The following is a 453455-nucleotide window of genomic DNA, read 5'->3' on the forward strand; positions in this document are numbered from 1 at the left end:
GCTGACCACCTGCACGCCCACCACGCTGCCCATCACTTCGTCCAGCGACCGCAGGTTCTGGTCGTCGATGCGCTGGCGTGTCACCACGCTGACGGACTGCGGCGTTTCGCGCAGCGACAAGGTCAGGCCCGTGGCGGCGGCCGATGCCGGAGTCGTGTAGGAGCCGGTGCCTTCGGTCACCGCCGGATTCATACTGCCCAGCACCGTCACTGGCGCAAGGCTGGCCACGCCGCCATCGCGCGACAAGATGATGCTGTCGCCCTGCCAACGGTACGTCACGCCCGTGCCTTGCAACAGGCTGCGCAAGGCCTCCTCGGGCGGTAGCCGGCCGCGCAGGCCGTTGCTGCTTACACCGGCCACCACTTCAGGCGCGTAGAACACGCGCACCTTGACCTGCGCCGCCCATTGCATCACGGCATCGCCCAAGGGCTGTGCCGCGATGTCGATAGGCACGGCGGGCGCTTGCGGCTGAGCAATCGCCGGCGTGCCCGCCGTCGCCAAGGCCACTGCCAACAGCAGGGAAGAAAACATGAACCGGGGAGATGCGCACGCAAGGCGCGCAACGGCGGGGAAATGCCGGGCTGCTGGAATAGTCACAAGTACCTGCTGTTCTGTTCGACGATACGGGGAACGTTTCCCGAGATGGAAACGCGGCGGTTGCCGCCTTCCTTCGTAGAACGAATCAGCCCAAGATAAACCTGAATCCCATTCTCATTTATTTTGTAACCGCGCCTCGATGAAGCTACTTTGCGCTGATGTCGATGGCGCCGTCCGGGCGCGGCGTCAGGCGCACCGGCGCCACCGCCGGCAAGGCGTCGACCAGGGCTTCGGGCCGATCCAGGCTGAATGACGCCGATACCCGCAAGCGCCCCGCCCTGTCGTCCGCCAGCCGCAACGGCGTGGGCAAATAGCGGTTCATATCCCGCACCACCTCGGCCAGCGGCGCGTTCTTGAACACCACCCGCCCTTCGCGCCACGCGATCGCGCTCTGGACGTCGGCGGGCGCGGGCACGCCGATCGCGCCGCTGGCTGGCACGCGGATGCCGTCCCCCCCGCGCAGCACGGCATGACCCATGTTCCACCAGCGGCCGCCCGACACCTCCACGGTGCCGGACGCCACCAGCACCGCGACCTGATCCTCGTCGCGCCGCACATCGAAGATGGTGCCGGTCACGCGCACCACGCCGCTGCCTGCGCGCACGATGAATGGCCGCGCCGCATCGGCGCTGACGGTGAACAGGATCTCGCCGCCGTCCAGCGCCACTTCCCGGCGCCCGGCGTACAAACGCACCTCGGCGCGCGTCGCGCCATTGAGTGCCAGCACGGAACCATCGGGCAAGGTCACTTGCCGGCGTTCGCCGCGCTCCGCAACCAGCGTCGCGGAGTATCCCGGAATCTCCGCCGGCAGGTTCCACCACGCCACCATGGCGGCCGCAGCCAATGCCGCACAGCCCGCGGCCATGCGCAGCGCCAGGCGGCGCTGCCGTTGCGGCCGGGGCCGGGCCGGAATCTCTCCGCCCAGCAAGGTCCGCACTTGATCGCGGGACATTCCGGCGGCGGCCTTGCCCAGTTGCTGCATGCGGTCGAACTCGCGCGCGGCCTCGGGATGATCGCGCCGCCAGCGGGCAAACTCGCGTCGCTGGCGGCGCGTCAGGTCGCCCGAATGCCAACGCGCGAACCACTGCGCCGCCGTATCGGGCGCGCCCTGCTCATCGCGGTCGTTGGTGGAAGGCATCGTCATGGATTGTGTTCACGCATGCGGTCGCGGACGAATTCGATTGCCCGCATGACGTAGCGTTCGATCATGTTCTTGGACAGGCCCATATGCTGCGCCACCTCGGCCTGCGTCCAGCCTTCGATGCGATTCAGGACAAAGGCCTCGCGGCACTTGGGCGGCAATTCTGCCAGGACTTGCGCAAGATCGTCCGCCAGACGCGACGCGCGCACCGGCGACTCGGGGTCGGTCCAGGCGGGCTGATCAGCCTCGTCCAGCAGGTCCAGCGGCACATGCTCGGTCCGTTCCTGCCGGCGCCAGCGGTCGATCAGGCGATGTCCGGCGGCCTGGAACAGGTAGCTGCGCGCCTTCAACGCGACGCTGGCGTCGGCCTTCAGCAGGCGTTCGATGGCATCGTGCGCCGCGTCCTCAGCATCATGCCGGTTGCCGACTCTACGGCTCCATACCCCTACCAGCTCGTCGTAGTAGGCGAGCCAGCCGGAACGGGGCGGAGGGGAACGGGACATGGACCGATCGGACAACGGAGATGGCGACGCCGCGAATTTTACAAATAATTCTCATTATCGCAACTGCCTGCCACTGTCCTTGCGGCCCCTCCCGCGCGCCGCCTCAGTAATCCATGGGAACGTGGCTTTGCGCTTCTCGCAGTTCCTGGATGTGGCGCTCGGCTTCCTGTCTTTCGACGGCGGGCGGCAACGGGCGCCAGCTCACCATGTTGCCGGGCGTTTTCACCGGCATCCAACCCAGCACGCTGTAAAGCGTGATGGCCGTGCATCCTGTGTCGTAGCGCGTTTCGTAGTATCCCTGCCGGTCCGGCTTGGTATCGCCGGACGTCCAATCCAACTGAGACATCCACGTCTCCTCTTTCTGAAGCTTGTAGTCCCGCCACCGGGCGAACGACGCTTGATCGTATAGCGGCCCCGTGCGCCTGTGCTGCCACCTTGCGCCCGCTTTGCAATTCTTGATAGAGGGGAATCCCTGACATTCTGATAGGCGTCGATTGCTTAACCTGGAAAAGCGGGGCTAGGATGTAGCAAAATATTCTTACAAACACGGGAGCGGGGATCTTCGCTTGCACGGACTCTTGAGCGAACCGCCATGTCGAAACTGGCGTTGATGCGTTATCCAAAGGATCGGCTGGCCGCGCTGGCGGGCGCAAGCGCCCTGCGCGCCATACGGGAGGGCCTGCTCTGGACCTTACCGTGCCTGCTGGTCACGGCGTTGTTCCTGGTGCTGACCGTCATCGCCCGGCAACTGGGCCTGCCAGCCACCGTCGTGGAACTGTTGACCGCCGTCCACGACAAGCTGACGAACCTTATGCCTATCCTGGCCGGCACGTCCATCGGCTACATGCTGTCGTTCCGCCATCGGGTGCCGCATCTGCCCACCGCGTTCCTGTGCCTGTCCTACGTGATGATCGCCGACGGCCTGATGGCGCCCTACCCCCAGGCCGCCGCCACCCTGGTACTGTTCATCGCCATCGTTTCGCCCTTGCTGACCGTGCCGTTGATGGCGTGGCTGCACCGTCGCCGCTGGACCCAGCTGGCGCCAGACGGCGTTATCAGCGATAACGTCCGCGACACGCTGAACATGGTCGTGCCCGGCCTGCTGACGGCCGGCCTGGTCGTGCTGACGCTCTCCGCCGCGCTCCAGATCCCCGCCGTGGCGCAGTTCAACATACCCTTGAGTCTGGCCTCGCTGGACAGCCCCTTCACCTCGGGCGCGCTGATCGCCGGCCTGAATTCGCTGCTGTGGTTCTTCGGCATACACGGCTACCACGCCCTGGCCCCGCTGATGAGCGTCATGGACCAGGCGGCCATGCTGAATTCCGCCACCCAGTCCGCCGGCTACGAAGGCATGTATGCCTTGAACAGCACCCTCCTGGGCGCTTTCGTCTTCATCGGCGGATCGGGCGCGACGCTGTCGTTGGCCGTGGCCATGCTGGTGTTTGCGCGCACCGAATCGCTGCGGCTGCTGGCGCTGGCCAGCCTGCCGGTGGCGCTGCTGAACGTGAATGAAATCCTGCTGTTCGGGCTGCCGCTGATCCTGAATCCGCGCCTGCTGGCGCCGTTCATCCTGGCGCCGGTGACCAACGCCATCCTCGCGCTGGCCGTCGTGCAACTGGGCTGGCTGCCTTCCGCGGCGACGACCTTGCCGCTGACCTCGCCGGTACTGTTCAACGCCTACATTGCCGCCGGCGGCAGCCTGGGCGGCGTGGCGCTGCAGCTCGTGCTGGTGGCGCTGGGCGCGTGTCTGTACGCGCCCTTTGTCGTCGCACTGGAGCGGCAGCGCCAGGAAAGCGCCACCGTCTACTTCAAATCGCTGGACACGACCTTCACGCGGCTGCAAGAGGAATCGCTGCTGTACGCGCACGATCCGGTGGTGCAGACCTATGCCGACCGTGCACGCCGCAACGCCGAAAACACGCGCATCCGCGCCATCAGCCAGTACGACTTCCATCTGGAATTCCAGCCGCAGGTGTCATTGCGCAGCGGCCTGTGCACCGGCTGCGAAGCGCTGCTGCGCGCCACCGGACCCGACGGCGCGCGGCAAACGCCGGTGGAATTCCTGCGCTGGCTGGCGCAGGCCGACCTGATGCGGGAGGTGGACCTGTGGGTGGCCAGACAGGCCGTGCAGCAATGTCTGCAATGGCGCAAGCGCGACTTCCGCTTGCCGATGACCATCAACGTCACGGCCGGCACGCTGACGTCCGGAGACTACCTCGAAAAACTGATCAAGGTGCTGGCGCAGGCCGGCGGACAGATCTCGGTCGAGTTGACCGAAGACGCGCTGGTGGAGGACACCCAGGCGCTGCACACCGCCTTCGACCGTCTGCATGCGATAGGCGCCCGCATCTACATCGATGATTTCGGCACCGGCTATTCCGCCCTCAGCTATCTGCACCAGTTCGAAATCGATGCGGTCAAGATCGACCGCAGCTTCGTCGTGGCGCAAGACAGTCCCCGAGGCGCGCTGGTCCTGAACGGCTTGCTGCGCTTTTGCGAAGCGCTGAACCTGCAGATCGTGGTGGAAGGCGTGGAAACGGACCAGCAGCTGATGGCGCTGGAATCCCCCGCCGAGATCATCGTGCAGGGGTGGTACTACAGCAAGGCTTTGTCGGGCGACAGCCTCATGGACTACGCGCGCCGGCGTCAGGCTGCGCCGCCGCTGCGGGCACAGCCTGCGCCCGCGGCGCCTACTTGATGCCGATGAACGGCAGGGCCGCGTTCGGCACCTGCGTGGTCGGCAGCACGCCGTCCCACTTCTCCACCGCGTTCAGGCTCACCAGATTGGTGTTGGCGGCCAAGGCCTCGGCCTTGGCGCGGATCGCAGCCGCTTCGGCGTCGCCGCGCATGCGGATGCCGTCGGCCTCGGCCGTGAACTGCTGGCGGCGCGCGTCGGCTTCCGCCTTGGCCTTGACCACCTGGATCTCGGCCGTGATCATCGCCGTTTCCTTCTGTTGGCGGGTCGTCTCGATCTGCACCTGCGCCAACATGCGCTGTTCGATCGAGTGCTCATAGGCCTGCGAAAAACCGACTTCCTCGATCTGCACGCCCACCACCTGCACCGGTGCGCCTTCCATCGTCTTGAGCACGGCAGCATTCACGTCCTGGCCCAGCTTCTGGCGTTCCTGGATGGCGCGTACCGCCGTGTATTGGCCGAACACGTTCTTCACCGAATCCGGGGTCTTGCGCTCCAGCACGCGCATCTGCAGATTGCTGATGGTGCCGTATTCCGAGTACAGCTCGGCCACGTGCTCGGACGGCACGCGATAGGTCACCGACACGCGCAGCGTGGCCGGTTGCTGGTCATAGCTGTAGGCTTCCAGCTTTTCAAACACGAACGTGTGGTCGCGCACCGACACCGTCATCACGTTGTCGATGAACGGGGTCTTGAAGTCCAGGCCCGGTTCCGACACGCGCACCAGCTTGCCGTTGCGCAGCACCACGCCGCGCTCGCCCTGGTCGACCTGGAACCAGGAATCGAAGGCCAGGAACAGAATCAGCAAAAACAACACCGCCGTGATCACCGCGATCTTGAAACTACGCGGCTTTACGGCACCAATCGTCTTGACCATCTGGATATCTGTCGGCTTCACTTCGAATCCCTTTCTGATTTTGAACGTTTACGGTCCGAGAGCACGGCGGCGATGCCGCGCGCCAGCAAATAGGCGACCACGGCCGCCCCAACCAAGATCAGGAAATACCTCATCGTGCGTTCCCCCCCGGAAAATAAGCAGGGGATTCTATCGCGACTGGAACGTCAGGCGAATTGTGGCGATTGTTGCGACGGCATCGGCGAAGGACAGTGGCACGAACCCAACGACAGCGCTACGCTAGGCAACTCTCTACACTGCAGGAGCCACAACCATGCGCCGCACACCTTCAATGATCGTCGCCATCCTTGCCTGTGCCGCCGTGCTTGGCGCGCCGGCACAGGCCGCGCCGCCCGAGGGCAAAGGCAAGCCAGACCACGCGGGCCAAGGCAATGGCAATGGCAATGGCGGCGGTAATGGCAATGGCAAGAACAAGGGCCAGCAGAGCCAGGACGGCGGCGTCAGCGTCACGCTCAGCACCGCGGGCATCACCGTGTCCACCGCGCGCAGCTATGCCGTGCAGGCCGGGGCGACGGGCTACGGCTCGCTGCCGCCGGGCATACGCAAGAACCTGGCGCGCGGCAAGCCCCTGCCTCCGGGCATCGCCAAGAAGATGGTACCCGGCCCCATGCTGGCGCGCCTGCCCGTGCATCCGGGCTACGAATGGCGCGTCGCGGGCAGCGACCTGATCCTCGTCGCCATCGCCACCGCCGTCGTCGCGGACGTCCTCACGGGCGTGTTCAACTAGGCGCCGCGCGCCATGGACGCCGCCACGCGGCGTCCATAGTTCCTAGCATCAGGCCGCACACTGTTACGTCCCTGCCGCGGATCTATCTGCTACCGTTGAATCGCCTCGCGCCGCGGCCCTGGCCCGGCGCCCACGACGGAGACCGCGCATGCCACGTCCTTCCGAGTCCGCGCCGCTGATCGGCGTGATCCCCCCCTACATGCTGGATCGGCTGGCGCAGCACGCCGATGCGCGGGTCAGCATGCCCGCGGTCAAGACGCTGATCATCGACCAGCAGCAGCGCAGCCTGCGCGAAATGGCGGCGCAGCCGCCGCGCGCCAAGCCCGCCCGGCCCAAGAAGGCAGCGCCCGCCGGCACGCCGCAGCGCGCCGTGCACGACGCCGCCAACACCACCACCCTGCCCGGCAAGCTGGTGCGCGCCGAAGGCGCCTCCGCCAGCGGCGACGTGGCGGTGGACGAAGCCTATGAGCATCTGGGCTCGACCTACAAGCTGTTCTGGGACGTCTACCAGCGCCACTCCATCGACGGCCAGGGCCTGCCACTGGTCGGCACCGTGCATTACGGCGAAGACTACGACAACGCCTTCTGGAACGGCGCACAGATGGTGTTCGGCGATGGCGACGGCGAAGTGTTCAACCGTTTCACGGTGGCCGTCGACATCATCGGCCACGAACTCACGCACGGCGTGATCGACGCCGAGGCCGCCTTGCTCTACCAGGGCCAGTCCGGCGCCCTGAACGAATCCCTGTGCGATGTGTTCGGCGCGCTGGTCAAGCAGCACACGCTGGGCCAGGACGCGCGCCAGGCCGATTGGCTGGTGGGCGCCGGGCTGTTCAAGCCCAAGATCCGCGCCCGCGCGCTGCGCTCCATGGCGGAACCCGGCAGCGCTTACGACGACCCTCTGCTGGGCAAGGATCCGCAGCCCGCGCACATGCGCGACTACGTGGACACGCCGAACGACAATGGCGGCGTGCACATCAACTCCGGCATCCCCAACCGCGCCTTTTATCTGGCGGCCACTTCGATGGAAGGCCCCGCATGGGCCAGCGCGGGCCGCGTCTGGTACGACGCGTTGTGCGACAAGCGCCTGCGCCACGATGCCGACTTCGTGCAGTTCGCGAAACTGACGCTGGCCGTCGCGGCGGAACGCCATGGCGCCGCCGTGCGCGATGCCGTCGCCCGCGCCTGGGCCGGCGTGGGAGTCCAGACATGATCGAGCTGCCATCCCTGGACCTTGCCATGCTGGTGCGCCTGACCCGCGAAGGCGGGCTGGCCTATATGCCGGCATTGGCGCAGCCGCGCAGCATCGACCTCGCCACCTGCCCGCCGGACCTGCGGCAGGAGGTTTGCGACGCCCTGCAACGCGCCGCGCCGGTGGCCGTTCCGCGCTGCGCGCCGGCAGGCGGCGATCAGCGCTATTTCCACGTCGAAGTCGTGTACAAAGGCGACGACGTCGCGGACATCAGCTTCGACGTGCCGGAGACCGACGCGCCCGAGCCACTGGTGCGCTTGTGGAAAAGCCGGGCCGGACAGACTTGAGCGCGGCATCCCGGAATTGCCCGATCTGGATGGCGCGGCCCGCGTAAAGACCGGTGGCCGCCATCGCCAGGCACAAGACCGCGCACAGGGCCAGCGCCAGGGTCCAGTCTCCCTGCGTGTCGTGCAGCGTGCCCGCTAGCGCAGGGCCGCTGGCCGCGAACAGATAGCCCACGCACTGCGCCATGCCCGACAGCGCCGCCGCCTGCTGCGCATGACTGGCGCGCAAGCCCACGAATGCAAGGCCCAGAATGATGCCGCCGCCCGTGCCCAGGCCCATCAGCACGATCCACAGCGTCGCCCAGCCGGGCGCGACGATCAAGCCGGCAAACGCGACGAACGAAGCCGCGGCCGCGCAGAACGCCGCGCCGCGCTGGTCCTTCAGGCGCCGCACCAGGGGAGCCAGGAACAGGGCCGGGACGGCCGACATGAGCTGCAGCAAGCCATGCAGCGTGCCGGCGCGTTCGGCCGTATAGCCAGCATCGCGCAGGATGGCCGGCAGCCAGCTCACGCCCACATAGAACACGAAGGAATTGATGCCCAGGAACAGCGTCACCTGCCACGCCAGCGCGGAGCGCCACAGCCTGGGACCGTGCGGCGCATGCGCCGTGGATGCCGCGGGCGCGGTGTGATTGGCCAGCTGCGGCAGCCATAGCAAGGCGCTGAGCACGGGTAGCACCAACAGGCAGCCCGAGGAAAAGCGCCAGGCCGCGTCGGACAGACCCGCCAGCGGGATGGCAATGGCGGACGCCAGCCCCGCGGCCAGGCTCATGGTCAGCACATAGGCCGAAGTCAGGCCCGCGAGCTGCTGCGGAAAATCGCGCTTCAGAAGGCTGGGCAACAACACATTGCCGATGGCGATGCCGGCGCCGATGACAACCGTGCCCAGGAACAGGCTCCAGGCCGGCCCCAGCGTGCGCACGAGGATGCCAGCCGCGATCAGCAGCATGGCGGCAAACAAGCTGCGCTCCAGTCCGTGGCGGCGAGCCAGGCCCGCCGCAAACAGCGACACCACGGCAAAGGCCAGCAAGGGCAAGGTGATCAGCATGCCCGCGGCGGTGGCGCTCAGCCCCAACTGCTCGCGGATCATGCCGGTCAGCGGCGGCACGCCGGTAATCGGCGCGCGCAGCGCCATGGACATGCAAAGAATGCCGGCGATCAGCAACACGGGATGGCCGGCGGGACGTTTGGAAGTAGGGATATGCGAATTCATGCCGCCAGCTTAAGCATCGCCGCCTTCGCCGAATTTCGCCATAATGACAAATTATCCCTAAATTCGGTCAAGGTGAAATTCAATGCACCGTCTGGACGACCCGGCCCCGTTCTTCAATCCCGATATCGACACGCAACAGGCCTATGCCATGCGCGTGCATGCGGACGAGAACGACCAGGAGTCTCCGCCACACCGGCACGCGATGGGCCAGCTGGTGCTGTCCTTGCAGGGCGGCGTGACTTGCTCCGTGCCGCAGGGCCTGTGGATGGTGCCGCCGCAATATGGCGTCTGGATTCCTGGCGGCGTGCCGCACAGCAATCGCGTCACGCAGAACGGCCGGGTGTGTTTCCTGTTCGTGCCGCCCCACGCCACGGGCCTGCCTGGACAGTGCTGCACGCTGGCGATCTCGCCGCTGGTGCGCGAATTGGTCGCCTATCTGGCGGACCTGGCTCCGCAGGACACGGCCACGCCTGCCAACCGGAAGCTGGCCGAAGTGCTGGTCGAGCAGTTGGCGCGCATGCCGACCGAACAACTGCACCTGCCCATTTCGGACCACCCGCGCCTGCGCGAAATCGCCGATGCCCTGCACGCCGACCCCGCCGACCGCAGCACGGTGGCGCAATGGGGCAGGCGCGTCGCCATGAGCGAACGCACGCTGGCGCGGCTGGTGCAGCAAGAGCTCGGCATGAGCTTTGGCCGCTGGCGCCAGCAGATGCACATCATCCAGGCCCTGCAGCGCCTGGCCGCCGGCGTCTCGGTGCAGCGCACTGCCGAAGACCTGGGCTACGAATCCGTCAGCGCCTTCATCACCATGTTCCGCAAGGCGCTGGGCAAGACGCCTGCCCGCTACTTCGCGGACAAGGCCGACGGTATCAATTGACGGCGGGCGGGTAGTCCAGTTCGCCCGATTTCATCTGGCCGCGCAGGCGCGCCTCGCGCAGTTCCGCGACCGTCTGGTCCCGGGTCTGGCGCGATTGCGACGGTAGCGCAGGCGGATAGTCCTGTTCGCCGTACGTGACCAGGCCGGCCGCGCGCGCGGCGTCGAGTTCTTCGCGCACCTGCTGGCGGGTCTTGGTGCTGACATGAGGCAGATCCACGGGATATTGCTGTTCGCCGTAGGTCACCAGGCCGGCGGCCTTGGCTTCCATCAGTTCCGCGCGCACCTGTTCGCGGGTCTTGCCTTCGGCATGCGCTGCGGCGCCAACCAGCGCCATGCTCAGCGCCAGGATGGAGAGTCGGTATGTATTCATGAAATCCTCTGCGGTTAACGAGTGCCGCATTATTCGTTCGCATGCCCGCCGGGATAAATCCCGCGTGGCGCAATCGAAGGTTGCCCGCCGTGCAAGCCTCGCTGCACGCCCCCGCTGCGGCCCGCGCACCCTTGCGCCGGGCGCAAGGGTGGGTTGATCCAGGAATGGTTTTTCCGCCCCCCGCATCTACCTAGACTGAATAGCTCCTGTTATCCAAGGACGCTATTCCATGTTGTCTTCCTCATCCCCGGGCAGGGGCGGCCCACGATCATGACGGCCGCCGCTCCCCCCGCCCCGCCCGCCGCGGCGGCCTTCGGCTGGCGCATCCTGACCGGATTGCTCGGCGTGCTGCTGGCGGTGATCCTCGCCGGGCTCAACGAAAACGTGACCAAGATGGCGCTGCCCGACATCCGCGGCGCGCTGGGCATCAGCTACGACCAGGGCACCTGGTTCGTGGCCGTCTACGCCGCGGCGTCGGTATGCGCCATGGCATTCGCGCCCTGGTGCTCGGTCACGTTTTCATTGCGCCGCTTCACGGTCACGGCGCTGGCCGCCTTTGCGCTGTTCGGCGCGCTCTGCCCGTTTGCGCCCAACCTGCCCGTGCTGCTGTTCCTGCGCACGCTGCAAGGCCTCGCGGGCGGCGCGCTGCCGCCCATGCTCATGACGGTGGCGCTGCGCTTCCTGCCGCCGGGCATCAAGCTCTATGGCCTGGGCGGCTACGCCCTCACCGCCACCTTCGCGCCCAGCCTGGGCATACCGCTGGCGGCCTTCTGCACCGAGGTGCTGGGCTGGCGCTGGACCTTCTGGCTGATCGTCGCTCCCGCGGCGCTCGCGGCCTGGGCCGTCTGGCGCGGGCTGCCCCAGGATCCGCTCAAGCTCGAACGGCTGCGCCTGTTCGACTGGCGCGGCCTGTTGCTGGGCGCCCCGGCGCTGTCCATGCTGGTCATCGGCCTGTTGCAGGGCGACCGGCTGGACTGGCTTAACTCGCCGCTGATCTCCGTCCTGCTGGGCGGAGGCGGTGTGCTGATGGTGCTGTTCATGATCAACGAATGGTCGCATCCCCTGCCGTTCTTCAAGATCCAGCTCTTGCGCAACCGCAACCTCAGCCATGCCTTGCTGACACTGGGCGGCGTGCTGATCGTGCTGTTGGGCGTGATCCTGATTCCCTCGTCATTCCTGGCGCAATTGCGCGGCTACCGGCCGCTGGAAACAGCGCCGGTGCTGCTCACCATGGGCCTGCCGCAACTGATCGCGCTGCCTCTGGTCGCGGCGCTGTGCAACCTGCGCCAGGTGGATTGCCGCTGGGTGCTGGCCTCGGGCCTCGGCCTGCTGGCCCTGTCCTGCCTGCTGGGGTCGCAACTGACGTCCGTCTGGTCGCGCGAGCAGTTCTACCTGCTCGAAGCCGTACAGATCTTCGCCCAGCCCATGGCCGTGATCCCGCTGCTGATGCTGGCCACCGGCGGCCTGGCGCCGCAGGACGGCCCCTGGGCGTCATCGTGGTTCAACACCATCAAGGGCTTTGCCGCGGTAGCCGCCACCGGCCTGCTGGACGCGCTGACCACCTCGCGCCGCAATTACCACTCCAGCATGCTGGCCGACCAGCTGGGCAACTTTCCGCTGAGCACGGCCGGCGAGAACGCGGCCGCGCTGTCCCGCCGCATCCAGGAACAGGCCGCCGTGCTGACCTCAGCCGACCTCTATCTGTGCATGGCCGGCGTGGCCGTGCTCCTCATCCTGCTCATCCCCTTCGTCGCGACCCGCATCTATCCACCGCGCGCCGCGACCTGAAATCGAGTCCATAACATGCCTTTCTCTCTCTTGACCTCTCCCCTTCCCCGCGCCGGCGCCTTGGGCGCCCTGGTCCTGCTGGCCTATGCAGGCTGGTCATGGTCCGCCACCGGCGCCGCCGAATCCACCGATGACGCCACTGTCGTCGCCGACCACACCATCGTCGCCCCGCAGGTGTCCGGCTTCATCGACGCCGTGCTGGTCGAAGACAACCAGGCCGTCAAGCAAGGCCAGCTGCTCGCCCGCATCGATGACCGCGACCATCAGGCCGCGCTGGCGGCCGCAAGCGCCGAACTCGCAGTCGCCAGCGCACGCCTGTCGGACGCGGCCGCAACCCTGGAACGCCAGCAAGCCGTGATCGAGCAGGCCGTCGCCGTCACGCGCGCCGACCTGGCGGATATCCGCTATGCCGAAAGCGAGGCCCAGCGCCACCGCAGGCTGGCCAGCGAGGGCGCGGGCACCCAGCAGGCCTATGAACAGGCCCGCAGCCGGCTGGACATGGCGCAGGCGCGGCAGGCCGAACACACGGCCACACTGCAGGCCGCGCGCAAGCAGCGCGACGTGCTGGAAGCCAACCGCGAGGCCGCGCAGGCCGGGCTGCTGCGCGCACAGGCGCTGAAGGACCGCGCGGAACTCAACCTGTCGCATACCCAGGTCGTCTCTCCCATCGATGGCATCGTCGGCCGGCGCTCGCTGCGCGTGGGCGCCTATGTCAGCCCGGGCACGCCGATTCTGGCGGTGGTGCCGCTGCAACAAGCCTATGTGGTGGCCAACTTCCGGGAAAAGCAGTTGACCCGCATGCGCCCGGGCCAGCCCGCAACCATCACGGTCGACGCCTATCCGGATACGCCGCTGCGCGGCCGCGTCCAAAGCATCGCGCCGGCCACGGGCCTGAGCTTTTCGCCGGTAGTCCCGAGCAATGCCACCGGCAACTTCACCAAGGTCGCGCAGCGCCTGCCCGTCAAGATCGTGCTGGACGCGCCGGCCGAAGGCGCGCCGCCGCTGCGCGCCGGCATGTCCGTCGAAGCCGTGGTCGATACCGGCGCCGCGGCAGAGGAGTCCATGCAATGACCCCGCGCCGCTTGATCAATGCCACGCTGGCCTGCACGCTTTCCGCCTTGGCAGGCTGCGCAGTGGGCCCCGACTTTCAGGCTCCCCAGGCGCCATTGCCCGTGCAATGGCGGATGCCTGACGCCTCCGCCGTGGACAGCGTCCCCGTGCCGCAAGATGTGAACACATCCTGGTGGGACAGCTTCGGCGATCCCACCCTGAGCGCCTTGATCGCCGAAGCGACCGCCGCCAACCTGGACATACGCATCGCCCACGAACGCCTGCTGCAAAGCCGCGCGGCCCTGCGCGTGACCGAAGCCGACGGCCTGCCCGCCGTAGGCTCAAGCGCGAGCTACAAGCGCGGCCAGAACAGCGAGGTCGGCCTGGCCGACCCTTCGGGCCACGGCGGCAAGTCCTCATTCAATCTGTGGCAAGCGGGTGTGGACGCCAGTTGGGAACTGGACCTGTGGGGCCGCGTGCGACGCGAAGTCGAACAGGCCGGCGCCCAGTCCCAGGCGGCGCTGGAGGCGCAGCGCGGCGTGGTCCTGGCCATCCGCGCCGAAACGGCGCGCAACTACATCCTGCTGCGCGGCACGCAGAACCAACTGGACGTGCTGCGCCAAACGCTTGCCAATGCCGAGCGCAACCTGGCGCTGACCCGTTTGCGCCAGCGCGAAGGCGTCGCCACCGAACTAGACGTTTCGCAAGCCGATGCGCAGGCCGCCGCCATAGAAGCCGGCGTGCCGCCGCTCGTGCTGCGCGTCGAACAGCTGATGAATGCGTTGGCGCTGCTGCTGGAGCAGCCGCCCGGCGCGCTGCAACCGCGTCTGGCGGCGGTGGGTCCGATACCCGGCGGTCCGCTCCAGGTTCCCGTCGGACTGCCGAGCGAACTGGCCGAGCGCAGGCCCGACATCCGCCGCGCCCAGGCCAATCTGCACGCGGCCGTCGCGGCGATCGGCGTAGCGGAGGGCGATTTCTATCCGCGCATCACGCTGTCAGGCAACCTCGGCCTGCAGGCTCTGCAATTGCGGGACCTCGACACCGACAACGCCGGGGTGTTCGGCGTCGGCCCCGCGTTGCAGATTCCCATCTTCCAGGGCGGCCGGTTGCGAGGCCGGCTGCGGCTGCGCGAATCGCAGGCTCAGGAAGCCGCGCTGCTGTACCAAAAAACCGTGCTGAATGCCTGGCATGAAGTCGACAATGCCATGACCGCCTACCAGGCGCAGCAACTGACCCGGGCCAGCCTGGAGCGCGCCTCCGCGAGCGCCCGCCAGGCGCTGCTGAACGCACAGCGGCAATATGCCGCGGGCGCTTCGGACTTCGTGAACGTGCTCAGCGCGCAGAACGCGGTGCTGGCCAGCGACCAGGCCCGCGTGTCGACCCAGGCCTCGGTGTCGCTGGTGCTGGTGGATCTGTACCGCTCGTTGGGCGGCGGCTGGGAAGCGCCCGCCGCCAACCTCAACCCTGCTTCGGCCCCGCAATGATGAACAGACGCGGGAACGGCAGCAGCACCGTGCCGTCGGCCAGCGCCGGATAGGCCTCTTCGATCAGCGACTGGTAGCGGGCCAGGAAACTGGCTTGCCCGGCGGCGTCCAGCCGGTCCAGATAGGGCCGCAGCGCCGTGCCCTTGAACCACTCCACCACCGCCGCTGCGCCTGCCAGCGGGTGATGGTAGGTCGTGCGCCACACGTCCAGCAGGCCGCAATGCGGCTTGAGCAGCTCGTAGTACCAGGCGGCGCTGTGGCGCGGCGGATGCTTGAAGCCGCCGATGGCGGCGGCCCACGGCGCCTCGCCTGCCACCTGGCGCGCCAGGCGGTGGGCCGGCTCCTCCAGGTTGTCCGGGGTCTGCACCGCCAGGCTCCCGCCCGGCGCCAGCTTGCCGACCAGACGGGGATATAGGGTCGCGTGGTCCGGCACCCATTGCAGCGCGGCGTTCGCCAGAATCACGTCGTAGGTCCCGGGCGGATCCCACGTGGCGATGTCGGCCAATTCGAATCGCAGCCCCGGCAGACGTTTCCTGGCCGACTGCAGCATGTCCTCCGAGCTGTCCATGCCGCTGATTTCGGCATCGGGGTAGCGGCTGGCCAGCACCTCGGTGGAGTTGCCAGGACCGCAGCCCAGGTCCACGGCGCGCTTCACATCCTGATTGGGCAAGGCGGCGACCAGGTCCCGCACCGGACGGGTGCGTTCGTTTTCAAAGGCGGAATACTGTTTGGCGGACCAACTGGTCATGACGGCTCCTTGCGGCATTTGGACTGTCCAGCACTCTACGCCCGCCGCACCGGCGCGACAAATCCCAAAAAAAGCGCCCGCCATATCCGTTGGATATGGCGGGCGTCTTGCGTCACGCCGCGGAGCTTATTCCGCCGCGAGTTCCTGCTTGGAGGCGTCCGAGCGGGTTTTCCACAGCGAGAACAACACGCCGCCAGCGATCAGACCGAAGGTCACCGACAGGGACAAGGCAGCCGGCACCTTGCCGATGAAACCGACCAGGAAGATCTTGCCGCCAATGAAGACCAGGACCAGAGCCAAGGCGTACTTCAGGTAATGGAAGCGGTGGATCATCGCCGCCAGCGCAAAGTACAGCGCACGCAGGCCCAGGATGGCGAAGATGTTGCTGGTGTAGACGATGAACGGGTCGGTGGTGATGGCGAAGATCGCCGGCACGGAGTCCACCGCGAACAACAGGTCTACGAACTCGATCAACACCAGCGCCAGCAGCAGCGGCGTAGCCCAGCGCACCTTCTTCGACGTGGCGGGATCGGTCTCCATCACCCAGAACGCGTTGCCGCGCAGCCCTTCCGTGACGCGCATGCGGCGCTTCAGGAACTTCAGGATCGGGTTGGACGCGATATCCGGCGTCTGGTCCGCAATCATCCACATCTTGATGCCGGTGAACACCAGGAAGGCGCCGAACAGATACAGCAGCCAGCCAAAGTTGCTGACCAGCGCCGCGCCCAGGCCTATCATGATGGCGCGCAGCACGATCACGCCGAGGATGCCCCAGAACAGCACGCGGTGCTGGTACTGGCGCGGAATCGCGAAGAAACTGAAGATCAGCGCGATCACAAAGACGTTGTCCATCGACAGCGACTTCTCGATCATGAAGCCCGTGTAGTAGGCCATGCCGCTGGCGGAACCCATCTGCCACCAGACCCAGGCGCCGAACAGCAGCGCCGCGCTGATGTAGCCGGCGGAAAGCAGCAGGCTCTCGCGCACGCCGATCTCGCGGTCTTCCTTGTGCAGCACGCCCAGGTCAAAGGCCAGCAAGGCGACCACGATGCCGATGAATAGCAGCCAGCTCCAGGCCGGGGTGCCGAAGAAATCGGCGGAGAGTAAGGTGAGCAAGGTGTCCATGATGTTCCCGCTTGTGTTCGAAGGGGCTCATGATCCAGATCCTGGCCGAATGGAGAAATCAGCCTGAAAGTGAGTTAAGGTTCGAAAAAACCGAAGTGATTCCTGCCATGCTCAATTACCGACACCTGTATTACTTCTGGATGGTCGCCAAGGAAGGCGGCTTTTCCCGTGCCGCCGAAAGGCTGGACATGGCCATCCAGACCATCAGCGCGCAAGTGCGCGAACTGGAAAAAAACCTGGGCCACCAATTGCTCAAGCCGGCCGGGCGCGGCGTGGCGCTGACCGACGCGGGCGAAGCCGCCTTCGCCCGCGCCGAAGAGATCTTCCAGATCGGCCAGATGCTGCCCCAGGAGGTCCGCGCCGCCGCCACCAAGCCCGTCATACGTCTGTCGGTGGGCCTGTCGGACGGTATTTCCAAGCTGGCCGCGCAGGCCCTGCTGGGGCCGGTGCTACACACGCCGGACCTGCGCCTGACCTGCCACGAAGGCGAGGTCGAGGAACTGCTGGGCGAACTTGCCCAGCATCACCTGGATTTGGTGCTGGCCGGCCAGGGCGCACCCGCCAACCCCAACCTGCGCCTCACCAGCGACCGCCTGGTTTCATCGCCAGTGGACTGGTACGGCCCCGCCAAACTGGTGCGCAAGGCCGACACCCTGGACTTTCCGCGCTGCCTGGAACGCCTGCCGGTACTGCTGCCCACCGGCCATTCCGTGCTGCGCCAGACGCTGGACCGCTGGTTCGCCGAACAAGGCATCTACCCCAATGTCGTCGGCGAATTCGAAGACAGCGCCCTGATGTCGGTGTTCGCGGCCCGCGGCCTGGGCGTATTTCCGCTCAGCCGACTGGGCGGCGGCGACATCGGCGTGCTGCGGGGCTTGCGCCCCCTGGCCCGCTGCGACGACGTGCACGAGGAAATCCACGCCATCCGCAACCGCCGCGGACAGCACCATCCGCTGGTCCAGATCGTGCTCGCCAAGGCAAAAACTTCGGTTTTTTCTTAATGTTTGTCACAACCACGCTGGTTTTTCAGAAATAGAATCCGCCTTATCGTGGACCCTCTTTTGAAACATCGGAGTACCACCTCAATGAAAAAGATCATCTGGCTCGCCTTCGCCGTGCTTGCAGCACTCTGGACCGGGCTGGTTGCGCTGACGCTGCAGCTGACCAACTGGGTCCTGTCGACCATCGCCACGACCCAGGTGCCCGGCACGGCGCTGGATACCTCGCAATGGGTTCCGCCCGCCTGGGCGGCGGCCTGGGTCGACCCCGCCTGGCTGCAGACGCTGCAGGGCGGCCTGGTCTGGGCCGCGCAAGGCCTGAACCAGGTGCTGCCCTTCGCCGGCAGCCTCGGCACGCTGATCTCGGTGCTGGCCTGGATCTTCTGGGGCTTCATCATCGTCGGCCTGCTGGTGCTGGCGCTGATCCTCCACTGGCTGGCCGGCAAGCGCGAGCAAGCCGCGGCGCCCGGCCGCCAAGTGGTGTAATAGGGCAGGCAACGCGGCAATCCGGCGCGCTGCCCCTTTAAGAGGAGCGTGCCGTGCCCACCGTCAATTCCCCTGCCCCCAAGCTGTTGCTGGCGGCCCTGCTGGCCATGGCCGCCACGGCGGCGCAGGCGCACCCTGTGCGCCCCGCCTACGGCATCGAGGTCTGCACGGTCACGGGCACTTCCGGGGAATACAGCGTGCGCGTGCGCAACACCGGCACGGCGCCCCTGGCCCGCGCCGAAGTCAACGGCGTCAGGCTGGATGCCAGCGGCCACGCGGCGGATCCTCTTACCGTAAACCTGACCGACATCCCTGCCGGCAAGTACAAGACCGCCGTGCTGGGACGCCCCGGCAATGGCGCCTCGCTGGTCAGCATCGCCACCTATGTGACCGCCAATGGCGTCGAAACCCATCAGCAGGATTTGTTCGCCGGCAAGGTGGCGCACGTTTCGCCGGGCTCGGCGCTGCAATACACCCTGGCGCCGCTGGCCGTGCGCGGCTGGACGGTGGCCTATGGCACCAAACAGGACCCCAAGCTGGAAGCCGGCAGCGCCGTGCTGCTGATCTACCCCGTCACCCTGGGCAAGAAGCGGGACGCGACGCGTCCGGACGCCGGCCGCACACCGGCCGACGTGGTGCCGCTGGCGCCCTGCGGCACGGCCGCCGGGGCAAAGCAATCCTGAACGCGCTCAGGTGCCGCTGAGCAGGTCGCGCTCGTTCAGAAGCGCGTAGACGATCTCGGGCCGGTTGTCGAAACCGCGGCGGATGGCGGCGGGAATCGCCGTGCGCGTCTTGCGGCACAGCCCGAGCTGGTCCTCCAGCTGGATCGCGATGCCGCGCGAGGTGCGCACCTCGTTTTCGCTGGGCGTGATGTGAATCACGATGCCCAGCTGCGCATGGATGCGTCCCTGCATGGCGCGCAGGTCTTCCAGGCTGGAGATGTTCTCCAGCCGCGCCACCAGGCGCTTTTCCTCTTCCTTGGTCAGCCGCAACACGCGGAAGTCGGCGGCGGGATCGGCCAACAGCCGGTCGCGGTCGCACACGCAGGCGCCCGGCGGACATTCTTGGCGGATGGGAAACGGAAAATTCATGGCGGGCGGAGCGCGTCGCGGCAATCCTGCATATCTTGGAATTCTACCCAGGATCCCCCGCCGCCCGCCCGGCGGCAAGTCCTGGTTTCCCCGCAAGCCGCTGCGGCATAATGCCTCACCGAGTTCACGGCGCGGAGGGCGCCCGCATGAAAGGATTCCTGTCCATGGCGGCATTGGCCGCGCTGTCCGCGCTCTGCAACGGCGCCGTTGCCCGCGACTACGCCTATGCCATCCGGCCGGGCCTGTCCTCGGTGGTGACGGTTTCCGAACTGCCCCAGCAGCGCCTCGGCGCACGCGTGGGCAACGGCCCGGAACAGGAAATCGCGAGCATCGGCGGCGACGAGGAAGTCGACCAATTCCAGGACGTGGACGTGGACCATGACGGCTACCGCGACTTCGTCATCGGCCAGACCGGCGGCAGCACGCAAGCGATTTCGCGCATCTTCCTGTACCGCCCCAAGGACGGGCGCTACCACGAGATCCCGTATCCCGATGCGGCGGCCAGCCCCTGCCGCGGCTTCGTCAATCCCGAGTTCGACGCGGCCAAGCCCATTATTTCCGTGGCGTGCCGCTACAGCGCCGACACCTATGGCTTCGAACAGTACCGGGTGTGCCCGGACGGCTCGGCGCGGGTCATCTCCTGGACCCGGCGCGAGGGCGAATCGGAGCGCAAGATTCCGCACCCCGGCGCCAAGGGCGGCACATGCGCCGCGAAGACTGGCCCGTAAGGCGCCGTCCCGCCGCGCGCATCCCGCCTTCGCCATGGCGCTGCAAACGCCGCGGCCGCTATAGTTGCGCTTCCGCCCACCAGGCTCTACGTCCGAGGACACCCCCGTCGTGCTGATTTTCCACAACCCTGTCCACGAAAAACACGCTGGCCGACAGGAAATGTTCCGCGGCAAGCTGGTGCCCTGCCACGAAACCCCGGCGCGCCTGGAGTTCGTCCTGCAGGCGCTGAGCCAGCGCGGCATCGGCGCATTGCGCACACCGTCGGCGGCGGACCTGGGCCTGGTCAAGCGCGTGCACACCCCGCGCTACGTGGACTTCCTGGAAACAGCCTGGCGCGATTGGGTGGCGCTGGACCCGGCCAATGCCGGACTGGACATCCTGCCTTCGGTCTGGCCCGTGCGCGGATTCCGTCACGACATCGAACCGACCAACTTCGCCGCGCGGGTCGGCCTGTTCTCGTTCGACAGCGGCTGCCCGCTGACCGCGGGCACCTGGGAGGCCGCCACCGCAGGCGCGGCCTGCGCCATCGACGCCGCGCGCGCGGTATCCGCGGCGGGCGGGCCTCGCGTCGCCATGGCGCTCACGCGTCCGCCCGGCCACCACGCGGGCCCCGATTTCTTCGGCGGCTACTGCTTCCTGAACAACGCGGCGCTGGCCGCGCAGGCGCTACGCGAAGCTGGCGCCCAACGCGTGGCCATCGTGGACGTCGACTACCACCACGGCAACGGCACGCAGAGCATCTTCTATGAACGCGCCGACGTGCTGACCGTGTCGGTGCACGGCGATCCGACCACCGAGTACCCCTTCTACCTGGGCTACGCCGATGAGCGCGGCGCAGGCGCGGGCCTGGACGCCAACCTGAACCTGCCGCTGCCCGCCGGCACCGGTTTCGCCGCCTGGACGCAGGCGTTGGAACAAGGGCTGGCCGCCGTGCGCGCCTTCAAGGCTGACGCGGTGGTTATCGCGCTGGGCGTGGACACCTACGAAGGCGATCCCATCTCCAAGTTCCAGCTCAAGAGCGCCGATTACCTGCATGTGGGCCGCCTGCTGGCAGGCCTGGGCCTGCCGGCGGTGTTCACGATGGAAGGCGGCTACGCCGTGGCGGACGTGGGCATCAACGTCGCCAACGTGCTGGAAGGCTACGCGGGCTGAACAGCAGGCCCATCAGTCCCGCGTTTCGAGCACCTTGTTGATGCGCAGCGCCAGCAGCGTGCAGGCAGCGCCCGACAACAGGTAGACGCTGACCGCCACCAGCCCGAAACGCGCGGACAGGCCCAGCGCGACCAATGGCGCGAATGCCGCGCCGATCAGCCAGGCCATGTCGGAGGTCAGCGCCGCGCCCGTGTAGCGGAAGCGCCGCGTGAAGTTCGCGGTGACGGTCCCCGAGGCCTGGCCGTAGGACAGCCCCAGCAGCACGAAGCCCACCAGAATGAACGCATCCTGCGCCTTGGGTCCGCCGCCCAGCAGCCAGGGCGTGAACAGCGCGAACACGGCGATCAGAAGGGCCAGCAGGCCCAGCGTGGTGCGCCGGCCGATGCGGTCGGCCAGCCAGCCCGATGCGATGGTGCCCAGGATGCCCAGCACCGCGCCAATGATCTGCACGATCAGCACGTCCTGGATCTGCTGGGTGGCGCTGACCGCGATCCACGACAGCGGAAACACCGTGACCAGGTGGAACAAGGCATAACTGGCAAGCGCCGCGAATGCGCCGATGAACAGGTTGTAGCCCTGCTCGCGCACCATCTGCGCGACGCTGATCGGTTCCAGCTCGCCCTCTTCCAGCAGCTGCGTGTATTCCTCGGTGACGACCAGGCGCAGCCGCGCAAACAGCGCCACCACGTTGATGGCGAACGCCACGAAGAAGGGATAGCGCCAGCCCCATTCCAGGAAATCGGCTTCGGTCAGGGTCACGTGCAGGAACAGGAACAGCGCGCTGGCCACCATGAAGCCCACGGGCGCGCCCAGCTGCCCCAGCATCGCATACCAGCCGCGGCGGTTGGGCGGCGCATTCAGCGCCAACAGCGACGGCAAGCCGTCCCACGACCCGCCCAGCGCCAGCCCTTGCAGGCAGCGGAATACCGCCAGCAGCGTGATCGCATGCGCGCCGATGACGTTGTAGCCCGGCAGAAAGGCCATGCCCACCGTGGCCGTCCCGAGCAGGAACAGGGCGATGGTGAGCTTGGTCGCGCGCCCCCAGCGCCGCTGCGCGGCCATCGAGAGCGCCGTGCCGATGGGCCGCATGATGAACGCGAACGAGAAGATGACGAAGGACCAGAGAGTGCCTTCCAGCCGCGGTTCGAAGGGGAAGAAAACCTGCGGAAAAACCAGCACGCAGGCGATGCCGAAGACGAAGAAATCGAAGTATTCGGAAGCGCGCCCCACCACCACGCCCACCGCGATTTCCCCTGGCGCAACCTTGGCGTGACTGCCGCCGCCGGCCGCGGGGAGTGAAGGAGCATGACCGGGATATTGCGTGGTGGTCGCCATGTGAATGCTCGCTGAAAGGAGGTTCGGAACAGCCTTGCCTACGATCCTGAAACACACCCGCGCGCCTGCAGCCCATATCGCGCAGAGCCGCTCCGTTATTGGGATGCAGCCCTGGTCTGCGCGCGTCGCCCTGCACATTTTTGTTCTTTTTACCCTAGATTTTTCGCGGCTTCCAGCGTAGTGTTGCGTTTACTTCCCACGGTTACGTTTCGGGGTATGGTCATGCCGTCCTTCCCAAGGTTCCGCGGATTGGTCCTGGTTGCCGCGCTGCCATTGCTCGCCGGATGCAATGCAGTCCTGCTCTCGCCCTCGGGCGACATCGCTTTGCAGCAGCGCAACCTGATCATCATTTCCACCGGCTTGATGCTGCTCATCATCGTGCCGGTGATCCTCCTGACTTTCGTGTTCGCATGGCGCTACCGGGCCAGCAACAAGGAAGCGCACTATGACCCCGAATGGAATCACTCCACCATGCTGGAGCTCCTGATCTGGGCCGCGCCGCTGCTGATCATCATCGCGCTGGGCGCGCTCACCTGGGTCAGCACGCACCAACTGGATCCCTACCGCCCGCTTGTGCGCCTGTCCGAAGGCCGCGAAGTGCCAGCCGGCACCAAACCGCTGGTGGTGGAGGTGGTGGCGCTGGACTGGAAGTGGCTGTTCATCTATCCCGAACAAGGCATCGCGGCGGTAAACGAAATGGCGGCGCCGGTCGACCGCCCCATCCAGTTCAAGATCACCTCGTCGACGGTGATGAATTCCTTCTTCGTGCCCGCGCTGGCGGGCCAGATCTACGCCATGCCGGGCATGCAGACCACCCTGCACGCGGTGATCAACCATCCCGGCGAATACGAAGGCCTGTCCGCCAATTACAGCGGCTCGGGCTTTTCCGGCATGCGCTTCAAGTTCCACGGCGTGGACCAGCAGGGCTTCGACAAATGGGTGGCTGACGCCCGCGCCTCCGACGCCACGCTCAGCCGCGAAACCTACCTGAAGCTGGAGCAACCCAGCGAACGCAACCCGGTGCAGCGCTATGCGTCCAGCGCGCCCGGCCTGTTCGAGGCGATCGTCAACCGCTGCGTGGAGCCCAACCGCATGTGCATGCGCGACGCGATGGCGATCGACGCGCAAGGCGGCATGGGCATACCCGGCGCGCTCAACGTCACCACCCTGGACGCCGGAACGCGCGAGCGCCTGGGCCTGACCGGCGCGCCGCGCAAATACGTGGGCGCGATGTGCACCGCCACCGAAGGATTGCTCCTGTAGCGGATCGCTGGCGCACGGTGATCCGAATGATGCAAGGGCTACGTGAAATTGCGGTCTTTTTGCTGGAATCGAGATGCCTGATCAACCAGACCTCACCAAGCTGATCTTCGGTAAGTTGACCTGGGAAGCCATTCCCTACCATGAACCGATCCTGCTCTTCACCTTCATCGCGGTCGCCATCGGCGGCATCGCGGTGGTGGGCGCCATCACCTACTTCGGCAAATGGGGCTATCTGTGGCGCGAGTGGTTCACCAGCATCGACCACAAGAAGATCGGCATCATGTACGTCATCCTGGGCATCGTGATGCTGCTGCGCGGCTTCGCCGACGCCATCATGATGCGCCTGCAGCAGGCGGTGGCGTTCGGCGATTCGATGGGCTACCTGCCGCCGCACCACTACGACCAGATCTTCACCGCGCACGGCGTGATCATGATCTTCTTCGTGGCCATGCCGCTGGTCACGGGCCTGATGAACTACATCGTGCCCCTGCAGATCGGCGCGCGCGACGTGGCCTTTCCGTTCCTGAACAACTTCAGCTTCTGGATGACCACGGGCGGGGTGATCCTGGTCATGATGTCGCTGTTCGTCGGCGAGTTCGCGCGCACCGGCTGGCTGGCGTATCCACCGTTATCGGGGATCCTCCAGAGTCCCGACGTGGGCGTCGATTACTACATATGGGCCCTGCAGATAGCGGGGGTAGGCACGCTGCTCTCGGGCGTCAACCTGCTGGTCACCATCGTCAAGATGCGCGCGCCCGGCATGACCATGATGCGCATGCCCATCTTCACCTGGACCGCGCTGTGCACCAACGTGCTGATCGTGGCCGCTTTTCCGGTGCTGACCGCGGTGCTGGCGCTGCTGTCCATGGACCGCTACGTGGGCACCAACTTCTTCACCGCGGACTTCGGCGGCAACGCCATGATGTACGTGAACCTGATCTGGATCTGGGGCCACCCCGAGGTCTACATCCTGATCCTGCCGGCCTTCGGCATCTTCTCCGAAGTGGTCTCCACCTTCTGCCGCAAGCGCCTCTTCGGCTACGCATCCATGGTGTATGCCACGGTCGTGATCACGGTGCTGTCGTACCTGGTATGGCTGCACCATTTCTTCACCATGGGGTCAGGGGCGAGCGTGAACTCGTTCTTCGGGATCACCACCATGATCATTTCGATCCCGACCGGAGCAAAGATCTTCAACTGGCTGTTCACCATGTACCACGGGCGCATCCGCTTCGAGGTGCCGATGCTGTGGACGCTGGGTTTCATGGTGACCTTCGTGATCGGCGGCATGACGGGCGTGCTGCTGGCCGTTCCGCCCGCCGACTTCGTGCTGCACAACAGCCTGTTCCTGATCGCGCACTTCCATAACGTGATCATCGGCGGCGTGCTGTTCGGGCTGATGGCCGGCATCACGTACTGGTTTCCCAAGGCCTTCGGCTACAAGCTCGATCCGTTCTGGGGCAAGTGCTCGTTCTGGTTCTGGCTGGTGGGCTTCTACGTCGCCTTCATGCCGCTGTACGTGCTGGGGCTGATGGGCGTGACGCGGCGTGTGAACCACTTCGAGGACATGTCCCTGCAGATCTGGTTCCAGGTGGCGGCCTTCGGCGCGCTGCTGATCGCCTGCGGCATCGCCAGCTTCCTGATCCAGCTGGTGGTCAGCTACCGCCGCCGCGAATCGCTGCGCGACGACACCGGCGACCCCTGGGACGGCCGCACGCTGGAATGGTCGACCTCGTCGCCCCCGCCCAACTACAACTTCGCCTTCACGCCGCGCGTGCATGACCAGGACGCCTGGTGGCAGATGAAGCAGCACGGCTACCTGCGGCCGCAGCAGGGCTTCATTCCCATCCACATGCCCAAGAACACCTGGGCGGGCATCGTGCTGGCGGGTATCAGCGTGGTGATGGGTTTCGCCTTGATCTGGCATATGTGGCCGCTGGTCGTGCTGTCATTCGCGGCGCTGATCCTGGTGTCCATCATTCACACCTTCAACTACAAGCGCGACTACTACGTGCCGGCCGAAGAGGTCGTGCGCGCCGAAGACGCCCGCACAAGGTTGCTAGCGAAAAATGTCTGATACCCTGGCCCCCAACCTGCCCGGCGGCACGGCGCCGCCCGCCGAACCCGTGTTCCACGTCCCGGGCGAACACCATCCCAAGAACGGCACCCTGCTGGGGTTCTGGGTCTACCTGATGAGCGATTGCCTCATCTTCGCCTGCCTGTTCGCCACCTATGGCGTGCTGGGACGCAACTATGCGGCAGGCCCGTCCGGCGCGGACCTGTTCGATCTGGAACTGGTGGCGGTGAATACCGCGTTGCTGCTGCTGTCTTCCATCACCTACGGTTTCGCGATGCTGGAAATGCGGCGCAACCGCGTCGGCGCCACCCAGCTGTGGCTGGCCGTGACCGGCATCCTGGGGCTGGGCTTTCTGTCCCTGGAACTGTACGAATTCGCGCACCTGATCCACCAGGGCGCAGGTCCCCAGCGCAGCGCCTTCCTGTCGTCCTTCTTCACCCTGGTCGGCACCCACGGGCTGCACGTCACCTTCGGCATCGTGTGGCTGGTGACGATGATGATCCAGGTCCAGATGCACGGCTTGATCCCCGAAAACCGCCGCCGCCTGATGTGCCTGTCGATGTTCTGGCACTTCCTGGACCTGATCTGGGTGGGCGTCTTCACCTTCGTGTACCTGATGGGAGTGCTGCCATGACCGCGCACCTGGATCATCCGGCCGATCACGGCCATGGCGGCCATGACCACCACGACGACGATGACGGCGCCGCCCACGGCACCTTCAAGAGCTACATGACCGGCTTTGTGCTGGCAGCCATCCTGACGGCCATTCCGTTCTGGCTGGTCATGAATCGGGTTTTCTCCGAATCCCGCACCACTGCGTTGATCATCCTGGCCTTCGCCGCCGTGCAGATCGTGGTCCACATCATCTACTTCCTGCACATGGACACCAAGTCCGAAAGCGGCTGGAACATGTTGGCGTTAATATTCACGCTGGTGCTGGTCGTAATCACGCTCAGCGGATCCATCTGGATCATGTATCACCTCGACTCCAATATGATGCCCATGTCCACTCACGACATGCGGAAAATGCCCTGATGGCCGCAGTAAACGACTCCACTACCCGCGACACCTCCTCCCGCAATCCGCGCAGCAAAATCACCCTGGTCATCCTGGGGGTGCTTGCTGTCGCCATTTTCGCGGGGCTTTGCGCCCTGGGCACCTGGCAGGTGCACCGGCTGGCCTGGAAGCGCACCCTGATCGCACAGGTCGAACAGCGCGCCCATGCGGCGCCCACGCCGGCGCCGGCCCAGGCCGAATGGCCCGCGCTGACCTCCGACAACGCCGAATACCGCCGTGTCACCGCCAAGGGCACCTATCTGTACGACCGCCAGACCCTGGTGCAGGCCGCGACCGAGCTGGGCAGCGGCTACTGGGTCATGACGCCGCTGCAGTTGCCCGAGGGCGGCACGGTGCTGGTCAACCGCGGCTTCGTGCTGCCCGAATGGCGCAAGAGCAAGTCGGCCATACAACAAACGCCCGAAGAAGCCAGCGTCACCGGCCTGCTGCGCATGGGCGAACCCGCCCATGGTTTCCTGCGCAACAACGATCCGGCGACCAACCTCTGGTATTCGCGCGACCTGCCCGCCATCGCCGCGGCGCGCGGCTTGAGCGACGTAGCGCCCTACTTCATCGACGCCGATGCGACGGGCAAGGACGGCAGCGGACGCACTGCCCCGGTCGGCGGCCTGACGGTGCTGAACTTCCCCAACAATCACCTGAGCTACGCCATCACCTGGTACGCCCTGGCGGCCATGGTGCTGGTCGGCGTTTTCATCTTTGTGCGCGAGGAAAAGCGCGCACGCCGCAAGGACTGATCCAGCCAGCTGCGGCCGGTGTCCTACAATGAGGGCTGGGAACAGCGCTGGGCTACATGCTCGCGTGCTGTTCCCTTTTGTTTTTTCCACCCCTCTACAAGGAGTCCCCAAGGATGAAAAAGACGCTGCTCGCCGCCGCAATGTTCACGACTTTTGCAGGCGTTGCTCAGGCAGAATCGTCGGTAACTCTCTATGGTGTCATCGACACCGGCATTGGTTACAACAAGATCAAAGGCGATGGATACGACGGTAGCAAGATAGGCATGATCAACGGCATCCAGGCCGGCTCGCGCTGGGGACTGCGCGGCGCCGAAGATCTGGGCGACGGTCTGCGCGCCGTGTTCACGCTGGAAAGCGGATTCGACTCGGCCAACGGCCAGCGCGGTCAATCCGGCCGCCTGTTCGGCCGCCAGGCCACCATCGGCCTGGCCAACGACGCCTGGGGCACGCTGGAGTTCGGCCGCCAGGCCACGGTGGGCTCGAACTACCTTGCCGACATCGACCCCTTCTACACCAGCTACACGCAGTCCAACATGGGCCTGGGTTTCAGCGCCGCCAACACCATGCGCTGGGACAACATGGTGATGTACAAGACGCCTTCGGTGAACGGCTTCGAGCTCGGCGTCGGCTACTCGTTCAATGCGGACGACACGAACGCCGACCAGACGGGCTTTCGCACCGCCGACAATACCCGCGGCATCACCGCCGGCCTGCGCTACGTGCAAGGTCCGCTGAACGTAGCGCTGACCTACGACCAGCTCAACGGCTCCAACCGCGGCGCCATCGACCATGACGCCACGCCGCGCCAGTACGCGCTGGGCGTGTCCTACGACCTGGAAGTCGTGAAGCTCGCCGCCGCCTACGGCCGCACCACCGACGGCTGGTTCGTCGGCCAGGACCTGCCCGCGGGCACGCCCTTCAGCGACGAATTCGGCACCAACCGTTTCGTGGACGGCTTCAAGGCCAACTCCTACATGCTGGGCGCCACCCTGCCCCTGGGCAGCGCGAGCAGCCTGTTCGCGTCGTGGCAGCACGTATCGCCGAACAATGACAAGCTGACCGGCGGCGACACCAACATGAACGTCTGGAGCGTGGGCTACACCTACGACCTGTCCAAGCGCACCAACCTGTACGCCTATGGTTCGTACGGCAAGGACTATGCCTTCATCGACGGCCTGAAGAGCACGGCCGCCGGCGTCGGCGTGCGCCACACGTTCTAAGCAAGTCAGCGGAGCGGCTGCGGGGCCGCTTCCGTTCCTGACGAATCGGTCCGATTACCTGCCCCCTGGTATCGGACCTTTTTAATATCGCCCGGGAGCCTGACGTCATCAGCATGTACGCCTAGGAGGCTCTCATGCATAAACCGCTCCCTCATACTTCCGCCTTTCCCGCCGCGGGTACGCTCGCCGTGTACGCCGCGCTTGCGCCGAACCACCGCCAGCTCATCAAGGACACCATGACCCAGGATCTCGATGCGCTGGAACAGGCCGCCGAAAAACCCGATGCCGTCGCTACGGCCCAAATGCTGCATCGCATACAGGGCGCGCTGCTGGCCTTGCAGATGCGAGCGCCTGCCTCGCACTTCGAAGCCCTGGAAGAGGAGCTGGCGGCGGGCCTGTCGGCATGCGCTGCCGCCCGCATCCACGATCAGGCCGCCGTCGTGCGCGACCTCATGGACAGGCTGCATGCGTGGCAACCCGCTCCGGTGCAATCTGCAGGAAACACGCGTCCCTCATGATCGGCTATCTTTGAAACCAGATCCTGAAACGGACCATGCCCTCTATCTCCCGTCCTGCGCGCCGCGCTCTTCCCGCCCGCCGGCCACGTCTGTTGCACGCCGTGGCCGCGGCCTTGCTGCCGCTGGCCCTTGCAGCCTGCAACGGCGGCGGCGACGATCATGACGACGAACCCGTCGCCGTCGCGCCGCCTCCCGTCGAAGAAACGCCCCCCGCCGAAACCCAGCCGCCGCGCAACACGGCCTACCTGCAGGCCAAGCCGGGCGACGTCATCCAGGTCCGCATCGAAGAGCTGCGCCCCACCCAGGCCGCCATCGGCTACGACCAGATCTACTACAAGCTCGGCCGCTGGCAAGGGGACTTCGAACGTCCGACCTGGGCGGACAAGCCGGCACAGCAGCTGGACTACCTGAACCGCACGGTCGGCAAGAAGTTCGACGACTACTGCGAAGACATGGGTGGCGCCGAGCGCGCGCAGGAATTCCAGAGCGTCGCCGAGGCGCGCGCCGCACGCCTGGATCAGCCCGCCACCTACACCTGCAAGAACGCCCCCGGCACCGACACCGCCAACCTCAAGACGGTGGTGGTCGGCTGGGACGGCAACCTGTATCTGACCGATGGCCACCACACCTTCTCGTCGCTGCGCGAAATCGCCGATGGCGGGCCCAAGCTGCCGGTCTGGGTCAAGGTCGACGCCAACTACAGCACCCTGCCCAATGCGGCGGCGTTCTGGCAGCGCATGGTCGACGAACGCCGCGCCTGGCTGCGCGACGGCCAGAACCAGCCCATCACCGTGGACCAGTTGCCCGCCCGCCTGGGGCTGGCCAGCACCCAGGAGGCCGGCGGCATGCAGGAGGACCGCTACCGCTCGCTGGTGTACTTCACCCGCGACATCGCCTACAGCAACGGCAACCTGCCGGAGTTCGCGGAGTTCCTGTGGGGCGACTGGCTGCGCCGCCAAGCCGCGGGCGGCCAGTTGCCGGGCCTGGACCAGTACAAGATGATGGCACCCGCCGCGCCGGCGCAGATCCTCGCCGCCAGCACCCTCGACAAGAGCCTGGCGCCTGCCGGCGCCAACGACAGCTATGCCGCCGCGGTGCGCGACGCCTCCCTGAAGATGAGCGCATTGAAGGACACCGACATCGTCTTCGATGACCGCGACGCTGCCGGCCTGGGACGTATCGCGCTGGCGCCCGACGCCGCCAGCGGCTCGCCCACCAAAAAGGCGCGCGACACCCTGGAAGAGCTGCCGCGCAACGACGCCAAGACCGATGGCAGTCCGCGGGGCGCTGGCAAGCTGTGGTTCGCCGTGAACTACCGCAACTGCGGCAAGCCCGCGGCCGGCACCTGCTGGGGCTGGTAAGCCGCGGCGCCTGCCCACACGCGCTAAGCGTCGATCTGCATGGCGGGCCGGGCCTGGACCCGGTCCATCCACGCCCGCACATGCGGATGCGACGCCACCCTGGCGCCCAGATAGGCGCTATAGCCGATCACCGAACCGACCACCAGGTCGGCCAGCGAGTAGGCCGCGCCCAAAATCCAGGGTTGCCGCGCCAGATGGCCGTCCAGCACGGCCAGCAACGCGTCCGCGTCGTCCAGTACGCGTTCGGCCTCGGCGCCGCCGGGCGCGTCTGCGCCCTGCGTGGCGAGATACAGGCGCGTCACCGCCGCACCGTAGCTGACATAGGACCAGGCGCACCACGACATCGCCAGCAGGCGTTCGGGCGTGTCGGCGGCGGGCCACAGGCCGCGTTCCACGCCGTAGCGCTCTCCCAGCCATAGCTGTATCGCCAAGGTTTCGAACAAGGGAGCGCCGTCCACCGTCAGCGTGGGGACCTTGCCGTTCGGATTGAGCGCCAGGAATTCGGGACGATGCTGTTCCCCCGTCCTGATGTCCACCTTCACGCGTTCGTGCGGCACGGCCAGTTCGGCAAGCGCGCAAGCCACCGGGGTTGCGCTGGACATGGGGTGCCAATAGAAAACGATAGACATGGGCGAATCTCCAATTCAATCAAGGGATGTGCGTCGCGGCCCCTGCCGCTGACTACGGGAGCCAATGTAGAATCCATTGAGGACAGATTCCGCCCTCGATACGCGTTATCGTGCCGCCATGCTTACTTCCAGCAACCGCCTCCTGCGCCTGCTGTCGCTGCTGCAGACCCGCCGCCATTGGGCCGGAACCGAGCTGGCCGCGACGCTGGCGATTCACCCCCGCACCCTGCGGCGCGACATCGACAAGCTGCGCGAACTGGGCTACCCCGTCCATGCCAGCAGCGGCGTGGCCGGCGGCTATGCCTTTCGCGCGGGGAAGGCGCTGCCGCCCCTGCTGCTGGACGACGATGAAGCGCTGGCCGTGGCGCTCACCCTGCGCACGGCCGCCACGGGCACGGTGGGCGGCATCGAGGAAACCGCGCTGCGGGCGCTGGTGAAGCTGGAGCAGGTCATGCCTCAGCGCCTGCGCCACCGGGTCGACGCCCTGCGCTCGGCCATCGTGCCGATCCCGCGCGACGGCGCTGCCGTCGACGCCACCCTGCTGGCCACGCTGGCAGCCGCCTGCCGCGACCAATTGCGAGTCGGCTTCGACTATGCGGACGGCAAGGGCCGGGCCAGCACCCGGCTGGTGGAGCCGCAAGGCTTGGCGCATACCGGATACCGTTGGTATCTGGTGGCCTGGGATCCCGCGCGCGAGGACTGGCGCACCTTCCGTATCGACCGCATCGCGGGCGCCCCGGAAGTCGGCGCGCATTTCGCCCCGCGCCCGCCGCCCGAAGGCGGCGACCTGCGCGCCTATGTCTCGCGCTCGGTCAACATGGCGCCGCATCCGGAACCGGCGCGCGTGGTCCTGCATGCGCCGCGCGCCGTCATGGCTGCGCGCATCCCGCCGGGCGCCGGCCAGATCGACGCGCTGGACGAAGCGCGCTGCGTGCTGCAATGCGCCGTGCCCAGCCTGGACGCGCTGGTTTACTGGCTGATGGCGCTGGACGTCGAATTCGAGGTGCTGGCGCCTGCGGCGCTGCAGGACCGCCTGCGGCTGGCCAGCGAACGGCTGGGGCGCAGCCTGGAAAAAATGACAGCTCCCAAAGCGGGGAGATAGCGGTCGGATTTGGTTGTTTTTCGGCCTATCCCATTCTGTGTATTTCGCCCGCGATTCGAGTATCTTGATTGCTTTCCAAACATTTCCAAGAATCACGCCATGAGCAACGTTCCCGACGCCGACGCCTTCCTGCAATTTCTCGTCAACCTGGTGAACAACGGCAGCCAGATCGAGAGCATCGGCGTGACCCTGCAGATGGGCGGCATGCTGGTGTCGGGTTCCATCGTGTCCGGCGCGGAGTACTTCGACAGCTTCGCCGCCAGCTTCACGGACTCGCTGGACAAGGTGGACGACGCCACCCGCAAGGCCGTGCATGCCTCGCTGGCGGAACTGGGCGACGTCTTCCGCGTGCCCCAACCCGCCGACCCGCTGCCGAACTACATCCATCTCGCCGACGCGCTGTTCTTCACTGCCGACGGCACCCCCATCGCCGGACAGCCCACGCTGTGGCGCGGCCGCACCAGCGCTGTCGACGGCTTCGTCCTGGGCCGCCTGCAAGAAGAAGCGGCCGGCTGAGGCCGCCGATCTCCCTGTTGCGCGCGTTCCCCGCCCCGGTTCTCGGGCGCGGGGCGCGCCGCTACGCAAAAACCACTACGCTATCGGTTTGCCTCCCCCCAACCATGAGTCCGACCGCCATCTCCCCAGTTGCGGCAAGGGCTCGCTTGAAGTCACTCCCCCGCATGGAAAGACTCCGTATCGTCCTGGTTGACGACCATCCCCTGGTCTTGATGGGGATGCGCGACCTGCTGGAAAAGGACCTCAATTTCGAGGTCACGGCCACCCTGTCCGGGCCGACCGCGCTGGTCCAGCACCTGCAACGCGATATGCCGCACGTGGTGATCACCGACTATTCCATGCCCGGCGACGACACCTACGGTGACGGCATCCGCCTGGTCAAATACCTGACGCGGCATTACCCGGAAGTCCAGATCGTGGTGCTGACCATGGTGTCGAATTCCATGATCATCTCGGCGCTCTACGACGCCGGCGTGGCCGCGGTGGTGCTCAAGCGCGACAACCTCACCGAGATCATGACCGCGCTGGAAACGCTGCATGCCGGCCGCAAGTACTATCCGCCCGGCTTCCAGCGCGACGGCGTCGCCGATGAGCGCAGCAAGTTCATCGGTGAACGCATCAACAGCCTGTCGCCCAAGGAATTCGAAGTGCTGCGCCACTTCATCCGCGGCGAATCCATGATGCAGGTGGCCGACGCCTTGAAGCGCAGCGTCAAGACAGTCAGCGGCCAGAAGATCTCGGCCATGCGCAAGCTCAACGTCCGCACCGACCAGGAACTGATCGCCTTCTGCGTCGAAAGCGAAATCTTCCAGTAGGCTGTCCCCTTTCCAGAAATTCAGGCAGGAACTTGCGACATGACGCAAGAATCAATCGAGACGGTGACGGGCCAGGAAGTGGACCGCAAGCTGATGCAGGCCATGATCGAACGCTCGGCGGGCCGCCCGCTCTCGTTCCAGGACTGCGACTTCCAGGACGCGGATTTCTCGCGCCTGGATTTGCGCGGCCTGCAATTGACGGCCTGCGCGATCGCTGGCGCCTCCTTTCAGGGCGCCACGCTGGCGGACGCCGTCTGGCTGCGCTGCCGCGGCGGCCAGGTGGATTTCGCCTCGTGCGACGCCAGCGATGCCGTCTTTGAAAACTGCGATCTCAACAATGCCAACTGGCGCCGCGCCCGGCTGGCCGCTGCCCGTTTCCAGGGCTGCAAGCTCACCGGCAGCGACTTCGACGGCATCGCCTGCCTGGGCTGGTCGCTGGAGGAATGCCTGCTGGTCGGCGCGCTGCTGCGTGGCGTGTCGTTTCGCAAGACCGATGTGCGGCACCTGGACTGCTCCGATGCCGACCTGACCGGCAGCGATTTCCGCGACACCGTGTTCCATGGCGGCAGCCTGCGCAACGCCATCCTGAAGAATGTCCGCTTCGAAGGCGCCGACCTGCGCGAAGCCGACCTGGGCGGCCTCGACCTGAATTCGGCCGCGCGCCTGGCAGGCGCCACCATATCCAAGACTCAGGCGGCAGCCCTACTGGCCGAGCTGCGCATCAGCGTGATCTGAGGCGCGCCGCCCGCGGCGGACAAAGCGCTGTTCGACCACCACGCTGCCCCACTGGCGGCCTTCGGACTCCTCGGCCAGCGTGAAGCCGGCTGCCTCGTAGAGATGCCTGGCCGCATCCAGCCCCTTGAAAGTCCACAGGTAGGTCTCGTCGTAGTGAGCGTCGACAAACGCCATGGCCCGCTCCAGCAGGGCGCGGCCCACGCCCATGCCGCGCAGCGACTCGTCGACGATGAACCAGCGCAGATGCGCTTCGCGGGCGGCAAGATCGCCATCGATGACGATGGAGGCCAGCGTCCTGCCGTTGTCCGCGTACAGCCAGATGTTCTTGCCGGCGGCGGGCAGGCCTTCGGCGAACTCGGCCAGCTCGGTCGCCACCTTACGTTCGAAGTACACGCCGAATCCCGAGGCCTGCGCGTAATAGCGCGCATGCAGGCTGGCCACGTCGCCGATGCAGCCGGGCAGGTAGCCGGCGTGGATCTGCTCGGCGATGCCGCCCGTGACGGCGGGCGCGGCGTTGGGGTTCTCGTGCGACAGGGCGTCGGCATACAGGGAAAGAAAGCGGATCAGCGACTGCTGGTCCTCGGGCGCCAGTTGACGCAATGCCCGCGAAACCTGGTCGGTGGCGAACTGGTCGATCTGCGTACGCAGCCGGGCTCCCTCCGCGCTCAGGTACAGCCGCGACGAGCGCGCGTCTGCACTGTCGGCCTCGCGCGTCAACAGCCCGGCGGATTCCAGCTTGGCGACCTGCCGGCTGGTATTGGACTTGTCCAGCCTGAGGATGGCCGCCAGGTCGCGCGCCTGGATGCCCGGCTGCAGGCCGATCTCGATGATGGCGTGCACGGCGGACGGCGCCAGCTCGCTGCCGGCCAGCGAGCTGCGCATGAAGCCCAGCTCGCGCACCAGTTTGCGGGAGAACTCCCGCAGATCCCGGATGGTCTGATCGCGAGATTGGATGGGGGTGTCGATCAAGTCCATGGCGCGCCCTTAAAGTTGCGGTTCGCAACCAATATACTTGCGAATCGCAACCAACTCAACTTATTTTGCGCCAGCCCTGCCGCTGCCTATTTCGGCCGCTTGAACCCCGCCCGCGCCGCCTCGACCGCCTGGCGGCAGATGCAGCCGCTCATGTGATCGTTGACCATGCCCACGGCCTGCATGAAGGCGTACATGGTCGTCGGGCCCACGAAGGTCCAACCGCGCTTCTTCAGGTCGCGCGACAGCGCCGCCGACGCCGGCGAGGTCGGATTGCCGTTCCAGTAATCCAGGTCCACGGTCGCGGGGCGGTCCTGGGCCGGCGGCTCATGGCTCCAGAGCCAGGCCGACAATGAACCCGTTTCGTCGGCCAGGGCGCGTGCGCGCTTGGCATTGTTGATGGCGGACACGATCTTGCCACGGTTGCGCACGATGCCCGCGTCGCCCATCAGGCGCTCGACGTCGCGCTCCGTGTAGCGCGCCACCCGCTCGAAGTCGAAGTCGTCGAAGGCCGCGCGGAACGCCTCGCGCTTGCGCAGGATCGTGATCCACGCCATGCCGGCCTGAAAGCCCTCCAGGCAGATCTTCTCGTACAGGCGGCGGTCATCCGCCACCGGCCTGCCCCATTCGTGGTCGTGATAGTCGGGCATGGACGGCTGCCAGAAGCAGCGCGCCACGCCCTGCTCGTCGGTGATCAGGCCCGGATCGCTCTTGCTCATCTCATCGGTCTTCATGCGGCGGCTTACTGCTTGCCCGGCACCGGGCAGCTCAGGTCGCCTTCCTCGCACTTCAGGTAGGCCTGCAACTCCTTGGTGCGCGCCTGCGTCAGCTTGTCCAGGCACAGGCTCAGCGTCATGGGATAGGCGCTGCCGCCGGACGTGCTGCTGGACGCGAAGGCGCACTCCGCATCGCGAAAGAACAGCCAGGCCTTCTGGGCGGCATGCAGCTGGGTCGTCGCGGCCCTGTCGTTCTTCAGGCGCGCGGTCACTTCCTTGTAGGCAGCGTTCAGGGCGGCGTCGGACTTGCGGTACGCCTGGTCGGCGCACAGGCTCATGTCCGTCTGCGTGGCCGCGTTGCCGCAATCCAGCGGCTGCGCCTGCGCGCTTGCGGCCAACGCAAGCGCGGCAGCGGCGGTCATGATGGCGATACGCATGGAATTCCTCCTGTATGGCTGGTGAACCCGGAAAGTGTCGCATGGAACAAAGACCCCTCGCAGCGGCGGCTGGGCCGCCGGTGGCCTAAGATGGCGGCTATGAAGATCCAATTGCTCTCCGACCTGCACCTTGAAACCGATCCTGATTTCCTGGCCCGGCCCGCGCCCGGCGCCGATCTGCTGGTGCTGGCCGGAGACGTCGGCTCGTACCGCCGCGGCTCGCTCATGACCGGCGACGACTTCGGCCTGGGCAGCTATGCGCCGAACAAGGGCTGGCCCACGCCCGTGGTCTATGTCCCCGGCAATCACGAATACGACAACGTCGATTTCGATGAGACCCACGCGCGGCTGCGCGAGCTTTGCGGCGAACTCGGCATCCACTGGCTGGAGCGCGAGACGCTGGTCATCGATGGCGTGCGCTTTGTCGGCACCACGCTGTGGACGGACTTCGACGCGCTGGCCGCGCCCGGCGACACCGTCGGCGGGGCATTGAAGAAGCGCGAAAAAGCTTTCCGCGCGGCGGACTTCTATCTGGAAAAGGCCGAGATGCGCCGCAACGGCGCGCCCTTCATGGCCGAGCAGATGCGCGAACAGGGGCTGCTCTGCCAGCAATGGCTGCAAGACGCGCTGCGCACGCCGCACGACGGCCCCACCGTGGCCATTACTCACTTCGCCCCCACCTTGGCGAGCGCGGATCCGCGTTACGGCGTCACCCCCGGCACAGCGGGGTTCTGCAATGCGCTGGACGCCCTGCTGCCCCTGGCCGACGTCTGGATGCACGGCCATCTCCACTGTCCGCAGGACTATGTGAAGAATGGCTGCCGCATCGTGGCCAATCCGCTGGGCTACGCCAAGAAGGGCGAACAGCAGGACTTTGCGCCTGACCGCCTGTGGGACGTGACGGCGCCTAGAACTTGAGGCTGGCGCTCAAGGCATAGGTGCGCGGGTCGCCCGCCTTCACGTAGTCCGGCGACTGGTATAGCCAGTAACGCTTGTCGGCCAGATTGTTGATGCCCGCGCGGAACGTGGTTTCGTAGCCGTAGATGCGCGTGTCGTAGGTGGCGCCGATGTTGACGATGGCGTAGTCGGGTACCTGGACCGCGTTCGAAGCGCCCAACATGGTGCTGCCGGTGTACTTCACGTCGGCCCTGAGCTTAAGGCCAGGCAATTGCGGCACCGAATACGCAACCTGGGCGGCGGCGACGAACTTGGGCGCGCCCGCGACGCGGTTGCCGGTGAAGCTGGAGCCCTTCTTGTATTCCGAGTCCAGGAACATCAGGCTGCCGCCCACGTTCCAATTCGTCGCAATGCGCGTGGAGGCGCCCAGTTCCAGGCCTTGGTAGATCGACTTGCCGTCCTGCACCAGCTCGTTGGCGGCGTTGGTGTATTCCGCCTTCTTCTCGATGCGGAACAGCGCCGCCGTGGCGGCCCAGCCGTCCTGGTTGGTCTTGATGCCCAGTTCATACTGCTTGCTCTTGAGCGGGTCCAGCAGCGCGCCGAAGTTGGCGTAGGTATTGCCCACCGACGAACCCGGCTCCAGCGACTCGATGTAGCTGGCATAGGCCATGGTCTGCGGCGTAATGTTGTACATCAGCGCCACCGTCGGCGTCAGCACGCCGTTCTTTTCGTAGCGCGAATTGCGCGCGCCCGCCGCATTGAAGCCGACCTGTTCGTAGTCGGTGTAGCGCAGGCCGCCCAGCACGGACCAGCCGCCGGTCAGATCGATGGTGTCGCTCGCGAACAGCGCCTTCTGCGTGATCTCGGCGGCGCGGTACAGATCCAGGCCGCCCTGGCTGTAATAGGTGTTGGTGTTCTGCGTGCGCAGGTTGCCCGTGCCTTGCAGCTGGTACACGCCGTCGACGCTGTAGTCGTTCTTCTGCTTTTGCCACGACGCGCCCGCCACCACCAGGTGTTTCAGCGGGCCGGTGCTGAACCGGCCTTCGAGCATGCCTTGCCATTGGTTGTAGGCATAGGCCTCGCCGTAGTCCGAGCGGTAGTCCTGGTAGTCGCCCGCCTGGTTCTGCAGGAACAGCACCGATTCATTGCGCCGGGTACGGGTGGAGCTGTAGCTGTAGTCGGTGCGCACCGACCAATCGGAAGACAGCTGGTACTTCAGTCCGGTCGAGTAGAAGCGGAATTTATTGTCCGCATACGGCCCCTCGCCCACCATCCTGCCGTTGTCGTTGCGCACCGGCGGCGGCAGCTCCGAGCCCGCCATCTGCCCGGCGTAGATGGTCGGCTCCTGGCCGATCGCCTTGCGGTTCTGGTAGATGGACTGGAAGTCCCAGCTCAGCTTGTCGGTCAGGCGGGCGTCCAGCGCCAGCGACACCGAATCCCGGTACAACGAGCCGCCGTTGTAGGTATTGCCTTCTTCGTGCGTGGCGTTCAGGCGATAGCCGAACCGGCCGTCGCCGCCCACGCGTCCGCCCAGGTCGACGTGTTCGCGCAAAAGTCCCTTGGACACATAACCCAGTTCGATGCTGCGCACCGGCTCGTCGGTCGGCTTCTTGGTGACGTAGTTGATCAAGCCGCCCGGCGATCCGAAGCCGTACATGAAACCGGATGCGCCCTTGAGCAGGTCGATCTGCTCGAAGTGCTCGTAAGGCAAGGTCGTGACGTAGCTAAGGAAGGGCTTGCCGTCGATGCGGTAGGAATTCTGCCAATCCAGCGGCAGGCCGCGTACGCTCAAGTAGCTTGCCCAGGCCCCATAGGAGGCGCTGTTGTCGGTGACGGATGCGTCCAGGGCGAACACGTCGCCCAGCTTGTTGACCTGCCGCTCCTCGATATCCGCGGCAGTGACCACGGTCGTGGAAAACGGCGTCTCCAGCTGGCTGCGGTTGCCCAACGCCCCGCTGTTCACCGGCGCGGACAGATGTTCCAGCGTGTCGTCCACCGAGGTCGCGTTGACGGTCACCGCCGGCAACTGAGCCACGCCTTGCGCATCCCCCGCGTCCTTGGGCGGCGGCGCCGTGGCGCCCTGGGCATGGACGCCCGCGGAATGAACGATGCCCAGGGTCAGGGCTAGGGCATAGGGCGCAACTGCATGCCGCGCGTGCTTGCGCGCGCGGCACTTCCTGGCGGAAGCGGGACGGACCACGTTGAATTCTCCAGAGCGGGAGGGGAAGAAATGGCAATTTCTTATAAATAAGACTGATTCGCAATTATATTATTAACTGCGAACTTCCCCATGCCGCTCTGGCCCTGCGGTTCACTGCTTGGACGCTTTCTCCAACTGATCGCGCAGCCGCTCCTCCTGGGCGCGCAGCTCCGCCGTGAACTCCTCGCCGAAGTCATCGGCCTCGTACAGCGGACGGATCTCGATATCGGACGGGCCGGGCATCGGATTGGGGCAGCGCTTGACCCATTCGATCGCCTCCTGCAGCGAGGCGCACTCCCAGAGCCAGTAGCCGGCGATCAGCTCCTTGGTTTCCGCGAAGGGGCCGTCTATCACCTGCCTGCTGCTACCGGAAAAATGCACCCGCGCGCCCTTGGAACTGGGTTTCAGGCCGTCGCCCGCCAGCATCACGCCCGCCTTGACCAGCTCCTCGTTGTACCGCCCCATGTCGGCCAGCAGTTGCTGGGTGGGCATTACCCCTGCCTCGCTATCGGCGGTGGCCCTGACTTGAACCATGAATCGCATCTCGGTCTCCTTGTGTGGATGGTGGAACTTGCATGCTCCATCGACACGACGAACCGCGCCAGACGAAATCGACAGCCGCCAGGAAAAAAAGTGTATCCGTGGCCGGATCGGCATCCTCCATGAAAAAACCCATGACGCCCCGGAAAGCGTCATGGGTTCTGGCCGCCATGGCGGACGGGGCGGTCAGCGCATCACGGGGCGGGATTTGGCTGGCGCGCGTGGATCTTGTCGATTGCCTCCAGCGCCTCGGTCGAGAGGGTCACGTCCACGCTGTCGATGTTCTCCTTCAGCTGTTCCAGCGTGGTGGCGCCGATCAGGTTGCTGGTGACGAAGGGGCGCTGGTTGACCCAGGCCAGCGCCAGGTGCGTGGGCGAAATGCCGTGCGCGCGCGCCAGCTCGACGTAGGCGCGGGTGGCGATCTCGGCCTGCTCGTTGCTGTAGCGGGTGAAGCGCGTATAGAGCGTCAGGCGGGCGCCGGCCGGGCGCGCGCCGTCCAGATACTTGCCGCAAAGCATGCCCATCGCCAGCGGCGAGTAGGCCAGCAAGCCCACGCCTTCGTGGTGCGAGTACTCGGACAAACCGATCTCGTAGACGCGGTTCAACAGGCTGTAGGCGTTCTGGATGGTTGCAATACGCGGCAAGCCCTTGTTCTCGGCATGACGCAGGAACTGCCCCACGCCCCAGGGCGTTTCATTGGACACGCCAATGTGGCGCACCTTGCCGGCCCGCACGAAGTCCTGCAGCACTTCCAGGGTTTCCTCGATCGGCACGGTGTATTCGTCCTGGACCCAGGGATAGGACAGCTTGCCGAAGGTGGCCGTCGTGCGGTCGGGCCAATGCAGCTGATACAGGTCCAGGTAGTCCGTCTGCAGGCGCTTCAGGCTGGCGTCCAGCGCCGCGGTGAGGTTCTTGCGGTCCAGGTGGGTCTTGCCGTCGCGGATGTGGCCAGGGCGCTTCGCGTCGCGCACGGGGCCCGCCACCTTGCTGGCCAGCACGATGTCCTGGCGGCGCTTGCTGCGCGCCAGCCAGGTGCCGATATAGGTTTCGGTCAGGCCCTGCGTTTCGGGCTTGGGCGGCACGGGATACATTTCGGCGACGTCAACCAGATTGATGCCACGCTCCAGGGCGTAGTCGAGCTGCTGGTGCGCCTCGGCTTCGGTGTTCTGCTCGCCCCAGGTCATGGTGCCCAGTCCGATCAGGCTGACATCCAGGTCGGTACGGCCGAGTTTGCGGTATTTCAATTTCTGCTCCGTGCTGTCGCTTACAAGGGAAGCGACACCTTACTCCAAGACGCTTTTCAAATACCTGGCAAGGTTCCGCGGCTGCGGGTTATTCGCCCCTTGCCCGCCGCGCCGCACTCGGCATACGCTCTATCCGCAAATAACCACCGGAAATCAACGTGCTGCGCGAAATTGATGAAACCTACGTGTTTTTCATCTGCGTCATCGTTTGCCTGGCCATCATCGAGCTGGGCTTCCGGTTGGGGCGCAAGCGCCGCCGCGCATCCGACGACGCCGCCAAGACCCATATCGGCGCGCTCCAGACCGCCTTGCTGGGCCTGTTGGCGCTGCTGCTGGGCTTTACCTTCGCGATGTCGGTGACGCGTTTCGAGACGCGCAAGAACCTGGTGCTGGAAGAGGCCAACGCCATCGGCAATGCCTACTGGCGCTCGCAGCTGCTGCCTGCGGCCGCGCGCGAACCCATCGCCAAGCTCTTGCTGGAGTACACGACGACGGCGCTGGAGTTCAGCGACGCCGACAACGACAAGGAGCGCCTGGCGGCAGCCGGCGCGGCCTCGCGGCGCATCGAGCGCCAGATCCGGAGCACGGCTGCGAGCGTCCTGGAGAATCCGCCCTCGATATCCACGGTCATGTTCATCCAGGCTATCAACGAAATGGCGCAGGTCAACGAAAAGCGCCGCGTCGCGCTGGAAAACCACGTGCCCGAGCCCGTCTTCTATCTGCTCTTCATCGTCACCGGCGGCGCAATGGGTTTCATCGCCTACGGCACGGGGTTGCACAAGCGCAGGCGGCTGATCTCGACCGGCCTGTTCGCCACGCTGATTTCCCTGGTGCTGACCTTCATCCTGGACATCGACCAGCCAGCCAGCGGCGTCATCATGGTCAGCCAGGAAAGCATGGTGCGGATGAAGGCAACGCTGGAGCAGGAGCGGTAGGCAGCGCCCCTGCGCCAGGCCTGGAGCTTCAGTTCGCCTTGCTGGCCAGGGCAGCGGTCGCAGGCTCGCCCGCGTCCGCACAGGCCGCCGGGCTGCGCTCGGCAAGCGCTTCCAGCAACTCTGACGACGGCACGAAGAACAGGCCGCCCGTGACCGCGTGGCTGAAATCGAGCAGGCGGTCGTAATTGCCGGGCGGACGTCCGACGAACATGTTCTCCAGCATCAGCTCGATGGGACGCGGCGAACGCGCGTAGCCGATGAAGTAGGTGCCGAATTCCCCGGATCCCGGCCGGCCGAACGGCATGTTGTCGCGCAGGATTTTCAGTTCCTGGCCGTTTTCCTCGATGGTCGTCAGGGCGCTGTGCGAGGACGAGGGCTTGATGTCGTCGTCGAGTTCCACGTTGGACCACTTGTGGCGGCCGATGACCCCTTCCTGGCCTTCGACCGTCAGCGCATTCCAGGCCTTCATGTCGTGCAGGTACTTCTGCACCAGCACGTAGCTGCCGCCGGCGAACTCGGCATCTTCGTCGCCGATGACGGTGAAGTCGAACGCCTCCTGCCCTTCCGGATTCTCGGTCCCGTCCACGAAGCCGATGATGGCGCGCCGGTCGAAATAGCGAAAGCCGTGGACTTCATCCACGACCGTCACGGCATCGCCCAGGCCGCCCAGCAGCAAGGTGGCCAGTTCGAAACAGAAATCCATCGAGTCGGCGCGGATATGCAGCAGCAGGTCACCCGGCGTCGCGACGGCCAGTCGTTCGCCCGAACCGAACTCGCGGAAAGGATGCAGCGCGGTGGGGCGCGGCGCGCCGAAAAGCGTGTCCCAGGCCGTGGAGCCGAAGGCGGTGACACAGGAAAGATTCTGCTCGGGCGCGCGCGTGCCCACGGTGCGGACGAGGCCGCCGACATCGGCGCACCAGCCGCGCACGGTTTCGGCGGCGGCGGCGCCCTCGTTGAGCGTGGCCACAATGAAAATCGCGTGGCGGGTAGTCGTGTTGTGGACGGCTTGGGATACGGGTTGACGGTCAGACATCGGATCGGGGACCTCAAGAAAGCGAGCGCGGCGGCGCGGAAGGGCTAGTCTGATTCTAAGCGCGGACTGTGTATGGGCGCACCCGATTGGTTACGGCACCGCCCTCAACCACTCGCTCACCACATCCAGCACGATGCGGCTTTGCTCGCGGTGCGGCACATGCCCGCAGTTCTCCAGCAGCACGGGGCGGCCGCCGGCCAGCGCCGCGATCTTTTCCTGGTGCTTGGGGGAACCGTACTCGTCGATTTCGCCATGCAGGGCAAGCACGGGGCAACGCACCTGGCGCAATTGCTCGTCCAGGTTCCAGGCGGCAAACTCGGGCGACAGCCAGGTGTTGATCCACGCGCCCAGCACCCATTCGGCTTTCTCGCCGTGGTACTTCTTCAGGCGGTCCAGCTGGCCGGGTTCGGCGAAGTTCCGCTTGGCGGCCCGGATGCCTTCCAGCGTGCGGTCTTCGGCAAACATCTGCGCGGACTCGGTGATCAGCGCCCGGCAATCTTCTGCGTACACGCCAGCGCTGCAGACGGCCATGCCACCGCCCACGCTGTGACCGAACCCCACATAGGGGCCGACGCCCAGCGCTGCGCGCAGGCTGCGGAATCCGTCCTGGGCTTCGTCTTGCACAAAGCCGGGTTCGAACACGGCGGTATTGGGATCGGAGCGGCCAAAGCCCAGGCGGTCATAGGCGATGACGCTGCGCCCGGTGGCCTGCGCCAGTTGTTCGGGAAAATCCCGCCACAACTCCACGCAACCCAGCGAATCATGGAACAGCACGATGGGCGCTGCGGCGGCGGCCTCCCCGGCGGGGTCCCAGCGCCGCGCGAAAAGGCGGCCCTGGCTGGTGTGCACGTAGACATCCTGGCTGGTAATGGCAAGCATGAAAAGTCCTGGCGAAAGTATGCGGCGATGCGCCACCGCACCGCGCTCCGATTATAGGAAAGCCGGCAGCCTCACCGCAGTCCGGACACGACGCCTGCGGCGATGATAAGCAGGACCAGCGCGGAAATCGCCGTGTAGGCGTAGTCGCGCTCGCGCAGGAAGATGGCCAGCATCAGCGCCACCCGCGCCACCGGCAGCACGATGAACAGGGCCACCCCGGCCTTGACGAGTTCAAGATCCCGCAGGCCGCCATGCGCGGGCAACAGGAAATCCACAGCCATGCCGGCGGCGATGAGGGCCGAGGCGAGCCAGGTTCCGTACCACAGCAAGCCGGCGATGACGCGGTCGCGCCGCGCCTGTTTGTCCAGCGCCTGCGTCATGCCGGGCCTCCCGGAATATGCACGCCCAACGCGCTCAGCAGCATCTGCACCGCCAGCAAGGACAGCACGATCACGAAGAAGAGCCGCAGCTTGTCCGCCGGCAGGCCCATCAGCAGGCGGGCGCCGAGCAAGGCGCCCGCGACCGAGCCCAGCGCGACCGGTCCGGCGATGCCGATGTCGATGTCGCCGCGCACGAAATAGGCGCCCGCGCTGGCGGCGGCGGTCACGCCGATCATGAAGTTGGACGTCGCCGACGAGACCTTGATGGGCAGCTTCAGCGCGGCGTCCATGGCCGGGATCTTGAGCACGCCCGAGCCTATGCCGAGCAAGGCCGAAATCAGGCCCGCGCCGTACATCAGCGACAAGCCCAGCGGTACCCGGTCCACCTGGTAGTGCACCTCGCGGCCCAGCGCGCGGTCGGGAAAGCTTGCGTGCAGGCGCAGCGCGGTGGCCCAGCTGGCGGCGCCTGGCGGGCTGGCGACGGCCTCGCGCCGGCGCGCCAGCATCTGCTGCGCGGACAGCGCCAGGATGACCGCGAACAGGCCGTAGAGAAATCCGGTCGAGACGATGCCGATAAGGAACACGCCGGTCAGCGCCCCCAGCGTGGTGGCCGTTTCCAGGACGATGGCCAGCCTGACGTTGGTCAGCCGCCCTTTCAGGAACGGCGCGGCGCTGCCGCAGGAACAGGCGATTACCGAGATGATGCTGGCCCCGATGGCCACATGGATGTCCACGCCGAACAGCAACGTCAGGATGGGCACGATGAAGATGCCGCTGGCCATCCCCAGCACCCCGCCCAGCGCGCTGGCGCCGAAGGCGGCGGCGAACAGCCAGAAGATCGTCGAGGTCTCCATGGCCGCCGGTTCAGGTTGGCTTGCGCGGCTGGCGCGACAGCCGGGTGCTGAAGCGGATCAGGTCGCCGCGGTAGTACAGCTTTTCGTAGTCCACCGGCCGCTGCGCCTCGGTGTAGGACGTGCGCTCGATGAGGAAAATCGGGCTTCCCGCCGCGACGCCCAGCGCTTGCGCGACGCGTTCGTCCGCCGTGACCGCTTCCAGCTGGTACTCGGCCTCGATCAGAGGCAGGTCGTAGCGCAGCTCCAGCAGGTCGAAGATGGGCTCGGCCTCCAGGTCGTTGCTGGCGACTTTTTCGCCCACGTCCAGCGGCAGATAGGTTTCATCGAACGACATGGCCACGCCGTCCGCCAGCCTCACGCGCTCGATGCGATAGACCATCGCGCCGCGCGCCACGCCCAGTTGGCGCGCGACGTCTTCCGTGGCCGGCACCGGCCGCTTGTCCAGCAGGCGCGCCGTCGCCCGGCGGCCGAGCGCGGTCATGTCCTCGACAAATCCGCTCAGGGCCGTCAGCGTCTGCGTCAGCTTGGGTTCCGTGACGAACGTGCCTTTGCCGCGCCGGATCTCCGCCAGCCCGCGCGCGACCAGGTTTTCCACCGCCTTGCGCACCGTGCTGCGGCTGACCGCGAAGCGCTCGATCAGCTGGTCTTCCGTCGGCAGCCTGTCGCCAGGCGACAGGCTGCCGGACGAGATTTCCGCGGCCAAGGCCATTTCCACCCGGGCATAAAGAGGAGCATATTCGGCGTCGTTTTTCATGAAGCCATCATAACATCATGATGTCATGATGACTAAAGCATCAAGACGCGTTACGGATGACAACGCCGGCAACTGGTAGTCTTCGCAAGCCTGCCCGGCGCCTCCCGCGCCGGCGCCCACTCTCAAGCGAGACACGATATGAGCAATTTCATGCACAGCGCCTCCGTTCCCGTCCTGACGCAAATGCTGTCGGCCCTGTCCGACGTGCTGAAGAAAGCGGAAGCCCACGCCACGGAGAAGAACATCGATGCGGACGCCTACCTGGGCGCCCGCCTGTTCCCCGACATGTTCCCGCTGGCGCGCCAGGTGCAGATCGCTGCGGATTTCGCCAAGGGCATCGCCTCGCGCCTGGCTGGCGCGGAAGTGCCTTCGTGGCCTGATAGCGAAACCAGCTTCGCGGGCCTGCAAGCCTTGATCGCCAAGACGCTGGAACACCTGGGTTCGTTCAGCCCCGAACAATTCGCGCAAAGCGAAGCGCGCGAAATCGTGCTGCGCCCGGGCACGCCCAAGGAAAAGAAGCTGAGCGGCAGCGCCTATCTGCTGCACTATGGGCTGCCGCAGTTCTTCTTCCACGTGACCACGGCCTACGACATCCTGCGCCACAACGGCGTGGAAATCGGCAAGCGCGATTACATGGGCAAGTACTGATCCGTTTCAGCGGGCCCCAGCCCTTGGGGCCCGCGCCCGGCTGCTACTCCGCGTAGCCCGGGTTGCGGCGGTCCAGGCGGCGCAGCAGTCCCGGCCAGGCCAGCATGGCCTTGTGCGCGCGGTCGGCCTGCGATTCCACCGTGGCGTTCTTCAGGATGTCGGGCGGGATGTAGGTCAGTTCGCCGCCGGCCTGGGCCCGCACCTGCACCATGCAGGCGGCCTCCAGCCGGTGCATGGCCTGGAAGGCTTCGGCCATGCTTTGCCCCACGGTCAACAGGCCATGGTTGCGCAGGATGAGATAGGTGTTGCTGCCCAGGTCCCGCACCAGGCGCGGCTGTTCCTCGGGATTGAGCGCCAGGCCTTCGTAGTCGTGGTAGCCGAGCGACCGCAGCACGATGAACGCGAACTGCGACAACGGCAACAGCCCGGCCTTCTGCGCCGACACCGCCACGCCGTTGATGGAATGCGTATGCAGCACGCACATCGCGTCCTTGCGGGCAGCGTGGATACAGCTATGGATGGTGAAACCGGCGGGATTGATGTCGTACTCCGACTCCATCACCTTGCGTCCGTCCAGGTCGATCTTGACCAGGCTCGATGCCGTGATTTCGTCGAACATCATGCCGTAGGGGTTGATCAGGAAATGTTCGGTCCCCGGCACCTTGGCCGTGATATGGGTGAAGATCAGATCGTCCCAGCCGAACAGCGCCACCAACCGATATAGCGCCGCCAGATCCTTGCGGACCTCCCATTCCGTTGCGCTGACCTGTTCGCGCACGCTGGCGCCCTTGCCTACGGTATCCATGTCGTCTCCGTGTTTTGATGATTGCCCGCCGTGATGGGGCGGACACTGTCTGGCACTTTATTCGTTTTGGTGGCGGCAAGCACGGGACGCGGCCAGGGAGCGGTCACCGCGCCCCATGAAAAAAGCGCCCACCCGGGCGCCCTCCTCGTTTCCCGCCGCTTACTGCGGTTCGATCTTCGCGTCGACCGCGCGCTGGGTCCAGACCTGGCGCTGCGACTGTGCGAAGGCCTGGTGCTCGGCCACGGTGTTGGGCGAGACCTGCATGCCCAGGGATTCGAAGCGTTGCAGCACGTCCGGCTCGCGCAGGATGGCGGCGACTTCCTGGTTCAGCTTCTGCACGATGGCGTCGGGCGTCTTGGCCGGCACGGCCACGCCGACCCACACGACCAGGTCGAACTTCTGGTAGCCCAGTTCGGCCAGCGTCGGCACGCTGGGAAATTCCTTGGCGCGTTCATGGCCCGTGTAGGCCAGTCCGCGCAGCTTGCCTGCCTGCATGAACGAGGTCACGACAGAGAGGTCGGCGAACAGGTAGTCGACGTGGCCGCCCAGCAGGTCGGTCACGGCCGGCGGCTGGCTCTTGTACGGCACGCCGTTGGCCGCGGCGCCCGCCACGGTGTTGAAGGTGGCGCCGGCGATCTGGCTGGTGGGCGAACCATACGCGTAGTTCAGGGGCTTGACCTGCGTGGCCTTGACCAGTTCCTGCAGCGACTTGTAGGGCGCGTCCTCGCGCACCACCAGCATCATCGGAATGGTCGCGATACGCACGACGTGGGTGAAATCGCCGGTGGGATCGAACGGCAGCTTGCGGAACAGCGCCGGCGTGGCCGAGTGCGTCGAGCTGCTGGTGAGGATCAGCGTGTAGCCGTCGGGCTGGGCGCGCGCGACGAACGAGGCGCCGATGGTGCCGGACGCGCCGGGCTTGTTCTCGATGACGACGGGCACGTTCAAGCGCGGACCGAGCTTCTCCGCGATGATGCGCGCGCTGGTGTCGGTGGCGCTGCCCGGCGAGAACGGCACGACGATGGTGATGGGCTTGTCGGGATACGCGCCCTGCGCCAGCGCGGTGGACGGCAGCGCGCCCGCAAGGGCGGTCAGGACGGTGAGGCTGCCGGCGGCCAGCAGGCGGCGGCGGACGCCGAACGGTCGGATCATGCTTGTCTCCTGTGAGGGGCCGCGGGTCGGCCTCTTGAACTCTGACCGTATGATGCTTGCGACCCGCTTATCCCAACAAGGGACTAATTTTCATAGACTTATTCCAAACCAGGATTAATTCTCTGAAGCCTGGCGCTGCCGCAGATATTCCTCGGTCGCCTGCAGGAAGGCCGAAGCCGCCAGCGACAGCCGCGCGTTGCGCCGCTGGATCAGCCAGAGTTCATGTCCGTGCTTGCGCGCGCCGTCGATGGCGAGGATGCGCAGGCCCAGCTGCCGCGCCAGGTCGCAGGCATAGCCGGGCACGACCGTTATCCCCAGTCCCGCGCCGACCAGCTTCAGCGCCGAGGTCAGCATGCCGGCCTCGATGCGGTAGCGGAACTCCAGGTTCAGGTCGGCCGCCACGCGGTCCAGGCTGCGCCGCACGCTGTACACGTTGCGCAGCATGATGTGATCGTGAGCGGCCACGTCGGCCCACGACACCGAACGCTTGCGCGTCAGCGCATGGCGCGGCGCGCACACCGCGTACATGGTGTCGCGATAGATGACTCGCGTGGCCAGCTCTTCCGAAGGGGTTTCGACCGAGACGATGCCGAAGTCGGCGCGGCCGTTGCGCACATGCTCGATGGTGTCGTCGGTGGAGAGCTCGAACAGGTCCAGCTTCACGCTGGGATGCGCGCGGTGATAGTCGGCCACCACCTCGCCCAGCAGGCCGACCATCATCAGCGGCGAAGTGGCCACGCCCACCGTGCCGCGCTCCAGCGTGCGCAGGCCGGACATGCTGCGCTCGGCGGCGCGCACGGTGCCCAGGATTTCCTGGGCGTAGGCGTAGAAATCCGCCGCGCCGTCGCAGGGAGTGACGCTGCGTGTGGAGCGCTCGAACAACGGTTGGCCGACCTCGGCCTCGAGTTCGGCGCAGAGCTTGCTGACGGCCGATTGGGTCACGAAGGCCGCGCGCGCGGCCGCCGTGAAACTGCGCAGTTCGTATAGCGCGCAAAACACGCGCAATTGCTTGAGAGTGATGTTCATGGTCGAAGTCGCCGCCAGGCGCCGCCGGCCATGCCGGCCTCAGCGCGCAGGCTCGAGCATATCGCGATCGGCGTCCTGGCGCGGGGCCTGGCGCCTGATCTCGCCCGGGGTGCGCGAGAAGCGCACCGGGATGCCGGCGGCCATCAGCGGCCCTTCGGTCGGATGTTCCACGCGTTGGAAAAATCCCGTCGCCTTCAAATGCGGATCCTCGAACAGGGCTTCCGGCGTGTTCACGCGCGAATGCGGAATGTCCGCGTCCGCCAGCAGCGCCAGCCATTCCCCGGTGCCGCGCAAGGCGACGATGTCCGCCAGGTCCTGATAGAGCTCGTCGAAGTGCCGCGCGCGCGAGGACGCGTCGACATAGCGCGCGTCCGCCGCCAGGTCGGCGCGTTCGGCCAGGGCGAAGAAGCGCCGCCACTGCGCGTCGGTGTATGGCAGCAGCGCCAGGTAGCCGTCGCGCGTGCGGTAGGGACGCCGCTGCGGCGACAGCACGCGGCTGTAGCCCATGGGTCCGCGCGGCGGCACGAAGCTGTGGCCGCTCATGTGCTCGATCAGCGTGAAGGACACCAGGGTCTCGAACATGGGGACTTCGACGGCCTGCCCCTGCCCCGAACGCTCGCGCTCGTACAGCGCCATGGGTATGGCGTAGGCCAGCGTCAGCCCCGCCACCTTGTCGGCGAGGATGGTGTTGACGTAGGCAGGCGCGCCGCTGTTGCGGCCCTGCAGGTCGGCCAGGCCGCTCATGGCCTGGATGATGTCATCGAAGGCCGGGCGCGCCGCATAGGGGCCGTCCTGGCCGAAACCCACGGCCGAGCAATGGATCAGGCGCGGATTGCGCGCGCGCAGCGTATCCGCGTCCAGGCCCAGGCGCGCAAGGGCCGCCGGGCGCACGTTGGACACGAACACGTCGGCGCCGTCGATCAGGCGCAGCAGGCTGTCGCGGTCGGCCGGCGTCTTGGCGTCCAGCGTCACGCTGTACTTGTTGCGGTTGAGATTCAGGTAGGCCGGCCCCATGCCCGGGCTCGCGGCCGGGGCGGAGGTTCGGAACACGTCGCCTTCGGGCGCCTCGACCTTGATGACCTCGGCGCCCATGTCTGCCAGGATCTGCGTGCCGTACGGCCCCATGGCCACCGACGTCATGTCGATGACGCGCACGCCCGCGAGCGGGCCGGCCATTACTTGGCCTCCTGCTGCTTCTTGCGGTTGACGAAGGGCGCCATGTAGCGGCGCGGCTCGTCGCTGGTGAAGGCCTCGCCGAACGCCGCCACGCTGCGGTCCAGGCCGGCTTCGACGCTGGACTCGCTCCAGTAGCGCAGCAGCGCCTTCTGCGAACGCACGGCGCGCGGGCCGCTTTCGGCGATGGGCGTCACGGTGCGTTCGACCAGGGCGTCCAGCGCGCCGGTTTCGCTGACGAATTCCAGGAAGCCCCACTGGCGGGCCTGGGCCGCGTCCACGGTCTCGCCGGTCAACAGCAGCCAGTTGGTGGGGCCAGGGCCGATGATGGCCGGCAGCAGCACGGCATGGATCACGGACGGAATGCCCACGCGCACTTCGGGCATGCCGAAGACCGCGTCCGTCGATCCCAGGCGGATGTCGCAGGCCGCGGCCAGCTCCATGCCGGCGCCCAGGCAGAAGCCCGGAATGCGGGCAATGGTGGGAACGGGGATCGCGGCCACGGCGTCGCACAGGTCGCGCAGCCGGGTGATGAACTCGCGCGCGCCTTGCGGATCGAGCTCGGCCATTTCATAGATGTTGGCGCCGCCCACGAAGGCGCGCTCGCCCGTGCCGCGGATGACGACCGCGCGGGCGTCGTCCTGGGCCGCAATCCAGCGGGCGGCCTCGGTCAGGCTCAGCGTGACCGCCGAGGCCAGGATGTTCAGGCTCTTGGCGTCGTGGATCTGCAGGGTATAGACGCCACGCGCGTCGCGGGTCACGAGGGCATGGGAAAAGGCGGGAATAGGCGCAGTCATGGAAACTCCAGCTAGGGTCATGTCACCGATGCTAAGGGCGAGGTTTCATCACAACAAACGAGTAATTTTCATGAAATAAGTCTTGAATGGAATAAATACCTAACCGCTGGCGGCTTGGGTACGATAGCCGCCTCTTGCGGGAGTCGCACCATGGGTATCACGCTGCGCCAGCTCCGGGCCTTCTGCGCCGTGTACGAGCTGAAGAACTTCACCCGCGCCGCCGAGGCGCTCAACCTGACGCAGTCCACCGTCAGCAAGCTGTGCTCCGAACTGGAGAAGGCGATAGGCATGGCGCTGTTCGAGCGCTCCGCGCGTGGCGTCGAGCTGCTGGAAGGCGCAGCAGAGCTGTATGCCTACGCGCAGGAAACCTTCGGATCGCTGCGCGCGGCCGAACGCAGCCTGAGCAGCCTGGCCGGACTGGAGCGCGGCGAGGTCTCCGTCGCGGCCTCGCCCATCATGATGCACACGCTGATCGCGCCCGTGGTGGCGCAATTCCATGCGCGTCATCCCAACATCGTCTTCGACCTGCACGAACTCACCGGCGACGAGGCCACCGAGCATGTCCTGCACGGCAAGGCCGACCTGGGGCTGGTGGCGCTGGAAAGCCAGGATCCGCGGCTGGACTGCCGCGTCGTCTACCGCGGCCCCATGTATGCCGTGGTGCCGGCCGACCACCCGCTGGCGCTATACGAAGAGGCGCGTTGGCGCCAACTGGCGCGCTACCCGCACATCCTGCTGCGCGGCACCTACACCGTGCGCCGCAAGATGGACCAGATCCTGCAGGACCAGGGACTGACGGTGCGCAGCGTGGCGCAGACCGGCAGCCTGACCACCGCCTTCGCCATGATCCGCGGCGGCATGGGCATCACGGTCATGCCGGGCTACGTGCGCCATGTCTGCCAGGAAATGGGGCTGAAGGCGCTGTGCATCGCCGACCGGCCCCAGACCCTGCATGAGCTGTCCGTCCTGCGCCGTGCCGACTACCGGCTGTCGCGCGCCGCGGCCGCATTTCTCGCTGCTTTCGAAGCCCATCTTGCAGAACAGGGGCAGCCCGCGGCGGCTGGCGATTCATCTCTTTCTTGAATGCCTTCATGATAATTAATCAATTGTTTGCATGATGGACCGCTTCCATCATTAGCGCGTCGAGGCCCCCCGCCCCATGCGCCATCCGGAAGGTCACCTCGACGCCATAACCAAGCAGGGCAAACCAGCCCGCAGGACGAGGAGACCTCCGACATGAAACTCAAGCCTGGCCTGAAGCAGCTGCTGACGCTGCTGGCCGCCCTTCCCGCCATTGCCGCCGCCGACACCTATCCGGCCAAGCCCGTCACCCTGGTGGTGGCCTATGCCCCGGGCGGCATGACCGACATCCTGACGCGCCGCATCGCGGCTGATCTGCAGACCCGCCTGGGCAAGCCCTTCGTGGTCGAGAACAAGCCGGGCGCAACCGGCCAGATCGCCACCGAGTACGTGTCGCGGCAGAAGCCGGACGGCTACACCATCCTGGTGGGCGCGACCAGCCACGTGATCAACCCCGCCATGAAGAAGCTGCCGTACAACGCCCGCAAGGACTTCGCTCCCGTGGCGCTGTTGGCCGTCAGCCCCAACTTCCTGCTGGTCAACGCCAACCAGGGCATCAAGACTTTCGCCGACTTCAAGGCCTATGCGCAAAAGCAGGCCTCGGTGCCCTATGGCACGGCCGGCGCCGGCGGCGCGCCGCACATCGTGGGCGAACTGCTGCGCGCGCAGAGCGGGCTGCCGCTGATGCACGTGTCCTACCGCGGCGCGGGTCCGGCCATGACCGACCTGGTGTCGGGCCAGGTGCCGTTCGGCATGGCCGAGTCCGTGACCGCCAACGCCTATCTGCAGTCCGGCAAGATCGTGCCGCTGGCCATCGCGTCGGCGCAGCGCCAGCCGCGCTACCCGGATGTACCCACCCTCAACGAGCTGGGCTACAAGGGCTTCGACCTCAGCACCTGGGTAGGTGTCTATGCCCCAGCCGGCACGCCCGCCGACATCGTGCAGACCCTGAACAGCGAGATCCGCAAGTCGGTGATGCAGCCGGCCACGCAGGACTACATCCGCTCCACCGGCTCGGAGCCCGGCGACATGGATCTGGCCCAGTACCAGAAGTTCGTCAGCGACGAAATGGATAAATGGCAGGCCGTCATCAGCCAGGCCGGGGTCAAGGATGAGTGAGGTCCGCATCGGCTCGCTGTCGCCGGAAGCCTATTTTGCGGAGGCGCTGCGTGCGGGACGCCTGGAGGTCCAGGTGTGCCGCAGCTGCGGGCTCTCGTTCTTCTTTCCGCGCACGCACTGCACCCACTGCCGCTCGCAGGAATATGCCTGGCGACCCATGCGCGCCGGCGCCACGCTCTATTCCTATTCGGAAATTCCGGCCACGCCGCAGGCGGCCGCGCGCAACGTGATCCTGGCCGACATGGACGAAGGCTTCCGAATGATGTCCACGCTGCTGGACGAAGGCGAGCTGCGCATCGGCATGCGGCTGACGGCGCGGCCCGACCCGCAGCGCGCCCGCGTGGTGTTCGGAAAGGAAGCGCCATGACGGACTGGAACAAGAGCCTGCGCGGCGCCATCGCCATCACCGGCTGCGCCACGGCCGGCATCGGCGACGCGGGCGGTCTGAACGACCTGGAGATCAGCTCGCTCGCGGTGCATGCCGCAGTACGCGACGCCGGGCTGCGCATGGAGGACATCGACGGCCTGATGAGCGCCAGTCTGTCCTCGTCGATGTGGCTGAACAAGCTGTCCGAATACCTGGGCCTGTACCCGCGCTTCATGGACAGCACCCAGATCGGCGGCGCTTCCTTCGTTGGCCACCTGCTGACCGCCGCAGCGGCGATCCAGGCCGGCCTGTGCCGCAATATCGTGATCGCATACGGCGCCTCCCCGCGTGGCGGCAACGGTGTTTCGGCGACCTCCGGCGCCCGCGCGCGGCTGGACCCGTTTCCGTACGAAGAGCCGTTCCAGCCCTTCAACCCGCCGACCAGCTACGCGCTGGCGACACGCCGCCACATGCATGAATACGGCACCACCCGCGAACAACTTGCCGAGGTCGCGGTGGCCGCGCGCGCCTGGGCGCGGCTGAACCCGGAAGCCTATAAGCGCGAGCCCTTGTCCATCGACGACGTGCTGGGCGCGCGCGTGATCTCCTCGCCGCTGACCGCGCGCGACTGCTGTCTGGTGACCGACGGCGCGGGCGCCATCGTGGTGACGGCCGCGCAACGCGCCGATGCCGCCCGGCCGGTGTACGTGCAAGGCACAGCCATGGCGCACTCGCATCGCCAGATCGCCTGCATGGCCGACCTGACGCGCACCGTGGCCGGACAAAGCGCCGACCTGGCGCGCGAACGGGCCGGCGTGGCGCTGGCCGACATCGACCTGGTGCAGCTCTATGACGCGTTCACCATCAATCCCATCCTGTTCCTGGAGGACATGGGGTTCTGCGCCAAAGGGGAAGGCGGCGCCTTCGTGTCGGGGGGACGCATCGCTCCCGGCGGCGAACTGCCGGTGAACACCAACGGCGGCGGGCTGTCCTGCGTGCATCCCGGCATGTACAGCATGTTCGGCCTGGTGGAAGCGGTGCGCCAGTTGCGCGGCGACTGCGGCGAGCGGCAAGTGAAACAGGCGCGCACGGCGCTGGTGCATGGCAATGGCGGGGTGTTGAGCGCCCAGGCCACCACCGTGCTGACCAATTGGATGGATTGAAGGAGATTCGACATGCTGGAAGGAAAAGTAGTGATCGTCACCGGCGCGGCCAACGGCATCGGCCGCGCCGCGGCCGTGGCCCTGGCCGCGCAAGGCGCGCGCGTGGTGGTCAATGATCTGAACGTGTCGCTGGACGGCACCAGCGCCTCGCAGAGCACGGCGGCGCAGGTGGTCGAGGATATCCGCGCCGCCGGCGGCGAGGCCATCGCCAATGGCGACTCGGTGGCCGAATACGCCAGCGCGCAACGCATCATCGAGGCCGCCGCCGACACCTACGGCCGGGTGGACGCGGTCGTGAACAACGCCGGCATCGTGCGCGACAAGATGTTCCACAAGCTCACGCCCGAGGACTTCGACGCCGTGGTCAAGGTGCACCTGTACGGCTGCTTCAACCTCAGCCACGCGGCCGCGCGGCACTTCCGCGAACAGGGCGGCGGCAGCCTGATCAACATGACTTCCAACTCGGCGGTCATCGGCAACCGCGGCCAGGCCAACTATTGCGCCGCCAAGCTCGGCATCGTCGGCCTGTCCAAGGCCATGGCGCTGGACATGGCTGCCTTCAACGTGCGCTCGAACTGCATCGCCCCGCTGGCCTGGAGCCGCATGACCGAAACCATCCCGGCCAAGACCGAGGAGCAGGCGCGCCACGTCGAGAAGATCCGCCGCATGGGACCCGAGACCATCGCGCCCCTGATCTGCTACCTGGCTTCGGACGCTTCCGCCGACGTGTCCGGCCAGGTGTTCGCCATCCGCCTGAACGAGATCTTCCTGATGAGCCAGTCGCGTCCGGTGCGCTCGGTGCACCGCTCGGACGGTTGGACCACGGAGAGCATCGCCGAACACGGCATGGCTGCGCTGCGCGCCTCCTTCATGCCGCTGGACACCTCCGCCCAGGTGTTCGCCTGGGATCCGGTCTGAGGTTCCCATGGCGTTGGACTACCGCAGCCTGAAGACCCACGTCTTCGCGCCCGAACGCCAGGCCTACGGCGCAGATGACTGCATCCTCTATGCCCTGGGCGTGGGCGCGGGCCTGGCCGCAGACGACCCTGTCGGCGACGAAACCCGGTTCATCTACGAACAGGGCCTGCGCGCCCTGCCCGCCATGGCCTGCGTGCTGGCCTACCCCGGGTTCTGGATGCGCGATCCGCGCCACGGCCTGGACTGGAGCCAGGTCGTGCACGGCGAGCAGCGCATGCGCTTCCCGCGGCGCCTGCCGGCGCGCGGCGAGGTCTTGTGCCAGATGGAGGTCACGCGCATCGCCGACAAAAGTCCGGGCGCCTTCGTCGTGACGCGACGCACGCTGCGCGACGCGGCCACCGGACAGGAATTCGCCGTCATCGAGCAACTGAACATCTGCCGCGGCGACGGCGGCTGCTCGGGCGGCGACGCCGCGCTCAGCGACGCGCTGGCCGTCCCCATCCCCGCGCCCCCCGCCACGGCGCCGGACAGCGTCATCGTCCTGCCCACCAGCCGCAACCAGGGCGCGCTGTATCGCCTGAATGCCGACCGCAATCCGCTGCATGTGGATCCAGCCAGCGCGCGACGGGCGGGCTACGAACGCCCCATCCTGCACGGCGCGGCGCTGCTGGGCATGGTCAACCGCGCGCTCGAAGCCTGCCTGCGGCAGCTGCCCGACCTGCGGCTGGGTGAACTGGACCTGCGCTTCATGGCGCCGGTCTATCCCGGCCTGGACGTGGCGGTATCGCTCTGGCCCCAGTCCGATGGCATCGCACTGGCCTGCCGCCAGGCCGGCGCCCTGTGCGCCCAAGGCCGCGCGGCGTGGACCAAGGAGGAACAATGATGAAAGACAAGACTTGCGCAAACGTGGAAGAAGCCCTGCGCGGCATCGAGCCCGGCGCCGTGATCTTCGTCGGCGGCTTTGGCGGCTCGGGCATACCCGCGCGCCTGCTGGCCGGCCTGCTGGCCAAGCAGGACGTGGACGACCTGACCCTGATCAACAACAACGCCGGCGCGGGCGAGGCCAGCTTCCTGGCCCTGGTGGCCTCGGGGCGCGTCAGCCGCATCGTCTGCTCCTATCCGCGCATGCCGGGCAATGACGTGATCCGTGAGCGGGCGCAGGCGGGCAGCCTGGCCGTGGAGGTCATGCCCCAAGGCACCCTGGTCGAACGCATCCGGGCGGGCGGCGCGGGCATGGGGCCGTTCTACTCGCCCACGGGCTATGGCACGCCGCTGGCCGACGGCCGCGAAACGCGAGTGTTCGGCGGCCGCGGCTACGTGCTGGAAGAGCCGCTGCGCGCGGACTACGCCTTCATCCGCGCCCATCGGGCAGATCAGTTGGGCAATCTGGTCTATCGCCGCGCCCAACGCAACTTCGGGCCGGTCATGTGCATGGCGGCCCGCAACACCATCGTCGAAGTCGAAGAGATCCTGCCCTGCGGCGCGCTCGATCCCGACGCCATCGTCACGCCCAGCCTGTTCGTGCACCGCCTGTTGGGGAGTCCGCAATGAAACGACTGTCACGCGAGCAACTGGCCGCCCTGGTGGCCGCCGACCTGCCGGCGGGCGCCGTGGTCAACCTGGGCATCGGCATGCCCACCATGGTCACCGACCGCCTCGACCCCGCGCGCGGCGTGCAGCTGCACAGCGAGAACGGCATCCTCGGCATGCGCCTGCTGCAAGACCACGAAATCGCCGACGGCGATCTCATCAACGCCAGCAAGCAGTCGATCGCGCTCACCGAAGGCGCTGCCATCTTCGATCACGTCTATTCCTTTTCCATCATGCGCGGCGGCCACATCGACATCACGGTGCTGGGCGCCTTCGAGGTCTCCTGCCAGGGCGACCTGGCCAACTGGTCGCTAGGCGCGGACGACCCCATGCCGTCCGTGGGCGGGGCCATGGACCTGGCCGTGGGCGCGCGCAACGTCTGGGTCATGATGGAAGCGCTGACCCGCGAGGGCGCGCCGCGCCTGCGCGGCCGCTGCACCCTGCCCCTGACCGGCGCCGGCGTGGTCGGGCGCGTCTATGCCGACATCGGCATCTTCGACGTGCGCGACGGGGCCTTCGTGCCGCTGGCCCTGGTGGACGGCCTGCCGCCCGCCGAACTGCACCGCTGGATCGACGCGCCCGTGCGCATCGCGCTCGCGCCGCGCGTCCTGCATCCCAACTCCTGATTGCTCTCAACCATGATACGCACCGAACATTTTCTCGAAGACGCCGAGGCCTGGCTGCGCACCGCGCTGGCCCAGCTGCGCGAGCAGTATCCGGTCACCGCCTCGCACACCCAGGAATGCCGCCAGGCCTGGAACCGCATGCTGTGCGAGGCCGACCTCATTGCGCTTACCTGGCCACGCGAGTACGGCGGGCGCGAACTCAGCACCGCCACGCTGATCGCCTTCCATGAACTGTGCGCGCGCCTGCATGCGCCGCAGCCCATCAACAGCATCGCGCACGCCATCCTCGCGCCCACTTTGCTGCGCTTCGGTACGCCCGCGCAAAAAACGCAATTCCTGCCCGGCATCCGCGACGGCAGCGAGATCTGGTGCCAGGGCTACTCCGAGCCCCAGACCGGTTCCGATCTCTCTTCGGTGCGCACACGCGCCAAGCCGGATGCCGCCGGCTGGCGCGTCAGCGGCCGCAAGATCTGGACCACCCAGGCGCATCTGGCCAAGTGGTGCTTCGCGCTGGTGCGTACCGATCCCGACAGCCAGGCCCACCGCGGCCTGAGCTTCATGCTCATCGACATGCAGGCCGAAGGCGTGCGGGTCGAGCCCATACGTCAGATGACGGGCGAGGCCGACTACAACGAAGTGCTGTTCGACGCGACGCCGGTGCCGGAAGGACGCATCCTGGGAGAGTGCGGCGAAGGCTGGCGCATCGCCATGGCCGCCGCCGAGTACGAGCGCGGCATCTACTTCATGCCGCGCGTCGTCCAGCTGGAAGACGAACTGCGGCAACTGACCGAGGCGCTGGCGCAGACCGCGCTGGTCGCGGACGAACGCGCCGTACAGGCACGGCGCGTGCGCGACCTGGCGGACCTGTGCCAGGTCATACGCTGGCGCGTGGACCGCGTTCTGCGCCAGGTCGCCGCGGGCGATACGCCCGGCATCGACGGCGCCATGCTCAAGCTGCTGTGGAGCGAAACCCGTCAGCGCATCTGGGAACAGCGCCTGGAACTGCTGGACGAAGCCGCCATCCTCGGCCCGCAGGCGGCGGCGCCCCATGCCGCCACGGCCTGCGTGCTGCGCGAATTCCTGTGGTCGCGCGCCGAGACCATCGTGGCCGGCACCTCGGAAATCCAACGCAATATCGTGGGCGAACGCCTGCTCGGCCTGCCCAAGGACAGGGGACAACATGCATAGCGAAATCAGGACACTGCTGTCCTCCACTTTCGGCCGCCTGCTGGAACAGCAGCATCCCGCCGCCTACGCCCGCCGCGCCCTGCCCGCGGACGACGCCGCCCAGCGCGCCCTGTGGAAGGAACTGGCCGAAGGCGGCTGGCTGGAAGCCGGATCGGAAGCCTTCCAGGCCGAGTACGGTCCAGGCACACAGCTGATGGGCGAATGGGCCGGACGCGCGCTGCTCACCCTTCCGTATGGCGCGTCGGCGTTCCTGGCCAGCGCGCTGCTGGAGCAAACGCCCGCCCTGTCGGAAGTCGTGCTGGACCTGGCGGCGCATCCTGCCAGTGTCCGCTGCGACCGAGCCGGCGACGAACAGGGCTGGATCGACGCCTATGGACTTACGGCCCAATACCTGCGTCTGAGCCGTCAGGACGATGGCTGGCTGCTTGCGCGCTACGACCCGGCGATGCTCGAATCCGTGCAGGGCCTGGATCCCACCGTGGCGCTGGCCCGCCTGCGCGGACCTGCGGTCGCGCAAGCCGAACTGCCTTCGGCGCAGGCCTTGTCCGCGCTGCAGAACCATGTGGCCTTCCTGCTGGCGCAGCTGGTCGGCACCGCCAGCGCCTCGCTGGACGTGGCCATCGCCTACGCCAAGGAACGCGAACAATTCGGCCGGCCCATCGGGCAATTCCAGGCTATCAAGCACGCCCTGGTTGACGCCTGGACCGGGTTGGACAACAGCCGCTACGCCGTGGAGGCCTTGCTGGCCGAGCGTGGTTCGGCCGATGCCGGGCTTGCCGCATTGGCCGCTCGTCTGGCAGCGAGCGCGGCGCGGCGCGCGGTGAAGCTCTCCATCCAGGTGCATGGCGGCATAGGCTTCTCCTGGGAGCACGACGCCCAGCTTTACCTGAAGCGCGCCTACCGCCTGGCGGTCGAGGTCGAACGGCTGGCCGCGCTGATGCGGGACTAGCGTCCCCGTCATGCGCCGGGCGGACGGGACGCCGAGGATGGGCGGTTGGATATGGGGCCGTTAACTATGAGACCGTTAACATAGCGGCTTGCCGCCGCCGCTTCCCCTGCGGGTCCCGGCCCGGCGCCCCGCCCCGATCCTCCAGCCCGATCCTCCAGCCCGATGCACCACGTTCCGCGCCCGCGCCGCACGCCCGGCCCCCTGACTTCCTTTTACTGGAGCGGCGATGCCATGCGCAGCCGCAGCGTCAGCGGCACGGTGCTGGCCGCCACGCTGGACGTGCCCGCGCCGCCCGCGCGGCTGCAGTCGGACTGGGAGCGCGAGATGGCCACGCGCCTGTGCCTGGAACCCGGGGACGTCGAGCAGATGCCGCTGGCCCGCACGCAGGCGCGCTGGCCCGAGTACGGGCTATGCCTGCAAGCCATGCGCGACTGGACGCAAGAGCTAGGACTGCCCGGCGTGCTGGCCAACGCCGACATCGCCCTGATGGCTTGCCGCGGCGCCCGCTATCACCATGACGGCGAGCAATATGGCGGCGCCGCCTTCTGCAATCTGTTCCTGAGCGAAGACCGGGGCCTGGACGTGCATTTTCCGGCCACCGGCCTGCGCATTCCGCTCGTGCGCGGCACCGCCATGATCTTCGATACCTGCCAGCCGCATGCCGTCATCCCGCGCGGCGTCACGGGTTTTCGCGAGGCCGACTTCGCGGCCGGCCTGGAACTGGCGCAATTGTTCCTGACCTGGGAACTGCCGATCGAGGACTCTCGCGTCGCAAGCGCGCTCGACATCGCCTTCGATGTCGATCCGGCTACCGCCGCGCGGCTGGATGAGGAACAAGTGCGGATGGATGGCGCTCGGGCGGCGATCGATCCGGAATGCGGGCGCTGGCTGGCTGAGGGCTGAAGCGGCAACGCGGCCCGCCGGGGATCAAGACCCCGGCAGCGCCGCGCCCATGGCGGCAAACAAACCGCCGCACACCTTGTTGAAACGCCGGCCGGCGCGCTCCAGCCAGGGGCGCACGCGATGCGCCAGGCGCGCCAGCACGTACTCGACCAGGAACTCCACCACCACGAAGGTGCCGGCCATGATCGCGAACTGCGTGTACAGGCTGCGGGCAGGATCGATGAACTGCGGCAGGAAGGCGCCGTAGAACAGCAGGGCCTTGGGATTGGAGATCGCCGACAGCAGGCCCTGGCTGAACATGCGCATGCCGCGTATGCGGGGCATGTCCGGGGCAGGCTGCAACTGCACGCCCGGCGCGCGCCAGAGTTGGATGCCGAGCCAGATCAGGTAGGCCCCGCCCGCCCACTTCAAGACGGTCAGTGCGGGACCCCAGGCCTTGAGCAAGGCGCTGATGCCCAGCATCGACAAGGCGATGAGCGCGACAAAGCCCACTGCGCCGCCCGCGATGGTGCACAACGCCTTGCGGTGCCCATGCAACGCGCCATGCGTGAGCGCAAGCAGCGTGTTCGGTCCGGGAGTTATCGAGAGCCCAATGACCGCGACCAGGTAGATGAGCCAGCTATGCAGCGCCATGGCGGAGTGCGTGAAAAATAAGAAGCAGCCAGTCTAGACCGCCGTGACAGAGCTGCGCAAATGCGGCCGGAATGAAAGGCGGGGCCGCATGCGCGCGGCGCCCGTCTTGCGTGCCGCCCGATGCGGCGGCCTACGGCTCAGCGACGGAAGCCTCCGCCGTGGAATCCGCCGAAGCCGCCGCCCCAGCCGCCCCGGCCACCCCCGCCACGGCCCTGCCAGCCGCCGCCTTCCGCGCCGCCCATGCCGCGGTCGCGCCAACCGCCGCCCTGCATTCCGCGATCCTGCCAGCCGCCGCCCTCCGCGCCGCCCATGCGGTCGTCGGAATAGTCGCGCGCCTGGCGCTGGCCGTTCAGGTAATTGCCGCCGGATTGCGCGCTGGGCTGCACCGGTTGCCAGCCCGAACTCGTGTGCTGTTGCCAGCCGTTGTCGTTGTGCTCGTAGACATTGCCGTTGTGGTCCGCGTACACATTGCCGTTGTTCCACGCCATGCCGCTATTCGTGTTGCGGTCGTACGTGGCGCCGCGCCGATCCACGCTGCTGACGCCGTCGCCCGCCGTGCCGGTCGCCGTGGCGGAAGAGATGGTGCTGCGGCCGGTGTTCGTGTTGGTGCGCACGTCCTGGCGGCCGGCAGCCCATTGGCCGTCGTCGTTGGCGACCACGCCCGCGCGCCCGGCGCCCGATGCCCCCGTTGTCGGGTTGGTGTAGGCATCGCGCCGCCCGGCAGCCGCATTGCCGGTGTACTCGTTGTAGGCCGCGCCGCGCGTGCCTTCGAACGCTGCGCCGGTCTGCGGGTTGTAGCCCTCGGCGTGGGTGCCTTGCCATTCGGTGCCGGTCCAGCCGTTCCAGCCGGCCGCGTGCGTGACCACGCCGGAGCCGCCCCAAGCGCCATAGACGTCGACCTGGTTGACGTTGACGCCGCCCCAATAAGGCGCCCCCCAATAAGGCCCCCAATAAGGCGCGGCGCCCCCCCAGGTCTCGCCCGCGACGAAGCCAAAGGCAAAACCGGTCGCGGTGGCGAAAGCCGCGTCGTAGCCATAGCTGGGCGGATAGCCGACCCAGGTGTCCTGCACGATGACCGGCGGATACGCGTAGCCCGTGCCGTACACCACGGTGCCGTCAGGACTGGCCACCACGCCCATGTAGCCTGGCGTGTAGCCGAACACCACGCTCTGCGGGGTGGAGCCGTACACCTGCACGTAGGTGACGTAGTGCAGCGGCGAGCTGACGGGTATGGCGTAGATGATCGCCGGCACATGGTCGGCCACGCGCCACGGGCCAAGGGGCGAATCCGCCACGAACCAGACCGCACGCGACAAGGCGTAGTAGCGGCCTTCGGCCTGTATCACCGGCACCTGCGAGTTGGCGGCGTAATACAGCGCCGTCCCCTCGATGGGTCGCAGCGTCGGGGAGCCGCCGGCATACTCCACCTGCAGTTTCGCCGCGCTGCGCGACACCGTGGCGGTCTGCGGAATGGTCGAGGCGATCAGCGCCTCCTTGGCTTGCGGCGTGCCCGGCACCGATGCCAGCACGCCCGACTGCGGATCCTTGGACGGAATCCGGGCGAAATCGCGCGGCAGCTGCTTGCCCGGCACGTAGGACCAGGGACCGTCCAGGCTGGCGCCGCGGAACCAGCGGCCGGACACCAGCACGTAGTAGCGGTTGTCGCCCGGATTCATGAACAGGGCGTGATCGGCATTGGCCACCGACAGCAGCGAAGTCCCTGGCACCGGCCGCATTTCAGGCTGGCCGACGGTCACCAGCAACTCGGCCGGCGCGGTGGACACCGCGATGGCGGGCGCCCGGTGCGGGGCCTTGCCGCCATGCGGCAGCATCGGGTCCGGTTCGGTCTTGCGGCGCGCCGCGTCGGCGGCGGCGAGCAGGGCGGCGGGCGGCTGCGGCAGATCCGTCCACGGCCCGGTGGCGTTGCCCGCTTCGTACCAATGGCCGGCGGCCTGCAGGAAATAACGGCCCGCGTTGTTCGCCAGCATGAGCGCGCGCGTGTTGACCACCCGGCGCCAGCCTGCCGCGTCGGGCACTTCCGCCAAAACGGGTTCGCCGTCGATCAGCACCAGCACGGTCGGCACCGTGCGGTAGATGATGCGCGGCGGCGCGTTGTCCACCGGGACGGTTTTCGTGGCGGGGTTGTTCTGGGACAGCGTATAGCTCAGTTGCAGTGCATCAAGCCGCGTGACCACGCCCTTGGCGGGCAGGCGCGCTTCAAGCTGGCTGCGCAGCTTGGCGGCGGCTTCCGGCGAGGTGGGCACCTGCACGCGTTCGATCCGGATGTCCGACAGATGCACCAGGCCCGCCGGCTTGTTGACCTCGGCACGGGCGGAAAAGTCTGCCACGCCGTAGGTGGGATTGCCCTTGGCGGCGCCGACCGCCACCGCCATGCGGCCCGTAATACGGTCGGCAGTCCAGGTGTCGATCTGCGGCTGATAGAGCTCCACCCGCGTGCCGTCGGCGGCCTCGAAACTGCGCGGCCATTGCAGCGAACGCGCGGCCTCTTCCTGGGCATCGGATTGGGCGGGCGCGGTTTGCGCCGGGGTCTGTCCCTGGGCTTGCGCCGCGCCGGTCGGCGTCAGGCCCGCGCCGGCAGCCATGCCGGCCACGGCTAGAGCGAGAGCGAGGCGAGACAGGCGCCCGGGCGGGCTCGCGGGCGCTGACGACGTTGCCGGGAAAACATGCATGCGCCACAGTCGGGTCAGGCTACACATCTCGCGCTCCTCGTTGAGGGCCGCGACCGCCATTCCGGCCTTCGGCCACTCTGATTTCCCGCAGCGCCGCCGCTACGGGCCAAGCCTCGGCCGGCCTCTCTGCAAGGCGTCCTGCAAGGGCCGGCTTCTGAATAAGCAACAGAACGTTAACACCGCTGAAAAGCTATTGCCCGCTTTTATCAGACCTTCTATAAAACATCTCACCAGGGCTGCTACTTTTGCCCGATAGCCTTTCCGCTGCAATCCAACTAGAAGCGCGGCGCAACGCCCGCCAAACGCCCGCGCGCTACGGCGTGTCGCGCCCCCGCCCGGCTCTCTGTCCGCGGCGCTTCGGCCGTCCCGCGAAGACTCTCCTGCTGCAAGTTCACGCCATCAAGTCGCCGTGGAAAGGAGCAGTTCATGGTCCCTGCCCTGACGCATCCCGGGGTGTATGTCCAGGAAATTCCCGCAGGCGTGCGCACCATTGCCGGCGCGCCGACCTCGGTTGCCGCTTTCCTGGGGGCGGCCATGCGCGGACCGCTCAACCAGCCGGTCCACATCCAGGACTTCGCCGACTACGAACGCGAGTTCGGTGGACTGGCCGAAGGCTGCGAACTCGGCTACGCGGTGCTTCAGTTCTTCCTGAACGGCGGGGCCAGAGCCTGGGTCGTGCGCGTGGCGCAACCCGCGCGGAACGATCCGCTGGACGCGCATGCCGCTTTCATCAGCCAGCGCGCGCAGCGCCGGGGCCTCTACGCGCTGGACGATGTCGATTCCTTCAACCTGCTATGCCTGCCCGGCATCACGCACAGCATCGTGCTGGCCGATGCCGTGTCCTACTGCAAAGAGCGGCACGCCTTCATGATCATCGATGCGCCGCCCGCGGCGGCCGACGCGGCTTCCATGGCGGCCGCGGTCATGGGCGCGGCGCTGCCCAGATCCGATCATGCCGCGCTGTATTTCCCCTGGACCCGGGCGGCCGACCCGCTGAAGAACGGCCTGCCGCGCCTGACCGCGCCTTGCGGCACGATCGCGGGCCTGTATGCGCGCACCGACGGCGACCGCGGCGTCTGGAAAGCGCCAGCCGGCATCGACGCGGGCCTCGCTGGCGTCCTGTCGCTGGCCGCCGCAGTGAGCGACGACGAGAGCCGCAACCTGAATACCCTGGGCGTCAATTGCCTACGCACCTTTGCCGGACGCGGCGCGGTCTGCTGGGGCGCGCGGACCCTTCAAGGCACGGACCATTTCGCCTCGGAATACAAGTACGTGCCGGTGCGCCGCCTGGCGCTCCACCTGGAACAATCGCTCTTGCGCGGCACGCAGTGGGCCGCGTTCGAGTCCAACGACGAGCCGCTCTGGGCGCAGATCAGGATGAACGTCAGCGCCTTCATGAATGCGCTGTTCCGCCAGGGCGCCTTCCAGGGCGGCACGCCGCGCGATGCCTATCTGGTCAAGTGCGATGGCGAAACCACCACGCAACAGGACAGGGATCGCGGCGTGGTCAACATCCTGGTGGGATTCGCTCCGCTCAAGCCGGCCGAATTCGTGGTCATCCGGGTCCAGCAACGAGCCGGACAAATGGAAGGAAATCCACCATGAACCCGCTCGCGGAACCGCGCATCCTCGCGTTTTGGGACACCGGCACCCAGCACAGCCCGCAGGCGCAGGCGCTCGAGGCTGCCGGGGAACTGGCGCGCGAGACGGGACTGGCTCTGCATCGCATCGACCTGTCCAGGATCGTCAGCAAATACATCGCCGAAACCGAGGAAAACCTGAACCGCCTGTTCGAGTCGGTCGAGCAGCGCGGCGCGGTCCTGTTCTTCGACGAAGCCGACGCCCTCTTCGGCAAGCGCACGAACGTCAAGGACAGCCATGACCGCTACGCCAATATCGAGGTCAGCTACCTGCTGCAACCCATGCAGTCGTACCGCGGCCTGGCGTCGCGGGCCGCCAGCATGAAGTCCAACCTGGACAGCGCATTCCTGAGGCGGCTGCGCCTTGTGGTCCAGTTTCCGGCCGCCGCGCCGGATCAGCGCGCGCGCCGCTGGAGCCGCGCGTTCCCTACCGCCGACACCGGCGCCGAAGTCACCATGGCGCGCCTGCTGCAAGCCGTCCGCGCCGACCCAAGCCCACACGCCCGGCCCCTGCCTGGCCTCAAGACGAGAGAACATCCATGAAACCCGTGATCAACGAATACGTACGCGAACTCAGCCACCCTGGTTACGACGCGGCCCAACGCAATGCCTTCGTCGCCGCCATGGTGAGCAAGCGGCTGATGCGGCGCACGGAGCAACAGCGCAAGGCGGACGAAACAGCCCCCGCGCTGGCCAGCTCGCTGAACGGCAGCGCCGACGCGCGCGCCGACAACGACCAGACTTGAGCGCCGCGCCGCTGCAGGATGGCGCTGCGTCCGGTGCGGGCGCGGCGCATGCAGGAAAACCGGGCCGGCCGCCACGGTATCATCAGGCCTGTTGCGCCGGCTTGCCGCGTCCCAGCGGCAAGCCGGCCATCCCACTCCCGCCCACATTCTGCATGACGCGATGACCCCATATATCTCGGCCGGCATTCTGCTTCTAGGCGCTCTCGCCGCCATCGCTTACCGCCGCAAGCGGCAACGCGCGATGGACACCGCCGGCCGGCGCCTGGGCAGCGACCTGGTCGCGGGCGGCGCGCTCTACGGCGTGGCCGCGCCGCCCATTGGCGGCGCAGCCGTCATCATCGCGCTGACGGCCGCGACCCGGGATCCCGAGAACCTGCTCATGCTGGTCTATGCCCTGCCCTGGTTCTACATCTTTGGCTTCGTGCCCGCCCTGCTGTGCGGCATCGTGGCCGGCGCGTTGCGGCCGGCGCATCCGTCCTGGCGCGCCTATGCCGCAATGGGGCTGGTCGGCGCCGTCTACGGCTTCGTTTTTCTGGTGGGCTTTATCTCCCAGGGCAGGCCATGGCAGGAAGAACTCGGCTTCCCCTTGACCATCGGCGCGGCGCCCGGCGCGCTCAGCGCATTCCTGTGCGCGCGCCTGCTGTACGGCAAGCCCGGCCGCCGCGGCGAGCCGGGCGAAAAAGCGCCGCAGGCGGCCTGAAGGCGCCGCTGCCTGGCCGCCAGCCCTAAGCCTTGCGCCCGCTGGCGCGCCCTGGCGGCTCGGCGTGCAGATCGCGCGCGGCGCCGCCGCCAAACGCCGTCAGCGCGCGAGGCGTGGGCGGTGACGTGGAAATCTGCCGGGCGGTTTCCAGCATCATCGGGACAAAGCGCGACACCGCGCGCTTGACCGTCCACTTGGCCGCCGACACGGACAACTGCAGGCCCGCCACCACGCGCTGGTTCAGGTCGTAGACCGGCACCGCCAGCGCCAGATCCCCGCGGTAGTACTCCTCTTTGCAGCAGGCATAACCCTGCTCGCGCGACAAGCGGATCTGCGCCATCAGCTCGTCCAGGTCGGTCAGCGTGTTGGCCGTGTACTTCACGCGCTCGCTGGCCTCCAGGGCCTCGAGAGCCTGCTCGTCGCTCATGCCGGCGAGGTACACGCGCCCGGTCGAGGAACAGTACATGGGGATACGCCGGCCCACGGGCATGTGCACCAATAGCCGCAAAGGGCTGGGAAAGCGGCCGATATAGATCATGTCCTGCCCGGCCGGCTCCGCCAGGTTCACGGTTTCTCCGGCATTGCGATTGAGTTCCAGCAGGAAGGGATTGGCGCGGTCCAGCAGCGGATGCGATTCCAGGTAGCGGCAACCTGCGTCCAGCGTGCGCGACGACAGTGAATAACGCTTGCTGACAGGGTCCTTGTTGAGCAACCCCAGCGCTTCCAGCGTGAACGCGAAACGCTGCGCGGCGCTGCGGGTGATGCCCGCCGCCGCGGCAATGTCCGGCAGGCTCATGGAGGTGTGTTCGGCGTCAAACGCATCGAGCACGGCGATGCCGGTGGCCAGCGATTGGACGTACAGCGTGGAGGATTCCGGATTCATGGCTGGGCTGGGCGGCGCGGGCCGCCAGTCTATTAGTGTTCGATAGGCAGAGATTGCATTCCAATTCAAATGAATGCAAGAAAAAGCCACAGTTCTTTTGACATATTCTACCTTTACCGCAGCAGGTAATCCCGGGAAAACCCTTAAATAAAAAGCGCTTAGCCGAAACCGGAGTTGATTGACAGGCTTTCCTTGGCCAGATTATAAAATCTACATGCGATATATGCTTATCGCTATTCGATACGATAATGCGCACCTGACAAGGACGAAATCGGACGTCCGATACACCGTGCAGGCGCGCGATTCCAGCTTCCAAGGGGATTCCGATGCTGCACAAAGTGTTGAAAACGTTGTTGGCGACGGCGCTGTGCGCCGCCGCGCTGTCGGGCGCGCACGCCCAGACCGTCAAGGTAGGCGCCACGCCCACCGCGGTGCCGTTCAACTTCCTGGACCCGAAGACCAATACCCTGCAAGGCGTGATGATCGACATCGCCCACGCCGTGGGCAAGCAAGCCGGCTTTACGGCGGAAGTGATGCCGATTCCGTTCGCCTCGCTGGTGCCTGCCCTGCAGACCAATAAGATCGACATCATCGCCTCGGCCTTCGCCAAGACGCCACAGCGCGCCGAAGTGGTGGATTTCACGCAGCTGGTGGTGGAGTACGGCGAGGCCCTGATCGTGCCGGAGAAGGACAAGACCGACTACAAGAGCATCGCCGACCTGAAGGGCAAGACCGTCGGCGTGCAGATCGGCACGCTCTATGTCGAGCCGCTCAAGGCCGCGCCCGGCCTCAAGGAAATCAAGATGTACGAAACCATGTCCGACCTGGTGCGCGACGTGGCGCTGGGACGCCTGGACGCGGCCTTCGGCGACGGGCCGGTGATCTCCTACCAGGTACGCACCCAGGGCGTGCGCAACGTGCGCTACGTCGACAGCTATCAGCCGGCCATGCCCACCAACATCGCACTGGCCGTGCGTAAGGGCGACGCCGAACGCGTCAAGCAGCTCAATGCGGCCATCGATGCGCTGCGCCAGGACGGCACCCTCGCCGCCATCATGAAGAAGTGGGGCGTCACGCCCTGATCCCGAGCGCCGCGGCCCGATCCGCCGCGGCGCGCCGCCTAACAGGTATCCAAGATGTTCCAGTCATTTTTCAGTGACGCCGCGGAGTTCTTCCCGGTGCTGATGCAGGGGGTGCTGACGACCATCGCCATCACTGCGGCGGCGCTGGTCATCGCCACGGCGCTCGGTCTGTTCTGGGCCCTGCTGCGGGTCAGCGGCGTGGCGCCGCTGTCGCACGCCAGCCGCATCCTCACCAACATCATCCGCGGCGTTCCCATCATCGTCGTGCTCTTCTACATGTACTTCGTGCTGCCGGAGATCGGCATCAGCCTGACCGCCTTCCAGGCCGGCGCGCTGGGCCTGGGCATCGCGTACTCCTCGTATATGTCGGAGGTGTTCCGCTCGGGTATCGACGCGGTCGATCCCGGCCAGTTCGAGGCAGCCCAGTCGCTGGGCATGTCGCGCGCCAAGCTGATGCGCCGCGTGGTGCTGCCGCAGGCCTTCAAGGTCGCGCTGCCGCCATATGGCAACAACGTGGTCATGATGCTCAAGGACTCCTCGCAGACGGCCGTCATCACGGTGGTCGAGCTGTCCATGCAGAGCAAGCTGATCGCATCCTCCACCTTCAAGAGCGCCACCATCTTCACGCTGGTCGCCCTCATGTACCTGGCCATGAGCCTGCCCATGATGTACTTCATCGGCAAACTTGAACGCCGACTGGGGCGCCGCCAATGATCAAGATCGAAAACCTCAGCAAGTCGTTCGGCGCCCACCGCGTGCTGGAAGGCATCGACGCCGAAATCCAGCAAGGCGAAGTGGTCTGCCTGATCGGGCCGTCGGGCTCCGGCAAGTCCACGCTCCTGCGCTGCATCAACGGCCTGGAGCGCTACGACGGCGGCCGCATCACGATCGACGGCGTCACCGTGGACGCGCGCCGCAAGGACATCCAGAACATCCGCCAGCGCGTGGCCATGGTGTTCCAGCGCTTCAACCTGTTCCCGCACCGCACCGCGCTGGAGAATGTCATCGAAGGCCCGGTGCACGTCAAGGGCGAGAGCATCGAGTCCGCCACCGCGCGCGGCCGCGAGATCCTGGCGTCGGTCGGCCTGGCCGAAAAGATGAGCCACTATCCGCAACAGCTCTCCGGCGGCCAGCAGCAGCGCGTGGCCATTGCCCGCGCGCTGGCGATGGAGCCCGAGGCCATCCTGTTCGACGAGCCGACCTCGGCGCTGGATCCTGAGCTTGTGGGCGAAGTGCTGTCCGTGATGCGCACGCTGGCCGAAAAGGGCATGACCATGGTCATCGTCACGCACGAAATGGACTTCGCGCGCAACGTCTCCGACCGCGTTCTGTTCCTGGAAAACGGCCGCATCGCCGAACAAGGCCCCTCGCGCGAAGTGCTGACCAATCCCCGCAACGAACGCATGCGCGATTTCCTCAAGCGCGTCACCCACGCCCAGTAGCTCCGGCACCATGAACAACGATCTTTTTTCGCCCGCAGCCACGCTGTGGGCAGCGACCGCGCCTGCGCGCGCCGCCTCGCCGGCGCTGGCCGGTCCGCTGCACGTCGACGCCGCCGTGGTCGGCGGCGGCTTCACCGGCCTGTCGGCCGCCTTGCATCTGGCCGAGGCCGGCTTCAAGGTGGCGCTGTTCGAGTCCCACGAAGTGGCCCACCGCGCCTCCGGACGCAACGGCGGGCAGGTGGTGCCGGGCTTCAAGCCTGGCCCGGCCGCGCTGATCCGCCGCTTCGGCGCGGACACGGCGGCGCGCATGATGCGCTTTGCCTACGGCAACGCCGACTATCTTTTCGAACTGGCCGAACGCCTGCGCATCGATTGTTCTCCCACCCGCAACGGCTGGATCCAGGGCGCGTTCTCGGCGGCATCGGGCAGCTATCTCAAAAGCCGCGCGCGGGAATTGAACGCGCATGGCGGCGAGGTCGAATACCTGGACGCCGATGCGATGCGCGCGGCCACCGGATCCTCTTTCTGGCCCGCGGGCCTGCGCGAGAAGCGCGCGGGCGCGGTACAGCCGCTGGCCTTTGCGCGCGGGCTGGCACGCGCGGCGCAGGACGCCGGCGCGGCGGTGCACGACCACTCGCCAGTGTCCGCCATCGCGCCCAAGCCTGACGGCGGCGCGACGCTGAGCGTCAACGGCTTTGCCGTCCACGCGCGCCATGTGGTGCTGGCGACCGATGCCTACACCGACCGCCTATGGCCGGCCGTCGCGCAGTCGTATGTCAACGTATCCAGCGCACAGATCGCCACCGATCCCCTGCCGCAAGCGCTGCAGGAGCAGTTGCTGCCGCTGCGCGCCGGCATCTCCGAGACGCGCAAGATCACCTACTACTGCCGCATCGACCCCGAGGGGCGCTTCGTCATCGGCGGCCGCGGGCACTCGTCCGAGCGTCTGGATCCGTCCACCGGCGAGCAGCTGCGCCGCGCCGCGGTCGCGCGTTTCCCGCAGCTGGCCGACGCCGCCTGGCGCCACGGCTGGGCCTGCCGCGTAGGCATGACCATGGACGACCTGCCGCGCGTGCATCGCCTGGCGCCAGGCGTCTGGACCGCTTACGGTTACTGCGGACGCGGCGTGGCCATGGGCACCGCGCTGGGGCGCGTGCTGACCGACGCCATCCGCGGCGTGCCGGCGGACGAACTCGACTTTCCCGTCACGCCCATCGGACGCATGCCCTTCTACCCGGCGCGGCAATTCGGCGCCTCGCTGGCCATCAACTGGTATCGCCTGCGCGACGCGCTGGGCTATCCCGCCTGACCCTTGCCCCTGGCGCTTTCACTTTGCCATGACGACACAAACGCAATTTCCGGCCACGGTGGACGTGGCCATCATCGGCGGCGGCATCATAGGCGTGAGCACGGCGCTCGCGCTGGCGCGCGCGGGCGTGCGCTGCGCGCTGTTCGAGAAGGGCGCGCTGGCCTGCGAGCAATCCTCTCGCAACTGGGGCTGGGTGCGTACCTTGGGCCGCGACCTGCCCGAAGTGCCGCTGGCGCTGCGCGCCAACCAGCTCTGGCGCGACATCCAGGCCCAGGTCGAAGTCGGCTACCGCCGCAACGGCCTGGTCTACCTGCAGGAAAACGACACTGACGCCGCCGAGCACGAAAGCTGGCTGAGCAAGGCCCGCGGCTATGGCGTAGAGGCCGACATGCTGGGCCGCGACGCGGCGCTGCGCCTGCTGCCCAGTTCCGGCCGCGCGTGGACGGGCGCGCTCTACAGCGCCGCCGACGGCGTGGCAGAGCCACAGATCGCGACCCATGGCGTGGCGGCGCTGGCGCGCCAGGCCGGCGCGCTGATATACGAAAACTGCGCCGTGCGCGGCCTGGAGACCAGCGCCGGCCGCGTCGACACGGTCATCACCGAACGCGGCACGCTGCGCGCGCAGGCGGTGCTGGTGGCCGCCGGCGGCTGGTCGCGCCTGTTCTGCGGCAATCTGGGCGTGGACTTCCCGCAGTTGAAGGTGCGCGGTTCGGTGCTGCGCACCGAGCCCTTCGACGCTGGCGTTTCGTTGGCCATCAATGGCAAGGACTTCACCTGCCGCAAGCGCGCCGACGGCGGCTATACCGTCTCGCAATTCTCGGCCTCGCTGGCCGAGCTGGTGCCCGACAGCTTCCGCCTGATGAGCAAGTTCCTGCGCGCCTGGATCGCCAATAATTCCCTGGTCCGGATCCGCTTCAGCAAGCGCTTCTTCGAAGAGCTGGCGACGCCGCGCCGCTTTCCGGCCGACCGCGAGACGCCTTACGAGCGCTGCCGCGTGCTCGACCCCGCGCCTTACAAACGCGGCATAGACCAGGCCTGGGAACGCCTGCTGCGCGCCTTCCCGGTGTTCCAGCAGGCGCGCATCGCGCATTCCTGGGGCGGGTACATTGACGTGACGCCGGACGCCATGCCGGTCATCGCCCCCATCGCCCAGGCGCCCGGACTCTATCTGGCCTCAGGCTTCTCCGGCCATGGCTTCGGCATCGGCCCGGCGGTGGGCGAAACCATGGCCGCCCTGATCCAGGGCAAGGAAACGCCGGTAGATATACGGCCGTTCCGCTTGGAGCGCTACGCCTAGCCTCCGGCCATCGCGCTGGCGGGCACCTATGCAATAACGCTAATGGCGCCCTCAGCTTTTTTCATTGGGCACTCATAAGCCCCTTCCCCATAATCGCCTGGATGCCATCTCGGCAGGCCGCCACCCGGCGGCGCCTATCCAACGAATCCATGGGGAATGCATATGTTGCGTACCAAGCTGGCCCGCTGCCTGCGCGCAGCCGGGCTTGCCTGCGGCCTGCTGGCGGCCTGCACCGCCGCGGCGGCCGCCTATCCGGACAAGCCGCTGAAGCTCGTCGTGCCGCAAGCGGCGGGCGGCGGCACAGATGTCATCGGCCGCCTTTGGGCCGACTACATGTCGCGGCATCTCAATGTGCCGGTGGTGGTCGAGAACCGCCCGGGCGCCAACGGCATCCTGGCCTCCAGCCATGTCGCCAAGCAACCCGCCGACGGCTACACCGTTCTGATCAGCGGCATCTCGTACCTGGCGTTCAACCCCTACATGTACAAGAACCTGCCCTACGACCCGGGCAAGGACTTCGACGGCGTCAGCCTGCTGGTCAACACGCCCTTCCTGCTCGTCGCCAATCCGCAGACCGGCATACGTTCATTCAAGGACCTGGTCGAAAAAGCCAAGGCCGCCCCCGAGAGCCTTAACTTCGCTTCGGCGGGCAAAGGCAACTCCACGCATCTGGTCGTGGAAATGCTCGAACAGCGCCTGGGGTTGCGCCTGACCCACGTGCCCTACAACGGCGCCGCCGCGGGGCTGACCAGCGTCATGGCCAACCAGACGCAGCTCATGGCGGACGTGCTGAATACCGCCGCCGTGCAGGCCAAGGCGGGCAAGGTCGTGCCGCTTGCGGTGGTGGGTTCGCGGCGCGCGGCCAGCGTGCCGGACGTGCCCACGCTGGCCGAGTTGGGCATCGCCGATTTCCCGCTGCCGGGCTGGTATGCCCTGGTCGCCCCCAAGGGCACGCCTTCGGCCGCCATCGACCGCCTCAATGCCGAAACCCGGCGCTTCTTCGAAGACCCGGCCGTCAAGACGCGCTTGCAGGAGCTCCAACTCGAACCCCTGCCGTCCACGCCGCAGGCGGTCGCGGAATCGGTCGCGCGCGACAGCGCGGCCTGGGGACCGCTGATACGCCAGCTCGGCCTGAACAACGACTGACCGCAACCCTGAAAGGAAAGACATGCCCAAGCTCAGCAATGCCGTCCGGCGCTATCGCCACGAAAAAATGACGGCACTGATGGACGACCTGGCCGCCGATGCCATCGTGTTCACCTCGGCGGATTTCTTCCAGTTCGCCACCAACTTCCACACCGACGTCCTGCCCTGGGAACGCCCCATCTTCGCGGTGGTGCCGCGCAATGGCGCACCCTTCCTGGTGATGAACGAACTGTCGACGCATCACATGCGCTTCTCGCAAGAGCAAGGCAAGGTCTGGATCACCGACATCACCTACTACGCGGAACACCCGCGCGTCACCGACCGCCTGCCCTTGATAACCCAGCTGCCGGAAGTGCTGGCGGAACGCCTGCGGCAGGCCGGGCTGGCGCGTTCGCGCATCGCGGTCGAAGGCGGTAGCCCCGTGCTGGCGCAGCTGGGCCGCCTATTGCCCGATCTGACGCTGCGCGCGGCCACGGCGGAATGCCGTTCGCTGCGCTGGCAGAAGCACGAGGAAGAGATTGCCGTGATGGCGGCGGCCGCGTCGATCTCCGACTGGATACAGGACCGGTACCGCGAGAACATCCGTCCCGGCAGGCTGGTCCAGGAACTGGATTTCGCCATGGCCTCGCTGTTCGTGCAGGAAGCCGCCGAACGCTTTCCGGGCGAGCAATTCGAAGTCATCCGCTGCTGGACGCTGAGCGGCCCGGCGTCCGCCTCGCCGCATGGCGACGGCGCCTCCTGCGGCGCGCGGATCAAGGAAGGCGACGTGCTGGTCAACATCGTCATCCCGCGCCTGAACGGGCTGACCATCGAGAATGAGCGCACCTGGTTTTGCGGCGCGCCCTCCGCGGAGCAAACCCGGCTCTGGTCCGCGGCCAAGGCCGCCAACGAAGCGGCCATCGCCGCGGCCCGCACCGGCAACCCGGTGTGCATGATGGACGCGGCCGCGCAGGCCGAAATCGAAAAGGCCGGCTACGCCAACTTCATCCGCCATCGCACCGGGCATGCCGTCGGCATCATCCACCACGAATACCCGGAAGACATGGCCTTCTGCCAGCGTCCGCTGCTGGCCAACGAGGTGTATTCCGCGGAGCCTGGCATCTACGCCTATGGCATAGGCGGATTCCGCCTGGACGACACGGTGGTGGTGGGCGATACGCCGCGCGTGCTGACCGGCACGCCCAAGACGCTGGAATACGCCACCGTCAGGTAGGCTGGCCGGCCCCGGGCGCTTCCTGCGCGAGATCCTGCGCCTCGTCGCGCAGGATCTCGCGCAACCAGGGCAGCACGATGCTGGGCGAATCCGCGGCCCACAGCATGCCTATGGGGCCGAACTCCAGACAAGTCGGCGCCTGCACGATGCTGATGAGGTTCAGCCTTTCGTACATGTGGGCCACGGAGCTGGCCAGCGTCGCGACGTACTCCCTGTCCTGCAGCAGCGATAGCAGGGCCACCAGCGAACTGGTTTCCACCGCGGGCTTGGGCGGCGTCAGACCCGCGTCCACCAGCGCCTGGTCCAGCCTGACGCGCGACAGCACGCCCGGCGGCGGCAGGATCCAGGGATAGCCCTGCGTGTCCGCCCACTGCGGCGCAGCCATGCCGGCCAGCGGATGTCCGCGCCGCGCCACCAGGCTGAAGCTGTCCGTCATCAGCCACTGTGCGCACAAGCCGGAGCGGCTGGCGCGCAGATCCAGAGGCCCGATGATGAGATCGATCTCGTGGCGCGCCACCCGTTCGATCAGCGGATCCAGCAGGCCTTCGACCAGTTCGATCTGCACGTCCGGCGCGCGCTGGTGCAGCGTGGCGATGGCGCGCGGCAACAGCACTGGCGCGGCCGACAGGATGGTACCGATGTGCAGGCGGCCGGCGACGCCGGCCTTGACCGCCTCGATCTCCTCGCCCGTGCGCGCGGTGTCGCCCAGCACGCGGCAGGCGTAGCGCCACAACGAGCGCCCCGCTTCGGTCAACGCCAGCGTCCTGCCGCGCGCGAACAGCGGCGTGCCCACCATGTCTTCCATATCGCTCAGCCAGTGCGACAGCGCGGGCTGCGTCATGTGCATGGCCTTGGCCGCGGCCGTGACGGTTCCGGCCTTTTCCAGGGCGATCAGGACTTCCAGGTGGCGCAGCTTCAGGCGCCGCGTCCAGAGCAATTCGGAGAGGGGGGCAATCATGCGGAAATGGTAATGGATATCTCAGGTTTATTCATTGGCCGTCTATGGGCTTCATGCCCAAAATGGGCACCTCCCGAATCGCCCCAGATGGCCCCATGACCGCAGTCTCCATTTCCTCCGAATCGTCCCTGCAAGCCGTGGCCTGCGGCCTGGCGCTGGACGGCCAGCCCGGCGCCGGCCTGCGCGCGCTGGGCCAGGCGTTGCAGCAGCGCATCGGCTACCGCCTGTTCACCGTGCTGGTGCTGGACTGGGAGGCGGGCCTGAACCGTCGCTACTACTCCAGCCAGCCCGCGGCCTATCCCGCCGGCGGCAGCAAGCCCATGCGCCACGACAGCGAGTTCTTCGCCACCGTGGTGCAGCAAGGCGAGGCCCGCCTGTGCATGGATCGCGGCGACTGCGAACGGGCCTTTCCCGACCATGAACTGATCGCCTCGCTGGGCTGCGCCAGCGCCGTCAACGTGCCGGTGCGCTGGAACGGGCGGACGCTGGGCTCATTGAATCTGCTGCACCAGGCCGGCTGGTACCGGCGCGACATGCTCGCGGAACTGGGCTGGTATGCGGCGCTGGCCATACCCGTAGTACAGGACATCATCCGAACCTCCCAAAACCACAAGGGGAAATCATGAAGCGCCTACGCAGCCATATCGCCGCCCTGCTGTTGTGCCTGGGCCCCGCCGCCGCCCAGGCGGCGCCGGACGCCTACCCGGCCAAGCCGATCACCATCGTCTATCCCTACGCGCCCGGCTCCGCTTCCGACACGCTGACGCGCCTGATCGCGGAGTCGCTGCAAAAGCAGCTGGGCCAGCCCGTCATCGTCGAAAGCCGGCCGGGCGCCGGCGGTTCGATCGCCACCGAGCACGTGGTGCGCGCGGCGCCCGACGGCTATACGCTGCTGCTGTCGGCCAGCGGCACCATCGCCGTCAATCCGCACATCTACAAGCTGCGCTACCAGCCGGTGAACGACCTGGCGCATATCTCCATCGCGGTGGAAGTGCCCTTCGTCTTCGTGGTCAACAAGGATTTCCCCGCGCAGGACTACGCCGCCTTCCAGGCGCTGGCGCGGCAAAAGCCCGCTGGCCTGACCTCGGCCAACGCCGGTCTGGGCACGCAGGCCCACCTGACGCAGGCCGCCTTCGCCAAGCAGGCTGGCCTGAACCTGAACATCGTCGCGTACAAGGGCGCCGCGCCCGCCGTCAACGACCTGATGGGCGGCCACATCGATTCGATGATGGACAACGCGGCCTCGCAAATTCCCTACGTCAGCGCGGGCAAGACCACGGCCCTGTTCGTCACCAGCGACTATCGATTCGACGGCTATCCCAAAGTCCCCACGGCCAAGGAGCTGGGCATTACCGGCCTGGTGCCGGCGGGCTGGTTCGGATTGGCCGCGCCCAAGGGCACGCCCGATGCCGTGATCGAAAAGCTGCACGGCGCTCTGGTCGCCGGACTGAGAGGCGCGGACACCGAACGCAAGCTCAAGGATCTGGGCTGGGTCATCGTCGCCAATACGCCGCAACAGGCCAGGGAACGCGCGCAGGCGGATTTCACCCGCCTGGGAGAGGTCGCGCGGGACATCGAGCTCAAGGTGCAGTGACATCCCTGGGGCTGACATGCGCCGGACCGACACCCGCCGGGCGGCCTGACTATGCGGCGGCGCCTCGCCGCCGCAACGCTGCCGCCAGCCCGCGCACCTCGTCCAGGGCGCCCGCCACGCCCTGCTCGGCCAACACCTGCGCCAGCCGCGAACCCACCACGACGAGATCGGCATGCCTGGCGACGAGCCGGGCTTCGTCGGGCGAGCGCACGCCAAAGCCCGCGGCCACCGGCAGCCGGGTATGCGAACGCAGCCGCTCCAAGTCCTGGGCGATGCGGCGCTCGTCGGGCAGGTCCGCACCCGTCGTGCCGGCCAGCATGATGTGATAGACGAAGCCGCTGGCGTCGCGCAGCAAGCCCGCCAGCCGCGCGTTCTCGGACGTCGGCGCGGACATGCGGATCAGATGCAGGCCATGCGCACGCGCCGCGCCGCCGATCTCGTCAGCGTGTTCAAGCGGCAGGTCGATGATGATCAGGCCATCCACGCCCGCCGCGGCCGCGTCCTCGATAAAGCCGTCAACGCCACGCCGCAGGATGGGATTCAGATAGCCCATCAGCACCACGGGCGTATGCGCGTCCGCCTCGCGGAAATCGCGCACCAGGGCCAGCGTGCGCCTCAGGGTCTGGCCGCCGGCCAGCGCGCGCACGTTGGCCTGTTGCAGCACGGGACCGTCCGCGACCGGATCGCTGAACGGCATGCCGAGTTCGATCACGTCCGCGCCCGCCGCGCCCAAGCCGCGCAGCAGCTCCAGGCATGCGGCGGGATCGGGATCGCCCGCCGCAAAATAGGTCACCAGCCCACTGCGGCCGGATTGGCGCAGCGCTGCCAAGGTTCGATCAAGCCGGGTCATGCCGCCACCTCGCCAAATTGAGTCACCGTGTCCATGTCCTTGTCGCCGCGTCCGCTCAGGCATACGACGAGAATCTCGTCACGCCCCATCCGCGGCGCCAGCTTGCGCACGTAGGCCAGCGCATGCGCGCTTTCCAGCGCGGGCAGGATGCCTTCCTTGCGCGTCAGCCAATGGAAGGCCGATACGGCCTCGGCGTCCGTGACCGACACGTAGTCCACGCGTTTGCGATCATGCAGCAAGGCGTGCTCGGGACCGACGCCGGGATAGTCGAGGCCGGCCGATATCGAATGCGCGTTGACGATCTGGCCGTCTTCGTCCTGCAGGTAATAGCTGCGACAGCCGTGCAGCACGCCCTCGTAGCCCGCGCTGATGCTGGCCGCGTGGGCCCCGCTGGCCAGACCCAGCCCGCCGGCTTCCACGCCGTACAGGCGCACGTCCGCAAGCTCCAGGAAGGGATAGAAGAAACCCATCGCGTTGGAGCCTCCGCCCACGCAAGCCACCATGGCGTCGGGCATGCGGCCGGTCTTGGCCGCGATCTGCTGGCGCGTCTCCTCCCCGATCACCTTCTGGAACTCGCGCACCAGCCAGGGATAAGGGTGCGGTCCGGCGCCGGTACCCAGCAGGTAGTACGTGTCGGCCGGGTGGGCGATCCAGTCGCGCAAGGCCTCGTTCATGGCGTCCTTCAGCGTGGCGGTGCCGGCATGCACCGCGCGCACCTCGGCGCCCAGCATGCGCATGCGGCGCACGTTGACGGACTGGCGCTCCATGTCCTCGGCGCCCATGTAGACCACACACTGCAGGCCGAACAGGGCGCAGACCGTGGCGGTGGCCACGCCATGCTGTCCCGCGCCGGTTTCAGCAATGATGCGGCGCTTGCCCATACGGCGAGCCAGCAGGATCTGCCCCAGGCAATTGTTGATCTTGTGCGCGCCGGTGTGGTTGAGGTCTTCGCGCTTGAGGTAGACCTGCGCGCCGCCCAGCTCCTCGGAAACGCCGCGGGCCAGGAACAGCGGGCTCGGCCGGCCCACATAGTCGGCCAGCAGGCCGCGGTAGGTCTGCCAGAAGGCTTCGTCCGCCAAAGCCGCCTTGAACTGGCGTTCGAGTTCGTCCAGGGCGGGGACCAGCGTTTCGGGCATGTAGCGGCCGCCGTAGGGGCCGAATTGGCCTCGGCTGTCGGGCGCGGCCGGATGGATGGCGGATGGCATGGGCAAGTTTTCCGTGACGGGATAGAGATAACTTGCCTTATGCTATCTTCACAAAAAATTAATTTGAATCAATGATTTATTTCCCATACATGTAAGGCCAGCTAACAGCCATGCGACGCCTGCCGTCCCTCAATGCCCTGCGCTTCTTCGACAGCGCGGCTCGCCAGGCAAGCTTCACGCTGGCCGCCAAGGAACTCTGCGTGACCCACAGCGCGGTCAGCCAGCAGATCCGGCAGCTGGAAGACTGGCTGGGCTGCGCCTTGTTCGAGCGCCGCGCCGGGCGCGTCCACCTGACCGCGGCGGGCCTGGACCTGCAGCGCGCCGCGCATGATGCCTTCGATCTGCTGGAGCGCCGCTGCGATGAACTCAGGCGCGGCTCGCAGCCAGCGGAACTGGCGGTGGGCGCGCCCGCCAGCTTTCTTTCCAACTGGCTGATCCCGCGGCTTGACCGGTTCGAAGCCCTGCATCCGGACATCCGCATCAGGCTGCAGACAGCCGCCGACGCCGCCCTGCTGAACACGCAGCGCGTGGACGCGCTGATCCTGGCCGGACGCGCCTGGCCGCAAGAATGGGATGTCACGCCGCTCTTCGCCGAAACCATAGGTCCGGTCTGCACCCCGGCCCTGGCCGCGCGTATCCGCAGCGCGGCCGACGTGCAGGACATGCCGCTGCTGCACACCAGTTCGCGGCCCGACGCCTGGAAGGATTGGGCGGCGCGCCAGGGCATCGCGCTGACGCCACGGCAAGCCGGGCGCGAGTTCGACCATCTGGGCCACATGCTGGAAGCCGCCGCGGCCGGGCTGGGCGTGGCCATCGCGCCGGCGGTGCTGGTGGAGGCCGAACTGCACCGAGGCAGGCTGGCCGCGCCGCTGGGCTTCGTCGAAAGCGGCGCGGCCTTCAGCCTGTGCCTGCGCAAGGATGCGGTCCGCGCCGACGCCGCGCACGAACGCCTGCGCGACTGGCTGCTGGCCAGCGCCGGCGCGAACTGATGCCATCCACGCAACGCGCGCAAACCGGTTACGCTTGCGCGCCGAACCACACCGCCGAAACATATCCATGAAAAAGCTCTGCGCGATATTGGGCCTGGTGGTCCCCACGCTGGCCAGCGCCGCCTACAGTCTTTCCGCCACCGAGGCCGCGGTGCTGGAAGCGGTGCTGCGCGACGAGCTCGACACCTACCTGCAAGGCGGCAACAGCCTTATCGGAGCAAGGCTCGGCCTGCCCGCGGCGACCGCCGAAACCGTGTCCCGGGCCTATGCCAACGGCCCGACCGCGCGCTTTCCCGCGTCGCTGGATATGAACATGCTGATCGCCGGCCCGATCGATGCCGGCAAGCGTAGGGACGGACAGGCCGTATCGTTCGCCACCGCCGGATCGCCGACGGTCCGGGCGCATCTGCCCGCCGGCCTCACGCCGTCCGCGCACCTGGCCCTGGCATGCCGCCGCATGCAGTGGGTCGACCATTCCCCCACCTTCATGGACTGCCGCGACGCGGCCCCTGCCGGCAAAGCGGAAGCCGCCCGCCTGAAGCGCGACCTGGACGACTTCTACCTGGGCAAGCCGACCGACATCCAGGTGTCCCAGCTGGCCGTCAATATATCGGTGTACGCCAGCCTGCTTGCGCCCGGCCACGGCTGCCCGAAGAACATCGAGACGTGCCGCCAGGCCATCCAGGGCGTCGACGGCGCAAGCCAGAGCAAGCAACTGCCGGCAATCGTGCGGCGCTTCCAGCAGGCGGGGCTGGATCTCAGCCCGTACCGGGGCGACAAGGCGGCAACCGCGCCGGCTCGCTAGCGCGCGCAGTGGGCCGTGCCGGGCCGCGACCGAGCTTACGAAGCGGCCTGTACCGCCCCCATTTATTGCAATTCCGCGCCGCTATACTGGTCTCACCTCAATACCCTTTACGCGCCGCGCCTTTTCTGCTGCGCCCCGTTATGCACGTCTTGTTGGCCATGCTGCGCCCCGTTGGCCGGGCGCTATTCTGTACCGTCGCCACCCTGCTCTGCGCCCAGGCCTACGCCGCACCACCGACGCTGGCGCAATGCCATGGCATCAAGGATATGGCTTTCGTCGCCCACCTGGACGACGACCTGCTGTTCATGAACCCGGACATCGCCTCCAACATCCAGGCAGGGGGCTGCGTGCGGCTGGTCTACCTGACCGCCAGCGATGCCGGCGAAGGCGAAAGCTACATGCTGGGACGCGAACGCGGCGTGCGCTCCGCCTATGCCTACATGGCGCATCAACCGGACGAATGGAAGGAAGACTCCGGCACCGCAGGCGGACGGCGCATCGCGCGCTTTACCCTCAAGGGCAATCCGCGCGTGCAGCTTTGGCACATGCGCCTGAAGGATCCGTGGCTGGGCAAGGGCTGGGGCAGCCTGACGCCGCTGAGCCGCACCGAATCCGTACCCGGACAGAACGTCGACACGCTGGGCCCCTATGCCGAGTCCTACACGCGCGAACAGTTGATCGACACCCTGGCCGACCTGATCCGCCAGTACGCGCCGACCACGGTGCGCCACCTCGACGACACCATCGCCGTGCCTTACACGCAGCTGTGCTGGCGCTGCGCCGGCCACGGCCATCCCGACCATATCGCCAGCGCCCGGCTGGCGCGCGAAGCCATGCTGCGCGCGCCCGGCAACTACGCCGAGATGGGCTATGTCGATTACCCCAGCCAGGAACGCGCCACCAACCTGACCCAGGCGGAGATCGCCAGCAAGTCGCTGATCTTCCAGCACTACGCCTGGAACGACTACCACTATTGCGCCGGCCCCACCGGCTGCAAGGAACCCGCCGGCCCGGCGGCCGCCTGGGTGCAGCGCGCCTATTACGTGTCGCGCCAGGACATCGCGCCGCAGCTCTACCCGGACGGGCGCGGCGGCATGGTGGTGTTCGCCGCTGGCGAAACCAATGGCGCGGTGAACCGTTGGGACACCGGTGAGCGCCGCTGGCAAAGCCTGGGCGGGCGCACCAGCGGGCCGCTGGTCTCGTTCAGCCATACCGATGGCACGGCCGGCCTGATGGCGCGCGACCCGCTGGGCGGCGTATGGGCCAACAAGCAGCGCCATGACGGCACCTGGCAGGGCTGGCAGGCGCTGGGCGGCCTGCGCGTGACCCAGATCCCGGCCGTGGCGCCGCGCGGCGAGGCCGCCGCCGTGGCGCTGGGCTACGACGGGCTGCTGCACTGGATAACCCCGTCCGGCATCGACGGCAGCTGGGGCGCCTGGCAGGACCTGCCGCCGCTGGAAGGCGTGACCGGCTCCCCGGCCGCGGCGCTGGGAGGCGACGGACGCTACATCATCTTCGCGATCACCGGGACTGGCGAGCTCTACTACACCCGCCAACTGCCTGCCGCCAAGAGCCAGCTCCCCGAATGGCAGGACTGGCGCCGCGTGCCCGCGCCCCAGGCCGCTGGCGGCCTGGCGGCGATCCGCAATCACCAGAACCGCGTCGAACTCTATTTCCGCCAGCGCGGCAACAACCACCTGACCCGGCTGATGGAGACAGGCGACACCACCGATCTCGACATGGACTGGGGCTCTCCGACCGACATGGGCGTGCCCTACATCGGCCGCCCGGCCATCAGCGCCGATGCCAGCGGCAACGTCATGGTCGCGCTACTGGAACGCGCCGGCGGACAGCTCTGGCTGGTGGAGCACGGCAGGCCGTCCAAGCTGGACGCCCAGGCGGCCTCGCCGCCCGCGCTCAATCTGGTCAACGGCACGCTTTACATCGTCGCCCGCGCCACCGGCGGCCCGCAGCGCTACGAGGTGCTGTCGCGCCACGATGGCAACTGGACCCGCGGCGTCACCCTGGAGGGCGTGCCATCCGCTGGCGGCGGCCCCTTTGAAACCGTGGCCGCGCGCCCCATCGACCTGCCCAAGCTCGGCGCCAATGACGCCAACAAGGCGGCGGTGGTGCGCCCCTCTGCCGAGGATCCCGGCACGCTCAGCGTAGGCCGCATGCCGACGCAAGCGTCCCAGGCGGCGACGCCGACCACGGTGCGGTGATGATTTCGGTTCTTGTCATCCCTCGTTACCGGAGGGAAAATCCCGCCTAGCCGCGGGGTCCGGCCCGCGCGCGCCAAGCGCCATGTCGCCGCAAGGGGGGAACCGCAAGTGAAGGATGCAGTCCAGTACCAGACTCACACCCCCACCCTGCTCGAACCCGACCCCTCGTCGGACTGGCTCTACCACTGCGCGATGAGCCTGCTCAAGCTCCCCGCCGACGACGCGATCTCCGAACAGCTGGCCTACATGGGCGAGACCTCGGACGTGGACCGGTCCTGGATGATCGAGTACCGCCCGGACATGCTGCGCCTGCGCAATACCCATGAATGGTGCCGCGGAAAGACCGAGCCCTTCGTCGCCGAACTCCAGGACGTGCCGACCACGCTGATCGCCTGGCTGCACAAGTTCATGGTCAAAGGCCAGGCGGTCGCGATCCACGACGTCAACGACCTGCCCCGCACCGCCCGCGCCATCCAGGTCGAGTTCCAGCGTCAGGGCAACAAGAGCGTACTGAGCGTGCCGGTTTTCCACGACAAGAAGCTCTACGGCATCATCGGCTTCGACACCACCGTGCGGCACCGGACCTGGTCCGCCGACGAGGTCCGCGCCCTCTACCAATGCGCCAACCTGATCGGCCAGGCCAAGTACGGCAACAGCCGCGAACGCGGACGCACGCCACGCTACGACAGCGCCACGTCCGTGATCTATCTCAGCATGCGCGGCGTGGTCCGCGGCGTGCAGCCCGAAACCATCGTGGGCGTGCGCTCGGCGGGCAACTACAGCGAGATCTGGCTGGAAGACGGGTCGATGGTGCTGGACTCGCGCGCGCTCGGCATATGGTCGACCCTGCTGCCGGAACAGACCTTCTTCCGTGTACACCGCACCGCCATTGCAAACGCATTGCATGTCATGGACGTGGACCGCCGCAGCGTCGACAAGTGGTTGATCCGGATGCGCGCCGTGGACGAGACCTGGCCGGTGTCGCGCTCATACCGCAAACCGCTGCGCGAACGCATGGGAATCTGAACCGGGCGAGCCTGCGAAATATGCAGTTCGTCATGCCGGCATGTTGTTTCGTCCTGCCGCAAGTGGCCGCGCAACGGGTTTTTGGGATCATCGCAGGCAAAGGAACAGCCGTTCCCACAGTCCCGCAAAGAGAACCGCATGCTGACATCCCGCATCCTGCCGCGCATCACTTCCCTAGCCTTGAGCGCCGCCTGCGCACTGGGCGCCAGCCAGGTCCGCGCGGCCGACCTGGCGCTGCAGGATGCCGTCTCCATGGCCGGCATGCAGCTGTACCTGAACTCGGGCGCGCCGGGACTGATCATCGCGGCGGTGCGCGGCGACGAGGTCGTGATTCAGGGCTATGGCGAAACCGCGCCAGGCAGCGGCGTCGAACCCGACGGCCGCTCCATTTTCAGGATCGCTTCTGTATCCAAGGTGTTCGCGGGCGACGTATTGGCGGCGCTGGCGGCCAAGGACAAGCTCAAGCTGACGGATCCCCTGGCCAACTATGCGCCGGAAAACGCCAAGGTCCAAGCCAACGGCCGTCCGCTGACCCTGCTGGACCTGGCCACGCATTCGGCCGGCCTGCCGCGTGAACTGCCCAACCCCGACGCCAAGCCCTCCGACAATCCGTTCGCCGCGTTCGACCGCGCCTATTACTGGAAGTGGGTCGGCAGCCACCAGCCGGCCTACGTGCCCGGCACCACCACGCTGTATTCCAACCTGGGCTTCGGCCTGCTGGGCGATGCGCTGGCCAAGGCCGGCGGCGCGGACTATTCGACCGTGCTGGCCGACGAAGTCCTGAAACCCGCCGGCATGACCGACACCACCAATGCGCTGAGCGACGCGCAGAAAAAGCGCCTGATGACCGGCCTGGATCCCTTCGACAAGCCCGATCCCAATGCCCCTGTGCCTGACGTGATGTACGCCAGCGCCGGCATCTACTCCACCGCCGACGACATGGCGCGCTGGATGCGCTGGCACCTGGACGGCGCCAAACAATCGAAGCAGGCGTCGTTGCTGGCGCACACGATGTGGCTGCCCTATGACGGACTGAAGTCCGTCGTAGGCACGGAAGTCACCGATGCCGACGGCATGGGCCTGGGCTGGGTGGTGACCCTGCCGCGCAACGGCACGCCCTTGCTGCTGGGCAAGAGCGGCGGCCTGGGCGGCTTCATGTCCTACGCCGTGCTGTCGCCCAACCGCGGGCTGGGCGTGTTCGTCGTCGCCAGCCGCGTGAACTTCGCCATGTTCAACAACATCCATTCCCAGGTGCGTGAACTGGCGGCCGAGTTGGCGCGGTGAACGGACCCCGCCGGCCGCTGCGCCAGGCCGCAGCGGCCGCGCTGCTGGCCGTGGCCGCGCAAGGCGCGTGCGCGCAGGAAGCCCGGGATATCTTCAAGACGGAGATCTTCCTCACGCCCTACAGCGAGCTGGGCGAGGGCGGCGAAACCTATCCGCGGCTCAACGGCCGCTTCCTGCTGATGACCGGCTATACCGGTTTCTTCGGCGTGCAGGACGACAACGGCCAGCTTCCCCGCTCGCACTGGAGCAGCGTGCAGCCCACGGCGGAGGCGGCCCTGGTGCTGCAGCTGACGCGGCAGTTTTCGATCCGCACCAAGGCGACGTTCAACTCGTCCACCAACGACACCAAGGACAATGCGTTTTCCGACCTGGGCGTGAATCTGGACAACCTGTTCGCCGCCTATACCGCGGACAACTACGCGCTGTACGGCGGCAAGATGGACCTGGGCTTTGGCGACGCCTGGCACGTGATCGATGGCTTATACACGGGCTTCAACGAGAACTCGGAATTCCGCGGCTCGATCGGGCTGGGCGGGCGCTACACCCTGGATACCTCGGGCCGCGGAACGCACTCCGTGGCCGCCATGCTGTTCAAGCGCGACAACACCGCGATGAACCGACGCTTCAGCCTGGACGGCGGCCTCATCGGGCCCGATCAGCCACCGATGTTCAGCGACCAGTTGAAGTCCTTCATCCTTTCCTACGATTTCCGCGATCTGCCCGGACTGGAAGGACTGTCGGGCGGGCTGGACGCGGGCCGGCTGCATCTGGATCCGGATCAAGGGAAAAGCGCCAACACGGTGTCGGCCCGGCTGCGCTACGACGCGCCGCTGGCCAACTCGTGGAATCTCAGCTGGTTCAACGAAGCCACTTATTCCAGCGCCTTTCGCGGCGCCCCCGTGTCCAACGGCAACGGCGTGACCTCGGTCTCGTTGTCGCGCGACCGCTGGCAGCTGACCGCGACGGCCGCCGTGCGCAAGCTTTCCGGCAACGGCCAGAAGCTGGCGCAGCATGGCCTGCAAGACGACACGGATTGGGGCATTTCAGGCGCGGTCACCTACGTCACCCCCATGGGATTCATCGTGCAGGCCGGACTCACGCATCAGCGCGACCAGGCCCTGCGCATCAACCAGGGCGTTTTCCGCATCGCTTACCAAGCAGGATTCTGAGGCCATCATGAACCGCAAACACACGCTCGTCACCGGAGTCATCCTTCTTGCGCTGGGCGGCGGCACGGCCGTCTGGTCGCAGCCCGTGCCCATCGCCAGCGCGCCGAATCCGCCCGCGGACGCCGTCGCCATCCCGCCTGGCAGCAAGGAACGCGCCGTGCAGGAACTGCCGCAAATCGTCGCGGACATCATGCGGCGCAGCCAGGTGCCGGGCATGGCCGTGGCAGTGGTCATCGACGGCAAGACCGTGCTGGCGCAGGGATACGGCACGCGCGAGGCTGGCAAGCAGGCGCCGGTGGATGCGCAGACCGTGTTCCAGATCGCATCGATCTCCAAGTCGCTGTCGGCGACGGTGGCGGCGATTGAAGTATCCAGGGGCCGCGCCTCCTGGGACGATCCGGTCTCGCGCTATCTGCCGGACTTCAGGCTGAGCAACGCCTATGTGTCCGAACGCGCCACGATCGGCGATTTCTTCGCGCACCGTTCCGGCCTGCCGGGCACGGCGGGCGACGATCTCGAAGACCTGGGCTTCAGCCGCGGCGACGTGATCGCCCGCCTGCGCCTGCTGCCGCTGGACGCCTTCCGCACGTCCTACCACTATGCCAACTTCAGCACCACCATCGGCGCCGAAGCGGTGGCCAAGGCCGCCGGACGCCCCTGGGAGCAACTGGCCGACGACCAGCTTTTCAAGCCCTTGGGCATGAAGTCGACCAGCTACCGTTACGGCGACTTCGAGGCGCGCGGCAATCGCGCCGTGCTGCACGCCTACCAGCACGGCCGCTTCGTGCCCGCGGGCCAGCGCAACGCCGATCAGCAGGCGCCCGCGGGCGGCGTGTCCTCCACCGTCGTCGACCTGGCGGAATGGCTGAAGCTGCTGCTCGCGGACGGGCAATATCAAGGCAAGGCCTTGATCGCCCCCGGCGCGCTGTTGCCCGCGCTCTCCCCCCAGGCATTCAGCGCCCGCGCGCATGACCTGGACTCGCGCTCCGGCTTCTACGGCTATGGCTTCAATGTCAACACGGAACTGGGTGGACGCCCTTCAATGGGGCATTCCGGCGCCTTCCTGATGGGAACGGGAACGACCTTCCGCATCGTCCCTTCGGCCGGCATCGGCATCGTGGTGCTGACCAATGGCGCGCCGGTGGGCGCGGCCGAATCCGTCGCGGCATCGTTCACCGACACCGCCTTGTACGGCAAGCCCACGCGCGACTGGTTCGCGGCCTACAACGGCGCGATGAAGGCGTTCTTCGAACCCCAGGCCGATCTGTCCGGACAGGCCGATCCCGCCAAGCCCGCAGCTTCGAAAGCGCTGTCGCAATACACCGGCAGGTTCGACAACCCCTACTACGGCCCCGCCGAGATCCAGGAGGCCAACGGCGCCCTGACCCTGGTGCTGGGACCCAAGGGCATGCGCATCCCCTTGCGGCACTGGGACGGCGACACCTACGCTTTCGCGCCCGTGGGCGAAGCCGAACTGGTTGCCTCGCTGGCGTCCATCGTCTTCAGGATGGACCAGGGACGGGCCCAGGGCTTCGACATCAAGTTCTACGACGACAGCGGCCAGGGCCGCTGGGTTCGCAAGTAGCCGCCGCGCCCCGCCGCGCCGCCGGCTCAGAAGCGGTAGGCGGCGCGCAGGGTCAGGGACTGGTCGCGGTATTCCCCATTGCCGCGCAAGGCATATTCCGTCTTCAGCTCCACGCCCTTGGGCGTGACGTATTCCAGGCCGGCCGCCAGGTTGCCATAGGTCCTGGGCATGCCGGAGCGCAGCGTGAAGGGCGTCGCGCCCGCGCCGCTGAGCTGCATGGTGGTCACGACGTCGCCGCCGCTCAGAAAGCTCATCCCGCCGGCCACGTACGAGCGCAAGGTCGCGCCGCTGGCCAGGTCCTTGCGCCCGCCCAGCTCCACCATGGGCGAGGCCATGAACGAGGTCGTGTCGTTGCCGCGCACCTTCAGGTTCAAGGCGCCCGCGCCCTGTTCGCTGTAGCCCTCCTGCCGGATGTGGTTCACGTCCAGATCCACATAGGGCCGCAAGTACCAGGACGGCTGGCTGAATTCGTAGGCGGTGCGCAGCCTGGCCGCCAGAAATGACGATTCCGGCTTGCTCTTGGCCGTGCCGTCCAGCGTGCCGCGCGACATCCTGCTCTTCTCCACGCCGCCATGCACGGCAAGCGAGACCTGCCACGGCGCATTGTTGTACTTCAAGGCCAGGCCGCCCGCGTAGGTGTCGCTATTGCCCGAGAAGTCGGCGGCCGACGTGGTCTTGCCGTAGGCATAGCTCAACGAACCGCCCAGGAACCAATTGGTGGCGATCTCGCGCTGCGCGCCCAGCGTGAGCGTGCTCTGGCGCACGCGGTAACCCTCGTCGTCCGAGGTGGACTTGCGTTCGGTCCAGTTCGTGTCCAGGCGGGTCCAGACGCAATCGCCTTCGCGCAGGATCGTGCTTTCGCCGACGAACGCCGGGCAGCTCATCATCCGGTTCATCGACGCGTAGGAGGCATGCATCTGGTTGGCGGCGCGGGCGAACTGGCCGTCGTGGGCGATGCGGTTCAGGGCGTCGCGGTACTGGTCCGCGCTCTGGACGCCCGTGAACTTGTCGAAGGTGGAGGCATCGCTTGCTTTCCCCTGGTTCCAGAGCGCCTGCAGGGAATTCGCGATCCTCGCGCGATCCGCGGTGAGCGGAAACGCCGCAGGCGTGAAGTTGGCGTCGACGGAAATGAGCGGGTCGCGCAGGCCGCCCGCGCCATTGTTCTTCAGCGCGTAGCTGAACAGGGGGCTGTCGCTTGCGGTCGCGGGAACGCTGGTTTGCGCGGCGTCGAAATGGCCTATCCCCAGCCATACGTTCTTCACGGGATTGCGCAGCACCGGCTTGACGGTGCCCGCGAAGGTCGAAGCGCCCGCTACCGAAATGAAGTCGCTGTCGTGGCCGCCGAAATTCAAGTCGGGCCGGTAGGTTCCCGTATGGTTCAGCGCGCCCGTAATGCGCGTGGTCGTGTACACGCCCGGTCCGCCCGGATTCAGGATGCCGGCGCTGTCCAGGTCGCCCTGGAAGCGGGCGCCGCTGTACAAAGTGCCGCCGGTGTTGTTGTGAAAGATGCTGCCGCTGCCCAGGAGCACGTCGCCCGCCACGATCCCGTTGTTGTTGACGACGGCCGCGCCGGCCACCTCCATGGCCGTCCTGGCCTGGATGACGCCGGCGTTGGTGATGGTGGCGCTGGCAAGTGGCGTGATCGCCAGGATGCCCGTGCCGGATGCGCCGCTGGCGCTGACCAGGGCGTTCTGGCCCAGGTTGATCGAGATGGCCCGGCCTCCGCCATAGGCGCCATTGCTGATGGCAACCACGGCCGGCGAATTGGCGCCGGTGGCGACCACCTGCGCCGCGTGGCCGATGTCCACGCTTACCGGCCCACCATAGGCCAGTTCGTTGCCGGGTGTGCTGTACTGGTAGAGGTTGCCGTCCTTGAGCACGCCGCCCCCGCCCACGCTCATCGCCAGGATCGCAGGCGCGTTCGCGCCCGAGGTCTGGACGGTGCCGCCCGTGCCGATAGCCACGTTGACCGCGCCGCCATTGCCCTTGCCGCCGGTCAGGCCGGCGTTCTGGATCAGGCCGGTCGTGTATTGCGCGGATGACTGGTCGCCCGCCAGCCCCCCGCCGCCGCCCACGCTCTGCGCCAGTATCCCGGCGGCGCCCTTGCCCGAGGTCGCGATCAGCCCCGCGATGGACAGGTTGACGGCGTTGCCGTCTCCGCCTTGCGCGGGAGACGAGACGGGCTTCAGCGTCACCAGGCCGGGCTGCGTTGCCAAGCCGGCGATGCCGCCCCCGCCGCCTATGCTTTGCGCGACGACGCCGTGCGAATTGACGCCGGCCGTAACGATGCGTCCGCCCACGTCCTGCGTCACGCTGACCGCGCCGCCCGGTCCCTGCATCGGCGAACTGGCGCCGAACGTGATGTTCACGGCATTCGCAGCCGGCCCCGTGCCGCCATCCAGCGTGACCAACCCGCCGCCTCCGCCGATACTCTGCGCCAATATGCCGAAAGACAGCGCGCCGCTCGTGGCGATGCTGCCGCCCGTGTTCGTGACGTTGACGTTGCCCCCGGCGCCGGTGGCGTTGCCCAGGAAGGCCCCCATGCCGGTTTTCGCGGTGCTGCCCAACTGGATATCGACGCCGCCAAGGGACGCGCTGGACGACGCCGCCGCCATGCCGCCGCCTCCGCCCACGCTCTGCGCCATGATCCCCGGCGCCCACCAGCCCTGCGTGGCGACGCGGCCGGTATTGTTCGCCACGCTCACCGCGCCGCCGGATACCTGGACCAGGTTGAATCCGTTGGTATTGGACGGATACTCGCCGCCCAGGACGACTGCCAAGGTAGCCTGCTGCTGGATGGCGGCAAGGCTGGCCTTGCGCAGGGCGAGCATGCTGACGCCGCCCCCGCCGCCCACGCTTTGCGCCACGATACCGGCGGAGCCGCCCGCGTCCGTCGAGAGAACGCCGCCATGAACGACGCCAACCGCCCCGCCCGTGCTGGTCGACACGCCCTCCCCGGGGTCGCCGCCCAGCGCGACGGTCGCGGCGGTCTGGCTCCACAGGAACAAGGGCTGATCGACCACCGATATGCCGCCGCCCCCGCCCACGCTCTGGGCCAGGATGCCGGGCGCCTGACGGCCCTGCGTGCCGATGCGGCTGGTGGCGGCGCTGGCGTCCACCGTCACTGCGCCGCCCGCGCCGCTGGCCCCGTCCACGCCGCCGTTGCGCACATTGATCAGGGACCCCAGCAGCGATCCGCCCTTGGTTCCCAGAATGCCGACGATGCGGGTGATCTTGTCGATGATCTCGGGCGCCTGGCTGCCGGCGCCGGCCGAGACCACCGCCTGCAGGTCCTGCCCGCTGGCCGCGCTTCTGCCGCCGCCACCGCCTATGCTCTGGGCGACGATGCCAGCCGAACCGCTGCCTTGCGTGGCGATCGTTCCCGTGTTGGTGACGATGGCCGGATCGGACGCGCTCCCCCCGCCCATGCCGGCCGCGCCGCCGTTGCCGCCAGTCTGGTGGGTGATGCTGGTCTGAGGCAGCGCCACCGTATAGAGGTCCTGCGCGCCGGACGCGGCGGCATTGATCAGCGCATCGATGCTGGACAGCAGGGTGGATGCCCCGGCCGAATCTATCGCCCCGCCATTGCCGCCACCGCCGCCGATGCTCTGCGCCAGGATGCCCGGCGCCTGGTCTCCCGCCGTCGCGATGGCGCCGTCGTTGCGCACGTCGAATGCGCTTGCGGCGTTCCCCGCGCCACCGCTGCCACCGGTCGCGACCCCGACGGACAGGCTGACGGCCTTTTTGAAGGCCAGTTCCGGACCCTTCTCCAGCCAGTCCGCCGCCTTCTCCAACAGGCCGGCCAGGCTGCCCGGCGCGCCCAGGATGTCATTGAAACTGGCGGCGTCGTGCATCTGGACGATGCCCCCATTCCCCCCGCCGCCGCCTATGCTTTGCGCGACGATCCCTGCCGCCCCCGCCCCCGCCGTTGCGATGACGCCAGTCGCCGCATTGCCGACCTGCGCGCGGCCGCCGCTGCCGCCTTGCCCACCCTGTCCGCCATGCCGCACGGACAGTTGCAGATCGATTCGCGTGTTGCCTATGACCGGCGTCTTGACTGGCGCCAGGACTCCGCCGCCATTGCCTCCGCCGCCGCCAATGCTCTGCGCCACCACGCCGTTGCCTTGCGCGCCCGAGGTGCGGATGCCGCCTTCATTCGTGATCCGCGCCGTGCCGCCATCGCCGCCTCCTTGTCCCGCGCCGCCGTTGGACACCGCGACCGTGACGGCGCCGCTCGGGTTGTCGCCCAATTGCGGCGCGATCGTGACGACGCGGGAATTCGCCAGTCCGCCGCTGCCGCCCCCGCCGCCTATGCTTTGCGCCAACACGCCATTGCTGTGCGCGCCCGCGGTCGTGATCGTGCCCTGGCGGGCCTGCGTGAACAACACAGTGCCGCCGGAGCCGCCGCTGCCGCCCTTGCCCCCGGTAGCCACCGTCACGTTCAGCCCCACGCCCACGCCGACCGCATTGGCCGATCCGCCGCTGCCGCCTCCGCCGCCTATGCTCTGGAGTATCACGCCGGATGCGTTACCGGCCCGGGTCTGGATCCTGCCTTGCGAGGAAAATTGGATCAGGCCGCCGTTGCCCGCCGCGCCGCCCGTGCCGCCGATGGCGACCGACGCGATCACGCCGGTGCTGTTGGCGTCGCCGCCCACGCCGCCACCGCCGCCTATGCTTTGCAGCAGCACCGCGGCGCTGTTGTCGCCCGAGGTATCGATGCCGCCGCTGTTGGCCATGGCGATACCGCCGCCCGAACCGCCCGTGCCGCCATGCCCGCCGCCCACGGCGATGATGCCGTTGCTGGACGAGGCTAGCCCGCCGCCGCCGCCCGCGCTGTTGGCGATCACGGCGGCGGCGTCGTTGCCAAGGGTGCTGATGGCGCCTGCGTTCGTGATGGTGATCGCCTGGCCCGCAAGCGCGCCCGCGCCACCGTTGCCGCCTTGTCCGAACGCGCCGCTGGCGCCGGCCGGACCGCCTTCCCCGCCCAGCACGCTGGCCACGATGCCCTTTGCGCCGACGGTGCCGGCGGTTCCGGTCGTGATCTTGCCGGTATTGGTGATCGTGACCGCGCCAGGCGATCCGCCCGCGCCGCCATTGTGTCCCTCGGCCCACGAGCCATGGCCGCCATTGCCGCCGTTGCCGCCCTGGGTCAGCACGTAGACGCCAATGCCGCGATTGCCGTTGGCCTTGATGGTCCCGCCGTTGGCCATGGTGACCGAGCCCGCGTTGCCGCCTGCGGCGGCTTTGGTGTCGGTGCCGTTGGCGGTCGACGCATTTCCGCCGATGGAGCGGGCGATCACGCCATACACGCCGTCGCCCAGCCCGGTGACGGAAGATCCTGCCGACGCGGTAAAGACGACGCTGGAAGCATCCCCGCCGCGGCCTGAATCGCTATGTCCGCCAAAGTCGCCCGTGTGTTCGGCGGCGCCGCCGTTGCCGCCCGACGATATCAGGCCCACCGCCGCGCTGACGTCGGCCGGCCCCGGCCCGCGCGCGGTCACCGATGTCGTGCCCTGCAGGATCACGGACGCGGCGCCGCCATTGCCGCCGTGGCCGGACGTGTACGCGCCGCTGAAGCCCTTTGCGATGGCGCTATCAGTCCCCGACCCTCCCCAGGATTGGACGGCGACACCGAAACCGGCGCCGACCACGTTGGCATTGTTCAACGTGACTCGCGCCTGGTGTCCGTCGCCGCCTATTCCGTAGCCGCCATTGGGCCCGTCAGCGTTGCCCCACAGGCCGCCATTGCCCCCCGCGGAATACAGATCGATCCCGCGGCCGGCGGCATTGACCGTGCTGGCTGCCAAGGTGTAGTCGATGATCCGCCCGCCGCCGCCATTACCGCCCCAATGGTTGGGGTCCGCGTCCCTGCCGTTGCCGCCCTTGCCGCCGCTGACGTCGATCAGGATGCCGGTCTGGCCGGATGCATTGGCGCTGATGCGCTGATTGCTGTCCGTCTGCACGAAGTCGCGCTGCCCCCACTGGCCGTCATGGCCGTTGTCGGGGTGGTCGCCGCTGGAACAGCAGGTGCCGTCAGCGCCGCGCAGTTCATAGGACAACGGTGCCGACTGCGCCCAGGCCGGGCGTCCGAATACGTAAACGGTGGCAATCCCCGTCTGCAGCAGCAGGGCCAGCCAGGTAAGCCGCAAGCCGTGGCGGACTGGCTTGGTAGTATCTTGCGGGGAGATCATGGCGGCGGCTGCGGCGAAATTGGGCAAATTGAGAAATTCGCCGTTCGCCGCGCGCCGTACAAGTCCCGGATGACGAATCAACCATCCGGGCTGATGAGTCGCCGCTCCCGGCCCTATTTCGAATCCCGCACCGCCGCGACCATCTTGATCTCCACCGCCAGCCCGGGCCGCGCCAGCGCCGCAACGCCCAATATGGTCCAGGCCGGGAAGTCGGAACGCATGTACTTTTCCTTCACCGCGCGGAAGCCGGCAAGGTCGGCGCCGACGTCGACGTGATACGAGACCAGTTCGACCGCGTCGGTAAAATCCAGGCCCAGATGGCAGAGCACCGCGGCGATGCGCTGGAACGCCAGGTCCGCCTGCTCCACAGCCGATTCGGGCAGCGAGCCGTCGGCGCGCAAGCCGATCTGCCCGGCGATGAAAACCAGCCCGTTGGCCGTGACCGCAGGCGAATACTGGAACAGGTCGAAAATGCGGTTGCCGCCAAAGACGGGATCGTCATCGGGAAGGCGCAGACGCTCGATCTTGCTCATGGAAGTCCTTGTGCAACGCGGGCGTTGCTTATTGATCGGATTTGCAACTCTACTAGGGAACGTCGCGATGTCCACCTCCCCCGCCGACAACGTGATCGCGCTGTATCGCGAACATGCCGACGCCTTCGAGAAACTGCGCGGCACGCAGCTGGTCGAACGCGCCTGGCTGGAAGCGTTCCTGGACCTGCTGCCCGGCCCCGCTCCCGAAGTGCTGGACATAGGCTGCGGCACCGGCGTCCCCATCGCCCGCCACCTGATCGAACGCGGCTGCAGGCTGACCGGTGTGGATGCCTCGGACGCCATGCTTGCGCGGGCAAGAGCCTCGTTCCCTGATCACAGCTGGATTGAAGCGGATATGCGCCACCTGCCACCCTTGGGTCCCTTCCACGGGCTGATCGCCTGGCACAGCTTCTTTCACCTGCGGCCCGAAGACCAGCGGCCCATGTTCAAGACCTTTGAACGCCTCGCCGCGCCGGGTGCCGCGCTGATGTACACCAGCGGAACGTGTCTGGGGGAGGCCATTGGCCAATTCGAAGGCCAGCCGCTCTATCACGGCAGCCTAGACACCGCGGAGTACCGCGAGTTGTTGCGGCAGGCCGGCTTTGAAGTGGTACGCCACGTGGAAGGCGATACGACCTGCGGCGGCGCGAACATCTGGCTGGCGCGGCGGCGCTGATAAAACCTTTGAGTTACATCAAGGTTTGACCGGCGTACGACGTCGAAAAACCCCGCCCCTGCGCCATAATCAGAATGCCGCGGCCCTTCCAGGGCCGCGCGGGGCCTACCCGGCCTTTTCGGTTTCCCTTACCTCGATCAGGCGGACCCGGCATTCATGCAAAGACTTATCCTCCCGCTACCCGGCAACGAAGGATTCGCCAAGCGCCTTGCCGCCCTGTGCCAAGGCGAACTCGGCGCTGTCGAAACCCGCCGCTTTCCCGACGGCGAAAGCTATGTGCGGCTGCATGGCGACCCGCAAGGGCGCGCCGTCGACATCGTCTGCACACTGGCCCGGCCGGATCCCTGCTTTCTCAGCCTGATCTTCGCGGCCGACACTGCGCGCGAACTGGGCGCCACCGAGGTCAACCTGATCGCGCCGTATCTGGCCTACATGCGCCAGGACAAACGCTTCCAGGACGGCGAAAGCGTCAGTTCGCTGTCGTTCGCGCGCCTGGTGTCCGCGACCTTCGACCGCCTGCTGACGGTCGATCCGCATCTGCACCGGCATCCGTCGCTGTCGGCGCTGTACACCATCCCGACCACCACGCTGCATGCGGCGCCGCGGCTGGCCTGCTGGATTGCCGGCAATGTGCAAGCGCCGCTGATCGTCGGCCCCGACGAGGAAAGCGAGCAATGGGCCGGCTCGATCGCCGCGCGCATCGGCGCGCCGCACGTGGTGCTGCGCAAGACCCGCCGCGGCGACCGGCAGGTCGACATCGAAGCTCCCGATCTCTCCGCCTGGCGCGACTACACGCCGGTGCTGGTGGACGACATCGCCTCTTCCGGCCGCACCCTGGTGGTGGCTGCCGGCAAGCTGGCGGGCATGCGGCCGCCGCAATGCGTGGTGGTGCATGCGCTCTTCGCCGAAGACGCCTGGGCGCAGGTATCCGCCTGTTTTGAACGCGTCGTTTCCACCGACGCCGTGCCTCATCCCAGCAACCGCATCGAACTCGCGTCCCTGCTGGCCAACGCGCTGCTGCGCAATCTGCGCGATTGATCACCCGATTTGAAAGGAACCCGCAATGACGCTCCGCCAGCATTGGCTATCCGGCCACGGCCCCATCCAGCACCGCGCTGACACCGTCGAACGCGTCGACGCGCTGGTGCGGCGCCTGACGGCCAGCGGCCGCGTCGCCAGCGCGGACGATGCCTACCGCATGCTGGCCGCGGCCGACCGCCTCAGCTGCGCCGCCATGAACGTGGTGGCCCACATGACCTACGCGCGCCGCATCGACCTGAACGGCGGGCCGCTGGCCGCCGGCGACTTCAAACCCAATCCCGAAGGCCACACCGGCGGATCGCTGAACATGGCGCCCGCCTTCGTCGCCTACCTGCTGGCCAATGCGCTGAGCGGCAAGACCCGCGGCTGGCTGATGGGCCAAGGCCATTGCGTGGCCGCCATCGAAGCCGTCAACGCCCTGACCGGCGACGTGTCGCCCGCGCAGCGCGGCCGCTATGACCGCAGCGAAGCCGGGCTGGGACGCCTGATCACGGACTTCTACTCCTACGCCATCGACGCCCGCGGATTGCCTGCCGTGCCGCTGGGCAGCCACGCCGGCCCCAACACGGCGGGCGCCGTGTCGGAAGGCGGCTACCTGGGCTTTGCCGGCCTGCAATACGTGCATATGCCGCTGCCGGGCGAGAGCCTGGTGGCATTCCTGAGCGACGGCGCGTTCGAAGAACAGCGCGGCTCCGACTGGGCCACGCGCTGGTGGCGGGCCGAGGATTGCGGCCAGGCCGTGCCGGTCATGATCCTCAACGGCCGCCGCATCGAGCAGCGCACGCAGATCGTGCAGGAAGGCGGCGCGCATTGGCTGGCCGAGGACCTGCGCCACAACGGCTTCGATCCGCTCATCGTCGACGGCCGCGATCCGGCAGCCATCGCCTGGGCCATCCTGGCGGCGGAAGACGCGCTGGCCGCAAGCCTGGCGGCGCCAGGCTTCCAGTACCCTGCCCGGCTGCCCTACGTCATCGCCGAAACCGAAAAGGGATTCGGCTTTCCCGGCGCCGGCACCAACGCCGCGCACAACCTGCCGCTGGGCGGCAACCCGCACACCGACAGCGCGACCCGCGATGCTTTCAACGCCAGCGCCGCCCGGCTGTTCGTCCCGGGGCCTGAACTGGACGCGGCGCTGGCCGCGCTGGCCAATCACGATGCGCAGCGCCGCCCGCTGGAAAGCAGGCACCCCATGGCGCACCGGCATCCCGACGCGCCTGCGCTGCCCGAGCCCGCCTGGGAAGCCGCTGGCGTCCAGGGCAGCGCCATGGCGGCGCTGGACCGCTGGTTCGTCGAACTGGTGCGGGCCAATCCGCGCCTGCGCGTGCGCATCGGCAATCCGGACGAACTGGCCAGCAACAAGATGGGCGGCGCGCTGGCCTTGCTGAAGCACCGCGTCGACCATCCAGAGGCCGGCGTGGCCGAAGACCAGCACGGCGCCGTCATCACCGCCCTGAACGAGGAAGCGGTGGCCGCCGCCGCGATGGCGAACAAGGGCGGCCTGAACCTCATCGTCAGCTACGAGGCCTTCGCGGTGAAGATGCTGGGGCTGCTGCGCCAGGAGATCATCTTCGCGCGCCGCCAGAAGGAACTGGGACAAACCCCGGGCTGGCTGTCCGTACCGCTGGTGGTCACCTCCCATACCTGGGAAAACGCCAAGAACGAGCAATCGCACCAGGACCCCACCATAGGCGAAGCCTTGCTGGGTGAAATGTCCGACACCTCGCGCGTGCTCTTCCCGGTGGACGGCAACAGCGCCGCGGCGGCGCTGCGCGCGGTCTATGCGCAGCGCGCGCAGGTCGCCTGCCTGGTCGTCTCCAAGCGCGACGGCAAGCAGCGCTTCGACGCCCAGGCGGCGCAGGCATTGGTGGAGCAAGGCGCGGCCCACGTCGCCGGCGACCCGCAAGCCTGCGTCCTGCAATTCGTCGCCATCGGCGCCTACCAGCTCGAAGAAGCCCTGAAGGCGCGCGCCCATCTGGCCGCGCTGGGCCACGAGTGCTGCGTGTCCGTGGTGCTGGAGCCGGGCCGCCTGCGCGCCCCGCGCGACGAACTCGAAGCGGCATTCACGCTACCTGACGCCGCCCTCCACGCCCTATTCCCGCCCGGCCTGCCGCGCGTGCTGCTGTGCCATACGCGCCCCGAACCCATGCTGGGCGTGCTGCGCCGGCTGGACGGCGGCCCGGCCCGCACCCGCGCGCTGGGCTACATCAGCCGCGGCGGTACGCTGGACGTGCCTGGCATGCTGTACGCCAACCGCTGCACCTGGGCGCACGCAGTCGATGCCGCCGCTGCCGTGGCGGGCTGGCGCCGGGCAGACGTGCTGGACGCGCCGCGCCTGCAAGCCCTGGACGGCAAGGGCAATCCTGCCGACCTCGCCTAACCCTTCTGATGCTGCACAAGGAAACCATGCTCACACTGACCTGCCTGGGCGGAGCCGGCACCGTCACCGGCTCCAAGCACCTCCTGAGCCACGCGGACACGCGCCTGCTGATCGACTGCGGCCTGTTCCAGGGCCTGAAGAACCTGCGCGAACTCAATTGGCAGCGGCTGCCGCTCTCGCCCGCAGATATCGATGCGGTAGTGCTCACGCACGCGCATCTGGATCATTGCGGCTACCTGCCGCGGCTGGTGGCCGAAGGTTTCAAAGGCAAGATCCACGCCACGCCCGCGACCCGCGACGTCGCCGAGCTGATCCTGCTGGACAGCGCCAACCTGCAGGAAAAGGACGCCGACTTCGCCAACCGCAAGGGCTTTTCCAAGCACAAGCCCGCGCTGCCGCTTTATCGCGTGGTCGACGCCGAACGCGCAATGACGCATTTTTCCGATGTAGCGCTGCACCAGGAAACCGCCTTGCCCGGCGGCGCGAAGCTGACCTTGCGCCGCGCCGGCCACATCCTGGGCGCAACCACCGCGCAGATCGATATCGGCGGCATGCGCGTGGTGTTCTCGGGCGACCTGGGCCGCTACAACGATCCGGTGATGCATGATCCCGAACCCGTGCCACGGGCCGACTATATCGTCATCGAGTCGACCTACGGCAACCGGCGCCACGACCCAGCCGATCCCGTCGAAGCCCTGGGCGCCGTGATCGAACGCACGGTGCAACGCGGCGGCACTGTCGTCATTCCCGCCTTCGCCGTCGGGCGGGCGCAGACCCTGATCCATGCGCTGTGGAAACTGCGTCAGGCCGGCCGGCTGCCGAACGTCCCGGTCTACCTGGACAGCCCCATGGCGACCAGCGCCACCGAGTTGCTGGACCGCCATGCCGGCGATCACAAACTATCCCCGCGCGAGTACGAGGCCGCCTGCTCGGCCGTGACCTACGTGCGCGACGTCGAGGAATCCAAGGCGCTGTCGGCCAACCGCTATCCCAAGGTCATCATCTCGGCCAGCGGCATGGCCACCGGCGGGCGGGTGCTGCACCACATCGCCGCCTTCGGCAGCGACCACCGCAACACCCTGCTGTTCTCGGGTTTCCAGGCCGCCGGCACGCGCGGCCGCAAGCTGCTCAACGGCGCGACCGAGACCAAGATCTACGGCCAGTGGACGCCCATCAACGCCGAGATCGCCGAGCTGCCCATGCTGTCGGCGCACGCCGACAGCGACGAGCTGATGCGCTGGCTGTCCGGTTTTCAGGAAGCGCCGCGCCGGGTCTTCATCGTCCATGGCGAGCCCGAGGCCTCCGAGGCGCTGCGCGAACGCATCCAGCGCGAACTCAGCTGGCATGTCACCGTCCCGCTGCAGGACCAGAGGTACGAGCTGTGAGCAGCGTTACGGAACTCAAACCGCCCGCGCTGCGCGCAACGCGCATGCGCCTGCACGCGCAGCATCAGCCGATAGCGCTGATGCGCGCGGACTGCCACGTCTGCCGTTCCGAAGGCCTGGCGTCGCGCTCGCAGGTGCTGATCACCTCGAACGGCCACGAAGTGCAGGCCCAGCTCTACCAGATCGACAGCGACCTGCTCGCGCTCGACGAAGTGGCGCTGTCCGAGGAAGCCTGGGACGCGCTGGCAATACGCGACGGCGACAGCGTGCAGGTCCGCCACCCGCCGGTGCTGGAATCCCTGGCCGGCGTGCGCCAACGCATCTATGGCCGCCGCCTGGGCGAAGAGGATCTTGCCGCCATCGTCCGCGACGTGGTGCGCGGCCGCTACACCGACGTGCACCTGTCGGCCTTCCTCACCGCCACGGCCACGCTGCCGCTGAGCATCGATGAAACCATCTTCCTGACCAAGGCCATGGTCGACGTCGGCGACCGCCTGGGCTGGCAGGCGCCGATCGTGGTCGACAAGCATTGCGTGGGCGGCCTGCCCGGCAACCGCACCACCCCGCTGGTGGTCGCCATCGCCGCGGCCAACGGCCTGGTCATGCCCAAGACCTCATCGCGCGCGATCACCTCGCCCGCGGGTACCGCCGACACCATGGAAATGCTGGCGCCGGTGGACCTGGGCATCGAACAGCTGCAGCGGGTCGTCCAGACCGAGGGCGGCTGTATCGCCTGGGGCGGCGCCATGCACCTGAGCCCGGCCGACGATATCTTCGTGCGCGTCGAACGAGAGCTGGACATCGACACCGAAGGCCAGTTGATCGCCTCGGTGCTGTCCAAGAAGATCGCGGCGGGCGCCACGCACGTGGTGATCGACATTCCGGTCGGCCCCACCGCCAAGATACGCAGCCACGAGACCGCCGAGCGCCTGGCCGGCCATCTGATAGAAACGGCCGCGCATTTCGGTCTGACCCTGCGCTGCCTGTACACCGACGGCAGCCAGCCCGTCGGCCGCGGCATCGGCCCCGCACTGGAGGCCCGCGACGTGCTGGCGGTACTGCGCAACGCCCCCGATCAGCCGCAGGACCTGCGCGAACGCGCCGCGCTGGTCGCGGGCGCCGTGCTGGAAATCGGCGGCGCTGCGCCGCCGGGACAAGGCATCGCGCTGGCCCTGCAAACCCTGGACAGCGGCCGGGCCTGGGAGAAGTTCGCCCGCATCTGCGCCGCCCAGGGCGGGCTGCGCGAACCGCCTCAGGCCGCGCACGTCGAACCTCTGGTCTCGCTGCAAGCCGGCCGCGTGACCCATATCGACAACCGCAAGCTGTCGCGCCTGGCTAAGCTGGCCGGCGCGCCGGAACGGCCCGCCGCCGGCGTGTCGCTGCACGCGCGGCTGGGCGACGAAGTCGCGCGCGGGCAGCCCTGGCTCTATCTCCATGCGCAGACTCGCAGCGAAATGGCCTATGCGCTGGAGTATGCGAGACACGCCGGGGATATCGTGACCATCGAAGCCTGACGCGGGCGGAGCTGGTCTCAAGCCGCTACGCGATCGGCCACTTCGGCAGCCTGGCCTTGCGGTACGGCAGGCTGCGCCAGTCCGGGCTGGCGGAACCGGGCGCGGCCACATACAGCACCGCCTTGGCCAGCGGCGCGTACTTGGCGTGGAAGTGATGCGCGGACTTCACCACGATCAGGCGCTGCGCCGTCAGGTCGCAGCCCAGTTGGGTAAAGAGGTCCGTGTGATAGGCCTGGGTGCGCAGCGAGACCAGGGCGACCAGGATGCCGTCCACGTCGACCAGCGCGCAATCGCCCAGGGCGATGCGGGTGTTGGAGTTGCCCGTCATGGTCATGTCCGCATGCGTGGCCACGACCCGGCAGCGCGCGTCCACGGGACTGCCGGACAAGGGGCCGACCTTGCCGCCGATACGCAGGTCCAGCTCCGCGCCAGGGCCGGCGTCGAAGGCGATGCGGGCGGCAACCGGATCCCACAGAGGGCCGATGGCGGCATTGCGTATGCCCCGTTCGCGCATCCTGGCCAGCAGATAGGTAGAGTCGCCGGCCGCGCCGCTGCCGGGATTGTCCGAACGGTCCGCGAGCACGATGGGACCGCCGCCGAAGGCCAGGGCTTCATCCAGCGCCTGGTCCACGCTGCGGTAGGGCACCATCAACTGTTCGCGCATCGCGATGAGTTCGTCGGCCAATTGGCGCGCCAGCATTCGTGCGCGGGCGGCATCGCCATCGGCGTAGACCAGCACCTTGGTGCCCATTTCCGGCACGTCGCCGGTGGCGAAGCCTTGCGCCGCCGAGATCGACAGGATGCCGTCGCGGCCTTCCAGCGCCTTGATGCGGCTGACGAAGCCCTGCGCCGGTTCGCGGGTGGTGTGCATGGGCACGATCATGTCGCAATCTACCAGCGCGGCCACCGGCCGCGTGCGGCCGGCCTGCGCGTCCAGGCACAAGGCCAGCAGGTCTTCGGCGCGCTCCAGCACATCGGTATGGGGATACTCCTTGAACAAGACCAGCACCGTGGCCTGCTCCACCATCAGGGGCGTGAGATGCGCGTGCGGGTCCAGTTCGGCGCCCACCACCACGCCGGGTCCGACGATCTCGCGCACGCGGCGCAGGATGTCGCCCTCGCAGTCGTCGTAGCCGTCGGCCACCATGGCGCCATGCAGGCCCAGCAGCACCATGTCCACCGGCAGCGCCGCGCGCAGGTCGGCCAGCAACTCGTCGCGCAAGGTTTCGTAGGCCGCGCGCGTGGTGGTGCCGCCCGGCTGGGCCGAAGCGACCAGCCCTTCGACCAGCGTCCAGCCGCCCGCGCTTGCGCCCTGGCGCGCGGCCCACAGCGGCCCGGCGTAGAACGTCATGTGGTCGGGATGCGTGCCGCCGGGGAGGTATTCGCGCGACTTGAAGGCCGCCAGACCGGTAGGCAGGGGCGAGAACGTATTGGTTTCGGTGGCGAGGGCGCCGGTGAATATGCGCATGGGCGACTCCAGGGCGCGGCGCGCCGCTAGCGGTTTGAAGGCGACAGGCCTTGCGGCATGTCCGCCGGCCAGGAACAGCTGCAAATTCTGAGCGCCGCCTGCCCGGTCCACAAATTCCAAATCATGAACTGTCCATAACCTTTCATATGCGCGCGGAAAGGCTTTCGGCCGGCCTATCGTTTTCCCTTAAAAGCAGCCGATCTGCGCGCTTTTCGCCGCGATTTTCCCCGAAAAACCGCACACCATAACCTTGGGTTATCCATGGGAACACGTTAGCTATTTGTGCCGCGCTGGTGTGCCGCCGATCATCCGCGATACGGAACGCAGTGCCCCCCTTTTGGTGTGGCGGCAATGACGGACATCCGATCCATACAAGGGGAAAACTATGTCGTCGACCTGGACCGCCGCGCGCGCCGCGGCGCATGCGGCAGCCTGTCCGGAGGCCCGGCCATGAAGATCTTCAGCGCCGGCCTGGGCACGGAAACCAACACCTTCGCGCCCATGCCCACCAGCCTCGCCTCCTTCCAGGACCGCGACTACTACCCGGCGGGCACGCATCCGGACACGGTGACCTTCGCAGGCGCGCCGCTATACGTGGCGCGCCAACGCGGCCGCGAGGCCGGGTGGACGCTGGCCGAAGGCCTGGTCACTTCCGCGCAGCCGGGCGGCACCACCACCCGCGCCGCCTACGAGACGCTGCGCGACCAGATCCTGGCCGACCTGCGCGCGGCGCTGCCGGTGGACATGGTGCTGCTGGGCCTGCACGGCGCCATGGTGGCCGACGGCTACGACGACTGCGAGGGCGACATCCTGCGCCGCGTGCGCGAGATCGTCGGCCCCGATGTGGTGGTGGGCGCCGAACTGGATCCCCATGCGCACCTGAGTCCGTTGATGGTGGAACAGGCCACGGTGCTGGTGCTGTTCAAGGAATATCCCCACACCGATATCCGTGAACGCGCGGAAGACCTGCTGGCCCTGTGCCTGGACGCGCAAGCCGGCCGCACACGGCCCGTCGCGGCGTTGATCGACTGCGAAATGATCGTGCCCATGCACACCACGCGCGAACCCGCCCAGGGGTTCGTCAGCCGCATCAAGGCGCTGGAAGGCCGCGACGGCATCCTGTCGATCTCGGCGGCGCAAGGCTTCGCCACCGGCGACGTGCCGGAAATGGGCACCAAGGTGCTGGTCTATGCCGACGGCGATGCCGCTCTTGCGCAAACACTGGCGCGCCGTCTGGCCGACGAGCTCATCGGCATGCGTGAACAATTGATGGTGCCCTACCGCAGCGTGGACCAGGCGCTGGATGAAGCCCTGGCCTTCGGCGATGGTCCGGTGGTGCTGGCCGACCGGCCCGACAACCCCGGCAGCGGCGCCCCTGGCGACGCCACCTTTGTGCTGAGCCGCATGCTGGAACGCGGCGTGACGAACGCCGCGCTGGGCCCCATGTGGGATCCGGTGTCGGCGCGCATCGCCTTCGACGCCGGCCCTGGCGCGGTGCTGGACCTGCGCATCGGCGGCAAGGTCGGCCCGCTGTCCGGCGATCCGCTGGACCTGCGCTGCACGGTCAAGGCGATCCAGGCCGACATGATCATGACGGGCCTGTCCGGCGCGCCGGCGGCCATGGGCGACTGCGCGCTGGTCGAGACCCAGGGCATCGAGATCGTGCTGACCTCGCTGCGCAACCAGGCCATCAACATGGACCTGTTCACGCAGCTGGGCTGCGATCTTTCTTCCAAGAAGATCGTGGTGGTCAAGTCCGCCCAGCACTTCCATGCCTCGTTCTCGAAAGTCGCGCGCCACATCATCTATGTCGGCGGCAAAGGCGTCGCCACGCCCGACTGGAAAACGCTCACGTACCGCAATATCCGGCTGCCCAAGTGGCCGCTCTAAGAACCTGCCGGCGCGTGGACGCCGGCGCATCCACCAACAAGATGGGAGCCTAGCGCGATGAAAAAACGCCTGCTTTGCCTGTTCTCGACGGCCACCCTCGGCCTGGCCTTCACCCTGGGCGCCGCACCGGCGCACGCGCAGCAGGCCAAGACCCTGCGCATCGTGCCGCACGCCGACCTGAAGGTGCTGGATCCGACCTTCACCACCGCCTACATCACGCGCAACTTCGGCTACATGGTGTATGACACGCTGTTCGCGATGGATTCGCACAGCAAGCCGCAGCCGCAGATGGTCGAGAAGTATTCGGCCAGCGACGACAAGAAGACCTGGACCTTCACGCTGCTGCCCGGCCTGAAGTTCAGCGACGGCCAGGCCCTGACCACCGCCGACGTGATCGCGTCGCTGCAGCGCTGGTCCGCGCGCGACAACATCGGCCAGGCCATCACGCGCGCCGGCGGCAAGTGGGAAGCCGTGGACGCCAGCACCTTCAAGCTGACCCTGGACCAGCCGTTCGACCTGGTGCTGGAAGGTCTGGCGAAAGTGTCCAGCTATCCCGCCTTCATCCTGCCCCAGCGTCTGGCCTCGCAGCCGGCCGACCGGCCGCTGACCGAGGTCGTGGGCTCCGGCCCCTACGTCTTCAAGCGCGCCGAATGGGTGCCCGGCAGCAAGATCGTGTTCGAGCAGAATCCGAACTACGTCGGCCCCAAGGCCCAGGCCGACGGCCTGGCCGGCAACAAGACCCCGAAAATTCCGCGCGTGGAATGGCGCGTGCTGCCCGACTCCAACAGCGCCACGGCCGCGCTGACCAACGGCGAAGTCGACATGATCGAACAGGCGCCGGCGGACTACATCGACGCCTTGCGCGGCAACAAGAACGTCAAGATCGGCGTGATGGAGCGCGCCCAGGGCTACATCATCCTGAACCAGTCCATGCCGCCGTTCAACAACGAGAAGGCGCGCCAGGCCGTGGCCCATCTGGTGGACCAGGACAAGTTCACCGCCGCCATGGGTTATCCCGACGACCTGCGCATGAAGTACTGCGCCACGGTCTTCATCTGCGGCGGCCCCAACGACACCGCCGCCGGCGCGGCGCCCTACGCCAAGCCCGATCCCGCGTTGGCCAAGAAGCTGCTGGCCGAAGCCGGATACAAGGGCGAGAAGGTCGCGATCCTGCTGCCCACCGACCTGGCCTACCTGAACTCCGCCACGCTGGTCGCCATCCAGGCGCTGCAGGACATCGGCGTCAACCTCGACATCCAGTCCATGGACTGGGCCACGCTGACCGCCCGCCGCGCCCGCAAGGAACCCATCGACAAGGGCGGCTGGAACATCTTCCTGTCGGCCGCGTCCGAGTTCAACGTCGACTCGCCCATCAGCAACACCTACCTGGGCGCGGTGTGCGGCAACAGCCTGCCCGGCTGGCCTTGCGACAAGAAGCTGGACGAACTGCGCGCCCAATGGATCGCGGCCACCAGCTCGGACGAGCGCAAGCGTGTGCTCGACCTGTTCCAGGAGCGCGCCTATGAAGCCTTCCCCGCGATCTCGGTGGGCCAGTATTCGCGGGCATTCGCTTCGCACAACAGCCTGAAGAACGCGGAGAAGATCTGGAGCCTGCCGAACCTGTGGGTGCTGGACAAGTAGTCCGCAGCCAGCCTAATCGATACGCGAGACAACCATGGGTTACATCCTCCGGCGAGTGCTGGCCATCGTGCCTGTCATGGCAGTGGTGGCGGTGATCGTCTTCCTGCTGATCCACCTGTCGCCGGGAGACCCGGCGGCGCTCATCGCCGGGGATTTCGCCTCCGCCGACGACATCGCCAAGCTGCGCGTGGCGCTGGGCCTGGACGAGCCGCTGTGGCGGCAGTTCGGGCTGTGGGCGGGCAAACTGCTGCAAGGCGACCTGGGCACGTCCATCTTCACCCACGTGCCCGTGACGCAGCTGCTGGCGCAGCGGGTGGAACCCACGTTGTCCATTGCCGCGCTCACGATGCTGGTCTCCATCATCGTGGCCGTGCCGCTGGGCGTGCTGGCCGCCTACCGCGCCGGCACCTGGATCGACCGCCTGGTGATGCTGTTCGCCGTGCTGGCGTTCTCGGTGCCGGTGTTCCTGGTCGGCTACCTGCTGATCTACGGCTTCGCCATCAAGCTGCAATGGCTTCCGGTGCAGGGCTATGTCAGCCTGTCCGAGGGCGTGGGCCCCTGGCTGCGCAACCTGACCCTGCCCTGCATCAACCTGGCGCTGGTGTACATCGCGCTGATCACCCGCATGACCCGCGCAACCGTGGTGGAAGTGCTGCACGAGGACTACATCCGCACGGCGCGCGCCAAGGGCCTGGCGGTGCTGCCCGTGCTGGAGCACGCGCTGCGCAACGCCGCCATTCCCATCGCGACCACCCTGGGCGTGGGCATCGCGCTGCTGATCGGTGGCGTGGTCGTGACCGAGACGGTCTTCGCCATTCCCGGCATCGGCCGCCTGGTCATCGACGCGGTCCAGCACCACGACTATCCAGTCATCCAGAGCGTGCTGCTGCTATCGGCCGGCACCTACGTGGTGATCAATCTGCTGATCGACCTCAGCTACCGGCTGTTCGATCCTCGCATCCGTTACTGAGCCGCCGCAGGAAAGAAACATGTCAGAAAGCTCGATTTCCGCCAGCCCGCCCGTGGTGCTGCACGAGGCGCTCAGCGCCAGCGGGCGCCGCTGGCGCTGGGTACGCAAGCACCCCACCCTGATCCTGGGCCTGGCGCTGCTGCTGATCGTGGCGGGCCTGGCCATCGCCGCGCCCTGGATCGCCACGCACAACCCCATCAGCATCAATCCGCTGCAACGCATGAAGCCGCCGTCGGCCGAGCATTACTTCGGCACCGACGCGCTCGGCCGCGACGTGTTCAGCCGCGTGGTCTGGGGCGGCCGCGTGTCGCTCGTGGTGGCCATCGTGGTGGCGCTGATCGCCACCGCGGTCGGCGTGGTGCTGGGCCTGCTGGCGGGCTTCGTGCGCTGGGCCGACGCCATCATCATGCGCATCATGGACGGCATGATGGCCATTCCCGACATCCTGCTGGCCATCGCCCTGATGGCGGTGATCCGCGCCAGCCTGACCACGGTGATCATCGCCATCGCGATCCCGCAGGTGCCGCGCGTGGTGCGTCTGGTGCGTTCGCTCGCGCTGACGCTGCGCGAACAGCTCTACGTCGAAGCCGCCCACGCCGTGGGCACGCGCCTGCCGGTGATCCTGCGCCGCCACGTGCTGCCCAACATGGTCACGCCGCTGGTGGTGCAGGCCACGTTCATCGCCGCCACCGCGGTGCTGACCGAAGCGGTGCTGTCGTTCCTGGGCGTAGGCGTGCCGGCCCAGGTGCCCAGCTGGGGCAACATGATGGCCGACGCCCGCAACTACGTGGCGGTGGCGTTCTACACCATCCTGTACCCGGGCATCCTGCTGGCCATCACCGTGCTGGCGATCAACCTGATGGGCGACGGCCTGCGCGACGCGCTCGACCCCCGCCTGGCCAATCAACGCTAAGACCCGGGAGCACGCCATGGCTATATCCCCCGCCGCCGTCGCCCCGGGCGACGTGCTGCTAGAAGTCGACAACCTGCGCACCTACTTCGACACCGTGTCCGGCACCGTGCGCTCGGTGGACGGCGTGTCCTACCAGGTACGGGCAGGCCGCACGCTGGGCGTGGTCGGCGAGTCCGGCTGCGGCAAGAGCGTCACCGCGCTGTCCATCCTGCGGCTGATCCCGACGCCGCCCGGGCGCTATGCCGGCGGCCAGATCCGCTACCGCGGCACCGACCTGCTGGGCCTGACCGAAAAGCAGATGCGCCAGATCCGCGGCAACCGGATCTCGATGATCTTCCAGGAGCCGATGACCTCGCTGAACCCGGTGCTGACGGTAGGCCGGCAGATCGCGGAAACGGTGATGCTGCACCAGAAGCTCGGCCGCCGCGAGGCCTACCGCCGCGCCGAGGAAATGCTGCGCCTGGTGCAGATCGCCGAACCCGAACGGCGCGTGCACGAGTACCCCTACCAGCTATCCGGCGGCATGCGGCAGCGCGTGATGATTGCGCTGGCCCTGGCCTGCAATCCCGAAGTGCTGATCGCCGACGAACCGACCACGGCGCTGGACGTGACCATCCAGGCGCAAATCGTGGACCTGCTGCGCAGCCTGCAGCAGAGCCTGGGCATGGGCATCGTGCTGATCACCCACGACCTGGGCGTGGTGGCCGAATGCTGTGACCGCGTGGCGGTGATGTACGCAGGCCGCAAGGTGGAAGAAGCGCCCGTCACCGAACTGTTCGACCGCCCCCTGCATCCGTACACGCGGGCATTGATGGCGTCGATGCCGTCGATGAACGCGTCGACACAGCGCCTGGCCGAGATTCCCGGCATGGTGCCCGCGCCCAGCGAACTGGGCAAAGGCTGCAGCTTCGCCCCGCGCTGCGCCTACGCCACCGACCGCTGCCGTGCCGAAGCGCCGCAGCTGCTGGAACATGGCAGCGACCACGTGGTGGCCTGCCATGAAGCGGCGCGCGTCGCCGCGCAACCCGCCCCGCAGGCGGCGGCTTCCGCGACGCCCGGCGCCGCCCTGACTGGAGTCCAAGCATGAGCGCCCGCAACCCGCACGCCACACCGGCCACGCCCTTGCTGGAAGTGCGCGACCTGAAGATGCACTACCCCGGCGCGGGCGGCTGGTTCAAGCCGCGCCGCAAGGTCATCCAGGCCGTGGACGGCGTGTCCTTCTCCGTGGCCAGGGGCGAGACCCTGGCCTTGGTGGGCGAGTCCGGCTGCGGCAAGACCACCACCGGCAAGTCCGTGCTGCGGCTGATCCAGCCTACCTCGGGATCCGTGCGGCTGGAAGGCGAGGAAATCCTGGCGCTGTCGGCCGAGCAGATGCGCAGCCGCCGGCGCGACATGCAGATCATCTTCCAGGATCCGTACGCGTCGCTGAACCCCCGGCTGACGGCAGGCGACATCGTCGGCGAGCCGCTGCAGAACTTCCCGGCCTCGGGCGGCCGGTCGCGCGCCGACGAGATCGCCTGGCTGTTCTCCAAGGTCGGCCTGCGTCCGGAAGCGATGAAGAAGTTTCCCCACGAGTTCTCCGGCGGCCAGCGGCAGCGCCTGGGCATTGCGCGCGCGCTGGCGTTGCGGCCCAAGCTGATCGTGTGCGACGAGCCGGTGTCCGCGCTGGACGTGTCGGTGCAGGCGCAGGTGATCAACCTGCTGATGGACCTGCAGGAAGAGATGGGCATCGCCTACCTGTTCGTGGCGCATGACCTTGCGGTGGTGCGCCACATCAGCCATCGCGTGGCGGTGATGTACCTGGGCCGCATCGTCGAGGTCGCCGACCGCGACACGCTGTTCTCGCGCCCGCTGCACCCCTACACCGAGATCCTGCTGTCGGCCGTCCCGGTTCCCGATCCGCACAAGCCCGCGCAGCGCAAGCTGCTGCAGGGCGATCCGCCCAGCCCCGCGAATCCGCCCAGCGGCTGCCGCTTCCACACGCGCTGCCCGCTGGCGCAGCCAGTGTGCAAGGAGAAGCAGCCGGTCCTGACGCAGCGGCCCGATAGCTCGAACGGCGGGCAGCAATGGGTGGCGTGCCACTTCCGATGAGCGCGCCGCGCCTGCTGGCGGGTCCTCTGCCGGGCAGCGACCCGGTCTTTGGCCGCGGCATCGCCGAGTTGCGGGCCGCCATGGCGGCAGGCACGCTCAACGCCGTGGACCTGGTGCGCGCCTACCTGGCGCGCATCGCGGCGCATGACCAGGCGGGGCCAGCGCTCAACGCGGTCATCGCGCTGAACGGCGCGGCGCTGGCCGAGGCCGCAGATCGGGATAGGGAGAGGCTGCGCGGGGCGGCGCTGGGGCCGCTGCATGGCATTCCCCTTCTGCTCAAGGACAACATCGATACCGCGGACATGCCCGCCACCGCAGGCTCGCTGGCGCTGGCCGGCCGCCGCCCGCAACGCGACGCCGACGTCGTGCGCAGGCTGCGCGAAGCCGGCGCCGTGATGCTGGGCAAGACCACGCTGCACGAACTGGCTTGCGGCATCACCAACGTTTCTTCACTATCCGGCCGCACGCGCAACGCCTACGACGCCGCGCGCGTGCCAGGCGGATCCAGCGGCGGCAGCGCGGTCGCGGCGGCGTCCAGCTTCGCGGCGGCCGCAATCGGCACCGACACCAGCGGCTCGATCCGCATCCCCGCTGCCTTCAACCAGGTCTGGGGCCTGCGGCCCACGGCCGGGCGCTACAGCAACGCCGGCGTAGTGCCGCTGTCGCCGACGCTGGACACGGTCGGTCCGCTGGCCCGCAGCCTTGCGGATATCTCGGCCCTGTGGTCGGTGTTGGCGGGACAACGCGAAGACGCGCGCGGCGCGGACCGGGTTTGGCGCATAGGCACGCTGGAGGCATTCTTCGGCCCAGCCGACGCGGAACTGGAGGTATCGCGCCACGTCCGCGCGGCGCTCGCCGGCTGGCAAGCCGACGGCGCACACGTCCAGCCCGTCGCGCTGGCGCTGGGAGACGCGCGCCTGACGGCCGCCAACGTCACCGGCTACGAATTCCGCGACGCGCTGGCCCTCTGCCTGCGTGATGCGGGTCTGCCCGTGCGCAGCCTGACCGACATCCTGGACGGCGGCTATCCCCACCCGGAAGTCGCGCCGCTGCTGCGCGAGCGCGATGCGCTGCGCGATCCTGATGGCAGCGCGCGCCTCGCGGTGCTGGCCCGCGCCCAGGCGTTGCGCGACGACGTGTTGGCTGCCATGGCGCATGGCCAGTTGGACCTGCTCGCCTATCCCAGCGTGCGTGGCGCGCCGGTGCTGCTGGGCCAAGCCCAGCGCGGCGGCAATGGCCTGCTCGCGGCGGTGACGGGACTGCCGGCCTTGAGCGTACCCATCGGCTTCACGGAAAGCGGCATACCCGTCGGGCTGGAACTGCTGGGCCGCGCGGGCAGCGAGCACCTGCTGTTGCAGGCGGCGCGGCGTTTCGAAGCCTGAAGACTCCTGGCCGCGCAAACGGCCGTAGCGGTCACGCCCCGGCCTCCTCGACGATCCAGTCGATGAAGGCTCGGACTTCCGGACGCCGGACTGCGCCGGGCCTGCTTACGGCGTAGTAGGCGAATCGCGCGGGCCAGGGCTTGTCCAGCGCCTGCACCAGACGTCCGGCCGCGATCTCTTCCTGCGCATGCGCGGCGGGCACCAGCGCAAGTCCCTGGCCTGCTTCCGCCGCGCGGATCAGCAGGAAGTCGTCATCGAACGCGTTGCCGCGCTGCGCCCGGGGATCCGGGGCCACGCCATGCGCGCTTAACCACAATGGCCAGTCGGCGCGGTCCGCGTCGTGCAGCAGCGGGTAATCCAGGCAGTCTGCCGCTTCGACCAGCGCTGCGGCGTAGCCTGGCGCGGCCACCGGCACCAGCACCGGCGCCATCAGCGGCACCACATCCAGTCCCGGGTAATCGCCCAGTCCGTGGCGCAGGGCGACATCGACGTGGTCGCGCCGCAGATCGACCAGGGCAGGCGTCGCCTCCACCCGGATTTCGATGTGCGGATGCCGTTCCTTGAAGCGCCCCAGGCGGGGAACCAGCCACGATGCCGCGAACGTCGCCACGGTGCTGACGGTCAGGCTTTGCCGCGCCTGCTTCGCGGCCAGCAAGTCCACCGCCTTGTCGATCTGCGCGAATGCCGCGCTAAGCATCGGATACGCCTCGGCGCCCGCCTCCGTCATGCGCATGCCGTGGCGTTCGCGCACCAGCAGGGCGATGCCAAGCCGGTCCTCCAGCAGCCGGATCTGCTGGCTGACGGCGCCGGGCGTGACATGCAAAGCCTGCGCCGCCGCGGTGATGCTGCCGCGCTGGCTTACCTCGACAAAGGTACGCAGCGCCTGCAGGGGAAGCGTTGCCGTCATTTTAGTTTTCCTAAATTCAAATGTGAGAAATCATCGCTGTACCCGATCCCGCTCAAGACAGAGAATTTCACTGCCGCGCAACCGCAATATTTAGCCAATCTTAAATGAGCAAGCCCATGCTGAATCTATACACCGATAGTTCTCCCAATGGCTACAAGGCCACCATCGCGCTGGAAGAACTGGAACTGCCCTACCGCCTGCACCATGTGCGCATCGCGCAGGGCGAGCACCGCCAGCCCGACTTTCTGGCCCTGAATCCGCATGGCCGTATTCCGGTATTGACCGACGATGAAACCGGCGTGGCGTTGTTCGAATCGGCGGCCATCCTGCTGTATCTCGCGGAAAAGACCGGGAGGCTGCTGCCCGCGGACACCCGGGGCCGCTGGGAAACCATCAAGTGGCTGCAATTCCATTCCAGCAGCGTCGGTCCCATCATCGGACAGCGCGTCAACTTCGAGGTCTTCGACAAGGCGCGCAACGCCGCCGCGCTTGAACGCTACCAGCGCCTGACCGAGGACGCGCTCGCGGTGCTGGACCGCAGGCTGGCCGACCATCCCTATCTTGCCGGCGACGCCTACTCCATCGCCGACATCGCGCATTTCGGCTGGAGCCACATCGCGCGGATCATCGATTTCGATTTCAGCCATCACCGGCACCTGAGCGCGTGGCACGAACGCGTGGCTGCGCGGCCCGCGGTCGCCAAAGGCATCACCCTGCCCGCGCCGGCAACGGGCGCTTGAAGGAAACGAGGACAGTCGGAATGGACACCACCCACTCTCTCCACGGCGCGGCGGGCGCGTCATACTTCGCCTTTTCCGCGCACCCCGGCTATCGGCGGATGTTCGCGCCCGAGCGCCTGACGCTGGGCATCTTCCTGCCGCTGCGCTTCTATGAAGGCAGCATGGCGGTCCTTGCGGGGCAAGCCGAACTTGTGCGGCAAATCGACCGGCAGGAGTTTGCCGCCGTCTGGGTGCGCGATGTGCCCTTGTACTCCCCTTCCTTCGGCGATGCAGGCCAGGTCTTCGATCCATTTACCTACCTGGCGTTTCTGGCGGCGCAAACGAAGAAGATCGCCCTGGCGACGGGCAGCGCAATCTTTTCCCTGCGCCACCCCATCGATCTGGCCAAGGCGGCCAGCACCATCGACCAATTGTCGGGCGGCCGGCTGGTGCTGGGAATCGCCTCGGGAGACCGGCCTGCCGAATTTCCCGCTTATGGGCTGCGGCATGACGAACGCGGACCGCGGTTCGCAGAAGCCGTCTCGTACTTCCGCCAGCTGATGCGCCCAGGACATCTGGAGATCGATTCGCCGCTGGGACGCTTCAGCCGCGCGGAGTTCCTGCCCAAGCCGGCCGCGGGCAACATACCGCTGATCGTCACCGGTTCCTCGGGCCAGTCGCTGCGATGGATCGCCGAACATGCCGATGGCTGGCTGACCTATCCTGACGCCACGCATACCCAGATGGGACCGCAACGCCTGGCGGAAAAAATCCGCGCCTGGCGCGCCATGATCCCCGACGGCGGCTTCCGTCCGCACATGACCAATGAATGGCTGGACTTGGTCGACGACCCCGATCATCCGCGTACGCCCTTGCGCAACGGGTTCGTGTTGCGCACAGGCAGAAAGGGTTTGATCGCGTTGCTGGAGGAATGGCGGACGGCCGGCGTCAATCACGCCGCGCTCGGCATCCAGTTCTCGCAACGGCCCGCGGCGGACGTGTTGCAGGAACTGGCGGAAGAAGTGCTGCCGCATTTCCCCACCCATGAAGGGCCTGGCACTTTGCCGGACGCTTGGTAACCCACGCAGGCCGCTACGCTATCCTTGACGGCTTTCACCCCGCATCCCGTCATGGCGCAGCCCTCCGCCCGCATACTCGAAGGAACCATCGATCAGATCCGCCTCGCGGTGCCGCTCGTGCGGCACGATGCGTTCCTGCGCGTAGGAACAGAAAGCGTGATCGCCGCCGGGCTGGAAGCGCCGCAGATCAACCAGCTGCAACGCCTGCATCAGCAGGGCATCCCTGCGCGCCTGGGCGTGATGGACGGCGACGAAGGGCTGGCCGTTTTTTCCTGGGCGGTTCCGGCGCGCGGAGAACCGATCCCGCCGCGCTACTACCAGACCCTGAAGCGGCGCGGCTGGCGCGAGGTTGCCATCGGCGGCGCGATCGGCGCGGCGTTCGTGTGGCTGGCCTGGCTGCTTGGCATCGCCAGTCTGACGCGCGTGTTCCTGATGGTCTTCTCGCTGGTCGTCGCGCTGGTGGCGCTGGTGGTGGCGGGGTCGGCCCTGCACGGCCTCTGGCACAACCGCCGCCACCGCCCCCTGATCCTGGCGAGCGAGGCGCTTTTCGATCCGAAGCAAAGGCCGGCTGCCGGCACGCCTGCGCCGCCGCCCAAGCCGCCGCGCCTGGAGCCGCTATCGACTCAGGACGAGGGCGAGCCGCCCATCGGGTACGTGCGGGGCCATCTCGTCGGCCTCACGCATGAAATGCGCCAGGTCCACAAAGGGCCCAACTATGGCATCTACCGCTACACGGTCAACGGCGTGGACTACGCGATGATCGCCCAGGAAGCGTTCGGCGACGCGCTGCCCTTCCTGGCCGAGGACGACCGCGTCGAATTGGCGGTGCGCACGGCCCCCGCCCACCCGGACGGCCGGCGCGCCGTTTACGCGCTGCGCAATCTGGAAGACGGCCGCTGCTATATGTGCCACCGCTACTACGGCGGCGAACAAGGCAGGGACACGCCCATCCGCGTCGGCATGAGCCAGCGCGCACGCATGCTCAAGCTGATAGGCGCGCTGTTGCTGACGGCCTGGCTGTTCGTGGTCGGCCTGCAGTTTTTCGCCGGACCGGACGACGGTTCGTTCCGGGACTTTCCCGAACTGGCTGTCTTCCTGCTGGCGCTCTTCTTCATCGTGTGGCTGGGCTTCGCCCTGCCCCTGCTATGGCTGGACACGCGCTGGCGCATGGGCAGGCCCACGCGGCGGCAGCGGTTCACGCAGCGGATCTACGCCATGCTGGACCTCGGCACGCCCCTTGCACCCTCGCAACGCGTCGAAGACGTGTAGCGCGCGCAGCCTTCAGTTGCCCAGCAGCTTCACGGTCTGCGGGTTGTAGCCGGAATACGCGCCGCCGCAGCCCGTATAGGCTTGCGCCGCGGCGGGCAGCCCGGTGGCGCGGACGGAAAGTTCGCCGCGCGCGCGGATCTCCCTGTAGCGTTCGGCGGCCACCGTCTCGTCGGGCAGGAAGTACAGGCGCACGCGCTGCAGGCCCTTGCCCGGGTCCTTGCTGCTCGCTGCGCTGAAGGCCGGCACGTTCACGGTGGCCTCGCGCCAGGTCCCGGGCTCTTCCAGCGTCTGCCAACGCACTCGCAAGGGCTGCTCCAGATCGAGCAATACCGGGCTGCCGCCACGCGCCAGATCGCAAGGCCGCGGCAGCACGCTGCGCGCCGCCTCCGAGCCCATGTCGTAGGCCTGGCCATCGATCTCCACCCGGGCGATGGTCTGCGGCGTCAGGTTCTGCAGGCCGAATATCGCCACCCCGGGCATCCCGGCCGCCTCCATCCGGTCGTCGGTCGTGCCAGCGAAGCGCGCGATGCCCGGCGCCACCTCGACGTGATCGGCATAGTGGTAATAGTGATAAACCACCAGCTCCGCCTCGCCCTGCGAGGACGCCGAGGGCAGCTTGCCCAGATCGGGATACGGCGCGCGTTTCAGCGGCACGGACGCGCCGGGCGTTCCGTCCTGGCTGGAGTACACGTAGCGATCCACGCCATCCTTCAGGCGCGCGCCCTCGTAGGGAAAAGCCTCGCTGGCCGCCGGCCCCTGGTTCGGATAGCGGCTGAAACGCGAAAACATGGAGTGCGCCGCCGACCCGGACTCCAGGTACGGCGACGCGCCCGAAGACACGCTTCCGCCGCGCCTGTCCGTCCAGATGGTGCGCCCGCTCAGATTGACGTGCGCTTCCTGGATCGCAGGGTGCGACGCCTGGAAGCGGTCCCACTTGCCCTGCTCGATGGAGTCGCTGACGGGCACGATGGCCAGCGCCAGCACGGTGGGCAGGAACATCCACGCGTGGACGCGCCCGGGCACCTGGCCCTTGTCGCGCACCATGTAGACGATCCAGCACAGCGCCAGCACCACGGCCAGCGGTCCGCCGAACAACACGCCATAGCTCAACAGCGCCTGCGCGCCCCAGCCGAGGTTCGGGGTGGAAACGAACACGACGCCCAGGAATGCCAGCAGTCCCGCCAGCAGGATGGAGACGATGATGCCAAACAGGTAGTGCCGGATTTGCTTCAAGTGCGCAGTCCTCGCCGGTCGCGGCATCGGCGCCATCCCGGTAGGCATGGCAGCCGACGATCTAGTCTGGCGGCAGGATAACGCTAATTCCAGTTCCGCTCTGGATCGGGAAGCGGATTTTGCCTATCAATCCGCCAGCGCCCGCCCTGTTCTCTACGATGATGGGCTGTCCTTCCAGCGTCCCCAGGCTCGTCGCCTACTTGCCCTTGCGCAGCGACAGCGGCACACCCCAGATCGGGTCTTCCATGCCCTGCTTGCCCAAGGGCGTGATCTGCATCGGTGTCATCTTGGCCAGAAGCTGACGGTGTTCCGCGCTTACGTTCTCAAGCCGCTCGATGTACTTCTGCGTGAACTCCATGGGCGCTGGACGCGTGTAGACGGTCAGATCTTCAAGCGGGCATTCGATCATCTTCGGATCGACCGCGCGGCAGGCTGACTGCCGGTACTTGTAGCTCGGCGTCTTCAGGTGCATGCGCTGGCTCAGCACCAGTTGGCCGCCCTTGAGCGTGAAACTTGCCAACGCCTGCTGCGGCGGGATGCGGGCCTGCACCTTGATCGCAGGGATGTCGCGGGAATCGGTTTCTTCGCGGTAGCCGGCCGCACCGAGCTGCGTGGTCTCGCTGTATTGCTGCTCGCCCCAGCTCACGCAGGCGCCTGAAGCCATATGCACGGCGGTGCAGACCGTGCGCGTCTTGGTCTCGGTGCCATAGGTAGCATCGCGCCAGTTGGTTTCCCGGTAGAACTCGCGATAGAGCTCGGGCGACAGATAGGCGGTGCCGTTGGCGCCGCGGCCCGAACCCTCCTTGCCGCTCGCAGCGCCGACCTGGTCAAGCAAGGCATTCAGCTTGTAGTCGTCGCCACCGGTCAGCAGATATTTGCCCGGCGGCAGGATATGCACCTCGAACGCCTGGAACAGATAGGTCGTCTTCTTGTCCCGTTGCAGCGAGTTGGTCTGAAAGCCGCGGCTGAAAGTTATCCGCGGATCCTTTTCGTACATCCAGATGACGCGCGAGGTCCATTTGGTCATTTCCAACGCGTCGCTCAGCGAACGATGCGGCATGATGTCGGCCACCAGCACCACGGCCATATCGTCCTTCAGCGCCGCGTCGATCAGGTCCAGCAGCTGCGCATAGCGCGGATCGTTCCTGGTGCCTTCGGCGCTCAGGAACGGATGAGGCGCGCAGCCGGACAGGGCCAGCGCGAGCGCCAGGGCGGACAGGGCAAGTCGCGGACGCGTCAGGGTCATGGATCAGTCCTTGGTATGAGCGGGATCGGTCGGTTGAGCGCGCATACTACTGGCTCGGGGCTGGATCGCAATCCTTGCATAGCGGCTGAAACACGCGCCGGCCGGCTCCGATCCGGCGCTCATGCGGACCCGCGCAAGCGCCCGGCCATGCATCGCAGCCGCCAGGCCAGTAACGGCGGGGGCCGCGGCCCCCGTACTGCCGCGCCGCCTCGCTCGGCCGCTCCGATCGCTGACACAAAAGGTTTGAAATTATTTGTTGCGATTGTTTCTCGTCTCGGCGACGCTAGGCGTCGTCCATCGCGATTCCACCCGGAGACCCCGCCATGTCGCTCGCGCTTTACGGCCACCCGTTCTCTTCCTACACGCAGAAGGTGCTGATCGCGCTGTACGAAAACGGCACTCCATTCGAGTTCCGCTGCATCGGCCCCGATACGCCAGAGCACGCGGCCGAATGGCTGCGCCGCTGGCCCTTGCACAAGTTCCCGCTGCTGGAAGACGGCGGCCGCAACATCGCCAAGACCAGCATCATCATCGAACATCTGCAGCTGGAGCATCCCGGGCCGCAGCGCTTGCTGCCCGCCGATCCCAGGGCGGCGCTGCAGGTGCGCTTCCTGGACCGGTTCTTCGACCTGCACGTCATGAGCTGGACGCAGCATGCCGTCGGCGGCGCATTGTCGGGCGACGAGGCCAAGCGCCGGGAAGCACTGGCGCTGGCCGTGGAAAAGCTGGAAATCGCCTACGCCTGGCTGGAAGGCCATCTGGCCGGCAGAACCTGGGCCGCTGGCGCGGACTTCACGCTGGCGGACTGCGCCGCCGCACCCTCATTGTTCTATGGCGACTGGACGCACCGTATCGCCGAATCGTATCCGGCGCTGCGCGCCTACCGGGCGCGGCTGCTTGCGCGCCCCTCGTTCGCGCGAGCCGTGGAAGAAGCGCGGTCCTACCGGCCGCTGTTTCCGCTGGGTGCGCCGGACCGGGACTGAATCCGGCCCGGCTGGGCATCACTCGTTGCCGGCGGCCATGTCCCACACTTTCTGGGCGATGGGGTTTTTCTGTTCCTCAATGATGTGCGCCATCAGGCCCACCGAACGGCCAATCATCGTCAAGGCCTTGCCCAATTCAGGCGTCAGGCCCATGTCGAGCACGATGGCGCCCTTGGCCCCGGTGGCGTTCAGCGGAATCTTGCGGCCGGACTGGCGCGCCGCGGCGGCGGCCAGCTCCACGGCAAAGCGCGAATAGTTGCCGTAATAGCCGCAGTCCCTGGCGATCTCGAACATCTTTTCACAACGGGGATCGCCATCCACGTGTATCGGATGCCCCACGCCAGGAATCTTGCGCTTGGCCGCCTTGTTGGCCGCGACGCATTCCTCGGCATAGCGGCGCAGTTCCTCGTCCGTGTAGCTATCCTGCTTGGGCAAGGCGTCGCGCAGAAAGCGCGCGGCGTATTCGATCACGCCCAGGAAGCGGCTGCCGGCGCCCAGCAACCCCGCCGCCAGCGCGCCCTGCATAGCCTCGGGCGCGCCGTGCAGGGTCAGCCGCGCCGACAAGGCGCTGGGCGTTAGGCCGTGGTCGGTCGCGCTCACCAGGAACAGGTTGAGCATGGTCTTGAGCTGGGGCGTGGGGAACTCGCCCAGCAGCTCCAGGGCCAGCACGTCGATGAAATCGCGCTGGAACAGGTCCTGCACCAGGTCATGGCCTCGCACCAGGATGGTATGGGCGTCGCCGCCTCCGATCTTGCTGTCGAACATCTGAAATCTCCGTGTTTTTTCCCGGGCAGCGGACGGCCGCTGCGCCGGCTTGCTATTCGATGACGGCGTCCAGCGCCACCACGCCGCGTCCTTCGTCCAACACCACCAGCGGATTGACCTCCAGCGATTGCACGCCGTCTCCCAGCGCAGTGAACAAGGCCGCGATGCGCTGCACGGCGTCCACCAGGGCCGCCCTGTCGCGCGCCGGCAGGCCGCGATGGCTGGCCAGACGGCGCGCGATGCGCGTCTGATCCAGCGCGCGTTCGATCTGCTTGCGGCTGGCCGGCAGATGGCAGCGCGCCACGTCGGCCTCGACCTCCACCCACACGCCGCCCGCGCCCACGCTCAGCACCGGGCCGAAGACCTCGTCGCGATGCAGGCCCACCAGCGTTTCCACGCCGTCGACCACCATTTCCGACACCAGCACGCCGCGGATGGATGCCGCGGGCACCTGATGCCGCGCCGCGTTGGCGACGATGTTCTCGAAGGCCTGCCGCACTTCGGCTTCATCGAGCAGCCGTAGCTGCACGCCACCGATCTCGCTCTTGTGCAGCACGCCGTCGGCCACCAGCTTGAGCGCCACCGGGAAGCCGATGGCGCACGCCGCTGCCGCCGCCTCTTGCGCCGTGGCCGCCTGGGATTCGCGGGGCGCGCGCACGCCATACTGCGCCAGCAACGCCTTGGCCTGCGCTTCGTTGCAGGGCAGCTGCATGGCAGGCGCGGCCGAAGGCAGGCCGGCGAGCGGGGCTTCCGGCGCCTCATCAGTGGCCTGGTCCGCGTACGCGCTGACGCGCTTGAGCGCCTGCATGGCGTTGCGCAGGCTGTAGACAGGCGCGAATCCTTCCTGGATCAGCAGGTCGTGCGCCGGACCGCGCCGGCTGCTCATCCAGACCGGCACGAACGCCTTGGCGCCGCCCTGCGCCACCGCCAGCATGTTGCGCACCAGCCCTTCGGTGCTGGCCGAATAATTGGAGGTGATGGGGTAGAGCACCGCGTCCACGCCCGGGTCCGCGAACAGCGGCGCCAGGCAGCGCCGCGCCAGGTCCGGATCGGTCAGCGCCTTGGTGGTCAGGTCCACGGGGTTGGTCAGGGCCGCGTAGGCGGGCGCGTGCCGCGCCATCTCGGCGACGGTCTCGTCGGCCAACACAGCCATTGCCAACCCGGCTTCGCCCACCTTGTCGGCCGACAGCACGCCCGCGCCGCCCGACGACGAATACACGCAGATGTTGCGCAGGCTGCGCACGCCCACGCGCGATATCAGGCTGGCGACGTCCAGCAGTTCGTCCAGGTCTTCCACCCGGATGACCCCGTACTGCGAGAACACCGCGTCGTTGACGGCGTCCTCGCCGGCCAGCGACGCGGTGTGCGATTGCGCCGCCTTCTTGCCAAAATCCGAGCGGCCGATCTTCAGCGCGATCAGCGGCTTGCCCGCGCGGCGCGCGGCAGCCGCCGCCGCGATGAAACGCGGGCCGCTGCGTATGCCCTCCATCACGGTGCAGATCAGGTCGGTGCCCGGGTCATGCGCCAGCCAGTTGATGAAGTCCGCGCTGTCCAGGTCCAGTTCGTTGCCGGTGGAGAACCAGCGCGAAAAGCACACGCCGCGCTCGTTGCCCTGCATGAGCGAACGGCCCAGGCCGCCGCCCTGCGTCACCAGGCCGATGCGCGAGAGCTTGCCGGTCCTGCCGTCGTTGCGGAATTCGGTGGAAAAGGTCAGGCCCAGGCGCGGCGCCAGCATGGTCATGCCGGCGCAGTTGGGGCCGTACAGCCTCATGCCGCTGCGCTGCGCCAGCGCCAGCATCTCGGCTTCGACCGTGCGCCCGGCCTCGCCCAGTTCAGCGAAGCCGCCGGTGAACACGATGACGTAGCGCACGCCCTTGCCGGCGCAGGCCTGCAACGTGGCGACGGCGGATTCGGCCGGCACCAGCAGCAGCGCCACGTCGATGCCTTGCGCCGGCACCGCGTCCACGCTGGCGTGCAAGGGCTTGCCGAAGAGTTCGCCGCCCTTGGGGTTGACCAGGTACACCTCGCCGTCGAAATCCGAGTGCTCCAGCACATTGACCACGGTGGTGTGGCCCAGCGTTCCCGGCTTGCTGGAAGCGCCCACGATCATGACCGAACGCGGCCGCGTCAGCTCCACCAGGTCATCGAAGCGGACATTGGGATCGAACTGGGAAGGACTGGCGCTCATGCGGCCTCCGGTCGGCATTTCATCAGGGTGGTCCATTCCGACTCCACCACGACCTCGCCGTTCTGGTTCTTCACCGTGCGCAGCATGGTCACGCGGCCCGTGCCGGGGCGCTTCTGCGACAGCGTCTTCTCGCCTATGCCGAGTTCAACGTGGATGGTGTCGCCGATGAGCACCGGCTTGCGCCACACGCAGCGCAGTTCGGTCAGCGCCAGCCGGGTGCCGTCCATCAGCCGGTACACGGGCATGCGGGTGGTCAGGCCCGACGCGATGGCCAGGGTCAGCATGCCGTGCGCGGCGCGCTGGCCAAAAGGATGGCTGGCGGCGAATACTGCATCCGTGTGCAGCGCGTTGTAATCGCCGGACAGCCCGGCGAACTGCACCACATCCGCTTCGGTGACCGTGCGGCGCGGGCTTTCCCAGGACTGCCCGGACGCCAGGTCCTCGAAGTACAGGCGCCGGCCCAGGTGTTCGTCCAGATCGAATGGCGTGCTCATGCGTAGCGCCCTCCCGTCACGTGCACGGTCTCGCCCGTGGTGAAGCCGGCCAGGCGCGACGCCAGGAAGGCTACTGTCGCGGCCACGTCGGCCGGGTCGCCCAGGCGGCCGACCGGCGTGTTGGTCTTGGCGCGTTCGGTCAGCTCTTGGTAGTCGGGGCGCTGCTGCATGCGCGGCGTCGAAATGACGCCCGGGGCGACCGCGTTGGCGGTGATGCCGAACTTGCCGGACTCCAGCGCCAGCGAGCGCGTGAAGCCGATCAGTCCGGCCTTGGCGGCCGAGTAGTTGGTCTGCCCCGGATTTCCCAAATGGGCGCGCGAGGCGATGTTGATGACGCGGCCGAAGCGCTGTTCCATCATCATCGGCAGCACGGCGCGCGAGCAATGGAATGCCCCCTGCAGCGTCACGTCCAGCACCGCGTGCCAATCCTCCTCGGACATCTTGGTCAGGTAACGGTCGCGCGCAAAGCCCGCGTTGTTGACCAGTATGTCCACCTTCTTCCAGCGCTCGACCGCCAGCTGCACGGCGCGGCCCACCTCGTCCTTGTTGGTCACGTCGGCACGCGCACCCAGGACGTTGCCGCCCAATTCCGACAGTTCCGCGCAGGCGGATTCGATCGCCGCTTCATTGGCGTCGCACACCACCACGTTGCAGCCTTCCTGCACGAAGCGCCTGGCCATTGCCATGCCCAGCGTGCCCGCGCCGCCCGTGATGAAAGCGGTGCAACCATTCAGTTCCAGATCCATGATGCCATTCCATTCGAGTTTCAATGTTCCCGCCGCGCCGGGCCCGCCCGGGCCCGGCGTTCAATCGACCTGCAGGCGCGCCTGTTCCACCAGCGTCTTGGCGCCGGCTCTTTCCTTGGCCCAGAACGCCGCAAAGGCTTCGGGCGTGCTGCCCACCAGCGGCGTGTAGATGCGCGCGAAGCGTTCCTGCACTTCCGGCATCTGCAAGGTTTCGCGCAGCGCGCCGGAGAACTTGTCGACGATGGGCTGCGGCGTGCCGGCGGGCATGACCACCGCCTGCCAGGTCGTCACCTTGAAGCCGGGCACGCCGGACTCGGCCACCGTGGGCACGTCGGGCATGTCCACCACGCGCTGGTCGCCGCTGACGGCGAGCGCGCGCAGCGTGCCTTCCTTGATGAAGGGCGCGGTGGTGGAGCGGCTGTCCACCATGAAGGACAAGCGCCCGGCGATCAGGTCCTGCAGCGCCGGCGCGCTGCCCTTGTAAGGCACGTGCGTCATGGGCGCGTTCAGAGCCAGCGACAACGCGGCGCCCGCCACGTGCATGGAACTGCCATGCCCGGCGGACCCGTACGACAGCCCCGCGTCGGGCTTCTTCGCCGCCTGCACCAGGTCCTGCATGGTCTGGAACGGCGAAGACTTCGGCACCACCACCACCAGCGGCGAATCGGTCAATTGCGTGACCGGCACAAAGGCCTTGCCCGGATCGACCTGCACGCCCTTGTAGAGGTAGGTGTTGATGGCCAGCGGCCCGACGTTGGCCCACAGCGCCGTGTAGCCGTCGGGTTCGGCCGTGGCGACTGCCTGGTTGGCGATGTTGCCGTTGGCGCCGGGCTTGTAGATCGGCACCACGGGCTGCCCGAGCTTTTTGGACAGCTCGTCCTGCACCATCTTGAAAGCGATGTCCGAAGCGCCCCCGGGCGCAAAGCCGATGACCATGCGGATGGGCCGGTCGGGCCATTCCGCGTGCGCGCCGGCCGCCAGCATGCAGGCGGCCAGGCCCGAGGCCAGCTTGACGATGAACTTCATGTTGTCTCCTGTGAGCGCCACGCTAGATCGTGGTGTCGTACTTGATGTTCTTGAGCTGCGTGTTTTCGTAGATGGCTTCCAGCCCGCGCTCCTTGCCGATGCCGGACTGCTTGTAGCCGCCGAACGGCGCATCGAACGACGTCCGCAGGCCGGTGTTGATGGCCACGCTGCCCGACTGCAGCCCGCGCGCCATGCGCAGGGCGCGGCCGCCGTCGCGCGTGTACAGCACCGCGGCCAGGCCGTAGCGCGTGTCGTTGGCGATGCGCAGGGCGTCGGCCTCGTCGCGAAAGCCGATCACGGATTGCACCGGACCGAAGATCTCGTCCTGCGCGCTCTGCATGCGGGCATGGGAGTTCAGCAGCAGCGTGGGCGGCACGAAGTAGCCCTTGGCCGTATCGCCTTCCAGCTTCATGTTGCCGAAATGGGCGGGCTGCGCACCCTCTGCCTGCGCCAGCGCCACGTACTTCTCGACACGCTGCTTCTGGGCCGCGCTGACCAGGGGGCCCATCTCGGTCGCCGGATCTGCCGGCGAGCCGATGCGCACGGCGTCCAGGCGCTGCTGCAGCAGGCCAAGGAACTCCTCGCGCACGGATTCCTGCACCAGCAGGCGCGTGCAGGCGATGCAGACCTGGCCGGAATTCTTGATGATGTCGCCCGCGGCCACGGCCGCGGCCTTGTCCAGCGGCGCGTCCTCGAACACGATCAGCGGCGACTTTCCGCCCAGCTCCAGCGTGACGCGCTTGACGTCGGCGGCCGCGGCCGCCTGGATGCGCGCGCCCGTCACGGTGCCGCCAGTGAACGACACCCGTGATACCAGCGGATGGGTGACCAGCCGTTCGCCCACCGTGGCGCCCGGGCCGTTGACCACGTTGATCACGCCGGGCGGAAAGCCGGCTTCCTCGAACAATCGCGCCAGCGCCATGGTGGACAGCGGCGTCACTTCAGAAGGTTTGAGGATCACCGTGTTGCCCGCGGCCAGCGCCGGACCAAGCTTGTTGACGGTGAGCGTCATCGGGTAATTCCACGGCATGATGAGCGCGCACACGCCCAGCGGCTCGCGTAGCGTGAAATTGAGCACGTCGGCATTGCCCACCGGTATGGTCTCGCCGCGCAGGGCCGGAATGATGCCCGCGAAGTACTCCAGCGACGCCGGCATGCCCTTGAGCGAATCCAGCGAATGCGTGATGGGCTTGCCCACGTTCAGCGTTTCGATCCAGGCGAGCTTTTCGCGGTCGCGCTCGAACAATTCGGCCAGGCGCCGCAGCAGCTTGCCGCGCTGGGCCGGCGTGGTCTTGCGCCAATGCGTTTCAAAGGCGGTGTGCGCGGCCTGCACGGCAGCGTCGACGTCGGCCGCCGATGCCGCGTGCACGCTGGCAAGCACCTGCGCCGTGGCCGGATTGTAGGTATCGAACGTGCTGCCTTCGGCGCCTGCGCGCCAGTTTTTCCCGATCAGCAGTTCATAGGGGCGGGAATCGATGACATCCATGCGGGCGCTCCTTACGCGGCCATTTGCAGGTATAGGGATTGAATTTCTTCCGGCGCGAGGACGCGCGGATTGACGGGCATGGACGCGCTCAGCATGGCCTGGCTGGCCAGCTGCGCGGCGTCCTGCTCAGACAGCGCCAAGCCGGTAAAGCGCAGAGGAATGCCCGCCAGCCGCGCCAGCGACTCGACCGCCACGATCAGGGCCAGGGCGTCCTGCTGCTCATCGCCCGTTGCGGCCATGCCCAGCGCGCGTGCGGCCTCGGCATAGGGCGCGGCGGCCGTCTGCGCCGTGTGGCGCGCCACCACGCTGAAGATCGGGCCCAGCACTTCCGCATGCGCCATGTGGACGCGCGACTCCAGCGGCGTGCACATGGCGTGCACGGCGTCCACCTTGCTCATGCCGATGGCCAGGCCCGCCATATAGGCGCCCATCTGCATGTCGGCGCGCGCGCGCAGGCTGTCCGGCGCGCGCAGCACGTCGGGCAGCGCCCGCATGCACAGGCGCAAGGCCTGCAAGGCCATGGCCTTGCCGACGGGCGAAGGATCGGTGTTGATCCAGGCGCCCAGCGCATGCAGCACGGCATCGAAGCCGCCCTGCGCGGTGGGGCGCGGCGGCAGGCTGAGCGTGAGTTCGGGCTGCAGCGCCACCAGCGCCGGACGTGCGCGCAGGGAGCGGTACAGGCGCTTGCGCCCATCGTCGCCCTGGATCAGCGCGGCCGAGCTGCTTTCGCTGCCGGTGCCCGAAGTCGTGGGCACGGCGATGAAAAGCGGATCGGCGGCCTCGGCGGCGGCGTTCAGCCAGGCTTGCCCTCGCGGCGCCTGCAATTCGTCGGCATCGAACCCGCCCGCCAGGCAGGCGTAGACCGCCTTGGCCACGTCGATGGCGCTGCCCCCGCCCACCGCCAGCACACTGGCGCAGCCCTGTTCGCGCGCCACGCGCAACGCGGCGCGCACCTGATCCATGGCGGGATTGGGCACCACGCCGTCATAGACACGCCATTGCAATCCCGGCGCGGCGGCAAGCGCCGCTTCGACGGCGGAGCCCACCGCGCCCCAGGTGCCGGCGTCGGTCACCACCAGCGGCAGGCGCAGGCGCGCGCCCGCGGCCGCCAAGGTTCTGGCCAGGGCGTCCCCGCCCCAATGGCAAACGCCGGGCCAGGCCATCACGCCCTGGGCCTGTAGCGCACAATCCTGCTGACCGCTCATTCGTCCTCCTGATCTTGCATAATTTGCTATGCGAATTTATAATTCATTTAGTGAATTGATCATAAAAAAGGAGCTTGCCCATGTCAAGAGCCTCGCCTCGTGCGCCCAAGAACGACGCCACCGAAGATTCCGCGGAACCCGACCGCCAATTCGTCACCGCGCTGGCCCGCGGGCTCGACATCCTGCGCTGCTTCAGCGCCGAACGGCGCATGCTGGGCACGACGGAGCTGGCCCATCTGACCGGTCTGGCCCAGCCCACCGTATGGCGCCTGTGCCACACCCTGCAAAAGACGGGATTCCTGGCCGCCGTGCCGGGCAAGGACAAGCTGCAACTGGGCATCGCCGCCATCGCGCTGGGCGGCGCGGCGCTGGCGGGACAGGAAGCGCTGGACGTCATCCGGCCGATGTTGCAGGCGCTGGCCGACCGCTATCAGGTCGCGGTGGCGCTGGGACGGCGCGACGGCGACAGCATCGTCTACCTGCTGCGCTGCCAGGGGAATTCACCGCTGCTGATGAACCTGCGCGTGGGTTCGCGCATACCGCTGTTCCACAGCGCGATCGGCTGGGCCTATCTGGCCTGCTGCTCGGCCGAGGAACGCGAGGCCCTGCTGCAAGAAGCCCGCGCATCCGGCAAGGCCGGCGACGCCGCGGAGCAGCAGGCCATTGCCGACGCCATCGCCCGGTATCCGGAACGCGGCTTCGTCTATCACGAGCGTCCCGCCTATCAGATCAACACCGTCGCCGCCGCCATCGAACTGCCCGCGGGCGAACGCTACGTGGTCAGCTGCGGCGGCCCCGCGGCGCTGTTGCCGCGGCAACTGATGCTCGATGAAGCCGGCCCCACGCTGCGGCAGCTGGCGCACGAACTGCAGCCCATCCTGCTGATGGGGAGGCACGTGTGAACCAGCCTTTTGCTCCGGCCGTTCCGCAACGCTGGCCCACCCGCATCACCGAACTGATGGGCATACGCTGGCCGCTGCTGCTGGGCGGAATGATGTGGCTGTCGGATGCTCGCCTGGTGGCGGCCATGGTGCGCGCAGGCGGCATGGGATTCATCACCGCGCGCAGCTCGCGCACGGACCAGGACTTCCGCCAGGCGCTGCGCGATTGCGGCGAACTGACGGGCGGCCTGCCATTCGGCGTCAACCTCACGCTGTCTCGCCGCGCGGCCAATAACGAGCCCATGCTGACGCGGCTGCGCATCGCGCTCGACGAAGGCGTGCGCCTGTTCGAAACGGCGGGCCTGCCGCCCACGCCGCTGCTGCCCGCCCTGCGCGAAGCCGGCGCCATCGTCATCCACAAGTGCGCGCACGTGCGCCATGCCGTCGCGGCGCAGAACATGGGCGTGGACGCAGTCACCCTGGTCGGCATGGAAGAAGGCGGCCACCCCGGCAGCAATCAGCTGCCCACGTTCCTCAACGGCGCCTATGCCCTGGAGCAGCTGCGCATTCCGCTGGCGCTGGGCGGCGGCATCGGCCACGGCCGGCAGATCGCCGCGGCGCTGGCGCTGGGCGCCGACGCCGTGGTGATGGGCAGCGTCTTCACGCCGGCGCAGGAAACCCCGGCGCACGCGGCGTACAAGCAGCGCGTGGTCGACACCAGCGAGCACGGCACCCGCGCCGTGCTCGGCAGCCTGGGCGACACCTGGCGCATCCTGGACAATGAAAACGCCCGCAAGGTCGCCGCCCTGGAACTGGCGGGCGCCAACAGCTACGCCGACTTCGGCGAACTGATCAGCGGCGAGCGCACCCAGGCCCTCGCCTACCAGGCGGGCCAGCACGAAGAAGGCATGTTGTCCATGGGCCCGGCGGTGGGCTTTGCCCGCAACATCGAACCGGTGGAAAGCATCGTCCTGCGGTTGCAGCGGGAATGCATGCAGGCCAGCGCGCGCTTCAAGCACATGGTCGATTCCGCCTGAATCCGGTCCCGCGCCAGCGGGCCGTTACATACCCCCGCATCCCTGCCACGCCCCGCGCGCGGCAGGGATTTTTCATGCGCGTGCGCGGCCGCATTCGGCTGCAGATCGAAAACCCGTTATTGCAGCGCCCCGACGGCCGCAGTATCATCAATTCATTAAACGAATTATTAATTCGCAATGCGAATAACAAAACGGATCACCCAAGAATCCGTCCGCGCAACGCAAGCGCGCTCAACCCAGAAAAACAGGAGACAGGAATGAAGTTCAGCAAGATGGTGGCGGCAGCCCTGCTGGCCGCGGGCTTCGCGACGGCGACCTCGGCCGCGGAATGGCCGGACAAGCCGATACGCGCGGTGATCGGATTTGCGCCGGGGGGGCCTTCCGACATCGCGTTCAAGATGATGCAGGACGAGCTGAGCAAGAAGCTCGGCCAGCCCGTCATCCCGGAATACAAGCCTGGCGCCAACGGCAACCTCTCGCTGCTGGCCGCGGCCAGCGCGCCGGCCGACGGCTACACCATCCTCTGGACCAACGCGGCCACCATCGCCGTCAACCAGTACCTGTACAAGGATCTGAAGATCGACCCGGCCCAGGCCTTCGCCCCCGTCGCGCAATTGACCGATTCGCCGCTGGTGGTGGTGGTGCCCAAGGATTCGCCCTACCAGACCATGGCTGACCTGATCAAGGCGATCAAGGCGGACAAGCAGGCGACCATCACCTACGGATCGCCGGGCTACGGCAGTTCGGCGCACACCGCGGCCTCCTCGCTCGCGCTGGCCTTGAACACCAAGCTCACGCACGTGCCGTACAAAGGCAGCGCGCCCGCGCTGCAAGACCTGATCGCCGGACGGCTGACCTTCATGATCGACAGCCGTTCCAGCTCCCTGCCCTACATCAAGGACGGCATGCTGCGCCCCCTGGCGGTCAGCGGCGCCGCCCGCGTCAAGGATCTGCCGGACCTGCCGACCATCGCCGAATCCGGCGTTCCGGGCTTCAAGGTCACCACCTGGCAGGCCGTGGTCGTCCCCGCCGGCACCCCCAAGCCCATCATCGACAAGCTGGCCCGCGCGCTGGAAGAAACCGCCGCCATGCCCATCGTGCAGGAACGCTTCGAACGCATCGCCACTCCGCTGGTCAGCAGCTCGCCCGAGGCGTTCGCCAAATTCTGGGCGGAGCACCGCGAGGCCACCCGCGACCTGGTGGAACGCGCCAACCTGAAGCTGGAGTAAACGCATGAGCAACATCGACCTGACGCCCGAACAACAGGAGCTGCAGCACAGCATCCGCCGCTTCATGCTGGCGGAAGTGGCGCCCATCGTCGCGCAGCACGAAAAGGCGCGGACCTTTCCGTTCGAACTGATGCCCAAGCTGGCGGAGCTGGGCTACCTCGGCGGCAACCTGCCGGAAGACCAGGGCGGACACGGCATCGACATGCCCACCTGGGCCATGATGATGGAAGAACTGGGCTACCACTGGCTGTCGCTGCGCACCATCGTCAATATCACCAACGGTTCCATCAAGCGCCTGGCCGCCCACGGTTCGCCGGCGCAGAAAGAGAAGTACCTCAAGCCGCTCATGGCCGGCCGCCTCAAGGCCTGCACCGGCCTGACGGAGCCGAACACCGGCTCCAACATCGCCGGCATCCAGACGCGGGCCGACCTGGTCGGCGACGAGTGGGTGCTGAATGGTCGCAAGCTGTGGATCACCAACGGCTGCGACGCGGACTTCGCCATGGTGGTGGCGCGCACCTACAGCCCCACCTGCGAAGGTAAGCTGTCGACCTTCATCGTCGAACGCGCCCTGGCCAACTATGACGTGCGCAAGCTCGACACCATGGTGCTGCGCTGCACCGGCACGGCCGAACTAGGCTTCGCCGATGTGCGCATCCCCAGGGAAAACCTGGTCGGCGTGGAAGGCGCGGCGCTCGCCGGCACGCTCAAGGGCCTGGACGCCGCGCGCCTGAACATCGCCATGGGCGCCGTCGGCGCCGCGCAGGCGGCCCTGGACATGTCCATCGACTATGCCAAGCAGCGCGAGCAGTTCGGCCGCCCCATCGGCAGCTTCCAGCTGGTGCAGAAGCACATCGTCGACATGACGGTCCGCGTCGAAGCGGCACGCGCGCTGGGCATGCGCGCGGCCCATGCGCTGGAAGCGGGCAAGGACGTGCGCCAGGCCTGCTCCATCGCCAAGCTCTACGCCACCGAGGCCGCCCACGAAGTGGCCAACATGGCGCTGCAAGTGCATGGCGGGCTGGGCTACTCGGAGGAGTATCCGATCGAGCGCATCTTCCGAGATACGCGCGGCGGCATGATTCCCGAAGGCACGACGGAAATCCAGACGCTGATCGCGGGGCGGGAGATTCTGGGGATGAACGCGATAGCCTGAAGGGGAGCGCGCCCGCCCTCAGGCATCCCGCTCATGATTGGTGATGAAGTCCGGCGGCAACGCCGGACCCCACACATACAGCGAATCCTCCGGCGGATAATCCGCCGACGGCCACTGCTGTCCTTCGGCGATGAAGTCGATGTCGTACGAATACTCGGCGTAGCTGCCCCAGGGATCGCGCACATAGCGGAAGTAGTTCGAACCCAACACATGCCGGCCCACGCCCCAACCGTCCGCATACCCCGCCGCGCCCATCTGCTCCATGCCCTGCCCCACCGCATCGATGGACGGCACGCACCAGCTGCTGTGATGCAGGCCCAGGCCATGCGACTTGGCCAGCGCAATCAGGTGGTGATCGCTGCCGTGCGGACTGTGGATGAAGGCGATGGCATCGCCCGAGGTATCCGACACGCGCAGGCCGAGCGCATCCACGTAGAACCGCGTGGCCCGGACCACGTCGGCGCTGAACAACAAGATGTGCGACAGGTACAACGGCCGCACCTGCCGCACCTGGCTGCGCGCGGGCGCGCGGCCGGCGCCGCTGCTGGCCTGGGGCGGCTCTTGCGGCGCGGGGGCCGACGGTGAAGACTTGGCTGCAATCCGCAATTGCAGGGCCAGCCCGTCGGGCGCCTCAATCCAGAGCCCTGCGGGGTCGGCGCCCTGCGGCGCGTCGCGGCGGGCAATACCCTGGCGGTCCAGATGCACGGCGAACCGTTCCAGGTCGTCCGCGTGGATCCCCATGCTTACCCACAGCAGGCGCTTGCGCGCGCCCCGCAAGATGCGCGCCCAGCGGTGCGGATGGCCATGGGTGTACAACGCCAGGCAGCCGCCTTCATCCCGCACGTCCAGGCCGAAGCTCGAATAGAAGCGCCTGGCCTCTTCGAGATCGGGAACGCTGAACACGAACTCGTCCACCGAGTGCACGGCGAGCGGCGCTGTCTGCGCATTCGATTGCATGTCTGTCTCCAAGAATCTTGTTCTGGTTCTGGCAGGCTGCCCTGCCTTCACTGCTCGACGGCGACCTTCTGCGCCAGGCCCTGGTACAGCGCCGTCTCCGTCTGGTAGAAGTCCCGCATGTCCGCCACCGAGTTCTGCGCCACCAGCTCCATGCCGGTGGAAACAACATACTCGCGAAACGCGGCGTCTTCCATGGCCTGGACGATCGCGCGGTTCAGGCTGGCGACGGTTGCGTCCGGTGTCTTGGCCGGCACCAGGAAGGCGATCCACGTGCCGTACACGAAATCCCGCAGCTTTTCGCTGGATGCGGACAAGGGCGGCACTTGGGGCAGCTTGGGACTGGGCGCGGCGCCGGTCGTGGCGTAGGCCCGGATACGGCCGGACTCGATCAGGTCCAGCGTCGATCCGCCCAGCGGCAGGAAGCTCAGTTCTATCTGCCCGCCCATCAGGTCCTGCGTGACGGGCGGGACGCCCCGGTAGACGACGTGGTTGAGCTTGAACTGGCTTTGCCGCGCCCATTGCTCGCCCAATAGATGGATCATCGAGCCCGGACCGATGTGCCCGAAGTTCAGTCCCTTGTCCCCCTGGGCCTGCGCCAGCTGGGTCAGTTCGCCCAGGTTCTTGGCCGCCAGCGCGTTGCCGCCCGTCAGGATGTAGGGCAGCCGCGCCACCACCGCCACCGCGCGCAGGTTCTCCGCCCGATACTTCACATGCTGCATCGTGGCCGGGGTCAGGATGGGTTCGGTCTGGGACGCGATCAACAGCATGCGTCCATCCGCCGGCGCATTCAACACCCGTTGCGTGCCGATGGAACCGCCCGCCCCCGGTTGGTTCTCGACGATGATGGTCCTGCCCAGCGCGGCCTGCAGCAGCGGCTGCAGCTTGCGCGCGACGCCGTCCGTGGGATTGCCCACCGGCTGCGGAACGACAATGGAGACGGGTGGCGCGTCGGCCTGGGCGTGGGCGTTCACGCACGCCAGGATGCCGATCAGGAACAGCAGGCTCGCGGTCACGCCGCTACGCAGTGCTTTCATTGCTGGCCTTTCTGGTTGGACTCGTTGGAAAGCCGAAGCTGCCGGGGATCAAAGATCCTCGCTACGGCATCACTCAAGTTGCAGGCGCGACACCATGGGGCCGAACTGGGCGAACTGACTTTTCAGCAAAGCGCTCATCTGCTCGGGACTGGAACCGCTGGCCTCGGCGCCCAGCTCGGCGAGGCGCTGGCGGATGGCGGGCTGCTGCACAGCCTTGGACACGGCCTGGCCGATGCGCGCCACGACGGCGTCGGGCGTCTGCGCCGGCGCGAGCAAACCGTTCCATCCCTCGGTATCGATGCCGGCAAAACCCAGTTCGCTGGCGGTGGGCGTGTCCGGCAGGGACGGCGAGCGTTGCGGCGACGTGACTGCCAGCGCGGTCAGGGAGCCGGCCCGGATGTCGCTCAAAGACGAAGACAATTGGTCGCCGCCCATCTGGATGCGGCCCGCCAGCATTTCGCCCTTCAAGGGCGCCGCGCCCTTGAAGGGCACGTGCGTCATGGACGCGCCCGTCTGCTCCTGGAACCACATGCCGAACACGTGGATGTACGAACCGGGTCCCGTGGAGCCGTAGGCGTAGTGGGTGGAAGGATTCTTCTTGAGCAGGTCCGCGAACTCCTTCAGGTTGCGGGCCGGCACCGAAGGCGTGGACGTGATGACCAATGGCACGTTGGCCACCACGCTCACGCTGCGCAGGTCGGCCAGCGGATCGAAGTTGAGCCGTTTCGCGCCCTGCGCCACCAGGGCGGCCAGCGGATAGGAGATGTTGGCCATCAACACCGTGTAGCCGTCGGGCGCCGCCTTGGCGACGGCATCCGCGCCCAGCAGCCCGCCCACGCCCGGGCGGTTCTCGACCACCACGGGCTGCCCCAGCTCCTGCGACATGGGCGTTGCGATCAGCCGCGCGATCAGGTCGGTGGTTCCGCCTGCGGCAAACGGCACCACGATCTTCACTGGCCGCGTCGGCCAATCCGCGGCGCCGGCCACACCCAGGCTGGATGCCAGGCCCGCGGCCAACAACAGTCTGGCCCAACGGCGCCGGGCGGGATTGCTCACGGATGACTTCACAAAAGCAGTTGCGATTCGCATGTCTGGAGTTCCAAGAGTAGATCGTGGCCGTACGCCCCGGCGCGCCGATGGCGCCGGGACCGCTGCAGGCGTGGTGACAAACCTAGGCGGACTTCGCCTCGTCGCGGATGCGGTTGCGCAGCGTGCCGATGCGCTCGATATCCACCTCTACCGTGTCGCCGTCCTTCATGTAGAGCTTGGGCGTGCGCCCGAAGCCCACGCCCGCGGGGGTGCCGGAGAAAATGATGTCCCCAGCCTGCAAGGTAATGGCCTCGCTGACGGTCGAGATCACGGTGGCCACATCGAACAGCATGTCGCTGGTGTTGGACGATTGCATGGTCTCGCCATTGAGGCGGGTTTCGATCCGCAAACCGCTGCCGCCGGCCGGCAGCTCGTCGGCCGTGACCACGTACGGCCCCCAGGTTCCCGTGCCGTCGAAGTTCTTGCCCACCGTCCACTGCGGCGACTTGAACTGGTATTCGCGCACCGAGATCTCATTGCCCACGGCGTAGCCGAACACGTGGTCCAGCGCCTGTTCCTTGGCGATCCTGCGTCCGCCCTTGCCCAGCACCACGACCATTTCGCCCTCGTAGTCCAGCGTATCGCTGATGGCCGGACGCTCCACCACGGCGTCATGCGCGCCCAGGCTGGTCGACACGCGCAAGAACAGCGTCGGGTAATCGGGCTGGTCGTACGGGCTTTCCTTGGTGTGGTCGGCGTAGTTCAAGCCGACGCACAGGATCTTGGGAGGTTCGATCGACGGCGACAGAAAGGTCGCGGTGGCCGGATCGATGAACTGCGTGGCCGCGGCGGCCAGGCGCTCCAAATCGGCCAGCGTCTTGCCCTGGCGCAGCAGCGTGCCCAGATCGACGCCCGGAGCGGACAGCAGCGCCAGGCGGCCCTGCACGAGTGCGGCGGCGCGAGGAGCGCCGTCGATTTGTAGGGTGGCCAGTTTCACGAGATCTCCTGATGGGTGAGGGTTGGACGAAGAATATTTAATCTACCAAAATATATATATTCTGGTTTTCCCTGGATAACTTGAGCTTCATAGATAAAAACTTTATCGTTTCGCATGACTTCCGTTTCCACCCCATTCCGGACCGCGGCATCGGCCCTGGCCAATGACATCCGCGCAGACATCATCACGGGCAGCCTGCCCCCGGGAGCACGTCTGCGCATCAAGGATCTCTGCGAACGCTACGACAGCGGGGCGATTCCGCTGCGAGAGGCGCTGTCGCGCCTGGCGACCAGCGGATTCGTGGTCGCGGAAGACCAGCGCGGTTTCCGCGTGGCGGACGTCTCGGCGGAAGAATTGCTGGACATCACCGAAACCCGCATCCACATCGAATGCGAAGCGCTGCGCCGCGCCATCGCGCGCGGCAGCCTGGACTGGGAAGAGCGGCTGGCCGGCGCGCACTACCGCCTGAGCCGCCTGCCCCTGCACGCGGCGGACGGCTCCGGCTTGTCGGCTGAATGGGAACAAGCGCATTCCGCTTTCCATTCGGCGCTGATCAGCGGCAGCGATTCGAAGTCGCTCATCGCCATCGCCGAACTGCTGCGCGACCAGACGGCGCGCTACCGCTACCTGTCGGTACAGCTGAATGCCGGCGCCAAGAACGCCGCCTCCCCAAAGAAGGGCAAGGAACGCAACGTCGCCGACGAACACCGCAAACTGCTGGACGCCGCGCTGGCCCGCGACGCCGACACCGCCGCCGAGCTGCTGGCCCAACACCTGCGCCAGACCACCCAGCTGGTGCTGGCGCAAATTCCCAGCCACTAGCAAACGCCCCGCCCTGCGCCGGGCCGTCGGCCTCCCAGGGAGCAGCGCCGCTACTCACGTCAAAATCTCAACCTACCAAAAGTAAGTTACTATCGGTAGGTTAATTATTTTGATGGAGCGTAGATGCCATGCATGCGCTAATCGTTGTTGCACATCCCGATCCCGCGTCGCTGACCCACGCGGTGGCGCGACAGGTCGCGGCAGGCATTTCCGCTGCCGATGCCGGACTCACATTCGAAGTCGCCGACCTGGCCGCGGAAGGCTTTGACCCGCGGTTCACCCAGCCGGACGTGGCGTTGGCCATGGGCAAGGGGGACGCCCTGCCGGAAGTCGCCGCGGAACATGCACGGCTCGAACGCGCGGATGCGCTGGTGCTGGTCTACCCCGTGTACTGGTGGTCCTTCCCGGGCCTGCTCAAGGGCTGGATCGACCGGGTGTTCACCCAAGGCTGGGCCTACGAAGACACGGACGGCAAGCTGGTCAAGAAGCTGCAACGCCTCGACGTGCACCTGGTCGCGCTGGGCGGCGCCAACCAGCGCACCTACGCGCGGCACGGCTACTTCGGCGCCATGAAGACGCAGATCGACCACGGCATCTTCGGCTACTGCGGCGCCAACGTGGTCACGTCTGAATTGCTGCTGCCGTCGGACGCGGGCTTTCCCGCCGCGCATCTCGACGCCGCCCGGACCCTAGGCCAGAAGATCTTCTCCTCGCGTGCTGTAATCCGCGAGGAGGAAGTCGAATAATGACCGCAAAAACACCAAGCCCCGCCAAAGCCGCCCCCCAGCGCCGCCTGTCGCGCGACGAGCGCCAGCGCCAACTGCTGGACGTCGCCTGGAAGCTGATCAGCGACGAAGGCACGGACGCCCTGACCCTGGGGCGGCTGGCCGCGGAAGCGGGCATCACCAAGCCCGTGGCCTACGACCACTTCGGCACGCGCAACGGTTTGCTGGTGGCGCTGTATCAGGACTTCGACGTCCGCCAGACCGCGCTCATCGACGCGGCGATCGCCGCCAGCAAGCCGGCCTTGAAGGAAAAGGCCCGGGTCATCGCCGCAGGCTACATCGAATGCGTCATGACGCAGGGACGCGAAATACCCGGCGTGCTGGCCGCGCTGGGCGGCTCCCCGGAACTGACCGCGGTAAAGCATCAATACCAACAGGCCTTCATCAAGAAATGCCAAGCCATACTTGCGCCTTATGCCGGACCCGCGGGAGTTTCGCTGGCCGGCATGTGGGCGATGCTGGGCGCGGCTGACGGCCTGGCGCACGCGGCTGTGGCCCGGGACATCAGCGTGGATCAGGCGCGCGACGAGTTGACGGATACCATCGTGGCGATGGTCAAGCGCAGCAAATAATTCAGCGCAGCGGCATCGCCACCGGACGCAGCGGCGCCGCATCGCCGCCGCGGATCTTCAGCGGCCCGCCGATGAAGGCGAATTCATAGACCTGGTCGCGCGACAGCTCGTCCAGTGCCGCCAGCTCGATGATGGGCACGCCCTTCTGCGCCAGCAGATAGGTATGCAGCGGCACATAGTCGTCGGACACCTCCGACGGGAAGGTCTCGAAACTGAGGTTGTCCGCCCCCAGAATCATGGCGCCGCCCTCCTCGACCAGATAACGCGCAGCGTCCAGGCCCATGCCCGGCGGCTTGGCCATGTAGGCCGCCGGATCGTTGTACAGCTTCATGCGGCCGGTGCGGATCAGGACAATGTCGCCCTCGCGCAGCTCGGTCTTCTGGCGCGCCAGCGCGGCTTTCAGGTCCTGTCGGGTAATGCGGTACTGGTCGGGCAGCATCTCCACGCCCTTGAGCGCGGCCACGTCGATCAATACGCCGCGCGCCACCAGCGGCGGGAACTTCTCGATGCCCGTGCGCTTCCAGCCGCGGTCCCCCAGATGCTCGTCGGCGCGAAAGCCGTTCCAGATCTTGCCGTGGATGCCGAAATGGTTGAGCGCATCGATGTGCGTACCGGTGTGGCTATACATCGAGAACGCCGTGCCGGTGTAGCTGCGCATCGCGTTCATGTCCTTGCCCACGCCCATGGGGTCGTCGACTTCGGTGCCGCGCGGCGTGTGCGTCATCCAGAACTGGTAGTGCGGATCGCCCGCGTCCTGCCAACTGGGCATGCCCACGTAGTATTCCGTGGCCAGGTCATAGACCTTGCCGCCGGCCACGCGCGACATGACCGCGGCGCGCGATTCGGGCGTGATCAGGTTAAGGCGGCCGATCTCATCGTCCGGCCCCCAGGGGCTGATGCCTACTTGCTGTCCGGAGGCAGGCGCGCGGGCGGGTGCGCCGTGCGCGAGTACGTTGAAGCTCAAGGCGGCGCCCAGCGCCAGGCCAAGAAGTTTGCGGGTGTAGCGGATAGTCATGATGCACCTTGTGCGTGTGGTTTCCGTCCTGCGGACGGAAAAATGGAAAGAAGGAAAACGCGGGCGGCGCCCCGATGCACGGCGATCAAGCCTCGACTGCGGCGGGCATCAGCGCCCGCAGCCTGTCCCGCAGATCGGCCGTGGACATGGTGTGCAGGCGGGCCCGGTGCGGCCCGGCGATCAACGTGGGAATGGAGTCGATGGCCAGCCGCGCGGCGGCGGCGCGATCGGCCTGCACCCGCTGCAAAACCTCCCCGCCCCGCATGAGGGCGGCGAATTCGCCCCGGTCATGGCCCAGCCCGGCGGCGATGTCCAACAGCACCGCGCTATCGCCGACGTTGCGGTGCTCGCTCAAGTGGGCATGCTGGATCGCGTCGAACATGTCCCAATGGCCCGCGTCGCCGGCCAGCAGATGCGCGGCCTGGCAAGCCAGCGCCCCGGCCATCCCGCTGGGATAATCGAATGATTCGGCGCGCATGCCCTCGACGTCGATGCGCGGCTGGTCTTCATGGCGGGCGCAGGCTTCCCAATGGCCCAGGATCACCTGCTTGGCGCGCGGCATCGAGCCGAACACCTGGCACATCTGTTCAGGCGATTCTTGCAGCACGAAGCTGCGCTGGCGCACGGCAATGCCCAGTTCGGCCGCGACCTGGCGCAGGCGGGGAGACATGACATAGCACCAGCCGCAAACCACGTCATGGAAGAAGTCCACGGTCAGCGGCGCGGCGGGTGCGCAATTGGAGGTCGAAGTCATGATGGCGTCCATCTCGTTTCAATGGACGCCAGCTTAAGGACGGGCCGGCGCGGGAGTAAGGTGTCCGCCGGCAGGACTTTATTAGCTGCGCGTCAACAATCGCCGCGCATGGCCGCCGGCAGATGCTCCGCCATGAAATCCACAAAGGCCTTGACCTTGGGCTGCAGGTGGCGGCTGGTCGGATAGACCGCGTAGACATGGCGAGGCGCGGCGGGTTGTTGGGGCAAAACGCGCACCAGCCTGCCGCTGGCGATGGCGGGCGCGGCCAGGAACGACGGCAAGGCGCCTATGCCCAGCCCCTCTTCCAGCAGGTCCCGCAGCATCAGGCTGTTGTTGACCTGCACCAGCGCGGGTCCGGCCAACGGATCCGCCTGCTGGCCCGCATCCTCGTCCGCAACCGCGCCAGGGCTTTCGGCCAAGGAATAGCTGAGGATGTCATGCCCGCGCAGCGCGTCCACGCTCTCCGGACGGCCGCGGCTGTCGAGGTAGGACGGCGCCGCGCACAGCACCTGCGTCAGCGACGCCAGCCGGCGCGCGATCAAGGAAGAATCGTCCAGCTGCGCGCGCAGCCGTATCGACACGTCAAAACCCTGCCCCACCGCATCGACCAACCGGTCTTCCATCGCCAGGTCCAGGCGCAGTTCCGGATACTGGCGCAGAAAGCGCGCCAGCAGCGGCGACAGCACGCTCAAGGCAAACGAGACCGGCGCGTTCACGCGCAGCCGCCCCGACACCAGGCGGGACTCCCGCTTGACGGATTTCTCCAGCGCGTCCAATTCGTCCAGCAACCGGCAGCATTCGGCGTAGTACGCCGCACCCGTGTCGGTCAGGCTCATCTTGCGGGTGGTGCGCTGGATCAGCACGGCGCCCAGGTGAGCTTCTAACGCGCGCAGCTGCTTGCTGAGGCCGGCGGAGGACATATCCAGGTCCTCCGCCGCCTTGGCCAGGCTGCCGAGTTCCACGATGCGCCGGAAGGCGCGCATGTAGTTGAAGGTGTCCATAAAGGTAACGAATAGAGACGAATTCCCAGATTTTCCAGGCATATCGGACATTTTCCAAACGAGGGACTCCAGTGCGACCAGCCCGGCTCGCGCCGCGGTGCATTTATCATCAAACCTGCAGCGGCGTTGCGACCGCGATCGCGCGCCGCCCTTTTTTACCGAGGTCACACAGGAGATTCTCTAGTGGCGAGATCCGCAACGACAGCATCGACAGCATTCTTCCGCCTTCACGCCGTATGCCTTTGGCGGCGCCGCAGGGAAAGGCCCCGGCTGGCAATCCTGCTGCTGGCGGCAATGCTGAGTTGCCTGTTGTTCACCTGGCAAGCCAAGGCGGCAACGCCACTGCTGGCACAGACTCCCCCCGCATCCGCGCCGGCGCTCACGCCGAATGCCCTGGCGGACTTGCTGGAAAACCCCGAAGCGCGCAAGGCGCTGGTGGACGAACTGCGCGCCCAGGCCTCCGGCGCAAAACCCGCCGCTTCCCGTTCCGCGGGCGCGGCCTCCGCGCCCGCACAGCCCGCCGAACCCGGTTTGCAGGAACGCATGGCCGACAACGTCCAGCGCTTCCTGACCGGCCTGGCGACCGACATGGGCCAGGGCGTGGAAGACATGCGCGCGCTGGCTTCGGGCGGCAGCCTGGGCATGGACAGCGACGCTGCGGGCCATGCCTTGAAGCCGCTCGCGCTGGCCGCGGCCGCCACCATCCTCGCCTTCATCCTGCTGCGGATGATCGCCATGTACGTCTACGGACGCATCGACCGTTGGGTCGCCGAACAGCGCCACGCTCCCGAAGCGCCGCCCAGGCGCGGCGCGCCGGCCTCCATGCGAGTGCTGTCCCGGCGCGCGGGCGCGATCGTGGGCGCGCTGGCCATCGATGCGGGAGTGGTGCTGCTTGCCGCCATGGCAGGCGGCGCGGCGGCGCTGTGGGGCACGCCCGGCCGCGGCGCGCTGGACGCGCTGGCGGCGGTGTTTCTGCGCGCCTTCGTCTCGGTGGAAATCGTCAAGGTGCTGATCCGCACGGTATTCGCCGTCAAGCATCCGCACCTGCGCCTCTTGCCCATGACGGACGAAAACGCCAGGTACTGGAATGCGTGGCTGCTGCGCATCGCCACCGCGGCCGGCTACGGCACGCTGCTGATCGACCCCGTGGTCTCGGCCTCGCTGTCGCCCGCGCTGGGCCGGCTGGCCAACCTGCTGATCATGCTGGCCGTGTACGTGTATGCGGTGCGCGTCATCTGGCGCAACCGCCAGACCGTGCGCGGGCACCTCGACCGGCGCGCCGCCAGCGCGACGACGTTCATGGGTTCGCGCTTGCACATCCTGGCGCGCGTGTGGCATGTGCTGGGCATAGGCTACTTCACCATCCTGCTGGTGGTCAGCCAGGTGGACCCGACCAACGCCCTGCCCTTCATGGCCCGCGCCACCGCGCAGACCCTGCTGGTCATCGGCGTGGGCAGTCTGCTGATCCTGCTGCTGAACGCCGCGCTGGCCAAGCCCATCAGGCTGCCTGACGACCTGCGCAAGCGCCTGCCGCTGCTGGAGGCTCGCGTCAACGCCTACGTGCCCGCCACCTTGAAACTGGTCGGCCTGATCATCCGGATCGTGCTGGTGCTGCTGGTCCTGGACGCGTGGCGCGCCTTCGACCTGTCGCGCTGGCTGGCCTCGGATGCCGGCGGCGCCGCCATCCGGATGACGGTGAACATCGTCATCGTGCTGCTGATCGCGGCGCTGGCCTGGACCGTGATCGCCAGCATCATCGAGCACCGCCTCAGCCAGAGCGAAGGACGCGGCATGCCCAGCGCGCGCGAACGCACCCTGCTGGCGCTGTTCCGCAACGCGGCGCTGATCGTCATCGTGACGATGACGCTGATGGTGCTGCTGTCGCAGATCGGCATCGATGTCGGCCCGTTGATCGCCGGCGCCGGCGTGGTCGGCCTGGCCATCGGCTTCGGCGCGCAGAAGCTGGTCCAGGACATCATCACGGGCATCTTCATCCAGCTAGAGAACGGCATGAACGAGAACGACGTGGTGCAGGTCGCGGGCGTGTTCGGCACGGTGGAGAAGATGACGATACGCTCGGTGGGCATCCGCACGCTGGACGGCGGCTACCATCTGGTGCCGTTCTCGTCGGTGGACGTCGTCGCCAACCACATGCGCGACTTCTCGTACCACCTGGGCGAGTACACCATCGCGCATCGCGAAAGCGTGGACGACGCGATCTTGCATCTGCGCGCGGCCTTCGCCGAGCTGATGACCGACACCGTGCTTGGCCCCGAGATCCTGGAAGACATCACGGTTGCGGGCGTTACCGCGGTCAACGAGAAGGGCGTGACGATCCGGATCCTGATCAAGACCACGCCGGGCATGCAGTGGGCCGTGCAGCGCGGCTACAACCGGCTGCTGAAGAAACACTTCGACGCCGCCGGCATCGAACTGCCTTATCCGCATACCGTGGTGTACTTCGGCCAGGACAAGCGGGGCTACGCGCCGCCGGCGAATGTCTTCGTGCAGGCCGAGCGTCCCGACGAAGGCGAGGACGCCCGCGCCGCCGGCCACACCCGGCGTCCGCTGGAGCCCGCGCCGCGAGGCGAGGACTCGGCCGAAGTGCTGGGCAACGAGCTGGAGGCGCGCGAGGAAGGCGAAGCGCCGCGCGCGTAGCAGACGCGCGTGGCAAAGGCGAGTAGCGGCGCGCTTGCGCGTGCCGCCTACTTCCCGTACGTGGCGATCAAGGTTTCCAGCGGCACGTGACCCTGGCACAGCCCCGAACAGGCGGGGCGTGCGCCATCTTCCAGCGCAATCGCATACTTCACCGCCGGATCGTGCTCCAGGCGCTGGCGCAGCGCCGCCAGTTTGGGCCAGCGGGACTTTGCAGCGACCTCATGGAAATCCAGCCAGCGCGCCACGCCGACCAGCACGGCGTCCGCCAGCGTCGGACGATCGCCTACGAGGAACGGCGTGTCGCCCAGCATCGCTTCGAGCTTGTCGTGCCGCTCGATGACGCGTTGCGCGCCCCAATCCCGCAGCGTTTTCTGCAAGGCCGGATCAGGCGGATCCATTTCCAGGGCGACCCAATGCGGGGTGAAGGCGGCGGTAAAACCGGTGTTCAGAAAAGCCATGAACTGGTGCATGCGGTCGGATTCCGGCGACAGCGGATCGAAGCTGATCCTGCGCTCGTCATCCCGGTTTTCGATCCAGCGCGCAATCGCCATGGTTTCCGTGAAAACCGCGCCTTGTTCGCTGACGAATGCCGGCGTTTCGTGGCGCGCGTTGATCCGCGCATAAGAAGGCAGACGCATTTCGTTCAGCATGTCCACACGGCACAGGCGATAGGGTTTGCCCAGCCACTCCAGCGCAGCGACGAGCCCCATGGAACTTCCCAGCGGAAAGCCATAGACAAGAATGGGTTCCAAGATTTCTTTCTCCGTAGATGAGGGTCACGCTGCGCAGCGGATTGAATTCTACGGATCTGCTAGGCTAAGTAAATTACGCACATTTTTGTCACCATGACTCTCCCATGAAAGACCTGGTTTCGCGCTGCCCCATCGAGGAAGTCATGCAGATACTGAGCGGCAGATGGCCGGCGCTCCTGATCTACTACCTCAAGGAAGGCACCAGACGCTTCAGCGACCTGCGCAGCGACAATCCGACCATCTCACATCGGATGCTGACGCTGGAGCTGCGCAAGCTGGAGTTGGCCGGGATCGTCCTGCGCACTGATTTCGCTGGCTATCCGCGGCGCGTGGAGTACGAGCTCACGCCTTCCGGCAGAACTCTCGTGCCGCTGCTTGATGCGCTGGGCGACTGGTGGGACGAGCATGGCGAGGCGTCCGAAGACGCCTCCTGAGCAGGCCTGCCAGCTTTCAAGCCGGGCTTATCCGCCCCCCTGCTTGCCGGTGCCGATCAAATCCAGCAAGCCATCCGACAAGGTCCCGCGCCAGACCAGGTAATCGTGCCCGCCCGCCACCTCGCGGTGCGTCACCAGATAGCCCTTGGCACGCAGCACGTCCCGCAGATGGCGGTTGGTCTCCAGGATGCCCGGCTGGCCGCCGCGTCCGGACTCGAACAGCCCCGCGCCGAGGAAGAAGCGCACCGGCAGCTTGCGCACCGCGACGAACTGCCGCGTCAGCCACTGATCCTCCTCCCCGGCCGGCGACCACCAATAGGAACCTGACTGACTGAGCACGTTGCCGAACACTTCGGGGTGGCGCAACGCCGCATAGGCCGACGCGAGCCCACCGTAGCTGGAACCGCCGATGACCGTACGCGCGGCAGGCGCGCTGATGCCTTGCTTGCGCGCCCACGGCATCAGCTCTTTCGCGAGAAAGTCCGCAAAGTCCGGATTGGGCGGCAACTCCTGGCTGCGGGACTCTGCCGTAGGGTTGTCGACAAGCAGCGCCGCTGTCGGGGGAATGACACCGGCGGCGATCATGTTATCCATAATGGTGGGCGTGGGTACGCGGCCCAGATAGGCGCCGGCATCGAACAGCACCAGCACGTGATTGTCCGCCGCGCCAGACTGCCAGCCAGCAGGACGGTACAGGTGGATCTTGCGCGTGTTGCGCATGAGATCGCTGCGCAGCTCCTTGGTCTCGACCGTTCCCTGCCGCACGTCCGCGCGGGGCTCGACCCAGGGCTGCGGCGGCGCGTCCGCCAGTTCCAGCATGGAATAGGTCTGGTACGCGTCGACGCCGCGCACGGGGTATGCCTTGGGATTGTGCGGATCGGCCTGCGCCGTGGCCAGGATCGCGCGGCGCCGCGCCATGCCGGAGCCCGGAAGCTCCGGCACATCCGGCGCCAGGCGATAGGATAGGCGCGTGGACCGGGGAACGACGAAGCTGGCATGCCAGACATCGGAATTGCCCAGGCGCGCCAACTGAGCATGGTCCGACGATGGCCCGCCGAACAGGCGCACATTGCGTTCGGCGCCGCGCCACAGGAACGTGACGCGGTCATGCCTGGCGTCCACGGCCTCGACCAGCGGCGTGCCTCGCTGAGCCACCTCATCCCAAAAGGCATCCGTCGTGCCGCCAGCGGCCAGCGTCGCCGCTAGCGCGGCCAGGCGCGGGCTGTCGAACGCCGGCGCGGACGCACGTTGTTCCGCAAGGGGCAGGCGTTCCGTTACGGCCCAGCGGAACAGGCCCTGACCCTGCGCGCGAACGGTGTAGAGGCCGTCCTCCGGCGCCACCAGCATCAGGACTCCGGCCGGTTTCTCGCCGTCGCTCAGCCGGCGCACGTGCTGCCCGGCGCTGTCCAGCAGATCCAGGGTCACGCCGGATTCCGCGGCCCAAGTGCCCGCGAGGAACTCTCCCTTCCGTAGCGAAATTCGTTCGTCCATATGGGCCTCGGGTGTGACGACGCCCTGCCTGGACTGCGCCGCGGCCATGCCCGGCGCCATGCCTATCATCGAAACCGCCAGCGCGGCCGACGACATCCAATCCCGCCATTCCAATCTGTTCTTGTTACGCATGTTCATCCGTTCGGTTGTTCACGGCCCGTTCGCAGCGGTCCGCTATCTTTCGCGCGCGGCGAGCCTTCTGGGCGCCCATGCGCTATCAGCGTCGCCTCGTCCTATCCTGCGCGCGCTGGCCTTCGCCATCCAGGCAAATCCCAGCCCCGCCGCCAGGGCCGTCGCATCCACTGCCAGCGCCGCGGCCGACGTGTGCGCCCAAAGCCCGGAGGCGGGAAACAGTCCGCCTGCGAGCGAGGTCGCGGGTATCGCCAGCGTCGATGCTGCCGCGACCCATAGCAGATGCACCCCTGCCGCGGCGCCCCCCGCGCAGGAATGCCCAGGCCAGGCTGGCAAAGAACGCCACGTAGTACAGCGCCCGGAGCCAGGCATTCAGATCGCCTACGTACCCGCTCAACCATTTGGACGCGACCATCATCAACGAAATGCCACACACGCACCCCAGGCAGACGCCCACGGTCGCCGACGCCATCAGCCGCGTGTCCAAGCGTTGCACGGGAATCTCGCCCGTCTGCCGGTTGGCGCGCTTGCGACGGGTTTCTATCCACAGCAGGTTGCCGCTATAGAACAGCCATGCGCCCGCAAGTCCAAGCAGGAAATAAAGCCACTGCACTGCCGCGCCGCCGAAGGAAGCCATATGCAGCGCGAAGAAACTGCTGATCCAGAGGTTGGGCGCGTCCTGCCCGCCCGGCAGATAGTCGCGGTTGAGCACCTTCCCGCTGTAGGGATCGAGCGCCACGAAGCCGCCTCGCGCCCGCGGCGATACCGCACTGTCGTCCTTGCCCCAGACGCGTACGATGGCGCGCGGGCTGGTGACCTGTTGATACTGCAGCGTGTAAGGCTCGAAACCCGGCGCGAGATCGCGCGCCTGGGCCAGCAGTTCCGCGGGCGTCAGCATGTCTGCGGGATTGCGGGCCTCTCCAGCGGGCGCGCCGCCGCCCGACCGCTGGAAAACGGATTCCAGCTTGCCTTCGTACATGAGCTTGTCCTGCAGATCGTAGATTCCGTCGTGGAACGCGAACACGACGGAGCTAAGCGCCATGACGATGTGAAATGGCAGCGAAACAATGCCCACCACGTTATGCGCATCCAGCCACATGCGCTTCAGGTTCTTACCGACCCGCAAGGCGAAAAAGTCCTTGACCAGCGACGGCAGCAGCACGATCACTCCCGACACCAGGGCGATTGCATAGAGCGATGCGACGATGCCCATGAACCAGCGGTTGGGATCGCTGTCGACAGGCAGGCCCACCACGCGGTGGAGCACGTCGACGAACGACATCAGCCCGCTCGGCGCGGACTCCTCCAACCGCAGGTCGCCGCCCGCGCCCAGATAGGCGACATGGTGGCGGATCGACGATTCATCGTGATCGTCGGCCTGCCCGTCACGGACTTCCCAGGTCATGCGGGCCGGCACGTGTTCGGCGTCCTGCAGATGGATGCTGAACCCCTTGGCCACATCCGGCCGCGCTTGCAGGGTTCTGGCGATAAGGGCGGGCGCTTCTTCCAGCGGCACGGGCGCGACGACCGCGGGCGGCGTCGCCCAACGGGTAAGCGGCTCCTTGAATACGGTCAGCGCGCCGGCGTAGAAGGCGATGAACAGCGCCATTCCGGTCAGGATGCCCGTCCAGGTATGGACGGATTTGTAGATGCGTATGTAGTCGGCTCTCATGATCGCGGACTCCCTTCAGATCGCCTTGACGACTAGCAGTCCGCCGTAGAGCAGCACGCAGGCTCCGCCCAGCCAGATCCACGCGCGCAGGCCGCTGGCGAAAAGGTAGACGGTGCTCGCGACGCCAAGCCAGACCGGCGGCACCAGCCACATGGCAAGCTGCGAACGCGTCGCCAATGGAATGCCGGCCGTCAAGGCGGCAAGCGCCGCGCTGGCGCCGATGGCTAGCGCGAAACCGAGCAATGCGCCCGCCAGGCTCTTCGATATCCAGTCGCGCCGGATCGGCGCGGGCTTAACGGGCTTCATGCCTATCGCTTCCGCGCAAGCCCGCCAGCACGCCCAGATACGGCATGAGGCTGAAGAACAGCATCAAGGCCGTGCAGAAAACGAACACGGCCGCGACGGCAGAGAATGCGCGCAGGCAACCCCAGCCGCCCAGCGCGAGCAGCAGAATACCCGCGACGCGGGCGGACAGGACCGGCCAGGACGTGGCGGCCCATCGCTGATTGGGCGAGGCGCGATAGATACAGAAACTGCCCAGGAAAAGGCTTGCCAGGCTGAAAAGAATCAGGACTTCCATGGTCACCTCTGAATGAATTGCCCGAGACCTGCCTGCCTATCCCTGCCCCGCATCGGCTGTCCGGAACAGGGACCGACAAAACATCCCGCATTCAGAAACTGATGCTGGCGGAGGCGGTTACGGTGCGCGCCGGCCCCAGCGTCACGATAGGCGTCGTGTCACTGAAACTGCCGGCGTAATAGTGCTTGTCGAACACATTGTTGACATTCAGCCGGTACACCACGTCCCGGCCGTTGATCTGCGTGGCGTAGCGGGCGCCCAGGTCCAGTTGGCCCCAGCCCGGGATCTGCAGCTTGTTGGCCGCATCGGCGTACTGGCTCGAAGTCGCCTGCACGCGCGCGCTCAGCGTCACGCCGGGCACCCACGGCGTATCCCATTCCAGCCCGGCATTGGCCTGCCAGCGCGGCGCGCCCACCGCGGTATTGCCGTCATAGCGGCCATACGAGGTCTTGACCTGAGTGCCTTGCGTGTAAGTGACGCCGCCCAGCACGCGCAAGCCCGCCGCCAACTCGCCGAAGGTATTCCACTCCACGCCGCGGACACGCTTCTCACCGCCGTCCGCGTACGTAGGCTTGGCCGTGGAGCCCTCCGTCACCAGCATGGGCTTGTCGATCTGGAAGAATGCCAGGGTATTGGTGAAGGTGCCGGCATTCCACTTGACGCCCAGCTCCTGCTGCTTGGTCTTGTAGGGCGCGAACACCTGGCCATAGTTGCTGGCGCTGGTGTCCGTGACGCTATCGCCCTTGCTCAGGCCCTGCACGTAGTTGGCATACAGCGAAACGTCCGGTCCCCAAGGTTTGACGACGATGGCGACGGCCGGCGTCACGGCGTCCTCGTCATAGCGGGCCGTCGTCTTGCCGGTCTTGTCGAAGTTCGTCGTCTTCACGCGCTGGTTGCGCAGGCCGCCGGTCAGGAGCAGCTTGTCGTCGAAGAAGGACATGGTATCCACCAGCGCCAGGCTGGACAGCGTATTCTCCGCCGTCTTGGGCGCGCTGCCCGGCACCGCCGGCATGACCGGCGTGATCGGGTCGTAGATGTTCGACTTGAAGGTCGATGCCGTGCCGGTGGCCGACCCGTCCTCGAGCTTCAGCAAGGAGGCCTGGAGCACCAGCTCGTGCCGCACGCTGCCCGTGTTGAACCGCGTACGCAGCCCGCCTTCGGCCGAGGTGGCGTCGGTGTAGGCGCGCTGGCCGATGATGGAGCCGGTGAAGTTGCCATTGGCGTCTATCTGCCGCGCGTGGGTGCCGTTGATCAGGCCCGATTGATGGCTGTCGCGCCTGCCCACACCTGCGAAGGCCGATACGCTGTCATTGAAGCGGTATTCAGCCCGCGCCATGACGGCGTTGCTCTGGATGCTGCCATAGCCGGTGCTGAACTGGTTGATGCGGGGATCGGGCGCGTCGGGCACGACGGAGCCGCCGAACCAGAACATGGCCGGCGTGCCGCCCGAAAACGACTCCTGGCTGTGGTAAGCGTCTATCGACGCGCTCAGGGCGCTGCCGCGATAGTCCAGGCCGGCGGACAGGAACTCGCGCTTTCTGGATTGGCCGTCCAGCGTGGTGGCGCCGTCGCTGAAGGAACCGTTGACGCGCGCGCCCCATTCATTGGCGGAGCCGAAACGGCGGCCGGCATCGATGGTCGTGCCCAGCTGGCCGTCGGCCTGCCAGTTCACGCCGAAGGTGGCATTGGGCGTGTCTTCCGCCCGCTTGGGCACCAGGTTGATCGTGCCGCCCACCGCGCCGCTGGGCGCCATGCCGCTGAACAAGGCGTTTGGGCCTTTCAGCACCTCCACCCGCTCGACGAACTCCAGCGGCGTGCGCCCCATGGGCGCCAGGCCATACATGCCATTGATCGCCACGTCGTTCTGGTTGACGTCGAAACCGCGGATGCGGAAGTTCTCGTAGGCATGCCCGCTCGACGTCGTGAACCGCACGGAAGGATCGTTGGCCATCACGTCCGCCAACGTACGCGCCTGCTGGTTCTGGATCAGCTCGGAGGTATAGCTGGTGACGTTGAATGGCGTGTCCATCACGTCCTGATTGCCCATCAGGCCCAGGCGCGCGCCCTGCGCCACCTGCCCGCCGGCATAGGGCGCGGGCAAGTCTTCCTCCGAGACCGAACCCGCGGTCACGGTGACGGGCTGCAGCGTCGTGGTTTGCGCCGCGGTCTGGGCGGCGGCGCTGGCGGGAAGAATCAAGGACAGCGCGACTGCCGGGCTAAAGCACTGGACGCACAGCGAGATAGTCAACTGAGTTTTCTTGGCCACAATTCATCTTTCCGATATCTAAATGCGAATGCTTATCAGATGAATTATATATTTAAGAGAGTGCTATTGACCAAGAAATCAGGAGTCCGCAGCCAGAATCCGCGCGAATTGGCACGCAATTCAATAAGAATCAAAGGCTTATATTTTTTTTATTGACATACCAACGCAAAATTCCGCGGCCTCGGTTTGGAAGTCGCCAGCCCGGGCGCGGTTGGCAGAAGCGACAACGCCATCCCGCCGTCCCCAAGAACAATCCGCGCCGGTAAACTGCGCCGTCATCTCGGCGCCGACAGGCCCGCCGAACGCTTATACAACCTGGAGAGCTACACAAGATGATCCGTCATCTGGTCCTTGCAGCATCGTTGGCCGTGGCAGGCAGCGCCGTGGCTGCCCCCTCTTTCAACTGCGCCAAAGCCGCGACTCCGGTCGAAAAAGCCATTTGCGCCCACCCGGCCCTGGCCGACCAGGATGCGGCCATCGCGCAGCAGTACAAGGCGGTGCGCGCCAAACTCGACGCCGAGGCAGTCAAATCACTGACCGCCGACCAACGTTATTTCCTGGGCGTGCGGGACAGGATCTACGACGAACCCTTTTCGGGCAGCACGCCGGTCAGGGAGATCGGCACCAGCATGCGCTACCGCCTGAATTTTCTGAAGTCCATCAATCCGCAGCCGCCTGCCGGTTTTGTCGGCAAGTGGAAGAACGTCGAAGGTGAAATTGAAATCACCCGCGGCGCCGACGGTCAACTGCTCGTGGCCGCCAATTCGGCCGAGCCCTACAGCGGCCGCTGGGTCTGCGATCTGAGCGGCAAGGCGGTCGCCGTAGGCGACAGCATCATCGTCACCTATCAGGACGGGCCGCCGTGGACGCTGGACCTGACGCGCCGGAGCGCGGTGCTGGTGGTGCGAGAAACGCCGCCCGCCGGAGTGGAGAAAGACGGCTTCGGTCCGCCGTTCTGCGGCATGAATGGCAGCCTGGCGGGAGACTGGTTCGCGGTGCGCTGATCAAAGGCATCCCTCAGCTGCACGCAAACTCGATGCGACTGCGTGCCGCCGGACACCACGATTACACCGATGACGCAGCCGTTCCGAGGGCTGCAGCCAGCAAATCGGCCAGGCCACGCCCGGCGCTGCCATCTTCATCAAGATGCGGATTGTAGATAGTGATCTCAAGGCCGACAGCCTTGCCGCTCGACAGGACAATCCGCAGCGCGGCCGTCAGCTCTTCCCACGACAAGCCGCCAGGCACGCGGAAATCGACGGCCGGCATGATGGCGTCGTCAAGACAGTCTGCGTCGACGTGGATAAAGAAACCGTCCAACTCTGCTCGCGTCAGATGATCGACTGCCTGGCGCGCAGCAGCCTCGATGCCCATCGAACGTACTGCGGGGAGATCAAGCGTCTTGAGCGCTTCAGGGAGCGGCTGGCTGCCGTACTCTTCCTGGTCCTCATGATCGCGATACGCGAACGCAACAGCGTCTTCAGGGCGGACCAAAGGCCCGCGCCCTTCGATGTCGGCCAATAGCGGCGGACCATGGCCGGTGACGAAGGCAAGATCCATAGAAGCGCCTTCGCCGTTGGGTTCCGCCTCAGGTTGGAAAAAGTCGGCGTTGCCGTCGATGAAGAGCAGGCCGTAACGGCCGCGCCTGCGCAACGCGAGCATGGAACCCAGCAGGATTGTGCAATCGCCGCCTAGCAGCACCGGAAACTCGCCCGCATCAAGCAACGCGCCCACCGCGTCGGCAAGCTTGGGCGACCACGCCGCAATGGCCTTGGCGTTCAGGGTGCCGGTCTCGGGATCGGGCGTCGGATTCTTGGGAGGCACGGCAAGTCGCCCGGCGCGGCGTGCATGGATGCGCTCAGCAAGGCCGTGGGCCAGGAGCTGATCAGGCAGACATTCCACACCGTCGGTCGCCAAGCCTAGCGTGGAAGGGGCTTCGAGGATTGCATAGGAGAGAGTCGGCATCAGCGCCTCCGGGGCGGCCATTCCGCAAAAAATATGATGCCAGACTACAAATTGCGGCGCGAAAGCTCAATCCGACACCGTATCTTCCGTTTCCCTACGGAGACGCGGGCGGCTCCCATGACCCGTGCGAGCCCTGGAGCAAGGCTCCTCAAGCCTGCGCGCGGCACGGCAACCAGCGCCAGAACACGCCGGCCGCCACCAGCCCCAGCGTGCCAACACCGAACGATGCGCCGCCGAGCGACACCAGGGCGGTCAGCACCGACAGCGCCACGGGTCCGCCGCTCGAGCCAAGGTCGGCCATGAAACGCCAGATGCCAAGGAACTGCGTGCGCGCGCCCGCTGGGGCGGCGTCGGCGCCCAGTGTCATGACGATGCCCGATCCGATGCCGTTGCCGAAGCCCAACAGCGCCGACACCAGGATGAAGCTCGCCACCCCGTCGGTAAGCGGGATCGCCATCAGGCTCAGCCCCATCAGCAGCGTGCAAGGCAATGCCACCCACAAGCGGCCGCGCTGGTCCATCACCTTGCCCGCCGGATAGAACACCGACATGTCGACTGCGGCGACCAGCCCGTAGATGAGCGAAGTGGTGGCGGCGTCGAGGCCCAGATGGTCTGCCCACAGGGGAATCACCACCTGGCGCGACGCGCGCAGCGCGCTGATCAGCATCACGCCCACGCCGAGCGTGGCGTACACGCCGCGATGGTCGCGCGCAACCTCGCCCATGCGCGCGCGCGGCGCGCCCGCGCTCACGCCCGCCGAAGGCTCGATGTCGGGCGCCTTGATGGCGATGAGTCCTGCGCCGAGCATGGCGCAGATGGCAACCCAATAGGCGCCATCCAGCCCCACGAAATGAATCAAGGCCGCCCCCGCGAAAGGGCCGAAGAAAGTACCGATCCGCGTCGTTCCGCCGAGCGTGGACAGGGCGCGCGCCCTGTACACCAGCGGCACGACCTCAATCATGTAGCTCTGGCGCGCCAGCTGAAACACCGACTGCGCGCATCCCTGCATCAGCATCGCCAGCGCCAGCACCCAGAGGTTGGGCACGCCAATCACGAGCAGCAGGCCGACCACGCTCAACACCGCCGCGCCAGCCATGGCGCGCTTCTCGCCGAAGCGATGCGTAATCAGCGCGGACGGAATATTGGAAAACAGCGAGCCGACCCCGATGAGGGCGGCGATCAGGCCGGCGGTGGCTATCGACGCTCCTTGATCGCGCGCGGTGAGCGCGATCACGGGAAGAATGGCGCCGTTGCTGATGCCATAGAGCAGCGATGGGCCGAACGCCGGCACGGCGATCTGCTTCAGATTGAACGAATCGGGTTGCGACATGGCGGGAGAATGGGAGACCGGCCGCCAGTCCGCCGCCTTGCCGCGGGGCACGGGACCGGTCCGGCGGACATTGGCGCGGGATGCCGGAAGTGTAGCTGGCGCCCCTCGCGCCCGCCTGTCGGCCAGCTGACAGCGGCCGCGTCTCTCGCCAGCTGTTCAACGTCCGGCAGACACCGGCTTTCCCTTCCCGGCGAAGCAGGCCGCAACGCTTGACAATCCTTGACTGTTGAGTCCTGGCGATACATTGCAACACACTGCAATCTTTTTCCATACAAATTGTGTCGGCCGAGCATGCGCTCGACTGTGTACCGTTCCACGTATTCGCCTGTCCATGCCCGCAACCCTTCTTGAATGGTCCGTGCCTGCAGCGATCCTGATGTGCGCCATCGGACTCTGCGCTGCACGCTTCATCGGCTTCAATACGCTCCGGTGGGGCTGCGCCCTGGCCTGCCTGGGCGCAGGCTACGCCATCATGCTGGTGCAGGCCAGCGCACTTTCCCCATATAAACAGGTCGTCGAGGATGCTTTCATTCTGGGCGGCGTCATCCTCGCCTGTCGCGCCCTTCAGAGCCGCAGGCGCAGCCAAGTTTCCCCCTACTTCGATGCTGCGGTCCTGCTTGCCTCGACGGCGATGGTAGTTGTCTCGGTAGTGCTGTTTGCCAGTGCGAAGCTGGAAACGTTCTTCGTGCAAGCCTGTTGCGCGCTCGTGACCTGGCGGGCCACGCTGTCCTTCGCCAGGCATGCCGTGACTACGTCGGACAGGGTGCTCACCGCCGCGTTCCTCTTCATCTCCCTCGTGTTGACGGGCCAGTGCATCCTGTACATTGCCGCCCCGATTCCGCCGCTCTCGACGGGCGAATGGAGAACGTCGGTCTGGGGCATCCTGATCCAATACACCGGACTGCTCGGAAGCATAGTCCTGACCTTCGCGGTCTTCATCGCGACGAGCTACGACGCCATAGAGAAGTACCGTCGCCATGCCCATACCGACGCCTTGACGGGCCTGCTGAACCGCCAAGGACTCGATAGTCTGCTTGCCTCCGGACGCGCATTCTCGGATGCGGCGACACCGACCGCGCTGATCATGGCCGACATCGACAACTTCAAGCGCATCAACGATGTCTTCGGCCACGCGTTTGGCGACATGGTGCTTGCCCGATTCGGCGCCCTGCTCAGGCCGCAAGCAGATATCCGCATCCATGCGGCCCGGCTGGGAGGAGAAGAATTCCTGCTGCTGCTGCCCACGGCAAGCCTGGAAAGCGCCACCGCAATCGCCGAAGAGATCCGTGCCAGTTTCGTGGCGCAGCGCTGGGCGCCACAGGTTCCAGATTCCCGTTTCACTGCAAGCATGGGAGTGACCCTCGTGCAGGCAGGAGAACCTTTCGCCAGCGCGTTGAAGCGGGCAGACGACCTGCTTTACGAGGCGAAGCGACAAGGACGGAACTGCACGGTTGCGGGTATGGCGCCGGCAGAGGCCGGGCATGGCAGCCACGCGCCTGGCGACAACGCAAGCACTCAAGCGTGTTGCGCACAGGCATGAAGTCGCTGGCTCGGCCCGCGCCGCACGCAGAGATCCCGAAAGAGTTCATTGCGGCGGGCGGCGCGCCGCGCTCATAGCGTCATGACCGGCTCGTCTTCGATTCGAAAGAACAAGGCGCTCAGCCCCATGATGCCCGTTCCGTCGAGATACTCGAAGGCAACGCGCTGGCCCGGCGCGGCAGCTTGCCCTAAATGCTCGACCCGGTACATCACGCCCCCGATGCGATAGTTGTGAACCAGCGTGGAAATGTTCGAGTTGGTCGCGCGCACGCGATAGCTCACGACTTCCTCGACCAAGCCGCGTACCCCGAGCTTGTAGCGGGCCCGCTTCAGCCTGGGGCTGCGCACGCCCAGCGCGAATCCCGTGAGAACGAAGAATGCGGCCAGCAGGATCAAGGGCCCCAGGAACAGGCTGCCGACCAGCGGCGCCAGGGCGAGCACGTAGAAGAACTTGCGCAGGCTCAATTCTTCCTTGCGCACGGCCTCGCGGTCGGCATTGCTGACTTCCTCGACCGAATTCCAGGCCTGCGCGCTCATCGGGTACTCGGCCAGCAACAGCACGGGTGGCGCGTCGGGGGCCAGCGTCAGCAAGTGCAGGCGCACGGGTAGGTCCGTCAGCGCCACGGCCGTCACAGGCCGGAAACCTTCTCGAGTGTCCCTGGCGATCTCGTTCCAAAACGGCAGAGCTACGTCCACGCGCTGTTCGCCGAAGACGTAGCAGATGCCGGGACTCCCGGCCGGACCAAAACCGGTCAGGTGCCCGGAAACGATCTGCTTGGGTACACGCCCCTTCAACACCCGATTGAAGCGGCGCCAGGCTTGCGGCAGGCGCAGCAACCTGCGTCCAAGAAAGACCGCGAAGCAAGTCATCGCCACTGTGCACAACAGGATCACCACGCCGTCAGCGCCGCGGCGCAGGCTGCGATCGGACGCGCCAAGCACGACGAACATGATCGCGCTGCTCGCCAGCAGCAGGAACATCAGCCCCGCGAACACGGCCGTCAGGAATCTGCCGCGACGGCCACGGCGCAGCAGCACGATGTCCTCATCGGCCAGGGGTTCTTCCGTGACTTGCAGCATTGCGCTCATGCTACCCCGGCAGCTTGCGCTGCTTGCGCGCCGCGCGTTCGGCCAGCCGCTGCGCCATATCCTGCTGGCGCTGCAGCAGATCGGCTATCTGCTCGGCGTAGAGGTCGGTGAGGTCGCCGGCCTGCGGCTCCACTTCGGTCAAGTCATCGATCACCACGACGGCCCCCGTCTGATCCACGCCCCAGATCCGGCTGCCGTCGCCCACGATCTTCAGCACGGGCAGGATGCCGGGCAAACCGGCCTCGGCGAGCTGGCGCTGCTGCGCCGAGATGCTGGCCCATTCGGGCAACTCCGGCGCATCGACGCCCAACAGCACCAGGCCGCGCCAGAACGTCCAGGCGGGGCCGACCTCGAACTCCTTCGCGTGCGGCCAGACTTCCTCGCGCGCCATCACGCACAGGCCGTTGGTACGCTGGCAGAAGGCCGCAAACGCCGAAGGCAGCGGGAAGCCGACAGCGGCCTCCAGAGCGGCGATCGCCTCCGCATCGGGCGCGGGCGCGGCCACGACCTCGAAATGTTCAGTGTCCACGGGATCCAGGATTTCCCACATGCGTTGATGAAACTGTTCGGCGGTCATGGTCATGCAAGCATCCTGAAGCTAAGAAAAGTCCTGGTTCGCCGCGAAGGCGGGAGCCTGGAGGGCGCACCACTATATCCCTGTTTGCGGCGGACCTGCCGATGCGAACGTACGGGCCACGGCGTGCCCAGCGCCTTCAGTCCCGCCGGCCAAACAGCATCGTCAATCCGAACAGCGCTCCCAGCCCGCCAACGATAGCCAGCGACATCGACGGTTCGCGCAAGCTCAGCGCCATGACCGCCACTCCCGCCCCCAGCACGACGATCAACAAGCCCACCAGGCGTCCTGCGTTGGAACCATAGAAATGTGTGCGGCGCGCTGCCTGCGTACCGGCGGGCTGGCGCGTATGCCACGCCGCCAAGGCCTGCTCAAACTCGCGCAACAGACGTTCACGTGTGGGCCGGTCCACTGCACTGACCAGCAACGTCGGCAGGCCGGGGCGGACCAGCTTGAGATAATCGTCGGTGCCCCAGCGGGACAAATGGGCGAAGGCGACGGCAGAGCGGCGCGAAAACTCCAGCCCTTCGGACGTCACCTTGACGGTATTGCGTGTGGGAAAGCCCTTGAACGCCACCAGCGGCGGCACCAGCAACCCCAGCACCGCCAGCACAACCGCCAGAACAATCGGCCCACGGTTGAACACCACCAGCATGAAGCTGCCCGCCGCCAGGGCGAAGGCCAACGGCACCGACAACTGGTGCCATCGGGTATAGACCGAGACCTGAATCCCGTCGTTGCTAGTCATGTTTGAGCCAATTGCATGTCGACTTCTCCGTGAATGACGCACGTGTCACGATCAGAGTGTAATCATGCGCCTGTGCGGAACCTGACGCGACATTGCCTCCAAGCGCCAAGAGGCCGCAGTGGCTCAGATCAGGATTCGCAGATCCAGTCCGCAGGCCGGTCATCCGCCGCGAAGCGTACGGCCGGCCAATAGCCATCCATGAACCAGGTCGCGTCGCGCGGCGCCAGGTGCAGCACGTAGCCCCCGTCGGCCGCGACGATCAGGTCGGATGGCGTGAAGTGTTCCAGGAACGTCGCAGGGGGATCTTCGGGGTCGCCGCTGTCGCGTCCCGCCTGCCAGAGGAATTGCAACGCGGCGTCGCGGTGCGTCGCCAGGGCTTGAGCGATCGAGCGGGCCCGCGCCAGCAGCGGCGCCGCCGCCTGCGGATCGGCTGCCAGCATCACCACGCGCAGCCGGCCTCCGTCGGCGGTCGCGCAGTCCAGCCAAGTCTCCTGGGCCGGCAGGTTGTCGTGGGTATAGGGCTGCATGGAAGGTCCGCCTATCGGCGCTGTCGCGCCTCGGCGCGACGCCGGCCGACGTGCATGATCGCCATGCCCGAGATCGCAAGAGCGGCGCCGATGAACAGATTCGCGGGCGTGGCTTCACCCAGCCAAAGGCTGGAGAACAGCACGCCGAACACGGGCACCAGCGTGATGTAACCCGAGGCCGCGCCGGCGCCCAGCGCCTTCACGCCTTCGAAGTACCAGGCGTAGGCGATCGCGGTCGCCCCGAACGCCAAAGCCAGCAGGCTGCCCCAGGCGCTGGCCGGCGCCTGTCCCAGCTTCTGCCAGGCCGGCACGCCTTCCACGATCAGGCTGGTGAGCAGCAGCATCAGCGCGCCGATCACGGTGGTCACCGTGGTGGTGGTCAGGGCGTCCACGCCTTTGAGCACCAGCCGGCCGATCAGGGTGTAGGCCACCCAGCAAGCCACGCAACCGAGCAGCAGCAGTTCGCCGATGCCTACGCCGGAGCCGGCAGCGGCTTGTGAAACCCCGCCGCCGATGGCGATGTACGCACCGATGGCCGACAGGACCATGCCGGCCAGGATGGCGGGGTTGAGATGTTCGCGGAACAGGATCGCCGCCAGCAACAGCGTCGCGCCGGGGTTCAGCGTCACCACGATCGCGGCCTTGCCGGCCGGCACCAGCTGCAGGCTCAACATGAAGAAGCTGGAGTAGCCAAAGACGCCCGCCAACGCGGCGGCGGCCAGGCCGAGCCATTGGTTGCGCGTCAGGGACTTCAGGCCGCGCAGCGCCGAGGCGCGATGCATCCACAGGACCAAGACCACGCTGGCAAACAGGAACCGCAGGCTGGCCGCGGCCAGTGGCGCCATGGACTGGGCGACGACCTTGCCCCAGGACCACGACGCGCCCCAGAGCGCTGCCATGCCGAGCAGGCGCAGGTGCGTGGCCATCAATGTATTTTTCATTTGTGCTTTGAATGTGAGCCGCGGCGGCCGCACGAAGCGACGGAGCAACCGCAACGCATCGAGGTTGGCCATCCCTGACGGCCGTCTATGCGCTGCGGGATTTTAGCTGGCAGCGGCGGCCGCGCAGGGCGAGATGCATCCGTCGAGCCGCTTTTGGCCCGCAATGGGCGGAATTCCGCCACGCCCCACCTGTATCAAGGGTGCCCATCCGTGCGTTTCTGCTTGACACGCCTGATTCCGAGGTCAAGTCCGGCCGAGGGGCGTCGGCGCCCCGAACAGCGAGGAGTCCATGGAGAGCAGAGTAAGAATACGTCGTGATCGCTGCAATCATGCAGAGATCGCTAGGGCAGTTTTTGATTTCCCCCGACGGGCTTCGTGGTTTCTTCCCCAACATCCCCCCGGGGGGGATATGATCCATGCATGAACAGACCCGATCCTCATCATCATCACGACGCCGTGGCCAAACGCCTCAAGCGGGCCGAAGGGCATTTGCGCAGCATTCTGTCGATGATGGAAGAACACCGTCCCTGCCTTGAGTTGGCTCAACAGCTGTACGCGGTCGAGCGTGCCATTTCCCAAGCCAAGAAGATCCTCATTCAGGACCATATCGACCACTGCCTGCAGGATGCGGTGGGAGAGCTGAACGAGGACAGGCAGCGCACGATCGACGAATTCAAAGAAATCACCAAGTATCTCTAAGCGCGCTATCCATGTTGTCTTTTTCCGATCTGATCGCCCAGGGCGCGTCGCACGCCTGGCTGTTTATTCCCAGCGCCATTCTGCTGGGCGCTCTGCACGGGCTGGAGCCCGGCCATTCCAAGACGATGATGGCGGCATTCATCGTCGCGATCCGGGGATCGGTGTGGCAGGCGGTGCTGCTGGGCATCACCGCGACCATTTCGCACACCTTTATCGTGTGGGGGATCGGTCTGGGAGGAATGTATCTCTGGCGCGGGGTCGACGCGGAAGAGCTGGAGCCTTATTTTCAACTGGCGTCCGGGGTCATCATCGTGCTGATCGCGGCCTGGATGTTCTGGCGGACCTGGCGCGATCAGCATGGCGCGGGCCACGCCCATCATCACCATGACCATGATCACAGCCACGGACATGAGGCTCATTCCCATGGCGCGGAGCGGCGCGAGATCGATACCGGACACGGTCTGGTCGCGCTGGAGGTGTTCGAGGACGGCGTTGCGCCGCGCTGGAGACTCACCAGCCTGCGGGGCGGGAATTGGCAAGCGCAGGACGTTTCCGTGACGACAGAGAGGGTCGACGGTGCGCGCCAGGCGTTCCGTTTCGCGCAGAAGGACGGCTATCTGGAGTCGGTTGAAGACATTCCCGAACCGCACGAGTTCATGGCCCGCCTCACCCTGGGTCACGGCGGGCATGTCCACAGCTATGACATCGCGTTCATGGAGCCGGATGAGCACCGGCATGACCACCTCCACGAAGAGCTGCGAGGCCTGGAGGTCGCAGGCGAGGGATACCAGGATGCACACCAGCTCGCGCATGCCAATGACATCCGCCGGCGCTTCACGAACCGGAACGTGACCAACTGGCAGATCGCCCTGTTTGGTCTGACCGGCGGACTGATCCCCTGCCCGGCGGCGATCACCGTGCTCTTGTTGTGCCTGCAGCTAAAGGAGTTCACACTGGGTGCCGTGCTGGTGCTGTGCTTCTCGATCGGACTGGCCGTCACGCTGGTGACGGTTGGAGCCGTCGCGGCGCTGAGCGTGCGCCAGGTCAACAAGCGCGCGCCATGGTTCAGCGCTGTGGCCCGGCGTGCTCCTTATCTCTCCAGCCTGCTGATCATCGCCGTGGGCATCTATGTGGGAATGAACGGATGGCTGGGCCTCCCCGCCAGATGACGCGCCGGCCGGGAGCCGCGGAGCAGTACCCGAAGGGCAACGCGCAGCGTGCGTCCGGCGCCAGGGTGAAACGCCATGAGATCGAAGACGAATACACAAGACGCGTCGGACGGTACGGGCGGCAGGAAACGGACGCCTTGGCGGGAGATCCCGCCCGGGGTGTGGGCGCTGGGGTGCGTCAGTCTGCTGATGGATATCTCCTCGGAGATGATTCACGCGCTGCTGCCGGCCTATCTCGTCACCGTGCTGGGCACCTCCGTGCTGACGGTCGGCGTGCTCGAGGGGATCGCCGAGGCGACGGCGTCCGTTACCAAGATCTTTTCCGGGGCGCTTAGCGACTGGCTCGGCAAGCGCAAGCTCCTGGCAGCGATCGGCTACGGGCTGGCGGCCTTGACCAAGCCGGTCTTCCCTCTGGCTTCGTCCGTTGAATGGCTGTTCGCGGCGCGCTTCATCGACCGGGTCGGCAAGGGTATCCGAGGCGCGCCGCGCGACGCGCTCGTCGCCGACCTGTCTCCCCCCCGCTTGCGCGGCGCCAGCTTCGGCCTGCGGCAGTCGCTGGATACCGTCGGCGCCTTCCTGGGACCGCTGCTGGCCATCGGTCTCATGTGGCTGACAGCGGACCACTTCCAAGCCGTGTTCTGGGTTGCCGTTGTGCCGGCCTTCCTGTCGGTGGCGCTGATCGTAGTCGGGGTGAGCGAGCCTGAACGCTCCCCGGCGCTCCGGCAGGTGCGAATGCCGCTACACCCCGACGAGCTGCGCCGCCTGGGCGCGGGCTTCTGGTATGTGGTCGCCGTGGCGGCGGTGTTCACGCTCGCGCGCTTCAGCGAAGCCTTTCTCATCCTGCGGGCGCAATCGGCCGGGGTATCGCTGACACTGGTCCCGCTGGTACTGGTGATCATGAGCCTTGTGTACTCAGTCTCAGCCTATCCGGTGGGAATCCTGTCCGATCACATGAACCGGCCCGCGGTACTCGCCATCGGCCTGGCTGTGCTGGTGCTGGCAGATCTGGTCCTGGCCTGGTCGAGCGGCATCGCCGGGGTCGCTGCCGGCGTCGCGCTCTGGGGCTTGCACATGGGCTTCACCCAGGGCCTGCTGACGACACTGGTCGCCGATGTCGCGCCGCCAGAGCTGCGCGGCACCGCGTTCGGCGTCTTCAACCTGATCACAGGCGTTACCGTGCTCGTGGCGAGCGTCCTTGCAGGAGCGCTGTGGGACATGGGCGGTCCGCAAGCCACGTTCCTGGCCGGCGCGGGTTTCGCCTTGCTGGCGCTGGCTGGCTTGTGGGGGTTACGCGGCCGGCTGGGTGAAAAACCTCGGCATGGCGGTGGATGAACATCCATCCATGTACAAGCTTGGCGAAGCGCGAAGCGATGGTCCTAATGCCGGGTCCTTCGCGCCCGTCAAAGACTCCTCAGGAAATCGACGAGCGCCTTGTTGACTGCCTCGGGGGCTTCCTGTTGCAGCCAATGCCCCGCACCGGGAATGACTTCAGCAGCGCGCAGCTGGGGAACGAGGGCCGGCATGGCCGCGATGATCTGGTCCATGCCGGGAATCGCCAGGCCAGTATCCCTTTCCCCTACGAGATAAAGCGCAGGCACATCCACCGTCTTTCCCTCGAAGGCCCCCTGCAGCGCCCAATTGCGGTCCAGATTCCGGTAATAGTTGAGGCCGCCACGAAACCCGCTGGCGGTGTAGCTTTGGACAAAGGCAGCCAGATCCGACGGAGTTAGCCAGGCCGGCAACGTCTGGGGGACCGGCAGCGAATCGAGCAGGCCACGGCCAGCGGCTACCATGCCAAACGGATTGGGCGTAGCGGGGTCGTCACGCGGCCCGGCGTCGCCCGATGCCGCGAAGTAGATGGCGCGAAGGGTTGCGCTGATGTCGCGCTCGAACTCCTCTTCAGCAATTCCCGGCTCGTTGAAGTAATGCGTGTAAAACGCGGCGGACTCGGTCTTGGGGAAGAGGCGGCTGGGCGCAGCCGGCGCTCTGCGCATCATGGGAACGCCCAGGGCGACGACGGCCCGGAAGCGGTCCGGACGCAGTTGGGCTGCCTGCCATGCAATGCTGGCCCCCCAATCGCTCCCCACGATCACCGCGTCATCGGCCCCCTCGCTTTCGATAAGCGCGACAAGATCGCCAATGACATCCAAGGTCGTGAACGCCGCCACATCCGCCGGGCTGTCGCTGGCGCCATAACCGCGCAAATCCGGGGCCACGGCGCGGAATCCCGCCCGGGCCAGGACAGGAAGCTGGTGGCGCCAGGCATAAGCGGTCTCCGGGAAACCGTGGCACAGCAAGACGAAGGGGCCTACGCCCTGGGCCGTGACATTGAGCGTGATGCCGTTGACGGTCACAGCGCGTGTTTCAAGGTCGGTCATCGGGGAAGCTCTCAGGAAGTATCCAGTGCAGCTATAATAGCGTAACACTTGTAGTTACGGTAAATCGATCCCATGGCCAATGACACCCGTCTTGCCCGCCTGCTGCACGTCTTGATCCACATGCATTTGCGCGGCGGCACGACCACTTCTGGAACGCTGGCCCAGATGCTGCATACGAATGAGGTGGTGGTGCGCCGATCCATGGCGGCGCTGCGCACCGCCGGCATGGTGACCTCCACGGGCGGGCGCAACGGCGGCTGGGTACTGGCCAAGGGACTGGAAACCATCACCGCGCGCGACGTCCATGAAGCCATCGCCCACGGCACGGTCTTTGCCATCGGGCCAGCCGACGACAATCCTGCTTGCCCCGTCGAACGGGCAGCGAACCAGTTGGTGGCGGATTCCCTGCGCGCAGGCGAGCATGCCTTGCTGCAACGCCTGGGCGCGGTATCGCTTGCCGAGCTCGCCGCGGAGATTGCGGCGCGCGAGGAAGGATGACGCGGAGCTTTTATCGTTGTTCCAGCTACTGTTCCTTCAGCCCCAACGACTTCATCAGCGGCGCGAACAATTTCTTTTCGTCCTGCACGCGCGCGGTATAGTCGGCCACGCTCAGCGGTAGCGCCTCGGCGCCCGCATCGAGAAAGCGCGCCTGGATCTCCGGCCGCGCAAGCACCTTGTTGATTTCGGCGTTCATGCGATCGACCACATCATCGCGGGTGCCTGCGGCGGCATACATGCCGAACAGGCTGTCCGCGAAAACGCCGTCGATGCCGACCTCGGAAAAGGTTCGTATGTCGGGCGCCACGGCGGCGCGTTGCCGGCTCGCCACCGCCAGTACCTTCAGCTTGCCCGCTTGCACCATGGGAAAGACCGTGGCGGGTCCAAACGCGAAGTCGATCTGACCCGCTGCCAGGTCTTGTATCGCTGGCGCCACGCCGCGATACGGCGCATGGGTGGCCTGCATGCCAGTGGCCTGCTTGAGCAGCTCGCCAGCCAGATGCGGCGTCGTGCCGTTTCCTGCCGAACCGTAATTGAGAGGATCGGGCCGCTTGCGCGCGTATGCCACGAACTCTTCGAGCGTATCGACGCCAAGCGAGGACCGGACAAACAGGAACAACTGGCTGTTGGCCAGCAAGGCAACCGGCCGCAGGTCCCGCTGCGGATCGAACGGCATGCTGGCGAACATCAGCGGGTTGACCGATTCGGTCGTCGATGGATTGAGCAGGAAGGTATGGTTGTCTCCACCGTTGCGCACCACCTCGGCTCCCGCCACGTTGCCGCCCGCACCGCCCCGATTCTCCACGATAACGGTCTGCTTCAAGGCCTCGGCCAGGTGCGGCTGCACTGTGCGCGCCAGCACGTCGACCAGCCCTCCGGGCGCCAGCCCCACGACCAAGCGCACGGGCTTGACGGGCCAGGCCTGAGACGGTGTTTGCGCATGGCTGCCCGTCGCCCAGCCAGTCAACGCCAGCATCATCATGGCCAGACAACGTCTACGCAACAGCATGCGATTCTCCTTTTGGGGGCTCACCCCGCGATCCCGCGCCCGGTGCGTCATGCCGCACCACTGTGAACCGCCTCGATGCCTCATGCAGCGGCGGCCCTATATCTGCCGCTCATTCTTCACAAAAGTTTAAGCATAAAGAATTCCGGATAACCCTAATTTGCCGGCGACAAGCGCGGCTCGTGGGCCCGGCTTTAGTCCGAAAAAAAAAACGGGATGACTCCAATTCGAGCCTCCCGTTCATATTGCAAGGTCTGTCGTCAAGCGGATTGGCAGCGCGGGCCGCGCCCAAGAAACAGCGGCTTCCCAAGCTTCAGGCGAAGGTTCGATTCCCTCCTTTACCCGCTCCAATCCCTCTCTTGATTACGCCACCTCCCACAACGCCGCTGTCAGCCCCAGCAACAGCAGGATCGCCGACGCGATGAACCATCGCACGGTTTTGCGGTATTCATTCTCGGCTTCATCCTCCAAACGCAAGGCGCGGTAAAGAGCTATTACCTGCAGCAGGCTGGCGAGCAACAAGCACACGCCCGGCAGCACGGACAGCGCGCTCCAATCGCCCGGCGCGTCGAAGCCCCAGTAGCGCAGGAAACCCAGCGAAAAGCCCAGCAATACCGTGATGGCCGTAATCAATCCAGCCCGAAAGCCCTGAGGCAGGTCGCGTGGCCTGTGGCTGCGGGTCCGTACCAAGTCGTCGTCCGGCGCTTCCGGTGTCGTCATTGAGATACTCCGCACTGAGTACGCTACGGCCCGCCCGCTACCGGTTCATGTGGGAGGGAAACTGACCTCCTGCCGTCACGCGGGGCCAGGTTGAATTGATTATGGCTGATATCGCAGCGCACTGGGATGGCCGAAGTCGGCAAGCTCAATGAACCTGACACCTTGCGCCTTCGCTACCCGCAAATATGTAACAGCCCCGCCCTCCCCCCTTGAACCCTAGAACATCATCCCTATAATTAGCACTCGACACCGGTGAGTGCTAACAAGCGTTCCCGGGCCTAACCGATCATTTCCTTCTCTTTTTTGCAACAGGAGTTCCTCATGGCCTTGCGTCCCCTGGGCGATCGCGTGATCGTCAAACGCCTCGAAAACGAGCGCAAGACTGCATCGGGCATCGTTATCCCCGACAGCGCCGCTGAAAAGCCCGATCAGGGTGAAGTCGTGGCCGTCGGCCCCGGCAAGAAGACCGAAGACGGCAAGATCCTGCCGGTCGACCTGAAGGCTGGCGACAAGGTGCTGTTCGGCAAGTACGCCGGCCAGTCCGTGAAGGTTGACGGCGAAGAGCTGCTCGTCATCCGCGAGGACGAAATCCTCGCCGTGGTCCAGTAAACCCCGCCTCAAACGAATTTTCGAAGGAAGCTAAGAAATGGCTGCCAAGCAAGTACTGTTCGGTGACGACGCCCGCGTGCGCATCGTCCGCGGCGTGAATGTTCTCGCCAATGCTGTCAAGACCACCCTGGGCCCCAAGGGTCGCAACGTCGTGCTGGAGCGCTCGTTCGGCGCCCCGACCGTGACCAAGGACGGCGTGTCCGTCGCCAAGGAAATCGAACTGAAGGACAAGTTCGAGAACATCGGCGCCCAGCTGGTCAAGGACGTTGCCTCCAAGACCTCCGACAACGCCGGTGACGGCACCACCACCGCCACCGTGCTGGCCCAGGCCATCGTCATGGAAGGCCTGAAGTACGTTGCCGCCGGTTTCAACCCGATCGACCTGAAGCGCGGCATCGACAAGGCTGTCGCCGCCGCCGTCGCCGAACTGAAGAAGCAATCCAAGCCGGTCACGACCAGCAAGGAAATCGCCCAGGTCGGCTCGATCTCCGCCAACAGCGACACCTCCATCGGCCAGATCATCGCTGACGCGATGGACAAGGTGGGCAAGGAAGGCGTCATCACCGTCGAAGACGGCAAGTCGCTGGAAAACGAGCTGGACGTCGTCGAAGGCATGCAATTCGACCGCGGCTACCTGTCGCCCTACTTCATCAACAACCCGGACAAGCAAGTTGCCGCTCTGGAAGATCCGTTTGTCCTGATTTTCGACAAGAAGATCAGCAACATCCGCGACCTGCTGCCCGTGCTGGAACAAGTTGCCAAGTCGAGCCGTCCGCTGCTGATCATCGCTGAAGACGTCGAAGGCGAAGCCCTGGCCACCCTGGTTGTGAACAACATCCGCGGCATCCTGAAGACGACCGCCGTCAAGGCTCCTGGCTTCGGCGACCGCCGCAAGGCCATGCTGGAAGACATCGCCATCCTGACGGGCGGCACGGTGATCTCCGAAGAAACCGGCATGTCGCTGGAAAAGGCCGGCCTGGCTGAACTGGGCCAAGCCAAGCGCATCGAAGTGGGCAAGGAAAACACGACCATCATCGACGGCGCTGGCGACAGCAAGTCGATCGAAGCTCGCGTCAAGCAAATCCGCGTCCAGATCGAAGAAGCCACGTCCGACTACGACCGTGAAAAGCTGCAAGAACGCGTGGCCAAGCTGGCCGGCGGCGTTGCCGTGATTCGCGTTGGCGCTGCCACCGAAGTCGAAATGAAGGAAAAGAAGGCTCGCGTCGAAGACGCCCTGCACGCCACCCGCGCTGCAGTGGAAGAAGGCGTTGTGGCTGGCGGCGGCGTTGCTCTGCTGCGCGCCAAGCAAGCCATCGCTGACCTGAAGGGCGACACGCCTGACCAGAACGCCGGCATCAAGCTGATCCTGCGTGCTGTGGAAGAGCCGCTGCGCACCATCGTCACCAACGCCGGCGAAGAAGCCAGCGTGGTCGTCAACACCGTGCTGAACGGCAAGGGCAACTACGGCTACAACGCCGCGACCGGCGAGTACACCGACCTGGTCGAGCAAGGCGTGCTGGATCCCACCAAGGTGACCCGCACCGCCCTGCAGAACGCCGCTTCCGTCGCCAGCCTGCTGCTGACCGCCGAAGCTGCCGTGGTCGAACTGGCCGAAGACAAGCCCGCTGCTCCGGCCATGCCCGGCGGCATGGGCGGCATGGGCGGCATGGACTTCTAAGTCCCGCCATCCTTGCAAGGCCTCCCCGGCTCCGGCCGGGGAATGCAGTATCCCGAAAAACCCCCGGTCCTTCGCCCCGGGGGTTTTTCTTTTTCCGCAACGCGGCCTCGCCAAAGAACACGTTTGCGCACAATCTGCGGGTTTCGCCGCAGCGCATGCGTCCCTACAATGAAGGCTCTCCCAGAACGAGCCGAGTCCCATGCGTTTGCCCCCGACCCTGTTGCGCGCCCTGCGTCCGTCCGAAATCGGCGGGCTGTTGATGGACTCGGCCAAACAGTGGTCCACCCATCGCGCGTCCAGCAAGGGCGCGGCGCTGGCGCTGTACATGGTGTTTTCGCTGGCGCCCATGCTGATCCTGGTGATCGCGGTGGCGGGCGCGTTTTTCGGCGAAGATGCGGTGCGCTCGGAGCTGTTCTCGCAGCTGCGCGACCTGACCGGCGAGCGCGGCGCGGAAGTCATCCAGACGGTGCTGGCCAGCGCCCATGAATCGGGCAAGGGCTGGATCGCCGCGCTGATCTCGATTTTCGTGCTGATCTTCAGCGCCACCACGGCCTTCGCGGAACTGAAGGCCAGCCTGGACGAATTGTGGGAAGTCTCCGCGAACCAGAAAAGCGGGCTGCACAGCATGGTCCGCAGCCGCATGCTGTCGTTCGGCCTGGTGCTGGTGCTGGCGCTGTTCCTCTTGATATCGCTGACGGTGAACGCCGCTCTCGGGGCCGCGCGCGGCTATTACGGCGATCTATGGACGGCTTCGTCCTTCGCCCTGGTGGCGGAGTGGATCTCCAGCCTGTTTTCCTTCTCCATCGTGGTGGCGCTGTTCGCGGTCATCTACAAGCTGCTGCCCAGCGCGAAGATCTCGTGGCCAGACGTGATTCCGGGCGCCATCGTGACGGCGGCGCTGTTCCTGGTGGGCAAGTGGGGCATCGGCGTCTATCTCAGCCGGGGCGCGGCGGTGTCCGCCTATGGAGCGGCGGGATCGCTGATCGCGCTGTTGCTGTGGATCTACTATTCGGCGCAGATCTTTTTCTTCGGCGCGGTATTCACGCGCCAGTTCGCGCTGCGCTTCGGCCGGAAAAGCGCGCCCGCGGCGGAATCGACACCCGCAGCGGACGCCTGAACCCGACGCTCTCAGGCGGCGTCGTCCTGCGGCTCCAAGCCCGCCATCAGGCGCAGGCATTTCAAGAAGACCGGCCGCAGATCCTCTGGGATGGGCGCCAGCACCTCCGCCTCCACGGCGGCATCCTGCGGCAGGATGCGCGCCAACAGGGCAATGCCCTCTTCCGTGATCTCCAGCGCATAGGCACGCCCGTCCTGGGCCGAACGCTTGCGGCGCACGTAGCCCTTTTTGGTCATACGCGCGATCATTTCAGCGAAGGAATTGCGGTCCAGCGCGATAAGTTCGGCGATGCGGTTCTGGGTCGCGCCCGGATTCTGGTAGACGGTGATCAACAACGCCTTCTGGCGCGGGGTCAGGTCTTCGTCGGGAAAGGCCTGGGCAAACAGGGCTTCGGCGCGGAAGTGGGCCCGGCGCAGCAGATGCGATGCAACCTGGGTCAGGTCGAATGCCTGCAGGGCCTGGGCTGCGGCCTGCTTGGCGGGGATACGTCGGGATGCAGCAGTCATCGGGCTTCCAAGGAATGGGTGTCAGCGGTCATGACATGGCGCCGCAATGCCATAAGATAGCTCACGCCCCTTTCAGACTTCATCATGTCCTGCCTTTCCGGTAGTCGGTCAAGCCCACGCCGGTATGGCGCTTGAAGAACTTGCCCAAATAGGAGGCGTCAGCGAAATGCAGCTCCTCCGCAATCTGCTGCACGGATTTCCTGGGCTGGGTAAGGCGCTTTTTTATCTCCAGCACGACCTGCCTGTCGATCAGCGTTTTGGGCGCGTCGTTGAAGAATCTCTTGCTCAACTGCGACAGGTAGTACGGAGTGATGTGCAGCAGCCCTGCATAGAATGCCACGCCGCGCTGTTGCACGCAGTGCTGCGAGATCAGTTCCCAGAATTTCCAGCAGACCGCTTCCGATCTGCTGAAGTCATTCCTCATGCCGGCCCCAAGGCCGTCTGTCTTTTCACAGATCCACAAGAACAGGTTCTGGACATGGTTGACGATCATGGTCCGCTGATAGGTGACGCACTGCTCATGAATCAGCGCCGCCTGGCCTTCCCAGGCCTTTGAATACTGCGGCGACAGCTTTTCGGCAGCGAAGAACGGCGAACGGCTCAAGAAGGAAAACAGGCTGTTGGGTAGGGCGTGCGCAATCTCCGCAGCGATGGACCGGTTCATCAAATAGCAGGCGCATGAATAGTCATCCGACTTGCGTTTGATGAGCGCGATGGAATCTTCCGCCAAGACCAGCAGATCGTTTTTCTTCATCCGGTGCGGCTTGAAGTTCACTTCCCACTCGGCGCTGCCCTCGCGGCAGATCAACACCACCACATACGCCAACGCCAAGGGGTGACCCACCTGTGCGTCGAAGCTATTGAGGCCGATGGCCAGGTCTTCGATGCCTGTATCCGAGAGTTGAGAGAGTGTTTTCATTTACGCTGAAATATTAAATCTTCACCCATGAATTTCCGCAATTTTGTTTTCAAAATTACCTAATCTACTCAACTCTGTCTATTATCAGTTGCGCCCTCGGATCCTAGAATTGCAGCTGCTGTTTTCATTGCTGAAAGGAAGGGAAATCATGCTGCGCACCGAACGCCTCATCTTGCGGCCCTGGCACACCGACGACGCGCCGAGCCTGTTTGAGTATGCATGCGACGAACGGATCGGCCCCGCCGCGGGCTGGCCTGCTCATACAAGCGTCGAACATAGCCGGGAGATCATCCAGACGGTTTTTTCGCGGCCACTGGCCTATGCCTTGACAAAGAAGGAAGACAACACCGCCATAGGCCTGGTGGCGTTGCTCATGGGGAAGGACAGCAATTTCGACATTGCCGACGACGAAGCCGAAATCGCGTATTGGATCGGCGTACCGTTCTGGGGCCAGGGGTTGATTCCTGAAGCCGTCAGGGCACTGATGCGCCACGCGTTTGAAACGTTGAACTTCAACGCGCTATGGTGCGGCTATTTCGCCGACAACGAAAAATCGCGCAAAGCCCAGGAAAAGTGCGGCTTCAAGCACCATCACACCGAGGAGAACAAGTTCAATCAGTTCATGAACGACTACCGGACGGAGCATGTCAGCCGCATCGGCAAGGAAGAATGGCAGACCCTGGCGGCTTCGGAATCGCATTGACTTGAGACGGGGCGCTGTCTATGATCCAAAATATAGTACGTATACGTATTTATTTTGCATCCCGACCTGGCCCTGGACATGACGATCCGACAATTGCGCAACTACATCGACGGCCGCTTTGAAGACGGCGCGTCCACCTTCGACAAGCACAGCCCGGTGGACGGGCGCCTGATCGCCCAGGTCCACGAAGCCAGCCGCGATCAGGTCGACCGCGCGGTGGCGGCGGCGCACCGCGCCCTGCCCGCCTGGGCGGGACTGCCGGTAGCCGAGCGCACCGACCATCTGCTGGCGCTGGCCGACGGCATCGCGCGACGCTTCGACGATTTCCTGCAGGCCGAGATCGGCGACACCGGCAAGCCGGTGGGCTGGGCCGGCAAGATCGACATTCCGCGCGGCGCGGCCAATTTCCGCGCCTTCGCGGAACTGGCTCGCACGCTGGACATGGAAAGCTACATGACGGACACGCCGGATGGCCGCCAGGCGCTGAACTACGCCTACCGCAAGCCGCTGGGCGTGGTGGGCGTGATTTCACCCTGGAACCTGCCGCTGCTGTTGCTGACCTGGAAGGTGGCTCCGGCGCTGGCGTTCGGCAATACGGTGATCATGAAGCCGTCCGAAGTCACGCCTTCCACGGCCACGCTGCTGGCCGAGGTCGCGCATGAAGCCGGGCTGCCGGCCGGCGTGCTGAATCTGGCGCATGGTTTCGGCCCGGACTCGGCGGGCGAATTCATGACCACGCATCCGGATATCGACGGCATTACCTTCACCGGCGAATCCGCCACGGGCGCAGCCATCATGCGGGCGGTGGCGCCGGGCGTAAAGCCGGTGTCCTTCGAGCTGGGCGGCAAGAACGCGGCGCTGGTGTTCGCCGATGCGGATTTCGACGCCGCGGTGGACGGCGTGACGCAATCGGTGTTCGCCAATTGCGGCCAGGTCTGCCTGTGCACCGAGCGCGTCTACGTAGAACGCCCGATCTACGAGCGCTTCGTCGCCGCGCTGGCGGCGCGCGCCGACGCCTTGCGCATCGGCTGGCCGATGGATCCGGCCACCGAGATGGGACCGCTGGTGTCGCGCGAGCATCGCGACAAGGTGCTGTCGTACTTCGCCCTGGCGCGGGAGGAAGGCGCGACGGTGGTGGCCGGCGGCGGCGTGCCGGTATTCGGCGACGCGCGCGATGAAGGCGCCTACGTGCAGCCCACGATCTGGACCGGCCTGCCCGAGACCGCCCGCTGCATCAAGGAGGAAGTCTTCGGCCCGGTCTGCCACGTGGCGCCCTTCGACACAGAAGAAGAAGCCATCCGCCTGGCCAACGACACGCGCTACGGCCTGGCCGCGGCCGTCTGGACGCAGAATCTCACGCGCGGCCACCGCGTGGCGCAGGCCATGAAGGTTGGCCTGGCCTGGGTCAACTGCTGGTTCCTGCGCGACCTGCGCACGCCGTTCGGCGGCAGCGGCCTCTCGGGCATCGGCCGCGAAGGCGGCCGCCATTCGCTGCATTTCTATACCGAACCGACCAATGTCTGCATTAAGCTCTGACCCACCCCACGCAAAGGAAGATGCGATGAACCCACCCCAGCCCGGCGTCAGCGCCACCGTCGTCGCAGGCAAGGCCACGCCGCGCGGCAAGTATCCGCACATCAAGCGCGCCGGCGATTTCCTGTATGTCTCCGGCACCAGCTCGCGCCTGCCCGACAACCGCATCGCGGGCGCCGAGGTCGATGCGATGGGCACCGCCACGCTGGACATCCGGGCGCAGACGCGCGCCGTCATCGAGAACATCCGCGACATCCTGGCAACGGCCGATGCGACGCCGGCCGACGTGGTCGAGATCAGCACCTTCCTCGTCAACATGAACGATTTCGGCGGCTACAACCAGGTGTATGGCGAGTACTTCGACTCCGATGGCCCGGCCCGCACCACCGTCGCCGTGCATCAGCTGCCGCATCCGCAGCTGCTGATCGAGATCAAGGCGGTCGCCTACAAGCCGCAGGCGCGCTAGCGGCGCATGTCGGACTTCCGCATTACGCCCAACGCGCTCAGCCGCAAGCTGAAGCTGCACCAGTTGCAGGTGTTCGAGCGCGTGCTGGCGTGCCGTTCACTGTCGCGCGCCGCCAGCGAATTGCATCTGACCCAGCCCACCGTCACCAAGGCCATCCACGAACTGGAGACCTTCTTCGGCGCGTCCTTGTTCGACCGCTCCAACCGCGGCGTGACGCCGACGGAGCTGGCCGTGGTGCTGGGCCGCCGGGTCCAGGCCATGATGGCCGAGATCCGCTACATGGCCGACGACATCGATGCGGTGCTGGGCGGGGCCAGCGGCCATGTGGTGGTGGGCACGCTCATCGCCGCGTCGGCCAAGCTGTTGCCCGAGGCGATTGCGCGCCTGATGACTGCGCACCCCGGCATTCAGGTCAGCGTGCGCGAAGGGCCGACCTCCCAGCTGCTGCCAGCGCTGGCCACGGGCGATCTGGACATCGTGGTCGGCCGCTTGCCCGGCGCCGACATGGCATCGATCTCCGGCGTGGCGGTGGACCACCACAAGCTGTACCGGGAAGAGCTGTGCCTGGTGGCGCGCGCCGCCCATCCCCTGGCCGGCGCGCCGCCCGCGCCGCTGGCCGCGCTGACCGATCACATCTGGATCCTGCCCGCCTCCAGCTCGCCGCTGCGCGCCTCGATCGAGCGCAGCTTCCTGGACGCCGGCCTGCGCCTGCCGGCCAGGCATGTCGAATCGCTATCGCTCCTGACCAACATCGGCGTGCTCATGCACAGCGACGCGCTGGCGCTGCTGCCTTATGACGCGGCGGCGCCGTTCCTTGCGACGGGCATGCTGGCCCGCCTGCCCACCGACGCCTTTGGCGCATTCGGCGACGTGGGTTACTCGGTGCGTGCGGACCGTCCGCTGACGCCGGCCTGCCAGCGCCTGGTGGACCATCTGAAGCAGATCGCGGCGCAGCGCGCTGAAACCGTCGGCTGACAGGTGGATCAGGGTTATCCCGCCATAGACAAGCCGCATACCCAACGGCGTAATTTCTATTGTGCAGGCCCGCAAGGTCCCGCCTAGACTGCGGGCTATGGGGCAGCCCCGGTCCGCCCCCAGACTTCCGGAGATCCGCATGCCTGCCTATGGCCCGCCGTTGAATTTCCAGCGCTGGATAGACGACCACGCGCATCTGCTCAAGCCGCCGGTCGGCAACCAGCAGATCTGGCAGGACGCCGACTTCATCGTCACCGTGGTCGGCGGCCCGAACCACCGCACCGACTACCACGACGACCCGCTGGAAGAGTTCTTCTACCAGCTGCGCGGCAACGCCTGGCTGTCGCTGTGGGTGGACGGCAAGCCCGAACGCGTGGACCTGAAGGAAGGCGACATCTTCCTGCTGCCGCCGCACGTGCGGCATTCGCCGCAACGTCCGGAGACCGACAGCGCCTGCCTGGTCATCGAACGCCAGCGCCCGGAAGGCCTGCTGGACGGCTTCGAGTGGTATTGCCCGCAATGCCGCAGCCTGGTGCACCGCGTGGAGGTGCAGCTCAAGAGCATCGTGACCGACCTGCCACCGCTGTTCCAGGCCTTTTATTCCAGCACCGAGAAACGCACCTGTCCCAGTTGCGGCGAGATCCATCCGGGCAAGGGGCATGCGCCGTCCACGCAGGCGGCTCCGGCCTAGAGGCCATTTCAGCCAGCCCGATCTCGTGGCACGCCGCCGCACGCCCGACCGACTTTTTTCTTTCGCACATGACCCAAAAAATCGATATGCACGCGCACTTCTTCCCGCCGATCACCCGGCAGGAAGCGGCGGCGCTGGACCCCGTCAACGCGCCCTGGCTGCGTCTGGACGGCGGCGGCTCGACCGGCCAGATCATGGCGGGCGAACGCCCGTTCCGCCCGGTGGACGCCACCTTGTGGGACCCGGCCCTGCGCCTGCAGCAGATGGACCGCAACGGCGTGGACCTGCAGATCCTGTGCGCGACGCCCATCATGTTCGGCTATTCCTATCCCGCCCAGGCAGCGGCCGACTGGGCCGCCCGCATGAACGACCTGGCGCTGGAGCATTGCGCCCACGCGCCGGCGCGCCTGAAGGCGCTGGCGCAAGTGCCGCTGCAGGATCTGGAGCTGGCCTGCAAGGAAGCGTCGCGCGCCCGCGCCGCCGGCCACCTGGGCGTGCAGATCGGCAACCACGTCGGCCCGCGCGACCTGGACGACGAGACCCTGGTGCAGTTCCTGATCCACTGCGCCAACAACCACATCCCGGTGCTGGTGCATCCCTGGGACATGATGACCGACGGCCGCATGAAGAAATGGATGCTGCCGTGGCTGGTCGCCATGCCCGCCGAAACCCAGCTGGGCATCCTGTCGCTGATCCTGTCCGGCGCGTTCGAACGCATCCCGCGCAGCCTGAAGCTCTGTTTCGCGCACGGCGGCGGCAGCTTCGCCTTCCTGCTGGGCCGCGTGGACAATGCCTGGCGCCATCGCGACATCATCCGCCAGGACTGTCCGCAGCTGCCCTCTTCCTACACCGACCGCTTTTACACCGACAGCGCGGTGTTCGACCCGCGTGCGCTGCGCCTGCTGATCGACGTGATGGGCGAAGACCGGGTGCTGCTGGGTTCCGACTATCCCTATCCGCTGGGCGAGCAGGAAGTGGGCAAGCTGGTGACGCACGCCGGCCTGCCGCCGGAAGTGCAGCAGAAGATTCTGAGCCGCAACACGATGGAATTCTTCGGTCTGGTCCCCTGACGCTTCTTGCGTAGCGGGACGGCTGCGATCAGGCCTGGGCCTCCGCCGGCGTGAACGGCGGCGGAGCAAGCCCCAACCTGGCGCTCCATTCGGCCATTTCAGCCTTCAAGGCCGGCGGCACCGGAATCCCCGCGGCCTGGCGCTGCGCCTGCGAGGCCAGTTCCGGATCGCCCGGCATGCGTGGCGATCCGGGCTGTTCCGCCAGTTCGGCCGCCATGCCCGCCGCCACGGCGGCCAACGCCGCGCCGCCCGCAAACCGGGCGGGATCGATAACGATGAAGAACGCCCCGAGTTCGCGCGGACGATCCAGCTGCTCGTACATGGGACCGATGTGCGGTCCATGGGGATTGCCGTTGAGCGGCCCGCACAAGAGTTCGACCATCATCGCCAGACCGTAGCCCTTGTGGCCGTAGTCACCGCCCAGCGGCGACAAGGCGCGGACACGCTCCGCGTCGGTCACGTTCCGCCCCTCGGCATCCAGCGCCACGCCAGCGGGCAGTTCGGCGCCGTCGCGACGCGCGTTCATGACCCGGTTCCACGGGATTGAAGTCGTCGCCATGTCCAGGCACAGGGGCTCGCCATCCTGCCGGGGGAACGCGAAGGAAATAGGATTGGTGCCGAAATACGGTTGCCGGCCGCCGAACGGCGCGGCAATGGCGTCGGAATGCGTGTAGGCCATGCCGATCAGCCCTTGCCGGGCGGCCGCGCGCGTGTACAGGCCGATGGCCCCGCAATGCGACGAATCGCTGACGCCGACCGCGCCCACGCCCGCCTCGCGCGCCAGCGCCATGGCCGTCTGGCTGGCGCGGTGCGCCACCACGATGCCGTGGCCCCTGCCGCCATGCACCTGCGCGGTGGCAGGCCCGCTCTGTTCGATACGGATTTGCGGCCGCGCCAGGATCGAGCCATGGACGACGCGGTTCAGATAGTGCGGCAGCCGCGCGATGCCATGGGAATCAATGCCCCACAAACTGGTCTGCGCCAGGCTGGATGCCAGGCAGCGGGCATCGTCTTCGTTGAAATCCAGACGCCTCAAGCACGCCTCGCCCCATTGCTGCCACTGCGCCGCGTCCACGCATTCCCGCCTTGCCATGCTGTGCTCCTTGTGGATGCCGGCGGCGCGCCGCCAGCGGTCAAGCAGCCGGCACGGGCTGCACGGAGCCTTGCTGGGCCGCGTCCCGCTCCAGCGCCTCCAGCGCGCCCAGCACGCCGAGCGTCCGCAGACGTTCCAGCTGCAGGGCCAACGCCTCGACAAAGACGGGCTTGCTGCCCAGGTCGCCGAAAACAGGCCGGAATCCCGCCATCACCGTGGCGCGCCGATGCGCTGCCTGGGAGGGAGCCGAAGCCGTTGCGGCCACCTCGGCGCGCGCCAGCAATTTGGCAAGCGCGCCTGCCAGCGGATCCTGGATGGCATAGGCGTTGCCCTGCTCGTCGTATCCGCGCAAGTAATGCAGCCAGGCGGCCACGGACATCGCCAGCCGGTTGAAATCGTCGCCCCGCTGTTTGCGGTCGCGGATGGCGGCGAGCAGGCGCTGCGGCACCTTCTGCGAACCATCCATCGCGACCTGCCGGGTGAGGTGCGGCAGCGCCGGATTGGACACGCGCGCCAGGAAGCGCTGGCGATATTCATCCAACCCCGACTCCGGAACGCCGCGCAGCGTGGGCGCGAGTTCCAGCCGCATCATGTCGTCGACGTAGCGGCGCAACACCGGCGTGGCGGCGGCCTCGCTATTGGTGCGCAGGCCCAGCATCGAACCCAGGTAGGCGAATGCGGAATGCGGCGCGTTGACCATGCGCAGCTTGAGGCGCTCGTAGGGCGCGGCGTTGCGTACGAAGCTCGCACCGGCCGCGTCCCAGGCGGGCCGGCCGGCGGCGAACTTGTCCTCGATGACCCAGTTCAGGAAGGGTTCTCCCACCACCGGCCAGGCGTCCTCGAATCCCAGGCGCTGCGCCACGCGCGCGCGGTCTTCGTCCTGCGTGCCCGGCACGATGCGGTCCACCATGGAATTCGGAAAGGTGCAGTGGTTGTCGATCCATGCGGTCAGGCCCACGTCGACCCGCAATGCGAAGGCCAGCACCAGGCTGCGCAGCGTGTCGCCGTTGGCGTGCAGGTTGTCGCAAGACAGCAGCGTGACGGGAGGCAGGCTGCGTTCGCGCCGCAGCGCCAGGCCGTACACCAGCATGCCGATGGTGCTGCGCGGCCTGACCGGATGCGCGAGGTCGTGCACGATGTCCGGGTCGTCCCAACACAAGTGGCCGGTGGACGGTTCGTGGCTGTAGCCCTTCTCGGTGACGGTCAGGCTGACGATGCGGGTCTGGGCGGAGGCAATGCGCTCCAGCACCGCCTGGGGATCTTCCTCGGCCACCACCACCCGCAGCACCGACCCGATCACCCGCAGCTGTTCCCGCAATTGCCCGTCCGCGTCGGCGTCGCGCAGCGCCAGGGTGTACAGGCCGTCCTGCGGCGTCAGCGCGTCGCGCGTGGCCGGGCTGCGCAGCGAAACGCCCACGATGCCCCAACTCAGGTCCCCGCTGGCGGCCATGGCCAGGTCCGTCACCGCCGCCTGATGGGCGCGGTGGAAAGCGCCTATGCCCAGATGCACGATGCCGGGCGTGACCCGGCTGCGGTCATAAGCGGGAGATTCCACATCCTCGGGCAGATGCGCCAGGGACTCCGAGTTCAAGCGTTCGAGCATGGATTACCAGTGCCATAGTGCGCCGTCATGCGCCTGCCGGTTGACCGGCAGGTAGGCGCGTTGGTAGGGATATCTGGCGGCGAGCTTTTCGTCGATGTCGACACCATGGCCCGGCGCGTCGCCAGGGTATAGCATGCCTTGGTTGAAGCTGTAAGCATGGGGAAACACCGCGTCCGTTTCGTCCGTGTGCCGCATGTACTCCTGGATGCCGAAATTCGGCACCCACAGGTCGAAGTGCAGCGCCGCGCCCATGCAGGCCGGCGACAGGTCGGTGGCGCCATGGCAGCCGGTCCGCACCTGATAGAGCGCGGCCAGATCGGCGATGCGGCGCAGATGCGTGATGCCGCCCGCATGCACCACCGTGGCGCGGATGTAGTCGATCAGCTGGTTCTCGATCAGGTCCTTGCAATCCCAGATGGTGTTGAAGACTTCGCCCACCGCGATCGGCGTGACCGTGTGCTGGCGGATCAGGCGGAAGGCTTCCTGGTTTTCCGCGGGCGTTGCGTCCTCCATCCAGAACAGGCGGTAAGGCTCCAGCGACTTGCCCAGGCGGCCGGCCTCGATGGGCGTGAGCCGGTGATGCACATCATGCAGCAGGTGGGTGTCCCAGCCCACCGCATCGCGCACCCGCTGGAACAGGCGCGGTGCGTGGTCCAGGTATTTTTCCGTGGACCAGTCATGTTCTGACGGCAGCGAGCCGTCGGCGGGTTCGTAGAACATGCGGCCGCGCCCCACCCCGTAGACCGAGTTCAGGCCCGGCACCCCGCTTTGCGCGCGGATGGCCAGGTAGCCCATTTCGCGGTAGCACAGCACCTCGTCCACGGTTTCGTCGATGTCGCGGCCATTGGCGTGGCCGTAGACCATGACGCCCGCGCGGCTCTTGCCGCCCAGCAGCTGGTACAGCGGCATGTTGGCGGCCTTGGCCTTGATGTCCCACAAGGCCGTGTCCACGGCAGCGATGGCGGACATGGTGACCGGACCGCGCCGCCAATATGCGCCGCGGTACAGGTACTGCCAGATATCCTCGATCTGCTGCGGATCGCGGCCGATCAGGCAGGGAATCACGTGCTCGGTCAGGTAGGCCGCCACGGCCAGTTCGCGGCCGTTGAGCGTGGCATCGCCGATGCCGTACAGGCCTTCATCGGTTTCGATCTTCAAGGTGACGAAGTTGCGGCCGGGGCTGCAAACGATGACACGCGCTTGGGTAATCTTCATGGATGGTCCCGTGGAATGCTGGAAACTCCCGGACGGCGCCGGGCGCCTACATCACCGCGCCCAGTTGCCAGGGCACGAACTCGTTCTGGCCGTAGCCATGTTCCTCGCTGCGCGTGCGCCGGCCCGAGGCCGTTTCCAGCATCAGACGGAATATGCGCTCACCCATCCCGGCCACGCTTTGCGCGCCGTCAACCACTTCGCCGCAATTGATGTCGATATCGTCGGACTGCCGCTGCCACAGCGCCGTGTTGGTCGACAGCTTCAAGGACGGCGCCGGCGCACAGCCATAGGCCGAGCCGCGGCCGGTGGTGAAACAGATCAGGTTGGCGCCGCCCGCAACCTGGCCGGTGGCGGACACCGGGTCGTAGCCCGGCGTATCCATGAACACCAGCCCGCGCGCGCGCACGGTTTCGGCGTATTCATACACGTCGGCCAGGCGGGTCGTGCCGCTCTTGGCGATGGCGCCCAGGGACTTTTCCAGGATGGTGGTCAGCCCGCCCGCCTTGTTGCCGGCCGAGGGGTTGTTGTCCATTTCCGCGTCGTTGCGGGCGCAGTACTCCTCCCACCAGCGCAGCCTGGCGAGCAGCTTGGCCGCGACTTCGGGCGTGGCGGCGCGCCGGGTCAGCAGGTGCTCGCCGCCGTAGATCTCCGGCGTCTCCGACAGGATGGCGCTGCCGCCATGGCGTACCAGCAGGTCCACCGCGGCGCCCAGCGCCGGGTTGGCGCTGATGCCCGAATAGCCGTCGGACCCGCCGCATTGCAGGCCCACGGTCAGCAGGCTTGCAGGGACGGGCTGGCGCTGGACGCGGTCGGCCTGCGCCAGCATGGCGCGCACCAGTTCGATGCCATGCTCCACGGTCTTGCGCGTGCCGCCGGTCTCCTGGATGTTGAAGGTATGCAGCAAGCCGCTCTCGCGCAGTCCTTCCTGCTCCATCAGGCCGCCGATCTGGTTGGTTTCGCAACCCAGGCCCAGCACCAGCAGGCCCGCGAAATTGGGATGCCTGGCGTAGCCGCCCAGCGTGCGGCGCAAAAGGCGCAGGGGCTCGCCCTCGCTGCCCGTGGCGCAGCCGGCGCCATGCGTCAGCGCCACCACCCCGTCCACATTGGGATAGGCGGCCAGCGCTTCCGGATGGATGTCGCGGCGGAAATGGTCGGCAATGGCGCGCGCGGCGGTAGCCGAACAGTTCACGCTGGTGAGGATGCCGATGTAGTTGCGCGTGGCAACGCGACCGTCGGCGCGCACGATGCCGTCGAACTGCGCGGGCGCGTCGACGTAGTCGGTGGCGCGCGCGTCGGCGCCCACGGCGTAATCGCGCTCGAAGTCGGAGAACTCCAGGTTATGCGTATGGACATGCGCGCCAGGCGCGATGTCGCAGCGCGCCACGCCGATGATCTGGTTGTAGCGCCGCACCGGCTCGCCTGCGGCGATGGCGCAGGTCGCCACCTTGTGCCCTGGCGGCACCAGGCCGCGCACGACGACGTCTTCGCCGGCCAGGCGCGTGCCGCCGGCCAGCTGGCGTCTGGCGATCACCACATTGTCCGCCGGGTGGATGCGTATGACCGCGGTATCGGATTCAGACATGAATGCCTCCTGGCGTTCTCGCGCCGCTAACCGTCGATCAGCGCAGGGTCCCAGGCGTGCACGCGCTGCCGCTGCTCGCCCAGGCCGGCAATGCCCAGTCGCATCTCGTCGCCGGCCTTCAAGTACACGGGCGTCGGTTTCTGGCCCATGCCCACGCCCGGCGGCGTGCCGGTGCTGATCAAGTCGCCCGGGTACAGGGTCATGAAGCGGCTGACGTAGGACACCAGCTGCGCCACGCCGAACACCATGGTGCGCGTGCTGCCGTTCTGATAGCGTTTGCCGTTGACGTCCAGCCACATGTCCAGCGCCTGCGGGTCGGCGATCTCGTCGGCGGTGACCAGCCACGGGCCGACCGGGCCGAAGGTGTCGCAGCCCTTGCCCTTGTCCCAGGTGCCGCCGCGCTCGATCTGGTATTCACGTTCGGACACGTCGTTCACCACGCAATAGCCGGCCACGTGGTTCATGGCGTCTGCCTCGCTGACGTAGCGGGCCCGCTCGCCGATCACCACGCCCAGTTCCACTTCCCAGTCGGTCTTGACGGACTCTTGCGGCAGCACCACTGGATCGTTGCAGCCGACCACGGCCGAGGTCGGTTTCATGAACACCACGGGCTCGGCCGGCACTGGCAGGCCCGACTCCGCTGCGTGGTCGGCGTAGTTCAGGCCGATGCAGATGAACTTGCCCATGCCGCTCCAGGGCGGCGCCAGGCGGCCCAGGCGATCCACCAGCGGCAGGCTGGCCGGGTCCAGCGCGCGCAGCGGCGCAAGACCCGCGCGCGTGAGCGTGGCGGCGCCTATGTCCGGCAGGACCGCCGACAGGTCCCGCACCTGCCCGCGGGCGTCCAGCATTCCGGGCTTCTCCGCGCCTTTCGCACCATAGCGCAACAGTTTCATCGCATGTTCCTCATGTGTAGTGAATGTTCAGTTGGACCAGCCGCCGTCGATGACCTGGGCCGTGCCGGTGGTGAAGGCGGACTCGTCGCTGGCAAGGTACACCGCCAGCAGGGCGATTTCCTCCGCGCTGCCGATGCGGCCCATGGGTTGGCGGGCGACGAAAGCGGCCTCCACCGCGGCCAGCGTCTGCCCGCCGGCGCTGGCCTGCGCCTCGATGCGCTGGCGCAGCGAAGGCGATTCCACCGTGCCCGGGCAGATGGCGTTGCAGCGTATGCCCTGCCCGACGTAATCCGCCGCCACCGACTTGGTCAGCCCGATCACCGCCGCCTTGGTGGCGCCATAGACGCAGCGGTTGGGGGCACCCTTGATGCTGGACGCCACCGAGGCCATGTTGACAATGGCGCCGCCGCCGCGCGCCAGCATACCGGGCAGGCAGGCGCGGATCATGCGGTACATGGATTTCACGTTCAGTTCGAACGAGAAGTCCCAGGCCTTTTCGTCGCAGTCCAGGATGGTCCCGGCATGCACGAAACCGGCGCCGTTGAACAGCACGTCCACCGGTCCGGCCTCGGCGGCCAGCGCGCCGATGGCGGCGGCGTCGGTCACGTCCAGCGTGCGGCGCCGGCATCCCGCCAGCGTCTCCAGCGCGCCGCCGTTGATGTCCAGCGCCAGCACGTCGGCGCCTTCGCGGACGTAGGCCTCGGCCACGGCGCGGCCGATGCCTTGCCCTGCGGCGGTGACGATGGCGGTCTTGCCTTGCAGCCTTCCAGTCATGACGTCTTCCTTTTTACTTGGCCATGCCCATGACGCCGGGCAGCCAGAGCGTGATCTGAGGGATATAGGTAATGGCGATCAGCGCCACGAACAGCGGCACCAGCCACGGCAGGATCGCAACCGTGGTCCGTTCCACCGACAGCTTGGACACGCGCGCCAGCACGAACAGCACCATGCCCATGGGCGGATGCAGCAGGCCGATCATCAGGTTCAGCGTCATGATCAGGCCGAAATGGATCGGATCGATGCCCAGCTTGAGCACGATGGGCAGCAGGATCGGCACCAGGATGGTGATGGCGGCTATGGTGTCGATGAAGCAGCCCACGATCAGGATCAGGACGTTGGCCATCAGCAGGAACACCCACTTGTTCTGCGTCACGCTGAGAATGCCGTCGGTCAGCGCCTGGGCCGCCTGGGTGGTGGTCAGCAGCCACGCGAACACCGAGGCGGCGGTGACGATGAACAGCACCGAGGCCGTGGTCTCGATGGTGTCGAAAGTCGCTTTGGCCAGGGTCCGCAAGGTCATGGAGCGATAGCGCACCAAGCCCAGGAACAGCGCCCAGATCACCGCAGCCACGGCGGCCTCGGTGGGCGTGAACCAGCCCAGCGTCATGCCGCCGATCAGGATGACGGGGGCCATCAGCGCCATCACCGCCGAGAAGTTGTAGCGCCAGTCCAGCGCCAGCAACACGGCAAAGGCGATGCCTGCGGCCAGGTTGGCCGACACGCCGGCCTCGGTCATCAGCCAGATCGCCAGCGGGAAGGCCAGCACGATGCCGACTTCCAGCCCGGCGGCGCCCAGCCGCTTCCAGTCGAAGGACACGTCGCCGCCCCAGTTGTTGCGGCGCGCGTAATAGGCCACGGTCAGCATCATCAGCACGGTCAGGACCGCGCCGGGAATCAGGCCGGCCAGGAACAGCGAGCCGATCGACACGTTGGCCATCATGCCGTAGATGACGAAGGGCAGCGACGGCGGGATGATGGGGCCCAGCGTGGCCGAGGCAGCCGTCACGCCCACCGCGAACTCGGTCTCGTAGCCATGGTCCTTCATGGCCTTGATTTCGATGGTGCCCAGACCCGCGGCGTCGGCGATGGCGGTGCCCGACATGCCCGCGAACACCACCGAACCGATGATGTTCACCTGCCCCAGGCCGCCGCGCATCCAGCCCACCAGCGCCACGGCGAAGTTGTAGATGCGGCCGGTAATGCCGGCGATGTTCATCAGGTTGCCGGCCAGGATGAAGAACGGCACGGCCAGCAGAGGAAAGGACTCCACCCCCGCGATCATGCGCTGCGCCACCACCACGTCGGGCACGCTGCCCGAAATCAGCACGAACAGCAGCGATGCGCCCGCCATGGCCACCGCCACCGGCAGGCCGAAGATCATCAACAGCAGAAAGGTTCCGATCAGTATGCCCATGTCTCGCTTCCGGTTGTCGTTGTCGGATTCCGGGGCTGCCCCGGCTAGTCCTGCGACTCGTAGGCCGCGGGGTTTTCCAGGATGGAGTAGCCCTGGCGCCAGTTGCAGACCGACACCTGCACCGAGCGCAGGAACATCAGGACGAATCCCGCCAGCGCCATCCAGTAGACATAGGCCTTGTTCCAGAACAGCGTGGTCATGGGCTCGTCGCCCACCAGTACGATGTAGCGGTAGGTGAGCCACACGGCATAGCCGAAGAACGCCGTGCGCAGCAGGTCGATGATGGTGGCCAGCGCGCGGCCGACGGGGCGCGGCAGGTAGCGGTACAGGAAGTCCACCTGGATGTGGCGGCAGGCGCGCACGCACATGGACGAGCCGATGAACACTACGCCGATCAGGCAATAGACGGCCAGTTCCTCGGTCCAGGCGTAGGAGTCGTTAAGCACATAGCGCGAAAAGAACTGCAGGAAGACCAGCAGCGCCATGACCCAGAATATGCCCAGGCAGATCCAGTCCTCGGGCTGGTAGCCCGCCAGGCTGACCTCGTGGCGGTCGGCTTCCTCGAAACTCTGGACGATCTCCTGCGCCGTGGCGGGCGGCTGGTGCCCCGCGGGATGGACAGGGTTGCTGCTGGCGGCCGCCATCACGGCGGCCTTGGCATCGGAATGCATGGCGTTCCCCTTGTGCGGAATCGGACGGGTCGATGCGGGGCCGCCCGGGCGGCCCCGGGCGCGCTTACTTCACGGCCTGGATCCGTTCCCAATCCGATTTTTCGTAGCCGTACTGCTTGAACGGCACTTTCTCCAGCACGGTGTCGCGGAAGTCCTGGACGTTCACCTCCGCCACGTTCAGGCCGCGCTTGCGGAACACTTCGACCATTTTCTTCTCGCTTTCGGCGACCTCGGCGGAAGCCTTCTCGGCCGCCTGCTGCGCCACTTCGGCGAAGATCTTCTTGTCCTCGTCGGACAGGCTCTTCCACAGCTTGCCCGAGATCACCGTGTTCAGGTGATCGACGATATGGCCCGTGAGGATGATGTTCTTCTGCACTTCGTAGAACTTCTTGGCCTCGATGGTGGTGAGCGGGTTCTCCTGCGCCTCCACGGTGCCGTTCTGCAAAGCCAGGTAGACCTCGGCGAAGGCGATCGGCGCGGTATTGGCGCCGCAGGCGCGCGGCATGGCCAGATAGGCGGCCACGTCAGGCACGCGGATCTTCAGGCCTTTCATTTCGGAACACTTGGTGAAGGGCCGGTTGGACGTGGTCTGGCGCGTGCCGTAGTAGGTGGTGGCGACGATGTGGTTGCCGCTTTTCTCGTCGTAGCCGCGCGTGAGTTCCTTGTAGATATCGCTCTTGGTGTAGGCGATCAGGTGCTCGGGATTGCGGAAGATGTAGGGATAGTAGGTGACGCCGATGCGGGGAAAGCTCTTGGCCGCGAAGCTGGAGCCCGAGATGATCATGTCCACCGTGCCCAGGGTCAGGCCCTGGTTGATGTCGTTTTCCTTGCCCAGCTGCGAGGCCGGGTATACGTCGATCTGGTAGCGGCCGTTGGTGCGCTTGCCGATTTCCTGCGCCGCCCAGACGGAGGCGGTATGGAAGGGTTCGGATGTTTCGTACACGTGGGCCCACTTGAGCTTGGTCTGCGCCATTGCGCTGCCGCTGGCGGCGAGCGCCAGGGCGGCGACCAGCGCCTTGACGGCGTTGCCTAGGTTCATGTCGTCTCCTCGTTGTTTTTTGAATGCCCGGCGTGGCGGCCCATGGTGAGCCGCCAGCGGGGTCACGCTTCAACTACAAGTTGCACCTTGGTACTGCGACTGCGATCCGCCGCCAGCTCGAAGGCCTCGACCGCCTGCGACAACGGCAACTGCGCGCTCATCAGGGGCCGCACGTCCACCTTGCGCGTACGCAGATAGGAGACGGCCCAATCGAACTCCACGCCCGCGCGGAACGCGCCGACGTAGTCGAGCTCCCGCGCCATGATGTTGTTGGCCGGAAACGCGATGCCCTCGGCGGGCAGCGTTCCCACTTGCACAATGCGGCCGCCGCGCCGCGTCGCCGTCAGGCAGGTCGCCAGCGCCGCAGGGCTGCCGGCGGCCTCGATGCTGATGTCGGCGATATCGGCCAGGTCGGCGGGCGCGAGCTGGTCGCTGCGTACGGCCTCGTCGGCGCCGACCTGGCGCGCCATGTCCAGCGGCCGGTCGGCCACGTCCGCCACCGTCACGTGGGCCGCGCCCGCCAGCCTGGCGGCCAGCACGGTCATGCAGCCTATGGTGCCGCCGCCCGTGACCAGCACGCGCTTGCCCATCATCGGACCGGCCCGGTTGACGCCATGCAGTCCGATGGACAGCGGCTCGGCACAGGCGATCTCGCCCAGCGTGACGTCCGCTTCCGGCACCGGCGTGAGTTGGCGTTCGCCCATCACGAAGCGCTCGCGGAACATGCCTTGCACGTGCGGATAGATGCTGGCGCTGCCGAGAAAGCGCATGTTGCGGCACAGATTGTCGCGGCCGGCACGGCAGTAATCGCAGCCCCCGCAAGGGTGGGAAGGATTGATGGCGACCTTCATGCCCGGCGCTACCGACTTCACGGCATCGCCCGTGCGCAGCACCACCCCGGAAGCCTCATGGCCGGGAATCAAGGGTTCGCGGATGACGAAGGCGCCCACGCGGCCATGCAGGAAATAGTGCAGATCGGATCCGCAGATGCCGGCGGCGCCCAGCCTCAGCTCCACTTCGTGCGGCGCCAAGGGCGCGACTTCGTCCGGTTCCAGGCGCAAATCGCGCGCCCCGTGGATGCGACAGGCCAGCGTCATGACGACTTGCTCCTTGGCATTTCGGACGGCCGTAAGGCGCTCATGGTTCCGCCTGCTCCCGGCTGTCCAACGGCAGGCCGGACGCGTCCGCGCCGGGCCAGCTTGCGGTAAGGCGGTCATGCGAGCAGGCCAGATGGTGGTGCATGGCGGCGCGCGCGCCGCGGTCGTCGCCGGCGCGGATGGCGTCGATCACCTTGCGATGTTCGGCGATGGCGGCCTCCCAGCTGGAAGGATTCTCGAAGTAGTCGCCCAGTTTCACGGACAGCGGATTGTGGCGCTCGTCGAACAGTTCGCTCACCACGCGCACCAGCACGGCGTTGTTCGCCATTTCGGCGACACGCAGATGGAACAGCCGGTCTCCGCGGATCGGCACATTGCCGGCCAGCGCCTCGTCTTCCATGGTGCCAACGGCTTCGGCCAACCCGTCCACCAGCGCGGGCGTATTGCGCAACGCGGCCTGCGCGGCCAGTTCGCCCTCGATCACCTGGCGGGCGCGTATGGTTTCCAGCGGGCTTTCGGCGGTCAGGCTGGCGCGCGGCCCGCCCGCCAGGCTTTGCACATAGACGCCCGAACCCATGCGGACTTCCACCCAGCCTTCGACCTCCAGCGCGATCAGCGCCTCGCGCACCGAAGGGCGCGATACGCCGAGCTTGAGCGCGAGATCGCGCTCGGGCGGCAAGCGCGCGCCGGCCGGAAACTCACCCGACTCGATCAGCAGGCGAAGCTGGTCGGCGATCTGGCGATACAGGCGGCGGGGTTCGATGGTCTGGATGGGCATGGACTGCGGGTGTACCGGTGGACAAGTCAGGCCAAAAGGTAAAGTGGCCTTACCAATTGACCAAATCTTGCGCCGGTCCCGGATGCGTCACAATTAGGGTTTGCCCAAAGATGCGCGCGATGGCTTCGCGGGCAATGCATATCTGTTAAAAAGCCGCCACACCCAGCCCATTTTCCGTACCCATGTCACAGAATCCGCATCATTCGCCCTACAAGAGCACCGGCGGCCTGCGCCGCATCCTGAATGCGCTGCGCTACTCCCTGCAGGGCCTGCAGGCGGCCATCAAGTACGAGGCGGCTTTCCGCCAGGAGCTGGCGCTGGCCGTCCTGATGATCCCGGCCGCGTTCTTCCTCGGCCGCACCACGGTTGAAGTGTTTTTCCTGGTGGGCACGGTGATCATGGTGCTGGCGGCGGAGCTGCTGAACTCCGCCATCGAGGCGCTGGCCGACGCGCTTTCCGTCGAATCGCACCCGCTCCTGGGGCGGGCCAAGGACCTGGGCAGCGCCGCCGTGATGCTGCTGCTGATCTTCGCCGGCACGGTCTGGGTCGGCGTGGCCATCAGCCGATTCGTCATGCATTGACACGGCTAGTCATCTCCTGGGAGATGCGCCGCTATTTATACTGGAAGCCATGATGCCTAGATCGACGCCCGACTCCTCTGAGCGCATTGTCATCGTCGGCGGCGGCGCCGGCGGCCTGGAATTGGCAGCCAAGCTGGGCCGCGTGCATGGCCGGCAGCACATCACGCTGGTCGACAGCCGCCCCTTCCATATCTGGAAGCCTTCGCTGCACGAAGCGGCCGCCGGCACGCTGGACATCCACCAGGAAGGCCTGTCCTATCTGATGCTGGCCCACATGAACGGGTTTTCGTTCGCGCAGGGCCGCCTCGAACACATAGACCGCGAGCAGCGCCGGATCACGGTGGACGCCGTGAACGACGCGCAAGGCCAGGAAGTCCTGCCGCGCCGCGAACTGGCCTACGACACGCTGGTGCTGGCCCTGGGCAGCACGTCCAATTTCTTCAATACCCCTGGCGCGGCGGAACACGCGGTCACGCTGGACTCCACCGAGAACGCGGAGCAGTTCCGCCTGACCATGCTCAAGGCCATGGCCCTGGTGGACCAGGCCAAGGTGCGCAATCCTTCGGCCCGGCTGGATCTGGTGATCGTGGGCGGCGGCGCCACGGGCGTCGAGCTGGCGGTGGAGCTGGTCGAGGCCAGCCACGTGGTCAGCGCCTACGGCCTGCCGAATTTCCGCGCCGAACGCGATCTGGCCATCACCCTGGTGGAAGGCGCCCCGCGCATCCTGTCGGCCCTGCCCGAGAAAATCTCGGTCGCGGCCACCAACCGCCTGACGGAACTGGGCATCCGGGTGGAAGCGTCCTGCCGGGTCTCGGAAGTCACCGCCGACAGCGTCAAGACGGCCGACGGCCGCGAATTCCCGGCCCAGCTATGCATGTGGGCGGCGGGCATCCAGGGCCCGGCCCTGTTGGCCGACCTGGACCTGCCGCTGAACAAGGTGGGCCAACTGGAAGTCAATGAACGGCTGGAAACCGCCGATCCGCACATCCTGGCGCTGGGCGACTGCTGCGCCGCGCCGTGGCGCGACGGCCGCAGCGTGCCGGCCCGCGCCCAGGCCGCGCATCAGCAGGCCGACTACCTGGCCAAGAAGCTCACCGCGCGCCTGCGCCATACGCCCGAGCCCACCGCGCCCTACGTCTACGAGGACCACGGTTCGCTGGTGTCGCTGGGCCAGGACGCCGGCGTCGGCAGCCTGATGGGCAAGCTCGCCGGACGAGGACTGTTCGTAAGCGGTACACTGGCACGCCTGATGTACATGAGCCTGCACCTGATGCACCACAAAGCGGTGCTCGGCATCTCGCGTACCGCCTCCCTTGCCCTGGCCCGCCTGCTCATGCGGCGCACGCGCCCGCGGGTCAAACTGCACTGAACTCCCATGAATTTCCTGCAAAAACTCGAACACGCCTGGACCACCAGCAACTCGCTCCTGCAAGTCGGGCTGGATCCCGATCCGCAGCGCTTCCCCCGCGAACTGCAGGACAAGCCGGACGCCATCTTCCAGTTCTGCCGCGACATCGTGGACGCCACCGCGCCCTATGCCTGCAGCTTCAAGCCGCAGATCGCCTACTTCGCCGCGCACCGCGCCGAAGACCAGCTGGAAGCGCTGTGCCAGCACATCCGCGAAAAGCATCCCGACCTGCCCATCGTGCTGGACGCCAAGCGCGGCGACATCGGCTCCACCGCCGAAAACTACGCCCGCGAAGCCTACGAGCGCTACCAGGCGCACGCGCTGACGGTCAGCCCCTACATGGGCCTGGACTCGGTCGAGCCCTATCTGGCGTGGCGCGACCGCGGCGTGATCGTGCTGTGCCGCACCTCCAACCCCGGCGGTTCGGACCTGCAATTCCTGAAGATGGACAATGGCGAGCCGCTGTACCTGCACGTCGCGGGCCTGGTCGCCGACAAATGGAATGCCAACGGCCAGTGCGGCCTGGTGGTGGGCGCGACCTTCCCGAATGAGCTGGCCGCGGTGCGCGCACGCATCGGCGACGCGGTGCCCCTGCTGGTGCCGGGCATCGGCGCCCAGGGCGGCGACATCACCGCCACCGTGAACGCGGGCGCCAACGCGGCCCGCAGCGGCATGATGATCAACTCGTCCCGCGCCATCATCTACGCCAGCGGCGGCGACGACTGGCGCGAGGCCGCCGGCACGGCGGCCAAGGGCCTGCGCGACGCGATCAACGCGGTGCGCTGATCCGGCACGGGGGCCTCGCGCCCCCAACCGCGCAAGCCCAGTCCTTCAGCGCCGGTTGACCGGCGCTCCCAACAACTCCAGCAGCCCGCGCAGCGCGTAGTCCACCGCCGCCTGGCGCACTTGCGCGCGGTCGCCCGGGAACACGTGCGTGACGGCGCGGCTGCTGATGCCTTCGCCCGAACGCTGCGCAAAGCCAAAGCACACCATGCCCACCGGCTTGCCGGGCGTCGCGCCGCCCGGCCCGGCGATGCCGGTCGTGGACACCGCCACATGCGCGGCGGGGGACGCCAGCAGCACGCCGTTGGCCATCTCCAGCGCCACCGGTTCGCTGACGGCGCCAAAGTGATGCAAGGCATCGGGCGACACGTCCAGTTCAGCAACCTTGGCTTCGTTGCTGTAGGTCACGAAGCCGCGCTCGAACCAGTCGCTGGAACCGGCCACCGCCGTCATCGCCCCGGCCAACAGGCCGCCGGTGCAGGATTCCGCCGTGCCCAGCATCCAGCCCTTGCGCCGCAGCGTTTCGCCCAGCCGTTCGGCCAGCGCCAGCGAGGTGGCTTGCGCCAGCTGTTCGGCCGACAGATTGGGCCGGGTGCTTTCTTGTTGTCCGTTCATCCCAAGACTCCTGTGCGCACGACCAGCGCCATGATCAGCAGGGCATATCCGGCCGCCACGATATCGTCCCACATCACGCCGAAACCGCCCTTGATGTGGGCGTCGAAGAACTTGATGGGAGGCGGCTTGACGATGTCGAACGTGCGGAACAGCACGAACGCCAGCGCCTGCGGCAACCAGCCCGCGGGCGTCAGCCAGAGCACCAGCCAGAACGCCACCATCTCGTCCCAGACCATTCCGACATGATCCGACTGCTGGAGTTCACGGCCGACGCGATGGCAGGCCCAGCAGCCGTATAAAAATGCCAGCGCCAGGAATGCGCCGATCGCCCAGTCCGACGCGGCGGGTGCCGCGGCGACCCAGATTGCCCAAGCCAGCAGCGTGCCCCAGGTACCCGAGGCCGGCCGGATCAGGCCGCTGCCGAAGCCGAACGCGATGAGCCGGCCCGGATCGCGGCAGACCCAGGACAAGGGCGGGTAGGCAGTCCGGGCGCGGTCGCGCATGGAGGTAGGACGGTTGTCGGTGGACGGCATGGGTATGCGGGTTGGGACGCGGCGGATCAGGCCGCGGGAAAATGATCGAAACCGGCCGGCAGGTCGTTCAGGGGCTGGCCCTGGCCGTCCAGCACGGACAAGCCCGGCTGCGCCTGGATCTGCCCCACGCGCGTCACGCGCGCGCCGGCCGCAGCCGCCGCCGCAAGCACGGCCTCGCGCCGGGAGGCGGGCGCGGTAAAGCATAGCTGGTAGACGTCGCCGCCACCCAGCACCGCGCGGCGCAGCGGCGCTTCTTGCAGGCCAGCCAGGGCGGGTGACATGGGCATCGCGGCGTAATGCAGCGTGGCGCCCACGCGGCTGGCAGCCAGGATATGGCCCAGGTCCTGCAGCAGTCCGTCGGAAATGTCGATGGCGGCATGGGCGATGCCACGCAAGGCCAGACCCAGCGCTACCTGAGGCTCAGGCCATTCCAGCGCGCCGCGCGTCGCCGCGAGCAGCGCCGCATCGGCAGGGTACTGGCCGTCCAGCAGGCGGTAGGCCACGTCGGCCGCCCCCAGCTCTCCGGATACCCAGATGTCGTCGCCAGCCTGGGCGCCATCCCGGCGCAATGCCCGCCCGGCAGGCACGCCGCCGAACACGGTGACGCTGATGGCAAGGTCATGCGCGCTGCGCGTCGTGTCGCCGCCGATCAGCGGGCAGCCATGGGCGGCGGCCAGCGCGTGGAAGCCTTCGGCAAACGCCGCCAGCCAGGGCTCGTCCAGCCGCGGCAAGGCCAGGCCCAGCACGCAACCGATGGGGCGCGCGCCCATGGCGGCCAGGTCGGACAGGTTTACCGCCAGGGCCTTGTGCCCCAGCGACTTCGGATCCACATCGGGAAAGAAATGGCGGCCTTCCAGCAGCAGGTCCGTGCTGGTGGCCACCTGTTCGCCGGGAGGAACCGGGAACAGGGCGCAATCATCGCCCACGCCCAGCAGGCCGGCAGGAGCCGCGCGGGTGAAATAGCGCGCGATCAAATCAAATTCGGACGCCAAGGCAACTCCGCAGTCCGGCACGGCAGGCCGGCATTGAAACCCACGGGGGCTTGCCGCCCCCACAAATCATGCGGCGCGCCCCGCAACTCGGAAGAAACCCCAACCCACTCCTCGCGCGGCAAGACCTCGCGGCAAGAAACAGGTGCCCCCCCAATCCGGGCCGCGCGGATCCGGCTCCGCCGGTCCGCAGCGGCGCCCCCCTGGGGGGGAAGCGCGCAGCGCTTCGGGGGGAATTACCTCTTATTGACTTCGTGGGCGCGCACGTCGGCCGCCAGCTTGTCGAGCACGCCGTTGACGAACTTGAAACCGTCGGTGCCGCCGAACGATTTGGCCAGTTCGACAGCTTCATTGATGGCGACCTTGTACGGCACTTCGACATGATGGATCAGTTCGAAGCTGCCGATCAGCAGGATGCCATGCTCGACAGGCGACAGTTCGGCCAACGGACGGTCGACGTAGGGCGTGAAACGCTGGCGCAGCGCGGGCGCTTCGCGCAGCACGCCATGCAGCAAGGTCTTGAACCACTGCGCGTCGGCCTCGGAAAAATCCTCGGTGTCGCGCAGATGGGCGTCGATCTCGCCGGCGTCCTGCGTACCCTCGCCGCCGCGCAGCAGCCACGCGTACACGCCCTGCAGGGCGAATTCGCGGGCGCGGCGGCGCGCGCTGCGCGCGTTGGCGCGGGCCTGCGCCGCGCTATCAGCGCTGGTCGTCGTCTTCTTCGTCGTCAAAATCTTCGTCCTCGTCTTCGTCGTCTTCGTCTTCTTCCTCGGGCTCCAGGGCCGCCACCAGGTTGGCCATTTCAACGGCCACCTGGGCGCAATCGCGGCCCTTGCCGGCCGCGCGCGCCTGCGCCTGCTCGTCGGTATCGACGGTCAGCACGCCGTTGGCGACGGGGATGCCGGTTTCCAGGGAAATACGGGTGATTGCCGTGGCCATTTCATTGCTGACCACTTCAAAGTGATAGGTCTCGCCGCGGATGACCGCGCCCAGCGCGATCAGGGCGTCGAATTCAAACGTTTCGGCCATGTGGGACAGGGCCACGCCCAGTTCCAGGGCGCCCGGAACGGTGGCGACCATGACGTCGCGCTCGTCCACGCCCAGTTCGGCCAGTTCCTTCAGGCACGCTTCGAGTTCGGCCTGGCCGATTTCCTCGTTGAAGCGGGCGCGTACGATGCCGATGTGCAGCCCTTCGCCGTTCAGGTCGGGGGTAAGGATGTAAGGGTTCATAGGTCGGCCTTCAGTGTGTTGCGGGAGTATTCGGAGGGTCGCAATCGTAACCCGTAATGGTGAGCGAGAAGCCCGCCATGCTGGGCATCTTGCGCGGGCGGGCCAGCAGCTTCATCTGGCCCACGTGCAGGTCACGCAGAATCTGGGCGCCAATCCCGTAGGTACGCAGGCCGTAGCGGTCGGCGTTGGCGGGGTTGGCCTGGGCCTTAGGATCGTTCCAGCCAGCGATCTGACCAAACAGGTGTTCCGTGGACGACTGGCAGTTCATCAGCACCAACACCCCGGCGGGTGCGGCCGCGATGGCCTGCAAGGCCTGCGCCACGCCCCAACTGTGCGGGCTGGCGCCGGTGTCCAACACGTCCAGCACGGAGGCCGGCTCGTGCACGCGCACCAGCGTCTCGGCGTCGGGAGTCACGTTACCATGCACCAGCGCCAAATGGGCGGAGCCGGTGGCGGCGTCTTCATAGGCCACGGCCTCGAATTCGCCCCAGGCGGTCTGCATCGTGCGCTTGCCCACCCGCTTGACGATGGATTCGTGTTCGCTGCGGTACTGGATCAGGTCGGCGATGGTGCCGATCTTCAGGCCGTGTTCGCGGGCGAACTGCACCAGGTCCGGCAGGCGCGCCATGGTGCCGTCGGGCTTGAGGATTTCGCAGATCACGGCGGCGGGCGTCAGGCCGGCCATGGCGGTCAGGTCGCAGCCCGCCTCGGTGTGGCCGGCGCGCACCAGCACGCCGCCGGGCACGGCGCGCACCGGGAAGATGTGGCCGGGCTGGACCAGGTCAGCTGGCTTGGCATCGCGCGCCACCGCCACCTGGATGGTGCGGGCGCGGTCGGCGGCCGAAATGCCGGTCTCGACGCCTTCGGCGGCCTCGATCGACTGGGTGAAGTTGGTGCCGTAGCGCGTCCCGTTGCGGGCCGCCATCAGGGGCAGATCGAGCTGGCGGCAGCGCTCTTCGGTCAAGGTCAGGCAGACCAGGCCGCGGCCGTGCGTCACCATGAAGTTGATCGCTTCGGGCGTGACGAATTCGGCGGCCATGACCAGGTCGCCCTCGTTTTCACGGTCTTCCTCGTCAACCAGGATGACGATGCGGCCGGCGCGCAGCTCGGCGATGATCTCGGCAACCGTAGCGATGCCGAAGGATTCCGGCTCGGAGCCGGGCAAAGGGGACAACTGGACGGACATGGCGGGCACGTAAACCAGGCGGGAAAGCCCGGATTTTACCGCTCCTGGAGGCGGAACCCCTATCCGGCCCTGCCAGCCCCGCCAGCCGGGGGTGTCCGGTAAACTTTCGCCCGGAGACCACCCCTTAAAAACCGAGCCAAGGAAACCCCACATGCAAGCCCTTGCGGCCATGCCTTTGACCGTCGCGGCGGCCGTCCGCGTCGTGCTGACCGACATCGACGACACGCTGACCACCGAAGGCCGCCTGCCGGCGGACGCCTATGCGGCGCTGGAACGCCTGGAACAGGCCGGCATCCAGGTCGTGCCCATCACCGGCCGCCCGGCCGGCTGGTGCGATCACATCGCCCGCATGTGGCCGGTGCGCGCCGTGGTCGGCGAAAACGGCGCCTTCTATTACGCCTACGACCGCCAGGCCCGCCGCATGACCACCCACTACTGGACCGACGCCGCCTCGCGCCAGGCCAGCCGCAGGAAGCTGGACGCCATCCGCGACCGCGTCCTGGCCGAAGTGCCCGGCGCCGCCGTGGCCAGCGACCAGGACTACCGCGTGGCCGACCTGGCCATCGATTTCTGCGAGGACGTGCCTGCCCTGCCCGATTCCGCCATCAGCCGGATCGTCCAGATCTTCGAGGAAGCCGGCGCCCAGGCCAAGGTCAGCTCCATCCACGTCAACGGCTGGTTCGGCGACTACGACAAGCTCACCATGACGCGCACCATGTTCCAGCGCGAGTTCGGCGCGGACGTGGCCGGCGCCCTGGACAGCACCCTGTTCATCGGCGACTCGCCCAACGACGAGCCCATGTTCGCCTACTTTCCGATTTCGGTCGGCGTGGCCAACATCCAGGCCCAGCTGCACCGCCTGACCCACCGCCCCGCCTTCGTCGCCGCCCACCATGGCGGCGCGGGCTTCGTCGAAATGGCCGACCGGCTGCTCGCCGCGCGGTCCACCCAAGCACAGCCGGCCTGAGGTCCGCACACCGTGGCGACATCCCCTTCCGCTTCCTCCCCGGCCGCCAACGACGGCCGCCGCAGCATCCAGTCGATCGAGGTGGGCGTGCCGCTGCTGGCCGCCCTGGTCGACGCCGGCAAGCCCCTGACCCTGCGCGACCTGGCCGCGGGCGCCGGCATGACCTCGGCCAAGGCGCACCCCTACCTGGTCAGCTTCATCCGGGTCGGCCTGGTGCAGCAGGACGCCATCACCGGCCAGTACGAGCTCGGCCCCTTCGCCCTGCAGATGGGGCTGGTCAGCCTGCAACGCCTGGACCCGGTGCGCGTCGCCATGCCCGAGATCGCCAAGCTGCAATCGGAGATCGGCCACACCCTGGGCATTGCCGTGCTCGGCTCGCACGGCCCCACCATGATCCACATGACCGAGGCCAGCTACCCGGTCCACGTGAACATGCGCAAAGGCACGGTGATGTCCATGCTGCACACGGCCACCGGCCTGGTGTTCGCGGCCTGGCTGCCGCCCAAGGTCAGCGAACACTACATCGCGCGCGAGGAAGGCGACACCGCCGTCATCGCCAGCACGCCGCCCCCGCGCAAGGCCTCCCGCGCCAATATCGAGGCACAGCTGGCGGACATCCGCGTGCACGGCATGGCGCGCGCGCTGGGCAACCCGCTGCCGGGCGTGGACGCGCTGTCGGTCCCGGTTTTCGACAACACCGGCAACATCGTCCTGGCCCTGACCAGCCTGGGTCCCACCGGGCTGTTCGACGTGGCATGGGACGGCGCCATCGCCCGGCCGCTGCTGGCCTGCGCGCAGGAAATCTCGCGCAAGCTCGGGCACCGGAGTTGACCGGATGAAATTCGCGCAAAAACGAACATAAATCGAACAAAGCGAACAAAAGCCGAAAAGAAACACAGGGACTTTCCCGAGTGCGTCCCCTCCTCTTCCATGTTTGAATTCAGGTTGAATTAAGTGACATGTCACACAAACAAAGAAAGAGGAGACACAAGATGCAAGCTCTGCGCCTGCTTCAAGCGGCTACGCTGGCCGCCTTCGCCCTGGGCGCGTCCGCCGCGCAAGCCGCCGACGCCTGCCCCAACCGCGGCGACCTGGACCAGATGTACTGCGACGCCAACAAGGACCTGGTGGCCGACACGCCCACCGATCCGGCCAAGCTGAAGACCCCGTCCACCCTGGTGTTCACCTACACCCCGGTGGAAGACCCGGCGGTCTACGAAGACATCTTCAAGCCCTTCACCAAGCACCTGTCCGAATGCACGGGCAAGCGCGTGGTGTTCTATCAGGTGCAAAGCAACGCCGCGGAAATCGAGGCCATGCGCTCGGGCCGCCTGCACGTGGGCGGCTTCTCGACCGGCCCGACCGCCTTCGCCGTGAACATCGCGGGCGCAGTGCCGTTCGCGGTCAAGGGCTATGCCGACGGCTTCCAGGGCTACAACCTGATCGTCATCGTCAAGAAGGACAGTCCCTACCAGAAGCTGACCGACCTCAAGGGCAAGAAGCTCGCGCACACCGCGCCGTCCTCGAACTCTGGCCACATGGCGCCGGTGGCGCTGTTCCCCAAGGAAGGCCTGACCCCCGACAAGGACTACAAGGTCATCTTCTCCGGCAAGCACGACCAGTCTGTCATGGGCGTGAACTCCGGCGACTACGACGCCGCGGCCGTGGCCTCGGACGTGTTCAAGCGCATGGTCGAGCGTGGCCAGGTCAAGGAAGCCGACTTCCGCGTGATCTACAAGAGCGAGAAGTTCCCGACCTCGTCGTTCGCCTACGCGCATGACCTGGAGCCCAAGTTCCGCGACCAGATGCTCAAGTGCTTCTACGACTACCGCTTCCCCGCGGAAATGTCCAAGGCCTTCGACGGCGCCGACCGCTTCTATCCGGTGACCTACGAGAAGGACTGGGCCATCGTGCGCCAGGTCGCCGAATCGGGCGGCGAAAGTTTCAACCGCGCTGCCTACGACCGCGAATCCGCCAAGAGCAAGAAGTAATTCCGTATGACGACGTCGCTACGCATTTCCGGCCTGGTGAAGGAATACCGGGCCGGCCGGCCGGTACTCAACGGCATCGACCTGCAAATCGCGGGACAGGGGCTGACCGCCATCATCGGCCCCTCGGGCACCGGTAAAAGCACGCTACTGCGTTGCATCAACCGGCTGATCGAACCCACCAAGGGCGAGATCGTGCTGCAGTCGAAGGACGGGTCCGTGGACTTGGCCCGCGTGCGCGGCGCGTCGCTGCGCCGCGCGCGCCGCCGCATCGGCATGGTGTTCCAGGAATACAACCTGGTCGAACGCCTGACGGTCATGGAAAACCTCCTGACCGGACGGCTGGGCTACACCTCCGCCGTCAAGGCATGGATGCGCCGCTTCGAGCCCGAGGACATCCAGCATGCCTACAAGCTGCTGGACACCGTGGGCCTGGCGGGTTTCGCCGACCAGCGCGCCGATGCGTTGTCGGGCGGCCAGCGCCAGCGCGTGGGCATTGCCCGCGCGCTGATGCAACGCCCGCAGCTGCTGCTGGCCGACGAGCCCACCTCCTCGCTGGATCCCAAGACCTCCGTCGAGATCATGGAACTGCTGTCCGAGCAGGGCAGCGCCACCGGCATTCCCGTCATCGTCAACATCCACGACGTCGAACTCGCCCGCCGCTATGCCACCCGCATCGTCGGCATGTCCGGCGGCCACGTGGTCTATGACGGCGACGGCCAGGGGCTGGACGCCGCCATGCTCAAGACTATCTACGGAGGCGAGTCTTGGCTGGAATGATCCAACCCAAGGGCGCCCGCCCCTTCGCCATGTCCGGGCGCGCCAAGGCCGGCGTGCTGTTGCTGCTGGCCTACACGCTGTACGCGGGCGCGCAGCTGGACTTCAGCTGGGCGCGCTTTGAAACCGGCATGGGCCACGCGTCCACCTTTCTTGCGCGCATGTTTCCGCCCAACTTCGAAAAGCCCGCCACCTTGTGGAAGGGCATCGCGGAAAGCCTGGAGATCGCGGTACTGGCCTCGGTCCTGGGCATCATCATCGCCCTGCCCATCGGCTTGCTGGGCGCGCGCAACATGATGCCCACCTGGGTATCCTGGCCCGCCCGCGCCATCGTGGCCCTGTGCCGCGCGCTGCACCCGGTCATCGTCGCCATCCTGTTCGTCAAGGCGGTGGGCTTCGGCGCGCTGGCCGGCATTCTGGCGCTGACGGTGGCCTCGGTCGGCTTCATCGGCAAGCTGTTCACCGAAGCCATCGAAGAGATTTCGTTGAAGCAGGTGGAAGCCGTGCGCGCCACCGGCGCCTCGTTCGCCAACGTGATCATCTTCGGCGTGCTGCCGCAGGTGTTCGCCCGCTTCATCGGCTTTGCCACCTACCAGTTCGACTCCAACCTGCGCAACTCCACCATGGTGGGGATCGTCGGCGCGGGCGGCGTGGGCGGCACGCTGTTCTCGGCGTTCCAGCGCTTTGACTATGACTTCGTCAGCGCCATCCTGCTGACCCTGATCGCCATCATCATGCTGGGCGAAATCCTGGCGGGCTTCGTGCGCGCCGTGTTCCTGGACAACCTGGGTTTCGACCGCATCCTGCAAGGCCGCTTCGCGGGTGCGCGCGGCCTCGGGGGCAGCGCAACGCCGGTCAAGCGCCGCGCGGAGGTGGACGAATGAACGCCCACGCCTCCACCTTCAATCCGGCGGGTTCGCCGCGTGTCTGGCAGCGCTACAGCATGGGCCAGCGCCTGTTGCGCTTTGCGCTCTACCTGCTGGTGGTCGCGGCCATCGTGCAGGCGATCCGCGGCGTCGAGATCATCCCGGAGTTCCTGTACGACGCGCCCGAGCAGATGGCCGACCTGTTCCGGCGCATGTGGCCGATAGACTGGGCCTACTACCCGGAAGGCGTGCACGGCGCGCTGATCGAAACGCTGCACATCGCCACGCTGGGCACCATCCTGTCCGTGGTGATGGCGGTGCCGGTGGGCTTGCTCGCGGCCAACAATCTCACGCCCAGCAAAACCGTCAACATGCTGGCCAGGTTGATCCTGGTGTCCAGCCGTTCGGTCAACTCGCTGGTGTGGGCGCTGCTGTTCATCGCCATCTTCGGGCCGGGCGCGCTGGCCGGCACGCTGGCCATTGCGTTCCGTTCCATCGGCTTCGTCGGCAAGCTGGTCGGCGAAGCCATCGAGGAAGCGCAGCGCGGCCCGATCGAGGCCGTCACCGCCACCGGCGCCAGCAAGGCATCGGTGATCTGGTATGCCTACTGGCCGCAGATCCGCCCCGCCTTCTGGTCCATCGTGCTGCTGCGCTGGGACATCAATGTGCGCGAGTCGGCCGTGCTCGGGCTGGTGGGCGCCGGCGGCATCGGCATGGCGCTGGACACCGCGCTGAACCTGTTCCAATGGGACCGCGTGGCCCTGGTGCTGGCCGCCATCTTCGCCGTGGTCGTGGTGGCCGAAATCATCATCACCCAGGTCCGCAAACGCATTCTCTGACGCGTCCGCGGATCCCTACAGCGTTCCTTTGCTCCGCCCGGACAACGGGCGGTTTTTTTTGCGCCGACGAATCAGAACCGCACGCTCACCCCGGCCCTGACGCCGTGGTCCTGCGCCCCGCTTGCGAGCTGCCCTTGGTATGACAGATCGAACGACACCTTGCGCGACACCTGCACATCCAGCCCCGCCTCCAGCACGGCGCTGTTCTTGGCGATGGGCACGCCGGCCACGGTAAAGGCATCGCCAGCGGAGAATGCCTGGGTCGCTGTGGGCTTCAAGTCACCGAAGGCGTAGCGCCAGCCCAGCGATCCCCGGGCCGTGGCTTGCGCGCCGCCCAGCTCGAACCCGGACATGACCCGCGAGCCGAGCGTCGTGTAGGTGGTCTCGGTGGTCTGGCTGCTTGCGCGCAGCGCCGCTGCGCCGCCGCTCTCGTTGTAGCCGTCGGTCTTGAGATTGACGTAAGCCAGGTTGGCGAACGGCTCGAACGCGGCGACGCTAGTGTCGATGCGATAGCTGAGGTCGGCAAAAGCCTGGACCGTGCGGCCATCGTAATTGGCCTTGAGGCGGTCTGAGTAGCCGGGCATGGAAACCGAGCGCCGGGTGGCGATGTCGTGCCAGCTATAGGCCAGCCCGCCACGCAGGCCCAGCGCGCCCCATTGGCCGCCGCCATAGGCGCCGAGATGGTAGTTGTCGCTGTCGCCCGAAGACGCGCGGTCGCGCACGTCGAAATCCGTGCGGGTGTAGCCCGCCATCAGGCCCAGCCGCCAGGCGTCGGACACTGGCGCATCCGCGCCCAGCAGAAAGCCGCCCGTCGAACTCTTGACCTGCGCGGCATTGCCGTCGCCATCGGTCTGGCGCCAGAAACCCAGCCCCTGTATCCAGCTGGCTGGCCCCATCGCCGTTGCCGGAGCCAGGCGGGCGCCGCCCCCGGCGGACGCCAGCACCGGCGCCGCCGAAGCGCCGACCGCGCCTGCGGCCGAACGCAGGCGCTCGTTGGCGGCGTCGCGCACGTAGCGGCTGTCCTCCAGCAGCACGGTCTTGGCCGATGCATGGATTTCGCCGGATAGCTGGTCGAAGCTGGAGCGCAACAGGCCCTTGTCGTCCGGCAGCACGGCGATCGCATCGTATAGCCCATTGCCCGCCGCCATGCCGATGCTGTCGATGGCGCCCGCTGCGGCGTGCTGGTTGCGCGTGTTGGCGGCCGAAGCCATTGCGGTGCCGTTGCGCGTCAATTCCAGCGAGACGCGGCCGGCGCCGTAGTCATAGCCAAGTTTCGGCGTCAGGAAGGCATAGTCGGAGGTCACCGTGTCGAAGCGGCCGGACAAGGTGCCATCAGCCGCCAATATCGTGTAGACGGAACGCAGCCCGTAGCCGCCGCCGATGCCGATATGCGCGACGGAGCCGCCATTGATCGTGGCATTGCCGGTGACATGGATGAGATCGGCATCGGCGCCCTGCGGATTGGTTTCCACGGCGTAGCGCGCGCCACTCTCGATGACAAGATTGCCATCGACAGTCAGCGTGCCGATGGAATTGCCCGGCGCCAGCGTGCCGCCGGCCGCCACCGTCACCACCGAGCCGACGCCCGAGCCTATGGTCCCCCGGCCTCCGAGCACGCCGCCCTGGCCGATGGTGAGCGCGCCGCCCAGCTTGCCGTTCAAGGCCAGCCGGCCGCCCAGCACCGTGGTGCTGCCGGTAAAGCCCGAGCTGTCGCCGGTCAGCCCCAGCGTGCCGGCGCCGTTCTTGACCAGCGCGCCGCCGCCGGAGATGGCGCCACCGAACGTTGCATTCGCGCCTTGGTCGAACACCAGGGTGCCGTTGTTATCGACATTGCCCCGGATCGACCCGGCATTGCCGATCAGCGCGCCCTCCTGGATCTGGGTGTTGCCATAGGCGTTGCCCGCGTTGTCCAGCCGCAGCGTGCCGGCGCCGGTCTTGATCAGGTCGGCATTGCCCGAGACTGCGCCGACCAGCCCCAGCGTCGCGCCGCCAGCCACCTCGAAGCGTCCGGCCTGGGTCAGCGTCATGGCGCGCGCGGTATCGAAGGACGCCGATGCCGCCAGCGTGCCGCCGCTGAAGGCCACACCGCCAGACGCTGCTCCCAGGTTCGCATCGCTTGCGACCTGCAAGGTGCCTGCGGCGATCGTAGTGCCGCCGCCATAGCTGTTGTTGCCGCTGAGAACCAGCGTACCGCCGCCGCTCTTGGCCAGCGCGCCTGCGCCCGAGACCGCGCCGGTCAGGCCCAGCGTGGCGCCCGTGGTCACGTCGAATCGCCCCGACTGCGCCAAGGCGACCGTGCGCGCGGTGTCGAAGGTGGCCGTGGCCGCGAGCGTGCCGTCGCCGAAGGCCAGGCCGCCGGCCGTTGCCCCCAGGTTGGCATCGCGGTCGATCTGCAGCGTGCCGCTGGCAATCGTCGCCCCCCCGCCGTGGCTATTGTTGCCGCTCAAGACCATCGTGCCCGCGCCGCTCTTGACCAGGGCCCCCGCGCCCGACACCGCGCCGGTCAAGCCCAGCGTGGTGTCCGCCGCGACGTCGAAACGTCCGCTCTGCGCCAGCGTGACGGCGCGCGCGGTGTCGAAGCTGGCGGTGGTCGCCAGCGTGCCGTCGCCGAAACGCAGCCCTCCGGCGGCAGCGCCCAGGTTGGCATCGCGATCGACCTGCAACGTGCCGCCTACGATGGCCGTGCCGCCGCTGTACGTGTTGGCGCCTTGCAGCACCAGCGTGCCAGCGCCGGCCTTGGTCAAGCTCTTGCCGTCCCAACCGGCGGCGGCATTGGCGGCCTGGTCGGAAAGCGGCACCCCCAGCGTGAACCGGTTCGACGCATCAGCCAGCGTGAAAGTGCCATGGGCCAGGTTGTTGTTGGCGGTCCAGCTCAGGTCGTAGGTGGCAAGGTACTGCTTGTTGTCCGCGGACTTGCGCGTGTTGACGGTGAGATAGTCGACCTCTCCGGTAAAACCGCCCACGCTGACGGCGCCGAAATCACCGTCAATACCGCCCGTGGGCGCCTCGATCAACACGGTATTGAGCCCGCTCTTGTCGGCGATGCCGCTCAGCCTGAACACCACGCCATCGCCCAGCGTGACCTTGTTTGCCTGCAACAACGGGCTGCCCGTGCCGGCCATCAAGTCCAACACTGTGCCGTCGGCCATTTCCACGTCGCCCGTGACCGCCAGCGTGGCGCCCCGATGCACCGCCAGCGTGCTGCCGGCGCCTGAGACATTCAGGTTGCCGCTCAGGGTGTTGGCCGCGCCCGTGGCGCCATCGCCGTACTGCAAGACCCCGCCCGTGACGGCGGCCGAACCTCCCAACTGGCCCAGCACCACCAGCTTGCCGCCCGACACCGTGGTCCTGCCCCGGAATGAGCTATTGGCGCCCGTCAGCAACGTGGTACCGGCGATCTGGTTCAGACTATGTGTGCCGGCGCCTGTGCTCAACAGCCGCGTCGAAAACGTGTACGCGGGCTCGGTATGGTTGAAGTTCACGGTGGCAATACCGGCGCCGAACTGGATCGCGCTGGCGTTGAGCGTGCCGGCGCCTACGGCCGGCTGCCCCGCCGCCGCGCCGATATTGATCGTGCCGGTGGTGGGAAAGATAAAAAACCGGTCCTGCGCCAGCGAAACGGTCCCCCCACCGTTCGCGCCGACGTTGACAGCGCCGCCTTGCGCGATCGTCAGGGTGCCCGCCCCCAATCCCGTACCGAACCCCAGGATCATCGCGCCGCTGTTGTCCCAGATGGAGCCGGCGCCACGGACAACGACGCTGCCGTTGCCATTCACGCTGCCCACATAGCTGTCTTTGTTCGAGACGAAGCCCCCCGCCTCGATACTCAGAATGCCCCGACCGTACACATCGCCCACCCTGAGCTCGCCGCTATTGGTCCAGGCCGAGCCGCGTCCCGACACCAGGAAGACGCCGCTGCCGTCCTCCTCGCGCCCGACGACGCCATCGACGCTGGTCACATACCCACCCGCCAGAATCGAAACGCTGCCCATCCCGCCTTCGGTGCCAACCAGCAGCGTTGCGCGATTGCTCCAGAGCGACCCGACATCGGAAACCGTCACTTTCGCCGCTCCGTTCTGCTGAGCAGCCACCGTTGCAAACTGGTTCGAGACCGTACCGGTACTGGAGATGCTCAGCTCTCCGAGTCCGGCGCCGCCGACAAAAAGGTTGTCCGTCAGCGCCCAGGTCGAACCGGGGCTGAACACGCTGACCCGGGCCGTGGCGCCGGGAGCTTGCCCGGCATCGATACGTCCTTCGGTGGTACCCAGAATGTTGAGAATCTGCAAGCTCCCACCCGTGACGGTGGTCTTGCCGACGAAGCCTGAACTGTCGCCGACCAGCCGCGTGGAGCCTGCATAGTGCTTGAGCTGATGCGTGCCTGCATCCCTGCTGACCAGCGCCGCGCCGAAGTCGTGAAAACTGTTGGTGTTGAAGTTCAGCGTACCCGTGCCCGCGCCGAACTCGAGTAGCGACGTCGCCAGGAAACCCGCGCCCACGGGTGCAGCGCCAGGAGCCGCGCCGATGTTGATCGTGCCTTGAGCCGAGGCCGAGTCGGCCAGAATCACCGTGTAGCCCGGCGATATCGTCACCTGGCCGCCGTCGGCGGCGGTCAATGTTCCTACACCGGATATGCCCACATATAGCGGGGCGAAGGCCACCAAATTTGGACCTGAGTAGGGTGCGAAAGTAGTATCGCCGGTAAAGGTGACCATCGGCCCCGCCTGCGCTTGGCCGGCCGCGCCCAGGGCCGCCAGCAGCATCGCCATGAAGGGCAGGCGTCTGCGCACGGATCTGCTTGCATGGCGGCCGCCCTTGCCTTGCCCACGGACGTGCTCGCTTACAACTTGCCACAAGCCCGCGCTACGGTTGAAGACAATGCGATACGTACGGTTCATGGCGCTCTTCTGTAATCGTGGCCCGCTCGGGCTGACGCCATGCGGACGCGTGTGGAATCGGATGGCGCGGGCCGCGTAACCCGCCGATTACAATTAGAAAAGCGATCCGTAACCATGCATATCACTGAAACTGGGTAATTTCAGAGTGCACATCCGCTCAAGCACACGCGGCCGCCAATGCGCCAGTCCGCTGCTCCGGCCTAGGATCCGCGCGCCCTACGCCCCAGTTGTTGATGCGCCGCAAACGCGTCTATGCTCCATGTGAAATAAATATGACCGGTCATCAAATCGCCCTCCCCGTTTGATTAAGATCTCGGCTTTTGCCGTTGGACGCTCGTCGCCATGTCGGAACAGGAATTGAAACTGCACGTGCCCGCGGCTTCGCGCCAGGCGGTGCAGCGAGAGATCAAGCAGCTTGAGGCGACCCGCATCCGCCTGCACGCCATGTATTTCGATACGCCGGAACGCGAACTTGCGCGTGCGCGCATCGCCATCCGGCTACGCCAGGAAGGCCGCGACTGGGTGCAGACGCTGAAGATGCCCGGCATCAATGCCATCACGCGCATCGAACTCAACCACCCACGGCCGGGTCCGGTGTTGGACCTGTCGGTGTATGCCGGCACCGAGGTCGAGGCCGCGCTGGCCGCCGTCAAGGGCGAACTGGGCCTGCGCTATGAAACCGACGTGCAGCGGCTGCTGCGCAAGGTCCGCACGCGCTACGGCACGGTGGAGCTGGCCTACGACACCGGCATCCTGCGCGCCGGCGCGTTGGAGCTGCCCATCTCCGAGCTGGAATTCGAATTGGTGTCGGGCCGTCCCGCCGCCATCTTCGCGGCGGCTCGCGGCTGGCAGCGGCGCCACAGCCTGGTGCTGGATCCGCGCAGCAAATCCGAACGCGGCGACGCGCTGGCCCAGCTGGCGCAGCGCCTGGCCGATGCCGACGCGATTCCCGGCGATGATCTCGAAGCCCGCCGCGCGCAAGCCATTGCGCAATTCTGGGCGCCGCGCGGCGCCGCTTCGGTCAAGCTGCGCGAAGACATGACCGCGCCCCAGGCCATGGCGCGCATCGCCGCGGAATGCCTGGACCAGATCGCGCGCAACGCCGCCGTGCTGGCCGAGGTCGACACCGAGGGCGTCTACCGCGCCGGCAACTCCGAACACGTGCATCAGCTGCGCGTGGGTGTGCGCCGGCTGCGCTCTGCCTGGAAGCTGTTCGACGGCTGGATCGCGCCGATCCCCGACGCTCTGCTGCAAGGCGTGCGCACGCACTTCGCCGCCTTCGGCGCCAACCGCGACCAGGACGTGCTGAACGAAACGGTGGCGCCCGCGCTGACGCGCGCGGGCATGCCTGTGATCCCCATGGAAGCCGCGCCCCCGGAACAGGACGCGCGCAGCATCGCCGGCGGCAAGGCCTTCCAGGCCTGGATGCTGGACCTGCTGGAATGGAGCCTGGACGTGCCGCCAGCCCTGCCCGCCGTGGACAACCAGGCCATCGCCAACGGCACGCCCAGCGACGCCGCGCCCGAACCCGCCATCAAGCTGGAGGGCGGCGTGGCCGGCCCCAGCGTCAGACCCACCATCATTCCGATGCTGGCGCCCGAGCCCGATCCGCAACGCCTGCACAAGCAGCTCGCGCGGCGCCTGCACCGCTGGCATAGCAAGGTGGCCGACCAGGGTACACAGTTCGCGACGCTGGACATCCCCTCGCGCCACGAATTGCGCAAGCGCGGCAAGCGCCTGCGCTATAGCCTGGCGTTCGCCGAATCGCTGCTGCCCGCCGGCAAGCTGCGCGGCTATCGCAAGCTTCTGTCGCGCGTGCAGGACGTGCTGGGCGAAATCAACGACCTGGCGGTGGCCAAGGACTACTACGAGTCGTGTACCGCCACCCACCCGCAAGCCTGGTTCGCCCTGGGCTGGATCAGCGCGCGCCTGGAAGAACTGGCGGACGACGCGCAGAAAGCGTTCGACGACCTGGCCGCCAGCAAACCGTTCTGGAAGTGATGCGGGCTTGAATGCAAAAGGGACGGCATGCGCCGTCCCTTTGTTGTTTCCGGCGCATGCGCGCCGGGTCCCCGGGCCTCAATCCGCCAGCAAAGCCCCGGCAAATTCGTCGGCCACGAAGGGCTGCAGGTCTTCCAGGCTTTCGCCCACGCCGATCCAGTACACCGGGATCGGGCGCACGCCCTGGCTACCCGCGGCCACGGCGGCCAACGTGCCGCCCTTGGCGGTGCCGTCCAGCTTGGTCACGACCAGGCCGGTCAGATTGATGGCGGCATCGAAGGCTCGGATCTGCGCCAAGGCGTTCTGGCCGGTATTGCCGTCCACCACCAGCAGCACCTCGTGCGGCGCGGCGGCATCCGCCTTGCCGATGACGCGGCGGATCTTCTTCAGCTCTTCCATCAGGTGCAGCTGCGTGGGCAGGCGGCCTGCGGTATCCACCATCACCACGCCCATGCCGCGCGCGCGACCGGCATTGACGGCATCGAAAGCGACAGCTGCCGGATCGCCGCCGTCCTGCGAGATCACCGTCACGTTGTTGCGGCTACCCCATTCGATGAGCTGCTCGCGCGCGGCGGCGCGGAAGGTGTCGCCCGCGGCCAGCAGCACGCTGGCCCCCTGGCGCTGGAAGGTGTGGGCCAGCTTGCCGATGGAAGTGGTCTTGCCGGCGCCGTTGACGCCGGCGATCATGACGACCAGGGGTTGCGTGCGCTTCAGATCGAAGGCGCGCTCCAGCGGACGCAGGTGGTCGGCCAGCAACTGGCGCAGCGCCGCCTTGACCTTGGCAGGGTCTTCGATGCGTTCTTTCTTGACTCGCGCGCGCAGCGCGGTCAGGAGCTTTTCGGTAGCCTCCAGGCCCGCATCGGCCATAATGAGCGCCGATTCGAGTTCCTCGAACAGGTTCTCGTCGACCTTCACGCCGATGAAGATGCCGCCGATGCTCTGGCCCGTACGTGACAGGCCTTGCTTCAGGCGGGACAGCCAGGAAGCCTTCTTGGGGGCTTCAGCGGCGGGCTCGACGGCGGGCATGGCCGGAGCCGCAACCGGCGCAGGCGCGGCGGCCGGGGCAGGCGTTGCCGCCACTGGCGCAGAAACCGCGACAGGCGCGGGAGCCGCTACCGGCGCAGGCGCTGGCGCCGGAACAGGTGCCGGTGACGCTGCCTGAGCGGGTGGCGGCGTAAACGCTGCGGGTGCAACCGGCGCGGGCGTTACTGCTGGAGCCTCGTGCGGCGCAGCAACTGGCGCAACAACCGGCGTTGCAGCCGGTGCGACGGCGGCCTGTTCGATGCTGGGTTCGCGGCGCGGTTCGGCGGCCACGGGCGCCGGCGGCGCGGGAGTGACCGGGACGGCGGCGGGCTCGGCAGGCGCGGCTATGGCGTCTGCGGCCTCCGGCGGCGGCGCGGGTTGGACCGGCGCGGCGGGCGGAGGGGATTTTTTCTTGAAGAAGCGGCTAAACATGGGTAACAAGTATATTCGTATCGTCGGGGGCCAATATAGACGCACCCCCATTGCCGTGCCCGACGTGGAGACGCTGCGCCCCACGCCCGACCGGGTGCGCGAGACGCTGTTCAACTGGCTCAATCACCTGTGGGGCGGCGATTTCGCCGACAAGCAGGTGCTGGATCTGTTCGCCGGCAGCGGCGCCCTGGGCTTCGAGGCGGCCTCGCGCGGCGTGGCGCATGTGCAGATGGTCGAGCGGGACAAGACCGCTGCGTCCGCGCTGCGGACACTGCGCGACAAGCTCAAAGCCGACATGATACGCATCCATGTAGGCGACGCCATGCAGGTCGCTGAACGCATGGATGCGTCCCGATTTGACCTGATCCTGCTGGATCCGCCCTTCGGCCAAGGCTGGCTGCCGCGCCTGTGGCCGATTCTGCCGGGCATTCTGACCGAGCATGGGCTAGTCTACGTAGAGGCGGAAAATCCCATCGAAGCCCCCGAAGGATTCACGATCTTGCGGCAGGACAAGGCAGGCGCGGTCCACTACCACCTGCTGGAATTTGCTGCATTGCGCAAATAGGTCAATAATCCGAGCTTCGGAGGATGGTGTACACCACTTATAACGGTACGGAGCTCCTATGATCACCGCTGTATATCCCGGCACTTTCGACCCGCTGACCAGAGGCCACGAGGACCTGGTCCGCCGTGCCGCCACGCTTTTCGACAAAGTCGTGGTGGGGATCGCGATTAGCCGCAACAAGAAGCCCTTCTTCAGCATCGACGAGCGCGTGGAAATCGCGCGCGAAGTGCTGGGCCACTATCCCAACGTGGAAGTGCAAAGCTTCGGCGGCCTGCTCAAGGACTTCGTGCGCGACCAGGGCGGACGCGTGATCGTGCGCGGCCTGCGCGCCGTGTCCGACTTCGAGTACGAATTCCAGATGGCCGGCATGAACCGCCACCTGCTGCCCGACGTCGAAACGCTGTTCATGACGCCTTCGGACCAGTACCAGTTCATCTCCGGCACCATCGTGCGCGAAATCGCGCAGCTGGGCGGCGACGTGAGCAAGTTCGTGTTTCCGTCGGTCGAGCGCTGGCTCCAGGAAAAAGCCAAGGAACGCCGCGAACAGTCCTGGCCGGGCTGAGCCCCGCCGGGCAGGCATTGCTCCACCCTCGAAGGGCGCGCAAAGCGCCCTTCTTGCGCTGCGCAGCCCGGGGCGGACGGCGGCGGTACAATGCGCTCAGCCCTACCCGCCCCATACCGCAGCCCGCCATGGCCCTGACCATCACCGAAGAATGCATCAATTGCGACGTTTGCGAGCCCCAGTGCCCGAACGAAGCAATCTCCATGGGCGAGGACTATTACGTCATCGACCCCGACCGGTGCACCGAATGCGTGGGCCATCACGACGAGCCTCAATGCAAGGTCGTGTGCCCCGTGGAGTGCATCGAGCTGCACCCGCAATGGAATGAAGGCCAGGAACAGCTCATGGCCAAGTACCGTCGGCTGACCGGTGCCGCATGAGCGACGCCGCGCAGTCCAGCATCAACCTCCCTCCTTCCCCCCACCACGCCCGCCGCGACCTGTCCGCATCGGCCATCGCCGCCGGCCTGGTCGCCGTGCTGGTCAGCTTCGGCGGCACCGCCGTGCTGATGGTGCAGGCTGGCCACACCGCGGGCCTGGATTCCGCGCACATCGGCTCCTGGATCGGCTCGCTCAGCCTGGCGTTCGGCCTGGGCGGCGCCTTGTACAGCCTGCGCACGGGCCTGCCCATCGTCATGGCCTGGTCCACCCCCGGCGCGGCCCTGCTGGTCACCGCGCTGGCCGGGGTTCCGTTCAATGAAGCCATCGGCGCCTTCATCCTGGCCGCCGCGCTGACGCTGGCCTGCGGCCTGTTCGGCTGGATCGATCCCATCCTGCGCCGCATCCCCGGCGAAATCGCCGCGGCCATGCTGGCGGGCGTGCTGCTCAATTTCGGCATGGGCGTCTTCAGCAACATCAAGCAGCAGCCGGCGCTGGTGCTGGCGATGTGCGCCGCCTATCTGCTGTGCCGGCGCTGGGCGCCGCGCTATGCGGTGCTGGTGGTCATGCTGGTGGCCATCGCCATCGCCTTCGGCCTGAACCTGATCCAGCTGGACCTGCTGGACTGGCGCCTCACCGAATTTGTCTGGACCACGCCCGCCTTCAGCGCGCAGGCCGCGGTCAGCCTGGGCATTCCGCTTTTCGTGGTCGCGATGGCCTCGCAAAACCTTCCTGGCCTAGCCATCCTGCAAGCGGCCGGCTACCAGCCGCCCGCCTCGCGCCTGGTGGCGGCCACCGGCCTGCTGGGCCTGCTGGCTGCGCCCTTCGGCGCGCACAGCGTCACGATGGGCGCCATCAGCGCGGCAATCTGCACCGGCCCCGAAGCGCATGCGGACCCGTCCAAGCGCTACATCGCCGCCGCCACCTACGGCCTGGGCTATGTCGTGCTGAGCGTCGTGGCCGGCGCCGTGGCCGTGTTCTTCCAGGCCTTGCCCGCCGCCTTGCTGGCCGCGCTGGCCGGGCTGGCGCTGCTGGGCACCATCATGGGCGGCATGGCTGCAGCCATGGCCAACCCGCAACGCCGCGAAGCCGCGCTCATCACGCTGCTGGCCACGGCATCGGGCTTCAGTTTCTGGGGTATCGGATCGGCCTTCTGGGGCCTGCTGGCAGGCCTGCTGGCCCACGCGGCGTTCGAATTCAAACGCTCTGGCGCAAAGGCCTGAGCGGCCCTTGCACCCGGCCCCTTCAGGCCGGCCAAGCGGCCACGGGCGTGTCGGGGTGTACCTTCATGATGCGGCAAGGCACCTGCACGAAGTTGGAAATCCAGGCCGCGGCCAGCTCCCCTTCGTCGATCACATCGACTACCTGATCGCCCACCTTCATGCTGTAGCGCACGCTGTCGTCGTCTTCGATGACGTCCAGCGGAATGTCCATGCGCAGCATGCCAGGCGCCTTCAGCACCAGGTAGCCCAACCGCAACTCGACCGAGACCTCGGCCAGCCGCGGACACAGGGCGAGGTTCAGCCACTGCCCGGAATCGTTGGCGACCAGCCATTGCCGGTGATAGCCCGCGGCCTCGGCCTGCGCGGTCACTCCGCACTCGGCCACGGGTTGGAAGTTCTCGGCGTTCATTTGCCCAGCAATCCCTTCAAAGCCTTGTCGACGGCCGCGCCGCCCTTGCCCTTGCCCGTCACCGCTTCGCGCAGCTTGTTTTCCAGGCTGCGCTGGAGTATGCCGCCTATGGCGTCCTTCCAGAGCACAGTGTAGGTCGGCTTGTCGAACGGCCCCTTGACGTGCACGGGGATGGTGACGTCCTTCAGGTCTATCAGCTCCTTGCCTTCCGGATCGGCAGCCGGATTGACGACGCGGGCGCGCGCCACCAGGTCCAGTTCGCTCTTGACGAAGTCTATGGTGGCCGGGTCGCCCTGCGTCACGCGCAACAGCGGTGACACCACGTTCAGGCGCTTGACCGCGGCCACGCCCTTGGCGAAGGCCAAATCGGCGTCCATCTCGGAGAATTCCGTCTGCTTGCTGGTGTCGGAGGCGACGGTTTCGTTCTGCGACTCAGGCTTGAAGGCGGCCTTCAGTTCGCGCAGCGTCTGCGTCAGGTTGATGCCCTTGACCGCGCCATCGCGCAGGCGCAATTGCATCGTGCCGCCCAGACCGCTCTTCATGGCATAGGCGTTGGCGCCCGCCGTCTTCAAATCCAGCGCCAGACTGCCCGTGCCGCTCAGCACGTTCTGGCGCGCCAGGTCCATCAGGAACGGTTCGATGGCAATGCCGGCCAGCGACATCTTGGTGGCCAGCTGGTTACCCTGCGCGGCATCCACCGACAGCGTGCCAGCCAGCTTGCCGCCGTACAGGCCGGCAGTCAGGCTGGAGATATCCAGCTTGCCCTTGTCCAGCTTGACCGCGGCGCCGACGTCATCGGCCTTCAGGCCGCGCACGACCAGCTTGCCGACCTTGATCGTGCCGTTGACGCTGGGGCCGATCAGCGCCGACAGGTCGATCGTATCGTCGGCAGGCTTGGCGGGCGCAGGAGCCGGCTGAGCCGGCTTGCCGTCTTCCTTCTTGGCTTCCGCAGGCTGCTTGGGCGCCGGCTGCGCAGGCGTTGCCGCCGCGGGAGGCACCAGCTTGTCCAGATCGAGCGTGTCCACCACCAGGGCAAAATTCACCTTCGGCGCATCGCTCAGCTTGGTGATGTCCGCGCTCAGATCGAACTTGCCGCCTTCCAGCACGGCGTTGATTTTGCTGGTGGCCTGATCCTTCAGCAGATCCACGGTCGCGCTGCCGATCACGGGAATCTGCAGGCTGCCCTTGGGCAGCCCCGGATCGGTAATGTTGACGTCGCCGCGCAGGCCGGACAAGCCGCCGCTGCGCTGCAGCAGGTTCAAGGACAGCGGCGAAGCGAAGTTCAGCTTGACGATCCGTTCGCCGTTCTTGGACGTGCTGTCCAGCTTGGCTTCCTTGATTTCCAGTTCGCCGGCATTGCCGCTGATGCCGTTCAGGCCGAAGCTCGCGTCCAGGCCGCTGATGCGCACACGGCCGGTCAGCGCCTCTCCCGTGGCCGAAGCCGGAGAGATGTTGAGCGCGGGCGCGTCCACGGCGAATTCGAAGGGACCGTCGGCCATGCCGCCCTTGGCGCGGATGGCGAGCTTTTCGATCTGCAGCTGGCTCTTGTGCGGGTCAATCGCCAACTTGGGGATGGCCACGCTGGCATCCACATTGGTCGCGCGCGCGGCGGGATCCGTGACGTCGCCCTGGAAGACGATTTCCAGACCCGCAATATCCAGTGCCGACTTCTGGCCGTTGAAGGCCAGGTTGCCGCGCATGGCCAGGCTCTTGGCCTCGGCGCCCGGCAGCTTGCCGTCCATGCGCAGGTCCAGCTTCTGCGCGGCGTAGCGCTTGGCGGACGGGTCCAGCGTCAGCAGGGCCTGACCGGTCAGATTGGCGTCCACGCGCGGATCGCCCCCTTCGACGCGCGCGGTCATGCGCACATCGAACGGCTGATTGAAGGTGACGCGGCCGGTGTTGGCGTTGATCTTGGTGACCGCCACCGCCATGCCCGAGATCTCGTCCTGCAACTGCACCTGGCCGTCCTTCAGGTCAAGCCCGGCGATGTCGATCTGCATGTTGTTGCGCGGCTGCGGCAGGTTGCCGTTGGCGATGGCCTGCACCGCGCTCTGCGCCGCGCCCGCCAAGGCTTCAGCCGGATTGGCCGGCGCCGCCGTGATCGGAGCGGTGCCGCCCACGAGATTGCTGAAATTGAAATGACCCTGCTTGTCCCGCACCACACGGGCCTTGAAACCGGTGATGGCCACATGGTCGACGACAAAGCTGTTGGACAGCAGCGGCCACACGGCGACCGCCAGCCTGGTGCTATCGATGGAGGCGAATGTCTCGGAGCTGTTCGGCTCGGACAGCGACACGCCCTGCACCGACAGCCCGATGCGCGGGAAGAGCGACAGCTCGATCTCGCCGTCGATCGTCAGCGTGCGTTGGTAGCGTTGCTGGACAAGCTCTTCCAGCTTGTACTTGTACGCGTTGGGGTCGAATGTCAGCAAGAAGATGGCCAGGCCAACGACGGCCACGACAACCAACACTACCAGGCCTATCAAAATGCGCTTGAACCACGTTTTCATTGCTGCCCCGTCGGTACCTCGACTGGAAATCCTTGAATGCCGTCCGCGGCGCCAGGCGCGCGGAAGGTGCTTTAGCTGCGGAAAAACCGCCAGGCCCATTTAGCCACGGCCTTTCAGGGCGTGCCCGCTCTCTTGCCGAGCCTGGGGCTGCGGCGCCAAAAATGGGATCTGCCAAGGAAGGCTTGATGAAGACGCCAGCCGAGCCAGCGTACAGATAGCGCTATCGTAACAAATCGGGCCGGCTTCGCGCAGATGGCAGGGCGAGGCAACACAAAATCAACACTATCGGCATCAATGCCGCGCGTCGAAATCCGGCCTCGGACCTGACAACTTTCTGTCTCGCGGATTGTAGGGCTAGAATGATTGATACATCAATCATTGATAGATCCAACAATGTCCGCCCCCGCTACAGGCACCCCCCACTCGCCCGGCCAGGTGCTTCCTTTCCGCCAAACCTTGCTTGCCATGCTGGGCATGTGCTTCGTCATGATGATGGTCGCCATCGATCAGACCGTGGTCGGCACCGCGCTTCCGACCATTGTGGCCGAACTCAAGGGCTTCGAACTGTATGCATGGGTAGCGACGTCTTACCTGCTTACCTCCGTCATCACCGTGCCCATCTTCGGCCGCCTGGGCGACTACTACGGGCGCAAACCATTCGTGGTGGCGGCCATCGTGCTGTTCACCCTGGCCTCGGCGCTATGCGGCGCGGCCGACAGCATGTTCACGCTGGTCCTGGCGCGGGCGCTGCAAGGCATAGGCGGCGGCATGCTGGTAGGCACGGCGTTCGCATCCATCCCCGACCTGTTTCCCGATCCCCACGTGCGGTTGCGCTGGCAGGTCATGCTCAGTTCCGCCTTCGGCATCGCCAATGCCATCGGCCCGACCCTGGGCGGCGCGCTGACCGAGCACTACGGCTGGCGCTCGGTGTTCTACGTCAACCTGCCCATCGGCATACTCGGCCTCTGGTTCGTCGGACGCCATCTGCCGCACCTGCGCAACCACACGACCGGCCGCGTGCGGCTGGACTGGCAGGGCGCGCTGCTCATCGCGCTGGCGCTGGGCAGCCTGCAGCTACTGGTCGAGCTGCTGCCCAAGGAAGGACTGAGCGCATCCATCATGCTGCTGGGTGTGGGCAGCGCGGCGGCCTTCGCCCTGCTGTTCTGGTGGGAACGGCGCTGCCCGCACCCGCTACTGCCCCTGGATATGTTCCGCAATCGCGGCTTGGCCATGCTCTTCACGCTGGCCCTGCTGGTGGGCGTGACCATGTACTCGCTGCTGTTCTACGCGCCGCTGCTGCTACAGGGCGGCTTCGGGCTGTCGCCCCAGGACGCCGGACTGCTGATCACGCCGATGGTGGTTTTCATCACCGTGGGCAGCATCGTCAACGGCCGCATCATCACCCGCATCCGCAATCCCAACCGCATGCTGTACGCGGGTTTCATCCTGATGGCGCTCTCGTGTCTGGGCATTGTTACCACCCATAGCTATACGTCACATGCGCTCATCGCCGCATACATGCTGATGGCCGGGCTGGGCATGGGCTTCATCATGCCCAACCTGACGGTCTTCGCGCAGCAGACCGCCGGCCGCAGCCACCTGGGCATCGCCACCGCGCTGCTGCAGTCCCTGCGCATGATAGGCGGCATGCTGGGCACGGCGATCGTCGGCACCATGGTCAGCCACAGCTATTTCAGCGGCGTCGAATCCACGCTGCGCGGCGCTTCCGCGCGCTGGCTGCCCGAGCTGAACGATCCCCAGATGCTGGTCAATCCCGCGGCCCAGACGCAGTTCCTGGCACAATTGGCGCATCAAGGCCAGGACGGAACCTCGCTGATCGAGATCGCGCGCGTCGCGCTCGTCGGCGCCATCCACGAAGGGCAGCTCATTGCCCTGGCGGTTGCGGTGTTCGCGCTCTGGTGCGTGCGGCGCGTGCCGCCGGTCCAGTTGATCCGCCCCTCCAAACCAGAGCCGGCCGGCGTCGGAGAATAGCTTTTGCCCAAACAACAACAAGGCTTGCAGGTCATCCAGCACATGGGACAGGCCTACCGCGGCATGCAGAGCGCGTTCAGCAGCACGGTTGGCCACGCCCTGCCCCGCTGGCGCATCCTGCTGGCGCTGCATGAGTGCGGCCAATGTTCGCAGAAGCATCTGGCCGAACGCTGCCGGCTCGATCCCGCATCGCTCACACGGCAGCTGCAGGCCATGCAGAAGCTGGGCTGGATCGCGCGCGCCGTGGATCCGCAGGACAACCGTCTGACCAACGCCAGCCTCACGCCGGCCGGCCAGGCCGTGGTGGACGAAGCCTTGCCCAAGCGGGCGGCCTTCTTCGAAGAATCGCTCAAGGGGTTGTCGGCCGCGGATATCGATACGTTGAATCGCGTGCTGAGCGTGCTGGAGGCGAACTTCCTGCGGGCGGCAGATAAGACGCCGAACTAGAACCCACTGCGCCTCCATAAGAAGCGCGGTATCGGCCCATAGCAAAACGCGATTCGCGAGCCATCAGGATCATCCAGAATACAAGCCGTTTCCCGACATAAAAACAAAGAGGCGGCAATGGATTCCGTGTATTTGGTGGTGACCCTGGGCGCGGTCATCGCGGGCTTCGTGCAAGGTCTGTCAGGCTTTGCCTTCGGCCTGGTGGCGATGTCGTTCTGGGCCTGGGTGCTGGACCCGCGCCTGGCTGCGACGCTCGCGGTATTCGGCGCCCTGGTCGGACAGATCCTCGCCGCCATCACCGTGCGCCGCGGCTTCGATCTGCGACGCTTGCTGCCCTTCGTGATCGGCGGCCTGCTCGGCATTCCGCTGGGCGTGGCGTTGCTGCCGCGCCTGGACATGGATTGGTTCAAGACCATACTCGGCCTCCTGCTCGTGATCTGGTGCCCCGCCATGTTGCTGGCCAAGAATCTCCCGAAGATCTCCGCAGGCGGGCGCGCCGCCGACGCGGCCGTCGGCATGGCTGGCGGCGTGCTGGGCGGCATCGGCGGCTTCACGGGCACGCTGCCCACCTTGTGGTGCACCCTGCGCGGATTCGACAAAGACGCGCAACGCGCCATCATCCAGAACTTCAACCTGTCCATGCTGCTGGTGACCATGGGCACGTACTTGGCCAGCGGCATCGTCACGCGCGCCATGTTGCCCATGTTCGCCATCGTCGCCGCCGCCATGCTGGTGCCGGTGCTGCTGGGCGCCAAGCTTTACATAGGCATCAGCGAGGCGCGCTTCCGGCAGATCGTGCTGGGCCTGCTGACGGCTTCCGGAGTCGCGTTGCTGGCCTCGGCGGTGCCGCGCCTGCTGGAGCGCATGGCATAGTTCCGTCCGTACCCGCAGCAATACGGACCCGACAATGCCCATGAATCCCGACCGCCGCTACCTCGTCGTCCAGGCCCACGCCAGCGAGTTCCCCAACCCCATGCTGGTGCGCAAGGGAGATCGCGTCGCCGTCGGCGAACGGTACGATGGCCCGGAGGGCTGGCCCGACTGGTATCTGTGCACGCCAGCAGACCAGCAAGCCGGCTTCGTGCCGGCGCAATTCCTGGACCGCCACGCCGACGGCAGCGCGACAATGCTGGAGGATTTCACCAACAAGGAACTGGATGTCGCGCAAGGCGAAATACTGCGCGGAGAACGCGAATTGAATGGATGGGTGTGGGTGGTCAGGCTTATTGGTGAAGAGGCGGGCTGGGTGCCGCTTGAAAACCTGCGTCTGTGCGATCACACCATCTGCTGATGCGGTCCAACCCGGTCGCTGCCAGTCATCCCGCTATTCACCGCATGATTTGCGGCGAATAGCCAGCCTATTCGCCGCGACCGATCATTTCTCGTCCCTCATGCCGTTCTCGCAAAGCCCTTCCTGAAGCGGCGCGCATTGCTCTTGACGCCTCACCATGAAAAACACCCCAAAGATCGGACCAGGGTCCAATCTTTGGGGCGCTTCTCGGAATGTGCGGTTTCGCTTAGACGTTGAACAAGAAGTTCATCACGTCCCCATCCTGCACAATGTATTCCTTGCCTTCCGCGCGCATCTTGCCCGCTTCCTTGGCGCCCTGCTCACCCTTGTAAGTGATGTAGTCGTCGTAGGAAATGGTCTGGGCGCGGATGAAGCCGCGTTCGAAGTCGGTGTGGATGACGCCGGCGGCCTGGGGCGCGGTGGCGCCGATCGGCACGGTCCAGGCGCGCACTTCCTTCACGCCGGCGGTGAAGTAGGTCTGCAGGCCCAGCAGCTTGAAGGCGGCGCGGATCAGGCGGTTCAGGCCGGGCTCTTCCATGCCCATATCCGACAGGAAGGCCTGGCGGTCGGCGTCATCGAGGTCGACGATTTCGGATTCGATGGCGGCGCAGATGGCGACCACCGGCGCATTGCGCGCGGCGGCGAATTCGGTCAGGCGGTCGAGCAGCGGATTGTTGGTGAAGCCGTCGTCGGCCACGTTGCCCACGTACATCGCGCGCTTGGCGGTGATGAAGCAGAGCTGGGCGATGTCGGCCTTTTCCTCGGTGGACAGGTCCAGCGCGCGGATCGGCTTGGCTTCGTTCAGCTGGGCCACGCACTTTTCCAGCACGGCCACGATGCGCTGCGATTCCTTGTCGCCCGAGCGCGCCGTCTTCTGGTGGCGTTGCAGCGCCTTTTCAGCGGTCTGCAGGTCGGCCAGGGCCAGTTCGGTTTCGATGACTTCGATGTCGGCGATGGGATCGACCTTGCCGGCCACGTGGATCACGTTGGGATCTTCGAAGCAGCGCACCACGTTGACGATGGCGTCGGTTTCGCGGATGTGCGAGAGGAACTGGTTGCCCAGGCCTTCGCCCTTGCTCGCGCCGGCCACCAGGCCAGCGATGTCGACGAATTCGACGGTGGCGGACAGGATGCGTTCGGGTTTGACGATTTCAGCCAGCTTCTGCAGACGCTGATCCGGCACTTCGACCACACCGACGTTGGGTTCGATGGTGCAGAACGGATAGTTTTCGGCGGCGATGCCGGCGCGGGTCAGAGCGTTGAAGAGGGTCGATTTGCCTACGTTGGGCAGGCCGACGATGCCGCATTGCAGAGCCATGGGAATCCTGTGTAAGTACGGTATTGATCGTTAACGTTCTAGTTTACCCCGGCTGGGCGCTCAAGCCCCGCCGGCCGGACCGCCGTTGCGGCCCCGGTTAGGCTGCGGCGGCGGGAACCCAGCGCATGATGATCCAGATCATCAAAATGGGGCCGGCATTGAAAGCGGAATGCAGCAATATGGCGGCGCCGATGCCGCGGCGCACGCGCATCCAGCCCAGCACTAGGCCCGTGAGCCATTGCGGCAGCACCAGCAGGGGCAACAGCCAGTAAGGCGTCTTGCTGTAGACGAAGTTGGTCAGGTGCACCGCCGCGAAGGTCAGCGCGACCAGGTGGAACACCAGGCCGTAGTGCTTCAAGTAGTAGCGCCGCCAGGTCGTATCCCAGCCTTGCAGCGGTTCGGCGCGCTGACGCGCGCCCCAGCATGCCAGGATGACAAATGCGGCCAGCAGCAGAGCGGTCCAGACCTTGGGGCCCCATAGCACCACGGGCACCATCGCCGGAATCAGCCACAGTGTCTGCTTGGGGCGGCGCAGACCATAACGGAACAACATTTCTTCGACCAACGGCGCCCAGATCACCGCGGTCAGCCAGGGGATGTTGGCGGGATCGAGCCGGTGCGTGACGCCGCCCAGCCCGGCCGCAGCCACGGCTACAGGCCCCAATGCAAACAGGTTCACGGCCCACAGCAGCGCGGCCCAGGCCAGCAGTCGACCCGGCCCCATGCCCGGCCACCAGTCGGCCACGAGGCCGCTCGCGGCAGCACGCCCCGGCAGGCGCGAAGCCGGATGCGGATGGCGGATGAAGCGCCAGAAATCCGCGACTTCGCTGCGAAAGCGCAGCTTTCCGCCAGACACTGAAGCCGATTGCCGCTGGTCCGTCATCAGGCCTCGTTGCCGCTATGGAGTTGGCGTGTCGCCAGCGGGAAATCGCCAGCCAGCATGGCTGGCACCACGGCGCGGCACCGGTCGATGACCGCTTCGATCTCTTTCTGTTCCTCGCGGCGCGGGGGATGCAGCACGAAGTCCGCCACCTGCTGGGCCAGGCCCAGCGTGCGGGGATGGCCGATGCCGATGCGCAGGCGCCAGAAGTTGGGGCTGCCCAAGGCCGCCTGGATGTCCTTCAAGCCATTGTGGCCAGCGTGGCCGCCGCCCTGTTTCAATTTCACCTGCCCCGGCATCAAGTCCAGTTCGTCGTGCAGCACCAGCACCTGCTCCGGCGTCAGCTTATAGAAGCGGGCCAACGCGCCGACCGCCTGGCCGGAACGATTCATGTAGGTATTGGGCTTTAACAGCAGCACGTTGTCGGCGCCCAGGCGGGACTTGGCCACCATGCCGAAAAAGGACTTCTCCAGCGCAAAAGAAGCGCGCAAGTCGTCCGCCAGATGGTCGGCCAGCCAGAAGCCGGCGTTATGCCGGGTCGTTTCGTAGTCGGGGCCGGGATTACCCAGTCCGACGATGAGGCGTATAGGAGTAGACATGATGGGGGTGTTTAAACCAAAAAACCCTGCGCATGCAAATGCACACGCAGGGTTTCGGGTACCAGCCGGGGAAAGCCCGCAGGCTTTCCGGCGGAACTTAGGCGGCCGGAGCTTCGGCAGCGCCTTCGTCGGCGGCAGCGCCGCCCTTGACCACGGCCGTGGCGGCCAACAGCGGGTTGGCGTCACCGCCGTGGGGCACGTACGTCACGCCCTTGGGCAGCTTGATGTCGGCCAGGTGGACCGAAGCGCCAGGCAGCAGATCCTTCAGGTCCACTTCGATGAACTGGGGCAGCGCTGCCGGCAGGCAGGTGATTTCCAGTTCGGTCAGGACGTGGCTGATGATGGCGCCGCCCAGCTTCACGGCCGGCGAGACTTCAGCGTTGATGAAGTGGAACGGGACCTTGGTGTGCAGGGCCTGGTTGGCGTCCACGCGCTGGAAGTCCACGTGCAGGACTTGCGGCTTGTAGGCGTGCCATTGAACCGAACGCAGCAGGACTTGCTCTTCCTTGGCTGCGCCTTCCAGCGCCATTTGCAGGATCGACGCGTGGAATTCTTCCTTGCGCAGGGCGTGGTAGATCTCGTTGTGGTCGAGTTCGATGTTCAGGGGGGCAGCCGTACCGCCATAAACGATGGCGGGAACGCGGCCCGCGCGGCGCAGGCGGCGGCTCGCACTCGAACCCTGGACGCTACGCGCAGTGGCATTGAATTTCATGGAAAACTCCAAAAACAATAAATGGCGAAGAGGCTTCGCCGATTAATGCACGGCACGCGAAATGCGCGCCGTGTTGGTTGCACCTTGCCGCGACCAGCAAGGCGCAAAACTCTGTATCCGGACTACCCGTCCGAGGGGACGCCGCGTCTTAATCGACGAACAGCGAGCTGACCGATTCCGCGTTCGAGATACGCAGGATGGTCTCGCCCAGCAGCGCGGCGCACGACAACTGGCGGATTTTGCCGCTGGCCTGGCCTTGCTCGGAGAGCGGAATGGTGTCGGTGACGACCAGTTCGTCCAGTTCCGACGCTTCGATGCGGTCGATGGCGCCGCCCGACAGCACGGGGTGCGTGCAATAGGCGTAAACGGCGCCGGCGCCGCGGTCCTTCAAGGCCTGCGCCGCCTTGCACAGCGTGCCGGCGGTGTCGACCATGTCGTCCATGATGATGCAGGTGCGGCCGTCGACTTCACCGATGATGTTCATCACTTCCGACACGTTGGCGCGCGGACGGCGCTTGTCGATGATGGCCAGATCGGCTTCCAGCTGCTTGGCCAGCGCGCGGGCCCGCACCACGCCGCCGATGTCCGGGGACACGACGACCAGGTTCGAGAAATTGCGGCGCCAGATGTCGCCCAGCAGGATCGGACCCGCGTAGATGTTGTCCACGGGGATATCGAAGAAACCCTGGATCTGGTCAGCGTGCAGGTCCATCGTCAGGACGCGGTCGACGCCAGCCACTTGCAGCATGTTGGCCACGACCTTCGCCGAGATGGCCACGCGCGCCGAGCGCGGGCGGCGGTCCTGGCGGGCATAGCCGAAATACGGAATGGCGGCGGTGATGCGGCCAGCGGAAGCGCGGCGCAGGGCATCGACCATCACCATGATTTCCATCAGGTTGTCGTTGGTGGGAGCACAGGTGGGCTGCAGGACGAACACGTCCTTGCCGCGCACATTCTCGTTGATCTCGACCATCACTTCGCCGTCCGAGAAGCGACCGACGGTCATCTTGCCCAGGGACATATCGAGGTGGTTGACTACGTCCACGGCCAGCCGAGTGTTGGCGGTGCCCGTGAAAATCATGAAGCTATCGTTTGCCATGATGGATGATGCGATGGTCGTTTTAAGACACTAACGAGGTGATGCGAGGTGATGCACCAGCGGACCCGGAAAATAAAAAAGCTGCTGAACCCGGGCCAGTGTCTTACAGGCGTGTTCAACAGCTTTTTTATGTATTCGGTTGGCTGGGGAGGAAGGATTCGAACCTTCGCATGCCGGAATCAAAATCCGGTGCCTTAACCAGCTTGGCGACTCCCCAACTATCTTGCAATCCAATTCCGCAACGGATGTTCAGTTAACCCAGTACATGCCTGCACTAACCGAAACCGTGGATGCGTTTGGCTGAATGTTTTATCAGCGCCGCGCATTATAGCGGATATTTCTGCTTCTGCCAAAACGGCTTCGGAGAGTTCGGAAAATTCGGCGAATAAACACGCACCAGATCCCGACATGCGAACTGGGTTTCCATGAAGGACTCCCTGCTCAGCAAGCCACCGCGATGCCCCAAGCACTTCTGGGTAAAGACGGTAGACCACCGGCTCCAAATCATTCCTGCCGAAGCGGGAATTAGGCGAAGCAAGAAAGACCGCTATTGTGATGGAAGAAGAATCCCTTGTCAAATCGGGTGCGGAAAATATTTGTGGCGTGGGCACGCTGGCGTCCGGCTGCGCCACCAGATACGCGCAATCCGGCAGCGTCACCGCCGTCAGGTCTTCGCCGACGCCCTGGGCAAATGCGGACTGGCCGAAGACGAATACGGGTACATCGGCGCCCAGCGGCAGCGCAAGCGCCATGAGTTCGCGCCGCGACAGCCCGGTGCCCCACAACCTGTTCAGCGCTATCAGCACCGAGGCGGCATCGCTCGAGCCTCCGCCCAGCCCTCCGCCTTGCGGTATGCGCTTTTCCAGGCCGATCTGCACGCCCTGCTTCGTGCCCGTGGCCCGCTTGAGCGCATGCGCGGCGCGCAGGGTCAGGTCCAGTTCTTCCGGCACGCCCGGCAGTTCCTGGGCGCGGCTGATGACGCCATCGGCGCGCACATCGAAATGCAAGGTGTCGCACAGGTCGATAAAGCGGAAGGCGGTCTGCAGCAGGTGATAACCGTCGGCGCGCCGGCCTACGACGTGCAGGAACAGATTGAGCTTGGCGGGAGCGGGTACGTCGTAGAGAGTCACGGCTGAACGAACAAAAAAAAGCGGTCGCCCGATTTTACCGGGCGACCGCTGATTCCGGGCCACGACGGCCCGCTATTCAAGGCTGATTGACGACCAGGCGCAGCATGATGCGCCGGCCCGGCTCCAGGCGTTCCAGCACCAGCAATTGGGGGCCTAGCGTGTCGTAGCGCGAGAGCCGCGCGCGCCAGCCGCCCTGCTCGAAAGCCGCCGGGCGACCCAGTTCGTCGCGCGACACTTCGGTCGCCTCGGGCGTCGCAGCCAGCTTGCCGCGCAGCCAGTCGCGCAGCCCGGACACGGGCATGCTGCTGCCCAGCGCTTCCGCAGCCAGGGCATCGGGGTTGTCGGCGACCAGACGGGTGCCGTCGGCCTTGGTCAGACTGGCCGCGCCGGGCCGTCCTTCCACCCGCGCCTCGGTCGAGCCCAGGGGATTGGTCAAGTCCAGCACATAGTGGCGGCCATCGTCCGACCACGAGAAGCCGCCCTGCACGGCGTTCTGCTTGCCGCTTTCCTCGTTGACGGTGATGGCGAAGCGGCCGATGCGCGAGAACGCATCGGCGCTGGCGCCTTCAATCGGCTTGGGCGTGGTGCAGGCGGCCAGCGTCGCCGCCAGCATCGCCATCAGGAACCAGCGCAGCGGCGCGGCGGCGCCGAGCGCACGTTGAAACACTGCGGTCACAGGCTGATCCCCAGGCGCTTGGCAACGTCCTGAACGGTCTTGTTCTTGGGATCCTTGGACACCGCGGCGCGCAGCAATTCGACGGCCTGGTCGCGCTTGCCCTGGGTCCAGAGGACTTCAGCCAAGTGGGCGGCAATGTCGGCTTCCGGACGCACGCTGTAGGCGCGCCGCAGGTAGTCGGCGGCGGCCGCCGAATCGCCCATGCGGTACTTGACCCAGCCCATGCTGTCGAGGATGAACGGATCGTTGGGCGCAAGCTCCAGCGCTTGCGTGATCAGATCCAGGGCCTCGGGCAGGCGCTGGTTGTGGTCGGCCAGGGTGTAGCCCAGCGCGTTATAGGCATGCGCATGATCCGGGTCCAGCGCGATGACCTGCCGCAGCATGCGTTCCAGATCGGCCAGGCGATTCTGGCGCTCGTACAGCATGGCCAGTTCGTATTTGATCTCGACCGTGTCGGGGAGCGCCTGATCGGCTGCTTCCAACACCGACACCGCCTGCTGCACGCGGTCGGCATCGCGCAGGATCTGGGCCTTGGTCAGCACGCCCAGCGTGCGCTCCTCCTCGTCCTGGGGCCCGGCGGCGTCGATCATGGCGAGCGCGTCGTCCACGCGGCCGCTCTTGGCGCGCAAGGCAGCCTGGCGCATGCGCACCGAGTAGCGCAACGTCGGATCGTCGATGCGGCCCAATTCGGCAATGGCGTCGTCGTATTGCCCCTGGTCTTCGGCGATGCGGGCCAGCAGCACATGGGCATCGGCCGCGGCGGCGCCGGCGTCGGTCGCCCCCGGCACGGTAGCGCGCTGGCGCTGCTGCTGCACGTCCAGGTACTGCCGCAGCAGGTTCTTGGCCTGCGGCAGTTGCCCGGCCTTGTAGGCCAGCTGCGCCTGCATGAACAGGAGGTCGAAATCTTCCGGGGAACGGCGCGACATGGCCTGCAATTCAGACAACGCGCCGTTGTAGTCGCCGCTGTCGGCCAACTGGCCGGCCAGCATCAGGCGCACCTTGCGGGAGTTGGGGTTGCGGGCGATGTAGGCGCGCGCCTCGGTCTGCGCGCGCTGCGGGTCCACCTTGTAGCCGTATTCCAGCACGCGCAGAGCCGCGGGCTCCGACTTGGGATCCGCCGCCAGGGCCGCTCGGGACTCCTGCGCGGCGCGGGTGTAGTCGCCAGAGGCGGAAGCCACATCCGCCAACGCCAAGTGCGCGGCCGGCAGCTTGCGCACGTTGTCACTCAACGATTCATCCAGGATGCGCAAGGCCAGGCGGCGGTCGTTCAACCGGCTCAGCACGGCCAGCGCCTGGCCGATGGCGGCCGGCTTGTCGCGCGAGGAATCGATGCGGTTGCGCAAGGCCTGCGACAGACCCTTGGTCTGGCCGTTGGCCGCGGCCAGCGCCAGCTCGGTGGAACTGGCCTCGACGTCATTGGGAGACAGGCGCGCCCAGACCCGGGCCGCGTCCAACGCGCCCGGCAGGTTGCCGCCGGCCAACTGGAATTCCAGGGCGCGGCGGGCCAGGCGTGGATCACCGGTATCCCGCGCCAGGCCCAGCATGGTGGTCGCCGCGGAACCGTACATACCGCGCTGCGCGGCGATCTCGGACGCGAGCACGCGATAAAAGATGTCCGCGGTCAGCGAGACATAGGGCAACTGCCCGGGGCGCAGCCGGATGACTTCGGTTTCAGGGTGGCGGCTCTGGGGCGCCATCCTGGGCCCGGTCGCATCGCGCGTCCGGCTGTCGGCGGCCTGGGCCGGCGGGGTCAATATTGCTGCCAGCGCAAGCGCTAGCGCGGCGATCCCGATATTTATAGGTTTGAAAGACGACTTCACGCGGCCCGTCCGGTTGATGGCACAATCTTCGTACACGCAATTAATGATCTTACACTGGCTCATGCCGGAACTGCCTGAAGTCGAAACCACGCGTCGGGGAATCGACGCCGTCATCACCGGCCGGACGCTGACGCGGCTGGTCATCCATGAATCCCGCATGCGCTGGCCGATCCCGCAGGATCTGCCTGCGCAGGTCGCTGGCCGCGCCGTGCTGGAATGCGCGCGCCGCGGCAAGTACCTGCTGCTGCGGTTCGAACACGGCACCCAGATCGTGCATCTGGGCATGTCGGGGTCGCTGCGCAGCGTCGCGCCCGGCGAATTCCTGCGCAAGCACGACCATGTCGAATGGGTCTTCGAGCAAGCGGTACTGCGCCTGCACGACCCGCGGCGCTTCGGCGCGGTGCTGTGGCACCCCGAATCCGACGGCCCCATAGAGGCCCATCCCCTGCTGGCCAAGCTGGGCATCGAACCCTTCGACCCGCGCTTCGACGGCGCCTGGCTGCACCGCCACTTCAAGAACCACGGCGCCGCCATCAAGCAGGTGCTGCTTGCCGGCATGGCGGTGGTGGGCGTGGGCAATATCTATGCGTCGGAAAGCCTGTTCCGCGCCCGCATCAATCCCAAGACGCCGGCCAACAAGCTGTCGCCGGCCCGCTGCGAACGCCTGGCCGAGATGGTGCGCGCCACCCTGGCCGATGCCCTGACCTCGGGCGGCAGCACGCTGCGCGACTATGTCGGGGCCACCGGCGAGCCGGGCGCCTACTTCGAGATCCACGCCGCCGTCTACGAACGCGAGGGTCAGCCCTGCCGGGTCTGCGCCACCCCGATACGGCGCATCGTCCAAGGGCAGCGTGCCACCTACTATTGCCCGAAATGCCAAAGGAATTGACCGCCGACACCGCTGAAATCCGCGGGAAATCCCTGTAAAAACAAGACCATTTGTTTATAGCAAACGTATTGCACGAAAACTAACGCCGGGCTATATTCCTTCCACACACCCTATTCCTATAAAAGTGGAAGGAGCCTCCATGAGCAAGCAATTCGCCTCGCACGCCGACCTGGACGACAAGGTCGTCTCGTTCGAAAAACTGTCCGACAACGCCTATGCCTACACGGCCGAAGGCGACCCCAACACGGGCGTGATCATCGGCGACGAGGCCGTCATGGTGGTCGACACCCAGGCCACCCCGGTCATGGCGCAAGACGTGATCCGCCGCATCCGCGAAGTCACGGACAAGCCCATCAAGTACATCCTGCTGTCGCACTATCACGCCGTGCGCGTGTTCGGCGCGTCGGCCTACAACGCCCAGGAAATCCTGGCCAGCCGCGACACCTACGACCTGATCGCCGAACGCGGCGAACAGGACAAGGCCAGCGAGATCGGCCGTTTCCCCCGCCTGTTCCGTAACGCCGAATCGATTCCGCCTGGCCTGGTCTGGCCGACGATGACGTTCAAGGGCGAAATGACCGTCAACCTGGGCAACCTGGAAGTCAAGCTGCTGCAAGTGGGTCGCGGCCACACCAAGGGCGACACCATCGCCTGGCTGCCCGAGCAGAAGATCCTGTTCGCCGGCGACCTCGTCGAATACCAGTCCACCCCCTACTGCGGCGACGCCTACTTCCGCGACTGGCCCAGCACGCTGGACGCGCTGTCGAGCTTCGAAGCCGAGAAGATGGTGCCGGGACGCGGCCCCGCCTTGAAGAACGCCACTGAAGTGCGTCAGGGCCTGGCCGGCACGCGCGCCTTCCTGACCGACCTGTACGGCGCGGTGAACCGCGGCGTGGCCGAAGGCAAGGACCTGAAGACCATCTACCGCGAGGTCTACGACTTCATGAAGCCGCGCTACAGCGACTGGGTGATCTTCGACCACTGCATGCCGTTCGACGTGTCGCGCGCCTATGACGAGGCCACCGGCTACACCCACCCGCGCATCTGGACCGACAAGCGCGACCTGGAAATGTGGGCGCAGCTGGAAGGCTGATCCCCGCCGGGCCGCCAACGGCCCATCCAAGCAGCAACCGTAATCGCGCGCCGCAAGGCGGCGCGCGGCTTCGCGACATAAAAACAATATGACCCACACAGGAGACAACCGTGGGAGACATCGACTTTCAGGCGATGGAATTCGCCTATGAAAAGCACGCCGACCAGGCCGCCAGCGAGCTGGCGCGCCATCAGGTGGTGGTGGTGGGAGCCGGCCCGGTCGGCCTGACCACGGCGCTGGACCTGGCGCGCCAGGGCGTGCGCGTGGTGGTGCTGGACGACGACTTCCGCCTGTCGACCGGCTCCCGCGCCATCTGCTTCTCCAAGCGCACGCTGGAGATCTGGGACCGCCTGGGCGTGGGTCAGCGCATGATCGACAAGGGCGTGTCCTGGAACGTGGGCAAGGTCTTTTTCCGCGAGCAGGAAGTCTGGCGCTTCGACCTGCTGCCCGAACCCGGCCACCGCCGCCCGGCGTTCATCAACCTGCAGCAGTACTACGCCGAAGGCTATCTGTACGAGCAGGCGCGCCAGGAACCCAATATCGATCTGCGCTGGAAGAACAAAGTTGTCGGCCTGGAACAGCGCGATGACGGCGTGGTCCTGAACGTGGAGACCCCGGACGGCGCGTATGCCTTGCATGCCGACTGGTTGATCGCCTGCGACGGCGCGCGTTCGCCGGTGCGCAAGCTGATCGGCCAGGAAAGCCATGGCCGCATCTTCCGCGACCGCTTCCTCATCGCCGACGTCAAGATGCAGGCGGACTTCCCGACCGAGCGCTGGTTCTGGTTCGACCCGCCCTTCCATCCCAACCAGTCCGTGCTGCTGCATCGCCAGCCCGACAATGTCTGGCGCATCGACTTCCAGCTGGGCTGGAACGCCGACCCGGTCGAGGCAGTCAAGCCTGAAAACGTGCTGCCGCGCATCCGCGCACTGCTGGGCCCCGACGCGCGCTTCGAGCTGGAATGGGTCAGCGTCTATACCTTCGCGTGCGAACGCATGGACAAGTTCCGCCACGGCCGTGTCGTCTTCGCCGGCGACTCCGCGCACCGCGTATCGCCGTTCGGCGCCCGCGGCGCCAACAGCGGCGTGCAGGACGCGGAGAACCTGGCCTGGAAACTGAAGCTGGTGCTGGCCGGCCAGGCGCCCGAGACGCTGATCGACAGCTACGCCGTCGAGCGCGAATACGCCGCCGACGAGAACATCCTGAACTCCTCGCGCGCCACCGACTTCATCACGCCCAAGAGCGACATCAGCCGCAACTTCCGCAACGCGGTGCTGAACCTGGCCAAGACCCATCCGTTCGCGCGCTCGCTGGTCAACAGCGGCCGCCTGTCGCTGCCCGCGACCTACGCCGGTTCACCGCTGAACACGCCGGACACCGACGCCTTCAGCGGCCGCATGGTGCCGGGCGCGGTCGCTCTGGACGCCCCCGTGAACGCGCAGGATTGGTGGCTGGCGCAGCTGGACGGCGAATTCGTGCTGGCGCTCTTCTGTGGCGACTCCCTGCCCGACCGCGAGACGCTGATCGCCCTGCAGGCCCTGCGCATGGCGCCCGTGCCGGTGAAGGCCGTGCTGGTCGCCAGCCCGCAATGCGACCTGTCCGCGCTGCCCAAGGAACTGGCTTGCGTCACGGACCGCGAAGGCTGCCTGGGCAAGCGCTATGACGCGCAAGCCGGCACGGCTTACCTGATCCGCCCCGACCAGCACATCACCGCCCGCTGGCGCGCTTTCGCCGCCGGCGCCGTCACCGCGGCCGTCAGCCGCGCCACGGGCCGCGCCTGAACTTCGAGATGACTCCATCATGCTGATTACCGAAACCAACCTGGTCTCGCCGGACGACTTCTACGAAGCGCTGATCGAGACCCACCGCGACCTCACCAACGAGCAGAGCCAGGAGCTCAATGCGGCGCTGATCCTGCTGCTGGCCAACCACCTGGGCGACATGGAAGTGCTGCGCGAGGCGCTGCGCCAGGCGCGGGCGTCGGTGGCGCCGTAGTTCCGTTCACGCCCCGACCGCGAACGTATTGACGATCAACGCGCGCAGCCACTGGTTGCCGCCATCCCGGTCCACCCGGCGCTGCCAGTACATATTGGTCTGCAGCGCCGGCACTCTTATCGGCGGCGTGATGTAGCGCAGGCCGAACGGCGGCGCGGCGCTGGCGGCAAGTTTTTCGGGCACGGTCGCCAGCAGGTCGGTCGCGCTGACGATATAGGGCACGGCCGAAAAATGCGGCACGCTGAAGTGCTCAGCCAGTTCGACACCGGCGCGCTCCATGGACTGATTGACCTGTCCATAAGGCGCCGCGCGCGACACGATGAGGTGGCGTTCGGCCCGGAAGGCCTTGAGGCTCATGCCGGCGTGCGCCGTCGGATGCGCCTGCCGGAACAAGGTCGCATAGCCCTGGCGGAACAACATGCGCTGCAGCGTACCCGCCCCCATTTCATCGAAGGCGCCAATCGCCAGATCCACCCGCCCGGCCTCCATTTCCCGCGGCAGGTCCGGTCCCTGCACCCGCACGGAGTCGATACGCACCAGCGGCGCCACCTGCACGCAGACTTCCATCAGGCGTGGCATGAAGTGGATCTCGCCCACGTCCGTCATCGCCACCCGGAAACGGCGCGTACTGGTGGCGGCATCGAAGACGTCCTGGTCCTTCAGAGCCTGCGACAACATGGTCAACGCCTCACTGACCGGCCCCGCCAGGCGTTGCGCGCGCGGCGTGGGCAGCATGCCCTGCGCCGTGCGCACGAACAGATCGTCGCCGAATGCTTCGCGCAAGCGGCGCAGCGCGTTGCTGACAGCCGGTTGCGACAGGTCCATGCGCCGCGCCACGGCCGAAAGATTGCGGTCCTCCAGTAGATGCTGGAACAACAGCAGCAGGTTCAGATCGACATCGCGCAGCTCGGCCATACACCCCCCTACTATTCACAAAATTTATAGTCTCTATTTTTACATTCCCATAGCCGTAGCGGGGATTTTTTCCGACAATGCCATATGGGCTCCGGACCCCTTCCGGACGAGCCACCCGCACCAGGCCGCGCGGCCAAGTACCGCGCCGCCGCTCAGGAGGAATCCATGGAACTGCAATACCAGACCGGCTTCGGCAACAGTTGCGCCACCGAAGCCCTGCCCGGCGCGCTACCGCTGGGCCGCAACTCGCCTCAGCAATGCCCCTATGGCCTGTACGCCGAGCAGTTGTCCGGCACCGCCTTCACCGCGCCGCGCAGCGAAAACCGCCGCTCCTGGCTCTACCGCATCCGCCCCGGCGCCCAACACAAGCCGTTCGAGGCCTTTGACGGCGCCGCCGGCTGGCAAAGTACCTTCGGCCAGGGACCCGTCACGCCCAACCAGCTGCGCTGGAGCCCGCTGCCGATTCCCGCCGCCCCCACCGACTTCCTGGAAGGCGTGAAGACCTGGGGCGGCAACGGCGGCCCCGACGAACTGAGCGGCGTAGGCATCCACCTGTACGCGGCCAACCGCTCGATGCAAGGACGCTACTTCTACAACGCCGACGGCGAGCTGCTGCTGGTGCCGCAGGAAGGCCGCCTGCGCCTGGCCACGGAACTGGGCCTGATCGACCTGGAGCCCCTGGAAATCGCGGTCATCCCGCGCGGCGTGCGCTTCCGCGTCGAACTGCTGGACGGCAGCGCGCGCGGCTACATGCTGGAGAACTTCGGCGCGGCCATGCGTCTGCCGGAGCTGGGCCCCATCGGCTCGAACTGCCTGGCCAATGCCCGCGACTTCAAGACCCCGGTGGCCTGGTACGAAGACCTCGAAGGCGACTTCGAACTCATCGCCAAGTTCACGGGCGGCTTCTGGCGCGCATCCATCGACCATTCGCCGTTGAACGTGGTGGCCTGGCACGGCACGCACGCGCCGTACAAGTACGACCTGCGCAACTTCAACACCGTCGGCTCCATCAGCTACGACCATCCGGACCCCTCGATCTTCACCGTGCTGACCGCGCCGTCGGACACCCCGGGAACGGCCAACATGGATTTCGCGATCTTCCCGCCGCGCATCCTGGCCATGGAAAACACCTTCCGTCCGCCCTGGTTCCACCGCAACATCGCCAGCGAATTCATGGGCCTGATCCAGGGCGTCTACGACGCCAAGGCCGACGGCTTCGCACCGGGCGGCGCCAGCCTGCACAACTGCATGAGCGGCCACGGCCCCGACGCCGAGACCTTCGAAAAGGCCTCCCACGCCGACACCAGCAAGGCCCACTACATCCGTGACACGATGGCGTTCATGTTCGAGACGCGGCGCGTCATCCGCCCCACGGAACAGGCGCTGGCCTCGGTAGAATTGCAGGGCGACTACTACCGGTGCTGGCAGGGCATCGCCAAGCATTTCGACCCCAGCAAGGCGTGACGCGCAGACCTCCTGCTTTCCACGCCCGCGGCGATGAGCGCAAGCTCATCGCCGTTTGGCATTTGTAATTTCCGGCGCCTGGCGCCCGGCCACCGCATAACCACACTGAAAGAGACACGCAGCCATGACCACCATCAACGAAACCCACGACCCGTCCCTGAAGAGCTGGATCGCCAGCGCCAACACCGGCGAGTCGGATTTCCCGGTGCAGAACCTGCCCTACGCCACCTTCCGCCGCAAGGGCACGACGGAACCGTTCCGCCCCGGCGTGGCCATCGGCGACCAGATCCTGGACCTGGCCGCGCTGGCCGCCAAACAGCCCTTCGAAGGCCTGGCAGCCGAGGCTCTGGCAGCGTGCGCCACGGACAGCCTGAACGCCCTGATGGCCCTGGGCCAGGCCCACTGGAGCGCCCTGCGCCTGGCGCTGTCGCGCGCGCTGCGCGAAGGCGCTGCCCTGCGCGCCACGGTCGAGCCGCTGCTGGTTGCGCAAGCCGACGCCGAATACGCCACGCCCGCCCGCATCGGCGACTACACCGACTTCTATATCTCGGTGCACCACGCCACCGCCGTGGGCAAGCAATTCCGCCCCGACAACCCCTTGCTGCCGAACTACAAGTGGGTGCCCATCGGCTATCACGGCCGCGCCTCCAGCATCGGCGTGGACCAGAAATTCCCCCGCCCCGTCGGCCAGACTCGTCCCGCCAATGAAGGCGAGGCGCCGCAATTCGGCCCCTGCGCCCGCCTGGACTACGAACTGGAACTGGGCATCTTCGTCGGTACGGGCAACGCCCAGGGCGACCGCATCCCCCTGGCCGACGCCGAATCGCACGTGTTCGGCCTGTGCATCCTGAACGACTGGTCGGCGCGCGACATCCAGGCCTGGGAATACCAGCCCCTGGGCCCCTTCCTGGCCAAGAACTTCGCCTCCACGATCTCGCCCTGGGTCGTCACCATGGAAGCGCTGGAGCCGTTCCGCACGCAGTGGATGCGCGGCCCGTCCGAACCGCAGCCCCTGCCCTACCTGGCATCCGACGCCAACCGCGCCAAGGGCGCCTTCGACGTGCAGATGGAAGTGTTGCTGACCACCGAGAAATCGCGCGCCGACAAGCAGCCGCCCGCCTTCCTGTCGCGCAGCAACTTCCGCGATGCCTACTGGAACGTGGCGCAGCTGATCACGCATCACACCGTCAACGGCTGCAACCTGCAACCGGGCGACATGCTGGGCACCGGCACCCTGTCCGGCCCGCAACCCTCGGAAGCCGGCTCGCTGCTGGAACTGAGCAACGGCGGCAAGAACCCGATCGACCTGCCCTGGGGCGAAAAGCGTACCTTCCTGCAGGATGGCGACCAGGTCATCATCCGCGCCGAATGCGTGAAGGCGGGCTATCCGCGCATCGGCTTCGGCGCCTGCTCCGGCACGGTGCTGCCCGCCCGCGCCTAATCCGCGCCGGCGCCTGCCCTGGCGGGCGCCGTCAACGCCTCGATCTCGTCGTCCTTGGCCCGCCACTGCTGGCCCAGCCAGTGGTGGAAGGTCGTGCGGAACGCCTTGTCGCCGGAGTAGTTGCCTTCGCAGAACTCCGGCGGCACCGGCAACTGCCGCATGCGCACCAGCACCCGCCCCGCACGGCCGCAGGCCAGGTCCCAAAAGCTGGGCGCGCCCTCCGGATAGGCAATCGTCACGTCTATCATCGAGCGGAAACGCTTGCCCATCGCATTCAACGCCACCGCCAGCCCGCCCGCCTTGGGCTTGAGCAGATGCCGGTACGGCGATCCCTGCGCATCGCGCTTGGCAGGACTGAAACGCGTCCCTTCGGCGAACACCATCACGCTGGTCGGCACCAGTGAAAACTTCGCGCAGGCCCGCCGCGCGGTCTCCTGATCCTGCCGCCCCAGATCCGGATTGCGGCGCAACGCCGCCTTGCCGTGGCGCTTCATGAACGGAAAATCCAGCGCCCACCACGCCAGCCCGATCACCGGCACATAGATCAGTTGCTGCTTCAGGAAGAACTTCAGCAACGGAATACGCCGGTTCAGCGACTGCTGCAACACGAAGATATCCACCCAGGACTGATGATTGCAGTTCACCAGATACCAGTCCGCGTAGCGCAGTCCGTCATTGCCCTGCACATCCCAGGACACATCCTGGATCCGCGCCAGCCATCCGGCGTTGCAGGACACCCAGGCCGTGGCGATACCGTTGAGCACGGGATCGATCCCCCGCCTGACCGCCGCGAACGGCAGCAGCAGCTTCAACAAGGCCAGCGGAAACAGAAGCAGGCACCAGAACACCGTGTTGAGCGCCAGCCAAACGGTACTGATCACACCCGTCACCCAGGCGAGGCGCCCGCGCGGCAACGGCAGCACGCGGCGGCGCGGCGGCACGCGAATACTAGATTTGTTTGATCGGGCAGCCGCAGCACGGCCTGCCCCGGAAGACGATTCAGGAAAAGTCATGCGCCAGTTTCCCCCCTTCACAAAAAATCCGACTTGCGCAGAATCAAGCGGCGGTCAGCGATCGGCGCGCAGCCCCACCACCCAAAACAACACAGCGCAAGACGCCGCGTATGCTCGATTGGGCCGCCCGGGCGGCCTAATCGAGCAGGCACCGCAAGATCTTCCACCGCCCCGCCGCCCGCGGCAAGCATGCCAAGCACACCACCCGTCCCTGCGACCGTGAAGTTTCAAACACCGAAGCTTGGGGCGTTGGGGGCCTGGGGCGCGCGGGGCGTCGATAAGCCCAAGGGAATCCGTAGGGAGCCGAAGGCGTACGAGGATGACGCAGGGGAAGTCCGGAGCGAAGGCTCCGGACCGCAATCGTTGCCCCGCGCACCCCAGCCCCCCGACGCCCCAAGCGTCTTAAGAACCAGCATCATCCCGCATAAAGCGCCACCATCAAGGCAACCGATACCGCTCTTCCCGATACGCCCAACTAGCCCACAAAGCATGCGCCAAGGCCTCTTCCGAGAGCCGAGGATCCAAAGGCTCCACCGGCGCATAAACCTCATCCCGCCCCACAGGCGCCGCCTCATACCTGAACTGCCGCGGCGCCTTCGAAGGCTCCAGCACCAGCAACTGATCCCCCTGCAGATAGCCGAAATTATCCGCGTACTGCATCATCGCCCGATTCGGATCCCGCTGCGTCAGATCCACGCCCAGCATGGGATTCACGTTGTCCAGCCCCATCAAGGACAACATGGTGGGCGCCATGTCGATCTGGCTGACCAACCGTTCATCCTGCCGAGGCGCAATCCCCGCCCCCAGAATCAGCGCAGGAATCTGGAAATGCCGCACCGGCACCGGAATGGAGCCATAGACGCGCGAATCGTGATCCGCGATCACCAGGAAGACCGTGTTGTCCCAGTACGGCGCCTTGCGCGCCTTGTCGAAGAACTGCCCCAGCGCCCAGTCCGCGTAACGCACCGTGTTATCCACCGTGGCCGGATCTCCCACCGGCTTGATGCGCCCTTCCGGATACTCCCACGGCGAATGATTCGACACCGAGAACGCCAGCGTGAACACCGGCTTGTCGCCATCCGCCCGCAGCAGCCGGTCCACCTGGTTGAACATGTCCTCGTCCGAGGCGCCCCACGACCCTTCGAACACTGGATTCACGAACTTGGGACGGTCCACGATTTCGTTAAAGCCGTTACCCAGGAAAAAGGCCCGCATATTGTCGAAGTGCGACTCGCCCCCGTACACGAAGCGCGAATGGTAGCCATGCTTGCCCAGCACCTGCGCCAGCGTGAAGAAACCCGTCTGCGAACGCGGCAGCTTCACCACCGCGTCAGCCACGCTGGGCAGGAAGCCCGCCGTGACCGCCTCGATGCCCCGCACCGAGCGCGTGCCCGTCGCGTAGGCGCGGTGGAACATCCAGCCCTCCTTGCCCAGCCGGTCGATGTTGGGCGTGAGATCACGGCCGCCCAGGCTGCCCACATACTGCGCGCCCAGGCTTTCCTGCAGGATGATCACCAGGTTCAACGGCTTATCCCGGCGCGCCATCGCCTTCTGCTCATGCAAGCTGGGATACCGCGCGTCCAGCGGCGCGCCCGTCAGCCCGGCCTTCTCGCGCACGATGGCATTCATTTCGTCCACCGCCATCTTGGGATACATCGCTGCCGACGAACGCTCATCGCGCATGCGGTAGGCGGCGTCGAACACGCTATACAGCGAATTCAGCGCCAGCGCATTGACCATGGCGTCGGAACTGTAGGCGACCTTGGCCGGATTGATCGGACGATGCTCCAGCGTGCCGCGCGCGCCCAGGAACACCAGCGCCAGGATCACGAACGACGCCAGCGGCCGCTTCCACCACGACATGAACGGATCGCGGGCGCGGGTGGGAAACAGGCGGACCGACAGCCAGGCCGCCAGCGCCAACACGACAAAGGCCGCCAGCAGCACGCCCTTGTAGCCCTGCCACAGCATCGAACCGACTTCCTTCGGATTGAGCAGATAGATGAAATAGAGCCGGTTGGGCCGCGTGTCGTATTCCGCGATGAACTGCGGCGTGGAGACCTCCAGCAGCACATACAGCATCCACCAGACACGGAACCACCAGGCGGTGATGCGGGCGGCCAGCGGCCGATGGCCGAACCAGGGCGAAAACACCGCCGGCAGCGCGATCACCATGGACATCAGGCAGACGTCGATGCGCAGGCCGCCCAGCAGCAACGGCCCCAGCCCGCCTGCCGCCTCCACCCGATCCCACATCCAGAAGGCCAGCGCCAGCCGCGACAGCGTCAGCAGCGCCAGGACCGCAATGATGAACCGCAGAGTCAGACGGCGCATGCGTACACCCTCCCCTGGCGTCGCAACGCCTGTTCAGATGAAAGAATGCCGCTGTATATGCCGAGCAGAGCCATGCCGCCTCGTGGTTCGAAGTTTGAAAACGCGCAAAGGTTAACGCGGTTTGGGACGAGCCTTCGGCCGCGCTTACTGCGCGCGCCGCAGCCGTTCGCGGCTGTTGCTCAGATGCGTGCGCATGGCTGCGCGCGCGGCTTCCGCGTCCTGGCGCTGGATCGCGCCGTAGATGTCTTCGTGCTCGAGGTTCACCCGCGCCAGATAGGCGGCACGATCCTCGTGCGCAAACTTCGCCGAATTGATCCGGGTGCGCGGAATGATGGCCGAACCCAGATGCGACATCAGGTCCGCGAAGTAACGGTTGTCCGTGGCTTGCGCGACCAGCAGATGGAACTGGAAATCCGGCGTGACGGTGTCGCCGTCGTTCTCCAGTGCGCTCTTGAAGGCTTCCAGTGCGCGCCTCATCTCATGCAGCTGCTCCGGGCTGCGCCTGGCCGCGGCCAGGCCGGCAGCCTCGCTTTCCAGGCAGATACGCAGCTCCAGCAACACCAGCACGTCGCGCACCGTGGCGATGTCGGCGGGATCCACGCGGAAATCCCCGCCGCCGCTAGGCTCCAGCGCATACGTCCCCACGCCATGATGCGTCTCGACCAGGCCCGATGCCTGCAGCCGGGACAGGGCCTCGCGCACCACCGTACGGCTGACGCCGAACTGGCGCATGATCTCGGATTCCGTCGGCAACTTGTCGCCGGGCCTGATGTCCCCGCCACGGATACGCTCCGTGATGCTCTCGACCAGCCCCTGAGCCAGGTTCCGGGGACGACGCCGCGGCGTGACGGGAGTATCGGCGGGAACATTCATTGGCAAGGATCCGAAAGCAGTTGAGCGCGGCCCGGGACCGAGCGTCGCTGCCCATTGTACTTTGGGCCGGGTATCAGGCCCGCGCGCCAGAATGGCGCCAGCGACGCGCAGCGCGCCAATGTTTCGCCCGGACCAACCGTCCCGGGCATCCCGCGACTAACGGTTCAAGCCCGCGGCGGCGGGACGGGCCACGATGAGGGGATAGAAAAACAGGGCCGCCAGGAACCACATCAAGGTAGCGGACCAAAGCGTCTGACTGAGGAAATGGGCGCCTTGCAGGATACGCACCGCGGAAAAACCCACTCCCCCCGCGATACCCGCTGCCAGCCCCCACCAGCGCCACGCCGGACGCCCCAGCGCCCAGCCCACGAAATACAGGGTCAACATCGAATAGCCCGCGCCAGCATGACCGCTGGGCAAAGCGCCGCCCCCCGCAGCCCGCACCCAGGTCCACCAGAACGACGGGTAAGGGGTATAGCCGCCCAGGGAGTCCAGATCATAAGGACGGGGCAGCGTCGTGTAGTGCTTCAGTTGATTCACCAGCACCTGCCCCGTCAGGCAGGTTGCCGCCAGCGCCAGCGCCGGTCCGCGCCATGGCCGCCAGGCCGGAATGCGATAGCTTGCCGCCGCCACGCCCACCGCGGCCAGTCCTATCCCGATAGGCAGGGCCAGCACCATGCGATGCCCGATCAGATCCAGCCAACGGTTCAGGCGCAGTGGAAAATCGTCCAGCGCCGGATCGAACAGCGCTCGAGCGATTCGCATATCCAAGCCCGAGACATTGGCCCACCATGCCAGGCAGGCGAGCGCAAGCGTGATCGCAAAGACATGGCTCAACAGATACGAGGCCGGCGTCGGCTTGCGCAACGCGGGCGGCGATAGGGGCGGCATGGTGGCGACAGGAGGTCCGTCAGGCAAACGGGCAGCTTAGGCCGCCGACAGTCAAACTTTCGTCAAATTTGACCTTGCGCCCCGCCGGCCGCCGCCATCGCATGTCCCGCATCGGCCTCGAAACGCAGCGTGAAACAGGTGCCGCGCTGCTCGCCTTGCCGCGAAGAATCGACCGTCAGCGACCAGCCCTGCATGTCGCAGACGCGCTTGGCGATCGCCAGCCCCAGCCCGCGCGCCGTTTCGTCGGGGCTGCCCGCGCCCGAATCCCGCATGCGGCCGCTGTAATAGCGGCGGAACAGGAAAGGCAAGTCGTCGGCGGCAATGCCCTTGCCATCGTCGCGCAGCTCCAGCGCGCCGTCGGCGGTCACGCTCGCGGTCAGCGTCGCCGGCGCGGCGTGCTCCACCGCGTTGCGGATCAGGTTGCGCAACACGGTCAGCAAGGCATAGCGATCCAGCATACGAACCTGACCGGCGGCGATCCGGTTTTCGAAACCAAGCCCGGCCAACCCTGCCTGGGCTTCGTAGCCGCGCCAGGCGTTGTCCATGCATTCGCTGAGGTCGACGGACTCCGCCGGGCGCAGCTCATCCCGCGCCATGGAGCGTGCGCTCTCCAGCGACACGATCACATCGTCCACGTTGTCCACCACGCGGGTCAGGCGCTGGCGCTGGTCCGGGGTCAGTACCTGGGTCAGCAGCATCAACTCGCTATCCGAGCGGATCGCGGCCAAGGGCGTGCGCACCTCGTGGCTGAGATTGCCCGCGAATTCGCGCTCGCGCGCAATCGACCTGTCCACCTGGTTCTGCACCCGGTTGAAGGCCTCTATCAGCCGCCCCGCCTCATCGTCGCGCGTCACCGCCATGTCGGGCGCCCCAGGCGCCCAAGTGGCCAGCCGGTCGGTCAGGTCCAGCAGCGGCCCGACCGCGATGGCGGCCACGCGCCGCGATAGCGCATAGGCGCCCACCACGCAAATGGCGCCCACGCCCAGCACGATCAGGCCGAAGTCGTGAACCCGCCCTTCGTTCTCGGTGGCGTCGTAAAGCAGGTACACCTTGCCTCGCGCCGTTTCGGCCACCATCACATGCCAGGTGTAGGCGCCCGGTTCGACCAGATGCAGGCCGCTGTCCAGGGCATCGATTTCCTGGGGCATGCCAGTGGGCCGCTTGCCGTCCACGCTGACCCAGGCGCGCATGGAGCCGCCCAGTTCGCGCACGCCTTCACGGGGCAGAAAACCGTCGCTGACCTGCGCATGCTGCACCAGCCGGTCCATTTCGGTATTCAGAATGTCGTTGACCAGGTCGTCTTCCATCTGGTCGAAAGTGAGGTAAGCCAGCAGGGCCAGCGCCGTCACGAACAACGCCACGGTTCCGGTCAGCGCCCACACCACCCGCTGGGTTAGCGTACCCCCGACCGACGCCGCGGAAATGCCGCTCATCTGGCCGCTCCAGCTTCCAGCGTCAGGCGCCAGCCGGTCCCATGTATGGTTTCGATGCCATCGAAGCCAGCATCGGCCAAGGCGCGGCGCAACAGGTGCACCTGGCTGCGCAGCGCGTCCGAGGAAGGCGGTTCGTTGCCCCACAACATGGACTCCAGCTCCTCGCGCGAGACCACCCTGCCAGGATCGCGCAACAGCGCTTCGATGATGAGGCCGGCCTTGCGCGTGAGATGCACGGGAGTGCCGTTGACCGACACCGCGCGGTTGCGGGTGTCGTAGGACAGCGGGCCGAAAGCCCGCACCGAATCCACCGTCGCCCCCTTGGAGCGCTGGATCAGCGCAATCAGGCGCGCCTCGACCTCAAGCAGCGCAAAAGGTTTGGTCAGATAATCATCAGCGCCATGCGAGAACCCGACCAGTTTGTCTTCCAGGCTGTCACGCGCCGTCAGCATCAGCACCGGAACGTCGGCGCGCATGTCGTTGCGCAGCGTATGCAACACGGCGTTGCCGTCCATGCCCGGCAGGCCGATGTCCAGGATCAGGGCATCGAAGCGCTGCTCCCTCAGCCGCTCCAGCGCGGCCGGCCCCGAATAGGCGGCATCGGGCAGGAAGCCGCGCGCTTCCAGGAAGGTGTACAGGTTGCCGGAGATCACCGGATCATCCTCGACGATCAATACCCTGCAATTCGCGCCCGCCGCGGGACTGGTTGCCATGGTTGCGATTCCCTTTCGTGCGCGGCGCCCTAGGCCCGCAATACCTTGCCCGGATTCATCAGCCCTTGCGGGTCCAGCGCTCGCTTTACTCTGCGCATCAGGTCCAGTTCGACAGCGCTCTTGTAGCGCGGCAGCTCGTCGATCTTGAGCTGGCCGACGCCATGCTCCGCGCTGATCGAACCATGGTGCGCATGCACGCTGTCGTGCACCACGCCGTAGATATCGCTTTGCAACGCCAGCAGCTCGGCCTCGGTCTGCCCCGGCGCATGGGCCACGTTGTAATGCAGATTGCCGTCGCCCAAGTGGCCGAAGATCACGTGGCGCACACCCGGAAAACGCGCCTGCAGCAAGGCGTTGGTCTTGTGCACGAAGCCGGCGATGGCGGAGATCGGGATGGACACGTCATGCTTGACCGACTTGCCCAGCTCCGCCTCGGCCAGCGGGATGCTCTCGCGCAGGTGCCACAGCGCCTTGCTTTGCGTCACGTTCGCGGCGATGGCGGCATCGTTCACCAGCCCGCTTTCCATGGCCTCGCCCAACACGGCTTCGAATCGCTCACGCGCGTGCTCCTCGCTTTCACTGTCGGACAGTTCCAGCAGGGCGAACCACGGGGACGCGGCGGAATTTCCCTCGAACGGCAAGCGTTGTTGCGGGAAGAGCCGCACGACCGCCTGCAGGCATGCCCCGCTCATCAGCTCAAAGCCGGTCAGCGCGGCGCCAAAACCCGCGCGGGCGCGCGACAGCAGCTCGACCGCTTGGTCGATACCGTCCAGCGTCAGCAATGCCGTGCACGAAGCCACCGGCCTTGGAAACAGTTTCAGCGTGGCGGCGGTGATGATGCCCAGCGTGCCTTCGCTGCCGATGTACAGGTCGCGCAAGTCGTAGCCGGTGTTGTCCTTGCGCAAGCCACGCAGGCCGTGCCAGATCTCGCCTTCGGCGGTCACGACCTCCAGGCCCAATGTCAGTTCCCGCGTGTTGCCGTAGCGCAGCACCTGCGTGCCGCCCGCATTGGTCGCCAGGTTGCCGCCTATGGTGCAGCTGCCTTCGGCGGCCAGGCTCAGCGGAAACAGCCTGCCGGCCGCGGCGGCAGCCTCCTGCACCGCTTGCAAGACGCAGCCCGCCTCCACGGTGATCGTGTCGTTGTCGGTATCCAGCGCGCGCACCGCCGTCAGGCGGGTGGTGGACAGGATCACCGCGCTGCCGGATAGGTCAGGCGTGGCGCCTCCGCACAAGCCTGTATTGCCGCCTTGCGGCACCACCGGCACGCCATGCCTGGCGCACAGCTTTACGGCCGCCGCCACTTCCTCGGTCGACCCGGGACGGATCACCGCCAGCGCGACGCCTCGATAGCGGCGGCGCCAGTCCAGCACGTAGGTGTCGGCGTCCGTGCCCGTCAGCACGTGGGAAGCGCCCAGAAAGGACTGTAGATCGCTCAGCAAGGTCATATGCGCGGCCAAGTAGAGCCTGGATGCATCCAGGCCAGGGATGTGCCGACTATTGTAGGGGTTGAAATGCCCCCGGGTCGCCACCAGGCGGACCCGCGCAGCCCGCCGCCAGGACAGATCAGCCGACCGCCTGATCCAGCCTCGCGCCCGTCAGCCCCGAGCAATAGGCCCGAGAGGCAATGCGGTTCATGAGAAAAGCGCGGTCGACGCCTGCGGGGCCGGGCATTTCCGATAGGGCGCGGTAGGCGCGGCGCAGCACCTCGCCCCGGGTCGCGCCGCACACCAGCAAGCGCGTGCATGGCAGGCGACGGTCCACGCAGCCGTCGATGCGCACTTCCAGCGCATGGGCGGCGACGGGTTCGCAATCGGCTACGGCCGTGCCCGAATGAGCCTGCGCCTGGGCGTCGATCACGCGGAACACGCCGCTGCGATCGTCCAGCGCGAAAGCGACGGTACCCATGCCCTGCCAGCCGCGGTCCCGCGCCACGTCGGCGGCGACGGTGCGCAGCGCGCTTTCCATCGAAGCCGGCAGATGGGGCGCCGGGGATTCGGCGATCAGGACCCGGGCGTCGCGCCATACGCAACGTTCCCAGGCCCGGCCCGTGGCCAGGCCGCCCGCCTCGGAAACGAACACGTGGATGTCGAGCCGGCGCTCGCGGCCTGCGGCTGGTCCGGCGTGATCCGTGGGCGGACCCCGCCGGTTTGAGGCGCCCCTGGATGACATGACAGTAGAAACTTTGGCGCCCATGGCCCCTCCCGGTCTTTCTGCTTGCATAGCAAGCGTATCACCTTCGGACGACGAGCAAGTTTTATGCCACGCCCAGCCTCCCCTGCAAGCCCTGGAGCGCGGCCGGGCGCCGCACCGTAACCAGGCGTTGACGTCCGCGCAGGCACCAGATCAGGGCAGACGTCCCGCCGAGGTGCAAGGACGGAAAAAGCCCTACGCCGTCTGCCGGATGAAGGGGGAGCGCCAATGGGGGATAATTCCGGTTTAATCTCCTGCCAGCCGCCTTTTGGATACGAGGGTTTACCAGCAGACCCCGGCAGAATGAGCGCTGCAACTCTCATCAAGGAATCGCTGTGGGCGACAACACGCAATTTCCGGGCTCGGTGTTCAAAGCCTATGACATCCGCGGCACCGTGCCCGATCTGATCGACGCGCGCTTTGCCCGAGCCTTGGGCGTAGCGCTCGCCGCCCGTGCGCGCGACCAGGGCATACAAACCCTGGTCGTCGGCCGCGATGGCCGTCTGAGCAGCGAAATGCTGTCAATAGCGCTGCAGGAAGGCATGCTGGAAGGCGGCGTGGATACTCTGGACATCGGCATGGTACCCACCCCGCTGGTCTATTTCGCCGCCAACGTCATGCAGACGGGATCAGGCGTCGCCATCACCGGCAGCCACAACCCGCCCAAGTACAACGGCTTCAAGATGATGATGGGCGGCCGTGCGCTCTACGGCGAGGACGTGCAGGCGCTGGCCGCCAGCATGAACGGCCCCGCCAGCGCCCCGGCGGCGCGGCCCGGCGTGCGCCGTCAACTGGACCTGGTGGCGTCCTACATCGCTCGTGTCGCGTCCGGCATCAAGCTGGCGCGGCCCATGAAAATCGCGATCGATTGCGGCAACGGCGTGGCCGGCGCGGTCGCCCCGGCGCTGTTCCGCGCCCTGGGCTGCGAAGTCACCGAACTGTTCTGCGAGGTGGATGGCACCTTCCCCAACCACCATCCCGACCCCGCCGAACCCAAGAACCTGCAGGACCTGATCAAGTGCGTGGCCGAGACCGACTGCGAACTGGGCCTGGCTTTTGACGGCGACGGCGACCGCCTGGGCGTGGTGACGAAATCGGGCCAGATCGTCTGGCCGGACCGCCAACTGGTGCTGTTCGCCCGCGACGTGCTGGACCGCAATCCGGGCGCCACCATCATCTATGACGTGAAGTGCAGCCGCCACGTCGGCCTGTCGGTCGAAGCCGCCGGCGGCGTGCCGCTGATGTGGAAGACCGGCCATTCGCTGGTGAAGGCGAAGCTGGCCGAGACCGGGGCCCCGCTGGCCGGCGAAATGAGCGGCCACATCTTCTTCAAGGAGCGCTGGTACGGGTTCGATGACGGACTCTACACGGGTGCGCGCCTGCTGGAGATCGTGTCGCGCGACGCCGATCCCTGCGCCGTGCTGGAAGCCCTGCCGCAAGACGTTTCAACTCCAGAGTTGAAGCTGGAAATGGAAGAAGGCCAGCCTTTCACCCTGGTCCAGGCCTTGCAAGACCAAGGCCAATTCCCCGCTGCGAACCGCGTGATCACCATTGATGGCGTGCGTGCCGAGTATCCAGACGGCTTCGGCTTGGCTCGCCCCTCGAACACCACCCCGGTCGTCGTGCTGCGATTCGAAGCGCAAACGTCTGCAGCGCTGGAGCGCATCCAAGCCGACTTCCGACGTGAGCTGAGCAAGCTCGCCCCGCAAGCCAAACTGCCTTTCTGAACTCCATGTCTCTATCGAACAGCCCCGCCTGGCAAGCGTTCATCACGGCCACGCGCTCCGCACCCAAGACCGGCGCCCAATTGCGCATCATCAATGCTCCCGGGTTGCGCCTGGACTTGAGCGCGCAGGCGTATTCGCCGGAGCTGGAGAATGCAGAGGCCGCGCTGCTGACACAACAAGGCTTCGAGGCGGCCCGGGCTTGCCTGTTCGACGGCGGCAACGCCAACTGGACCGAGGAACGCCCCGCCTGGCACACCGCCCTGCGTGCGGCCCAACCGCCCGCCAAGGTGGCCAAGGCCGTGCTGACCGAGCGTGAGCGGATGCGCGAATTCGTGCGGCAGGCCGACAAGGCCGGGCGCTATGGCTGCGTGCTGCACCTGGGCATAGGCGGCAGCGACTGGGGGCCGCGGCTGGTCACGCGCGCCCTGCGCCACGGCGGCGCGCGGCGCGAAGTGCGTTTCGCCTCCAACGTGGACTCGCATTCGGTCGCGGACGCGATGAGCCGCCTGGATCCGCACGATACCCTGGTCATCGTCGCATCCAAGTCGTTCACCACGACCGAGCCGCTGGCCAATGCCGAGGTCGCCATGAACTGGCTGCGCGATGCCGGCGTGGCGGATCCGATCAAGCAGGTCGTGGCGGTCACCGCCAACGTCGAGGCGGCCTTGAACCTGGGCATCCTGCCCGATCACATCTTCCAGATCTGGGATTGGGTGGGCGGACGCTATTCGCTTTGGTCCGCGATCAGCCTGCCGGTCGCGCTGGCGCTGGGCACCGACTGCTTTGACCAGCTACTGGCGGGCGCCGCCGCCATGGACGAGCATTTCCGCACCGCGCCCATCAAGGAAAACGCGCCCGTCCAGCTGGCGCTGGCCGGCGTCGTGAACCGCAGCGTGCTGGGCTACGACTCCCTGGCAATCACGCCCTACGATTCGCGGCTTTATCACATCGTGCCCTGGGCCCAGCAGCTGGAAATGGAATCGCTGGGCAAGGTCGCCACCGCCGATGGCAGCCCGGCCGGCGTGCCCACCGGCCCGGCCGTTTGGGGCATGTCGGGCACCGATTGCCAGCACACCTTCTTCCAGTGGCTGCACCAGGACACCCGGGGCGCTCCCGTCGACTTCATCCTGTGCGAAAAACCCGACCACGCCTACGCGCGGCACCACGAGCTGCTGATCGCCAACTGCCTGGCGCAGCGTTCGGCGCTGCTGCGCGGCAAGTCCTACGAGGAAGCGCTGGCCGAAACCTCGGCCATCGAAAGCGATCCCGACCGCGCGCGGCTGCTGGCGCTGCACCGTGTCCATCCGGGCGGCCGGCCGTCCTCGCTCATCGTGCTGCCGCGCCTGGAGGCCTATACGCTGGGCGCGCTGCTGGCGCTGTACGAACACAAGGTGTTCACGCAGGGCGTGGTCTGGGGCATCAATCCCTTCGATCAATGGGGCGTTGAATTCGGCAAGGCCCTGGCCAAGGGCATCATGCACGAGTTGAATTCGCAGCAAGCCAGCCAGCAGGATCCTTCCACCCGCTACTGGATCGACGCGATCACGCGCCGTCCCTGAGCGCTAGCCGGCGCCTCCCCGGCGCCGGCGCTGCCGTATCAGGCGCTGAGCGCGTCGTAGATTTCCACGTGGATGCGCGCCACGCGCTCGATGTTGAACTCGTGCTCGGCCAGCGCCCTGCCTGCGGCGCCCATGGACTGCCGCAAGGCCGGATCCCCGGCCAGACGCGCGATGGCGTCCGCCAACGCCTGCGCGTCGCGCACCGGCACCAGCAGTCCCGTCTCGCCGGGTTCGATCGCATCGCGGCAACCAGGCACATCGGTAGTCACGACCGCGCGCGCGCAGGCTGCCGCCTCGATCAGCGACTTGGGCAGACCTTCACGATAGGAAGGCAGCACGGCGATATGCGAGGCGGCGTACAGCGCGGCCACGTCGGAGCGTTCGCCCAATGCGCGCACGCAGCCTTCCCGCTGCCAGGCATCCACATCGTCCTGCGTCGCCGAGGCCGGATTGCCGGCGTCCACGCCGCCGACCAGCTGCATCGTGACAGGCAAACCACGCTCGCGCAGCAGCCTGGCCGCCTGCACGAATTCCTGCACGCCCTTGTCGCGCAGCAATCGGGCCACCATGGTGACCACGACCGGCGGCGCCGGCGGTTCGGGCTGGGCCCGATACGCATTCAGGTCCACGCCCGCGCCCCGGATCATGACGACCTGGGCGTCGCGCACCGCACCCAGCGACTTGAGCAAATCGCGGTCGCTGGCGTTCTGGAAGATCACGCGGCTATTGGGATGGCCCAGCGCCAGCCGGTACAGGCGCGCGACCACGGCGCGCACCAGCTTCATCTTCAGGGAATTGGACAGGAACACAAAGCCCAGTCCGGAAATCGCCGCGACCATGCCCGGCACGCGCGTCAAGCGGGCAGCGATGCCGCCATAGAGCACGGGCTTGATCGTGACCAGATGCACGATCTGCGGCCGCAGGCGGCGGAACAGCCGTATCAGGGCCAGCAGCGTACCCAACTCCTGCAAGGGATGCTTGCCGCTGCGCGTCATGGGTATGGCGTGATGCGTCATGCCCAGCGCCTCGATGTCCGCCACGGCCGGACCGTCCATCGTGGCGACATGCACCTCGTAGCCCGCCTGTTGCGCGGCCAGCGCCACCGGCACGCGGTGCGACATGAAGAAGGCCGGATTGTTGACGACAAACAGCAGGCGGCGCCCTGCGCTCATGCTTTGACTCCTGAGATGCGGCGCCACACCGCGATATAGCTTTGCACCATGCGCGCCAGGTCGAAATTTTCCAGCACGCGGGCGCGGCCCGCCTCGCCTGCACGCGTACGGCCGCGCGAGGCCACTTCGCACAGGGCTGTTTCAATGCCGCGGGCCAGCGCCTCGGACTGCTCCGGCGGCACCACCACGCCGGCATCGCCGACGATAAAGGCCGCGTCGCCCACGTCCGTCACGACGCAGTAGACGCCGCAGGCCATGGCCTCGGCTACCACGTTGGGAAAGCCTTCCGCGCAGCTGGACAGGACATGCAGATCCAGCCCGTTCATTGCGGCGGGCACGTCGTCGCTGGGACCCGCCAACACCAACCGGTCGCGCAGGCCCAGCCTGTCGATCAAGGCCGCCAGCTCAGTGTTTGCGGTGTCCATGCCACGACCTATCAGCACGCAGCGCAGTCCCGCGTCGCGTCCATCGCGTACCAACGCGGCGATGGCGCGCAGCAGGTTGGCGTGGTCCTTGAGTGGATCCCAGCGGGCCACGCAACCGATGGCCGGCACGTCCTGCGGCAAGCCCCATTGCGCGCGCACCCGCTGCCGGGCCTCGTCATTCGGCGCATAGCGCGACAAGTCATAGCCGTTGGCGATCACCACCATGCGTTCGCGGTCATAGCCTTTGTCGGCATGGCGCTGCGCCGACTTCTGGGCGGCGCATACGATGGCCTTGGGTATGCGGCCGGACAGCAGCGCGCACGCCCGCAGCACCAAGCGGGCCGAACGGCTGCTGCGCTCCAGGTGTTCGCCCGAATTGCGTATGCCCCAGGCGATGGCCCGCACGCCTGCCAGGCGCGCCGCCAGGCCGCCGATCAGATCGGCGTGGTACATCCAGGTCTGCACCGCGTCGGGACGCGTCGCGGCGATCAGCGAACGCAGCGCCATGAAACCACCCAGGCTGACCCGCCCGCGTTTCATGCCCAGCGCATGCACCGCGACGCCTGCCGCGCGCAGGCGCTGGCCATAGATGCCCTCGTCGGTCAGCGACACGATGACATGTTCCACATCCGCCCCGGGATAGGTCGCCAGGCGGAACAGCACGGATTCCGCCCCACCCTGCCCCAGGCCGGTGATGATGTGCAGGACACGCAGCGGCCGGGCGCTCATCGTCCCTCCCGCACGGCATCGAACAATTCATCCCATTCCGCCAGGACGCTGGCCAGCGCATAGCGCTGGCGCACCGCGGCGGCGCCGCGCAAGCCCAGTTGCTGGCGCAGGGAGGCGTCTCCCAGCAGACGGCGCAGGGCCTCGCGCAGGTCATCTCGATTGCCGGCGGGCACCAGCAGAGCGTCCTCGCCGTTGCGCGTCATCTCGCGCGGCCCGCTGGGACAATCGAACGCCACGCAGGGCAGGCCCAGCGACATGGCTTCCAGCAGCACATTGGGGAAGCCTTCCACCAGCGAACTCAGCACGAAGGCCTGGCCCCGCGCAAGTTCATCCCAAGGCGCCTCGGTGCGGCCAGGCAAGCTGATGCGCGACTGCAATCCCAGGCGCGCGACCTGCTGCTCCAGCGCGCCGCGCTCGGGGCCTTCGCCCCAGATGCGCAGATTCCAGTCCGGGAAGTCAGGCGCCAATTGCGCGAACACGTCGATCAGCAGGTCAAACTGCTTGTCGGTGACCAGGCGTCCCATTGCCAGCAATTCGCGGGAACCGCCGTCTTCACGCTGCGGCACCAGCGGCGCATCCAGCAAGGGCGCCGGCAGCGGATTGGGAATCACGGCCAGGCGTTTGATGCCGGGCACCTGCCGGGCGAACGGGCCAGCGGTATCCTCCGCCTGCACCGTCACCATGTCGGCGCGGGGATACAGGATGCGACGCAGCTTGCGCCACACGGTTCCCGTCGTGGTTTCGGCCACCGGATTGGTACGCTCGCAAACAATCAGCGGCACCTTCAATCCCAGGGAAGCCAGTATGGCGGCCACGTTGACGTTGGTCAGGAAGGACACCACCACGTCTGGCTTCGAATCGCGGATGTGTTTGCGCAGCGCTAGCAGACGCTTGAATGCGGCCTTAGCCCCCGATGCGCGCGTGCCTGCCAGATCCGCCAGCCAGGCCAGTTCGACCTTGTCCGACAGCGGATAGAAGCAGTTGCCCTTGGACGAGTAGGTGGGCGTCAGGATGACGGAATCCCCGCGCTCGGCCCATGCGTTGACCAGCGTGGCGGCGACCCGTTCGGCGCCACCCGCGTGCATGGAACTGACCAGCATCAAGATTTTCATGCGTCAAAGACTCCCAACCGATCCTCCCTGCTCCTTGCCACCGCGGTAGCGGTCAAGCCAGGCCTGCATCATCAACACGCCCCACAGATGGCTGTCCCAATTGCGATGGCCCGACGTATGCTCGCGCCATTTGCGCAGAATGGGTTCGGGCTCGAACCAGCCTTCCTGGCGCAGGCGCGCCGGGTCCAGCAGCGCATCGGCCCATTCGCGCAGCGGGCCGCGCAGCCATGCGGCCAGCGGCACGGCGAAACCGCGCTTGGGGCGGTCCACCAACGCCTGCGGCACATGGCGGTGCAGCACCTGGCGCAGCAGCCACTTGCCCGTGTTGCCGCGCACCTTGTATTGGTGCGGCAGGCTCCAGGCGAACTCATATACGCGGTGATCGATCAGCGGCACGCGCGTTTCCAGGCTGACGGCCATGGCGGCGCGATCCACCTTGACCAGGATGTCGTCCGGCAGGTAAGTCACCGTGTCCAGCTTCATCATGGCTTCGAACGTGGAACCCTGCATCGCCCGGGCGAACTCGGACACCGGTTCCACGCCGCCCTTCACCACGCTGGAAGGATCGGCCCAATACGATACGAAATGGCGGTAGAACTCGCCGCGCGTATCGGTGCGCAGCAGTTCGCCCAGCTTGCCGACCTTGCCGCGCCAGGCGCCGCGCCCGGGGAGATGGGTGGACGCGCTCAACAGCGCGCCGGCGGGCTTGCGCAGCAGCGCCGGGACGCGCTCGCATTGCTGCCACCAGTTGTTCACGCGGAAATAACGCGAATAGCCGCCGAAAAGCTCATCGCCGCCATCGCCGGACAGCGCCACGGTAACGTGCTGGCGCGCCATGCGCGTGACCAGCGAGGTCGGAATCTGCGACGAATCCGCGAACGGCTCGTCGTACATGTCGGCCAGCGTGGGCACCACGGCCAGCGCATCCTCCGCCGTCACGTACAGTTCGGTATGGTCGGTGCCCAGATGCGTGGCCACCGCCTTGGCATGCTGCGCCTCGTCGTAGCCCTTCTCGTGAAAGCCGATAGCGAAGGTGCGCACGGGCTGCGAGCTCTGCGCCTGCATCAAGGCCACGATGGTGGACGAGTCGATGCCGCCGGACAGGAAGGCGCCCAGGCTCACGTCCGACAGCATCTGGCCGCCAACCGCCTTGGACAGCACGCCTTCCAGCGCGTCGGTCGCCTGCGCATCGGATTCGAACGACAGCAGCGATTGCGCCGACGTGTCGGCGGCCTCGCGGGCCGACCAGTACACGCGCGGCTCGGGCATGCGGCGGCTGCGGGTATCGTCGGCCGTGAATTCGACCCAGGTACCCGGCGGCAGCTTGGCAATGCCCTGGTAAATCGACTGCGGCGCCGGAATGTAGTTGTGCCGCATGAACGACGCCAGGGCGTTGCGGTTGAGCTCGCGGCCGAAGCCGGGAATCGGCATCAGGCCCTTGAGTTCCGACGCGAACACCAGTTCGGCGCCTGAGTAGCCGTAGTACAGCGGCTTCTCGCCCATGCGGTCGCGCGCCAGCATCAGCTTGCGCGACGCGCGGTCCCACAGCGCGATGGCGAACATGCCCACGGCGGCCTGCAAGGTGGCTTCGATGCCCAGGGCGGTAAAGCCCGCCAGCAGCGTTTCCGTATCGGAATGGCCGCGCCAGGACGGCGCCAGCGCCGATTGCTCGAGCTGCTTGCGGATGTCCAGGTGGTTGTAGATTTCGCCGTTGAACACCATGACATAGCGGCCGCAGGCCGACGTCATGGGCTGATGGCCGGCCTCGGTCAGATCCAGGATCGCCAGGCGCACATGCGCCAGCGCCAGTTCGGCCTCGGGGTCTTCCCAGAAACCATTGCTGTCCGGCCCGCGGTGGCGGATGCGGCGGCAGCTTTCCGCCAACACACGTTCCTTGTTCCCGACAGGGCCCCAAATCCCGACTATTCCGCACATGATGAAGTTCTCGTTGTCACTGTAGCAACAGCGCGACGCGCGGCCTCAACGGCCGGTTCCGCGCACGCCGTCAAAAAGTTCCTGCCATTTCTGCAGCACGCGCGCGGCCGAAAAACGGTCGCGCACGTCGATCGCCGCCTGCGCCATGCGCGCGCGGTCCGCGTCATTGCGCATGACGGCGTCCAGCGCCTTGCACAGCGCGGGCACGTCGCCATTGGGGCGCACCAGCACGCCGTCCACGCCTTCGCGGATGATCTCGCGCGGCCCCGTGTCGCAGTCGAACGATACGGCGGCCAGCCCGCTCGCCATGGATTCGAGCAGGGTATTGGACAGCCCTTCGAAGCGCGAGGTCAGCACGTACAGATCGGCGCTTTCATACCAGTCGCCGACGTTGCCTGCTCGCCCCGGCATGAAAATCCGCGACGCCAGACCAGCCTCGCGCACTTGCGCCTCCAGGGCGGGCCGCTCGTCGCCCTCGCCCAGGATAACCAGATCCCAACCGGGATGCGACGCCGCCAATTGCGCGTAGGCCTGGATCAGCAGGTCGAAACCCTTGTCGGCGTGCAGACGGCCCACCGCCAGCAGGCGCTTGCGGCCGTCGCCCGACACCGGGGTCAGAACCGGTTCGGCTCGCGGCAGGGGAAAGTGTACCGGGTTGGGAATGACGGCCAGCTTGCTGCCCGGCACGTGCTGCGCCAGCCAGTCGGCGGTGCCGCGTGTCAGCGCGACCACGCTGGCCGCTCGCGGATACGTCAGCCGACGCAGGCGCTGCCAGAAGCCCGACAGCGTCTGCGAAGGCGGATGCGTATGTTCGGTGGCGATCACCCGGCAGGACAGGCCCGCGCAAGCCAACACCGACAGCACCGACGCCGTCGTCATCATGCCCAGCACGATGTCCGGGCGGAACGACTTGATCACGCGGCGCAAGGCGCGCACCCGTTGCACATTGCTCCAGATGCCGCGCAGACCACCGCCCTCGCCCGCCGTATACAGGACCTCGCGGCGCACCTTGGGGTGCAGCGTGTAGACGTCGCCCTCTGCACTGGCCTGCGTCACCACCATGACTTCCCGCCCCATGTCCGCCCAGTGCGCGCTCAGGTCCGCAGCCACGCGTTCCGCGCCGCCGCCATGCAGGGAGTGGATGAACAACAGGACGCGCGGCGCCGGGCCGGTATCGGTCACGGGCATTCAATCGGCCTCTTTGGGTTCAACTTTGCGCATCGCCACCGCCAGGTAGCAGGCAAAGGACAACAGATACATGAGGCTGGTCGCCAGCATGATGCCGGCCGCGCCCATCCTGGGCGCCAGCACGGTGTTCAACACCGCCTTCAGGGCGAAATTGGCGACGGCGATGGCTGCCATCACACGATAGCGGTTCTGGCTGGCCAGCAGTTGCACCAGGATCAGCACGCCAAAATAGAACGGCAACTGCAGCAGCCCCCAGCGGAACACATGCGCCACGGCCTGGGTATTCTCGGCGGTGAAGGCGCCGCGCTGGAAAAGCACGGACACGCCCCACGGCGCCAGCATCCAGCCCACGGCGACGGCAACAGCGCCTGCGGCCACCATCAGCACCGACCATTTGAGAGCCATGCCGCGCGCACGAGCGGTATCGCCCCGCGCTTGCACATCGGCCAGCACCGGCAAGGCCGCGCGCCCCACTGACACGGCGCCGATCCCCAGCACCAGCGACAACAGCCGGCTGGCGTAGCCCAGCGTGGCGTTGGCGTTCGCGCCCAGATTGGCGGCGGCGTACTGGTCCAGCGGACCGACGAAACTCATGGCCACCTGGCCGATCAGCATCACGCCCGCGGCACCCAGCAGTTCGGGCCAATGTGGCGATTGCAGCGTCAGCCGGGGCGCGCCCCAGAAACCGCCATCGGCGCGCGCCGCCAGCCAAGCCAGCCAGACGGTCTGGATCGCGTAGCCGACCAGCGTGCCCCACAGCAGCGGCCCGACGCCGTCGGCGCTGGCGGCCAGCATCACCCAGGCCAGCGTCGCCACGGCCGGCACGCTGTCCAGCAGGGTATTGACGTGTCTTTCCTGCGCCCGCAGCCGCGCAGCGCTGATGCCGGCGACGAGCAGCAGCGCCGACACCGGCGCGAACGCGGCAAGCAGCTGGCCTGTCATGTCGCTCACGCGGGCCGACAAGCCCTGGCCCAGCACGCCGACCACCTGCGGCCAGGCGAACCAGGTCAGCAGCGCCAGCGCAATGCCTGCGGCCGCCACCCAGCCCTGCAGTTCGCGGATGAACAGATTTCTTTCGGCGGCATCGGCGCGGCGCAGCCGCACGAGCACCGGGATCAGGACCACCGACAGCACGCCCACGATGGTGACCGGCAGCCAGGTAGCCATGGTCATCGTGAACTGGTAGGCGTCCACGGCGTCGCTGACGCCGTAGCGGTACGCCACCGCCATCTCCTTGATGGCGCCGGCGGCCTTGCCCAGCAGCAGAAACACCGCCACCCGGAAGGCGCCCTTGAAGATGCGCTGGTGGTCCGGGTGGATGCTGCCGAGTTTTCTGACGAGTGCTTTCAAATCAACGCAGGAATTGCGTGTACCAGGGCATGGCCACTTCCAGGCCTTGCAGCACGGTGTGCGTCGGCTCGTAGCCCAGCAACCGGCCCGCCTTGCTGACATCCGCCTGCGAATGGCGCACGTCGCCGGCGCGGAAGTCGGCGTAGACCGGCTTCTTGCCATAAGCCACGTCTTGATTGCCCAGGGCTTGCACCAGGAAGCCGAACAGTTGGTTCAAGGTGCTGCGGCCGCTGACCGCCACGTTGTAGACCTGGTTGCGGCCTTCCGGCGCGGCCATGGCCGCGAGAATGTTGGCTTGCACCGCGTTGTCCACGAAGCAGAAATCGCGGCTGGTCTCGCCGTCGCCGTTGATGGTGACATCTTCGCCCTGGATCATCGCGGCCGTCCACTTGGGGATCACGGCCGCATAGGCGCCGTTGGGATCCTGCCGCTTGCCGAACACGTTGAAGTAGCGCAGGCCGACCGACTCGAAGCCGTAGGAGCGCGCGAAGACGTCCGCGTAGAGTTCATTGACGTACTTGGTGACCGCATACGGCGACAGGGGATTGCCAATGTTCTCCTCGACTTTGGGCAAGGCCGGGTGGTCGCCATAGGTCGAGCTCGAGGCCGCGTAGACGAAGGATTTGACTTCGGCATCGCGCGCTGCCACCAGCATGTTCAGGAAACCGCCGATGTTCACCTCATTGGTGGTGATCGGATCCTTCAAAGAGCGCGGCACCGAACCCAACGCGGCCTGGTGCAGCACGAAATCGACGCCCTGCGCCGCGCGGCGGCAGGCTTCCAGGTCACGGATGTCGCCTTCGATGAAGGTAAAGCGCGCCCACTGCTCGGGCGTGACCGAGTCGCGCACCTCGTCCAGGTTGTGCTGATGGCCGGTGGCGAAGTTGTCCAGGCCGGTCACGGTCTGGCCCAGCTTCAGCAGGGTCTCCAGCAGGTTCGACCCGATGAAACCGGCGCAGCCGGTCACCAGCCATTTGCGCGGCGCGGCCGACAGTTCCTTCTTGATGGTCTCAAAGCGTGTGGTCATGGGCAGTCCTTACAGGCGCAGATCGGATTCGGAAGGCGAAAGCACGTACTTCAGGTCATACAGGATGTGCTGCGCCTTGCCGAGCTTGCGGATGCCTTCCGCGCCCATCGCTTTGAACTGATTGTGCGCCACGCCCAGGATCACGGCGTCGTACTGGCCTTCCTCGGGCTTGGCCACCGGGGTCAGGCCGTATTCGTGCATGGCTTCTTCGGGATCGACCCACGGGTCGTACACGTCGACGTCGACGTTGTAGTCGCCCAGTTCCTTGACGATGTCCACGATGCGCGTGTTGCGCAGGTCGGGGCAGTTTTCCTTGAAGGCCAGGCCCATCACCAGCACACGGGCGCCCTGCACGTGGATACGGCGCTTGGTCATGGCCTTGACCAGTTGCGACACCACGTAGCTGCCCATCGAGTCGTTCAGGCGGCGGCCCGCCAGGATGATCTCGGGGTGGTAGCCGATGGATTGCGCCTTGTGGGTCAGGTAGTACGGATCCACGCCGATGCAGTGGCCGCCGACCAGGCCCGGACGGAACGGCAGGAAGTTCCATTTGGTGCCGGCCGCCTGCAACACGGCTTCGGTGTCGATGCCCATCTTGTTGAAGATCAGGGCCAGCTCGTTGATCAGCGCGATGTTCACGTCACGCTGCGTGTTCTCGATGACCTTGGCAGCCTCGGCCACGCGGATGCTGGACGCCTTGTGCGTGCCGGCGGTGATGATCTGCTTGTACAGCTGGTCGACCAGTTCGGCCACTTCGGGCGTCGAGCCGGAGGTGACCTTCTTGATGGTGCTGACGCGGTGGTCCTTGTCGCCCGGATTGATACGCTCGGGGCTGTAGCCGGCATAGAAATCCACGTTGAACTTCAGGCCCGACACGCGCTCCAGCACCGGCACGCAGTCTTCTTCCGTGGCGCCAGGATAAACGGTGGATTCGTAGATGACGATGTCGCCGCGCTTGAGCACGGCGCCGATGGTCTCGCTGGCCTTGACCAGCGGGGTCAGGTCCGGCTGCTTGTATTCGTCGATGGGGGTCGGCACGGTCACGATGAACACGTTGGCCTGGCCCAGCACGGCGCGGTCCGCCGTGTAGCTCAGCTGGGTTGCTTCCTTCAGCTCTTCATCGCTGACTTCCAGCGTATGGTCGTGGCCCGCCTTGAGCGCGTCGATGCGACGCGTATTGATATCGAACCCGATGACCGAACGCTTCTTGCCGAACTCCACCGCCAGGGGCAGGCCGACATAGCCCAGGCCGACAACAGCGAGTTTCACATCCTGAATTCGCAACATAACTCTCCCTTCACCGTAGAACGATTACGGCATTTCAAATATGGTCGGGTAATTAAGAAAAGATTACCGAGCCCCCGGCGGCAGCCGCCGGGGCGCCCAAAACTAATCGGAAGTCCGCAAAACGGATGGCAGCAGCAGCCAGCCTGGCCGGCGCCAGGACACGAGCCGCGAATACAGCCAGATATAGACGGCGGCGAACACCACCAGGCTGGCGCAAAGCGCCCAGGCGTTGTCCCACCAGATGGTCGCGGGCACCAGGCCGATCAGGGCCAGCACCCACATGTAAGGCGAGGCCAGCGCATTGCACAGCGCGGGCACCGCATGCCGCCGGCCGCGGCTGAACGTGACCCGCACCAGACGGCGGAACACCAGCTGGTGCAAGTGCAGCGCATCCGGCTGGTCCACGGGCACGCCGCGCTTGAAGCGCCGGCGCCAGATCGAAAAACCGGTTTCGAAGACGGGATAGAACAATACGGCCAGCGCGTAGAACGGCGACACCGAAGGATTGCGCACCACCAGCAGCACGGCCAGCTCGGCCAGCATGAAGCCCAGGAAGTACGCGCCGCCATCGCCCAGGAACACGCGCCCGAACGGGAAGTTCCAGACCAGGAAGCCCAGCGTGGCCGAGGCCAGCGCCGCCGCCACCAGGAAAATCGGCACGTCGCCCACTTGCAGCGCCACCAGGCTGATCGAGACGGCCATCAGCGTGGCCACCATGCCGGCCAGGCCGCTCATGCCGTCAACGATATTCAGCGCGTGCGTACAGCCGCCCACCGCGAACATGGTGAACAGCAGCGACACCGGCCAGAAGGACAGCACGTAATCCACCGGCGCCATCCCCACGCGGCTGACGCCGCCCAGCAGCCACCAGGCGATCGCGGCCGACAGGAAGGCAGCCAGCAGGCGCTTGCTGGCGCCGATGTCCTTGGTGATGTCTTCGAGCAGGCCTGCCACGAACACGGGCAGCGCCGCAACGAACAGCGCGGGCCACAGCCAGGTCAGTGTCATGTTGCTGGGTCCGAGGACCAGCAGGCCCGCCAGCGTGCCCGCGAGCACGGCCAGCCCGCCGACGCGAGGCGTGGCGCGGGAATGGTTGGCTTGGGGCTTGTTGAGGTCGCTGTCGCCGGTGAAGGCGCCATGCCAGCGCTCCGACGCCACGATGAGTCCCCCCACCATGAATGCGACCACGCAAATGTACAGCCAGGTCACCGAGTCACCTCTGGTTGGTCTATCGAGACAGGCCCGCCATTATCGGTGGCAGGTGTAACGCCCATATATGGGAGGAATAAGGAAGTGCAATTCACCGGCACAGAACGTAACGCATTGCGCCATGTCGCCAGTCCCAGGCAGAAACTGTCATTTGGCAGGATCGCCAAGGCGAAACCGCGCAGGCGCGGAAATAGGGGTTTCATGGAACAATTGTAGAACTTTCCGCCCTGACGCACGCGAAATATCCAAGGGAAAACGCGAAGGCCGCCCTCTGACGGAAGTGCCAGGCAGGGCTACAGGCGATACTCCGCCACAGCTAAATGGGGACACACCAAAAACATCGAAAAAAAAGCCCGAGATCGTGAGATCTCGGGCTAAATCCACCAAAGGAGGAGGGTGGAGGAGACAACCGTGGCATGTTGGGAGCTGGCCTTCCGCTCGCTACGCTTTCGGGGTTTTGCACCGCGCCGACTGCGTTTCAACATCCGATGTATGAATAGTACCGAGGTTTTTTGTGCGATGCAAGAATTTTTTTAGCCTGTCGCGCAAGAGATTTTTCGCGTTGCAAATTTGCCGCAAAGTCCTGGACTCCCCTCTGGAAACCCGCGCCAATCAATGGCTATTCCAAAAACAGGGTTTTTGCCAAATGGGTAAACCCGCCCGGGGCTTACCCTAGCCTCTATCGGGTTATCCCGCTCTGGATTTTGCACCGAGATGGTGCGTCCGGCACCAACTTGCAGCTATTTTTGCGCATTGCAACATTTCACGTTTCAGGCGTATCAGACCCAGTAAGCGGTGGTCGTCATGACCTTCGACATGGCCCGCATCGCGGCCTTTACCGGCGCCGGCAAAGGAACACCGCCCGCCGCTTCCGCGCTGGCGCGATGCTGCGCCTCGTCCTCTTTCATCTTCTGCACGATCTGGCGCGAGCGCTCGTCCTGCACCGGCAAGGTGCGCAGATGTTCTTCCAGATGCGCTTCGACCTGCTTTTCGGTTTCCGCCATGAAACCCAGGTTGCGCGGCACGCCGGCGTAGCTGGCCAGCACGCCAAGCGCAAACGAACCCGCGTACCAGACCGGATTCAGCAGGCTGGGGCGGCTGCCCAGTTCCGTCAGCCGCTGATTGCACCAGGCCAGGTGGTCCACTTCCTCGGAGGCCGCGTTCAGCAGCAGGGCTCGGGGCGCGGGCTCTCGGCATACCGAAGCCTGGCCCCGGTACAGCGCCTGGGCGCAGACCTCGCCCACATGATTCACCCGCATCAGGCCGGCCGCGTGGCGCTTTTCCTGGGCCGACAGGGCTTGCGGCGCCTCGTCGGCAGTGGCCGGATACGGGCGGCCGGCAGTGGCGCTGCCGGACAGCACCCGCAACGCGCGGTCGGCCTCGGCCAGCAGCGCATCCACGGGGCTGATGCGGCGCAGGAAGGAAACGGGGCTGGGGCGGGACAGAGCGGTGGACATGGGACAACTCCTCGGCAAGGCTGGCACGCACACCCCTGATGCGGGGCGGGGCTCTCATGCCCGGAATTGTACGCAACAGGTATCATCAGCCATTGACAGCGCTCAAGCTCAAGGACACGACAATATGGAATGCACGATCGACTGGGGCGGCCCGAACGGCATGCTCTTCACCGCCAGCACCGGCAGCGGCCACGTGGCCGTCATGGACGGCGCCGTGGACGGCGGCGGGCACAATCTGGCCCCCCGTCCCATGGAAATGCTGCTGGCCGGTACCGGCGGCTGCACCGCCTACGACGTGGTGCTGATCCTCAAGCGCGGACGCCACGCCGTCAGCGGCTGCAGCGTCAAGCTCCAGGCCGACCGCGCCGATGCCGACCCCAAGGTCTTCACCCGCATCCATTTCGCCTTCACCGTCACCGGCCGCAACCTGCCGCGCGCCGCGGTCGAACGCGCAGTGCAGCTGTCGCACGAAAAATACTGCTCGGCCTCGGCCATGCTGGAGAAAACCGCGGCGCTGACCTTCTCGGTCGAGATCGTCGACACGCAGGAAACGCCCGCCGCGGCCTGAACCGCGCCCGCGTGGTGTAATTCGTCTATCCGTAACTTATAAGAGCCGCCGCGATCCGTTCGCGGCGGCTGTCTGCGTCACCCGCCGGGCGAGCGTGCGCAAGGACCGCCATGAAACAATACCTGGACCTCGTTCAATCCATCCTGGACACCGGCGCGTGGCAGGAGAACCGCACGGGCATACGCACCCTGAGCATGCCGGGCGCGTCGCTGCGCTTCGACCTGCAGAAGGGCTTCCCCGCTGTCACCACCAAGAAGCTGGCCTTCAAGTCCGCCATCGGCGAAATGGTGGGTTTCTTGCGCGCCTCGCGCAGCGCGGCGGAATTCCGCGAGCTGGGCTGCAAGGTCTGGGACCAGAACGCCAACGAGAACAGCCAGTGGCTGGCCAACCCGTACCGCGAAGGTCCCGACGACCTGGGCCCGGTCTACGGCGTGCAATGGCGCCAGTGGCCGGCCTACAAGATGCTGGACGCCAGCCGCTCGGCGCAGATCGCCGACGCCCTGTCGCGCGGCTACACCAAGGTCGCCGATCTGGAGGAAGGCGGCGCGCCCAAGGTGCTGCTCTACAAGGCGGTGGACCAGTTGCGGCAATGCCTGGACACCATCCACGAACGGCCGGGCGACCGCCGCATCCTGTTCCACGGCTGGAACTGGGCGCAGATCGAGGAAATGGCGCTGCCCCCCTGCCACCTGCTCTATCAATTCCTGCCGAACGCGACCACCCGCGAAATATCGCTGTGCCTGTACATCCGTTCCAACGACGTCGGTTTGGGTACGCCATTCAACCTCACGGAAGGCGCGGCCCTGCTGCATCTGGTTGGCCGACTGACCGGCTACACGCCGCGCTGGTTCACCTATTTCATCGGCGACGCGCACATCTACGAAAACCACCTGCCGATGCTGCGTGAGCAACTCACGCGCGAGCCCTACGAAGCGCCCACGCTGGTGCTGTCGGACCGCATTCCCGATTTTGCGGTCACCGGACGCTACGAGCCCGAATGGCTGGAGAAGGTGGAACCAGGCGACTTTTCGTTGTCGGGCTACACCCATCACGCCCCCCTCACCGCCGCCATGGCCGTGTAGACAGTGGCTGCCTGCGCGCCCTGGGCCGCAGGTGAAGATTGGTGAGCTTCTGGAAGCGCGTTTTCGGTATAACCCATCCCTTAGCCATGGGCGCGCGTCCAGAAATGCCCGCGCGCCATTGCTTCCGACCGGCACCTGCCGCGCCGTGCCTGTCGCTCGCAGCGAAACCGGGCCGTTCGCCCGGCAGCGCCGTCCGCAGGCGTTGCTCAGCCGCACTCCCCTTCCCAAAAAGAGAGCACGTGTATCACCAGCGTCGACCGCCGAATTCTGTCTTGCGACCGACTTGCAACCATAGACTACCAATTGAATTGATATGAAGCCCGCGCGGCGGCAGCATGCGCCAAGGACAGGACCCTACCAATGCTCGTCGGAACTTATAACCCTTCGCTCGTCCTCGTATCTCTAGGAGTCGCCATCCTGGCGTCCTACACGGCGTTGGGCATGGCCAACCGCGTCAGAGCCTCGAACGGGTTGCCCAGCGCGCGCTACTGGCTGGCGGGCGGCGCGTTCGCGATGGGCGTGGGCATCTGGTCCATGCATTTCGTGGGCATGCTGGCCTTCAGCCTGCCCATTCCCATGGGTTACGACCTGCCGCTGACCGTCCTGTCGCTGGTCATCGCCATCGGCTGCTCCGCCTTCGCCCTGTGGACCGTGAGCAAGGACGAGCTGCCGCGGCGGCGGCTGGTGATCGGCGCCCTGCTCATGGGCGCTGGCATCGCGGCGATGCATTACCTCGGCATGGCCGCCATGCTCATGGAGCCCGGCATTGTCTATGACGCCAAATGGTTCGCACTGTCCATCGTGATTGCCGTGGCCGCCTCCGGCGCGGCGCTATGGATCACCTACCGGCTGCGCCACGGCGGCCCCCGCGTGGTCTGGTCGCGGCCGCTGGCGGCAGCGATCATGGGCATCGCCATCGTCGGCATGCACTACACCGGCATGGCCGCCGCCGGCTTCCCCGCGGGCAGTATCTGCATGGCGGCCAACAGCGGCATTTCGGCCGGCTGGCTGGCCATCGCCGTGACCGCCGTGACCCTGAGCGTGCTGGCCATCGCCCTGCTGGTCGCGGTGCTGGACAACCGGCTGGAGGCGCGCACCTCGGCCCTGGCTTCATCGCTGGCCGAGGCCAATGAAGAGCTGGTGCAACTGGCGCTGCACGACACGCTGACCAAGTTGCCCAACCGCATCCTGCTGGAAGACCGGCTGGAGCAGGCGATCGAAAGCGCCAGCCGGCGCAAGGGCTATTTCGCGGTGCTGTTCTTCGACCTGGACGGCTTCAAGGCGGTCAACGACGCGTACGGACACCACACCGGCGACGCCCTGCTGATCGACCTGGCGCAGCGCATCCGCCAGACCTTGCGCACACAGGACACGGTGGCGCGCCTGGGCGGCGACGAGTTCATCGTACTGAGCGAAGTGGTCGAACCCACCGACGCGGCCAATGTGGCCGACCGTCTCATCGACGCCATCGCCCGCCCCGTCACGGTCTACGGGCATGAGGTGATGGTGACCTCGAGCGTGGGCATCGCCATCTATCCCAACGACGGCCAGGACACCCACGCCCTGCTGACCAACGCCGACGCGGCGATGTACCACGCCAAGCGCCTGGGCGGCACTGGCTACAGTTTCTTCGAACCGTCCATGAACGCGGACGCGCACGAGCAGATCGAACTGCTGCACGACCTGCGCCTGGCGCAGGAACGCAACCAGCTCGTGCTGCACTACCAGCCCAAGTACGAAGCGCCCGCCGGCCCGATCATCGGCGCCGAGGCGCTGCTGCGCTGGAACCATCCGACCCGCGGCCTGGTTGGCCCGGACCAGTTCATCCCCACGGCGGAAAAGACCGGCCTGATCCTGTCCATCGGCGAATGGGTGATCAACGAGGCCTGCCGCCAGATGCGTGAATGGATCAACGCGGGCCAGGGCCACTGGACCATCGCCGTCAATATTTCAGCGTTGCAGTTCGCCCACGCCAGCCTGGTGGAAACGGTGCGCTCGGCCTTGGAACGCCATGGCGTGCCGCCGGCCTGCCTGACCTTGGAAGTGACCGAATCCACCGCCATGCGCGACGCCGAGGCCAGCCTGGCGGTGCTCAAGCGCCTGTCGAACCTGGGCGTGACGATTTCGATCGACGACTTCGGCACCGGCTATTCCAGCCTGCTCTATCTGAAGCGGCTGCCGGCCACCGAGCTGAAGATTGACCGCGGCTTCGTCAACCAGCTGGAAAACGACAACGAAGACGCGGCCATCGTGTCGGCCATTGTCGCGCTGGCGCAGCAGCTCAACCTGCGCATCGTGGCCGAGGGCGTGGAAACGCCGGCGCAGCAGAAGTTCCTGACCGGCCTGGGCTGCGATTCGCTACAGGGCTTCCTGCTGGGCAAACCCATGCCCGCCACCGAATTCCTGGAACACGCGGTCGACTGAGCGGCCGGCGCGGCGCAAGCCGCCGCGCAAATTTGCTACGCTTGCCGTAGCCAACCGGCCGAACTCCAACCGTCCCGACCCCGCATGCCCGCCAGCCTTACCCTCATCGTCGCCTATTCCACCAATCGCGCCATCGGGCGCGACAACGCCCTGCCCTGGAAACTGCCGGGCGATCTGGCGCATTTCAAGCGCAGCACCCTGGGCCACCCCATCATCATGGGCCGCAAGACCTGGGACTCGCTGGGCCGGCCGCTGCCCGGCCGCAGCAACATCGTGATCAGCCGCAATCCCGATTTCAGCGCCGCGGGCGCCATCGTGGCACCGTCGCTGGAAGCGGCGATCCAGGCCTGCGGCGACATCGACGCGGCCTATGTGATCGGCGGCGCGCAAATCTACGCGCAAGCCCTGCCGCTGGCGCAACGCGTGCTGGCCACCGAAGTCCGCGCCGAGGTCGAAGGCGACGCCTTCTTCCCCTTGCTGCCCGCCTTTCAATGGAAGGAAACGGCGCGCGAAGCGCAGCCGGCCGAAAACGGCTACGAATACGATTTCGTGACTTACGAGCGGCAGTGACTCAGGCGGCCGCCCCGGCGTTGCGCATGAAACGCCAAAGGGCCGGCGCTTCCGAGTAGGCCACGTTGAAGCGCACCCAGGGCGTATCGGCCTCGTCCGCCTCGAAGTAAGACCCGGGCGCCAGCCAGATCCCGTCTTTCAGCGCCAGTTCCGCGAGTCCGTTGGCGCCGCGTTCGCGCCATTGCCCGGCCACCTTGGCCCACAGGAACAGGCCGCCTTGCGGCCTCCCATAGATCTCGAAACCATGCTGCGCCATCAGCTCGCCCACGCCCGCATGGGCCTCCGCCAGCCGTTCGCGGGTGCGGGCGATGTGGGCGCGGTAGCGGCCCTCGCGGATGACCTGGTGCACGATGCGCTCCATGATCTCCGGCGAGGTCAGGCCCACCGCCATCTTGGTGCGCGCGATGTCGCGCGCCAGATCGCGGTGCGCCACCACATAACCCACCCGCACCGACGGACTGATGACCTTGGAGTAGCCACCCAGGTAGACCACGCGCCGCGCCCCGTCCAGGGCGGCCAGCATGGGCGTTACGCCGGGCGCGAGCTCGCGCGAGATATCGTCTTCCACCACCCACAAGCCGTGCCGCTCAGCCGCCTGCAGGATGCGGAAGGCATTGGCCATGCTGATGCTGGCGCCCGACGGGTTCTGCAATGCGGTGTTGACGACCAGCGCCCTGGGCCGGTGGCGAGCCACCACCGCTTCCAGCGCCTCGCAGTCCAGCCCGTCCGGCGTGCGCGGCACGGACACCGCGCGCAAGCCGGCCAGACGCAGCATCTGCAGCAGATTGGCATAGGCGGGCTGCTCCACCACCACCGTGTCGCCTGGCCGCAGCAAGGTGCGTATCACCATGTCCAGCCCATGCGTCACGCCCTGGGTCAGCACGACCTGCGAGGCCTCGACCTCCATGCCCTGCGCGCTCAGGCTGGCCGCGATGGTCTCGCGCAGTGGCGCATAGCCATAAGGATGCCCGTAGTTCGCGATACGCATGGCCGGCACCCGCCCCATGTGACGCAGGGCCATGTGCAGCCCCTCCTCGTTCAGCCATTCGCCCGGCAGCCAGCCGCAGCCCGATTTGATCGGGATGGAATGGTCCGCGAAGATGTCCGACAGCAGCCAGCCGGCGTTCAGGCGCGGCGGCTCCCAGGACGGCGGCTGGACGGGGCGCGCCGGCGCGTCCGGCGTCGCGACCCGATAGCCCGCGCCCGGCCGCGCCGCCAGCCAGCCCAGCGATACCAGCCTGCTGTAGGCGCTGGCCACGGTGAAGGTGCTGACCTCGTAGAGGCGCGCAAACTCGCGCACCGAAGGTAGGGACATACCCGGACGCAGCGTCTGTTCTTCGATGGCGCGCAGGATGGCGGCGACCAGCTGCTCGACCAGGGTCGGCGCCTGTCCGCGGCCACGGGCGCGGTTGGGCTGGAAATCGATCACGGAGATAACTGTACAGTTGTGTCGTTCATAACTATACAGTTAGCCGCATTTGCGCGGATCGTATATTTTCATTCCCATCCGGACGCACCAGAATCGTTTCAATCCCGCTGGCTGCACAACCGTCGCCCAAGTCCAGCGCTTGTCCGTCCCCTGGAGCCGCCATGAACGCCCCCGACAAACTGCCCGACCTGTCCCACCTCTGGATGCCCTTCACTGCCAACAAGCAGTTCAAGGCGCACCCTCGCATGCTGGCGACCGCCAAGGGCATGTACTACACCTCGACCGACGGCCGCCAGATCCTGGACGGCACGGCCGGCCTGTGGTGCGTCAACGCCGGCCACGGCCGCGAGGAAATCGTCGCCGCGATCGCCAAACAGGCAGGCGTGATGGACTACGCGCCGGGCTTCCAGCTGGGCCACCCGCTGGCCTTCGAAGCCGCGACCGCCGTCGCCAGCCTGATGCCGCAGGGCCTGGACCGGGTCTTCTTCACGAACTCGGGATCCGAATCCGTCGACACCTGCCTGAAGATCGCCCTGGCCTATCACCGCGCCCGCGGCGAAGGCCAGCGCACCCGCCTGATCGGCCGCGAGCGCGGCTACCATGGCGTGGGCTTCGGCGGCATCTCGGTGGGCGGCATCTCGACCAACCGCAAGACCTTCTCCGGCGCGCTGCTGCCCGCCGTGGATCATCTGCCGCACACCCACAACATCGAGCAGAACGCCTATTCCAAGGGCCAGCCGGCCTGGGGCGCTCACCTGGCCGACGAACTGGAGCGCATCGTCGCGCTGCACGACCCGTCCACCATCGCCGCGGTCATCGTCGAACCGATGGCAGGTTCGACCGGCGTGCTGATCCCGCCCAAGGGCTATCTGGAAAAGCTGCGCGAAATCACCGCCAAGCACGGCATCCTGCTGATATTCGACGAAGTCATCACCGCCTACGGCCGCCTGGGCGCCGCCACGGCATCCGAGTTCTTCGGCGTCACGCCGGACATCATCGCCATGGCCAAGGGCGTGAGCAACGCCGCCGTGCCGGCCGGCGCGGTCGCGGTCAAGCGCGAAGTGCATGACGCCATCGTCAACGGCCCGGCCGGCGGCATCGAGTTCTTCCACGGCTACACCTATTCGGCGCACCCGCTGGCCGCCGCCGCCATCCTGGCCACGCTGGACATCTATCGCCGCGAAGACCTGTTCGGCCGCGCCCGCAAGCTGTCCGGCGCCTTCCAGGACGCCGCCCACAGCCTGAAGGGCGCGCCGCACGTCATCGACGTGCGCAATCTGGGTTTGGTCTGCGGCATCGAGCTGGCGCCGCGCGCCGGCGCTCCCGGCGCGCGCGCCGCCGAAGTCTTCCAGAAGTGCTTCGACAACGGCCTGATGGTGCGCTACACCGGCGACATCATCGCGATCTCGCCCCCGCTCATCATCGAAGAGGCGCAGATCGGCCAGATCTTCGAACAGATCGGCCGCATCCTGAAGGAAGTCGCCTGATCGTCCGCCGCCCCGCGAGGGGCGGTTTTTCGCCTGGGCGGCCGACGGCCGCCCTGTGGCATTTTTCAAAGCCCCAGATTCGAGCGTTCCCATGAAGAAGATCCCGCATTTCATCAATGGCCAGCACTACGACGGCCGCAGCAACCGCTACGCCGACGGCTTCAACCCCGCCACCGGCGAAGTCACCGCTTCCATTCCGCTGGCGTCGAACGACGAAGTCGCGCTGGCCGTGGCCGCTGCCAAGGCCGCGTTTCCGGCCTGGTCCGAAACGCCCGCGCTCAAGCGCGCGCGCATCCTGTTCAATTTCAAGGCGCTGCTCGACAAGCACCAGGACGAACTGGCCGAACTGATCACGCGCGAACATGGCAAGGTCTTCTCCGACGCCAAGGGCGAGGTCACGCGCGGCATCGAAATCGTCGAATTCGCCTGCGGCATTCCGCAGCTGATGAAAGGCCAGTACTCCGACCAGATCGGCGGCGGCATCGACAACTGGAGCATGCGCCAGGCCCTGGGCGTGGTGGCCGGCATCACGCCGTTCAACTTCCCCATGATGGTGCCGTGCTGGATGTTCCCGGTCGCCATCGCTTGCGGCAACACCTTCGTGCTAAAGCCTTCCGAGCGCGATCCCTCGGCGTCCGTGCGCCTGGCCGAACTGCTGGCCGAAGCCGGCCTGCCTGAAGGCGTGTTCAACGTCGTGCACGGCGACAAGCAGGCGGTGGACGCGCTGATCGCGCATCCCGACGTCGAAGCCCTGTCCTTCGTCGGTTCGACGCCGATTGCCGAATACATCTATGCCGAAGGCACCCGCCGCGGCAAGCGCGTGCAGGCGCTGGGCGGCGCCAAGAACCACATGGTGGTCATGCCCGACGCCGACCTGGACCAGGTTACCGACGCGCTGATGGGCGCGGCCTACGGCTCGGCCGGTGAACGCTGCATGGCCATCTCGGTCGCCGTGGCGGTGGGCGACGTGGCCGACAAGGTCGTCGAACGCCTGACGCCGCGCGTCAAGGCGCTGGTGGTCAAGGACGGCATGCAGGGCGATGCCGAAATGGGCCCGCTCGTCACCTCGCAGCATCGCGGCAAGGTCGTGGGCTACATCGAGGACGGCATCGCCGCCGGCGCGACGCTGGTGGTCGACGGCCGCGGCCTGAAGGTGCCGGGCAACGAAAAGGGCTTCTTCCTCGGCGGCACGCTGTTCGACCACGTCAAGCCCGCGATGAACATCTACCGCGAAGAAATCTTCGGCCCGGTGCTGTGCGTGGTGCGCGTGCCGGACTTCGCCTCGGCGGTCGAACTGATCAACGCCCATGAATTCGGCAATGGCGTGGCCTGCTTCACGTCCGACGGCGGCGTGGCGCGCGCCTTCGCGCGCCAGATCAAGGTCGGCATGGTCGGCATCAACGTGCCGATTCCGGTGCCCATGGCCTGGCATTCGTTCGGCGGCTGGAAGCGCTCGCTGTTCGGCGACCATCACGCCTACGGCGAAGAAGGCATCCGCTTCTATTCCCGCTACAAGAGCGTGATGCAGCGCTGGCCCGACAGCATCGCCAAGGGTGCGGAATTCACGATGCCCGTCGCTAAGTGAGCCCCCCCCGAAGCGCTGCGCGCTTCCCCCTCAAGGGGGGCGTCGCTGCGGACCGGCGGAGCCGGATCCGCGCGACCCCGCTTGGGACGATCTTGCCAGTTAGTTGCGTTGTGCCCGTTTGCAGCGGGAACTGAAATGGGCGCGGCGTAGCCGCGTCTTCCTCATATCAAAAACGACAAGGGGAATCCTGATGCGCATCGGGATAGGCGGCTTTCAGCATGAAACCAATACGTTCGCGCCTTCGCGCGCGGCGTGGGAAGATTTTGCCGAGAAAGGCGGCGGCTGGCCCAAGCTGGTCAGCGGGCCAGCGATGTTCCAGGCGGTGGCGGGCGCCAACATACCGGTGGCGGGCTTTATTGAAGCCATGGGGCGGCACACCTTGCTGCCCACCACCTGGGCCGCGGCCAGTCCTTCGGGACCGGTCACCAAGGATGCGTTCGAACGCATCAGCGCGATGATCCTGCAAGGCCTGTCGCAGGCGCTGCCGCTGGATGGCGTCTACCTGGATCTGCACGGCGCCATGGTCACGGAGCACCTGGACGATGGCGAAGGCGAACTGCTCGAGCGCGTGCGCGAGCTGGTGGGTCCGGACGTCCCCGTCGTCGCCAGCCTGGACTTGCACGCCAACGTTACCCGCGCCATGGTGCGCCACGCCGACGCGCTGGTCTGCTACCGCACCTATCCTCACATCGACATGGCCGAAACCGGGCAGCGCGCAGCCGAATTGCTGGCCAGGCGGCTGGCGGGCGCGCCGCGGCCTTGCGTGGCCCTGCGTGCGCTGCCTTATCTGATTTCACTGTGCTGGCAGTCCACCGATATCGAACCCTCGCGCAGCCTGTACCAGATGGTGGGCGACATCGAAACGCGCGGCGCGCTCAGCCTGTCGTTCGCCACGGGTTTTCCCGCAGCCGACTTCCCCGAGTGCGCCCCCACGGTGTGGGCTTACGGCGCGACCCAAGCCGAAGCCGACGCCGCTGCCGACGAAATGGCGCGCGCCGTGCTCAACGCGGAACGCGACTTCGGCGGCAAGCTCTACACGCCCGACGAAGCCGTGCAGGAAGCCATGCGGCTGACGCGCGACGCGCACAAGCCCGTGGTCATCGCCGACGCGCAGGACAACCCGGGCGCGGGCGGCAGCTCGGACACCACTGGCGTGTTGCGCGCCCTGATCCGGCACGATGCGCGCGACACCGCCATCGGCCTCATCGTCGACCCCGCGGCCGCGCTGGCCGCCCACCGCGCGGGCGCTGGAAACAAGGTACGCATTGCATTGGGTGGACACTCGGGTATTCCCGACGATGAGCCACTGAACACCGAGTTCATCGTCGAGAAAACTTCGGATGGACGCTTCGATACGCACGGCGCCTTCTATCGCGGCTTCCATATGGACCTGGGCCCCAGCGCCTGTCTGCGGATCGGCGGCGTACGCATCATCGTCGCCTCCAACAAGGTGCAGATGGCCGACCAGGAGATGTTCCGCTTCGCCGGCGTGGAACCGCAGCGCGCAGCGATCCTGGTGGTCAAGAGCTCCGCCCACTTCCGCGCGGATTTCACTGGCATCGCGGAAAAGATCCTGGTGTGCGCGGCCCCGGGTTCCATGCTGATGGATGCGGCAAAACAACCATGGACACGGTTGCGTCCCGGCATCAGAATGGCGCCTTGCGGACCTGTCTTTTCCGGCGGGTCCGCTACCGCCTGAAGCTCGCACGCCGCCACCGCGCGGCGGACCAACGACGCAGCGGCGCGATGGCGCCGCTCACTACGCATCAAGGGGAACATTCATGCTGAAGTACGTCCGAGCGGCCGCGCTGGCCGGCGCCACCATGATGATGGCTCACGGCGCCTACGCCGAGACCGTCATCAAGTCGGTGATGCACTCGCCTCTGCGCCTGACCGACCCGCACGCCACCACCGCGTACATCACGACGTGGCACGGCTACATGATTTACGACACCCTGCTGGCTACCGACGCCGACAACAAGATCCAGCCGCAGATGCTGGAAAAGTGGGAAGTCTCCCCCGACGGCAAGACCTACACCATGACCTTGCGCGACGGCCAGAAATGGCATGACGGCAAGCCGGTGACGTCCGAGGACTGCGTCGCTTCGATCAAGCGCTGGGCCGCCGGCGACGGCATGGGCCGCACGCTGCTGAAGTTCACCGACAAGATCGAAGTCATCGACGACAAGAACTTCCGCATCGTCATGAAGGAACCCACGGACCTGGCGCTGCGCGCCCTGTCCAAGCCCACCGGCACCGCGCCGTTCATGATGCCCAAGCGCATCGCCGAACAGGCCATCGGCCAGCCCATCACCGACATGACCGGTTCGGGTCCGTTCAAGGTCATCGAATTCAAGCCGGGCGTGAAGACCGTCTACGCCAAGAACGCCGACTACGTGCCGCGCAAGGAGCCCGCCAGCGGCCTGGCCGGCGGCAAGGTCGTCAACGTCGACAAGGTCGAATGGGACGTCATGCCGGATGCGCTGACCACCGCCAACGCGCTGCTGGGCGGCGAGATCGACTTCGTCGAGCAGTTCCCCTATGACCTGCTGCCGATGATCGAAGGCAACAAGGATCTGAAGGAAGAGTCGCTCAGCCCGGTCGGCTACTTCACGATGTACCGCTTCAACTTCAAGTACCCGCCCTTCAACAACAAGAAGGTGCGCCAGGCCGCGATGTACGCCATCGGCCAGGAAGACGTCATGAAGGCGCTGGTCGGCAATCCGAAATACTGGAAGACCTGCGCCTCGCTGTGGGGTTGCGGCACGCCGCTGGAAAGCGACATCGGCAAGGACATGGTGGTGCCGTCCAACATCGAGAAGGCCAAGGCGCTGCTGAAGGAAGCGGGCTACGACAACACGCCCATCCTGGTCATGCACGCGACCGACGTCGGCACGCTGTCGGCCCAGCCGGTGGTGATGGCGCAGGCGCTGCGCAAGGCTGGCTTCAACGTCAACCTGGCCGCGATGGACTGGCAGAGCGTCGCGACGCGCCGCGCCTCGAAGGCTGCGCCCGCGGAAGGCGGCTGGAACATCCACAACACCAACTGGTACGCCACGGACGTGATGGACCCGGTCCGTTCCGCCCCGGCCGCGGCCAACGGCGACAACGCCTGGTTCGGCTGGCCCGACTTCCCGCAGATCGAAGAGTTGCGCACGAAGATGGCGCTGACCTCCGACCCCGCGGAACAGAAGAAGATCGCCGAGGAAGTGCAGCGCATCGGCATCGATGAAGGCCTGTACGTGCCGCTGGGCCAGATGTCCGTGCCCACCGTCTACTCGACCAAGCTCTCGGGCCTGGTGCACGCGCCGGTGTTCGCGTTCTGGAACGTCAAGAAAGCCCCTTGATGGGCAAGTAGTTCAGGGGGAAATACATGCTGGCATTTGTCTCACGCCGGCTCCTCGCGACCATCCCCGTTCTGGTGATGGTCGCGGTGGTGGTCTTCGCGATATTGCGTTTCAGCCCGGGAGATCCGGCCATCATCATGGCGGGCGACGGCGCCACGCCCGAGCGCATCGTCCAGATACGCCAGACGATGGGCCTGGACCAGCCGGTCATCAAACAGTTCTTCATCTGGGGCGGCAAGCTCCTGCAAGGCGACCTGGGCACCTCGCTCATGTCCGGCGTGCCGGTCACCAAGCTGATCGGCCAGCGCCTGGAACCGTCGCTCAGCCTGGCGGTGCTGACCTTGGTGTTCACCCTGCTCGTCGCCATTCCGCTGGGCGTGCTGGCCGCATGGCGCCAAGGCAAGCTGCTGGACCGCGCCGTGATGGGCTTCTCGGTGCTGGGATTCTCCGTGCCGGTCTTCGTCACGGGCTACGTGCTGATCTGGCTCTTCGCCATCAAGCTGGGCTGGTTCAACGTGCAGGGCTACGCGCCGCTGGCCAAGGGTTTCTGGCCTTACCTGCACCGCCTCATCCTGCCATCGCTGGCGCTGTCCACGGTCTACGTGGCGCTGATCGCGCGCATCACGCGCACCAGCGTCATCGAGGTCATGGGCGAGGATTTCATCCGCACGGCGCGCTCCAAGGGCCTGGGCGAAACCGGCGTGCTGCTGGGCCACGCCCTGCGCAACGCCGCCGTGCCCATCGCCACGGTGGTGGGCCTGGGCATCGCGCTGCTGATCAGCGGCGTGGTCGTGACGGAATCGGTGTTCAACATCCCCGGCCTGGGCCGGCTGGTGGTGGAAGCCGTGCTCGCGCGCGACTACCCCGTCATCCAGGGCCTGACGCTCTTCTTCGCGTTCGTCTACGTGTTCATCAATCTGGTTGTCGATTGCGCCTACACGGTGTTCGACCCGCGAATCAGGTATTAACGCCATGCAAACGCCAACCGATGCCGCCGCGCAAGCGGCCGCCGATCTCCCCGGAGGCGGCACGCCCCAGGCTACCGCCTGGCGCCAGATCCGCCAGGGACTCAAGAGCTGGCCCGTGATGCTGGCGCTGATCGTGCTGGTGGCGGTCGTCGCCATCGCGCTGTTCGCACCGCTGCTGGGTACGGTCGATCCCACTTCCATCAACCCCGGCGCGCGCCTGAAGCCGCCCTTCTCCGACTACCTGCTGGGCACCGACGCCTTTGGCCGCGACGTCTGGTCGCGCGTGGCCTACGGCGCGCGCATCTCGCTGATCGCGGGCCTGGGCGCGGCGCTGGTCAGCGTCGCCATCGGCCTGGTCATCGGCGTGATCGCCGGCTGGTTCCGTTCGCTGGACGGGCTGATCATGCGCACCATGGACGCCATCATGGCCATCCCCGGCATCCTGCTGGCGATCGCCCTGGTGTCGGTCACGGGCGCCAGCATCACCACCGTGCTGGTCGCCATCACCATCCCGGAAATTCCGCGGGTGGTGCGGCTGGTGCGCGGCCAGATCCTGACCGTGCGCGGCGAACCCTATGTCGAAGCCGCGCTGGCCCTGGGCACGCCGCTGCCGCTGCTGCTGTGGCGCCACATGGTGCCCAGCACCATCGCGCCGCTGACGGTGCAGGGTACCTATGTGTTCGCCTCCGCCATGCTCACCGAAGCCATCCTGAGCTTCCTGGGCGCGGGCATCCCGCCCGAGATCGCCTCCTGGGGCAACATCATGTCCGAAGGACGCATGTACTTCCGCATGCTGCCCGGCCTGATCCTGTTCCCCGGCCTGTTCCTGTCGCTGACCGTGCTCAGCGTGAACATCCTGGGCGACACCTTGCGCGACGCGCTGGACCCGAAAATGGTGCGCAGGATCTGATGCCGATGACCTATTCCCCCACTCCTCCCGCAGGCGATACCTCCACCGCCATCCTGGCCATCCGCAACCTCTCGGTAGAAGTCGCCGGCGCCGGCAACCGCGTCGTGCGCAACCTGAGCCTGGACGTGCATGCCGGCGAAACCGTGTGCGTCGTCGGCGAATCCGGCTCCGGCAAATCCGTCACCTCGCTGGCCGTCATGGGCCTGCTGCCTCCCGGCGTGCTGGGCGTCAGCGCGGGTTCGATCCGCGTGGAAGGCGAAGACGTGGTCACCGCCACGCAGCGCCGCCTGCGCGAGATGCGCGCCACGCGCATGGCCATGGTGTTCCAGGAGCCCATGACCGCCCTGAACCCCGTGCACACCGTGGGCAAGCAAGTCGACGAGGTGCTGCGCCTGCACCGCAAGCAGATGTCGGCCGCGGACCGCCGCGCCAAAGTGCTGGACATGTTCCGGTCGGTGCACCTGCCCGACGTCGAGCGCATCTTCGAGGCCTATCCGCACCAGCTGTCGTGCGGCCAGCGCCAGCGCATCGTCATCGCCATGGCGCTGATCCTGGAACCCAAGCTGCTGATCGCGGACGAGCCGACCACGGCGCTGGACGTCACCACGCAGAAGCAGATCCTGGCGCTCATCAAGGAACTGCAGGTCAAGCACCAGACCGCCGTACTGTTCATCACCCACGACTTCGGCGTGGTGGCCGAGATCTCCGACCGCATCGTGGTGATGAACCGCGGCGACCTGATCGAAAGCGGCACGCGCAACGAGATCCTGGCCGAGCCCAAGCAGTCCTATACCCGCCGGCTGGTGTCGTCGGTACCCAGCCTGGTGCCCTCGCGCCGCGAGGCGCCGGCCGGCATGCCGGTGCTGCACGTCAAGGGCCTGGGCCGCACCTACGGCACCAAGAGTTCGCTGTTTTCGCGCCAGGCTGCGCGCAACGTGATCGCGGCCGCCGACGTCAACCTGACGCTGCGCAAGGGCGAGATCCTGGGCATCGTGGGCGAGTCCGGCTCGGGAAAATCCACCGTGGCGCGCTGCATCGTGCGCCTGATCGAACCCACCGCGGGCCACATGATGATGGGAGGCGAAGACCTCAGCACCTTGTCCGGCTCGGCGCTGCGCCCGGTGCGCCGCCGCATCCAGATCGTGTTCCAGGATCCGTACCGTTCGCTGAATCCGCGCCGCACCGTCGGCGAATCCATCATCGAGGGCCTCTTGAACTTTGGCGTGGCCCGCGAGCAAGCGCTCAAGCGCGCCGGCGAAACGCTAAGCGTCGTGGGCCTGAGTCCCGACGCGATGAACCGCTATCCCCACCAGTTCTCCGGCGGCCAGCGCCAGCGCATCTGCATCGCGCGCGCCCTGGTCATGGACCCCGAGATTCTGGTGGCCGACGAAGCCGTGTCCGCCCTGGACGTATCGGTGCAGGCGCAGGTGCTGGAATTGCTGGAACAGGTACGCCAGCGCACCGGCGTGGGCGTGCTGTTCATCACCCACGACCTGCGCGTGGCCGCGCAGATCTGCGACACCATCATGGTGATGCAGCGGGGCAAGGTCGTCGAGACCGGCTCCGCCGAAACCGTGCTGACCGAACCGCGCCACGAATACACACGGGCCCTGATCGACGCCGCCCCCGGACGCGACTGGGACTTCCGCAACTTCCGGCCGGTCGCGGCCGGCCTGGGCCACGCCGCCGCGCCCTGAAACGCGCGCAGCCTGTACACACACTGGAACCGCAATGCCGCAACCGCATGAACTGTCCGCCGTGGAGCTGCTCCAGGCCTACCGCGACAAGACGCTCTCGCCCGTCGAGGTCACCCGATCCGTGCTGGACCACATCGCGCGCTGGGAACCGCAGCTGAAGGCCACCTACGCGCTGGATGCGGACGGCGCTCTGGCGCAGGCCCGCGCCTCCGAAGCCCGCTGGATGAAAGGCGAGCCGCTGGCGACCGGCGGGCACACGCTGGACGGCGTTCCCGCCACCATCAAGGAAAACATCGCCACGCGCGGCGTGCCAGTGCCGCTGGGCACGGCAGCGACGGAATTGAAGCCTGCCGCCGCCGATGCGCCGCCAGCCGCCCGCATGCGCGAGGCCGGCGCCGTCCTGCTGGGCAAGACCACCATGCCCGACTTCGGCATGCTGTCCTCGGGCCTGTCCAGCTTCCATGAACTGACCCGCAACCCCTGGGATCTGACCAAGAACCCGGGCGGCTCCAGCGCCGGCGCGGGCGCCGCGGCGGCCGCCGGTTACGGCCCGCTCCATATCGGCACCGATATCGGCGGCTCCGTGCGCCTGCCGGCGGCCTGGTGCGGCATCGCCACGCTCAAGCCCAGCCTGGGCCGCATCCCCATCGACCCGCCGTTCATGGGCCGCTGCGCCGGCCCCATGACGCGTACCGTCGCCGACTCGGCGCTCATGCTGGGCGTGCTGTCGCAGCCCGACGCGCGCGACCACATGAGCCTGCCTTACCAGGACTTCGACTGGCTGGACCTGGAACTCGACCTGCGCGGCCTGCGCATCGGCCTGCTGATGGACGCGGGCTGCGGCCTGCCGCTGGATCCTGAAATCCGCGCCGCGGTCGAGGCCGCGGCCCGCTCGTTCGAGGCCGCCGGCGCCATTGTGGAGCCGATGCAGCCCTGGATGACGCCCGCCATGCTGGAAGGCGTGGACCGCTTCTGGCGCACGCGCTCGGCCGTCGACCTGTCGGCCTTGCCGCAGGCGCGCCGCGACAAGATCCTGCCCTTCATCCGCACCTGGGCGGAAAGCGGCGGCGGCCAGTCCGGCGAGGCCGTGTTCCGCAGCTATTACGAAACCATGAACGTGCGCGCCAAGACGGTAGCGGCTTGCGCGCCCTACGACTACGTACTTTCGCCCGTGGCCCCGGTGGTCGCCTACAACGCCGAATGGCCGTCGCCCACCAACGAGGTCGCGACCACCATGCACCACATCGGATTCACGCTGCCCTACAACATGAGCGAGCAGCCCGCGGCGTCCGTCAATTGCGGCTATACCAAGGCCGGCCTGCCCATCGGCCTGCAGATCGCGGGCGCGCGCTTTGACGACCTGGGCGTGCTGCGCATGGCGCGCGCCTGGGAAGCCATGCGGCCTGAACAACACCCCTGGCCCCAGCCTCCCCGGGCTGCCTGAACGATCCTCAACAGCAAACCCACAGGAATTCCCATGCGTTGGCTTTTGGCAATGATCAAGCACGAGACGAATACGTTTTCGCCCGTGCCTACCCCGCTTGAACGCTTCTTCCGCGGCAATCCCGAGATCCTGGCCGGCGAACGCGCCATCAAGGCTTACGAGAACACCGACAGCGGCCTGGGCGGCTATATCGAAGTGGCGCGGCGCGAAGGCGCCGAGATGGTCGTGCCCGTGGCGGCCGAGTCCTGGCCCAGCGGCCCCGCCAGCGCCGAAACCCACGAACGGCTGTGCAAGCTGGTCCTGGACGAGGTCCAGCGCGGCGGCTACGACGCCATCCTGCTCGACCTGCACGGCGCCATGGTCGCCGAAGGCGTCGAGGACGCCGAGGGCGACCTGCTGCGCCGCCTGCGCGAGATCGATCCGCACACGCCCGTGGCGGTGACGCTGGACATGCACGCCAACATCTACGACGACATCGTCAAGCATGCCACGGTCATCACGGGCTTCCATACCTATCCGCACGTGGACATCCGCGCGGCCGGGCTGCGCGCCGCGAACGTGATCGCGCGCACCCTCAAGGGCGAGATCAAGCCGGTCATGTCCTGGGCCAACAAACCCATGCTGCCGCACATCATGTGCCAGGGCACCCACGCGGCGCCCAACCAGCCGCTACAGGAACGCTGCAAGGCAATGGAAGCCGGCGGCGTCCTGGCCGCTTCCGTCTTCGTGGGATTCCCGCACGCCGACATTCGCGAAGCCGGCCTGAGCGCGGTGGTCTGTACCGACGGCAACCTGGCCGAGGCGCAGCGCCACCGCGACGAGCTGCTGGACCAAGCATGGAACGGCCGCGCCGACTGGGTGTTCCACCCGGAGCCGCTAGCGCCCACCATTGCTCGCGCCAAGGCCATCGAACAAGGCCCGGTCGTGCTACTGGACCACTACGACAATACCGGTTCCGGCGGCACCATGGACACCACCGCCGTGCTGGCCGAAGTGCTGCGCCAGGAACTGGAGAACGTGGTCTTCTACGCCATTTGCGACCCGCAGGCCGCACTCGAGGCGGCTGCCGCAGGCGTGGGCCAGACCATCACGATCCAGCTCGGCGGCAAGCTGGCCATGCCCGCCATCAAGGAACCCAGCGAGCCGCTGGAGGTCACCGGCCGCGTCAAGCTGGTGTTCGACGGCGTCTACCTGAACCGCGGCCCCATGTACCGCGGCGTGCGCAACGACACCGGCCTGACGGTCGTGATCGACACGGGCCGCGTGGAAATCGTGGTGGTTTCCCGTCACCAGGAGCCGTTCGACATCAATTGCCTGCTGTCGGCCGGCATCGATCCGCTGCAAAAGCGCTATGTCGTGCTCAAGAGCCGCGTGCACTGGCGCGCGGGCTTTTCCGACATGGCGACGCAGGTCATCGAATGCACCGGCGTGGGGGTGACCACCTCGGACTACGGCCAGCTTGATTTCAAGCACGTGCGCCGGCCCATCTATCCCCTCGATCCGATGTAGACCCGGCCGCCGCGCCCACCCCGGAAAGCCGGCGCAACTGCGCCGGCTTTCATTTTGAAATCTTCTGTAACGGTGAGCGCCCTCAGATGACCATCGGCCTCGGTATACTCGCCGCGGGCCTTACAGGCCGATGAATACGTGTATTCCGATGGCGGGCGTCAGCGTCCAGCGGCCATAAGCAGCCGCGGTTCACCGGATATGACTCGATAATCAACGATACAAGCAGAACGATGAAAAAGAGCGTAGCGATCACCCTGGGCGTGGTCATAGTGGGAGCGGGAAGCTGGGTCGGGGCCACGTGGTACACCGGCAAGCGCATCGAGGAAAGCTCGCAGCGCCACCTGGCGGAAGCCAACGAAAAGCTGGCCAAGATCACGCCTCTGTTCGGTCTGCGCATCGATCAGCTCAAGTACGAGCGCGGCCTGTTCTCGACGCAGGCGCGTTATGGCGTGTCGCTGGTCAAGGGCGACAAGGTCGCCGAAGACCTGCCCAAGGGCATGATCGAGTTCGACGCCTCCATCGAACACGGCCCCTTCCCCAAGAGCGCGCTGGCGCGCGGCGCCATCGCGCCCAAGCTGGCGTTCACGCACGCCGAGCTCGCCAAGACCGAAAACATCAAGGAGCTGTTCGAGCTGACCAAGGGCGTCGCGCCCCTGAGCGCCGACACGATCATCAGTTTCGGCGGCTTCGCCACCTCCACCGCCAATATCGCCCCCGTGCAGATCACGCACGAAGGCAACGCCGTCAATTTCAGCGGCATGGCGATCAACGGCACCTTCGACCGCGCGCTGCAGGCCGTCACGGCGCACGCCCTGATGGAAACGCTGTCGGTGGATGGCGAAAAATCGGACGATCCCATCAAGATGCTGGTGTCCGGCCTGACGATGGACGTCAACAGCCGCATGGGCAAGTTCGGCCTGTCCATTGGCGACTCCAGCGTCAAGCTCAAGCGCATCGACGTCACCCGCCCTGGCGACGACGTCAAGGTCTCGCTGGACAACCTGGGCTATGGCGTCAAGCTGGCCGAAGACGACAAGAACGTCAACGTCGAAGCCACCTACCAGACCGGCAACATCACTCTGAATGACGTGGCCTTGGGCAACGGCCAGGCCGTGATCAAGCTCGCCAAGCTGGACGGCGCCGCCATCAAGCAGCTGTCGGACACCTACAACCAGATCGTGCGCCAGTACATGCTGGGCGCCAGCGACGAAGGCCTGAAGGACGAGCAGTTCGACGCCGTGCTGGAAAACGCCGGCAAGCTGCTCAACGGCAACCCCACGTTCAGCATCGACCCGATCAGCTGGAAGACCGACAAGGGCGAAAGCAAGCTGACCTTCGCCCTGGACCTGACCAATCCGCCCAACGTCAAGGACCTGACGCCCCAGGAGATCATGGTCAAGGCCATCAAGCAGATCGATGCCACCCTGGTCATCTCCAAGCCCATGGTGCGCGACCTGATCGTGCAGTACGCCGTCAAGAAGCAAGGCTTGACCGCCGAAAAGGCCGCCGAGGAAGCCGACGACCAGATGCGCTCGATGTCCGGCATGGCTGAAATGCTCAACGTCGGCAAGAACGACGGCGATAACATCATCGGCAAGTTCCACTACGCCGATGGCATGGGCGACCTGAACGGCCAGAAGATCCCCGCCGACGAACTGTTCTCGGGCCTGCTGGGCGCGACCGGCATGGACGACGACATGGACGGCATGGAAGAGGAAGGCGAACCGGCCGAAGGCACGGAACTTGCCGCGCCCTCCGACACCGCGTCCGTGGCCGGCTACATGCAGGACTTCGACGTGGACACCGTGACGACCATGCTGGACGACATGGTCTACAACCCGCGCAAGCAGGACGGCGACGAAGGTCCGGTCCTGATCCTGGATCCCCGCGACACCGGCGCCAGCGAGCTGCGCGTCGACTTCCTGTGCAACGACTTCACCGAGAAGTGCCATGACCTCGTCGTGACCGCGACCTACAGCAGCAAGAAGCCGGTCTCGCTCAAGGCCATCAACGCCTGGAACCAGGAATACCGCTGGACCCGCGCCTACCTGGACGACAAGAACCGGGCCGTGCTGCAGATGGACATGAACTCGGAAGGCGGCATCGGCAAGGAAAACCTGCAGATCATGCTCAACACGTTCTTCAGCATCGCGGAAGACTTCTCGGTGGCCAGCAAGGCCGCGCCGGCGAAGTAAGCCTCGGCTGACGCAAGACAAAAAAATCCCCCATCTTTCGGATGGGGGATTTTTTTTGCCTAGGGGCCCGGCTCGCGCCGGGACTCGCGGCCCACGCTCAGGCGTAGGCTTCGATCGGCAAGCAGGCGCAGACCAGGTTGCGGTCGCCGTAGGCGTTATCCACGCGGGCAACCGGCGGCCAGTACTTGGCGTCGCGCAGCGAAGCCACCGGGTAAGCGGCCTGCTGGCGCGGGTAGTCGTGCAGCCATTCCTCGGCCAGCAGCATCTGCGCGGTGTGCGGCGCGTTCTTCAGGACGTTATCCTCGGCATCGCGCTCGCCGCGCTCGACCTGGGCGATTTCTTCGCGGATCGAGATCATCGCGTCGATGAAGCGGTCCAGTTCGGCAACGCCTTCCGATTCGGTCGGCTCGACCATCAGCGTGCCGGCAACCGGGAAGCTCATGGTGGGCGCATGGAAGCCGTAGTCCATCAGGCGCTTGGCGATGTCTTCGGCGCTGATGCCGCTGGTTTCCTTGAGCGGACGCACATCGAGGATGCACTCGTGCGCCACGCGGCCATTGCGGCCCGCATACAGGACCGGATAGTGGTCGCGCAGGCGGGTCGCGATGTAGTTGGCGTTGAGGATGGCGACTTCGGTGGCGCGGCGCAGGCCGTCGGCGCCCATCAGCGAGATGTACACGAACGGAATCGGCAGGATGCCGGCCGAGCCGAACGGCGCGGCCGACACCGGGCCGACCTTGGCGTCGCCGGGCAGCTTGCCCTGCTCGTTCACCACGCCCGGCAGGTACGGCGCCAGGTGCGCGCGCACCGCCACGGGACCCACGCCGGGGCCGCCGCCGCCGTGCGGAATGCAGAAGGTCTTGTGCAGGTTCAGGTGGGACACGTCCGAACCGAACTTGCCCGGCTGGGCCACGCCCACCATCGCGTTCATGTTGGCGCCGTCCAGGTAGACCTGGCCGCCGGCCTGGTGCACCAGATCGCAGATCTCGGTGACGGCTTCCTCGAACACGCCATGGGTCGACGGATACGTGATCATCAAAGCGGCCAGCTTGTCGCCGACCTGTTCGATCTTGGCGCGCAGATCAACCAGATCGACGTTGCCGTTGGCGTCCGACGCCACCACCACCACGTCCATGCCGGCCAGTTGCGCCGAGGCCGGGTTGGTGCCGTGCGCCGACGAAGGGATCAGGCAGATGTTGCGCTGATGCTGGCCGTTGGCCTGATGGTAGCCGCGGATCGCCAGAAGGCCCGCGTACTCGCCCTGCGCGCCCGAGTTGGGCTGCAGGCTGATGTTGTCGTAGCCGGTGATCTCGCACAGCGCGGCCGACAGGCGGTCAATCAGTTCGTTGTAGCCCTGGCTTTGCGAAGCCGGCGCGAACGGGTGGATCAGCGCGAACTCGGGCCAGGTGATGGGGATCATCTCGGCGGTCGCGTTGAGCTTCATGGTGCACGAGCCCAGCGGGATCATGGTGCGGTCCAGCGCCAGATCCTTGTCGGCCAGCTTGCGCAGGTAGCGCAGCATGTCGGTTTCCGACTGCACGCTGGAGAACACCGGGTGCGTCAGGATCGCGCTTTCGCGCGCCACGCCGGCGGGGATGCCACTGGCGGCGGCCGCGTCCAGGGCGTCGATGTCGAGCTCAACGTCGTCACGTTCCAGGCCGGCGGCGAAGACATTGACCAGCGCCTGCAGGTCGGCCACGGTCACGGTCTCGTCCAGCGACACCGCCAGGCGGGCGCCGTCGACGCGGCGCAGGTTGATGTGCGCACAATCGGCGGCGGTCAGGATGGCCGGCGTCGCCGCGCCGGTTTCCAGCAGCAGCGTATCGAAGAAGGTGTCGTTGACGACGTTCACGCCCAGCTTGACCAGCTCGGCGCGCAGGATGGCGGTGCTGCGCTGCACGCGCTCGGCGATGCGGCGGATGCCGGCCGGACCGTGCCACACGGCGTACATGCCGGCCATCACGGCCAGCAGCACTTGTGCGGTGCAGATGTTGGAGGTGGCTTTTTCGCGGCGGATGTGCTGTTCGCGCGTCTGCAGCGCCAGGCGCATGGCCGGGTTGCCCTGCGCGTCCTTGGACACGCCGACCAGGCGGCCAGCCATGTTGCGCTTGAAGGCGTCCTTGCAGGCCATGAAGCCGGCATGCGGGCCGCCGAAGCCGAACGGCACGCCGAAACGCTGGGCCGAACCGATGGCGATATCCGCGCCCCATTCGCCGGGCGCGGCCAGCAAGGCCAGCGCCAGCAGGTCGGTGGCGACGGCAACGATGGCGCCTTGCGCATGCGCGGCTTCAGCCAGCTTGCGGTAGTCGGCGACGGAGCCGGTGCTGTGCGGGTATTGCAGCAGCACGCCGAAGCACTCGGGCAGGCCTTCGGCCTCGTCGCCGATGGTGATTTCAATGTCCAGGCCTTCGGCGCGCGTGCGCACGACTTCGATGGTCTGGGGATGCACGTGGCGCGAAATGAAGAACACCGGGCTCTTCGACTTGGCGCTGCGGCGTGCCAGCGTCATCGCTTCGGCGGCGGCGGTGCTTTCGTCCAGCAGCGAGGCGTTGGAGATGTCCAGCCCGGTCAGGTCGGCGACCATGGTCTGGTAATTCAGGAGGGCTTCGAGGCGACCCTGCGAGATCTCGGGCTGGTAAGGCGTGTAGGCCGTGTACCAGGCGGGATTCTCAAGAATGTTGCGCAACACCACGTTGGGCGTCTGCGTGCCGTAATACCCCTGGCCGATGTAGCTGCGGTAGACCTTGTTGCGGCCGGCGATCTGCTTCAGTTCGGCCAGCACGTCGGTTTCGCTGCGCGAGGCGGGCAGCGCCAGCGGGGCCTGGCTGCGGATCTTGGGCGGCACGACTTCTTCGATCAGGGCGTCCAGGCTGGCGCTGCCGATGACGGCAAGCATGGCGGCCTGGTCGGCGTCGGAAGGGCCGATGTGGCGGGGAATGAAGTCGGTGTGGGTGTCTAGGGCGCGCGACATGGAGAGGTCTCGGGATAGCGGGTGTCGTCGGAGGACGGACGGTATTGCATCTTGCGGACCGGGCGCGTGGCTGACGCCTGCGCGCCCGTTCCGGCCAGGCGGCTTAGCCGTTGGCGACGGCTTCGTAGCCGGCGGCGTCGAGCAGCTTGTCGGCGTCGGCGGCGTTGACCGGCTTGATCTTGAAGATCCAGGCGGTGAAGGCCGATTCGTTGATCAGGTTGGGATTGTTTTCCAGCTCTTCGTTGAACGCGACGATTTCGCCGGCCACGGGAGCGTAGATGTCCGAAGCGGCCTTGACCGATTCGACCACGCCAGCGGTTTCACCGGCGTTCAGCTTGGCGCCGACCTTCACGTCGCCAACGAAGACCAGGTCGCCCAATTGATCCTGGGCGGTATCGGTGATGCCGACGACGAACACGTCGCCTTCGGCTTTGACCCATTCATGAGACTCGGTGTACTTGCGATCGGTGGGCAGACTCATGGGAACTCCTGAGGGAATACGGGTAGATGAATGGTGTTGCGCGCCTCGCGCGGGCGGCCGTCGCCCCAGGGGCCGGCGGCTCGCGCGAAGCTTCGAGTTTACGAGTGTTCGACCGCTTTGCCGTTACGCACGAACGGCAATTTGCAAGCCAGGGCGGGCACCCATTTGCCGCGGATGTCGACCTCGACCGTGTCGCCCGGCTTGACGCCTTGCGGCAGGCGGGCAAAGCCGATCGACACGCCCAGCGTCGGCGACATGGTGCCGCTGGTGAGCTCGCCCGTGCCTTCCTTGGTGCGCACGGCCATATGCGCGCGCATCACGCCGCGCTCTTGCAGCTTCAGGCCGATGAAGGTGGCGGGCGTGGCGAACTGTTCCAGCGCGTCGCGGCCGATGAAGCGGCGCTCGGCGCTCTTCAGGGACACGGTCCAGGTCAGCCCGGCCTGGTCGGGCTGGGTCAGCTCATCCATGTCCTGGCCGTAGAGATTCATGCCGGCTTCCAGGCGCAGCGTGTCGCGCGCGCCCAGGCCGCAGGGACGCACGCCCTGGGCGACCAGGTCGCGCCACAGCTGCACCACGTCGGCGGCGGGCAGCACGATTTCAAAACCGTCCTCGCCGGTGTAGCCGGTACGGGCCACCAAGGTGTCGTCACCCACGCGGGCGGCCACGAAGGGCGTCAGCGGCTCGCTGGCGGCCTGCCAGGCCGGGCGCGCGGCCCAGACCTTGGCGCGGGCGTTCGGGCCTTGCACGGCCACCATGGCCAGGTCGCGGCGCGGGGTGATGGCGACGTCGAACTGGCCGGCCTGCTTGACGCGCTGCATCCAGGCGACGTCCTTGTCGGCCGTGCCGGCATTGACCACGACGCGCCATTCGTCGGCGGCGAAGAAATAGATGATCAGGTCGTCGATCACGCCGCCTTGCGGGTTCAGCATGCAGCTGTACAGCGCCTTGCCGGGCACGGTCAGCTTGGACACGTCGTTGGCGACCAGACGCTGCAGGAAGGCGAACGCGTCCGGACCGGCCACGTCGACGTTCAGCATGTGCGACACGTCGAACATGCCGGCGTCCTGCCGCACCGCGTGGTGCTCTTCCAGTTGCGAACCGTAGGCCAGCGGCATGTCCCAGCCGCCGAAGTCGACCATGCGGGCGCCAGAGGCGATGTGTTCTTCAGCCAGCGGGGTGCGTTTGAGGGTTGCGGACATGCGCGGAAACTCCGGGGCGGCAGTGTTGCCAGGGTTACGGAATGCCAGTGGTGCCAAGCGGGGTGCGCTTGTACAACGGCTGAATCTTCCGCCCCTCTGTCCTTTTGCCTGAGAGTTGCCCCGCATGGCGGGTTTGCACCTTCGGCGCCTGGGCTGCTCGCTATGTCCCTAGTTCAGGGGCGGCGCCAGGTCTCTCCAGAGTACTGTTTTGCCGCGTCCGCGCGGTAAAAAAACCGGGACAGGGCAAGCATGGGCGGTATGGGTTACCTGAGCGATTCCGGGCGAATTGCGCCTTCGGCGGCGGCCGGACGTACAGGCCGCTCTCTCCCGCAACATGCGTGACAGCGGCGCAAGCATACAACGAAAGCCGCAGCCAGGGAATGCCTGCGGCGGCCTCAGCCCAGCGCCGTGTCCAACAACATCATCAGCACGAAACCCAGCATCAGCCCGCAGGTCGCGTAGACCTCATGCCCCTTGCGGTGCGATTCGGGGATGATCTCGTGGCTGATCACGAACAGCATGGCGCCCGCGGCAAAACCCAGGCCCCAGGGCAGCAGCGGCTCGGACCAGCCCACCACGGCGGCGCCCAGGACCGCGCCCAGCGGCTCGACCAGGCCGGACAGCATGCCCAGCGCCACGGCAAACGCGCGCTGGTAGCCCGCCGCCAGCAGCGCCACCGCCACCACCAGCCCTTCGGGAATGTCCTGGATAGCAATGCCGGTGGCCAGCGCGGTGCCGCGCATGGCGTCGTTGCCCGCATAGCCCACGCCAATGGCCAGGCCCTCCGGCAGGTTATGCAGGGTGATGGCGAAAACGAACAGCCAGGTACGGCGCAGGCGGTGCGCCTCGATGCCTTCCCGGCCCTTGATGAAATGCTCGTGCGGCAGGGTACGGTCCATGAGCAGCAGCACCGCCGCGCCCAGCAACACGGCAGCGCCCACCGTCAAGCCGGCGCCCCAGGGGCCATAACCCAGGTCGCGGCCCGCCGCGATGCCCGGCGCCACCAGCGAAAAGGCGCTGGCGGCCAGCATCACGCCGGCGCCGAAGCCGAACATGCTGTCCTGCATTTTCTGGGGGATGGTCCGGGCGAACAGGATGGGCAAGGTGCCCAGGGCGGTAGCGCCAGCTGCGACCAGTCCGCCCAGAAGGGCATCGCCCACGTGCGGCGCACGCACGTCCAGATAGACCCACAGCTAGTGCAGGCCCAGGCAGGCCACCAATACGGCCAGGGTCCACACGCTGATGCTGGTGGCCGCCGGCCGCACGCGATGACGGCTGAAGGTATTCATGTGCCGCTGCCCTCCTTGCGAGAGATGCGCTCAGCGCTGGGCCGCCGCGTAGCGGCGCGCCACTTCAGGCCAGTTCACGACATTGTAAAAGGCGCCGATGTACTCGGGCCTGCGGTTCTGGTACTTCAGGTAGTAGGCGTGCTCCCACACGTCCAGCCCCAGAATGGGCGAGTTTCCGTGCATCAGGGGGCTGTCCTGGTTGGCGCTGCTTTCCACCACCAGCTTGCCGGCCGGTGTGACCGAAAGCCAGGCCCAACCGCTGCCAAAGCGGGTCAGCGCGGCCTTGGTGAACGCATCGCGGAAGGCGGCCTGCCCGCCCAGCTCGGAGTCAATGGCCGACGCCAACGCGCCATCCGGCTCGCCTCCGCCCTCGGGCGACATGACCGACCAGAACAGGCTGTGGTTCGCGTGGCCGCCGCCATGGTTGCGCACGGCGCCGCGTATGGCTTCGGGCAACTGCTCCAGCCGCGCCACCAGGGACTCGACCGGCTCGTTGGTGACGATGTCCGCGCCTTCCAGCGCGGCGTTCAGGCTGTTGACGTAGGTCTGATGGTGCTTGCTGTAGTGGATCTCCATCGTCATCGCGTCGATGTGGGGTTCCAGGGCGTCGTAGGCATACGGCAGGGGCGGGAGGGTATAGGCCATGCATGTCTCCGTGAGATCCGCCCCCGATTCAGGGCTTGGATATATATCGAAAACATAAATGATAAGTATTTTTATTTGATATAACAATGGCAGGTTTCCAATACCTGCCATAGCGCCGGCCTATCGGCGCCCTGTCCCGCCTGGGGAAGCTAGAGCGCCTTGCCGCAGGCCACGCCCGAGGCCCAGGCCCACTGGAAGTTGTAGCCGCCCAGCCAGCCCGTGACGTCCACGGCTTCGCCGATGAAATAAAGACCGGCGACGGTCTTGGCCTGCATGGACTTCTGGTCCAGGCCGCGCGTGTCCACGCCGCCGCGCATGACTTCGGCCTTCTTGTAGCCAGCGGTGCCGCTGGGCACCAGGCTCCACTGATGGATGTCCTGCGCCAGCGCGCGCAGGGTCTTGTCCGGCGCGTCGGCCAGGCGCAGCGCCGCCAGGCCCGGCTTGCCGCCCTGCTCCGCCAGGTGCAGCCAGCGGTCGGCCAGGCGCTTGGGCCAGAGGCCCGCCAGCACGGTATGCAGCTGCTGCCGGTTGCCCGACTTCGACGCCAACAGTTCTTCCGCCAGATCGCGGCCAGGCGCCAGATCGATCACGATGGGTTCGCCAGGCTTCCAGTAGCTGGATATCTGCAGAATGGCGGGGCCGGACAGGCCACGATGGGTGAACAGCAGGTCTTCGAGGAACTCGCCGCGCGCCTTGCCCTGCCCCGTGTGCAGATTGACTTCCAGCGCCACGCCGGACAATTCGGACAGGGACCGCCATTGCTCGGCATCGAAGGTCAGCGGCACCAGGGCGGGCCGCGGTTCCACGACCTTCAGGCCGAACTGCCGCGCAATCCTCAGGCCGAAATCGGTGGCGCCCAGTTGGGGAATGGCCATGCCGCCGGTGGCGATCACCAGTTTCGCGGCGCGGATCGGGCCTTGGCTGGTGCGCAGCTCGTAGCCCTGCTCGCCATGGCCGATCTCGGCCACCGAGCATCCCATGCGCCACTGCACCCTGCCCGCGTCGCACTCGGCGCGCAGCATTTCGATGATGGATTCGCTGGAATCGTCGCAGAACAGCTGGCCGCGATGCTTCTCGTGCCAGGCGATGTGGTGGCGCTTCATCAGCGCCAGGAAATCCTGCGGCGTGTAACCCGCCAAGGCCGAACGGCAGAAGTGCGGATTGTCGGAGAGAAAGTTGGCGGGGCCGGCGCCGATATTGGTGAAGTTGCAGCGGCCGCCGCCGGAAATGCGGATCTTCTCCGCCAGGCGCTCGGCGTGGTCGACGAGCACCACGCGCAAGCCGCGCTGGCCGGCGACCGCGGCACACATCATGCCCGCGGCGCCGGCGCCGAGTACTGCTACATCGAACATCAGTCTTCGATCAGGCAGTCGACGTAGTAGCGCTTTTCGCCGTCCGGACCCACTTCGTCGGCCAGGCCGTGGATGTAGGTTTCGAAGCCCGGGAAGCGCTGGTTGAACTCGCGCGCGAACTGCAGGTACTGGACGATGGTGCGGTTGAAGCGTTCGCCCGGGATCAGCAGGGGGATGCCCGGAGGATACGGCGTCAGCAGCACGCCAGTGACGCGGCCTTCGAGCTTGTCGATGTCGACGCGCTCGACCTCGCGGTGCGCCATGCGGGCGAAGGCGTCCGACGGCTTGAGGGCCGGCACCATGTCGCTCAGGTACATCTCGGTGGTCAGGCGGGCCACGTCGCGGGCGCGGTAGGCTTCGTGGATCTCCTGGCACAGGTCGCGCAGGCCCATGCGCTCGTAGCGGCGATGGTCGCGGCAGAATTCCGGCAGGATGCGCCACAGCGGCTGATTACGGTCGTAATCGTCCTTGAATTGCTGCAAGGCGGTCAGCAGCGTGTTCCAGCGGCCCTTGGTGATGCCGATGGTGAACAGGATGAAGAACGAATACAGGCCGGTCTTCTCGACCACCACGCCATGCTCGGTCAGGTACTTGGAGACCAGCGCGGCGGGAATGCCGGTTTCGCCGAAGCTGCCCGACATGTCCAGGCCCGGGGTGATGATCGTGGCCTTGATCGGATCCAGCATGTTGAAGCCTTCGGCCATTTCGCCGAAGCCATGCCAATGGTCGTTGGACTCCAGGATCCATTCGTCGCGGTTGCCGATGCCTTCAGAAACCAGGCGATTCGGGCCCCAGACCTTGAACCACCAGTCGTTCTTGCCGAACTCGGACTCCACCTTGCGCATGGCGCGGCGGAAGTCCAGGGCTTCGCGGATGCTCTCCTCGACCAGCGCGGTGCCTCCCGGCGGTTCCATCATGGCGGCGGCCACGTCGCAGGACGCGATGATCGCGTACTGGGGCGAGGTGGACGTGTGCATCAGATAGGCTTCGTTGAAGACGTTGCGGTCCAGCTTGCGGGTCTCGGACTCCTGCACGATGATCTGCGAGGCCTGCGAGATGCCGGCCAGCAGCTTGTGCGTGGAGTGGGTGGCGAACACCATCGCGTCCTGGCTGCGCGGGCGGTCCTGGCCGATGGCGTGCATGTCCTGGTAGTACTCGTGGAACGAGGCGTGCGGCAGCCAGGCTTCGTCGAAGTGCAGCGTATCGACATAGCTGCCCAACTGCTTCTTGATCATTTCGACGTTGTAGATGACGCCGTCGTAGGTGCTCTGCGTCAGCGTCAGGATGCGCGGATTCTTGTTCACCGCTTCGCGCGCGAAGGGGTTGGCCTCGATCTTCTTGCGGATATTGTCCGGGTGGAACTCTTCCAGCGGGATCGGGCCGATGATGCCCAGGTGGTTGCGCGTGGGACGCAGGAACACCGGGATCGCGCCCGTCATCGTAATGGCGTGCAGGATCGACTTGTGGCAGTTGCGGTCCACCACCACCACGTCGCCCGCGGCCACGTTGGCATGCCACACCACCTTGTTGGAGGTGGAGGTGCCGTTGGTCACGAAGAAGCAGTGGTCGGCGTGGAAGATGCGCGCGGCGTTCAGTTCGGATTCGGCCACGGGGCCGGTGTGGTCCAGCAGCTGGCCCAGTTCGTCCACGGCGTTGCAGACGTCGGCGCGCAGCATGTTCTCGCCGAAGAACTGGTGGAACATCTGGCCCACCGGGCTCTTCAGGAACGCCACGCCGCCGGAGTGGCCGGGGCAGTGCCAGGAGTACGAGCCGTCCTGCGCGTACTTGACCAGTTCGCGGAAAAACGGCGGCGGCAGGCTGTCGACGTAGCTGCGGGCTTCGCGGATGATGTGGCGCGCCACGAATTCGGGGGTGTCCTCGAACATGTGGATGAAGCCGTGCAGTTCGCGCAGGATGTCGTTGGGAATGTGCTCGGAAGTGCGCGTCTCGCCGTACAGGTAGATGGGGATGTCGGCGTTGCGGAAACGCAGCTCGCCGATGAAGGCGCGCAGGTTCTTGATGGCGCTGGCCACGTCCTCGGGCGAATCCACGTCGAACTCTTCGTCGTCGATCGACAGAATGAAGGCGCTGGCGCGGCTCTGCTGCTGGGCGAACGAACTCAGGTCGCCGTAACTGGTCACCCCGATCACCTCGACGCCCTCGGCCTCGATCGCCGCGGACAAGGCGCGGATACCCAGACCGGACGCGTTCTCGGAACGGTAGTCTTCGTCGATGATGAAAATGGGGAAGCGGAATTTCATGCAGGCGCTCCTGGGGGCAAGGCGGGTTCGGACGCGTAACGCGGCGCGAGTGTACTTCTAGTAAAAATCCGCCTGATGACAGACGGCGCGAGCACCCGCCAGGGCGGCGGGAATGGCCGAATTGTAGGGCTGTTTTTCTTACAGTCCTAAGGGAAATCCCGGAATGGCCCGGACGGCCGTTGTCATCGCGCCAAAAGCGGACGTTTTCAGCACAGAGAGCCGGGCCGCGCCGGGGAGCAAACCGGGCGCCCGAAGCCCCGGGACGCTAGCGGATGGTGCGGGCTTCGCCCGCCTGCAAGGCCATCAGGAACTGTTCGAAATAGGGCGGGATGGCCTCGGCGGAGCCGTAGCGGATGCGCCTTTCGACCTTGGCGATGGCGCCGAAGCAGACCTCGGCTTCGGGTTCGCCGCAGACCAGCACCACCGGGTCCTCGTCGTCGCACACTTCGTAGAGACCGCCATACGCGCGGCGTCCCACCTCGTAGAGGTAGGCGGCGGCGCCGACGGTCTGCATGGGAGTAAGAGGCAAGGTCCCGAGATGGGCGGCCTCCAGCGCCTCGTCCAGCGCATGGACGCTGGACGGCGTGTAATCCAGCACGGCGCCGGCCGATCCGGCTGCCTGGACGAAGTCCTGCGCAGCACCCGCCACGCGCGCCACGAACTCTTCCTGGACTTCGTCGCGCTTGGCGTCCTGGTTTGTCTTGAGGAAACCGAACATCATTGGCTCCTTTGTGAAAACCGCAAGCGGCGTTAGGACCATTATAGGCAGCGTGTCCCCCTATACTGCCCAATCCACCGCCGAACGTTCCCTATTCCCAACACTTGCCGACCATGTCCCCGATCTCCGTCCGACGCCTTGTTCCCGCCGACGCCGCGCCGCTGCGCCAATTGCGCCTGGACGCCCTGGTGGAAACCCCTGAATCGTTCGGATCGAGTTACGAAGAGGAACACACGCTGACATTGGAGGATATCCGCGGCTGGATCCAGCCTTCGGACGACAGCGCAATGTTTGGCGTGTTCTGCGGCGAGACCCTCGCCGGCATGGTCGGCGTGGGCCGCCAGCGCAAACTGAAGATGCGCCACAAGGCGCACATCTGGAGCATGTACGTGGCGCCGGCGCAGCGCGGCCAGGGCCTGGCGCGGCAACTGATGCAGGCGGCGATCGCCCATGCAGCAGGCATGCGCGGCATCCGCCAGGTGCAGCTGAGCGTGACCGCCAACAATCAGGCCGCCACCGCGCTGTACCTGAGCCTGGGCTTTGCCGAATACGGACGCGAGCGAGAAGCGCTGTGCGTGAACGGTGAACTCTACGACGAAGCGCTGATGGCGCTGCCGCTGGCCGGCAAGTAGCGGTGCCGCCTCAGCCCGCGCCAGCCCGGCGCCGCGTGCCGTAGGCCCGCACCAGATTGCGGCCTTCGTCCTTGGCCTTGTAGAGCGCCTGATCCGCCGCCTTGATCACCGCTTCGGGCGCGCGCAGGGCGTCGCTGCGTTCGGCTACGCCTATGCTGACCGTCACCCGCAGCGGCCGCGCATTGCGCACATCGCGCCCGCCACGGCGGCGCAGGCCGATCTGGTCGGCCTTGGGGCGCACCGGCTTGTCGCGCAGCCGCATCTGGTAGGCCTCGATGGAGCGCCTGACGCTTTCCAGGTGCGGCATGCTTTCCGCCGCGGTCTTGCCCGGAAACACCAGCGTGAATTCCTCGCCGCCGTAGCGGTAGGCCCGGCCGCCGCCCGGCACGCGCCGCAACTGGGCCGCCACCATGCGCAGAACCTGGTCGCCCACGTCATGGCCGTGGGTGTCGTTGAAAGCCTTGAAGTTGTCGACGTCGGCCATCGCCAGCGTATAGACGCGGCCCATGCGCTGCAGCCGTTCGTTCAGCGCGCGCCGGCCCGGTAAGCCGGTGAGCTCGTCGCGGAACGCCATGTGGAAACCTTCATGGGCCAGCGAGATGCAAAGGGCCGTCAGCGCGGCGGTGGACATCAGCGCCAGTTCGACGGGATGTTCCGCCCCGCGCGGCAAGGCCCACGCCATGCACACGAAGCCCAGCCACTGCCCCGCCTGTTGCGGACGCCCATAGCGCAATAGCAGCAGGGTCAGCGTCAGGCCCGTGGCCAGCAGCGCAATCAACCCTTCGATCGGCACGCTCAGGTGCGCCAACCTGCCTTGCACGGACAGCATGCCGAACAGATCGGACACGCCGTCCTTGCCGGCCAGCGCGATCGCGGCCGCGCCAGCGGCGATCAGGCCGATGCGAGCGGCCAGGTCCAGCAGCATGCTGGAGCGTTCGGACCACAGGGCGTTGATGGTGTAGGCCAGCGACCACCACGCCAGCGCCGGTCCGACGGCCCAGGGTGCTTCCGTGGCCAGCGCCGGCCAAGCCGCCGTGGCGGCCAGCACGCTGAGCATCAGCACCATGGTCTGCGCGCGCTGGTACATCAGGCACACGGCCACGCCGATCAACGCCATCACCCAAGGCACGAACGGCACGATCTGCGTCAAGGCCGGCGGCCATTCGCGCCACAGCAGCAGCCCCACCGCGGCGGCCACCGGCAGCGCAGGATAGAACAACAAAGGCAGCCAGGGGATATGGGGGTAACGCACGGGTCGGGGCTTTTTTACGCTTGCGGAGATGACGTCGCCAAATCGGCAAACACATGTACTGTCATTTACGGACGCGGCGGCGATGTTCTTTAGCGGATTTGCAAGTAACACCGGGCGCCGCGGCCATGATATGTTTTTCGCCTTCACTCAGCAGACGGATCCCCAATGCGCATCCTGGTCAACATCGACGTGCCCGATCTCGAACACGCCATCGACTTCTATCACCGCGCTTTCGGCCTGACACTGCGACGCCGGCTGGGACCGAAAGCGGCCGAGATGCTGGGGGCCGAGGCGCCCATCTATCTGCTGGAAAAGGCTGCGGGCACGCCTGCCGCCGGCGCCATGCGCCAGCCGCGCGACTATGCGCGGCACTGGACGCCCGTGCATCTGGACGTGGTGGTGGAGGACGCGGACCGCGCGGTCGCACAGGCGGTGGCCGCCGGCGCGCGCCTGGAAGATCCGGCCGTCTCGCATGCCTGGGGCCGCATCGCCCACCTGAGCGATCCCTACGGACACGGCATCTGCATCCTGCAGTTCCTGGGCCGGGGCTACGACGAGTTCGCCACGCCGCCGCTGCAATACTCGCCGGTCTCGGAAGCCGATTTCGAAGACCTGCTGGCGCTGCGCATCGAAGCCATGCGTGAAAGCCTGGAGCGCCTGGGGCGCTTCGACCCGGCGCGCGCGCGCTCGCGGCTGCGCAGCACGTTCCGGCCGGAACATACCTGGTCCATCGAGCAGGACGGCCAACGTATCGGGTTTTACGCGCTGCGCCCGGAGGGCGACGGCTTGCGCCTGGATCATCTGTACATCCGCCCCGCCGCCCAGGGTTCGGGGCTGGGCGGACAGGTCATGCGCAAGATCCTGCTGGAGGCCGACCGCCTGGGGCTGGCGGTAAGCCTGGGCGCGCTGCGCGGCAGCGACTCGAACCGCTTCTACCGCCGGCACGGGTTCGTGCAGACGGGCGAAAGCGAGTGGGATATCGACTACCTGCGCCCGGTGTCCGGGCGCGCAGGCTGAGGCCTCAGGTGCGCGGCAGGGTCACGCCGCGCTGACCCTGGTACTTGCCGCCGCGGTCGCGGTAAGAGGTCTCGCAGACTTCGTCGCTTTCCAGGAACAGCATCTGCGCGCAGCCTTCGCCGGCGTAGATCTTGGCCGGCAGCGGCGTGGTATTCGAGAATTCCAGCGTCACGTGCCCTTCCCATTCGGGTTCCAGCGGCGTGACGTTGACGATGATGCCGCAACGCGCATAGGTGCTCTTGCCCAGGCAGACAGTCAGGACGCTGCGCGGGATGCGGAAATACTCGACCGTGCGGGCCAGCGCGAAGGAGTTGGGCGGAATGATGCAGACGTCGCCCTTGAAATCCACGAACGAGCCTTCGTCGAAATTCTTGGGGTCGACGATGGTGGAATTGATGTTGGTGAAGATCTTGAATTCGTCCGCGCAGCGCACGTCGTAGCCGTAGCTGCTGGTGCCGTAGCTGACGATGCGCCCGCCATTGGCCGTGCGGACCTGCCCTGCTTCGAAGGGTTCGATCATGCCGGCTTCGGCCTGGCGGCGGATCCAGCGGTCGCTTTTGATGCTCATGGTGGGAATGGTGCTAGGGAATGGAGTGGACGCCATTTTATCCCGAGTGCGGATGCGCCACCTGCGAGGGGCCGGGCGGGACCGTGCCGCCCGATTCCGCCTCAGTTCCCCCAGAAGGTCCGGTAGACCAGCGCGATGCCGTTGACCGCCCCGCCCTTCAGGTCCACCGACAGGCCGCGCGCCAGCCGGTAGCTGGCCCGGCCCACGGTGTCGGTGCCGGAAAGCGCCTGCTCCACGCTCAGCGTGATGCCGTTGGCGAAGGTCTTGCTGGCCACCAGGAATTGCGTGGCCAGCTGGCTGTCGCTGTCCCGGTTGACGTCGCCGGCCACCGTGCGGTCCGGCAGGATGCTGCCGGAGCTGCCGATGTTGCCCGTCTTGATGCTGACGTCGTCCAACCCGAACTGCTTGTAGAACGGCTGCCCGCCGCCCAGCAGCGCGGTACCCACCGACATCAGCAGCGCCGCGTCGCCGCCGCTTTCGTCAGGACCTCGGCCCAGCAGCAGCCAGGACAGCTTTTCCACGTCGCTGACGTCCGGGTACGACACCAGATCGATGCGCGGCCGCTGCGCCGTGCCGACCACCTTGACGCCCGCCTCGACCTGTTCGCCCGTGCGCAGCGCCTCGATATCCAGCAAGGGGTTGTCCAGACGGCCCTGGAAGGTCAGCGTGCCGCGGCTCAGGCGCAGCTTCTGGCCGTAGGCCTCGATGCCGCCGCCGCGGGTGCGCAGCGCGCCCACGCCGGTCAGGCGCCCATCGTTCAGCATGATCTGGATGGAGCCCAGCAGGCCGGCGTCCAGCCCCATGCCGGTGATGTAGAAGCGCGGCCCCATGTCGAACTTCAGGTTCATGCTGGTCTGCAGCGGCGTGGAGACCGTGCCGGGGTCGTCGCCCGGGCGGCGCACCTTGACGTCGTCGTCCAGCGACGGCACGCCCTGCAGGATTTCCAGGCTGAACCAGCCCGCGTCCGCCTTCAGGTCGCCCACGATGTCGATGCGCGGCATGGCAGCCTTCACGTCGATGACCCCGGAAACCATGGCGTAGCGGTCCGAGCGCTGCAGCGCCGGGAAGCGGTACAGGGTCAGCCGGATATCGCCGCCGCCGTCGATGAAATTCCATTGTCCCTTGGCCTCGGCGTAGCCGCCCTTGGCCTCGGGATTGGTGGTGATCCACTCCTTGGTGCGCCATTCGGCCGGCATCACCCGCAGGGAAGCCGGGAAGCGCAGGCTTTCCAGCACCACCCGGTCGCCCTCCAGGCGCGCGGACAAAGTGCCGTCGATCAGCCGCACGCCGTCGTCGATGCGCACCACGCGCAGCTTGTCGCCGCGGATGTTGCCGCTGGCCGACCATTTGCCCGCCAGGGTGCCCTGGGCTTCCAGATTGGCCTTGACCGTGCCGCCGACTTCCATCGAGTCGCCCACGAACAGGCCGACCCAGGCCAGGTCGGCGATATCGGCGTCCAGCTTGGCGCGCAGCGGCTGGCGCGGGTCCAGCGCCATGCCGCCCTTGGCATCCACCACCAGCACGGCGGTGCCGGTGCCGTTGATGAGGCCCATCTTATCGGTGGCCAGGTTGACCTTGGCGTCCACGCGGCTGGCATTGGCGGAGGTCGGCGTGGCGGTCAGGTCCAGCACCAGCGCCTTCAGGCCGAGCGGAATGGGAGGATCGCCCGGTATCAGCAGGTCGCCCTCGCGGCGCGCGATGCGCGCGCGGCCGCCCAGCCGGCCGTCGAACTTCAGGTCCCACAACACGTCCAGCGCGATGCGGCGCTGGCCCTCGGGTACCATCGCGTTCACGCGGCCGGGCCGCTTGCCCAGCTTGGCCGCAGCCTCGGGATCGACGGCGCCTATCACCTGGCGCGCCATGGCGGCCGTGATCACCAGGTTGTCGGCCTGCCCGGCCGTTTCCCAACGCTTGCCGCCGCCCCGCGACCCCTGGTGCGCCAGGACCACGCGTTCCTTGCCGGGCAGGGTCAGGCTCAGCGCCGTCTGCCCCACCTGCCACTGCCATTGCGGTTCCACGGCGGACGGCACGAAAGCCAGCGTGACCGGCCGGTCCACGGCCACTGCGAAGCCGGCGGTCTCGGCCGTCAGCCGCGAAAACGTGCCGCGCCATCCCGGCAGAGCGGCATCCGGCGTGCCCGCAGGACCCTTGCCCCAGGCGCCGGTAAAAACGATGTTGGCCTTGGCGGGCGCCTCGCCCAGTACGCCCGCGCGCGGCTTGGGCGGCGTGTAGCCGGCCGCAAGCTCGCCGCGATGCGCAGCCGGCGTGCCCGTCAGCTTGCCCTTCAATTCCGCGCCGCCGGGAATGCCCGGCCAGAACGCGTCGAGCTGGGGCGCCTGGGCGTCCAGCGACAGCGCGCCGTCCTTGGCGTCCAGCTCTCCCTTGGCCTGGACTCGGTTGCGGCCCAGCTTCAGGTCCACGTCCAGGCCGTGGATGCGCAGCCCGGCCAGAGGATCGGCCTCGGGCGCAGCGGCGGCGTTCGGCGCGGCGGCGGGTCCCCCGCTATCGGTCGCCGCCGCGATATCCACCTGGGCCTTGAGCGCGCCGGTCAGGGGCTGCTTGTTCCAGCGCGTGCCCTCTTCGAAGCGCAGATCGACCGCGGCATGACGCAGCTGGCTCAGGTTCTCGATGTCGGCTTGCACGTCGCCGCGCACGGTCAGCACCGCAGGCGGAATATCCTTGCCCAGCCAGGGCGACAGGTCCAGGCGCTGGGCGCTTATCGTGCCCGCGATGCGGTCGCGGCCCGAGCCTTGCGTGGTATCGGATTGCAGGTCGAGCTGCGCAGTCAGGGTCGATTTGTCTGGCAATTGCGCCTGCGCCCGGGCGCTGCGCAGCACCAGCGCCGTGCGCGGAGCCAGGTCGGCGGTCAAGTCCAGCAGCAGGCCGGAGCCCTCGCCGTCCACCTTGGCCTGGATACCATCCAGGGAACCGGCGGCATCGGCGCGCAGCACCACCTGGCAAGCGGGCCGGGGCGGCTCGGAAGGCGCGGCCTTGGGATCCGCCTTGGCCCCGGCTTTGGATTCGTCCTTCGATTCGGCCTTGGGGTCGGTCTTGGCGGCTGGCTTGGGTTCCGGCTTCCTGGCAGCGCCCGCCTGACGCTCATACACGCCGCTCAGCTTGTCGGCTTCGCACAGCGGAGAATCGGGGCCGGTCCCGCGCGCGGTCACGTCCAGGCGAGCGACGAACGGCCACGGATCGGCCATGCCTTGCAGCTCGGCCTGCCCGGAGATGTCCGCTTGCGCAGCCTCGTGCCCCACCCTCAGGCTGGCGATGCGTAGCTGCGCGCCCTGCTTGCCCGCGGCAAAGGTGGCGTCCAGATTGCCCAGGGTCACGGGCAAGGGCGCGCCGTCCTGTTCCAGCTGGAAGTCGCCCAGCGCCAGCCGGTCCACGGCGATGTCCACCGGCAGTTCGGGCAACGAGAACGGCTCGCCGTTGTCCTCCGCCGGCGTCGTCTCGGACGACGCGGCCAGGCCGATGTACACCGAACCCGCCGAGACATCGCGCACGTGCAGCAGGCGGTCGCCCAGGGCGCGCCAGTTCACGTCGAGCTGCAGGTCCGTGATGTCGACGCGGGTGCCGCCCGCGTCCAGGTCCAGCTTGCCCACCGACACGCCACGCAGCAGCGAACCGCTCACGTCCAGCGCCTGGCCGTTCAGTTGCTGGGCGGCCGTGGTCAGGAGCAGCCGCGTGCCGTTCTGCGAGCCGACCAGCCAAAACAGGAATCCGCCGGCCAGCACAGCCAGCATGGCCAGGCCAGGCAACCACCACACCAGCACATGGCGCAGGAATTTGCGCAGGCCCTTCAAAACGCGATCCCCAAGGAAAAGTGCAGACGCAGGTCGCGGTCGCGCTGGCCGTAGGCCACATCCAGGAACAAGGGCCCGGCCGGCGTGCGCACGCGGGCGCCTACGCCGTAGCCCACCGCCATCGACATGTCGCCGAACGATTCCGCGGCGTCGCCCGCGTCCACGAACACGCCCATGCCCCAGCGCTCATTGAAATAGTGGTCGTACTCGATGCTGCCGACCAGCAGCGTGGGCGCGCCCACCACGGCGTCATCCTGCTGCACGCCTATGCTCTGGTACTTGTAGCCGCGGATCGAACGCGCGCCGCCGGTGCGGAAACCGAAATCGTCCGGCACCCGCACCTTGCTGTTGGACCACACCCGGCCGACTTCGCCACGCACGGTCAGCACGTCCAGCTTGCCGATGGGCCACCATTTCTGGGCCCGCAGCCGGGCGCGGGTATAGGGTTCGCCGGAGTCCAGCGTCACGCCCACGCCGCCGCCCACCGCGATCAGATTGCCTTCACGCGGGTCGTACTTGTTGTCCACATCGCGGCGCAGCCATTCGGCCGTGGCGGTCAGGGTCGGCAGCTTGTATTGGTCGCCGCCGTCGATCTTCACGTGATCCTCCGCCAGCAGCAGGCCCCAGCGGGTTTCGTATTCGACCCGGCTGTTGCCCGCGCCCTTGCGCTCCTGCAGGCGCGTCGCGCCCAACGCGTAGCGCGTCACATCCAGCCCCTGGATGTCGGAGTGGTCGTACAGCACACCGAACGAATCCTTGTAGCCGCGCTGATTCGGCGGCAACAGGAAGTCCGCGTAGACGCGCTGCTGCAACCGGTCCACGCTGAAGCCCGTCTCCATGGTGAGCGGCTGGCCAAAGACCACGTTCTGCCGGTACAGCGATTCCACGCGCAGGCCGGCCTCGTCGTCCACGCCTATCGAGCCGGTGAACCGCTTGGGCGGCGCTTCCACCACCCGCACCTGGACCGGCAGGGTCACTTCGCCGTTCGAGTCGTAGGCGGGCGCTGGCGGTGGCATGCCGCCGGACACGGAAGGATCTCCTGCCGGCGTGGAGGCGGCCAGATCGGTCGAGCCCGGCGCGCGTGCGCGGTCGGCGTTGGGTCCAGGCGTCGGCTGCGCCTGGCCCGGCTGCTCCAGCGATACGAACGCGCCGCGGAAGAACGCGGTCGATTGCAGGTCCTGCTGCCAGGTGTCCAGCTTGTCCTGGTCATAGGCAGCGCCCGGCGAGTAGCGCACATAGCGCTCCACCAGCTTCTCGGGCACCCGCTTCAGGCCTTCGGTGGTGAGTTCGCCCATGCGGACCTGGGGGCCGCTGTCTATCGTGACGCGCAGGGCGGCCGACGCCGTATCGGCCTCGATTTCCGCCTGCGACGCGGTCATGCGCGCCAGCATGAAGTCGCGCGATGACACCGCGTCCAGCAGGCTCGACTTGGCTTTGTTCCAGTCGCTGTTGATGAAGGGCTGGCCCGTCTTCAACTGCCAGTCGTCGCGCAGCTTCTGCACCCGGGCAGCGAACTCGGGCCGGGTAATGCGGCCGGTGAAATTCAGGTCCACGGATGCGACGGTGGTGCGCTTGCCCGAGACGATGCTGATGTCCCAGGTTTCTCCGCCGATATCGGTGCCGGCCTCGAGCTTCACGGTGGGCGAGAAATAGCCCTGGGTGGCCAGGGCCGCCAGCGTCGCGTCGCGCGCGCGCCGGCGCAGGCGGTTGATTTCACCGCCGTCCTGGTCCTCCGCCAGCCGCGCGATCGCATCGACGGCTTCGGTAATCGCCTGCAGGGCGGCCGGCGGCACGCCGCCGGGGTCCACAATGATTTCCGGGCGCTTGGCCAATGCCTCGCCCGTCATCACCACAAGTCCTGCCAAGAAGGCGCGGGCTGCCCACCGCATGCGTCAGGTCGGTTGCTGCACGACGATGGACGGGAATTTCCCAGCCATGTCGCGGGGAAGCGCCGCCACGCCAGCCGCCAGCTTGCGGGCAATGCCGCGGTACAGCGCCGCGGCTTCGCTGCCCGGATCCGACACCACGGTCGGCGAGCCAGCATCGGTCTGTTCGCGGATCGCCAGGGTCAGCGGCAGGCTGCCCAGCCAGGGCGTTTGGTATTGCTCGGCCATGCGCTGGCCGCCGCCCTCGCCGAAGATATGCTCGGCATGGCCGCATTGCGAGCAGATGTGGATGGCCATGTTCTCGACCACGCCCAGGATCGGCACCTCAACCTTCTGGAACATGCGCAAGCCCTTGCGCGCGTCCAGCAGCGCCACGTCCTGCGGCGTGGTGACAATGACGGCGCCCACTACCGGCACCTTCTGCGCCAGGGTCAGCGCCACGTCGCCCGTGCCGGGAGGCATGTCGACGATCAGGTAATCGAGGTCGCGCCAATTGGTCTGGCGCAGCAGTTGCTCCAGCGCCTGCGTCACCATCGGGCCGCGCCAGATGGCGGGCGAGTCGGCGTCGATCAGGAAGCCGATGGAGTTGGCCTGCAGGCCGTGGCCCGTGAGCGGCTCCATGCTCTTGTTGTCCAGGCTTTCGGGACGGCCCGAGATACCCAGCATGGTCGGCACGCTGGGGCCGTAGATGTCGGCGTCCAGCACACCCACCTTGGCGCCTTCCGCCGCCAGGGCCAGGGCCAGGTTCACAGCCGTGGTGCTCTTGCCCACGCCGCCCTTGCCAGATGCCACTGCAACAATGTTGCGCACATTGGGCAAGGGCTTCAGGCCTTTCTGCACCGCATGGGCGGCGACCTTCCAGCTCACCTCGACCTGGGCATCGGCCACGCCGGCCGCGGCCAGCGCCGCCACGGCGATGTCGCGGACCTGGGCGCGCGCGGCGTCGGCGGGATACCCCAGCTCCAGCGCCAGCGAAACCCGTCCGCCTTCCAGCTTGATGTCACGATCTTTTACAGAAACACCCAAATCCATACCGGTATTCGGGTCCTGCGCGGCGCGCAGCGCGGCGCGAATTTGTTCTATCGTTATACTCATGTCACTATGGTTCCGTAGGCAGCGCGGCTTCTGCGGCCCGCCATCCCCTAAAGGATAGCGGATACCCGGGAACCTTTCCCTGCGTTTTGCATCCGATCTTCATGACCAACACACTTATCCGCTTCTTTCGTGCCGTCCTATTCGCCGCCCTGGCCTTGATCGGCATGGCGATGGCGCTGGTGTTCATGCTTTCCACGGCGATCGCCGTGGCGATCCTGTACGTGGTCGCCAAGGTGCGCGGCAAACCTTTCGGCGTGCGTGCCTATTGGAGCCAGCGCCAAGGCGCCCGCCCGGGACCGTTCCAGTCCGCCACCGCCCCCTTCGCCACGCAGCCGCGCGGCGACGTGATCGACGTCGAAGCCCGCGAAATCCGCTGACGGCGGCTTTCCCGCATGCTTGCGCCGCGCGCGGCGCAAGCGGGCCATGGGTTTGTGCGTCCGCACGGCGGAATTGCCGGACGGCCGGCTCCCCTGTATTGGCGCCCATTCCCGCATTCTTTCGCAACCCGCCTGATTCGCCTGCCGCGAAGGGCGGGTTGAGCCATTGATGGGCCGCTGTCCGGCAAGTCTGCGCGGTTGCCCTAAAATGGCCGGCCTACCCCTTTTTCCCTCAACCTCCAAAGACAACCATGTCTCGCACCCTTTTTGTCACCACAGCGCTGCCCTACGCCAACGGATCTTTCCACATCGGCCACATCATGGAGTACATCCAGGCCGATATCTGGGTTCGTTCGATGCGAATGGCGGGCCACACGGTGCACTTCGTGGGTGCGGACGACGCGCACGGCGCGCCGATCATGCTGAAGGCGGAAAAGGAAGGCATCACGCCGCAGGCCCTGGTGGCGCGCTACGCCGCCGAGCGCCCGCAGTACCTGAACGGCTTCCACATCCGCTTCGACCACTGGCACTCGACCGATTCGGCCGAGAACGTCGCGCTGTCGCAGGACATCTACCGCGCGCTCAAGGCCCAGGACCTGATCGAAACCCGCTCCATCGAGCAGTTCTACGATCCGGTCAAGGGCATGTTCCTGGCCGACCGCTACATCAAGGGCGAATGCCCCAAGTGCCACGCCAAGGACCAGTACGGTGATTCCTGCGAGGTCTGCGGCGCGGTCTACGCGCCCACCGAGCTGATCAACCCGTACTCGGCCCTGACCGGCGCCACGCCGGTGCTGAAGTCCTCGGACCACTTCTTCTTCAAGCTGTCCGATCCGCGCTGCGTGGAATTCCTGCAGCAATGGACCACCGGCTCCAACGCCGCCGGCGGCAAGCACCTGCAGCCTGAAATGCTGGCCAAGACGCGCGAATGGCTGGGTTCGGACGATGGCGAGGCCAAGCTGGGCGACTGGGACATTTCCCGCGACGCGCCCTACTTCGGCATCGAGATCCCGGATGCGCCGGGCAAGTACTTCTACGTCTGGCTGGATGCGCCCGTGGGCTACCTGGCCTCGCTGAAGTCGTATTGCGCGGTCAAGGGCATGGACTTCGACGCGCTGCTCGATCCTGCCGGCCCCACCGAACAGGTCCACTTCATCGGCAAGGACATCGTGTATTTCCACGCGCTGTTCTGGCCCGCGATGCTGAAGTTCGCCGGGCGCAAGACGCCTGACGCCGTGAACGTGCACGGCTTCATCACTGTCAGCGGCGAAAAGATGTCCAAAAGCCGCGGCACCGGCATTTCGCCGCTGCGCTACCTGGAACTCGGCATGAACGCCGAATGGATGCGCTACTACATCGCCGCCAAGCTGAACGCCCGGGTCGAAGACATGGACTTCAACCCCGAGGACTTCATCGCCCGCGTCAACAGCGACCTGATCGGCAAGTACGTCAACATCGCCAGCCGCGCCGCCAGCTTCATCACCAAGCATTTCGATGGAGTCCTCGGCTATTCGGGCGACACCTCGGCGCTGGCCGCGGAGTACGCCGAACAGGCGGAGTCCATCCGCGCCGCGTTCGAGGCGCGCGAGTACAACCGCGCCATCCGCGAAATCATGGCCTACGCCGATCGCATCAACCAGGCGTTCGACACGGCCCAGCCCTGGGTGCTGGCCAAGGGCATCGCCACCGCCGATGACGCGCAGAAGGCCGCCCTGCAGGACATCTGCTCGCGCTCGCTGGCGGGCTTCAAGGCGCTGTCCGTGATGCTGGCCCCGGTCTTGCCCGAACTGGCCGAACGCGTGGCCCTGGAATTGTTCGGCGCGCAGGCGCCCTTCACCTGGGCCGATGCCGCCGTGCTGCCGCAGCGCGTGGCGCCCTTCAAGCACCTGATGCAGCGCGTCGAACCGCAGATGCTGGAAGACCTGTTCGAGCCGCCCGCCGCCCCCGTGGTGGTGCCTGGCGGCGAGCCCATCGCCGAGACCATCTCCATCGACGACTTCGCGCGCGTCGACCTGCGCATCGCGCAGATCGTCAATTGCGAACACGTGGAAGGCTCGACCAAGCTGCTGCGCCTGACGCTGGACGCGGGCGAAGGCCGCCACCGCAACGTGTTCTCGGGCATCAAGTCGGCCTACAAGCCGGAAGACCTGATCGGCAAGCTGACCGTCCTGGTGGCCAATCTGGCCCCGCGCAAGATGAAGTTCGGCGTATCCGAAGGCATGGTGCTGGCCGCCAGCCATGCGGATGAGTCCGTGGACGCCGGCATCTACGTGCTGGAACCGTTCCCCGGCGCCAAGCCCGGCATGCGCGTGCGCTGATCCCGCGCCCCGCTGAATGCAAAAAGCCCGCCAGTTCAAATCGGCGGGCTTTTTGTCATTGAGCGCGGTACATCAGGCCTTGCTGGGCGCCAGCGCCGGATCCAGCGAAATGCGCTCATCGAAGACGAAGCATTTGCCGTCATAGCCGGGACCGCCGGTTTCCTCGAAGTACTTGAGGATGCCGCCGTCGAGCTGGTAGACGTGTTCGATGCCGGCCTCGTTCATGTAGATCGCGGCCTTTTCGCAGCGGATGCCGCCGGTGCAGAAGCTGACCACGGTCTTGCCTTCCAGCTCGGCGCGGTGCGCCTGTACCGCAGCGGGAAACTGGGTGAAGCGTTCGATGCGCCAGTCGATGGCGTTCGTGAAGGTGCCCTCGTCGACCTCGAAAGCGTTGCGCGTGTCCAGCATGACCACGGGCCGTCCGGCGTCGTCCACGCCGGCCTCCAGCCAACGCGCCAGCGTCTTCGCATCGACGCCGGGCGCGCGGCCCGCTTCCGGGCGGATCGCCGGATGATCCATGCGGATGATCTCGCGCTTGATCTTCACCAGCAGCTTGCGGAACGGCACTGCCGCGCTATGGCTGAACTTGACTTCCAGGTCGGCGAAGCGCGGATCGGCGCGCAGCGTGCGCAGAAACGCGTCGATGCCATCCGCCGAACCCGCCAGGAACAGGTTGATGCCCTCTTCGGCCAACAGGATGGTGCCCTTGAGCGCGGCCTGGCCGGCCTCGTCCAGAAGGCGGGCGCGCAGCTCGGGCAGGGCATCCAGCGAAACGAATTTGTAAGCGGCGATATTGACGACGGAAGTCATGGAAAAGCGGAAAAAAGCGGGCGACGAAAGGCGTAATAGTAAACGCTGGGCGGTTTTTACCACCCGCCGCCCCGCTTGATCCCGCTCAACGATTGACGATTTCCTGCTCGACTACCGCGTCCAGCACCCATTGCACCGTCGACGCATCGGCCGGCGGATTCGGGTTGCGGACCTCGACCACGCGCAGGCGGTAACGCACGCCAGGCTGGAAGTTGAAGCCCGTGATTTCGCCGTACCAGAGCTGCCAGGGCTGCCCGGCGCTGTCGCGCACCTGGTAGCACATGGCGCGGCCCGCGCCGGCGGTGCAAGGCACGCGCTCCGAGTTCACGTAGACCAGCTTGGTCGGCCCCTGCTGGCCGCCCGCGATGGGGTCGGTGCGACGCCCGAAGTCCAGCCGGTCGCCCGAGCTGAGCACCCAGGTCATGCGCTGCGGATTGTTGGCGTTGTCCACCGACGAGGCGGTGATGCTGGTGAGCGCGGCCAGGAAATCCTGCTCCAGCTTCATGTTCTGCGGCGCGCAGGCCATCCTGGTCGACACCGGACGTCCCTGCACGATCAGCAAGCCGTTGGCGACGGTGTAGGAACCGTTGTACTGGTTGCAGCCGGAGAAACCGGAGATACGCGGCGAGCCCTGGTCATGGATGAAGCTCGCCGTAAGCGGACGCGAATTGGAGGACGGATGCGGAATCTGCCGCAAGCCGCCGCCCGGCAAGGTCCAGCGCGCCAGGTCCCAACTGGTCTGCGCCAGCATGTCGGATGCGGAAGCGGGCTGGAAGCGCGGATCCTGGCCATCCGCGGCGCGCTGAGGCGGCGCGGAGCAGGCGGCCAGGCCGATGGACAACAGGCAAGGCGCCAGCCAGCGCAAAGACGCGGAAAAGGGCATGAGAGTCTCCCGGGGGAAAAGCGAGGAATGCAGCGCCCGCGCAAGGCGGCGGGCCGGACCACGCCATTGTAGGCTTGCCCCGGCACCGTTATTCACGGCTTAACACTCTTTGATGCGCGCCCCGCCGGCCGCGTCAGGGGGTGGGCGGGTCCTGGCGCCGCGCGAACTCCAGCACGTCGCCGCCGCGCAGATTGAAGGTCAGGTGCCGCGGCGCGCCGCCGTTGTCCAGCGTGAACGTGTCGATGGACGCCAGGCCGCGCAGATAGTCCGCCTCGAGACGGGCGCGTTCCGGCGCGGGGCAGGCCATGCGCGTGGCGGCTGGGGCGTCGATGTAGAGCTTGCCGCCTTCGAGCTTGTAGGTGCCCATGTAGCGATTGCAGCCGGAAAAGCCATTGACGCGGTACTGCTTGCCTTGCGCGAGGAACGTCAAGCGCACGGGTTCGCCGTTGTCGCCATGGGGAATGTCGCGCAGCGCGCCGCCCGCCTGGGTCCAACGCACCAGTTCCCAACTGGTCTGGGCCAGCGAATCGGCGCTGCTGGCGGCGTTGGCCGCAGCCGCGCCTTGCGGGCGCGCGCCGCCAGTCGATCCGGCGCAACCCGCCAGGGCCGCGGCCAGCAGAGCCGGGGCAATCAGGCGGCAGCGCGTGGACAAGAGCTTGGACATGTACGGGACTCCATCAATTACACATCCCTCGACTGTAACCGGCCTTGTGGTCCCGCATGCGTGTTCTCAGCCCATAAGCGGTATCCAAAAGCAGCACGGCGTTGCGGGACCACGCTCCAATTGCATGGCCTTGCTGCATCGAACGCCCCATGGCGGCGGCGCACATCGACGCGCAGAATCAGTACAGATCGCCATCCGTGCCAGGCCGGCATGCAAGCGCGGAAGCCGATCGCAACGACCGCAGGCGCAGGTGTCCGGCTCCTCACGGGGGCCAAAAATAAGATCAATCCGGGGAGACACGGCGATGGGCTTTTTGAGAACCTTGTTGGCATTGTCGGTGGTGCTGGACCATCTGGGCGCAGGCGCCACCGATCATCTGGTGGGCGGCCGTCTCGCGGTACAGCTGTTCTACGTCATTTCAGGCTTCCTGATTTCCTATGTACTCACCGCCACCGACCACTATCAAGGCGCGGTGGGCAAGTTCTATGCAAACCGCTTCCTGCGGCTGTTCCCGATCTATCTTGCCGTTGCGGCGTTGACGCTGGCTGCGCACGTGATGAGCGGCGGCGCATTCTTCCGCATCTACGACGCGCTGCCCTTCAGCGCCGAGCTGTTCCTGGTGCTCTCCAACATTTTCATCATGGGCCAGGACTGGCTGATGTTCTTCGGCATCGAACATTCCGCGCTGAAGTTCACCGGCAGCTTCGCGCACAGCGAAGTGCCGCTTTACGAAGGACTGCTGGTGCCGCAGGCATGGACGCTGGGCGTGGAGATGAGCTTCTATCTGGTCGCTCCCTTCATCCTGCATTCGCCGCGCCGGCTGCTGGCATTGCTGGCCGCATCGCTGGCGTTGCGCGGCGTGCTGATCGCCACGGGCATAGGCTTGAGCGATCCCTGGACGTATCGGTTCTTCCCGACGGAACTCGCTCTGTTCCTGCTCGGTTCGCTGTCGCACCAGGTGCTGTTGCCGCGCTACAAGGCCTGGACGCAGCGGATCAAGCGCCTGCCGGAAATCGGCACGGCCGTGCTGGCGGCCTACTGTGTGCTGCATTTCTCGATCGCCATGAACCACAATGTGCGCGACGGTCTGGCCGTGCTGCTGTTCGCGGCGTTGCTGCCGCTGGCCTTCCTGTTCCAGTCGCGCCACAGGCTCGACAAGGCGATAGGCGAGTTGAGCTACCCGATCTACATCTGCCATTCGCTGGTGATCATGTTCTTCAAGTGGCTGCTTGAAGAAGCGCATCTGGATCAGCCGCTGCTGTTCATGGCCCTGGTGATCACGAGCACCATCGCATTCTCGGCCCTGCTCAACAGCGTGATTGCGGACCCCATCGAACGCCTGCGCAGCCGCCTGCGCACCGACGACCGCGATCCAGCGCCTGCGTCCGACGCCAGGCGGCGCCCCGCTGGCGCCCCCGCGCAGCCCCTCGGGTCTATTCGCCGCGTGCCTTGATGTAGGCGGCCAGCACTTGTTCGATCTGCCGCTTTTCCTGGGAACTCAGGCGCGCATAGGTGGCATAGGAGATGGATTCGAACGGCCAGGCGGCAGGGAGCGCCACACGCTCCGCGCCCGCCTGGATGGCGCCCGGCTCCGGGTTCAGCATCGGCCCTTCGCCGGTGCTGAGCCACATGGGATTGACGCATAGCGCACGGGTCAGCTTGATGAGGGCGTCGCTGGACGGCCGCCGGCGCTGCCCGCTCTCGTAGTTGCCGATAGCGCTTTGCGACAGGTTGCTTGCGACCGCCAAGTCCTTTTGAGTCCATCCCTGAAGCATTCTTGCGTTGCGCAGACGATGGCTAAACGTGTCCAATCGATCAACCTGAGACATTAATAAGAATTTATTTTTTGATTAAAACATCTCAATACTGGCGCCAAATAAACGGATTGCGCCCCAATTGCGGGGCTAATCCGTAAATCGCGCCTTGCGGCCGCCTGCGCACGCATCGAGCCGGTCCCAAGCGCCTCGCAGAAGGCCGATGCCCTATCAAAAAGACCATATCTATCATTGGCTTGCATAGCGCCAACCAGCATCACCGCGCGGCGGCGCCCCTCGGCCTGCAGGCGCACTGCAGGGGCAAAAGCCTGGCGAGTTTATGGCGTTTCACGTATTCAAAATCGAAAATAATGTATCGGCGATACATAATGCGTTAACACCCGCGTCCCAAAACAAACAGTATTTCAAGCGTTTCCATGGCGCAGCCCTCACGCTTTCTGTTACTGTCAGAAACTACAGAAACGTATCTTCACAAAAAAACACGCCCGTGTTTAAATGAAACACGGGCGTGACTTCCAAGCAGCATCGAAGCATGGGCGGCCATCGGCATAAGCACGAAACCAGGGGCAATCCCCCCGGCCTCGCGCCCATCCGAACAACACCGCCCGGCGCTCTCGCGCCTCGGCGCGCAGCACAGGGAGACGGGCATGACACGCAGCGCCACGCCTAGGCATCAGGCACAGCCGCCCAGGCCGGTCTCCTCATTGGAAGCATCAATGAACAACACGCTGGATGTCATATTTCTGGGTCACGACGACGCGCGGCATGCGGGACTCATCGAAGCCCTCTCGCACCTGGGTTTCAACGTGCGCCGCTGCCACGACCTGGCCGACGTCTACGACAGATACTCGCGCCGCCCCTGCCCGCTGGTGGTGCTGAAGGCGCCGCTGCCCGACATCCACAATGCCGCAGTCCGGCTGCGCGCCGTGGACCGCGGCCTGGGCATTGTCGCCATCGCCGCATTCGCCGATGCCGAAAGCCGCATCCGCACGTTGCTCTGCGGCGCGGATGCCTGCCTGCCCCCGGACGTATCCGGGCTGGAGCTGGCGGCGGCGCTGCAGGCGCTGGTGCGTCGCGCGGTCGGCCTGGACGGCGCGGACTCCGCAGCCGACGGACACACGCCGGATGAATCCGCGCACGACACCTGGCGCCTTGCGAACAAGGGCTGGACCCTGATCAGCCCCGCGGGCCGCACGCTGGGGCTGACCACCGGCGAGCGCGACTTCCTGTCGCGGCTGGTGAACGCGCCCGACCGCAAGGTCAGCCGCGATGCCTTCTACGCGGACGGCGCAGACGACACCGACAGCGGCATCTCGCGGCGCCGTTTCGTGGACGTCATGATCAGCCGCTTGCGGCGCAAGGCGACAGCCAACCAGATGACGCTGCCGATCCGCGCCGTGCACGGCTGGGGCTACATGTTCGCAGCGGACATCGCGCTGGACCTGGATTTTCGGATCACCGGGGAAGAAAGCCGCCTGGAGGCCCAGGGCGACTGGCGCCGCGAAACGGCGGACGCGAACGCGTCCATCTGAGGTCCGGCCCGCAACGGGCCTGGACGAAAAAAACGCGGCGCTGCCTCGAAAGGCTAAGACGCCGCGCTAAAACAACACGTGAGCCTGGAGTCATCAGCCGGCACTGATGCCTACTACCTGGATCACGCGATTCCAACATTCGTGCCTCATACTCACGTACGGTCAGACCGTGAACCTGGGCCGGGTCTCTAGTCCCTGCACAGGCTGCAACGTGATCAACGCCTGGCGATTCGTCCGCTTGCTAAAACAGCGGGCGTCCCGCCCTTATCAGCGGCGTTCCTCATGGATAGCCGCTTGATGCACGAAGTTTAGGACCTCGGACAGGTTTCCAGTAATTCTTTGTTGATAGCCTTCCATACATATCTGATATAGCGCGGCACGCCCCCTACAATGCCGGCAAAGGACTTGGGACCCGTTCCCGCCAACGCCATGCCCACACTGCCCGTTCCTCTCAAGCACCGCCTGCGCAAACTGCTGGCGCTGTTTCCGCCCAACTGGTGCCTGGCCATCCTGGTGGCGCTGGACGGCTATGCCTTCATGCATCCGGTGCTGCGCGAGGTGCGGGCGCGCGAGTACGGATTCTGGCTCGCCATCGACAACTGGCATGAGGTCATGCGCGTGGTGGGCCTGCTGGAGATACCGCGCCTGGTGTTGGGCGTGGGGCTGCAGGTCATTGCGCTGGGGCTGATCCTCAAGGCGCGCATCGCCTGGGCGTTCTCGCTGGTGCTGCTGATCGGCGTGGGCACCTTCGCCATCATGGGAGACAGCGGCCGCGCCGGCCTGGGTATCTATACGCTGGTCCTCGTCATCGCGTTGATCGCCTACTGGCGCCGCTTCGACCGCGCCAGCGTGACCGCCGGTTCGCTGTTCGCCCTGGTCAGCATGCTGTCGCTGCTGATCTACGCGGTCTTCGGCACGCTCTATCTGGGCAACGAATTCAATCCGCCCATCACGGACGCCACCACCGCGCTCTACTTCTCCATCGTATCCATGTCCACGGTCGGTTATGGCGACATCACCCCGCACACCGGAACCGCGCGGCTGTTCACCGCGTCGATTATCATCCTGGGCATCACCATCTTCGCCACCTCCATCAGCGCGATCGCCGGGCCGGTGATCGGCGGCAATCTGAAACGGCTGGTCAAAGGCAGGTTCTCCACCGCCATGCGCAAAAACCACATCATCATCGCGGGCGCGACGCCCCTGGCCATGAGCGTCTACGACGGCCTGCGCCGCCGCGGCGACGAAGTCACCGTCATCGTGCCTCCCGGCGTGCCGCAGGATTATCCGGCGGCCACGGACCTGATCGAAGGCGACCCGTCCAGCGTGGACGTGCTGCACAACGCCGGCGTGACGCGCGCGCGCTACGTGCTGGCGCTGCGCGACGACGACGCCGAGAACGCCTTCATCGTGCTGGCAGCAAAGGAAGCTTGCGGTGAAAACGGCGCCAAGACGGTCGCGCTGGTCAACACCAGCAAGCACCTGGAAAAGATCCGCCGGGTGAACCCCGACCTGGTGTTCTCCGTGCAACTGCTGGGCGCCGAGCTGCTGGCCCGCGCCATCAACGGCGAGCCCATGGACAGCCAGAGCATCACCGACCTGTTCTTCGCCAAGGCCGCCCCCAACGGCAAGGCTGCCTGAGGACTATGCGTCGCCGGGCTGTTCATGCCCGGCGTACCAGCGCACGAATTCGGCCGACGGCATCGGCCGCGCGAACAGATAGCCCTGGATGAACGCCACGCCGCGTGCCTTCAGGTAGTCGAATTGATAGGGCGTTTCGACGCCTTCCGCCACGACCGACAGCCCCAGACGATGCGCCAGCGTGATGATGGCGTCCAGTACGGGCGCTTCTTCGCCCGCGGGTCCGATGGCCTGCACGAAGCCCTGGTCGACTTTCAGGTAGTCCACCGGAAATTTCTGCAGGTACGACAGCGAACAGTGGCCGGTGCCGAAATCGTCGATCGCCACGCGCAGGCCCTGGGCGCGCAAGGCATCGATGTTGCGTCGTGCCTGCCCGTTGTCCGTGATCAAGCTGCGTTCGGTGATCTCCAGCACCACCAGCGGATGCCGCGCCGCGACCTGGGCCGCAAAGGACTGCACGTCGGACAGCAGTTCCGCGCTGGACAAGTGCTCGGCCGCGATGTTCACGCCGATGTGGAAATCCGGCGGCGTGGGCCAGGTCCGCATGTCGCGCTCGATCAGCGTGAGCAGGTGCTGGGTCAGCGGAATGATCATGCCCTCGGCTTCGGCCTCGGCGATGAAGACATCCGGACGTACCGGCCCGATACCCGGCCGCTGCCAGCGCATCAACGCCTCCACACCCTCGCAGCGGCCCGTGGCCTGCCCATACACGGGCTGGTAGTGCACCAGGAACTCGCCGGCCGCCATGGCGCGGCGCAGCCGTTCCCTGACCGAACGCCTGCTGACCTGCAGCCGGTGCGTGGCCACGGCCAGGCCCAGGCCGAGCAGCAGCGCCACCGGCAGATACGTCGTCATGGACCGCGACCACGCGCGCACCAGGGTTTCGGGCGGCGCCAGGACGTTGACCCTGAGGCCCGTCGCGATGGCGTCGTCCCCGTCGCGCAGCGGCACCGCGCGCGCCGCCGCGCCGCCCCAGGAATCGCTGCGTATCGGCGCGCCGTTCCTGCCGACGACCAGTTCCAGCTGCAGGTCGTCCATGGTGGCCACGGCATTCACCAGGTCCTGCACGTAACGGCCATCCACCACCACGATGCCGCCATGGCCGTCGGCGCCGGACTTGCCTATCAGGATGGCCGGACGCTCCGGCGCCAAGGGGGTGCCAGCCACCGAGATCTGCCAGTGATCCGCCACGACGTTGATTATCCATTTGCTGAAATCGTCGAGCGACGCGTCCACGGCGCCTACCGCCGATGAGCAGTAGACGCGCTGGTCGCGCACCAGGACCAGGGAACGGAAATACGGATTCAGGGCGCCCCAGCGTTGCAGCATGGGCAGCGCCTCGTCGCAAGGCTTGCCAGCCTGTTCCGCCACCCGCCCCAACATGTCCTGGGATTGGATGAGGATGCTCTCGGCCTGGGCGCGCACGATGCGCGCGGCGGTCTCGCCTTCGAGCCGCTGCGCGTTGTGCGCCTGCAGCCAGGTCCAGCCGACACAGGCCAGGATGGGTAGCACCAAAGCCAGGGCCACTGGCAGATAACGCCAGGACGGTGTGTCGCCGGTCACTCCCGATGTCGCCATGTCACCTCGCCGCGTAGGTCGTGCATGGCCGCCGCGCGACCACTCTGGATAGGACACCAAGCCGGGCGCAGCGTCAAGGAACTCGGTATCGCTCCGTCAGGCGGGTCCCTGGCGCAGAAGTTCGCAGATCAGCGCCACATGCGCCTGCCGCCGTTCGGGCAGGTCGATGCGCTCGTCAGGCCCCATCAGCGCGGACATGACCAGCGTATGAACAATGGGCGACAGCAGCAGCCAGGGATGCTTGAGCGCCACGCAATCGGCGCACAGACCGCGGTCGCGTGCGCGCTCCAGCAGCCGCGCGATGTCGGTTTGATGCGCCTGCGCGGTCTCCTGCCGCCAGCGCGCGGCCAGATGGGGCACGCGCCCGCTTTCGGCCAACAGCAGCCGCATGGTGCTGATCATGGCCGGATTTCCGAGGCTGACGTAGAGATGGTTGACGATGCGTTCGGCCAGATGGCGCGGCGACTGCGCGCCATCCACCACCGCGTCGATGTCGAGCCGCGAGGGGCTCAGGTGGCGCGCCAGCAGGGCTTCGAAGACCGCTTCCTTGCTCTCGAAATGCGCATAGAGCCCGCCCTTGGACAGGCCAGCGCGCAGCGCGATGTCATCCATCCTGGCGCCGGCATAGCCCGCCTGCGAGAACTCCTGCAGCGCGGCGTCGAGGATCTGCCCGACCCGCACCGCCGGAGGAAGACGACGGCGCTGCATGACCATCCCTCTGCTCCCTGTACATGTGCAATTCATTAAAAACCGACCAGTCAGTCGCTACTTTGATTCTGATCAAGGAATGCGCAGCCGCCGCACTGCACAATATCTGCAAGCACGAACCCGGTATCGGGTCCGCCCCGAAGGCGGCGACCACAAGCCTGCCCTGGGACGCGCCCGGCCCCTGCGCTGGAGAGACCCCGCATGACACTCCGCCCGTTTCCGGCCACGATCGCCACGCGCCTCGTTCCCGCAGCCCTGCTGACGCTGCTGGCCAGCGGCTGCGTGTCCATGGCGCCCGACTACGAGCGCCCCGCCCTGCCCGTGCCCGCCGCGTATTCAACCCCCGGGCCTGAAGCGACAGCGGCCCACGCCGCGGCAGCCGCCGAAATCGGCTGGCGGACCTACTTCCCCGATCCGGCGCTGCAGACGCTGATATCCACCGCTCTGGACAACAACCGCGACTTGCGCCGCGCCCTGCTGCGCGTGGAAGAAGCGCGCGCGCTGTACGGCATCCAGCGCGCCGACCAGTTCCCCACCATAGGCGTGCAAGCGGACGGCTCCCGCGCCCGCGTGCCGGGCGACCTGAACCTCACGGGACAGCCGCTGGTCTCCAGCCAATACCAGGTGGGTCTGGGCATGGCCAGCTGGGAACTGGACTTCTGGGGCCGCGTACGCAGCCTGAAGGATGCCGCCTTGCAGAACTACCTGGCCTCCGATGCGGCCGCGCGGGCCGCGACGCTGAGCCTGATCGCCGAAGTGGCGGACAGCTACCTGTCCCTGCGCGAACTGGACGAACGCCTGGCGCTGACCCGCGAGACCATCGCCTCGCGCGAAGAGTCGCTGCGCATCTTCCGCCGCCGCTTCGAGGAAGGCGCGATCTCCAAGCTGGACCTGACCCAGGTCGAAACGCTATGGCAGCAGGCCAAGGCGCTGGGCGCGGACCTGGAACAGACCCGCGCCGCCCAGGCCAGCGCGCTGGAGCTGCTGGTGGGCGCGCCGTTGAACCTGCCCAAGCTGCCCACGCATCTGGATGACGACGCAGTCATGCGCGAGCTGCCGGCGGGCCTGCCCTCGGACCTGCTGGTCAACCGCCCCGACATCGTCGCCGCCGAGCATCAGCTCCAGGCCGCCAACGCCAATATCGGCGCGGCCCGCGCCGCCTTCCTGCCGACCATTACCCTGACCGGCGCGTTCGGCACCGCCAGCAGCGAGCTGGACGGCCTGTTCTCGGGCGGCAGCCGCGCCTGGAACTTCGCGCCCAGCATCAGCCTGCCGATCTTCGACGCCGGCCGCCGCTCGGCCAACCTGGACCTGACCGAAGCGCGCCGAGACCAGGCCGTGGCCGCCTACGAACAGACCATACAGACCGCCTTCAAGGACGTGTCCGACGCGCTGTCCGCGCGCTACTGGCTGGCCGAACAGGTGGACGTGCTGCGCGCCACCGTGGCGGCGCAGAGCGAACGCGCCCGCCTTGCGCAACTGCGCTACGACCATGGCGCCTCGCCTTACCTGGAGGTGCTGGACGCGCAGCGCGATCTGCTGGCCGCCCAGCAGAAGCTCGCGCAGACGCGCCGCGCCCTGCTGTCCAGCCGCGTCCGCCTGTACGCGGCGCTGGGCGGCGGCACGCAAGCGGCGCCCGCGGCGCAGACCGCCTCGACTCCCGCCCCAGCCGCCAGCCCCCGATAAACCAATAACCAAGGATCCCCGATGCGCCTGCCTACCCGAAAACTGGTCCCTGTCCTGATCGCCCTGGCGGTCGCCGCCGGCGGCTACTACGGCTGGCGGCTGCTGTCCGACCGCGGCCCGGGCGAAGGATTCATCAGCGGCAACGGCCGCATCGAGGCCACCGAAATCGACGTGGCCGCCAAGCTGGCCGGCCGGGTGCAGGAAGTGCTGGCGGTCGAAGGCGACTTCGTCTCCGCCGGCCAGCCGCTGGCGCGCATGCAGATCGATACCCTGCAAGCGCAGCGCGAGGAAGCGCGCGCCCAGCACCAGCAGGCCGTCAACGGCGCCGCCAGCGCCAGCGCGCAGGTCGCCCAACGCGAAAGCGACAAGCTGGCCGCCGAGGCCGTGGTGGTGCAGCGTGAAAGCGAGCTGGATGCCGCGCGCCGCCGCCTGGCCCGTTCCGAGACGCTATCCAAGGAAGGCGCCTCGTCCATCCAGGAGCTGGACGATGACCGCGCCCGCGTGCGCAGCGCGCAGGCCTCGGTGCACGCCGCGCGCGCGCAGGTGAAGGCCGCGCAGGCCGCCATCGATGCCGCGCGCGCCGCCGAGGTCGGCGCCCGATCCGCCGTCACCGCCGCACTGGCCACCATCGCCCGCATCGAGGCCGACATTGCCGACAGCGAGCTGCGCGCGCCGCGCGACGGCCGCGTGCAGTACCGCGTGGCGCAGCCCGGCGAAGTGCTGGGCGCGGGCGGCAAGGTGCTGAACATGGTGGACCTGACCGATGTCTACATGACCTTCTTCCTGCCCGAGCAGGCGGCCGGCCGCGTGGCGCTGGGCCAGGACGTGCGCATCATCCTCGACGCCGCGCCGCAATACGTCATCCCCGCCAAGGTGTCCTTCGTGGCCAGCACCGCGCAGTTCACGCCCAAGACGGTGGAAACGGCCAGCGAACGGCAGAAGCTGATGTTCCGCGTCAAGGCCCAGATCAGCCCCGAGCTGCTGCGGCGGCACCTGAAGCAGGTCAAGACCGGCCTGCCGGGCGTGGCCTGGCTGAAGCTCGATGCCGACGCGCAATGGCCCGCCAACCTTGAAGTGAAGGTGCCTTGATGGCCTCCCCGGACACCGCGCCCGTGGTGACGCTGTCCGGCGTCAGCCTGCGCTACGGCAAGACGGTGGCGCTGGACGGCATCACCCTGGACATTCCCGCGGGCCGCATGGTCGGGCTGATCGGCCCGGACGGCGTCGGCAAATCCAGCCTGCTGGCCTTGATCGCGGGTTCGCGCGCGGTGCAGGAAGGCAAGGTGGACGTGCTGGACGGCGACATGGCCAGCCGCCGCCACCGCGACGACGTATGCCCGCGCATCGCCTACATGCCGCAGGGCCTGGGCAAGAATCTCTATCCCACCCTGTCGGTCGAAGAGAACCTGCAGTTCTTCGGCCGCCTGTTCGGCCATGACGAAGCCGAGCGCCGTCGGCGCATCGACAGCCTGACGCGCAGCACCGGCATGTCGGCCTTCCTGTCGCGCCCGGCCGGCAAGCTGTCCGGCGGCATGAAGCAGAAGCTGGGGCTGTGCTGCGCCCTGATCCACGACCCCGACCTGCTGATCCTGGACGAGCCGACCACCGGCGTGGATCCGCTGGCGCGCGCGCAGTTCTGGGACCTGATCAACGAGATCCGGCGCGAACGCAGCGGCATGAGCGTGATCGTGGCCACGGCCTACATGGACGAGGCGCAGCGCTTCGACTGGCTGATCGCCATGGACGAAGGCCGCGTGCTGGCCACCGGCACGCCCGCCGAACTGCAGCAGCGCACCGGCGCGGACTCGCTGGAAGCCGCCTTCATCGCCTTGCTGCCGGAAGAAAAGCGCCGCGGCCACAAGCCGGTGGAGATCGTGCCGCTGGCCATCGACGAGGACGCCGAGATCGCCATCGAGGCGCGCGACCTGACCATGCGCTTCGGCGACTTCGTCGCGGTGGACCACGTCAACTTCCGCATCCGCAAGGGCGAGATCTTCGGCTTCCTGGGATCGAACGGCTGCGGCAAGTCCACCACCATGAAAATGCTGACCGGCCTGCTGCCGGCAAGCGAAGGACAGGCCTGGCTGTTCGGCGCCGAGGTCGATCCGCGCAACATCGATACCCGCCGCCGCGTGGGCTACATGTCGCAGGCGTTTTCGCTGTACGGCGAACTGACCGTGATGCAGAACCTGGTGCTGCACGCGCGCCTGTTCCACGTACCGGAGGCCGAGATTCCCGCGCGCGTGGACGAGATGGTGCAGCGCTTCGACCTGGGCGAAGTGCTGGACACCTTGCCCGAGAACCTGCCCATGGGCGTGCGCCAGCGCCTGTCGCTGGCCGTGGCCATGGTGCACAAGCCCGAACTGCTGATCCTGGACGAACCGACCTCGGGCGTGGACCCCGTCGCGCGCGACAACTTCTGGCGGCTGCTGATCGCGCTGGCGCGGCAGGACCAGGTCACCATCTTCATTTCCACCCATTTCATGAACGAGGCGCAGCGCTGCGACCGCATGTCGCTGATGCATGCGGGCAAGGTGCTGGTCAGTGCATCTCCGGACGAGATCACGCGCATGCGCGGCGCGCAAACGCTGGAAGAGGCTTTCATCGCCTACCTGATCGACGCGGGCGCCGGCACCAAGCCTGAAGACGCTGACGCGCAGGCCGCTCCCGCCTTGGCGTCCAGCCCGGCCGAAGCGCCGGAGCACCGCGGCTTCAGCCTGCAGCGCATGCTGAGTTACATGTGGCGTGAATCGCTGGAGCTGCGCCGCGATCCGGTGCGCGCCACGCTGGCCCTGGCCGGGTCGCTGCTGCTGATGTTCGTGATGGGCTTTGGCATCAGCATGGACGTGGAGGACCTGCGCTATGCGGTGATGGACCGCGACCAGACAGGCCTGAGCCACAACTACAGCCTGAACCTGGCGGGTTCGCGCTACTTCATCGAGCATGCGCCCATTTCGAGCTACGAGGAGATGGATGCGCGCATGCGCAGCGGCGAACTGTCGCTGGCCATCGAGATTCCGCAAGGCTTCGCGCGCGACGCGGAGCGCGGCAACGGCGCGCAGATCGGCGTCTGGATCGACGGCGCCATGCCGCAGCGCGCCGAGACCATTCGCGGCTATGTGCTGGGCATGCACCAGGGCTGGCTGATGCAGCAGGCGCGCGAACGCCTGGGCGCGGACGCGACCCTGCCCGTCGGCATAGAGACGCGCTTTCGCTACAACCCGGACGTGCGCAGCCTGCCCGCCATGGTGCCCGCCGTAATTCCGCTGCTGCTCTTGATGATGCCGGCGATGCTGACGGCGCTGGCGGTGGTGCGCGAAAAGGAGCTGGGTTCCATCATCAACCTGTACGTCACGCCCGTGACGCGGCTGGAATTCCTGCTGGGCAAGCAGGCGCCCTACGTGGCGCTGGCCATGCTGAATTTCCTGCTGATGACGCTGCTGGCCGTGACGTTGTTCGGCGTACCCATCACCGGCAGCTTCCTGACCCTGCTTGCCGCCGCGCTGATCTACAACGTGGTGGCCACCGCCATCGGCCTTTTGGCCTCCACCTTCACGCGCAGCCAGATCGCGGCGCTGTTCTTCACCATGATAGGCACGCTGGTGCCCGCGGTGCAGTTCGCCGGCCTGCTGAACCCGGTGTCGTCGCTGGAAGGCGCCGGCCGCCTGATCGGCCAGGTCTACCCCGCCACGCACATGCTGACCATCAGCCGCGGCGTCTTCAGCAAGGCCCTGGACTTCTCCAACCTGCAAGGCTCGTTCTGGCCGCTGCTGATCGCCATTCCCGTCATCCTGGGCGCCTCGGCGCTGCTGCTGAAGAAACAGGAGACCTGAGATGCGGCACCTGGCCAATATCTACCGCCTGGGCGTGAAGGAGCTGTGGAGCCTGGCGCGCGATCCGATGATGCTGATCCTGATCCTCGTGTCGTTCACGCTGATGATCTACACCGCCGCCACGGCCGTGCCGGAAACCCTGCACAACGCCCCCATCGCCGTGGTCGACGAGGACGTATCGCCCCTGTCCGCGCGCATCACGTCGGCCTTTTATCCGCCGCACTTCACGCCGCCGGAGGTGACGACTTCGGCCGAGGCCGATGCCGGCATGGACGCGGGGCGCTACACCTTCTCGGTCAACATTCCGCCTAATTTCCAGCGCGACGTGCTGGCCGGGCGGCCCGCCGAAATCCAGCTCAACGTGGACGCGACCCGCATGAGCCAGGCGTTCACGGGTAGCAGCTACATCCAGCAGATCATCAGCGACGAGATCAACGAGTTCGTCAAACGCTACCGCGCGCCCACCGAACTGCCGGTGGAGCTGGCGGTGCGCATGCGCTTCAACCCCAATCTGACCCAGGCCTGGTTCGGCGCGCTGATGGAGATCATCAACAACGTCACCATGCTGTCCATCATCCTGACCGGCGCCGCGCTGATCCGCGAACGCGAGCACGGCACCATCGAGCACCTGCTGGTCATGCCGGTGACGCCGACCGAGATCATGGTCGCCAAGGTCTGGTCAATGGGGCTGGTGGTGTTGGCGTCTGCTGGGCTATCGTTGACTTTCGTGGTACGCGGCTTGCTGCAAGTACCGATCGAGGGATCGGTGGCGCTGTTCCTGGTCGGGGCGGCGCTGCACCTGTTCGCGACCACCTCCATGGGCATATTCATGGCCACGCTTGCGCGCAGCATGCCGCAGTTCGGCATGTTGCTGGTACTAGTGCTGCTGCCCCTGCAAATGCTGTCGGGCGGCACCACGCCGCGCGAAAGCATGCCGCAGTTCGTGCAGGACATCATGCTGGCCGCCCCCACCACGCACTTCGTGGAACTCGGCCAGGCCATTCTCTACCGCGGCGCAGGCTTGAGCGTCGTGTGGCAACCCTTCCTGGCGCTGGCGCTGATAGGCTCGGTCCTGTTCGCGTTCTCGCTGGCGCGCTTTCGCAAGACCCTCAGCCAGATGGCTTGAGGCCTGTGTGTTCGTTACCCCTTACCACTCTCTTAGAAGGACGGATGATGAAGAAAACCACTGCCTCCACGCCTCAGGGCCTCGCCAGCGCCAATGCCGCCTACTGCCAGCGCATGGCGCAGCTTGCGCAGGAAAGCCAGCAGCGCTGGGTTGAACTGGGCCGCCGCCTGGCCGGCGGCAACGCGGAACAATACATGGCCGCGCTGGCGCCTCTGCAACAATCCGGCAACTGGCAAGAAATCGCCCCCGCGCTGGGCGAGATGACGCGCAAGCAATGGCAAAGCCAGCTTGAAGCCAGCCAGGCCATCACCCACGCGCTGCTGGAAGAACAAGCCACCCTGGCCGCCGGCATGAGCGAAGCGATGCGCGGCTGGCTGAAACAGGCCACCGGCGGCGCCATGGGTATCGAAGACACGCCCATGGCGCAGATCTGGAAGACGCTGTCGAACCAGATGGCCTCGGCGTGCTCGGCCATGCGCGACGCCAGCCAACCGGGGTCCCATCATGACGGCTGAACGCACTGCGCTCGTCACCGGCGGGGCCGGCTGCCTTGGACAGGCCATCGCGCGCGCCCTGCACGATGCCGGCCACCAAGTCATCATCACCTACCACTCCAACGAAGACGCCGCGCGGGCGTGGGTGGACGCGGAGGCGGCCCAGGGTCGCCGCTACGCCATGTACAAGGTGGACGTGGCCGACTACGACTCGTGCCAGGCGCTGGCGCGGCGCCTTGAGGAAGACGGCCGCCAGATCGACATCCTGATCAACAACGCCGGCCTCACCCGCGATGCCAGCCTGCGCAAGATGAGCTACGAAAACTGGACGGACGTGCTGCGCGGCAACCTGGATTCCATGTTCAACATGACGCAGCCGCTATGCGGCGCCATGGCGGACCGGGGCTGGGGCCGCATCGTCAACATCTCGTCGGTCAACGGCAGCAAGGGCGCGTTCGGCCAGACCAACTACGCGGCCTCCAAGGCCGGCATCCACGGCTTCACCAAATCCCTGGCGCTGGAGCTGGCCAGGAAAGGCGTGACCGTGAACACCGTGTCGCCCGGCTACCTGGCGACGCGCATGGTGGAGGCCGTGCCCGAAGAGGTGTTGAAGGAGAAGATCCTGCCGCAGATCCCGCTGGGCCGGCTCGGCCGCCCGGAAGAGATCGGCGCGCTGGTCGCCTTCATCTGCAGCGACGCCGCGGCGTTCATGACCGGTAGCAATGTCGCCATGAACGGCGGCCAGCACATGTATTGATGCGGCAAGGGGCCGCCGCGGCTCATTCCCGCGGCGCGCCCAGCTCTTCCAGCAGGAAATCGACGAAGGCGCGAACCTTGGCCACCATGTGGCGGCGCGACGGATACACCGCGTACACGCAGGTCTCGTCGGGTTTCCAGTCCTGCAGCACGGCCTGCAGCGCGCCGCTGTCCAGGTCCTGCTGCACGTACACGCGCGGCACCAGGCTGACGCCGAAGCCGGCGCGCAAGGCATCGCGCACCGCCAGGCTGGAGCTCACCCTGTAGCGCCCCCGCACCGGCACGCGTTCGGTCTCCCCCGCGCGCTTGAAGGTCCATTCGTCCGCGTGGCCAGACAACGTGAACTGCACTCGCTCCATGTTGCGCAGCGCCAGCGGCGAGGCCGGCACGCCATGGCGCTGGAAGTAGGCCGGCGCGCCGCAAAGCACGTGGTCCAGCGTCATCAGCTTGCGCGCCACCAGGCTGGAATCCTCCAGCCGGTCGGTGCCGCGGATCGCCAGGTCGTAGCCTTCCTTGACGATGTCGATGCGCCGGTCCTCCAGGTTGAGGTCCAGCGATACCTGCGGATAACGCTGCAGGAAGCGCGGCATGGCGGCCGACAGCCGGACCAGGCTCAGCGACATGGGCGCGCTGACCCGCAAGGTGCCCGACGGCGCCTGCTGCAAGGGTCCCAGCGATTGCTCGGCTTCGCTCAGGTCGTCCAGGATGCGCGCCACCTGTTCGTAGTAGCGCGCACCGGCTTCGGTCAGGCTCATGCGGCGGGTGGTGCGGTTGAGCAGGCGCGCCGCCAGGTGGGTTTCCAGTTCGGCGATGTTCTTGCTGACGGCGGCGGGCGACAGGCCCATCTGCCGCGACGCCGCGGCGAAGCCGCCCCGCTCCACCACTTGCCGGAAGACCCTGAGCGCGGTCAGATGATCCATAGATTATTCACTGTTGGTGAATGATATTGCCATTGAATTGGATATTATCGCCAAACAAGGATTCAATTAGCCTGTGGACATGGAGACGGCGCGCATGTGGCGAGCCGGCAATCTCAGCAAATCCCAAGGATGGCAGCCATGAACCACGCCCTGACCGACGCAATCGCGCAACGCATTTCCGCCAACTTCTTCGACCCCGCCCGCGGCGTGGACGACGACAACATCCATACCCTGATTGCCTGGGCCACGCGCGCCCCCACCGCCTTCAATCTGCAGAACTGGCGCTTCATCGCCGTGCGCAGCCAGGAGGGCAAGCGCCGGCTGCGCGAACTGGCGTGGAACCAGCCCAAGGTGAGCGAATCGGCGGTGACGTTCATCGTGCTGGGCGTGCTGCCCCAGGCCGCCTGGATGGCGGACCGCCTGCAACCGTCGCTGGACGCGGGCTTCATGCCGGCGGCCATGGTGCCGTCCTGGGAAGCCGCGGCCAGCCGCCTCTACGCCGACTCGCCGCAGACCCGGCGCGACGAGGCCGTGCGCAGCGCCACCTTCGGCGCCTCCACCCTGATGCTGGCGGGACAGGCCCAAGGCCTGGCCGCCAGCCCGATGACCGGCTTTGACGCCGCCGGCGTGGCCCGGGCCTTCGGCTTGCGCCAGGAGGAGGTGCCGGTCATGCTGGTCGCCATGGGCTACGCGCAGGAAGGCAATTGGCCGCAGAAGCCGCGCCGCCCCGTCCGCGACGTGCTCGAACTTGCCTGAACCCTTGCCGGAGCATGACCATGAACCGCGGTTCCGATCTGCTGCTGACTGCCCTGGCGCCCGCCATCTGGGGCAGCACCTATGTCGTCACCACCCTGATGCTGCCGCAGGACTACCCGCTGACGGTCGCCATGCTGCGCGCGCTGCCGGCCGGCTTCCTGCTGCTGCTGATCGTGCGCCAGCTGCCGCAAGGCATCTGGTGGCTGCGCGCCTTCATCCTGGGCGCGCTGAACTTCTCCGTCTTCTGGGCCCTGCTGTTCGTGGCGGCCTACCGCCTGCCTGGCGGCGTGGCCGCCACGCTGGGCGCGATCCAGCCGCTGGTGGTGATCCTGCTGGCGCGCAGCCTGCTGGGCACGCCCGTGCGCGGCCTGTCGGTGCTGGCGGCGCTGGGCGGCCTGGGCGGGGTGGCGCTGCTGGTGCTGACGCCCAAGGCCGCGCTGGACCCGGTGGGCATTGCGGCCGGGCTGATCAGCGCCGCCTCGATGGCGTTGGGCACGGTGCTCAGCCGCCGCTGGCAGCCGCCGGTGTCCGCGCTCACCTTCACGTCCTGGCAACTGACGGCGGGCGGCATCCTGCTGGCGCCGCTGGCTTTCGCCGCCGAGCCCGCCCTGCCGCCGCTCACCGCACTGAACGTGGCCGGCATCGCCTATCTGGGCTTGATCGGCGCGGCCCTGACCTATGTGCTTTGGTTCCGGGGCGTGGCGCGGCTGGAACCCGCCGTGGTGTCGTCGCTGGGTTTTCTCAGCCCCATTACCGCCGTGCTGCTGGGCTGGGGCATCCTGGGGCAGCAACTGAGCGCCGCGCAGATCGCCGGCATGATGATCGTGGTCGCCAGCGTGTGGCTGAGCCAGCGCGCCCAGCGCCCGGCCGCCATCGCGCCCGCCCCGCGTCCGCTGTAACCGCGCTGGAAACGCTGCAAAAAAATGTGGCGGCGGCGGCTGGGCCGGCGCATGATCGTTGCTCCATCCCGAGGAAGGAGCCGCATCATGAGCAGCAAACCCAGCATCATTCTTGTGCACGGTTTCTGGGGCGGCGCCGCCCACTGGAGCCGCGTCATCCTGGAACTGGCGCGCAAGGGCTATCAAGACCTGCACGCCGTCGACATGCCGCTGGCCTCCCTGGCCGGCGACGCCGAACGCACGCGCAAGATGATCGCGCAGCAGAAAGGCCCCGTGCTGCTGGTGGGCCATTCGTACGGCGGCGCTGTCATCACGGAAGCCGGCAACCAGCCCAACGTGGCCGGCCTGGTGTACATCGCCGCCTTCGCCCCGGACGCGGGAGAAAGCCCCGGCGGCATCACGCAGGAAATGCTGCCCGCGGCCGCGCCCAACCTGGCGCCCGACAGCGACGGCTATCTCTGGCTGCGCGCCGACAAGTTCCATGAGAGCTTCTGCCAGGACCTGTCCGCCGACGAGGGCCTGGTCATGGCCGTCACGCAAAAGGCGCCGCTGGCCAGCGCCTTCGGCGAAACGGTGTCCGTCCCCGCATGGCGCAGCAAGCCGTCCTGGTACCAGATATCCAGCCAGGACCGGATGATCGCCCCCGAAAACCAGACGCGCATGGCCGCGCGCCTGAACACTCGCAAGACCATCACGCTGGACGCCAGCCATGCCTCGCTCGCGTCGCGCGCCGGCGAAGTGGCCGGCCTGATCGACGAAGCGGCGCGCGCCTGCGCGTCCTAGGCGCCGGCCTGGCGGGCTGCGTACTCGGAACGAGCGTATCAGGGGACGCACCCGCCTTTGCTGTGCTGCTTTTTTTGTAACTTCACGGCCTTCGCATGACTTGCAGCACAGTTATTTTCCCTATGAAAAGCGGGTTTTTTTCCTGCAAGCCACCCAAACTGATCCGCTTTTTTCTTCACTCTCTGAATCTGTACTGATCCAGGCTGCGGCTCTAACTTCACGGTGTAGGTCAAACACCCGTCAGCGCACGCCGTCTTGTGGCGGTTGAGGCGCGCTGGCGAAGAAGTCAGGAATACCGCCATGGATAGCGACGCGCTATTGCTTGCCCGAATACAGTTCGGCTTCACCATCTCGTTTCACATCATCTTCCCCGCCATCACCATCGGCCTGGCCAGCTACCTCGCCGTGCTGGAAGGCCTGTGGCTGCGCACGCGCAATACCGTCTACCGCGACCTCTACCATTTCTGGACCAAGATCTTCGCCGTCAACTTCGGCATGGGCGTGGTGTCCGGCCTGGTGATGGCGTATCAGTTCGGCACCAACTGGAGCTTCTTCTCCGATTTCGCCGGCAGCGTCACCGGGCCCCTGCTGGCCTACGAAGTGCTGACCGCCTTCTTCCTGGAAGCCGGCTTCCTGGGCGTGATGCTGTTCGGCTGGTCGCGCGTGGGGCCGGGCCTGCACTTTTTCTCGACCGTGATGGTGGCGCTGGGCACGCTGGTGTCGGCCACCTGGATCCTGGCGTCCAACAGCTGGATGCAGACGCCCGCCGGCTACGAAATCCTGGACGGCCGCGTGGTGCCCACGGACTGGCTGGCCGTGATCTTCAATCCGTCCTTCCCCTACCGCCTGGCGCACATGGGCATCGCCGCCTTCCTGGCGACCGCGCTGATGGTGGGCGCCTCCGGCGCCTGGCACATGCTGCGCGGCGATCGCAGCCCCGCCGTGAAGAAGATGTTCGCGATGGCGATGGGCATGCTGCTGCTGGTGGCCCCGCTGCAAGCCGTGGTGGGCGACTTCCACGGCCTGAACACGCTCAAGCACCAGCCCACCAAGATCGCGGCCATCGAAGGCCATTGGGAAAACGAGCCCGGCGCGGGCGTGCCGCTGACGCTGTTCGGCATCCCCGACATGGAGCGCGAGGAAACGCGCTACGCGGTCAATATCCCGCGCCTGGGCAGCCTGATCCTCACGCACAGCTGGGACGGCCAGTTCCCCGGCCTGAAGTCCTATCCGCCCGAAGACCGGCCCAACGCCACGGCCGTGTTCTGGTCGTTCCGCGTAATGGCGGGCCTGGGCATGCTGATGATCGCGCTGGCCCTCTGGGCGGCCTGGTCGCGCTGGCGCGGCCGGCTGTACGAATCGCGCTGGCTGCACCGCTTCGCGTTGTGGATGGGACCGTCCGGGCTGATCGCCATCCTGGCTGGCTGGTACGTGACGGAAATCGGCCGCCAGCCCTGGGTGGTGTATGGCGTCATGCGCACCGCCGACGCCGCCACCCCGCACGGCCTGGGCGAACTGACGCTGACGCTGGCGCTGTTCGTGGTGGTGTACCTGCTGGTGTTCGGCGCCGGCGTCTCGTACATGCTGCGCCTGATCCGCATGGGCCCCAGCCCCGCCCCCGGCCACGCGCCGCTGTCGGGCGGCCCGGGCGAACCGCGCCAACCGTCGCGGCCGCTGTCGGCCGCCTCCACCCTGGCGGGCATCGAGCCCGCGCAACGCAAGCATTCGGGAGTCTGAGGCCATGGGCATCGACCTTGCACTGGTATGGGCCGTCATCATCCTGTTCGGCGTGATGATGTACGTGATCATGGATGGCTTCGATCTGGGCATCGGCATCCTCTTTCCGCTGATCTCCGACCGCGAGGAACGCGACGTCATGGTCAACACCGTGGCGCCCGTGTGGGACGGCAACGAAACCTGGCTGGTGCTGGGCGGCGCAGGCCTGATGGCGGCGTTCCCGCTGGCCTATTCGGTGATCCTGAGCGCGCTGCACCTGCCGCTGGTGTTCATGCTGCTGGGCCTGATCTTCCGCGGCGTGGCCTTCGAATTCCGCTTCAAGGCGGACGAGCATCACCGCCCGCTGTGGGACCGCGCCTTCGTGCTCGGCTCCGTGTGCGCCACGTTCTTCCAGGGCGTGACGCTGGGCGCCTACATCGAAGGCATCCCGGTGGTGGACCGCGCTTACCAGGGTGGCGCCTGGGACTGGATCAGCCCCTTCTCGCTCTTCACCGGCGCGGGACTGGTCGTGGCCTACGCGCTGCTGGGCTGCACCTGGCTCATCATGAAGACCGAGGGCCGCCTGCACCGCCACATGTGCGACATCGCCCGTCCGCTCACGCTGCTGCTGCTGGCCGTGATCGCGGCGCTCAGCGTCTGGACGCCCTTGGCGCAACCGCAGATCGCGCAGCGCTGGTTCAGCCTGCCCAATATGTTCTGGTTCCTGCCGGTGCCGCTGCTGGTCGCCGTGGCCGGCTTCGATCTCATCCGCCGCGTCAAGGGCATGCCCAATGCCGGCCCCTTCGTGCTGTCGCTGGCGCTGCTGTTCCTGGGCTACAGCGGCCTGGGCATCAGCATCTGGCCCGCCATCATCCCGCCTGACGTATCCATCTGGACCGCGTCCGCGCCGCCACAAAGCCTGGGCTTCGCGCTGGTGGGAGCGCTGGCGATCATTCCGATTATTCTCATGTACACCGCCTGGTCGTACTACGTGTTCCGGGGCAAGGTGCGTCTCGGCGAGGAGTTCCACTGATGAACGGCTCCCAACCCTCCCTGCCCACGTGGCGCAGCCGGCTGCTCTGGCTGGCGATGATCTGGGCATGCAGTGTCGCGGCCCTGGGCGTTGCGGCCTACGCGCTGCGCCTGGTGATGAGATCCATCGGCATGTCGACCTGAAACGACCCACGCAAACGGACCCGCCCCATGAAGCGCTATGAACGGCTGACAGAAGAAATCACCGCCTCGATCCGATCGGGCCTGCTGCAGGCGGGCGACCGCCTGCCCTCGGTACGGCAGACCAGCGCCAGCCGCGGGGTCAGCCCGTCGACGGTGTTCAAGGCCTATTACCTGTTGGAAGCGCGCGGCCTGATCCGCGCGCGCGACCGCTCCGGCTACTACGTGCTGCGCGCGCCGCACGCCACGCTGCCGGAGCTGGACGGCCTGTCCAGCGCCAGCGCAGGACGCCATCCAGTGGACGTCAGCGACAACGTGCTGCAGGTGCTTAACGCCACCCTGCGCCGCGACATGCTGCCCTTCGGCTCGGCCTTTCCCAACCCCTCGCTGCTGCCCTACGGACGCCTGGCGAAGTTCATGGCAGCCACGGTGCAGCGCCTGGATCCCTGGGGCTCGATCGACGACCTCAGTCCGGGCGATGCCGCCCTGCGCCGCGCCATCGCCCTGCGCTACCTGGCCGATGGCATGTCGGTGCCGGTGGACGACATCATCATCACCAACGGCGCGCTGGACGCGCTGAACCTCAGCCTGGCGGCAGTCACCGAGCCCGGCGACGCGGTCATCGTGGAATCGCCCACCTTCTACGCCGCGCTGCAATCGCTGGAACGCAATCACCTGCACGCCATCGAAGTGGCCACGCATCCGCGCGAAGGCATAGACCTGCAGGCGCTGGAGCAGGCCATCCTGCGCCACCGCCCCAAAGCCTGCTGGCTCATGACCACGTTCCAGAACCCGCTGGGCAGCCTCATGCCCGACGACAAGAAGGAAGCCCTGGTGCGGCTGCTGGCCAGCCACGACGTGGCGCTGATCGAAGACGATGTCTACGGCGAGCTGTATTTCGGCGAACAACGCCCGCGGCCGGCCAAGGCCTACGACCGCGACGGCATCGTCATGCACTGCTCTTCGTTCTCCAAGACCCTGGCGCCGGGCTACCGGGTGGGCTGGGTGGCCGCCGGCCGCTACACGCGCCGCATCATGCGCAACAAGCTCACCACCAGCCTGGCGACCGCCGCGCCGACCCAGGCGGCCATTGCCGCCTATCTGGAAAAAGGCGGCTTCGACCGCCACCTGCGGCAATTCCGCCAGGCGCTGGCCCAGCAGCAAGGAGAACTGCTGCAAGCCATCGCCCGCTACTTCCCCAAGGGCACGCGCGCCACGCGGCCGCTGGGCGGCTACTTTGTGTGGGTGGAGCTGCCCGCGCACATCGACACGCTCAAGGTCCATCGCGCCGCGCTGGGACACGGCATCAGCATCGCGCCGGGCCCGCTGTTCTCGGCATCCGGCGGCTTCGGCAATTTTCTGCGTCTGAACGGCGGGCATCCCTGGAATCCGGAGATGGAGCAAGGCATGGCGACGCTGGGCAAGCTGCTGGCGGGCTAGTCCCGTTGTCCTGGGCGGCGATTCACGTTATAAATGAGTGTTATTCTTATTAACACCCATTTACCGCCTCGCCATCCATGGACTCCCTCGCGTACCAGAACGTCCACCGGCTTTACGCGGAACATCATGATTGGCTGCTAGGCTGGTTGAACCGGCGCGTCAACAACCGCGCAGACGCCGCCGACCTCACGCAAGACACGTTCTTCCGCGTCCTCGTCTCGCCCAACGCCGTCGTCCCTTCCGAACCGCGCGCCTACCTGCTGACCCTGGCCCGCCGGCTCACCATCGACCTATGGCGCACGCGCGATGTCGAAGCCCGCTACCTGCAGGCGCTGTCGCAGGAGCCGGAGCCGGTCATGGCATCCCCCGAGACGCTGCTGATGCTGAAGCAGGCGGTCATGGAGATCGATCGCCTGCTGGACGGCCTTCCCGTGCCGGTCAAACATGCCTTCCTGCTGAACCGGCTGGACGGAATGACGCACCCAGCCATTGCCCAGGCCTTGGGCCTGTCGCTGGCGACGGTGGAGCGCCATGTAAAGCGCGCCTTTCTGCACTGCATCGCCTCGCGCCGCGCAGCCGATCTGGCATGAGCGGTGTCTCCGCGCCCCGCGCCGCCGGCGACGCGCTGATGGAACGCGCCGTTGACTGGATCGTGCTGCTGACATCCGGCAAGGCCACGGACCACGACCGCCAGCGCTTCGAGCGCTGGCTCGCCAGCCATCCGGAAAACGCGCGCGCCTGGGCCGAGGTGGACGGCATCATGCGCCAGCCCCTGGCCCAGTTGCGAGGAGCGGCAGAAGCGGCGCCCGGTCCCGCCCGCGCCGCGCGGGCCGCCCTGCTGCAAAGCAGCGGGTTGGACAGACGCCGCGTGCTGAAGCTGGCGATGCTGTTCTCCGGCGTGTCTGCCGGCGCCTTGATGGCCGACCGCTACATTCCGCTTGCCGGACTGTCCGCCACCTATTCCACCCGCACCGGCGAACGGCAGACCTACGCGCTGGAAGACGGTTCCACGCTGACGCTGAACGCGCGTTCGGCCGTCGATGTCCGCTATGACGACTTGCGCCGCACCGTCGTGCTGCGCCAGGGCGGACTCTATGCCGAGGCCCGCTCCGACATACGGCCCTTCGTGGTCCAAACCCGGTACGGCGCCGTGACCGGCGGCCAATCGCATCTGGCTGTGAACCAGTTCGATACCTACGCCGTCGCCAGCGCCCTTGAGAACATGCTTACGCTGCAGCCCGACCATGGCGCCGCCCTGACGCTGCCGCAAACCGGCACCGCGGCCTTCGACCACAATCGCGCGTGGCAACGGGACGGCGCCGCGCAGGCCAGCTGGCGCAGCGGCATCCTCAGTGTGCGCGACGCCCGCCTGGCAGAAGTGATAGAGCAGTTGCGCGCCTATCAGCCCGGCGTGATCCGCCTGTCGCCGCAAGCCGCCGAGCTGCGCGTATTCGGCGTATTCCCGCTGGACGCCCCGCGCCAGACCCTGCTGGCCCTGAGCGAAACCCTGCCGATACAGGTCCGTCGCTACGGTCCATGGCTGACGCTGGTGGACGCCGCATAACAAAAACAATCGCGTGGCCCGCGCGGCGATGAGGGGATTGAGGTCCGGTATCCGTCATTACCTGTGACGCAACCGAAATCTCCTTTTGCCGGACATCTTGAATCATGAATTTCCCCTTGAGCCGCAGCGCAGCGCTAGTCGCCGTCGCCCTCAGCGCTTGCGCGCTGCCGCAGTCCGCCATTGCGCAGGACGCCGCCCCCGCGCATCTGGCCGCACAGTCCTACGACCTGCCAGCCGCGCCCCTGGCGGACACGCTGAGCCGGATTTCGCTGCATAGCGGCCGCACCATCTCGGCGAACGCCGAACTTGTCGCAGGCAAGCAAGCCGCGCCGGTGCGCGGCTCGCTGAGCGCCGAAGCCGCGGCCCGGCAGGCCTTGGCGGGCACAGGCCTGGAACTCGTCGTCACCCCTGCGGGGGTGCTGAGCGTGCGTCTGCAGCCTCCAGCTGGCGCCGTGACCTCCCTGGAACCGGTCATGGTCACGGCCAGCAGCCTCATCCCGCCCAGCGAAGGCACGGGTTCCTATACCGTACCCGAATCCAACTCCGCCACGCGCATGCGCTTGTCATTGCGCGAAACGCCGCAGTCCGTCACGGTCATCACGCGCCAACAGATGGAAGACCAGGGCATCGTCACCGTTGCCGGCGCGCTGGAGCAAGCGCCAGGCGTCGTCGTCAGCCGCAGCAATTCCGAAGGCTACGCTTTCTATTCCCGCGGCTTCCAGCTGCAGAATTTCCAGTTCGACGGCCTGCCCAGCCTGTCCAGCGACGGCGGTAACGTACGCGACAACTACAGCATCAGCAGCTCGGTCATCTACGACCGCGTCGAGATCCTCAAGGGCGCCACGGGCCTGGTCAATGGCGCCGGCTATCCTTCGGGCGTCATCAACCTGATCCGCAAGCGGCCCACCCGCGAATTCCAGGGCAGCGTCACCGCCGGCGCCGGGTCCTGGGATCAGTACCGGGGTGAACTGGACCTGGGCGGCTCGCTGGCCGAGAACGGCAGGATCCGCGGCCGGATGATCGCCGCGGTGAACGACAGCGCCAGCTTCATCGAGTACACGAAAACCCGCGAGGACGTGCTCTACGGCATAGTCGAAGCCGACATTACGCCGCGCACCACGGCAACGCTGGGTATCGAATATCAAAAAAACAAGAACGACGCCTCATCCAACATCCACCTGCCCGCGTTCTACTCGGACGGCCGGCAGGCGAGCTTCTCGCGTTCGACCAATCCCGCCGACAAGTGGACTTGGCGCAATCACGAGACCACCCGCTACTTCGCCGACGTCACGCATACCTTCGACAACGACTGGCAACTGAAGCTGGCCGCGGGGCATCGGAATTATTCCTCCAGCGAGCTGATCGCCGGAATGGGCAGTTCATTCATCGACGCGAAGACGCACAGCATCAGCCACAGCCTGGGCCAGGCCAGCCTGTTCGATACGGATTCGCGCGAGAACAGCGTGGACGTGCAGGCCTCCGGCACGTACTCGCTGCTGGGCCGCCGCCATGACCTGGTGTTCGGCTACAACGCCGCGCGCACGCACTCAACGTCGCGACGCGACGACGGCCTGAGCGACACGATCATCAAAGACGCCTTCAACTGGAACAACAACAGCTTCAAGCCCACGGTCTACAAACGTCTGCTCGACCACGATATCGAGGTATCGCAAAAGATCCTCTACGGCGCCACCGTCCTACACCCCACCGACCGATTCGCGCTGATCCTGGGCGGACGGCTGACCGACTACCGCTGGGAACAGAATTCCGTCTTCAGCAGCGGCTTTCGCGGCAACTATGGCACCGATGTGAAGAACAAGTTCATTCCGTATGCCGGCGTCACATTCGATGTGGACGCTTACCACACCGTCTATGCCAGCTACACCGACGTGTTCAAGCCGCAGGCCTTCAACTTCGACGTATCCAATCGCCAGCTGGATCCCATGACGGGCAAGAGCGTGGAAGTGGGAGCCAAGGGCGAATACCTGGACGGCCGCCTGAACGCCAGCGTCGCGTTGTTCCAGCTCAAGCAGGACAACGTCGCCGAACTGGATCCCAGCGGCGCCATGACGCCCACTGGCGGCACCGCCTATATCGCCGTACCCGGCGTAACTACCCGGGGCATCGAACTGGAGGTATCCGGCGAGTTGCTGCCCGGCTGGCAACTGCATGCCGGCTACACCTATAGCCGGTCGCGCGACCGTGCAGGCGAACGCGTCAGCACAACCCAGCCCGAGCAGTTGTTCAAGCTTGCCACCACTTATCGCCTGCCGGGAGACTGGCACCGCCTGACGGTGGGCGGCAACATGCTCTGGCAGGGAAGCACCTATTTCTCGCAGACCGTCAATGGCGCCAACCGCCGCTTCACGCAGGACAGCTACGGCGTTTTCGGCCTGATGGCGGCCTATGACTTCAACAAGGACCTGCGCGTGACGGTGAACCTGAACAACGTGCTGGACAAGACCTACTACTCCGGCATCGGCAACTACAACTCCGTCTACTACGGCGCGCCGCGCAACGTGTTGGCGCAGCTGCGCTACAAGTTCTAGTTGGCCGTGGCGCCCGAATCCTTGACCGCCTTGGCCCAGGCCGCGATCTCGCTCTGGATGAAGGCGCCGAACGCCGCCGTGTTCAGGCTGGAGGCCTGCGCGCCCTCTTCCATCAGGCGTTGCTTGACGGCCGGAGCGGCCAGCGCCCCGCTCAGCGCCTGGTTCAGCGTGGCGACCACCGCGTCCGGCGTGCCGGCCGGCGCAACGATGCCGTGCCAGGACACGGCCTGAAAGCCGGGCAGGCCCGATTCCGCCATGGTGGGAATATCCGGCATGGCGGGCGAACGCTGCGGCGAGGTGACCGCCAGCGCGCGCAGCGTGCCGGCCTTCACATGCGGCAGCACGCCGGGAATGGTGGTGAACATGAAGTCGATCTGCCCGCCGATCAGGTCTGTGATGGCGGGGCTGCCGCCCTTGTAGGGGATGTGCGTGAACTGGAGCTTGGCGGCGCTCTTGAACATCTCGCCGGCCAGATGGCCGGGGGTTCCCGCGCCGGCCGAGCCCATGTTGATCTTGTCGCCCTGCGACCGGATGTAGGACACCAGCTCCTGCACATTGGCGGCTTGCACCTGCTTGCCCACCACCAGTACGTTGGGCACCGTGGCCAGCAGCGTCACGGGCGTGAAGTCCTTCACCGCGTCATAGGAAATCCGCGAATACAAGGACGGATTGATGCCGTGCGTGCTGGCGGTGGCCAAGAGCAGCGTGTAGCCGTCCGGCGCGGACGTGGCCACCTGCTTGGCGGCGATGGTGCCGTTGGCGCCGCCCTTGTTGTCGATGACGATAGTCTGGCCCAAGGTCTTGGCGGCCTCGGCCGCAACGGTGCGTGCCAGGATGTCCGAAGTGCCGCCCGCGGAATGCGGCACCACCAACGTGATCGGCTTCGAGGGGAAAGACTGGGCGTGCGCCGCCGGCAAGGCCGGCAGCAGACAGGCGGCCAGCGCGGCGCGCGCCAGCAAGGAAGTGCGGAACATTGAAGTCTCCTGGATGTTGTCGGTCGCGGCGCCGTCGACGGGCGCCGTCATGGCCGCGCGGCTGCGCGGTGCTTCAATCCGAGCCCAGCTGCAGTTTGTTGGGCTGGCGTTTCTCGATGGCCCATTTCAGCAGCGCGGCCGAACGGTAGATGCCGTGAGCGAACTTGCCGTAAGGCAGCGTCAGGAACAGCGCCATCACCACGCCCAGGTGGATGGCCAGCAGCAGCGCCATCGCGCCGCCGTCGCGGCCGGCCAGCAAGGCCAGGCCCGTTGCGCTGGTCAGGAACAGCAGCGCGATGAAGCCGCGGTCCATGGGCTTTTGCGCCGCGTCGCCCTGCTGCGGATGGCGCTTGAGGTTCAGCCACAGCAAGCCCGCCGGTCCGATCAGCAGGCCGATGCCGCCCGCCGTGCCCAGCAGCACCGGCGCGCTCCAGAACGGATACGGCGCCTGCAGGCCCAACGCATAGTGGTACAGCGTGGCCACGCTGGTGGCGGCAAAACACAGCATGAAGCCGTAGAAGGTGAAGTGATGGAAGCGCCGGCGCCACAAGGTGAAGGCGTCGTCCGCGTTGTTGCAGCCCTTGCCATGCCCGCCATCCAGATAACGCAGCCGCAGGGCGTCATGCGCCGCCTCCGCCACCGCAGCGCCTGTGGCCGCTCCCGGGCTGACATTGCGCCAGAAGCGCGTCACGCCCACGCCCAGCGCCAGCATCGCGAAGCCGAACACCACGCCAAACATCAGCGCCAGCGTGTTGTGCGGGAACACCGCGTAGAAGTTGCCGGCCATGGGCTCATGGAACAGGCCGCCCGCCATCAGCACGGCCAGCGTCAGAAACAGCGCCAGGCCCGCAGCGGCAGCCAGCGACACGGTCAGGCCATTGCGCTTATACAGGGCGCCCAGCGCCGCGGGCCAGGCGTAATCGGTGTACGTCTGCATCCGGACGCGGGCCATGGCCTGCGGCACGTTCACCGCGAACTCATGCGGCGGCGCGTACTGGCAGGCGTGCAGACAGGCGCCGCAGTTGTGGCACAGGTTGGCCAGGTAGTTCAGGTCGGCCTTGCCGAATTCCAGGCGGCGGGTCATGGCGGGAAACACCGCGCAGAATCCTTCGCAATAGCGGCAGGCGTTGCAGATCTGCATGACGCGGGCGACTTCGGTTTCATCGCCCGTCAGCAGATCCGTCTGGAGTTCGGCCTGTTTGGCATGCCAGCGCACCGGCTGCTCTGCCATGACGGATGCTGCCTCGCCATGCGGCGTGGAAAAGGACTGGGCCTCGCGGGCCAGGGCTTCAAGCTGCTTCATGTCGTGCTTCCGCGTTGTGCCGGGCGCGCGCGGCTGCCGCGGCCCGGGTGCCGGCGATGCGGCCGAAGGCCGTGCCGATGGACATGCCCACCCCGGCCGTATAGCCTTTGCCCAGCACGTTGCCGGCCATCATTTCGCCCGCGACGAACAGGTTGTCGCTGGGCACGTCGTTGAACCGGACCGCGGCGGTGTCGTCCACCTTCAGGCCCAGGTAGGTAAAGGTGATGCCGGGCCGCAAGGCATAGCCATAGAACGGCGCCGTGTCGATGGGCCTCGCCCAGTGCGTCTTGGCCGGCGCCAGGCCCTCGGTATGGCAGTCGTCCAGCGCCGTATGGTCGAACTTGCCGACACGGCAGGCCGCGTTGTAGTCGCTCAGGGTTTGCTCGAAGACCACCGGATCCAGGCCCAGCTTCACGGCCAGTTCGGGCAAGGTGTCGGCCTGCACGCCGGGAAACACCGGCGGCATGAAGCGGCCCACGGCCTTGGCGTCGATGATGGAATAGGCGATCTGGCCCGGCTGCATGGCCGTCAGGCGGCCCCAGATGGCATAGCGCTTGGGCCAGAAGTCCTCGCCCTCGTCGTAGAAGCGCCGCGCCTCGCGGTTGACCACCACGCCCAGGGACACACAATCGATGCGCGTGCAGATGCCGCCGTCGTACAGCGGCGCGCGCGCGTCGATGGCCACGCAATGCGACTGCGACGGATCGCCGATGCTGTCCGCGCCGGCGTCCAGCATGAACTTCAGCAGCACGCCCATGTTGTAGCGCGTGCCGCGGATCAGGAAATTGTCGGCCGGCCATTCGCCGCGCTCGTTCTGGCCCCAGGCCTCGCGCAGCCACTCGCGGTTGGACTCGAAGCCGCCGGCCGCCAGCACGCAGGCGCGCGCCTCGATGCGCTCATCGCCGATGCGCGCCGCCACGAAGCGCCCGCCATCCAGCTCCAGCGAGTCGACCGGCGCGTCGTAGCGGATCCGCACGCCCAGCGCCTCGGCGCTGCGGTAGTAGGCGTTGACCAGGGCCTTGCCGCCGCCCATGAAGAACGCGTTGGTGCGCGCCACGTGCAGCGCGCCCGACAGCGGCGGCTGGAAGTTCACGCCATGGCGGCGCATCCAGTCGCGACAGGTGGAGGACTCGCGGATGACCAGCCGCGCCAGATGCTCGTTGGTCAGCCCGCCCGTCACCTTGAGCAGGTCCTGCCAGTATTCTTCCTCGGGATAGGCCTCGACCAGCACGTCCTGCGGCGCATCGTGCATGCAGCGCAGATTGCGCGTGTGCTGCGAATTGCCGCCGCGCCATTCGCGCGGCGCCGCTTCCAGCAGCAGCACGCTGGCGCCGGCCTCGCGCGCCATCAGGGCCGCGCACAGCGCCGCGTTACCCCCTCCCACCACCAAGACGTCGACCATGCCATCGTTCCTCTTCCAAGGAACGAACTGTAGCGAGCGCGAGCGCCCGCCGATATCAGCCAGCCGTCAACAGGTCTTCATGAATCGTGAAGGGCCACCACCGGCCATTTGCCCTCGCGCGCCAGCCTGCGCGACACATCGGCCAGCACCAGGCGCGCGGCCAGCGCCGCGGGCGACAGCTCGTCCTCGGACAGGCTGGCCAAAAGATTGGGGCGGTACAGGTGCGCGTCGTCGATGCGCGCCATGTGCAGTTGGCCCGGCGCGATCCGCGCCATGGCGGAACTGGGCTGGATGGTGGCCACGTGCCCCAGCTGCACCACGTCCATCAGCACCGGCAGGCCGTCCACTTCCACCGCCACCAGCGGCGTGCGGCCCGACTGCTGATACGCGTTGTTGACCAGCGCCCGCAGCCCATGGCGTCCGCTGGGCAGCACCAGCGGCAAATGCGCGATGGCCTCGATCCGCGTGCTCTCGCCCGCAGGCAAACCCGCCATGTCCGGCCGCGCCAGCAGGAACAGCGGCTCGTCCAGCAAGGGCGTCACGCGCAAGCGGCGCGCGGATTCGGCCTGGAACACGATGGCCAGGTCCAGCATGCGGCCATTGAGCATGTCGCTCAGATGGCCCGACAGCGCCTCGACCAGATGCAGGCGGATGTCGGGATAGCGCTCGTTCATGGCCTGCACGAAGGGCGCGCCGAGGATGGCGGCGGTGGTGGAAGGCAGGCCCACGCTGACGTGGCCCGCCAGCCTGGCCTGCTGCGCCGCGTGCACGGCATCGTCGGCGTGGCGCAGCGCCAGTTGCGCCTGGCGGAAGAACGCCAGGCCCGCATCGGTGGGCTCCACGCCGCTGGCGCTGCGCCGCAGCAGCCGCGTCGACAGCTCGCCCTCCAGCCGGCTGATCTGCTGGCTGAGCGCCGAGGTCACCATGCCGATGGACTGGGCGGCGCGGCCGATGCTGCCCGCCTCCACGACGCGGACGAAGTAACGCAGTTGGCGCAGTTCCATGGGCGGCCCCGGCTTTCCGTAAGGGATGACAGGGCCGATTGTAGAGGCTGGGCCGCAACGCTTCAGTAGCGCGCGTCCTTCGGCTTCTTGCCCTGCGGCCAGTCCTTGTCCTTGCCGGCGAAGTCGGGGCGCGGCATGTGCGTGAAGTACTCGGCCACGTCCACCGCATCCTGGTCGGACAGCACGCCGCCCTCGCCCCAGCTGCCATGCGTATTCACGCCCATCGGCATGCTGTTGCGGATGAAGGCAGCCGCCTTGTAGGTGCGCGCCAGGCCCGCGCCGATGTTGAAGGACTCTTCGCCCCACAGGGGCGGGAACGCGATGTCGCCGGAACGGTCGCGCTTGCCTTCGCCGTTGGCGCCGTGGCAGGACGCGCATTGGGCCGCGTACAGGCTCTTGCCGCGCACCGGGTCGGGCACAAGCTTGGTGTCGATGGGCCAGGCGTTCTCGATCTGCACCTTCGCGCCGTGCGGTACGTCCTGGGCCAGCCACTTCATGTAGGCGATCATGGCCTTCATCTCGGCCGAGTCCTTTTCCAGCGGCTTGCCATTCATCGAACGCATGAAGCAGCCGTTGATGCGGTCCTCCAGCGTCACCACCCGGTTGGCGCGCGGATTGAACTGCGGGAAGGTGTTGACCGTGTTGATGTAAGGCGCGCCCATGGGCTTCTTGCCGCCCTGCACGTGGCAGCTGTTGCAGTTCAGGCTGGCGCCCGTGTTCTGCGGCAGCAGCCGGCGCGTCTCGGTCAGCAGGCGCTTGCCGTAGTTGATCTGCTCGGCGTTGGGCTGCGCGGCGATCTGGGTGTCGGGCGGGATGGTGTAGTCCGGCAGCCGCTTGCCGTCCTTGTCGAGCACCGGAAAGGTACTGCGCGCGCCTGGTGCCGCGGCCTCGGGTTCGGCCGTGGCGGCCGTCCAGCCGCCCACGGCGACCGCTGCCGCCAGCAGGGCGGCGATCCTGATGTGCTTACTCATGCTTGCCTCCGCCGATGTTCGGCTTCTTGCTGGCCAGGAATTCGCGGATATGCGCGACATCCTTCTCGCCGATCGCGGGCGCCTGGTTGGTCCAACCGGTGCGGATGAAATTGATCACGTCCGTGATATCGCGGTCGCTCAGATGCTTGAAGCCCGGCATCGCGAACGTCATGGCGTCCATGTCGTTGGACGGCATTCTGCCGCCCTCCAGCGTGATCTGGATGATGGATTGCGGGTTCTGCGCGAACACCGCCGAATTGCCGGCCAGCGCCGGGAAGATGCGCGGCATGCCCTGCCCGTCGGCGCGATGGCACACGACGCATTGCTCCATGTAGATGACCGCGCCGCGCGAGTCGTAGCGGCCGTCGCGCAGGGACGCGGTGGTGCCGTCGGCCTTGGGCGGGAAGGCGGCGAGCTTGCCGCCGGCCGCGGGCAATTGTTTCAGGTAGGCCGCGATGCTGGCGAGGTCGCCATCAGTGAAATGGCGGGTGCTGTGCTCGACCACGTCGGCCATCGCGCCGAATGCCGCCACCTTGTCGGTGCGGCCGGTCTTCAGGAACAGCTCGATGTCCTGCGCGCTCCAGGATTGCAGGCCCTGGGCCTCGCCGCGCAGGCTCTTGGCGCGCCAGCCGTCGATCACGGCGCCCGACAGGAAGGCGTCGCCGTCCGCCAGGGACAGCGCCTGCTCCTGGTAGGCCAGGCCGCGCGGCGTGTGGCAGGCGCCGCAATGGCCGGGGCCTTCGACCAGATAGGCGCCGCGCACCAGCCTTTCATCGGCGCCGGCCGGGGCCGCGAACTCGCGCTTGCCCGCGAACAGCAGTTGCCACCAGGCCATGGGCCAACGCATGTTCAGCGGCCACGGAATCGTGGAATCCGCGCTGGGTTGGTTGACCGGTTCGACCTGCGACATGAAGTAGGCGTAGAGCGCCTGGACGTCCGCGTCCGGCATGATGGCGTACGAGGGATACGGCATGGCCGGATACAGGGGCGTGCCGTCCTTGCGGATGCCGTGCTGCACCGCGTTCTTGAAATCCGCGTAGCTATAGCCGCCGATGCCCGTCTGCTTGTCGGGCGTGATGTTCGACGAATAGATGGTGCCCACCGGCGTCTGCATCGCCAGGCCGCCCGCGAAGGGCTTGCCATTGGGCACGCTGTGACAGGCCACGCAATCGCCCGTGCGCGCAATGTAGGCGCCGGCTTCGGCCAGCCGCCTGTCGTTGATGTCGACGGACGCCGCCACGTCGGCCTTGCGATTTGCCGTCAGCAGCTGCGCGCCGCCGATGGCCAGGCCCGCAGCCGCCAGCAGACCCACCGCGACCTTGATCCCGATCCTCTTCATTACTGCCCTCCGTTGCACGCTGGGCAGCATGCACGTCGGGGTGTTCGTACGGCCTGTCCAGCTTATGGAGGAAGCTTACGCCTTTCAGTAATAAGTTAATGACCGAAAAGCATATAACTTGCGGGCTTGTTTGATTTGCCGCAAGCCCGCCGGCTGCGGGCTTGCCAAGGCCCGCAGCCGCCCTGACGGCGGCCGCGCGGCCTGCATCGCCTACGCCGGTATCGTCAGGCCCCGGGCCACCGCCGGACGGGCCACGAAGGCTTCCAGCACCCGGGCGACATTCTTGAAGCGCGAGAACTCCACCAGCTCGCCCGCGCCGTAGAAACCCACCAGGTTGCGCACCCAGGGCAGGATAGCGATGTCGGCGATGGTGTACTCGTCGCCCATCACCCAGTCGCGGCCTTCCAGGCGCTGGTCCAGCACGTTCAAGAGGCGCTTGGACTCCTCCGCGTAGCGGTCGCGCGGACGCTTGTCTTCGTAGTCCTTGCCCGCAAACTTGTGGAAGAAGCCCAGCTGGCCGAACATCGGGCCGATGCCGCCCATCTGGAACATGACCCATTGCAGCGTCTCATAGCGCCCCGCCGTGTCCGCCGGCAGGAACTTGCCCGCCTTGCTGGCCAGGTAGATCAGGATGGCGCCGGACTCGAACAGGCCCAGCGGCTTACCTTCGGGGCCGTTGGGATCGAGGATGGCCGGGATCTTGTTGTTCGGGCTGAGCGACAGGAATTCGGGCGAAAACTGGTCTTTGGCGTCGAAGCTGACCCGGTGGACCTCGTAGGGCAGCCCGGTTTCCTCCAGCAGGATCGACACCTTCACGCCGTTGGGCGTGGGCAGCGAATACAACTGGATGCGGTCGGGGTGCCGGGCGGGCCACTTCTTGGTGATGGGAAAGGCGCTGAGGTCGGTCATGCGGGGGGCTCCAGGGGGAGGGGCGGAAAGGTCGGGGTAATCCTAGCGCAAATCCGGGCGGCCGCGCCGCCCGATGAAATCCCCTAGCGCGAGTACGCGGGATTCATCGAGGCATCTTGCACATACTCGTCCTCCGGCTCTGGCTGCAGCGTGGCCTCGATTTCCGGCGGAAACGTCGGCACCTTGCTGGTGTGCATCACCGCCCAGCGCATGATGGCGTGTAGAAAATTGAACGGCATCATCAGCAGGGACAGGATGCCAGGACCTTGCGCATCCTCGGCAAAGGCGCGCTGCCTGGATAGGGCGAAGGTCTCCGGCTTGCCGTCGGCCGGCACGCAATGCAAGACCGCATCCTGCACGGCTTGCGGCCCGTCCTCCATGTAGCGGCGCAGAAACTCCCAATGGGAATAGGCATCTTCGGCCCGGTACGTGACCGAGCTGAACGCGAATGTCTCCCTGACCGTCACGCCGTCCGGATCCAGGATCAGGCCGCGGACATCCCAGGTCCGGTGCTGAAACCCGTCGACCCCTCCTCCAAGCGTGAAGTAGAGCTTGTTCCACTTCGCCGTCAGCACCGTTCCGTCCAGCCGGAACACTTGTACCAGCTTGTGCTTGCGGTCCAAGGCGATGGGATAGTAGGTCCACCGGAACATCTCCTTGCCCGCGACCCATGCGCCCGCCGCCGCCAACGCAGCGCCCATCGCCATGCTGATGAAAACCGCCGTCCAAAGCCCGTTCTCATTGGGCAGCCCGTCCACCAGGGCCCAAGCCAACTCCCGGATCATGCCCACGCCGAAGGCCACGCCGACAAGCCCCATCAGCGCCAGCATGCCCCGGTAGGCGTACCAGCGGTCCACCAAGACCAAAGCATTGGAATTCATCTTCACCACGCAGCCCTCGGCCGCCAGCGGTACGTCCAGCCGTTTCTTCTGCTGCAAGCGGTGTTCGCGGTCGAAGTCCCCAAGCGGCCGGTCGTTGGGGAATTTGCGTATCAACCCCGTGTAATCCATTCAACGCTCCAGAACTCGCCGGCTCTGTTGCGGCGCGACCGGTATCAGCCCGTGGATAGGCCTGCGCAATTTCTTCAGGGCATTTCCCTCGTCAGTATCTGAAATAGCGCAGGCCGTAGTCCTTGCCATCGCCCTGCCGCCGCTTTGTTTTGGATATTGCGCGCAGATTGATCCCAGTGGGATTGCTCCAACCGAATCCCTTGAAGATCATTTCCGCGACATGCGCGAAGCCTTCCGTCTTGCGCCCCGCCCGCCAGGCCAGGAAGCCGAACACGACGAGCAAGGCCGGCAAGAGGTACATGGCATAAATGCCATAGGCCTCAAGCTGCCCCGCGATGCTGAACTTGCCTTTGAACAAGGCAAACACCGCATCCAGGCACATCATGAATCCAAAAATCACCGCGACGATGATGCCCCAGAACCGGAACGTGGACAGATAGTGGGATCTGCGCCCTTCAAAGCAGTGGGGATACACCGCCACCAAGGAATCCGATTCGCGCCTGACGCCATAGGCGCTCCAGGCGCCCTCGCCACGTTCGGCGACCAGCTCCACGTCGTCCCCTTCTTGAAAGGGGAAGCGCCAGAACCAACCCTGAACGGGTTCGCCGTTCAGTGAAAACTCCACGAAGTCGGCGCTCTCCGAACTATCGATCGAGGCAATCGCGATACCCGCCCCTCCCATGCCTGCCAGCGCGGCGGATACCGCGGACGCTCCGACGTCACCGCCAATCTGGCTCAGGACAAAGTCCCGATTACGACGGGACTTCTTCAGCTCCGTGATCTTTCCAGAGATCTTTCGGACATTTCCATTGAGCTCATTGGTCATTCCATTCCTCACATCAAATCACGTCACATCAGCAAGAGCAGCGACGAAGCCTTCCTCCTGCTTCTTCGGTTCGTCCTGAGGTTTGCCGAAAGTACGACGGCCAAACGCGCTGGTTTCACACCACTCTTCCAGTGCATTCGGCGTGAAGTACCAGACCAGCAGCTGAATACCCACCAACACTATCGCGATCTCCCAGCCCACCAGGATACCAAGCACACGAGCGAATGAAGCTATCGCCATCCGCGACGCAACCACATCCACAGCCACCACCATCACATTCATACCTGCGCGCCGTCCCACGATCTTCAGCAACGAGGCAGAAGTCGATATTGCCGTGATCACCGCGGCCCCGCCTGCGACAAAGCCTATGGCCGACTTGATGCCGACCAGCACCATTAGCGTGTACTGCTTCTTTTCCCTGCGCTCCATGGCTTCGTTGAAATCTATGGATGCACCGATAAAACTCGCGCCGGCGCCCAACATCCCCCCGACCAATTTCCATTTCTGGAATCCGTATGCTTTTTTCCCCGCCAATTGATACGGCACGATAGCGATATCAATCACGGCGGCGCTCAAGGTGGCCGTAGACGCGACCAGCTTTGCATAGGTCGTAGCCGTCTTGTCGGTCGCCGAAATGAGCTTCTTGAAGTTCCAAATTTCAATCAATCCCACCACCACCGTAATGCGCATGGTGGTAGCCCCGTTGCGCCCAGTAGCCGGCCGCATCTTGCCCCACATGTCCCGCAGCACTTTGTGGCTGGGTTCCTTGGCGATGGCCTCGTTGGCTTCCAGGAAAGTGCGCGCAGTCCGCAATCGCTGTAGCGCGACCTGCCGCGCCACGCCTTCGGACCGGGCCTGTTCTCTCACCAGCGCCAAGGCGTCGGCGTCGCTGATGCCCGTGGACAACAAAAAGAGATTCTGGACGATCTTCTCACCGACGAAATCGCTTACGCGGTTCAGCTGCAACCAGCGGAAAGCCGTATCGCCCACCGTCATCATCAGCTTGTCGATGCCGGCATTTTTCAAAGCGCGCGGCAATGGCCCCAGCTTTTCCACCTTGCTTTCACCAACCAGGGACACCGCCCTCTTGTAATACCCCGAGAAGGTTTTCAGGTTGCTGAGCACTCGTTCGACGACACCGAGCCCCGTAGGCAATGGCGTTTCCTTGCCCTTCACGGCTTCATCGAGGGCGCTCGTCACCGCAGGCTTGAGCTGCTTCTGGTTTGCGGCGATTGCGCGCCAGAACAGGGACTTCCTGTCCCCTGCGTCACGCCGTTCTTCCACCAAGGTTTTGAGATACTGGGCTCCCGCCGCGCTGGATCCGATGCCTTCGATCAGGTCGCCGACCACTTCAATGAACTCGTGGCCGTCATCCTCGACTTCCTCGCTATAGTCCTCCAGCGTATCGAACAGAAGGCCCCATTCCAGCCATTTGATGAGTTCCACTGTCCTGGTATTTGCCAGCGTAGTCGCCATCTCCTGGAACTTCTCGTAGTTGCTCTTGAAGCGATTCAGCTTGTCCCAATCGACATTGTCGGTGTAGCGATCCCAGGCATGCGCGACCTGGTCCTTGCGATAATTTTCCAGATTCCGGGCGCGCGTCTCGTCCGCCTGCACGATCTCCGCGTCATAGGCGTTGAAATCCGCCTCTGCCTGCGCTCTATTGGCCGCCGGGACGTACTGGTCCAGCAGCACGCGACGGCGGCTGTGGTACTCGGCGTCCGTTATCACGCCATTGGACCGCTCGTTCTCCAGCCCGGCGAATGCCTGCTTGCCCTTCATGTCCGGCACGTGCTGATTGATGACCTGGTTGCGGCGCATCACCTCGTAGTGCCGGTTGCCGCCCCGCTGCCCCAGTTGCACGGCCTCGGCCGTGCGCCTTGCGGCGTCGTCGGCCTTGTTCTCCAGCGCCGCCTTGGCGCCTTCGATGTTGCTGGCCGCGGTAATCTGCAGCGCACGTTCCTCGCCATACCGCGCCATCGCACCCAGCGCGTCATTGCAGTATCCGTTGAGCTCGTCGGCGATGCCGATGGCGTCCCACAGCGCCAAGCTCATCGGCCAATAGCTGACGCCCATCGTGGGATCGCCGCATTTATCCAGCATCTGCGCCAGCAAAAGCTCAAGCGTCTTATCCACAAGGCCGCCGAGCGGCCGGTTGCGCGGATACCAGGGCGTCTTCGTGAATTGCTCTTTCAGCGTTGTTTCGTCGAAAGACCCGTCGACATTGCTCAACTTGCGCTGGCGATCGAGGCCGGTGTACGGAAGCCAGGGCGGCTCGCCCGTCAATCCGCTGAACTGGTGGTCGCCGTATTCCAGGATCTTCTTGAAGTTCGACTCGACGGCCAGTATGGATTGGTGATTCTTGGCCTCGCAGCGGCCCTGCGCCCAGACGGCGGGCTCGATCGCCTGCATCCGCGATGCGCGGTGCTCCTGCTTTTCATAGCGAGCGCGGGTCTGCGGGCTCCATTTATGTTCGCTATAGGCCAGCCACACCTTGCCGCACTGTTCCGGCTTCTCTATGACGATGTAATGCATGCGCAGCCCATTGTGCCCCTGGTTCGCGCATTTCATCGCGGGCTGCAACCGGGCGCTGTCCGCGTCGTCGCAACGCCAGAGCATGCCGTCGGCCGTCACGGAATAGACTTCCCAGTAGTTGGCGCCCTGCGGGCCTTTCTCGTAGAACAGGTAGAGAAAGCCCATGCGCAGCGTGCGGGTCACGTACTTGTACTGTTCGCTATCCAGCGGCACGTCCTTCACGCGTTCGCCGCTTACGCCGTCCAGCGCATGCGCCGGAAACCCCGCGGGCACCACGGCGTAACGCGTCGGCAGTATCGGCAGGCCGCCTGCCTTGCACACATTGCAAGCCGTACTCATTCTTCTTCCCTAACTTGGTGATGCGCCGGGCGCGACTGCCGGCAATCGCGGGCGATCGCCGTCCAGTCCGCCTCGGTCAAATCCATGACGAGCCTGGCAAAGCCGACATCCGGCTCGCGGGCATCCAGTAGCGCGGCCAGCCTGGGATGCTGATCGAATGCAGGGTGCGCCGTAAGCGCGCGGATGGCCATGGCCTCCCAGTCGCGCGGATCCAGCAATCCCCTGGCCGCCCCGCGCCGCACGCATGCCGCCGCCTGCGCCAATGTTTCGTCTGAAATGGCCGCAGCCTGTCCAGCCACCACGCGCCACGCGCGGTTGATGGCGGCAGAGGTCTCAATGCGGCTCCATTGGTCTGAGTCGAACTGAAGCGGACCGATATCCCGAAGGCCGGGCACCGGCTCAGCGCCATTGCCATAGCTCGCCAGGCGCGCCCACCGGTCGACCGTCACCCACAGGTGCATCGGCCCCAGCAATGCCTGGCGCTGCCCTGGAGTCGCCAGGTTCCATACCAGATCCAGGACAGCGGGATCCTGCAAGCGCAACAGGGAGCGGCCTCCGTCCGGCCGCGATTGCAGCATGGCCCGGCCCAGGTGGTGCGCCAAGGCCGCAGCATCCGTTGCGCCAAACATCCAGCCGCCGATGCGGCGCCCCAGGCCCAACCGCAAGGATTCCGGCGTCCAATCCCGGATCGCCATGCCTGCCGCCACCCGGCTGATATCGGCGTCGCAGGCGCGCGCCAGATCCAGCGAGACGAGCCGCGGCCAAGCCTTGGAATCGACATTCCGATGCGCAAGCCGGACCGAAGTGGTCCGCGCATCGAGTTCATCGGCCAGGCCCAGCCATTCGGAATCTTCCTCAGGCGGCCGCAACAGCGGATCAAGCAGCAAGCAGCAGCGCGACTCCCCATGGGACGCCGCCAGCCGTTGCAGCGCCTCTCCCAGTTGAATGTCCGATGTGAATGGCCCCATATCTGTCCGCCCCTGGCCGCTACAGTTCAACCGCCGCCGCGCCCGAAGCCGCCGCGCTCTGCATTCTCAGCTGGCATCCTTCGAAGTCGCCCTCCGGCAGCCCCAGCTGCAAGGGCGCGCTTTGCGGCCCCGCCCAGTTATGCACACCCGCCTTCAACTCAACCTTCCCCGGCGCGTGCAGCTGGATCCCGCCGCCTTCCACCCGCAAATAGGCGCCGCCCGCGGTCGCCAAGACGCGCTTGGCGGCCTGCACCTTCACGGCAGCTTGCGCCGAGGCAAAGGTCACCGCCTTTTCGGCGGACAGTGTCATCTTGGCGTCCTGGCTATGCAAGCGCAGCTTGCCGCCCGCCGCATGCAGCAGCAGTCCCTGGCCTTGCACCGGGCTGTCGCCAGACGCCTTGCGGCCCAGCGTGAACAACACCGCGCCGCCGACTACCCCTACCGCCAGGTTGGCGCTGCTGATCCAGTTGACGTCCGGCGCCACCTGCGACAGCGTCGCGCCGGCCGCCAGGAATGCGTCGGCGGGTGTGTATTGGCCGATGCCGCTGGGCGCGCTCACCTGGAGCTGCGGTTCGCTGTAGGCGGCAACTGGCTTGCCCTCGGGCGCGTCCTGCTTGGCGTCGATCACCTCCAGGACGTGCTTCAGGGCGTCCTGCGCCGGCAGCGTTTGCGGATCGCCTTCCAACACGGCCTTCTGGCGCGTTGCCGCCTGCGCCAGTTCCTCCGCTGAACGCGTCGCCCGCTCAATCTGCTTGGCCGCTTCCGAGCTGTCCAGCAGCGCGCCCTCGGCGTTCCCGCGCAGGTCGGCGCTGATCAATAGCCCGGAACCGCCGCGCACCGCCACGGCCTCGCGAGTCGACAGTTCCGCACCGTGACCCAGGTCCTGCAGTCTTTCGTTGTCGCGCTGCTGCTTGATATGGCCCAGGTTCAGGCGGCTTTCGGCCTGCGTGGTCGACGCCGTCAGGCGCGACTGTCCGGGCGTGTCGTCATGCACCAGCTGGTTGTAGCCGCCGGTGCCTTGGCCGCTGCTGGCCAGCGCCTGCGTCTTGAAGCCGGACATCACCACATTGTGCGCATGGCCGTCGGCGCCGCCCGCGAACCAGGCGGGCGCGTTGCCGGTGGCGTTGGCGGCGCCGCCCTGCACCTGGTTGTGCGCGGCGTCCTCGGCGCCTGCGCCGTTGTAGAGCGCGCCCACCACCACGGGGCGGTCGATGTCGCCGTGCAGGAACTCGACCAGCACTTCCTGGCCGACGCGCGGCACGAAATTCCCGCCCCAGTCGCCGCCCGCCACGGACTCCGCCACCCGCACCCACGTGCCAAGTTCGTCCTTGGCGGGCGCGTTCTCGTCACCCGAAGGATGTTCCAGGCGGCTGCTGGAGGCCTTGCCGCGCTGCCAATGGAACTGGACCTTGACGCGGTGGTCGCGGTCGGTATGCACCGGCGCCTCGGCGCCCACCACCAGCGCGGTCTGCGCGCCGTACACGGTGGGCCGCGGATGCAGGCGCTCGCCGTGCCCGTCGCGCGTGGCCTTGCGGAATTCCGTGTCGATGCCGATGCAGGTAAAGGCATTGCGGTAGAAGTCGGCGTCGGCTGCCTGCGGACCGGTCTCGCCCAGCGCGTCGCGCACGGCGCGGCCCAGGTCCTCGTCGAAGTTGTTGCGGGCCTCGTGCCGCACGGCGATCGCCACATAGGCGGCCCCGCCCTGCTGGTAGTGCCCGGTCAGCTCGAAGCGCTGGCCCGGCGCCAGCGTGCGCACGGTGCCCGCGCCTTCGCAGCTGTCCTGACCCGCGCGCAGCGCGGCCAGCGCGATGTGCGCCAGGCGCTCGCCCTGCGCGCTGTCCTCGTACGCGTACTGGCCGGGATAGTCGTTGACGACCAGATCCATCGCGCCCTTCGCGGCGCCGCCATCGACCTGCGCCGCCACCGGCCTGGCCTGGGCGCTGCGGTAGTCCCAGCTGGCCATGCGCACCGCATTGGTCTGCCAGCGCGCGCGCCGGCTCCATTGCTGGATGCTGTCCTCGGTCTCCGTGACGTCGGCGCGCGCAAAGCGCACGCTGGCCTGCGGGCCGGGCTGGAAGGCGCCGTTGTGGTCGGCAATGATCAACGTATGGCTGCCGTCGCCTTCGCCGGCCTCGTGCTCAACCCAGTAGAACAGGCCCTCTTCAGCCAGCAGGCGCTCGACGAAGGCATGATCGGTTTCGCGGTACTGCACGGTGAGGCTGCGCTTGGGGTAGGCGGCGCGGTCCTTCACGACCCAACGCCATAGCGGCGCCAGCCCCCCCTGGTCCTTGTAGTCGCCGAAGACGCTGTCGACGATCTCAATGACCGTCTTGTCCTGATAGGCGAAGCTGTCGCGGCGCGCGCGCAGAAAGGCGAGCCAGGGCTCCAGCGTCAGCCCATAGCGCGCCAGGCCGCCGTTGGCGCCCTGGAACTCGGCCGCCATGATGTAGCCATTCCAGACACGGGGCTGTTCGCGGCCCAGCGCGGTCTGCAGACGCAGCGTCGCCGGCTTGCCCAGCAGTTCAGACAAGGGGATGCCGGCATCGTCCGACAGCGCCGTCAGTTCCAGCCGGAACGCGCCCTCCGACAGGGTTTCCGTGGCGGACAGCGTTTCCGCGACGAGCCGGTTCGCGCCCAGCGGCGTGCGCAGGTCCAGCAAACGGTTGGCCTGGTCTGCCGACGCGATCGACATTCGGGAAAGGCCGGCATTATCCATGGGCATGTCGGGCTCCGGCGTCAGGCAAGGCGATAACGGAAATCGCCGTTCTTGCCGGCGGTCACGCGGATGCGGGCGATGGCCTCGCCCTGCGCCATGCGGCCCAGCACCTGTTCAGCGATCTGCGGCAACAGCGTGCCGTTCAGGATGTGGTCGACGTTGCGCGCGCCGGTATCCACCTCGGTGCAGCGCGCCAGCACGGCCTCCACCAGCGCCTCGTCCCATTCGAACACGGCGCGGTGGTTGGCCTGGACGCGCTGCGCGATGCGGCCGAGCTTCAGTGCGATGATGCGGGCCAGCGCGTCGTCGTCCACCGGGTAGTAGGCGATGGTCTTCATGCGGCCCAGGAAGGCGGGCTTGAAGGCCTTGTACAGCTGCGGCGCCAACAGTTCCTGCAAGGCCTCGGGGTCGGGCCGTTCCTCGGCGCTCTTGTTCAGGCAGGCCTGCATGATGGCCGACGATCCGACGTTGGAGGTCAGGATGATGAGCGTGTTGCGGAAATCGATCTCGCGGCCTTCCGCGTCGTCCATCACGCCCTTGTCGAACACCTGGAAGAACAGCTCCAGCACGTCGGGATGGGCTTTTTCGATCTCGTCCAGGAGCACCACGCTGTAGGGCTGGCGGCGCACCGCCTCGGTCAGCACGCCACCCTCGCCGTAGCCCACGTAGCCCGGCGGCGAGCCCTTCAGGCCCGATACGCTGTGGGCCTCCTGGTACTCGCTCATGTTGATGGTGACCAGCTTGCGTTCGCCGCCATACAGCACGTCGGCCACGGCCAGCGCGGTTTCGGTCTTGCCCACGCCCGACGGACCAATGAAGAGGAACACGCCCTTGGGCTTGTTGGGGTCTTCCAGACCGGCGCGCGCGGTGCGCACGCGTTGCGCAATGGCGTGCAAGGCATGGTCCTGGCCGATGACGCGTTCGGCCAGCAAGGGCTGCAGTTCCAGCACCGTACGGATTTCGTCATTGACCATGCGGCCCAGCGGGATGCCGGTCCAGGCCGACACGATCTCGGCGATGACCTGCGCATCCACGAAGGCCGGCACCAGCGGCGCTTCGCCCTGCAAGGCGCGTAGTTGCTGTTGCAGTTCGGCCAATTGCGCCTGTCCCGGCGTGGCGGCTGGCTCGGCCGCCTTGCCCGAGCGGCGCTTGCCGGCGGGCTCCGGCGCGGCTTCCACGCCCGCCGCCTCCAATTCCTCGCGCAGCGCGTGGATCTGCCTGACCAGCTCGCTTTCCTGAGCCAGCCGCGATTCCGCTTCCGTCAATGCGGCACGCGTGGCGTCCATTTCCTGATCCAGCTCGCGCAGGCGCGCGGATTGCGCCGCGCCCGCCGCGGCTTCGCGGCGCAAGGCGGCGCGCTCGGTCTCAAGGCGCGCGAGGCGATGACGCGCGTCGTCGATCAGCGCCGGCGTAGCGCTGCGGCCCAGGGCCACGCGCGCGCAGGCCGTGTCCAGCACGCTGACGGCCTTGTCCGGCAGTTGGCGGCCGCTGATGTAGCGGTGCGACAAGCGCGCCGCGGCCACGATGGCCTCGTCCAGCACGCGCACGCCGAAATGCTGTTCCATCAGCGGCGCCATGCCGCGCAGCATGCTCGCGGCCAGCTCCTCGCTGGGTTCTTCCACCTTCACGACCTGGAAGCGGCGCGCCAGCGCGGCGTCCTTCTCGAAGTACTTCTTGTACTCGCTCCAGGTGGTGGCGGCGATGGTGCGCAGCTCGCCGCGGGCCAATGCCGGCTTGAGCAGGTTGGCGGCATCGTTCTGCCCCGCCTGCCCGCCCGCGCCTATCATGGTGTGGGCTTCGTCGATGAACAGGATGATGGGCGTGGAGCTCTGCTTGACCTCGTCGATCACGTTCTTCAGGCGGTTCTCGAATTCGCCCTTGACGCTGGCGCCGGCCTGCAAGAGGCCCATATCCAGCGTGCGCAACGCCACGCCCGCCAGCGCCGGCGGCACGTCGCCCGCCACGATGCGCAGCGCCAGCCCCTCGACCACTGCGGTCTTGCCCACGCCAGCCTCGCCGGTCAGGATGGGATTGTTCTGGCGGCGGCGCGTCAGGATGTCGATCATCTGGCGGATCTCGGCATCGCGGCCGATCACCGGATCGATCTTGCCTTCGCGCGCGCGCTCGGTCAGGTTGGCGGTGTATTGGTCCAGCGCCGGCGTCTTGGAGAGGCCGGCAGCGGGAGCCGCGCCATCCTGCCCTGCGTCGCCCGCCGGACTGTCGCCCAACGCCACCGACTGGCCCGCCTCTTCCGAGCCGGCCGTCAACGCGGTGAAATCATGCTTCAGCTCATCCAGCCTGAACGATTCGAACAAACGCGACCCGCGGCGCGCCAACTGGGCCAGGTCGGGCTCGGTCAGCAAGGCCAGCAGCAGATGGCCGGAGCGGATGCGCGTGGTCTGCGTGTCCAGCGAAGCGATCAGCCAGGCATGTTCGAACAACCGCGGCAGATGCGGCGAGAACACCGGCGTGCGCGTGTTGCCATTCTTGAAGCCGCGGATCTCGGCATTCAGGTCCGCTTCCAGCACCGAAGCCTCGATACCGCTGCGCCGCGCCACGATGCTGAAATCGCTGGCGGGCTTTTCCAGCAGCGCCAGGAACAGGTGCTCCAGGTCCACCTCATAGTGCCCCTGGGCCATGCACAGGCTGGCGGCACGCTCGGCCGCCTGGCGGCAGGTCTGGTTGAGCTTTCCAATCAGGGTCTTCAAGGGTGTGGCCATATTCCAGGTCGTCTAGTCTCAATGGATGGTGTGCAATTCGTAGCTGGCGTCATCGCGGTCCGACGCCACCGGCTCGGTGCAAAGAAAGGAGTTCCAGCCCAGGCGCGCGCCGCCGCCTTCGCCCAGCACGCTGCCGCCCACGTCTTCCTTGGCCATCACCAGCCGCACTTCGTACTCGAAGCTCATGCCGCCGAACATGGTCAGGAGTTTCTCCAGCGCCTGGGCGCGCGCGCCGCCGGGCAGGAAATCGGTGAAAGCGTCCTTGGACAAGGGGCCGATCCACAGCCGGATGCGCATGTCGCGCTGCCAGATGCGGTCGCCGGCCATGGCCGACACGCCCAGCACCGCGCCGGGCATGCCCAGCTGCGTGCGGTTCTGCGGCGGCACGTGATACCAACGCCCGACGAACTGCTCCACCCGCAGCGGCACCTGGAAGTAATCCGCCAGCACGCGCTGCAGGTAGGCCGCCGATACCGGCCGCTGGCGCGCGGCCGCGGCATAGTGCGCCAGCGATTCGTCGAACACCCGGCCCTGCCCTGACTGCAGGCGGTCGCGCAGCGCCGGATGGCCGATGCCGCCCAGCGCCAGCAGCAGCGGCAGATAGTGATGGTCTTGTTCGGTCTCGTGCCGCACGGGCATGCGGTACTTCTTCCAGGCCGCGTAGAACAGCGCCGCCGCCCGGTTTGAGAAGATGTCGAAGAAGGCGCGGGCGCCACGGTCGCGCCGCGAGCTCTCGCGCGTGCTCAGGATCTCGGTGTAGTGCAGCGGCATGGCGCCCTGCGCGCCCAACAGGCCGAAGAAGGCCGGCTCGATCTCCACCCGTCCCAGGTTGCCCGCGGCCAGCGCCGCCAGCCGCGCTTCGGTGTCTTCCAGCGCCTGGCCCTGTTTGTCATAGGCCGTCAGCGCGGCGATCTCGCTGGCGGGAAAGCCCAGCGAAGACGAGTTCAGGAAGCGCAGGTGCGCAGGCACCGCATTGCGCGCGCGGCTGCCTTCCTGCCGCGCGAACCACGATTCCAGCACCCGCACGGCCTGGAAGAACTTGAAGCGCTGCGGCTCGGCCAGCAGCGATTCGATTACGCTAGGATCGCGTCGCCGTTGCATGGAGCGCACCGTAGGATTTCTTCCGCGCCGCGGCGCGACAGCACGACCAGCTGCACGAAGCTGTTGGCATGCACGTATAGGCCAAAAAAGCGGTTGATCACCGCCACGAAGGCATGCAGGCTGGTGCCGACGAAGTTGTCTTCGTTGATGGTCAGCCGGATCTCGATGCCGCGCACGAAGGTTGCGAATGGTTCGCCGGGCATCCAGTGCGTGGCAGGTTTGTAGTCCAGGCCGACCAGCCCTTCTATCTGGCGCGCCGCCACCGCGGAATGCGACAGGTCATACAGCCGCAGTGTCTCTTTCAACGCCGGCAGGCCGCTGTGGACCAGCGACAGGTGGTTCAGCGCCAGATGCGAAATAAGGCGCCAATGCGCCGCCCGCCCCTGCTGGAAGCGATGGGTGTGCGTCGGCCGGCGCAGCATGCGGATCTCGCGCGCGATCGAGCCGCCCTCCAGGAACAAGTCTCCGCCCGGCTGCCCCACCGCCAGATGCGAAGGCAGATCGCGATTGGTGCAGGTCAGTTCCAGGCTCAAGGTCTCGGTCTGCGGCAGCGAGGGATCGAAATCGATGTCGACGATGGACAGTTCCATCTCGTAGCCCGGACTGCGCTCGGCCACCATCGCATTGCGGCGCGCCGTCCAGTAGTGACCAGCCCCTTCCGGCGTCTCGCCATGGTGCAGCGAATAGAACGGCCGGAACTCCACCACCGAATCGCCCTGCGCGTTCTGCCGCACCTGGCGCACGCGGTCGATCGAATAGATCTCGTAGCCATAGGCGCGGCGCGCGTCGGCCACCACCGGATAGGACGCCTGCGCATGGGTGACGCGGATGGGATCGGCGCGCTGCGCGAACAGGTTGACCACGGGCGTGCAGCCCAACCGGAAATTGTCCGCGGAGGCCGACTCCAGCAGGCGCGCCGTGTTCGAATCCGCGCGCACGCCCTTCAAGGCCAGATGCAAGGTGATTTCACGCACCGGACCCGCCGCGCGCCTGAGCGCCGCGAGATCGATGTCCACGAAATTGAATTTCTCGGAGAACGCGAAGTACTCGGCCAACAGCCGGTAGGCAGGGTGCGAGCTGGCCGGGAAGTCGATCAGGGCTTCGTCCTCGGACAGCCCCACCTCCGCCAGCGGTACGTCCTGCATGCGATTCCAGCGGCCCGGCTGCGTTTCCAGGTAGGCCGCCGCGGTGCGCAGGAACAGGCAATCCCGCAGCGCAGCCACGAACGAGGGCTCGCCGTGCAGGTAGACGCGCAAGCGGTCCACCGCCAGGGTGGAGAAATTCTGGGTTTCAGCCAGGCAGGCCAATGTCAGCGACAGCCGGCCCGTCACGCCCGCAGGCAGGCTGGCCGCGGATGGCGCGTTGGCCGTGGCCGCAAATACGGCCTGGCGGATGCTCACTGGCGCCAAAGTCACGTCGTACGCCGTACGGAAACGGCAGGCCACGCCGCGCACGGGATGCGATTTCAGTTCCGTGCCGCGCGCCATGCGCACCGGCGCGGTCAGCTGCGAGGCCATGCCGCCCATGTCGAACTGCGCCACCGAGCACGACGGGAACGGGCGCAAGTAGTGCGGGTACATGACCTCGAACAGCGCTTCCGTGAATTCCGGATAGTCGTCGTCCAGTTTCTTGTTGATGCGCGCGCCCAGCAGCGCGAACGATTCGATCATCCGCTCGACATGCGGATCCTCGCAGGTTTCGCCAGACAGCCCGAGCCGCGCCGCGATCTTGGGATAGCGCTGCGCAAAATCGCGCGACGAACCGCGCAGAAAGCCCAGTTCGCGTTCGTAGTAAGGCAGCAGTTCTTCCATCTTTCCCTTCTTCGCCGGCGGCGTGCCGCCGGCGCCCGCGTGCATGGTTTGTTATCAGGCGGCCGCCGCGGCCTTGGCCCGGCCCTTGCTCACCGAGTACTGCAAGGTGGACGGCTGCAGCGTCGCGTCGAACGTGACCGGCTCATGCGCAGGCCCCACGTCCAGCATCGCGGTAATCGCGAAATACAGCACCGAGGTCGCGCGGCTGTCCACCTGCAGCAACACCCGCACGTGCGTCAGGCGCGGCTCATGGCGGGCGATCGCCTGCTCCAGCGACCGGCAGATGAACTCGCGGTCGTAGTGACTGGCCAGGCTCAGGCCGGAAAAATCCGACAAACCGTAGGTCAGGATGGACCGCTGGCAGTTCGGAAAACGCTTGAGCGAGTCTTCGGTGAAGACCATGCGCGTGTTGAGCAGGGCCTCGATGTCGCGCGCGACCGTTTCCTTGATTTCTTCCACCGACAGGCGTCGCAACGCATGCGGTGTCTGCCCGTCGCCGTCGAACAACTTGTCGAACAGGCTGGGTTCGAATCCCTTCATCGCGGCCTCATTGAGCAAAGGCGCCGGACCAGCCGGGAGCCTTTGCCGTTCATGCGGTCAGGTTCAGACCGAGTACGTCTTGTCGTTCTTGGTGAGGCTCCACGCGCCCTGGGCATTCCCGCCCTGGTTGCCGCCCACCTTCTGTTGCGTGTACTTCCACTGCACGGCGGCGTACTTCAGCGAGAACGACTCGTGCGGCAGGCCTTCGCTGACGACTTCCGGCGCCACGCGCGAGATGATCACGTACTTGAGCTTGATTTCCAGGTACTTGACGCGGTTGCCTTCGCCGTCGGCGCGCAGGAAATCGATGGTCACTTCGTCGAACGTCGTGCCGCCGGATGCGTGCTGGTACAGCAGCGGGCTGACCACGTCCAGGTCCTTGGTGAAGACCATCTCGCCATGCTCGGTGCGTTCGGCGGTGTGGCCACCGGAGGTGGAGGCGGTAGCCGAACGCGGCTGGATGATTTCATGGCGCCACGATCCGACTTCGATCCAGTCCGGATGGTCCTTGTCCTGCGACTCGCCCTTGAGCGCGGGGTTGCCGAATTTGACGTAGATGTCCTTCATTAATAGCCTCTCTGGTTAAAAATCGTCGAATCCGACGGTGGTCACGATTTCTGGGCTTGGGCCGGGAGTTCCGCAACCAGGCGCAACGAAATCGAAAGCTCATCGAGCTGAAAATGAGGCCGCAAAAACGCCACGGCCCGGAACACGCCGGGACGTCCCGGCACCTCGGCAACCTGCACCGATGCTTCCCTCAAGGGGAACTGCGCCTTCTGCTCCTGGCTCGCGTTGTCGTCCAGCAGCACGTACTGCGAGACCCAGCGGTTCAGGAAGCTCTCGACAGATTGCGCGGAGGCAAAGCTGCCGATCTTGTCTCGCATCATGGCTTTCAGGTAGTGCGCCACGCGCGATACCGAAAAGATGTACTGCAGCTGCGCCGATAGCACCGCGTTGGCGTTGGCGCTGTCGGTGTTGTACTTCTTGGCCTTTTGCACCGATTGCGCGCCGAAGAACGCGGCGTAGTCCGAGTTCTTGCAATGCACCAGCGGGATCAGGCCGAGGTCGCTCAGTTCCTTTTCGCGCCGGTCGGTGATGGCGATTTCCGTCGGGCACTTCAGGGCGATTTCGCCGTCGTCGGTCTTGAAGGTGTGGGTCGGCAGGTTTTCGACCAGGCCGCCGCCTTCCACACCGCGGATCGCCGCGCACCAGCCGAAGTCGGCAAAGGCCGCAGTCAGGCGCGCGCCAAAGGCCCAGGCGGCGTTGCACCACAGGTACTTGGCATGGTCGGTGCCGTCCACTTCCTCGACGAAGTTGAAGCCTTCCACCGAGGTGCCTTCCTTCGGGTCATAGGGCAGGCGGCCCAGGAAGCGCGGCATGGTCAGGCCCACGTAACGCGAATCTTCCGAATCGCGGAAGCTGCGCCACTTGGTGTATTCCACGGTGTCGAACACCTTGGCCAGGTCGCGCGGGCGGCCCAGGTCGGCAAAGCTGTCCAGGCCCAGCAATTCGGGCGAGGCCGACGCGATGAAAGGCGCGTGCGAGGCCGCGGCCACGTGCGACATCTGCTCGATGAAGTACATGTCCTCGGGTTGGCGCGTGATCTCGAAGTTGCCCAGCAGCGCGCCGAACGGCGAACCGCCAAACGTGCCGAACTCTTCTTCGTAGACCTTCTTGAACATCAGGCTCTGGTCGAAGTCGATGGCGGTCTGGAAGTCGCGCACCAGATCGCGCTTGGTGACATTGAGCACCTTGATCTTCAGCATCGGGCCGGTGTTGCTCTCCTGGCACAGGTAATGCAGGCCGCGCCAGGTGCTTTCCAGCTTCTGGAACTCGGCGCCATGCATCACTTCGCTCAGCTGGGCCGAGATCAGGCGGTCCAGCTCGGCCACGCGGGCGTCTAGCATCGCGGACAGGTTGTCCGAGACCACGACGGTGCCCTTCATGACTTCGCGGGCCAGCTCGCCGATGAGGTCCTTGGCGCGGTCGTGTTCCGCCGTGGACTTGGCCACGCGGCTCTGTTCGACGATCTGGTCCAGCAGGCCCGAGTCGGCCTCGGCGGCGGGCGCGGATACGTTCTGCGCGGCGGCGGAATTACTCATTGCTGCCTCCCTTGCCGTTCTTGCCGGCTTCGCTGGTCAGTTGCTGCAGTTTTTCCGTGCTGCTGAGCACTTCGCCCAACAGGTCTTCCAGCTTGTCGTTGCCCGCCAGCTTGTTGCGCAGGTCGGCCAGCTTGGTGCGGATGTCCAGGAGTTCCTTGAGCGGCTCGATCTGCTGCACCACGGCTTCGGGACGGAAGTCTTCAACCGAGCGGAACTTGAGATCCACGCCGAAGGTGCCGCCTTCGTCGGTCAGGCGGTTCTTCACGCGGTAGGCTGCGCGCGGCTCCAGGCCGCGCATCACGTCGTCGAAGTTGTCGACGTCGATGTTGACGAACTTGCGGTCCTTCAGGCGCGGCAGCTCGGCTTCGGACTGCGCGCTGAAGTCGCCGACCACGCCCACGACAAACGGCAGTTCCTTCTGCTCGATCGCGTCGCCCTTCTCGACGTCATAGGTCAGCTGCACGCGCGGCGGACGTACTTTCTGGAGTCTTTTCTGAACGCTTTCTTTCTTAGCCATGGGGGCTCCAAGCGAAGTGCATTGTGAAGAGGCCGTGGGCCCGATCAGGGTTTGAGGAGGTTGCCGAACGGATCCGGCGCGCGGCCGGCCGGCGCGGCGCCGGAAGCCGCGGGGGCCGTGGCCGGCGTGGCGGCAGGAGCCGTCGCAGCGTTCGCCGCGGGGTTTGCAGCGGGCGTTGCGGGCGTCGCAGCCTGCGTCGCTGCCGTGTTGGCGGCGGGCTTGGCTTGCTGCGCGGCCGCGCCCTGCGCGTCGTTGCGCCGCGGCTGGCGCGGGCGCGGCGGCTTGTAGCCCTCGGGGAACAGCACGTCCTGGCCCAGGGTTTCACGCATGGCGGCGGCCAGCGCCACCGCATCGGTACGGGCGTTGCCGGCGAGCAGCGCATTGGCGCGCAGGTCGGCCAGCGACTGCATGGCCACGCGCAGGCCGCCCACCGCGCGCACGGTCTTGGCGGTGAAGTCTTCGGGGTCGCGGTTCAGCGCTTCGTCGGCCGCCACGATGGCCTCGCCATACTTCTGCTCGTCGAAGCGGATCTTCGCGATGTAAGACCACGGTTCACCGCGTGCGGGATTGAGCAAAGCGATTTCCTGGAACTCGGCGACCGCCTGATCATTGCCCTTGGCAGCCAAGGTCTGCGTGGCGTGCGTCATCGACTGCTTGTATTCGGCGTCGGTCTGCGGCTTGGGGGACGTGGCGCAGCCCGCGAGGAAGGCCATCATTGCGCCGATGAGGAGAACCCGGGATATGTGCATATTTTTGGTATGTAGGAGGGTGTAACCAAGGCCGCGTATTTCAACAACCTTTTGTTAGCGCAGCACTACAGTGCATTACTTCATGTAACTCCACGCCAAACTTCGCTCATCGTGCCGTGATCTGTATGTTGTCGCAGGCTTCCGGTATAAAGAGCCATGTCAAAACATCTCTATTTTTCTCGGTGCATGGCAGCGGCGGCCATCATCGCGGCAAGCCCCGTAATCAGCGGTTGCGCAGCGGTTTCAGCGATTGGAGCGGTGGCTGGAATGACTGGCGGCGTGATGGATATGACGGGCCTGAAGAAGGACCCGAATGCGCCTGTGGATGTGAAACTGGCGATACACGCAGGAGAAAATTTGAATGCGAGTAGCGGCCAGCCCATGGCTGTGGTTACGAAAATATACTATTTGAAGAATGCCGAGGCATTTCAGCGCGCACCGCTCACGCAATTGGTTGATACTGACGCCGAAAAGGCGGCGTTGGGTGACAGCATCATCGCTGCACGCGAAGTCACACTGACGCCGGGACAGCGCTACGAGCACCTGGAAAAAGTGCCGAAAACCGCTGCCTACATCGCTGTCGCGGGCTTGTTCTACGCGCCCGCGCCGCAGCGCTGGAAATATGTTTTCGAAGTAAAGACCGCCGAGGACAGCGGCATCGTCATGGGCGCCCATGCCTGCGCGATGACCGTGGTCACCGGACAAATAGTGTTGCCGCCGGGCGTGCCCGGCTTCGACCCGGCCCGCCTCGGCTCGGTGCAATGCCCGAACTGAACGCGAGCCAACTGCGTCTAGCCGACCGCGTCTCGCCGACCACGTCTCGCCGCAGTCATGCACGCCCTATCCATATAAGAAGCAAGAGCCAGCAAACGTGAGCCATTCAGCGAAGATACTGTGGGGAGAGGGGCTGTTTCTGCGGCCCCAGCATTTCCAACGCCAAGACGCCTACCACGAGGCCCGCCTCGCGGAAATGAGCCGCGCGCTGCATCCCTACGCATGGGGCCTGCGCGCGGCGCGCTTCGACGCCGCGGCGCTTGCCAACGGCATGCTGCGCGCCACCGAGCTATCCGCGATCTTCCCCGACGGCGAGATCTACAGCGCCCCCCATAACGACGACCTGCCGCCCGCGGTCGCGCTGGACGGACTGGACGGCGCCAGCACGGCGGTGTTCTACCTGGCGCTGCATCCGATGAAGGACATCGGCGGCAACTATCGCGATACGCGCCAGGAACAGGGTTTCGATGCGCGCTATGCGCACCAGGACAGCCCCGCGCCCGATCTCTATACCAACGCCAGCACGGCCGAGCTTGCCTTCCTGCGCAAGAACGTGCGCCTGCTGTCGGAGCACGAGCCGCGCGACGCGCTGCTGACCATTCCTGTAGCGCGCGTGCGCCGCACCGCCAGCGCCGGCTACGAACTGGACACCAGTTTCGTTGCCCCCAGCGTCACGGTGCAGGCGTGCAGCGCGCTGTTCGAGCAGCTGCGCCGGCTGCTGGACGCCCTGCAGGCCAAGGTCAACGCGCTCTATGGATTCCATCGCGAACCGAACAAGAACATCATCGAGTTCCGTTCGGGCGACGTGGCCTCGTTCTGGCTGCTGCACACCTGCAACGAAGCCTATTCGGCGCTCTCGCACCTGTTCCACAACCCGCAGCTGCATCCCGAGCGCCTGTTCCAGGAAATGCTGCGGCTGGCCGGCGCGCTCATGACGTTCTCCAAGGTACATACGCTGGCGGACCTGCCGGCCTACCAGCACGACGCGCCGGGCGCGGCCTTCGCGCAGTTGGACGAGATCCTGCGCGACCTGCTCGACACCGTCATCTCCACCCGCTACTTCTCCATCGTGCTGGAAGAGCTGCGCCCCTCGTTCCACGTCGGCCGGCTGGATTCCGGCAAGCTCGACGAAACCACCGCGCTCTACCTGTCGGTGTCCGCCGCCACGCCAGCCAGCGAACTGGCCGAGACCGTGCCGCTGCGCTTCAAGGTCGGCGCGCCCGACGACGTGGAAAAGCTGGTGCTCTCTGCCATGCCTGGCGTGCAGCTCGTCTACACGCCGCAGGTTCCGCCCGCCGTGCCCGTCAAGCCGGGCGCCTGCTACTTCACCCTGCAGACGCGCGGCTCGCTGTACGACCGCATGCTGCAGGCGCGCAGCATCGCCATCTATGCCCCCTCGGGCATACCCGACCTGAAACTGGACCTCATCGCCGTCACCCGCTAGAGCCTGCCCATGACCGCCGCCGCGCCCACCCTGATGCCCGGAGCCTCGCTCCCTCCCCGAGCCGCAGATTTCTATGGCTCGCGCCCCGCGAAGTCCCTGCTGGACCTGCTGTACGACGGCTTCCTGATGCTGTTCCTGCTGAAAAGCGGCCAAGAGCCCGTCGACGCCGCCTCGTTCTCGGCGCGCGTGCAGCAGTTCCTGGCGGACTTCGAGCGCAGCGCGAAGAAGATGGACATCCCGGCCGAGGACGTCTACGCCACCAAATACGCGTTCTGCGCCGCCGTGGACGAGACCGTGCTGAACTCCGGCTTTTCCATCCGCGATGCCTGGATGCTGCAGCCGCTGCAACTGACCCTGTTCGGCGAGCAGCTCGCCGGCGAGAACTTCTTTGCGCGCCTGGAAGACCTGCGCGCGCAGGGCGCGCCGCGCCTGCAATCGCTGGAAGTGTTCTATATGTGCCTGCTGCTGGGTTTCCAGGGCAAGTACATGATCGAGGGCCAGGAAAAGCTGGGCTATCTCACGGCGCGGCTGGGCGATGAAATCACGCTGCTGCGCGGCAAGCGCGCGGGCTTCGCGCCGCACTGGCCCCTGCCCGACAAGATCGCCCACACGCTCAAGCGCGACGTGCCGCTGTGGAGCATCGGCGCGTTGTTCGCGCTGCTGGGGCTGCTGGCCTATCTGGGCATGAGTCACTTCCTTAACCGCGACATGCAGACCGCCATGGCTCCGTACCATGACATCGTCAAGATCGGCCCGCGCGCCGCGCACCTGACCATCTCGCTACCCTGACGGCCTCAGGCCGCCCCTCAGCACCATGACCGACCGTTCCCAAGCGCCCGCCGGGTTCAGCAGCCTGGATGTAGCCGCCCTCTCCCAGAACGCCCGCATGCTGCAGGTGCGCACGCCCCTGGATGCGGCGCTCGCGGTAGAACGCATGAATCTGCGCGAAGGCGTCTCCGAACTGTTTGCCCTGACGCTGGACTGCCTGGCGTCCTCGGCCGAACTGGATGTGCAAGCCCTGCTGGGCCGCGAGATCAGCGTCAGCCTGCTGCTGGCCGACGGCAACAGGCGCCAATGGCATGCGGTGGTGGAAGGCGTGGACGCGCTGGGCGCGGACGGCGGCCTGGCGCGCTACCGGCTGCACGCCGCGCCCTGGCTGGCGGCCCTGGGCCTGCGCCGCGACAGCTTTCTGTACCAGGACAAGTCGGTCACCGACATCCTGAGCGAGATCTTCGCCGACTATCCGCAGGCGGCCTACTCGTTCGACATCGCCGAACCGCCCGCTCCGCGCGCGCTGCGCACGCAGTACCGCGAAACCGACCTGGCCTTCGTGCTACGCCTGCTGGCCGAAGCCGGCTTGAGCTTCCGCTTCGACCACCAGCAGGGCGAACAACAAGACGAGGCCTCGGGCGGCGCGCGGCACCGGCTGGTCGTGTTCGACACGCGCGCGGCGCGGCCGGCCTGCCCCGATGCCGCGCTGCGCTTTCACCGCAGCGACGCCACCGAAACCGAGGACAGCATCACGCGCTTCGGCGCGTCCCGCGCGGTACGGCCCAACGCCGTGACGCGCCTGGCCTGGGACGATCGCAAGCTGCTCGCACACGCGGCGCATGCGCAGTCCGACGTCGCAGCCGGCGCGGTGCCCCGCCTTGAAGACTACGACTACGACGGCCACGGCCGCCATGCCGACGGCGACAGCGCGGAACTGGCGGCTGCGCGCAGCCTGCAGGCGCACGAAGCCCGCATGGTGCGCTTTGACGGCGGCGGCACGGCCCGCCAGATGATGCCCGGCCATGACTTCACGCTGACGCAGCACAGCCGCTACGCCGCGGGCCCTGGCCAGGCCGTCGACGAGATGGGCGGCAACCGCTACACGCTGCTGCACGTCGAACACGAAGCCGCCAACAACCTGGGCAGCCAGGCTGCCCAGGCGCTGGGCGATTCCGATCTGGAACACGGCTCATACCGCAATACCTTCGGCGCCCTGCCCGCGGCCGCGCCGCTTGCGCCCGGCTGGCGCGCCAAGCCCACTGCGCCCGAAGGCCTGGCGGCCGTGGTGGTGGCCGCGCAGGACGCGCCCATTTCCTCGGGCCGCGATCTACGCATCAAGGTGCAATTCCCCTGGCAGCGCGGCGCGCGTCCGCTGCCGGGCGGCCTGGCGCACCGCAGCCATGGCGACGACACCGGCAATGCCCCGGGCGACGACAGTTCCGGCACCTGGCTGCGCGTCGCAGGCGCGCAGGCCGGCCCCAACTGGGGCGCGCACCATCTGCCGCGCAAAGGCACCGAGGTCCTGGTCGAGTTCCTGGACGGCGACATCGACCAGCCCGTGGCCTCGGCGCAGCTGTACAACGACGCCGACCTGCCGCCCTGGTCCGCCGGAGAGGACGCCGACGCCAATCATCCCGGCAGGCTCAGCGGCTGGCACAGCAAGGGCCTGGACGGCGAGGGCCACAGCCAATGGCTGTTCGACGACACGCCCCGGCAGATGCGCACGCGCCTGTCGAGCTCCATCGGCGCCACGCAGCTGGGCCTGGGCTATCTGGTCGAACAGGGCGCGGATGAATCCAATCGCGGCGCATGGCGCGGCACCGGCTTCGAACTGCGTTCGGACGCCTGGACCGTGGTGCGCTCCGGGCAAGGCATGCTGCTGTCCGCCAACGCGCGCGCGGATGCGCGCTCCACTCAGGCCGACGCGCAAGAGGCGCTGGCGCTGCTGCGCGGCGCGCAGAATGCGGCGCAGCGCCTGGATACCGCCGGCACGCAGCGCCAGGCGCGCGCGCTCGCGGCCACCAGCCAATACGATGCGCTGACCCGCGCCATCGACCCCAAGGGCGACGGCCGCTATCCGGGCAGCGTAGGCGGCCAGCAGGCGATCAAGGCCAGCGGCGGCGAGCGCACCGGCACGGACGCGGTGGAGCGCATCGACGGCGCCCGCATGCTGATCGACGCGCCGTCCTCACTGAACTTCGCCACGCCCGCCTCGGCCATCCTGCACGCCAGCGAAAACCTGCACGTCACGGCGCAAGCCGACGGCCACGTGGCCGCGCGCCAGACCTTTGCCACGGCCTCCGGCCGCTCCACCAGCCTGTTCGTGCAGGACGGCGGCATCCGCGCCGTCGCGGCCGAATCGCCGGTGTCGATCCACGCGCATACCGACATGCTGGAGATGCTGGCCGGCCAGGACATCACCGTCACCTCCACCACCGACAGCATCGAGATCCTGGCAAACCAGAGCATCACCCTGCAGGCCGCTGGCGCCAGCATCGTCATGAATGGCGGCGACATCGTGTTCAAGGGGCCGGGGATGTTCTCGGTCAAGGGCGCATCCCACAACCTGATCGGGCCTGCCAGCGACGCGGCCGCGCTGCCGGCGCTGCCGTCCTCGCAAGTGGGCGATCCCATGCTGGTCACTGCCGAACTGGTGCACCGGCCCAAGGCCAAGCTGCACGCGCAAGCCGGCTCCGGCCAGGCGCTGAATGCGGCCGGCGCGACGGGCGCCGTGGCCGCGGCTCCCGCGACTGCAACCCCCACGGCAGCCGCGGCCGCTGGATCGCAAGGCTCCCTGCTGGGCAGCGCGGGCGCGGCGCTTGCCAGCGGCGCGACTGCCGTATCCAAGAGTCTGTCCGCGGCGGCCGATGGCGCGTCCGGCATGCTGGACCAGGCCAAGAGCATGGCCGGCGAAGCGCTCAAGCCCGTCCAGGAATTGGGCGCGATGGCCGGCAAGACCATGCAGGCAGCGGGCAAGGCGGGCTCGGAGCTGATGTCGGGCGCCATGACCAAGGCCGGCGGCATGGCGAAGACGGCCATGCAGAATGTCGCTCCGTCGCTGACTGGCGGCGCCACGCCTTCACTGGCGACCGGCGCCACGCAATCCTTGGCCAGCATGGCAACACCGTCGCTGATGGATGGCGGCCTCTCCACCATGAACATGGCACAGGGCGCTGGCGACGCGCTGGCCGGCGCGGTATCCATGCCCCAGGCGCTGACTGACGCGGCGGGCGCCGTGTCCAAGGCCGGCGGCATGGCTACGCAAGCGTCAGACGTGGCCTCGCAGGCATCCAGCCTGACCGCCGACGGTAGCGGCGGCGTGGGGTCCGCCATCGGCCCGGTCATGACCCAGGCGATGGGCGCCATGGGCGGCCGCCCCGCCGCGCTGAGCTCGGCGGTGAACTCGCTGCTGACCATGCCGGACGTCAACCAGGGCAATCTGCCCGCGGTGGCAGGCGCGATACTCAGCACGCCGGGCCTGACCAACTCCGCGATTCCTTCCGTGGTCGGCGCCATCCTGCAATCGCCCACGATATCCAACGTCACGCTGCCCAAGGTGGCGGAGGCGATCATGAACATACCTGCGGTGGCCAACTCGCCCTATCCCGCGATGGCCAAGCGGGTCATGGAAATGGCCGGCGTCAGTCTGCCAGGCCCTGTGGCGAGGCCCGCGGGCATGCCCGGCGGCCAGGACGCGGGCGGCTCCGCGGCGGCCGGGACGCCAGATGCCGGCGCGCCCACGCCGTCCGCCTACCGGGCCAGAAGCGGCGCCAAGCTCCAGTACGTCAACCTGAAGGAAGAGGACGAGGTCTGGAACGATGGCCAGGCGCTGGACAGCCTGGACCGCCAGACCAACAAGCCCAGGATCCGCGTGCGCTTCAACAAGGCCGGCCAGCATCGCTTCAGCGTCAAGGTCAGCCCGCGTCCGGGCAATGCGGTGTACTCCGCGCGCGAGCAAAGCCGCCAACCGCTGTACCGTGAGCCCAACCAGCGCTCCTACAGCTACGTGACCGACGCCGACGGCACCAAGGTGGTCGACAACATCACCCTGCCGGCCGCGGGCCTGAACACCTATATGTTCGAGGTGGTGAACGACAAGAACCAGATCATCTCCACGGAGCAAGTCGAGACCGCAAGGCGGCTGTATCTCCAGGAGATCATGCTGCCCGGCCCCGAGACGCTGGCGCGCCGCCACGGCTTCCAGCCGACCGCGACGGAATACGCGCGGCATGGCGTGGACGTGGTGCAATTGCCGCCGGTCAGCACGCGCGGCGACGCCAACATGGACGTGTTCACGGACGACGGCTATGAACGCCTGCGCCGGCTGGCTGCGTCCGTCTACCCCGGGTCGCAGGGCCCGGACCACGAGCCCTATACGCTCGTCGTCTGCCACATCGACCGGCTGGCCACGATGCTGCCCGTCCAGCCCATTTACGTGCAAGCCTCGGCCGGCCCCGGCGCGGCCGACAAGCAGGTGCAGTTCGTCAACGCCGACGGCACCCTCAGCTTCCTGTGGTATCACATCGAGCCTGGCGTGGACTGGTACGTCGAATGCCTGTTCGAGTACACCGACCCTGCGGCCGGCATCAGGCAGGTCCCCATCCCCAAGGATCGCATGACCCCGATGCCTTACGACCCAGCGAATCCCAAGGCCTGCGACAGCCTGAACATCCGCATGGCGGGCCTGGTGCCCGTGCCGACCTCGGGCAAGATCATCCTGAAGGTCCGACTGCTGGAAAGCTCCGCAGGCGGCGTGGCGTTCCCTGGCACCAACCTGCTTGGCGTGGCGGCGATGAGCCCCTGGGAGCCCAACACGCTGGATTATCTGCAGCAGACGCTGGTGCACGAGATCGGCCACCTGATCGGCATGACGCCCAGCGGACCCGAGTGGGTACGGGCCCATCCGGACGAAGCCGACATGGACTCGTCCAAACTCGACAAGGGTCCGTATTTCTATTCCCAGTTCGGCAACCACTGCCACTTCGGCCTGCCCGCCAGCCAGGCCGATCCCAGCCACGTGGGTTCCTGCGTCATGTTCGGCGGCGATTGCGTCAGCATCCGCTTCTGCGCCAGCTGCGCCCAGGCCGTACGCAAGACGGACATGTCCAATGGCTGGCCCTCGTTCTGACGCGCGGCGCCGCCTGGCGCCGGCGCTGGCCCTGCTGCTCGCGGCCGCGCTGGCCCTGGCCGCGCCTGGCGCCGCCAGCGCCGCGCGCCCCACCCCTCATCCCCAGAAGACCACGATGAACACCGACTGGATCGACCCGCCTTCGTTCGCCACCGCCCCCATCGGCACGGTGCGCGACCACGCCTGCATTCCGCCCAACCATGGCAGCGACGACCAGCTCAACATCGCCGCGCCGGCGCGCGTGCGTCCGCAGGCTTCCGGCGCGCTGGTCATTCCGGTCTGCGCGCAAGGCATCATCCCCGTATCGCAGAACCAGAAGCTGCCGCGCTTCGTCGCCGTCAATACGCAGACCAAGGCGGTCTATGAAGGCGTGGCCTACGAATACAAGCCGCGCAAGCGCCCCGGCATGGAAGTGGACGAGATCCCCGGCTCGCGTCCGCCCAAGGGCATTCCCATCAGCCCGGGCATCAGCGTCGGCACGCAGTTCAGCACCGACCTTGCAGCGCAGGTGCAGCTGCCCAAGGATCCGGCGGTCTACGAGGTGTATATCGAATCGAACGGCGTGCGCTCGAATACGGTGAAGATCGAAGTGCAGGCGGCCAAGTAAGCGCCCTGCTTGCAGCGGCCGCCTCAGCCGCCAGGCCGGCGCTTCCAGATCGCGCCGCCCCATATCCAGCCCGCAAGGGCCAGCGCCAGCATCGCGATCATGAATTCAACCCGGTGCTCCTGCGGCACTGGATTAAGGTGGGACAAGGTCAGGAAGGGTTCCACGGACAGCAGTTCGGTAGCCGCAAGCGAACTGAAAAACATCGCCAGGACCAGCCCCGTAAAGCGCGGACGCGCGCCGTGCGTCTCCTTGTCGCCCGTGATGAACCACAGCAGACGGATCAGCTGTACCGCCGTCGCGGCGAACGGCAGGCAGATGGCCAATGTCAGGGCGCCCAACGCAAGAAGACCGTAGATCGACATCATGCGTCCACCCTGGCGGCCGCTAAGAGGCGCGGGCCCCGATCATGCGCAGCACCCGGTCCCGGATCGACCGCCCATAGGCCCAGCACCAGACGGCCAGCGCCAGCATCGCAACGGTGAAGTAAGCCCTGGCCTCGATCGGCACCGGATTCATCGCCGAGATCGTCAGAAAAGGTTCATAGCCCACGAAATCGCTGGCGGCCAGGGTGCTGAAGATCAGCGCCAGCACCGGCCCCGTGAAATGCGGCCGATCGCCGCGCGTGGTCTTGTCGGCCCAGAAGGACCAATGGATGAAACGGCTTAGCTGGATCGTCACCGCAAACAGCGGGATGACGACGGCGAGCATCAGGACGATAAGGGCGACGAGGACTTGAGGCGGAAGCATCGGGGGATTTTAGCGGCACATCAGGCATTGCCCTTTACCCCCTTGCACAACCGGTACCGGACCCACAGGCCGATCACGGACAAAATCAGCGCCGGTCCCAGATAGTAGGGAAGAAAGAACAGGAAATACCCATACCCGCGGTCATAGTTCCGGGCGACGTAGTAGGCGAGCAGAGCAGCCACGGCCGCAAACGCCCAGACGGCTACCATGGCCACGGCAAACCACTTGCGCGACGCCGCGGATCCCAAGGCTCCGAAACGGTTTGGCCGCACATGGGCTGCGATCCCGAGGAGATAGAGTAGGGGCAGCGCAAAACCCAAGGCTTTTGCGGCGTACAGGAACATGTCGGTGGACCACATGACGAATTCACGCAAAACCGTCTCCTACGGATCGAACTTTCCGATGACCCACTTCATCAAGGTTTATCTCTATCCGGGCATCTGGCGTGATCATCGATTCGACACCCAATCGTTCCCAGGGAGTTCAGGGTCTACGTTGCCGGACGCAAGTCCAAGTGGCGTCGTGGCATAACGCGCCGCGACTTTTCCGTCCGGATAGAAACGCAACTCCAGAACCACCTGTCCAGAGGGGCGCCTAGGTTGCGGCAACGTCACCTGAAACGGATACACACCCTCAGGCGTGGCATCCGGACCCGACGCATAGCGCCACAGCACATTCAAAGGCGCATCTGGCGACTCCGGCTTATATCCAAATGTCTGGGCTTCGGTACCCGCGGCGGCATTCGCGTCGACGATCATACGAAGACCTGTTGTCGTGGAATAAGCCACGTCATAGCGAGTAAAGTTGTACGGATAGACCGTCACAGCGCCTTCAAACGCGCCCCGCTGAACATTCGCCGTGTAACGCCGCTCCACACAGGCGTAAGCCGCCGCTGCCACGGCTATCACCGCCGCGACGCCCAGTGCGACCCATCGGCCGAGTTTCGAACGCCCCGTCTTCACTACGCCCCGATCAGAGATTCCCCGCATTCCTCTATCTCTCGTTGATCAATGAGGTTGCTTTGGCCGCCTTCTTAGGCGTTTCCGTAAACGTGGGCTGTCGCGTATCGTTGCCGTCATCGATGTAGCGGGAGCGGAAAAGCTGCGCATTGTTGGGCAGGCGTTGAATCGCCCAACCATCATCAGGCGGTTCCACCCGATCACACACACAGCCTGCAAAAATCCGCATGGCCTATTTCCTTCCTGCTGTCGCGACTCGTCATTGGCCTGTCACCCAATCATTCCCCGGAAGAGCGGGATCCACATTACTGAATTCCGATACCAGCGGGCGCGTGACATAGCGCGCGGCGGCCTTGCCATCAGGATAGATACGCAATTCCAGCACCACCGCGCCCGGTGGCCGCCGAGGCTGCGGCAGCGTCACAACAAAGGGGTAATCTCCCTCTGCTGTTTCCTGAGGGCCGGAGTCATAGCGCCACGATATCTGCATCGGAGCATCAGGCGTGGCCGGCTTGTAGCCGAATGACTGCAGATTGTTTCCCGTGGCGGAATTCGCTCGTGCGAACCAGCGAAGGCCGGGCATCAACGAATACGCCACGTCGTACTGCGTAAAGTTGTACGAGTAAACGGCCACCGATCCTTCCAACGCACTTCGTTGAATATCTTTTAGCTGGCTTCGCTCTATGTAGACATAAGCCCCTGCGGCCACGGCTATCGCGGCCGCGACGCCCAGTGCGACCCACCGCCCGAGCTTCGAACGCCTCGCCTTCATGCCGCTTCGTTCAGACATTCCTGATGCCCCACTTGCTTCACCAAAACCAGCATTAGCGCCAATGACTAGAACGGCAATCCCAACAGCAACGGATTCGGTGTCGCCATGTTGGAGAAGGTTGCGTCGGCCGCCTTCTTCAGCTTTTCCGTAAACGTGGGCTGCCGCGTATCGTCGCCGTCGTCTATGTAGCGGGAGCGGAACAGCCGTGCATTGTTGGGCAGGCGTTGAATCGCCCAACCATCATCAGGCGGATCCACTGGATCATGCATATAGCCCGAGAAAATACGCGTAATCGCTGGCCCCACAGGCAGACGCTCGTTGTCCGGCAATGACGACACCTCCATGCAGGCACGTTGATAGTCGTCGGGAGGCGAGATACGGGATCCCCCGTAGAACGTCACCTTGCCGGGGTGCTTGTGCATGATCTCCAGGCGCGCAAAGTCGATCGCGGCCTGCATCGCCGTGATGTACAAATACCCCGGAGCAGCGCCGGTTCGCGCGTCATTGAGCAACACCCGCAGCCAGGCCACGTAAACCATGCGGTGAAGGTAGAGTTGCCGCGCAAGCGTCTTGTCGCCTTCCATGCCATCGATCGCGTCCTGGGCATGCCGTAGCCCCAGCAGCTGTTGGGAAGGCCGCGCCAGCTGTTGCTGATAGCTGCGCAGATCATTACGTACCCTGGAGGTCGCGGCAATATCGAAATCAGCGCCGAAAGCCCTTGCATTCGTCTTGGTTTTTTCCAGTCCTTCGAAGGGCACGCCCGAAAGCCGGGCTATCCGCCACATTTCCTGTAGCGTTACGCGGCCGATACCGGGATCGCGCTGCTGAAATCCGGGCGGGTAGTACCCCGACAAGTCGGCGCCCAAACCTGGATATATACGTTCTTGGCGGGCGGGAGGCGACATAGGCGTGTCCATCAATGGCAGCAACGTCGCACCGCCCAGCGTATGTACACGCCATCTCAGCTCGTGTGCAGAGATAAAATGCGCCGCCTTCGCGAGCGCTCGCGGCAGCTCCTGGTCGTCGGCGGCAGTGTTGCGCAAGAAGCCGAATGGAGTTTTTGAAGCCAGGAAGCCGACGACAGAATTGTCGCGATACCCTACTGCATCGTAGAACCCGGCAAAGACCATCTTGAGCGGGACCTTGCGCTTATCCGCCAGCGTCCATTCCAGCTTGTCGCTATTGGCATCGCCATCGCATTCCTTGCACAGCTCATTGAGAAAAGCCCGAGCCAGCGCCGCCCCCCAATCGCAGCCAAAAACCGAGACCTGGATTTCCTCAAGCCTTATCTGAGACGAATCGATGATCGCCTTGAACCGCGTCACACCTTCGGAAATACGAGGCTGCACTCCCGAATTTATTGCCTCGAACATGAATCTCGAATCGCGTACCGGATCAAGTTGATCCAGGATCGCTCGTGTAATGTTCCCGGCCGCATCCTTGACTATCTTGACTCCAGTCCTGCCCGGATTTCGCACGGCCTCCCCGACATCCCGCCGCACCTTTCCCGGCAGCCCTTTCAACGTGTCGCCGATCGCGTCTCCCACGCGCTTGCCCTTCAGGATCTCCATGCCGACATCCTTGGCGGCATCTGTGGGAACCCCCTTTGCCGGATCCAGGGTCACGCTTTTCAGCATATCGCCGGAAATCGATCCAGCCTGGTCTTTCGCGAACTCATAGGCATTCACATTCATTTCCGTGCCGAGCCCAGAAATGTATACCCGCTGACGCAAAAGTGCTCCGAGAGCCCCCTGACCAAAGCCCCTGAACAATCGGCCTACGTTGGACGGAAGCGGAGAAGGCTCTTCGATACTCAGGCCGACCCCATCAAAAAACACGGCAATATGCATCTTGCCATGGCATCTGACTCCGTTGAGGGGCTCACATTGGAGGGCTCGCGCAGCCTCTCGCTCCTCATCCAACGATATTTCCTTCCAGCTGTCGTGACCTGTCATTGGTTTGTCACCCAGTCATTCCCAGGAAGAGTGGGATCCACATTGCTGAACTCCGATACCAGCGGGCGCGTCACATAGCGCGCGGCAGCCTTGCCATCTGGATAGATGCGCAATTCCAGCACCACGGCGCCCGCTGGGCGCCGAGGCTGCGGAAGCGTCACGATAAAGGGGTAATCTCCCTCTGCTGTTTTCTGAGGACCAGAGTCATAGCGCCACGATATCTGCATCGGAGCATCGGGCGCGGCAGGCTTGTAGCCGAATAACTGCATATGGTCCCCCCTGGCGGAATTCGCTTCTGCAAACCAGCCACGGCCGGGCATCAACGAATACGCCACGTCGTACTGCGTAAAGTTGTACGGGTAGACGGCAACCGATCCTTCCAACGCGCTTCGTTGAACATTTTGCGCCTGGCTTCGCTCTACGTAGACATAGGCCCCAGCCGCCACGGCGATCACCGCCAGCACGCCCAGCGCGACCCACCGTCCCAGTTTCGAACGCCCCGCCTTTCCTTGACCCCGCTCAGACATCCCCGACATCCCTCTATCCCTAGTTGATCATTGACTGACCCAGTCGCCGCTGTTCCACACCGATTCCGGCGCATCCATGGGCTCTGGCATTTCTGTTTCCGTCGCAAAGCGGGCCTGTACCCGGTCCGGCGCGGTAAAGCGCAGCAACAACACCGCGGCATTTCCCGGACGTGGCACCGTCAATTCGGCGCTGTGCGGATACTGCTTCTCGCCGCCGTTGATGGCCCCCCACACGACCTGCACAGGTTTGCGGCGGCTGTCCGGGCCATAAAAGCAGGCGCCCGAAAGAGGCCCGCCAGGAGCTCCCGACGCTCTCGCGACCCGATCTCCCGGGAACGCGCCGGACGAGTCCTCCAGGCGATAGCCGATATCGACCTCCGTGTCGTTGCGGGCTTCGCAGATCAGCAATGGCGGCAAGAGTGCGACGTAGGCCCAGCGATAGAATGGCGGACCTGCGATGGCGCCAATGGCAACCAGGGCCAGTATCAGCACCGTCCAGGGCCACAGACGTTTGGACTTCATGCAACTCTCCTATGTGCAAACTCTGTTGGCAGCGGCTCAATGGCATAGCCTGCCGGAGCTTCAAACTCCGTCGCGCCATTCTGCATCGCCAACTCCGCCCTGACGGCGGCGCGCTCCTCGGAGGCAAGGCGCTCCAACGCACTATCCAGTGCTTCTCCATTCCGTAAACGCGCCTGGACCACCGAGCTTCGGTGCGCCATCGGATGCAGATCCAGCGCATCCAGCGCGTAGCAGAACTGGCGCTCGAAGGTCGTCAGCCCATGCGCCGCCGCCACCCGCGAAAGATGGCAAGCCAAGGCGTACGGCGTGGGGCGCGTCCAGGGGGCCAGCATGGCCGGCACCCGCTGCATCAGCGCGTCGAGCAGAGGGCCGGGTTCGCACAAGCGCATCAGGGCTTCCGTCTGCGGCTGCGTCAGGATCCAGGGTGGAGCGCCTGGCTTCTCTACTGGCCCGTCCGACACCGGCATCAGGGAGCAGACCCGATTCCACGGGTCAACCCAGGACCAGCTTTCGCCCGGGTCCAACATGCCGCGCAGCACGTCTACTCCCATCAGCGTCAGCATGGGCTCCGCATGGCGGGGATCGTAGTAGCGCAGCAGGAAGTCCAGGCCATCGTCGGTCCGCGCATCCAGCCAAACCGCCAGATGCCGGGCCATCTCTTCCAGAGGCCGTTCGGTCCATATCCACGATACGGCATGATGCGCCTGTCCAACCCGCCACAGCCACTCCGCCTGCGGGAGATCGGGCTGCGCCAGCATCGGGCCGATCGACGCCGCCACGGCCTCGTGCCGCCGCGCGTAGAGCGAGGCATCGCCAGGCTCCCTGAAATGCCGCAACAATTCGGCGGGCGCGGGATCCCGGCAGCCATCCAGCATGCCGGGCTCGACCAGGGCAAAAAGATTGAGGTCCGATACCTGGACGCGAGCGCTGGCCTGGACCCTGGCGTGCAGGCCGTCGAGATCGGAATGCAGGACCAGCGGACGAACCTGATTGCTCATGTGCGAAACACCGCTGGCAATGCCTGCTTCATGGCGTTCTTCAGGCATTCGACGCAAACCTGCCCCGGCATGGAGGGAAACTGATAGGGCATCTGGTCCGGTCCGGCAAACTGCTTGTTCCCCGTCTTCACATCGATCCGCCCAGGCGCGGTGACCGTGATGTTGCCGCCTTCCAGCACGATGCTGGCGCCGGCCGCGGTGGCGATGCGGATGCGTTTGGGCGCGGCATACTCCACATTGGTCTGCGCGCTGCCGATGGTGATGTCCTTCTGCGCCTGCACGCGCAGGATGTCGTGCTGGGCCTGGACGTGCACGTCGCCAGTGGCGGAGATCAGGTCCAGGCCGGAGTCCGCGCCGCCCTGCTGCAAGCCGGCGACGATGCCCAGACCCTGCCCGGTGTGCACGCGCAGCGCGCCCATCACGGCCAGGTTCTGGTCCTTGCCGGCCGACCAGTGCACGGTCTCGCCGGCGGTGTATTGCATGTGTTGCCCGGCGACCTGCGCCAGCCCCGCGCGCGCGGCCATGAACACGACGGGATCGGTCAGGTGCGGCACCTTGCCCTCGGCCGCCTGGGTGTGCTTGGCCGAAGCATCGCCGCGCGCGCCGTCCAGGCTTTCACCTGCTACGGTGCCGGACACGGCGCGATGCATGGCGGCCAAGGGCGCCTTGCCGTCGTCCAGCACGCTCGCCTCTGCTCCCTTGGAGCCCAGCGCGCTCGCCAGACGCAGACCCTGGTGCGCGCCGACCACGCCATCCAGCGAACGCGCCATCTGGTCGGCCTGGCTGGCCAGCGCCTGCAAGCCCGCGGCCTCGCCTGCGGGGCCGGCGCTGGCGCCGGTGCCGGCGTAGGTGCTGAGCAGCACGCCCGCGCCGCCGCGCACGGCGCCGTAGGCGTCGGTGCGCAGCTCGGCGCCCAGGCCGCGCAGTCCGCCGCGGTAGTTGCCGGCCTGATGGATCAGGTGACCCAGGTTCAGTTCGCTGGCGTCCTGGCTGCTCTTGATCTGCAAGCGCAGTTGTCCGTCGCTGTCGTCGAACACGATCTGGTTGTAGCCCGAGCCGCCGAACTCCTTGCTCTTGAAGCCGCTCAGCGCGGCGGCGTTGCGGTGATTCTCGTCGCCGCCCGCGGCGCCATGCCAGGCGGGCGCGTTGCCTGCCGCCAGGTTGGCCTGGGCGCTGGGCGCGGCATCGCGCGCGGCGGCGTAGACCTGGGTGTCGGCTTTGCCGCCGTCACGTCCGCCCGGCGTGGCGGGCGTACCGCCCTCGCCGCGGCCGTTGTACAGCGCGCCCACGACGATGGGCTGGTCCACGTCGTCGTCCAGGAAGCGCACCAGCACCTCCTGGCCAATGCGCGGCACGAAGCTCATGCCCATGCCTGCGCCCGATTGGCGCTGCGCTACGCGGGCCCAGCGGCTCTTGGCCACGCCCTCGGCATCGTCTGCCTGCCAATGGAACCGGATGCGCACGTCGCCGCGCTTGTTGCGCAGGATCTCGTCCTCGCCCTGCGCCTGCACCGCGCCATCGGCACCCGTGGCGATGGCCGTGTGCACGCCATGGACCGAAGGCGCGCCGCTCAGGCGCGCACCGCGCGTCTGCGGCAGCGCCGGCCGCCACGGACGGTCGCAACGCACTGCCTGGAAGCGGTTGGCGTAGCCGACCTCGCGCGCTTTCGCCAACACGGCGGCGCCGGGCCGCGACGGATCGGTATTCGGACGCGCCGCGCCTGGCGCATCGGGAGCCTCGGTATCCAAGGCCAGATGCGCGTCCAGCCCGCCCAAGCGCTGCGACAGAGAGGCGCGGGTTTCAGGCGGCAGATTGTTGATGCCTACATGCTCGACCCGGTCCAGCGCGAAGGCGGGCTCGAAGCCCTCTTCGCCTGCGGGTCCCAGTGGAGACATGTTCTGCAGTGTGAAGCGCGTGCCGGAACGGAAAGTGCGCACGCCGCCCTGGCCGACAAAGGTCTCCGCGCCGGCCTGCACCGCTTCCATCGCCAGCGTAGCCTGGCGCCGTGCCTCGGCCTCATCGGCAAAGCTGCCGTGGCCCGCCACTTCGTACCATTCCAGGCCGGTGTCGTCAGTGCCGTCGGACGGACGCGCCAGCGCCTCGGCCGCCACCGCGCGTTTGCCGCCGCCATGCCAGCCCAAGACGGTAACGCGGTCCGGACCGCGCCGCCACTGGCGCGACATGGCCTGCACGGTGTCACGCGACTCGGTCGCGCCGGCGCGGTGAAAGCGCACGCCGCCGCCTGCGGACTCGGCGTCTTCGGCCAGGCCGCGGCTGTCGGCGAAGATCAGCGCAACGTGCCGCGCAGGGACCTCCGGGTCTTCGACCACTGTCCAGCCCAGGCCCGCTTCGGCCAGCAGGCGGCTGATGAAGTCATAGTCGGTCTCGCGGTATTGCGTGGTGTAGGGGCGCGGCGCCGCGCCAGCCTGCGCGTCGGCCGCGTCGGGAGCCACGCGATGCACATAGCCTTCGTAGCCGCCCAGCACATGGCCGACGATGTCCAGCACCGAACGCGCTTCGAATACACGGCTGTTGCGCTGCTGCGTGGCCAGCCACAGCCAGGGCGCGACCGTCAGGCGGTAGCGCGCCAGGCCCGCGTCGCCCGACAGCAGCTCGGCTTCGCGGACCAGGCCGCTGCGGCCCGCGCGGCTGCCGTCGGCGCGCGTGGTCCACAAGGTCACGGGGCGTCCGATCATGTCGCGCAGGTCCAGGCCGGCGCTGTCGGACAGCGCGACCACGCGCGTCTGCGCGATACCCGACAAGGCTTCGCGCGCGATCCATCCCTCGACCTGCAGCGAGGCGAGCGCGCCCTCGCCTTCCAGGCTGTAGAGGCGGGCGTCGGAACTGAACAGGCCGGGCGTAGCAGTCGGATCCATTGCGGGAAAAAACCTTCTCTGAAGACTCAGGGTTCGACCTGGGCTTGCGGGTTGGGGCATTCGGGCGCGGTACCCCAATAGCCCGAGCACACCCGCAAGCGGCATTGCTCGCTTTCCAGGAAGCCCAGCTTGCGGCATTGCTCCAGGCGCGCCGCCAGGGGCGAGCCCGGCAGTTCGCGGACGAAGACGCCGTCGTTCTTGTAGACCTTGGTGCCGGGCGGCGAAGCCGGCGGCAGGCCATAGGACATAAGCGCGGCCAGCAATGCGGCGTCGGAATCGTTGCGCGGCGTCTTGGCGCGCTGCGGCGCGGCCTGGGGCGACGCTTTGGGCGAGGCTTGCGAGGTGTTCGCGCGAGGTACTGTGGGCCCGGCTGCCTTGGGCGCGGCGGCCTGCGCCTGCAACGCAGCGCGAGGCTGCGGCGGCGTAGCGGTGACGGCCAGCGCAGACAAGGGGTTCTCGGGCGCGCGGTCCTCATCGGCATTGGGAAGTCCCAATTGCGCCAGGGGGTGGTCTTCGATGATGGCAGCGGAAGAAGGCGGCGTATCGGGATCGGCAGCGGCCACGCGCGCACCCGCTGTCGGAGCGGCTGGCGCGGCGACGGGCTGCGCTGGCGGCGCGGCCCGGGGAGTCGATTCAGCAACCACGGGCAGCGGCGGCGTATCGAACACGCTATAGAACACCGCCCCCGCGGCGCCCGTCAGCAACAGCAGCAGCAAGGCCAGCGGCAAGCGGGAACGGCGCTTGGGCGCCAGGTGTTTGACCTCGGCGTCCGGCACTCGGCCCTCGAGCGCGGCGAGGATGCGCGATGCCGCGCGTTCATCCGGTGACGGTGCGCGTCCTGCGAGCAAGCTGGGAACAGAGGTCGGTGATCGCGATCTTTTTTCGTCTTCTGCCATGCGAAGTCCCGTGTCTGCAGAGGTCGTCTAAACCCCTGTAACCAAGGGGTTCGAGAATACCTGATGACTTCTTTCGCATCACCGTTTCTTGTTACGAGTTCTAAGCCACAGACGCGTTTTGCAACGTCCAAGCGCTTGCCTGAATCCCGAATAGAACAAAAGATTACGCCTTCGTAACTGAGGGACCTCCTTGCTTCTCCTGCTGCCTCTCTACTTTCTGCTCGCCATCGGCGTTTCCGCGTTGCTTGTATTCCCGTCCTTGCGGGAGGCCACGGCACGGGGAGCGCGCGCGCTTGCGCAGGGGATACGCCAGGGCATGGCGCGCGGCGCGGGGCATGCCGGAGGGGCGGTCGGCGACTCCGCGCAGGCGCTGCGCACGGGCTTTGGAAAGGCCGGCGGCGCGTTTTCGGCGTACCGCTGGCACATCGCCGCGGGCCTGCTGGTTGTGTTGCTTCCGTCACTTTTTGCTTTCGTCATGCGACACAATCACACATTTGTTTACGAGGATCGGACAGCGGGTCCGGACCCTCGCATCCAGGCTTTGCTGACCGGCGAAAGACTGGTCCCGCCGCCTCCGCTGCCGCCCGAAGCCTTCACCACGCGCGAAGTGGAATTGGTACGCCCCAACCTGGGCGGCGCCAGCCGCGACTGGAACCTGCTGGACGCCGATTACCGCCAGCGCCTGCTGGCCGCGTACCGCGTGATGCGCGAAGAACACGGCTATGAGATGGTGCTGATCGAAGGCTATCGCAGCCCGGACCGCCAGGCTGAGCTTGCCAAGATGGGCTCGCACGTGACCAATGCCGGCGCCTACCAGAGCTATCACCAGTTTGGCCTGGCTGCGGACAGCGCCTTCCTGCGCGACGGCAAGGTGGTCGTATCGGAGAAGGATCCCTGGGCCATGCGCGGCTACGAACTGTTCGGCGAAACCGCCGAGCGCGTCGGCCTGACCTGGGGCGGCCGCTGGAAGATGATGGACTTCGGCCACACCGAGCTGCGCCGTCCCGGCGTCATGCGGCGCAATGGCGGAGCCGCGCAATGATCAACTCCGCAAACGTCGGATCGCATCGATGACCCGCATACTCAAAACCGGGCTGCTGCTGGCCCTCGTCTTCGGCGTGGTCTGGCTCGCCGTCATCATCTGGTGGCAGGAGTCGCGCACGCTGCCCACGGGCGTGGACATCGGCCTCTATCTGTTCGCGCTGCCGCTGGCGCTGATCGCCGCCGCCTGGAGCGGCGCGCGCATCGTGCGTGCGCGCCGCGAAGCGCGCGCCGCGCCGGCGCAACCCGTGCAAGACGACGCCGTTGAGACCGCCGAGGCCGCACCCCAGGCCGCGCGCCTGCGCGTGCTGGGCAGCGCGGCCAGCGCCGCAGTCGGCAGCGAGCCCGCCGCGATCCACGCGGCGCTGGCCGCGCAGCAGCGCCCGGATCTGGATCCCTCCTTCAAGAACACGCAAGGCTTTCCGATCTTCAGCGCGCGGGCGCCGCAGCTCGATACCGATGCGCTGCGCGCCGCAGCGCGCGAGGCGCATGCTCCGGCCGCCGCGCTCGAAGAAGAACGCGTACGCGCAAGCTCCCTGCTGGCAGAGGTGGTGGAAGCGCTGTCGCTGGAGGCACGGGCCATCGTACTGAAGCAAGGCGAACCGCAACGCGACGAAGCCTGGCCGCTGCTGCAGCTGGAACTGCTGCTGCCAGCCGAATGGCCTGACGCCGTGCGCGACCACGCAGCCGACCAGGCGAGCGCGGCCGCGGCGTGGCCAGCCAGCCGCATCGCGCAGCGCCTGCACGCCGCGCCAAACGCGCTCGCCTGCGACGGCCTGCTGCGTCAACTGGCGCAGGAACCCCTGACCGCGCGCAGCGCCACGCTGCGCCTGGTCGCCGTCGCCGACTCTTACATCGATGCCGCGCGCATCGAGCAATGGGACGCCGCCGGCCGCCTCATGTCGAACGCCAATCCTCAAGGCCAGGTGCCAGGCGAAGCCGCGGCGGGCCTGTTGCTGGACCTGGCCGCCCATGCGCCTGGCGGCGAGTCCGCACGCGCCGATTCCGCGCTGACCCTGATCCTGTCTGCACAAACACAGCGCGCGATCGACGCCGACGCGCGCGGCGCGTTGCATGAACCCCGAGTGACCGAGTTGGCCACGCAGTTCCTGGCCGAACAAGGCCAGCCCGCCGATGGCGTGGCCGCGCTGATCAGCGACGCCGACCATCGCGGCAGCCGCCCGCTGGAAAGCGCCGGCCTGGCTGCCGCGCTGTTCCCGGCGCTGGACCCGAACCTGGACTGCCTTGCGGTAGGTTCCGGCTGCGGCCACACCGGCGCGGCCGCGCATCTGCTGACCGTGGCCGTCGCGGGCGTCGCCTGCGCCCAGGCCGGCGCGCCCGTGCTCGCCCTCATGACCCAGGACCCGGCGCTGCGGACGCTGGCGCTGGTGTCGCCTTCCGAAACCCTTCCCGCCTGACCCACAAGAACATAGCTCAAACCATGCGCAGCCCCTCCGATCTCCTATCCGGCGCCTCCCGCGCCATCAGCGAAGGCCGACATTGGTCCTCGCGCGCGCTGGCCAATCCGCGCACCTTCATGGCGCTCGGACTGGTGGCCCTGGTGGTATTCCTGTTCCTGTTCGCCGACACGGTGGAGATCGGCCTGGTCTGGGCGGGCATCGCGCTGGGCGTATGCGTGCTGCTGTGGCTGTGCGCCTATCTGTGGCGCCGGCGGCGCGCACGCAGCGCCAACAGGAACCTGGGCGACATGCTGGAGCAGCAGGTGCAGACCGGCGCCGCCGCCGACCGCAACGACGTGGAAGCGCTGCGCACGCGGCTCACCCAGGCGGTGCGCACCATCAAGACCTCGAAGATCGGCCAGACCTCGGGCAACGAGGCCCTGTACGAGCTGCCCTGGTACATCGTCATCGGCAACCCCGCGGCCGGCAAGAGCAGCGCCGTGATCAATTCCGGCCTGCAGTTTCCCTTTGCGGACAAGAACGGCGCGGCGGTGCGCGGCGTGGGCGGCACGCGCAACTGCGACTGGTTCTTCACCACCGAAGGCATCCTGCTGGACACCGCCGGACGCTATTCGGTGCATGAAGAGGATCGCAACGAATGGATGGGTTTCCTGGACCTGCTCAAGCGGCATCGTCCCAAGGCGCCCATCAACGGCATCATCGTGGCCGCCAGCATCGACGAGCTGACGGGCGCGGGTCCGGAATTCGCGATCAACCTGGCCAAGAACCTGCGCCAGCGCGTGCAGGAGCTGACCGACCGCCTGGAGGTGTTCGCGCCGGTCTACATCATCTTCACCAAGGCCGACCTGATCTCGGGCTTCAGCGAGTTCTTCTCCGACAGCGACCAGAGCGAGCGCGACCGCGTCTGGGGCGCGACCCTGCCCTACGGCGCCGAGGAAAACCGCGACGTGCTGGCGCTGTTCGACAGCCGCTTCGACGAACTGTATGAAGGCCTGAAGGAAATGGGCACGGCGCAGATCTCGTTGCGCAACAGCCGCGACCTGCCGCCCGGCCTGCTGACCTTCCCGCTGGAATTCGCCGGCATCAAGCCGGCGCTGCGCACGTTCCTGTCCACGCTGTTCGAGACCAATCCGTTCCAGTACAAGCCGGTGTTCCGCGGCTTCTACTTCACCAGCGCGCTGCAGGAGGGCGTGACGCAAAGCACTTCCACCGAACGGCTGGCCGAACGCTTCGAGCTGCGTCCCGCCGCGCGCGCGCAGTCGCGCAGCGTCACCTCCAACAACGGCTTCTTCCTGCGCGACCTGTTCTCCAGCGTGATCTTCGCGGACAAGAAACTGGTGCGCCAGCACGCCAGCCCCGCCAAGACGCGCATGCGCTACCTGGCCTTCTTCGGCCTGGTGCTGGCGCTGGGCCTGGTGCTGGGCGGCTGGAGCTGGTCCTATCTGGGCAACCGCCAACTGGCGCAGAACGTGCAGGCCGACCTGGACAAGGTGGTGCGCCTGCAAAGCGAGCGCACCGACCTGCAAAGCAGACTGGAAGCGATGGAGATCCTGCAGGACCGCATCGAGCAGCTGGACCGTTATTCCTCCAGCCGCCCGTGGTCGCTGGGGTTGGGCCTGTACCAGGGCGACGTGCTGAAGGAGCGGCTGCTGGCCGAGTACTACAACGGCGCGCGCCAGTTCATGCTGACGCCGGTGAAGGCCAGCCTGGAAGACTTCCTGGCCAAGGTCGACACCTCCGCCGCCGCAGCCAGCGGCAGCGCGCCGCAACCGGCGCCGCAGCAAGCCCGCGCCGCGCACGCGGCCAATGGCGACACCCTGTTCCAGGACGCCTCGCCCACCAACGCCGACGACGCCTACAACGCGCTCAAGACCTACCTGATGATGGCCAACCATCAGCACGTGGACCCCACGCACCTGTCCGACCAGATCACGCGCTTCTGGCGCGGCTGGCTGGAAACCAACCGCGGCGCGATGCCGCGCGACCAGTTGATCCGCAGCGCCGAGCGGCTGATCTCGTTCTATGTCGGCCGCGCGCAGGACGAAGGCTGGCCGCAGATCGACACCAATCTGGCGCTGGTCGAAAAGACCCGCGGCAGCCTGCGCGCCGTAATGCAGGGCATGCCGGCGCGCGAACGCGCCTATGCCACGCTCAAGGCCCGCGCCGCGACGCGCTTCCAGGCCATGACGGTGGCGCGCATCGTGGGCGAGAACGACGCGGGCGTGGTCGCGGGCAGCTATGCCATTCCGGGCACGTTCACGCGCGAAGCCTGGGAGCAGTACATCCAGCCCGCCATCGGCGAGGCCGCCAAGAAGGAAGTGCAGACCAGCGACTGGGTGCTGGGCGTGAACGCGCGCGACGACCTGACGCTGGAAGGCAGCCCGGAGCAGATCCAGAAAAGCCTGGCGACGATGTACAAGACCGAGTACGCCGAGGAGTGGCAGAAGTTCCTGCGCGGCGTGACGATCAAGCCCTTCACCAGCTTCGAGCAATCGGTGGGCGCAATGAACCGCCTGGGCGATCCGCAGACCTCGCCCATCGCCAAGCTCATCAACACCACCTATGAGCAGACCTCCTGGGACAATCCCTCGCTGATCAACGCCGGGCTGCAGCAGGCCCAGAGCGGCGTGGTCGGCTGGTTCAAGCGCGTCATCCTGCGCCAGACGCCGCCATCCGCCGCGCCCGCCACCGCCGCCAACGGCGAAGCGATTCCGATGGGGCCGGTGGGACGCGAATTCTCCGATGTGGCGCGCCTGGTGGTCACGCGCGACAACCAGTCGCTGCTGGGCAACTACATGGGCGCGCTGTCGAAGATACGCACCCGCTTCAACCTGCTGAACAACCAGGGCGACCCCGGCCCCGGCGCGCTGACGCTGATGCGCCAGACGCTGGAAGGCAAGGACTCGGAACTGGCCGACGCGCTGAAGCTGGTGGACGAGCAGATGCTGGCGGGCATGTCGGCGACGCAGCGCGAGACCCTGCGCCCGCTGCTGGTGCGCCCGCTGATCCAGGCCTACGCCGTGACCATGCAGCCGGCGGAATCCGAGCTGAACAAGGTCTGGAACGCGCAGGTCTACCGCCCGTTCAACCAGACCCTGGCGGAGAAGTACCCCTTCGCCAGCCGCGCCAGCGTCGAAGCCAGCAGCGATGAGATCGGCCAGGTATTCGGCCCCCAGGGCAGCATCGCCAAGTACGTCAACGACACGCTGGGCCCGCTGACCGTGCGTCGCGGCGACATCCTCACGGCGCGCACCTGGGGCGACATGGGCGTAAGCCTGCAACCCACCTTTACGGCCAACTTCGCGCAGTGGGTGGCGCCGCTCTCGGGTGGCGCGGCCGGCAGCGGCGCGGCCAGCCAGCCGCAGACGCTGTTCCAGATCCAGCCCAAGCCCGCGGCCGGCGTGACCGAGTACACCATCGAGATCGACGGCCAGCAGCTGCGCTACCGCAATACCCCGCCGCAGTGGGTCAATTTCGTGTGGCCCAACGCCCAGGGCGCCCCCGGCGCACGCATCACCGCCACCACCTTCGACGGCAGCGTGGTCGAGATCGTCAACGAACCGGGCCGCTTCGGCCTGGAACGCCTGATCTCCACGGCCCAGCGCACCGCCAACGCCGACGGCAGCTTCAATATGAGCTGGGGCAAATCCAACGTGACGGTGCCGGTGAAGCTGCGCATCATCAGCAACGCCCAGGCGCCCGGCGCCGGCGGCAGCGAGCCCGGCGGCAGCCAGGGCCTGCGCAACCTGCGCCTGCCCTCGTCCGTGATCGGCGCCTCTTCCGAATCCTCCGCCCAGACGCAACCCGGAGCGCCGCAATGAGCAACCCGCAGTCCCCCTTGTTCCGCACGGCCTACTTCGGCAAGATTCCCAGCCGCGGCGACTTCGTGAAGAACACCTCGCATCCGCAGTTGATGGCCACGCTGGATGCCTGGGTCGCCAGCACCATGGAGATGCTGGCGCAGGAGCCGCACTGGAAGGCGCTGTACGACGAGGCCGAGCCCATGCCGTTCGCCATCCTGGGGTCGCGCGGCAAGCTGGCCATCGCGGGGCATCTGCAGCCCAGCCAGGACCTGTCGGGCCGCCGCTACCCCTTCCTCTCGGCCACCTCGGTGGAAGTGCAGAAGCCGCTGGCCTTCATTGCCCGCAGCCCCATCGCCTTCAGCCGCATGTGGAACCGCATGAGCGGCGCCGCCGCCCTGCTGATGCAGGACGGCGATCCCGCCTCGGCGCTGCAGACGCTCAACGAACTGGAAGGCGAAATCCGCACGGCCGCCGACGACGGCTTCGATGCCTTCGTCGACCTGCAAACCGTGGAACGGCTGGAGGCGATGCTGCGCGGCAACGGCCACGCCGCGCGCGTGCACGACATCATCCTGGCGCTGGGCATCCTGCTGGAGCCGGTGATGTCCAGCGGCTCTTCGCAGCTGGACAAGGGACTGTCGCTGCCGCTGCCGGACGATCCGCTCTACATCAACCTGGTGGCCGCCTACTGGATGACGCTGATCTCGCCCTTCCTGTCGCGCGCGGACTTCGAGATCACCCTCTTCATCGGCCGCATTGCCGGCAAGCACCGGCTGGCCGTGGATTTCCGCGGCGCCTCGCCCCAGACGCTGGCCAGTCTGCTGTCCACGCCCCAGGCGTATGCCGAACAGCACATCGTGCTGGAGGACGCGCCCTGGGTCCGCAACCACGTGTCCGCCAGCCATGGCCTGGCCAAGCTGTCCAGCTACCTGGACCAGCCGCGCCTGTCCCTGCGCCTGGCGCTGGATACCTTTCTTGAAGTCTTTACCGGAGCCTGACCATGCGCCTTTCCTTCATGCTCATGGCGGCGCTGTATGCCTGCAGGGCCGCGGCCCAGGACGCGGCCACGGTAGTGCCCGCCAACGTCATCCCCCAGCCCGGCCAGGTCGTGGCCAGCGGCGCCGTGCCGGACGAAGCCGCCAAGGCCGACGTGCTGGCGCGGCTGCAGCAGGTGTACGGCGTGGGCAACGTGATCGACCAGATCGACGTGGGCGGCGTGGTCGCGCCGCCGAACTGGTCGGAACACGTCGGCAAACTGATCGGCCAGCCCTTGAAGCAGATCAACCGCGGCCAGCTGGAAATCGACGGCACCCAGATCCGGCTGCGCGGCGAAGTGCAGAACGAAGCCTCGCGCCAGCAAATCGCCAGCGCCTTCGCGACCTCGCTCAATCCCACCTACAAGATCGTCAACGGCCTGCGCGTATCCGCCAGCAAGGACGAACAGGGGCTGCTGGACCAGGTCCTGACCAACCGCGTGGTGGAATTCGAGACCGGCAGCGCCACGCTCACGCCGCGCGGCCGTGAACTGCTGGACAAGGTGGCGGACGTGGTGCCCAAGCTGCACAGCGACAAGGTGCAGATCATCGGCCACACCGACAGTTCCGGCAGCCGCAGCACCAACCTGGCGCTGAGCCAGGCGCGCGCCGATGCGGTCAGGACCTATCTGGTGGACAAGGGCCTGCCGCCAGCGCGCTTCGAGACGCTGGGCGCGGGGCCGGACCAGCCGGTCGCCACCAACGCCACCGCCGAAGGCCGCGCCAAGAACCGCCGCATCGAGTTCCGCGCCAGCCGCTAGGCGTCAGGGCGGCCCGCAAGGGCCGGCTCGCCAAGGGGACTTTTCGTTCAGCCGTTGTGGTCCGGCGGCTTGGGCACCCCCAGCAGCTCTTCCAGGCCGGACAGCGCATCGCCGTTCTTGAGAACGGTGCGCAGCCACAGGTGCAGCGACATCTCGCCCCAGCTGGCGGCCTTGTCGGCCAGATAGGCCACGGGGCTGTGAGGCTCGGTTCGGCGGAAGAACTCCGCCACTTCGCGCAGCTGAGCCAGCGCCTGATCGCGCGTTTGCAGCGGGCCGCGCGCGGCTGCGGGCGCGGCGGAATCAGGGGCGTCGGCGGACAAGGTCGGCTCCATCCGGGTGGCTGCGGGTGCAGCGGGGGCAGCGGCCGGCGCCGCGGCATCCGCGCGCACCAGCAGCCCGGCGTCGCGAGCGAAGCGACGGGTCAGCTCGGTGACGTCGCGCAACGCGTCGCGCACCGGCGAGAAGGCAGGGCCCTCGTCGCCCAGGCGCTGCGCCAACGTCTGTTCCAGCGTATCCAACGCCGCGAAGCAGCTTTGCAGATTGCCTTCCAGCTCGGAGTAGAAGGCTGGCGGCGTGTCGCGGCGCGCGGCGTCGAACTGGTCCAGCGTAAGCTTGCCGCGCGTGATATCGGCCGCGTTCTGCGGCGCGCGCTTGACCGCGTTGGCCAATTGCGAGGCGCTGTCCCACAGGGCCGCGCCATAGCGCCCGCCCTCGGACTGCGTCAGCGGCAGCTCGCGGATCAGCTGTTGCGAGCGTGCCAGCAGCCAGGCCAGATTGCCCACGCGCTGCTGCACGTCGCCTTCGTCCGGCACGGGATGCAGGCCGTCCCAGTAATGGCGGCACAGGCCGTCCACCAACAGATAGCCGTCGCGCAGTCCAACGAAGCCGCGCGTCTTGGCCCAGGCTTCGGCCAGCCAGGCCGCCACGCGCACATCCTTGCTCTGTTCTCGCAGCACGGTGGTGCAGATGCGGATGACTTCCGGCCAGTCGGCCTCCTTGATGTCGATGACCCAGTCGCCCTGGTCCAGGTTCGGATCATCGTGGCGGCGCGCTTCGCGGATGGCGTCGAATTCGGCGGAAAACACCATGTCGACGCCGCAGGGCGCCTCGCCCGCAATGGGCTGCAGCAATGTGTCGATATCGCTCATATATATCTGTCGGATGGCAGGATCGCGGCCGCCGGGCCAGCGGCGGGCGGCGATAAGAGGACCGATCCTCCCATATCTGTAACGACGTTGCGTTTGAAGATGACACGTCCTATTACAAAACGCATCACGGACCCTGGATATCATGCGGGTTCCCCAGGACAAGGATGCGCGATGAACAAGTCATTCCACATGATGCCCGACGGCCGCTTCATCAATGGCAAGCCGCGCCGCTGCCCCGACGGCACCTACGTCGGCGACGGCGGGCCCATCACGCGCGCGCCGGACGGCACTTACGTTGCCGGCAAGCCGCAGCGCGCGCCTGACGGCCGCTACCTGGGCGGCGACGGCCCGGTCCGCATGGCGCCCGACGGCACCTTCGTCACCGGCACGCCGCGGCAGGCCCCGGACGGCACCTATCTGTAAGCACACATAACCAAACTGACAGGGCAACAGGCAGCCATGGCGCAGCTATCGGTGATACGCAAGGGCGACCGCACCTCGCATGGCGGAGTGGTCGTCACGGGCGACGAAACAGTCATGATCTTCGGCCAGCCCATGGCCCGGCTGGGCGATCGCGTCACCTGCCCCAAGTGCAGCGGCACGCATACCATCGTCGAAGGCGCGGCTGCCGTCAGTTCGGACCGCCGCACCGCGCTGGAAGGCATGAAGACATCCTGCGGCGCGACGCTGATCGCAAGCCAGCAGTTCTACCGGCTGGAGCAGGGCTAGGCCGCGGACCGCGCAAGCACGCGCCGCAATCCCAGGCGCAACCCCAGCACGGCGAACGCAATCGGCAGCACCATGCGCCACTGCGCCACGAACAGTTCCATCGTGGCCTCGCCCGGCGCCCAGGTGTTGCCGAACACCTGAGGCTCGGGCGGCGCCAGATACAGCGCGACCAACGCGGCGGCCAGCGTCGCCGCGGTCCGCCATGCGGCCGAGCGGCGCACCCGCGCCGCGCGCTCGGCCAGCGCCAGCGTCAGCAGGCCCGCCAGCCCCGCCAAGGCGGCATCGACATAGAACTCGAATGGCCCGTACAGGTACGGCGCGTCGGGAATCATCCAGCCGTAGGCATCGGTCTTCAGCACCGAAGTCAGGCAAGCGCCGAACAGCGCCGCCGCGGCGGACAGCAGCAGGAAATCACAGAACCGCAGGAAGACTCTCGGCATCATGGAACAGGAATGCGCCGCATGCGGCGGCGGGGTGCGGGCGCAAGAATGCCACAGGACCGCGTCCGCCGCATCCGATCCTTCGCTGCCGCCGTGTTTGCGCGCGAACCAGCGGCACAACGCGTTCTCTGAGAGAATGCCGCCTGTCTCTCAGGCTCTCTCGCTCAGACCTCAAGCAGCACCCATGACGCTTCCGCAATCCAGGCTGTACCCGTTGCTGTTGTCCGGCGCGCTCGCGCTTGCCCAGGCGGCTCTGCCGGCCTATGCCGCCGCCGGCTCGTCCTCCCGGAAACCCGCCACCCGCAGCACGCCCGCGGCCCCGCCCCAGGGCATGCCGCAGTATGGCAAGGGGGAACATGGCCGCTACCTGATCCTGAGGCTGGACAACAGCCGCGGCGGCGCCATTGCTCCCAATACGCCATACCGCCTGTTCCTGACAGATAAAGACCAGTCCATCGAGGGTACGCCCGACCACGACGGCATCGTGCACGGCGTCACCGACGCGCTGGGCCGCAGCGCCTGGATCTGGACCCGCGAGGCGCATTCCGCCGATGACTTCACCCTGATCCGGCGCATAGGCAGCGGCGCCTGGGGCAGTGTGTTCCAGCTGCAGCGCGGCGGCGATAAGGAGCCGCTGGGAGGTTGGCCTTACGTCACGACCATGCATGTGCGCTGGGGCGAGCAATGGGTGGACCTTGGGTACACCACCGCCCAGGGCAATACCGCCTATTTCACCCACGACCAGCCCGCTGCCACGCTGTCGATATCCACCGAAGCGAGCGCGGCGGAAAACCGCCAGTGCTTCGACGAGCTGGACGCCATCAACCGCAAGTTCAGCCAGGACGATGCCGAGGGCGCATTGCAGCTGGTGGATGCCACCGCCTGCGGCGCAGAGCCGCAGCAACAGCTGGACATGGCCAACCTGCTGCTGATGGCCGGCCGCGCCGACCTGGCGCGCCTATGGCTGGAACGCGCCCGCTCAGGATCCGCGCCCGTGGATCGCGATGTGCTGCGCGCACGGTTCAAGCTGGAACGCCTGCTGGGCATGCCCGCCCTGGCGCTGGAGGACGCGCTGGAATTGCAGCGCCGCCAGGCCGAGACGCCGCTGCGCGACGAACCCGACTGGGCCAACAGCATCGCCTATTACCTGGCGGATTTTCCCGATCACCTGGCGCAAGCCGAAACCCAAGCGCGCCAATCGATAGCCACCGCCGGCCCGCTCCCCTACAACTTGGGAACCCTGGGCTGGATCCTGGCCCTGAAGGGCGACATCGACGGCGGGCTGGACCTGCTGAAGCAGTCCTACCGCGAGATTCCGCGCGACGAGGAAATCGTGGCCGACTACGGCCTGGCGCTGTGGCGCCACGGCCAGCAAGGCTTGGCCACCCGGCTCTGGAACCAGGCCGAGGCGCAATGCGTGTGGGGCGGGCGCATGCACGACGCGCTGCGCGAAGCCCGCCATCCGCACCCCTACTTCCAGGCGGCGAGCTCCCGCGAGGTGCAGGCCTATCAGCAGCGCTGCGCGGCGCCGCAGACCAAACGCAAGACCAGGTCCGCCACTGGCGCCGAGGCGTAAAATAACCAAGACAGACCAGCAGCGCCCCGCAACAGCGGTACGCGCAGGAGACCATCATGAAATCCGCCCTGACCCGCTTGCTTACTCTCATGGCCACGGCCCTGGTCCTGGCCGGTTGCGCGCAAGGCAATGGCGGCCCGCCCCATCCCGGCGCGGTCAATCCGTACAGCGAGGGCGGCTTCCACGACGCCGGCCCCAACTACCCCGACACCGGCCGCTGACAAGCGCCAGCTTTAGGCTTCCCGCAGCGCGCCCGACTTCAGCAGGGGCGCCAGGATGCCGGCGGTGTAGACCCGCGCCAGGTTCGCCAGGAAGTCAGTGAAGTCGGCCTTCGCGGCGTGATCGGCCTGATCCGAAATCACCCGCAGCACCGCGAAGGGCACGCCAAATTCGTAGCAGACCTGCGCCATCGCCCCGCCTTCCATTTCCAGGCAGAGCGCATCGGGCAGGCGCTGGCGTAGCTGGTGCGCATAGTCATTGCTGTTGACGAAGACGTCGCCGGTGGCGATGAGTCCATGATGCACCCGCGGCGGCCGTGCGCCCTGCTCCGCCGGCAAGCCGGCATGGCCGCGCACGAACTGCCCTGCGCTTTCCAGCAACCGCCCGCTCAGAACCGGATCCGCATCGAAGCGTTCGCGCCCCAACAAGGGAATCTCATGCCGCCCGAACAGCGGCCGCGCATCCATGTCGTGCTGCATCAGCCCGCTGGCCACGACCACGTCGCCCACCGCCACATCCTCATGCAAGCCGCCGGCCAGCCCGGTGAAGATCACCCGCGACGCCTGGAACTCCTGGATCACGATGGAGGCGGTCGCAGCCGCGGCCACCTTGCCGATCCGGCTCAACGCAATCACGCAAGGCGTGCCCCACAAGGTGCCGACGTGGAAGTCGCGCATGGCAATGCGATGGATGGCGGCGCCCGGGTCCATCGCCGCCAGCAGGTCGGCGATCTCTTCGTGCAAGGCGCCCAATATGGCTAAACGTCCCATGTGCATCTACTCAGGTAATGCGCGGCCCGCGGCCGCCCTGCCCGCAACATACTCCATGCGCGCCGAGGCCGCCAACGCATGTGGGCCCAGCCACGCTTGTCATGAGGATTGCAACTTTTGATGTAGTGAAACTTTCCTGCTGCACCCGCGCCGCCCTGCGAACCTGGCCGGGGCGATGGATTGCTACCAATTGGCTAGTCAAAAAAGCGGTGTATGTCCGTTCAGCAGGGAAACCACGCACCCGGCGGCGTCTGAACGCCGTGCTAGCTTACCGTCGCGCACGACGCGGGCCATGCCAGCAAGCAGATTCATTGCAAGACTCAATCTGTGGAGAACGATCATGGTGAAGAATCTAGCCGTATTCTTCGACGGGACCTGGAACGAACCCAATGACCGCACCAACGTCTACGAACTCTACAAGGCGGCGCCCGAGACCTCCACGCAGGAGACGTTCTACATCGAAGGCGTGGGCACGCAGGGCCAGGGCCTGTGGGCGGCCATCGACAAGTTCGCCGGCGGCGCCTTTGGCGCGGGGCTGTCGGCCAACATCCGCGCGGGCTACCGTTGGCTTTGCCAACGCTACGAACCGCGCGACCGCATCTTCCTGCTCGGCTTCAGCCGCGGCGCCTACTCCGCCCGCAGCCTGGCTGGCATGGTGCGCAAATGCGGCCTGCTGAACGATCCTTCCGACAGCAACGTGGAACAAGCCTATGCGCTCTACCGCGACGACTGCATCCCCTCCTCGCTGGAAGCCGCGACTTTCCGCCTGAATTTTTCGCGCGAGACCGACGTGCATTTCGTCGGCGTCTGGGACACGGTCGGCAGCCTGGGCATACCGGTGGGCGGCATTCCTTTTCCGGGCTTCTCCAGGTTCTACAACTTCCACGACACCGAACTCAGCAACCACGTCCATCACGCCTATCACGCCATCGCCACCAACGAATTCCGCGAACCGTATGCGCCGACCCTGTGGACCCGTCTGGCCAACTCCGAGCCGCGCCCGCCCGACCATCCGGTCGAGCAGCGCTGGTTCATCGGCGCCCATTCGGACGTCGGCGGCGGCTACCGCGACGGCAGTCTGCAGACGCTGCCCGCCTCGTGGCTGCAGGAGAAGGCGCGCCAGGCCGGCCTGGAGGCCGGACTGGCGCAACGCGTCGCCACGGACTACGACCAATGCGAGCCGCACGATTCCTACCGCGAGTTCACGGAGAAGGTGCTGATCCATGTGAAAAAGCGGCCCAGGCTGTGGGACGGCGCAACCGTGCTCAATCTGACGGTGGACGAACAGCTGCTGAAGCGGTTCGGGCGCAACCTGGATTTCCTGAAGGAGTACCCCGACTTCAAGGACGCGCTGGAAAAGCTGCCCGTGGCGCGGCCATGACCCGCCCGCCGCGCGCGGGCGGCGAACGCAATGTGAGGACTCGCAATAGAGTGATGCAATGCGCTCGGAAATGAGACTATGCGATTTAATGCGATACAAACTTCCACCTGTCGGAATGTGGAGGGGAAACAATGCTTATGCATAGCGCATTTCAAGTAACCTCCGGCCACCAGTCATTGTTCCGAGCCGATGTTTACGCATGTTCCGCAATGTCTTTGCTCTCAAATCCCTTGAAAGGTATTTCCTGACACTGGCTGCAGGCGTAGCGCTGCCGGTTTCCATGCTGACCGTGATCGTGGTGCAGCAGAACTGGCGGTCCCTGGCCGCCACCGACGACGCCCTGAGAGGCTTCGTCGTGGTCCGCACGACCCTGATGACGATGGAGGCCGTATCCGCCGAACGCGGCCCCATGAACTCGGCGCTGGGTTCCGACCTGCCGGTCCCTGAAAACATCCTGCACGCGCTGGACCAAGCCCGCCAGCACACCAATGCGCAAATCGCCGACCTGCTTGCGCTCTACCGCGCGCCCCTCAATCCCAACGGCGCCCGCGAATTCACCAACATCCAGCGCATCCGCGAGTCCCTGTTGAACGCCCGCGCCAGCGCCGACGCAGCCATCGCCGCGCCCCGCGCCCACACCTCCGGCCACAACCTGTCGACAGTGGTCGGCGACATGGTCGCGGTGGTTCCCGAACTGCGCGCCGCGATGTCCGACGGCATCGGCCTGATCGCCCGGAACCAGGGCGAAGACTTCGACCTGCTGTCGCTGGCGCTGCTGGCCGGCGAACTGCGCGAACAGGCCGGCCTGCTCGGCTCCACGTTCGCGCCCGCCCTCAGCAAACGCCGCACGCTGACCGCCAGCGACCAGCTGCGGATAGAACGCGTGATCGGCCGCATCGACCAACTACGCGCGCTGATCGACGCCAACATCGCCAGCATGCCGCGACACGCCTCCTCCCTCGCCTACCGCGAACTGCAGCAGCAGTACTTCGGCGACGGCATGAACTACCTCGACAGCGTGCGCGCCATGGCCGAACGGGTGCCCGAAGAATCCCTGGTATCGATGTACGAACTGGGCGCGAACTATGTGCCGCGCATGAAGTCCATCCTCCGGTTCCGCGACCTGATGCTCAATGAAGTGGAGCGGCGCATCGGCGAAAACCGCCAGGCCGCGATCCGCGTGCTGCTGACCACCCTGGCGGCCGCCGCGATGCTCACCGCCGCGTTGATCATCGGCTTGTCCATGTTCCGCAAGCGCGTCATCCGGCCTTTCGTGCGCGCCACGAACATCATCGGCGCGATCGCAAAAGGCGGCGACGTGCCGACCATTCCGGCGGACCAATACCGCGGCGAAGTGAACGGCATGTTCAAGGCCTTGAACGTGCTCAACGACAACGCCGCCGCCGTGCGCAAGCTGGAACTCGAACGCGACCGCCTGATTCAAGACCTCGCCATCATGGCCGAAACGGATTTCCTGACGGGCCTGCTGAACCGCCGCGCCTTCGAGAAGCGCCTGGAAGCTTCGCTGGACGACATCCGCAACGACGCGCAGGACGGCCTGGGCTTCATTCTGTTCGACATCGACCACTTCAAGTCCATCAATGACACGCACGGCCATGCCACTGGCGACGAAGCGCTCAAGACCGTGGCCCACCTGTGCCGCACGACCTTCCGCGAATCCGACGTGGTCGCGCGCGTGGGCGGCGAAGAATTCGCGGTGCTGTGCCGCAGCCGCAATCCGGACCGCGTCCGGGACATTGCGGAACGCATGCGTCTGAGCATCGCGCAAACGCGGATCCGCGCCGACGGCGGTTCCTCCTTCAGCATGACCGCCAGTTTCGGCGTCTCCCATGCCTGCGGCGGCGATACGGCGGCGCTGGAGAACCTGTCGCGCCGCGCGGACGAGTTGCTGTACAAGGCCAAGCTGACCGGCCGCAACTGCGTGCTGCTCGAACAGATGGCTTGACGCGCGGACAGTGCAGACGGCAAAAGCCGCTCGCGCCACACATCCTCGCAAGTCCTCGGTAGCCGCGGAGCCGATCTGTCGGTCGATCTGTCGCACGCTCCAGCCACCGCGCAGCGCCTCCGCCTCGTAGAACCGGCGGGCATGGTCATCCTTGACAGACAGCAACCGAACATGGGCCGGCCACGGCAAAGTAAGGACCTGGGACAGTTCGGAGAGGTCAAATGCCAGCCCGCCGCTTACCTTTCTGCTCGGCTTCGATAAGCCGGCGACCAATCTCCCAATAGCTGGCCGTCATCAGCGCATTGACGCTGCGCGCCGCCGCTAGGCGCGCGGCATCCAACAAGTCGACAATTTCGGCCGTCAGCCCGTCCAACGAATTGCCGCGCAGGAGTCACCGTGAAAAAAAAACCCCGGCGGATTTCCGCCGGGGCCATGCCAGCTCACACCTGCTTGCTCAGTTCGAATACACCTTGATCTGATCGCTCTTCAGCACATCGGGCGTCAAGCTCTTGTCGATCCATTCCATGGACGTGTCCGACACGCCCGGCGTCACCAGCTCGGCCGGAACGATGGTGATGTCGGCCAGCACCTTGAATGGGTACTTGTCGCTCTTCTTGGTCACGCCGAACAACTGCGCTTCCAGGCCCTGGCCGTCGGCGCGCTGCATCTTCACGTCGCGGCCGTAGCCCTTGAAGGTCACGTCGTGCATCGCCGCAGCCACCTGCTCGGGGCTGGGCCAGGCGCCGCCGTTGTCCTTGATCGCCTTCTCGTAGCCCGCCTTCAGGCCCTGGATCGCTTGCACCATGTGATAGACCGAATAAATGGGATAGGCGCCGGTCTTATCGTGGAACTTCTTCACGAAAGCCTGGTGCTGCGGATCGTCCTTGGTTTCCGGATGCAGGAAATAGTGGTCGCCGCGAGCGCCGACGTACACGCCTTCGGGCAGGGCGTTGCCCAGGCGCTCCAGAGAGCTTTCGGCCAGCGACAGCACGAAGGTCGAGTTCTTGAAGAGATTGCGCTGCGAGGCCTGGCGCACGAAGTTGTCCAGGTCGCCGCCCCACGACGTGGACACGATGACGTCCGGACGCAAGGCCTGCAGGCGGCTGATCTCGGTGGAGAAGTCGGCCGCGCCGAACTTCGGGAACATCTCGGCCACGACCTTGACGTCGGGCTTGAACTTCTTCAGCGCGGCCAGGAAGATATCGCGCGAATCGCGGCCCCAGGCGTAATCCTGGTTGACGATGGCGATGGTCTTGAAGTCGGGCTTGACCTTCATCAGGTACAGCACCTGGGCGACCATCTCGGTGGTGGCATTGGCCTGGGTGCGCACCACGTACTTGTATTTCTTGCCTTCCAGCGCTTTCTCGGTGCCGCAGTCCCACAGCACGTTCAGCACCTTCAGGTCTTCCGCCACGGGCGCGACGATGTTGCAGTGGCCGCTGGAGATGGCCGACAGCATGACGCGCGTGCCGCCTTCGGCCAGACGGCGGTACTCGGACAGCAGTTTCTCGCCGCCGCCGCCTTCATCGATGTAGCTGGGCACCAGCTTCACGCCATCGATCCCGCCGTTGGCGTTGATGTCCTGGATCAGGATCTCGGCCGCATCGCGGGCGGGCACGCCGAACACGGACGCCGACCCCGACAGATAGGTCGAGATGCCAATGTTCAGTTCCTTGGGCTTGTCCGCCGCGCCTGCCAGCGCCGCGGCGCCCGACAGCAGGGTGGCGCCCAGCAGCGCCGCCAATCTAGAAGTCTTCATGGTCTTGTCTCCAGTGTTGGTATCGGGTCTATGCCCTTAGAAAACGATGGCGTCGCGCAGGCTGCCGCCGGTTGCGAGGTGATCGAACCCCTCGTTGATCTGGTCCAGCGAAAAGGATTTGCCCATCATGCGGTCGACCGGCAGCCGGCCCGCCTTGTACAGGTCGATGTAGCGGCTGATGTCGATGGCAGGCACGCCGGAGCCCAGGTAGCTGCCCCGGATCTCGCGCTCCTCGCCCACCATCTGCGACAGGGACAGCGGAAAACTGAACTTGGGATTGGGCAGGCCCGAGGTCACGGTGGCGCCGCCGCGGCGGGTCAGCTTGTAGGCGGTCTCGAACGCGGGCACCGCGCCGGCCATGTCGAAGCCGTAGTCCACCCGGCCGTCGGCCAGGTCATAGAGATCGTCATCGGACTTCAGCTGCCTGGGGTTGACGACATGCGTCGCGCCCAGTTCCCTGGCCAGGGCGAGCTTTTCGTCACTGAGGTCGACCGCCACGACGCGGCGCGCGCCGGCCGCCACGGCGGCCAGCAAGGCGCTCAGCCCCACGCCGCCCAGGCCGACGATGGCAGCGGTATCGCCTGCCTTGATACGGGCGCGATTCAGCACCGCGCCCGCGCCTGTCAGCACCGCGCAGCCGAACAGCGCGGCCTCGCGATGGCTGAGCTCGACGTTGACTTTGACGCAGGAACGGCGCGACACCACCGCATACTCCGCGAAGCAGGACACGCCGGTGTGGTGATTGATGTATTCCTCGCCGATGTGCAGGCGGCGATCGCCGCCCAGCAAGGTGCCCTTGGTGTTGGCCGCGGCGCCCGGTTCGCACAAGGCCGGCCGGCCTTCCATGCAGGGATTGCAGCAACCGCAGCTGGGTACGAACACCATGGCCACATGATCGCCCGGCTTCAGGTCGGTCACGCCGGGGCCGGTTTCCACGACCTCGCCGGACGACTCATGGCCCAGCACGATGGGTACGCCGCGCGGCCGGTCGCCGTTTATGACGGATAGGTCGGAATGGCATAGTCCGGCCGCCTTGATGCGCACCAGCACCTCGCCCGTGCCGGGCGGGTCCAGTTCGATCTCGGCAATGCTCAATGGCCGGGTCTGGGCATAGGGGCCTTCGACCCCCACTTCCCTCAACAGCGCCGCTCTGATTTTCATACGCCAGTCACCCACAGAAAGTATGGAGAAGCGCCCGGACGCGCCGGGCGCGGCACGTCAGACCGTGCGGCCGCCGTCCACCGGGAACTCGACGCCGGTAATGAACTCGGCGGCGTCGCTGGCCAGGAACAGCGCTGCCGCGGCCACGTCCGAAGGCTGGCAGAAGCGGCCCAGCGGAATGGTCGATACGAACTTGGCACGGTTCTCGGGCGTGTCGGGCAGGCCCATGAACAGCTCGAACATGCCGGTGATGCCCATTACCGGGCAGATGGCGTTGACGCGGATGCCGTCGGGTCCCAACTCCACCGCCATGGACTTCGACAGCACGTTGACCGCGCCTTTGGACGCGTTGTACCAGCTGAGGCCCGGACGCGGCCGGATGCCGGCGGTCGAGCCCACGTTCAGGATCACGCCGCGCTTCTGCTTGCGCATGACGGGCACCACGGCCTGCGCCATGTGGTAAATGGACTTCACGTTGATGTCGAACATGCGGTCGAACATGGCCTCGTCCACGTCCAGCATCGGCTGGTTCTTGTGGGTGATGGCGGCATTGTTGACCACGATATCGACCGAGCCGAATTTTTCCAGGCAGGTGCGCACGGTGTTGTCGATGTCGGCGCGGCTGGACACGTCGGCCTTCACCGCCAATGCGGCGGCGCCAACTTCGGCTGCCACGCGGTCGGCGGCCTCCTTGTTGATGTCGGCGATGACGACGCGGGCGCCCTCCTTGGCGTACAGCTTGACGATACCCTCGCCGAAACCGCTGCCGCCGCCCGTAACGATGGCGACCTTGCCTTGCAACTGACTCATTGTTTGTCTCCGGATGGTGTGGCGATCATTCGCCGTAGTATTGGATGAGCGTCTTGGTCGTGCTCATTTCTTCCAGCGCGATGAAGCCTTTCTCGCGCCCGTGTCCGCTTTTCTTCACGCCGCCGAACGGCAGTTCCACGCCGCCGCCCGCGCCAAAACCGTTGATGTAGACCTGGCCGCACTTGATGCCGCGCGCCACGCGCTGCTGGCGTCCCCCGTTCTCGGTCCAGACCGCGCCCAAGAGACCGTATTCCGTGGCGTTGGCCAGGCGTATGGCATCGGCCTCAGTGTCGAAGGGCAACGCCACCAGCACCGGCCCGAAGATCTCCTGGGTCAGCAGATCGCTATCGTGATTGGCCGAACTGAACAGGGTCGGCTTGACGAAGTAGCCGCCCTCCGGCACGCCGTCGGCGATGGCGCCTTCCGCCACCACCTTCAACCCGTCCGCCAGACCCTTGGCGATGTAGCGGTTGACCCGGTCGTACTGCGCCTTGTTGACCACCGGGCCGCAGGTCAGGTCCATGTCCGGCGTGCCCGCGCGCACCTTGGAGAATTCCTCGGCCAGCGCCTTCATGAAATCGGCATAGATCCCTTTCTGCACCAGCAGGCGGCTGCCGGCGGTGCAGGTCTGGCCGGTGTTGTGGACGATGCCCTTGACGATGGCCGGAATGGCCAGCTTGTAGCGCGCATCGTCGAACACGATGTGCGCCGACTTGCCGCCCAGTTCCAGCACGCACTTGACGGCGTTGACGGCGGCAGCCTGCTGGATCAGCACGCCGACCTCGTTGGAACCGGTGAAGGTGATGAAATTGATGTCGGGATGGCGCGACAGGCTGGCGCCAGCCTCTTCGCCCAGGCCCGTCACGATGTTCAGCGCGCCGGCCGGAAAGCCGACTTCCAGCGCCAGTTCGGCCACGCGGACGATGGACAGGCAGGCATCCTCGGCCGGTTTGACCACGCTGGCGTTGCCCATGGCGAGCGCGGGCGCCACGCTGCGACCGAACATCTGCGCCGGATAGTTCCAGGGAATGATATGGGCGGTGACGCCCAGCGGCTCGCGGATCAGCTGGACCGAATAGTCTTTTTGAAAGGGGATGGTCTGGCCATGCACCTTGTCGGCCGCGCCGCCGTAGAACTCGAAGTAGCGCGCCAGCACCGTGATGTCGGCGCGCGCGGTGGACATGGGCTTGCCGGTGTCGCGCGATTCCAGCTGCGCCAGTTCCTCGTGATGCGCCAACACGCTCTCGCCCAGGCGCAGCAACAGCCGACCGCGCTCCAGCGCGCTCAGCCCGCCCCACTCGCCGTCCAGCGCTGCGCGCGCCGCCCGCACCGCCGCGTCCACATCGGCCTGCTGGCCGCGCGGAATGGTGGTGAATACCTTGCCGTCTACCGGTGAAACCACCTCGATGCTGCGGCCGTCGGCGGCATCGACCTGGCGGCCGTTGATGATCATCTGCGTCATGGAATGTCTCCGTGGAATCAGTTCAGCGTGATCGAGCCGCGCTCGATCGTCCATATCTGGTCGGGGATGTCGCCGAGCAACTTGACGTTGGACTCGGTGATCACCACGCACAAGTCGGGCTGCAGCTCTTTCAGCCGCGCCAGCGCTTCGGTGTAATCGCGCGCAAGCTTGGGTGCGAGGCCCTGGAAGGGCTCATCCAGCATCAAGAGGCGCGTACCCACCATGACGGCGCGCGCCAGCGCCACCATCTTGCCCTGGCCTCCGGACAACGCGGAGCCGGAGCGCTGCAGCATGGGTTCCAGCTGCGGCACGACCTTCAGCACCGTGGCGACGCGCGCCTCGATCTCGGCCTTGGACTGGCCTTGCACTTCGCAGGGCAGGTGCAGGTTCTGCTCCACCGTCATGGTGGGGAAGATCACCCGGTCCTCGGGTGCATAGCCCACCTTCAGCGCCGCGCGCCGGTGGCCGGGCAGCGCGGTCAGGTCGGTGCCGTCGAAGGCGATCTTGCCGGACTTGATCCGCGTCAGGCCCATGATGGTGCGCAACAGCGTGGTCTTGCCCGCGCCGTTGCGGCCAACGATGCCGATGGTCTTGGAAGGTTCGAAACTGGCGCTGACGTCCCGCAGGATACGGTTGCCGGCCAGGTCTACGTTGACGCCCGATAGGTTCAGCATGTTCTCAGGCCCCCAGCACTTCGCTTTTGATCTGCGCGTTGTTCAAGACTTCATCGGGCGTGCCGTCCGCGGCCACCTTGCCCGAGATCCAGGCCGCCACCCGCGTGGCATAGCGCGACACGATGTCCACGTCGTGCTCGACGAACCAGCTGGTGACGCGCCGCTCATCCAGCGCATGCATGACGGTTTCCATCAGGCCGAACTTGTCCTCGGACGCGACGCCGCTGGTGGGCTCGTCCATGATCAGCAGCTTGGGCCGCAGCGCCAGCGCCATGGCCACGTCCAGCAGCTTGCGCTTGCCTTCGGGCAGCCCGATGGAGATCTCGTCGGCCTCGGGCAGCAGGCCTACCAGGTCCAGGGTGGCGTCGACTTCCTTTTCGTCTATGGTGCTTTCCAGCGAGCGGAACCAGCTCAGCTCCTTGTTGCGCCGCGCCGCCGCGATCTGTACGCACTGACGCACGGTGTGCTCGGTGAACAGCTGCGGCAGCTGGAATGAACGGCCCAACCCCAGCCGCACGATCTTGCGCGGGGCCATCGCCGTGACGTCGCGGCCGTCGAAATAGACCTTGCCCTGGGACGGCGCCAGATAGCCCGTGCAGATGTTGATGAAGGTGGTCTTGCCCGCGCCGTTCTGTCCGATCACTGCCAGGCGCTCGCCCTCGTGCAGCTCGAAGTTGATATTGTCGGCAGCCACCACGCCGCCGAACGCCAGGTACAGGTCTTTGGTTTGAATGAGGGGTTTCATCTTCAGTTCCTCACCGGGATCCGGGCAGGGGCCTGCGCGCGGGTCTGCTCGCGCCGCTGCGCCGCGGCGCGTTTCATGATCTGGCCGACGAAGCCGGTGGGGAACATGAAGATCACCAGGATCAAGGTCAAACCCAGCAGGAACTGCCACAGGCCGGGGAAGTAGGCCGCCGAGATCAGCTTCACGGATTCGAAGCCCACCGCGCCCAGGAATGCGCCCGCCGCATGGCCGGCGCCGCCCAGGATGGTGATGAAGACGAATTCGCCGGAGCGCAGCCAGGACCCGATTTCGGGCGTGACCAGTCCTTGCATCAGCGCCAGGATGGCGCCCGAGAAGCCGACCACCACGGCCGACAGCAGGTAGCCCTTCCACATGATGAAGTAGGCGGAAAAACCGAGATATTCCAGGCGCGTTTCGTTGGTCTTGATCGCCGACAGGGCCTGGCCGCTGCCGGACCGGAAGTAACGCTGCACCCACCACGCAAGGATCAAGGACAGGACCAGCGTCAGCACCAGCAGCGCGCGCTCGAACGATTCCCGCTCCATGGCAAAGCCCGCCATCGCCGGGCGCACGATGCGCAGGCCGTCCGAGCCGCCCGTCAGGGTGTAGAGCTTGCCCAGAAGCGCGAACAGCACCATGCTCAGGGCAAGGTTGAGCATGCCGAAGAAGATGCCGCGGTAGCGCACCACGAACAGGCCGATGACCACCGCAGCGAGGAAGCTGGCCAGCACGCCGGCCAGGATCAGCGTCAGCGCGTCCGTGCCAGGCACGGCGCGCGCCAGGAAGGCCACCGTATAGGCCGAGATGCACGAGTACATCGCGTGGCCGAAGGAAATCTGCCCGGCGCGGGCCATCACCGATACGCCCAGCGCCGCAATCGCGTAGGTCAGCCCGATGACGATGGGCGTGATGGTCCAGGAGTACGTGTAGCCGAGGAACAGCGTGAGCAGCGCGGCCAGCAGGCTGAGAACGGGAACTCTCATCAGATCGTCCTCGCTTGGGCCACGGTGAACAGGCCATGCGGCCGGATGATGAGCACCAGCACCATGATGATGTACGGCACCGCGACCTCCAGTTCCGGCGCGGCATAGACGGCGATGGCGCGGATCACGCCGATCAGCAGCGCCGCGATCAGCGCGCCGGTGATCTGGCCCAGGCCGGCGGTGGCTACCACCGCGAACGACAACACGGTCATGTCGGTGCCGGCGCCCGGCACCAGCGATGTGGTCGGCGCAGCCATGGCGCCGCCCAGCGCGCCCAGGATGGTGGCGATCACGAAGGTGACGTAGCCGATTTTCTTGGCATTGATGCCCAGCGAGGTCGCGACCTCGCGGTTGTGCGTGGTCGCCACGGTCTGCTTGCCCAGCTTGGTGTGGCGCAGGAAGAATTCCAGGCACACATAGGCCAGCAGCGCGGTCGCCGGCACCACCACCAGTTGATAGGTGGTGTAGGTAATGTCGCCGATCTCGATGTTGCCCAGCCGGTTGACCACTTCGCTGGCGCTGTAGGGCTGCGCACCCCACAGCATGCGCTGGATGTCCTCCAGCATCAGGAATGCGCCGAACGTCAGCAGCAGCTTCAGGATGGGATCGTAGTTCTGGGCGCGTCGGATCAGCAGGAACTCCATGATGCTGCCCAGCGCCAGCCCGACCGCGACGGCCGCCGCGAACAAGGCCGCGAACAGCAGGATGGGAGAGTCCGTTCTGGGCGCCAGGAACATGACGAAGCTGGCGGCCGCATAGCCCCCGAACGCATAGAAGGCGCCGTGGGCGACGTTCAGGATGCCCATCACGCCGAACACCAGGGTTAACCCCATTGATACCAGGAACAGCAGACTGGCATACGCCACGCCGTCCACCAAGGCGAGAGGCAGTAGATCCAAGGTCAAGCGTTTTCTCCCTAAGCGCTGTGCACCTGCCGCGCTCGCCGATCCGTTGTCCTGCAACATCGATCGCAAGCCTGGCTGTGCGGGCCGTCGCCCTGGCGCGCGCGGCGCGCCCTGTCTCGTTATCAACCGTTCCGCATCCGTTCCGCGATGCATCGCGGACAGGCCGGAGGGCACTTTTCCGACAGGTTCTGCAACATTCTTCCGATGCCTTTGGAACCCGCCTGTTAATGGCTTTGAAGTATAGGTATGCGCCTTTTCAGCGACTATTTATCTTTGTGCAAGCCCGGCTTCGCGGACGATAGAGTGCCGCGTACTCAAGGGGCTGCAATCGCCATAGCGGCCAACGGCGCGCGGGTCTGGTAGTTGGGGACGATCCGTATCTCCGGCTCGCCCGGCACCTGCACATAACGGCCTAAGCCATCTGGCGCAAGCTCGCCCACGTCCAGGCTCGCCAGCTTGGCGCCGGACGCATCCAGGACTTCGATGCGCAATTGCGGCGGCGTCAGGCCGTAGGGCTGGTCCGGTTGCGGGACCAGCGCGCGATCGCTGCGGGCCTGCGAAAACAACGCCACGAATTCCGCTGCATCGAAGCCGTCGGCAGTCTGGCCGGCGGCCGCCACCCAGCCTTGCGCGCCGCGCCGCAGCCGCAGCGAGGCGCCGGGTGTGGCCAAGACCACCTGCGCGGCATCGGCCGGACTCCAGGCATGAAGTCGCGCGGGCTTACCGGAGTCGTCGTGCAGATGGGTATGGCCGCCATGGCGCTGCGGTGACTCGGTTGCCTCCCGCCATTGCCATAGCGACAGGCCGATGCCCGCCGCCAGCAGCAGCGACCAGCCGGCACGCGCGGCGTTCACCGGCGCCTCCACCACATCAGCAGTCCGGCCATCAGCGCCAGCAGGGGCAAGGCCACCGTGCTGGTCCAGAAGACCGCGCGCATCTGGCGGTTGGTCAGCTCGACCCGGCGGTTCTCGTAATGCCGAGGCCGTATCGTCAACAAGGCGTCCTCGCCCGCCAACAGCGATACCGCATTGGTGAAGAGCGCGCCGTTGCCCAGGATGGCGAAATGGCGGTTGGTCGCGAAATCGCTATCTCCTGCCACCAGCAGCATGGGCAGCGCGGCGCCGTCCGCGCCCTGGGCGTTGCGCGTCGCCAAGGCCATCAGCGCGTAGCGCGCGGCGGACCGGCCGGGCAGCAGCGCCTGGTCGGAAGTCTGCGCCAGCGGGGTCACCACCACGCCGCGGGGTAGGCTGTCGCCCGCGGGTTCCAGGCCGGCGGCGCCAGGGAAGAAGCTCAAGGGCAGGCCGCGCGTCAGTTTGTGCCGGGTGTAGTCGCTGACGGCCGGACTGCCGGGATCGTTGCGGTAATGGCTGGCCGGATCCGCCAGCACGCCCGGCGCGCGCGCGATGCCGAAGTCGCCGAGCAAGGCGTCCAGGCCGTGGGCCGAGTCCGGCTCCAGCAGCAACAGGGTCTTGCCGCCCCCGGCCGTCCATTCCCGCAGCGCTTGCGCATCGTCCGCGCCGAACGGCGTGCGCGGGCCGGCCGCGACCACCACCGAGCATTGCGGCAGCGCCTGCGCCAGGCTGCCCGCGTTCACGCCGCGCGTGGCGAAGCCCAATGTGCGCAGCGCGTTGCGCGCCATCGCCATGCCATGCTGCTCGTGCACCTCGACCCGGGCCACCAGGTTTTCGTCGCCGTCGTGTTCTTCCAGGTCGTCCAACGAGGTCAGACTGTCGAGCGCGGCTTCGCGATGGCCTTGCGTGAAACAGACGGTCTGCGCGCCGCGTTGGCTGATGCGGATCAGCGCATTGGTGAAATCGGTCTCTGTGCCGCCGTTGATCGTCAGGCGCCGTTCGCCCGCGACCAGCACGGCGCTGCCGGCGAATTGGATGCCAGCCTCGCGCGCCTCGGCCGGACGCAGCGCCGGGTCCACCCCGCGCACCTGAATCAGCGGATTGGCGCGCTGGTACTGGCGCAACAGCTCCAGCGCGTCGACCATGCTCTTGTTGCGCAGGTCGTAGAACCAGGTGACTTCGACGGGCTGGCCGATACGGCGCGCTACTTCGATGCTCTCGGGAGCCAGGCTGTACAGGCGCTGGGCGGTCAGGTCCAGGCGGCCAAGATGGCGCGAGGCCCAAAGGTTCAGCGCCAACAGCAGCGCCGCAACCGCCATCACGGGCAGCAATAGCGCCAGGCGCTTTACGGCGCGGTGCGCGGCATCGCGGTTCATCGCAGCCTCCAGCGCTTGAGATTGACCGTGGCCGCCATCAGGGCCAGCAGCGTCAGGCTGGCCAATGTCAGCGTGGCGGGGCCTGGCAGCACGCCGCGGATGAAGTCGACGTGCTGCGCCGACAGCGACAACGCCTGGAAGAACGGCGATAGCGCGGGAAAGGCATCCAGCGCGGCGGGATAGTCGATGAACCACAGCAGCACCAGGATGCCCCAGGTGGCGCTGGCCGCCACGATCTGATTGGTGCAGGCGCTGGACATCGCGATGCCGATGGCCAGGAACAGCGCGCCGTACAGGAACACGCCGATGTAGCCGCCGACGATGGGCCCGTAGTCCGGCTGCCCGTACCAGGCCAGGGGCAGCACCGCGGACGCGGTGCCCGCCAGCATCAGCGCCAGCACGGTCAATCCGGCCGCATACTTGGCCGCGACCAAGATGAAGTCCGGCAGCGGCAAAGTCAGCAACAGTTCCAGCGTGCCCTGCCGCGCTTCTTCGGCGAAGGCCCGCATGCTGACCAGCGGCATCACCAGGATCAGCAGAATGGTCATATTGTGGAAGGCGGTCACCATCTGCCCCGTGCTGACGAAGAACAGGTTGAAGCTGAACAGATAGCCCGACAGCGCCCAGAACACCGCCACCACCGCCAGCGCCACGGGCGACCCGAAGTCGGTGCGCAGTTCCTTGCGATACAGGGCGAGGAAACTCCTCATGCGCGCCTCCGCAGTTGCGCGTCGTTGGGCGCCAGCGCAGCCAGCAGGCGGGCCTCGACGGCGTCGTGCATGGACAGCACCGCGCGCAGTTCCGCATGCGCGAGCACAATGCGCAGCACCGCGTCGCAGCTCGCATCGCCGCCCTCCTGGCGGTCCCAGCCTATGCGCCATTTGCTGTGGTCCGCGTCCACCGGTTCGGCGTCTGCGCCCTTGACCCCGGGGCAGGCAAGCAAGGCCGCGCGCAAGGCGGCATGCCGCGCCAGGGGCAGTTTCAGGCTCAGCTGCAGCGCGGCCGGGGTCTCGCCCAGCGCCGCGTCCTCCACCAGCCGGCCCTGGCGCAGGATGGCAATGCGGGTGCACAAAGCCTCTACTTCCTGCATTAAATGGCTGCTGAACACCACGGCGCGGCCTTGCGCGCAGCGCCGGATCATGGCGCGCGCCTCGACGATCTGCACGGGGTCCAGTCCGTTGGTGGCCTCGTCCAGCAGCAGCACGGGCGGGTCATTCAATACGGCCTGCGCCAGGCCGACGCGCTGGCGCTGCCCCTTGGACAGCCGACCTATGGTGGAGCGCGTCAGCCCCTGCAGATCGAACCCGTCGATGGCCCGCTCGATCGCCTGGCGCCGGGCTCCAGCGCCGCCCGCGACCTTGACGCCGGCGACGAACTCCAGGTATTGCAAGACTGTCAGTGCGTCATACAGCGGCGCGCGCTCCGGCAGATAACCGATGTCGGCGTTGCCGCGCCCCGCGGCCGGCTGGCGGCCGCGGATCGTGATGCGGCCGCTATCGGGCGCGTAGAAGCCCGCCATCAGGCGCAAGGTGGTGGTCTTGCCGCTGCCGTTCGGACCCAGCAGACCCACGATTTCGCCTGGTCCCACGCTGAGACTCAGGGAATGCAGGACCTGGCGCGGCCCGAACGACTTGCAGACTTCGTGCAAGGCGACTACCGGCTGCATGGCGCGCCCTCAGTCGAAGACCTTGGTCTTGGCGTTCTGCGCGTGCTGTTCCGCGTCGTGGCTGTACCAGAGCTGGCCCTGGCGCGCGTCGCGGATCTGCTTGAGCCGGTCGATGGCCAGCATGGATGCGGCCGTGTTCCACGTGATGCCCGGGATCACGCCGGCTTCGTTCTCGCCCGTGTAGATGGCGTCCGCCGCCAGCAGCACCGTGCCCGTGTTCTTCAGCTTGACCTGCAGGGACTGGTGGCCCTGGGTATGACCCTTGGTGTCCAGCAGCACGATGCTGCCGTCGCCGAACAGGTCGAAATCCCCTTCGACCTGAATGAAGTCGTAGTCTCGCGTAGTGTCGAAGTCCTTCATGACATAGGCCGCGCGCTGGAACTTCTCCGGCCACCAGGCGGCCCGCAACTCCGCCTTCTGCACCACGTGGCGCGCCTTGGGGAACATCTTGATGTTGCCTGCGTGGTCCAGGTGGAAGTGCGAATACACCACGTACTTCACGTCGTTGACATCAAAGCCCGCGGCCTTGAGCTGCCGGTCCACCACCTCGTCGCGCCCCTGGATGGAGTTGAACGCCCCGCACAGGCCCTGCCCCCAGTAATTGGCGCAGTTGCCGTCGGCCGTGGCCTGGTTCATGCCGGTGTCGAACAGCACCAGCCCGCGCGGGTGCTGGATCACGTAGGCCGGCACGGGAATCTTGATCTTGGTGCCCACGTCCACCATGGCGGTCATGAAGCCCTTGTCCAGCTCGATCTTGCCCACGGACAATTGCATCAATTTGATATCCGGCGGCGCATCGGCCGCGTGGACCCATCCTCCCGCCATGACCGCGGCCGCGCCCAACAGCGTTTTCCAACTCTTGCTCATTGTTGTCTCCTCGGACCAACAGGGAGCCGCTGCCGGACGGCAACGGCCGGTCAGCCGGCGCCCGGTGTACCCCGGGGTCTCGGCTGGTGTGCAAAAGGCAGGCAATCTTCTGTGTGCGGGCATCGCGGCCGCTGCGCTCGGTGGCGCGGCGGGCAACGGCGTCTGGCGGCCGTTTCATGATGCAGAACTCTGACGCAAGCCCCCGAGTCTGCCTATTGAGAAATGCTTAAGCATGGCTTCGGCCGGCCCAAAGTGGCGGGAATCCCTAATGGCGGGCTGGGCGGCTGGATGGCCATCCAGCCGGTGGAGTGGTCTCAGGCCGCCAGCGTTTCCCGCGCCGGTGCGCGGTACTGCTCCCACAGCCCGGCTTCCCGCGCGCGCGCCCCTTCGACGTTTTTCTCCTTGACATGGCCATAGCCGCGGATCGTGTCCGGCAGCGCGGCCAGTTCCAGCGCCGTGGCGCGATTGGCCGCGTCCAGCGTGCGCGAGAACTCCCCGGCCAGCGCCAGATAGTCGGCCGCCAGCTGACGCTCCATGCGGCGTTCGGCGGTCTTGCCGAACACGTCCAGCCAGGTGCCGCGCAGCCGCTTCATGGGCGCCAGCGCGCGAAACGCCAGCCCCATCCACGAACCGTAGGCGCGCTTCTGCAGGCGTCCGCGCGCATCGCGGCGCGCCAGCGCGGGCGGAGCCAGGTGATAGCGCAGCTGGTAGTCGCGGCCAGGCTCGCCTTCGAACTGCTGGCGCAGCCGGGCCTTGAAGGCGGGGTCCACGTACAGACGGGCCACCTCGTATTCGTCCTTGTAGGTCATGAGCTTGGCGAGATTGCGCGCGACCGTCTGCGTGACTTCGAAACGCTGCGGATCCGCCAACGTGGCCTCACGCGCGCGCACCGCCGCCACCGCCTCCAGGAAGCGCGCGGCGTAGGCCTCGTCCTGGTAGGCGCGCACGTGTTGCGCCAGCCGCTGGATCTGGCCGTCCAGGGACTCCGGCAGGGCCATCACCTGCGCCCGCGGCGCCGGCTTGAGCGCGGCGGCGCCATGATGCGCGGCTTGCCGGCCCAGTTCGAAGGCGGCCAGGTTCTTCTCGACCGAGACGCCGTTCAGTTCGATGGCGCGCCGCAGGCTGTCCAGCGCCAGCGGCAGCCCGCCCTGCTGCCAGGCGTAGCCCAGCAGCAGCGGGTTGGCGTAGATGGTGTCGCCGAGCAGAGCTTCGGCCAGCGGACCGGCCTCGATGAAGTCGCAATTGCCGCCCGTGCTGCGCGCCAGCGCGGCTTCGGCCTGCGCGCCGGGAAACCGCCAGCTCGGCTGCGACAGGAAAGCCGCCGTCGGCGCGGCGCTGCTGTTCACCACGGCGCGGCCATGGTCCGGCCGCAGGCGCGACAGCACTTCCGGCGACGCCGCCACCAGCGCATCGCAGCCGATGACCAGATCCGCCTCGCCCAGCGCCACGCGCGTGGCATGCAGGTCCGCGGGACGATTGGCCAGTTGCACGTGGCTGAGCACGGCGCCGCCTTTCTGCGCCAGCCCGGCCATGTCCAGCACGGTCACGCCCTTGCCTTCAAGATGCGCAGCCGCGCCCAGCAGCGCGCCGATTGTCACGACGCCAGTGCCGCCCACGCCCGCTATCACCACGCGGTAGGCCCCTGGCGGGCGGATTTCCGCCAGGTCGGGCTGCGGCGGTTCGGCCAACGCGGGGAGATTCCTGCCCGTGCCCGGCTTGCGCAGCGTCGCGCCTTCCGCCGTGACAAAACTGGGGCAAAAGCCCTCCACGCAGGAGAAGTCCTTGTTGCAGGACGACTGGTTGATGCGGCGCTTCGTGCCCAGCGGCGTGTCCAGCGGCTCGACCGACAGGCAGTTGGATTGCACCGAACAATCGCCGCAGCCTTCGCAGACCGACTCGTTGATGAAGGCGCGGCGCTGCGGGTCGGGATACTCGCCGCGCTTGCGGCGGCGGCGCTTCTCGGTGGCGCAGGTCTGGTCGTAGATCAGCACCGTCGTGCCTGCGACGTCGCGCAAGGCGCGCTGCACATCGTCCAGCGCCTTGCGGTGGTGCACTGCCACGCCCTGCGGCAGCGCGGCGGCGCCGGCGTACTTTTCCGGCTCGTCGGTCACCACCACGGTCTGGGCCACGCCTTCGGCCTGCATCTGCGCGGCGATCTGCGGCACCGTGAGCACGCCGTCCACCGGCTGCCCGCCCGTCATCGCGACGGCGTCGTTGTAGAGGATCTTGTAGGTAATGCTAGCGTGCGCGGCGACTGCCGCGCGTATGGCCAGCAGCCCCGAATGGAAATAGGTGCCGTCGCCCAGGTTGGCGAAGATGTGGCGCTCAGTGGTGAAGTCCTTCTGGCCCAGCCAGGCAACGCCTTCGCCGCCCATCTGGCTGAAGGTGTCGGTCTTGCGGTCCATCCACATCGCCATGTAATGGCAGCCGATGCCGGCGACCGCGCGCGAGCCTTCGGGCACGCGGGTGGAGGTGTTATGCGGACAGCCCGAACAGAACCAGGGCTTGCGCTCTTCCACCAGCGTGGGGCGGGCAGCCTCGCGCTCCTTGGCGTCGATCACCGCCAGCCGCGCCGCGATGCGCGCCCGCAGCGCGTCCGACAGGTCGGCTTTCTCCAGGCGCGCGGCAATGGCGCGGGCGATCAGGGCCGGCGACAGCTCGTGGCGCGCGGGCAGCAGCCAGCCGCCGCGCGGCGTGGACCATTCGCCGCCGCCGTTGTCGCGTTCGTCGAACTTGCCGTAGACGCGCGGCCGCACGTCGTCGCGCCAGTTGTAGAGTTCTTCCTTCAGCGCGTACTCCAGGATCTGGCGCTTTTCCTCCACCACCAGGATCTCTTTCAGACCCGTCGCGAATTCGCGCGCATCCTGCGCGTCCAGCGGCCAGATGCAGCCCACCTTCAACACGCGTATGCCGGCCTCGCGACAGGCGGCCTCGTCCAGGCCCAGGTCATTGACCGCCTGGCGCACATCCAGATACGCCTTGCCGGCCGTCATGATGCCGAAGTGCGCCTGCGGCGAATCCAGCACCACGCGGTTCAGCTTGTTGGCGCGCACATAGGCCAGCGCCGCATACCACTTGTGATCCAGCAGCCGCGCCTCCTGCGCCAGCGGCGTGTCAGGCCAGCGGATGTTCAGTCCGCCTTCGGGCAAGGCGTCCTCGGGCAGCACAATCTGCACCCGGTCCGGATCCACTTCCACCGAAGCGCTGGATTCGACCACGTCGGTCACGCACTTCATCGCCACCCACAGGCCGGTGTAGCGGCTCATGGCCCAGCCGTGCAAGCCATAGTCCAGGTATTCCTGCACATTGGACGGATACAACACCGGTATGCCGCTGGCGATCAGCACGTGCTCGGACTGGTGCGCCACCGACGAGGACTTGGCGGCATGATCGTCGCCCGCCAGCATCAGCACGCCGCCATGCGCCGAGCTGCCGGCGGAATTGGCGTGCTTGAGCACGTCCACCGACCGGTCCACGCCAGGCCCCTTGCCGTACCACATGCCGAACACGCCATCGCGCGCCGCGCCCGGAAACAGGTTCAGCTGTTGCGAACCCCATACCGCCGTGGCGGCCAGGTCTTCGTTCACGCCCGGCTGGAACACCACGTCGTTGGCCTGCAGGTGGCGCTTGGCCTTCCACAGCGCCTGGTCCAGCCCGCCCAGCGGCGAGCCGCGGTAGCCCGAGATGTAGCCGCCGGTGTTCAGGCCGGCCTGCAGGTCGCGCTGCTTTTGCAGCAGCGGCAGCCGTACCAGGGCCTGGGTGCCGCTCAGATAGATGCGCCCGTGGCTGCGGGTGTACTTGTCGTCCAGCGTCAGGCCATGGGTATCGGCCGCGCCTGCGGAAAGGGGGGTGTCCACGCTTGTCTCCTGCGTTCCGGTTCTTGGTGTTTTGCCGCAGTGTAGGAACCAGGCTGGTTATCGTATATTCATATATTCATGTATCAGGTATGCGATAAACAGATGGCTAACGACGTCACCTTGCGTCAACTGCGCTACTTCGCGGCCGCCGCCCGGACCGGCCGGTTTTCCATGGCCGCCGCCGACGAGCATGTCTCCCAATCCGCGGTCACCAATGCCGTGCTGGCGCTGGAGGCGCAACTGGGCGTGCGCCTGTTCGACCGCCATCCGCATGGCGTCACCCTGACGCCCGAAGGGCATAACTTCCACCAGCGCGCACGTGAAGTGCTCGATTCGCTGGACGACGCCCTGCGCGAGCCCGGCTTCCAGCGCTATGCGCTGCGCGGCGCAGTGAGGATCGCCGCGTCCTACACGGTGCTGGGCTACTTCCTGCCAGATCTGCTGGCGCGCTTCCGGCGGCGCTATCCCGACGTGGAGCTGGACCTGGTCGACCTGGACCGGCCCGAGATCGAAGCCGCGGTGGCCAGCGGCGAGGTCGAACTGGGCGTGGCGCTGCTGTCCAACGTGGAACGGCGCGAGCGCTTCGGAAACCAGGTGCTGGTGCGCTCGCGGCGGCAGCTATGGACCGCGTCCGGCCATCCGCTGGCGCAGGCGTCGGCGCCGTCGCTGGCCGATATTGCCGGCTATCCCTACATCCTGCTGGAAATGGACGAAGGCGAGCGCTCCGCGCTGGCCTATTGGCGCGCCCATGGCCTGCAGCCTGATATCGCGTTCCGCACCCGTTCGATGGAGGCGCTGCGCGGGCTGGTTGCGCATGGCTTCGGCGTCACGATGCTGTCGGATATGGTCTACCGTCCGTGGTCGCTGGAAGGCCGCAAGATCGAGGCCGTACCCATTACCGACGCCGTCCCGCCCATGGAGGCCGGGCTGCTCTGGCATCCGCAAGCGCGGCTGGCCAAGCCCGCCGAGGCCTTCCGCCAGTTCATGATCTACGCCTGCGGCGTCTAGCGCCGCGGCACGCCTGGCCGCTATACCAGGATCGCGCCCTTGCGGCGCGTGAACTGGGCCAAGGAACGCAGGGCCAGCGCATGCATGGCCGCGACGGACGGCAGCAGCGTTTCTTCCTTGCGGGTCAGCACGCCGACGATGCGCTCGACCGTGGGTTCGGCCAGCGGCACGAAGGCCAGGCCGGTCGCGGCCGCCGGCCGCGCCAGCACCGGCAGCACGGTCACGCCCAGGCCGCTGAACACGCTGGCCAGCAACGACGCGCGGTTCGACACCACCATGAACGGGTCCTCGATGGCGCTGCCCAGTTGCCGGTTCTTCAGCGTGTCGAAGGTGGCATTGCCTATCAGGCGTTCGTCCGCCAACGCCGACCAGGGCACGGGGCCGCGCCGCCGCGCCAACGGATGGCTCTTGCGGCACACCAGGCCGAATGCGTCGCGCGCCACCGGCGCGAACGCCACTTCCGTGGTGCGCGGTACTTGTCCCGCCACCCCTACCTGGACCTCGCCGCTCAGCACCAGGCGGTGCACGTCCTGCGAGGACTCGTCGACGGCGCGGATGCGGATCGCGGGGTGGCTGCGCGCGTAGCGCTCCAGCAGGCGCGGCAGCCACTCGTCGGCCAGCGACGGCATCACCGCCAGCGACACCGGTCCCTGGCTGCCCAGGCCGAATTGACGCGCCGCGTCCAGCACCCGGTCGTGGGTGGACAGCAGTTCGCGGAACAGCGGGGCCACGGCAATGCCCAGGGGCGTGAGCTGCGCGCGCTTGCCGGGTTCGAACAGCGGCGCGCCCAGCTGCTGCTCCAGATCCTGCATGGCCGCCGACACGGCTGCCTGCGAGCGGAACGTGCCTTCGGCCGCCAGGCGGAAACTGCCATGGTCGGCCGCCAACAGGAACTGGCGCAGATGCTGGATTTTCAAGGGCGCGGACATGGCTTGAAGGCTGTAGAAAATTCGGATTTTCCGAAATTAACTTGAGTTAATTTGGATTGTCAAAAATCCGCTTCGCCTTCAACAATGGCCGCGTCTTTCATTCCTACAGGTACTGGAGCAGCGGTTATGTCTTTGCAAGTGCGCAAGGTAGTCAGCTATGTGGAAAAAACCCTGATCGAAGGCGGCCGCGAGGCCGAGCGCCCGCTGGTGATGGTCATCGCCGCGGCCGTGATCCGCAATCCTTGGGCCGGCCTGCCGTTCCAGGAAGACCTGAGGCCCAAGATCCTGGAAGCCGCGCCGCCGCTGGGCGAGCTGCTGGTCGCGGAAATCCTGCGCCAGGCCGGCTCGGCCGACCAGGTTGAAGCCTATGGCAAGGCGGCGGTCGTGGGCACTGCCGGCGAAGTCGAACACGCCTCGGCCCTGATCCACACGCTGCGCTTTGGCAATGCCTATCGCGGCGCGGTCGGCGGCACCAGCTACCTGAGCTTCACCAATATGCGCGGCGGCCCCGGCTGCGTGATCACCGTGCCGCTGATGCACAAGCTCGACGAAGGCCTGCGCTCGCACTACCTGACCGTGCAGACCACCATCAACGACGCGCCCGCGCCGGACGAAATCGTGATCGCCCTGGGCGCGGCGACCTCGGGCCGTCCGCATCATCGGATCGGCAACCGCTACTCCGACCTGCAGGAACTGGAACGCGAGGCGCAAGCCAAATGAGCGCGCATGTTCGGCGTTCGGGCCGCGGCGCGCCGCTGGTGCTGCTGCATGGCGTCGGCCTGGACCACACCTTGTGGGACGATCTGGCGCCGCTGCTGGAACCGCATTTCGAGGTGCTGCGCTACGACATGCTGGGCCATGGCCGCGCCCCCGCTGTCGCCGATGGGGTGAGGGTACAGGACTACATCGCGCAGCTGGACGCGGAACTGGACCGCGCCGGCTGGCAAAGCGCCAATCTGCTGGGCTATTCCATGGGCGGCCTGATCGCGGGCGCCTATGCCGCCGCCCGCCCGCGGCGCGTCACCCGCCTGGCCTTGTTGAGCACGGTATTCCGCCGCAGCGCGGACGAAACGCGTGCCGTGCTGGCGCGGCTGGAAGCGGCGGCCACGCAGGATCCCGCAGCCGCGGCCCAGGTCTCGCTGCAGCGCTGGTTCACGCCCGCGTTCCAGGCCCGGCGTCCCGAGCGCGTGGCCGGCATCGGCCAGCGCCTGCTGGACAACGACCGCGCCAGCTTCCTGGCCGCCTACCGCGTGTTCGCGCAGGGCGACCCGATCCTGGCGCAGGCCGCACCCGATATCGCCTGCCCCGCCCTCGTGCTGACGGGCGAGCTGGACGTCGGCTCGACCCCGCGCATGACGCGGGAACTGGCCAAGGCGCTGCCCCATGCGCAGGCGCAGGTGGTGCCGGACCAGCGGCACATGCTGCCGGTGGAAGAGCCCGCCATCGTGGCGGCGGCGCTGCATGAGTTTTTTCTGCCGGCTGCCGGCGCGCCAAGCGCGGCCTAGCCCGCGTAGAGTGGATACGGAGACAAACAATATGAATCGCAGAACCATCCTGAAGAACATGGCAGCCCTGGCGCTCACGCCGCTGGGCGCCGCGCTCGGCGGCGCCGCCAGCGCGCGCGAAGCCCCCTTGCGCGTCATCGTGCCCTTCCCGCCCGGCGGCGGCACCGACGTGCTGGGCCGGGTGATCGCCGCCACGCTGGAAGGCGCGCTCGACCGCCCGGTGGTGGTTGAGAACAAGCCCGGCGCCAGCGGCATGCTGGGCGCCGACTACACCGCCAACGGCGCCAAGGATGGCAGCGTGCTGCTGTTCGCCGGCCTGGTGCCCTCGGTGCGCTACTACGCCAAGCCGCCCGAGGACGTACTCAAGCAACTGGCGCCCGTCTGCCCGATTGCCCGTTCGCCTTATATGGTGGCGGTCAACGCCGACCTGCCGGCCAAGACCCTGGGCGAACTCGTCGCCCAGGCCAAGCGCGAGCCCAAGGGACTGACCTTCGGTTCCCCCGGCAACGCCACGCCGCAGCATCTGGCCACCGAATTGCTACAGGCCGCCTGCGGCATCGACATGCTGCACGTGCCCTACCGCGGCACGGGTCCGATGATGACGGACCTGCTGGGCGGACAGATCCAGGTGGTGGTCGCCACCGTGGCGGCGGTGGAACCGTATCTGCAGGGCGGACGCCTGCGCGTGCTGGCCGTGACCAGCCCGGAACGCCTGCCCAAGTACCCGGACATCCCGACGGTGGCGGAAGGCGGCTACCCCGGCTTCTCGGCGCAGATCCAGTTCGGCACCTATTGCGCGGCCGGCACGCCGGAAGCCGCCATTGCGGCGCTGAACCAGGGCATCAACCTCGCGCTGCAGACCGAGACGGTGCGCGCCAAGCTGGGCGAACAGGGCTTCCAGCCCACCGGCGGCACGCCCGCGCAGCTGCAACAGGCGCTGCTGGCGGAAATCCGCGACGTGGCGGGGCTGGTGCAGGCCGGCAAGGTCAAGGTCGACCTGTAGCGTCCCCATACGTCCCGATGCTGGATAACCAGCATTTACAGGCATGTCGTCCTCTGTGCATGCTGCCCGTTGATCCGGCGCAGATCGGGCGCAACATGGAGACGACATGCCTAGTCAGGAATCCCTGCACTCCGCCCATATCCGCGAGATCGAACAAGTCGGCCAGGGCCGCCCCACCCTGCGCGACGCGCACGTGGTCAGCAGCTGGCTGCGCTGCCTGGACCAGTACCGGCTGGATCCCGCCCAGGCCTGCGAGGCCTACATCGTGCCGGATGGCCGGCTGCGCGAACACCGCCAGCAGTCCGAAGCGCTGATTTCCATTGCACGATCCGGCCTGGACCATCTTTTCCGCCAGGTTGCCGGCCAGAACTACGTGCTGCTGCTGGCCGACCGCCAGGGCGTCACCGTGGAATTCCTGGGCGATGCGCAGCAGACCGCCAGCCTGCGCAAAGCTGGACTGTATCTGGGGTCGGAATGGTCGGAACGCCGCGCCGGCACCTGCGCCGTGGGCGCCTGCCTGGAAAGCGGCGAAGCCCTCACCATCCACCAGACCGATCACTTCGACAACACCCACACCCCCCTGTCCTGCACCGCCGCGCCCATCTATAACGCCGACGGCGAACTCGCAGCCGTGCTGGACATCTCGCTGCTAAGCTCACCCATCCTGAAAGCCAGCCAGAACCTGGCGCTGCATCTGGTCACCAGCACCACGCGGCGCATCGAGATGGCCAACCTGATGGCGCGCACCAGCAACGAATGGGTGCTGCGCTTCGCGCGTTCACCGGAATTCCTGGACGTGGATCCGGAGGCCGCGATCTCGCTGGACGGCTCCGGCCGCATCCTGGGCATGACGCATACCGGCGCCAAACTGCTGGCGCGCGCCGCCGGCCTGGACTGGCGCAATCCCGCCGGCCTGATCGGCCAGCCCGTCACCCGTTTCTTCGACGTGCAGCTCGATGACCTGCCGCGCTACACCCGCGCCCATGCGCCGCAGCAACGCCTGATCGCGGCCCGCGACGGCAACGCGCTGTTCGCGCACGCCATCGAACCCAACCGGCACGCGCGCGGCGCCTCGGTTGCGGTGCGCGGCGCGCCGTCCGCGCTGCGCGGCCTGGATGGCGGCGACACCCGCATGGCGGCCCTGCTGACGCGCGCAGCCAAATTGGCCCGGCAGGGGCTGCCCCTTCTGCTGCAAGGCGAAACCGGAGTCGGCAAGGAATACCTGGCCCGCGCCATCCACGACGGCAGCCAGCGCGCCGGGCGCTTCGTCGCCGTGAATTGCGCGGCAATTCCCGAATCGCTGATCGAAAGCGAGCTGTTCGGCTACCTGCCCGGCGCCTACACCGGCGCGGCGGCCAAGGGCCGCAAGGGCCTGATCGAGGAATCCGACGGCGGCACGCTGTTCCTGGACGAGATCGGCGACATGCCGCTGGCGCTGCAAAGCCGCCTGTTGCGCGTGCTGGCCGAATCCGAGGTCACGCCCATCGGCGCGAACGCTCCGCGCGCCGTGCGCCTGTGCCTGGTGTCGGCCTCGCACCGCGACCTGGCCGCGCTGGTGCGCGAGGGACGCTTCCGCGAAGACCTCTATTACCGCATCAATGCCGCCACCCTGACGGTGCCGCCGCTGCGCGAGCGCGCCGACCTGGAATGGCTCATCTCCCGCCTGCTGGCGCGCCACCAGGACGAGTCCGGCGCCCCCGTGCTGGCGCCTGCCGCGCTGATGGCGTTGAAGGCGCATGCCTGGCCCGGCAACATCCGCGAACTCGCCAACGCCATCGCGGTCGCCGCCGCGCTGTGCGAAAACGGCGTGATCGAACCCGCCGACCTGCCCGACGCGCTGGCGCCCGCGGCGGCCGCCGCCAGTCCCGCGGAGGCGGCCTTGCGCGCCATGCTGGCCAGTTGCGGCGGCAACGTCTCCGAAGCCGCGCGGCGCCTGGGCGTGGATCGCTCCACCGTGCATCGCCAGATGCGGCGCCACGGCCTGGCCTCGCGCTCCTGAGGCCCACGGCCGGGCGCCACAGCTGGGTGCCACACGCGGGCGCCACACCCGGGCGCCACAGGTGTGGCGCGACGCCACGGCATCCCGCCCCCGTCCTCCTGTGCGCCGGGGCTGGCATGCCGATTGCTTGATCGTTATCGACGCCCACCGGCCGGCACAGGCTGGGGCCGCCAGCGGACCATGCCCCGGTCCGCCACGACAACGATCGCCCGCCACGGGCAAGGAGACTAGACATGCAGACCGATCAAGCCGGCGCCGCCCTGGACGCCGTGCTCGCGCGCCTGAACACGGCGCTGGGTAACAAGGACATCGATGGCGTCGCGGCGCTGTTCCAGGACGACTGCTACTGGCGCGACCTGGTGCTGTTCACCTGGAACATCCGCACGCTCGAAGGCCATGGCCAGATCCGCGACATGCTGCAACACCAGCTGCCGCAAGTGGAGCCGGTGCGCTTCAGCCTGGATCCCAAGGAAGCCGTATCGGAAGACGCCGGCCTGCTGCAAGGCTGGATCGAGATCGAGACCAACCGGGCCCGCGGCTACGGTCACATCCGCGTCCAGGACGGCAAGATCTGGACCCTGCTGACCACCATGTCCGAACTCAAGGGGCATGAGGAACCCAGCGGCCTGCGCCGCCCCAAGGGCGCCGAGCACGGCAGCAGCCGCACTCGCCAGACCTGGCTGGAAAAGCGCGAGCAGGAAGCCGCCGAACTCGGCTACCAGACCCAGCCCTACGTGCTCATCATCGGCGGCGGCCAGGGCGGCATCGCGCTGGGCGCGCGCCTGCGCCAACTGGACGTGCCGACCATCATCATCGAAAAGAACGCACGCGCCGGCGACAGCTGGCGGAAGCGCTACAAGTCCCTGTGCCTGCACGACCCGGTCTGGTACGACCACCTGCCCTACATCCCCTTTCCCGAGAACTGGCCCGTCTTCGCGCCCAAGGACAAGATCGGCGACTGGCTGGAGATGTACACAAAGATCATGGAACTGAACTACTGGACCTCCACCGTCTGCCAGTCGGCGCGCTACGACGAGCAGAAACAGGAATGGGAGGTCACAGTACTGCGCGAGGGCAAGCCCGTGGTGCTGCGGCCCAAGCAGCTGGTGCTGGCCACCGGCATGTCCGGCAAGCCCAATGTACCCAGCTTCCCCGGCCAGGACGAATTCCAGGGCGAACAGCAGCACTCCTCGCAACACCCCGGCCCCGACGCCTACCGCGGCAAGAACGTGGTCGTCATCGGCGCCAACAACTCCGCGCACGACATCTGCGCGGCGCTATGGGAAGGCGGGGCCAACGTCTCCATGGTGCAGCGCTCGTCCACCCACATCGTGCGTTCCGACACGCTGATGGACATCGGCCTGGGCGGCCTGTATTCCGAGCAGGCGCTGGCCAACGGCATGACCACGCGCAAGGCCGACCTGACGTTCGCCTCGCTGCCCTACAAGATCATGGCGCAGTTCCAGATCCCGCTCTATGACCAGATGCGCGAACGCGACGCCGGGTTCTACGCCAAGCTGGAAGAAGCCGGCTTCATGCTGGATTGGGGCGATGACGGTTCGGGCCTGTTCATGAAGTATCTGCGGCGCGGCTCCGGCTACTACATCGACGTCGGCGCCTGCGACCTGATCATCGACGGCAGCGTCAAGCTGCAGTCGCGCACCGACGTCAGCCACCTGACGCGCGACGCCGTGGTGCTGAAGTCCGGCGTCACGCTACCCGCGGACCTGGTGGTCTACGCCACCGGCTACGGCTCGATGAACGGCTGGGCCGCCGACCTGATCAACCGCGAGGTCGCGGACAAGGTCGGCAAGTGCTGGGGCCTGGGCTCGGACACCACCAAGGACCCCGGCCCCTGGGAGGGCGAACAGCGCAATATGTGGAAACCCACGCAGCAGGAAGCGCTCTGGTTCCATGGCGGCAACCTGCACCAGTCGCGGCACTACTCGCAGTACCTGTCGCTGCAACTGAAGGCGCGGCAGGTCGGCATGCCGGTGCAGGTCTACGGCTTGCAAGAGGTGCATCACAAGCGCTAGACGCCCGGCAGCGCGGCCGCCGGGCGTGCTGGATGCTCAGCGCGCCGCGGCGGGCGCGGCCTCGTCCACCACTTCGTTCTCCAGCGCCCCGACGCCAGACACCTCCACCCGGACCACGTCGCCTGCCTTGAGATAACGCGGCGGATCGAAGCGGGCGCCGGCGCCGGTCGGCGTGCCCGTCAGGATCAGGTCGCCGGGCAGGAGCCGCGCAAACGTGGAGATGTAGTGGATCAGGCGCGCGAACGGGAACATCATGTTGTCCGTCGTGTCCTGCTGGCGCAGTTCGCCGTTGACGCGGGTGCTGACGGTCAGCCCTTGCAGGTCCTGGGGCGAACCGACCCGCGTCATCCAGGGGCCGATGCTGCCGCTGCGCTCGAAGTTCTTGCCCTGCGTCACGTTGAACTTGCCGTGGCGCAGCCAGTCGCGCACCGAACCTTCGTTGGCGATGCTCAGGCCGGCCACGTGCTCCAGCGCCCTGGCTTCGGGAATGTGACGTCCCTCCTTGCCGATGACCAGGGCGATCTCGCCTTCGTAGTCGAACTGTTCGGACACCGCCGGCTTGACCAGCGGAACCCGGTGACCCACGACCGTGCCCGGCGTGCGCAGGAACAGGCTGGGGTACTTGGGCGCGTCGGAGTTGTCCTTGTATTCGGCGTTGCGTTCGCCGTAGTTGACGCCCACGCAGAGAATCTTGTCGGGCTGAGGTACCGGAGACAGCAGCGTCACGGCGGCGGCGTCCAGGTCGGCCGCGCGCGCGCCGTATTTTTCAGCCAGCGCGTCGAGGCGATCGGTTTCGATGGCTTGCCGCAGCGTCGCGCAATCGGCCTCGGCCAGCCGGGCGCCCAGTTCAATGATGCCCTGGCCATTGCCGGACATGAGGCCGAAACCGGCCTGCCCATCGCGCAGATAGGAAACGAATTGCATAGTCATAGGATGAAAGTAAGGTTGGAACAGACCGTCACGCGGCGGCGCGGCGTTTCAGGTAGTCGTGCAGGTTGTTGGCCTTGTAGTTCAGCAGCTCGTCCATTTCCTGCACTTCGAAGGCAATGGCCAGCGGGCCGGCGGCGCTCAGGCGCGCCAGCGCCGCGGTGATGCGGGCAAAGATGCCGTCGGCCGCCTTCTTGCGGGTGGCTTCGTCGCGCCCCGCTCCCACGCGCAGCACCACGTGCACGAAGGCGTTCTCGGGGTCGTCGTCAGCCACTAGATAGTCGTTGATGGCGGCGGCGCGGATGCGCACGCCCGCCAGCGGAAAGATGCCCGCTTCCACGATCGCGTCGCGCAGGGTCTGCTTCAAGGCCTGCACTTCGGGTTCCTGCTGAATGTTCGCGCTGTATTCGATCCATGCGTGCGGCACGGTGGTCTCCTTGATTCGTAGGTTGAATGTGCTTGCGCCTGAGCCCCGGCGCCTCATTGCGGTTCTATGCCCGCCTGTTTGATCACGCCCGCCCAGCGCGCCGACTCGGACTGCATGTAGTCGGCGAACTCGGCAGCGCCGCTTTGCGCGGGTTCGACCCCGGCAGTCTGGAACTGGGCTTGCAGTTCCGGCGACTGCATCGCCGCCGCGATCTTGGCGTTCAGCATCGCGACGATGTGCGCCGGCGTCCCCTTGGGCGCGACCAGGCCGTACCAGCCCTCGGCGTCGAACCCCGGGTATCCCTGTTCGGCCACGGTGGGCACGTCCGGCAACAACGCGTAGCGATGCGCGCTGGTGACCGCCAGCACCTTGAGCTTGCCGCTCTTGATCTGGGGCATGACGGAGACGGGACTGGCCACCATCAGCTCCACACGGCCGCCCAGCACGTCGGTGATCGCTTCGCCCGAGCCCTTGTAGGGTACGTTGCCGATGTCGACGCCGGCCGTGGACTTGAACAGCTCGCCCGCCAGGAAGGCGGCGCTGGCGCCGGTGGCGTAGTTCAGCTTGCCGGGCTCGGCCTTGGCCTGCGCGACCAGCTCGGCGAGCGAACCGGCCTTGAGCGCAGGATTGGCCACGATCAGGTAAGGCTGCTTGGACACCAGCGAGATCGCCTCGAAGTCGCCCGGCCGGTACTTGACGTACTTGTACAGGCCGGGATTGATGGCGACCGTGGCCTCGATGGCCAGCAGCAGCATGTAGCCGTCTGGCGCGGCCTGCAGCGCGGACATGGTGCCGATGGTGCCGTTCGCGCCCGGCTTGTTGTCGACGAACACGGTCTTGCCCAGCGAACCCGTCAACTCCTTGGCCAGCACCCGCGACACGACGTCGGTACCCCCGCCCGTGGCGAACGGGACCACCAGCCGGATCGGGCCGGCGGGATAGGCGGGCTCGGCGCCAACCGCTGGCGCGCCGACCGCCGCCCCCAGCAGCGCGGCCAGGCCGAACCGCCTGAGCATTGCTGTGATCATTTTCTGTCTCCTCCAGGGACGGGTCGGACGCCCGTCTTATTTTGCTTTCGAGAACAGCGCGTCGATGCGCGCTTCGTAGGAGTGGTAGTCCAGGAACTTGTAGAGGTCTTCGCGCGTCTGCATGATGCCCAACGTGTCTTTCTGCGTGCCCTCATGGCGGATCGCTTCATAGACCTTCAGGGCCGCGGCATTCATCGCGCGCGCCGCGGACAGCGGATACAGGGCGGCCGACACACCCACGTCCGCCAGTTGATCCGTCGTGAAGTTCGGCGTCTTGGAGAATTCGGTGATGTTGGCCAACACCGAATGCGGGCGGTTCAGGCGGGTGACGAAAGCCCGGTACTCGTCCAGCGTGGTGCAGGCTTCGGCGAAGATCATGTCGGCCCCGGCCTCCATGTAGGCTTCGGCGCGGTCCAGGGCCCGGTCCAACCCTTCGATCGCCAGCGCGTCGGTGCGCGCGATGATGAAGAACGACGGATCGGTCCGCGCATCCACCGCCGCCTTGATCCGATCCAGCATTTCCTCCTTGCTGACGATCTCCTTGCCCGGACGGTGGCCGCAGCGCTTGAGCTGCACCTGATCTTCCATGTGCAGCGCCGCCGCGCCGTCCTTGATCAGCCCTTTCATCATCCGCGCAATCGTGAAGGCGCCGCCAAAGCCCGTATCCACGTCCACCAGCACGGGCAGGTCGCAGGCGTCGGTCACGCGACGCAGATCGCCCAGCACATCGTTCAAGGTGGTGATGCCCAGGTCCGGCAGCCCGTGCGAGTAATTGGCAACCCCGGCGCCGGCCAGGTACAGCGCCCGATACCCCAACGTCTTGGCCATCATCGCGGTGTAGGGATTGATCGCGCCGACGATCTGCAGCGGAGATTCTTCTTGCAAGGCGGCACGGAAACGGGCGCCGGGGGTAGTGGGGGTGCTGTGCATATTGCTCATTGCCTTTTCCAAATAAAGTCCATATTATGGAGTTAATTAAAGCGGGTAAATCAATGAAATCACAGACTATTCCCGTAAAAAAGCAGTGTCAATAAAAAATTAAGCCGATAAATACCTATTTATATTCCACTATATGGAGAACCTATGATTGGCGCGCAAAGCCTGGAAAGAGCGGTCCTGATACTTCGCATCGTCAGCCACCACAATCGGGCCGGCGCCAGGCTGACGGACATCACCACAGCCACCGCCCTGGCCCAGCCCACGGTGCACCGGATACTCGCCGGACTGATGCACGAAGGCCTGGTCGCGCAGGACCGGGAGAGCAAGCGCTACTTCCTGGGGCAGGTCATCGCCGAGTTCGGCCTGACCGCCGCGGCGCGCTACGACACCAGCGATCTGTTCCGGGCGTCCGTCAGCCGCCTGGCAGCCGAAAGCGAGGACACCGTGTTCGCCTCGCGGCGCAGCGGCCTGGACATGGTCTGCGTGGACCGGCGCTCAGGCACCCACCCGTCCCAGGCCTTCGTGCTGGACGTCGGCGTGCGCCGCCCGCTGGGCGTGGGCGGCAGCAGCCTGGCGCTGCTGTCGGCACTGCCTCCAGCCGAAGCGCGCGAGATCCTCGACGCCAATGCCAAGACCATCGCGCTGTTCGAGCAGGCGCCGGACGAACGCTATTACGAAGAACTGGCGCAATTCGCCCGGCAGGGCTACGCCCAGCGCGATATCCACGGCATCGACGTACGCACGGTGGCCGTGCCCATCCTGGACGGCGACGGCGCGCCCTTCGCCGCCTTCAGCCTGTCGACCTTCCATGCGCGCATGCCGCCCGAACGCATCCCCGCCATCGTCGCCATGCTCAGGCGCGAAGCCTCATGGGTGCAGAAACGCCTGCAGGCCGAACAGGCGATGGCGCTTGAGGCCGCCGGCTGAAAAAGCCGCATCCGCGCTTGCGCCTGACGGCCAGCGCGGGTAAATTGTTGACAATCTTATGAAGCAACCGCTTCAACCCCCCCTGTTTTTTTATATTTTCAGGACAGATTGTCAACACAATGAGCAAGGTGCTGACCCTGCCTGGCGCCGTCCCCGCCGATAACGAGACGCTTGCGGAACACATCTTCCGCAAGATCCAGTCCGCCATCGTCAAGGGTGAAATCGCCCCCGGCAGCAAGATTTCCGAGCCCGAGCTGGCCCGCATCCACGGCGTCAGCCGCGGCCCGCTGCGCGAAGCCCTGCACCGGCTCGAAGGCCAGAAGCTGCTGGTGCGCGTGCCCCATGCCGGCGCCCGCGTGGTGTCGCTGTCGCAGCAGGAACTGTCCGAACTCTACGAAATCCGCGAATCACTGGAAGGCATGGCCTGCCGCCTGGCCGCCGAACGCATGCCGCCCTCGGAAATCGCCGAGCTGCGCGCCGTGCTGGAAGCGCACGAACGCGACGAGGCCTTCCAGGCCGGGCTGGGCTATTACCAGCAGGAAGGCGACTACGATTTCCACTACCGCATCGTCAAGGGCAGCGGCAACCAGATGCTGTTCCGCATGCTCTGCGACGAGCTCTACCAGCTGGCGCGGATGTACCGCATCCAGTATTCGACCACCCCCAACCGCCCCCGGCAGGCTTACGCCGAACATCACCGCATTCTGGACGCCATCGCCGACGGCGATGGCGAGTTGGCTGAAATCCTGATGCGCCGCCACATCCGCGCATCCCGTATCAACATCGAACAGCAGATCGCGCAGGGCAACCTGCAGCGCACCGAGGCATGAACCAAAACTACCGCAAGCCCCTGCCCGGCACCCGCCTGGACTACTTCGACACCCGCGCCGCCGTCGAGGCGATTTCGCCCGGGGCCTACGACCGCCTGCCCTACACCTCGCGCGTGCTGGCCGAAAACCTGGTGCGCCGCTGCGATCCGGCCATGCTGACGGACGCGCTCAAGCAGCTGATCGAGCGCCGCCGCGACCTGGATTTCCCGTGGTTTCCGGCGCGCGTGGTCTGTCATGACATTCTCGGCCAGACCGCGCTGGTGGACCTGGCCGGCCTGCGCGACGCCATCGCCGACAAGGGCGGCGACCCCGCCAAGGTCAATCCGGTAGTGCCGGTGCAGCTGATCGTCGACCACTCGCTGGCCGTGGAGTACGGCGGCGACGATCCCGACGCCTTCGCCAAGAACCGCGCCGTGGAAGACCGCCGCAACGAGGACCGCTTCCATTTCATCGACTGGACCAAGCAGGCCTTCCGCAACATCGAAGTCGTGCCTCCGGGCAACGGCATCATGCACCAGATCAACCTGGAGCGGATGTCGCCCGTCATCTACACGCAGGACGGCGTGGCCTTCCCCGACACGCTGGTCGGCACCGACAGCCACACGCCGCACGTGGACGCGCTGGGCGTGATCGCCATCGGCGTGGGCGGCCTGGAAGCCGAGAACGTCATGCTGGGCCGCGCCTCGTGGATGCGCCTGCCCGACATCATCGGCGTGGAGCTGACCGGCCGCGCCCAGCCCGGCATCACCGCCACCGACATCGTGCTGACCCTGACCGAATTCCTGCGCAAGGAGAAGGTCGTGGGGGCCTACCTGGAGTTCTACGGCGCAGGCGCCGCCAGCCTCACGCTGGGCGATCGCGCCACCATCTCGAACATGGCGCCCGAGTACGGCGCCACGGCCGCGATGTTCTCCATTGACCAGCAGACCATCGACTACCTGCGCCTGACCGGCCGCGAGGACGAACAGATCGCCCTGGTCGAGAACTACGCCAAGACCACGGGCCTGTGGTCCGACAGCCTGAAGCACGCCGAATACGAGCGCGTGCTGCGCTTCGACCTGTCCAGCGTGGTGCGCACCCTGGCCGGCCCGTCCAATCCGCACCGCCGCCTGCCGGTCAGCGACCTGGCCGAGCGCGGCATCTCCGGCGTGGTGGAAAACAATCCCGGCCAGATGCCCGACGGCGCCGTGATCATCGCCGCCATCACCAGCTGCACCAACACCAGCAATCCACGCAACGTCATCGCCGCGGGCCTGTTGGCGCGCAACGCCAACCGCGCCGGCCTGACCCGCAAGCCCTGGGTCAAGAGCTCGCTGGCGCCCGGATCCAAGGCCGTCTCGCTGTACCTGGACGAAGCCGGCCTGACCCCGGAACTGGAACAGCTGGGCTTCGGCGTCGTCGCCTTCGCCTGTACCACTTGCAACGGCATGTCGGGCGCGCTGGATCCCGTCATCCAGCAGGAAATCATCGATCGCGACCTCTACGCCACCGCCGTGCTGTCCGGCAACCGCAACTTCGACGGCCGCATCCATCCCTATGCCAAGCAGGCCTTCCTGGCCTCGCCGCCGCTGGTCGTGGCCTATGCCATTGCCGGCACCATCCGCTTTGACATCGAGCGCGACGTGCTCGGTACGGACGCCGCCGGCCGCGAGATCCGCCTCAAGGACATCTGGCCCAGCGACGAGGAGATCGACGCCGTGGTCAAGTCGGCGGTCAAGCCCGAGCAGTTCCGCAAGGTCTACGCTCCCATGTTCGGCATCCAGGACGACCGCAAGGCCGCCGTCAGCCCGCTGTATGACTGGCGCGCACAGAGCACCTACATCCGCCGCCCGCCGTACTGGGAAGGCGCGCTGGCCGGCGAACGCACGCTGCGCGGCATGCTGCCGCTGGCCGTGCTGGGCGACAACATCACCACCGACCACCTGTCGCCGTCCAACGCCATCCTGATGGACAGCGCCGCCGGCGAATACCTGCACAAGATGGGCCTGCCCGAAGAGGACTTCAACTCCTACGCCACCCATCGCGGCGACCACCTCACCGCGCAGCGCGCCACCTTCGCCAATCCCAAGCTCTACAACGAAATGGTGAAGAACGAGGACGGCACGGTGAAGCAGGGCTCGCTGGCCCGCGTGGAACCCGAAGGCAAGGTCATGCGCATGTGGGAAGCCATCGAAACCTACATGGACCGCAAGCAGCCGCTGCTCATCGTGGCGGGCGCCGACTACGGCCAGGGCTCGTCGCGCGACTGGGCCGCCAAGGGCGTGCGCCTGGCCGGCGTGGAAGCCATCGTGGCCGAGGGCTTCGAGCGCATCCACCGCACCAACCTGATCGGCATGGGCGTGCTGCCCCTGGAATTCAAAGCGGGCGTGAACCGCAAGACGCTGGGGCTGGACGGCACCGAAAGCTATGACGTCATCGGCGAGCGCAAGCCGCGCGCCGACCTGACGCTAGTGATCCACCGCCGCAACGGCGAAACCGTCGAAGTCCCCGTGACCTGCCGCCTGGACACCGCCGAAGAGGTCTCGATCTACGAAGCCGGCGGCGTGCTGCAGCGCTTCGCCCAGGACTTCCTGGAAGCTTCCGGCGCCGACAAGAAGGCCGGCTGATCCGCCATCGGCCGGGCGGGCGCCGCGGCGCCCGCCCCAACACCCATCATCAGGACTGCCCCATGACCCATGCACCCCAGACCAAGATAGCCGCCACCTACATGCGCGGCGGCACCAGCAAAGGCGTGTTCTTCAAGCTCGATGACCTGCCCGAGTCCGCGCGCACGCCCGGCGCCGCGCGCGACGCGCTGCTCATGCGCGTGATCGGCAGCCCCGATCCCTACGGCAAGCAGATCGACGGCATGGGCGCGGCCACTTCCAGCACCAGCAAAACCGTCATCATCGGCAAGAGCACGCGCCCGGACCACGACGTGGACTACCTGTTCGGCCAGGTCTCCATCGACCAGCCCTTCGTGGACTGGAGCGGCAACTGCGGCAACCTGTCCGCGGCCGTCGGCCCGTTCGCCATCACCAACGGTCTGGTCGACCCCGCCCGCGTGCCGCAGGACGGCGTGGCCGTCGTGCGCATCTGGCAGGCCAACATCCAGAAGACCATCATCGCGCACGTGCCCATGACGGGCGGCGCGGTGCAGGAAACCGGCGACTTCGAACTGGACGGCGTGACCTTCCCGGCGGCTGAGCTGCGCCTGGAATTCATGGACCCGGCCGAGGAAGGCGACGGCGGCTCCATGTTCCCCACCGGCAAGCTGGTCGACGACCTGGAAGTGCCTGGCATCGGCACCTTCAAAGCCACCATGATCAACTCCGGCATCCCCACGATCTTCCTGGACGCCGAGGCCCTGGGCTACAAAGGCACCGAACTGCAGGACGACATCAACGGCGACGCCGCCGCGCTGGCGCGCTTCGAGACCATCCGCGCCCACGGCGCGCTGCGCATGGGCCTGATCAAGACGCTGGAAGAGGCCGCCAGCCGCCAGCACACGCCCAAGGTCGCCTTCGTGGCGGCGCCCAAGGAATACGTGTCCTCCAGCGGCAAGAAGATCGGCGCGGGCGACATCGACGTGCTGGTGCGCGCGCTCTCCATGGGCAAGCTGCACCACGCCATGATGGGCACCGCGTCCGTCGCCATCGCCACTGCCGCGGCAGTGCCTGGCACGCTGGTCAACCTGGCGGCGGGCGGCGGCGAACGCGACAACGTCTGCTTCGGCCATCCGTCCGGCACCTTGCGCGTCGGCGCCGAGGCCAAGCTGGTCGACGGCGAATGGAAGGTCACCAAGGCCATCATGAGCCGCAGCGCCCGCGTGCTGATGGAAGGCCGCGTCCACGTGCCGCGCGAGGGCTTCTAAACCGGCCGGCGGTCGGCGGCATGAAAAACGGGGCTTAAGAGCCCCGTTTTTTTGCGCGGCGCTCGCGCCTCAGCCCTTCGCTCCCGCCGCTTCCAGCAGACGCACGACCTCGGTCTGTCCGCGTTCACGCGCATGGCGCAGCGGCGTAATGCCCTTGCCGTCAGCCAGGTTGACGTCGGCGCCGGCTTCGATCAGCCGCTTGACGATGGCCTGATGGCGCGCGCCGCCATCGCCCAGGATCACGGCTTCCAGCAGGCCGGTCCAACCCAGGTTGTTCACATGATCCGCGTCCACGCCGGCGCGCAGCAGCATGTCCACCACTTCGACGTGGCCGCGCTCGCAGGCGGGAATCAGCGCCGTGCCGCCGTAGCGATTGGTGCTTTTCAGGTCGGCGCCATGCGCCAGCGTCAGCGCCAGGATCTCGCGATAGCCACGGGCGCCGGCCAGCAGGTAGGCGCTGTCGCGGATCGAGTTCTGCGTGTTGACGTTGGCGCCGGCCTCTATCAGGACGCGCGCCGCTTCGACATGATTGCCCTGGGTCGCGCGCAGCAGCGGCGTATTGCCGTCCGCATCGCGCGTATCCACGGCAGCGCCCTGCCCCAGCAGCTGCTTGACGCGGGCCGCGTCGCCATTGCCCGCGGCGGTCAACAGCGCGGTGTCCGGGCCCGCGGCCGCGGCCACGCCCCCCATGCCCAACAGGAATGCCGCCAGCCAAAGCCGGACCGCGCGAAAGATAGACATTGGTATTTCCTCCAGATCAACAGCCTGAGGCTCGCCGCATCGACTCGCGGCCTCGTGAGATTCCAAGTATGGCGGCCGGCCCAAGTATTATGAAATTAATTGGCTTGATAGATTCGAGTGGACATCCCAATGCTAGATCCGGTTCTGCTGCGCAGCTTTCTTACCGTCGTGGACACGGGCAACTTCACCCGCGCCAGCGAACACCTGCACCTGACGCAATCCACCGTCAGCCAGCACGTCATCCGGCTGGAAGAGAACCTGGGCTGCCGCCTGCTGGACCGCACGCAGCGCCATGTCCTGCCCACCGAGGAAGGCGAACGACTGCTGGGCTATGCCCGCAGCATCCTGCGGCTGGCTGAGGAAGCGCGCGAAAACGTGGCCGCTGCCCAGGCCAGCGCCGTGGTGCGCGTGGGCGCGCCCGAGGATTTCATGGGCGCCACGCTGATGCCTACCCTGGCCGCCGTGGAAGCGGCCTATCCGCGGCTGCGCGTGGAAGTAGAAGGCGGCCTCAGCCATCAGCTGCTGCGGCGCTACCGCGATGGCGAGTTGGACCTGCTGCTGGTCAAGCAATGGGAAGTGGACGCCGATTGCGATGCGCACTGGCCCGAACCCCTGTGCTGGATCACCGCCCGAGGCGCACCACCGCCCGCGCCCGACACCGCAGTGCCGCTGGTGGCCTTTCCGTCCGGCGCGCTGTACCGTCAGGAAATGACCGCCATGCTGGAAACCAGCGGCAAGCCCTGGCACGTGCGCTTCTCCAGCCCCAGCCTCCCCAGCCTGAGCGCTGCCGTCGCGGCGGGACTGGGGATCAGCCTGCTGCCCGCCGCCTGTGCCACCGCCGAACACCGGCTGCTCACGCCAGAAGAAGGATTTCCGGCGCCGCGCGGCCTGCACTTGTCGCTGTATGCGCGCTCACGGCTCAGCGACGCGAGCCACGCGCTGCGCCGCGCGCTGACGGACTTTTGCACGCAGCGCGCCGCGCAGGTCACGCCGCCGGCGTGACGCTGGCGTAAGCTTGCGCCGCCTCGCCCACGGGCTCGCCCTTGCGGAACAGAAAGCGCTGCGCCGGCACCGCAGCGACCGCCGCCGCGCCGTTTGGCGCGGGCAACGCCACGAAGTTCGCCTCGTTGCCCGCCTGCAGGCCGTAGCCGTCCAGGCCCAGCACCGCCGCACCCGCATGCGACGCCATGTGCAAGGCCGTCAACAGGTCGTCGTCCGTGTAGAAGCCCGAGCGGTAGCCGATCAGCATCGCGCGCTGCAGCATGTCGCCATTGCCATAAGGCCACCAGCAATCCTGGATGTTGTCGTTGCCCGTGAATACCTGCACGCCCGCCGCGCGTAGCGCCAATACCGGCGGAAAAGCCCGGTCGCCCGGCGCGTTCGTCATGATGGCCACGCCGGCGTCGGCCAGCTTGCCCGCCACGTCCTCCAGCGCCCCTTGGTCGACGTCGCCCAGCGCATAGGCGTGGCTGATGGCGACCCGGCCCGCCAGGCCCAGCGCCCGCGTCCGCGCGGCGATGCGGGCAATCTGCGCGACGCCCGGTACGCCCGGCTCGTGCAGGTGGATATCGATCTTCGCGCCCAGCCGCTCGGCAATGCCGAAAACGCAATCCAGCTGGCCTTCGGCATCGCCATCCAATGTCGACGGATCGATGCCGCCCACCACCTCGGCGCCTTCGCGCACAGCCGCCTCCAGCCATTGCGGCGTGCCTGGACAGGACATCACGCCGGCCTGTGGAAAGGCCACCAGTTCGATGTCGACGATGCCGCGCCATTTCTCGCGCGCCGTCATGACGGCATGCAGATTGGCCAGTTCGGTCGTAGCGTCCACGTCCACATGGCAGCGCATCGCCATCGTGCCGAATGCCGCGGCTTGCGCGATGAGGGCATCGGCGCGCCCTTCGATGGGCGGTGCGGCGGCCAGTTCCTGCTTCTCGATGGCCAGCCGTTCGCGCAGGCTGGTTGCGGGCCGGTGCGGCCGCCAGCGGTCGCCGACGAAACTCTTGTCCAGGTGGATATGGCCGTCGACAAAGCCCGGCAGCACCAGGTGTCCGCGCAGGTCGGTCACCTGCGCTGCGCCCGCGGCAGGCGGCTCGGCGCCCAGCGCCAGGATGCGGCCATCGCGCACGTGCATGAATAGGGGATTGCCGTCTGCTCCCACGGCGTTGAGGTATACGCGGTCAGTCATGTGTCGTCTCGGTCTTGCGCGGCCATGCCGTACGCATGGCCCGGGCTTGCGTACACCTTATCGGAGGACTCGCGCCGCGGCCAATTAAGTGTTGCGATACCCGTCAATGCGAATCGCGATACCCGCGCATGCACACCTGATGGACGCATGCTGGACTAGCGCGGGGTATGTCCCTATACTTTGCGCCTGTTGTAGTTCATTACGCATGCAGCCAGACGATGCACATCGCTGGAAGCATCCATCACACGGCCGCGCACAGCGGCCCGGCGTGTAACGCCGAAACACCCACACCCAGCCGTAAAGGCTGCGGAACAAAACTCCTGCTTACCAGGCAGGACCATCGCTCGCCGCATCGGGCAACGTAAAAAAGCAACCAGCGTTCTGCGCTATGCGGCAGCAAGACACCTATACGGTGTGCCTTATTGCTGTCCGTCCGAGGGCGTGTCCAATCACGTCCGCGCCGGGCAGGCATGCGATCGCGCCTACGGCCGCTCGCCTGGTGTTTCGGCTGCGTCACAGGGGTTTGCCGCCCATCGCATCCCGCGGAAACGGCCTTCATGCAGCCATGACTGTCCGTCATGAACACGCTGTCAAGGAGAAAGGACGAAGACGATGCAAGAGACAGAATTCTTTCAGCTATCCGCCACCACAGCCATCCTGTTGCTGGTGGGGTTCTATGGGGCGACCTTCCTCATGTCGCTGCTGATCAGCCAGAAGAACGAGAACGTAGACGGCTACATGGTGTCGAACAATGCGGTCGGCTTCGGCCTGTCCACCGCCAGCATGATCGCCACCTGGATCTGGGCCGCGTCGTTCTACGCCAGCGCCACCTCGGGCTACAAATACGGCCTGTCCGGCCCGCTGCATTATGGCTTCTGGGGCGCGCTGATGATTCTCTTCATCTATCCCTTCGGCAAGCGCTTCCGCAAGCTGGCGCCCAAGGCCCATACGCTGGCCGAGGTCATACACGCGCGCCACGGCACCTCCAGCCAGATGATCATGGCGGTGTCGAACATCGTCGGCAGCTGCATCAGCCTGATGGTGAACTTCACCGCGGCCGGCGCGCTGGTTTCGATCCTGAGTCCGCTCAGCTTCATCCAGGGCGTGCTCATCGCCGGCCTGGGCGTACTGTCCTACACGCTGTGGTCGGGATTCCGCACCTCGGTGATGACGGACTTCGCGCAACTGGCCGCCATGATCATCGCGGCGGTCGTCATCATCCCGCTCATCTTCTTCAACGCGGGCGGACCCGACGTGTTGTCGGCCAACATGTGGCGGCTGAGCGCCGACCAGGCGGACTTCTATTCCACCCGCGCCATCCTGGAACAGGGCGCGCCCTACTTCGTGGCCGTGCTGGCCTACGCCATCGGCAACCAGACCATCGCGCAGCGCCTGTTCGCGGTACGCGAAGACTTGATCAAGCCCACCTTCCTGACGGCCACGGCGGGATATGGCGCCGTCGTGATCGGATTGGGCATGCTGGGCCTGTTGGCGCTCTTCGTCGGCCTGGAACCCGCCAACGGCGACATGAACAACATCATCCCGCAGATGGCGTCGACCTATCTGCCGCCCTTCGGCATCGCGCTGTTCTTCCTGCTGGTGGTGGGCTCGCTGTCCTCGACCGCCGACTCCGACCTGGCCGCGCTGTCGGCCATCGTCATGACCGATGTGTACGCCAAGAACCTGGCTGGCGGCCGCCCCGATCCGCGCCGCATGCTGTGGTGGGGCCGTATCACCATGATCGTCGCCACGATGGTGGGCGTGATCTTCGCCAGCCTGCGCCTGGATATCCTGGTCATGCTGGTGTTCGTCGGCGCGCTGTGGGGCGCCATCGTGTTCCCCGTCATCGCCAGCTTCTATTGGGACCGCGTCGACAACCGCGCCTTCGTCAGCGCCGTGCTCAGCGCCGTGGTCCTGTTCACCGTCGTGCGCTTTGAATTGCTGCCCATCACCGGCGCCGTCGCCGTGTTCTTCGAGATCTGCTCGGCCATCGGCGGCGGCGTGGTGCTGGGCCTCATGACCTTCGGGTTCTTCGGCCGCTCCGCGGCGCTCGCCGTGGGCGCCTTGGGCATGCTGGTCATGCTGCCCCTGTTCGTGGGCACTTTGCGCGAGTACATCGTCCTGATGGGCTCGCTGACCGCCTACGGCGTCAGCGCCACGGTCTGCGCCGGCCTCAGCTTGCGCAACCAGCAACGCTTCGATTTCAGCCTGCTGGCCGACCGCGTGACTTCCTTCCAGGAAGCGCAGGACGCCCTGTCCGCCCCTGCCGTGCAACGCCCCGAAGTCCAGCCAGCCCAAGGCTGAGCATCCATCCCGCAACAAGGAGACCGATATGTGGTTGACGTTCTATTTTCTGGTGTGGCCGGCCATTTCCGCCCTTATCCTGGCGCTGCTGTGCGTGACGCTATGGCAGGACATCCGCGCGGCCAGGCGTAGCGGCAAAGCGATGGTCTGAGGCCGTGAGCCGGGGTCCGTTGCCATTCACGCCAGCCGCAACGGACGCTGGGCCTGCGCCCGCGCCTCGAGGTAGACCGCGTGCGTGTCCGCCACGAAGCGCGACAGGGCGAAGTCCCGCAGGGCTTTCTCCCGCGCCGCGCGCCCCATGGGACCCAATAGCTGCGGTTGCGCCAGGATCTCGCGCAGCACGCCTGCCACGGCCTCGGGCGCGCGCGCCGGAACCACCCAGCCGTCCAGCCCCGCATGCACGTTCTCGGCCAGCCCGCCGGCATTGCTGACGATGACCGGCACGCCCATGGCCATCATCTCCCGGCACGCGAACGAGATGGTCTCCATCTCCGAGGACAGCACAAAGCCCACGTCCAGCGCGGCCACGAAGGACCGCACGTCGTCCAGCAGGCCTGTGAAGATCACTTGATCCTCCATGCCCAGTTCGCGCACCCGCCGGCGCTGATGTTCACCGGGCGGCTCGCCGGCGATCATGACGACGATGCGCGCGCGCAACTGGGCAGGCAGCAAGGACACCGCCTCGACCATGTCCGGCCAACGCTTGTAGTCCGCGGTGCCTGCATTGCTGCCGACCACCAGGCGGCCAACATGCGCGGCCGGCAGCCAACGGCGGCGGGCTTCATCCACCGCTTGCGGCGAGGGCGGCCTGAACCGCTCCACGTCCACGCCGTTGCGCACGGTGCGCAGGCCGCAGCGCCCGAATGCGCTGCCCGCCAGCTTGCGGCGCGTGTGCTCGCACACGCAGATGACGCGGTCCGTCGCCAGCCGGGCGCGCAACATCGTGCCCAAGCTGCTTGCGGTCCGGTCGTTGTGCTGCGTGTACACCACCGCGGGGCTGTCCGCTCCCAGACCCAAGCCCGCCAGCATGCACACGCGGTGGTCGGCAGAGCCGTTGACGTGCGCGATGTCGAAACGCTCCTGCACCAGCAGCCGCCGCAGGCGGCGCGCATTGGGCAGGGCGGCCAGCAGGCCGCCGCGGAAATCCAGCGCTTCGGCCCGCACGCCTGGCATGGCCAAGGCCGCGTTGAACAACCGGCTGCCTGGCGGCGCCACCACGACGATATCGTGCGCGCCGCGCAGCGCGCGGGCCAGCGACAGCACATACGTGGTGTGCCCGCCGCCGTCGCCGCGATGGAAATTGGTGTACAGGATCTTCATCGCGGAACGCCTGTTCAGATCCTGGACGGACCAGCCCCGCCGGCAGGCATCCGCGCATATCGCCATGCACATTTTGGCGCGCAGGATGCATAATGCGCGGCAACGGCAATTTCATCGTTGGCCGTTGCCAAGCTCTTCGAGAAAGATTTTCGAGCACTCACGGATCGTTCCTTGCATTTCAGCGCCGCCAAGCGGGAACTTGGCTGACCCGCTGAACTCTACGCAGTCGGCAATTACAGAAGCCGGACCGACTCATTACATTTATGCAAGGAAAGCGAGGCGCCCCATGCGTATCCTCTTGATCGAAGATGAAAGAAAGCTGGCGGACTACGTCCGCAAAGGATTGACCGAGCACAACTACGTGGTCGACATCGCCCGCGACGGCGTCGACGGACGGCATGCCGCCATCGAAGGCGACTACGACGTGGTGGTGCTGGACGTGATGCTGCCGGGCGTCGACGGTTTCGGCGTGCTGGCGGACCTGCGCAAGCACAAGGAAACGCCGGTCCTGATGCTGACCGCGCGCGACAAGGTGGAAGACCGCGTGCGCGGCCTGGAGGGCGGTGCGGACGACTACCTCGTCAAGCCCTTCGCCTTTTCCGAGCTGCTGGCGCGGATCCAGGCCCTGCTGCGCCGCGGCCGCGGGCAGGAATCGACGCTGCTCAGGCTTGCCGACCTGGAGATGGACCTGGCGCGACGCAAGGCGCAAAGAGGCGGCATGCGCCTGGACCTGACCGCCAAGGAATTCACGCTGCTGACGCTGATGCTGCGCCGCCATGGCCAGGTGCTGTCCCGTACCGTGCTGGCCGAACAGGTATGGGACATGAACTTCGACAGCGACACCAACGTCATTGAAGTCGCCGTGCGGCGCCTGCGGGCAAAGATCGACGATCCGTTCGAGACCAAGCTGCTGCATACCGTGCGCGGCATGGGCTACGTGCTGGAGCTGCGTGAAAAATGAAGCTGCCGCGCATCGCGTCCATGGAAATCCGGCTCACGCTGCTGCTCGGCGTCATTGCGCTGGTGGTGTCCAGCGTCGCCGGCTACACCTTGTTCTGGGCCTTGAAGCGCGAGGTGCAGCGCCAGGAGATCACCGAGGTGGCGGGCAAGCTGGAGCTCATCAACCACCTCATCGGCATGCAGGCCACGCTGGCGCAGATGCAGGATCTGCGCGGCGCCCTGGACAACATCATGGTCGGTCACGGCAACCTCAAGACCTGGATCACGCTCGCCGACGGCAGCGTGTTCTACGGCGACGCGCCGCCCGTGGACGTACGGCCCCTATCCGGCCGCGAGATCAGGCTGCACTCCCAGGACGGCTGGAACATGCGCGGACTGCGCGTGCCGCTGGAAGGCACGCTGCTGCCTGGCGCCGAGCTCACCGTGGCCGTGAACCTGCGTCCCGGCACGCAGTTCCTGTATGCCTTTGCCACCGCGCTGGTCCTGATCTGCGCCATCTGGGTCGGCGCCACGCTGGTGCTGTCGGCGTGGGCCGTGCGGCGCTCGCTGTCGCCCATCCGCCGCCTGTCGCAGCAGGCCGCCCGGATCCAGCCGGACAATCTTGCCGTGCGCCTGCCGGAACAGGGCATAGACCGCGAGCTGCGCGAATTTACCCATACCTTCAACGGCATGCTGGGCCGGGTGCAAACGGCCTACCAGCAGATGGAAGGCTTCAACGCCGACGTGGCGCACGAACTGCGCACGCCCCTGGCCACGCTGATCAGCGGCGCCGAGGTCATCCTGTCGTCCCCGCGTTCCGAGCAGGAGCTGCGCGAGGTGCTGGAATCCAACCTGGAGGAACTGGAAGGGCTGAAGGCGCTGGTCAACGACATGCTGTTCCTGGCCCGCGCCGACGGCGGCGAACCGGCGGGGGACCTGCAGGAAGTGGACGTGCGCCGGGAGGTCGCCCGCGTGGCCGAATACTACGAGGCCGCGCTGGACGAAGCCGGCGTTTCCCTGACCGCGCACGGCGCCGCCACCCTGATGGCCAACCCGCGGCTGTTGCGGCGCGCCATCGCCAACCTGCTCAGCAACGCCATCCGCGCCACGCCCCACGGACGCGGCATCGACCTCTATTGCATCACCCGGCAGGACGAGATCGAAATCAGGGTCAGGAACCCCGGCGCGCCGATCGCAGCGGAGGCGCTGCCGCGCATCTTCGACCGTTTCTACCGGGGCGACGACGCCCGCAGCCGGCGCGCCGACGGGCACGGCCTGGGCCTGGCCATCGTCCGCGCCATTGCCCGCATGCACGGCGGCAACGCGTTCGCCCGTTGCGGCGGCCAGGGCACCGAGGTCGGCTTCACGCTGTCCCGGACGCCGAACATTACAGGAAAGTAATCCTCCCGACAGGTTGCGGTGTGGAGCGCGTCACTAAAGTGGCGCCTCCTACCCCCAATTCGAGTCTAGAGGATACGCATGAAGAAACTGGTGAAACTCGCGCAGGGCGCCGTCGCCGCGGGCGCCCTTTTGCTTTCCTTCGGCGCCATGGCTGCCCCCGGCCACGGCGCGGGCCACGGCGGCGGCCATGAAGCCGCAGCCCCCATCGGCAAGCCCGGCAACCCCGCCAAGGTCTCGCGCACGATCGTGGTCGACATGACGGATGCGATGCGCTTCACGCCGGACAAGATCGACGTCAAGGCAGGCGAGACCATCCGTTTCAAGGTCAGCAATTCCGGCAAGATCCGCCACGAAATGGTGCTGGGCACCACGGCGGACCTGAACAGCCACTACCAGATGATGCTCAAGGATCCGGGCATGCGCCACGAGGAACCGAACTCCGTGTCGCTGGAAGCGGGCAAGGCCGGCGACATCGTCTGGACCTTCGACAAGGCGGGCACCGTCGCCTTCGCCTGCCTCGAACCCGGACACTATCCCGCCGGCATGAAGGGCGCGGTTTCCGTCAAGTAATCCACAGCCGGGATGCCGGTCCGGCTACCGGGGAGATAGAGCATGAGTAGAGCAGTTTCGAATCCGCGCCGCCGGTTTGTGCAGGGCCTGGCCACGGGCGGCGCGCTGGCCGGCATGGGTCTGTGGAGTCCGTCCTCATGGGCCCAGTCCGGCGCCGCCCGGCAGAGCGTGCTGTCGGGCACCGAGTTCAACCTGGAGATCGGCGAGAGCCCCGCCAATTTCACTGGCGCTCCCCGCATCGCAACCACGGTCAACGGCATGCTGCCCGCACCCACGCTGCGCTGGCGCGAAGGCGACCGCGTCACGCTGCGCGTCACCAACCGCCTGCGCGAAGATACCTCGATCCACTGGCACGGCATCATCCTGCCCACCGGCATGGACGGCGTGCCCGGCCTGAGCTTTCCCGGCATCGCGCCAGGCGAAACCTTCACCTACCAGTTCGACGTGGGCCAGAGCGGCACGTACTGGTATCACAGCCATTCCGGCTTCCAGGAGCAGACGGGACTGTACGGCGCCATCGTCATCGATCCCAAGCGCCCGGACCCGGTACGCGCGGACCGCGATTACGTCGTCCTGCTGTCCGACTGGACCGACGAGGACCCCATGAGCGTGTTCCGCAAGCTCAAGGTGATGCCCGACTACTACAACTACATCCAGCCCACGGTCGGCAGCCTGATGGACGACGCCGAGAAATCCGGCTGGAAGAACGCGCTGAACGAACGGCTCATGTGGCAGAAGATGCGCATGAACCAGACCGACCTGGCCGACGTCTCGGGCGCGACCTACACCTTCCTCACCAACGGCAAGTCGCCAGCCGGCAACTGGACCGGCCTGTTCCGTCCGGGCGAACGGATCCGCCTGCGCTTCATCAACGGGTCTGCCATGACCTACTTCGACGTGCGCATCCCCGGCCTGAAGATGACGGTGGTGGCCGCCGACGGCCTGGCCGTGCGCCCGGTGGAAGTGGAAGAGTTCCGCATCGCGGTGGCCGAGACCTATGACGTCATCGTCGAACCTCAAGACGAGCGCGCCTACACGATCTTCTCGCAGGCCATGGACCGCTCCGGCTATGCCCGCGGCACGCTGGCGCCGCGCGAAGGCATGCAGGCCGAGATCCCGGCGCTGGATCCGGTGCAGGTGCTGACCATGATGGACATGGGCATGGCGCACGACATGCCCGGCATGGACATGGGCGGCTCGCAGGCCGGCGGCATGGACCACGGCGCACAGGGCGCGATGAACCATGGCGCCCAGGGCGGCATGAATCACGGCTCCATGGCAGGCATGGACCATGGCGCGGGCGGCAACGAAGGCGGCATGGTCGAGGTCAAGCACCCCTACCCCGCCGAATACAGTCCCGCCAACTCCATGGTGCCCGACATCGTTTCGACCCGGCTGGACGATCCCGGCGTGGGCCTGCGCAACAACGGCCGCCGCGTGCTGACCTATGCGGACCTGCACTCCATGGTCGAACCCGCCGACAACCGCCCGCCGACCCGCGAGATCGAGCTGCACCTGACCGGCAACATGGACCGCTACATGTGGTCGTTCAACGGACTGAAGTTCACCGAAGCCAAGCCCATCGTGCTCAAGTACGGCGAGCGCGTGCGCTTCGTGCTGGTCAACGACACCATGATGACGCACCCCATCCACCTGCATGGCTTGTGGAGCGACCTCGAATCCGCCGATGGCAATTTCCAGGTGCGCAAGCACACGATCAGCCTGAACCCGGCGCAGCGCCTCAGTTACCGCGTCAGCGCGGACGCGCGCGGCAACTGGGCCTATCACTGCCACTTGCTGTTCCACATGGAGGCCGGCATGTTCCGCGCGGTCGTCGTGGAATAGGAGGAATAATGAGAACAACGACTTCCAGAAAGCACTGGCCCGGGCTCGTCGCGGGCGCCGCCCTTCTTTCCGCCGCATCCGGACTGACCGTGGCGCAGACGCCGGCGGGAACCATGAGCGGCATGGATCATGGATCGATGCAAAGCCAGGCGCCAGCCGCGAAGCAGAGCATGGATCACAGCACGATGCCGGGTATGGACCACAGCTCGATGCCCGGCATGGATCACAGCGCCATGCCCGGCATGGACGAAGCCCCGCCCAAAGGCCCGCCGGTGGGTTCGCTGCCCTCCAGCGACGGCAGCACGGAGCAGCGCTACGCCGCCTATCGCATCCATCCGCACATGATGGACAACGTCGTCACCAGCCACCTGCTGTTCGACAAGCTCGGCGTCGCCTACGACCGCAACGAACAAACCAGCCTGCAATGGGACGGCCAGTTCTGGATCGGCCGCGACCTGAACAAGCTCTGGATCAAGAGCGAAGGCGATCGGCTGAACGGCAGCACGGACGCCAAGATCGAGGCCTTCTGGAGCCACACGATCTCTCCGTTCTGGGATCTGCAGCTGGGTGCGCGGCGCGATTTCGGCACGGGTCCGAAACGCAACTGGGCCGCGTTCGGCGTGCAGGGCGTGACGCCCTATGGCATCGAAACCGAGATCACCGGCTATGTCGGCGGATCCGGCAGGACCGCGTTGGCGCTGAAGGCGGAATACGATCTGCTGCTTACCCAGCGCCTGATCCTCACGCCCGAGATCGAAGCCAGCTTGTACGGCAAGAATGACGAAGCGCGCGGCGTGGGTTCCGGACTGTCCGACGCCTCGTTCTCCTTGCGGCTGCGCTACGAAGTCACGCGCGAGTTCGCACCCTATGTCGGCGTGTCGTTCGGACGCAAGTTCGGCAAGACCGCAAGCTACGCCAGCGAAGCCGGAGAAAGCCGTTCCGAACGCGCGATCCTGGCCGGCGTGCGCATCTGGTTCTAAGCATCGCCGGCGCCGCGATTCGCGGCGCCGGTCAGAACTTTTTCAACTGCTACGCCCGCATCCGCGCAAGCTGTGCTGAAACACGGCCATTTCCGCTCGAACATTACAGGAATGTAAACCGCCAGCAATCTGGCGGTCAGACGCGCCTCCCTATAGTTTCCCCTTTGTCCACACAGCGGCGGGGCGGCAATGCTTGAAGCGATTGATCTGGGTTGCATGCGCGCTGAGCGCCCGCTGTTCAAGCAGCTGACCCTGCGCGTGGCGCCCGGCGAATGCCTGTTCGTCCACGGACGCAACGGCAGCGGCAAGACCAGCCTGCTGCGCATTCTGGCGGGCTTGGCGCGGCCCGCCCGCGGCAAGGTGCTGTGGCAGGGGCTCGGCATCTCGCAATCCGGCAGCAGGTATCGCAGCCAGTTCTTCTATCTGGGCCATGCCGACGGCCTCAGTGGCGAACTCAGCGCCATCCAGAATCTGCGGGCGCTGCAGGCCGCAAGCGGAGACGCGGACCGTCCCGCGGCGATTGCGTCCGCGCTGCGCGACGCAGGCCTCGAAAGCAGGCAGCATCTTCCGATCCGTGTCCTGTCGGCTGGCCAGAGGCGGCGGGCAGCCCTCGCTCGCTTGCTTGCCGATTTCCGCCCCCTCTGGATTCTCGACGAACCCGTGACCGCCCTGGACGCCGCCGCCCACTCATGGCTGGCACGCGCCATGGATCGCCATCTGCGCGATGGCGGCGCGATCGTGGCGACGAGTCATCAGGAGATCGCGCTGGACCATGCGCACCGGCAGATCCGGCTTGGCCCCTAGCGCATGAGTTCCATGACGAAATCGTTCGCAGCCATTGCGCTGCGCGACCTGCGCATCGCCCAACGGCGCGCCAGCGACACGCTGACACCGCTGGCCTTCTTCCTGGTGGCCGCCAGCCTGTTCCCCCTGGCTGTCGGCCCCGAACGGGAAATGCTGCGCGCCATTGCGCCAGGCGTGCTCTGGGTGATGGCCTTGCTGTCCTGCCTGATGTCGCTGGGCCGCCTGTTCGAGGCAGACCATCGCGACGGTTCGCTGGAGCAGTTGATGCTGTCCGCCGCGCCCTTGCCGGTGATCGTGCTGGGCAAGGTCGCGGCCCACTGGCTGCTGTCCGGTTTGCCGCTGACCCTGCTTGCGCCCGTGCTGGGCCTGCAATTCGGCCTGGATGCCGCCGCCCTTCTGATCCTGACGCTGGGCCTGGCCATCGGCACGCCCGCGCTTGGCCTGATCGGCGCCATAGGCGCGGCGCTCACCCTGACCGCGCGCGGCGGCGGCGCGCTGCTGGCCCTGCTGGTGCTGCCCCTCTTCATTCCCATTCTGGTATTCGGCGCGGGCGCGGTACAGGCCGCCCAAAGCGGCCTGGGCGCGAATGCGCACCTGTCGCTGCTGGGCGCCGTGCTGGCCTTGTCCCTGTTCCTCGCGCCGCTGGGCGCGGCGGCCGCCATACGCATCTCGCTTGAATGAGGAGCCCATGATCCGCTGGTTTCACTATGCCTCGCCCAAGGCCTTCTATCCCCTGGCCGGAAAAGCGATCCCCTGGTTCGCCACGGCCGCGGTCCTGCTGGCCGCGGCCGGCCTCTATATCGGCTTTATCGCCGCGCCTGCCGATTTTCAGCAGGGCCAGGGCTACCGCATCATCTTCGTCCACGTCCCGGTCTCCTGGATGTCGATGTTCGTTTATCTGGTGATGGCGTTCTGGGCGCTGATCCACCTGGTTTTCAACAGCAGACTGTCGGCCATGATGATCGCCGCGCTGGCGCCCACCGGCGCGCTGTTCACGTTTCTTTCGCTATGGACCGGCGCGCTGTGGGGCAAGCCCATGTGGGGCGCCTGGTGGGTCTGGGACGCGCGTCTGACCTCGGAATTGATCCTGCTGTTCCTGTACGCGGGCTACATCGCGTTGAAGGCCGCCATCGACGATCCGCAGCGTGCCGACCGCGCCGGATCGGTGCTGGTGCTGGCCGGCGTGGTCAACATTCCCATCATCTATTTCTCGGTGCAATGGTGGAGCACCCTGCACCAGGGCGCTTCGGTCTCGCTGACCGCAGCGCCCAGCATGGCCGGCATCATGCTCGCCGGCATGCTGCTGATGTCCCTGGCCGCGTGGATGTACAGCATCGCAACGGCGCTGGCGCGCCTGCGCTGCATCGTGCTCGAACGCGAGCGGCACGCGGCCTGGATCCGCGAACAATGGAGTAGCGAATGATGCACTGGTCCAGTCTGGGCGAGTTCCTCGCCATGGGCGGTTACGCGGTTTACGTGTGGGGATCGCTGCTGATGACGGCGTTCCTGCTGGGCAGCGAGCAGCTGCTGCTGGCGCGCCGCCGCCGCGCGATCCTGGCGGGGCCACACCCCGCTGAACGGCGGGAGGACAACGATGAATAAGCGGACGCGGCGCTTGTGGCTGGCCCTGGGCGGCCTGGCTTCGGTGGGCGTGGCCAGCGCCCTGGTGCTCAACGCCTTCCAGAGCAATCTGGTGTTCTTCTACACGCCCACCCAGGTCAGCAACAACGAAGCGCCGGCAGGACGCGCCTTCCGCGTGGGCGGCATGGTCGAAGCCGGCAGCGTGCAGCGCACGCCGGGCGCGCTGACCGTCCGTTTCGTCGTGACCGACACGGCCCACACCGTCCCCGTGGCCTATGAAGGCATCCTGCCGGACCTGTTCAGCGAAGGAAAGGGCGTCGTCGCGCAGGGCCGGCTGGACGGCGATGGCCTGTTCCGCGCCGACGAAGTGCTGGCCAAGCATGACGAGAACTACATGCCGCCCGAGGCGCAGCACGCGATCGATCAGGCCGTATCGCAGGCCGCACCGAAGACCGCCCCCCAGGAGGCCCGCTCCCGATGATTCCGGAACTCGCTCATTTCGCCCTGATCCTGACGCTGTTCGTGGCACTGGCGCAAGGCGCGCTCGCGCTGCGGGGCGCGGCCCTGGACCGTGCGGACTGGATCGCCATTGCCCGGCCCGCCGCACGGATCCAATTCCTGCTGGTGTCCTTCAGCCTTGCGGCGCTGGTCTGGTCGTTCGCGGCCAAGGACTATTCGGTGGCCTATGTGGCGTACAACTCGAATTCCCAATTGCCCTTGTTCTACCGCATCGCGGCGACCTGGGGCGGGCATGAAGGCTCGCTGCTGCTGTGGCTGTTCATGCAGACCGGCTGGGCCTGCGCGGTCAGCCTGCTGTCGCGGCAATTGCCGGACGCCATGGTCGCGCGCGTGCTGGGCGTGCTGGGCTTGATCAGCGCGGGTTTCCTGCTGTTCGTGTTGCTGACGTCGAATCCGTTCGAGCGCCTGGTCCCGGCCCCGGCCGACGGGCTGGACCTGAACACGCTGCTGCAGGACATCGGCCTGATCTTCCACCCGCCGCTGCTATACATGGGCTATGTGGGCTTCTCGGTGGCGTTTGCGTTCGCCATCGCCGCGCTGCTGTCGGGCAATCTGGACGCGGTCTGGGCCCGCTGGTCGCGGCCTTGGACCACGGCGGCCTGGCTGTTCCTGACCCTGGGCATCGCGGTCGGCAGCTGGTGGGCCTACTACGAGCTGGGCTGGGGCGGCTGGTGGTTCTGGGACCCGGTGGAAAACGCCTCCTTCATCCCCTGGCTGGCCGGCACGGCGCTGATCCACTCGCTGGCCGTGACCGAGAAGCGCGGCAGCTTCAAGAGCTGGACCGTGTTGCTGGCGATCGGCACGTTCTCGCTGGCGTTACTGGGCGCGTTCCTGGTGCGCTCGGGCGTGCTGACCTCGGTGCACGCGTTCGCCACGGATCCGGCGCGCGGCGTTTTCATCCTGGCGCTGTTCACGGTCACGGTCGGCAGTTCCCTGTTCCTGTATGCCTTGCGCGCGCCCCGGATAGGTCACGGCGGCCAGTTCGCGTTCGTATCGCGCGAGTCGCTCCTGCTGGTCAACAACGTGCTGCTCGCGGTTGCCGCCGCGAGCGTGCTGCTGGGTACGCTGTATCCGCTGATCATCGACGCGCTGGGCCTGGGCAAGCTGTCGGTCGGACCGCCCTACTTCAACGCGGTCTTCGTGCCGCTGATGGTGCCCGCGCTGCTGCTCATGGCGGTGGGGCCTATCGCCAACTGGAAATCGGCCGATGCCGCCAGCCTGCTCAAGCGCCTTGCGATTCCCGCATTGCTGGCCGTGCTGGCGGCCGCGGGCGCCCCCCTGCTCTTCGGCCGCTGGTCCGCGGGCGCGGCCTTGGGGCTGGGACTGGCCGTGTGGTTGGCGGCCGCCATCGCCGCAGACGTGGCCAAGCGCATCCGCGCGACCCGCGACCGCTGGTGGCGCCAGCCTCGCAGCTGGCTGGGCATGCATCTGGCTCATCTGGGCGTGGCGGTATTCGTCGCCGGGGTTGCGCTGGTGGGCAGCTACGAAACCGAACAGGATCTGCTGCTGCAACCCGGGCAAAGCGCGCCGGTGGCCTCCTACCGCGTCGAGTTCAAGGGCGTGGCACGCGTGCGCGGCCCGAACTACGAATCCGATATGGGTACCTTCGCGCTCTACCGCGGTGAAAAGCGCCTGCGCGACCTGCATCCCGAAAAACGCACCTATGCGTCCTCGGCGCTGCCGATGACGGAAGCGGCCATCGCCGCCAACGGCCTGCGCCACGTCTACGTCGCCCTGGGCGAACCCATGGAGCAAGGCGCCTGGAGCGTGCGCCTGTACTACAAGCCCTTCGTGGACTGGATCTGGGGCGGCTGCATCCTCATGGCCCTGGGCGGCCTGCTGGCGATCAGCGATCCGCGCTACCGCCTGAAACGCCGCGAAAAAAAGCAACCGCAACGCACAGCACCGCAGGCGCCGGTGGAGGCTCGGCCATGAGCCGCTACATCTGGCCCCTGGCGGGCTTCGTGGTGCTGGTGTTCTTTCTGGGAATAGGCCTGACCCTCAACCCGTCCGAAGTGCCGTCTCCACTTATCGACAAGCCCGCGCCCGCTTTCGCCCTGCCCGAACTGCATGAACCCCGCAAGACCTTCACGCCTGAGCGCATGAAAGGCCGGGTCTGGGTGTTGAACGTCTGGGCGTCGTGGTGCTATGCCTGCCTGACGGAACACCCCTATATCCAGGAGTTGTCATCGCAGCACGGCGTGCCTGTCATAGGCTTGAACTACAAGGACATACGGGACGAAGCCATCGCCTGGCTGGCGCGCAACGGCGATTCCTACGAGGCCTCCGTGTCCGACACCGACGGCAAGGTCGGCATCGACTATGGCGTCTACGGTGTGCCGGAGACCTTCGTCATCGACCAGGCCGGGACCATCCGCTACAAGCACATCGGCCCGGTGACGCGCGAATCCCTGCGCGACACCCTGCTTCCGCTGATCCGGGGGCTGCAATGAAGATACTCCTGCGCGTATTCGCGCTCTCGCTGGCGCTGGGCCACGGCGCGGCCGCCCATGGCTCGCCCGAGGACCGCCGCGTCACCGAGATCGCCTCGGAACTGCGCTGCCTGGTCTGCCAGAACGAATCCATCGCCGCCTCGCGAGCCGACCTCGCCGTCGATCTGCGGCGTCAGATCCGCCAGCAACTGGACGCCGGCAAGTCCGAGGCCGACATCCTGGCCTATATGGAGGCCAGGTACGGCGACTTCATCCTCTACCGGCCGCGCCTGAAAGCCTCCACGCTGCTGCTCTGGTTCGGCCCCGCCGCGCTGCTGGCCGCCGGGCTGGCCGCGCTGGCCCTGACCTTGCGCCGGCGCAGGCTGCGCCAGCACCGCCCCGCGCTGACGCCTGCGGAGCGCCGAGCCGCCGACGCCCTGCTCGGCATCGACGCTGAAAAAGGACCTGGAACATGATGCAGTTTTTCTATCTCTCGGCCGCCTTGATGGCCGCCGTCGTGACCCTATGGTTGATCGCCGCGTTGCGGCGCACGCCCGCCGCCAGCGCCGCGGACAAGCGCCGGGCGGCGAACGTGGCGGTGCTGCGCGACCAGCTGCACGAACTTGAACGGGACCGCGCAAACGGCATCCTGTCGCAAGACGCCTTCGTGGAAGCGCGCACCGAACTGCAGCGCCTGGCGCTGGAAGAAGCCAGCCAGACGCAAGGGCATGCACCCGCGCCCGGCCGCGGCCGCCTGCTGCCCGCCAGCCTGGCCATCGCGCTGCCGCTGGCAGCCATACTGGTCTATGTCGCCCTGGGCAATCCTGGCGCCATCGCGCCGCCCCCGGCGCCTGCCGCCCAGCCCCAAGTCACCGCCGCCGACATCCAGGCCATGGTGGCCAAACTGGAGGCCCGGCTGGCCGCCAATCCCGACGACTATCAGGGATGGCTGATGCTGGCCCGGTCCCACCGCTACTTCGGCAGGCACGCCGACGCGGTCCAGTCCTTTGCTCGGGCCGCGCCGGTGGTGGACAGCAACCCGGCAGCGCTGGCCGAATACGCCGAATCCCTGGTGCTCAGCGCCAACCGGGGCTTCGGCGGGCAGCCTGACCAGCTGTTGCGGCGCGCGCTGGACCTCAACCCCGAGGAGCCGTTGGCCCTGATGCTGGCGGGCGCAAGCCGCTTCGACCAGCGCGACTTCCCGGCAGCCATCGATTTCTGGCAGCGCCTGCTGGCCAGGCTGCCTGCCGGCAGCGACATGGCGCGCACGGTCAACGAGGGCATCGCGCTGGCCCGCGAGCGCCAGCGCGAAGGCGCGGCGCCATGACCGCGGCGGCGCGTCATGCTTGACCTGTCCCTCGTCGGTTTCGCCACTGCCTTCATCGCGGGGACCGCGTCGTTCCTGTCGCCTTGCGTGCTGCCGCTGGTGCCAGGCTACCTGTCCTACATCGCGGGCGGATCCGGCGCGTCCGCGGACGATGGCCGCACGCTGCGCTGGCGCATGCTGGGGCTGGCGGCCTGCTTCGTGGCCGGCTTCTCTGCCGTCTTCGTCATCTTCGGCGCCAGCGTCACGGCGCTGAGCCGCCTGCTGCTGTCCTACCGCTACGAGCTGAACCTGGCCGCAGGCGCCATCATTGGGCTGGCGGGCCTGATGCTGCTGGGCGTGCTGCGCCTGCCCGCCTGGGCCCAACGCTACTACCGGCTCGATCCGGCGGGCAAGGGCAGCCCCGGCAGCGCCGCCGTTCTGGGCCTGGCGTTCGGCTTCGGCTGGACCCCTTGCATCGGCCCGATCCTGGCCGGCATCCTGGCGCTGGGCGCGGCGTCAGCCAGCGTGGGCCAGGGCGTGGCCCTGCTGGGCGTCTACGCGCTGGGGTTAGGCGTCCCCTTTTTAGCCGCAGCCTGGTTCATGAGCCCCTTCCTGCGCCGCATGCAGGGTTTGAAGCGCGCCGGCCGGATCCTGCGGATCCTGACCGGGCTGATCCTGATCGTGATGGGCTGGGCCATCGCCACCGGCCAATTGGCCCGTTTCGCCATCTGGATGCTGCTGACCTTCCCCGCCTTGGGCAGGTTGGGCTGAGCCAGGTCAAAACCCGTCCGATCAAACGCTTGACCTTGACATCATTGGAATCTTTATAGTGACACCCATCAGCAGGAAATTCCAAGTTTTCAAGGAGCGGATATGAGTGCCATCCCAGCAGACAGCGTCGCGGTCAGCCTGCCTATCGAAGGCATGACCTGCGCCTCGTGCGTGGGCCGGGTCGAAAAGGCCTTGAAGGCCGTGCCGGGCGTCAACCAGGCCAGCGTCAACCTGGCGACCGAACGCGCCGACATCACGTTTGCAGGCACGCCGGACGTTGCCGCCGCCGTGCAGGCGGTGCAGAAGGCGGGTTATGCCGTCGCCGAAACCACGATCGAACTGTCGGTCACCGGCATGACCTGCGCCTCGTGCGTGGGCCGCGTCGAAAAAGCCCTGAAGGCGGTGCCCGGCGTCAGCAGCGCCAGCGTCAACCTCGCCACCGAGCGTGCCAGCATCACCGCAGCCGGCGGCGTGCCCGCCAGCGCCCTGATCCAGGCCGTGGCCAAGGCCGGCTACGAAGCGAAGCCGCTGGCCGCCGAAGCCAGCGACACCGACGCCGTGGCCGAACGCCAGGCCGCGGAACTGAAGTCGCTCAAGCGCGCCCTGACCGTGGCCACGATCTTCGCGCTGCCCGTGTTCATCCTGGAAATGGGCGCGCACATCGTGCCGGCGTTCCACCACGTCATCGCCGAAACCATCGGCACGCAGAACAGCTGGTACCTGCAATTCGTGCTGGCCAGCATCGTGCTGTTCGGCCCCGGCCTGCGCTTCTTCAAGAAGGGCATTCCCGCGCTGCTGCGCGGCGCGCCCGACATGAACTCGCTGGTCGCGGTGGGTACCTCCGCCGCCTATGCCTATTCGGTGGTCGCCACCTTCGCGGCCGGGCTGCTGCCCGCCGGC

At 66.8% G+C, this 453455-nt stretch carries 404 protein-coding genes, 1 tRNA gene, 3 pseudogenes and 2 riboswitches (2 of these 410 running past the window's edge); of the genes and pseudogenes, 207 read left to right on the forward strand and 201 right to left on the reverse strand.

Annotation, left to right across the window (positions count from 1 at the left end; genetic code table 11):
* The 4 genes from fhuE to ACZ5YA_RS15890 all read right to left on the reverse strand — a co-directional run.
* A protein-coding gene (fhuE, locus tag ACZ5YA_RS15875) for a ferric-rhodotorulic acid/ferric-coprogen receptor FhuE (RefSeq protein ID WP_464092756.1) crosses the window boundary here: on the reverse strand, nt 1–531 show its 5' end (the start). The gene continues 1821 nt to the left of window position 1, outside the view; the window shows 531 of its 2352 coding nt (coding positions 1–531); it begins with the start codon at nt 529–531; the stop codon falls past the left edge of the window.
* A gap of 211 nt (nt 532–742) precedes the next feature.
* Nucleotides 743–1741: a FecR family protein gene (locus ACZ5YA_RS15880; protein ID WP_464092757.1), complete on the reverse strand. Its 999-nt coding sequence runs from the start codon at nt 1739–1741 to the stop codon at nt 743–745.
* Complete coding sequence (locus ACZ5YA_RS15885; RefSeq protein ID WP_059378861.1) at nt 1738–2241, reverse strand: RNA polymerase sigma factor; 504 nt, start codon at nt 2239–2241, stop codon at nt 1738–1740. The genes ACZ5YA_RS15880 and ACZ5YA_RS15885 overlap by 4 nt, the downstream gene beginning before the upstream one ends.
* A 103-nt stretch (nt 2242–2344) precedes the next feature.
* Nucleotides 2345–2587: a hypothetical protein gene (locus ACZ5YA_RS15890; RefSeq protein WP_054451693.1), complete on the reverse strand. Its 243-nt coding sequence runs from the start codon at nt 2585–2587 to the stop codon at nt 2345–2347.
* 246 nt (nt 2588–2833) lie between these two features.
* Between ACZ5YA_RS15890 and ACZ5YA_RS15895 the strand changes: the two genes are divergently transcribed.
* Nucleotides 2834–4939 (forward strand): PTS sugar transporter subunit IIC/EAL domain-containing protein, encoded by a 2106-nt coding sequence (locus tag ACZ5YA_RS15895; protein WP_059378793.1) that lies wholly within the window; start codon nt 2834–2836, stop codon nt 4937–4939.
* On the opposite strand, the gene ACZ5YA_RS15900 is transcribed toward ACZ5YA_RS15895, so the two are convergent.
* A complete protein-coding gene (locus ACZ5YA_RS15900) occupies nt 4932–5813 on the reverse strand; it encodes a prohibitin family protein (protein WP_118932958.1) in 882 nt (293 codons plus the stop codon). The two genes, ACZ5YA_RS15895 and ACZ5YA_RS15900, sit on opposite strands and share 8 nt — an antisense overlap.
* 292 nt (nt 5814–6105) lie before the next feature.
* Between ACZ5YA_RS15900 and ACZ5YA_RS15905 the strand changes: the two genes are divergently transcribed.
* The 3 genes from ACZ5YA_RS15905 (at nt 6106) to ACZ5YA_RS15915 (ending at nt 8118) form a co-directional block, all read left to right on the forward strand.
* Nucleotides 6106–6579: an anti-virulence regulator CigR family protein gene (locus ACZ5YA_RS15905; protein WP_464092758.1), complete on the forward strand. Its 474-nt coding sequence runs from the start codon at nt 6106–6108 to the stop codon at nt 6577–6579.
* A gap of 148 nt (nt 6580–6727) precedes the next feature.
* Nucleotides 6728–7792: a M4 family metallopeptidase gene (locus ACZ5YA_RS15910; protein ID WP_251879434.1), complete on the forward strand. Its 1065-nt coding sequence runs from the start codon at nt 6728–6730 to the stop codon at nt 7790–7792.
* Entirely contained in the window at nt 7789–8118 is a 330-nt protein-coding gene (locus ACZ5YA_RS15915; protein ID WP_059378788.1) for a protealysin inhibitor emfourin, read from the forward strand. Before ACZ5YA_RS15910 ends, ACZ5YA_RS15915 begins: the two co-directional genes overlap by 4 nt.
* On the opposite strand, the gene ACZ5YA_RS15920 is transcribed toward ACZ5YA_RS15915, so the two are convergent.
* Complete coding sequence (locus tag ACZ5YA_RS15920) at nt 8042–9328, reverse strand: MFS transporter (protein WP_464092759.1); 1287 nt, start codon at nt 9326–9328, stop codon at nt 8042–8044. The two genes, ACZ5YA_RS15915 and ACZ5YA_RS15920, sit on opposite strands and share 77 nt — an antisense overlap.
* 82 nt (nt 9329–9410) lie before the next feature.
* On the opposite strand from ACZ5YA_RS15920, the gene ACZ5YA_RS15925 reads away from it, so the two are divergent.
* On the forward strand, nt 9411–10208 hold the full coding sequence (locus tag ACZ5YA_RS15925) for an AraC family transcriptional regulator (RefSeq protein WP_464092760.1): 798 nt from the start codon (nt 9411–9413) through the stop codon (nt 10206–10208).
* Here the strand turns inward: ACZ5YA_RS15925 and ACZ5YA_RS15930 are convergent.
* Nucleotides 10201–10578 carry a DUF4148 domain-containing protein gene (locus ACZ5YA_RS15930; RefSeq protein ID WP_118932952.1) on the reverse strand — a complete coding sequence of 126 codons (378 nt, stop codon included), beginning with the start codon at nt 10576–10578 and terminating at the stop codon, nt 10201–10203. The two genes, ACZ5YA_RS15925 and ACZ5YA_RS15930, sit on opposite strands and share 8 nt — an antisense overlap.
* Before the next feature lie 270 nt (nt 10579–10848).
* Between ACZ5YA_RS15930 and ACZ5YA_RS15935 the strand changes: the two genes are divergently transcribed.
* Genes ACZ5YA_RS15935 through ACZ5YA_RS15945 form a run of 3 tightly spaced genes read left to right on the forward strand, consistent with a single transcriptional unit; the run spans nt 10849 to nt 14900 of the window.
* The gene (locus tag ACZ5YA_RS15935; RefSeq protein WP_251879428.1) at nt 10849–12366 is read left to right on the forward strand and encodes an MFS transporter; all 1518 of its coding nucleotides are present in this window, start codon (nt 10849–10851) and stop codon (nt 12364–12366) included.
* 15 nt (nt 12367–12381) lie between these two features.
* A complete protein-coding gene (locus tag ACZ5YA_RS15940; RefSeq protein WP_251879426.1) occupies nt 12382–13437 on the forward strand; it encodes an HlyD family secretion protein in 1056 nt (351 codons plus the stop codon).
* Entirely contained in the window at nt 13434–14900 is a 1467-nt protein-coding gene (locus tag ACZ5YA_RS15945; protein WP_118932949.1) for an efflux transporter outer membrane subunit, read from the forward strand. Before ACZ5YA_RS15940 ends, ACZ5YA_RS15945 begins: the two co-directional genes overlap by 4 nt.
* Here ACZ5YA_RS15945 and tam read toward each other — a convergent pair.
* Together tam and ACZ5YA_RS15955 are read right to left on the reverse strand one after the other, a co-directional pair.
* On the reverse strand, nt 14875–15648 hold the full coding sequence (gene tam / locus ACZ5YA_RS15950) for a trans-aconitate 2-methyltransferase (protein ID WP_059378777.1): 774 nt from the start codon (nt 15646–15648) through the stop codon (nt 14875–14877). The two genes, ACZ5YA_RS15945 and tam, sit on opposite strands and share 26 nt — an antisense overlap.
* Nucleotides 15649–15774: 126 nt before the next feature.
* Complete coding sequence (locus tag ACZ5YA_RS15955) at nt 15775–16773, reverse strand: TerC family protein (protein WP_059378776.1); 999 nt, start codon at nt 16771–16773, stop codon at nt 15775–15777.
* Between the two features lie 107 nt (nt 16774–16880).
* Between ACZ5YA_RS15955 and ACZ5YA_RS15960 the strand changes: the two genes are divergently transcribed.
* The 3 genes from ACZ5YA_RS15960 (at nt 16881) to ACZ5YA_RS15970 (ending at nt 18940) form a co-directional block, all read left to right on the forward strand.
* On the forward strand, nt 16881–17774 hold the full coding sequence (locus ACZ5YA_RS15960) for a LysR family transcriptional regulator (protein WP_059378774.1): 894 nt from the start codon (nt 16881–16883) through the stop codon (nt 17772–17774).
* A gap of 84 nt (nt 17775–17858) precedes the next feature.
* On the forward strand, nt 17859–18257 hold the full coding sequence (locus tag ACZ5YA_RS15965) for a hypothetical protein (protein ID WP_088142529.1): 399 nt from the start codon (nt 17859–17861) through the stop codon (nt 18255–18257).
* A 53-nt stretch (nt 18258–18310) separates the two neighbouring features.
* Complete coding sequence (locus ACZ5YA_RS15970; RefSeq protein WP_464092761.1) at nt 18311–18940, forward strand: hypothetical protein; 630 nt, start codon at nt 18311–18313, stop codon at nt 18938–18940.
* Between the two features lie 6 nt (nt 18941–18946).
* Here the strand turns inward: ACZ5YA_RS15970 and ACZ5YA_RS15975 are convergent, their stop codons facing one another.
* On the reverse strand, nt 18947–19348 hold the full coding sequence (locus ACZ5YA_RS15975; RefSeq protein WP_059378772.1) for a hypothetical protein: 402 nt from the start codon (nt 19346–19348) through the stop codon (nt 18947–18949).
* Between the two features lie 146 nt (nt 19349–19494).
* Between ACZ5YA_RS15975 and ACZ5YA_RS15980 the strand changes: the two genes are divergently transcribed.
* Both ACZ5YA_RS15980 and ACZ5YA_RS15985 read left to right on the forward strand, forming a co-directional pair.
* The gene (locus tag ACZ5YA_RS15980; protein WP_059378769.1) at nt 19495–20076 is read left to right on the forward strand and encodes an XAC2610-related protein; all 582 of its coding nucleotides are present in this window, start codon (nt 19495–19497) and stop codon (nt 20074–20076) included.
* Between the two features lie 109 nt (nt 20077–20185).
* Nucleotides 20186–21229: a histone deacetylase family protein gene (locus tag ACZ5YA_RS15985; RefSeq protein WP_059378768.1), complete on the forward strand. Its 1044-nt coding sequence runs from the start codon at nt 20186–20188 to the stop codon at nt 21227–21229.
* Between the two features lie 12 nt (nt 21230–21241).
* On the opposite strand, the gene ACZ5YA_RS15990 is transcribed toward ACZ5YA_RS15985, so the two are convergent.
* On the reverse strand, nt 21242–22564 hold the full coding sequence (locus ACZ5YA_RS15990) for an MFS transporter (RefSeq protein ID WP_059378767.1): 1323 nt from the start codon (nt 22562–22564) through the stop codon (nt 21242–21244).
* Nucleotides 22565–22786: 222 nt separating this feature from the next.
* On the opposite strand from ACZ5YA_RS15990, the gene cyoA reads away from it, so the two are divergent.
* The 8 genes from cyoA (at nt 22787) to ACZ5YA_RS16030 (ending at nt 30817) form a co-directional block, all read left to right on the forward strand.
* Nucleotides 22787–23827: a ubiquinol oxidase subunit II gene (gene cyoA / locus ACZ5YA_RS15995; protein ID WP_059378858.1), complete on the forward strand. Its 1041-nt coding sequence runs from the start codon at nt 22787–22789 to the stop codon at nt 23825–23827.
* A gap of 73 nt (nt 23828–23900) precedes the next feature.
* Nucleotides 23901–25904, forward strand: coding sequence for a cytochrome o ubiquinol oxidase subunit I (gene cyoB, locus ACZ5YA_RS16000; protein WP_059378766.1), 2004 nt, complete (start codon nt 23901–23903; stop codon nt 25902–25904).
* Complete coding sequence (cyoC, locus tag ACZ5YA_RS16005; protein WP_059378764.1) at nt 25897–26538, forward strand: cytochrome o ubiquinol oxidase subunit III; 642 nt, start codon at nt 25897–25899, stop codon at nt 26536–26538. The genes cyoB and cyoC overlap by 8 nt, the downstream gene beginning before the upstream one ends.
* Nucleotides 26535–26939 (forward strand): cytochrome o ubiquinol oxidase subunit IV, encoded by a 405-nt coding sequence (gene cyoD / locus ACZ5YA_RS16010; protein WP_059378763.1) that lies wholly within the window; start codon nt 26535–26537, stop codon nt 26937–26939. Before cyoC ends, cyoD begins: the two co-directional genes overlap by 4 nt.
* Nucleotides 26939–27718 carry an SURF1 family protein gene (locus tag ACZ5YA_RS16015; RefSeq protein ID WP_118932944.1) on the forward strand — a complete coding sequence of 260 codons (780 nt, stop codon included), beginning with the start codon at nt 26939–26941 and terminating at the stop codon, nt 27716–27718. The genes cyoD and ACZ5YA_RS16015 overlap by 1 nt, the downstream gene beginning before the upstream one ends.
* Nucleotides 27719–27831: 113 nt before the next feature.
* Nucleotides 27832–28938: a porin gene (locus ACZ5YA_RS16020; RefSeq protein WP_059378761.1), complete on the forward strand. Its 1107-nt coding sequence runs from the start codon at nt 27832–27834 to the stop codon at nt 28936–28938.
* 134 nt (nt 28939–29072) lie between these two features.
* Entirely contained in the window at nt 29073–29456 is a 384-nt protein-coding gene (locus ACZ5YA_RS16025) for an RNA-binding protein (protein ID WP_059378760.1), read from the forward strand.
* A gap of 35 nt (nt 29457–29491) precedes the next feature.
* On the forward strand, nt 29492–30817 hold the full coding sequence (locus ACZ5YA_RS16030; protein ID WP_118932943.1) for a ParB/Srx family N-terminal domain-containing protein: 1326 nt from the start codon (nt 29492–29494) through the stop codon (nt 30815–30817).
* A gap of 23 nt (nt 30818–30840) precedes the next feature.
* Here ACZ5YA_RS16030 and ACZ5YA_RS16035 read toward each other — a convergent pair whose 3' ends face one another.
* Complete coding sequence (locus ACZ5YA_RS16035) at nt 30841–31446, reverse strand: glutathione S-transferase family protein (protein WP_464092762.1); 606 nt, start codon at nt 31444–31446, stop codon at nt 30841–30843.
* Nucleotides 31447–31564: 118 nt separating this feature from the next.
* Between ACZ5YA_RS16035 and ACZ5YA_RS16040 the strand changes: the two genes are divergently transcribed.
* From ACZ5YA_RS16040 to ACZ5YA_RS16055, 4 genes are all read left to right on the forward strand, one after another.
* Nucleotides 31565–32548, forward strand: coding sequence for a helix-turn-helix transcriptional regulator (locus ACZ5YA_RS16040; protein WP_059378755.1), 984 nt, complete (start codon nt 31565–31567; stop codon nt 32546–32548).
* Nucleotides 32549–32647: 99 nt separating this feature from the next.
* Nucleotides 32648–33064 (forward strand): gas vesicle accessory protein GvpU, encoded by a 417-nt coding sequence (gene gvpU, locus ACZ5YA_RS16045; RefSeq protein WP_187523982.1) that lies wholly within the window; start codon nt 32648–32650, stop codon nt 33062–33064.
* A gap of 164 nt (nt 33065–33228) precedes the next feature.
* A complete protein-coding gene (locus ACZ5YA_RS16050; RefSeq protein ID WP_464092763.1) occupies nt 33229–33879 on the forward strand; it encodes a response regulator in 651 nt (216 codons plus the stop codon).
* 39 nt (nt 33880–33918) lie between these two features.
* Nucleotides 33919–34614, forward strand: coding sequence for a pentapeptide repeat-containing protein (locus ACZ5YA_RS16055; RefSeq protein ID WP_118932941.1), 696 nt, complete (start codon nt 33919–33921; stop codon nt 34612–34614).
* Here ACZ5YA_RS16055 and ACZ5YA_RS16060 read toward each other — a convergent pair.
* The 3 genes from ACZ5YA_RS16060 to ACZ5YA_RS16070 all read right to left on the reverse strand — a co-directional run bounded on the left by ACZ5YA_RS16060 (nt 34582) and on the right by ACZ5YA_RS16070 (nt 36739).
* Nucleotides 34582–35589: a bifunctional helix-turn-helix transcriptional regulator/GNAT family N-acetyltransferase gene (locus tag ACZ5YA_RS16060; RefSeq protein ID WP_464092764.1), complete on the reverse strand. Its 1008-nt coding sequence runs from the start codon at nt 35587–35589 to the stop codon at nt 34582–34584. The genes ACZ5YA_RS16055 and ACZ5YA_RS16060 overlap by 33 nt on opposite strands.
* Nucleotides 35590–35675: 86 nt before the next feature.
* On the reverse strand, nt 35676–36320 hold the full coding sequence (locus ACZ5YA_RS16065; protein WP_464092765.1) for a DNA-3-methyladenine glycosylase I: 645 nt from the start codon (nt 36318–36320) through the stop codon (nt 35676–35678).
* 8 nt (nt 36321–36328) lie between these two features.
* On the reverse strand, nt 36329–36739 hold the full coding sequence (locus ACZ5YA_RS16070; RefSeq protein WP_059378742.1) for a lysozyme inhibitor LprI family protein: 411 nt from the start codon (nt 36737–36739) through the stop codon (nt 36329–36331).
* Nucleotides 36740–36838: 99 nt separating this feature from the next.
* On the opposite strand from ACZ5YA_RS16070, the gene ACZ5YA_RS16075 reads away from it, so the two are divergent.
* Entirely contained in the window at nt 36839–37657 is an 819-nt protein-coding gene (locus ACZ5YA_RS16075) for a metallophosphoesterase (RefSeq protein WP_251879408.1), read from the forward strand.
* On the opposite strand, the gene ACZ5YA_RS16080 is transcribed toward ACZ5YA_RS16075, so the two are convergent.
* The 3 genes from ACZ5YA_RS16080 to ACZ5YA_RS16090 form a co-directional block, all read right to left on the reverse strand.
* Entirely contained in the window at nt 37647–39836 is a 2190-nt protein-coding gene (locus tag ACZ5YA_RS16080) for a TonB-dependent siderophore receptor (protein ID WP_464092766.1), read from the reverse strand. The two genes, ACZ5YA_RS16075 and ACZ5YA_RS16080, sit on opposite strands and share 11 nt — an antisense overlap.
* Before the next feature lie 111 nt (nt 39837–39947).
* Nucleotides 39948–40379, reverse strand: a complete 432-nt coding sequence (locus tag ACZ5YA_RS16085; RefSeq protein WP_059378736.1) for a YciI family protein — start codon at nt 40377–40379, stop codon at nt 39948–39950.
* 191 nt (nt 40380–40570) lie between these two features.
* Entirely contained in the window at nt 40571–41620 is a 1050-nt protein-coding gene (locus tag ACZ5YA_RS16090; RefSeq protein WP_059378734.1) for an NADP(H)-dependent aldo-keto reductase, read from the reverse strand.
* Nucleotides 41621–41778: 158 nt separating this feature from the next.
* Between ACZ5YA_RS16090 and ACZ5YA_RS16095 the strand changes: the two genes are divergently transcribed.
* A complete protein-coding gene (locus tag ACZ5YA_RS16095) occupies nt 41779–42555 on the forward strand; it encodes a bestrophin-like domain (RefSeq protein ID WP_118932937.1) in 777 nt (258 codons plus the stop codon).
* A gap of 28 nt (nt 42556–42583) precedes the next feature.
* Here ACZ5YA_RS16095 and ACZ5YA_RS16100 read toward each other — a convergent pair whose 3' ends face one another.
* The 5 genes from ACZ5YA_RS16100 to ACZ5YA_RS16120 form a co-directional block, all read right to left on the reverse strand.
* Nucleotides 42584–43588, reverse strand: coding sequence for a Dyp-type peroxidase (locus tag ACZ5YA_RS16100; protein ID WP_464092767.1), 1005 nt, complete (start codon nt 43586–43588; stop codon nt 42584–42586).
* A 90-nt stretch (nt 43589–43678) separates the two neighbouring features.
* Nucleotides 43679–44467 (reverse strand): alpha/beta fold hydrolase, encoded by a 789-nt coding sequence (locus ACZ5YA_RS16105; RefSeq protein WP_059378728.1) that lies wholly within the window; start codon nt 44465–44467, stop codon nt 43679–43681.
* A gap of 71 nt (nt 44468–44538) precedes the next feature.
* Nucleotides 44539–44847 (reverse strand): DUF1634 domain-containing protein, encoded by a 309-nt coding sequence (locus tag ACZ5YA_RS16110; protein ID WP_059378725.1) that lies wholly within the window; start codon nt 44845–44847, stop codon nt 44539–44541.
* Entirely contained in the window at nt 44844–45701 is an 858-nt protein-coding gene (locus ACZ5YA_RS16115) for a sulfite exporter TauE/SafE family protein (RefSeq protein WP_118932935.1), read from the reverse strand. The genes ACZ5YA_RS16110 and ACZ5YA_RS16115 overlap by 4 nt, the downstream gene beginning before the upstream one ends.
* Nucleotides 45702–45711: 10 nt before the next feature.
* Nucleotides 45712–46455 carry a GntR family transcriptional regulator gene (locus ACZ5YA_RS16120; RefSeq protein ID WP_059378721.1) on the reverse strand — a complete coding sequence of 248 codons (744 nt, stop codon included), beginning with the start codon at nt 46453–46455 and terminating at the stop codon, nt 45712–45714.
* 138 nt (nt 46456–46593) lie between these two features.
* Here ACZ5YA_RS16120 and ACZ5YA_RS16125 point away from each other — a divergent pair, with 138 nt between their 5' ends.
* Nucleotides 46594–47103 (forward strand): DUF1993 domain-containing protein, encoded by a 510-nt coding sequence (locus ACZ5YA_RS16125; RefSeq protein WP_059378719.1) that lies wholly within the window; start codon nt 46594–46596, stop codon nt 47101–47103.
* A 43-nt stretch (nt 47104–47146) separates the two neighbouring features.
* Here ACZ5YA_RS16125 and ACZ5YA_RS16130 read toward each other — a convergent pair whose 3' ends face one another.
* The 5 genes from ACZ5YA_RS16130 to ACZ5YA_RS16150 form a co-directional block, all read right to left on the reverse strand.
* Nucleotides 47147–47908, reverse strand: coding sequence for a class II aldolase/adducin family protein (locus tag ACZ5YA_RS16130; RefSeq protein ID WP_059378717.1), 762 nt, complete (start codon nt 47906–47908; stop codon nt 47147–47149).
* A gap of 159 nt (nt 47909–48067) precedes the next feature.
* Entirely contained in the window at nt 48068–49060 is a 993-nt protein-coding gene (locus ACZ5YA_RS16135) for a Bug family tripartite tricarboxylate transporter substrate binding protein (protein ID WP_464092768.1), read from the reverse strand.
* Nucleotides 49061–49174: 114 nt separating this feature from the next.
* Nucleotides 49175–50086, reverse strand: coding sequence for a LysR family transcriptional regulator (locus ACZ5YA_RS16140; RefSeq protein WP_059378714.1), 912 nt, complete (start codon nt 50084–50086; stop codon nt 49175–49177).
* A 39-nt stretch (nt 50087–50125) separates the two neighbouring features.
* Nucleotides 50126–51262 carry a CaiB/BaiF CoA transferase family protein gene (locus tag ACZ5YA_RS16145; protein WP_059378713.1) on the reverse strand — a complete coding sequence of 379 codons (1137 nt, stop codon included), beginning with the start codon at nt 51260–51262 and terminating at the stop codon, nt 50126–50128.
* Nucleotides 51262–52056 carry an enoyl-CoA hydratase gene (locus ACZ5YA_RS16150; RefSeq protein ID WP_059378711.1) on the reverse strand — a complete coding sequence of 265 codons (795 nt, stop codon included), beginning with the start codon at nt 52054–52056 and terminating at the stop codon, nt 51262–51264. Before ACZ5YA_RS16150 ends, ACZ5YA_RS16145 begins: the two co-directional genes overlap by 1 nt.
* A 150-nt stretch (nt 52057–52206) precedes the next feature.
* Between ACZ5YA_RS16150 and ACZ5YA_RS16155 the strand changes: the two genes are divergently transcribed.
* From ACZ5YA_RS16155 to ACZ5YA_RS16205, 11 genes are all read left to right on the forward strand, one after another.
* A complete protein-coding gene (locus ACZ5YA_RS16155; protein WP_251879397.1) occupies nt 52207–53139 on the forward strand; it encodes a LysR family transcriptional regulator in 933 nt (310 codons plus the stop codon).
* A 153-nt stretch (nt 53140–53292) separates the two neighbouring features.
* Nucleotides 53293–54255, forward strand: coding sequence for a tripartite tricarboxylate transporter substrate binding protein (locus ACZ5YA_RS16160; RefSeq protein WP_118932931.1), 963 nt, complete (start codon nt 53293–53295; stop codon nt 54253–54255).
* The gene (locus ACZ5YA_RS16165; protein WP_118932930.1) at nt 54248–54622 is read left to right on the forward strand and encodes a Zn-ribbon domain-containing OB-fold protein; all 375 of its coding nucleotides are present in this window, start codon (nt 54248–54250) and stop codon (nt 54620–54622) included. Before ACZ5YA_RS16160 ends, ACZ5YA_RS16165 begins: the two co-directional genes overlap by 8 nt.
* Complete coding sequence (locus ACZ5YA_RS16170) at nt 54619–55785, forward strand: acetyl-CoA acetyltransferase (RefSeq protein ID WP_118932929.1); 1167 nt, start codon at nt 54619–54621, stop codon at nt 55783–55785. The genes ACZ5YA_RS16165 and ACZ5YA_RS16170 overlap by 4 nt, the downstream gene beginning before the upstream one ends.
* A 12-nt stretch (nt 55786–55797) precedes the next feature.
* Nucleotides 55798–56703 (forward strand): SDR family NAD(P)-dependent oxidoreductase, encoded by a 906-nt coding sequence (locus ACZ5YA_RS16175; RefSeq protein WP_059378701.1) that lies wholly within the window; start codon nt 55798–55800, stop codon nt 56701–56703.
* A gap of 7 nt (nt 56704–56710) precedes the next feature.
* Nucleotides 56711–57586 carry a MaoC/PaaZ C-terminal domain-containing protein gene (locus ACZ5YA_RS16180; RefSeq protein WP_464092769.1) on the forward strand — a complete coding sequence of 292 codons (876 nt, stop codon included), beginning with the start codon at nt 56711–56713 and terminating at the stop codon, nt 57584–57586.
* Nucleotides 57586–58254 (forward strand): 3-oxoacid CoA-transferase subunit A, encoded by a 669-nt coding sequence (locus ACZ5YA_RS16185; protein WP_464092853.1) that lies wholly within the window; start codon nt 57586–57588, stop codon nt 58252–58254. The genes ACZ5YA_RS16180 and ACZ5YA_RS16185 overlap by 1 nt, the downstream gene beginning before the upstream one ends.
* Nucleotides 58251–58919 (forward strand): CoA-transferase, encoded by a 669-nt coding sequence (locus ACZ5YA_RS16190; RefSeq protein ID WP_464092770.1) that lies wholly within the window; start codon nt 58251–58253, stop codon nt 58917–58919. Before ACZ5YA_RS16185 ends, ACZ5YA_RS16190 begins: the two co-directional genes overlap by 4 nt.
* A gap of 12 nt (nt 58920–58931) precedes the next feature.
* Nucleotides 58932–60107 carry an acyl-CoA dehydrogenase family protein gene (locus tag ACZ5YA_RS16195; protein ID WP_251879390.1) on the forward strand — a complete coding sequence of 392 codons (1176 nt, stop codon included), beginning with the start codon at nt 58932–58934 and terminating at the stop codon, nt 60105–60107.
* Entirely contained in the window at nt 60100–61056 is a 957-nt protein-coding gene (locus ACZ5YA_RS16200; protein ID WP_251879388.1) for an acyl-CoA dehydrogenase family protein, read from the forward strand. Before ACZ5YA_RS16195 ends, ACZ5YA_RS16200 begins: the two co-directional genes overlap by 8 nt.
* A 162-nt stretch (nt 61057–61218) precedes the next feature.
* Nucleotides 61219–61959: a hypothetical protein gene (locus ACZ5YA_RS16205; protein ID WP_464092771.1), complete on the forward strand. Its 741-nt coding sequence runs from the start codon at nt 61219–61221 to the stop codon at nt 61957–61959.
* A 24-nt stretch (nt 61960–61983) separates the two neighbouring features.
* Here the strand turns inward: ACZ5YA_RS16205 and ACZ5YA_RS16210 are convergent, their stop codons facing one another.
* Nucleotides 61984–62592, reverse strand: coding sequence for a LysE family translocator (locus ACZ5YA_RS16210; protein ID WP_054451758.1), 609 nt, complete (start codon nt 62590–62592; stop codon nt 61984–61986).
* A gap of 137 nt (nt 62593–62729) precedes the next feature.
* Complete coding sequence (locus tag ACZ5YA_RS16215; protein WP_251879384.1) at nt 62730–65195, reverse strand: carbohydrate-binding family V/XII; 2466 nt, start codon at nt 65193–65195, stop codon at nt 62730–62732.
* A 513-nt stretch (nt 65196–65708) separates the two neighbouring features.
* Here ACZ5YA_RS16215 and ACZ5YA_RS16220 point away from each other — a divergent pair.
* From ACZ5YA_RS16220 to ACZ5YA_RS16235, 4 genes are all read left to right on the forward strand, one after another.
* Complete coding sequence (locus ACZ5YA_RS16220; protein ID WP_464092772.1) at nt 65709–66887, forward strand: phage tail sheath family protein; 1179 nt, start codon at nt 65709–65711, stop codon at nt 66885–66887.
* Nucleotides 66884–67465, forward strand: a complete 582-nt coding sequence (locus tag ACZ5YA_RS16225) for an ATP-binding protein (RefSeq protein WP_251879380.1) — start codon at nt 66884–66886, stop codon at nt 67463–67465. The genes ACZ5YA_RS16220 and ACZ5YA_RS16225 overlap by 4 nt, the downstream gene beginning before the upstream one ends.
* Nucleotides 67462–67668, forward strand: coding sequence for an LSm family protein (locus ACZ5YA_RS16230; RefSeq protein WP_251879378.1), 207 nt, complete (start codon nt 67462–67464; stop codon nt 67666–67668). The genes ACZ5YA_RS16225 and ACZ5YA_RS16230 overlap by 4 nt, the downstream gene beginning before the upstream one ends.
* Before the next feature lie 160 nt (nt 67669–67828).
* Nucleotides 67829–68368, forward strand: coding sequence for a hypothetical protein (locus ACZ5YA_RS16235; RefSeq protein WP_118931280.1), 540 nt, complete (start codon nt 67829–67831; stop codon nt 68366–68368).
* A 25-nt stretch (nt 68369–68393) separates the two neighbouring features.
* Here the strand turns inward: ACZ5YA_RS16235 and ACZ5YA_RS16240 are convergent, their stop codons facing one another.
* Nucleotides 68394–69251 (reverse strand): IclR family transcriptional regulator, encoded by an 858-nt coding sequence (locus tag ACZ5YA_RS16240; protein ID WP_059378680.1) that lies wholly within the window; start codon nt 69249–69251, stop codon nt 68394–68396.
* A gap of 326 nt (nt 69252–69577) precedes the next feature.
* On the opposite strand from ACZ5YA_RS16240, the gene ACZ5YA_RS16245 reads away from it, so the two are divergent.
* From ACZ5YA_RS16245 to ACZ5YA_RS16275, 7 genes are all read left to right on the forward strand, one after another.
* Nucleotides 69578–70333, forward strand: coding sequence for a substrate-binding periplasmic protein (locus ACZ5YA_RS16245; RefSeq protein WP_280014613.1), 756 nt, complete (start codon nt 69578–69580; stop codon nt 70331–70333).
* A gap of 54 nt (nt 70334–70387) precedes the next feature.
* On the forward strand, nt 70388–71047 hold the full coding sequence (locus ACZ5YA_RS16250) for an amino acid ABC transporter permease (protein WP_054451769.1): 660 nt from the start codon (nt 70388–70390) through the stop codon (nt 71045–71047).
* A complete protein-coding gene (locus ACZ5YA_RS16255) occupies nt 71044–71775 on the forward strand; it encodes an amino acid ABC transporter ATP-binding protein (protein ID WP_118931281.1) in 732 nt (243 codons plus the stop codon). Before ACZ5YA_RS16250 ends, ACZ5YA_RS16255 begins: the two co-directional genes overlap by 4 nt.
* Nucleotides 71776–71785: 10 nt before the next feature.
* Nucleotides 71786–73084 carry an NAD(P)/FAD-dependent oxidoreductase gene (locus ACZ5YA_RS16260; protein WP_059378676.1) on the forward strand — a complete coding sequence of 433 codons (1299 nt, stop codon included), beginning with the start codon at nt 71786–71788 and terminating at the stop codon, nt 73082–73084.
* A gap of 28 nt (nt 73085–73112) precedes the next feature.
* Nucleotides 73113–74381, forward strand: a complete 1269-nt coding sequence (locus ACZ5YA_RS16265; RefSeq protein WP_306635699.1) for an NAD(P)/FAD-dependent oxidoreductase — start codon at nt 73113–73115, stop codon at nt 74379–74381.
* Between the two features lie 162 nt (nt 74382–74543).
* The gene (locus tag ACZ5YA_RS16270) at nt 74544–75527 is read left to right on the forward strand and encodes a Bug family tripartite tricarboxylate transporter substrate binding protein (RefSeq protein WP_464092773.1); all 984 of its coding nucleotides are present in this window, start codon (nt 74544–74546) and stop codon (nt 75525–75527) included.
* Between the two features lie 22 nt (nt 75528–75549).
* On the forward strand, nt 75550–76740 hold the full coding sequence (locus ACZ5YA_RS16275) for a M24 family metallopeptidase (protein ID WP_464092774.1): 1191 nt from the start codon (nt 75550–75552) through the stop codon (nt 76738–76740).
* Here ACZ5YA_RS16275 and ACZ5YA_RS16280 read toward each other — a convergent pair.
* Complete coding sequence (locus ACZ5YA_RS16280; protein ID WP_059378672.1) at nt 76733–77698, reverse strand: LysR family transcriptional regulator; 966 nt, start codon at nt 77696–77698, stop codon at nt 76733–76735. The genes ACZ5YA_RS16275 and ACZ5YA_RS16280 overlap by 8 nt on opposite strands.
* A 95-nt stretch (nt 77699–77793) precedes the next feature.
* Here ACZ5YA_RS16280 and ACZ5YA_RS16285 point away from each other — a divergent pair, with 95 nt between their 5' ends.
* Together ACZ5YA_RS16285 and ACZ5YA_RS16290 are read left to right on the forward strand one after the other, a co-directional pair.
* A complete protein-coding gene (locus ACZ5YA_RS16285; RefSeq protein WP_059378853.1) occupies nt 77794–78324 on the forward strand; it encodes a GAF domain-containing protein in 531 nt (176 codons plus the stop codon).
* Complete coding sequence (locus ACZ5YA_RS16290; protein WP_251879370.1) at nt 78321–79292, forward strand: Bug family tripartite tricarboxylate transporter substrate binding protein; 972 nt, start codon at nt 78321–78323, stop codon at nt 79290–79292. Before ACZ5YA_RS16285 ends, ACZ5YA_RS16290 begins: the two co-directional genes overlap by 4 nt.
* Nucleotides 79293–79341: 49 nt before the next feature.
* Here the strand turns inward: ACZ5YA_RS16290 and trpA are convergent, their stop codons facing one another.
* Both trpA and trpB read right to left on the reverse strand, forming a co-directional pair.
* On the reverse strand, nt 79342–80142 hold the full coding sequence (gene trpA / locus ACZ5YA_RS16295) for a tryptophan synthase subunit alpha (RefSeq protein ID WP_464092775.1): 801 nt from the start codon (nt 80140–80142) through the stop codon (nt 79342–79344).
* Nucleotides 80139–81347, reverse strand: a complete 1209-nt coding sequence (gene trpB / locus ACZ5YA_RS16300; protein ID WP_059378668.1) for a tryptophan synthase subunit beta — start codon at nt 81345–81347, stop codon at nt 80139–80141. Before trpB ends, trpA begins: the two co-directional genes overlap by 4 nt.
* A 110-nt stretch (nt 81348–81457) precedes the next feature.
* Here trpB and ACZ5YA_RS16305 point away from each other — a divergent pair, with 110 nt between their 5' ends.
* The 7 genes from ACZ5YA_RS16305 (at nt 81458) to ACZ5YA_RS16335 (ending at nt 90427) form a co-directional block, all read left to right on the forward strand.
* Nucleotides 81458–82336: a LysR substrate-binding domain-containing protein gene (locus ACZ5YA_RS16305; RefSeq protein WP_464092776.1), complete on the forward strand. Its 879-nt coding sequence runs from the start codon at nt 81458–81460 to the stop codon at nt 82334–82336.
* 67 nt (nt 82337–82403) lie between these two features.
* Nucleotides 82404–83141 (forward strand): hypothetical protein, encoded by a 738-nt coding sequence (locus ACZ5YA_RS16310; RefSeq protein ID WP_464092777.1) that lies wholly within the window; start codon nt 82404–82406, stop codon nt 83139–83141.
* Nucleotides 83142–83281: 140 nt separating this feature from the next.
* Nucleotides 83282–85363 carry a PIG-L family deacetylase gene (locus tag ACZ5YA_RS16315; protein ID WP_118931289.1) on the forward strand — a complete coding sequence of 694 codons (2082 nt, stop codon included), beginning with the start codon at nt 83282–83284 and terminating at the stop codon, nt 85361–85363.
* A 108-nt stretch (nt 85364–85471) separates the two neighbouring features.
* Nucleotides 85472–86389: a GAF domain-containing DNA-binding protein gene (locus ACZ5YA_RS16320; protein ID WP_240633169.1), complete on the forward strand. Its 918-nt coding sequence runs from the start codon at nt 85472–85474 to the stop codon at nt 86387–86389.
* Between the two features lie 138 nt (nt 86390–86527).
* Complete coding sequence (ampH, locus tag ACZ5YA_RS16325; RefSeq protein WP_464092778.1) at nt 86528–87673, forward strand: D-alanyl-D-alanine-carboxypeptidase/endopeptidase AmpH; 1146 nt, start codon at nt 86528–86530, stop codon at nt 87671–87673.
* Complete coding sequence (locus ACZ5YA_RS16330) at nt 87670–88842, forward strand: hypothetical protein (RefSeq protein WP_240633171.1); 1173 nt, start codon at nt 87670–87672, stop codon at nt 88840–88842. Before ampH ends, ACZ5YA_RS16330 begins: the two co-directional genes overlap by 4 nt.
* 7 nt (nt 88843–88849) lie before the next feature.
* Entirely contained in the window at nt 88850–90427 is a 1578-nt protein-coding gene (locus ACZ5YA_RS16335) for a serine hydrolase (protein ID WP_464092779.1), read from the forward strand.
* Between the two features lie 26 nt (nt 90428–90453).
* Here ACZ5YA_RS16335 and ACZ5YA_RS16340 read toward each other — a convergent pair whose 3' ends face one another.
* Nucleotides 90454–96618, reverse strand: coding sequence for an autotransporter outer membrane beta-barrel domain-containing protein (locus tag ACZ5YA_RS16340; protein WP_464092780.1), 6165 nt, complete (start codon nt 96616–96618; stop codon nt 90454–90456).
* Nucleotides 96619–96731: 113 nt separating this feature from the next.
* Nucleotides 96732–97151: a RidA family protein gene (locus ACZ5YA_RS16345; protein ID WP_464092781.1), complete on the reverse strand. Its 420-nt coding sequence runs from the start codon at nt 97149–97151 to the stop codon at nt 96732–96734.
* A gap of 67 nt (nt 97152–97218) precedes the next feature.
* Between ACZ5YA_RS16345 and ACZ5YA_RS16350 the strand changes: the two genes are divergently transcribed.
* The 5 genes from ACZ5YA_RS16350 to ACZ5YA_RS16370 all read left to right on the forward strand — a co-directional run bounded on the left by ACZ5YA_RS16350 (nt 97219) and on the right by ACZ5YA_RS16370 (nt 104144).
* Nucleotides 97219–97827 (forward strand): class I SAM-dependent DNA methyltransferase, encoded by a 609-nt coding sequence (locus ACZ5YA_RS16350; RefSeq protein WP_464092782.1) that lies wholly within the window; start codon nt 97219–97221, stop codon nt 97825–97827.
* 156 nt (nt 97828–97983) lie between these two features.
* Nucleotides 97984–98865 (forward strand): ribose-phosphate pyrophosphokinase, encoded by an 882-nt coding sequence (locus ACZ5YA_RS16355; RefSeq protein WP_118931294.1) that lies wholly within the window; start codon nt 97984–97986, stop codon nt 98863–98865.
* Between the two features lie 25 nt (nt 98866–98890).
* Nucleotides 98891–101245 (forward strand): phosphoketolase family protein, encoded by a 2355-nt coding sequence (locus ACZ5YA_RS16360; RefSeq protein ID WP_464092783.1) that lies wholly within the window; start codon nt 98891–98893, stop codon nt 101243–101245.
* Between the two features lie 26 nt (nt 101246–101271).
* Nucleotides 101272–102630, forward strand: coding sequence for an MBL fold metallo-hydrolase RNA specificity domain-containing protein (locus tag ACZ5YA_RS16365; RefSeq protein ID WP_251879341.1), 1359 nt, complete (start codon nt 101272–101274; stop codon nt 102628–102630).
* 44 nt (nt 102631–102674) lie between these two features.
* Nucleotides 102675–104144, forward strand: a complete 1470-nt coding sequence (locus ACZ5YA_RS16370; RefSeq protein ID WP_464092854.1) for a thymidine phosphorylase family protein — start codon at nt 102675–102677, stop codon at nt 104142–104144.
* Nucleotides 104145–104169: 25 nt separating this feature from the next.
* On the opposite strand, the gene ACZ5YA_RS16375 is transcribed toward ACZ5YA_RS16370, so the two are convergent.
* Complete coding sequence (locus tag ACZ5YA_RS16375; RefSeq protein ID WP_464092784.1) at nt 104170–105612, reverse strand: M81 family metallopeptidase; 1443 nt, start codon at nt 105610–105612, stop codon at nt 104170–104172.
* Nucleotides 105613–106062: 450 nt separating this feature from the next.
* On the opposite strand from ACZ5YA_RS16375, the gene ACZ5YA_RS16380 reads away from it, so the two are divergent.
* Genes ACZ5YA_RS16380 through ACZ5YA_RS16410 form a run of 7 tightly spaced genes read left to right on the forward strand, consistent with a single transcriptional unit; the run spans nt 106063 to nt 114499 of the window.
* Nucleotides 106063–107502, forward strand: a complete 1440-nt coding sequence (locus ACZ5YA_RS16380) for a M81 family metallopeptidase (protein WP_118931422.1) — start codon at nt 106063–106065, stop codon at nt 107500–107502.
* Between the two features lie 57 nt (nt 107503–107559).
* Complete coding sequence (locus tag ACZ5YA_RS16385) at nt 107560–109143, forward strand: ABC transporter substrate-binding protein (RefSeq protein WP_059371473.1); 1584 nt, start codon at nt 107560–107562, stop codon at nt 109141–109143.
* A 34-nt stretch (nt 109144–109177) separates the two neighbouring features.
* Nucleotides 109178–110113, forward strand: a complete 936-nt coding sequence (locus ACZ5YA_RS16390; protein ID WP_464092785.1) for an ABC transporter permease — start codon at nt 109178–109180, stop codon at nt 110111–110113.
* Nucleotides 110114–110132: 19 nt separating this feature from the next.
* The gene (locus tag ACZ5YA_RS16395) at nt 110133–111026 is read left to right on the forward strand and encodes an ABC transporter permease (RefSeq protein WP_059371471.1); all 894 of its coding nucleotides are present in this window, start codon (nt 110133–110135) and stop codon (nt 111024–111026) included.
* Between the two features lie 16 nt (nt 111027–111042).
* Entirely contained in the window at nt 111043–112113 is a 1071-nt protein-coding gene (locus tag ACZ5YA_RS16400) for an ABC transporter ATP-binding protein (protein ID WP_059371470.1), read from the forward strand.
* Entirely contained in the window at nt 112110–113117 is a 1008-nt protein-coding gene (locus tag ACZ5YA_RS16405) for an ABC transporter ATP-binding protein (protein WP_464092786.1), read from the forward strand. The genes ACZ5YA_RS16400 and ACZ5YA_RS16405 overlap by 4 nt, the downstream gene beginning before the upstream one ends.
* On the forward strand, nt 113114–114499 hold the full coding sequence (locus tag ACZ5YA_RS16410; protein ID WP_464092787.1) for an amidase: 1386 nt from the start codon (nt 113114–113116) through the stop codon (nt 114497–114499). Before ACZ5YA_RS16405 ends, ACZ5YA_RS16410 begins: the two co-directional genes overlap by 4 nt.
* A 31-nt stretch (nt 114500–114530) precedes the next feature.
* Here ACZ5YA_RS16410 and ACZ5YA_RS16415 read toward each other — a convergent pair whose 3' ends face one another.
* The gene (locus ACZ5YA_RS16415) at nt 114531–115406 is read right to left on the reverse strand and encodes a LysR substrate-binding domain-containing protein (RefSeq protein ID WP_251879331.1); all 876 of its coding nucleotides are present in this window, start codon (nt 115404–115406) and stop codon (nt 114531–114533) included.
* A gap of 116 nt (nt 115407–115522) precedes the next feature.
* On the opposite strand from ACZ5YA_RS16415, the gene ACZ5YA_RS16420 reads away from it, so the two are divergent.
* The 3 genes from ACZ5YA_RS16420 to ACZ5YA_RS16430 all read left to right on the forward strand — a co-directional run bounded on the left by ACZ5YA_RS16420 (nt 115523) and on the right by ACZ5YA_RS16430 (nt 118473).
* Nucleotides 115523–116146 carry a glutathione S-transferase family protein gene (locus tag ACZ5YA_RS16420; protein WP_280014589.1) on the forward strand — a complete coding sequence of 208 codons (624 nt, stop codon included), beginning with the start codon at nt 115523–115525 and terminating at the stop codon, nt 116144–116146.
* A gap of 98 nt (nt 116147–116244) precedes the next feature.
* Nucleotides 116245–117204, forward strand: coding sequence for an LLM class oxidoreductase (locus ACZ5YA_RS16425; protein ID WP_251879606.1), 960 nt, complete (start codon nt 116245–116247; stop codon nt 117202–117204).
* A 51-nt stretch (nt 117205–117255) separates the two neighbouring features.
* Nucleotides 117256–118473 (forward strand): hypothetical protein, encoded by a 1218-nt coding sequence (locus ACZ5YA_RS16430; protein ID WP_464092788.1) that lies wholly within the window; start codon nt 117256–117258, stop codon nt 118471–118473.
* A gap of 12 nt (nt 118474–118485) precedes the next feature.
* Here the strand turns inward: ACZ5YA_RS16430 and ACZ5YA_RS16435 are convergent, their stop codons facing one another.
* Nucleotides 118486–119706 carry a hypothetical protein gene (locus ACZ5YA_RS16435; RefSeq protein WP_118931304.1) on the reverse strand — a complete coding sequence of 407 codons (1221 nt, stop codon included), beginning with the start codon at nt 119704–119706 and terminating at the stop codon, nt 118486–118488.
* Nucleotides 119707–119902: 196 nt separating this feature from the next.
* Nucleotides 119903–120952: a hypothetical protein gene (locus ACZ5YA_RS16440; RefSeq protein ID WP_088142738.1), complete on the reverse strand. Its 1050-nt coding sequence runs from the start codon at nt 120950–120952 to the stop codon at nt 119903–119905.
* Nucleotides 120953–121275: 323 nt separating this feature from the next.
* Here ACZ5YA_RS16440 and ACZ5YA_RS16445 point away from each other — a divergent pair, with 323 nt between their 5' ends.
* A complete protein-coding gene (locus ACZ5YA_RS16445; RefSeq protein WP_464092789.1) occupies nt 121276–121935 on the forward strand; it encodes a glutathione S-transferase family protein in 660 nt (219 codons plus the stop codon).
* Between the two features lie 18 nt (nt 121936–121953).
* Here ACZ5YA_RS16445 and ACZ5YA_RS16450 read toward each other — a convergent pair whose 3' ends face one another.
* Genes ACZ5YA_RS16450 through ACZ5YA_RS16480 form a run of 7 tightly spaced genes read right to left on the reverse strand, consistent with a single transcriptional unit; the run spans nt 121954 to nt 129845 of the window.
* Nucleotides 121954–122700, reverse strand: coding sequence for a citryl-CoA lyase (locus tag ACZ5YA_RS16450; protein WP_054451836.1), 747 nt, complete (start codon nt 122698–122700; stop codon nt 121954–121956).
* Between the two features lie 52 nt (nt 122701–122752).
* A complete protein-coding gene (locus tag ACZ5YA_RS16455; protein ID WP_464092790.1) occupies nt 122753–124888 on the reverse strand; it encodes an acetate--CoA ligase family protein in 2136 nt (711 codons plus the stop codon).
* Complete coding sequence (locus tag ACZ5YA_RS16460) at nt 124885–125382, reverse strand: MaoC/PaaZ C-terminal domain-containing protein (protein WP_118931311.1); 498 nt, start codon at nt 125380–125382, stop codon at nt 124885–124887. The genes ACZ5YA_RS16455 and ACZ5YA_RS16460 overlap by 4 nt, the downstream gene beginning before the upstream one ends.
* A complete protein-coding gene (locus ACZ5YA_RS16465) occupies nt 125379–126128 on the reverse strand; it encodes an SDR family oxidoreductase (protein ID WP_464092791.1) in 750 nt (249 codons plus the stop codon). Before ACZ5YA_RS16465 ends, ACZ5YA_RS16460 begins: the two co-directional genes overlap by 4 nt.
* 60 nt (nt 126129–126188) lie before the next feature.
* Entirely contained in the window at nt 126189–127154 is a 966-nt protein-coding gene (locus ACZ5YA_RS16470) for a Bug family tripartite tricarboxylate transporter substrate binding protein (protein ID WP_251879320.1), read from the reverse strand.
* A 22-nt stretch (nt 127155–127176) separates the two neighbouring features.
* Nucleotides 127177–128640, reverse strand: coding sequence for an aldehyde dehydrogenase family protein (locus ACZ5YA_RS16475; protein ID WP_464092792.1), 1464 nt, complete (start codon nt 128638–128640; stop codon nt 127177–127179).
* 11 nt (nt 128641–128651) lie between these two features.
* Nucleotides 128652–129845, reverse strand: coding sequence for an iron-containing alcohol dehydrogenase family protein (locus tag ACZ5YA_RS16480; protein ID WP_059371454.1), 1194 nt, complete (start codon nt 129843–129845; stop codon nt 128652–128654).
* 80 nt (nt 129846–129925) lie between these two features.
* On the opposite strand from ACZ5YA_RS16480, the gene ACZ5YA_RS16485 reads away from it, so the two are divergent.
* From ACZ5YA_RS16485 to ACZ5YA_RS16500, 4 genes are all read left to right on the forward strand, one after another.
* Nucleotides 129926–130747 carry an IclR family transcriptional regulator gene (locus ACZ5YA_RS16485; protein WP_251879314.1) on the forward strand — a complete coding sequence of 274 codons (822 nt, stop codon included), beginning with the start codon at nt 129926–129928 and terminating at the stop codon, nt 130745–130747.
* On the forward strand, nt 130744–131763 hold the full coding sequence (locus ACZ5YA_RS16490) for an NAD(P)H-dependent flavin oxidoreductase (RefSeq protein WP_118931316.1): 1020 nt from the start codon (nt 130744–130746) through the stop codon (nt 131761–131763). The genes ACZ5YA_RS16485 and ACZ5YA_RS16490 overlap by 4 nt, the downstream gene beginning before the upstream one ends.
* A gap of 257 nt (nt 131764–132020) precedes the next feature.
* Nucleotides 132021–132992 (forward strand): Bug family tripartite tricarboxylate transporter substrate binding protein, encoded by a 972-nt coding sequence (locus tag ACZ5YA_RS16495; protein WP_280014576.1) that lies wholly within the window; start codon nt 132021–132023, stop codon nt 132990–132992.
* Between the two features lie 4 nt (nt 132993–132996).
* Nucleotides 132997–134148 carry an acyl-CoA dehydrogenase family protein gene (locus ACZ5YA_RS16500; RefSeq protein WP_059371450.1) on the forward strand — a complete coding sequence of 384 codons (1152 nt, stop codon included), beginning with the start codon at nt 132997–132999 and terminating at the stop codon, nt 134146–134148.
* An 18-nt stretch (nt 134149–134166) separates the two neighbouring features.
* Here ACZ5YA_RS16500 and ACZ5YA_RS16505 read toward each other — a convergent pair whose 3' ends face one another.
* The 4 genes from ACZ5YA_RS16505 to ACZ5YA_RS16520 all read right to left on the reverse strand — a co-directional run bounded on the left by ACZ5YA_RS16505 (nt 134167) and on the right by ACZ5YA_RS16520 (nt 138165).
* The gene (locus ACZ5YA_RS16505; RefSeq protein ID WP_118931318.1) at nt 134167–135105 is read right to left on the reverse strand and encodes a VOC family protein; all 939 of its coding nucleotides are present in this window, start codon (nt 135103–135105) and stop codon (nt 134167–134169) included.
* 47 nt (nt 135106–135152) lie between these two features.
* Nucleotides 135153–136139: a tripartite tricarboxylate transporter substrate binding protein gene (locus ACZ5YA_RS16510; RefSeq protein ID WP_464092793.1), complete on the reverse strand. Its 987-nt coding sequence runs from the start codon at nt 136137–136139 to the stop codon at nt 135153–135155.
* 69 nt (nt 136140–136208) lie between these two features.
* The gene (locus ACZ5YA_RS16515) at nt 136209–137195 is read right to left on the reverse strand and encodes a Bug family tripartite tricarboxylate transporter substrate binding protein (RefSeq protein WP_464092794.1); all 987 of its coding nucleotides are present in this window, start codon (nt 137193–137195) and stop codon (nt 136209–136211) included.
* Between the two features lie 115 nt (nt 137196–137310).
* The gene (locus tag ACZ5YA_RS16520; RefSeq protein WP_118931321.1) at nt 137311–138165 is read right to left on the reverse strand and encodes a fumarylacetoacetate hydrolase family protein; all 855 of its coding nucleotides are present in this window, start codon (nt 138163–138165) and stop codon (nt 137311–137313) included.
* Between the two features lie 114 nt (nt 138166–138279).
* Between ACZ5YA_RS16520 and ACZ5YA_RS16525 the strand changes: the two genes are divergently transcribed.
* The 3 genes from ACZ5YA_RS16525 to ACZ5YA_RS16535 all read left to right on the forward strand — a co-directional run bounded on the left by ACZ5YA_RS16525 (nt 138280) and on the right by ACZ5YA_RS16535 (nt 140344).
* Nucleotides 138280–138987, forward strand: coding sequence for a GntR family transcriptional regulator (locus tag ACZ5YA_RS16525; RefSeq protein WP_059371445.1), 708 nt, complete (start codon nt 138280–138282; stop codon nt 138985–138987).
* A gap of 128 nt (nt 138988–139115) precedes the next feature.
* Nucleotides 139116–139733 carry an NAD(P)H-dependent oxidoreductase gene (locus ACZ5YA_RS16530; RefSeq protein ID WP_464092795.1) on the forward strand — a complete coding sequence of 206 codons (618 nt, stop codon included), beginning with the start codon at nt 139116–139118 and terminating at the stop codon, nt 139731–139733.
* The gene (locus ACZ5YA_RS16535) at nt 139733–140344 is read left to right on the forward strand and encodes a TetR/AcrR family transcriptional regulator (RefSeq protein WP_464092796.1); all 612 of its coding nucleotides are present in this window, start codon (nt 139733–139735) and stop codon (nt 140342–140344) included. Before ACZ5YA_RS16530 ends, ACZ5YA_RS16535 begins: the two co-directional genes overlap by 1 nt.
* Before the next feature lies 1 nt (nt 140345).
* Here the strand turns inward: ACZ5YA_RS16535 and ACZ5YA_RS16540 are convergent, their stop codons facing one another.
* The 3 genes from ACZ5YA_RS16540 to ACZ5YA_RS16550 form a co-directional block, all read right to left on the reverse strand.
* Nucleotides 140346–141359: a cyclase family protein gene (locus ACZ5YA_RS16540; protein WP_059371442.1), complete on the reverse strand. Its 1014-nt coding sequence runs from the start codon at nt 141357–141359 to the stop codon at nt 140346–140348.
* Between the two features lie 85 nt (nt 141360–141444).
* Nucleotides 141445–142113, reverse strand: coding sequence for a DsbA family oxidoreductase (locus tag ACZ5YA_RS16545; protein WP_464092797.1), 669 nt, complete (start codon nt 142111–142113; stop codon nt 141445–141447).
* Between the two features lie 92 nt (nt 142114–142205).
* Entirely contained in the window at nt 142206–143114 is a 909-nt protein-coding gene (locus tag ACZ5YA_RS16550; RefSeq protein WP_464092798.1) for a LysR family transcriptional regulator, read from the reverse strand.
* A gap of 294 nt (nt 143115–143408) precedes the next feature.
* Here ACZ5YA_RS16550 and ACZ5YA_RS16555 point away from each other — a divergent pair, with 294 nt between their 5' ends.
* The gene (locus ACZ5YA_RS16555; RefSeq protein WP_464092799.1) at nt 143409–145772 is read left to right on the forward strand and encodes a mechanosensitive ion channel domain-containing protein; all 2364 of its coding nucleotides are present in this window, start codon (nt 143409–143411) and stop codon (nt 145770–145772) included.
* A 47-nt stretch (nt 145773–145819) separates the two neighbouring features.
* Here the strand turns inward: ACZ5YA_RS16555 and ACZ5YA_RS16560 are convergent, their stop codons facing one another.
* Nucleotides 145820–146524, reverse strand: a complete 705-nt coding sequence (locus ACZ5YA_RS16560; protein WP_059371428.1) for a glutathione S-transferase family protein — start codon at nt 146522–146524, stop codon at nt 145820–145822.
* A 104-nt stretch (nt 146525–146628) separates the two neighbouring features.
* On the opposite strand from ACZ5YA_RS16560, the gene ACZ5YA_RS16565 reads away from it, so the two are divergent.
* Complete coding sequence (locus tag ACZ5YA_RS16565; protein WP_464092800.1) at nt 146629–146958, forward strand: winged helix-turn-helix transcriptional regulator; 330 nt, start codon at nt 146629–146631, stop codon at nt 146956–146958.
* 27 nt (nt 146959–146985) lie between these two features.
* Here the strand turns inward: ACZ5YA_RS16565 and fes are convergent, their stop codons facing one another.
* The 5 genes from fes to ACZ5YA_RS16590 form a co-directional block, all read right to left on the reverse strand.
* The gene (fes, locus tag ACZ5YA_RS16570) at nt 146986–148581 is read right to left on the reverse strand and encodes an enterochelin esterase (RefSeq protein WP_464092801.1); all 1596 of its coding nucleotides are present in this window, start codon (nt 148579–148581) and stop codon (nt 146986–146988) included.
* A gap of 85 nt (nt 148582–148666) precedes the next feature.
* Nucleotides 148667–150253 (reverse strand): PepSY-associated TM helix domain-containing protein, encoded by a 1587-nt coding sequence (locus ACZ5YA_RS16575; protein WP_464092802.1) that lies wholly within the window; start codon nt 150251–150253, stop codon nt 148667–148669.
* Nucleotides 150254–150268: 15 nt separating this feature from the next.
* A complete protein-coding gene (locus tag ACZ5YA_RS16580; RefSeq protein WP_464092803.1) occupies nt 150269–150559 on the reverse strand; it encodes a hypothetical protein in 291 nt (96 codons plus the stop codon).
* On the reverse strand, nt 150546–150833 hold the full coding sequence (locus tag ACZ5YA_RS16585; protein WP_059371423.1) for a hypothetical protein: 288 nt from the start codon (nt 150831–150833) through the stop codon (nt 150546–150548). The genes ACZ5YA_RS16580 and ACZ5YA_RS16585 overlap by 14 nt, the downstream gene beginning before the upstream one ends.
* 91 nt (nt 150834–150924) lie before the next feature.
* Nucleotides 150925–153099 (reverse strand): TonB-dependent receptor, encoded by a 2175-nt coding sequence (locus ACZ5YA_RS16590; protein WP_464092804.1) that lies wholly within the window; start codon nt 153097–153099, stop codon nt 150925–150927.
* A 332-nt stretch (nt 153100–153431) separates the two neighbouring features.
* Here ACZ5YA_RS16590 and ACZ5YA_RS16595 point away from each other — a divergent pair, with 332 nt between their 5' ends.
* Nucleotides 153432–154103, forward strand: coding sequence for a lysozyme inhibitor LprI family protein (locus tag ACZ5YA_RS16595; protein ID WP_464092805.1), 672 nt, complete (start codon nt 153432–153434; stop codon nt 154101–154103).
* A 61-nt stretch (nt 154104–154164) separates the two neighbouring features.
* Here the strand turns inward: ACZ5YA_RS16595 and ACZ5YA_RS16600 are convergent, their stop codons facing one another.
* Both ACZ5YA_RS16600 and ACZ5YA_RS16605 read right to left on the reverse strand, forming a co-directional pair.
* Nucleotides 154165–155064: an arginase family protein gene (locus tag ACZ5YA_RS16600; RefSeq protein ID WP_118931426.1), complete on the reverse strand. Its 900-nt coding sequence runs from the start codon at nt 155062–155064 to the stop codon at nt 154165–154167.
* A 148-nt stretch (nt 155065–155212) separates the two neighbouring features.
* Nucleotides 155213–156394, reverse strand: coding sequence for an MFS transporter (locus ACZ5YA_RS16605; RefSeq protein ID WP_464092806.1), 1182 nt, complete (start codon nt 156392–156394; stop codon nt 155213–155215).
* Nucleotides 156395–156752: 358 nt separating this feature from the next.
* On the opposite strand from ACZ5YA_RS16605, the gene ACZ5YA_RS16610 reads away from it, so the two are divergent.
* Entirely contained in the window at nt 156753–157934 is a 1182-nt protein-coding gene (locus tag ACZ5YA_RS16610) for a GGDEF domain-containing protein (RefSeq protein ID WP_464092807.1), read from the forward strand.
* 71 nt (nt 157935–158005) lie between these two features.
* On the opposite strand, the gene ACZ5YA_RS16615 is transcribed toward ACZ5YA_RS16610, so the two are convergent.
* The 5 genes from ACZ5YA_RS16615 to ACZ5YA_RS16635 all read right to left on the reverse strand — a co-directional run bounded on the left by ACZ5YA_RS16615 (nt 158006) and on the right by ACZ5YA_RS16635 (nt 161812).
* Nucleotides 158006–159022 (reverse strand): hypothetical protein, encoded by a 1017-nt coding sequence (locus ACZ5YA_RS16615; protein ID WP_464092808.1) that lies wholly within the window; start codon nt 159020–159022, stop codon nt 158006–158008.
* 1 nt (nt 159023) lies between these two features.
* Nucleotides 159024–159605, reverse strand: a complete 582-nt coding sequence (locus ACZ5YA_RS16620; protein WP_464092809.1) for an SMI1/KNR4 family protein — start codon at nt 159603–159605, stop codon at nt 159024–159026.
* A 130-nt stretch (nt 159606–159735) separates the two neighbouring features.
* Nucleotides 159736–160344 carry a hypothetical protein gene (locus tag ACZ5YA_RS16625; protein WP_059371416.1) on the reverse strand — a complete coding sequence of 203 codons (609 nt, stop codon included), beginning with the start codon at nt 160342–160344 and terminating at the stop codon, nt 159736–159738.
* Between the two features lie 128 nt (nt 160345–160472).
* Complete coding sequence (locus ACZ5YA_RS16630; protein ID WP_464092810.1) at nt 160473–160871, reverse strand: hypothetical protein; 399 nt, start codon at nt 160869–160871, stop codon at nt 160473–160475.
* An 11-nt stretch (nt 160872–160882) separates the two neighbouring features.
* Entirely contained in the window at nt 160883–161812 is a 930-nt protein-coding gene (locus tag ACZ5YA_RS16635; protein WP_059371414.1) for a DMT family transporter, read from the reverse strand.
* A 420-nt stretch (nt 161813–162232) separates the two neighbouring features.
* Here ACZ5YA_RS16635 and ACZ5YA_RS16640 point away from each other — a divergent pair, with 420 nt between their 5' ends.
* From ACZ5YA_RS16640 to ACZ5YA_RS16650, 3 genes are all read left to right on the forward strand, one after another.
* Nucleotides 162233–162511, forward strand: coding sequence for a metal-sensing transcriptional repressor (locus ACZ5YA_RS16640; RefSeq protein ID WP_059371413.1), 279 nt, complete (start codon nt 162233–162235; stop codon nt 162509–162511).
* A gap of 11 nt (nt 162512–162522) precedes the next feature.
* A complete protein-coding gene (locus ACZ5YA_RS16645; RefSeq protein WP_464092811.1) occupies nt 162523–163680 on the forward strand; it encodes a nickel/cobalt efflux transporter in 1158 nt (385 codons plus the stop codon).
* A 189-nt stretch (nt 163681–163869) separates the two neighbouring features.
* Nucleotides 163870–165012, forward strand: coding sequence for an MFS transporter (locus ACZ5YA_RS16650; protein ID WP_464092812.1), 1143 nt, complete (start codon nt 163870–163872; stop codon nt 165010–165012).
* A 68-nt stretch (nt 165013–165080) separates the two neighbouring features.
* On the opposite strand, the gene ACZ5YA_RS16655 is transcribed toward ACZ5YA_RS16650, so the two are convergent.
* Nucleotides 165081–166058 carry an alpha/beta fold hydrolase gene (locus tag ACZ5YA_RS16655; RefSeq protein WP_464092813.1) on the reverse strand — a complete coding sequence of 326 codons (978 nt, stop codon included), beginning with the start codon at nt 166056–166058 and terminating at the stop codon, nt 165081–165083.
* 72 nt (nt 166059–166130) lie between these two features.
* Between ACZ5YA_RS16655 and ACZ5YA_RS16660 the strand changes: the two genes are divergently transcribed.
* Nucleotides 166131–166556 carry an RrF2 family transcriptional regulator gene (locus ACZ5YA_RS16660; RefSeq protein ID WP_464092814.1) on the forward strand — a complete coding sequence of 142 codons (426 nt, stop codon included), beginning with the start codon at nt 166131–166133 and terminating at the stop codon, nt 166554–166556.
* A gap of 25 nt (nt 166557–166581) precedes the next feature.
* On the opposite strand, the gene ACZ5YA_RS16665 is transcribed toward ACZ5YA_RS16660, so the two are convergent.
* Nucleotides 166582–167565 carry a Bug family tripartite tricarboxylate transporter substrate binding protein gene (locus tag ACZ5YA_RS16665; RefSeq protein WP_464092815.1) on the reverse strand — a complete coding sequence of 328 codons (984 nt, stop codon included), beginning with the start codon at nt 167563–167565 and terminating at the stop codon, nt 166582–166584.
* Between the two features lie 360 nt (nt 167566–167925).
* Nucleotides 167926–168282, reverse strand: a complete 357-nt coding sequence (locus ACZ5YA_RS16670; RefSeq protein ID WP_118931344.1) for a hypothetical protein — start codon at nt 168280–168282, stop codon at nt 167926–167928.
* Nucleotides 168283–168603: 321 nt separating this feature from the next.
* Here ACZ5YA_RS16670 and groES point away from each other — a divergent pair, with 321 nt between their 5' ends.
* From groES to ACZ5YA_RS16685, 3 genes are all read left to right on the forward strand, one after another.
* Nucleotides 168604–168891, forward strand: coding sequence for a co-chaperone GroES (gene groES, locus ACZ5YA_RS16675; RefSeq protein WP_006221616.1), 288 nt, complete (start codon nt 168604–168606; stop codon nt 168889–168891).
* A gap of 37 nt (nt 168892–168928) precedes the next feature.
* On the forward strand, nt 168929–170569 hold the full coding sequence (gene groL, locus ACZ5YA_RS16680; RefSeq protein ID WP_054451905.1) for a chaperonin GroEL: 1641 nt from the start codon (nt 168929–168931) through the stop codon (nt 170567–170569).
* Between the two features lie 199 nt (nt 170570–170768).
* Nucleotides 170769–171686, forward strand: a complete 918-nt coding sequence (locus ACZ5YA_RS16685) for a YihY/virulence factor BrkB family protein (RefSeq protein WP_059371386.1) — start codon at nt 170769–170771, stop codon at nt 171684–171686.
* A gap of 11 nt (nt 171687–171697) precedes the next feature.
* On the opposite strand, the gene ACZ5YA_RS16690 is transcribed toward ACZ5YA_RS16685, so the two are convergent.
* On the reverse strand, nt 171698–172192 hold the full coding sequence (locus tag ACZ5YA_RS16690; RefSeq protein WP_059371385.1) for a MarR family winged helix-turn-helix transcriptional regulator: 495 nt from the start codon (nt 172190–172192) through the stop codon (nt 171698–171700).
* Between the two features lie 82 nt (nt 172193–172274).
* Nucleotides 172275–173111 carry a helix-turn-helix domain-containing protein gene (locus ACZ5YA_RS16695; RefSeq protein WP_280014555.1) on the reverse strand — a complete coding sequence of 279 codons (837 nt, stop codon included), beginning with the start codon at nt 173109–173111 and terminating at the stop codon, nt 172275–172277.
* 148 nt (nt 173112–173259) lie between these two features.
* Between ACZ5YA_RS16695 and ACZ5YA_RS16700 the strand changes: the two genes are divergently transcribed.
* From ACZ5YA_RS16700 to ACZ5YA_RS16725, 6 genes are all read left to right on the forward strand, one after another.
* Nucleotides 173260–173814, forward strand: coding sequence for a GNAT family N-acetyltransferase (locus ACZ5YA_RS16700; RefSeq protein WP_464092816.1), 555 nt, complete (start codon nt 173260–173262; stop codon nt 173812–173814).
* Between the two features lie 78 nt (nt 173815–173892).
* Nucleotides 173893–175350: a 2-hydroxymuconic semialdehyde dehydrogenase gene (locus ACZ5YA_RS16705; protein WP_280014553.1), complete on the forward strand. Its 1458-nt coding sequence runs from the start codon at nt 173893–173895 to the stop codon at nt 175348–175350.
* A gap of 25 nt (nt 175351–175375) precedes the next feature.
* Nucleotides 175376–175813 (forward strand): RidA family protein, encoded by a 438-nt coding sequence (locus ACZ5YA_RS16710; RefSeq protein WP_464092817.1) that lies wholly within the window; start codon nt 175376–175378, stop codon nt 175811–175813.
* Between the two features lie 6 nt (nt 175814–175819).
* Nucleotides 175820–176788 (forward strand): LysR substrate-binding domain-containing protein, encoded by a 969-nt coding sequence (locus ACZ5YA_RS16715; RefSeq protein ID WP_464092818.1) that lies wholly within the window; start codon nt 175820–175822, stop codon nt 176786–176788.
* A 139-nt stretch (nt 176789–176927) separates the two neighbouring features.
* Nucleotides 176928–177479 (forward strand): 3-hydroxyanthranilate 3,4-dioxygenase, encoded by a 552-nt coding sequence (locus ACZ5YA_RS16720; protein WP_059371381.1) that lies wholly within the window; start codon nt 176928–176930, stop codon nt 177477–177479.
* 68 nt (nt 177480–177547) lie between these two features.
* Nucleotides 177548–178549 (forward strand): amidohydrolase family protein, encoded by a 1002-nt coding sequence (locus ACZ5YA_RS16725; protein WP_059371380.1) that lies wholly within the window; start codon nt 177548–177550, stop codon nt 178547–178549.
* A gap of 28 nt (nt 178550–178577) precedes the next feature.
* Here ACZ5YA_RS16725 and ACZ5YA_RS16730 read toward each other — a convergent pair whose 3' ends face one another.
* From ACZ5YA_RS16730 to ACZ5YA_RS16780, 11 genes are all read right to left on the reverse strand, one after another.
* Entirely contained in the window at nt 178578–179642 is a 1065-nt protein-coding gene (locus tag ACZ5YA_RS16730) for an Ldh family oxidoreductase (protein ID WP_059371379.1), read from the reverse strand.
* Nucleotides 179643–179682: 40 nt separating this feature from the next.
* A complete protein-coding gene (locus ACZ5YA_RS16735; RefSeq protein WP_118931347.1) occupies nt 179683–181245 on the reverse strand; it encodes a mannitol dehydrogenase family protein in 1563 nt (520 codons plus the stop codon).
* Between the two features lie 3 nt (nt 181246–181248).
* Nucleotides 181249–182460 (reverse strand): D-mannonate dehydratase ManD, encoded by a 1212-nt coding sequence (gene manD, locus ACZ5YA_RS16740; protein WP_464092819.1) that lies wholly within the window; start codon nt 182458–182460, stop codon nt 181249–181251.
* A 46-nt stretch (nt 182461–182506) separates the two neighbouring features.
* On the reverse strand, nt 182507–184042 hold the full coding sequence (locus ACZ5YA_RS16745) for a UxaA family hydrolase (RefSeq protein WP_251879248.1): 1536 nt from the start codon (nt 184040–184042) through the stop codon (nt 182507–182509).
* A gap of 26 nt (nt 184043–184068) precedes the next feature.
* A complete protein-coding gene (locus ACZ5YA_RS16750) occupies nt 184069–184935 on the reverse strand; it encodes a fumarylacetoacetate hydrolase family protein (RefSeq protein WP_464092820.1) in 867 nt (288 codons plus the stop codon).
* A gap of 27 nt (nt 184936–184962) precedes the next feature.
* A complete protein-coding gene (locus tag ACZ5YA_RS16755) occupies nt 184963–185709 on the reverse strand; it encodes an SDR family oxidoreductase (protein WP_251879244.1) in 747 nt (248 codons plus the stop codon).
* Between the two features lie 13 nt (nt 185710–185722).
* Nucleotides 185723–187129, reverse strand: a complete 1407-nt coding sequence (locus ACZ5YA_RS16760) for a TRAP transporter large permease (RefSeq protein WP_059371373.1) — start codon at nt 187127–187129, stop codon at nt 185723–185725.
* Between the two features lie 44 nt (nt 187130–187173).
* Nucleotides 187174–187800 carry a TRAP transporter small permease gene (locus ACZ5YA_RS16765; protein ID WP_205736580.1) on the reverse strand — a complete coding sequence of 209 codons (627 nt, stop codon included), beginning with the start codon at nt 187798–187800 and terminating at the stop codon, nt 187174–187176.
* Nucleotides 187801–187864: 64 nt separating this feature from the next.
* Nucleotides 187865–188839: a sialic acid TRAP transporter substrate-binding protein SiaP gene (locus ACZ5YA_RS16770; RefSeq protein WP_059371372.1), complete on the reverse strand. Its 975-nt coding sequence runs from the start codon at nt 188837–188839 to the stop codon at nt 187865–187867.
* A 62-nt stretch (nt 188840–188901) separates the two neighbouring features.
* On the reverse strand, nt 188902–189936 hold the full coding sequence (locus ACZ5YA_RS16775; RefSeq protein ID WP_464092821.1) for an L-idonate 5-dehydrogenase: 1035 nt from the start codon (nt 189934–189936) through the stop codon (nt 188902–188904).
* A 40-nt stretch (nt 189937–189976) separates the two neighbouring features.
* Nucleotides 189977–190714, reverse strand: coding sequence for a FadR/GntR family transcriptional regulator (locus ACZ5YA_RS16780; protein WP_059371370.1), 738 nt, complete (start codon nt 190712–190714; stop codon nt 189977–189979).
* A 182-nt stretch (nt 190715–190896) separates the two neighbouring features.
* Between ACZ5YA_RS16780 and ACZ5YA_RS16785 the strand changes: the two genes are divergently transcribed.
* Genes ACZ5YA_RS16785 through pyrF form a run of 3 tightly spaced genes read left to right on the forward strand, consistent with a single transcriptional unit; the run spans nt 190897 to nt 193489 of the window.
* Nucleotides 190897–191295 carry a diacylglycerol kinase gene (locus ACZ5YA_RS16785; RefSeq protein ID WP_054451923.1) on the forward strand — a complete coding sequence of 133 codons (399 nt, stop codon included), beginning with the start codon at nt 190897–190899 and terminating at the stop codon, nt 191293–191295.
* Nucleotides 191296–191344: 49 nt separating this feature from the next.
* A complete protein-coding gene (locus ACZ5YA_RS16790) occupies nt 191345–192664 on the forward strand; it encodes an NAD(P)/FAD-dependent oxidoreductase (RefSeq protein ID WP_118931353.1) in 1320 nt (439 codons plus the stop codon).
* A gap of 6 nt (nt 192665–192670) precedes the next feature.
* Nucleotides 192671–193489 (forward strand): orotidine-5'-phosphate decarboxylase, encoded by an 819-nt coding sequence (gene pyrF / locus ACZ5YA_RS16795; RefSeq protein ID WP_054451925.1) that lies wholly within the window; start codon nt 192671–192673, stop codon nt 193487–193489.
* A gap of 45 nt (nt 193490–193534) precedes the next feature.
* Here pyrF and ACZ5YA_RS16800 read toward each other — a convergent pair whose 3' ends face one another.
* From ACZ5YA_RS16800 to ribBA, 6 genes are all read right to left on the reverse strand, one after another.
* Nucleotides 193535–194101: a CinA family protein gene (locus ACZ5YA_RS16800; protein WP_059371368.1), complete on the reverse strand. Its 567-nt coding sequence runs from the start codon at nt 194099–194101 to the stop codon at nt 193535–193537.
* Nucleotides 194098–194604: a phosphatidylglycerophosphatase A family protein gene (locus ACZ5YA_RS16805; protein WP_059371493.1), complete on the reverse strand. Its 507-nt coding sequence runs from the start codon at nt 194602–194604 to the stop codon at nt 194098–194100. Before ACZ5YA_RS16805 ends, ACZ5YA_RS16800 begins: the two co-directional genes overlap by 4 nt.
* A 56-nt stretch (nt 194605–194660) precedes the next feature.
* Nucleotides 194661–195626: a thiamine-phosphate kinase gene (gene thiL, locus ACZ5YA_RS16810; protein WP_251879238.1), complete on the reverse strand. Its 966-nt coding sequence runs from the start codon at nt 195624–195626 to the stop codon at nt 194661–194663.
* A gap of 233 nt (nt 195627–195859) precedes the next feature.
* Nucleotides 195860–196354 carry a transcription antitermination factor NusB gene (gene nusB, locus ACZ5YA_RS16815; RefSeq protein ID WP_059371366.1) on the reverse strand — a complete coding sequence of 165 codons (495 nt, stop codon included), beginning with the start codon at nt 196352–196354 and terminating at the stop codon, nt 195860–195862.
* Nucleotides 196323–196853, reverse strand: coding sequence for a 6,7-dimethyl-8-ribityllumazine synthase (gene ribH, locus ACZ5YA_RS16820; protein WP_006391339.1), 531 nt, complete (start codon nt 196851–196853; stop codon nt 196323–196325). The genes nusB and ribH overlap by 32 nt, the downstream gene beginning before the upstream one ends.
* Nucleotides 196854–196863: 10 nt before the next feature.
* Nucleotides 196864–198039: a bifunctional 3,4-dihydroxy-2-butanone-4-phosphate synthase/GTP cyclohydrolase II gene (gene ribBA / locus ACZ5YA_RS16825; protein WP_059371492.1), complete on the reverse strand. Its 1176-nt coding sequence runs from the start codon at nt 198037–198039 to the stop codon at nt 196864–196866.
* 151 nt (nt 198040–198190) lie between these two features.
* Here ribBA and ACZ5YA_RS16830 point away from each other — a divergent pair, with 151 nt between their 5' ends.
* The 6 genes from ACZ5YA_RS16830 to phnE (ACZ5YA_RS16855) all read left to right on the forward strand — a co-directional run bounded on the left by ACZ5YA_RS16830 (nt 198191) and on the right by phnE (ACZ5YA_RS16855) (nt 203476).
* Nucleotides 198191–199006 carry an HAD-IIB family hydrolase gene (locus tag ACZ5YA_RS16830; protein ID WP_059371365.1) on the forward strand — a complete coding sequence of 272 codons (816 nt, stop codon included), beginning with the start codon at nt 198191–198193 and terminating at the stop codon, nt 199004–199006.
* A gap of 12 nt (nt 199007–199018) precedes the next feature.
* The gene (locus ACZ5YA_RS16835) at nt 199019–199837 is read left to right on the forward strand and encodes an IclR family transcriptional regulator (protein ID WP_059371364.1); all 819 of its coding nucleotides are present in this window, start codon (nt 199019–199021) and stop codon (nt 199835–199837) included.
* A gap of 161 nt (nt 199838–199998) precedes the next feature.
* Entirely contained in the window at nt 199999–200997 is a 999-nt protein-coding gene (gene phnD / locus ACZ5YA_RS16840; RefSeq protein WP_059371363.1) for a phosphate/phosphite/phosphonate ABC transporter substrate-binding protein, read from the forward strand.
* Nucleotides 200998–201003: 6 nt separating this feature from the next.
* The gene (gene phnC / locus ACZ5YA_RS16845) at nt 201004–201774 is read left to right on the forward strand and encodes a phosphonate ABC transporter ATP-binding protein (protein ID WP_054451933.1); all 771 of its coding nucleotides are present in this window, start codon (nt 201004–201006) and stop codon (nt 201772–201774) included.
* Nucleotides 201771–202655 (forward strand): phosphonate ABC transporter, permease protein PhnE, encoded by an 885-nt coding sequence (phnE, locus tag ACZ5YA_RS16850; protein WP_118931355.1) that lies wholly within the window; start codon nt 201771–201773, stop codon nt 202653–202655. Before phnC ends, phnE (ACZ5YA_RS16850) begins: the two co-directional genes overlap by 4 nt.
* On the forward strand, nt 202652–203476 hold the full coding sequence (gene phnE, locus ACZ5YA_RS16855) for a phosphonate ABC transporter, permease protein PhnE (RefSeq protein WP_251879234.1): 825 nt from the start codon (nt 202652–202654) through the stop codon (nt 203474–203476). The genes phnE (ACZ5YA_RS16850) and phnE (ACZ5YA_RS16855) overlap by 4 nt, the downstream gene beginning before the upstream one ends.
* Before the next feature lie 71 nt (nt 203477–203547).
* Here phnE (ACZ5YA_RS16855) and ACZ5YA_RS16860 read toward each other — a convergent pair whose 3' ends face one another.
* Both ACZ5YA_RS16860 and ACZ5YA_RS16865 read right to left on the reverse strand, forming a co-directional pair.
* Nucleotides 203548–208263, reverse strand: coding sequence for an autotransporter domain-containing protein (locus ACZ5YA_RS16860; protein ID WP_464092855.1), 4716 nt, complete (start codon nt 208261–208263; stop codon nt 203548–203550).
* A 21-nt stretch (nt 208264–208284) separates the two neighbouring features.
* Nucleotides 208285–208371: pseudogene (locus ACZ5YA_RS16865) on the reverse strand (ESPR domain-containing protein); the annotation flags it as partial.
* Nucleotides 208372–208713: 342 nt separating this feature from the next.
* Here ACZ5YA_RS16865 and ACZ5YA_RS16870 point away from each other — a divergent pair.
* A complete protein-coding gene (locus ACZ5YA_RS16870) occupies nt 208714–210372 on the forward strand; it encodes a CYTH and CHAD domain-containing protein (protein ID WP_059371360.1) in 1659 nt (552 codons plus the stop codon).
* A 78-nt stretch (nt 210373–210450) separates the two neighbouring features.
* On the opposite strand, the gene ftsY is transcribed toward ACZ5YA_RS16870, so the two are convergent.
* Complete coding sequence (ftsY, locus tag ACZ5YA_RS16875) at nt 210451–211398, reverse strand: signal recognition particle-docking protein FtsY (RefSeq protein WP_410469170.1); 948 nt, start codon at nt 211396–211398, stop codon at nt 210451–210453.
* Between the two features lie 427 nt (nt 211399–211825).
* Here ftsY and rsmD point away from each other — a divergent pair, with 427 nt between their 5' ends.
* The 4 genes from rsmD to ACZ5YA_RS16895 all read left to right on the forward strand — a co-directional run bounded on the left by rsmD (nt 211826) and on the right by ACZ5YA_RS16895 (nt 214554).
* Entirely contained in the window at nt 211826–212392 is a 567-nt protein-coding gene (gene rsmD, locus ACZ5YA_RS16880; protein ID WP_173145624.1) for a 16S rRNA (guanine(966)-N(2))-methyltransferase RsmD, read from the forward strand.
* 58 nt (nt 212393–212450) lie between these two features.
* Nucleotides 212451–212954, forward strand: coding sequence for a pantetheine-phosphate adenylyltransferase (coaD, locus tag ACZ5YA_RS16885; RefSeq protein ID WP_013396175.1), 504 nt, complete (start codon nt 212451–212453; stop codon nt 212952–212954).
* A 128-nt stretch (nt 212955–213082) separates the two neighbouring features.
* Nucleotides 213083–213334 (forward strand): YfhL family 4Fe-4S dicluster ferredoxin, encoded by a 252-nt coding sequence (locus tag ACZ5YA_RS16890; RefSeq protein ID WP_042795127.1) that lies wholly within the window; start codon nt 213083–213085, stop codon nt 213332–213334.
* Entirely contained in the window at nt 213331–214554 is a 1224-nt protein-coding gene (locus tag ACZ5YA_RS16895; RefSeq protein WP_059371358.1) for a benzoate/H(+) symporter BenE family transporter, read from the forward strand. The genes ACZ5YA_RS16890 and ACZ5YA_RS16895 overlap by 4 nt, the downstream gene beginning before the upstream one ends.
* 22 nt (nt 214555–214576) lie before the next feature.
* Here ACZ5YA_RS16895 and ACZ5YA_RS16900 read toward each other — a convergent pair whose 3' ends face one another.
* Both ACZ5YA_RS16900 and ACZ5YA_RS16905 read right to left on the reverse strand, forming a co-directional pair.
* Nucleotides 214577–214963, reverse strand: a complete 387-nt coding sequence (locus tag ACZ5YA_RS16900; RefSeq protein ID WP_464090935.1) for an MOSC N-terminal beta barrel domain-containing protein — start codon at nt 214961–214963, stop codon at nt 214577–214579.
* On the reverse strand, nt 214960–217473 hold the full coding sequence (locus ACZ5YA_RS16905; RefSeq protein ID WP_118931358.1) for an AsmA family protein: 2514 nt from the start codon (nt 217471–217473) through the stop codon (nt 214960–214962). The genes ACZ5YA_RS16900 and ACZ5YA_RS16905 overlap by 4 nt, the downstream gene beginning before the upstream one ends.
* A 393-nt stretch (nt 217474–217866) precedes the next feature.
* On the opposite strand from ACZ5YA_RS16905, the gene ACZ5YA_RS16910 reads away from it, so the two are divergent.
* From ACZ5YA_RS16910 to ACZ5YA_RS16925, 4 genes are all read left to right on the forward strand, one after another.
* Nucleotides 217867–219465, forward strand: coding sequence for an MDR family MFS transporter (locus tag ACZ5YA_RS16910; protein WP_251879226.1), 1599 nt, complete (start codon nt 217867–217869; stop codon nt 219463–219465).
* Between the two features lie 3 nt (nt 219466–219468).
* Nucleotides 219469–219912 carry a MarR family winged helix-turn-helix transcriptional regulator gene (locus tag ACZ5YA_RS16915; protein ID WP_059371354.1) on the forward strand — a complete coding sequence of 148 codons (444 nt, stop codon included), beginning with the start codon at nt 219469–219471 and terminating at the stop codon, nt 219910–219912.
* A 117-nt stretch (nt 219913–220029) separates the two neighbouring features.
* The gene (locus ACZ5YA_RS16920) at nt 220030–220785 is read left to right on the forward strand and encodes a sulfite exporter TauE/SafE family protein (RefSeq protein ID WP_464090936.1); all 756 of its coding nucleotides are present in this window, start codon (nt 220030–220032) and stop codon (nt 220783–220785) included.
* A gap of 40 nt (nt 220786–220825) precedes the next feature.
* Nucleotides 220826–221203 carry an SH3 domain-containing protein gene (locus ACZ5YA_RS16925; RefSeq protein ID WP_464090937.1) on the forward strand — a complete coding sequence of 126 codons (378 nt, stop codon included), beginning with the start codon at nt 220826–220828 and terminating at the stop codon, nt 221201–221203.
* 226 nt (nt 221204–221429) lie between these two features.
* Here the strand turns inward: ACZ5YA_RS16925 and ychF are convergent, their stop codons facing one another.
* The 9 genes from ychF to ACZ5YA_RS16970 all read right to left on the reverse strand — a co-directional run bounded on the left by ychF (nt 221430) and on the right by ACZ5YA_RS16970 (nt 229500).
* A complete protein-coding gene (gene ychF, locus ACZ5YA_RS16930; RefSeq protein ID WP_054451948.1) occupies nt 221430–222521 on the reverse strand; it encodes a redox-regulated ATPase YchF in 1092 nt (363 codons plus the stop codon).
* 97 nt (nt 222522–222618) lie between these two features.
* The gene (locus ACZ5YA_RS16935; protein WP_118931362.1) at nt 222619–223404 is read right to left on the reverse strand and encodes a CPBP family glutamic-type intramembrane protease; all 786 of its coding nucleotides are present in this window, start codon (nt 223402–223404) and stop codon (nt 222619–222621) included.
* Nucleotides 223404–224000 carry an aminoacyl-tRNA hydrolase gene (gene pth, locus ACZ5YA_RS16940; RefSeq protein ID WP_013396185.1) on the reverse strand — a complete coding sequence of 199 codons (597 nt, stop codon included), beginning with the start codon at nt 223998–224000 and terminating at the stop codon, nt 223404–223406. Before pth ends, ACZ5YA_RS16935 begins: the two co-directional genes overlap by 1 nt.
* A 97-nt stretch (nt 224001–224097) precedes the next feature.
* Nucleotides 224098–224712, reverse strand: coding sequence for a 50S ribosomal protein L25/general stress protein Ctc (locus ACZ5YA_RS16945; protein WP_042797362.1), 615 nt, complete (start codon nt 224710–224712; stop codon nt 224098–224100).
* A gap of 148 nt (nt 224713–224860) precedes the next feature.
* A complete protein-coding gene (locus tag ACZ5YA_RS16950; protein WP_006227587.1) occupies nt 224861–225811 on the reverse strand; it encodes a ribose-phosphate pyrophosphokinase in 951 nt (316 codons plus the stop codon).
* Nucleotides 225812–225951: 140 nt separating this feature from the next.
* Nucleotides 225952–226028 (reverse strand) — tRNA-Gln (locus ACZ5YA_RS16955).
* Nucleotide 226029: 1 nt separating this feature from the next.
* Entirely contained in the window at nt 226030–226941 is a 912-nt protein-coding gene (ispE, locus tag ACZ5YA_RS16960) for a 4-(cytidine 5'-diphospho)-2-C-methyl-D-erythritol kinase (protein ID WP_280014536.1), read from the reverse strand.
* A 76-nt stretch (nt 226942–227017) separates the two neighbouring features.
* Nucleotides 227018–227560, reverse strand: a complete 543-nt coding sequence (gene lolB / locus ACZ5YA_RS16965; RefSeq protein WP_059371488.1) for a lipoprotein insertase outer membrane protein LolB — start codon at nt 227558–227560, stop codon at nt 227018–227020.
* 53 nt (nt 227561–227613) lie between these two features.
* Nucleotides 227614–229500 carry a tetratricopeptide repeat protein gene (locus ACZ5YA_RS16970; RefSeq protein ID WP_464090938.1) on the reverse strand — a complete coding sequence of 629 codons (1887 nt, stop codon included), beginning with the start codon at nt 229498–229500 and terminating at the stop codon, nt 227614–227616.
* Between ACZ5YA_RS16970 and mutM the strand changes: the two genes are divergently transcribed.
* The 4 genes from mutM (at nt 229499) to ACZ5YA_RS16990 (ending at nt 233414) form a co-directional block, all read left to right on the forward strand.
* Nucleotides 229499–230326 (forward strand): bifunctional DNA-formamidopyrimidine glycosylase/DNA-(apurinic or apyrimidinic site) lyase, encoded by an 828-nt coding sequence (gene mutM, locus ACZ5YA_RS16975; RefSeq protein ID WP_059371349.1) that lies wholly within the window; start codon nt 229499–229501, stop codon nt 230324–230326. The genes ACZ5YA_RS16970 and mutM overlap by 2 nt on opposite strands.
* Nucleotides 230327–230465: 139 nt before the next feature.
* Complete coding sequence (locus ACZ5YA_RS16980; protein ID WP_059371348.1) at nt 230466–231419, forward strand: MBL fold metallo-hydrolase; 954 nt, start codon at nt 230466–230468, stop codon at nt 231417–231419.
* Between the two features lie 110 nt (nt 231420–231529).
* Nucleotides 231530–233200: an FAD-dependent oxidoreductase gene (locus tag ACZ5YA_RS16985; protein WP_419341141.1), complete on the forward strand. Its 1671-nt coding sequence runs from the start codon at nt 231530–231532 to the stop codon at nt 233198–233200.
* Nucleotides 233201–233219: 19 nt separating this feature from the next.
* Nucleotides 233220–233414 carry a DUF2783 domain-containing protein gene (locus tag ACZ5YA_RS16990; RefSeq protein WP_054451956.1) on the forward strand — a complete coding sequence of 65 codons (195 nt, stop codon included), beginning with the start codon at nt 233220–233222 and terminating at the stop codon, nt 233412–233414.
* A 6-nt stretch (nt 233415–233420) separates the two neighbouring features.
* Here ACZ5YA_RS16990 and ACZ5YA_RS16995 read toward each other — a convergent pair whose 3' ends face one another.
* Entirely contained in the window at nt 233421–234329 is a 909-nt protein-coding gene (locus ACZ5YA_RS16995) for a LysR family transcriptional regulator (protein ID WP_118931366.1), read from the reverse strand.
* Nucleotides 234330–234494: 165 nt separating this feature from the next.
* On the opposite strand from ACZ5YA_RS16995, the gene hmgA reads away from it, so the two are divergent.
* Together hmgA and fahA are read left to right on the forward strand one after the other, a co-directional pair.
* Nucleotides 234495–235793, forward strand: coding sequence for a homogentisate 1,2-dioxygenase (gene hmgA / locus ACZ5YA_RS17000; RefSeq protein ID WP_088142609.1), 1299 nt, complete (start codon nt 234495–234497; stop codon nt 235791–235793).
* A gap of 124 nt (nt 235794–235917) precedes the next feature.
* Nucleotides 235918–237234 carry a fumarylacetoacetase gene (fahA, locus tag ACZ5YA_RS17005; RefSeq protein ID WP_419341142.1) on the forward strand — a complete coding sequence of 439 codons (1317 nt, stop codon included), beginning with the start codon at nt 235918–235920 and terminating at the stop codon, nt 237232–237234.
* Here the strand turns inward: fahA and ACZ5YA_RS17010 are convergent.
* From ACZ5YA_RS17010 to ACZ5YA_RS17045, 8 genes are all read right to left on the reverse strand, one after another.
* On the reverse strand, nt 237231–238148 hold the full coding sequence (locus tag ACZ5YA_RS17010) for an acyltransferase (RefSeq protein WP_464092856.1): 918 nt from the start codon (nt 238146–238148) through the stop codon (nt 237231–237233). The two genes, fahA and ACZ5YA_RS17010, sit on opposite strands and share 4 nt — an antisense overlap.
* A gap of 537 nt (nt 238149–238685) precedes the next feature.
* Nucleotides 238686–240581, reverse strand: coding sequence for an LTA synthase family protein (locus tag ACZ5YA_RS17015; protein ID WP_251879187.1), 1896 nt, complete (start codon nt 240579–240581; stop codon nt 238686–238688).
* Nucleotides 240582–240725: 144 nt separating this feature from the next.
* Nucleotides 240726–241454: a FadR/GntR family transcriptional regulator gene (locus tag ACZ5YA_RS17020; protein WP_059371342.1), complete on the reverse strand. Its 729-nt coding sequence runs from the start codon at nt 241452–241454 to the stop codon at nt 240726–240728.
* 156 nt (nt 241455–241610) lie between these two features.
* Nucleotides 241611–242345, reverse strand: a complete 735-nt coding sequence (locus ACZ5YA_RS17025; RefSeq protein WP_306635494.1) for a phosphatase PAP2 family protein — start codon at nt 242343–242345, stop codon at nt 241611–241613.
* Nucleotides 242346–242407: 62 nt separating this feature from the next.
* Nucleotides 242408–243778 carry a sensor histidine kinase gene (locus ACZ5YA_RS17030; protein ID WP_464090939.1) on the reverse strand — a complete coding sequence of 457 codons (1371 nt, stop codon included), beginning with the start codon at nt 243776–243778 and terminating at the stop codon, nt 242408–242410.
* Entirely contained in the window at nt 243775–244491 is a 717-nt protein-coding gene (locus tag ACZ5YA_RS17035) for a response regulator transcription factor (RefSeq protein WP_059371339.1), read from the reverse strand. The genes ACZ5YA_RS17030 and ACZ5YA_RS17035 overlap by 4 nt, the downstream gene beginning before the upstream one ends.
* A gap of 29 nt (nt 244492–244520) precedes the next feature.
* A complete protein-coding gene (locus ACZ5YA_RS17040) occupies nt 244521–245936 on the reverse strand; it encodes an FAD-binding oxidoreductase (RefSeq protein ID WP_464090940.1) in 1416 nt (471 codons plus the stop codon).
* Between the two features lie 118 nt (nt 245937–246054).
* Nucleotides 246055–246684: a BPTD_3102 family carboxylase-like protein gene (locus ACZ5YA_RS17045; protein ID WP_059371337.1), complete on the reverse strand. Its 630-nt coding sequence runs from the start codon at nt 246682–246684 to the stop codon at nt 246055–246057.
* 332 nt (nt 246685–247016) lie between these two features.
* Here ACZ5YA_RS17045 and ACZ5YA_RS17050 point away from each other — a divergent pair, with 332 nt between their 5' ends.
* Together ACZ5YA_RS17050 and pgi are read left to right on the forward strand one after the other, a co-directional pair.
* Entirely contained in the window at nt 247017–248408 is a 1392-nt protein-coding gene (locus tag ACZ5YA_RS17050) for a phosphomannomutase/phosphoglucomutase (protein ID WP_280015806.1), read from the forward strand.
* Nucleotides 248409–248413: 5 nt separating this feature from the next.
* Nucleotides 248414–249967, forward strand: a complete 1554-nt coding sequence (pgi, locus tag ACZ5YA_RS17055; protein WP_280015805.1) for a glucose-6-phosphate isomerase — start codon at nt 248414–248416, stop codon at nt 249965–249967.
* A 38-nt stretch (nt 249968–250005) separates the two neighbouring features.
* Here pgi and ACZ5YA_RS17060 read toward each other — a convergent pair whose 3' ends face one another.
* The 10 genes from ACZ5YA_RS17060 to coq7 all read right to left on the reverse strand — a co-directional run bounded on the left by ACZ5YA_RS17060 (nt 250006) and on the right by coq7 (nt 262858).
* Complete coding sequence (locus ACZ5YA_RS17060) at nt 250006–251139, reverse strand: glycosyltransferase family 4 protein (protein WP_280015804.1); 1134 nt, start codon at nt 251137–251139, stop codon at nt 250006–250008.
* Complete coding sequence (locus ACZ5YA_RS17065) at nt 251136–252293, reverse strand: glycosyltransferase family 4 protein (protein ID WP_464090941.1); 1158 nt, start codon at nt 252291–252293, stop codon at nt 251136–251138. The genes ACZ5YA_RS17060 and ACZ5YA_RS17065 overlap by 4 nt, the downstream gene beginning before the upstream one ends.
* Complete coding sequence (locus tag ACZ5YA_RS17070) at nt 252290–253405, reverse strand: glycosyltransferase family 4 protein (protein WP_464090942.1); 1116 nt, start codon at nt 253403–253405, stop codon at nt 252290–252292. Before ACZ5YA_RS17070 ends, ACZ5YA_RS17065 begins: the two co-directional genes overlap by 4 nt.
* 3 nt (nt 253406–253408) lie before the next feature.
* Entirely contained in the window at nt 253409–255340 is a 1932-nt protein-coding gene (gene asnB, locus ACZ5YA_RS17075; protein ID WP_054451972.1) for an asparagine synthase (glutamine-hydrolyzing), read from the reverse strand.
* Nucleotides 255341–255385: 45 nt separating this feature from the next.
* Nucleotides 255386–256528, reverse strand: a complete 1143-nt coding sequence (locus tag ACZ5YA_RS17080) for a glycosyltransferase family 4 protein (RefSeq protein ID WP_464090943.1) — start codon at nt 256526–256528, stop codon at nt 255386–255388.
* Complete coding sequence (murJ, locus tag ACZ5YA_RS17085) at nt 256529–257878, reverse strand: murein biosynthesis integral membrane protein MurJ (protein WP_059371329.1); 1350 nt, start codon at nt 257876–257878, stop codon at nt 256529–256531.
* A 1-nt stretch (nt 257879) separates the two neighbouring features.
* A complete protein-coding gene (locus ACZ5YA_RS17090; RefSeq protein ID WP_059371328.1) occupies nt 257880–258905 on the reverse strand; it encodes an SDR family oxidoreductase in 1026 nt (341 codons plus the stop codon).
* A 9-nt stretch (nt 258906–258914) separates the two neighbouring features.
* Entirely contained in the window at nt 258915–260192 is a 1278-nt protein-coding gene (gene tviB / locus ACZ5YA_RS17095; protein ID WP_059371327.1) for a Vi polysaccharide biosynthesis UDP-N-acetylglucosamine C-6 dehydrogenase TviB, read from the reverse strand.
* Nucleotides 260193–260294: 102 nt separating this feature from the next.
* Nucleotides 260295–261401 carry an MraY family glycosyltransferase gene (locus tag ACZ5YA_RS17100; protein ID WP_464090944.1) on the reverse strand — a complete coding sequence of 369 codons (1107 nt, stop codon included), beginning with the start codon at nt 261399–261401 and terminating at the stop codon, nt 260295–260297.
* Between the two features lie 779 nt (nt 261402–262180).
* On the reverse strand, nt 262181–262858 hold the full coding sequence (gene coq7 / locus ACZ5YA_RS17105; protein ID WP_013396216.1) for a 2-polyprenyl-3-methyl-6-methoxy-1,4-benzoquinone monooxygenase: 678 nt from the start codon (nt 262856–262858) through the stop codon (nt 262181–262183).
* A 124-nt stretch (nt 262859–262982) separates the two neighbouring features.
* Here coq7 and ACZ5YA_RS17110 point away from each other — a divergent pair, with 124 nt between their 5' ends.
* From ACZ5YA_RS17110 to ACZ5YA_RS17125, 4 genes are all read left to right on the forward strand, one after another.
* Nucleotides 262983–263426 (forward strand): OsmC family protein, encoded by a 444-nt coding sequence (locus ACZ5YA_RS17110; RefSeq protein ID WP_088142589.1) that lies wholly within the window; start codon nt 262983–262985, stop codon nt 263424–263426.
* Between the two features lie 110 nt (nt 263427–263536).
* A complete protein-coding gene (locus tag ACZ5YA_RS17115; protein WP_464090945.1) occupies nt 263537–264508 on the forward strand; it encodes a thymidylate synthase in 972 nt (323 codons plus the stop codon).
* A 360-nt stretch (nt 264509–264868) separates the two neighbouring features.
* Nucleotides 264869–266932: a putative bifunctional diguanylate cyclase/phosphodiesterase gene (locus tag ACZ5YA_RS17120; RefSeq protein ID WP_118931381.1), complete on the forward strand. Its 2064-nt coding sequence runs from the start codon at nt 264869–264871 to the stop codon at nt 266930–266932.
* A gap of 84 nt (nt 266933–267016) precedes the next feature.
* A complete protein-coding gene (locus ACZ5YA_RS17125; protein ID WP_059371322.1) occupies nt 267017–267502 on the forward strand; it encodes a dihydrofolate reductase in 486 nt (161 codons plus the stop codon).
* A gap of 1 nt (nt 267503) precedes the next feature.
* On the opposite strand, the gene ACZ5YA_RS17130 is transcribed toward ACZ5YA_RS17125, so the two are convergent.
* On the reverse strand, nt 267504–268931 hold the full coding sequence (locus tag ACZ5YA_RS17130) for an aminotransferase-like domain-containing protein (protein ID WP_118931382.1): 1428 nt from the start codon (nt 268929–268931) through the stop codon (nt 267504–267506).
* Between the two features lie 161 nt (nt 268932–269092).
* Here ACZ5YA_RS17130 and aptA point away from each other — a divergent pair, with 161 nt between their 5' ends.
* From aptA to ACZ5YA_RS17180, 10 genes are all read left to right on the forward strand, one after another.
* Nucleotides 269093–270418, forward strand: a complete 1326-nt coding sequence (gene aptA, locus ACZ5YA_RS17135; protein ID WP_280015798.1) for an omega-aminotransferase AptA — start codon at nt 269093–269095, stop codon at nt 270416–270418.
* Nucleotides 270419–270509: 91 nt separating this feature from the next.
* Nucleotides 270510–272003, forward strand: coding sequence for a CoA-acylating methylmalonate-semialdehyde dehydrogenase (locus tag ACZ5YA_RS17140; RefSeq protein WP_059371319.1), 1494 nt, complete (start codon nt 270510–270512; stop codon nt 272001–272003).
* Between the two features lie 190 nt (nt 272004–272193).
* On the forward strand, nt 272194–273702 hold the full coding sequence (locus tag ACZ5YA_RS17145) for a M81 family metallopeptidase (RefSeq protein WP_464090946.1): 1509 nt from the start codon (nt 272194–272196) through the stop codon (nt 273700–273702).
* Nucleotides 273703–273784: 82 nt separating this feature from the next.
* Entirely contained in the window at nt 273785–275350 is a 1566-nt protein-coding gene (locus ACZ5YA_RS17150; RefSeq protein WP_054451985.1) for an ABC transporter substrate-binding protein, read from the forward strand.
* A gap of 26 nt (nt 275351–275376) precedes the next feature.
* Complete coding sequence (locus ACZ5YA_RS17155; RefSeq protein WP_059371317.1) at nt 275377–276318, forward strand: ABC transporter permease; 942 nt, start codon at nt 275377–275379, stop codon at nt 276316–276318.
* Between the two features lie 4 nt (nt 276319–276322).
* Complete coding sequence (locus ACZ5YA_RS17160) at nt 276323–277228, forward strand: ABC transporter permease (protein WP_464090947.1); 906 nt, start codon at nt 276323–276325, stop codon at nt 277226–277228.
* Nucleotides 277229–277233: 5 nt separating this feature from the next.
* Entirely contained in the window at nt 277234–278925 is a 1692-nt protein-coding gene (locus ACZ5YA_RS17165) for an ABC transporter ATP-binding protein (protein WP_464090948.1), read from the forward strand.
* Between the two features lie 34 nt (nt 278926–278959).
* Nucleotides 278960–280369: an amidase gene (locus ACZ5YA_RS17170; RefSeq protein ID WP_464090949.1), complete on the forward strand. Its 1410-nt coding sequence runs from the start codon at nt 278960–278962 to the stop codon at nt 280367–280369.
* Between the two features lie 33 nt (nt 280370–280402).
* A complete protein-coding gene (locus ACZ5YA_RS17175) occupies nt 280403–281878 on the forward strand; it encodes a M81 family metallopeptidase (RefSeq protein WP_059371313.1) in 1476 nt (491 codons plus the stop codon).
* 230 nt (nt 281879–282108) lie between these two features.
* A complete protein-coding gene (locus ACZ5YA_RS17180) occupies nt 282109–284073 on the forward strand; it encodes a DUF945 family protein (RefSeq protein ID WP_059371312.1) in 1965 nt (654 codons plus the stop codon).
* Between the two features lie 97 nt (nt 284074–284170).
* Here ACZ5YA_RS17180 and gcvP read toward each other — a convergent pair whose 3' ends face one another.
* The 8 genes and pseudogenes from gcvP to ACZ5YA_RS17220 all read right to left on the reverse strand — a co-directional run bounded on the left by gcvP (nt 284171) and on the right by ACZ5YA_RS17220 (nt 294989).
* A complete protein-coding gene (gene gcvP, locus ACZ5YA_RS17185) occupies nt 284171–287044 on the reverse strand; it encodes an aminomethyl-transferring glycine dehydrogenase (RefSeq protein ID WP_118931388.1) in 2874 nt (957 codons plus the stop codon).
* A gap of 103 nt (nt 287045–287147) precedes the next feature.
* On the reverse strand, nt 287148–287525 hold the full coding sequence (gene gcvH / locus ACZ5YA_RS17190) for a glycine cleavage system protein GcvH (protein ID WP_042795177.1): 378 nt from the start codon (nt 287523–287525) through the stop codon (nt 287148–287150).
* Nucleotides 287526–287623: 98 nt separating this feature from the next.
* Nucleotides 287624–288724, reverse strand: a complete 1101-nt coding sequence (gene gcvT / locus ACZ5YA_RS17195; protein WP_464090950.1) for a glycine cleavage system aminomethyltransferase GcvT — start codon at nt 288722–288724, stop codon at nt 287624–287626.
* Between the two features lie 86 nt (nt 288725–288810).
* A riboswitch (glycine riboswitch) is annotated at nt 288811–288933 on the reverse strand.
* Nucleotides 288934–288968: 35 nt separating this feature from the next.
* Nucleotides 288969–289064: riboswitch (glycine riboswitch) on the reverse strand.
* A 55-nt stretch (nt 289065–289119) separates the two neighbouring features.
* Nucleotides 289120–290013, reverse strand: a pseudogene (locus ACZ5YA_RS17200) (ZIP family metal transporter).
* Between the two features lie 30 nt (nt 290014–290043).
* Nucleotides 290044–290658 carry a superoxide dismutase gene (locus ACZ5YA_RS17205; RefSeq protein ID WP_464090951.1) on the reverse strand — a complete coding sequence of 205 codons (615 nt, stop codon included), beginning with the start codon at nt 290656–290658 and terminating at the stop codon, nt 290044–290046.
* A gap of 149 nt (nt 290659–290807) precedes the next feature.
* Nucleotides 290808–292010, reverse strand: a complete 1203-nt coding sequence (locus ACZ5YA_RS17210) for a BaiN/RdsA family NAD(P)/FAD-dependent oxidoreductase (protein WP_464090952.1) — start codon at nt 292008–292010, stop codon at nt 290808–290810.
* Nucleotides 292010–294271, reverse strand: a complete 2262-nt coding sequence (locus tag ACZ5YA_RS17215) for an arginine/lysine/ornithine decarboxylase (RefSeq protein WP_054451997.1) — start codon at nt 294269–294271, stop codon at nt 292010–292012. Before ACZ5YA_RS17215 ends, ACZ5YA_RS17210 begins: the two co-directional genes overlap by 1 nt.
* A 265-nt stretch (nt 294272–294536) precedes the next feature.
* A complete protein-coding gene (locus ACZ5YA_RS17220; protein ID WP_059371486.1) occupies nt 294537–294989 on the reverse strand; it encodes a hypothetical protein in 453 nt (150 codons plus the stop codon).
* Between the two features lie 113 nt (nt 294990–295102).
* Between ACZ5YA_RS17220 and ACZ5YA_RS17225 the strand changes: the two genes are divergently transcribed.
* Nucleotides 295103–295621, forward strand: coding sequence for a GNAT family N-acetyltransferase (locus ACZ5YA_RS17225; protein WP_059371306.1), 519 nt, complete (start codon nt 295103–295105; stop codon nt 295619–295621).
* A gap of 10 nt (nt 295622–295631) precedes the next feature.
* Here the strand turns inward: ACZ5YA_RS17225 and ACZ5YA_RS17230 are convergent, their stop codons facing one another.
* Complete coding sequence (locus ACZ5YA_RS17230; protein ID WP_059371305.1) at nt 295632–296873, reverse strand: GGDEF domain-containing protein; 1242 nt, start codon at nt 296871–296873, stop codon at nt 295632–295634.
* Between the two features lie 165 nt (nt 296874–297038).
* Between ACZ5YA_RS17230 and ACZ5YA_RS17235 the strand changes: the two genes are divergently transcribed.
* On the forward strand, nt 297039–297890 hold the full coding sequence (locus tag ACZ5YA_RS17235) for a GNAT family N-acetyltransferase (protein ID WP_118931391.1): 852 nt from the start codon (nt 297039–297041) through the stop codon (nt 297888–297890).
* A gap of 4 nt (nt 297891–297894) precedes the next feature.
* Here ACZ5YA_RS17235 and dcd read toward each other — a convergent pair whose 3' ends face one another.
* From dcd to apbC, 4 genes are all read right to left on the reverse strand, one after another.
* The gene (gene dcd / locus ACZ5YA_RS17240; protein ID WP_041654363.1) at nt 297895–298458 is read right to left on the reverse strand and encodes a dCTP deaminase; all 564 of its coding nucleotides are present in this window, start codon (nt 298456–298458) and stop codon (nt 297895–297897) included.
* 101 nt (nt 298459–298559) lie between these two features.
* Entirely contained in the window at nt 298560–302264 is a 3705-nt protein-coding gene (locus tag ACZ5YA_RS17245) for a translocation/assembly module TamB domain-containing protein (RefSeq protein ID WP_464090953.1), read from the reverse strand.
* The gene (locus tag ACZ5YA_RS17250; RefSeq protein WP_118931393.1) at nt 302261–304153 is read right to left on the reverse strand and encodes an autotransporter assembly complex protein TamA; all 1893 of its coding nucleotides are present in this window, start codon (nt 304151–304153) and stop codon (nt 302261–302263) included. The genes ACZ5YA_RS17245 and ACZ5YA_RS17250 overlap by 4 nt, the downstream gene beginning before the upstream one ends.
* Before the next feature lie 3 nt (nt 304154–304156).
* Entirely contained in the window at nt 304157–305245 is a 1089-nt protein-coding gene (apbC, locus tag ACZ5YA_RS17255) for an iron-sulfur cluster carrier protein ApbC (RefSeq protein ID WP_464090954.1), read from the reverse strand.
* A 101-nt stretch (nt 305246–305346) separates the two neighbouring features.
* Here apbC and ACZ5YA_RS17260 point away from each other — a divergent pair, with 101 nt between their 5' ends.
* Nucleotides 305347–305622: a hypothetical protein gene (locus ACZ5YA_RS17260; protein ID WP_006226181.1), complete on the forward strand. Its 276-nt coding sequence runs from the start codon at nt 305347–305349 to the stop codon at nt 305620–305622.
* Nucleotides 305623–305873: 251 nt separating this feature from the next.
* Complete coding sequence (gene metG, locus ACZ5YA_RS17265) at nt 305874–307940, forward strand: methionine--tRNA ligase (protein WP_059371301.1); 2067 nt, start codon at nt 305874–305876, stop codon at nt 307938–307940.
* Nucleotides 307941–308012: 72 nt separating this feature from the next.
* Here metG and ACZ5YA_RS17270 read toward each other — a convergent pair whose 3' ends face one another.
* The 3 genes from ACZ5YA_RS17270 to ACZ5YA_RS17280 form a co-directional block, all read right to left on the reverse strand.
* Complete coding sequence (locus tag ACZ5YA_RS17270; RefSeq protein WP_059371300.1) at nt 308013–308750, reverse strand: sulfurtransferase; 738 nt, start codon at nt 308748–308750, stop codon at nt 308013–308015.
* An 85-nt stretch (nt 308751–308835) separates the two neighbouring features.
* Nucleotides 308836–309633, reverse strand: a complete 798-nt coding sequence (locus tag ACZ5YA_RS17275) for an META and DUF4377 domain-containing protein (protein ID WP_118931394.1) — start codon at nt 309631–309633, stop codon at nt 308836–308838.
* Nucleotides 309634–309766: 133 nt separating this feature from the next.
* Nucleotides 309767–310297: an META domain-containing protein gene (locus ACZ5YA_RS17280; protein ID WP_054452006.1), complete on the reverse strand. Its 531-nt coding sequence runs from the start codon at nt 310295–310297 to the stop codon at nt 309767–309769.
* A 304-nt stretch (nt 310298–310601) separates the two neighbouring features.
* On the opposite strand from ACZ5YA_RS17280, the gene ACZ5YA_RS17285 reads away from it, so the two are divergent.
* Nucleotides 310602–311750, forward strand: coding sequence for an acyltransferase family protein (locus ACZ5YA_RS17285; RefSeq protein WP_059371297.1), 1149 nt, complete (start codon nt 310602–310604; stop codon nt 311748–311750).
* On the opposite strand, the gene ACZ5YA_RS17290 is transcribed toward ACZ5YA_RS17285, so the two are convergent.
* Nucleotides 311731–312072: a helix-turn-helix domain-containing protein gene (locus ACZ5YA_RS17290; RefSeq protein WP_059371296.1), complete on the reverse strand. Its 342-nt coding sequence runs from the start codon at nt 312070–312072 to the stop codon at nt 311731–311733. The two genes, ACZ5YA_RS17285 and ACZ5YA_RS17290, sit on opposite strands and share 20 nt — an antisense overlap.
* A 716-nt stretch (nt 312073–312788) precedes the next feature.
* Between ACZ5YA_RS17290 and ACZ5YA_RS17295 the strand changes: the two genes are divergently transcribed.
* Nucleotides 312789–313604, forward strand: a complete 816-nt coding sequence (locus ACZ5YA_RS17295; protein WP_118931396.1) for a response regulator transcription factor — start codon at nt 312789–312791, stop codon at nt 313602–313604.
* 429 nt (nt 313605–314033) lie between these two features.
* The gene (gene kch, locus ACZ5YA_RS17300) at nt 314034–315245 is read left to right on the forward strand and encodes a voltage-gated potassium channel protein (protein ID WP_464090955.1); all 1212 of its coding nucleotides are present in this window, start codon (nt 314034–314036) and stop codon (nt 315243–315245) included.
* A 3-nt stretch (nt 315246–315248) separates the two neighbouring features.
* Here kch and ACZ5YA_RS17305 read toward each other — a convergent pair whose 3' ends face one another.
* Together ACZ5YA_RS17305 and ACZ5YA_RS17310 are read right to left on the reverse strand one after the other, a co-directional pair.
* A complete protein-coding gene (locus ACZ5YA_RS17305; RefSeq protein WP_464090956.1) occupies nt 315249–316823 on the reverse strand; it encodes an EAL domain-containing protein in 1575 nt (524 codons plus the stop codon).
* Between the two features lie 96 nt (nt 316824–316919).
* The gene (locus ACZ5YA_RS17310; RefSeq protein WP_059371293.1) at nt 316920–317537 is read right to left on the reverse strand and encodes a TetR/AcrR family transcriptional regulator; all 618 of its coding nucleotides are present in this window, start codon (nt 317535–317537) and stop codon (nt 316920–316922) included.
* 195 nt (nt 317538–317732) lie between these two features.
* Between ACZ5YA_RS17310 and ACZ5YA_RS17315 the strand changes: the two genes are divergently transcribed.
* The 6 genes from ACZ5YA_RS17315 to phbB are packed head-to-tail and all read left to right on the forward strand — an operon-like array spanning nt 317733 to nt 325427.
* Nucleotides 317733–319217, forward strand: coding sequence for an efflux transporter outer membrane subunit (locus ACZ5YA_RS17315; protein ID WP_059371292.1), 1485 nt, complete (start codon nt 317733–317735; stop codon nt 319215–319217).
* A gap of 21 nt (nt 319218–319238) precedes the next feature.
* Entirely contained in the window at nt 319239–320306 is a 1068-nt protein-coding gene (locus tag ACZ5YA_RS17320; protein WP_059371291.1) for an HlyD family secretion protein, read from the forward strand.
* The gene (rbbA, locus tag ACZ5YA_RS17325; protein ID WP_118931398.1) at nt 320306–323050 is read left to right on the forward strand and encodes a ribosome-associated ATPase/putative transporter RbbA; all 2745 of its coding nucleotides are present in this window, start codon (nt 320306–320308) and stop codon (nt 323048–323050) included. The genes ACZ5YA_RS17320 and rbbA overlap by 1 nt, the downstream gene beginning before the upstream one ends.
* Nucleotide 323051: 1 nt before the next feature.
* The gene (locus tag ACZ5YA_RS17330; RefSeq protein ID WP_059371289.1) at nt 323052–324176 is read left to right on the forward strand and encodes an ABC transporter permease; all 1125 of its coding nucleotides are present in this window, start codon (nt 323052–323054) and stop codon (nt 324174–324176) included.
* A gap of 44 nt (nt 324177–324220) precedes the next feature.
* Nucleotides 324221–324691, forward strand: a complete 471-nt coding sequence (locus tag ACZ5YA_RS17335) for a hypothetical protein (protein WP_059371288.1) — start codon at nt 324221–324223, stop codon at nt 324689–324691.
* Nucleotides 324681–325427 carry an acetoacetyl-CoA reductase gene (gene phbB / locus ACZ5YA_RS17340; protein ID WP_059371287.1) on the forward strand — a complete coding sequence of 249 codons (747 nt, stop codon included), beginning with the start codon at nt 324681–324683 and terminating at the stop codon, nt 325425–325427. Before ACZ5YA_RS17335 ends, phbB begins: the two co-directional genes overlap by 11 nt.
* Before the next feature lie 22 nt (nt 325428–325449).
* Here phbB and ACZ5YA_RS17345 read toward each other — a convergent pair whose 3' ends face one another.
* Nucleotides 325450–326346 (reverse strand): LysR family transcriptional regulator, encoded by an 897-nt coding sequence (locus ACZ5YA_RS17345; RefSeq protein ID WP_464090957.1) that lies wholly within the window; start codon nt 326344–326346, stop codon nt 325450–325452.
* A 138-nt stretch (nt 326347–326484) separates the two neighbouring features.
* Between ACZ5YA_RS17345 and ACZ5YA_RS17350 the strand changes: the two genes are divergently transcribed.
* The 10 genes from ACZ5YA_RS17350 (at nt 326485) to ACZ5YA_RS17395 (ending at nt 337226) form a co-directional block, all read left to right on the forward strand.
* Nucleotides 326485–327102, forward strand: a complete 618-nt coding sequence (locus ACZ5YA_RS17350) for a nitroreductase family protein (protein WP_464090958.1) — start codon at nt 326485–326487, stop codon at nt 327100–327102.
* A gap of 20 nt (nt 327103–327122) precedes the next feature.
* Nucleotides 327123–328001 carry an EamA family transporter gene (locus tag ACZ5YA_RS17355; protein ID WP_464090959.1) on the forward strand — a complete coding sequence of 293 codons (879 nt, stop codon included), beginning with the start codon at nt 327123–327125 and terminating at the stop codon, nt 327999–328001.
* Nucleotides 328002–328088: 87 nt separating this feature from the next.
* Nucleotides 328089–328784, forward strand: coding sequence for an alpha/beta hydrolase (locus ACZ5YA_RS17360; protein WP_059371283.1), 696 nt, complete (start codon nt 328089–328091; stop codon nt 328782–328784).
* A 300-nt stretch (nt 328785–329084) separates the two neighbouring features.
* Entirely contained in the window at nt 329085–330521 is a 1437-nt protein-coding gene (locus tag ACZ5YA_RS17365) for a cytochrome ubiquinol oxidase subunit I (RefSeq protein WP_464090960.1), read from the forward strand.
* A gap of 4 nt (nt 330522–330525) precedes the next feature.
* Nucleotides 330526–331533: a cytochrome d ubiquinol oxidase subunit II gene (gene cydB, locus ACZ5YA_RS17370; protein WP_059371281.1), complete on the forward strand. Its 1008-nt coding sequence runs from the start codon at nt 330526–330528 to the stop codon at nt 331531–331533.
* Nucleotides 331533–331676, forward strand: coding sequence for a DUF2474 domain-containing protein (locus ACZ5YA_RS17375; RefSeq protein WP_118931402.1), 144 nt, complete (start codon nt 331533–331535; stop codon nt 331674–331676). The genes cydB and ACZ5YA_RS17375 overlap by 1 nt, the downstream gene beginning before the upstream one ends.
* A 27-nt stretch (nt 331677–331703) precedes the next feature.
* On the forward strand, nt 331704–333113 hold the full coding sequence (locus tag ACZ5YA_RS17380) for an aminotransferase-like domain-containing protein (protein WP_059371280.1): 1410 nt from the start codon (nt 331704–331706) through the stop codon (nt 333111–333113).
* Nucleotides 333114–333190: 77 nt separating this feature from the next.
* On the forward strand, nt 333191–333703 hold the full coding sequence (locus ACZ5YA_RS17385; protein ID WP_059371279.1) for a sigma-70 family RNA polymerase sigma factor: 513 nt from the start codon (nt 333191–333193) through the stop codon (nt 333701–333703).
* Nucleotides 333700–334677 (forward strand): DUF4880 domain-containing protein, encoded by a 978-nt coding sequence (locus ACZ5YA_RS17390; RefSeq protein WP_464090961.1) that lies wholly within the window; start codon nt 333700–333702, stop codon nt 334675–334677. Before ACZ5YA_RS17385 ends, ACZ5YA_RS17390 begins: the two co-directional genes overlap by 4 nt.
* A 104-nt stretch (nt 334678–334781) precedes the next feature.
* Complete coding sequence (locus tag ACZ5YA_RS17395) at nt 334782–337226, forward strand: TonB-dependent siderophore receptor (RefSeq protein WP_464090962.1); 2445 nt, start codon at nt 334782–334784, stop codon at nt 337224–337226.
* Here ACZ5YA_RS17395 and ACZ5YA_RS17400 read toward each other — a convergent pair.
* The 20 genes from ACZ5YA_RS17400 to ACZ5YA_RS17495 form a co-directional block, all read right to left on the reverse strand.
* Entirely contained in the window at nt 337223–338200 is a 978-nt protein-coding gene (locus ACZ5YA_RS17400; protein WP_118931439.1) for a Bug family tripartite tricarboxylate transporter substrate binding protein, read from the reverse strand. The two genes, ACZ5YA_RS17395 and ACZ5YA_RS17400, sit on opposite strands and share 4 nt — an antisense overlap.
* Before the next feature lie 73 nt (nt 338201–338273).
* Nucleotides 338274–339503 (reverse strand): tricarballylate utilization 4Fe-4S protein TcuB, encoded by a 1230-nt coding sequence (tcuB, locus tag ACZ5YA_RS17405; RefSeq protein ID WP_280015783.1) that lies wholly within the window; start codon nt 339501–339503, stop codon nt 338274–338276.
* Nucleotides 339490–340905, reverse strand: a complete 1416-nt coding sequence (gene tcuA, locus ACZ5YA_RS17410) for an FAD-dependent tricarballylate dehydrogenase TcuA (RefSeq protein ID WP_118931406.1) — start codon at nt 340903–340905, stop codon at nt 339490–339492. The genes tcuB and tcuA overlap by 14 nt, the downstream gene beginning before the upstream one ends.
* 77 nt (nt 340906–340982) lie before the next feature.
* A complete protein-coding gene (locus tag ACZ5YA_RS17415) occupies nt 340983–341909 on the reverse strand; it encodes a LysR family transcriptional regulator (protein ID WP_059371274.1) in 927 nt (308 codons plus the stop codon).
* A 62-nt stretch (nt 341910–341971) separates the two neighbouring features.
* Nucleotides 341972–342880 carry a c-type cytochrome gene (locus tag ACZ5YA_RS17420; protein WP_464090963.1) on the reverse strand — a complete coding sequence of 303 codons (909 nt, stop codon included), beginning with the start codon at nt 342878–342880 and terminating at the stop codon, nt 341972–341974.
* Nucleotides 342873–344219 carry a c-type cytochrome gene (locus ACZ5YA_RS17425; protein WP_059371272.1) on the reverse strand — a complete coding sequence of 449 codons (1347 nt, stop codon included), beginning with the start codon at nt 344217–344219 and terminating at the stop codon, nt 342873–342875. Before ACZ5YA_RS17425 ends, ACZ5YA_RS17420 begins: the two co-directional genes overlap by 8 nt.
* A gap of 210 nt (nt 344220–344429) precedes the next feature.
* A complete protein-coding gene (locus ACZ5YA_RS17430) occupies nt 344430–345128 on the reverse strand; it encodes a glutathione S-transferase N-terminal domain-containing protein (protein ID WP_059371271.1) in 699 nt (232 codons plus the stop codon).
* A gap of 83 nt (nt 345129–345211) precedes the next feature.
* Nucleotides 345212–346138, reverse strand: coding sequence for a DUF6708 domain-containing protein (locus ACZ5YA_RS17435; protein WP_464090964.1), 927 nt, complete (start codon nt 346136–346138; stop codon nt 345212–345214).
* A 91-nt stretch (nt 346139–346229) separates the two neighbouring features.
* Complete coding sequence (locus ACZ5YA_RS17440; protein ID WP_124260332.1) at nt 346230–346964, reverse strand: putative type VI secretion system effector; 735 nt, start codon at nt 346962–346964, stop codon at nt 346230–346232.
* Between the two features lie 18 nt (nt 346965–346982).
* On the reverse strand, nt 346983–349838 hold the full coding sequence (locus ACZ5YA_RS17445; protein ID WP_251879127.1) for a T6SS effector BTH_I2691 family protein: 2856 nt from the start codon (nt 349836–349838) through the stop codon (nt 346983–346985).
* The gene (locus ACZ5YA_RS17450) at nt 349835–350806 is read right to left on the reverse strand and encodes a DUF4123 domain-containing protein (RefSeq protein WP_118931412.1); all 972 of its coding nucleotides are present in this window, start codon (nt 350804–350806) and stop codon (nt 349835–349837) included. The genes ACZ5YA_RS17445 and ACZ5YA_RS17450 overlap by 4 nt, the downstream gene beginning before the upstream one ends.
* 19 nt (nt 350807–350825) lie before the next feature.
* Nucleotides 350826–353528 (reverse strand): type VI secretion system Vgr family protein, encoded by a 2703-nt coding sequence (locus tag ACZ5YA_RS17455; protein ID WP_464090965.1) that lies wholly within the window; start codon nt 353526–353528, stop codon nt 350826–350828.
* A 14-nt stretch (nt 353529–353542) separates the two neighbouring features.
* Nucleotides 353543–356242 carry a type VI secretion system ATPase TssH gene (tssH, locus tag ACZ5YA_RS17460; RefSeq protein WP_280015775.1) on the reverse strand — a complete coding sequence of 900 codons (2700 nt, stop codon included), beginning with the start codon at nt 356240–356242 and terminating at the stop codon, nt 353543–353545.
* Nucleotides 356243–356260: 18 nt separating this feature from the next.
* On the reverse strand, nt 356261–357352 hold the full coding sequence (gene tssG / locus ACZ5YA_RS17465) for a type VI secretion system baseplate subunit TssG (RefSeq protein WP_165867759.1): 1092 nt from the start codon (nt 357350–357352) through the stop codon (nt 356261–356263).
* Complete coding sequence (gene tssF, locus ACZ5YA_RS17470) at nt 357316–359154, reverse strand: type VI secretion system baseplate subunit TssF (RefSeq protein WP_059371481.1); 1839 nt, start codon at nt 359152–359154, stop codon at nt 357316–357318. Before tssF ends, tssG begins: the two co-directional genes overlap by 37 nt.
* A 54-nt stretch (nt 359155–359208) precedes the next feature.
* On the reverse strand, nt 359209–359694 hold the full coding sequence (tssE, locus tag ACZ5YA_RS17475; protein WP_054452040.1) for a type VI secretion system baseplate subunit TssE: 486 nt from the start codon (nt 359692–359694) through the stop codon (nt 359209–359211).
* A gap of 63 nt (nt 359695–359757) precedes the next feature.
* Nucleotides 359758–360261 carry an Hcp family type VI secretion system effector gene (locus ACZ5YA_RS17480; RefSeq protein WP_006395404.1) on the reverse strand — a complete coding sequence of 168 codons (504 nt, stop codon included), beginning with the start codon at nt 360259–360261 and terminating at the stop codon, nt 359758–359760.
* Nucleotides 360262–360302: 41 nt separating this feature from the next.
* The gene (gene tssC / locus ACZ5YA_RS17485) at nt 360303–361796 is read right to left on the reverse strand and encodes a type VI secretion system contractile sheath large subunit (protein WP_059371264.1); all 1494 of its coding nucleotides are present in this window, start codon (nt 361794–361796) and stop codon (nt 360303–360305) included.
* Complete coding sequence (gene tssB, locus ACZ5YA_RS17490; RefSeq protein ID WP_013396290.1) at nt 361789–362313, reverse strand: type VI secretion system contractile sheath small subunit; 525 nt, start codon at nt 362311–362313, stop codon at nt 361789–361791. The genes tssC and tssB overlap by 8 nt, the downstream gene beginning before the upstream one ends.
* A 44-nt stretch (nt 362314–362357) precedes the next feature.
* Nucleotides 362358–363029 (reverse strand): hypothetical protein, encoded by a 672-nt coding sequence (locus ACZ5YA_RS17495; RefSeq protein ID WP_059371263.1) that lies wholly within the window; start codon nt 363027–363029, stop codon nt 362358–362360.
* 189 nt (nt 363030–363218) lie between these two features.
* Here ACZ5YA_RS17495 and tssJ point away from each other — a divergent pair, with 189 nt between their 5' ends.
* From tssJ to ACZ5YA_RS17520, 5 genes are all read left to right on the forward strand, one after another.
* Nucleotides 363219–363836 carry a type VI secretion system lipoprotein TssJ gene (gene tssJ / locus ACZ5YA_RS17500; protein WP_223283521.1) on the forward strand — a complete coding sequence of 206 codons (618 nt, stop codon included), beginning with the start codon at nt 363219–363221 and terminating at the stop codon, nt 363834–363836.
* A 97-nt stretch (nt 363837–363933) separates the two neighbouring features.
* The gene (gene tssK / locus ACZ5YA_RS17505; protein WP_059371262.1) at nt 363934–365280 is read left to right on the forward strand and encodes a type VI secretion system baseplate subunit TssK; all 1347 of its coding nucleotides are present in this window, start codon (nt 363934–363936) and stop codon (nt 365278–365280) included.
* Nucleotides 365281–365313: 33 nt separating this feature from the next.
* A complete protein-coding gene (gene icmH, locus ACZ5YA_RS17510; RefSeq protein WP_223283522.1) occupies nt 365314–366069 on the forward strand; it encodes a type IVB secretion system protein IcmH/DotU in 756 nt (251 codons plus the stop codon).
* Between the two features lie 25 nt (nt 366070–366094).
* Nucleotides 366095–371179 carry a type VI secretion system tip protein TssI/VgrG gene (tssI, locus tag ACZ5YA_RS17515; protein WP_464090966.1) on the forward strand — a complete coding sequence of 1695 codons (5085 nt, stop codon included), beginning with the start codon at nt 366095–366097 and terminating at the stop codon, nt 371177–371179.
* A complete protein-coding gene (locus ACZ5YA_RS17520) occupies nt 371160–371786 on the forward strand; it encodes a hypothetical protein (RefSeq protein ID WP_059371261.1) in 627 nt (208 codons plus the stop codon). The genes tssI and ACZ5YA_RS17520 overlap by 20 nt, the downstream gene beginning before the upstream one ends.
* Nucleotides 371787–371809: 23 nt before the next feature.
* On the opposite strand, the gene ACZ5YA_RS17525 is transcribed toward ACZ5YA_RS17520, so the two are convergent.
* From ACZ5YA_RS17525 to ACZ5YA_RS17580, 12 genes are all read right to left on the reverse strand, one after another.
* The gene (locus tag ACZ5YA_RS17525; protein WP_464090967.1) at nt 371810–372151 is read right to left on the reverse strand and encodes a hypothetical protein; all 342 of its coding nucleotides are present in this window, start codon (nt 372149–372151) and stop codon (nt 371810–371812) included.
* Nucleotides 372152–372170: 19 nt separating this feature from the next.
* A complete protein-coding gene (locus ACZ5YA_RS17530; protein WP_059371259.1) occupies nt 372171–372533 on the reverse strand; it encodes a hypothetical protein in 363 nt (120 codons plus the stop codon).
* Nucleotides 372534–372553: 20 nt separating this feature from the next.
* Nucleotides 372554–372907, reverse strand: coding sequence for a hypothetical protein (locus ACZ5YA_RS17535; RefSeq protein WP_464090968.1), 354 nt, complete (start codon nt 372905–372907; stop codon nt 372554–372556).
* A gap of 75 nt (nt 372908–372982) precedes the next feature.
* Nucleotides 372983–373522 (reverse strand): hypothetical protein, encoded by a 540-nt coding sequence (locus ACZ5YA_RS17540; protein WP_280015769.1) that lies wholly within the window; start codon nt 373520–373522, stop codon nt 372983–372985.
* 4 nt (nt 373523–373526) lie between these two features.
* On the reverse strand, nt 373527–373721 hold the full coding sequence (locus tag ACZ5YA_RS17545; RefSeq protein ID WP_124260420.1) for a hypothetical protein: 195 nt from the start codon (nt 373719–373721) through the stop codon (nt 373527–373529).
* Nucleotides 373722–373751: 30 nt separating this feature from the next.
* Complete coding sequence (locus ACZ5YA_RS17550; RefSeq protein ID WP_280015768.1) at nt 373752–374282, reverse strand: hypothetical protein; 531 nt, start codon at nt 374280–374282, stop codon at nt 373752–373754.
* 47 nt (nt 374283–374329) lie between these two features.
* Complete coding sequence (locus ACZ5YA_RS17555; RefSeq protein ID WP_464090969.1) at nt 374330–376114, reverse strand: hypothetical protein; 1785 nt, start codon at nt 376112–376114, stop codon at nt 374330–374332.
* 101 nt (nt 376115–376215) lie between these two features.
* Nucleotides 376216–376755, reverse strand: a complete 540-nt coding sequence (locus ACZ5YA_RS17560) for a hypothetical protein (protein ID WP_464090970.1) — start codon at nt 376753–376755, stop codon at nt 376216–376218.
* Nucleotides 376756–376773: 18 nt separating this feature from the next.
* The gene (locus ACZ5YA_RS17565) at nt 376774–377268 is read right to left on the reverse strand and encodes a hypothetical protein (protein ID WP_464090971.1); all 495 of its coding nucleotides are present in this window, start codon (nt 377266–377268) and stop codon (nt 376774–376776) included.
* Nucleotides 377265–378314 carry a DUF4123 domain-containing protein gene (locus ACZ5YA_RS17570; protein WP_118935035.1) on the reverse strand — a complete coding sequence of 350 codons (1050 nt, stop codon included), beginning with the start codon at nt 378312–378314 and terminating at the stop codon, nt 377265–377267. Before ACZ5YA_RS17570 ends, ACZ5YA_RS17565 begins: the two co-directional genes overlap by 4 nt.
* Nucleotides 378263–381142: a type VI secretion system Vgr family protein gene (locus ACZ5YA_RS17575; protein WP_464090972.1), complete on the reverse strand. Its 2880-nt coding sequence runs from the start codon at nt 381140–381142 to the stop codon at nt 378263–378265. Before ACZ5YA_RS17575 ends, ACZ5YA_RS17570 begins: the two co-directional genes overlap by 52 nt.
* Nucleotides 381143–381168: 26 nt before the next feature.
* Nucleotides 381169–381918 carry a hypothetical protein gene (locus ACZ5YA_RS17580; RefSeq protein WP_464090973.1) on the reverse strand — a complete coding sequence of 250 codons (750 nt, stop codon included), beginning with the start codon at nt 381916–381918 and terminating at the stop codon, nt 381169–381171.
* Nucleotides 381919–382228: 310 nt separating this feature from the next.
* Here ACZ5YA_RS17580 and ACZ5YA_RS17585 point away from each other — a divergent pair, with 310 nt between their 5' ends.
* The 5 genes from ACZ5YA_RS17585 (at nt 382229) to ACZ5YA_RS17605 (ending at nt 390098) form a co-directional block, all read left to right on the forward strand.
* Nucleotides 382229–383080, forward strand: a complete 852-nt coding sequence (locus tag ACZ5YA_RS17585) for a M15 family metallopeptidase (protein WP_118935031.1) — start codon at nt 382229–382231, stop codon at nt 383078–383080.
* 28 nt (nt 383081–383108) lie between these two features.
* Complete coding sequence (locus ACZ5YA_RS17590; RefSeq protein ID WP_464090974.1) at nt 383109–384497, forward strand: hypothetical protein; 1389 nt, start codon at nt 383109–383111, stop codon at nt 384495–384497.
* A 119-nt stretch (nt 384498–384616) separates the two neighbouring features.
* Nucleotides 384617–388321, forward strand: coding sequence for a type VI secretion system membrane subunit TssM (tssM, locus tag ACZ5YA_RS17595; RefSeq protein WP_464092857.1), 3705 nt, complete (start codon nt 384617–384619; stop codon nt 388319–388321).
* The gene (tagF, locus tag ACZ5YA_RS17600; protein WP_059371248.1) at nt 388318–389301 is read left to right on the forward strand and encodes a type VI secretion system-associated protein TagF; all 984 of its coding nucleotides are present in this window, start codon (nt 388318–388320) and stop codon (nt 389299–389301) included. Before tssM ends, tagF begins: the two co-directional genes overlap by 4 nt.
* 2 nt (nt 389302–389303) lie before the next feature.
* Entirely contained in the window at nt 389304–390098 is a 795-nt protein-coding gene (locus ACZ5YA_RS17605; protein ID WP_464090975.1) for an OmpA family protein, read from the forward strand.
* Between the two features lie 47 nt (nt 390099–390145).
* Here the strand turns inward: ACZ5YA_RS17605 and tssA are convergent, their stop codons facing one another.
* Entirely contained in the window at nt 390146–391246 is a 1101-nt protein-coding gene (gene tssA / locus ACZ5YA_RS17610) for a type VI secretion system protein TssA (RefSeq protein ID WP_464090976.1), read from the reverse strand.
* Between the two features lie 171 nt (nt 391247–391417).
* On the opposite strand from tssA, the gene ACZ5YA_RS17615 reads away from it, so the two are divergent.
* Both ACZ5YA_RS17615 and ACZ5YA_RS17620 read left to right on the forward strand, forming a co-directional pair.
* On the forward strand, nt 391418–391669 hold the full coding sequence (locus tag ACZ5YA_RS17615) for a hypothetical protein (RefSeq protein ID WP_059371245.1): 252 nt from the start codon (nt 391418–391420) through the stop codon (nt 391667–391669).
* Between the two features lie 36 nt (nt 391670–391705).
* Nucleotides 391706–391975, forward strand: coding sequence for a PAAR domain-containing protein (locus tag ACZ5YA_RS17620; RefSeq protein ID WP_042795237.1), 270 nt, complete (start codon nt 391706–391708; stop codon nt 391973–391975).
* Here the strand turns inward: ACZ5YA_RS17620 and ACZ5YA_RS17625 are convergent.
* Complete coding sequence (locus tag ACZ5YA_RS17625) at nt 391972–392418, reverse strand: hypothetical protein (RefSeq protein ID WP_306635395.1); 447 nt, start codon at nt 392416–392418, stop codon at nt 391972–391974. The genes ACZ5YA_RS17620 and ACZ5YA_RS17625 overlap by 4 nt on opposite strands.
* 181 nt (nt 392419–392599) lie before the next feature.
* On the opposite strand from ACZ5YA_RS17625, the gene ACZ5YA_RS17630 reads away from it, so the two are divergent.
* Both ACZ5YA_RS17630 and ACZ5YA_RS17635 read left to right on the forward strand, forming a co-directional pair.
* A complete protein-coding gene (locus ACZ5YA_RS17630; RefSeq protein ID WP_419341204.1) occupies nt 392600–393991 on the forward strand; it encodes a tetratricopeptide repeat protein in 1392 nt (463 codons plus the stop codon).
* Between the two features lie 56 nt (nt 393992–394047).
* Nucleotides 394048–394212 (forward strand): hypothetical protein, encoded by a 165-nt coding sequence (locus ACZ5YA_RS17635; RefSeq protein WP_165867768.1) that lies wholly within the window; start codon nt 394048–394050, stop codon nt 394210–394212.
* Between the two features lie 12 nt (nt 394213–394224).
* Here the strand turns inward: ACZ5YA_RS17635 and ACZ5YA_RS17640 are convergent, their stop codons facing one another.
* Nucleotides 394225–394980, reverse strand: a complete 756-nt coding sequence (locus ACZ5YA_RS17640) for a 5'-methylthioadenosine/adenosylhomocysteine nucleosidase (RefSeq protein WP_464090977.1) — start codon at nt 394978–394980, stop codon at nt 394225–394227.
* Nucleotides 394981–395320: 340 nt separating this feature from the next.
* Between ACZ5YA_RS17640 and ACZ5YA_RS17645 the strand changes: the two genes are divergently transcribed.
* Together ACZ5YA_RS17645 and ACZ5YA_RS17650 are read left to right on the forward strand one after the other, a co-directional pair.
* Nucleotides 395321–396361, forward strand: a complete 1041-nt coding sequence (locus tag ACZ5YA_RS17645) for a DUF2235 domain-containing protein (protein ID WP_280015667.1) — start codon at nt 395321–395323, stop codon at nt 396359–396361.
* 280 nt (nt 396362–396641) lie between these two features.
* A complete protein-coding gene (locus ACZ5YA_RS17650; RefSeq protein WP_464090978.1) occupies nt 396642–398327 on the forward strand; it encodes a GGDEF domain-containing protein in 1686 nt (561 codons plus the stop codon).
* A gap of 66 nt (nt 398328–398393) precedes the next feature.
* Here the strand turns inward: ACZ5YA_RS17650 and ACZ5YA_RS17655 are convergent.
* The 15 genes and pseudogenes from ACZ5YA_RS17655 to ACZ5YA_RS17725 form a co-directional block, all read right to left on the reverse strand.
* Nucleotides 398394–398715 (reverse strand): annotated as a pseudogene (locus ACZ5YA_RS17655) (DUF1016 N-terminal domain-containing protein); the annotation flags it as partial.
* Nucleotides 398716–398781: 66 nt separating this feature from the next.
* A complete protein-coding gene (locus ACZ5YA_RS17660) occupies nt 398782–400086 on the reverse strand; it encodes an ABC transporter substrate-binding protein (protein ID WP_251879087.1) in 1305 nt (434 codons plus the stop codon).
* 36 nt (nt 400087–400122) lie between these two features.
* Nucleotides 400123–401247 carry a zinc-dependent alcohol dehydrogenase family protein gene (locus ACZ5YA_RS17665; protein ID WP_464090979.1) on the reverse strand — a complete coding sequence of 375 codons (1125 nt, stop codon included), beginning with the start codon at nt 401245–401247 and terminating at the stop codon, nt 400123–400125.
* Between the two features lie 57 nt (nt 401248–401304).
* The gene (locus ACZ5YA_RS17670; RefSeq protein WP_251879082.1) at nt 401305–402057 is read right to left on the reverse strand and encodes a glucose 1-dehydrogenase; all 753 of its coding nucleotides are present in this window, start codon (nt 402055–402057) and stop codon (nt 401305–401307) included.
* 25 nt (nt 402058–402082) lie between these two features.
* Nucleotides 402083–403519, reverse strand: coding sequence for an aldehyde dehydrogenase family protein (locus ACZ5YA_RS17675; protein WP_251879080.1), 1437 nt, complete (start codon nt 403517–403519; stop codon nt 402083–402085).
* 17 nt (nt 403520–403536) lie between these two features.
* Nucleotides 403537–404193 carry an ABC transporter ATP-binding protein gene (locus ACZ5YA_RS17680; RefSeq protein WP_251879078.1) on the reverse strand — a complete coding sequence of 219 codons (657 nt, stop codon included), beginning with the start codon at nt 404191–404193 and terminating at the stop codon, nt 403537–403539.
* Between the two features lie 4 nt (nt 404194–404197).
* Nucleotides 404198–404938 (reverse strand): ABC transporter ATP-binding protein, encoded by a 741-nt coding sequence (locus ACZ5YA_RS17685; protein WP_251879076.1) that lies wholly within the window; start codon nt 404936–404938, stop codon nt 404198–404200.
* A 2-nt stretch (nt 404939–404940) separates the two neighbouring features.
* Nucleotides 404941–405921, reverse strand: coding sequence for a branched-chain amino acid ABC transporter permease (locus ACZ5YA_RS17690; RefSeq protein WP_464090980.1), 981 nt, complete (start codon nt 405919–405921; stop codon nt 404941–404943).
* Nucleotides 405921–406826 carry a branched-chain amino acid ABC transporter permease gene (locus ACZ5YA_RS17695; RefSeq protein ID WP_251879072.1) on the reverse strand — a complete coding sequence of 302 codons (906 nt, stop codon included), beginning with the start codon at nt 406824–406826 and terminating at the stop codon, nt 405921–405923. Before ACZ5YA_RS17695 ends, ACZ5YA_RS17690 begins: the two co-directional genes overlap by 1 nt.
* A gap of 314 nt (nt 406827–407140) precedes the next feature.
* Entirely contained in the window at nt 407141–407680 is a 540-nt protein-coding gene (locus ACZ5YA_RS17700; RefSeq protein WP_464090981.1) for a DUF4340 domain-containing protein, read from the reverse strand.
* Nucleotides 407677–409053 carry a GldG family protein gene (locus ACZ5YA_RS17705; RefSeq protein WP_464090982.1) on the reverse strand — a complete coding sequence of 459 codons (1377 nt, stop codon included), beginning with the start codon at nt 409051–409053 and terminating at the stop codon, nt 407677–407679. The genes ACZ5YA_RS17700 and ACZ5YA_RS17705 overlap by 4 nt, the downstream gene beginning before the upstream one ends.
* Nucleotides 409050–409763 carry an ABC transporter permease gene (locus tag ACZ5YA_RS17710; protein ID WP_251879066.1) on the reverse strand — a complete coding sequence of 238 codons (714 nt, stop codon included), beginning with the start codon at nt 409761–409763 and terminating at the stop codon, nt 409050–409052. The genes ACZ5YA_RS17705 and ACZ5YA_RS17710 overlap by 4 nt, the downstream gene beginning before the upstream one ends.
* Entirely contained in the window at nt 409760–410719 is a 960-nt protein-coding gene (locus ACZ5YA_RS17715; RefSeq protein WP_464090983.1) for an ABC transporter ATP-binding protein, read from the reverse strand. The genes ACZ5YA_RS17710 and ACZ5YA_RS17715 overlap by 4 nt, the downstream gene beginning before the upstream one ends.
* A gap of 9 nt (nt 410720–410728) precedes the next feature.
* A complete protein-coding gene (locus tag ACZ5YA_RS17720) occupies nt 410729–411586 on the reverse strand; it encodes an N-acyl homoserine lactonase family protein (RefSeq protein WP_251879062.1) in 858 nt (285 codons plus the stop codon).
* 314 nt (nt 411587–411900) lie between these two features.
* Nucleotides 411901–415443: an indolepyruvate ferredoxin oxidoreductase family protein gene (locus ACZ5YA_RS17725; protein WP_464090984.1), complete on the reverse strand. Its 3543-nt coding sequence runs from the start codon at nt 415441–415443 to the stop codon at nt 411901–411903.
* A gap of 102 nt (nt 415444–415545) precedes the next feature.
* Between ACZ5YA_RS17725 and ACZ5YA_RS17730 the strand changes: the two genes are divergently transcribed.
* Entirely contained in the window at nt 415546–416451 is a 906-nt protein-coding gene (locus ACZ5YA_RS17730) for a LysR substrate-binding domain-containing protein (RefSeq protein ID WP_464090985.1), read from the forward strand.
* Nucleotides 416452–416471: 20 nt separating this feature from the next.
* Here the strand turns inward: ACZ5YA_RS17730 and ACZ5YA_RS17735 are convergent, their stop codons facing one another.
* On the reverse strand, nt 416472–417380 hold the full coding sequence (locus tag ACZ5YA_RS17735) for a LysR family transcriptional regulator (RefSeq protein ID WP_251879056.1): 909 nt from the start codon (nt 417378–417380) through the stop codon (nt 416472–416474).
* A 126-nt stretch (nt 417381–417506) separates the two neighbouring features.
* Between ACZ5YA_RS17735 and ACZ5YA_RS17740 the strand changes: the two genes are divergently transcribed.
* From ACZ5YA_RS17740 to ACZ5YA_RS17760, 5 genes are all read left to right on the forward strand, one after another.
* A complete protein-coding gene (locus tag ACZ5YA_RS17740) occupies nt 417507–418100 on the forward strand; it encodes an amino acid synthesis family protein (RefSeq protein ID WP_088142851.1) in 594 nt (197 codons plus the stop codon).
* The gene (locus ACZ5YA_RS17745; protein WP_251879053.1) at nt 418097–418885 is read left to right on the forward strand and encodes an alpha/beta fold hydrolase; all 789 of its coding nucleotides are present in this window, start codon (nt 418097–418099) and stop codon (nt 418883–418885) included. The genes ACZ5YA_RS17740 and ACZ5YA_RS17745 overlap by 4 nt, the downstream gene beginning before the upstream one ends.
* Before the next feature lie 31 nt (nt 418886–418916).
* Nucleotides 418917–419888: a Bug family tripartite tricarboxylate transporter substrate binding protein gene (locus ACZ5YA_RS17750; RefSeq protein WP_464090986.1), complete on the forward strand. Its 972-nt coding sequence runs from the start codon at nt 418917–418919 to the stop codon at nt 419886–419888.
* A 106-nt stretch (nt 419889–419994) separates the two neighbouring features.
* A complete protein-coding gene (locus ACZ5YA_RS17755) occupies nt 419995–421887 on the forward strand; it encodes a sigma-54-dependent Fis family transcriptional regulator (protein WP_464090987.1) in 1893 nt (630 codons plus the stop codon).
* Between the two features lie 233 nt (nt 421888–422120).
* Nucleotides 422121–423923, forward strand: coding sequence for an NAD(P)/FAD-dependent oxidoreductase (locus tag ACZ5YA_RS17760; RefSeq protein ID WP_464090988.1), 1803 nt, complete (start codon nt 422121–422123; stop codon nt 423921–423923).
* A 36-nt stretch (nt 423924–423959) separates the two neighbouring features.
* Here ACZ5YA_RS17760 and ACZ5YA_RS17765 read toward each other — a convergent pair whose 3' ends face one another.
* The 4 genes from ACZ5YA_RS17765 to prpB are packed head-to-tail and all read right to left on the reverse strand — an operon-like array spanning nt 423960 to nt 427235.
* Complete coding sequence (locus ACZ5YA_RS17765; RefSeq protein WP_464090989.1) at nt 423960–424847, reverse strand: fumarylacetoacetate hydrolase family protein; 888 nt, start codon at nt 424845–424847, stop codon at nt 423960–423962.
* Nucleotides 424848–424881: 34 nt separating this feature from the next.
* Nucleotides 424882–425277 (reverse strand): 5-carboxymethyl-2-hydroxymuconate isomerase, encoded by a 396-nt coding sequence (locus ACZ5YA_RS17770; protein WP_280015656.1) that lies wholly within the window; start codon nt 425275–425277, stop codon nt 424882–424884.
* Nucleotides 425278–425330: 53 nt separating this feature from the next.
* The gene (locus tag ACZ5YA_RS17775) at nt 425331–426305 is read right to left on the reverse strand and encodes a Bug family tripartite tricarboxylate transporter substrate binding protein (RefSeq protein WP_464090990.1); all 975 of its coding nucleotides are present in this window, start codon (nt 426303–426305) and stop codon (nt 425331–425333) included.
* A gap of 36 nt (nt 426306–426341) precedes the next feature.
* A complete protein-coding gene (prpB, locus tag ACZ5YA_RS17780; RefSeq protein WP_280015672.1) occupies nt 426342–427235 on the reverse strand; it encodes a methylisocitrate lyase in 894 nt (297 codons plus the stop codon).
* Nucleotides 427236–427388: 153 nt separating this feature from the next.
* Here prpB and ACZ5YA_RS17785 point away from each other — a divergent pair, with 153 nt between their 5' ends.
* From ACZ5YA_RS17785 to prpF, 4 genes are all read left to right on the forward strand, one after another.
* The gene (locus ACZ5YA_RS17785) at nt 427389–428171 is read left to right on the forward strand and encodes an IclR family transcriptional regulator (RefSeq protein WP_464090991.1); all 783 of its coding nucleotides are present in this window, start codon (nt 427389–427391) and stop codon (nt 428169–428171) included.
* 119 nt (nt 428172–428290) lie between these two features.
* Nucleotides 428291–429001, forward strand: a complete 711-nt coding sequence (locus ACZ5YA_RS17790; protein ID WP_464090992.1) for a GntR family transcriptional regulator — start codon at nt 428291–428293, stop codon at nt 428999–429001.
* Nucleotides 428998–431607, forward strand: a complete 2610-nt coding sequence (acnD, locus tag ACZ5YA_RS17795; RefSeq protein WP_464090993.1) for a Fe/S-dependent 2-methylisocitrate dehydratase AcnD — start codon at nt 428998–429000, stop codon at nt 431605–431607. The genes ACZ5YA_RS17790 and acnD overlap by 4 nt, the downstream gene beginning before the upstream one ends.
* 62 nt (nt 431608–431669) lie before the next feature.
* Nucleotides 431670–432854 carry a 2-methylaconitate cis-trans isomerase PrpF gene (prpF, locus tag ACZ5YA_RS17800; RefSeq protein WP_118931573.1) on the forward strand — a complete coding sequence of 395 codons (1185 nt, stop codon included), beginning with the start codon at nt 431670–431672 and terminating at the stop codon, nt 432852–432854.
* Between the two features lie 69 nt (nt 432855–432923).
* On the opposite strand, the gene ACZ5YA_RS17805 is transcribed toward prpF, so the two are convergent.
* Nucleotides 432924–433595, reverse strand: a complete 672-nt coding sequence (locus tag ACZ5YA_RS17805; RefSeq protein WP_464090994.1) for an ankyrin repeat domain-containing protein — start codon at nt 433593–433595, stop codon at nt 432924–432926.
* Between the two features lie 129 nt (nt 433596–433724).
* Here ACZ5YA_RS17805 and ACZ5YA_RS17810 point away from each other — a divergent pair, with 129 nt between their 5' ends.
* Nucleotides 433725–434597, forward strand: coding sequence for a LysR family transcriptional regulator (locus tag ACZ5YA_RS17810; protein ID WP_464090995.1), 873 nt, complete (start codon nt 433725–433727; stop codon nt 434595–434597).
* On the opposite strand, the gene ACZ5YA_RS17815 is transcribed toward ACZ5YA_RS17810, so the two are convergent.
* Nucleotides 434581–435783: an amidohydrolase family protein gene (locus tag ACZ5YA_RS17815; RefSeq protein WP_464090996.1), complete on the reverse strand. Its 1203-nt coding sequence runs from the start codon at nt 435781–435783 to the stop codon at nt 434581–434583. The genes ACZ5YA_RS17810 and ACZ5YA_RS17815 overlap by 17 nt on opposite strands.
* Before the next feature lie 612 nt (nt 435784–436395).
* Between ACZ5YA_RS17815 and ACZ5YA_RS17820 the strand changes: the two genes are divergently transcribed.
* Together ACZ5YA_RS17820 and ACZ5YA_RS17825 are read left to right on the forward strand one after the other, a co-directional pair.
* A complete protein-coding gene (locus ACZ5YA_RS17820; RefSeq protein ID WP_306635366.1) occupies nt 436396–438087 on the forward strand; it encodes a sodium:solute symporter family protein in 1692 nt (563 codons plus the stop codon).
* A gap of 28 nt (nt 438088–438115) precedes the next feature.
* Nucleotides 438116–438238, forward strand: coding sequence for a putative transporter small subunit (locus tag ACZ5YA_RS17825; protein WP_217278763.1), 123 nt, complete (start codon nt 438116–438118; stop codon nt 438236–438238).
* 26 nt (nt 438239–438264) lie between these two features.
* Here ACZ5YA_RS17825 and ACZ5YA_RS17830 read toward each other — a convergent pair whose 3' ends face one another.
* Nucleotides 438265–439407, reverse strand: coding sequence for a glycosyltransferase (locus ACZ5YA_RS17830; protein WP_464090997.1), 1143 nt, complete (start codon nt 439405–439407; stop codon nt 438265–438267).
* 286 nt (nt 439408–439693) lie between these two features.
* On the opposite strand from ACZ5YA_RS17830, the gene ACZ5YA_RS17835 reads away from it, so the two are divergent.
* The 16 genes from ACZ5YA_RS17835 to ACZ5YA_RS17910 all read left to right on the forward strand — a co-directional run.
* Nucleotides 439694–440368, forward strand: a complete 675-nt coding sequence (locus ACZ5YA_RS17835) for a heavy metal response regulator transcription factor (protein ID WP_118931568.1) — start codon at nt 439694–439696, stop codon at nt 440366–440368.
* On the forward strand, nt 440365–441747 hold the full coding sequence (locus ACZ5YA_RS17840) for a heavy metal sensor histidine kinase (RefSeq protein ID WP_118931567.1): 1383 nt from the start codon (nt 440365–440367) through the stop codon (nt 441745–441747). The genes ACZ5YA_RS17835 and ACZ5YA_RS17840 overlap by 4 nt, the downstream gene beginning before the upstream one ends.
* A gap of 78 nt (nt 441748–441825) precedes the next feature.
* Nucleotides 441826–442317: a cupredoxin domain-containing protein gene (locus tag ACZ5YA_RS17845; protein ID WP_059371223.1), complete on the forward strand. Its 492-nt coding sequence runs from the start codon at nt 441826–441828 to the stop codon at nt 442315–442317.
* Between the two features lie 42 nt (nt 442318–442359).
* Complete coding sequence (locus tag ACZ5YA_RS17850; RefSeq protein WP_118931566.1) at nt 442360–444162, forward strand: copper resistance system multicopper oxidase; 1803 nt, start codon at nt 442360–442362, stop codon at nt 444160–444162.
* Nucleotides 444163–444332: 170 nt separating this feature from the next.
* Nucleotides 444333–445142 carry a copper resistance protein B gene (locus ACZ5YA_RS17855; RefSeq protein ID WP_464092858.1) on the forward strand — a complete coding sequence of 270 codons (810 nt, stop codon included), beginning with the start codon at nt 444333–444335 and terminating at the stop codon, nt 445140–445142.
* Nucleotides 445143–445331: 189 nt separating this feature from the next.
* Complete coding sequence (gene ccmA, locus ACZ5YA_RS17860; protein WP_464090998.1) at nt 445332–445946, forward strand: cytochrome c biogenesis heme-transporting ATPase CcmA; 615 nt, start codon at nt 445332–445334, stop codon at nt 445944–445946.
* 12 nt (nt 445947–445958) lie between these two features.
* Complete coding sequence (gene ccmB / locus ACZ5YA_RS17865) at nt 445959–446627, forward strand: heme exporter protein CcmB (RefSeq protein ID WP_059371220.1); 669 nt, start codon at nt 445959–445961, stop codon at nt 446625–446627.
* Nucleotides 446628–446634: 7 nt separating this feature from the next.
* On the forward strand, nt 446635–447369 hold the full coding sequence (ccmC, locus tag ACZ5YA_RS17870) for a heme ABC transporter permease CcmC (RefSeq protein WP_059371219.1): 735 nt from the start codon (nt 446635–446637) through the stop codon (nt 447367–447369).
* Nucleotides 447366–447548, forward strand: a complete 183-nt coding sequence (ccmD, locus tag ACZ5YA_RS17875; protein WP_316253428.1) for a heme exporter protein CcmD — start codon at nt 447366–447368, stop codon at nt 447546–447548. The genes ccmC and ccmD overlap by 4 nt, the downstream gene beginning before the upstream one ends.
* The gene (gene ccmE, locus ACZ5YA_RS17880) at nt 447541–448008 is read left to right on the forward strand and encodes a cytochrome c maturation protein CcmE (RefSeq protein WP_251879025.1); all 468 of its coding nucleotides are present in this window, start codon (nt 447541–447543) and stop codon (nt 448006–448008) included. Before ccmD ends, ccmE begins: the two co-directional genes overlap by 8 nt.
* Nucleotides 448005–449981 (forward strand): heme lyase CcmF/NrfE family subunit, encoded by a 1977-nt coding sequence (locus ACZ5YA_RS17885; RefSeq protein WP_464090999.1) that lies wholly within the window; start codon nt 448005–448007, stop codon nt 449979–449981. Before ccmE ends, ACZ5YA_RS17885 begins: the two co-directional genes overlap by 4 nt.
* Nucleotides 449978–450499, forward strand: coding sequence for a DsbE family thiol:disulfide interchange protein (locus ACZ5YA_RS17890; RefSeq protein ID WP_118931560.1), 522 nt, complete (start codon nt 449978–449980; stop codon nt 450497–450499). The genes ACZ5YA_RS17885 and ACZ5YA_RS17890 overlap by 4 nt, the downstream gene beginning before the upstream one ends.
* On the forward strand, nt 450496–450954 hold the full coding sequence (locus ACZ5YA_RS17895; RefSeq protein ID WP_118931559.1) for a cytochrome c-type biogenesis protein: 459 nt from the start codon (nt 450496–450498) through the stop codon (nt 450952–450954). Before ACZ5YA_RS17890 ends, ACZ5YA_RS17895 begins: the two co-directional genes overlap by 4 nt.
* The gene (ccmI, locus tag ACZ5YA_RS17900; protein ID WP_464091000.1) at nt 450951–451805 is read left to right on the forward strand and encodes a c-type cytochrome biogenesis protein CcmI; all 855 of its coding nucleotides are present in this window, start codon (nt 450951–450953) and stop codon (nt 451803–451805) included. Before ACZ5YA_RS17895 ends, ccmI begins: the two co-directional genes overlap by 4 nt.
* A 15-nt stretch (nt 451806–451820) precedes the next feature.
* Complete coding sequence (locus tag ACZ5YA_RS17905; protein ID WP_464091001.1) at nt 451821–452555, forward strand: cytochrome c biogenesis CcdA family protein; 735 nt, start codon at nt 451821–451823, stop codon at nt 452553–452555.
* Between the two features lie 102 nt (nt 452556–452657).
* Nucleotides 452658–453455, forward strand: partial view of a heavy metal translocating P-type ATPase gene (locus ACZ5YA_RS17910; RefSeq protein WP_464091002.1) — the 5' portion only. The gene runs 1683 nt beyond the window's last position; the window shows 798 of its 2481 coding nt (coding positions 1–798); its start codon is at nt 452658–452660; the stop codon falls past the right edge of the window.

The organism is Achromobacter sp. JCM 18799, from assembly GCF_055395645.1.

Coding starts and splice junctions, on each gene's coding strand:
- ACZ5YA_RS17170 (WP_464090949.1), top strand. CDS start 278,960: ATGCCGCAACCGCATGAACTGTCCGCCGTGGAGCTGCTCCAGGCCTAC.
- ACZ5YA_RS16030 (WP_118932943.1), top strand. CDS start 29,492: ATGCCCTCTATCTCCCGTCCTGCGCGCCGCGCTCTTCCCGCCCGCCGG.
- ACZ5YA_RS16205 (WP_464092771.1), top strand. CDS start 61,219: ATGCACCACGTTCCGCGCCCGCGCCGCACGCCCGGCCCCCTGACTTCC.
- cyoC (WP_059378764.1), top strand. CDS start 25,897: ATGTCTGATACCCTGGCCCCCAACCTGCCCGGCGGCACGGCGCCGCCC.
- ACZ5YA_RS17685 (WP_251879076.1), bottom strand. CDS start 404,938: ATGAAACCCCTCATTCAAACCAAAGACCTGTACCTGGCGTTCGGCGGC.
- ACZ5YA_RS17495 (WP_059371263.1), bottom strand. CDS start 363,029: ATGATGGCCTTCCTCGCGGGCTGCGCCACGTCCCCCAAGCCGCAGACC.
- ACZ5YA_RS16710 (WP_464092817.1), top strand. CDS start 175,376: ATGAACCCACCCCAGCCCGGCGTCAGCGCCACCGTCGTCGCAGGCAAG.
- tssM (WP_464092857.1), top strand. CDS start 384,617: ATGGCGCTCGGACTGGTGGCCCTGGTGGTATTCCTGTTCCTGTTCGCC.
- ACZ5YA_RS17045 (WP_059371337.1), bottom strand. CDS start 246,684: ATGGGCGCCAAAGTTTCTACTGTCATGTCATCCAGGGGCGCCTCAAAC.
- ACZ5YA_RS17785 (WP_464090991.1), top strand. CDS start 427,389: ATGATTGGCGCGCAAAGCCTGGAAAGAGCGGTCCTGATACTTCGCATC.
- ACZ5YA_RS17205 (WP_464090951.1), bottom strand. CDS start 290,658: ATGGCCTATACCCTCCCGCCCCTGCCGTATGCCTACGACGCCCTGGAA.
- ACZ5YA_RS17365 (WP_464090960.1), top strand. CDS start 329,085: ATGGATAGCGACGCGCTATTGCTTGCCCGAATACAGTTCGGCTTCACC.
- ACZ5YA_RS16645 (WP_464092811.1), top strand. CDS start 162,523: ATGTTGTCTTTTTCCGATCTGATCGCCCAGGGCGCGTCGCACGCCTGG.
- ACZ5YA_RS16025 (WP_059378760.1), top strand. CDS start 29,073: ATGCATAAACCGCTCCCTCATACTTCCGCCTTTCCCGCCGCGGGTACG.
- ACZ5YA_RS16110 (WP_059378725.1), bottom strand. CDS start 44,847: ATGACGCAGGCGCTGGACAAACAGGCGCGGCGCGACCGCGTCATCGCC.
- ACZ5YA_RS15965 (WP_088142529.1), top strand. CDS start 17,859: ATGAAAAAGATCATCTGGCTCGCCTTCGCCGTGCTTGCAGCACTCTGG.
- ACZ5YA_RS16455 (WP_464092790.1), bottom strand. CDS start 124,888: ATGAGCGCCAGTCCTTCCCAGTTCGATCCCAATGTCCGCTTCGATGAC.
- ACZ5YA_RS17080 (WP_464090943.1), bottom strand. CDS start 256,528: ATGCCCGTGACCGATACCGGCCCGGCGCCGCGCGTCCTGTTGTTCATC.
- ACZ5YA_RS17445 (WP_251879127.1), bottom strand. CDS start 349,838: ATGAGTACGGCTTGCAATGTGTGCAAGGCAGGCGGCCTGCCGATACTG.
- ACZ5YA_RS16190 (WP_464092770.1), top strand. CDS start 58,251: ATGAAACGACTGTCACGCGAGCAACTGGCCGCCCTGGTGGCCGCCGAC.
- ACZ5YA_RS16665 (WP_464092815.1), bottom strand. CDS start 167,565: ATGCTGTTGCGTAGACGTTGTCTGGCCATGATGATGCTGGCGTTGACT.
- ACZ5YA_RS17735 (WP_251879056.1), bottom strand. CDS start 417,380: ATGTCCGCGCCCTTGAAAATCCAGCATCTGCGCCAGTTCCTGTTGGCG.
- ACZ5YA_RS17615 (WP_059371245.1), top strand. CDS start 391,418: ATGAACAAGTCATTCCACATGATGCCCGACGGCCGCTTCATCAATGGC.
- ACZ5YA_RS17855 (WP_464092858.1), top strand. CDS start 444,333: ATGGATCACAGCACGATGCCGGGTATGGACCACAGCTCGATGCCCGGC.
- ACZ5YA_RS17425 (WP_059371272.1), bottom strand. CDS start 344,219: ATGAAGAGGATCGGGATCAAGGTCGCGGTGGGTCTGCTGGCGGCTGCG.
- ACZ5YA_RS16290 (WP_251879370.1), top strand. CDS start 78,321: ATGAAGCGCCTACGCAGCCATATCGCCGCCCTGCTGTTGTGCCTGGGC.
- ACZ5YA_RS16235 (WP_118931280.1), top strand. CDS start 67,829: ATGACCCCATATATCTCGGCCGGCATTCTGCTTCTAGGCGCTCTCGCC.
- ACZ5YA_RS17035 (WP_059371339.1), bottom strand. CDS start 244,491: ATGGCAACCAGTCCCGCGGCGGGCGCGAATTGCAGGGTATTGATCGTC.
- ACZ5YA_RS16140 (WP_059378714.1), bottom strand. CDS start 50,086: ATGAACATCACTCTCAAGCAATTGCGCGTGTTTTGCGCGCTATACGAA.
- ACZ5YA_RS17810 (WP_464090995.1), top strand. CDS start 433,725: ATGCTAGATCCGGTTCTGCTGCGCAGCTTTCTTACCGTCGTGGACACG.
- ACZ5YA_RS17715 (WP_464090983.1), bottom strand. CDS start 410,719: ATGCAGCCGGTAGTCGCCTTGCACGAAGTCTGCAAGTCGTTCGGGCCG.
- ACZ5YA_RS16685 (WP_059371386.1), top strand. CDS start 170,769: ATGCGTTTGCCCCCGACCCTGTTGCGCGCCCTGCGTCCGTCCGAAATC.
- ACZ5YA_RS15940 (WP_251879426.1), top strand. CDS start 12,382: ATGCCTTTCTCTCTCTTGACCTCTCCCCTTCCCCGCGCCGGCGCCTTG.
- ACZ5YA_RS17575 (WP_464090972.1), bottom strand. CDS start 381,142: ATGGATCCGACTGCTACGCCCGGCCTGTTCAGTTCCGACGCCCGCCTC.
- ACZ5YA_RS16100 (WP_464092767.1), bottom strand. CDS start 43,588: ATGTCTGACCGTCAACCCGTATCCCAAGCCGTCCACAACACGACTACC.
- ACZ5YA_RS16650 (WP_464092812.1), top strand. CDS start 163,870: ATGGATATCTCCTCGGAGATGATTCACGCGCTGCTGCCGGCCTATCTC.
- ACZ5YA_RS16310 (WP_464092777.1), top strand. CDS start 82,404: ATGAAAAAGCTCTGCGCGATATTGGGCCTGGTGGTCCCCACGCTGGCC.
- ACZ5YA_RS15905 (WP_464092758.1), top strand. CDS start 6,106: ATGCGCCGCACACCTTCAATGATCGTCGCCATCCTTGCCTGTGCCGCC.
- groL (WP_054451905.1), top strand. CDS start 168,929: ATGGCTGCCAAGCAAGTACTGTTCGGTGACGACGCCCGCGTGCGCATC.
- ACZ5YA_RS17570 (WP_118935035.1), bottom strand. CDS start 378,314: ATGCCTGAAGAACGCCATGAAGCAGGCATTGCCAGCGGTGTTTCGCAC.
- ccmD (WP_316253428.1), top strand. CDS start 447,366: ATGATGCACTGGTCCAGTCTGGGCGAGTTCCTCGCCATGGGCGGTTAC.
- ACZ5YA_RS16620 (WP_464092809.1), bottom strand. CDS start 159,605: ATGACCATGACCGCCGAACAGTTTCATCAACGCATGTGGGAAATCCTG.
- ACZ5YA_RS17630 (WP_419341204.1), top strand. CDS start 392,600: ATGACGCTTCCGCAATCCAGGCTGTACCCGTTGCTGTTGTCCGGCGCG.
- ACZ5YA_RS16035 (WP_464092762.1), bottom strand. CDS start 31,446: ATGTCTATCGTTTTCTATTGGCACCCCATGTCCAGCGCAACCCCGGTG.
- ACZ5YA_RS17070 (WP_464090942.1), bottom strand. CDS start 253,405: ATGAAAATCTTGATGCTGGTCAGTTCCATGCACGCGGGTGGCGCCGAA.
- tssH (WP_280015775.1), bottom strand. CDS start 356,242: ATGGCCACACCCTTGAAGACCCTGATTGGAAAGCTCAACCAGACCTGC.
- ACZ5YA_RS15975 (WP_059378772.1), bottom strand. CDS start 19,348: ATGAATTTTCCGTTTCCCATCCGCCAAGAATGTCCGCCGGGCGCCTGC.
- ACZ5YA_RS17040 (WP_464090940.1), bottom strand. CDS start 245,936: ATGACCTTGCTGAGCGATCTACAGTCCTTTCTGGGCGCTTCCCACGTG.
- ccmA (WP_464090998.1), top strand. CDS start 445,332: ATGCTTGAAGCGATTGATCTGGGTTGCATGCGCGCTGAGCGCCCGCTG.
- ACZ5YA_RS16260 (WP_059378676.1), top strand. CDS start 71,786: ATGAACAACGATCTTTTTTCGCCCGCAGCCACGCTGTGGGCAGCGACC.
- ribBA (WP_059371492.1), bottom strand. CDS start 198,039: ATGTCCGTCCAGTTGTCCCCTTTGCCCGGCTCCGAGCCGGAATCCTTC.
- cyoD (WP_059378763.1), top strand. CDS start 26,535: ATGACCGCGCACCTGGATCATCCGGCCGATCACGGCCATGGCGGCCAT.
- ACZ5YA_RS16730 (WP_059371379.1), bottom strand. CDS start 179,642: ATGGCAAGGCGGGAATGCGTGGACGCGGCGCAGTGGCAGCAATGGGGC.
- ACZ5YA_RS16565 (WP_464092800.1), top strand. CDS start 146,629: ATGAAAGACCTGGTTTCGCGCTGCCCCATCGAGGAAGTCATGCAGATA.
- ACZ5YA_RS17390 (WP_464090961.1), top strand. CDS start 333,700: ATGAGCGGTGTCTCCGCGCCCCGCGCCGCCGGCGACGCGCTGATGGAA.
- ACZ5YA_RS17890 (WP_118931560.1), top strand. CDS start 449,978: ATGAGCCGCTACATCTGGCCCCTGGCGGGCTTCGTGGTGCTGGTGTTC.
- ACZ5YA_RS16555 (WP_464092799.1), top strand. CDS start 143,409: ATGCTGAGTTGCCTGTTGTTCACCTGGCAAGCCAAGGCGGCAACGCCA.
- ACZ5YA_RS16375 (WP_464092784.1), bottom strand. CDS start 105,612: ATGCGCATATTCACCGGCGCCCTCGCCACCGAAACCAATACGTTCTCG.
- ACZ5YA_RS17285 (WP_059371297.1), top strand. CDS start 310,602: ATGGGCTTTTTGAGAACCTTGTTGGCATTGTCGGTGGTGCTGGACCAT.
- ACZ5YA_RS16905 (WP_118931358.1), bottom strand. CDS start 217,473: ATGAAAACGTGGTTCAAGCGCATTTTGATAGGCCTGGTAGTGTTGGTT.
- ACZ5YA_RS16765 (WP_205736580.1), bottom strand. CDS start 187,800: ATGCATTCCGATGCCAAGGCCGCCGTGATGGCGGCCGCCAGCAGCAAC.
- phbB (WP_059371287.1), top strand. CDS start 324,681: ATGACGGCTGAACGCACTGCGCTCGTCACCGGCGGGGCCGGCTGCCTT.
- fes (WP_464092801.1), bottom strand. CDS start 148,581: ATGCGTAACAAGAACAGATTGGAATGGCGGGATTGGATGTCGTCGGCC.
- gcvP (WP_118931388.1), bottom strand. CDS start 287,044: ATGTCGCGCGCCCTAGACACCCACACCGACTTCATTCCCCGCCACATC.
- ACZ5YA_RS16160 (WP_118932931.1), top strand. CDS start 53,293: ATGAAACTCAAGCCTGGCCTGAAGCAGCTGCTGACGCTGCTGGCCGCC.
- mutM (WP_059371349.1), top strand. CDS start 229,499: ATGCCGGAACTGCCTGAAGTCGAAACCACGCGTCGGGGAATCGACGCC.
- ACZ5YA_RS17030 (WP_464090939.1), bottom strand. CDS start 243,778: ATGAGCGGCATTTCCGCGGCGTCGGTCGGGGGTACGCTAACCCAGCGG.
- tcuA (WP_118931406.1), bottom strand. CDS start 340,905: ATGGTCGACGTCTTGGTGGTGGGAGGGGGTAACGCGGCGCTGTGCGCG.
- aptA (WP_280015798.1), top strand. CDS start 269,093: ATGAACGCCCCCGACAAACTGCCCGACCTGTCCCACCTCTGGATGCCC.
- ACZ5YA_RS16510 (WP_464092793.1), bottom strand. CDS start 136,139: ATGAAAGCACTGCGTAGCGGCGTGACCGCGAGCCTGCTGTTCCTGATC.
- ACZ5YA_RS16240 (WP_059378680.1), bottom strand. CDS start 69,251: ATGAATCCGGAATCCTCCACGCTGTACGTCCAATCGCTGGCCACCGGC.
- ACZ5YA_RS16525 (WP_059371445.1), top strand. CDS start 138,280: ATGACTTCCGTTTCCACCCCATTCCGGACCGCGGCATCGGCCCTGGCC.
- ACZ5YA_RS16460 (WP_118931311.1), bottom strand. CDS start 125,382: ATGAGCACGCCATTCGATCTGGACGAACACCTGGGCCGGCGCCTGTAC.
- ACZ5YA_RS17640 (WP_464090977.1), bottom strand. CDS start 394,980: ATGGGACGTTTAGCCATATTGGGCGCCTTGCACGAAGAGATCGCCGAC.
- ACZ5YA_RS16280 (WP_059378672.1), bottom strand. CDS start 77,698: ATGATTGCCCCCCTCTCCGAATTGCTCTGGACGCGGCGCCTGAAGCTG.
- ccmE (WP_251879025.1), top strand. CDS start 447,541: ATGAATAAGCGGACGCGGCGCTTGTGGCTGGCCCTGGGCGGCCTGGCT.
- ACZ5YA_RS15990 (WP_059378767.1), bottom strand. CDS start 22,564: ATGGCGACCACCACGCAATATCCCGGTCATGCTCCTTCACTCCCCGCG.
- ACZ5YA_RS16370 (WP_464092854.1), top strand. CDS start 102,675: ATGCGCCTGCACGCGCAGCATCAGCCGATAGCGCTGATGCGCGCGGAC.
- ACZ5YA_RS17415 (WP_059371274.1), bottom strand. CDS start 341,909: ATGGAACTGCGCCAACTGCGTTACTTCGTCCGCGTCGTGGAGGCGGGC.
- ACZ5YA_RS16540 (WP_059371442.1), bottom strand. CDS start 141,359: ATGACTATCCGCTACACCCGCAAACTTCTTGGCCTGGCGCTGGGCGCC.
- ACZ5YA_RS16130 (WP_059378717.1), bottom strand. CDS start 47,908: ATGGATACCGTAGGCAAGGGCGCCAGCGTGCGCGAACAGGTCAGCGCA.
- ACZ5YA_RS16385 (WP_059371473.1), top strand. CDS start 107,560: ATGAAAAAACGCCTGCTTTGCCTGTTCTCGACGGCCACCCTCGGCCTG.
- ACZ5YA_RS16600 (WP_118931426.1), bottom strand. CDS start 155,064: ATGCCGACTCTCTCCTATGCAATCCTCGAAGCCCCTTCCACGCTAGGC.
- tagF (WP_059371248.1), top strand. CDS start 388,318: ATGAGCAACCCGCAGTCCCCCTTGTTCCGCACGGCCTACTTCGGCAAG.
- ACZ5YA_RS17665 (WP_464090979.1), bottom strand. CDS start 401,247: ATGAAAATCAGAGCGGCGCTGTTGAGGGAAGTGGGGGTCGAAGGCCCC.
- asnB (WP_054451972.1), bottom strand. CDS start 255,340: ATGTGCGGAATAGTCGGGATTTGGGGCCCTGTCGGGAACAAGGAACGT.
- ACZ5YA_RS17775 (WP_464090990.1), bottom strand. CDS start 426,305: ATGATCACAGCAATGCTCAGGCGGTTCGGCCTGGCCGCGCTGCTGGGG.
- ACZ5YA_RS17765 (WP_464090989.1), bottom strand. CDS start 424,847: ATGCAATTCGTTTCCTATCTGCGCGATGGGCAGGCCGGTTTCGGCCTC.
- ACZ5YA_RS16995 (WP_118931366.1), bottom strand. CDS start 234,329: ATGGCCGAGCTGCGCGATGTCGATCTGAACCTGCTGCTGTTGTTCCAG.
- ACZ5YA_RS17745 (WP_251879053.1), top strand. CDS start 418,097: ATGAGCGCGCATGTTCGGCGTTCGGGCCGCGGCGCGCCGCTGGTGCTG.
- phnD (WP_059371363.1), top strand. CDS start 199,999: ATGCAAGCTCTGCGCCTGCTTCAAGCGGCTACGCTGGCCGCCTTCGCC.
- ACZ5YA_RS16630 (WP_464092810.1), bottom strand. CDS start 160,871: ATGCAGCCCTATACCCACGACAACCTGCCGGCCCAGGAGACTTGGCTG.
- ACZ5YA_RS16065 (WP_464092765.1), bottom strand. CDS start 36,320: ATGAAGACCGATGAGATGAGCAAGAGCGATCCGGGCCTGATCACCGAC.
- pth (WP_013396185.1), bottom strand. CDS start 224,000: ATGTCTACTCCTATACGCCTCATCGTCGGACTGGGTAATCCCGGCCCC.
- ACZ5YA_RS17375 (WP_118931402.1), top strand. CDS start 331,533: ATGAACGGCTCCCAACCCTCCCTGCCCACGTGGCGCAGCCGGCTGCTC.
- tssB (WP_013396290.1), bottom strand. CDS start 362,313: ATGGCTAAGAAAGAAAGCGTTCAGAAAAGACTCCAGAAAGTACGTCCG.
- ACZ5YA_RS16405 (WP_464092786.1), top strand. CDS start 112,110: ATGAGCGCCCGCAACCCGCACGCCACACCGGCCACGCCCTTGCTGGAA.
- dcd (WP_041654363.1), bottom strand. CDS start 298,458: ATGAGCATCAAAAGCGACCGCTGGATCCGCCGCCAGGCCGAAGCCGGC.
- ACZ5YA_RS16535 (WP_464092796.1), top strand. CDS start 139,733: ATGACCGCAAAAACACCAAGCCCCGCCAAAGCCGCCCCCCAGCGCCGC.
- ccmC (WP_059371219.1), top strand. CDS start 446,635: ATGATCCGCTGGTTTCACTATGCCTCGCCCAAGGCCTTCTATCCCCTG.
- ACZ5YA_RS17480 (WP_006395404.1), bottom strand. CDS start 360,261: ATGAAGGACATCTACGTCAAATTCGGCAACCCCGCGCTCAAGGGCGAG.
- hmgA (WP_088142609.1), top strand. CDS start 234,495: ATGGAACTGCAATACCAGACCGGCTTCGGCAACAGTTGCGCCACCGAA.
- ACZ5YA_RS16350 (WP_464092782.1), top strand. CDS start 97,219: ATGTCCACCTCCCCCGCCGACAACGTGATCGCGCTGTATCGCGAACAT.
- manD (WP_464092819.1), bottom strand. CDS start 182,460: ATGAAGATTACCCAAGCGCGTGTCATCGTTTGCAGCCCCGGCCGCAAC.
- ACZ5YA_RS17090 (WP_059371328.1), bottom strand. CDS start 258,905: ATGACCACACGCTTTGAGACCATCAAGAAGGAACTGTCGGCCGCGCCG.
- ACZ5YA_RS17885 (WP_464090999.1), top strand. CDS start 448,005: ATGATTCCGGAACTCGCTCATTTCGCCCTGATCCTGACGCTGTTCGTG.
- ACZ5YA_RS17125 (WP_059371322.1), top strand. CDS start 267,017: ATGCCCGCCAGCCTTACCCTCATCGTCGCCTATTCCACCAATCGCGCC.
- tcuB (WP_280015783.1), bottom strand. CDS start 339,503: ATGAAGCAGCTTGAAGCCCTGGCCCGCGAGGCCCAGTCCTTTTCCACG.
- ACZ5YA_RS16705 (WP_280014553.1), top strand. CDS start 173,893: ATGACGATCCGACAATTGCGCAACTACATCGACGGCCGCTTTGAAGAC.
- ACZ5YA_RS17620 (WP_042795237.1), top strand. CDS start 391,706: ATGGCGCAGCTATCGGTGATACGCAAGGGCGACCGCACCTCGCATGGC.
- ACZ5YA_RS17440 (WP_124260332.1), bottom strand. CDS start 346,964: ATGACCAATGAGCTCAATGGAAATGTCCGAAAGATCTCTGGAAAGATC.
- ACZ5YA_RS16505 (WP_118931318.1), bottom strand. CDS start 135,105: ATGCAATCGAATGCGCAGACAGCGCCGCTCGCCGTGCACTCGGTGGAC.
- phnC (WP_054451933.1), top strand. CDS start 201,004: ATGACGACGTCGCTACGCATTTCCGGCCTGGTGAAGGAATACCGGGCC.
- ACZ5YA_RS16085 (WP_059378736.1), bottom strand. CDS start 40,379: ATGCGATTCATGGTTCAAGTCAGGGCCACCGCCGATAGCGAGGCAGGG.
- tssE (WP_054452040.1), bottom strand. CDS start 359,694: ATGAAGGGATTCGAACCCAGCCTGTTCGACAAGTTGTTCGACGGCGAC.
- ychF (WP_054451948.1), bottom strand. CDS start 222,521: ATGGCTCTGCAATGCGGCATCGTCGGCCTGCCCAACGTAGGCAAATCG.
- ACZ5YA_RS16355 (WP_118931294.1), top strand. CDS start 97,984: ATGCAAAGACTTATCCTCCCGCTACCCGGCAACGAAGGATTCGCCAAG.
- ACZ5YA_RS17555 (WP_464090969.1), bottom strand. CDS start 376,114: ATGCATATTGCCGTGTTTTTTGATGGGGTCGGCCTGAGTATCGAAGAG.
- ACZ5YA_RS17250 (WP_118931393.1), bottom strand. CDS start 304,153: ATGCGGTGGGCAGCCCGCGCCTTCTTGGCAGGACTTGTGGTGATGACG.
- ACZ5YA_RS16605 (WP_464092806.1), bottom strand. CDS start 156,394: ATGTCGCAACCCGATTCGTTCAATCTGAAGCAGATCGCCGTGCCGGCG.
- ACZ5YA_RS16105 (WP_059378728.1), bottom strand. CDS start 44,467: ATGCTTGCCATTACCAGCCAGGATGTCTACGTGCACACCAGCCAGGGC.
- ACZ5YA_RS17210 (WP_464090952.1), bottom strand. CDS start 292,010: ATGTTCGATGTAGCAGTACTCGGCGCCGGCGCCGCGGGCATGATGTGT.
- ACZ5YA_RS16170 (WP_118932929.1), top strand. CDS start 54,619: ATGACGGACTGGAACAAGAGCCTGCGCGGCGCCATCGCCATCACCGGC.
- ACZ5YA_RS16230 (WP_251879378.1), top strand. CDS start 67,462: ATGAAACCCGTGATCAACGAATACGTACGCGAACTCAGCCACCCTGGT.
- ACZ5YA_RS16655 (WP_464092813.1), bottom strand. CDS start 166,058: ATGACCGACCTTGAAACACGCGCTGTGACCGTCAACGGCATCACGCTC.
- icmH (WP_223283522.1), top strand. CDS start 365,314: ATGCCCGGAGCCTCGCTCCCTCCCCGAGCCGCAGATTTCTATGGCTCG.
- ACZ5YA_RS16165 (WP_118932930.1), top strand. CDS start 54,248: ATGAGTGAGGTCCGCATCGGCTCGCTGTCGCCGGAAGCCTATTTTGCG.
- ACZ5YA_RS16390 (WP_464092785.1), top strand. CDS start 109,178: ATGGGTTACATCCTCCGGCGAGTGCTGGCCATCGTGCCTGTCATGGCA.
- ACZ5YA_RS16120 (WP_059378721.1), bottom strand. CDS start 46,455: ATGAAAAACGACGCCGAATATGCTCCTCTTTATGCCCGGGTGGAAATG.
- phnE (WP_251879234.1), top strand. CDS start 202,652: ATGAACGCCCACGCCTCCACCTTCAATCCGGCGGGTTCGCCGCGTGTC.
- ACZ5YA_RS17520 (WP_059371261.1), top strand. CDS start 371,160: ATGGCTGGCCCTCGTTCTGACGCGCGGCGCCGCCTGGCGCCGGCGCTG.
- ACZ5YA_RS16950 (WP_006227587.1), bottom strand. CDS start 225,811: ATGGCAAACGATAGCTTCATGATTTTCACGGGCACCGCCAACACTCGG.
- ACZ5YA_RS16720 (WP_059371381.1), top strand. CDS start 176,928: ATGCCTGCCTATGGCCCGCCGTTGAATTTCCAGCGCTGGATAGACGAC.
- ACZ5YA_RS16615 (WP_464092808.1), bottom strand. CDS start 159,022: ATGAGCGCAATGCTGCAAGTCACGGAAGAACCCCTGGCCGATGAGGAC.
- tssF (WP_059371481.1), bottom strand. CDS start 359,154: ATGGAAGAACTGCTGCCTTACTACGAACGCGAACTGGGCTTTCTGCGC.
- ACZ5YA_RS17315 (WP_059371292.1), top strand. CDS start 317,733: ATGACACTCCGCCCGTTTCCGGCCACGATCGCCACGCGCCTCGTTCCC.
- ACZ5YA_RS17525 (WP_464090967.1), bottom strand. CDS start 372,151: ATGATGTCGATCTACGGTCTTCTTGCGTTGGGCGCCCTGACATTGGCC.
- ACZ5YA_RS16135 (WP_464092768.1), bottom strand. CDS start 49,060: ATGATCCGACCGTTCGGCGTCCGCCGCCGCCTGCTGGCCGCCGGCAGC.
- ACZ5YA_RS15935 (WP_251879428.1), top strand. CDS start 10,849: ATGACGGCCGCCGCTCCCCCCGCCCCGCCCGCCGCGGCGGCCTTCGGC.
- ACZ5YA_RS17830 (WP_464090997.1), bottom strand. CDS start 439,407: ATGAAGATCCTGTACACCAATTTCCATCGCGGCGACGGCGGCGGGCAC.
- ACZ5YA_RS17430 (WP_059371271.1), bottom strand. CDS start 345,128: ATGACCGACCTCAGCGCCTTTCCCATCACCAAGAAGTGGCCCGCCCGG.
- ACZ5YA_RS17680 (WP_251879078.1), bottom strand. CDS start 404,193: ATGCTGAACCTATCGGGCGTCAACGTAGACCTGGCCGGCAACCGTATC.
- ACZ5YA_RS16220 (WP_464092772.1), top strand. CDS start 65,709: ATGGTCCCTGCCCTGACGCATCCCGGGGTGTATGTCCAGGAAATTCCC.
- ACZ5YA_RS16895 (WP_059371358.1), top strand. CDS start 213,331: ATGAGCGACGCCGCGCAGTCCAGCATCAACCTCCCTCCTTCCCCCCAC.
- gvpU (WP_187523982.1), top strand. CDS start 32,648: ATGAGCAACGTTCCCGACGCCGACGCCTTCCTGCAATTTCTCGTCAAC.
- ACZ5YA_RS15890 (WP_054451693.1), bottom strand. CDS start 2,587: ATGTCTCAGTTGGATTGGACGTCCGGCGATACCAAGCCGGACCGGCAG.
- ACZ5YA_RS16695 (WP_280014555.1), bottom strand. CDS start 173,111: ATGAAAACACTCTCTCAACTCTCGGATACAGGCATCGAAGACCTGGCC.
- ACZ5YA_RS16745 (WP_251879248.1), bottom strand. CDS start 184,042: ATGTCTGAATCCGATACCGCGGTCATACGCATCCACCCGGCGGACAAT.
- ACZ5YA_RS15930 (WP_118932952.1), bottom strand. CDS start 10,578: ATGAATACATACCGACTCTCCATCCTGGCGCTGAGCATGGCGCTGGTT.
- ACZ5YA_RS16750 (WP_464092820.1), bottom strand. CDS start 184,935: ATGAAACTGTTGCGCTATGGTGCGAAAGGCGCGGAGAAGCCCGGAATG.
- ACZ5YA_RS16480 (WP_059371454.1), bottom strand. CDS start 129,845: ATGAGCGGTCAGCAGGATTGTGCGCTACAGGCCCAGGGCGTGATGGCC.
- ACZ5YA_RS17350 (WP_464090958.1), top strand. CDS start 326,485: ATGAACCACGCCCTGACCGACGCAATCGCGCAACGCATTTCCGCCAAC.
- ACZ5YA_RS16980 (WP_059371348.1), top strand. CDS start 230,466: ATGAGCAAGCAATTCGCCTCGCACGCCGACCTGGACGACAAGGTCGTC.
- tssC (WP_059371264.1), bottom strand. CDS start 361,796: ATGAGTAATTCCGCCGCCGCGCAGAACGTATCCGCGCCCGCCGCCGAG.
- ACZ5YA_RS17355 (WP_464090959.1), top strand. CDS start 327,123: ATGAACCGCGGTTCCGATCTGCTGCTGACTGCCCTGGCGCCCGCCATC.
- ACZ5YA_RS16715 (WP_464092818.1), top strand. CDS start 175,820: ATGTCGGACTTCCGCATTACGCCCAACGCGCTCAGCCGCAAGCTGAAG.
- ACZ5YA_RS16700 (WP_464092816.1), top strand. CDS start 173,260: ATGCTGCGCACCGAACGCCTCATCTTGCGGCCCTGGCACACCGACGAC.
- ACZ5YA_RS16725 (WP_059371380.1), top strand. CDS start 177,548: ATGACCCAAAAAATCGATATGCACGCGCACTTCTTCCCGCCGATCACC.
- ACZ5YA_RS16770 (WP_059371372.1), bottom strand. CDS start 188,839: ATGAACCTAGGCAACGCCGTCAAGGCGCTGGTCGCCGCCCTGGCGCTC.
- ACZ5YA_RS17455 (WP_464090965.1), bottom strand. CDS start 353,528: ATGCCCATGGATAATGCCGGCCTTTCCCGAATGTCGATCGCGTCGGCA.
- ACZ5YA_RS16780 (WP_059371370.1), bottom strand. CDS start 190,714: ATGCCCATCCAGACCATCGAACCCCGCCGCCTGTATCGCCAGATCGCC.
- ACZ5YA_RS17270 (WP_059371300.1), bottom strand. CDS start 308,750: ATGACTTCCGTCGTCAATATCGCCGCTTACAAATTCGTTTCGCTGGAT.
- ACZ5YA_RS16415 (WP_251879331.1), bottom strand. CDS start 115,406: ATGACGGCAACGCTTCCCCTGCAGGCGCTGCGTACCTTTGTCGAGGTA.
- ACZ5YA_RS16625 (WP_059371416.1), bottom strand. CDS start 160,344: ATGACTAGCAACGACGGGATTCAGGTCTCGGTCTATACCCGATGGCAC.
- ACZ5YA_RS17730 (WP_464090985.1), top strand. CDS start 415,546: ATGGCTAACGACGTCACCTTGCGTCAACTGCGCTACTTCGCGGCCGCC.
- acnD (WP_464090993.1), top strand. CDS start 428,998: ATGAACCAAAACTACCGCAAGCCCCTGCCCGGCACCCGCCTGGACTAC.
- ACZ5YA_RS17670 (WP_251879082.1), bottom strand. CDS start 402,057: ATGAGTCAGTTGCAAGGCAAGGTCGCCATCGTTACGGGCGGCGGCAGC.
- ACZ5YA_RS16945 (WP_042797362.1), bottom strand. CDS start 224,712: ATGAAATTCAATGCCACTGCGCGTAGCGTCCAGGGTTCGAGTGCGAGC.
- ACZ5YA_RS16440 (WP_088142738.1), bottom strand. CDS start 120,952: ATGACCCTGACGCGTCCGCGACTTGCCCTGTCCGCCCTGGCGCTCGCG.
- ACZ5YA_RS16545 (WP_464092797.1), bottom strand. CDS start 142,113: ATGACTTCGACCTCCAATTGCGCACCCGCCGCGCCGCTGACCGTGGAC.
- ACZ5YA_RS16760 (WP_059371373.1), bottom strand. CDS start 187,129: ATGGGCATACTGATCGGAACCTTTCTGCTGTTGATGATCTTCGGCCTG.
- ACZ5YA_RS16400 (WP_059371470.1), top strand. CDS start 111,043: ATGGCTATATCCCCCGCCGCCGTCGCCCCGGGCGACGTGCTGCTAGAA.
- ACZ5YA_RS17395 (WP_464090962.1), top strand. CDS start 334,782: ATGAATTTCCCCTTGAGCCGCAGCGCAGCGCTAGTCGCCGTCGCCCTC.
- ACZ5YA_RS16145 (WP_059378713.1), bottom strand. CDS start 51,262: ATGGCCGGCCCGCTCGCGGGCGTGCGCGTCATCGACATGACGTCGGTG.
- kch (WP_464090955.1), top strand. CDS start 314,034: ATGCCCACACTGCCCGTTCCTCTCAAGCACCGCCTGCGCAAACTGCTG.
- ACZ5YA_RS16225 (WP_251879380.1), top strand. CDS start 66,884: ATGAACCCGCTCGCGGAACCGCGCATCCTCGCGTTTTGGGACACCGGC.
- ACZ5YA_RS16550 (WP_464092798.1), bottom strand. CDS start 143,114: ATGGACACCTTCAACTACATGCGCGCCTTCCGGCGCATCGTGGAACTC.
- ACZ5YA_RS16270 (WP_464092773.1), top strand. CDS start 74,544: ATGTTGCGTACCAAGCTGGCCCGCTGCCTGCGCGCAGCCGGGCTTGCC.
- ACZ5YA_RS17140 (WP_059371319.1), top strand. CDS start 270,510: ATGAAGAAGATCCCGCATTTCATCAATGGCCAGCACTACGACGGCCGC.
- ACZ5YA_RS16075 (WP_251879408.1), top strand. CDS start 36,839: ATGAAGATCCAATTGCTCTCCGACCTGCACCTTGAAACCGATCCTGAT.
- ACZ5YA_RS17850 (WP_118931566.1), top strand. CDS start 442,360: ATGAGTAGAGCAGTTTCGAATCCGCGCCGCCGGTTTGTGCAGGGCCTG.
- pgi (WP_280015805.1), top strand. CDS start 248,414: ATGTCTCTATCGAACAGCCCCGCCTGGCAAGCGTTCATCACGGCCACG.
- ACZ5YA_RS16575 (WP_464092802.1), bottom strand. CDS start 150,253: ATGAGAGCCGACTACATACGCATCTACAAATCCGTCCATACCTGGACG.
- ACZ5YA_RS17805 (WP_464090994.1), bottom strand. CDS start 433,595: ATGTCTATCTTTCGCGCGGTCCGGCTTTGGCTGGCGGCATTCCTGTTG.
- ACZ5YA_RS17320 (WP_059371291.1), top strand. CDS start 319,239: ATGCGCCTGCCTACCCGAAAACTGGTCCCTGTCCTGATCGCCCTGGCG.
- ACZ5YA_RS17150 (WP_054451985.1), top strand. CDS start 273,785: ATGCTGAAGTACGTCCGAGCGGCCGCGCTGGCCGGCGCCACCATGATG.
- ftsY (WP_410469170.1), bottom strand. CDS start 211,398: ATGCCCGCCGTCGAGCCCGCCGCTGAAGCCCCCAAGAAGGCTTCCTGG.
- ACZ5YA_RS17215 (WP_054451997.1), bottom strand. CDS start 294,271: ATGAAATTCCGCTTCCCCATTTTCATCATCGACGAAGACTACCGTTCC.
- ACZ5YA_RS17260 (WP_006226181.1), top strand. CDS start 305,347: ATGACCAACACACTTATCCGCTTCTTTCGTGCCGTCCTATTCGCCGCC.
- ACZ5YA_RS16040 (WP_059378755.1), top strand. CDS start 31,565: ATGCTTACTTCCAGCAACCGCCTCCTGCGCCTGCTGTCGCTGCTGCAG.
- ACZ5YA_RS16410 (WP_464092787.1), top strand. CDS start 113,114: ATGAGCGCGCCGCGCCTGCTGGCGGGTCCTCTGCCGGGCAGCGACCCG.
- ACZ5YA_RS17385 (WP_059371279.1), top strand. CDS start 333,191: ATGGACTCCCTCGCGTACCAGAACGTCCACCGGCTTTACGCGGAACAT.
- ACZ5YA_RS17165 (WP_464090948.1), top strand. CDS start 277,234: ATGACCTATTCCCCCACTCCTCCCGCAGGCGATACCTCCACCGCCATC.
- ACZ5YA_RS17530 (WP_059371259.1), bottom strand. CDS start 372,533: ATGCTTCCGCCTCAAGTCCTCGTCGCCCTTATCGTCCTGATGCTCGCC.
- ACZ5YA_RS17845 (WP_059371223.1), top strand. CDS start 441,826: ATGAAGAAACTGGTGAAACTCGCGCAGGGCGCCGTCGCCGCGGGCGCC.
- ACZ5YA_RS17060 (WP_280015804.1), bottom strand. CDS start 251,139: ATGAGCGCAGGGCGCCGCCTGCTGTTTGTCGTCAACAATCCGGCCTTC.
- ACZ5YA_RS16500 (WP_059371450.1), top strand. CDS start 132,997: ATGAGCAACATCGACCTGACGCCCGAACAACAGGAGCTGCAGCACAGC.
- ACZ5YA_RS17905 (WP_464091001.1), top strand. CDS start 451,821: ATGCTTGACCTGTCCCTCGTCGGTTTCGCCACTGCCTTCATCGCGGGG.
- ACZ5YA_RS17280 (WP_054452006.1), bottom strand. CDS start 310,297: ATGTCCAAGCTCTTGTCCACGCGCTGCCGCCTGATTGCCCCGGCTCTG.
- ACZ5YA_RS17660 (WP_251879087.1), bottom strand. CDS start 400,086: ATGAAGACTTCTAGATTGGCGGCGCTGCTGGGCGCCACCCTGCTGTCG.
- ACZ5YA_RS17565 (WP_464090971.1), bottom strand. CDS start 377,268: ATGAAGTCCAAACGTCTGTGGCCCTGGACGGTGCTGATACTGGCCCTG.
- ACZ5YA_RS16990 (WP_054451956.1), top strand. CDS start 233,220: ATGCTGATTACCGAAACCAACCTGGTCTCGCCGGACGACTTCTACGAA.
- ACZ5YA_RS17025 (WP_306635494.1), bottom strand. CDS start 242,345: ATGCCGCCCCTATCGCCGCCCGCGTTGCGCAAGCCGACGCCGGCCTCG.
- ribH (WP_006391339.1), bottom strand. CDS start 196,853: ATGAACCCTTACATCCTTACCCCCGACCTGAACGGCGAAGGGCTGCAC.
- ACZ5YA_RS16785 (WP_054451923.1), top strand. CDS start 190,897: ATGTCACAGAATCCGCATCATTCGCCCTACAAGAGCACCGGCGGCCTG.
- ACZ5YA_RS16285 (WP_059378853.1), top strand. CDS start 77,794: ATGACCGCAGTCTCCATTTCCTCCGAATCGTCCCTGCAAGCCGTGGCC.
- ACZ5YA_RS17645 (WP_280015667.1), top strand. CDS start 395,321: ATGGTGAAGAATCTAGCCGTATTCTTCGACGGGACCTGGAACGAACCC.
- ACZ5YA_RS17145 (WP_464090946.1), top strand. CDS start 272,194: ATGCGCATCGGGATAGGCGGCTTTCAGCATGAAACCAATACGTTCGCG.
- ACZ5YA_RS16485 (WP_251879314.1), top strand. CDS start 129,926: ATGTCAAGAGCCTCGCCTCGTGCGCCCAAGAACGACGCCACCGAAGAT.
- lolB (WP_059371488.1), bottom strand. CDS start 227,560: ATGGCGATGCTGGCGGCGACGCTGGCCGCCTGCACCACGCCCAAGCCG.
- ACZ5YA_RS17895 (WP_118931559.1), top strand. CDS start 450,496: ATGAAGATACTCCTGCGCGTATTCGCGCTCTCGCTGGCGCTGGGCCAC.
- ACZ5YA_RS16335 (WP_464092779.1), top strand. CDS start 88,850: ATGAACCGCAAACACACGCTCGTCACCGGAGTCATCCTTCTTGCGCTG.
- trpB (WP_059378668.1), bottom strand. CDS start 81,347: ATGCCATCCGCCATCCATCCGGCCGCGCCCGACAGCCGAGGCCAATTC.
- ACZ5YA_RS17840 (WP_118931567.1), top strand. CDS start 440,365: ATGAAGCTGCCGCGCATCGCGTCCATGGAAATCCGGCTCACGCTGCTG.
- ACZ5YA_RS17820 (WP_306635366.1), top strand. CDS start 436,396: ATGCAAGAGACAGAATTCTTTCAGCTATCCGCCACCACAGCCATCCTG.
- coaD (WP_013396175.1), top strand. CDS start 212,451: ATGATCACCGCTGTATATCCCGGCACTTTCGACCCGCTGACCAGAGGC.
- ACZ5YA_RS17225 (WP_059371306.1), top strand. CDS start 295,103: ATGTCCCCGATCTCCGTCCGACGCCTTGTTCCCGCCGACGCCGCGCCG.
- ACZ5YA_RS16910 (WP_251879226.1), top strand. CDS start 217,867: ATGTCCGCCCCCGCTACAGGCACCCCCCACTCGCCCGGCCAGGTGCTT.
- ACZ5YA_RS16530 (WP_464092795.1), top strand. CDS start 139,116: ATGCATGCGCTAATCGTTGTTGCACATCCCGATCCCGCGTCGCTGACC.
- ACZ5YA_RS16890 (WP_042795127.1), top strand. CDS start 213,083: ATGGCCCTGACCATCACCGAAGAATGCATCAATTGCGACGTTTGCGAG.
- ACZ5YA_RS16800 (WP_059371368.1), bottom strand. CDS start 194,101: ATGAACGGACAACAAGAAAGCACCCGGCCCAATCTGTCGGCCGAACAG.
- coq7 (WP_013396216.1), bottom strand. CDS start 262,858: ATGTCCACCGCTCTGTCCCGCCCCAGCCCCGTTTCCTTCCTGCGCCGC.
- ACZ5YA_RS17115 (WP_464090945.1), top strand. CDS start 263,537: ATGAAACAATACCTGGACCTCGTTCAATCCATCCTGGACACCGGCGCG.
- ACZ5YA_RS17155 (WP_059371317.1), top strand. CDS start 275,377: ATGCTGGCATTTGTCTCACGCCGGCTCCTCGCGACCATCCCCGTTCTG.
- ACZ5YA_RS17235 (WP_118931391.1), top strand. CDS start 297,039: ATGCGCATCCTGGTCAACATCGACGTGCCCGATCTCGAACACGCCATC.
- ACZ5YA_RS17120 (WP_118931381.1), top strand. CDS start 264,869: ATGCTCGTCGGAACTTATAACCCTTCGCTCGTCCTCGTATCTCTAGGA.
- ACZ5YA_RS17635 (WP_165867768.1), top strand. CDS start 394,048: ATGAAATCCGCCCTGACCCGCTTGCTTACTCTCATGGCCACGGCCCTG.
- groES (WP_006221616.1), top strand. CDS start 168,604: ATGGCCTTGCGTCCCCTGGGCGATCGCGTGATCGTCAAACGCCTCGAA.
- ACZ5YA_RS16640 (WP_059371413.1), top strand. CDS start 162,233: ATGAACAGACCCGATCCTCATCATCATCACGACGCCGTGGCCAAACGC.
- ACZ5YA_RS16060 (WP_464092764.1), bottom strand. CDS start 35,589: ATGGACTTGATCGACACCCCCATCCAATCTCGCGATCAGACCATCCGG.
- ACZ5YA_RS17605 (WP_464090975.1), top strand. CDS start 389,304: ATGCGCCTTTCCTTCATGCTCATGGCGGCGCTGTATGCCTGCAGGGCC.
- ACZ5YA_RS16900 (WP_464090935.1), bottom strand. CDS start 214,963: ATGAACGCCGAGAACTTCCAACCCGTGGCCGAGTGCGGAGTGACCGCG.
- ACZ5YA_RS16935 (WP_118931362.1), bottom strand. CDS start 223,404: ATGACGGACCAGCGGCAATCGGCTTCAGTGTCTGGCGGAAAGCTGCGC.
- ACZ5YA_RS15910 (WP_251879434.1), top strand. CDS start 6,728: ATGCCACGTCCTTCCGAGTCCGCGCCGCTGATCGGCGTGATCCCCCCC.
- ACZ5YA_RS17110 (WP_088142589.1), top strand. CDS start 262,983: ATGGAATGCACGATCGACTGGGGCGGCCCGAACGGCATGCTCTTCACC.
- ACZ5YA_RS15920 (WP_464092759.1), bottom strand. CDS start 9,328: ATGAATTCGCATATCCCTACTTCCAAACGTCCCGCCGGCCATCCCGTG.
- ACZ5YA_RS16830 (WP_059371365.1), top strand. CDS start 198,191: ATGCAAGCCCTTGCGGCCATGCCTTTGACCGTCGCGGCGGCCGTCCGC.
- ACZ5YA_RS16210 (WP_054451758.1), bottom strand. CDS start 62,592: ATGGCGCTGCATAGCTGGCTCATCTACCTGGTCGCGGTCATTGGGCTC.
- ACZ5YA_RS17550 (WP_280015768.1), bottom strand. CDS start 374,282: ATGTCTGAACGAAGCGGCATGAAGGCGAGGCGTTCGAAGCTCGGGCGG.
- ACZ5YA_RS17720 (WP_251879062.1), bottom strand. CDS start 411,586: ATGAGCAAGAGTTGGAAAACGCTGTTGGGCGCGGCCGCGGTCATGGCG.
- ACZ5YA_RS17750 (WP_464090986.1), top strand. CDS start 418,917: ATGAATCGCAGAACCATCCTGAAGAACATGGCAGCCCTGGCGCTCACG.
- ACZ5YA_RS16970 (WP_464090938.1), bottom strand. CDS start 229,500: ATGAGCCAGTGTAAGATCATTAATTGCGTGTACGAAGATTGTGCCATC.
- ACZ5YA_RS16070 (WP_059378742.1), bottom strand. CDS start 36,739: ATGCGTATCGCCATCATGACCGCCGCTGCCGCGCTTGCGTTGGCCGCA.
- ACZ5YA_RS17710 (WP_251879066.1), bottom strand. CDS start 409,763: ATGAGGAGTTTCCTCGCCCTGTATCGCAAGGAACTGCGCACCGACTTC.
- pyrF (WP_054451925.1), top strand. CDS start 192,671: ATGAATTTCCTGCAAAAACTCGAACACGCCTGGACCACCAGCAACTCG.
- ACZ5YA_RS17330 (WP_059371289.1), top strand. CDS start 323,052: ATGCGGCACCTGGCCAATATCTACCGCCTGGGCGTGAAGGAGCTGTGG.
- ampH (WP_464092778.1), top strand. CDS start 86,528: ATGCTGACATCCCGCATCCTGCCGCGCATCACTTCCCTAGCCTTGAGC.
- ACZ5YA_RS16870 (WP_059371360.1), top strand. CDS start 208,714: ATGTCGGAACAGGAATTGAAACTGCACGTGCCCGCGGCTTCGCGCCAG.
- apbC (WP_464090954.1), bottom strand. CDS start 305,245: ATGAGTATAACGATAGAACAAATTCGCGCCGCGCTGCGCGCCGCGCAG.
- ACZ5YA_RS16380 (WP_118931422.1), top strand. CDS start 106,063: ATGAAGATCTTCAGCGCCGGCCTGGGCACGGAAACCAACACCTTCGCG.
- cydB (WP_059371281.1), top strand. CDS start 330,526: ATGGGCATCGACCTTGCACTGGTATGGGCCGTCATCATCCTGTTCGGC.
- ACZ5YA_RS17310 (WP_059371293.1), bottom strand. CDS start 317,537: ATGGTCATGCAGCGCCGTCGTCTTCCTCCGGCGGTGCGGGTCGGGCAG.
- ACZ5YA_RS17740 (WP_088142851.1), top strand. CDS start 417,507: ATGTCTTTGCAAGTGCGCAAGGTAGTCAGCTATGTGGAAAAAACCCTG.
- ACZ5YA_RS16670 (WP_118931344.1), bottom strand. CDS start 168,282: ATGACGACACCGGAAGCGCCGGACGACGACTTGGTACGGACCCGCAGC.
- phnE (WP_118931355.1), top strand. CDS start 201,771: ATGATCCAACCCAAGGGCGCCCGCCCCTTCGCCATGTCCGGGCGCGCC.
- ACZ5YA_RS16925 (WP_464090937.1), top strand. CDS start 220,826: ATGAATCCCGACCGCCGCTACCTCGTCGTCCAGGCCCACGCCAGCGAG.
- ACZ5YA_RS16185 (WP_464092853.1), top strand. CDS start 57,586: ATGAAAGACAAGACTTGCGCAAACGTGGAAGAAGCCCTGCGCGGCATC.
- ACZ5YA_RS17690 (WP_464090980.1), bottom strand. CDS start 405,921: ATGAGAGTTCCCGTTCTCAGCCTGCTGGCCGCGCTGCTCACGCTGTTC.
- ACZ5YA_RS15960 (WP_059378774.1), top strand. CDS start 16,881: ATGCTCAATTACCGACACCTGTATTACTTCTGGATGGTCGCCAAGGAA.
- ACZ5YA_RS15895 (WP_059378793.1), top strand. CDS start 2,834: ATGTCGAAACTGGCGTTGATGCGTTATCCAAAGGATCGGCTGGCCGCG.
- ACZ5YA_RS16360 (WP_464092783.1), top strand. CDS start 98,891: ATGACGCTCCGCCAGCATTGGCTATCCGGCCACGGCCCCATCCAGCAC.
- ACZ5YA_RS15980 (WP_059378769.1), top strand. CDS start 19,495: ATGAAAGGATTCCTGTCCATGGCGGCATTGGCCGCGCTGTCCGCGCTC.
- ACZ5YA_RS15885 (WP_059378861.1), bottom strand. CDS start 2,241: ATGTCCCGTTCCCCTCCGCCCCGTTCCGGCTGGCTCGCCTACTACGAC.
- ACZ5YA_RS17335 (WP_059371288.1), top strand. CDS start 324,221: ATGATGAAGAAAACCACTGCCTCCACGCCTCAGGGCCTCGCCAGCGCC.
- tviB (WP_059371327.1), bottom strand. CDS start 260,192: ATGTTGCGAATTCAGGATGTGAAACTCGCTGTTGTCGGCCTGGGCTAT.
- ACZ5YA_RS16425 (WP_251879606.1), top strand. CDS start 116,245: ATGTTCGCGCCCGAGCGCCTGACGCTGGGCATCTTCCTGCCGCTGCGC.
- ccmI (WP_464091000.1), top strand. CDS start 450,951: ATGATGCAGTTTTTCTATCTCTCGGCCGCCTTGATGGCCGCCGTCGTG.
- ACZ5YA_RS17675 (WP_251879080.1), bottom strand. CDS start 403,519: ATGACGCAGATGATCATCAACGGCCGCCAGGTCGATGCCGCCGACGGC.
- ACZ5YA_RS17360 (WP_059371283.1), top strand. CDS start 328,089: ATGAGCAGCAAACCCAGCATCATTCTTGTGCACGGTTTCTGGGGCGGC.
- ACZ5YA_RS16585 (WP_059371423.1), bottom strand. CDS start 150,833: ATGGAAGTCCTGATTCTTTTCAGCCTGGCAAGCCTTTTCCTGGGCAGT.
- ACZ5YA_RS15915 (WP_059378788.1), top strand. CDS start 7,789: ATGATCGAGCTGCCATCCCTGGACCTTGCCATGCTGGTGCGCCTGACC.
- ACZ5YA_RS17650 (WP_464090978.1), top strand. CDS start 396,642: ATGCTGACCGTGATCGTGGTGCAGCAGAACTGGCGGTCCCTGGCCGCC.
- ACZ5YA_RS16430 (WP_464092788.1), top strand. CDS start 117,256: ATGGCGCAGCCCTCCGCCCGCATACTCGAAGGAACCATCGATCAGATC.
- ACZ5YA_RS17545 (WP_124260420.1), bottom strand. CDS start 373,721: ATGCGGATTTTTGCAGGCTGTGTGTGTGATCGGGTGGAACCGCCTGAT.
- ACZ5YA_RS16595 (WP_464092805.1), top strand. CDS start 153,432: ATGATCCGTCATCTGGTCCTTGCAGCATCGTTGGCCGTGGCAGGCAGC.
- ACZ5YA_RS17220 (WP_059371486.1), bottom strand. CDS start 294,989: ATGTTCGGTTTCCTCAAGACAAACCAGGACGCCAAGCGCGACGAAGTC.
- fahA (WP_419341142.1), top strand. CDS start 235,918: ATGACCACCATCAACGAAACCCACGACCCGTCCCTGAAGAGCTGGATC.
- ACZ5YA_RS17825 (WP_217278763.1), top strand. CDS start 438,116: ATGTGGTTGACGTTCTATTTTCTGGTGTGGCCGGCCATTTCCGCCCTT.
- ACZ5YA_RS16635 (WP_059371414.1), bottom strand. CDS start 161,812: ATGAAAAATACATTGATGGCCACGCACCTGCGCCTGCTCGGCATGGCA.
- ACZ5YA_RS17160 (WP_464090947.1), top strand. CDS start 276,323: ATGCAAACGCCAACCGATGCCGCCGCGCAAGCGGCCGCCGATCTCCCC.
- ACZ5YA_RS17835 (WP_118931568.1), top strand. CDS start 439,694: ATGCGTATCCTCTTGATCGAAGATGAAAGAAAGCTGGCGGACTACGTC.
- ACZ5YA_RS16050 (WP_464092763.1), top strand. CDS start 33,229: ATGGAAAGACTCCGTATCGTCCTGGTTGACGACCATCCCCTGGTCTTG.
- ACZ5YA_RS17020 (WP_059371342.1), bottom strand. CDS start 241,454: ATGAATGTTCCCGCCGATACTCCCGTCACGCCGCGGCGTCGTCCCCGG.
- ACZ5YA_RS16690 (WP_059371385.1), bottom strand. CDS start 172,192: ATGACTGCTGCATCCCGACGTATCCCCGCCAAGCAGGCCGCAGCCCAG.
- ACZ5YA_RS16775 (WP_464092821.1), bottom strand. CDS start 189,936: ATGACGCTGGCCTGTCGCATCCACGGGGCGCGCGATTTGCGCCTGGAA.
- ACZ5YA_RS16470 (WP_251879320.1), bottom strand. CDS start 127,154: ATGAAGTTCATCGTCAAGCTGGCCTCGGGCCTGGCCGCCTGCATGCTG.
- ACZ5YA_RS16055 (WP_118932941.1), top strand. CDS start 33,919: ATGACGCAAGAATCAATCGAGACGGTGACGGGCCAGGAAGTGGACCGC.
- ACZ5YA_RS16450 (WP_054451836.1), bottom strand. CDS start 122,700: ATGTTCGACAGCAAGATCGGAGGCGGCGACGCCCATACCATCCTGGTG.
- ACZ5YA_RS17450 (WP_118931412.1), bottom strand. CDS start 350,806: ATGGGGCCATTCACATCGGACATTCAACTGGGAGAGGCGCTGCAACGG.
- ACZ5YA_RS16365 (WP_251879341.1), top strand. CDS start 101,272: ATGCTCACACTGACCTGCCTGGGCGGAGCCGGCACCGTCACCGGCTCC.
- ACZ5YA_RS17420 (WP_464090963.1), bottom strand. CDS start 342,880: ATGAGTAAGCACATCAGGATCGCCGCCCTGCTGGCGGCAGCGGTCGCC.
- ccmB (WP_059371220.1), top strand. CDS start 445,959: ATGACGAAATCGTTCGCAGCCATTGCGCTGCGCGACCTGCGCATCGCC.
- ACZ5YA_RS16420 (WP_280014589.1), top strand. CDS start 115,523: ATGCTGAATCTATACACCGATAGTTCTCCCAATGGCTACAAGGCCACC.
- ACZ5YA_RS17435 (WP_464090964.1), bottom strand. CDS start 346,138: ATGGATTACACGGGGTTGATACGCAAATTCCCCAACGACCGGCCGCTT.
- ACZ5YA_RS16475 (WP_464092792.1), bottom strand. CDS start 128,640: ATGGATGTCATCGATTCCCGCCCCTATGAACTGCTGATCGGGAAAAAC.
- ACZ5YA_RS17590 (WP_464090974.1), top strand. CDS start 383,109: ATGACCCGCATACTCAAAACCGGGCTGCTGCTGGCCCTCGTCTTCGGC.
- ACZ5YA_RS17015 (WP_251879187.1), bottom strand. CDS start 240,581: ATGCGCCGTCTGACTCTGCGGTTCATCATTGCGGTCCTGGCGCTGCTG.
- ACZ5YA_RS16315 (WP_118931289.1), top strand. CDS start 83,282: ATGCACGTCTTGTTGGCCATGCTGCGCCCCGTTGGCCGGGCGCTATTC.
- ACZ5YA_RS17180 (WP_059371312.1), top strand. CDS start 282,109: ATGAAAAAGAGCGTAGCGATCACCCTGGGCGTGGTCATAGTGGGAGCG.
- ACZ5YA_RS16920 (WP_464090936.1), top strand. CDS start 220,030: ATGGATTCCGTGTATTTGGTGGTGACCCTGGGCGCGGTCATCGCGGGC.
- ACZ5YA_RS16495 (WP_280014576.1), top strand. CDS start 132,021: ATGAAGTTCAGCAAGATGGTGGCGGCAGCCCTGCTGGCCGCGGGCTTC.
- ACZ5YA_RS16180 (WP_464092769.1), top strand. CDS start 56,711: ATGGCGTTGGACTACCGCAGCCTGAAGACCCACGTCTTCGCGCCCGAA.
- cyoA (WP_059378858.1), top strand. CDS start 22,787: ATGCCGTCCTTCCCAAGGTTCCGCGGATTGGTCCTGGTTGCCGCGCTG.
- ACZ5YA_RS16275 (WP_464092774.1), top strand. CDS start 75,550: ATGCCCAAGCTCAGCAATGCCGTCCGGCGCTATCGCCACGAAAAAATG.
- ACZ5YA_RS16805 (WP_059371493.1), bottom strand. CDS start 194,604: ATGCGCGACCGCGCCCGGACTGCCTACCCGCCCTTGTCCTGGGTCTGC.
- ACZ5YA_RS16020 (WP_059378761.1), top strand. CDS start 27,832: ATGAAAAAGACGCTGCTCGCCGCCGCAATGTTCACGACTTTTGCAGGC.
- ACZ5YA_RS16155 (WP_251879397.1), top strand. CDS start 52,207: ATGGGTATCACGCTGCGCCAGCTCCGGGCCTTCTGCGCCGTGTACGAG.
- ACZ5YA_RS16445 (WP_464092789.1), top strand. CDS start 121,276: ATGTCGCTCGCGCTTTACGGCCACCCGTTCTCTTCCTACACGCAGAAG.
- ACZ5YA_RS16340 (WP_464092780.1), bottom strand. CDS start 96,618: ATGATCTCCCCGCAAGATACTACCAAGCCAGTCCGCCACGGCTTGCGG.
- tssA (WP_464090976.1), bottom strand. CDS start 391,246: ATGAGCGATATCGACACATTGCTGCAGCCCATTGCGGGCGAGGCGCCC.
- cyoB (WP_059378766.1), top strand. CDS start 23,901: ATGCCTGATCAACCAGACCTCACCAAGCTGATCTTCGGTAAGTTGACC.
- trpA (WP_464092775.1), bottom strand. CDS start 80,142: ATGACCCGGCTTGATCGAACCTTGGCAGCGCTGCGCCAATCCGGCCGC.
- ACZ5YA_RS17560 (WP_464090970.1), bottom strand. CDS start 376,755: ATGTCGGGGATGTCTGAGCGGGGTCAAGGAAAGGCGGGGCGTTCGAAA.
- ACZ5YA_RS16200 (WP_251879388.1), top strand. CDS start 60,100: ATGCATAGCGAAATCAGGACACTGCTGTCCTCCACTTTCGGCCGCCTG.
- ACZ5YA_RS16175 (WP_059378701.1), top strand. CDS start 55,798: ATGCTGGAAGGAAAAGTAGTGATCGTCACCGGCGCGGCCAACGGCATC.
- ACZ5YA_RS17625 (WP_306635395.1), bottom strand. CDS start 392,418: ATGATGCCGAGAGTCTTCCTGCGGTTCTGTGATTTCCTGCTGCTGTCC.
- ACZ5YA_RS16015 (WP_118932944.1), top strand. CDS start 26,939: ATGGCCGCAGTAAACGACTCCACTACCCGCGACACCTCCTCCCGCAAT.
- ACZ5YA_RS16735 (WP_118931347.1), bottom strand. CDS start 181,245: ATGCTCGAACGCTTGAACTCGGAGTCCCTGGCGCATCTGCCCGAGGAT.
- ACZ5YA_RS16580 (WP_464092803.1), bottom strand. CDS start 150,559: ATGAAGCCCGTTAAGCCCGCGCCGATCCGGCGCGACTGGATATCGAAG.
- prpB (WP_280015672.1), bottom strand. CDS start 427,235: ATGCACAGCACCCCCACTACCCCCGGCGCCCGTTTCCGTGCCGCCTTG.
- ACZ5YA_RS17540 (WP_280015769.1), bottom strand. CDS start 373,522: ATGCGGGGAATCTCTGATCGGGGCGTAGTGAAGACGGGGCGTTCGAAA.
- metG (WP_059371301.1), top strand. CDS start 305,874: ATGTCTCGCACCCTTTTTGTCACCACAGCGCTGCCCTACGCCAACGGA.
- rsmD (WP_173145624.1), top strand. CDS start 211,826: ATGGGTAACAAGTATATTCGTATCGTCGGGGGCCAATATAGACGCACC.
- ACZ5YA_RS16790 (WP_118931353.1), top strand. CDS start 191,345: ATGATGCCTAGATCGACGCCCGACTCCTCTGAGCGCATTGTCATCGTC.
- ACZ5YA_RS17065 (WP_464090941.1), bottom strand. CDS start 252,293: ATGAGCGCCCGGCCGCTGCGTGTCCTGCACATCATCACCGGCCTGGGG.
- ACZ5YA_RS17400 (WP_118931439.1), bottom strand. CDS start 338,200: ATGTTCCGCACTTCCTTGCTGGCGCGCGCCGCGCTGGCCGCCTGTCTG.
- ACZ5YA_RS16250 (WP_054451769.1), top strand. CDS start 70,388: ATGTTCCAGTCATTTTTCAGTGACGCCGCGGAGTTCTTCCCGGTGCTG.
- ACZ5YA_RS16150 (WP_059378711.1), bottom strand. CDS start 52,056: ATGACTGCGCCTATTCCCGCCTTTTCCCATGCCCTCGTGACCCGCGAC.
- ACZ5YA_RS16465 (WP_464092791.1), bottom strand. CDS start 126,128: ATGGATCTGGAACTGAATGGTTGCACCGCTTTCATCACGGGCGGCGCG.
- ACZ5YA_RS17175 (WP_059371313.1), top strand. CDS start 280,403: ATGCGTTGGCTTTTGGCAATGATCAAGCACGAGACGAATACGTTTTCG.
- ACZ5YA_RS16395 (WP_059371471.1), top strand. CDS start 110,133: ATGTCAGAAAGCTCGATTTCCGCCAGCCCGCCCGTGGTGCTGCACGAG.
- ACZ5YA_RS17295 (WP_118931396.1), top strand. CDS start 312,789: ATGAACAACACGCTGGATGTCATATTTCTGGGTCACGACGACGCGCGG.
- prpF (WP_118931573.1), top strand. CDS start 431,670: ATGACCCATGCACCCCAGACCAAGATAGCCGCCACCTACATGCGCGGC.
- ACZ5YA_RS16345 (WP_464092781.1), bottom strand. CDS start 97,151: ATGAGCAAGATCGAGCGTCTGCGCCTTCCCGATGACGATCCCGTCTTT.
- ACZ5YA_RS15925 (WP_464092760.1), top strand. CDS start 9,411: ATGCACCGTCTGGACGACCCGGCCCCGTTCTTCAATCCCGATATCGAC.
- ACZ5YA_RS15900 (WP_118932958.1), bottom strand. CDS start 5,813: ATGGTCAAGACGATTGGTGCCGTAAAGCCGCGTAGTTTCAAGATCGCG.
- tssJ (WP_223283521.1), top strand. CDS start 363,219: ATGTCAAAACATCTCTATTTTTCTCGGTGCATGGCAGCGGCGGCCATC.
- gcvT (WP_464090950.1), bottom strand. CDS start 288,724: ATGTCCGCAACCCTCAAACGCACCCCGCTGGCTGAAGAACACATCGCC.
- tam (WP_059378777.1), bottom strand. CDS start 15,648: ATGACCAGTTGGTCCGCCAAACAGTATTCCGCCTTTGAAAACGAACGC.
- ACZ5YA_RS16195 (WP_251879390.1), top strand. CDS start 58,932: ATGATACGCACCGAACATTTTCTCGAAGACGCCGAGGCCTGGCTGCGC.
- ACZ5YA_RS16305 (WP_464092776.1), top strand. CDS start 81,458: ATGCGACGCCTGCCGTCCCTCAATGCCCTGCGCTTCTTCGACAGCGCG.
- ACZ5YA_RS17380 (WP_059371280.1), top strand. CDS start 331,704: ATGAAGCGCTATGAACGGCTGACAGAAGAAATCACCGCCTCGATCCGA.
- ACZ5YA_RS17290 (WP_059371296.1), bottom strand. CDS start 312,072: ATGCTTCAGGGATGGACTCAAAAGGACTTGGCGGTCGCAAGCAACCTG.
- ACZ5YA_RS17305 (WP_464090956.1), bottom strand. CDS start 316,823: ATGGCGACATCGGGAGTGACCGGCGACACACCGTCCTGGCGTTATCTG.
- ACZ5YA_RS17705 (WP_464090982.1), bottom strand. CDS start 409,053: ATGAACCGCGATGCCGCGCACCGCGCCGTAAAGCGCCTGGCGCTATTG.
- ACZ5YA_RS15880 (WP_464092757.1), bottom strand. CDS start 1,741: ATGACGATGCCTTCCACCAACGACCGCGATGAGCAGGGCGCGCCCGAT.
- ACZ5YA_RS16125 (WP_059378719.1), top strand. CDS start 46,594: ATGAGCAATTTCATGCACAGCGCCTCCGTTCCCGTCCTGACGCAAATG.
- rbbA (WP_118931398.1), top strand. CDS start 320,306: ATGGCCTCCCCGGACACCGCGCCCGTGGTGACGCTGTCCGGCGTCAGC.
- ACZ5YA_RS16755 (WP_251879244.1), bottom strand. CDS start 185,709: ATGACTGGAAGGCTGCAAGGCAAGACCGCCATCGTCACCGCCGCAGGG.
- ACZ5YA_RS16265 (WP_306635699.1), top strand. CDS start 73,113: ATGACGACACAAACGCAATTTCCGGCCACGGTGGACGTGGCCATCATC.
- ACZ5YA_RS16245 (WP_280014613.1), top strand. CDS start 69,578: ATGCTGCACAAAGTGTTGAAAACGTTGTTGGCGACGGCGCTGTGCGCC.
- ACZ5YA_RS17760 (WP_464090988.1), top strand. CDS start 422,121: ATGCAGACCGATCAAGCCGGCGCCGCCCTGGACGCCGTGCTCGCGCGC.
- ACZ5YA_RS15955 (WP_059378776.1), bottom strand. CDS start 16,773: ATGGACACCTTGCTCACCTTACTCTCCGCCGATTTCTTCGGCACCCCG.
- ACZ5YA_RS17755 (WP_464090987.1), top strand. CDS start 419,995: ATGCCTAGTCAGGAATCCCTGCACTCCGCCCATATCCGCGAGATCGAA.
- ACZ5YA_RS17345 (WP_464090957.1), bottom strand. CDS start 326,346: ATGGATCATCTGACCGCGCTCAGGGTCTTCCGGCAAGTGGTGGAGCGG.
- ACZ5YA_RS16115 (WP_118932935.1), bottom strand. CDS start 45,701: ATGGAGACCTCGACGATCTTCTGGCTGTTCGCCGCCGCCTTCGGCGCC.
- ACZ5YA_RS16255 (WP_118931281.1), top strand. CDS start 71,044: ATGATCAAGATCGAAAACCTCAGCAAGTCGTTCGGCGCCCACCGCGTG.
- ACZ5YA_RS17790 (WP_464090992.1), top strand. CDS start 428,291: ATGAGCAAGGTGCTGACCCTGCCTGGCGCCGTCCCCGCCGATAACGAG.
- tssI (WP_464090966.1), top strand. CDS start 366,095: ATGACCGACCGTTCCCAAGCGCCCGCCGGGTTCAGCAGCCTGGATGTA.
- ACZ5YA_RS16660 (WP_464092814.1), top strand. CDS start 166,131: ATGGCCAATGACACCCGTCTTGCCCGCCTGCTGCACGTCTTGATCCAC.
- ACZ5YA_RS15945 (WP_118932949.1), top strand. CDS start 13,434: ATGACCCCGCGCCGCTTGATCAATGCCACGCTGGCCTGCACGCTTTCC.
- gcvH (WP_042795177.1), bottom strand. CDS start 287,525: ATGAGTCTGCCCACCGATCGCAAGTACACCGAGTCTCATGAATGGGTC.
- ACZ5YA_RS17815 (WP_464090996.1), bottom strand. CDS start 435,783: ATGACTGACCGCGTATACCTCAACGCCGTGGGAGCAGACGGCAATCCC.
- ACZ5YA_RS16215 (WP_251879384.1), bottom strand. CDS start 65,195: ATGGCTGCCGGCGCGGGCCTGACGCCGACCGGCGCGGCGCAAGCCCAG.
- ACZ5YA_RS17275 (WP_118931394.1), bottom strand. CDS start 309,633: ATGCCCTTTTCCGCGTCTTTGCGCTGGCTGGCGCCTTGCCTGTTGTCC.